This is a genomic window from Pseudomonas donghuensis (assembly GCF_000696345.2).
Taxonomy (GTDB): Bacteria; Pseudomonadota; Gammaproteobacteria; order Pseudomonadales; family Pseudomonadaceae; genus Aquipseudomonas; species Aquipseudomonas donghuensis.
The window spans coordinates 4,829,499-5,281,607 of sequence record NZ_CP071706.1 but is presented as its reverse complement, the minus strand read 5'-3'; the positions used below and the strand labels follow the sequence as shown (position 1 = coordinate 5,281,607).

414 protein-coding genes, 16 tRNA genes, 6 rRNA genes, 1 other RNA gene, 2 pseudogenes and 1 riboswitch (2 of these 440 running past the window's edge) are annotated in these 452,109 nt (G+C 61.8%); of the genes and pseudogenes, 264 read left to right on the top strand and 175 right to left on the bottom strand.

Annotated elements, in window-relative coordinates:
* From BV82_RS24585 to rpsU, 4 genes are all read right to left on the bottom strand, one after another.
* Window positions 1–1,648, bottom strand: the beginning of a protein-coding gene (locus tag BV82_RS24585; protein WP_036995048.1) for an EAL domain-containing protein. 2,096 nt of this gene lie to the left of the window's left edge; 1,648 of the gene's 3,744 nt are visible here — the first part of the coding sequence; it begins with the start codon at window positions 1,646–1,648; its stop codon lies beyond the left edge, outside the window.
* A 128-nt stretch (window positions 1,649–1,776) separates the two neighbouring features.
* Window positions 1,777–3,624 carry an RNA polymerase sigma factor RpoD gene (gene rpoD / locus BV82_RS24580; RefSeq protein WP_010221432.1) on the bottom strand — a complete coding sequence of 616 codons (1,848 nt, stop codon included), beginning with the start codon at window positions 3,622–3,624 and terminating at the stop codon, window positions 1,777–1,779.
* Between the two features lie 67 nt (window positions 3,625–3,691).
* On the bottom strand, window positions 3,692–5,662 hold the full coding sequence (gene dnaG, locus BV82_RS24575; protein ID WP_036995049.1) for a DNA primase: 1,971 nt from the start codon (window positions 5,660–5,662) through the stop codon (window positions 3,692–3,694).
* A gap of 304 nt (window positions 5,663–5,966) precedes the next feature.
* Window positions 5,967–6,182 carry a 30S ribosomal protein S21 gene (gene rpsU, locus BV82_RS24570; RefSeq protein ID WP_002551877.1) on the bottom strand — a complete coding sequence of 72 codons (216 nt, stop codon included), beginning with the start codon at window positions 6,180–6,182 and terminating at the stop codon, window positions 5,967–5,969.
* A gap of 201 nt (window positions 6,183–6,383) precedes the next feature.
* Here rpsU and tsaD point away from each other — a divergent pair, with 201 nt between their 5' ends.
* Complete coding sequence (gene tsaD / locus BV82_RS24565; RefSeq protein WP_010221434.1) at window positions 6,384–7,409, top strand: tRNA (adenosine(37)-N6)-threonylcarbamoyltransferase complex transferase subunit TsaD; 1,026 nt, start codon at window positions 6,384–6,386, stop codon at window positions 7,407–7,409.
* 26 nt (window positions 7,410–7,435) lie between these two features.
* Here tsaD and plsY read toward each other — a convergent pair whose 3' ends face one another.
* Window positions 7,436–8,005: a glycerol-3-phosphate 1-O-acyltransferase PlsY gene (plsY, locus tag BV82_RS24560; RefSeq protein ID WP_010221435.1), complete on the bottom strand. Its 570-nt coding sequence runs from the start codon at window positions 8,003–8,005 to the stop codon at window positions 7,436–7,438.
* A 74-nt stretch (window positions 8,006–8,079) separates the two neighbouring features.
* Here plsY and folB point away from each other — a divergent pair, with 74 nt between their 5' ends.
* Window positions 8,080–8,433 carry a dihydroneopterin aldolase gene (gene folB, locus BV82_RS24555; RefSeq protein WP_010221436.1) on the top strand — a complete coding sequence of 118 codons (354 nt, stop codon included), beginning with the start codon at window positions 8,080–8,082 and terminating at the stop codon, window positions 8,431–8,433.
* Window positions 8,424–8,933 carry a 2-amino-4-hydroxy-6-hydroxymethyldihydropteridine diphosphokinase gene (folK, locus tag BV82_RS24550; protein ID WP_036995050.1) on the top strand — a complete coding sequence of 170 codons (510 nt, stop codon included), beginning with the start codon at window positions 8,424–8,426 and terminating at the stop codon, window positions 8,931–8,933. Before folB ends, folK (BV82_RS24550) begins: the two co-directional genes overlap by 10 nt.
* Before the next feature lie 87 nt (window positions 8,934–9,020).
* Here folK (BV82_RS24550) and BV82_RS24545 read toward each other — a convergent pair whose 3' ends face one another.
* The 11 genes from BV82_RS24545 to BV82_RS24495 form a co-directional block, all read right to left on the bottom strand.
* The gene (locus tag BV82_RS24545; RefSeq protein WP_036995051.1) at window positions 9,021–10,250 is read right to left on the bottom strand and encodes a multifunctional CCA addition/repair protein; all 1,230 of its coding nucleotides are present in this window, start codon (window positions 10,248–10,250) and stop codon (window positions 9,021–9,023) included.
* A gap of 55 nt (window positions 10,251–10,305) precedes the next feature.
* On the bottom strand, window positions 10,306–11,868 hold the full coding sequence (locus BV82_RS24540) for a SpoVR family protein (protein ID WP_010221439.1): 1,563 nt from the start codon (window positions 11,866–11,868) through the stop codon (window positions 10,306–10,308).
* Window positions 11,865–13,136: a YeaH/YhbH family protein gene (locus BV82_RS24535; RefSeq protein ID WP_010221440.1), complete on the bottom strand. Its 1,272-nt coding sequence runs from the start codon at window positions 13,134–13,136 to the stop codon at window positions 11,865–11,867. The genes BV82_RS24540 and BV82_RS24535 overlap by 4 nt, the downstream gene beginning before the upstream one ends.
* A gap of 121 nt (window positions 13,137–13,257) precedes the next feature.
* Window positions 13,258–15,180, bottom strand: coding sequence for a PrkA family serine protein kinase (locus BV82_RS24530; protein ID WP_010221441.1), 1,923 nt, complete (start codon window positions 15,178–15,180; stop codon window positions 13,258–13,260).
* 281 nt (window positions 15,181–15,461) lie between these two features.
* On the bottom strand, window positions 15,462–15,791 hold the full coding sequence (gene glpE, locus BV82_RS24525; protein ID WP_010221442.1) for a thiosulfate sulfurtransferase GlpE: 330 nt from the start codon (window positions 15,789–15,791) through the stop codon (window positions 15,462–15,464).
* A 14-nt stretch (window positions 15,792–15,805) separates the two neighbouring features.
* Window positions 15,806–16,681 (bottom strand): symmetrical bis(5'-nucleosyl)-tetraphosphatase, encoded by an 876-nt coding sequence (locus tag BV82_RS24520; protein ID WP_036995052.1) that lies wholly within the window; start codon window positions 16,679–16,681, stop codon window positions 15,806–15,808.
* The gene (apaG, locus tag BV82_RS24515) at window positions 16,681–17,061 is read right to left on the bottom strand and encodes a Co2+/Mg2+ efflux protein ApaG (RefSeq protein WP_010221445.1); all 381 of its coding nucleotides are present in this window, start codon (window positions 17,059–17,061) and stop codon (window positions 16,681–16,683) included. Before apaG ends, BV82_RS24520 begins: the two co-directional genes overlap by 1 nt.
* Window positions 17,062–17,166: 105 nt before the next feature.
* Complete coding sequence (gene rsmA, locus BV82_RS24510; protein ID WP_036995053.1) at window positions 17,167–17,973, bottom strand: 16S rRNA (adenine(1518)-N(6)/adenine(1519)-N(6))-dimethyltransferase RsmA; 807 nt, start codon at window positions 17,971–17,973, stop codon at window positions 17,167–17,169.
* A complete protein-coding gene (pdxA, locus tag BV82_RS24505; protein ID WP_036995054.1) occupies window positions 17,970–18,959 on the bottom strand; it encodes a 4-hydroxythreonine-4-phosphate dehydrogenase PdxA in 990 nt (329 codons plus the stop codon). Before pdxA ends, rsmA begins: the two co-directional genes overlap by 4 nt.
* Window positions 18,956–20,275 (bottom strand): peptidylprolyl isomerase SurA, encoded by a 1,320-nt coding sequence (surA, locus tag BV82_RS24500; protein ID WP_010221448.1) that lies wholly within the window; start codon window positions 20,273–20,275, stop codon window positions 18,956–18,958. Before surA ends, pdxA begins: the two co-directional genes overlap by 4 nt.
* Window positions 20,256–23,072 (bottom strand): LPS-assembly protein LptD, encoded by a 2,817-nt coding sequence (locus tag BV82_RS24495; RefSeq protein ID WP_036995055.1) that lies wholly within the window; start codon window positions 23,070–23,072, stop codon window positions 20,256–20,258. Before BV82_RS24495 ends, surA begins: the two co-directional genes overlap by 20 nt.
* Before the next feature lie 130 nt (window positions 23,073–23,202).
* On the opposite strand from BV82_RS24495, the gene BV82_RS24490 reads away from it, so the two are divergent.
* From BV82_RS24490 to BV82_RS24480, 3 genes are read left to right on the top strand one after another with little or no spacing between them, the layout of a single operon-like run.
* Window positions 23,203–24,228: an aminoglycoside phosphotransferase family protein gene (locus tag BV82_RS24490; protein ID WP_036995056.1), complete on the top strand. Its 1,026-nt coding sequence runs from the start codon at window positions 23,203–23,205 to the stop codon at window positions 24,226–24,228.
* Window positions 24,225–24,896, top strand: a complete 672-nt coding sequence (gene murU, locus BV82_RS24485; protein ID WP_036995057.1) for an N-acetylmuramate alpha-1-phosphate uridylyltransferase MurU — start codon at window positions 24,225–24,227, stop codon at window positions 24,894–24,896. The genes BV82_RS24490 and murU overlap by 4 nt, the downstream gene beginning before the upstream one ends.
* A gap of 1 nt (window position 24,897) precedes the next feature.
* The gene (locus BV82_RS24480) at window positions 24,898–25,662 is read left to right on the top strand and encodes a DnaJ domain-containing protein (RefSeq protein WP_036995058.1); all 765 of its coding nucleotides are present in this window, start codon (window positions 24,898–24,900) and stop codon (window positions 25,660–25,662) included.
* Here the strand turns inward: BV82_RS24480 and BV82_RS24475 are convergent.
* Window positions 25,659–26,663, bottom strand: a complete 1,005-nt coding sequence (locus tag BV82_RS24475; protein WP_036995059.1) for an alpha/beta hydrolase family protein — start codon at window positions 26,661–26,663, stop codon at window positions 25,659–25,661. The two genes, BV82_RS24480 and BV82_RS24475, sit on opposite strands and share 4 nt — an antisense overlap.
* A gap of 94 nt (window positions 26,664–26,757) precedes the next feature.
* On the opposite strand from BV82_RS24475, the gene BV82_RS24470 reads away from it, so the two are divergent.
* The 9 genes from BV82_RS24470 to trpE all read left to right on the top strand — a co-directional run bounded on the left by BV82_RS24470 (window position 26,758) and on the right by trpE (window position 37,604).
* Window positions 26,758–29,148: a PAS domain-containing sensor histidine kinase gene (locus BV82_RS24470; RefSeq protein WP_036995060.1), complete on the top strand. Its 2,391-nt coding sequence runs from the start codon at window positions 26,758–26,760 to the stop codon at window positions 29,146–29,148.
* Window positions 29,149–29,157: 9 nt separating this feature from the next.
* Entirely contained in the window at window positions 29,158–29,787 is a 630-nt protein-coding gene (locus BV82_RS24465; protein ID WP_010221455.1) for a response regulator, read from the top strand.
* Between the two features lie 281 nt (window positions 29,788–30,068).
* Window positions 30,069–31,193 (top strand): ABC transporter ATP-binding protein, encoded by a 1,125-nt coding sequence (locus tag BV82_RS24460; RefSeq protein WP_010221456.1) that lies wholly within the window; start codon window positions 30,069–30,071, stop codon window positions 31,191–31,193.
* Between the two features lie 40 nt (window positions 31,194–31,233).
* Window positions 31,234–32,268, top strand: a complete 1,035-nt coding sequence (locus BV82_RS24455) for an ABC transporter substrate-binding protein (protein WP_036995061.1) — start codon at window positions 31,234–31,236, stop codon at window positions 32,266–32,268.
* Window positions 32,269–32,332: 64 nt separating this feature from the next.
* The gene (locus tag BV82_RS24450) at window positions 32,333–33,580 is read left to right on the top strand and encodes an ABC transporter permease (RefSeq protein ID WP_036995062.1); all 1,248 of its coding nucleotides are present in this window, start codon (window positions 32,333–32,335) and stop codon (window positions 33,578–33,580) included.
* An 11-nt stretch (window positions 33,581–33,591) separates the two neighbouring features.
* The gene (locus BV82_RS24445; RefSeq protein WP_010221459.1) at window positions 33,592–34,419 is read left to right on the top strand and encodes an ABC transporter permease; all 828 of its coding nucleotides are present in this window, start codon (window positions 33,592–33,594) and stop codon (window positions 34,417–34,419) included.
* Between the two features lie 144 nt (window positions 34,420–34,563).
* Window positions 34,564–35,238 carry a ribulose-phosphate 3-epimerase gene (gene rpe, locus BV82_RS24440; RefSeq protein WP_010221460.1) on the top strand — a complete coding sequence of 225 codons (675 nt, stop codon included), beginning with the start codon at window positions 34,564–34,566 and terminating at the stop codon, window positions 35,236–35,238.
* Window positions 35,235–36,053 carry a phosphoglycolate phosphatase gene (locus BV82_RS24435; RefSeq protein WP_010221461.1) on the top strand — a complete coding sequence of 273 codons (819 nt, stop codon included), beginning with the start codon at window positions 35,235–35,237 and terminating at the stop codon, window positions 36,051–36,053. The genes rpe and BV82_RS24435 overlap by 4 nt, the downstream gene beginning before the upstream one ends.
* Window positions 36,054–36,122: 69 nt before the next feature.
* On the top strand, window positions 36,123–37,604 hold the full coding sequence (trpE, locus tag BV82_RS24430; RefSeq protein ID WP_010221462.1) for an anthranilate synthase component I: 1,482 nt from the start codon (window positions 36,123–36,125) through the stop codon (window positions 37,602–37,604).
* A gap of 45 nt (window positions 37,605–37,649) precedes the next feature.
* Here trpE and estP read toward each other — a convergent pair whose 3' ends face one another.
* Window positions 37,650–39,572: an esterase EstP gene (gene estP / locus BV82_RS24425; protein WP_036995063.1), complete on the bottom strand. Its 1,923-nt coding sequence runs from the start codon at window positions 39,570–39,572 to the stop codon at window positions 37,650–37,652.
* Window positions 39,573–39,976: 404 nt separating this feature from the next.
* On the opposite strand from estP, the gene BV82_RS24420 reads away from it, so the two are divergent.
* The 4 genes from BV82_RS24420 to BV82_RS24405 are packed head-to-tail and all read left to right on the top strand — an operon-like array spanning window position 39,977 to window position 43,220.
* Complete coding sequence (locus BV82_RS24420; protein WP_010221464.1) at window positions 39,977–40,570, top strand: aminodeoxychorismate/anthranilate synthase component II; 594 nt, start codon at window positions 39,977–39,979, stop codon at window positions 40,568–40,570.
* Between the two features lie 9 nt (window positions 40,571–40,579).
* Entirely contained in the window at window positions 40,580–41,629 is a 1,050-nt protein-coding gene (gene trpD, locus BV82_RS24415; RefSeq protein WP_036995065.1) for an anthranilate phosphoribosyltransferase, read from the top strand.
* Complete coding sequence (gene trpC, locus BV82_RS24410) at window positions 41,626–42,462, top strand: indole-3-glycerol phosphate synthase TrpC (RefSeq protein WP_010221466.1); 837 nt, start codon at window positions 41,626–41,628, stop codon at window positions 42,460–42,462. The genes trpD and trpC overlap by 4 nt, the downstream gene beginning before the upstream one ends.
* A 53-nt stretch (window positions 42,463–42,515) precedes the next feature.
* Window positions 42,516–43,220 carry a lipoate--protein ligase family protein gene (locus BV82_RS24405; RefSeq protein ID WP_036995066.1) on the top strand — a complete coding sequence of 235 codons (705 nt, stop codon included), beginning with the start codon at window positions 42,516–42,518 and terminating at the stop codon, window positions 43,218–43,220.
* On the opposite strand, the gene crp is transcribed toward BV82_RS24405, so the two are convergent.
* Window positions 43,217–43,861, bottom strand: a complete 645-nt coding sequence (gene crp, locus BV82_RS24400) for a cAMP-activated global transcriptional regulator CRP (protein ID WP_010221468.1) — start codon at window positions 43,859–43,861, stop codon at window positions 43,217–43,219. The two genes, BV82_RS24405 and crp, sit on opposite strands and share 4 nt — an antisense overlap.
* Before the next feature lie 192 nt (window positions 43,862–44,053).
* Here crp and BV82_RS24395 point away from each other — a divergent pair, with 192 nt between their 5' ends.
* Window positions 44,054–44,476, top strand: a complete 423-nt coding sequence (locus BV82_RS24395) for an OsmC family protein (protein ID WP_036995068.1) — start codon at window positions 44,054–44,056, stop codon at window positions 44,474–44,476.
* Between the two features lie 66 nt (window positions 44,477–44,542).
* Here the strand turns inward: BV82_RS24395 and BV82_RS24390 are convergent, their stop codons facing one another.
* The 8 genes from BV82_RS24390 to hemJ all read right to left on the bottom strand — a co-directional run bounded on the left by BV82_RS24390 (window position 44,543) and on the right by hemJ (window position 49,876).
* Complete coding sequence (locus tag BV82_RS24390; protein WP_237716724.1) at window positions 44,543–44,911, bottom strand: hypothetical protein; 369 nt, start codon at window positions 44,909–44,911, stop codon at window positions 44,543–44,545.
* Between the two features lie 50 nt (window positions 44,912–44,961).
* On the bottom strand, window positions 44,962–46,002 hold the full coding sequence (locus BV82_RS24385) for a DUF2157 domain-containing protein (protein WP_036995070.1): 1,041 nt from the start codon (window positions 46,000–46,002) through the stop codon (window positions 44,962–44,964).
* A gap of 8 nt (window positions 46,003–46,010) precedes the next feature.
* Window positions 46,011–46,658 (bottom strand): 2-polyprenyl-3-methyl-6-methoxy-1,4-benzoquinone monooxygenase, encoded by a 648-nt coding sequence (gene coq7, locus BV82_RS24380; protein ID WP_010221472.1) that lies wholly within the window; start codon window positions 46,656–46,658, stop codon window positions 46,011–46,013.
* Between the two features lie 65 nt (window positions 46,659–46,723).
* Window positions 46,724–47,062: a histidine triad nucleotide-binding protein gene (locus BV82_RS24375; protein ID WP_010221473.1), complete on the bottom strand. Its 339-nt coding sequence runs from the start codon at window positions 47,060–47,062 to the stop codon at window positions 46,724–46,726.
* Between the two features lie 71 nt (window positions 47,063–47,133).
* Window positions 47,134–47,907, bottom strand: coding sequence for an SDR family NAD(P)-dependent oxidoreductase (locus tag BV82_RS24370; RefSeq protein WP_010221474.1), 774 nt, complete (start codon window positions 47,905–47,907; stop codon window positions 47,134–47,136).
* Between the two features lie 75 nt (window positions 47,908–47,982).
* Window positions 47,983–48,429, bottom strand: a complete 447-nt coding sequence (locus BV82_RS24365; RefSeq protein ID WP_010221475.1) for a DUF805 domain-containing protein — start codon at window positions 48,427–48,429, stop codon at window positions 47,983–47,985.
* Window positions 48,430–48,460: 31 nt separating this feature from the next.
* Entirely contained in the window at window positions 48,461–49,417 is a 957-nt protein-coding gene (locus BV82_RS24360) for an NAD(P)H-dependent flavin oxidoreductase (RefSeq protein WP_036995072.1), read from the bottom strand.
* Between the two features lie 33 nt (window positions 49,418–49,450).
* Window positions 49,451–49,876: a protoporphyrinogen oxidase HemJ gene (hemJ, locus tag BV82_RS24355; protein ID WP_010221477.1), complete on the bottom strand. Its 426-nt coding sequence runs from the start codon at window positions 49,874–49,876 to the stop codon at window positions 49,451–49,453.
* A gap of 142 nt (window positions 49,877–50,018) precedes the next feature.
* Between hemJ and argC the strand changes: the two genes are divergently transcribed.
* Both argC and erpA read left to right on the top strand, forming a co-directional pair.
* On the top strand, window positions 50,019–51,053 hold the full coding sequence (gene argC, locus BV82_RS24350; protein WP_010221478.1) for an N-acetyl-gamma-glutamyl-phosphate reductase: 1,035 nt from the start codon (window positions 50,019–50,021) through the stop codon (window positions 51,051–51,053).
* Window positions 51,054–51,218: 165 nt separating this feature from the next.
* Window positions 51,219–51,569, top strand: a complete 351-nt coding sequence (gene erpA, locus BV82_RS24345; RefSeq protein ID WP_010221479.1) for an iron-sulfur cluster insertion protein ErpA — start codon at window positions 51,219–51,221, stop codon at window positions 51,567–51,569.
* A gap of 57 nt (window positions 51,570–51,626) precedes the next feature.
* Here the strand turns inward: erpA and BV82_RS24340 are convergent, their stop codons facing one another.
* Both BV82_RS24340 and BV82_RS24335 read right to left on the bottom strand, forming a co-directional pair.
* Entirely contained in the window at window positions 51,627–52,718 is a 1,092-nt protein-coding gene (locus BV82_RS24340) for an anhydro-N-acetylmuramic acid kinase (RefSeq protein WP_036995073.1), read from the bottom strand.
* Between the two features lie 3 nt (window positions 52,719–52,721).
* Window positions 52,722–54,146, bottom strand: coding sequence for a peptidoglycan DD-metalloendopeptidase family protein (locus BV82_RS24335; RefSeq protein WP_010221481.1), 1,425 nt, complete (start codon window positions 54,144–54,146; stop codon window positions 52,722–52,724).
* A 210-nt stretch (window positions 54,147–54,356) separates the two neighbouring features.
* On the opposite strand from BV82_RS24335, the gene tyrS reads away from it, so the two are divergent.
* The 56 genes from tyrS to bfr all read left to right on the top strand — a co-directional run bounded on the left by tyrS (window position 54,357) and on the right by bfr (window position 97,953).
* A complete protein-coding gene (tyrS, locus tag BV82_RS24330) occupies window positions 54,357–55,556 on the top strand; it encodes a tyrosine--tRNA ligase (protein WP_010221482.1) in 1,200 nt (399 codons plus the stop codon).
* A gap of 556 nt (window positions 55,557–56,112) precedes the next feature.
* Window positions 56,113–57,649, top strand: a 16S ribosomal RNA gene (locus BV82_RS24325).
* A gap of 85 nt (window positions 57,650–57,734) precedes the next feature.
* Window positions 57,735–57,811: transfer RNA gene (locus BV82_RS24320), tRNA-Ile, on the top strand.
* A gap of 10 nt (window positions 57,812–57,821) precedes the next feature.
* A tRNA-Ala gene (locus tag BV82_RS24315) sits at window positions 57,822–57,897 on the top strand.
* A gap of 214 nt (window positions 57,898–58,111) precedes the next feature.
* Window positions 58,112–61,001: ribosomal RNA gene (locus BV82_RS24310) — 23S ribosomal RNA — on the top strand.
* Window positions 61,002–61,138: 137 nt separating this feature from the next.
* Window positions 61,139–61,254, top strand: a 5S ribosomal RNA gene (gene rrf / locus BV82_RS24305).
* Together the 16S, 23S and 5S rRNA genes with 2 tRNA genes alongside form the textbook arrangement of a ribosomal RNA operon.
* Before the next feature lie 157 nt (window positions 61,255–61,411).
* Window positions 61,412–62,371: a bifunctional biotin--[acetyl-CoA-carboxylase] ligase/biotin operon repressor BirA gene (gene birA / locus BV82_RS24300; protein WP_010220288.1), complete on the top strand. Its 960-nt coding sequence runs from the start codon at window positions 61,412–61,414 to the stop codon at window positions 62,369–62,371.
* Window positions 62,361–63,107: a pantothenate kinase gene (locus BV82_RS24295; protein ID WP_010220289.1), complete on the top strand. Its 747-nt coding sequence runs from the start codon at window positions 62,361–62,363 to the stop codon at window positions 63,105–63,107. The genes birA and BV82_RS24295 overlap by 11 nt, the downstream gene beginning before the upstream one ends.
* Before the next feature lie 7 nt (window positions 63,108–63,114).
* Entirely contained in the window at window positions 63,115–63,543 is a 429-nt protein-coding gene (locus BV82_RS24290) for a hypothetical protein (RefSeq protein ID WP_010220290.1), read from the top strand.
* 152 nt (window positions 63,544–63,695) lie between these two features.
* Window positions 63,696–63,779: transfer RNA gene (locus tag BV82_RS24285), tRNA-Tyr, on the top strand.
* Between the two features lie 24 nt (window positions 63,780–63,803).
* Window positions 63,804–63,877 (top strand) — tRNA-Gly (locus BV82_RS24280).
* 26 nt (window positions 63,878–63,903) lie between these two features.
* Window positions 63,904–63,979, top strand: a tRNA-Thr gene (locus BV82_RS24275).
* An 85-nt stretch (window positions 63,980–64,064) separates the two neighbouring features.
* On the top strand, window positions 64,065–65,258 hold the full coding sequence (gene tuf, locus BV82_RS24270; RefSeq protein ID WP_010220292.1) for an elongation factor Tu: 1,194 nt from the start codon (window positions 64,065–64,067) through the stop codon (window positions 65,256–65,258).
* A 53-nt stretch (window positions 65,259–65,311) separates the two neighbouring features.
* A tRNA-Trp gene (locus BV82_RS24265) sits at window positions 65,312–65,387 on the top strand.
* A gap of 45 nt (window positions 65,388–65,432) precedes the next feature.
* Entirely contained in the window at window positions 65,433–65,801 is a 369-nt protein-coding gene (secE, locus tag BV82_RS24260; protein WP_010220293.1) for a preprotein translocase subunit SecE, read from the top strand.
* A 9-nt stretch (window positions 65,802–65,810) separates the two neighbouring features.
* Entirely contained in the window at window positions 65,811–66,344 is a 534-nt protein-coding gene (nusG, locus tag BV82_RS24255; RefSeq protein ID WP_010220294.1) for a transcription termination/antitermination protein NusG, read from the top strand.
* 119 nt (window positions 66,345–66,463) lie between these two features.
* On the top strand, window positions 66,464–66,895 hold the full coding sequence (rplK, locus tag BV82_RS24250; protein WP_010220295.1) for a 50S ribosomal protein L11: 432 nt from the start codon (window positions 66,464–66,466) through the stop codon (window positions 66,893–66,895).
* A complete protein-coding gene (rplA, locus tag BV82_RS24245) occupies window positions 66,895–67,590 on the top strand; it encodes a 50S ribosomal protein L1 (protein ID WP_010220296.1) in 696 nt (231 codons plus the stop codon). The genes rplK and rplA overlap by 1 nt, the downstream gene beginning before the upstream one ends.
* 200 nt (window positions 67,591–67,790) lie before the next feature.
* Window positions 67,791–68,291, top strand: coding sequence for a 50S ribosomal protein L10 (rplJ, locus tag BV82_RS24240; protein WP_010220297.1), 501 nt, complete (start codon window positions 67,791–67,793; stop codon window positions 68,289–68,291).
* Between the two features lie 78 nt (window positions 68,292–68,369).
* Window positions 68,370–68,735 (top strand): 50S ribosomal protein L7/L12, encoded by a 366-nt coding sequence (gene rplL, locus BV82_RS24235; protein ID WP_007957596.1) that lies wholly within the window; start codon window positions 68,370–68,372, stop codon window positions 68,733–68,735.
* Window positions 68,736–68,954: 219 nt separating this feature from the next.
* A complete protein-coding gene (gene rpoB, locus BV82_RS24230; protein ID WP_010220300.1) occupies window positions 68,955–73,028 on the top strand; it encodes a DNA-directed RNA polymerase subunit beta in 4,074 nt (1,357 codons plus the stop codon).
* Window positions 73,029–73,092: 64 nt separating this feature from the next.
* Window positions 73,093–77,292 carry a DNA-directed RNA polymerase subunit beta' gene (gene rpoC, locus BV82_RS24225; RefSeq protein ID WP_010220301.1) on the top strand — a complete coding sequence of 1,400 codons (4,200 nt, stop codon included), beginning with the start codon at window positions 73,093–73,095 and terminating at the stop codon, window positions 77,290–77,292.
* A gap of 210 nt (window positions 77,293–77,502) precedes the next feature.
* Window positions 77,503–77,874, top strand: a complete 372-nt coding sequence (rpsL, locus tag BV82_RS24220) for a 30S ribosomal protein S12 (protein WP_003186084.1) — start codon at window positions 77,503–77,505, stop codon at window positions 77,872–77,874.
* A 120-nt stretch (window positions 77,875–77,994) separates the two neighbouring features.
* Entirely contained in the window at window positions 77,995–78,465 is a 471-nt protein-coding gene (gene rpsG, locus BV82_RS24215; protein WP_008089143.1) for a 30S ribosomal protein S7, read from the top strand.
* A gap of 30 nt (window positions 78,466–78,495) precedes the next feature.
* Window positions 78,496–80,643: an elongation factor G gene (fusA, locus tag BV82_RS24210; protein ID WP_010220302.1), complete on the top strand. Its 2,148-nt coding sequence runs from the start codon at window positions 78,496–78,498 to the stop codon at window positions 80,641–80,643.
* 30 nt (window positions 80,644–80,673) lie between these two features.
* Window positions 80,674–81,867 (top strand): elongation factor Tu, encoded by a 1,194-nt coding sequence (tuf, locus tag BV82_RS24205; RefSeq protein ID WP_010220303.1) that lies wholly within the window; start codon window positions 80,674–80,676, stop codon window positions 81,865–81,867.
* A gap of 142 nt (window positions 81,868–82,009) precedes the next feature.
* Window positions 82,010–82,321, top strand: a complete 312-nt coding sequence (rpsJ, locus tag BV82_RS24200) for a 30S ribosomal protein S10 (RefSeq protein WP_003186070.1) — start codon at window positions 82,010–82,012, stop codon at window positions 82,319–82,321.
* Between the two features lie 80 nt (window positions 82,322–82,401).
* Window positions 82,402–83,037 (top strand): 50S ribosomal protein L3, encoded by a 636-nt coding sequence (gene rplC / locus BV82_RS24195; protein ID WP_010220304.1) that lies wholly within the window; start codon window positions 82,402–82,404, stop codon window positions 83,035–83,037.
* A gap of 12 nt (window positions 83,038–83,049) precedes the next feature.
* Window positions 83,050–83,652: a 50S ribosomal protein L4 gene (gene rplD / locus BV82_RS24190; protein WP_010220305.1), complete on the top strand. Its 603-nt coding sequence runs from the start codon at window positions 83,050–83,052 to the stop codon at window positions 83,650–83,652.
* A complete protein-coding gene (gene rplW, locus BV82_RS24185; protein ID WP_010220306.1) occupies window positions 83,649–83,948 on the top strand; it encodes a 50S ribosomal protein L23 in 300 nt (99 codons plus the stop codon). Before rplD ends, rplW begins: the two co-directional genes overlap by 4 nt.
* 14 nt (window positions 83,949–83,962) lie before the next feature.
* Window positions 83,963–84,787: a 50S ribosomal protein L2 gene (gene rplB / locus BV82_RS24180; RefSeq protein WP_010220307.1), complete on the top strand. Its 825-nt coding sequence runs from the start codon at window positions 83,963–83,965 to the stop codon at window positions 84,785–84,787.
* Between the two features lie 16 nt (window positions 84,788–84,803).
* Window positions 84,804–85,079 (top strand): 30S ribosomal protein S19, encoded by a 276-nt coding sequence (gene rpsS / locus BV82_RS24175; protein WP_002555486.1) that lies wholly within the window; start codon window positions 84,804–84,806, stop codon window positions 85,077–85,079.
* Between the two features lie 11 nt (window positions 85,080–85,090).
* Window positions 85,091–85,423 carry a 50S ribosomal protein L22 gene (gene rplV / locus BV82_RS24170; RefSeq protein ID WP_003103908.1) on the top strand — a complete coding sequence of 111 codons (333 nt, stop codon included), beginning with the start codon at window positions 85,091–85,093 and terminating at the stop codon, window positions 85,421–85,423.
* 13 nt (window positions 85,424–85,436) lie between these two features.
* Window positions 85,437–86,123, top strand: a complete 687-nt coding sequence (rpsC, locus tag BV82_RS24165; protein WP_010220308.1) for a 30S ribosomal protein S3 — start codon at window positions 85,437–85,439, stop codon at window positions 86,121–86,123.
* A gap of 12 nt (window positions 86,124–86,135) precedes the next feature.
* Entirely contained in the window at window positions 86,136–86,549 is a 414-nt protein-coding gene (gene rplP / locus BV82_RS24160) for a 50S ribosomal protein L16 (RefSeq protein ID WP_003255479.1), read from the top strand.
* Window positions 86,549–86,740, top strand: a complete 192-nt coding sequence (rpmC, locus tag BV82_RS24155) for a 50S ribosomal protein L29 (protein WP_002555481.1) — start codon at window positions 86,549–86,551, stop codon at window positions 86,738–86,740. Before rplP ends, rpmC begins: the two co-directional genes overlap by 1 nt.
* A 2-nt stretch (window positions 86,741–86,742) precedes the next feature.
* Complete coding sequence (gene rpsQ / locus BV82_RS24150) at window positions 86,743–87,009, top strand: 30S ribosomal protein S17 (protein WP_008374160.1); 267 nt, start codon at window positions 86,743–86,745, stop codon at window positions 87,007–87,009.
* Between the two features lie 23 nt (window positions 87,010–87,032).
* Complete coding sequence (rplN, locus tag BV82_RS24145; RefSeq protein WP_002555479.1) at window positions 87,033–87,401, top strand: 50S ribosomal protein L14; 369 nt, start codon at window positions 87,033–87,035, stop codon at window positions 87,399–87,401.
* Between the two features lie 11 nt (window positions 87,402–87,412).
* Window positions 87,413–87,727, top strand: coding sequence for a 50S ribosomal protein L24 (gene rplX, locus BV82_RS24140; RefSeq protein ID WP_009397501.1), 315 nt, complete (start codon window positions 87,413–87,415; stop codon window positions 87,725–87,727).
* A gap of 20 nt (window positions 87,728–87,747) precedes the next feature.
* The gene (rplE, locus tag BV82_RS24135) at window positions 87,748–88,287 is read left to right on the top strand and encodes a 50S ribosomal protein L5 (protein ID WP_010220311.1); all 540 of its coding nucleotides are present in this window, start codon (window positions 87,748–87,750) and stop codon (window positions 88,285–88,287) included.
* Between the two features lie 13 nt (window positions 88,288–88,300).
* Window positions 88,301–88,606: a 30S ribosomal protein S14 gene (gene rpsN, locus BV82_RS24130; protein ID WP_010220312.1), complete on the top strand. Its 306-nt coding sequence runs from the start codon at window positions 88,301–88,303 to the stop codon at window positions 88,604–88,606.
* Window positions 88,607–88,815: 209 nt separating this feature from the next.
* Window positions 88,816–89,208: a 30S ribosomal protein S8 gene (rpsH, locus tag BV82_RS24125; RefSeq protein ID WP_010220313.1), complete on the top strand. Its 393-nt coding sequence runs from the start codon at window positions 88,816–88,818 to the stop codon at window positions 89,206–89,208.
* A 12-nt stretch (window positions 89,209–89,220) separates the two neighbouring features.
* Window positions 89,221–89,754, top strand: a complete 534-nt coding sequence (gene rplF / locus BV82_RS24120; RefSeq protein WP_010220314.1) for a 50S ribosomal protein L6 — start codon at window positions 89,221–89,223, stop codon at window positions 89,752–89,754.
* Between the two features lie 10 nt (window positions 89,755–89,764).
* The gene (gene rplR, locus BV82_RS24115; protein WP_009397496.1) at window positions 89,765–90,115 is read left to right on the top strand and encodes a 50S ribosomal protein L18; all 351 of its coding nucleotides are present in this window, start codon (window positions 89,765–89,767) and stop codon (window positions 90,113–90,115) included.
* Between the two features lie 3 nt (window positions 90,116–90,118).
* The gene (gene rpsE / locus BV82_RS24110; RefSeq protein ID WP_010220316.1) at window positions 90,119–90,619 is read left to right on the top strand and encodes a 30S ribosomal protein S5; all 501 of its coding nucleotides are present in this window, start codon (window positions 90,119–90,121) and stop codon (window positions 90,617–90,619) included.
* A gap of 2 nt (window positions 90,620–90,621) precedes the next feature.
* Window positions 90,622–90,798: a 50S ribosomal protein L30 gene (gene rpmD / locus BV82_RS24105; RefSeq protein WP_010220317.1), complete on the top strand. Its 177-nt coding sequence runs from the start codon at window positions 90,622–90,624 to the stop codon at window positions 90,796–90,798.
* Window positions 90,799–90,801: 3 nt separating this feature from the next.
* The gene (gene rplO, locus BV82_RS24100) at window positions 90,802–91,236 is read left to right on the top strand and encodes a 50S ribosomal protein L15 (protein WP_010220318.1); all 435 of its coding nucleotides are present in this window, start codon (window positions 90,802–90,804) and stop codon (window positions 91,234–91,236) included.
* A complete protein-coding gene (gene secY / locus BV82_RS24095) occupies window positions 91,237–92,568 on the top strand; it encodes a preprotein translocase subunit SecY (protein ID WP_010220319.1) in 1,332 nt (443 codons plus the stop codon).
* Between the two features lie 28 nt (window positions 92,569–92,596).
* A complete protein-coding gene (gene rpmJ / locus BV82_RS24090) occupies window positions 92,597–92,713 on the top strand; it encodes a 50S ribosomal protein L36 (RefSeq protein WP_002555468.1) in 117 nt (38 codons plus the stop codon).
* Window positions 92,714–92,844: 131 nt separating this feature from the next.
* A complete protein-coding gene (rpsM, locus tag BV82_RS24085) occupies window positions 92,845–93,201 on the top strand; it encodes a 30S ribosomal protein S13 (protein WP_010220320.1) in 357 nt (118 codons plus the stop codon).
* A 30-nt stretch (window positions 93,202–93,231) separates the two neighbouring features.
* A complete protein-coding gene (rpsK, locus tag BV82_RS24080) occupies window positions 93,232–93,621 on the top strand; it encodes a 30S ribosomal protein S11 (RefSeq protein ID WP_002555466.1) in 390 nt (129 codons plus the stop codon).
* Between the two features lie 15 nt (window positions 93,622–93,636).
* A complete protein-coding gene (gene rpsD / locus BV82_RS24075; RefSeq protein ID WP_010220321.1) occupies window positions 93,637–94,257 on the top strand; it encodes a 30S ribosomal protein S4 in 621 nt (206 codons plus the stop codon).
* Between the two features lie 22 nt (window positions 94,258–94,279).
* Entirely contained in the window at window positions 94,280–95,281 is a 1,002-nt protein-coding gene (locus BV82_RS24070; RefSeq protein ID WP_003186012.1) for a DNA-directed RNA polymerase subunit alpha, read from the top strand.
* A 43-nt stretch (window positions 95,282–95,324) separates the two neighbouring features.
* Entirely contained in the window at window positions 95,325–95,711 is a 387-nt protein-coding gene (gene rplQ / locus BV82_RS24065; protein ID WP_002555463.1) for a 50S ribosomal protein L17, read from the top strand.
* A 173-nt stretch (window positions 95,712–95,884) separates the two neighbouring features.
* Window positions 95,885–97,333, top strand: a complete 1,449-nt coding sequence (locus BV82_RS24060; protein ID WP_010220322.1) for a catalase — start codon at window positions 95,885–95,887, stop codon at window positions 97,331–97,333.
* 155 nt (window positions 97,334–97,488) lie between these two features.
* Window positions 97,489–97,953, top strand: coding sequence for a bacterioferritin (gene bfr, locus BV82_RS24055; RefSeq protein ID WP_010220323.1), 465 nt, complete (start codon window positions 97,489–97,491; stop codon window positions 97,951–97,953).
* 62 nt (window positions 97,954–98,015) lie between these two features.
* Here bfr and uvrA read toward each other — a convergent pair whose 3' ends face one another.
* Complete coding sequence (gene uvrA, locus BV82_RS24050; protein WP_010220324.1) at window positions 98,016–100,850, bottom strand: excinuclease ABC subunit UvrA; 2,835 nt, start codon at window positions 100,848–100,850, stop codon at window positions 98,016–98,018.
* A 129-nt stretch (window positions 100,851–100,979) separates the two neighbouring features.
* Between uvrA and BV82_RS24045 the strand changes: the two genes are divergently transcribed.
* The 6 genes from BV82_RS24045 (at window position 100,980) to BV82_RS24020 (ending at window position 108,981) form a co-directional block, all read left to right on the top strand.
* A complete protein-coding gene (locus tag BV82_RS24045; protein WP_010220325.1) occupies window positions 100,980–102,374 on the top strand; it encodes an MFS transporter in 1,395 nt (464 codons plus the stop codon).
* Window positions 102,375–102,383: 9 nt separating this feature from the next.
* A complete protein-coding gene (locus BV82_RS24040; RefSeq protein ID WP_010220326.1) occupies window positions 102,384–102,896 on the top strand; it encodes a single-stranded DNA-binding protein in 513 nt (170 codons plus the stop codon).
* Between the two features lie 269 nt (window positions 102,897–103,165).
* A complete protein-coding gene (locus BV82_RS24035) occupies window positions 103,166–104,956 on the top strand; it encodes a type I secretion system permease/ATPase (RefSeq protein WP_026001144.1) in 1,791 nt (596 codons plus the stop codon).
* The gene (locus BV82_RS24030) at window positions 104,937–106,250 is read left to right on the top strand and encodes an HlyD family type I secretion periplasmic adaptor subunit (RefSeq protein ID WP_036995096.1); all 1,314 of its coding nucleotides are present in this window, start codon (window positions 104,937–104,939) and stop codon (window positions 106,248–106,250) included. Before BV82_RS24035 ends, BV82_RS24030 begins: the two co-directional genes overlap by 20 nt.
* Window positions 106,247–107,641 (top strand): TolC family outer membrane protein, encoded by a 1,395-nt coding sequence (locus tag BV82_RS24025; RefSeq protein WP_249684281.1) that lies wholly within the window; start codon window positions 106,247–106,249, stop codon window positions 107,639–107,641. The genes BV82_RS24030 and BV82_RS24025 overlap by 4 nt, the downstream gene beginning before the upstream one ends.
* 623 nt (window positions 107,642–108,264) lie before the next feature.
* Window positions 108,265–108,981 carry a response regulator transcription factor gene (locus tag BV82_RS24020; protein ID WP_036995098.1) on the top strand — a complete coding sequence of 239 codons (717 nt, stop codon included), beginning with the start codon at window positions 108,265–108,267 and terminating at the stop codon, window positions 108,979–108,981.
* A gap of 162 nt (window positions 108,982–109,143) precedes the next feature.
* Here BV82_RS24020 and BV82_RS24015 read toward each other — a convergent pair whose 3' ends face one another.
* On the bottom strand, window positions 109,144–115,509 hold the full coding sequence (locus BV82_RS24015; protein ID WP_244993530.1) for a DUF5801 repeats-in-toxin domain-containing protein: 6,366 nt from the start codon (window positions 115,507–115,509) through the stop codon (window positions 109,144–109,146).
* A 357-nt stretch (window positions 115,510–115,866) separates the two neighbouring features.
* Window positions 115,867–117,243 carry an aminotransferase-like domain-containing protein gene (locus BV82_RS24010; protein WP_036997029.1) on the bottom strand — a complete coding sequence of 459 codons (1,377 nt, stop codon included), beginning with the start codon at window positions 117,241–117,243 and terminating at the stop codon, window positions 115,867–115,869.
* Between the two features lie 390 nt (window positions 117,244–117,633).
* Between BV82_RS24010 and BV82_RS24005 the strand changes: the two genes are divergently transcribed.
* From BV82_RS24005 to BV82_RS23970, 8 genes are all read left to right on the top strand, one after another.
* Window positions 117,634–118,386, top strand: a complete 753-nt coding sequence (locus tag BV82_RS24005) for an SDR family NAD(P)-dependent oxidoreductase (protein WP_010222811.1) — start codon at window positions 117,634–117,636, stop codon at window positions 118,384–118,386.
* A 164-nt stretch (window positions 118,387–118,550) separates the two neighbouring features.
* The gene (gene fdnG, locus BV82_RS24000) at window positions 118,551–121,616 is read left to right on the top strand and encodes a formate dehydrogenase-N subunit alpha (protein WP_145997614.1); all 3,066 of its coding nucleotides are present in this window, start codon (window positions 118,551–118,553) and stop codon (window positions 121,614–121,616) included.
* On the top strand, window positions 121,616–122,566 hold the full coding sequence (gene fdxH / locus BV82_RS23995; protein ID WP_036997023.1) for a formate dehydrogenase subunit beta: 951 nt from the start codon (window positions 121,616–121,618) through the stop codon (window positions 122,564–122,566). Before fdnG ends, fdxH begins: the two co-directional genes overlap by 1 nt.
* Entirely contained in the window at window positions 122,563–123,216 is a 654-nt protein-coding gene (locus tag BV82_RS23990) for a formate dehydrogenase subunit gamma (protein ID WP_010222816.1), read from the top strand. The genes fdxH and BV82_RS23990 overlap by 4 nt, the downstream gene beginning before the upstream one ends.
* 4 nt (window positions 123,217–123,220) lie before the next feature.
* The gene (gene fdhE, locus BV82_RS23985) at window positions 123,221–124,144 is read left to right on the top strand and encodes a formate dehydrogenase accessory protein FdhE (RefSeq protein WP_010222817.1); all 924 of its coding nucleotides are present in this window, start codon (window positions 123,221–123,223) and stop codon (window positions 124,142–124,144) included.
* A 159-nt stretch (window positions 124,145–124,303) separates the two neighbouring features.
* Entirely contained in the window at window positions 124,304–125,734 is a 1,431-nt protein-coding gene (selA, locus tag BV82_RS23980) for an L-seryl-tRNA(Sec) selenium transferase (RefSeq protein ID WP_010222818.1), read from the top strand.
* Window positions 125,731–127,650 carry a selenocysteine-specific translation elongation factor gene (gene selB / locus BV82_RS23975; protein ID WP_036997021.1) on the top strand — a complete coding sequence of 640 codons (1,920 nt, stop codon included), beginning with the start codon at window positions 125,731–125,733 and terminating at the stop codon, window positions 127,648–127,650. The genes selA and selB overlap by 4 nt, the downstream gene beginning before the upstream one ends.
* Before the next feature lie 9 nt (window positions 127,651–127,659).
* Window positions 127,660–127,755: transfer RNA gene (locus tag BV82_RS23970), tRNA-Sec, on the top strand.
* Window positions 127,756–127,759: 4 nt separating this feature from the next.
* Here BV82_RS23970 and BV82_RS23965 read toward each other — a convergent pair.
* Window positions 127,760–128,752: an asparaginase gene (locus BV82_RS23965; RefSeq protein ID WP_036997019.1), complete on the bottom strand. Its 993-nt coding sequence runs from the start codon at window positions 128,750–128,752 to the stop codon at window positions 127,760–127,762.
* 81 nt (window positions 128,753–128,833) lie between these two features.
* Window positions 128,834–130,276, bottom strand: coding sequence for an alanine/glycine:cation symporter family protein (locus BV82_RS23960; RefSeq protein ID WP_036997017.1), 1,443 nt, complete (start codon window positions 130,274–130,276; stop codon window positions 128,834–128,836).
* Between the two features lie 175 nt (window positions 130,277–130,451).
* Here BV82_RS23960 and BV82_RS23955 point away from each other — a divergent pair, with 175 nt between their 5' ends.
* Window positions 130,452–131,270, top strand: coding sequence for a helix-turn-helix domain-containing protein (locus BV82_RS23955; protein WP_036997016.1), 819 nt, complete (start codon window positions 130,452–130,454; stop codon window positions 131,268–131,270).
* A gap of 6 nt (window positions 131,271–131,276) precedes the next feature.
* Here the strand turns inward: BV82_RS23955 and BV82_RS23950 are convergent, their stop codons facing one another.
* From BV82_RS23950 to BV82_RS23940, 3 genes are read right to left on the bottom strand one after another with little or no spacing between them, the layout of a single operon-like run.
* Complete coding sequence (locus tag BV82_RS23950) at window positions 131,277–132,116, bottom strand: alpha/beta hydrolase (RefSeq protein ID WP_036997013.1); 840 nt, start codon at window positions 132,114–132,116, stop codon at window positions 131,277–131,279.
* 9 nt (window positions 132,117–132,125) lie between these two features.
* Entirely contained in the window at window positions 132,126–132,920 is a 795-nt protein-coding gene (locus tag BV82_RS23945) for a TSUP family transporter (RefSeq protein WP_010222825.1), read from the bottom strand.
* A 17-nt stretch (window positions 132,921–132,937) separates the two neighbouring features.
* Window positions 132,938–133,981 carry a TauD/TfdA family dioxygenase gene (locus tag BV82_RS23940; protein WP_036997012.1) on the bottom strand — a complete coding sequence of 348 codons (1,044 nt, stop codon included), beginning with the start codon at window positions 133,979–133,981 and terminating at the stop codon, window positions 132,938–132,940.
* A 295-nt stretch (window positions 133,982–134,276) separates the two neighbouring features.
* Here BV82_RS23940 and BV82_RS23935 point away from each other — a divergent pair, with 295 nt between their 5' ends.
* Both BV82_RS23935 and BV82_RS23930 read left to right on the top strand, forming a co-directional pair.
* Window positions 134,277–135,161: a sugar nucleotide-binding protein gene (locus tag BV82_RS23935; protein WP_036997010.1), complete on the top strand. Its 885-nt coding sequence runs from the start codon at window positions 134,277–134,279 to the stop codon at window positions 135,159–135,161.
* Window positions 135,154–136,083: an NAD-dependent epimerase/dehydratase family protein gene (locus BV82_RS23930; protein WP_010222828.1), complete on the top strand. Its 930-nt coding sequence runs from the start codon at window positions 135,154–135,156 to the stop codon at window positions 136,081–136,083. Before BV82_RS23935 ends, BV82_RS23930 begins: the two co-directional genes overlap by 8 nt.
* 78 nt (window positions 136,084–136,161) lie before the next feature.
* On the opposite strand, the gene BV82_RS23925 is transcribed toward BV82_RS23930, so the two are convergent.
* The 5 genes from BV82_RS23925 to BV82_RS23905 all read right to left on the bottom strand — a co-directional run bounded on the left by BV82_RS23925 (window position 136,162) and on the right by BV82_RS23905 (window position 140,089).
* The gene (locus tag BV82_RS23925; protein WP_010222829.1) at window positions 136,162–136,845 is read right to left on the bottom strand and encodes an OmpW/AlkL family protein; all 684 of its coding nucleotides are present in this window, start codon (window positions 136,843–136,845) and stop codon (window positions 136,162–136,164) included.
* Window positions 136,846–136,955: 110 nt separating this feature from the next.
* Window positions 136,956–137,471, bottom strand: a complete 516-nt coding sequence (locus BV82_RS23920; protein ID WP_036997008.1) for a DUF3299 domain-containing protein — start codon at window positions 137,469–137,471, stop codon at window positions 136,956–136,958.
* An 8-nt stretch (window positions 137,472–137,479) separates the two neighbouring features.
* Window positions 137,480–138,745 carry an ABC transporter permease gene (locus BV82_RS23915; RefSeq protein ID WP_036997007.1) on the bottom strand — a complete coding sequence of 422 codons (1,266 nt, stop codon included), beginning with the start codon at window positions 138,743–138,745 and terminating at the stop codon, window positions 137,480–137,482.
* Window positions 138,745–139,464: an ABC transporter ATP-binding protein gene (locus tag BV82_RS23910; RefSeq protein ID WP_010222832.1), complete on the bottom strand. Its 720-nt coding sequence runs from the start codon at window positions 139,462–139,464 to the stop codon at window positions 138,745–138,747. Before BV82_RS23910 ends, BV82_RS23915 begins: the two co-directional genes overlap by 1 nt.
* A gap of 46 nt (window positions 139,465–139,510) precedes the next feature.
* Window positions 139,511–140,089, bottom strand: coding sequence for a DUF2796 domain-containing protein (locus tag BV82_RS23905; RefSeq protein ID WP_036997006.1), 579 nt, complete (start codon window positions 140,087–140,089; stop codon window positions 139,511–139,513).
* A 132-nt stretch (window positions 140,090–140,221) separates the two neighbouring features.
* Between BV82_RS23905 and BV82_RS23900 the strand changes: the two genes are divergently transcribed.
* Window positions 140,222–140,566: a hypothetical protein gene (locus BV82_RS23900; protein ID WP_010222834.1), complete on the top strand. Its 345-nt coding sequence runs from the start codon at window positions 140,222–140,224 to the stop codon at window positions 140,564–140,566.
* Window positions 140,567–140,632: 66 nt separating this feature from the next.
* Here the strand turns inward: BV82_RS23900 and trxA are convergent, their stop codons facing one another.
* Genes trxA through BV82_RS23885 form a run of 3 tightly spaced genes read right to left on the bottom strand, consistent with a single transcriptional unit; the run spans window position 140,633 to window position 142,642 of the window.
* The gene (gene trxA / locus BV82_RS23895; RefSeq protein ID WP_036997004.1) at window positions 140,633–141,505 is read right to left on the bottom strand and encodes a thioredoxin; all 873 of its coding nucleotides are present in this window, start codon (window positions 141,503–141,505) and stop codon (window positions 140,633–140,635) included.
* Between the two features lie 31 nt (window positions 141,506–141,536).
* Window positions 141,537–142,196 (bottom strand): class I SAM-dependent methyltransferase, encoded by a 660-nt coding sequence (locus BV82_RS23890; RefSeq protein ID WP_036997002.1) that lies wholly within the window; start codon window positions 142,194–142,196, stop codon window positions 141,537–141,539.
* On the bottom strand, window positions 142,196–142,642 hold the full coding sequence (locus BV82_RS23885; RefSeq protein ID WP_026001297.1) for a hypothetical protein: 447 nt from the start codon (window positions 142,640–142,642) through the stop codon (window positions 142,196–142,198). The genes BV82_RS23890 and BV82_RS23885 overlap by 1 nt, the downstream gene beginning before the upstream one ends.
* A 107-nt stretch (window positions 142,643–142,749) precedes the next feature.
* Between BV82_RS23885 and nrdR the strand changes: the two genes are divergently transcribed.
* The 12 genes from nrdR (at window position 142,750) to BV82_RS23825 (ending at window position 151,439) form a co-directional block, all read left to right on the top strand.
* A complete protein-coding gene (nrdR, locus tag BV82_RS23880; RefSeq protein ID WP_010222838.1) occupies window positions 142,750–143,214 on the top strand; it encodes a transcriptional regulator NrdR in 465 nt (154 codons plus the stop codon).
* A 2-nt stretch (window positions 143,215–143,216) separates the two neighbouring features.
* Window positions 143,217–144,347, top strand: coding sequence for a bifunctional diaminohydroxyphosphoribosylaminopyrimidine deaminase/5-amino-6-(5-phosphoribosylamino)uracil reductase RibD (gene ribD / locus BV82_RS23875; protein WP_010222839.1), 1,131 nt, complete (start codon window positions 143,217–143,219; stop codon window positions 144,345–144,347).
* A 45-nt stretch (window positions 144,348–144,392) separates the two neighbouring features.
* On the top strand, window positions 144,393–145,058 hold the full coding sequence (locus tag BV82_RS23870) for a riboflavin synthase (protein WP_010222840.1): 666 nt from the start codon (window positions 144,393–144,395) through the stop codon (window positions 145,056–145,058).
* An 18-nt stretch (window positions 145,059–145,076) separates the two neighbouring features.
* Complete coding sequence (gene ribBA, locus BV82_RS23865; RefSeq protein ID WP_010222841.1) at window positions 145,077–146,171, top strand: bifunctional 3,4-dihydroxy-2-butanone-4-phosphate synthase/GTP cyclohydrolase II; 1,095 nt, start codon at window positions 145,077–145,079, stop codon at window positions 146,169–146,171.
* Window positions 146,172–146,260: 89 nt separating this feature from the next.
* Window positions 146,261–146,737, top strand: coding sequence for a 6,7-dimethyl-8-ribityllumazine synthase (gene ribH, locus BV82_RS23860; protein WP_010222842.1), 477 nt, complete (start codon window positions 146,261–146,263; stop codon window positions 146,735–146,737).
* Window positions 146,734–147,234 carry a transcription antitermination factor NusB gene (gene nusB, locus BV82_RS23855; protein WP_010222843.1) on the top strand — a complete coding sequence of 167 codons (501 nt, stop codon included), beginning with the start codon at window positions 146,734–146,736 and terminating at the stop codon, window positions 147,232–147,234. Before ribH ends, nusB begins: the two co-directional genes overlap by 4 nt.
* Before the next feature lie 18 nt (window positions 147,235–147,252).
* Complete coding sequence (thiL, locus tag BV82_RS23850) at window positions 147,253–148,218, top strand: thiamine-phosphate kinase (RefSeq protein WP_036997000.1); 966 nt, start codon at window positions 147,253–147,255, stop codon at window positions 148,216–148,218.
* A complete protein-coding gene (locus BV82_RS23845) occupies window positions 148,215–148,718 on the top strand; it encodes a phosphatidylglycerophosphatase A family protein (protein ID WP_036996998.1) in 504 nt (167 codons plus the stop codon). The genes thiL and BV82_RS23845 overlap by 4 nt, the downstream gene beginning before the upstream one ends.
* 12 nt (window positions 148,719–148,730) lie before the next feature.
* A complete protein-coding gene (locus BV82_RS23840; RefSeq protein WP_010222847.1) occupies window positions 148,731–149,483 on the top strand; it encodes a substrate-binding periplasmic protein in 753 nt (250 codons plus the stop codon).
* Window positions 149,484–149,596: 113 nt separating this feature from the next.
* Window positions 149,597–150,214, top strand: a complete 618-nt coding sequence (ribA, locus tag BV82_RS23835; RefSeq protein ID WP_010222848.1) for a GTP cyclohydrolase II — start codon at window positions 149,597–149,599, stop codon at window positions 150,212–150,214.
* Complete coding sequence (locus tag BV82_RS23830) at window positions 150,211–150,630, top strand: hypothetical protein (protein ID WP_036996997.1); 420 nt, start codon at window positions 150,211–150,213, stop codon at window positions 150,628–150,630. The genes ribA and BV82_RS23830 overlap by 4 nt, the downstream gene beginning before the upstream one ends.
* Window positions 150,630–151,439: a cobalamin-binding protein gene (locus tag BV82_RS23825; RefSeq protein WP_010222850.1), complete on the top strand. Its 810-nt coding sequence runs from the start codon at window positions 150,630–150,632 to the stop codon at window positions 151,437–151,439. Before BV82_RS23830 ends, BV82_RS23825 begins: the two co-directional genes overlap by 1 nt.
* Here the strand turns inward: BV82_RS23825 and BV82_RS23820 are convergent.
* The 4 genes from BV82_RS23820 to BV82_RS23805 form a co-directional block, all read right to left on the bottom strand.
* Window positions 151,417–153,270, bottom strand: coding sequence for a TonB-dependent receptor domain-containing protein (locus BV82_RS23820; RefSeq protein WP_036996996.1), 1,854 nt, complete (start codon window positions 153,268–153,270; stop codon window positions 151,417–151,419). The genes BV82_RS23825 and BV82_RS23820 overlap by 23 nt on opposite strands.
* A gap of 107 nt (window positions 153,271–153,377) precedes the next feature.
* Window positions 153,378–155,276 (bottom strand): 1-deoxy-D-xylulose-5-phosphate synthase, encoded by a 1,899-nt coding sequence (gene dxs, locus BV82_RS23815; RefSeq protein ID WP_036996995.1) that lies wholly within the window; start codon window positions 155,274–155,276, stop codon window positions 153,378–153,380.
* Between the two features lie 146 nt (window positions 155,277–155,422).
* Window positions 155,423–156,310 carry a (2E,6E)-farnesyl diphosphate synthase gene (ispA, locus tag BV82_RS23810; protein ID WP_036996993.1) on the bottom strand — a complete coding sequence of 296 codons (888 nt, stop codon included), beginning with the start codon at window positions 156,308–156,310 and terminating at the stop codon, window positions 155,423–155,425.
* A complete protein-coding gene (locus BV82_RS23805; protein ID WP_036996992.1) occupies window positions 156,307–156,549 on the bottom strand; it encodes an exodeoxyribonuclease VII small subunit in 243 nt (80 codons plus the stop codon). The genes ispA and BV82_RS23805 overlap by 4 nt, the downstream gene beginning before the upstream one ends.
* A gap of 243 nt (window positions 156,550–156,792) precedes the next feature.
* Here BV82_RS23805 and BV82_RS23800 point away from each other — a divergent pair, with 243 nt between their 5' ends.
* Genes BV82_RS23800 through BV82_RS23790 form a run of 3 tightly spaced genes read left to right on the top strand, consistent with a single transcriptional unit; the run spans window position 156,793 to window position 160,521 of the window.
* Complete coding sequence (locus BV82_RS23800; RefSeq protein ID WP_010222855.1) at window positions 156,793–158,196, top strand: MBOAT family O-acyltransferase; 1,404 nt, start codon at window positions 156,793–156,795, stop codon at window positions 158,194–158,196.
* Window positions 158,183–159,316: an SGNH/GDSL hydrolase family protein gene (locus BV82_RS23795; RefSeq protein WP_036996990.1), complete on the top strand. Its 1,134-nt coding sequence runs from the start codon at window positions 158,183–158,185 to the stop codon at window positions 159,314–159,316. The genes BV82_RS23800 and BV82_RS23795 overlap by 14 nt, the downstream gene beginning before the upstream one ends.
* Window positions 159,316–160,521 (top strand): SGNH/GDSL hydrolase family protein, encoded by a 1,206-nt coding sequence (locus BV82_RS23790; RefSeq protein WP_036996989.1) that lies wholly within the window; start codon window positions 159,316–159,318, stop codon window positions 160,519–160,521. The genes BV82_RS23795 and BV82_RS23790 overlap by 1 nt, the downstream gene beginning before the upstream one ends.
* 212 nt (window positions 160,522–160,733) lie before the next feature.
* On the opposite strand, the gene ribB is transcribed toward BV82_RS23790, so the two are convergent.
* The 3 genes from ribB to rtcR form a co-directional block, all read right to left on the bottom strand.
* The gene (gene ribB / locus BV82_RS23785) at window positions 160,734–161,384 is read right to left on the bottom strand and encodes a 3,4-dihydroxy-2-butanone-4-phosphate synthase (protein ID WP_026001301.1); all 651 of its coding nucleotides are present in this window, start codon (window positions 161,382–161,384) and stop codon (window positions 160,734–160,736) included.
* A 79-nt stretch (window positions 161,385–161,463) separates the two neighbouring features.
* Window positions 161,464–161,607, bottom strand: a riboswitch (FMN riboswitch).
* Between the two features lie 67 nt (window positions 161,608–161,674).
* On the bottom strand, window positions 161,675–162,763 hold the full coding sequence (locus BV82_RS23780) for an alpha/beta hydrolase (protein ID WP_010222859.1): 1,089 nt from the start codon (window positions 162,761–162,763) through the stop codon (window positions 161,675–161,677).
* Between the two features lie 70 nt (window positions 162,764–162,833).
* Window positions 162,834–164,426 (bottom strand): RNA repair transcriptional activator RtcR, encoded by a 1,593-nt coding sequence (gene rtcR, locus BV82_RS23775; protein WP_010222860.1) that lies wholly within the window; start codon window positions 164,424–164,426, stop codon window positions 162,834–162,836.
* A gap of 597 nt (window positions 164,427–165,023) precedes the next feature.
* Here rtcR and BV82_RS23770 point away from each other — a divergent pair.
* The 4 genes from BV82_RS23770 to BV82_RS26480 are packed head-to-tail and all read left to right on the top strand — an operon-like array spanning window position 165,024 to window position 169,347.
* On the top strand, window positions 165,024–166,169 hold the full coding sequence (locus BV82_RS23770; RefSeq protein WP_010222861.1) for a slipin family protein: 1,146 nt from the start codon (window positions 165,024–165,026) through the stop codon (window positions 166,167–166,169).
* A gap of 54 nt (window positions 166,170–166,223) precedes the next feature.
* Window positions 166,224–167,429: an RtcB family protein gene (locus tag BV82_RS23765; RefSeq protein ID WP_036996986.1), complete on the top strand. Its 1,206-nt coding sequence runs from the start codon at window positions 166,224–166,226 to the stop codon at window positions 167,427–167,429.
* Between the two features lie 39 nt (window positions 167,430–167,468).
* Window positions 167,469–168,266 carry a nucleotidyltransferase domain-containing protein gene (locus tag BV82_RS23760; protein WP_036996984.1) on the top strand — a complete coding sequence of 266 codons (798 nt, stop codon included), beginning with the start codon at window positions 167,469–167,471 and terminating at the stop codon, window positions 168,264–168,266.
* Window positions 168,267–168,315: 49 nt separating this feature from the next.
* Window positions 168,316–169,347: a DUF6708 domain-containing protein gene (locus BV82_RS26480; protein ID WP_010222864.1), complete on the top strand. Its 1,032-nt coding sequence runs from the start codon at window positions 168,316–168,318 to the stop codon at window positions 169,345–169,347.
* Here BV82_RS26480 and BV82_RS23750 read toward each other — a convergent pair.
* Window positions 169,319–170,224, bottom strand: a complete 906-nt coding sequence (locus BV82_RS23750) for a DMT family transporter (protein WP_036996983.1) — start codon at window positions 170,222–170,224, stop codon at window positions 169,319–169,321. The genes BV82_RS26480 and BV82_RS23750 overlap by 29 nt on opposite strands.
* A gap of 97 nt (window positions 170,225–170,321) precedes the next feature.
* Here BV82_RS23750 and BV82_RS23745 point away from each other — a divergent pair, with 97 nt between their 5' ends.
* Window positions 170,322–171,209 carry a LysR family transcriptional regulator gene (locus BV82_RS23745; protein WP_026001303.1) on the top strand — a complete coding sequence of 296 codons (888 nt, stop codon included), beginning with the start codon at window positions 170,322–170,324 and terminating at the stop codon, window positions 171,207–171,209.
* Here the strand turns inward: BV82_RS23745 and BV82_RS23740 are convergent.
* From BV82_RS23740 to BV82_RS23730, 3 genes are all read right to left on the bottom strand, one after another.
* Window positions 171,190–171,804, bottom strand: a complete 615-nt coding sequence (locus BV82_RS23740; protein ID WP_010222867.1) for a glutathione S-transferase family protein — start codon at window positions 171,802–171,804, stop codon at window positions 171,190–171,192. The genes BV82_RS23745 and BV82_RS23740 overlap by 20 nt on opposite strands.
* Window positions 171,805–171,866: 62 nt before the next feature.
* Window positions 171,867–172,298, bottom strand: a complete 432-nt coding sequence (locus BV82_RS23735) for an Lrp/AsnC family transcriptional regulator (RefSeq protein WP_010222868.1) — start codon at window positions 172,296–172,298, stop codon at window positions 171,867–171,869.
* Window positions 172,299–172,360: 62 nt separating this feature from the next.
* A complete protein-coding gene (locus tag BV82_RS23730) occupies window positions 172,361–172,990 on the bottom strand; it encodes a LysE family translocator (protein ID WP_010222869.1) in 630 nt (209 codons plus the stop codon).
* Window positions 172,991–173,213: 223 nt separating this feature from the next.
* Here BV82_RS23730 and BV82_RS23725 point away from each other — a divergent pair, with 223 nt between their 5' ends.
* Window positions 173,214–174,035 carry an NUDIX hydrolase gene (locus BV82_RS23725; protein ID WP_051636824.1) on the top strand — a complete coding sequence of 274 codons (822 nt, stop codon included), beginning with the start codon at window positions 173,214–173,216 and terminating at the stop codon, window positions 174,033–174,035.
* Between the two features lie 330 nt (window positions 174,036–174,365).
* Here the strand turns inward: BV82_RS23725 and BV82_RS23720 are convergent, their stop codons facing one another.
* From BV82_RS23720 to exaC, 9 genes are all read right to left on the bottom strand, one after another.
* On the bottom strand, window positions 174,366–175,076 hold the full coding sequence (locus BV82_RS23720) for a LexA family transcriptional regulator (RefSeq protein ID WP_036996982.1): 711 nt from the start codon (window positions 175,074–175,076) through the stop codon (window positions 174,366–174,368).
* Between the two features lie 457 nt (window positions 175,077–175,533).
* Window positions 175,534–176,061 carry an inorganic diphosphatase gene (gene ppa / locus BV82_RS23715; RefSeq protein ID WP_007933577.1) on the bottom strand — a complete coding sequence of 176 codons (528 nt, stop codon included), beginning with the start codon at window positions 176,059–176,061 and terminating at the stop codon, window positions 175,534–175,536.
* Between the two features lie 91 nt (window positions 176,062–176,152).
* On the bottom strand, window positions 176,153–176,968 hold the full coding sequence (locus tag BV82_RS23710; protein WP_010222872.1) for a M90 family metallopeptidase: 816 nt from the start codon (window positions 176,966–176,968) through the stop codon (window positions 176,153–176,155).
* A 9-nt stretch (window positions 176,969–176,977) separates the two neighbouring features.
* A complete protein-coding gene (locus BV82_RS23705) occupies window positions 176,978–177,628 on the bottom strand; it encodes a DedA family protein (RefSeq protein ID WP_010222873.1) in 651 nt (216 codons plus the stop codon).
* Window positions 177,629–177,838: 210 nt separating this feature from the next.
* The gene (locus tag BV82_RS23700; RefSeq protein WP_010222874.1) at window positions 177,839–178,297 is read right to left on the bottom strand and encodes a GNAT family N-acetyltransferase; all 459 of its coding nucleotides are present in this window, start codon (window positions 178,295–178,297) and stop codon (window positions 177,839–177,841) included.
* Window positions 178,298–178,391: 94 nt separating this feature from the next.
* Complete coding sequence (eutC, locus tag BV82_RS23695; protein WP_010222875.1) at window positions 178,392–179,216, bottom strand: ethanolamine ammonia-lyase subunit EutC; 825 nt, start codon at window positions 179,214–179,216, stop codon at window positions 178,392–178,394.
* A gap of 11 nt (window positions 179,217–179,227) precedes the next feature.
* Complete coding sequence (locus BV82_RS23690; protein WP_010222876.1) at window positions 179,228–180,622, bottom strand: ethanolamine ammonia-lyase subunit EutB; 1,395 nt, start codon at window positions 180,620–180,622, stop codon at window positions 179,228–179,230.
* 51 nt (window positions 180,623–180,673) lie between these two features.
* Window positions 180,674–182,122 (bottom strand): ethanolamine permease, encoded by a 1,449-nt coding sequence (eat, locus tag BV82_RS23685; protein WP_010222877.1) that lies wholly within the window; start codon window positions 182,120–182,122, stop codon window positions 180,674–180,676.
* Window positions 182,123–182,233: 111 nt separating this feature from the next.
* On the bottom strand, window positions 182,234–183,754 hold the full coding sequence (gene exaC, locus BV82_RS23680) for an acetaldehyde dehydrogenase ExaC (protein WP_036996981.1): 1,521 nt from the start codon (window positions 183,752–183,754) through the stop codon (window positions 182,234–182,236).
* 265 nt (window positions 183,755–184,019) lie between these two features.
* Between exaC and BV82_RS23675 the strand changes: the two genes are divergently transcribed.
* The 4 genes from BV82_RS23675 to BV82_RS23660 all read left to right on the top strand — a co-directional run bounded on the left by BV82_RS23675 (window position 184,020) and on the right by BV82_RS23660 (window position 188,316).
* Window positions 184,020–185,990 (top strand): sigma-54-dependent Fis family transcriptional regulator, encoded by a 1,971-nt coding sequence (locus tag BV82_RS23675; protein ID WP_036996980.1) that lies wholly within the window; start codon window positions 184,020–184,022, stop codon window positions 185,988–185,990.
* A 66-nt stretch (window positions 185,991–186,056) separates the two neighbouring features.
* A complete protein-coding gene (gene mpl, locus BV82_RS23670) occupies window positions 186,057–187,406 on the top strand; it encodes a UDP-N-acetylmuramate:L-alanyl-gamma-D-glutamyl-meso-diaminopimelate ligase (protein WP_010222881.1) in 1,350 nt (449 codons plus the stop codon).
* Window positions 187,403–188,032, top strand: a complete 630-nt coding sequence (gene ubiX, locus BV82_RS23665) for a flavin prenyltransferase UbiX (protein ID WP_036996979.1) — start codon at window positions 187,403–187,405, stop codon at window positions 188,030–188,032. Before mpl ends, ubiX begins: the two co-directional genes overlap by 4 nt.
* Window positions 188,029–188,316: a YceK/YidQ family lipoprotein gene (locus BV82_RS23660; protein ID WP_010222883.1), complete on the top strand. Its 288-nt coding sequence runs from the start codon at window positions 188,029–188,031 to the stop codon at window positions 188,314–188,316. Before ubiX ends, BV82_RS23660 begins: the two co-directional genes overlap by 4 nt.
* 72 nt (window positions 188,317–188,388) lie before the next feature.
* On the opposite strand, the gene BV82_RS23655 is transcribed toward BV82_RS23660, so the two are convergent.
* The 3 genes from BV82_RS23655 to BV82_RS23645 form a co-directional block, all read right to left on the bottom strand.
* Window positions 188,389–189,030 carry an oxidoreductase gene (locus BV82_RS23655; RefSeq protein WP_010222884.1) on the bottom strand — a complete coding sequence of 214 codons (642 nt, stop codon included), beginning with the start codon at window positions 189,028–189,030 and terminating at the stop codon, window positions 188,389–188,391.
* 26 nt (window positions 189,031–189,056) lie between these two features.
* Window positions 189,057–190,787: a C13 family peptidase gene (locus BV82_RS23650; RefSeq protein ID WP_036996977.1), complete on the bottom strand. Its 1,731-nt coding sequence runs from the start codon at window positions 190,785–190,787 to the stop codon at window positions 189,057–189,059.
* Between the two features lie 88 nt (window positions 190,788–190,875).
* On the bottom strand, window positions 190,876–191,331 hold the full coding sequence (locus BV82_RS23645; protein ID WP_010222886.1) for a MaoC family dehydratase: 456 nt from the start codon (window positions 191,329–191,331) through the stop codon (window positions 190,876–190,878).
* 158 nt (window positions 191,332–191,489) lie between these two features.
* On the opposite strand from BV82_RS23645, the gene BV82_RS23640 reads away from it, so the two are divergent.
* The 3 genes from BV82_RS23640 to BV82_RS23630 are packed head-to-tail and all read left to right on the top strand — an operon-like array spanning window position 191,490 to window position 193,165.
* Window positions 191,490–191,852, top strand: coding sequence for a CidA/LrgA family protein (locus tag BV82_RS23640; protein ID WP_010222887.1), 363 nt, complete (start codon window positions 191,490–191,492; stop codon window positions 191,850–191,852).
* Entirely contained in the window at window positions 191,849–192,565 is a 717-nt protein-coding gene (locus BV82_RS23635) for an LrgB family protein (RefSeq protein WP_010222888.1), read from the top strand. Before BV82_RS23640 ends, BV82_RS23635 begins: the two co-directional genes overlap by 4 nt.
* Window positions 192,566–192,574: 9 nt before the next feature.
* Complete coding sequence (locus BV82_RS23630) at window positions 192,575–193,165, top strand: LON peptidase substrate-binding domain-containing protein (protein WP_010222889.1); 591 nt, start codon at window positions 192,575–192,577, stop codon at window positions 193,163–193,165.
* A 3-nt stretch (window positions 193,166–193,168) separates the two neighbouring features.
* Here BV82_RS23630 and BV82_RS23625 read toward each other — a convergent pair whose 3' ends face one another.
* The gene (locus BV82_RS23625) at window positions 193,169–194,485 is read right to left on the bottom strand and encodes a bifunctional DedA family/phosphatase PAP2 family protein (RefSeq protein WP_010222890.1); all 1,317 of its coding nucleotides are present in this window, start codon (window positions 194,483–194,485) and stop codon (window positions 193,169–193,171) included.
* Window positions 194,486–194,489: 4 nt separating this feature from the next.
* The gene (locus BV82_RS23620; RefSeq protein ID WP_026001305.1) at window positions 194,490–195,182 is read right to left on the bottom strand and encodes a DNA-3-methyladenine glycosylase; all 693 of its coding nucleotides are present in this window, start codon (window positions 195,180–195,182) and stop codon (window positions 194,490–194,492) included.
* Window positions 195,183–195,453: 271 nt separating this feature from the next.
* Here BV82_RS23620 and BV82_RS23615 point away from each other — a divergent pair, with 271 nt between their 5' ends.
* The 13 genes from BV82_RS23615 to BV82_RS23555 all read left to right on the top strand — a co-directional run bounded on the left by BV82_RS23615 (window position 195,454) and on the right by BV82_RS23555 (window position 207,833).
* Window positions 195,454–196,725 carry a glutamate-5-semialdehyde dehydrogenase gene (locus BV82_RS23615; RefSeq protein WP_010222892.1) on the top strand — a complete coding sequence of 424 codons (1,272 nt, stop codon included), beginning with the start codon at window positions 195,454–195,456 and terminating at the stop codon, window positions 196,723–196,725.
* 31 nt (window positions 196,726–196,756) lie between these two features.
* Window positions 196,757–197,413: a nicotinate-nucleotide adenylyltransferase gene (gene nadD / locus BV82_RS23610; protein WP_026001306.1), complete on the top strand. Its 657-nt coding sequence runs from the start codon at window positions 196,757–196,759 to the stop codon at window positions 197,411–197,413.
* 45 nt (window positions 197,414–197,458) lie between these two features.
* On the top strand, window positions 197,459–197,887 hold the full coding sequence (gene rsfS, locus BV82_RS23605) for a ribosome silencing factor (RefSeq protein WP_010222894.1): 429 nt from the start codon (window positions 197,459–197,461) through the stop codon (window positions 197,885–197,887).
* A 9-nt stretch (window positions 197,888–197,896) separates the two neighbouring features.
* The gene (rlmH, locus tag BV82_RS23600; RefSeq protein WP_010222895.1) at window positions 197,897–198,364 is read left to right on the top strand and encodes a 23S rRNA (pseudouridine(1915)-N(3))-methyltransferase RlmH; all 468 of its coding nucleotides are present in this window, start codon (window positions 197,897–197,899) and stop codon (window positions 198,362–198,364) included.
* 16 nt (window positions 198,365–198,380) lie between these two features.
* A complete protein-coding gene (gene mrdA, locus BV82_RS23595) occupies window positions 198,381–200,270 on the top strand; it encodes a penicillin-binding protein 2 (RefSeq protein ID WP_036996975.1) in 1,890 nt (629 codons plus the stop codon).
* 38 nt (window positions 200,271–200,308) lie between these two features.
* Window positions 200,309–201,412: a rod shape-determining protein RodA gene (rodA, locus tag BV82_RS23590; RefSeq protein ID WP_010222897.1), complete on the top strand. Its 1,104-nt coding sequence runs from the start codon at window positions 200,309–200,311 to the stop codon at window positions 201,410–201,412.
* Between the two features lie 17 nt (window positions 201,413–201,429).
* Window positions 201,430–202,440, top strand: a complete 1,011-nt coding sequence (mltB, locus tag BV82_RS23585) for a lytic murein transglycosylase B (protein ID WP_010222898.1) — start codon at window positions 201,430–201,432, stop codon at window positions 202,438–202,440.
* Window positions 202,440–203,444 carry a septal ring lytic transglycosylase RlpA family protein gene (locus tag BV82_RS23580; RefSeq protein WP_010222899.1) on the top strand — a complete coding sequence of 335 codons (1,005 nt, stop codon included), beginning with the start codon at window positions 202,440–202,442 and terminating at the stop codon, window positions 203,442–203,444. Before mltB ends, BV82_RS23580 begins: the two co-directional genes overlap by 1 nt.
* A gap of 134 nt (window positions 203,445–203,578) precedes the next feature.
* Window positions 203,579–204,739 (top strand): D-alanyl-D-alanine carboxypeptidase family protein, encoded by a 1,161-nt coding sequence (locus BV82_RS23575; RefSeq protein WP_010222900.1) that lies wholly within the window; start codon window positions 203,579–203,581, stop codon window positions 204,737–204,739.
* A gap of 75 nt (window positions 204,740–204,814) precedes the next feature.
* The gene (locus BV82_RS23570) at window positions 204,815–205,087 is read left to right on the top strand and encodes a DUF493 domain-containing protein (protein ID WP_010222901.1); all 273 of its coding nucleotides are present in this window, start codon (window positions 204,815–204,817) and stop codon (window positions 205,085–205,087) included.
* Entirely contained in the window at window positions 205,087–205,734 is a 648-nt protein-coding gene (lipB, locus tag BV82_RS23565; RefSeq protein WP_010222902.1) for a lipoyl(octanoyl) transferase LipB, read from the top strand. Before BV82_RS23570 ends, lipB begins: the two co-directional genes overlap by 1 nt.
* 2 nt (window positions 205,735–205,736) lie before the next feature.
* Window positions 205,737–206,735, top strand: coding sequence for a lipoyl synthase (lipA, locus tag BV82_RS23560; protein ID WP_010222903.1), 999 nt, complete (start codon window positions 205,737–205,739; stop codon window positions 206,733–206,735).
* Window positions 206,736–206,873: 138 nt separating this feature from the next.
* Window positions 206,874–207,833, top strand: coding sequence for a S66 peptidase family protein (locus BV82_RS23555; RefSeq protein WP_051636823.1), 960 nt, complete (start codon window positions 206,874–206,876; stop codon window positions 207,831–207,833).
* A 38-nt stretch (window positions 207,834–207,871) separates the two neighbouring features.
* Here the strand turns inward: BV82_RS23555 and BV82_RS23550 are convergent, their stop codons facing one another.
* The 5 genes from BV82_RS23550 to leuS form a co-directional block, all read right to left on the bottom strand.
* Window positions 207,872–209,188 (bottom strand): lytic murein transglycosylase, encoded by a 1,317-nt coding sequence (locus tag BV82_RS23550; protein ID WP_010222905.1) that lies wholly within the window; start codon window positions 209,186–209,188, stop codon window positions 207,872–207,874.
* Window positions 209,189–209,249: 61 nt separating this feature from the next.
* Window positions 209,250–209,414, bottom strand: coding sequence for an alternative ribosome rescue factor ArfA (arfA, locus tag BV82_RS23545; protein ID WP_010222906.1), 165 nt, complete (start codon window positions 209,412–209,414; stop codon window positions 209,250–209,252).
* A gap of 129 nt (window positions 209,415–209,543) precedes the next feature.
* Entirely contained in the window at window positions 209,544–210,581 is a 1,038-nt protein-coding gene (holA, locus tag BV82_RS23540) for a DNA polymerase III subunit delta (RefSeq protein WP_036996974.1), read from the bottom strand.
* 36 nt (window positions 210,582–210,617) lie between these two features.
* Complete coding sequence (locus tag BV82_RS23535; RefSeq protein ID WP_010222908.1) at window positions 210,618–211,226, bottom strand: LPS-assembly lipoprotein LptE; 609 nt, start codon at window positions 211,224–211,226, stop codon at window positions 210,618–210,620.
* A 66-nt stretch (window positions 211,227–211,292) separates the two neighbouring features.
* Window positions 211,293–213,899 (bottom strand): leucine--tRNA ligase, encoded by a 2,607-nt coding sequence (gene leuS, locus BV82_RS23530; protein ID WP_010222909.1) that lies wholly within the window; start codon window positions 213,897–213,899, stop codon window positions 211,293–211,295.
* Window positions 213,900–214,139: 240 nt separating this feature from the next.
* Between leuS and BV82_RS23525 the strand changes: the two genes are divergently transcribed.
* Entirely contained in the window at window positions 214,140–214,454 is a 315-nt protein-coding gene (locus tag BV82_RS23525) for a hypothetical protein (protein ID WP_010222910.1), read from the top strand.
* Between the two features lie 124 nt (window positions 214,455–214,578).
* On the top strand, window positions 214,579–215,340 hold the full coding sequence (locus BV82_RS23520) for a YdcF family protein (RefSeq protein ID WP_010222911.1): 762 nt from the start codon (window positions 214,579–214,581) through the stop codon (window positions 215,338–215,340).
* Here BV82_RS23520 and lnt read toward each other — a convergent pair.
* From lnt to miaB, 5 genes are all read right to left on the bottom strand, one after another.
* A complete protein-coding gene (gene lnt, locus BV82_RS23515; protein WP_036996973.1) occupies window positions 215,337–216,854 on the bottom strand; it encodes an apolipoprotein N-acyltransferase in 1,518 nt (505 codons plus the stop codon). The two genes, BV82_RS23520 and lnt, sit on opposite strands and share 4 nt — an antisense overlap.
* 8 nt (window positions 216,855–216,862) lie before the next feature.
* The gene (locus BV82_RS23510; protein ID WP_010222913.1) at window positions 216,863–217,702 is read right to left on the bottom strand and encodes an HlyC/CorC family transporter; all 840 of its coding nucleotides are present in this window, start codon (window positions 217,700–217,702) and stop codon (window positions 216,863–216,865) included.
* A gap of 28 nt (window positions 217,703–217,730) precedes the next feature.
* Window positions 217,731–218,204: an rRNA maturation RNase YbeY gene (gene ybeY / locus BV82_RS23505; RefSeq protein ID WP_036996971.1), complete on the bottom strand. Its 474-nt coding sequence runs from the start codon at window positions 218,202–218,204 to the stop codon at window positions 217,731–217,733.
* Window positions 218,197–219,198 carry a PhoH family protein gene (locus tag BV82_RS23500; RefSeq protein ID WP_010222915.1) on the bottom strand — a complete coding sequence of 334 codons (1,002 nt, stop codon included), beginning with the start codon at window positions 219,196–219,198 and terminating at the stop codon, window positions 218,197–218,199. Before BV82_RS23500 ends, ybeY begins: the two co-directional genes overlap by 8 nt.
* 123 nt (window positions 219,199–219,321) lie before the next feature.
* Window positions 219,322–220,650, bottom strand: coding sequence for a tRNA (N6-isopentenyl adenosine(37)-C2)-methylthiotransferase MiaB (miaB, locus tag BV82_RS23495; protein ID WP_010222916.1), 1,329 nt, complete (start codon window positions 220,648–220,650; stop codon window positions 219,322–219,324).
* Window positions 220,651–220,780: 130 nt separating this feature from the next.
* Between miaB and BV82_RS23490 the strand changes: the two genes are divergently transcribed.
* Window positions 220,781–221,107, top strand: coding sequence for a DUF1820 family protein (locus tag BV82_RS23490; RefSeq protein WP_010222917.1), 327 nt, complete (start codon window positions 220,781–220,783; stop codon window positions 221,105–221,107).
* Between the two features lie 9 nt (window positions 221,108–221,116).
* Here BV82_RS23490 and BV82_RS23485 read toward each other — a convergent pair whose 3' ends face one another.
* The 4 genes from BV82_RS23485 to BV82_RS23470 form a co-directional block, all read right to left on the bottom strand.
* Window positions 221,117–221,665, bottom strand: a complete 549-nt coding sequence (locus tag BV82_RS23485) for a tetratricopeptide repeat protein (protein ID WP_010222918.1) — start codon at window positions 221,663–221,665, stop codon at window positions 221,117–221,119.
* Window positions 221,666–221,846: 181 nt separating this feature from the next.
* On the bottom strand, window positions 221,847–223,127 hold the full coding sequence (gene hemL, locus BV82_RS23480; protein ID WP_010222919.1) for a glutamate-1-semialdehyde 2,1-aminomutase: 1,281 nt from the start codon (window positions 223,125–223,127) through the stop codon (window positions 221,847–221,849).
* Between the two features lie 15 nt (window positions 223,128–223,142).
* Complete coding sequence (thiE, locus tag BV82_RS23475; protein ID WP_036996970.1) at window positions 223,143–223,769, bottom strand: thiamine phosphate synthase; 627 nt, start codon at window positions 223,767–223,769, stop codon at window positions 223,143–223,145.
* 21 nt (window positions 223,770–223,790) lie between these two features.
* Window positions 223,791–224,588 (bottom strand): hydroxymethylpyrimidine/phosphomethylpyrimidine kinase, encoded by a 798-nt coding sequence (locus BV82_RS23470; RefSeq protein ID WP_036996969.1) that lies wholly within the window; start codon window positions 224,586–224,588, stop codon window positions 223,791–223,793.
* Between the two features lie 263 nt (window positions 224,589–224,851).
* Here BV82_RS23470 and BV82_RS23465 point away from each other — a divergent pair, with 263 nt between their 5' ends.
* From BV82_RS23465 to BV82_RS23450, 4 genes are all read left to right on the top strand, one after another.
* Window positions 224,852–226,843: a sensor histidine kinase gene (locus BV82_RS23465; RefSeq protein ID WP_036996968.1), complete on the top strand. Its 1,992-nt coding sequence runs from the start codon at window positions 224,852–224,854 to the stop codon at window positions 226,841–226,843.
* Between the two features lie 83 nt (window positions 226,844–226,926).
* Complete coding sequence (locus BV82_RS23460; RefSeq protein WP_036996966.1) at window positions 226,927–228,579, top strand: acyl-CoA dehydrogenase family protein; 1,653 nt, start codon at window positions 226,927–226,929, stop codon at window positions 228,577–228,579.
* A gap of 32 nt (window positions 228,580–228,611) precedes the next feature.
* Window positions 228,612–230,117 carry an AMP nucleosidase gene (gene amn, locus BV82_RS23455; protein WP_374045233.1) on the top strand — a complete coding sequence of 502 codons (1,506 nt, stop codon included), beginning with the start codon at window positions 228,612–228,614 and terminating at the stop codon, window positions 230,115–230,117.
* A 69-nt stretch (window positions 230,118–230,186) separates the two neighbouring features.
* The gene (locus BV82_RS23450; protein ID WP_174242340.1) at window positions 230,187–230,753 is read left to right on the top strand and encodes a pseudouridine synthase; all 567 of its coding nucleotides are present in this window, start codon (window positions 230,187–230,189) and stop codon (window positions 230,751–230,753) included.
* On the opposite strand, the gene BV82_RS23445 is transcribed toward BV82_RS23450, so the two are convergent.
* The gene (locus BV82_RS23445) at window positions 230,750–230,953 is read right to left on the bottom strand and encodes a DUF2788 domain-containing protein (RefSeq protein WP_010222926.1); all 204 of its coding nucleotides are present in this window, start codon (window positions 230,951–230,953) and stop codon (window positions 230,750–230,752) included. The genes BV82_RS23450 and BV82_RS23445 overlap by 4 nt on opposite strands.
* Before the next feature lie 55 nt (window positions 230,954–231,008).
* Window positions 231,009–231,485: an Lrp/AsnC family transcriptional regulator gene (locus BV82_RS23440; protein ID WP_010222927.1), complete on the bottom strand. Its 477-nt coding sequence runs from the start codon at window positions 231,483–231,485 to the stop codon at window positions 231,009–231,011.
* Window positions 231,486–231,894: 409 nt separating this feature from the next.
* Between BV82_RS23440 and BV82_RS23435 the strand changes: the two genes are divergently transcribed.
* Entirely contained in the window at window positions 231,895–232,587 is a 693-nt protein-coding gene (locus tag BV82_RS23435) for a DUF6515 family protein (protein WP_036996950.1), read from the top strand.
* 121 nt (window positions 232,588–232,708) lie between these two features.
* Here BV82_RS23435 and BV82_RS23430 read toward each other — a convergent pair whose 3' ends face one another.
* Together BV82_RS23430 and BV82_RS23425 are read right to left on the bottom strand one after the other, a co-directional pair.
* Window positions 232,709–233,581, bottom strand: a complete 873-nt coding sequence (locus BV82_RS23430; protein WP_010222929.1) for a cation diffusion facilitator family transporter — start codon at window positions 233,579–233,581, stop codon at window positions 232,709–232,711.
* A gap of 25 nt (window positions 233,582–233,606) precedes the next feature.
* Complete coding sequence (locus BV82_RS23425; RefSeq protein WP_010222930.1) at window positions 233,607–234,026, bottom strand: hypothetical protein; 420 nt, start codon at window positions 234,024–234,026, stop codon at window positions 233,607–233,609.
* 118 nt (window positions 234,027–234,144) lie between these two features.
* On the opposite strand from BV82_RS23425, the gene hrpB reads away from it, so the two are divergent.
* Window positions 234,145–236,670, top strand: a complete 2,526-nt coding sequence (gene hrpB / locus BV82_RS23420) for an ATP-dependent helicase HrpB (RefSeq protein ID WP_036996948.1) — start codon at window positions 234,145–234,147, stop codon at window positions 236,668–236,670.
* Here hrpB and BV82_RS23415 read toward each other — a convergent pair whose 3' ends face one another.
* On the bottom strand, window positions 236,671–237,750 hold the full coding sequence (locus tag BV82_RS23415) for an endonuclease/exonuclease/phosphatase family protein (protein WP_036996958.1): 1,080 nt from the start codon (window positions 237,748–237,750) through the stop codon (window positions 236,671–236,673). It abuts the gene before it with no gap.
* A 62-nt stretch (window positions 237,751–237,812) separates the two neighbouring features.
* A complete protein-coding gene (locus tag BV82_RS23410) occupies window positions 237,813–238,481 on the bottom strand; it encodes a DUF7847 domain-containing protein (protein ID WP_010222933.1) in 669 nt (222 codons plus the stop codon).
* Between the two features lie 154 nt (window positions 238,482–238,635).
* On the opposite strand from BV82_RS23410, the gene BV82_RS23405 reads away from it, so the two are divergent.
* The 3 genes from BV82_RS23405 to BV82_RS23395 all read left to right on the top strand — a co-directional run bounded on the left by BV82_RS23405 (window position 238,636) and on the right by BV82_RS23395 (window position 240,584).
* Window positions 238,636–239,382, top strand: coding sequence for a DUF2076 domain-containing protein (locus BV82_RS23405; protein WP_036996946.1), 747 nt, complete (start codon window positions 238,636–238,638; stop codon window positions 239,380–239,382).
* A gap of 100 nt (window positions 239,383–239,482) precedes the next feature.
* Window positions 239,483–239,962 (top strand): LabA-like NYN domain-containing protein, encoded by a 480-nt coding sequence (locus tag BV82_RS23400; RefSeq protein WP_036996945.1) that lies wholly within the window; start codon window positions 239,483–239,485, stop codon window positions 239,960–239,962.
* 19 nt (window positions 239,963–239,981) lie between these two features.
* Window positions 239,982–240,584, top strand: a complete 603-nt coding sequence (locus BV82_RS23395; protein ID WP_036996943.1) for a 3'-5' exonuclease — start codon at window positions 239,982–239,984, stop codon at window positions 240,582–240,584.
* On the opposite strand, the gene BV82_RS23390 is transcribed toward BV82_RS23395, so the two are convergent.
* Window positions 240,581–241,039: an Lrp/AsnC family transcriptional regulator gene (locus BV82_RS23390; protein ID WP_036996942.1), complete on the bottom strand. Its 459-nt coding sequence runs from the start codon at window positions 241,037–241,039 to the stop codon at window positions 240,581–240,583. The two genes, BV82_RS23395 and BV82_RS23390, sit on opposite strands and share 4 nt — an antisense overlap.
* Before the next feature lie 153 nt (window positions 241,040–241,192).
* Between BV82_RS23390 and yedA the strand changes: the two genes are divergently transcribed.
* The 3 genes from yedA (at window position 241,193) to BV82_RS23375 (ending at window position 244,505) form a co-directional block, all read left to right on the top strand.
* Window positions 241,193–242,125 carry a drug/metabolite exporter YedA gene (gene yedA, locus BV82_RS23385; protein ID WP_010222939.1) on the top strand — a complete coding sequence of 311 codons (933 nt, stop codon included), beginning with the start codon at window positions 241,193–241,195 and terminating at the stop codon, window positions 242,123–242,125.
* On the top strand, window positions 242,122–243,099 hold the full coding sequence (locus BV82_RS23380; protein WP_036996940.1) for a hypothetical protein: 978 nt from the start codon (window positions 242,122–242,124) through the stop codon (window positions 243,097–243,099). The genes yedA and BV82_RS23380 overlap by 4 nt, the downstream gene beginning before the upstream one ends.
* 74 nt (window positions 243,100–243,173) lie before the next feature.
* Complete coding sequence (locus BV82_RS23375; RefSeq protein ID WP_036996938.1) at window positions 243,174–244,505, top strand: RNA helicase RhlE1; 1,332 nt, start codon at window positions 243,174–243,176, stop codon at window positions 244,503–244,505.
* A 91-nt stretch (window positions 244,506–244,596) separates the two neighbouring features.
* On the opposite strand, the gene BV82_RS23370 is transcribed toward BV82_RS23375, so the two are convergent.
* Together BV82_RS23370 and BV82_RS23365 are read right to left on the bottom strand one after the other, a co-directional pair.
* A complete protein-coding gene (locus tag BV82_RS23370; protein ID WP_103143308.1) occupies window positions 244,597–245,832 on the bottom strand; it encodes a TIGR03862 family flavoprotein in 1,236 nt (411 codons plus the stop codon).
* Window positions 245,833–245,981: 149 nt separating this feature from the next.
* Window positions 245,982–246,896 (bottom strand): histone deacetylase family protein, encoded by a 915-nt coding sequence (locus BV82_RS23365; RefSeq protein WP_010222943.1) that lies wholly within the window; start codon window positions 246,894–246,896, stop codon window positions 245,982–245,984.
* A gap of 130 nt (window positions 246,897–247,026) precedes the next feature.
* On the opposite strand from BV82_RS23365, the gene BV82_RS23360 reads away from it, so the two are divergent.
* The 3 genes from BV82_RS23360 (at window position 247,027) to BV82_RS23350 (ending at window position 249,133) form a co-directional block, all read left to right on the top strand.
* The gene (locus BV82_RS23360) at window positions 247,027–247,596 is read left to right on the top strand and encodes a GNAT family N-acetyltransferase (RefSeq protein ID WP_036996934.1); all 570 of its coding nucleotides are present in this window, start codon (window positions 247,027–247,029) and stop codon (window positions 247,594–247,596) included.
* Window positions 247,597–247,673: 77 nt separating this feature from the next.
* Window positions 247,674–248,543 (top strand): acyl-CoA thioesterase II, encoded by an 870-nt coding sequence (gene tesB / locus BV82_RS23355; RefSeq protein WP_010222945.1) that lies wholly within the window; start codon window positions 247,674–247,676, stop codon window positions 248,541–248,543.
* The gene (locus tag BV82_RS23350; RefSeq protein ID WP_010222946.1) at window positions 248,540–249,133 is read left to right on the top strand and encodes an HAD family hydrolase; all 594 of its coding nucleotides are present in this window, start codon (window positions 248,540–248,542) and stop codon (window positions 249,131–249,133) included. Before tesB ends, BV82_RS23350 begins: the two co-directional genes overlap by 4 nt.
* Before the next feature lie 83 nt (window positions 249,134–249,216).
* Here the strand turns inward: BV82_RS23350 and BV82_RS23345 are convergent, their stop codons facing one another.
* The 3 genes from BV82_RS23345 to BV82_RS23335 all read right to left on the bottom strand — a co-directional run bounded on the left by BV82_RS23345 (window position 249,217) and on the right by BV82_RS23335 (window position 253,244).
* A complete protein-coding gene (locus BV82_RS23345; RefSeq protein WP_081839709.1) occupies window positions 249,217–251,688 on the bottom strand; it encodes a TonB-dependent siderophore receptor in 2,472 nt (823 codons plus the stop codon).
* Window positions 251,689–251,794: 106 nt separating this feature from the next.
* Entirely contained in the window at window positions 251,795–252,742 is a 948-nt protein-coding gene (locus tag BV82_RS23340) for a FecR domain-containing protein (RefSeq protein WP_036996932.1), read from the bottom strand.
* A gap of 1 nt (window position 252,743) precedes the next feature.
* The gene (locus tag BV82_RS23335; protein ID WP_010222949.1) at window positions 252,744–253,244 is read right to left on the bottom strand and encodes a sigma-70 family RNA polymerase sigma factor; all 501 of its coding nucleotides are present in this window, start codon (window positions 253,242–253,244) and stop codon (window positions 252,744–252,746) included.
* A gap of 139 nt (window positions 253,245–253,383) precedes the next feature.
* Here BV82_RS23335 and BV82_RS23330 point away from each other — a divergent pair, with 139 nt between their 5' ends.
* On the top strand, window positions 253,384–254,394 hold the full coding sequence (locus tag BV82_RS23330) for a zinc-dependent alcohol dehydrogenase family protein (RefSeq protein WP_010222950.1): 1,011 nt from the start codon (window positions 253,384–253,386) through the stop codon (window positions 254,392–254,394).
* A gap of 9 nt (window positions 254,395–254,403) precedes the next feature.
* Here BV82_RS23330 and BV82_RS23325 read toward each other — a convergent pair whose 3' ends face one another.
* The gene (locus BV82_RS23325) at window positions 254,404–255,288 is read right to left on the bottom strand and encodes a LysR substrate-binding domain-containing protein (RefSeq protein ID WP_036996931.1); all 885 of its coding nucleotides are present in this window, start codon (window positions 255,286–255,288) and stop codon (window positions 254,404–254,406) included.
* 159 nt (window positions 255,289–255,447) lie between these two features.
* On the opposite strand from BV82_RS23325, the gene ydiJ reads away from it, so the two are divergent.
* On the top strand, window positions 255,448–258,468 hold the full coding sequence (gene ydiJ / locus BV82_RS23320) for a D-2-hydroxyglutarate dehydrogenase YdiJ (protein ID WP_036996929.1): 3,021 nt from the start codon (window positions 255,448–255,450) through the stop codon (window positions 258,466–258,468).
* Between the two features lie 7 nt (window positions 258,469–258,475).
* Here the strand turns inward: ydiJ and BV82_RS23315 are convergent, their stop codons facing one another.
* The 5 genes from BV82_RS23315 to BV82_RS23295 form a co-directional block, all read right to left on the bottom strand.
* Window positions 258,476–258,886 carry a DUF4952 domain-containing protein gene (locus BV82_RS23315; RefSeq protein ID WP_010222953.1) on the bottom strand — a complete coding sequence of 137 codons (411 nt, stop codon included), beginning with the start codon at window positions 258,884–258,886 and terminating at the stop codon, window positions 258,476–258,478.
* Window positions 258,887–258,972: 86 nt separating this feature from the next.
* Window positions 258,973–259,364: a transfer-messenger RNA gene (gene ssrA / locus BV82_RS23310) on the bottom strand.
* 89 nt (window positions 259,365–259,453) lie between these two features.
* Window positions 259,454–262,264 (bottom strand): FAD-binding and (Fe-S)-binding domain-containing protein, encoded by a 2,811-nt coding sequence (locus tag BV82_RS23305; protein ID WP_036996927.1) that lies wholly within the window; start codon window positions 262,262–262,264, stop codon window positions 259,454–259,456.
* Between the two features lie 78 nt (window positions 262,265–262,342).
* Window positions 262,343–263,488, bottom strand: coding sequence for an FMN-dependent L-lactate dehydrogenase LldD (gene lldD / locus BV82_RS23300; protein WP_010222956.1), 1,146 nt, complete (start codon window positions 263,486–263,488; stop codon window positions 262,343–262,345).
* A 68-nt stretch (window positions 263,489–263,556) separates the two neighbouring features.
* Complete coding sequence (locus tag BV82_RS23295) at window positions 263,557–265,224, bottom strand: lactate permease LctP family transporter (protein ID WP_010222957.1); 1,668 nt, start codon at window positions 265,222–265,224, stop codon at window positions 263,557–263,559.
* Window positions 265,225–265,477: 253 nt separating this feature from the next.
* Between BV82_RS23295 and BV82_RS23290 the strand changes: the two genes are divergently transcribed.
* Complete coding sequence (locus BV82_RS23290) at window positions 265,478–266,245, top strand: GntR family transcriptional regulator (RefSeq protein ID WP_036996926.1); 768 nt, start codon at window positions 265,478–265,480, stop codon at window positions 266,243–266,245.
* A gap of 68 nt (window positions 266,246–266,313) precedes the next feature.
* On the opposite strand, the gene smpB is transcribed toward BV82_RS23290, so the two are convergent.
* Complete coding sequence (smpB, locus tag BV82_RS23285) at window positions 266,314–266,796, bottom strand: SsrA-binding protein SmpB (RefSeq protein WP_010222959.1); 483 nt, start codon at window positions 266,794–266,796, stop codon at window positions 266,314–266,316.
* A gap of 161 nt (window positions 266,797–266,957) precedes the next feature.
* Between smpB and BV82_RS23280 the strand changes: the two genes are divergently transcribed.
* Together BV82_RS23280 and BV82_RS23275 are read left to right on the top strand one after the other, a co-directional pair.
* On the top strand, window positions 266,958–267,392 hold the full coding sequence (locus tag BV82_RS23280; protein ID WP_010222960.1) for a type II toxin-antitoxin system RatA family toxin: 435 nt from the start codon (window positions 266,958–266,960) through the stop codon (window positions 267,390–267,392).
* Window positions 267,385–267,702 carry an RnfH family protein gene (locus BV82_RS23275; RefSeq protein ID WP_010222961.1) on the top strand — a complete coding sequence of 106 codons (318 nt, stop codon included), beginning with the start codon at window positions 267,385–267,387 and terminating at the stop codon, window positions 267,700–267,702. The genes BV82_RS23280 and BV82_RS23275 overlap by 8 nt, the downstream gene beginning before the upstream one ends.
* 56 nt (window positions 267,703–267,758) lie before the next feature.
* Here the strand turns inward: BV82_RS23275 and BV82_RS23270 are convergent, their stop codons facing one another.
* Window positions 267,759–268,283, bottom strand: a complete 525-nt coding sequence (locus BV82_RS23270) for an outer membrane protein assembly factor BamE (RefSeq protein WP_010222962.1) — start codon at window positions 268,281–268,283, stop codon at window positions 267,759–267,761.
* A 97-nt stretch (window positions 268,284–268,380) separates the two neighbouring features.
* On the opposite strand from BV82_RS23270, the gene fur reads away from it, so the two are divergent.
* A complete protein-coding gene (gene fur, locus BV82_RS23265; protein ID WP_010222963.1) occupies window positions 268,381–268,785 on the top strand; it encodes a ferric iron uptake transcriptional regulator in 405 nt (134 codons plus the stop codon).
* Between the two features lie 90 nt (window positions 268,786–268,875).
* Here fur and recN read toward each other — a convergent pair whose 3' ends face one another.
* Window positions 268,876–270,549 carry a DNA repair protein RecN gene (gene recN, locus BV82_RS23260; RefSeq protein WP_036996925.1) on the bottom strand — a complete coding sequence of 558 codons (1,674 nt, stop codon included), beginning with the start codon at window positions 270,547–270,549 and terminating at the stop codon, window positions 268,876–268,878.
* A 231-nt stretch (window positions 270,550–270,780) separates the two neighbouring features.
* Between recN and grpE the strand changes: the two genes are divergently transcribed.
* The 8 genes from grpE to BV82_RS23220 all read left to right on the top strand — a co-directional run bounded on the left by grpE (window position 270,781) and on the right by BV82_RS23220 (window position 281,209).
* On the top strand, window positions 270,781–271,335 hold the full coding sequence (grpE, locus tag BV82_RS23255) for a nucleotide exchange factor GrpE (RefSeq protein ID WP_010222965.1): 555 nt from the start codon (window positions 270,781–270,783) through the stop codon (window positions 271,333–271,335).
* Window positions 271,336–271,436: 101 nt separating this feature from the next.
* Window positions 271,437–273,353 carry a molecular chaperone DnaK gene (gene dnaK, locus BV82_RS23250; protein WP_010222966.1) on the top strand — a complete coding sequence of 639 codons (1,917 nt, stop codon included), beginning with the start codon at window positions 271,437–271,439 and terminating at the stop codon, window positions 273,351–273,353.
* 210 nt (window positions 273,354–273,563) lie between these two features.
* Window positions 273,564–274,688: a molecular chaperone DnaJ gene (dnaJ, locus tag BV82_RS23245; protein ID WP_010222967.1), complete on the top strand. Its 1,125-nt coding sequence runs from the start codon at window positions 273,564–273,566 to the stop codon at window positions 274,686–274,688.
* A gap of 13 nt (window positions 274,689–274,701) precedes the next feature.
* Window positions 274,702–275,505 (top strand): 4-hydroxy-tetrahydrodipicolinate reductase, encoded by an 804-nt coding sequence (gene dapB, locus BV82_RS23240; RefSeq protein ID WP_010222968.1) that lies wholly within the window; start codon window positions 274,702–274,704, stop codon window positions 275,503–275,505.
* Between the two features lie 336 nt (window positions 275,506–275,841).
* Window positions 275,842–276,978 carry a glutamine-hydrolyzing carbamoyl-phosphate synthase small subunit gene (gene carA / locus BV82_RS23235; RefSeq protein ID WP_036996922.1) on the top strand — a complete coding sequence of 379 codons (1,137 nt, stop codon included), beginning with the start codon at window positions 275,842–275,844 and terminating at the stop codon, window positions 276,976–276,978.
* 106 nt (window positions 276,979–277,084) lie between these two features.
* On the top strand, window positions 277,085–280,306 hold the full coding sequence (gene carB / locus BV82_RS23230; protein WP_036996921.1) for a carbamoyl-phosphate synthase large subunit: 3,222 nt from the start codon (window positions 277,085–277,087) through the stop codon (window positions 280,304–280,306).
* Window positions 280,303–280,785: a transcription elongation factor GreA gene (gene greA, locus BV82_RS23225; protein ID WP_010222971.1), complete on the top strand. Its 483-nt coding sequence runs from the start codon at window positions 280,303–280,305 to the stop codon at window positions 280,783–280,785. The genes carB and greA overlap by 4 nt, the downstream gene beginning before the upstream one ends.
* Window positions 280,763–281,209 carry an MFS transporter gene (locus BV82_RS23220; RefSeq protein WP_174242310.1) on the top strand — a complete coding sequence of 149 codons (447 nt, stop codon included), beginning with the start codon at window positions 280,763–280,765 and terminating at the stop codon, window positions 281,207–281,209. Before greA ends, BV82_RS23220 begins: the two co-directional genes overlap by 23 nt.
* Window positions 281,210–281,221: 12 nt before the next feature.
* On the opposite strand, the gene yhbY is transcribed toward BV82_RS23220, so the two are convergent.
* Window positions 281,222–281,530 (bottom strand): ribosome assembly RNA-binding protein YhbY, encoded by a 309-nt coding sequence (gene yhbY, locus BV82_RS23215; protein WP_010222973.1) that lies wholly within the window; start codon window positions 281,528–281,530, stop codon window positions 281,222–281,224.
* Between the two features lie 100 nt (window positions 281,531–281,630).
* Between yhbY and rlmE the strand changes: the two genes are divergently transcribed.
* The 16 genes from rlmE (at window position 281,631) to BV82_RS23135 (ending at window position 297,581) form a co-directional block, all read left to right on the top strand.
* On the top strand, window positions 281,631–282,254 hold the full coding sequence (gene rlmE, locus BV82_RS23210; RefSeq protein ID WP_010222974.1) for a 23S rRNA (uridine(2552)-2'-O)-methyltransferase RlmE: 624 nt from the start codon (window positions 281,631–281,633) through the stop codon (window positions 282,252–282,254).
* 212 nt (window positions 282,255–282,466) lie between these two features.
* Window positions 282,467–284,374 carry an ATP-dependent zinc metalloprotease FtsH gene (ftsH, locus tag BV82_RS23205; protein ID WP_010222975.1) on the top strand — a complete coding sequence of 636 codons (1,908 nt, stop codon included), beginning with the start codon at window positions 282,467–282,469 and terminating at the stop codon, window positions 284,372–284,374.
* A gap of 8 nt (window positions 284,375–284,382) precedes the next feature.
* Window positions 284,383–285,234, top strand: coding sequence for a dihydropteroate synthase (folP, locus tag BV82_RS23200; RefSeq protein WP_010222976.1), 852 nt, complete (start codon window positions 284,383–284,385; stop codon window positions 285,232–285,234).
* A 16-nt stretch (window positions 285,235–285,250) separates the two neighbouring features.
* On the top strand, window positions 285,251–286,591 hold the full coding sequence (gene glmM, locus BV82_RS23195) for a phosphoglucosamine mutase (protein ID WP_010222977.1): 1,341 nt from the start codon (window positions 285,251–285,253) through the stop codon (window positions 286,589–286,591).
* 66 nt (window positions 286,592–286,657) lie between these two features.
* Complete coding sequence (gene tpiA / locus BV82_RS23190) at window positions 286,658–287,413, top strand: triose-phosphate isomerase (RefSeq protein WP_010222978.1); 756 nt, start codon at window positions 286,658–286,660, stop codon at window positions 287,411–287,413.
* A 3-nt stretch (window positions 287,414–287,416) separates the two neighbouring features.
* Window positions 287,417–287,803, top strand: coding sequence for a preprotein translocase subunit SecG (gene secG / locus BV82_RS23185; RefSeq protein WP_010222979.1), 387 nt, complete (start codon window positions 287,417–287,419; stop codon window positions 287,801–287,803).
* A 19-nt stretch (window positions 287,804–287,822) separates the two neighbouring features.
* Window positions 287,823–287,908: transfer RNA gene (locus BV82_RS23180), tRNA-Leu, on the top strand.
* Between the two features lie 97 nt (window positions 287,909–288,005).
* A tRNA-Met gene (locus BV82_RS23175) sits at window positions 288,006–288,082 on the top strand.
* A 129-nt stretch (window positions 288,083–288,211) separates the two neighbouring features.
* Complete coding sequence (rimP, locus tag BV82_RS23170) at window positions 288,212–288,670, top strand: ribosome maturation factor RimP (protein WP_010222980.1); 459 nt, start codon at window positions 288,212–288,214, stop codon at window positions 288,668–288,670.
* A gap of 59 nt (window positions 288,671–288,729) precedes the next feature.
* Entirely contained in the window at window positions 288,730–290,211 is a 1,482-nt protein-coding gene (gene nusA, locus BV82_RS23165; RefSeq protein ID WP_010222981.1) for a transcription termination factor NusA, read from the top strand.
* A gap of 27 nt (window positions 290,212–290,238) precedes the next feature.
* Window positions 290,239–292,749: a translation initiation factor IF-2 gene (gene infB, locus BV82_RS23160; RefSeq protein WP_010222982.1), complete on the top strand. Its 2,511-nt coding sequence runs from the start codon at window positions 290,239–290,241 to the stop codon at window positions 292,747–292,749.
* A 121-nt stretch (window positions 292,750–292,870) separates the two neighbouring features.
* Window positions 292,871–293,272, top strand: a complete 402-nt coding sequence (gene rbfA / locus BV82_RS23155; RefSeq protein ID WP_010222983.1) for a 30S ribosome-binding factor RbfA — start codon at window positions 292,871–292,873, stop codon at window positions 293,270–293,272.
* Between the two features lie 3 nt (window positions 293,273–293,275).
* Window positions 293,276–294,193: a tRNA pseudouridine(55) synthase TruB gene (gene truB, locus BV82_RS23150; protein WP_036996919.1), complete on the top strand. Its 918-nt coding sequence runs from the start codon at window positions 293,276–293,278 to the stop codon at window positions 294,191–294,193.
* 153 nt (window positions 294,194–294,346) lie between these two features.
* Window positions 294,347–294,616 (top strand): 30S ribosomal protein S15, encoded by a 270-nt coding sequence (gene rpsO, locus BV82_RS23145; RefSeq protein ID WP_036996916.1) that lies wholly within the window; start codon window positions 294,347–294,349, stop codon window positions 294,614–294,616.
* Between the two features lie 250 nt (window positions 294,617–294,866).
* Window positions 294,867–296,972 carry a polyribonucleotide nucleotidyltransferase gene (pnp, locus tag BV82_RS23140; protein ID WP_010222986.1) on the top strand — a complete coding sequence of 702 codons (2,106 nt, stop codon included), beginning with the start codon at window positions 294,867–294,869 and terminating at the stop codon, window positions 296,970–296,972.
* 258 nt (window positions 296,973–297,230) lie between these two features.
* Window positions 297,231–297,581 (top strand): BON domain-containing protein, encoded by a 351-nt coding sequence (locus BV82_RS23135; RefSeq protein WP_010222987.1) that lies wholly within the window; start codon window positions 297,231–297,233, stop codon window positions 297,579–297,581.
* A 145-nt stretch (window positions 297,582–297,726) separates the two neighbouring features.
* Here BV82_RS23135 and BV82_RS23130 read toward each other — a convergent pair whose 3' ends face one another.
* From BV82_RS23130 to dksA, 15 genes are all read right to left on the bottom strand, one after another.
* Window positions 297,727–300,708 (bottom strand): DUF748 domain-containing protein, encoded by a 2,982-nt coding sequence (locus BV82_RS23130; protein WP_437127810.1) that lies wholly within the window; start codon window positions 300,706–300,708, stop codon window positions 297,727–297,729.
* A 46-nt stretch (window positions 300,709–300,754) separates the two neighbouring features.
* Window positions 300,755–301,771 (bottom strand): class I SAM-dependent rRNA methyltransferase, encoded by a 1,017-nt coding sequence (locus BV82_RS23125; protein WP_010222989.1) that lies wholly within the window; start codon window positions 301,769–301,771, stop codon window positions 300,755–300,757.
* 79 nt (window positions 301,772–301,850) lie between these two features.
* Window positions 301,851–303,029: an acetyl-CoA C-acetyltransferase gene (locus tag BV82_RS23120; protein WP_010222990.1), complete on the bottom strand. Its 1,179-nt coding sequence runs from the start codon at window positions 303,027–303,029 to the stop codon at window positions 301,851–301,853.
* Window positions 303,030–303,141: 112 nt separating this feature from the next.
* Entirely contained in the window at window positions 303,142–304,011 is an 870-nt protein-coding gene (locus tag BV82_RS23115; RefSeq protein ID WP_036996915.1) for an oxygenase MpaB family protein, read from the bottom strand.
* 38 nt (window positions 304,012–304,049) lie between these two features.
* The gene (gene acs, locus BV82_RS23110) at window positions 304,050–305,984 is read right to left on the bottom strand and encodes an acetate--CoA ligase (protein WP_036996913.1); all 1,935 of its coding nucleotides are present in this window, start codon (window positions 305,982–305,984) and stop codon (window positions 304,050–304,052) included.
* A 90-nt stretch (window positions 305,985–306,074) separates the two neighbouring features.
* On the bottom strand, window positions 306,075–307,739 hold the full coding sequence (gene pgi, locus BV82_RS23105; RefSeq protein WP_010222994.1) for a glucose-6-phosphate isomerase: 1,665 nt from the start codon (window positions 307,737–307,739) through the stop codon (window positions 306,075–306,077).
* 124 nt (window positions 307,740–307,863) lie between these two features.
* Window positions 307,864–308,721: a pantoate--beta-alanine ligase gene (panC, locus tag BV82_RS23100; RefSeq protein WP_010222995.1), complete on the bottom strand. Its 858-nt coding sequence runs from the start codon at window positions 308,719–308,721 to the stop codon at window positions 307,864–307,866.
* Entirely contained in the window at window positions 308,718–309,518 is an 801-nt protein-coding gene (panB, locus tag BV82_RS23095) for a 3-methyl-2-oxobutanoate hydroxymethyltransferase (protein WP_010222996.1), read from the bottom strand. Before panB ends, panC begins: the two co-directional genes overlap by 4 nt.
* A 252-nt stretch (window positions 309,519–309,770) precedes the next feature.
* Window positions 309,771–310,247, bottom strand: coding sequence for a 2-amino-4-hydroxy-6-hydroxymethyldihydropteridine diphosphokinase (folK, locus tag BV82_RS23090; protein ID WP_010222997.1), 477 nt, complete (start codon window positions 310,245–310,247; stop codon window positions 309,771–309,773).
* Between the two features lie 3 nt (window positions 310,248–310,250).
* Window positions 310,251–311,639 carry a polynucleotide adenylyltransferase PcnB gene (locus tag BV82_RS23085; RefSeq protein WP_010222998.1) on the bottom strand — a complete coding sequence of 463 codons (1,389 nt, stop codon included), beginning with the start codon at window positions 311,637–311,639 and terminating at the stop codon, window positions 310,251–310,253.
* 708 nt (window positions 311,640–312,347) lie between these two features.
* The gene (locus tag BV82_RS23080) at window positions 312,348–313,787 is read right to left on the bottom strand and encodes a sigma-54-dependent transcriptional regulator (RefSeq protein ID WP_036996912.1); all 1,440 of its coding nucleotides are present in this window, start codon (window positions 313,785–313,787) and stop codon (window positions 312,348–312,350) included.
* 22 nt (window positions 313,788–313,809) lie between these two features.
* Window positions 313,810–316,764, bottom strand: coding sequence for a sensor histidine kinase (locus tag BV82_RS23075; RefSeq protein ID WP_010223000.1), 2,955 nt, complete (start codon window positions 316,762–316,764; stop codon window positions 313,810–313,812).
* On the bottom strand, window positions 316,748–316,924 hold the full coding sequence (locus tag BV82_RS23070; RefSeq protein WP_003250005.1) for a hypothetical protein: 177 nt from the start codon (window positions 316,922–316,924) through the stop codon (window positions 316,748–316,750). The genes BV82_RS23075 and BV82_RS23070 overlap by 17 nt, the downstream gene beginning before the upstream one ends.
* 158 nt (window positions 316,925–317,082) lie before the next feature.
* Window positions 317,083–317,970: a tRNA glutamyl-Q(34) synthetase GluQRS gene (gene gluQRS, locus BV82_RS23065; protein WP_036996911.1), complete on the bottom strand. Its 888-nt coding sequence runs from the start codon at window positions 317,968–317,970 to the stop codon at window positions 317,083–317,085.
* A gap of 66 nt (window positions 317,971–318,036) precedes the next feature.
* Window positions 318,037–318,483 carry an RNA polymerase-binding protein DksA gene (dksA, locus tag BV82_RS23060; protein ID WP_010223002.1) on the bottom strand — a complete coding sequence of 149 codons (447 nt, stop codon included), beginning with the start codon at window positions 318,481–318,483 and terminating at the stop codon, window positions 318,037–318,039.
* Window positions 318,484–318,728: 245 nt separating this feature from the next.
* Here dksA and BV82_RS23055 point away from each other — a divergent pair, with 245 nt between their 5' ends.
* Together BV82_RS23055 and sfsA are read left to right on the top strand one after the other, a co-directional pair.
* Window positions 318,729–319,901 (top strand): pyridoxal phosphate-dependent aminotransferase, encoded by a 1,173-nt coding sequence (locus BV82_RS23055; protein ID WP_010223003.1) that lies wholly within the window; start codon window positions 318,729–318,731, stop codon window positions 319,899–319,901.
* On the top strand, window positions 319,901–320,614 hold the full coding sequence (sfsA, locus tag BV82_RS23050) for a DNA/RNA nuclease SfsA (protein ID WP_010223004.1): 714 nt from the start codon (window positions 319,901–319,903) through the stop codon (window positions 320,612–320,614). The genes BV82_RS23055 and sfsA overlap by 1 nt, the downstream gene beginning before the upstream one ends.
* On the opposite strand, the gene BV82_RS23045 is transcribed toward sfsA, so the two are convergent.
* Window positions 320,604–320,921, bottom strand: coding sequence for a Rieske (2Fe-2S) protein (locus tag BV82_RS23045; RefSeq protein ID WP_036996910.1), 318 nt, complete (start codon window positions 320,919–320,921; stop codon window positions 320,604–320,606). The genes sfsA and BV82_RS23045 overlap by 11 nt on opposite strands.
* A 154-nt stretch (window positions 320,922–321,075) precedes the next feature.
* Here BV82_RS23045 and BV82_RS23040 point away from each other — a divergent pair, with 154 nt between their 5' ends.
* Genes BV82_RS23040 through BV82_RS23030 form a run of 3 tightly spaced genes read left to right on the top strand, consistent with a single transcriptional unit; the run spans window position 321,076 to window position 323,743 of the window.
* Window positions 321,076–321,942 carry a heme/hemin ABC transporter substrate-binding protein gene (locus BV82_RS23040; RefSeq protein ID WP_010223006.1) on the top strand — a complete coding sequence of 289 codons (867 nt, stop codon included), beginning with the start codon at window positions 321,076–321,078 and terminating at the stop codon, window positions 321,940–321,942.
* Between the two features lie 50 nt (window positions 321,943–321,992).
* Window positions 321,993–322,976 carry a FecCD family ABC transporter permease gene (locus BV82_RS23035; protein ID WP_162471130.1) on the top strand — a complete coding sequence of 328 codons (984 nt, stop codon included), beginning with the start codon at window positions 321,993–321,995 and terminating at the stop codon, window positions 322,974–322,976.
* On the top strand, window positions 322,976–323,743 hold the full coding sequence (locus tag BV82_RS23030; protein WP_010223008.1) for a heme ABC transporter ATP-binding protein: 768 nt from the start codon (window positions 322,976–322,978) through the stop codon (window positions 323,741–323,743). Before BV82_RS23035 ends, BV82_RS23030 begins: the two co-directional genes overlap by 1 nt.
* Window positions 323,744–323,938: 195 nt before the next feature.
* Here the strand turns inward: BV82_RS23030 and BV82_RS23025 are convergent, their stop codons facing one another.
* The 3 genes from BV82_RS23025 to BV82_RS23015 all read right to left on the bottom strand — a co-directional run bounded on the left by BV82_RS23025 (window position 323,939) and on the right by BV82_RS23015 (window position 326,402).
* Window positions 323,939–324,223 carry a TfoX/Sxy family protein gene (locus BV82_RS23025; RefSeq protein WP_010223009.1) on the bottom strand — a complete coding sequence of 95 codons (285 nt, stop codon included), beginning with the start codon at window positions 324,221–324,223 and terminating at the stop codon, window positions 323,939–323,941.
* Window positions 324,224–324,390: 167 nt separating this feature from the next.
* Window positions 324,391–324,735, bottom strand: coding sequence for a pentapeptide repeat-containing protein (locus tag BV82_RS23020; RefSeq protein ID WP_010223010.1), 345 nt, complete (start codon window positions 324,733–324,735; stop codon window positions 324,391–324,393).
* A 104-nt stretch (window positions 324,736–324,839) separates the two neighbouring features.
* Window positions 324,840–326,402, bottom strand: coding sequence for a bifunctional aminoglycoside phosphotransferase/ATP-binding protein (locus BV82_RS23015; protein ID WP_036996909.1), 1,563 nt, complete (start codon window positions 326,400–326,402; stop codon window positions 324,840–324,842).
* Window positions 326,403–326,518: 116 nt separating this feature from the next.
* Here BV82_RS23015 and mrcB point away from each other — a divergent pair, with 116 nt between their 5' ends.
* The 17 genes from mrcB (at window position 326,519) to BV82_RS22930 (ending at window position 345,752) form a co-directional block, all read left to right on the top strand.
* On the top strand, window positions 326,519–328,840 hold the full coding sequence (gene mrcB / locus BV82_RS23010; RefSeq protein WP_010223012.1) for a penicillin-binding protein 1B: 2,322 nt from the start codon (window positions 326,519–326,521) through the stop codon (window positions 328,838–328,840).
* Window positions 328,841–328,864: 24 nt separating this feature from the next.
* Entirely contained in the window at window positions 328,865–329,626 is a 762-nt protein-coding gene (locus BV82_RS23005; protein WP_036996908.1) for a tetratricopeptide repeat protein, read from the top strand.
* Window positions 329,623–329,955: a YqcC family protein gene (locus BV82_RS23000; protein WP_026001315.1), complete on the top strand. Its 333-nt coding sequence runs from the start codon at window positions 329,623–329,625 to the stop codon at window positions 329,953–329,955. The genes BV82_RS23005 and BV82_RS23000 overlap by 4 nt, the downstream gene beginning before the upstream one ends.
* Before the next feature lie 422 nt (window positions 329,956–330,377).
* Window positions 330,378–332,102, top strand: a complete 1,725-nt coding sequence (locus BV82_RS22995; RefSeq protein ID WP_010223015.1) for an acetolactate synthase 3 large subunit — start codon at window positions 330,378–330,380, stop codon at window positions 332,100–332,102.
* A gap of 2 nt (window positions 332,103–332,104) precedes the next feature.
* A complete protein-coding gene (ilvN, locus tag BV82_RS22990; protein ID WP_010223016.1) occupies window positions 332,105–332,596 on the top strand; it encodes an acetolactate synthase small subunit in 492 nt (163 codons plus the stop codon).
* A 50-nt stretch (window positions 332,597–332,646) separates the two neighbouring features.
* On the top strand, window positions 332,647–333,663 hold the full coding sequence (gene ilvC / locus BV82_RS22985; RefSeq protein ID WP_010223017.1) for a ketol-acid reductoisomerase: 1,017 nt from the start codon (window positions 332,647–332,649) through the stop codon (window positions 333,661–333,663).
* A 146-nt stretch (window positions 333,664–333,809) separates the two neighbouring features.
* Complete coding sequence (pssA, locus tag BV82_RS22980; RefSeq protein WP_010223018.1) at window positions 333,810–334,667, top strand: CDP-diacylglycerol--serine O-phosphatidyltransferase; 858 nt, start codon at window positions 333,810–333,812, stop codon at window positions 334,665–334,667.
* A 63-nt stretch (window positions 334,668–334,730) separates the two neighbouring features.
* Window positions 334,731–335,744 (top strand): protein-methionine-sulfoxide reductase catalytic subunit MsrP, encoded by a 1,014-nt coding sequence (msrP, locus tag BV82_RS22975; RefSeq protein ID WP_010223019.1) that lies wholly within the window; start codon window positions 334,731–334,733, stop codon window positions 335,742–335,744.
* On the top strand, window positions 335,744–336,364 hold the full coding sequence (msrQ, locus tag BV82_RS22970; protein WP_010223020.1) for a protein-methionine-sulfoxide reductase heme-binding subunit MsrQ: 621 nt from the start codon (window positions 335,744–335,746) through the stop codon (window positions 336,362–336,364). The genes msrP and msrQ overlap by 1 nt, the downstream gene beginning before the upstream one ends.
* Before the next feature lie 498 nt (window positions 336,365–336,862).
* Window positions 336,863–338,399 (top strand): 16S ribosomal RNA (locus tag BV82_RS22965).
* Window positions 338,400–338,484: 85 nt separating this feature from the next.
* A tRNA-Ile gene (locus tag BV82_RS22960) sits at window positions 338,485–338,561 on the top strand.
* Between the two features lie 10 nt (window positions 338,562–338,571).
* Window positions 338,572–338,647: transfer RNA gene (locus BV82_RS22955), tRNA-Ala, on the top strand.
* A gap of 214 nt (window positions 338,648–338,861) precedes the next feature.
* Window positions 338,862–341,751 (top strand): 23S ribosomal RNA (locus tag BV82_RS22950).
* 137 nt (window positions 341,752–341,888) lie between these two features.
* Window positions 341,889–342,004 (top strand): 5S ribosomal RNA (gene rrf / locus BV82_RS22945).
* Window positions 342,005–342,189: 185 nt separating this feature from the next.
* A complete protein-coding gene (locus tag BV82_RS22940; RefSeq protein WP_010220588.1) occupies window positions 342,190–342,849 on the top strand; it encodes a paraquat-inducible protein A in 660 nt (219 codons plus the stop codon).
* On the top strand, window positions 342,836–343,459 hold the full coding sequence (locus BV82_RS22935; RefSeq protein ID WP_010220589.1) for a paraquat-inducible protein A: 624 nt from the start codon (window positions 342,836–342,838) through the stop codon (window positions 343,457–343,459). Before BV82_RS22940 ends, BV82_RS22935 begins: the two co-directional genes overlap by 14 nt.
* Entirely contained in the window at window positions 343,452–345,752 is a 2,301-nt protein-coding gene (locus tag BV82_RS22930) for a PqiB family protein (protein WP_036996895.1), read from the top strand. Before BV82_RS22935 ends, BV82_RS22930 begins: the two co-directional genes overlap by 8 nt.
* Window positions 345,753–345,962: 210 nt before the next feature.
* On the opposite strand, the gene rpsT is transcribed toward BV82_RS22930, so the two are convergent.
* Window positions 345,963–346,241, bottom strand: a complete 279-nt coding sequence (gene rpsT, locus BV82_RS22925) for a 30S ribosomal protein S20 (protein ID WP_010220592.1) — start codon at window positions 346,239–346,241, stop codon at window positions 345,963–345,965.
* A 251-nt stretch (window positions 346,242–346,492) separates the two neighbouring features.
* On the opposite strand from rpsT, the gene murJ reads away from it, so the two are divergent.
* From murJ to ispH, 6 genes are all read left to right on the top strand, one after another.
* Complete coding sequence (murJ, locus tag BV82_RS22920; RefSeq protein WP_010220594.1) at window positions 346,493–348,031, top strand: murein biosynthesis integral membrane protein MurJ; 1,539 nt, start codon at window positions 346,493–346,495, stop codon at window positions 348,029–348,031.
* 118 nt (window positions 348,032–348,149) lie between these two features.
* Window positions 348,150–349,100 (top strand): bifunctional riboflavin kinase/FAD synthetase, encoded by a 951-nt coding sequence (ribF, locus tag BV82_RS22915; protein WP_036996894.1) that lies wholly within the window; start codon window positions 348,150–348,152, stop codon window positions 349,098–349,100.
* Window positions 349,097–351,928, top strand: a complete 2,832-nt coding sequence (ileS, locus tag BV82_RS22910) for an isoleucine--tRNA ligase (protein ID WP_010220596.1) — start codon at window positions 349,097–349,099, stop codon at window positions 351,926–351,928. The genes ribF and ileS overlap by 4 nt, the downstream gene beginning before the upstream one ends.
* Window positions 351,921–352,436: a signal peptidase II gene (gene lspA, locus BV82_RS22905; RefSeq protein WP_010220597.1), complete on the top strand. Its 516-nt coding sequence runs from the start codon at window positions 351,921–351,923 to the stop codon at window positions 352,434–352,436. Before ileS ends, lspA begins: the two co-directional genes overlap by 8 nt.
* Window positions 352,429–352,866, top strand: a complete 438-nt coding sequence (gene fkpB, locus BV82_RS22900; protein WP_036996893.1) for an FKBP-type peptidyl-prolyl cis-trans isomerase — start codon at window positions 352,429–352,431, stop codon at window positions 352,864–352,866. The genes lspA and fkpB overlap by 8 nt, the downstream gene beginning before the upstream one ends.
* Window positions 352,867–352,880: 14 nt before the next feature.
* Window positions 352,881–353,828, top strand: coding sequence for a 4-hydroxy-3-methylbut-2-enyl diphosphate reductase (gene ispH / locus BV82_RS22895; protein WP_010220599.1), 948 nt, complete (start codon window positions 352,881–352,883; stop codon window positions 353,826–353,828).
* On the opposite strand, the gene BV82_RS22890 is transcribed toward ispH, so the two are convergent.
* Window positions 353,817–354,293 (bottom strand): GspH/FimT family pseudopilin, encoded by a 477-nt coding sequence (locus tag BV82_RS22890; RefSeq protein ID WP_244993529.1) that lies wholly within the window; start codon window positions 354,291–354,293, stop codon window positions 353,817–353,819. The two genes, ispH and BV82_RS22890, sit on opposite strands and share 12 nt — an antisense overlap.
* Window positions 354,294–354,434: 141 nt before the next feature.
* Here BV82_RS22890 and BV82_RS22885 point away from each other — a divergent pair, with 141 nt between their 5' ends.
* From BV82_RS22885 to thiO, 5 genes are read left to right on the top strand one after another with little or no spacing between them, the layout of a single operon-like run.
* Window positions 354,435–354,638 (top strand): type IV pilus modification PilV family protein, encoded by a 204-nt coding sequence (locus BV82_RS22885; protein ID WP_036996891.1) that lies wholly within the window; start codon window positions 354,435–354,437, stop codon window positions 354,636–354,638.
* Window positions 354,635–355,294, top strand: coding sequence for a PilW family protein (locus BV82_RS22880; protein ID WP_036996890.1), 660 nt, complete (start codon window positions 354,635–354,637; stop codon window positions 355,292–355,294). Before BV82_RS22885 ends, BV82_RS22880 begins: the two co-directional genes overlap by 4 nt.
* On the top strand, window positions 355,287–355,796 hold the full coding sequence (locus BV82_RS22875) for a PilX N-terminal domain-containing pilus assembly protein (protein ID WP_010220604.1): 510 nt from the start codon (window positions 355,287–355,289) through the stop codon (window positions 355,794–355,796). The genes BV82_RS22880 and BV82_RS22875 overlap by 8 nt, the downstream gene beginning before the upstream one ends.
* 20 nt (window positions 355,797–355,816) lie before the next feature.
* The gene (locus tag BV82_RS22870; protein WP_026001166.1) at window positions 355,817–356,215 is read left to right on the top strand and encodes a type IV pilin protein; all 399 of its coding nucleotides are present in this window, start codon (window positions 355,817–355,819) and stop codon (window positions 356,213–356,215) included.
* A gap of 27 nt (window positions 356,216–356,242) precedes the next feature.
* Window positions 356,243–357,346: a glycine oxidase ThiO gene (thiO, locus tag BV82_RS22865; RefSeq protein WP_010220606.1), complete on the top strand. Its 1,104-nt coding sequence runs from the start codon at window positions 356,243–356,245 to the stop codon at window positions 357,344–357,346.
* 102 nt (window positions 357,347–357,448) lie between these two features.
* On the opposite strand, the gene BV82_RS22860 is transcribed toward thiO, so the two are convergent.
* Window positions 357,449–357,679, bottom strand: a complete 231-nt coding sequence (locus BV82_RS22860; RefSeq protein WP_010220607.1) for a PP0621 family protein — start codon at window positions 357,677–357,679, stop codon at window positions 357,449–357,451.
* A 93-nt stretch (window positions 357,680–357,772) separates the two neighbouring features.
* The gene (locus tag BV82_RS22855) at window positions 357,773–358,795 is read right to left on the bottom strand and encodes an outer membrane protein assembly factor BamD (protein WP_010220608.1); all 1,023 of its coding nucleotides are present in this window, start codon (window positions 358,793–358,795) and stop codon (window positions 357,773–357,775) included.
* Window positions 358,796–358,945: 150 nt separating this feature from the next.
* On the opposite strand from BV82_RS22855, the gene rluD reads away from it, so the two are divergent.
* The 8 genes from rluD to BV82_RS22815 all read left to right on the top strand — a co-directional run bounded on the left by rluD (window position 358,946) and on the right by BV82_RS22815 (window position 364,685).
* Window positions 358,946–359,908: a 23S rRNA pseudouridine(1911/1915/1917) synthase RluD gene (gene rluD / locus BV82_RS22850; protein ID WP_010220609.1), complete on the top strand. Its 963-nt coding sequence runs from the start codon at window positions 358,946–358,948 to the stop codon at window positions 359,906–359,908.
* A complete protein-coding gene (pgeF, locus tag BV82_RS22845; protein WP_010220610.1) occupies window positions 359,905–360,645 on the top strand; it encodes a peptidoglycan editing factor PgeF in 741 nt (246 codons plus the stop codon). Before rluD ends, pgeF begins: the two co-directional genes overlap by 4 nt.
* 124 nt (window positions 360,646–360,769) lie before the next feature.
* The gene (gene clpB / locus BV82_RS22840; RefSeq protein WP_010220611.1) at window positions 360,770–363,334 is read left to right on the top strand and encodes an ATP-dependent chaperone ClpB; all 2,565 of its coding nucleotides are present in this window, start codon (window positions 360,770–360,772) and stop codon (window positions 363,332–363,334) included.
* 303 nt (window positions 363,335–363,637) lie between these two features.
* Window positions 363,638–363,713 (top strand) — tRNA-Asn (locus tag BV82_RS22835).
* Between the two features lie 10 nt (window positions 363,714–363,723).
* Window positions 363,724–363,800: transfer RNA gene (locus BV82_RS22830), tRNA-Pro, on the top strand.
* Window positions 363,801–363,805: 5 nt separating this feature from the next.
* Window positions 363,806–363,881: transfer RNA gene (locus BV82_RS22825), tRNA-Lys, on the top strand.
* 100 nt (window positions 363,882–363,981) lie between these two features.
* Window positions 363,982–364,058 (top strand) — tRNA-Pro (locus tag BV82_RS22820).
* 96 nt (window positions 364,059–364,154) lie between these two features.
* Entirely contained in the window at window positions 364,155–364,685 is a 531-nt protein-coding gene (locus BV82_RS22815) for a dihydrofolate reductase family protein (protein WP_036996889.1), read from the top strand.
* Window positions 364,686–364,842: 157 nt separating this feature from the next.
* On the opposite strand, the gene BV82_RS22810 is transcribed toward BV82_RS22815, so the two are convergent.
* The 3 genes from BV82_RS22810 to BV82_RS22800 all read right to left on the bottom strand — a co-directional run bounded on the left by BV82_RS22810 (window position 364,843) and on the right by BV82_RS22800 (window position 367,194).
* On the bottom strand, window positions 364,843–366,138 hold the full coding sequence (locus tag BV82_RS22810; RefSeq protein WP_036996888.1) for an NAD(P)/FAD-dependent oxidoreductase: 1,296 nt from the start codon (window positions 366,136–366,138) through the stop codon (window positions 364,843–364,845).
* 84 nt (window positions 366,139–366,222) lie between these two features.
* The gene (locus BV82_RS22805; RefSeq protein WP_081492759.1) at window positions 366,223–366,396 is read right to left on the bottom strand and encodes a DUF3094 family protein; all 174 of its coding nucleotides are present in this window, start codon (window positions 366,394–366,396) and stop codon (window positions 366,223–366,225) included.
* Between the two features lie 168 nt (window positions 366,397–366,564).
* Window positions 366,565–367,194, bottom strand: a complete 630-nt coding sequence (locus tag BV82_RS22800) for a DUF1780 domain-containing protein (RefSeq protein ID WP_010220617.1) — start codon at window positions 367,192–367,194, stop codon at window positions 366,565–366,567.
* A 121-nt stretch (window positions 367,195–367,315) separates the two neighbouring features.
* Here BV82_RS22800 and BV82_RS22795 point away from each other — a divergent pair, with 121 nt between their 5' ends.
* From BV82_RS22795 to BV82_RS22785, 3 genes are read left to right on the top strand one after another with little or no spacing between them, the layout of a single operon-like run.
* Complete coding sequence (locus tag BV82_RS22795) at window positions 367,316–367,777, top strand: hypothetical protein (protein ID WP_145959289.1); 462 nt, start codon at window positions 367,316–367,318, stop codon at window positions 367,775–367,777.
* A gap of 29 nt (window positions 367,778–367,806) precedes the next feature.
* Window positions 367,807–368,832: an MFS transporter gene (locus BV82_RS22790; RefSeq protein WP_051636817.1), complete on the top strand. Its 1,026-nt coding sequence runs from the start codon at window positions 367,807–367,809 to the stop codon at window positions 368,830–368,832.
* Between the two features lie 45 nt (window positions 368,833–368,877).
* Window positions 368,878–369,567 (top strand): energy-coupling factor ABC transporter permease, encoded by a 690-nt coding sequence (locus BV82_RS22785; RefSeq protein ID WP_036996886.1) that lies wholly within the window; start codon window positions 368,878–368,880, stop codon window positions 369,565–369,567.
* A gap of 4 nt (window positions 369,568–369,571) precedes the next feature.
* Here the strand turns inward: BV82_RS22785 and yacG are convergent, their stop codons facing one another.
* From yacG to BV82_RS22765, 4 genes are read right to left on the bottom strand one after another with little or no spacing between them, the layout of a single operon-like run.
* Complete coding sequence (gene yacG / locus BV82_RS22780) at window positions 369,572–369,772, bottom strand: DNA gyrase inhibitor YacG (protein ID WP_010220621.1); 201 nt, start codon at window positions 369,770–369,772, stop codon at window positions 369,572–369,574.
* Complete coding sequence (gene coaE, locus BV82_RS22775; protein WP_010220622.1) at window positions 369,769–370,392, bottom strand: dephospho-CoA kinase; 624 nt, start codon at window positions 370,390–370,392, stop codon at window positions 369,769–369,771. The genes yacG and coaE overlap by 4 nt, the downstream gene beginning before the upstream one ends.
* Window positions 370,392–371,261 (bottom strand): prepilin peptidase, encoded by an 870-nt coding sequence (locus BV82_RS22770; protein ID WP_036996885.1) that lies wholly within the window; start codon window positions 371,259–371,261, stop codon window positions 370,392–370,394. The genes coaE and BV82_RS22770 overlap by 1 nt, the downstream gene beginning before the upstream one ends.
* Window positions 371,262–371,263: 2 nt before the next feature.
* Window positions 371,264–372,472, bottom strand: coding sequence for a type II secretion system F family protein (locus BV82_RS22765; protein ID WP_036996884.1), 1,209 nt, complete (start codon window positions 372,470–372,472; stop codon window positions 371,264–371,266).
* A 218-nt stretch (window positions 372,473–372,690) separates the two neighbouring features.
* Between BV82_RS22765 and BV82_RS22760 the strand changes: the two genes are divergently transcribed.
* The 4 genes from BV82_RS22760 (at window position 372,691) to BV82_RS22745 (ending at window position 375,069) form a co-directional block, all read left to right on the top strand.
* A complete protein-coding gene (locus BV82_RS22760; protein ID WP_036996883.1) occupies window positions 372,691–373,101 on the top strand; it encodes a pilin in 411 nt (136 codons plus the stop codon).
* A gap of 70 nt (window positions 373,102–373,171) precedes the next feature.
* Window positions 373,172–373,247 (top strand) — tRNA-Thr (locus BV82_RS22755).
* A 451-nt stretch (window positions 373,248–373,698) separates the two neighbouring features.
* Window positions 373,699–374,061 carry a hypothetical protein gene (locus BV82_RS22750; RefSeq protein ID WP_010220626.1) on the top strand — a complete coding sequence of 121 codons (363 nt, stop codon included), beginning with the start codon at window positions 373,699–373,701 and terminating at the stop codon, window positions 374,059–374,061.
* A 213-nt stretch (window positions 374,062–374,274) separates the two neighbouring features.
* The gene (locus BV82_RS22745) at window positions 374,275–375,069 is read left to right on the top strand and encodes a substrate-binding domain-containing protein (protein WP_036996882.1); all 795 of its coding nucleotides are present in this window, start codon (window positions 374,275–374,277) and stop codon (window positions 375,067–375,069) included.
* Window positions 375,070–375,356: 287 nt separating this feature from the next.
* Here the strand turns inward: BV82_RS22745 and BV82_RS22740 are convergent, their stop codons facing one another.
* The gene (locus BV82_RS22740) at window positions 375,357–376,367 is read right to left on the bottom strand and encodes an aldo/keto reductase (protein WP_036996896.1); all 1,011 of its coding nucleotides are present in this window, start codon (window positions 376,365–376,367) and stop codon (window positions 375,357–375,359) included.
* 92 nt (window positions 376,368–376,459) lie between these two features.
* On the opposite strand from BV82_RS22740, the gene BV82_RS22735 reads away from it, so the two are divergent.
* Window positions 376,460–377,359 (top strand): LysR family transcriptional regulator, encoded by a 900-nt coding sequence (locus BV82_RS22735; protein ID WP_036996881.1) that lies wholly within the window; start codon window positions 376,460–376,462, stop codon window positions 377,357–377,359.
* A 66-nt stretch (window positions 377,360–377,425) separates the two neighbouring features.
* On the opposite strand, the gene BV82_RS22730 is transcribed toward BV82_RS22735, so the two are convergent.
* On the bottom strand, window positions 377,426–378,235 hold the full coding sequence (locus tag BV82_RS22730; protein ID WP_036996880.1) for an NYN domain-containing protein: 810 nt from the start codon (window positions 378,233–378,235) through the stop codon (window positions 377,426–377,428).
* 757 nt (window positions 378,236–378,992) lie between these two features.
* Window positions 378,993–379,220: a hypothetical protein gene (locus BV82_RS22725; RefSeq protein ID WP_010220631.1), complete on the bottom strand. Its 228-nt coding sequence runs from the start codon at window positions 379,218–379,220 to the stop codon at window positions 378,993–378,995.
* A 465-nt stretch (window positions 379,221–379,685) separates the two neighbouring features.
* On the opposite strand from BV82_RS22725, the gene BV82_RS22720 reads away from it, so the two are divergent.
* Window positions 379,686–380,288: a transglycosylase SLT domain-containing protein gene (locus BV82_RS22720; protein ID WP_036996879.1), complete on the top strand. Its 603-nt coding sequence runs from the start codon at window positions 379,686–379,688 to the stop codon at window positions 380,286–380,288.
* Here the strand turns inward: BV82_RS22720 and BV82_RS22715 are convergent.
* Window positions 380,285–381,160, bottom strand: a complete 876-nt coding sequence (locus BV82_RS22715) for an EamA family transporter (RefSeq protein ID WP_036996878.1) — start codon at window positions 381,158–381,160, stop codon at window positions 380,285–380,287. The two genes, BV82_RS22720 and BV82_RS22715, sit on opposite strands and share 4 nt — an antisense overlap.
* A 95-nt stretch (window positions 381,161–381,255) precedes the next feature.
* Here BV82_RS22715 and BV82_RS22710 point away from each other — a divergent pair, with 95 nt between their 5' ends.
* A complete protein-coding gene (locus BV82_RS22710; protein WP_036996877.1) occupies window positions 381,256–382,023 on the top strand; it encodes an AraC family transcriptional regulator in 768 nt (255 codons plus the stop codon).
* Window positions 382,024–382,043: 20 nt separating this feature from the next.
* Here BV82_RS22710 and BV82_RS22705 read toward each other — a convergent pair whose 3' ends face one another.
* Both BV82_RS22705 and cra read right to left on the bottom strand, forming a co-directional pair.
* A complete protein-coding gene (locus BV82_RS22705; protein WP_036996874.1) occupies window positions 382,044–382,823 on the bottom strand; it encodes a TatD family hydrolase in 780 nt (259 codons plus the stop codon).
* A gap of 2 nt (window positions 382,824–382,825) precedes the next feature.
* A complete protein-coding gene (cra, locus tag BV82_RS22700) occupies window positions 382,826–383,821 on the bottom strand; it encodes a catabolite repressor/activator (RefSeq protein WP_036996873.1) in 996 nt (331 codons plus the stop codon).
* 1,060 nt (window positions 383,822–384,881) lie between these two features.
* Between cra and ptsP the strand changes: the two genes are divergently transcribed.
* Genes ptsP through BV82_RS22685 form a run of 3 tightly spaced genes read left to right on the top strand, consistent with a single transcriptional unit; the run spans window position 384,882 to window position 390,420 of the window.
* The gene (ptsP, locus tag BV82_RS22695; RefSeq protein WP_036996871.1) at window positions 384,882–387,740 is read left to right on the top strand and encodes a phosphoenolpyruvate--protein phosphotransferase; all 2,859 of its coding nucleotides are present in this window, start codon (window positions 384,882–384,884) and stop codon (window positions 387,738–387,740) included.
* Complete coding sequence (pfkB, locus tag BV82_RS22690; protein ID WP_036996869.1) at window positions 387,740–388,687, top strand: 1-phosphofructokinase; 948 nt, start codon at window positions 387,740–387,742, stop codon at window positions 388,685–388,687. The genes ptsP and pfkB overlap by 1 nt, the downstream gene beginning before the upstream one ends.
* Complete coding sequence (locus BV82_RS22685) at window positions 388,684–390,420, top strand: PTS fructose-like transporter subunit IIB (protein WP_036996866.1); 1,737 nt, start codon at window positions 388,684–388,686, stop codon at window positions 390,418–390,420. The genes pfkB and BV82_RS22685 overlap by 4 nt, the downstream gene beginning before the upstream one ends.
* Here the strand turns inward: BV82_RS22685 and BV82_RS22680 are convergent, their stop codons facing one another.
* Window positions 390,421–390,651 carry a DUF3820 family protein gene (locus tag BV82_RS22680; protein ID WP_010220643.1) on the bottom strand — a complete coding sequence of 77 codons (231 nt, stop codon included), beginning with the start codon at window positions 390,649–390,651 and terminating at the stop codon, window positions 390,421–390,423.
* Between the two features lie 204 nt (window positions 390,652–390,855).
* Here BV82_RS22680 and BV82_RS22675 point away from each other — a divergent pair, with 204 nt between their 5' ends.
* Window positions 390,856–391,332: a PA2169 family four-helix-bundle protein gene (locus BV82_RS22675; RefSeq protein WP_010220644.1), complete on the top strand. Its 477-nt coding sequence runs from the start codon at window positions 390,856–390,858 to the stop codon at window positions 391,330–391,332.
* On the opposite strand, the gene BV82_RS22670 is transcribed toward BV82_RS22675, so the two are convergent.
* From BV82_RS22670 to BV82_RS22660, 4 genes and pseudogenes are all read right to left on the bottom strand, one after another.
* The gene (locus BV82_RS22670; RefSeq protein WP_010220645.1) at window positions 391,329–392,822 is read right to left on the bottom strand and encodes a sensor domain-containing diguanylate cyclase; all 1,494 of its coding nucleotides are present in this window, start codon (window positions 392,820–392,822) and stop codon (window positions 391,329–391,331) included. The genes BV82_RS22675 and BV82_RS22670 overlap by 4 nt on opposite strands.
* A 235-nt stretch (window positions 392,823–393,057) precedes the next feature.
* Window positions 393,058–393,159, bottom strand: a pseudogene (locus tag BV82_RS26475) (IS110 family transposase); the annotation flags it as partial.
* A gap of 87 nt (window positions 393,160–393,246) precedes the next feature.
* Window positions 393,247–394,578 carry an OprD family porin gene (locus tag BV82_RS22665; protein ID WP_036996865.1) on the bottom strand — a complete coding sequence of 444 codons (1,332 nt, stop codon included), beginning with the start codon at window positions 394,576–394,578 and terminating at the stop codon, window positions 393,247–393,249.
* A gap of 206 nt (window positions 394,579–394,784) precedes the next feature.
* Complete coding sequence (locus BV82_RS22660) at window positions 394,785–395,000, bottom strand: hypothetical protein (protein WP_010220647.1); 216 nt, start codon at window positions 394,998–395,000, stop codon at window positions 394,785–394,787.
* A gap of 263 nt (window positions 395,001–395,263) precedes the next feature.
* On the opposite strand from BV82_RS22660, the pseudogene BV82_RS26805 reads away from it, so the two are divergent.
* Both BV82_RS26805 and BV82_RS22655 read left to right on the top strand, forming a co-directional pair.
* A pseudogene (locus BV82_RS26805) lies at window positions 395,264–395,545 on the top strand (PAS domain-containing protein); the annotation flags it as partial.
* 255 nt (window positions 395,546–395,800) lie between these two features.
* The gene (locus BV82_RS22655) at window positions 395,801–396,847 is read left to right on the top strand and encodes a methyl-accepting chemotaxis protein (RefSeq protein WP_374045287.1); all 1,047 of its coding nucleotides are present in this window, start codon (window positions 395,801–395,803) and stop codon (window positions 396,845–396,847) included.
* 6 nt (window positions 396,848–396,853) lie between these two features.
* Here the strand turns inward: BV82_RS22655 and BV82_RS22650 are convergent, their stop codons facing one another.
* From BV82_RS22650 to norR, 4 genes are all read right to left on the bottom strand, one after another.
* Window positions 396,854–397,588 carry a YkgJ family cysteine cluster protein gene (locus tag BV82_RS22650; protein WP_026001170.1) on the bottom strand — a complete coding sequence of 245 codons (735 nt, stop codon included), beginning with the start codon at window positions 397,586–397,588 and terminating at the stop codon, window positions 396,854–396,856.
* Between the two features lie 11 nt (window positions 397,589–397,599).
* Window positions 397,600–397,911, bottom strand: a complete 312-nt coding sequence (locus BV82_RS22645; protein WP_010220650.1) for a hypothetical protein — start codon at window positions 397,909–397,911, stop codon at window positions 397,600–397,602.
* An 81-nt stretch (window positions 397,912–397,992) separates the two neighbouring features.
* Complete coding sequence (locus BV82_RS22640) at window positions 397,993–398,892, bottom strand: chemotaxis protein (RefSeq protein WP_010220652.1); 900 nt, start codon at window positions 398,890–398,892, stop codon at window positions 397,993–397,995.
* Window positions 398,893–398,972: 80 nt separating this feature from the next.
* Window positions 398,973–400,526, bottom strand: a complete 1,554-nt coding sequence (norR, locus tag BV82_RS22635; RefSeq protein ID WP_010220653.1) for a nitric oxide reductase transcriptional regulator NorR — start codon at window positions 400,524–400,526, stop codon at window positions 398,973–398,975.
* 153 nt (window positions 400,527–400,679) lie between these two features.
* Here norR and hmpA point away from each other — a divergent pair, with 153 nt between their 5' ends.
* Together hmpA and BV82_RS22625 are read left to right on the top strand one after the other, a co-directional pair.
* Window positions 400,680–401,861, top strand: coding sequence for an NO-inducible flavohemoprotein (gene hmpA / locus BV82_RS22630; protein WP_036996862.1), 1,182 nt, complete (start codon window positions 400,680–400,682; stop codon window positions 401,859–401,861).
* A gap of 171 nt (window positions 401,862–402,032) precedes the next feature.
* Window positions 402,033–402,500, top strand: a complete 468-nt coding sequence (locus BV82_RS22625; protein ID WP_010220656.1) for a phosphate-starvation-inducible protein PsiE — start codon at window positions 402,033–402,035, stop codon at window positions 402,498–402,500.
* Between the two features lie 242 nt (window positions 402,501–402,742).
* Here the strand turns inward: BV82_RS22625 and BV82_RS22620 are convergent, their stop codons facing one another.
* The 4 genes from BV82_RS22620 to BV82_RS22605 form a co-directional block, all read right to left on the bottom strand.
* Complete coding sequence (locus BV82_RS22620; protein WP_036996861.1) at window positions 402,743–403,150, bottom strand: HPF/RaiA family ribosome-associated protein; 408 nt, start codon at window positions 403,148–403,150, stop codon at window positions 402,743–402,745.
* A 178-nt stretch (window positions 403,151–403,328) separates the two neighbouring features.
* Entirely contained in the window at window positions 403,329–405,668 is a 2,340-nt protein-coding gene (gene fecA, locus BV82_RS22615; RefSeq protein WP_036996859.1) for a TonB-dependent Fe(3+) dicitrate receptor FecA, read from the bottom strand.
* 91 nt (window positions 405,669–405,759) lie between these two features.
* Window positions 405,760–406,692, bottom strand: a complete 933-nt coding sequence (locus BV82_RS22610; protein ID WP_036996857.1) for a DUF4880 domain-containing protein — start codon at window positions 406,690–406,692, stop codon at window positions 405,760–405,762.
* On the bottom strand, window positions 406,689–407,183 hold the full coding sequence (locus BV82_RS22605; RefSeq protein WP_010220662.1) for a sigma-70 family RNA polymerase sigma factor: 495 nt from the start codon (window positions 407,181–407,183) through the stop codon (window positions 406,689–406,691). Before BV82_RS22605 ends, BV82_RS22610 begins: the two co-directional genes overlap by 4 nt.
* 219 nt (window positions 407,184–407,402) lie before the next feature.
* Between BV82_RS22605 and BV82_RS22600 the strand changes: the two genes are divergently transcribed.
* The 7 genes from BV82_RS22600 to BV82_RS22570 all read left to right on the top strand — a co-directional run bounded on the left by BV82_RS22600 (window position 407,403) and on the right by BV82_RS22570 (window position 415,724).
* Window positions 407,403–409,373: a ligand-gated channel protein gene (locus BV82_RS22600; RefSeq protein WP_036996856.1), complete on the top strand. Its 1,971-nt coding sequence runs from the start codon at window positions 407,403–407,405 to the stop codon at window positions 409,371–409,373.
* Between the two features lie 75 nt (window positions 409,374–409,448).
* Window positions 409,449–409,754: a DUF3649 domain-containing protein gene (locus BV82_RS22595; protein ID WP_036996854.1), complete on the top strand. Its 306-nt coding sequence runs from the start codon at window positions 409,449–409,451 to the stop codon at window positions 409,752–409,754.
* The gene (locus tag BV82_RS22590; protein WP_036996852.1) at window positions 409,751–411,334 is read left to right on the top strand and encodes a PepSY-associated TM helix domain-containing protein; all 1,584 of its coding nucleotides are present in this window, start codon (window positions 409,751–409,753) and stop codon (window positions 411,332–411,334) included. Before BV82_RS22595 ends, BV82_RS22590 begins: the two co-directional genes overlap by 4 nt.
* On the top strand, window positions 411,334–411,660 hold the full coding sequence (locus BV82_RS22585; RefSeq protein ID WP_036996851.1) for a DUF3325 domain-containing protein: 327 nt from the start codon (window positions 411,334–411,336) through the stop codon (window positions 411,658–411,660). Before BV82_RS22590 ends, BV82_RS22585 begins: the two co-directional genes overlap by 1 nt.
* A 1-nt stretch (window position 411,661) precedes the next feature.
* Window positions 411,662–412,246, top strand: a complete 585-nt coding sequence (locus BV82_RS22580) for an RNA polymerase sigma factor (protein WP_010220669.1) — start codon at window positions 411,662–411,664, stop codon at window positions 412,244–412,246.
* On the top strand, window positions 412,243–413,217 hold the full coding sequence (locus BV82_RS22575; RefSeq protein WP_036996849.1) for a FecR family protein: 975 nt from the start codon (window positions 412,243–412,245) through the stop codon (window positions 413,215–413,217). The genes BV82_RS22580 and BV82_RS22575 overlap by 4 nt, the downstream gene beginning before the upstream one ends.
* Window positions 413,218–413,321: 104 nt before the next feature.
* Window positions 413,322–415,724 (top strand): TonB-dependent siderophore receptor, encoded by a 2,403-nt coding sequence (locus tag BV82_RS22570; protein WP_036996848.1) that lies wholly within the window; start codon window positions 413,322–413,324, stop codon window positions 415,722–415,724.
* A 61-nt stretch (window positions 415,725–415,785) separates the two neighbouring features.
* Here the strand turns inward: BV82_RS22570 and BV82_RS22565 are convergent, their stop codons facing one another.
* The 3 genes from BV82_RS22565 to BV82_RS22555 form a co-directional block, all read right to left on the bottom strand.
* Window positions 415,786–416,220 (bottom strand): outer membrane protein assembly factor BamE, encoded by a 435-nt coding sequence (locus BV82_RS22565; protein ID WP_036996847.1) that lies wholly within the window; start codon window positions 416,218–416,220, stop codon window positions 415,786–415,788.
* A gap of 74 nt (window positions 416,221–416,294) precedes the next feature.
* Window positions 416,295–418,379 carry a YadA family autotransporter adhesin gene (locus tag BV82_RS22560; protein ID WP_081839708.1) on the bottom strand — a complete coding sequence of 695 codons (2,085 nt, stop codon included), beginning with the start codon at window positions 418,377–418,379 and terminating at the stop codon, window positions 416,295–416,297.
* A gap of 329 nt (window positions 418,380–418,708) precedes the next feature.
* Entirely contained in the window at window positions 418,709–419,584 is an 876-nt protein-coding gene (locus tag BV82_RS22555; RefSeq protein WP_036996845.1) for an AraC family transcriptional regulator, read from the bottom strand.
* Window positions 419,585–419,721: 137 nt separating this feature from the next.
* On the opposite strand from BV82_RS22555, the gene BV82_RS22550 reads away from it, so the two are divergent.
* Window positions 419,722–420,624 carry a DMT family transporter gene (locus BV82_RS22550; RefSeq protein ID WP_036996843.1) on the top strand — a complete coding sequence of 301 codons (903 nt, stop codon included), beginning with the start codon at window positions 419,722–419,724 and terminating at the stop codon, window positions 420,622–420,624.
* A 163-nt stretch (window positions 420,625–420,787) separates the two neighbouring features.
* Window positions 420,788–421,168, top strand: a complete 381-nt coding sequence (locus BV82_RS22545; protein ID WP_010220674.1) for a hypothetical protein — start codon at window positions 420,788–420,790, stop codon at window positions 421,166–421,168.
* Between the two features lie 13 nt (window positions 421,169–421,181).
* Here BV82_RS22545 and BV82_RS22540 read toward each other — a convergent pair whose 3' ends face one another.
* The gene (locus tag BV82_RS22540; protein ID WP_010220675.1) at window positions 421,182–422,153 is read right to left on the bottom strand and encodes a 2-hydroxyacid dehydrogenase; all 972 of its coding nucleotides are present in this window, start codon (window positions 422,151–422,153) and stop codon (window positions 421,182–421,184) included.
* A 73-nt stretch (window positions 422,154–422,226) separates the two neighbouring features.
* On the bottom strand, window positions 422,227–423,174 hold the full coding sequence (locus BV82_RS22535) for a LysR family transcriptional regulator (protein WP_010220676.1): 948 nt from the start codon (window positions 423,172–423,174) through the stop codon (window positions 422,227–422,229).
* A 186-nt stretch (window positions 423,175–423,360) separates the two neighbouring features.
* Between BV82_RS22535 and BV82_RS22530 the strand changes: the two genes are divergently transcribed.
* Genes BV82_RS22530 through BV82_RS22515 form a run of 4 tightly spaced genes read left to right on the top strand, consistent with a single transcriptional unit; the run spans window position 423,361 to window position 428,138 of the window.
* Complete coding sequence (locus BV82_RS22530; RefSeq protein ID WP_036996839.1) at window positions 423,361–424,887, top strand: efflux transporter outer membrane subunit; 1,527 nt, start codon at window positions 423,361–423,363, stop codon at window positions 424,885–424,887.
* A complete protein-coding gene (locus BV82_RS22525) occupies window positions 424,884–427,070 on the top strand; it encodes an FUSC family protein (protein ID WP_010220678.1) in 2,187 nt (728 codons plus the stop codon). Before BV82_RS22530 ends, BV82_RS22525 begins: the two co-directional genes overlap by 4 nt.
* Window positions 427,060–427,260, top strand: a complete 201-nt coding sequence (locus tag BV82_RS22520; protein ID WP_010220679.1) for a DUF1656 domain-containing protein — start codon at window positions 427,060–427,062, stop codon at window positions 427,258–427,260. The genes BV82_RS22525 and BV82_RS22520 overlap by 11 nt, the downstream gene beginning before the upstream one ends.
* Before the next feature lie 11 nt (window positions 427,261–427,271).
* Complete coding sequence (locus BV82_RS22515) at window positions 427,272–428,138, top strand: efflux RND transporter periplasmic adaptor subunit (RefSeq protein ID WP_036996838.1); 867 nt, start codon at window positions 427,272–427,274, stop codon at window positions 428,136–428,138.
* An 845-nt stretch (window positions 428,139–428,983) separates the two neighbouring features.
* Here BV82_RS22515 and BV82_RS22510 read toward each other — a convergent pair.
* Together BV82_RS22510 and BV82_RS22505 are read right to left on the bottom strand one after the other, a co-directional pair.
* The gene (locus BV82_RS22510; protein WP_010220681.1) at window positions 428,984–429,760 is read right to left on the bottom strand and encodes an enoyl-CoA hydratase; all 777 of its coding nucleotides are present in this window, start codon (window positions 429,758–429,760) and stop codon (window positions 428,984–428,986) included.
* A 27-nt stretch (window positions 429,761–429,787) separates the two neighbouring features.
* Window positions 429,788–430,240: a universal stress protein gene (locus tag BV82_RS22505; protein WP_010220682.1), complete on the bottom strand. Its 453-nt coding sequence runs from the start codon at window positions 430,238–430,240 to the stop codon at window positions 429,788–429,790.
* A 171-nt stretch (window positions 430,241–430,411) separates the two neighbouring features.
* On the opposite strand from BV82_RS22505, the gene BV82_RS22500 reads away from it, so the two are divergent.
* From BV82_RS22500 to BV82_RS22480, 5 genes are all read left to right on the top strand, one after another.
* Window positions 430,412–431,317, top strand: coding sequence for a LysR family transcriptional regulator (locus BV82_RS22500; RefSeq protein WP_010220683.1), 906 nt, complete (start codon window positions 430,412–430,414; stop codon window positions 431,315–431,317).
* A gap of 208 nt (window positions 431,318–431,525) precedes the next feature.
* Window positions 431,526–433,085: an MFS transporter gene (locus BV82_RS22495; RefSeq protein WP_010220684.1), complete on the top strand. Its 1,560-nt coding sequence runs from the start codon at window positions 431,526–431,528 to the stop codon at window positions 433,083–433,085.
* Between the two features lie 26 nt (window positions 433,086–433,111).
* Window positions 433,112–434,188, top strand: a complete 1,077-nt coding sequence (locus BV82_RS22490) for an HlyD family secretion protein (RefSeq protein ID WP_026001173.1) — start codon at window positions 433,112–433,114, stop codon at window positions 434,186–434,188.
* On the top strand, window positions 434,185–435,651 hold the full coding sequence (locus BV82_RS22485) for an efflux transporter outer membrane subunit (RefSeq protein ID WP_036996834.1): 1,467 nt from the start codon (window positions 434,185–434,187) through the stop codon (window positions 435,649–435,651). The genes BV82_RS22490 and BV82_RS22485 overlap by 4 nt, the downstream gene beginning before the upstream one ends.
* A 102-nt stretch (window positions 435,652–435,753) precedes the next feature.
* Window positions 435,754–436,548, top strand: a complete 795-nt coding sequence (locus tag BV82_RS22480; RefSeq protein WP_010220688.1) for an SDR family NAD(P)-dependent oxidoreductase — start codon at window positions 435,754–435,756, stop codon at window positions 436,546–436,548.
* A 42-nt stretch (window positions 436,549–436,590) separates the two neighbouring features.
* Here the strand turns inward: BV82_RS22480 and BV82_RS22475 are convergent, their stop codons facing one another.
* From BV82_RS22475 to BV82_RS22460, 4 genes are all read right to left on the bottom strand, one after another.
* On the bottom strand, window positions 436,591–438,282 hold the full coding sequence (locus tag BV82_RS22475; RefSeq protein ID WP_036996833.1) for an alpha-keto acid decarboxylase family protein: 1,692 nt from the start codon (window positions 438,280–438,282) through the stop codon (window positions 436,591–436,593).
* A gap of 47 nt (window positions 438,283–438,329) precedes the next feature.
* Window positions 438,330–439,643, bottom strand: coding sequence for a phenylacetate--CoA ligase PaaK (gene paaK, locus BV82_RS22470; protein WP_010220690.1), 1,314 nt, complete (start codon window positions 439,641–439,643; stop codon window positions 438,330–438,332).
* A gap of 189 nt (window positions 439,644–439,832) precedes the next feature.
* Complete coding sequence (locus BV82_RS22465) at window positions 439,833–440,975, bottom strand: acyl-CoA dehydrogenase family protein (RefSeq protein ID WP_010220691.1); 1,143 nt, start codon at window positions 440,973–440,975, stop codon at window positions 439,833–439,835.
* Window positions 440,976–441,047: 72 nt separating this feature from the next.
* A complete protein-coding gene (locus BV82_RS22460) occupies window positions 441,048–441,461 on the bottom strand; it encodes an acyl-CoA thioesterase (protein WP_010220692.1) in 414 nt (137 codons plus the stop codon).
* 496 nt (window positions 441,462–441,957) lie between these two features.
* On the opposite strand from BV82_RS22460, the gene BV82_RS22455 reads away from it, so the two are divergent.
* Window positions 441,958–442,698: an SDR family NAD(P)-dependent oxidoreductase gene (locus tag BV82_RS22455; RefSeq protein WP_010220694.1), complete on the top strand. Its 741-nt coding sequence runs from the start codon at window positions 441,958–441,960 to the stop codon at window positions 442,696–442,698.
* A gap of 41 nt (window positions 442,699–442,739) precedes the next feature.
* A complete protein-coding gene (locus tag BV82_RS22450) occupies window positions 442,740–443,654 on the top strand; it encodes an HpcH/HpaI aldolase/citrate lyase family protein (RefSeq protein WP_010220695.1) in 915 nt (304 codons plus the stop codon).
* On the opposite strand, the gene BV82_RS22445 is transcribed toward BV82_RS22450, so the two are convergent.
* The 9 genes from BV82_RS22445 to BV82_RS22405 form a co-directional block, all read right to left on the bottom strand.
* On the bottom strand, window positions 443,634–444,326 hold the full coding sequence (locus tag BV82_RS22445; protein WP_145959290.1) for a TetR/AcrR family transcriptional regulator: 693 nt from the start codon (window positions 444,324–444,326) through the stop codon (window positions 443,634–443,636). The two genes, BV82_RS22450 and BV82_RS22445, sit on opposite strands and share 21 nt — an antisense overlap.
* 297 nt (window positions 444,327–444,623) lie before the next feature.
* The gene (locus BV82_RS22440) at window positions 444,624–445,448 is read right to left on the bottom strand and encodes an SDR family oxidoreductase (protein ID WP_036996832.1); all 825 of its coding nucleotides are present in this window, start codon (window positions 445,446–445,448) and stop codon (window positions 444,624–444,626) included.
* A 33-nt stretch (window positions 445,449–445,481) separates the two neighbouring features.
* On the bottom strand, window positions 445,482–445,832 hold the full coding sequence (locus tag BV82_RS22435; protein WP_036996831.1) for a thioredoxin domain-containing protein: 351 nt from the start codon (window positions 445,830–445,832) through the stop codon (window positions 445,482–445,484).
* An 85-nt stretch (window positions 445,833–445,917) separates the two neighbouring features.
* Window positions 445,918–446,382 carry a hypothetical protein gene (locus tag BV82_RS22430; protein WP_010220699.1) on the bottom strand — a complete coding sequence of 155 codons (465 nt, stop codon included), beginning with the start codon at window positions 446,380–446,382 and terminating at the stop codon, window positions 445,918–445,920.
* A gap of 150 nt (window positions 446,383–446,532) precedes the next feature.
* Window positions 446,533–447,984, bottom strand: a complete 1,452-nt coding sequence (locus BV82_RS22425) for a mannose-1-phosphate guanylyltransferase/mannose-6-phosphate isomerase (RefSeq protein ID WP_010220700.1) — start codon at window positions 447,982–447,984, stop codon at window positions 446,533–446,535.
* 33 nt (window positions 447,985–448,017) lie between these two features.
* Window positions 448,018–448,674, bottom strand: coding sequence for an alginate O-acetyltransferase AlgF (locus BV82_RS22420; RefSeq protein WP_036996829.1), 657 nt, complete (start codon window positions 448,672–448,674; stop codon window positions 448,018–448,020).
* 13 nt (window positions 448,675–448,687) lie between these two features.
* Window positions 448,688–449,845: an alginate O-acetyltransferase gene (locus tag BV82_RS22415; RefSeq protein ID WP_036996828.1), complete on the bottom strand. Its 1,158-nt coding sequence runs from the start codon at window positions 449,843–449,845 to the stop codon at window positions 448,688–448,690.
* 11 nt (window positions 449,846–449,856) lie between these two features.
* Complete coding sequence (locus BV82_RS22410; RefSeq protein ID WP_036996827.1) at window positions 449,857–451,314, bottom strand: MBOAT family O-acyltransferase; 1,458 nt, start codon at window positions 451,312–451,314, stop codon at window positions 449,857–449,859.
* A 195-nt stretch (window positions 451,315–451,509) separates the two neighbouring features.
* Window positions 451,510–452,109: the 3' portion of a mannuronate-specific alginate lyase gene (locus BV82_RS22405; protein ID WP_010220705.1), read on the bottom strand. 522 nt of this gene lie beyond the right edge of the window; 600 of the gene's 1,122 nt are visible here — the last part of the coding sequence; its start codon lies beyond the right edge, outside the window; its stop codon occupies window positions 451,510–451,512.

Below are 452,109 nucleotides of genomic sequence, written 5' to 3'. Positions count from 1 at the left end.
TTAGCTGACTGATGTCCCTAACCGCCACGACCAGTGCCGGCGTGCTGTCGAGCTGGAAGGTTTCGGCGGAGGTCAAGCCGGTGAACACCTGGCCGTTGCTGCGCCGGAAGAGCATTTCCAGGTTGCGGATGCTGCCTGCCTGCAAGCGTTTGAGCAGGTCGGGGCCGATGCCGTCGATGCCCCAGATGTTCAGTTCGGTCGCGGTGCGGCCCAGCACCTGCGCCGGGCTCAGGCCAATCTGCTCTTCGAAGGCTTCGTTGACCTCCAGCAGGCAGCCGTCGCTCATGCGGGCGATAACCAGGATGTCCGGACATTGCTGGAACACCGAGGCGAACTTTTGTTCGGACAGGCGCAGGGCTTCTTCGGCGTTCTTGGTTTCGCTGATGTCGATCATCAACCCGCGCATCACCGGCTTGTGCCCGTGTTCGATCAGGCTGACGATATCGCGCACCCACAGGCTGCGGCCGTCGGCGCGGATCACCCGGTAGTCCAGGCTGTGATCGCGCCCGGCAGCGGTTTCGCTGTCGCAGAAGGCCTGGGCCCAAAGTGCGTCGTCAGGGTGAATGATGCTGCGCCAGAAGCCCGGACGCAGCCATTGGCTCAAGGGGTAGCCGAGCAGGCCTTCGGCGTGGGGCGAAACGTAGCTGTAGGTGAAATCGTTGGCGTCGGCTTCCCAGGCAATGGCTGACAGGCTCTCGATCAGGCCGCGGTAGTGGTACTCGCTGCTGCGCAGTTCCTGTTCCAGGGCAATGCGCCGGGAAATCTCCGAACTCAGGCGCCGGTTGACGCGGATCACGGCCGCCAGGACCGCGATCAACAGCAGCAAGGCAGGCAGGCCGTAGATCAGCAGGTCGTACCAGAGCGTGCGGTGATCGAGCACCTTGCCGACCCAGCGCTCCTGGATGTTGCTGATTTCGTTGGGGCTCATGTCGGCCATGACTTTGTCGAGGATGCTGACCAGGATTTTCTGCTCCCGCGGCACGGCCATGGCCAGCTGATAGCGGTAGGGCGTTTCGCCGCTGACGTACAGGCCTTCGAGCTTGAGCTGGCGCAGGCTCCAGATGCTCGAGGCGAGGTCGCCAACCACTGCATCCACCTCGTCGGTGGCCAGGGCCTGCAGCGCCGAGCTGACATTGGGCAGGGCTACCAGGTTGAGGTCCGGGTGATGGGTACGCAGCAGTTCATGGGGCGCGTAGTTCTCCACCACGGCGATTTTCAGGCCGTACAGGTCCTTGATGGTGCGCGGTTGCGGGCCGCCGTCATGGGCGAGGATGACGATCGGGAAATCCAGGTAGGGGCGGGTGAAGGCCAGATAGCTCTGGCGCTCCGGTGTCGACATGATGCCTGGCAACAGGTCGAGGTTGTTCTTGCGTGCCTGCTCGAGTACAGCGGTCCAACTGATCGGTTCGATCGGCTTGAACTGCACATTCAGGCGATCCTGGATCAGGGCAATGTAGTCGGCGGCCAATCCCTGGTAGCGACCATCCTGGTCCCGGTATTCGAATGGTGGCCAGGATGCATCGACGCCCAGGCGCAGCTGCGGATGCGCGCTGAGCCAGGCTTGTTCTTCGTCAGTCAGGGTCAGGGCGCCGGCCGTTGCACTCCAGACAAGCAGGAGGGCCAACAGAAGGGCCGGCATTCGGGGCATAACGGCCTCGTCACACAGGTGGATTGATTCGAGTGTAGACGGGCATTCAAGTGGCGGGGTAGTGGGCAAAGGCTTAAAAGCACCGTTCGCCGGAAAAGAAAAACCCCGGCCTGGGCCGGGGTTTGTCGTCACTCGTCGAGGAAGGAGCGCAGATGCTCGCTTCGCGTCGGGTGGCGCAGCTTGCGCAGCGCCTTGGCTTCAATTTGACGGATCCGCTCACGGGTCACATCGAACTGTTTACCGACTTCTTCGAGAGTGTGATCGGTGTTCATATCGATACCGAAACGCATGCGCAGCACCTTGGCTTCGCGTGCGGTCAGACCGGAGAGCACGTCACGGGTCGCTTCCTTGAGGCTTTCGACCGTGGCCACATCGATTGGCGACTGCATGGTGGAGTCTTCGATGAAGTCCCCCAGATGCGAATCTTCGTCGTCACCGATCGGGGTTTCCATGGAGATCGGCTCTTTGGCGATCTTCAATACCTTGCGGATCTTGTCCTCTGGCATTTCCATGCGCTCACCCAGCTCTTCCGGGGTCGGTTCGCGACCCATTTCCTGCAACATCTGCCGGGAAATACGGTTGAGCTTGTTGATCGTCTCGATCATGTGCACCGGAATACGGATGGTGCGGGCCTGGTCGGCGATCGAACGGGTGATCGCCTGGCGGATCCACCAGGTGGCATAGGTCGAGAACTTGTAACCACGACGGTATTCGAACTTGTCCACCGCCTTCATCAGGCCGATGTTGCCTTCCTGGATCAGGTCGAGGAACTGCAGACCGCGGTTGGTGTACTTCTTGGCGATCGAGATAACCAGACGCAGGTTGGCCTCGACCATTTCTTTCTTGGCACGACGAGCCTTGGCTTCACCGATCGACATGCGACGGTTGATGTCCTTGATCTCGGCGATGGTCAGGCCGGTTTCGCTTTCGAGGTCGATCAGCTTCTGCTGACAGGCCACGATGGCGTCGCTCTTCTCACCCAGGGCGGTTGCCCATTTGGTGCTGCGCTTGGCCAGGTCGCTGGCCCAGGTCTGGTCGATTTCGTTGCTCGGGAACAGGCGCAGGAAATCGGCACGTGGCATGCGCGCGTCACGGACGCACAGTTGCATGATGGCGCGCTCTTGCTGACGCAGACGGTCCAGGGCACTACGAACGCGCTCAACCAGGGCTTCGAACTGCTTGGGCACCAGCTTGATCGGCATGAACAGCTCAGCCAGATCGAGCATCGCCTTGAGGCTGTCCTTGTGGCTGCGGCCGTTCTTCTTCAGAACCTTGAGGGTGGCGTTCAGTTGATCCTGAACGGCACCGAAGCGCTGACGAGCGACTTCCGGGTCGGGACCGCTTTCGGTCTCTTCCTCTTCCTCGTCACCTTCCTTCTCTTCGTCTTCGTCGTCAGCTTCGGCCTTGGCCGGTGCTTTCGGGTCGATCGGCGGCGGTACTTCGGCCGGCGGCGCAATGCCGTCGTCCGGGTCGATGTAGCCGCTGAGAACGTCGGACAGGCGGCCACCTTCGGTGGTGACGCGATCGTACTCGGAGAGGATGTGCTCGACAGTACCCGGGAAGTGGGCGATAGCACCCATGACTTCGCGAATACCTTCTTCGATCCGCTTGGCGATTTCGATTTCGCCTTCGCGGGTCAGAAGCTCGACGGTACCCATTTCACGCATGTACATGCGCACCGGGTCAGTCGTGCGACCAATATCGGTTTCCACAGCCGCCAACGCTGCGGCGGCTTCTTCAGCTGCGGCTTCGTCGGTGTCGGCTTCGGCCAACAAAAGGGCATCCGCATCCGGAGCACTCTCGAATACGTTGATCCCCATGTCGTTGATCATGCGGATGATGTCTTCCACCTGCTCCGGATCTGAAATATCCTCTGGCAGGTGGTCGTTGACCTCCGCGTAAGTCAGGTAGCCCTGCTCACGACCGCGGGTGATCAACTCTTTGATGCGAGACTGCTGTTGCGCTTTTCCGGACATAACACCCTATCCACTGAAGGTCTTGGCGGGCAAAAAACAAGCCGAGGATTATACCCGAGCTAGGACCTCACGCGCCAGTTGAGGTCGGGGTTTGTGCGGGAACATTACGGCTTAACAGGTCACGCAGCTGATTTTTTTCCTCTGCGCTCAAGTCACTTTGACGTGCTTTCCTGAGCAGATGTTCCAGGCTGCGCTCGCGTTGGCGAGCGGACAAGCTAGTTATAGTGTCGAAAAACTGTTGTTCAAGGTTGTCGGCATCGATCAGCCATTCCTTTTCTGCCAAGGCCCTGAGCAAGCGGCCTTGTTCGGTGCCGTGCCAGCGGGCGATCAGCTGTAGTGAGCGTAGCTCAGGATTCTTTTGCAACGCCTCCAGCAGGGCCACCAGCAACTGGGCGTAGACGTGTTCCTCGGCCGCCAGCTGGCTGGCGTCCTCGACCTTTTTCGCCAGTTGCGGGTGGTGCAGGAGGGTGCGCAAGGCGCTCAAGGTCGGCGGTTCTACCGAGGTCGGCACCCGTGGCGGGGCATCCTGGCGCTGGCCGTTGCGCTCCCAGGGTTTGCCCTTCTTGTCCCAGGGCTTGCCTTCCCATTTTTTCTTGCCGCCCTTGTTCGGTGCCCACTGCTGTTGCGGTGGTGTGTACTCGGGCTGGTGAAAATCGCCGTAGTCCGGCGTGTAGTCGGGAATGGCATCGTAATCGATGCCCGGGTCATAGCTGGGCGGTGCTTCGACCGGCGCGGAGTGCGCCAGTTGTTCGACCTGCTGGTTGTCCAGCCCGGTGATTTCCTTGAGGCGATTGCGCATCAGTGCGCGCAGGTTGGCCCCGGGCACTTTTTCGATCAACGGTGCAGCGAGGGTGGCCATGTGCGCCTTGCCCTCGAGCGAGCGTGGGTCGGCTTCTTCGGTCAGTTGCTGGAAAAAGTAATCGGCCAGTGGCTGGGCATGCTGGTTGATGCGGGCGCGGAAAGCGTCAGTGCCTTCGGCGCGCACCAGAGTGTCGGGGTCTTCGCCTTCTGGCAGGAACAGAAAGCGCGCCTTGCGCCCGTCCTGCAAGCTCGGCAGTGCCGCTTCCAGTGCACGCCAGGCGGCGTTGCGGCCAGCCTGGTCGCCGTCGAAACAGAACAGCACGCTGGGCACGACGCGAAACAGGCGCTTGAGGTGCTCTTCGCTGGTGGCCGTACCCAGGGTCGCCACCGCGTTGCGCAGGCCTTGTTGCGCAAGGGCGATGACGTCCATGTAGCCTTCGACCACGATGATTTCATCGAGGTTGCGGTTGAATTTACGTGCCTCGTACAGCCCGTACAGCTCCTGGCCCTTGTGGAACACCGGGGTTTCCGGGGAGTTGAGGTACTTGGGCTTGTCGTCGCCCAGCACCCGGCCGCCGAAGGCGATGACCCGGCCACGGCTGTCGCGGATCGGAAACATCACTCGGTCGCGGAAGCGGTCGTAGCGTTTGCCGGACTCGGCGTTCTCGATCAGCAGGCCGGCGTCGATCATGGCTTTTTGTTGCAGGGTATCGCTGCTCAGGTGCTTGAACAGGTTGTCCCAGCCAGGCGGGGCGAAACCGAGGCCAAAGTCGCGGGCGATCTCGCCGGACAGGCCGCGGCCCTTGAGATAGTCGACCGCCGATTTACGCGTCGGGTGGCTGCGCAGTGCCTGGCGATAGAACTCAGCGGCCGCTTCAAGCAGCGGGTACAGCGGTGAATCGACCGGTTGCCGGGGCTTGTGGCCGCGCCCGCTGTCTTCGCGGGGCACCTCCATGCCGGCGGCCTTGGCCAGTTCCTCGACAGCCTGGGGGAAATCCAGGTTGTCGTGGTCCATGATGAAGCCAAGGGCGTTGCCTCCCGCGCCACAGCCAAAGCAGTAATAGAACTGTTTGTCGGGGCTGACGCTGAACGACGGGGTCTTTTCCTTATGGAACGGGCAGCAGGCCGTGAGGTTCTTGCCAGCTTTTTTCAGCTGCACGCGCGAACTCACCACATCGACGATGTCGGTACGGTTAAGCAGGTCGTCGATAAAACTCTGGGGAATCAGCCCGGCCATGGCACTCTCATCATCAGGCGATAAGCAAGTGTAATCGCTAATGCGGCGGGAACGGCTGCGCGTTCGAGCGATGTCGAATGGCGTAACACAAAATACGGAAAGACGTGCTCGTCTGCAGCCGGTGAGGGCTCGTCAGGAAGGACGTGCACAGCTGGCGTTGCGGCCAGTTCTGACGATTCAGGCAGGTTGTCCATGTTGCATGGCAACAGGACGCCTTGGGCCCGAAGGCCAAAGGATCAAGCAACAACTGCCGGCAGCCCGGCTTTGGGCCGGGCGAGGCAGAAGCTTGCGACGGACGTCTGTATTAGTACAGACGAACGGCGCGGCGCTGTTCGCGCTGAACTTTCTTGGCGTGACGTTTAACAGCGGCTGCTGCTTTGCGCTTACGCTCAGAAGTCGGCTTCTCGTAAAATTCGCGGCTACGAACTTCAGCCAGAACACCGGCTTTTTCGCAGGAGCGCTTGAAACGACGCAGAGCTACGTCGAAGGGTTCATTCTCTTTAACTTTGACGGCTGGCATCCAGAGCTACCTTCATTCATTACCGGGGTCAACGAACTCGTGGCAAAAATGTGCGCTGGAGAACGTCGGTTTTTAAGGGTTGCGGATGTTAACCCTTAGCCGACCGGAATGCAAAGCCTCTGATCGAAAACCGCTGGTCGGCGTCGGGAGCGGGGACTATCATGCGCGCCTTCGAATTCAGCCTCAACAAGGCACGGACCCATGCTAGTACTGGGATTGGAAACATCCTGCGACGAAACCGGCGTCGCATTATACGACAGTGAACGCGGCCTTTTGGCCGATGCATTGTTCAGTCAGATCGACCTGCACCGCGTGTATGGCGGCGTTGTGCCGGAGCTGGCCTCACGTGATCACGTCAAGCGTATGCTGCCGTTGATCCGCCAGGTGCTGGCCGAAGCCGACTGCGTCGCCACCGAGATCGACGCCATCGCCTATACCGCAGGCCCCGGCCTGGTCGGTGCTCTGCTGGTGGGCGCCTCCTGTGCCCAGGCCCTGGCGTTTGCCTGGGGTATTCCAGCGCTGGGCGTGCACCACATGGAAGGCCACCTGCTGGCGCCGATGCTCGAAGAGCAGCCGCCGGAATTCCCGTTCGTCGCTTTGCTGGTATCGGGCGGGCATACCCAGTTGGTACGGGTCGATGGTATCGGGCGCTACGAGCTGCTCGGCGAGACCCTCGATGACGCCGCTGGCGAAGCCTTCGACAAGACCGCCAAGCTGATCGGCCTGCCTTACCCGGGTGGCCCGGAGATCGCCCGGCTGGCGACCCAGGGCGTGCCCGGGCGCTTTGTCTTCCCGCGGCCGATGACCGATCGTCCGGGGCTGGACTTCAGCTTCAGCGGTTTGAAAACCTTCGCCCTCAACACCTGGCAGCAGTGCCAGAGTGCTGGAGACGACGGTGAACAAACTCGATGCGACGTATCGCTGGCCTTCCAGCAGGCGGTGGTGGAGACTTTGACCATCAAGTGCAAGCGTGCCCTCAAGCAGACCGGCCTCAAGCGCCTGGTGATCGCTGGCGGCGTCAGCGCCAACAAGGCCTTGCGCGCCTCGCTGGAGGACATGCTGGCCGGTCTCAAGGGCAATGTGTACTACGCCCGTCCGCAATTTTGCACCGACAACGGCGCCATGATTGCCTACGCCGGCTGTCAGCGTCTGGCTGCCGGCCAGCAGGAAAGCCTGGCAATCAGCGTGCAGGCGCGTTGGCCGATGGAGCAACTGGCGCCGCTGTGAAACTGAGCGTTGCTCATGCAGTGGATTCAGAAATGCCGTTCGCGTCCGGCGAAAAGGTCGCGTAGATTGCCGCGGTGACGCCAGACGATCAGCACCGTCAGCACGCTGATCGGCAGCAGCGCTTCCGGCTCGCGCCAGGCCAACAGCGGCAGGGTCAGAGGCGTTGCGACCAGTGCCGCGAGCGAGCTGGTGCGGGTCAGGTAGAAGGTCAGCAGCCAGGCGCTGATGGCCAGCAAGGCGGCTGGCGGGTAGAGCCCCAGCAGCATGCCGGCGGCGGTGGCGACACCTTTGCCGCCGCGAAAGCGAAAGTACACCGGGAACAGATGGCCAATCACCGCGCACACGCCGATCCAGGCCTGTTGCTGCAGGTCGAGGCCAGCAAGATTGGCGATCAGCACCGGCAGCAAGCCCTTGCACAGGTCGCCAAGCAGGGTCAGGACCGCCAGTTTGCGGCCGGCCAGGCGCAGCATGTTGGTTGCACCGGCATTGCCTGAACCGCTCATGCGCGGGTCCGGGCTGCCATTGAGGCGGCTGAGGACAATGGCAAAGGACAGAGAGCCGAGCAGGTAGGCGCACAGCGCCAGTAACCAAAACATGCTAACCATTCCGGGCGAGGACGCCCTGATTCTAACGGCGCAACGCGCCCTTGTCGTGCTGTGGAGAGAAGTGCTTGGACAGAGTGTTCATCGAAGGGCTGGAAGTCGATACCGTGATCGGTGCCTACGACTGGGAGCGCGGAATCCGCCAGTGCCTGCGCCTGGACCTGAGTTTTGCCTGGGACAATCGCCCGGCTGCGGCCGGTGACGACCTGACCCTGGCCCTGGACTACGCCAGTGTCTCGGCGCGCATCCAGGCGTTTGCCGAACAGTCCGAATTCCAGTTGGTGGAAACCTTCGCCGAGCGTCTGGCGGCGGTGTTGATGAGCGAATTCCAGATTCCCTGGTTGCACCTGAAGCTGACCAAGCCGGGTGCAGTACCTGCTGCCAGTGGGGTGGGTGTGGAGATCGAGCGCGGATGTCTCTGAACAGGGTTTACCTCGGGCTGGGCAGCAATATCGAGCGTGAGCGGCATTTGACCGCCGGGCTCGATGCCCTGGCCGACGTGCTGAGCGACATGCACTGTTCGGCGGTGTTCGAGAGCCAGGCCGTGGGCATCAAGAGCGGGCCGTTCTTCAACCTGGTGGTCACCGGTCTGACCACGCTGCCGCTGATGGAACTGGACCGCCGGCTCAAGTTCATCGAGGCCGACAATGGCCGCTATGCCCCTGAGCGCAAGGGCTTGCCGCTGGATATCGATGTGCTGATGTACAACGATCTGCATGGCAGTTTTGATGGCCTGGTATTGCCGCGGGCGGAGATTCTCAAGAACGCATTTGTGCTGTGGCCGCTGGCGTTGATCGCGCCTGAGCTGATGCACCCGGGCGCCGGTAAAACCATGGGGCAGCTGTGGTCCGAGGCGCAGATCAAGCAAGTGCTGGCGCCGGTGCCGTTCGACTGGCGTGGGCAACAACTAACCAGGATTTGACCCCATCGCTGGCAAGCCAGCTCCCACAAGGTCCGGTGTAGGCAGGCCCTGTGGGAGCTGGCTTGCCAGCGATGAAGGCGACACGCATTACCGCTTGGTGTCGTCCTTGTAGGCCTTCAACGCCTTCAGCCGCTCACCCTTGAGCGCTTCACCCAGTGCCTGCCCGGTCAACCCTTTCTGCACCAGCGGCTGCACCTGCACCGCCCGCGCTGCCGCTGCCGCACCGCGCAAATAGTCCGCCTGTGGGTAATCGCGCTGCTCCAGCCCTTTGCGGCCCCGGGCGTCCATCTCGCACGCGGCGATAAACTCCTCGAAGCGCTGTGGCCGTCGATACACGTCGAAGCTCTGCAGCAATTCCAGCAAGGTCGAGGCGCGTAACTCCAGTGCCCGGTGGCAGTGGGTGTGGTACTCGCCTACCAGCAACGCCAGCTCCTGGCATTCACGGGGCGCCTTGAAGCGCTGGTTCACCGCCGTGATCAACTTCAGGCCGCGCTGCTCGTGAGCGATGTGCCGTGGCCATTGCGCTTGCGGGGTAAGGCCCTTGCCCAGGTCGTGCAGCAAACAGGCCCAGCGCACGCTCAGGGGTTGTTGGTGCAGGGCGGCTTGTTCGAGTACCGAGAGAGTGTGGATGCCACTGTCGATCTCCGGATGATGGGCCTCGGGCTGCGGCACGCCGAACAGGGCATCGAGCTCCGGCATCAACTGCTTGAGGGCGCCGCAATCACGCAGAACCTGGATGAATACCTGTGGTTGATCTTCCATCAGCGCGCGGGCAATTTCCTTCCAGCTGCGTTCGGCGGTCAGCGCCTGCAGCTCGCCGGACTCGCTGAGTTCGCGCATCAGTTCGATGGTTTCCGCGGCTACGCTGAACCCCAGGCTGGCATAGCGCGCAGCAAAGCGGGCGACGCGCAGTACTCGCAGGGGATCTTCGGCGAACGCCGGTGATACGTGGCGTAAAATACGCGCTTCAAGATCTTTTTGACCATTGTACGGATCGCAGACATTGCCCTGGTCGTCTTCGGCCATGGCATTGATGGTCAGGTCGCGGCGGATCAGGTCTTCCTCAAGGGTGACCTCGGGGCTGGCATGAAAAGTGAAACCGCCGTAGCCACGCCCGCTCTTGCGCTCGGTGCGTGCCAGGGCATATTCCTCGCCACTCTTCGGGTGCAGGAACACCGGGAAATCGGCACCGACTGGCCGATAACCCAGGGCTTGCATCTGTTGCGCAGTGGCGCCAACCACCACCCAGTCGATATCACTGACCGGCCTGCCGAGCAGGCGGTCGCGTACGGCGCCGCCGACTTTGTAGATCTGCATGTAAAACCTCCGTTGATGCCACAGGATAACCTGTCTGGCAGCAACGGAGGGCGCGCTAGAGGTGTACTACAGCCAGGTCCAGGCGACCGTAGTCCGCTTCGCCGTGTTCGCCTCTGGGCGGCACGTGGTGGGTTTTCATCACCTGGTCGCCCTGCAGGGTCTCCAGGTGAATATCGAAGCCCCAGAGGCGGTGCAGGTGCTTTAAAACCTCTTCTGTGGAGTCACCCAGGGGTTTGCGGTCGTGTTGCTGGTGGCGCAGGGTCAGCGAGCGGTCGCCACGACGGTCGATGCTCCAGATCTGCACGTTGGGTTCACGGTTGCCGAGGTTGTACTGGGCGGCCAGGGTTTCGCGGATGATCCGGTAGCCACTTTCGTCGTGGATGGCCGGCACCAGCAGGTCCTCGCGCTGGTCGTCATCGAGAATGCTGAACAGTTTGAGGTCGCGGATTACCGTGGGCGACAGGTACTGGAGGATGAAGCTTTCGTCCTTGAAGCTGCTCATGGCGAACTTGATCGTCGACAGCCAGTCGCTGCCGGCGATCTCGGGGAACCAGCGGCGGTCCTCTTCAGTGGGGTGCTCGCACATGCGGCGGATGTCGCGGTACATGGCAAAGCCCAGGGTATAGGGATTGATACCGCTGTAGTAAGGGCTGTCGAAGCCGGGCTGGAACACCACGCTGGTGTGCGACTGCAGGAACTCCATCATGAAGCCTTCGGTCACCAGGCCTTCGTCGTACAGGTCGTTCATCAGGGTGTAGTGCCAGAAGGTCGCCCAGCCTTCGTTCATCACCTGGGTCTGGCGCTGCGGGTAGAAGTACTGGGCGATCTTGCGCACGATGCGCACGACTTCGCGCTGCCAGGGCTCGAGCAATGGCGCATGTTTTTCGATGAAGTAGAGGATGTTTTCCTGGGGTTCGGCTGGGAAGCGCGCGTTGTCGCGTTCACTGTTCTTGTCGGTACCCTTGGGAATCGTGCGCCACAGGTCGTTGATTTGTTTCTGCAGGTGTTCTTCGCGTTCTTTCTGCCGGCGCCGCTCCTCTTCGGCAGAAATCGGGTAGGGCCGTTTATAGCGGTCGACGCCATAGTTCATCAGGGCGTGGCAGGAGTCGAGCAGGTCTTCCACAGCATCGATGCCGTGACGCTCTTCGCACTGGGTGATGTACTGCTTGGCGAAGACCAGGTAGTCGATGATCGAACTGGCGTCGGTCCAGGTGCGGAACAGGTAGTTGCCCTTGAAGAAGCTGTTGTGCCCGTAGCAGGCGTGGGCGACCACCAGCGCCTGCATGCAGATGGTATTTTCTTCCATCAGGTAGGCGATGCAGGGGTCGGAGTTGATCACGATCTCATAGGCCAGGCCCATCTGACCGCGGCTATAGGACTTTTCAGTGCTGAGGAAGTGTTTACCGTAGGACCAGTGGTGATACCCCAGCGGCATGCCGACAGAGGCATAGGCATCCATCATCTGCTCGGCGGTGATCACCTCGATCTGGTTGGGGTAGGTATCCAGGGCATAGCGCTCGGCCAGGCGGCTGATTTCCCGGTCATAGGCCTGGATCAGTTCGAACGTCCATTCGGACCCGGTAGAAATGGGGTGGCGCTTCTGCTCTCTAGCGGTCATGTCACTAACCTGCGCTGGAAGAGTTCACGGAAGACCGGATAGATATCGCCGGCCGACACCAGCTGCTGCTGGGCGAATGTATCGACAAAGGCTTCGCCGATACGCTCATACTCGTACCACAATGCCTGATGTTCGCGAGGGGTGATTTCAACGTAAGTGTAGTACTGGACGAACGGCATGATCTGATTGGAGAGGATCTCGCGGCAAATCGGCGAGTCGTCATTCCAGTTGTCGCCGTCCGAGGCCTGGGCGGCGTAGATGTTCCATTCATTGGCCGGGTAGCGTTCGGCCATGATCTCCTGCATCAGTTTCAAGGCGCTGGATACAATGGTGCCGCCGGTTTCCCGGGAATAGAAGAACTCCTCTTCGTCCACTTCGCGGGCGCTGGTGTGGTGGCGAATGAACACCACCTCGATCTTGTCGTAATTACGCTTGAGGAACAGGTACAGGAGGATGAAGAAGCGCTTGGCGATGTCCTTGGTAGCCTGGGTCATGGAGCCGGAAACGTCCATCAGGCAGAACATCACCGCCTTGGAGCTGGGGTTGGGTTGCTTGACCAGCAGGTTGTACTTGAGGTCGAAGGTATCGAGAAACGGCACGCGGTGAATACGGGCGCTCAGACGCTCGATTTCTGCTTCTATTTCCTGAATATCGCCGAAGTTATCCGGTTCTTCTCGCTTGAGTCTCGCCAGTTCCTCTTGGGCTACGCGCAATTTCGCTCGGCTGCTGCCGGACAAGGCGATGCGCCGGGCATGGGCCGAACGCAGGGTGCGGATGATGTTGATGCGTGACGGGTTGCCTTCGTTGCTGATACCGGCGCGCACGGTCTTGAAGGTGTCGGTGCCGGTCAGGTGGCGTTTGACCAGGTTGGGCAGTTCGAGGTCCTCGAACATGAACTCGAGAAATTCTTCCTGGGTGATCTGGAAGACGAACTCGTCCATGCCTTCGCCGGAGTTACCGGCCTTGCCACGGCCGCCGCCCCCGCCGCCCCCTTGCGGACGGGCGATATGCTCGCCGGCAGTGAATTCCTTGTTACCCGGGTGCACCACCGTTTGCTTGCCGCCACGGCCATGGTGCAACACCGGCTCGTCGATGTCGCGACCGGGAATGCTGATCTGTTCGCCATGTTCCATGTCGGTAATGGAGCGGCGGCTTACGGCCTCCTCGACGGCTTTCTTGATGTGTTCACGGTACCGCCGCAAAAAGCGCTGGCGGTTGACCGTGCTCTTGTTCTTGCCGTTCAGGCGTCGGTCGATCACATAGCTCATAGGCCCCTCCGGGAGTAGGCGGTAGCTGCAAGCTTCAAGTTGGATCACCGCTGCACCTGCAAGCGCGACACGCATTTGACAGCCGTGCGCGGCTTGCAGCTGACAGCTTGCAGCTTGCCGCTTATTGCGATTTTCTGACCCGCAGGTACCATTCCGAGAGCAGCCGAACTTGCTTGTCTGTGTAGCCGCGTTCCACCATTCGGGTGACGAAGTCGTTGTGTTTTTGTTGATCCTCTTTGCTGGCCTTGGCGTTGAAGCTGATGACCGGCAGCAGGTCTTCGGTGTTGGAGAACATTTTCTTCTCGATCACCACCCGCAGCTTTTCGTAGCTTAGCCAGGTCGGGTTCTTGCCGTTGTTGTTGGCCCGGGCGCGCAGCACGAAGTTGACGATCTCGTTGCGGAAGTCCTTCGGATTGCTGATACCGGCCGGTTTCTCGATCTTCTCCAGCTCTTCGTTGAGGGCGATGCGGTTGAGGATCTCGCCGGTTTCCGGGTCGCGGTACTCCTGGTCCTGGATCCAGAAGTCGGCGTACAGCACGTAGCGGTCGAAGATGTTCTGCCCGTATTCGCTGTAGGACTCCAGGTAAGCGGTCTGGATTTCCTTGCCGATGAACTCGATGTAGCGCGGTGCCAGGTACTCCTTCAGGTAGCGCAGGTAGCGTTCGCGCACTTCGGCCGGGAATTGTTCCTGTTCGATCTGCTGTTCCAGCACATACAGCAGGTGCACCGGGTTGGCGGCGATCTCATGAGGGTCGAAGTTGAACACCTTGGAGAGGATCTTGAAGGCGAAACGGGTCGACAGGCCGTTCATGCCTTCGTCCACCCCGGCCGCGTCGCGGTACTCCTGGATCGACTTGGCCTTGGGATCGGTATCCTTGAGGTTCTCGCCGTCATACACGCGCATTTTCGAGTAGATGTTCGAGTTTTCCGGCTCTTTGAGCCGCGACAGCACGGTGAACTGGGCGAGCATCTTCAGGGTGTCAGGCGCGCAATGGGCCTTGGCCAGCGAACTGTTGAACAGCAGCTTGTCGTAGATCTTGATCTCGTCGCTGACCCGCAGGCAGTACGGCACCTTGACGATGTAGATCCGGTCGATGAAGGCCTCGTTGTTCTTGTTGTTGCGGAAGCTGTGCCATTCCGATTCGTTGGAGTGGGCCAGCAGGATCCCGGAGTAGGGGATCGCACCGAGGCCTTCGGTACTGTTGTAGTTACCTTCCTGGGTGGCCGTCAGCAATGGGTGCAGGACTTTGATCGGTGCCTTGAACATCTCGACGAATTCCATCAGGCCCTGGTTGGCCCGGCACAGCGCGCCCGAGTAGCTGTAGGCGTCGGCGTCGTTCTGTGGGTATTCCTCGAGTTTGCGGATATCGACCTTGCCCACCAGGGCGGAAATATCCTGGTTGTTCTCGTCACCCGGTTCGGTCTTGGCCACGGCGATCTGGTTGAGGATCGACGGGTAGAGTTTGACCACTTTGAACTGGCTGATGTCGCCCCCGAACTCGGCCAGTCGCTTGGTCGCCCAGGGCGACATGATGGTGTTCAGGTAGCGCCGCGGGATGCCGAAGTCTTCTTCGAGGATGGCGCCGTCTTCCGCGGCGTTGAACAGCCCCAGGGGCGACTCGAATACCGGCGAGCCCTTGATCGCATAGAAGGGCACCTTCTCCATCAGTTGTTTGAGCTTTTCGGCCAGGGACGATTTACCGCCGCCCACCGGGCCCAGCAGGTACAGGATCTGTTTCTTCTCTTCCAGGCCCTGAGCGGCGTGGCGGAAATAGGACACGATCTGGTCGATGCATTCTTCCATGCCATGGAAGTCTTCAAAGGCCGGATAGCGGCGGATCACCTTGTTGGAGAAGATGCGCGACAGCCTTGAGTTGTTCGAGGTGTCGACCAGTTCCGGTTCGCCGATAGCCATCAACAGGCGTTCGGCCGCCGAGGCATAAGCGCTGCGATCGCTTTTGCAGAGCTCAAGGTACTCTTGCAGCGAAAGTTCTTCCTGACGGGTAGACTCGAAACGTTGTTGGAAGTGGCTAAAAATACTCATGACGTCACCTCGCTCGATACGTGGAGCCGACGCCGGATCAGTCAGCTGATGCTGGCATGCAATCGGCGCTACCGATTGCTGTATACCCCCCAGAACACCTAGAACTCGCTACCGATGACCCGCACGCCGGTGTACCGGCTCTCCCCTTTTTGGATGGCCTGCGCTTAAGGATAGTTCGTAATCGGGGAGGTCAAGGGTGGTTGTACATGAAGTTCGCCATGACCGTTCGTCTGGTCAGGCGCGAGCCCGCGCAGGACGCGGGCTGCGGGAGATGAAAAAAATTATTCGGTGCTGCCCTGGGCGGTTTCTGCCGGGTAGGTGCCACGCCACAGCTCGAAGCCGCCGTCGAGGCTGTAGACGTCGGAAAAGCCCTGGCTGATCAGATACGCGGCAGCACTCTGGCTGGAGTTGCCGTGATAGCAGACCACGACGGTGGGGGCGTCGAGGTCGGCAGCGCGGATGAAATCCGCCACCGAATGGTTGTCCAGATGCCGGGCGCCAGTGATGTGGCCAGCGGCATAGGCTTGGGGGTCGCGAATATCGACCACGACCGCACCTTGCTCGCGCAGCGCCTGGGCCTGCTCGGGAGGGATGCGTTTGAATTCGCTCATGGGTACGGTTTCCTTCAGGACTGGTCGTTCATTCTAGCCGGTTGTGCAGGCGCAGGCTGCGCTCTGGGGGTACCTTCGTCGGTGCAGTCGCAACGATGCATGGCGCCGGTGTCGACATTGTACAGGGTCATGGCGCCACCCCAGACGCAGCCGGTGTCCAGGGCGACTACCCCGGGTTCCTTGCAGCGGCCTTCAAGGGCGGCCCAGTGGCCGAAAATGATCTTCACATGCCGTGAGCGACGGCCTTTGTGGGCGAACCAGGGCTTGTACCCGGGCGGGGCAGTATCGGCGCCTTCCTTGCCTTTGAGGTCGAGCTTGCCTTCGCTGGTGCAAAAGCGCATGCGGGTGAAATAGTTGGTGATCACCCGCAGGCGGGTGACGCCGCTCAGGTCCTTGCTCCACTTGTTCGGCTCGTTGCCGTACATGCCATCAAGGTAGAGCTTGAAGCGGTTGTCGTCGCGCAGCGCTTCCTCCACTTCGCCCGCCAGCTCCAGGGCTTTGCCCAGGGTCCACTGCGGGGGGATGCCCGCGTGCACCAGTACTACGCCGCGTTGCTCGTCGTAGTGCAGCAGCTTTTGCCGGCGCAGCCAGTCGAGCAGTTCAGCGGCATCCGGGGCACCGAGGATCTCGCGCAGGGTGTCGCTCTTTTTCAGGCGCTCGATGTTATGCCAGGCGGCCAGCAGGTGCAGGTCATGGTTGCCCAGCACGCACACCAGTGATTGGCGGATCGAATAAAGGAAGCGCAGGGTCTCCAGCGACTCCGGGCCGCGATTGACCAGGTCGCCGACCAGCCACAGGCGATCGACTGTCGGGTTGAAGGCGACCCGTTCGAGCAGGCATTTGAGTGGCTGCAGGCAGCCTTGCAAGTCTCCGACTGCGTACACCGCCATCAGTGCAGGGCCCCGGGAACCGCCAGACGAAAGGGGGCGATGACGGCGTCGAAGCGCTTACCGTCTTCAGCGAACATCTGGTAGCTGCCCTGCATGGTGCCGACCTTGGTGCTGATCACTGCGCCGCTGCTGTAGGTATGGCTTTGCCCGGGCTCGATCAGCGGCTGCTGGCCGATGACGCCAGCGCCCTTGACCTCCTCGACGCGGCCATCACCGTTGGTGATCAGCCAGTGGCGTGACATCAACTTGGCCGGCACGGTGCCGTTGTTCTTCACCGTGATGGTATAGGCGAAGGCGAAACGGTCGTTTTCGGGGTCGGATTGTTCTTTGAGAAAGCGGGTCACGACGCTGACGTCGATCTGGTAACGGGGATCAGACATGCAAGGGGCCTTGGCAACAGACGCGGATACGGCGATGGCGTCAGTCTAGGCTATCGGCGGGGTAGCCGGCCAGTCATGTGGGCATGACTGGCCATTGCGGCAGGATTACGCGGCGCTTTGTTGCTCGGCCAGCTTGTCGGCCAGGCGCACGAAGGCGGCCAGGTCGAGTTGCTCCGGACGCAGGCTGCCATCGACGCCGGCAGCCTCGATGGCGTCGCTGCTGAGCAGGGCCTTGAGGGTGTTGCGCAGGGTCTTGCGGCGCTGGTTGAAGGCTTCGCGCACGATGCGCTCGAGCAGGCGGTGGTCCTTGGCCGGGAACGGCAGGGTTTCGTGCGGTACCAGGCGTACGATCGCCGAGTCGACCTTGGGTGGCGGGTTGAACGCGCCCGGGCCGACATTGAACAGGTGCTCGACCCGGCAGTGGTACTGCACCATGATCGACAGGCGGCCCCAGTCACCACCGCCTGGGCCCGCGGCCAGGCGCTCGACCACTTCTTTCTGCAGCATGAAGTGCATGTCGCGGATCAGCTCGGCGTTGGCCAGCAGGTGGAAGATCAGCGGTGTCGAGATGTTGTACGGCAGGTTGCCGACCACGCGCAGGCTGTTGGGCGTCGCACCGAGGCTGGTGAAGTCGAACTTCAGCGCATCGCCCTGGTGCAGGCGGAAGTTGTCGCGGCCAGCGAACTGCTGGTTGAGAATCGGCACCAGGTCTTTGTCCAGCTCGACCACGTCCAGTTGCGCGCCGCTGGCCAGCAGGCCGGAGGTCAAGGCGCCCTGGCCCGGGCCGATTTCCAGCATGCGCTCGCCCGCCTTGGCGTGGATCGAGCGCAGGATGCGGTCGATGACGCCGGCGTCGTGCAGGAAGTTCTGGCCAAAGCGCTTACGCGCCTTGTGTTGGTATTGCTCGGTCATTTTCGGGTCTCGGCCATCTGGTAGGCGGTTTCCAGGGCGACCTGCAGGCTGCCGGTGTCGACTTTGCCGCTGCCGGCCAGGTCCAGGGCAGTGCCGTGGTCGACCGAGGTGCGGATGATCGGCAGGCCCAGGGTCACGTTGACCGCAGCGCCGAAGCCTTTGTACTTGAGTACGGGCAGGCCCTGGTCGTGGTACATCGCCAGCACTGCGTCGCAGTGCTCCAGATATTTGGGGGTAAACAGGGTGTCGGCGGGCAACGGGCCGCGAAGGTCCATGCCTTCGCTGCGCAGGCGCGCCAATGTCGGTTCGATGGTGTCTATTTCTTCGTGGCCCAGGTGGCCACCTTCGCCGGCGTGCGGGTTGAGGCCGCAGACCAGGATGCGCGGGTTGGCAATACCGAACTTGTGCTGCAGGTCGGCATGCAGGATCCGCGTGACACGCTCCAGGCGCTCGCTGGTGATGGCATCGGCAACATCGCGCAGGGGCAGGTGAGTGGTCACCAGGGCTACGCGCAGGCCGCGGGTGGCCAGCATCATCACCACTTGCGCGGTACCGGTCAGGTCGGCGAGGAATTCGGTATGGCCAGAGAAGGCGATACCGCTTTCGTTGATTACACCTTTATGCACCGGCGCGGTGATCATCCCGGCGAAATGCCCGTCCAGGCAGCCTTGCCCGGCGCGGGTCAGGGTTTGCAGCACGAACGCGGCGTTGGCCTTGTCCAGCTGGCCGGCCACCACCGGGCTCTGCAGCGGCGTATCCCAGACATACAGGCTGCCCGCCGGCGCGGGCTGGTCGGGGAGGGCCGCGAGGCTGACTGGCAGCAGGGTGACGGCCACGCCCAGCAGCGCGGCCCGCTCGGCGAGCAGGTCACGGCTGGTAATGGCAATCAGGGGGTGCGGCTGGGCTTGCGTGGCAAGCAGCAGGCACAGGTCAGGACCTATGCCGGCCGGCTCGCCGGGTGTGAGGGCGAAGCGCTGAGGTTTCACTGCGCGGCCTGATCGGCGCCAGGAAGCTTGATTTCGACGTAGGCTTCGTCACGGATCTGACGCAGCCAGGTCTGCAGCTCTTCATCGTACTTGCGGTTACGCAGTACGTTCATCGCTTGTTGCTCGCGAGCCTGTTCGGTGCTGTCGGTGGCGCGGCGGCCCAGCACTTCGAGCACGTGCCAGCCGTACTGGGTCTTGAACGGCTTGCTCACTTCGCCTTGCGGGGCGCTGGCCATGACTTCGCGGAACTCCGGCACCAGGGCGCTCGGGTCGATCCAGTTGAGGTCGCCGCCATTGAGGGCCGAGCCCGGGTCTTCGGAGAAGCTCTTCGCAAGTTCAGCGAAATCTTCGCCGTCCTTGATGCGTTCGTAGAGTTTCTCGGCCAGTTGCTGAGTGGCTGCTTCGCTACGGATTTCGCTTGGCTTGATCAGGATGTGACGGACATGCACTTCGTCGCGCATGGTGGCTCCGCCGCCGCCACGTTTCTCCTGCATCTTGATGATGATGAAGCCGGTAGGAATACGAAGCGGCTGAGTAATGTCGCCGACGTTCAGACTGCTGAGCAACTTGGCGAAGTCAGGCGGTAGCTGACCGGCTTTACGCCAGCCCATTTCGCCGCCTTCCAGGGCGTTTTCGCTGGCAGAGTTGGCAATTGCCATCTGGCCGAAGTCGGCGCCGCTCTTCAGGCGCGTGTACAGCTCGCCGGCCTTCTGGGCCGCCGCCTGGATCTGCGCCGAGTTGGCGCTTTCCGGCGTCGGGATCAGGATGTTGGCCAGTCGCCATTCTTCCGACAGTTGCATCTGGCCCTGCTCCGAGGCGAGGAAGTTCTTCACTTCCTGCTCCGAGACCTGGATGCGTTCGGCAACCCGGCGCTGCCGCACACGGCTGATGATCATCTCGCGACGAACCTGCTCGCGGGCATCTTCATACGACAGGCCGTCACGGGCCAGGGCCGCGCGAAACTGCTCCAGGTTCATGCCATTGCGCTGGGCAATGGTGCCGATGGCCTGGTTCAGCTCTTCGTCAGTGATGCGGATACCCGAGCGATCGCCGATCTGCAATTGCAGGTTTTCGACGATCAGGCGCTCGAGCACCTGCTGGTCCAGCACCCCGGCGGGCGGCACGGAGCCACCACGCTTGGCGATGGTCTGCTGGACTTCACGCACGCGGCTGTCCAGCTGGCTTTTCATCACCACGTCGTTGTCGACGATGGCCACAACGCTGTCCAGGGGTTGCACGGCGGCGTGCGCCGTGCCGGTCAGCAATACCGCGCCCAGCAACAGCGGGCGCAGACAATCAGTAAGCTTGGTCTTCACGAGTACGATAACCTTGAATGCCCTGGTCGAGGAAAGACTCGACCTTGTTGCCCACTACGCCGCCGAGGCCTTTCAGCACAATCTGCAGGAAGACGCCGTGGTCGCCTTTTTCGTTTTGCGGTGCATCCTGGCTGAACTCGTCGTAATCAACCCAGTAACGGTTGATCAGGCGCAGCTTCCAGCAGCAGTTGTCGTATTCGAAACCACCGAAGGCTTCCAGGGTGCGGTTGCGGTTGTAGTCGTGCTGCCAGCGGGCGATCGCCGTCCACTGCGGCACGATTGGCCACATGACCGAGAAGTCATGTTGCTGGATCTTGTAGTAGTCCTTGACGTAGTTCGGATCGCCTGGAGATCCATAGTCGCCGCCGCCCACGGACCATTTGCCGGTAGCGTTGTCATAGCGGACCATGTCATTGCGATAGCGATAACCAAGGTTCACAACCTTGTTCACATTATCTTCAGGCTGGTAGTGGAACATCGCACTGCCCGAACGGGTACTGCGGCTGTCCGGATCCCAGTTAAAGTCGGAGTTGAAGCGCCAATCGCGGTTGAAGCGATACTCATATTCCAGTGCATAAGGTGAGACATTTGCCTGGGCGTCGTCGCGAGTTCTCCAGTCGATACCTGGTAGTTGTACCTTGCGATCCTTAAAGTACAACGCTTGGCCGATGCTGAAGCGCTGGCGTTGGAAGCCGTTGTCTTCGATCCAACGGTTGGTTACACCCAGCGATAGTTTGTTTTCGTCGCCGATGCGGTCCGAGCCAAAAAAGCGATTGTCGCGGAAAAGCGAGGCGTAGTTGAATGTGCTCTCACTAGTATCAAAGACTGGAATATCCTTCTGGTCTTCGTAGGGCACATACAAGTAATACAGCCGTGGCTCTAATGTCTGACGGTAATTTTTACCGAACCATTGAGTTTTTCGGTCAAAATACAAGCCGCTATCGACACTGAAGGTAGGTACGTTGCGAGTGCGGGTGCCCTTGAACTCACCATCGATATACTCAGTACCGTTGCGGTTGGCATTGTCCAATCCGAAAGCAATGTCCTGCTTCCCTTTATTGTCTAGGTCCAAGTCGTAACGAGTGTAGGTGTTTTTTATGGAAGGCTTCAAGAAGCCGTAGGTCCATTCAAGCGGCAGGCTGACTTCGGGTGCTATGTTTATACGGTCGCCAGTGGAGCGTGCTAAGCCCCTAACATTATTGTCTAGCCAAGGGGATATTGCACCATTCTTGTCTACGAAGTTGCCATTGCGTAGATCTCTATCGAACCTTACAAATTCAGTATTGTAAGCGAAATCTAACCCGCCCGGATGGTATGGTAATTTCCCGTTGAAAGTAATCTGCGGCAACCGATCATAGGGAGTGATCTCAGTAATTGTTGCTAGCTTGTAGCCTTGAACATTAAGCCGAGCAGTGTAGGTATCGCCGCGATAAGTCAAGGCACCTTGCTGATTGAGAAAGTCCCTGCTTTCGACGCCAATCTGGTCCGACTCCAGATCCTGGAAGTAATACGGGTCGCTGATGTCGGTGTAATCGACTTCAGTCATCAGGCGCTCGTCGAGGCCACCCTTGTGCTGCCAGTTGACCATCCAGCGCTGATCCTTGTAGTCGGACTGCAGCTTGCGCTCATCTTCCTTGTCATTCAGGTAAGCACCACCAAACTGCCCTTCGCTGGACTTGGTCAGGTAGCGGAACTCGCCTTCCATCAACAGGCCGCGCTTGGCCATGTAGCGTGGATACAAGGTGGCGTCGTAGTTTGGCGCGAGGTTGAAGTAGTACGGCGTGACCAGCATGAAGCCGGTGTCGCTGCTGGTGCTGAACGACGGCGGCAGGAAGCCGGACTGGCGACGGTCATCGATCGGGAAGTAGATGTACGGTGTGTAGAACACCGGGACATCCTTGACCCGCAGGGTGACGTTGGTCGCAGTACCGAAACCGGTGGCCGGGTTCAGGGTGATGTTGTTGCCCTTGAGCTGCCAGGCGTTGCTGTTCGGCTCACAGGTGGTGTAGGTACCATCCTTGAGGCGAATGATGGCGTTCTCAGCACGCTTGGCGTACAGCGCGCTGCCGCGGATGCGCGATTTGTGCATCACGTATTCGGCGTTGTCGACCTTGGCTTCACCGGTGTCGAGCTGGATGTCGGCGTGATCGCCCACCACCAGCGAGCCGTTGTCGCGAATCTTCACGTTGCCGCTCAGCTCACCACGGTTCTCGGCCTGGTACAGGTTGGCCTCGTCGGCTTCGACCTGCATGCTGCCCTGGCGCATGACCACGTCACCGGCGAGGGTGGCGATCTGCTGCTCCTGCTGGTAGCGCGAGACCTTGGCTCCGATGAAGGTCGGCGACTCATCTTTTGGCGTGGTGTCGTTCATGCCCGGACGCGTCGGCTCGATGTAGGCGCCGGCGCAGTAAGGCCCGGTTTCGGCGAGCTGGGCCGGGGTGAGCTGGTCACGTGGCACCCAATCCAGGTGGCTGGCGTCGGGGCTGCGGGATTTCAGCACACGACCCTTGGCCTCGGTGACCAGAGCAGGACCTTGAGCCTGTTCCTGGGCGACCTCGCCGGAGCCGGCTGGCGTTTCACCGGACGAGCTGGCAGCGGCACCGACATGCACCGGGCGCGGCGGCAGTGCGGCGGCAGGGGTTTTGGGCTTGCAGTCCCAGCCTCCGGCAGCAGACACTTGGCAGTCGAACTGCTCTGCGGCGACCACGTATGGGGTTGCCAGAGGTTGCATCGCCAGCAAACCGCCGGTGACCAGCAACGGGAATTTTTTACGAAACGCGGGGGATTTCAATGCCATCTTATTAGTCCGGGCTTCCTGCGTGCCATCTGCCCGCGTGTGGGGCCGCACGCCTCTCGATGGTCTGAAAAAGATGCTGGATAATAAAGCATGACCCGCTTGACGGCTAGGGCCGTCGGAGACCCTTGTAATGCCCGATCACGATGTACGCTTGCAACACCTGAATGTCTGGCTCGCCGAGCAGCTGGCAAACCTGTTCCACAAACAGGGCTGGGGCACGGTTCCCGCGGGTAGCCTGACCGCTGCCAGCAGCGACGCGAGCTTTCGTCGCTACTTCCGCTGGCAAGCCGCAGGCCACAGCTTTATCGTCATGGACGCGCCACCGCCGCAGGAAAACTGCCGGCCATTCGTTGATATCGCCCACTTGCTGGCCACTGCCAGCATCAATGTTCCGGTTATTCATGCCCAGGACCTTGAGCGCGGCTTCCTGCTGCTCAGCGACCTGGGCACCCAGACCTACCTCGATGTGATCAACGCCGAGAATGCCGATGGCCTGTTCAACGGCGCCATCGACGCGCTGCTGGCCTTCCAGCAATTGCCGATGGACGCGCCGCTGCCAAGCTACGACGTGGCACTGCTGCGCCGCGAGCTTGAGCTGTTCCCCGAGTGGTACGTGGGCCGCGAACTGGGCCTGGGCTTCACCGACGCACAACTGGCGGCCTGGCAGCGCATCAGCAGCCTGCTGATCGACAGCGCGCTGGCCCAGCCAAAGGTGCTGGTGCACCGCGACTATATGCCACGCAACCTGATGAACAGCGAGCCGAACCCCGGCGTGCTGGACTTCCAGGATGCGGTGTACGGGCCGGTGACCTATGACGTTACCTGCCTGTTCAAGGACGCCTTCCTGAGCTGGCCACAAGCGCGGGTGCAGGGCTGGTTGAAGGATTACTGGCAACGTGCCCAGGCCAAGGGCATCCCGGTGCAGGCGGATTTCGAGGACTTCCACCGCGCCAGCGACCTGATGGGGGTTCAGCGTCACCTCAAGGTCATCGGTATTTTCGCCCGCATCTGCCACCGTGACGGCAAACCGCGTTACCTGACCGATGTGCCGCGTTTCTTTGCTTATATAGATGAAGTGATCGCCCGTCGTCCGGAGCTGGCCGAGCTCGATGAATTGATCGAGAGCCTGCAGGCCGCTGCCGGAGTGCGTCCATGAAGGCGATGATTCTCGCTGCGGGCAAGGGCGAGCGGATGCGCCCGCTGACCCTGCACACGCCAAAGCCGCTGGTACCGGTGGCCGGCATGCCGCTGATCGAATACCACCTGCGTGCGCTGGCGGCTGCCGGTTTCAAGGACGTGGTGATCAACCACGCCTGGCTGGGACAGCAGATCGAAGATCACCTGGGCGATGGTTCGCGCTGGGGCCTGAGCATCCGTTACTCGCCGGAAGGCGAACCGCTGGAGACCGGCGGCGGCATTTTCAAGGCCCTGCCATTGCTGGGTGATGAACCCTTTGTACTGGTCAACGGTGATATCTGGACCGACTACGACTTCAAGCTCCTGCCACAAGCGCCGAGCGGGCTGGCCCACCTGGTGCTGGTGGACAACCCCGGCCACCACGGCAAGGGCGATTTTCGTCTGCAGCATGGTCAGGTCAGTGACGGCAATGCCGATGCCGACACCCTGACCTACAGCGGTATCGCCGTGCTGGCCCCGCAACTGTTCGCCGACTGCCAGGGGGGCGGCTTCAAACTGGCGCCATTGCTGCGTCAGGCAATGGCGGTCGGGCAGGTCAGTGGTGAGCATTACAGCGGGCACTGGGTGGATGTCGGCACCCTTGAACGTCTGGCCGAAGTCGAGCGACTGCTCGCCGAGCGCCGCTGACATGTTGTGGCCGAGCACAGTGATAGGTGCCGGAGCAGGCTTTGCCATCGCCAGTATTCCCGGGGCGTTGCTGGGGGCGTTGCTGGGCCAGGCGATGGACCGCCGTTTGCAGTTACACAGTTGGGCGCATGTGCGTGAACGCCTGGGCGGGCGACCGGTGCTACGCGACGATGAAGTGCTGTTCGTCCTGCTCGGGCGCCTGGCCAAGAGTGATGGGCGGGTGGTCGACGGGCATATCCAGCAGGCGCGGGTGGAAATGCAACGCCTGGAGATGAGCGAGCCGGCCAGGCGCCGCGCCATTGCTGCGTTCAATCGCGGCAAAAGCGGCAAGGAACGCCTGGGCGTTCATCTGCGGCGCCTGAAGCAACAGCCGCATGCCGCCGAAGGCATGTTGCGCGCTTGCTGGCGCATGGTCTGGGCCGATGGCCAGGCCGGTCGGCATGAGCGTGAGTTGCTGCTGGAGTGGGGCCAGGCCCTCGGCTGGTCGTCAGCCAAGGTCAAGGCCCTGGCGCTGGAGTATGAACCGCAGAAGGCGGCAGTGGCCGATGGCACCCTGGGGTATCCGCAGGCCTTGCGTGTGCTCGGGGTCAGCGCAGACACCGAAGCCGGGCAGATCAAGCAGGCCTATCGGCGACTGCTCAGTCGCCATCACCCGGACAAACTGGTGGGCAATGGCGCCAGCCCTTCGCAGGTCCGCGAGGCCACCGAACGTACCCGCGAACTGCATCAGGCCTACGCCGTCATTCGCAAACGCCGCGGCTTTTAGTCGAGCTTTTCCGGGCTCAGCCAGCCACGGATGCGGCGGAACAGCTGTTCCTGTTCCGCCGCGCTGTTACCTGGCATGGCGGTCAGGCTGACCTGGCGGTAGTTGGCATCCTTCAAGCGTTTACTGGCTTGCAGGCGTTGCTCGGCTGCGCGCTTGGCCTGGGGCTGGGTGGCGTAGAAAAAGTCCGCGGTGGGCACTTTCAGGGTCGGCGCCAGGCTGTCCAGGCCTTGTTCGGCCTGGGTCGGCGTCTGGGCAGCGACCATCACCAGCTTTTGTACCTGCGCCGGTTGCCGCTCGCTCAGGTAGCGGGCGGCCCAGTAGGCGCCGCTGCCGTTGCCGAGCAGGACAATGCTGCGGGCATTCTGTTGTTGGGCATAGGCGACGGCAGCGTCGAGGCGGGCGAAGATACGTTCGGCATCGGCCTTGTCATCCTCAACCGGGGCTTTTGCCTGCTCGACGCTTTCGTTGTTGTCGCTTTCCGCTGCCGTGGCCTGTTCGATACTGGCGTTGGCGTTGGCTGGAGTGTCCTTGACTGGTGCGCTTTCGCCTTGCTCGGCCTTTTTGGCTGGCGCCGGTGCGACTTCGATGCGTGCTTGCGGGCTGTTGGCCAGCAGGTCCGGCTGGGCCAGGCTCAGGCTGTGCCAACCGGCATAGGGAAACTTGCGCCGCAATGGGCCGACGGTTTTCGGCCAGTCGGCATTTTCGCCGGCACCGGCAAGAATGATCAGGGCGCCTTCAGGCTCGGCGGTGTTGGCCGGTTTCCACAGGGCCAGGAAGTTGTCGCCGCCGGCCTGCAGGGTTTGCTGTTCAGCCTGAGGCACCTGGCGCTCCAGGGCCTGGGCATCTTCCAGGCTGCGTTCGGCCAGCGGTTGGCGTTCGACAGCGGCAGGTTTGCTGTCGGCAGCAGCTTCTGGCGTTTCGCCAGCTGCCGCTTGTGCGGTACAAGGTAGTATCAGTGACAGGCATAACGCCGGCAGCGTCGTGCGATAAAGTGCGAACATGGATCGATCCAGGCCAGATTAATACCGGCAGCCTAATAGTATTTACTCGGGACGGCCATGCTCGGTGGCCGTCCTACCCTTGATGAGAGTGCAGATGAAGCGTGTGCGCTGCCTGTTGCTTATCGGCTGTTTTTGCCTGCCCTTGATCGCTTGGGCGGCTTCGGCTGCCGCGCCTGCGCAAGTTGTGCTGGAGCCTGCACAGCAGCAGTGGCTCGAGCAGCATCGCAGCCTGCGGGTCGGGCTGGTGTTGCAAGCACCCTTCGCCCAGTTCGACCGGCGCCTGCAGCAGCTCTATGGGGTTAACGTCGAGCTGATGAACTGGCTCGGCCGCTCATTGGGACTAGACCTCACCTGGCGCAACTTTCCTGACCAGGCGGCACTGGAGCATGCGTTGCTGGCTGGCGAAGTCGATCTTGCCCCGGGCCTGACTCAGACCCCTGCCAGCTTGCGCCTGTGGTTGTTCAGCGACCCTTACATGCGCGTGCCGCAACTGATCGTCGGGCCGCGTACCGGCGCGGTGGCGGTTGATCTGGAGAAACTCGCCAGCACTGACCGGGTCGCCGTGCGCATGCCCAGCACCGTGGCCGATTATCTGCGTGCCACCTATAGCAATCTCAACCTGCAAGGTGTGCCTCAGGAGCGCCAGGCCTTGCAGTTGGTGCTTAGCGAACAAGCACGCTTTGCCGTGGTGGATGAGGCGCAATTGAGCCGCCTGTCGCGGGAAAGCGAGTTCAGTGAGCTGGTGGTGGTCGGTGATATCGGCTTGCCGCAGTTGTTGAGGGTTGGCTCGCGGCGGGACTGGCCCGAGCTGGCCAAAATTCTTGAGCGCGGCCTGCAGGCCATTCCAGCCAAGGACCTGGAGCAATTGCACCAACGCTGGCTGGAACCGAAGTATCCACGGCTCAGCGAATCCCCAGGCTTCTGGCAGAACCTCGGCCTGCTGCTGGCGGCGCTGCTGTTGAGTTGCGTGGCCATAGTTCTCTGGCAGCGCCGACAACTGCATCAGCTCGAACACAGCCTGCTCGCCACCCGCGACACCCTGGCCCAGCGCCAGGCCCGTGAAGAAGCCTTGCGCCTGAGCCAGTTTTCCATCGATCAGAGCACGGTGGGGATCCTCTGGGTCAACTGGGACAGCCATGTGCGTTACGCCAATCGGGCCGCCGAGAGCATGCTCGGCTACGCCTCGGGGGCTCTGATCGACCGGCCGTTGATCGATTTCGAGCCGAACCTGCACATGGACCGCTGGCTCGACCTGTGGAAACGCGCCCGGGCCAGCGATGAGGCGCCACAGCATTTTGAAACCCGGTGCCTGCGTGCCGATGGCAGCCTGTTGCCGGTGGATGTGTCGCTAAGCTTCCTGCGTTTTCGCGATGCCGAGTACCTGGTGGTGTTTCTCGCCGATGTCACCGAGCGCCGGCGTGCGTTGGCAGCCTTGCGCGAGAGCGAGGCGCGGCTCAAGGGCATCGCCGGCAACGTACCGGGGTTGGTGTTTCGCCTCGAACGCAACCCGGCTGAAGGCGAGCTGGAGTTCCCCTATATCAGTGAAGGCAGTGAAGCTCTGGTGGGCTACACGCCGGCCGCGCTCCAGCATCCGGACATGGGCCTGCGCAACCTGGTGCACCCGGATGACCGCGCCGATTATCACCGGGTCCAGGACCTGGCCCTGGCCAGCGACAGCGACTGGTCGTGGCAGGGGCGGATCCTGACCCGTCAGGGCGAACAGCGCTGGGCCGACATCAAGGCCAGTACCCGCACCCTGGCGGATGGCCGGGTGGTCTGGGACGGAGTGGTCTGGGATATCAGCCAGAGCAAGCGAGTTGAACTTGAGCTGGCGCGCTCCCAGGAGCAACTGCGCGAACTGTCGGCGCACCTGGAAAGCGTGCGAGAGGAAGAAAAGGCCCGTATTGCCCGGGAAGTGCACGACGAGTTGGGGCAGATGCTCACGGTGCTGAAGCTGGAAACCTCGATGTGTGAACTGGCCTATGCCGAACTGGATCCCGGCCTCAACGAGCGCCTGGGCAGCATGAAGCGCCTGATCGCCCAGCTGTTCCAGCTGGTGCGTGATGTGGCCACCGCCCTGCGCCCGCCGATCCTCGATGCCGGTATCGCCTCGGCCATCGAGTGGCAGGCCAGGCGTTTTGAAGCGCGTACGCAGATCCCCTGCCTGGTGCAGGTGCCGGAGAATCTGCCACCCTTGAGTGATGCCAAGGCCATTGGCCTGTTCCGCATCCTGCAGGAGGCGCTGACTAATGTCATGCGCCATGCCCAGGCGCATACTGTGCAGATCAGCCTGAGCCTCGATGGTCAGGCCCTGCAACTGACGGTGATCGACGATGGTGTGGGATTTGTCCTGGAGCAACATCGGCCTTCGTCGTTCGGCTTGGTCGGCATGCGTGAGCGGGTGCTGATGCTGGGCGGCCGCATGACCCTGGAAAGCGAACCGGGCGAGGGCACCAGCCTGAGCGTTGCCATCCCTCTGGATTAGGAGCATTGCGTGATTCGAGTACTGGTTGCCGAAGACCACACCATTGTCCGTGAAGGCATCAAGCAGTTGATTGGCCTGGCCAAGGACATGCAGGTAGCGGGGGAGGCTGGCAATGGCGAACAATTGCTGGAAACCCTGCGCCATACCGAGTGCGAAGTGGTGCTGCTGGATATTTCCATGCCCGGGGTCAACGGCCTGGAGGCGATCCCGCGGATTCGCGCCTTGAACAACCCGCCGGCGATCCTGGTGCTGTCGATGCACGACGAAGCGCAGATGGCGGCGCGGGCGCTGAAGGTCGGCGCTGCCGGCTATGCCACCAAGGACAGCGATCCGGCGCTGCTGCTGACCGCCATTCGTCGGGTGGCCGGTGGCGGGCGCTATATCGACCCGGACCTGGCCGACCGCATGGTCTTCGAGGTCGGCCTGACCGATGCCCGGCCGCTGCATTCATTGCTGTCGGAGCGGGAGTTTTCGGTGTTCGAGCGCCTGGCCCAAGGCGCCAACGTCAACGACATAGCCCAGCAACTGGCCCTGAGCAACAAGACCATCAGCACCCACAAGGCACGGCTGATGCAGAAGCTCAACGTGAACTCGCTGGCGGAATTGGTGAAGTATGCGATGGAGCACAAACTGTTGTGAGTGTTCCAGAAACGACATCGTGCTTACCTTCATCGCTGGCAAGCCAGCTCCCACAGAAAACCAACAGGCATGGCTCTTGTGGGAGCTGGCTTGCCAGCGATAGCGATGATTGTGGCGATGAAGTTTTCAGCGCTTATCCAAAAACGCCATCCTTGTAGGGCAATCCCTACCCCAAGCCTTCCAACGCGCTGATATCAATCTCTCTCCCCCCCCGATTTGCGCCGCTTGCCGCCTTCACTAGGCTTTGGATACAGCAGTCATCCAATAAAAAAGGTGCGGGTATGAGTGAGGTGAATTCGAGCGCTGCAACCGGCGAAGTGCTGGTCAGCTTCCGTGGTGTGCAGAAGAGCTACGACGGCGAATCGCTGATCGTCAAAGACCTCAACCTGGATATCCGCAAGGGTGAATTCCTCACCTTGCTCGGCCCGTCCGGTTCTGGCAAGACCACCAGCCTGATGATGCTCGCAGGGTTCGAAACGCCGACCGCAGGCGAGATCCAGCTGGCCGGCCGTTCGATCAACAACGTGCCGCCGCACAAGCGCGACATCGGCATGGTGTTCCAGAACTATGCGCTGTTCCCACACATGACCGTGGCCGAGAACCTGGCTTTTCCCTTGAGCGTGCGCAACCTGAGCAAGACCGACATCAGCGAGCGGGTCAAGCGTGTGCTCAACATGGTTCAGCTCGATACCTTCGCCCAGCGCTACCCCGGCCAGCTTTCCGGTGGCCAGCAGCAGCGGGTGGCCTTGGCCCGGGCGCTGGTGTTCGAGCCGCAGTTGGTGCTGATGGACGAACCTCTCGGTGCTCTCGACAAGCAGCTGCGCGAACACATGCAGATGGAGATCAAGCACCTGCACCAGCGCTTGGGCGTCACTGTGGTCTACGTCACCCACGACCAGGGCGAAGCACTGACCATGTCGGACCGCGTGGCGGTGTTCCACCAGGGCGAGATCCAGCAGATCGCCGACCCGCGCACCCTCTATGAAGAGCCGAAGAACACCTTCGTCGCCAACTTCATCGGTGAAAACAACCGCATCAATGGCCGCTTGCTCAGCCACGACGGCGAGCGCTGCCAGGTGCTGCTGCCACGCGGCGAGAAGGTCGAGGCGCTGGCGGTCAATGTCGGCCAGGCCGGCGAGCCAGTAACCCTGTCGATCCGCCCCGAGCGCGTGCGCCTCAATGGTCACAGCGAAAGCTGCGTCAACCGTTTCTCCGGGCGCGTAGCCGAATTCATCTACCTGGGCGACCACGTGCGGGTACGCCTGGAAGTCTGCGGCAAGGCCGATTTCTTCGTGAAGCAGCCGATTGCCGAACTCGACCCGGCCCTGGCCGTGGGCGATGTGGTACCGCTTGGCTGGCAGGTGGAGCACGCCCGCGCGCTCGATCCTTTGCTGGAAGCCAATTGAAGGTTTGCTTCACCAACCCTGTACTGTGGAGAGAATAATAATGCGCAAACACTTGAAGTTGACCGCCCTGACCCTGGGCCTGTTCGCGGCAACCCAGGCCATGGCGGCGGCCGACCTGACCGTGATTTCCTTCGGCGGCGCCAACAAGGCGGCCCAGGTCAAGGCGTTCTACGAGCCATGGGAAAAGGCGGGCAACGGCAAGATCGTCGCTGGCGAGTACAACGGTGAAATGGCCAAGGTCAAAGCCATGGTCGACACCAAGAGCGTGTCGTGGAACCTGGTTGAAGTCGAATCGCCGGAGCTTGCCCGTGGTTGCGACGAAGGCATGTTCGAGGAGCTTGATCCTGCACTGTTCGGCGACGAGTCCGACTACGTTCCCGGCGCAATTCAGCCGTGTGGCGTTGGCTTCTTCGTCTGGTCCACGGTCATGGCCTACAACGCCGACAAACTGAAGACCGCACCGACCAGTTGGGCGGATTTCTGGGACACCAAGCAGTTCCCGGGCAAGCGCGGCCTGCGCAAAGGCGCCAAATACACCCTCGAATTCGCCCTGATGGCCGACGGCGTTGCGCCCAAGGACGTTTACAAGGTGCTCGCCACCAAGGAAGGCCAGGATCGCGCCTTCAAGAAACTCGACGAACTCAAGCCCAGCATCCAGTGGTGGGAAGCCGGTGCACAGCCGCCGCAGTACCTGGCCTCGGGTGACGTGGTCATGAGCTCGGCCTACAACGGCCGCATTGCCGCCGTGCAAAAAGAGAGCAACCTGAAAGTCGTCTGGAACGGTGGTATCTACGACTTCGACGCTTGGGCCATCCCCAAAGGCGCCAAGAACGTTGAGGAGGCCAAGAAGTTCATCGCCTATTCGGTCCAGCCTGAACAGCAGAAGACCTACTCGCAGAACATCGCCTACGGCCCGGCCAACTCCAAGGCGGTCGCGCTGCTGTCCGACGAGATCAAGAAAGACATGCCGACCACCCCGGAGAACATCGCCAACCAGGTGCAGATCGACGTGGCGTTCTGGGCGGACAACAGCGAGCAGCTGGAGCAACGCTTCAACGCCTGGGCTGCCAAGTAAGGGCTGCTGATGGGGCGTCGGCTTGCCGCCGGCGCTCCTTGTTCTCAAGATTTCGGAGTTCGCTATGGCCATCGCAGTGCCCCTGAATGAAGGCGCCGGTTCCAACCTCAAGCAGCGCCTCAAGCGTGCCGAGCGGGTCAACCGCTGGAAGGCGCAAGCGCTGATCGCGCCGCTGGCGCTGTTTCTGCTGCTGGTGTTCCTCGTGCCGATTGCCGCGCTGCTGTACAAGAGCGTGGGTAACCCGGAAGTGGTGGGCGGCTTGCCGCAGACCGTAACCGCCGTGGCCGAGTGGGACGGCAAGGGCCTGCCAGGGGAGGCGGTGTACAAGGCGCTGAGCGAAGACCTTGCCCAGGCGCGCAAGAACCAGACCCTGGGCGATACCTCCAAGCGTCTGAACATGGAACTGGCCGGCTATCGCAGCCTGCTGGCCAAGACCGCCCGAGCACTGCCGTTCAAGACCGAACCGGCTTCCTATAAAGAAGCCCTGCAGGAACTGGACGAGCGCTGGGGCGATCCGGCCTACTGGCAGGCGATTCGCCGTAACACCAGTAGCGTCACGCCGTTCTACCTGTTGGCGGCTCTTGATCATCGCATCGATGATCTTGGTGAGCTGGCCAAGGCCACCCCGGACCAGGCCATCTACCTGGACATCTTCACCCGTACCCTGTGGATGGGCTTCGTCATCACCGCCATCTGCCTGGTGCTGGCCTATCCATTGGCCTACCTGCTGGCCAACCTGCCGACCCGGCAGAGCAACTTGCTGATGATCCTTGTACTGCTGCCGTTCTGGACCTCGATCCTGGTGCGGGTCGCGGCCTGGATCGTGCTGCTGCAATCGGGCGGGCTGATCAACAGTGCCCTGATGGCCATGGGCATCATCGACAAGCCGCTGGAACTGGTGTTCAACCGCACCGGGGTTTACATCTCCATGGTGCATATCCTGCTGCCGTTCATGATCCTGCCGATCTACAGCGTGATGAAAGGCATCTCGCCAACCTACATGCGCGCGGCGATTTCCCTCGGCTGTCATCCGTTCGCCAGCTTCTGGCGGGTGTACTTCCCGCAAACCTACGCCGGCGTAGGCGCAGGCTGCCTGCTGGTGTTCATCCTCGCCATCGGCTACTACATCACCCCGGCGCTGCTTGGCAGCCCCAACGATCAGATGGTCAGTTACTTTGTGGCCTTCTATACCAACACCAGCATCAACTGGGGCATGGCGACCGCGCTGGGCGGCTTGCTGTTGCTGGCCACCGTGCTGCTTTACCTGATCTATAGCTGGCTGGTCGGCGCCAGCCGCCTGCGCCTGAGCTGAGGAGCGTTGTCATGCTGAGCCCCTACATGTCGCCCGTCGAGCGGGTCTGGTTCTACAGTTTGCGCATCCTTTGCGGCCTGATCCTGTTGTTCCTGGTGTTACCGGTGCTGGTGATCATTCCGTTGTCGTTCAACTCCGGCAGCTTCCTGGTCTACCCGCTGCAGGGCTTCTCGCTGCAGTGGTACCACGACTTTTTCGCCTCGGCCGAGTGGATGCGGGCACTGAAGAACAGCATCATCGTGGCGCCAGCCGCCACGGTGCTGGCGATGGTCTTCGGTACCCTGGCTTCGATTGGCCTGACCCGCGGTGACTTCCCGGGCAAATCGCTGATCATGGCCCTGGTGATTTCGCCCATGGTGGTACCGGTGGTGATCATCGGCGTGGCCAGTTACCTGTTCTTTGCCCCACTGGGCATGGGTAACAGCTTCATTTCGTTGATCCTGGTGCATGCGGTGCTCGGTGTGCCGTTCGTCATCATTACCGTCTCGGCGACCCTACAGGGCTTCAACCACAACCTGGTGCGAGCGGCAGCCAGCCTTGGCGCCTCGCCGTTGACCACCTTCCGCCGGGTGACCTTGCCGCTGATTGCGCCGGGGGTGATTTCCGGGGCGCTGTTCGCCTTCGCTACCTCGTTCGATGAGGTGGTGGTCACCCTGTTCCTGGCCGGCCCCGAGCAGGCGACCCTGCCACGGCAGATGTTCAGCGGTATCCGCGAGAACCTCAGCCCGACCATCGCCGCAGCGGCAACCTTGCTGATTGCCTTCTCTGTGGTGCTGCTGCTGACTCTGGAGTGGCTGCGTGGGCGAAGCGAGAAGCTGCGTACCCAGCAGCCGGGTTGAGGCCTTTTCGCGGGGCAAGCCCGCTCCCACAGGAGAGCGCTTGCCCCGCGATGCGCACCCGTCGACCGCCTTGATACCGGTCAGCCCCTGAGCGTTTCCCTGAGGTACAATGCGCGCCACTGTGATTCTGCCTACAGGTGCGCCATGCAGCCCTACGCTATTGCCCCCTCGATTCTTTCTGCCGACTTCGCCCGTCTGGGCGAGGAAGTCGACAACGTCCTGGCCGCGGGTGCCGACATTGTTCACTTCGATGTGATGGACAACCACTACGTGCCCAACCTGACCATCGGCCCGATGGTCTGCACCGCCCTGCGCAAGTACGGCATCACCGCGCCGATCGACGTGCACCTGATGGTCAGTCCGGTCGACCGCATCATCGGCGACTTCATCGAAGCGGGCGCCAGCTACATTACCTTCCATCCGGAAGCCAGCCTGCACATCGATCGTTCGCTACAGTTGATTCGCGACGGCGGTTGCAAGGCCGGCCTGGTGTTCAACCCGGCGACCCCGCTCGACACCCTCAAGTACGTGATGGACAAGGTCGACATGATCCTGTTGATGAGCGTCAACCCGGGCTTCGGCGGCCAGAAGTTCATCCCCGGTACCCTCGACAAGCTGCGCGAAGCCCGCGCGCTGATCGATGCCAGCGGTCGTGACATCCGCCTGGAAATCGACGGCGGCGTGAACGTCAACAACATCCGCGAAATCGCGGCCGCTGGCGCCGATACCTTCGTCGCAGGCTCGGCGATCTTCAACACCCCGGACTACCGCGAGGTGATTGCCAAGATGCGCGCCGAACTGGCCCTGGCCCGCCCATGAGTGGCTTCGAGCAGCTGTTCCCCGGCGCCCTGCCCAAACTGGTGATGTTTGATCTGGACGGTACCCTGATCGATTCGGTACCGGACCTGGCAGCGGCGGTGGATAACATGCTGCTCGCAATGGGGCGCCAGCCCGCCGGCCTTGAGGCAGTGCGCCACTGGGTCGGCAATGGTGCGCCGGTGCTGGTGCGCCGCGCGCTGGCGGGTGGCATCGATCACGAAACGGTCGATGACGACGAAGCGCAGCAGGGCCTGGAGCTGTTCATGCAGGCCTACGCCGAAAGCCATGAGCTGACGGTGGTCTACCCCGGTGTGCGCGACACCCTCAAGTGGTTGCACAAGCAGGGTGTGGAAATGGCCCTGATCACCAACAAGCCCGAGCGCTTCGTTGCACCCTTGCTCGATCAAATGAAGATCGGCCGCTATTTCCGCTGGATCATCGGCGGCGATACCCTGCCACAGAAAAAGCCCGACCCTGCCGCGTTGCTGTTTGTCATGAAAATGGCCAGCGTTGCGCCTGAGCAGGCGTTGTTCGTCGGCGACTCACGCAGTGATGTGCTTGCGGCCAAGGCCGCCGGGGTCAAGTGCGTGGGCCTGACCTATGGCTACAACCATGGTCGGCCGATCAGCGAAGAAGCACCGTGCCTGGTCATCGACGACTTGCGCGCGCTGTTGCCTGGTTGCTTAGATCCGGCCACTGGGATAACGTTGGCGAACGTTCAATCCCCCTCAGATCGAGATTCCATCGTGGCGGTTACCGGCAAACTCTGGATGAAAGTCATCAAGGCCCTGGCCCGCTGGCGTTGGCGCGCCTGACTGCCATCTGCCGGCACATGCCGGCCTGCTTGCCTGCCTGACCCATCTGCTGCTTGCCACGAGGCTATCATGACCCGCGAAGAATTCCTGCGCCTGGCCGCTGCCGGCTACAACCGCATTCCCCTGGCCTGCGAGACCCTGGCCGACTTCGACACCCCCCTGTCGATCTACCTGAAACTGGCCGACCAAGCCAACTCTTACCTGCTCGAATCGGTGCAGGGCGGCGAGAAGTGGGGGCGGTACTCGATCATCGGCCTGCCGTGCCGCACCGTGTTGCGGGTGCACGATCACCAGGTGCGGATCACCCACGACGGTGAACTGATCGAACAGCACGAAGCAGAAGATCCGCTGGCCTTCGTCGAAGCCTTCAAGGAGCGCTACCAGGTGCCGACCATTGCTGGTCTGCCGCGTTTCAATGGTGGCCTGGTCGGTTACTTCGGCTATGACTGCGTGCGTTATGTCGAGCGGCGTCTGGGCAAGTGCCCGAACCCTGATCCGCTGGGGGTACCGGATATTCTGCTGATGGTGTCCGACGCCGTGGTGGTGTTCGACAACCTGGCCGGCAAGATGCACGCGATCGTGCTGGTCGATCCGGCCCAGGAGCAAGCCTACGAAAACGGCCTGGCCCGTCTCGAAGGCCTGCTCGCGCAACTGCGCCAGCCCATCGCCCCGCGCCGTGGCCTGGACCTGGGCGGGCCGCTGCCGGCAGAACCTGCGTTCCGCTCAAGCTTTACCCAGAGCGACTACGAGCGTGCGGTCGATACCATCAAGGAGTACATCCTCGCTGGCGACTGCATGCAGGTGGTGCCATCACAGCGCATGTCCATCGACTTCAAGGCCGCGCCGATCGACCTGTACCGGGCGCTGCGCTGCTTCAACCCGACGCCGTACATGTATTTCTTCAACTTCGGCGACTTCCATGTGGTCGGCAGCTCGCCGGAAGTGCTGGTGCGGGTCGAGGACAATCTGGTCACCGTGCGCCCGATCGCCGGGACCCGCCCACGCGGCGCCACCGAAGAGGCCGACCGCGCGCTGGAAGAAGACCTGCTGTCCGACGACAAGGAAATCGCCGAGCACCTGATGCTCATCGACCTGGGCCGCAACGATGCTGGCCGGGTGTCGGAAACCGGCTCGGTCAAAGTCACCGAGAAGATGGTGATCGAGCGCTATTCCAACGTCATGCACATCGTTTCCAACGTCACCGGTGAGCTGAAACAGGGCCTGAGCGCCATGGATGCACTGCGCGCGATCCTGCCGGCGGGCACCTTGTCCGGGGCGCCGAAGATCCGCGCCATGGAAATCATCGACGAACTGGAGCCGGTCAAGCGTGGGGTCTACGGCGGTGCGGTAGGTTACTTTGCCTGGAACGGCAACATGGATACCGCGATTGCTATCCGCACGGCGGTGATCAAGGACGGCGAACTGCATGTGCAGGCCGGTGGCGGCATCGTTGCCGACTCGGTGCCTGCGCTTGAGTGGGAAGAAACCATCAACAAGCGCCGGGCGATGTTCCGTGCGGTAGCGCTGGCCGAGCAAACGCCACGCACCTGAGCCTGACTCACGGCGCCTGCTTGCGGCAGGCGCCGTTTTCCTTCCTTAGAACTCCAGGCTCACCGCCAGGTTGAGCCCTTGCTGGGTCAGCTCGTCGCTCTTGCGCCAGTTGTAGCTGCCGCGCAGGGCCAGGCCCGGCGCCAGGGTCTGGCTCAAGCCCAGGGTTGCCCGGTTCAGGTTGCTCTGCGGGGTGTAGCCGGTCAGGGTGAAGTCGTTGCCCGGCAGGCTGTTGAGGTGAATGGTCAGGTCCTGGCGGTCGTCTTCGAACTCGTGTTCGTGAGCCACTTCGGCGAACAACAGGGTGCTTGGCCCAGCCTGGTACTTGCCCTGCAGGCCCAGGCCCAGGCGCCGCGATTCACGCTCCTGATCGTCGAAGCTCAAGGCCGTGGCGCGGGTGCCTTTCTCCGAATACCCATCGACCTTCACCCGCGCATAGTCGGCACTGACGAAAGGCGACAGGCTCCACTGGCTGCCGGGCGCCGCCAGGTCATAACCCAGTCGCGCGGCGAACGCCCACAGCTCGCCATCGGTATCACCTTTTTCGCTGCGATCATTCACCCCCAGGGCGAAGGTGCGCTTCAGGTCGCTGTAGTCCAGGTGCCCGCCGGTCAGGGCGGCGTCGGCCCACCACTGGTTCTGCTGGAACTGCACAAAGGCGGTGGCCAGGTAGCTGTCGAGCTTGTAGTCGGAGTCTTGCTCGCCGGCTTCAAGCTTCTGTTGATAAACACCGGTAGCAACGCCAACACGCCAGGCGTCATCCAGGCGATAGCTACCGCCCAGGGTCAGGTTGTAGCCATGGCCATCGGCGCTGGCCGAACTGCGCTGGCTGTCGATATCCAGGTTCTGCCCACCAGCGGCAACGATTGCCTGCCATTGACCGACCGGTTGCCAGCTGCCTTGCCACTGATTGCGCAGTTCATCCTGGTGCGCGCGCAGGCTGGCGTGAGCCATTTCCGGTAGCAGCGTCAGCTCCCAGGGCGCCGAGAGGATCGAGAAGGCGTAGTCGGCGATGAGCTCCTGCCCAGCGGTGGTGGGATGGACCGAATCGTTGAACAGCAGCTTGCTCGGATCGGGCGTGGCACTGTTGATGCCGTACGTTGCGTTCTGCACGCAGCCATTGCCGCTGAAGCAGGTACCGACCAGGTTCTGCCCGCTGGCCAGGCCGAACTGCGTCGGAGCAGCCAGGGCTTCCTGGAGCAGCAACGGCACATTGAGCGGAATGACTTGCGCGTCAATCTGGCTCAGCTGGCCGACCAGTTGCTGGTTGAAGAGGCTGCTCAGTTGCGAGGCCGGGCCTTGCATTGGCGTGCCGTTCATTGCCGGGGTCAGGCCCAGGTCGGGCAGCAACCAGACCATGATGTACTGCGCGCCGCCCTGCTGCAGAGCCTGGGCGCTGGCAGCCAGGCGATTGGCGGCGGCTGCGGCGGTTGCCGGGCTGGTGATCTGCCCCTGGAGGAAGTCGTTGCCGCCACCGGTCAGGTAATAAAGCGCGTTAGGGTCGGCGCGCAATCCGCCCGCCAGGTAGCCCGGGCGCTCACGCAGCACGGTGCCGGCACCGGGATTGCCTGGTGGAATGATCACGTCGGAAGTGCCGGTGATCGAGTCGAGAATCTGGTCGGTGCGGTAGCCGCCCACTGCCCAGTTGTTGCCGTCAGGGCGACCGAGTGCGGCATTGACCGGTGAAGTCGAAGCGCCCAGGTCGGTCGGAGCAATACCCAGCTGCGCCCCGAGCAACATGGGCGATACCGCGCCAAAGGCCTCGCCGTTGCCATAGGTCGGGCCGATACGGTTGGTAAAGCGCTGGGTAGAGCCTGGCGCACCGTTGCTGTCGGGGAATTGCCCGGCATCGGCAAGGCTGTCACCGAAGACGATCAGGGTCGAGTAGGGGGAAGGGCCGGCATAGGCACTGGAGCAGGCCAGGGCCAGCAGCGAGAATGCACAGGGCAACAGAGAACGCGCGTTCAACATCGCAAAGATCCTTTTTCGTTGTTGTTATCGGATGACGCCTTAGGACGTTAGCAAAACATTCCACGCGTCTTCCATCGCTAAAGCGTTTCGGCATGCCTCGGTCATATTGCGTGGACCGCGCCGGTAGGCTACTGTGCGGGAACGTATGAACGAGACCTACCCCGTGTTGATCGTCAGCAAACTCTTGATGCGCGTAATCAAGGCCCACGCCCGTTGGCGTTGGCGCGCCTGACTTTATCTCTTGCCGGTTAGCCGGCCCTGTACCGCTTTGCCTTTCTGAACGCTTTACCTGCTGTAGCCAGCTGTTGCTGGTGGGCACAGGCAGACTCGCACCTGTTGCCCTGCGCACAGGCACTTCGAAAGGCATGTATTCAAAGTCAGTAGATGCAAGAGGTTGAACCCAGATGTTACTGATGATCGACAACTACGACTCCTTCACCTACAACGTCGTGCAATACCTCGGCGAATTGGGTGCAGAGGTCAAGGTCATTCGCAATGACGAACTGACCATCGCCCAGATCGAAGCCCTGAACCCCGAGCGCATTGTCGTCTCCCCCGGCCCGTGCACGCCGACCGAAGCCGGTGTATCGCTGCAGGCCATCCAGCATTTTGCCGGCAAGCTGCCGATCCTCGGCGTCTGCCTGGGCCACCAGTCCATTGGCCAGGCCTTTGGCGGTGATGTGGTGCGCGCCCGCCAGGTGATGCATGGCAAGACCAGCCCGGTGTTGCACAACGACCAGGGCGTGTTCGCCGGCCTCAACAACCCGCTGACCGTGACCCGCTACCATTCGCTGGTGGTCAAGCGCGAAACCTTGCCCGAATGCCTGGAGCTGACCGCCTGGACTGCCCTTGAAGACGGCTCGGTGGACGAGATCATGGGCCTGCGCCACAAAGAGCTGAACATCGAAGGGGTGCAGTTCCACCCCGAATCGATCCTCACCGAGCAGGGCCACGAGCTGTTCGCCAACTTCCTCAAGCAGACCGGCGGCCGCCGTTAAGGATCGAACATGGATATCAAGAGCGCGCTGAGCCGCATCGTCGGTCACCTGGACCTGAGCACCGAAGAAATGCGCGACGTCATGCGCGAAATCATGACCGGCCAATGCAGCGAGGCGCAGATCGGCGCCTTCATGATGGGCATGCGCATGAAGAGCGAGAGCATCGACGAAATCGTCGGTGCCGTGTCGGTGATGCGTGAGCTGGCTGACAAGGTCGAGCTCAACACCCTCGACCAGGTGGTCGATGTGGTCGGCACCGGCGGTGATGGCGCCAACATTTTCAACGTATCCACCGCTTCGGCCTTCGTCGTCGCCGCGGCCGGCTGCACTGTGGCCAAGCACGGTAACCGTGCGGTCTCGGGCAAGAGCGGCAGCGCCGACCTGCTGGAAGCAGCCGGTATCTACCTGAACCTGACGCCGGTACAAGTGGCGCGCTGCATCGACAGCGTCGGCATCGGCTTCATGTTTGCCCAGACCCACCATAAGGCGATGAAGTTCGCCGCCGGCCCACGTCGTGACCTGGGCCTGCGTACCCTGTTCAACATGCTCGGCCCGCTTACGAATCCGGCCGGGGTCAAGCACCAGGTCGTTGGCGTATTCACCCAGGCGCTGTGCCGCCCGCTGGCTGAAGTGCTGCAACGCCTGGGCAGCAAGCATGTATTGGTGGTGCACTCGAAAGATGGCCTGGATGAATTCAGCCTGGCGGCGCCGACCTTCGTTGCCGAACTCAAGAACGACCAGATCACTGAATATTGGGTCGAACCCGAAGACCTCGGCATGAAGAGCCAGAGCCTGCACGGCCTGGCCGTGGACAGCCCGGCCCAGTCGCTGGAGCTGATCCGCGATGCCCTGGGCCGGCGCAAGACCGAGAACGGCCAGAAGGCTGCGGAAATGATCGTGCTCAATGCTGGCGCTGCGCTGTACGCGGCCGACCACGCCATGAGCCTCAAGCAGGGCGTGGAGCTTGCGCACGATGCTCTGCACACCGGCCTTGCCCGGGAAAAACTCGAAGAACTGGGCGCCTTTACCGCGGTATTCAAGCAGGAGAATGAAGGATGAGTGTGCCGACGGTTCTGGAAAAGATTCTCGCCCGTAAGGTTGAGGAAGTCGCCGAGCGCAGCGCACGGGTCAGCCTGGCGGAGCTCGAGCGTATGGCGGCAGTCGCCGATGCTCCGCGCGGCTTTGCCAAGGCCTTGATCGAGCAGGCCAGGCGCAAGCAGCCGGCAGTCATAGCCGAGATCAAGAAAGCCTCGCCAAGCAAGGGCGTGATCCGTGAAAACTTCATTCCGGCCGACATCGCCGTCAGCTACGAGAAGGGCGGGGCGACCTGCCTGTCGGTGCTGACCGATGTCGATTACTTCCAGGGCGGCGACATCTACCTGCAACAGGCGCGTGCCGCCTGCAAACTGCCGGTGATCCGCAAGGACTTCATGATCGATCCTTACCAGATCGTCGAAGCTCGGGCGCTCGGCGCCGATTGTGTACTGCTGATCGTTGCGGCGCTGGATGACGTGAAGATGGCCGAACTTGCCGCCACGGCAAAAAGCGTAGGCCTCGACGTGCTGGTTGAAGTACACGACGGCGACGAGCTGGAGCGGGCGCTGAAGACCCTCGACACACCGCTGGTCGGGGTCAACAATCGCAACCTGCATACCTTTGACGTCAGCCTGGAAACCACACTCGACCTGCTGCCGCGCATCCCCCGTGATCGCCTGGCCATCACCGAGAGCGGCATCCTCAACCGCGCCGATGTCGAGCTGATGGAAATCAACGAGGTGTATTCCTTCCTGGTCGGCGAAGCGTTCATGCGTGCCGAGCACCCGGGGCTGGAACTGCAGCGCCTGTTCTTCCCGGAGCGCGCGGTGCAGAACCCGGTGCAAGCCCTGGATTGAACCAACTCTGAAGCCGGCAATGCCGGCTTTTTTGTCTCTACAAGGTTAATGCGATGACTGATCAAGTGGTGGATGTCACTGTCGAGGCCGGGCTGCACACCGAGCAGGAGCTGCTGGCGGCTGTGTGCAAAGGCGAAAAGGATCATGGCCTGTTGTTCTGGCGTCCGACTGACCACGCCTTGGTCATGCCCCGGCGCATGAGCCGCCTGGAAGGTTTCGAGGCCGCCTGTGCCGAGCTTGCGATTGCCGGCTGGCCGGTATTGTTGCGCGAAACCGGTGGTGAGCCGGTGCCGCAGTCGCCTGCGGTGATCAACATCGCCCTGGTGTATGTGGCACCGAAAAGCGAGGGCGACCACGGGCGAATTGAAAACGCCTACGAGCGCCTGTGCCTGCCGTTGTGTGATGTGCTGCGCGAGTGGGGCGGGTTGGCGTCGGTGGGGGAAATCGAAGGGGCGTTCTGTGATGGGCGCTACAACGTCAACCTCAACGGCCGCAAGCTGGTCGGCACCGCCCAGCGCTGGCGCCAGGGCCTGGGCGGCAAGCATCCGGTGGTGCTGGTGCATGGTGCGTTGTTGCTGGATAACGAACGCGAGTCGATGGTGGCAGCGGTCAACCGCTTCAATGAATGCTGTGAGCTGGAACAGCGCTGCCTGGCCGACAGTCATATTGCCCTGCACGAAGTGGTGCCCCAGGCGCCGTTGCTCGAGCGCCTTGGCCAGGCCTATGCCGAGGTGATCAAGGGGATCGCCCGCGACTAGCGGGTACCGAAGACCACCATGGTCTTGCCTTTTACGTGCACCAGGCTGCGTTCTTCAAGGTCCTTGAGCACGCGGCCGACCATTTCTCGTGAGCAACCGACGATCCGGCCAATCTCCTGGCGGGTGATCTTGATCTGCATGCCGTCCGGGTGGGTCATGGCATCCGGCTGCTTGCACAACTCCAGCAGGCAGCGGGCAACCCGGCCAGTGACGTCGAAAAACGCCAGGTCGCCGACCTTGCGCGTCGTATTGCGCAGACGTTGTGCCATCTGGCTGCCCAGCGCGTAGAGAATCTCCGGGTCATGGCGGGCCAGCTCGCGGAATTTCTCGTAGCTGATTTCCGCAACTTCACACTCGCTTTTGGCCCGGACCCAGGCGCTGCGCCGCTGTTCCTGGCCTGCCGGTTCGAACAGCCCCAGCTCGCCGAAGAAATCACCGCTGTTGAGGTAGGCGATGATCATTTCGTGACCATCGTCATCTTCAATCAGGATGGTCACCGAACCCTTGATGATGAACGACAGGGTTTCGGCCTTGTCGCCGGCGCAGATGATGTTGCTCTTGGCCGCATAGCGGCGGCGCTGGCAATGGACCAGCAGCTTGTCGATGTTCTTGATCTTGGCTGGAAGGGCTGATGCAACCATGGCTGGATCCCGGTCAGGAGGCGACGCTTCAATTTCTTTTATAGGTTGTCTGGCGATAAGCGCCAGTGATTTGGCGTCAGCTTATCAGACACTCGCCCCTCTATCGGCAGATTTAGTCGTGCGCTTGAGCTTTTCCACCGGGCCCGCAGGGTCTAAGCTGGCAGCCTTTTTTCGAACAAGGGAGTCCAGGTAATGAAGGCGCGTATCCAGTGGGCAGGTGAAGCCATGTTTCTGGGCGAATCGGGTAGCGGCCATGTGGTCGTGATGGACGGCCCGCCCGAGGCCGGTGGTCGCAACCTGGGTGTGCGGCCCATGGAAATGCTGCTACTGGGCCTGGGTGGCTGCAGCAACTTCGATGTGGTCAGCATCCTGAAAAAATCCCGCCAGGCGGTGGAGAGCTGCGAAGCCTTCCTTGAAGCCGAGCGCGCCAGTGAAGACCCGAAGGTGTTCACCAAGATCCACCTGAACTTCGTGGTCAAGGGCCGTGGCCTGAAAGAGGCCCAGGTCAAGCGTGCGGTCGAGCTGTCGGCAGAGAAGTACTGCTCGGCTTCGATCATGCTCGGCCGGGCTGGTGTCGAGATCACCCACAGCTACGAGCTCGTCGAGCTCGGTTGATGGCCAGCCATCGCGGGGCAAGCCCGCTCCTGCGGGTTGTGGGGGCGGGCTTGACCCGCGATCAGGTTAACCGCGCAGGCGCTCCAACCCAAACAACCAGGCCAACCCTGGAACCAGCGCCACCACTAACCAATGCAGGTTAAAGCCAAGCAAGCCAAAGATTTCTGCTGTGCTCCAGGTATTGCCAAAGGCATTGGCAAACAGCAGGCATTGCAGCAAGGCCGTCAGCGCGGCGAACAGCACAAAGCCTCTACCGAGCAGTCGCCGCCTGAGGATAAAACAGCCGACCAACACGAACAGCAGTTGCCCTGGCAGTGAGAACAACAGCAGATCGACAGCACTGTTGCCATCAGGTTGGGAGATTTCTGGCAGCGTCAGGCTGAAGGGCTCCTCCCTCATGCTGGCGGTCATCAGGCACACGAACAGGTAGGCCACCAGCGCCAGACCCAGGCTTTGCAACAAGCGAACACAAAACAGCCTGAGCATCAGCGACGCAGCCCTGGCAATAGATTGAGCATACCCTCCGGCAGTTGTGCCCGTAGCCAACTGCTCAGATTCTCGCGGTGTTTCTGGTACTGCAGGCCCAGGCCAATCACGCCCAGGCCGATAAAGGTCAGCACCACCGGGAACAGCAGCGATTCGGCAAACACCTGGTAAGACAGATAGCCCAGGTACATTGCCACGCCGATGCCGCCAAAGACCATGAACAGCGGCCGGCGCAGCAGTACCGCAATGCCCATCAGGCCGAGATTGATCAGGCCGTACAGGGCTTTGTCCCATTCACTGTCGGTGTCCAGCAGCGGCAAGCCGAGCCAGAATGCCAGCAATCCGGCCAGATAACCCCAGAACGCATAGTCTTGTCGGGTGCGGCCGTCGATCACCAGGAACACCAGCAGCATCGCCAGGCCAAACCACAGCGACACCGTGCGCCGTTGAGTCCAGTCGAAGGCTTCGCCGTAGAACCATTCGCTCAAGTCCATGGACATGAACCACAAGGCCACGGCGATCGGCATGACGATGAACGGGAAAGGGATCAGCCGCAGCATCAGCAAGCCGACCAGTACTGTCGCCGCTTCCATCAGCAGCCAGCCGCCCTGCACGTAGGTGTAGTAGTGATGGTAGTTGCCCTGGGCATCGTCCAGCGGCCAGAAACCGCTGAGCCGTTCCACGGCAAACACCGCCAGCGGCACGATACTCACCGCCACCGCGGCAAGTACCCCGGCGGGGATCAGTTGGCCGCGGCGTTGCAGGAGTAAACCACCCAGGGTCAGCGCGCCGATGTACACCAGGGCAAGCAGCAGCAGGGCACTGTCACCGATGCGCATCCAGGCTTCACTGAGCAACCAGCCCATGGCGGCCATGATCAGCAGGGCGCCGAAGTAAAACGCCACATGGGCCAGCTGAAAGCTGGCCTGGGCTTGTGGCTGGCGCTTGAGAAATTCAAGCAGGGCCTGGTCCTGGCCCGGGTTCAGAACGCCGGCGCTAACTGCGCGGGCCAGGTCCTTGGCATCGAAGCGCTCTGTCATCGACTGTCCTAGATACGATAAGTGCTTTTGGTCATGACCTTGGCCATAAGGCTCATGCCGAACTTCACTGGCGCCGGGAAGCGAAAGCCGCCCGCATCCAGGGCGGACTCGGCATGTTGCTCTTCGTCGATACGCATCTGTTCAAGAATCGCACGGGACTTTTCATCTTCGGCCGGGATCTGCTCCAGGTGCTCGTCCAGGTGCTTGCACACCTGATGCTCGGTGGCGGCGACAAAGCCCAGGCTAACCTTGTCGCTGACCAGGCCGGCAAAGGCGCCAATACCGAAGGACATGCCGTAGAACAGCGGGTTGAGCACGCTGGGGTGGCTGCCAAGCTGGCGAATACGCTGCTCGCACCAGGCCAGGTGGTCGATCTCTTCTTCGGCGGCGTGCTCCATGGCCTTGCGCACCTGAGGCAACTTGGCGGTCAGGGCCTGGCCCTGATAGAGCGCCTGGGCGCAGACTTCACCGGTATGGTTGATACGCATGAGCCCGGCCACATGGCGGGTTTGCGTTTCGTCCAGGGTAACGTCCGGCTGGATGATCGCCGGTGACGGTCGGGCAGGTTGGCCGCTGAAGGGCAGCAAGGTGCGCATGGCGGTGTCGGCCTGCAGCAACAAGCGGTCGAGCGGGGAATAGTGACGTTCGGTAGCCATCGGGCACCTCCGCAAGAATGTGCCCGACAGTTTACCCCAATCGCGATGCCGGGGCTTGCCCTGGATCAGCCCGGTGGCCAGTGCATCTGACGCTGGCCAAGCACGTGCATGTGAATGTGGTAGACGGTCTGCCCACCTTGCTCATTGCAGTTCATGACCACGCGAAAGCCTTCTTCGCAGCCCAGTTCCTTGGCCAGCCGCTGAGCGGTGAAGAGGAGGTGCCCGGCCAGGCCTTTGTCTGCTTCGGTCAGGTCGTTGAGGGTGCGGATCGGTTTTTTCGGGATAACCAGAAAATGGACCGGTGCCTGCGGGGCGATATCGTGGAAGGCCAGAACCTGGTCGTCCTCGTAGATGATCCTGGCCGGGATCTCCCGGTTGATGATCTTGGTAAACAGAGTATCCACTACGGCTGCTCCATGAGAGTAATCGGACTTGAGTGTACGCAGGCCAGGCGCGTGCGCCCAGCCCTGTGCTACTAGCGGGGGCAATAGGCCTGGTTGATGGCGCCGGCCAGCTTGCGCGTTACCCAGCGCGACAACAGGCGAGGGCTGAAGGCCAGCCAGCGGTTGCGGCGGCCAGGGATGATCAGGGCGCGGTTCTTGTCCAGGGCGCGAACGGTATACAGCGCCACTTCCTCGGGGCTCAGGCTGCGCTGGCCTTTCTCCAACCGTGGGATGCGCCGCAACGGCGAGCGCACGGGACCTGGGCAGAGCACCGAAACCTTGATGCCGGTGCGCTTGAGTTCTTCACGCAGGCCTTCGGAAAAGTGCAGCACATAGGCTTTGCTCGCCGCATAGCTGCTCATCCAGGGGCCCGGGGCAAAGGCGGCGAGGGACGCAACGTTGAGGATCTGCCCGCCGCCCTGAACCGCCATGGCATTACCCAGGGCGTGGCAAAGGCGGGTCAAGGCCAGGATATTCACCTCGATCAGGTCCTGTTCATCACTCCACTCCTGGGCCAGGAAGTGGCCGTAGGAACGGATGCCGGCGCAGTTGACCAGCAGGTCGATATGCCGCTCGCTTTCTTCCAGCTCCAGCAGAAACCCCGACAGGCGCAACGGCTCGCCCAGGTCGCAGGCACGAAACAGCACTTCGACGCCAAAGCGCTGGGTCAGCTCGATGGCGATGCTTTCCAGCGGGTCACGCTGGCGGGCCACCAGGATCAGATTGCGTCCCCGACGTGCCAGCGCCTCGGCCAGTGCCAGGCCTAAGCCGCTGGAGGCACCGGTGATCATGGCGTAACGGGTCATGCAGTTCTCCAGTCGGGAAGAGTGGCCAAAGTGCGCAGTTTACAGGTAGCGGGCGTGAGGTGCTGCCGGTGTGATTCAGATACCGGGCCGGAACACGGTCAACACCACTGCGCCAACGATCACCACCAGCCACATCGAGGCCAGAATAACGACGGCCATGCTGTTGGGCGGCGGGGCAGGTCCGAAGCGATTGTTGCCTCGATTGCCAGGCATCACCAGCAGGAGCAGCAGCAGGAAATTGCCGACCCAGGGCAACAACACTGCCCAGCAGAACCAGCCACTCCAGTTCAGGTCGTGGAGGCGCTTGACGAAGAAGATCATGCTCATGATTCGAGCGATAAGGGCAGCAATCAGGAACAGTGCGGCAGCGTCTTTCCACACTGCACTGGTCACCCAACCCAGCAGCAGCGCGCAGGCTACAGTGGCCGCAATCAAACCCAGGCTCCAGGCCAGAAGGCGGAGCCGACCGATTCGGCCTTGCGGGCTCATCAGTTCGTTTGCGAAGGTGAGGGTGTTGTTCATGCGGGCTTCCTTTGCCTTGATAACGCGTGAATCAGCCCGGCCAGTGGCGGCTCAGGGCTGTGGCCGAGGCATGCGCCTGGCGGTACTCGGCATCCAGGCGGGTAATCAGTTGCTCGACCGAGCACAACTGGTCGATAGCACCGACACCTTGTCCGGCAGACCAGACGGTCTTCCAGGCCTTGGCCTCGTCGTCGATGGGTTTGAGCTTGGTTTCGGTATGGGTGCGCAGGGCGGTCATGTCGAAACCGGCGTTTTCCAGGCTCTGGCGCATAAAGCTTGCAGGTACCCCGGAAACCGCAGCGGTGTGGATGATATCGGCTGCCTTGGCTTCAAGCATCATTTCTTTGTAGGGTCCCGGCGCCAGGCTTTCATGGGTGGCGATAAAGCGCGTGCCCAGGTAAGCCAGGTCTGCCCCCAGCAACTGTGCGGCGAGCACTTCATGGCCGCGGTTGATGCAGCCAGCTAGCAACAGGGTCTTGCTGAAGAACTGACGGATTTCGGCGATCAGCGCGAACGGGCTCCAGGTCCCGGCGTGCCCGCCAGCGCCGGCGGCTACGGCAATCAAGCCATCGACGCCGGCTTCGGCGGCTTTCTCGGCATGCCGGCGCGTGGTCACGTCATGAAACACCAGGCCGCCGTAGCTCTGCACGGCATCAACTACCTCCTTGACGGCCCCCAGGCTGGTGATGACGATGGGCACCCGGTGCTTGACGCACAGCGCCAGGTCCGCCTGCAGGCGCGGGTTGCTCTGATGCACGATCAGATTGACTGCGTACGGCGCAGGCTTGTCGAGGGCCGTCAGGCCGGCTTCGATCTCCTCCAGCCAGGCCTCGAAACCGGCACTGTCGCGCTGGTTCAGCGCCGGGAAACTACCGACCACGCCGTTGGCACAACAGGCCAGCACCAGCTGCGGGTTGGAGATCAGAAACATCGGTGCCGCTACGACCGGCAGGCGCAAGCGTTGTTCGAGCAGGGCAGGCAATGACATGGCAGGTTTCCCGAGGCTGATTATGGGCTTAGGTTAGAACGGTTTGACCACCACCAGAATTACCACGGCCAGCAAGACCAGCACCGGTACTTCATTGAACCAGCGGTAGAACACGTGGCTGCGTTTGTTTTCGCCACGGGCGAAGCGTTTGAGCTGCGCGCCGCACATATGGTGGTAACCGACCAGCAACACCACCAGGGTCAGTTTGGCGTGCATCCAGCCCTGGCTGAGAAAGCCGGGCGTCAGGCTCAGCAGCCAGATGCCGAAGACCAGGCTGGCGATCATTGCCGGCAGCATGATCCCGCGGTACAGCTTGCGCTCCATGATCACGAAGCGCTCCTGGCTGGTGCTGTCCTGGCTTTGCGCGTGGTAGACGAACAAGCGCGGCAGGTAGAACAGGCCGGCGAACCAGCAGACCACGCTGACGATATGCAGCGCTTTGATCCAGAGAAAAAGCATGGGGTTGAGTTCCTTCAGGGTTCACGGTCGTCAGATAGTAGAGGCTAGGGGGCTTGCGGGCCATCGCAACAGTTGTAGGCGTGTTTCAGCGCCCCTATTATCGTGGGCTTTCCTGTTGGTTCGTTGATAAGGGGCACGCGTTATGGTCAAGGTCGGTATCGTTGGCGGCACGGGTTACACCGGGGTCGAGCTGCTGCGTCTGTTGGCACAGCATCCACAGGCCGAGGTGGCGGTGATCACTTCGCGCTCCGAGGCTGGCCTGGCGGTTGCCGATATGTATCCGAACCTGCGCGGCCACTACGATGGCCTGGCTTTCAGCGTGCCAGACGTGAAGACCCTGGCCGCCTGCGACGTGGTGTTCTTCGCCACCCCGCACGGGGTTGCCCATGCCCTGGCGGGCGAGCTGCTGGCCGCTGGCACCAAGGTCATCGACCTGTCCGCGGACTTCCGCCTGCAGGACGCCGATGAATGGGCCAAGTGGTACGGCCAACCTCACGGCGCGCCGGATCTGCTCAAGGATGCGGTGTACGGCCTGCCTGAAGTCAATCGCGAGCAGATCCGCCAGGCGCGCCTGATCGCCGTGCCGGGTTGCTATCCTACCGCCACCCAGCTGGGCTTCCTGCCGCTGCTCGAAGCTGGCATTGCCGATGCCTCGCGCCTGATTGCCGACTGCAAGTCCGGTGTCAGCGGCGCCGGTCGTGGCGCGGCGGTCGGTTCGCTGTTCTGTGAGGCGGGCGAGAGCATGAAGGCTTATGCGGTCAAGGGCCATCGTCACCTGCCGGAGATTACCCAGGGCCTGCGCCGGGCGGCTGGTACTGATGTCGGCCTGACCTTTGTGCCGCACTTGACGCCGATGATCCGCGGTATCCATTCGACCCTGTATGCCACCGTCGCCGATACCTCGGTCGATCTGCAGGCGCTGTTCGAGAAGCGCTATGCCGATGAACCGTTCGTCGACGTAATGCCGGCTGGCAGCCACCCGGAAACCCGCAGCGTGCGCGGCGCCAACGTCTGCCGGATTGCCGTGCACCGTCCGCAAGGCGGCGACCTGGTGGTGGTGCTGTCGGTGATCGACAACCTGGTCAAGGGCGCGTCGGGGCAGGCGGTACAGAACCTCAACATCCTCTTTGGCCTGGACGAACGCATGGGGCTTTCCCACGCCGGCCTGCTGCCCTAAGCCTCCAACGGCAGGTTTCAAGCTGCATGTCAGAGCCGGACGCGAGCCGCTTATCGCTTGCAGCCAGCCGCTTGCAGCTTTTGTATTGTTGACCGCTTTTCTCGGAGAAGCGGATAATGCGCGTCATCACGCATTATGGCGGCATAGCGCCGGGAGATAGTCAGCATGAGCGTCGAATCCTTCACCCCCGTGGCATTGCAGTTCACTGAGGGTGCAGCGCACAAGGTGAAGACCCTGGTCGATGAAGAAGGCAATGATCGCCTGAAGTTGCGAGTATTCGTGACCGGCGGCGGTTGCTCGGGTTTTCAGTACGGTTTCACGTTTGATGAAGACGTTGCCGAAGACGACACCATCGTCGAGCGCGAAGGCGTGGCCCTGGTCGTCGATCCAATGAGTTTCCAGTACCTGGCAGGAGCCGAGGTGGATTACCAGGAAGGCCTGGAAGGCTCGCGTTTCGTCATCAAGAACCCGAACGCCACCACGACCTGTGGTTGCGGTTCTTCGTTCTCGATCTGATTGCAAGGGCAGTACCGCAAACGCCGCGCCGATGCGCGGCGTTTTGCTATCTGCGGTTTATGCCGGGTAGATCGCGCCCAGTACTCGCAGGCCACGGGCAGCAGTGACGCTGGGGCGGTTGGCGGGGATATGCTCCAGGCAGCAGTGGGCCAGCCAGGCGAAGGCCATGGCTTCAACCCAGTCAGGGTCGATGCCGCACGCCGCAGTGCTGCTGACCCGGGCGTTGGGCAGCAGGGTTGCCAGGCGCTGCATCAGCACGCTGTTGTGCGCGCCGCCACCGCAGACCAGCACCGCCTGGGTGTCGTCCTGTGCCGCCTGCAGCGAGCTGACGATGCTGCGCGCAGTCAACTCCAGCAGGGTGGCCTGCACGTCTTCATCCCTGTAGCTCGGTTGAGACGTCAGGTGCAGTTGCAGCCAAGGCAGGTTGAACACCTCGCGACCGGTGCTTTTCGGTCCGCTGCCAGCGAAGAACGGATCGCTTAGCAGAGACGCGAGCAAACCGGGGATCACCTGGCCAGTGCCAGCCCAGGCGCCATCGGCGTCATAGCTGTGCCCCTGCTTCTGCTGGATCCAGGCATCGAGCAACACGTTACCCGGCCCGCAATCGAAGCCGCTGACGGGCTTGTCCTGTTCGATCAGGCTCAGATTGCTGAAACCGCCGACGTTGAGCACTGCCAGGCGTTGACCCTGATGGGCGAACAGCGCTTCGTGGAAGGCCGGTACCAGCGGTGCGCCCTGGCCGCCGGCGGCAACATCACGGCGGCGGAAGTCGCTGACTACGCTGATGCCGGTGAGCTCGGCCAGCAGGGCCGGGTTGCCGATCTGCACGGTGAAGCCGCGCGCCGGTTCGTGACGGATGGTCTGGCCATGGCTGCCGATGGCGCGAATGGCCTCGGGCTTGAGGTTACGGGTGGCCAGCAGGTGCTGGATGCCTTCGGCTGCGAGGCGTACCCACTGGTTCTCTGCCAGGGCCGCGCGGGCGATCTCGTCAGGCCCGCTAGCGCACAGCTCCAGCAGGTCCTGGCGCAGGCTGGCGGGCATGGGGATGTAATGAGTGGCGAGCAGCGTGAGCTGCTGCTCCTGTTCGATCAAGGCGATGTCCAGGCCATCGAGGCTGGTCCCGGACATCACACCAAGATAGAGCGGCATTGCCTAGCGCTTGCTCGAGGCGAGCAGGGTGGCCTTTTCCTGGTCCATGCGCGCTACCAGCGGCTGGCTTTGCTGCAGGAAGCGCTGGCGCTCGGCTTTGGCGATCGGGTCGGCCATTGGCAGCTTCTGCCCGAGCGGATCGACGTGCACGCCGTTGACCTGGAACTCGTAATGCAGGTGTGGGCCAGTGGACAGGCCGGTAGTGCCGATGTAGCCGATGATCTGACCTTGCTTGACGGTGCCGCCGGTCTTCACGCCCTTGGCGAAGCCCTGCATGTGCCCGTAGAGCGTCTGGTAGCGGTTGCCGTGCTGGATGATCACGGTATTGCCATAACCGCCGCGGCGGCCCGCGAGCAGGACCTTGCCATCACCGGCTGCCTTGATCGGCGTGCCGCGCGGTGCTGCATAGTCGACGCCTTTGTGGGCGCGGATCTTGTTCAGGATCGGGTGCTTGCGGCCAGCCGAGAAGCGCGAGCTGATGCGGGCGAAATCAACCGGGGTACGGATGAACGCCTTGCGCATGCTGTTACCGTCAGCGGTGTAGTAGTTGGTGTTGCCTTGCTTGTTGGTGTAGCGCACCGCGGTGAAGCTCTTGCCGCGGTTGGTAAAGCGTGCGGACAGGATATTGCCGGTGCCGACGACCTTGCCGTTCATGACCTTCTGTTCGTAGATCACGTCGAATTCGTCGCCCTGGCGGATATCCTGGGCGAAGTCGATGTCGTAGCCAAAGATACGTGCCATATCCATGGTCAGGTTGTGATTCAGGCCGGCGCGCTGGGCCGAGGCCGACAGCGAGCTCTTGATCACGCCATGAACATAGGCGGAACGCATCACCGGCTTGCTGATCTCACGGTTGAACGCGTAACCGTTTGCGCTCTTGGTCAGGCGAATGGTTTCCAGGTCGCTGAGCTTGCTGTGCAGGCTGGCCAGCTGGCCGTCCTTGTCCAGTTCGATCTGCAGCACCTGGCCATGCTTGAGTTGGCTGAACTGCTTGGCCTGCTTGTTGCTGGCCAGAACTTCATGCACGGCGGTGGCTGGCAGGCCGACCTTGGTGAACAGGGTCGACAGGGTATCGCCACGGCTCACGGTAACTTCGCGGTGGCTTGGGTCTTTGCTGGCCGGCGCGGCTTCGGCGGCGGCAGGCGCGGGCTCGGCCTTGGCGGTTTCCTCGGTTGGCGTAGCGCTGTTGTCGATCTGCGCAAACGGCGAGGGGGCGGTATCGGTGTTCTGGGTAAGTGGGGCGTCCTGTTCCTGCTTGAGTTGCTCGGCCGGGCTTTCCAGCTCCAGGTTCAGGGTAGTCTTCTTGGCTTCGACCTCGCTGGATGGAAACACCAGCAAGGCCAGGCTGAGTAAGGCGGCGATGCCGCTGGCGGCCAACAGGTGGCTCTTCGGATAAAGCGGGGGCGCTTTAGGCGGTTCGTTGGTCATAGATGAATTGACTTTGAAATAGATGAAGTGGAAAAGATGAATGACATGATGAAGATGAAATAACTGTATAAAATATAACCAAATCCCCTTCAGCGCAAGCGCGCAGACGTCATCAGTCGGCTTCGAGGTCACACTCGGGGCAAAAACTTGTATTTGATGGCTGATCTTGTATGGTTGGGTCCCTTTGAATCTGAGCCTTACGGGTCTGTTATGAAGTCGGTTGAAGAGCAGCTAGCGCTGATCAAGCGTGGAGCGGAAGAGGTACTGGTCGAGTCCGAGTTGGTCGAGAAGCTCAAGCGCGGGCAACCGCTGCGGATCAAGGCGGGATTTGACCCGACTGCGCCTGACCTGCACCTGGGGCATACCGTCCTGATCAACAAGCTGCGTCAGTTCCAGGACCTGGGCCACCAGGTGATCTTCCTGATCGGCGACTTCACCGGCATGATCGGTGATCCGAGCGGCAAGAGCGCTACCCGTCCGCCGCTGACCCGCGAGCAGGTGCTGGATAACGCCGAGACCTATAAACAGCAGGTGTTCAAGATTCTCGACCCGGCCAAGACCGAAGTCGCGTTCAACTCCACCTGGATGGACAAGCTCAGCCCGGCCGACTTCATTCGCCTGGCGTCGCAGTACACCGTGGCGCGCATGCTCGAGCGCGACGACTTCGACAAGCGCTACACCACCAACCAGCCGATCGCGATCCATGAGTTCCTCTATCCGCTGGTGCAGGGCTATGACTCGGTAGCGCTCAAGTGCGACGTCGAGCTCGGCGGTACCGACCAGAAGTTCAACCTGCTGATGGGTCGCGAGCTGCAACGCGCCTACGGCCAGGAAGCGCAGAACATCGTGACCATGCCGCTGCTCGAAGGGCTCGACGGTGTGAAGAAGATGTCCAAGTCGCTGGGCAATTATGTCGGCATCCAGGAAGCCCCTGGGGTGATGTACAGCAAGCTCGTGTCGATTCCCGACACCTTGATGTGGCGTTACTTCGAGCTGCTGAGCTTCCGCTCCATGGAAGAGATCGAGCAGTTCCGTGCCGATGTTGCCAATGGCGCGAACCCGCGTGACATCAAGATCAAGCTGGCGGAAGAGATCGTTGCACGCTTCCATGGTGAGGAGGCTGCCGCCAATGCTCACCGCGCGGCAGGTAACCGTATGAAAGAGGGCGAGTTGCCGGAGGACCTGCCTGATGTCGAGGTTGCTGCGGCTGAAGGCTTGCCGATCGCTGCTGTGTTGAACCGGGCGGGCCTGGTGAAGAACTCGGCGATGGCGCGGGACCTGCTCAATGGCGGCGCCGTGAAAGTCGACGGTGCGGTGGTTGATCGCGACTTCATGTTTGCACTTGGCGCGACCCATGTGTGCCAGGCGGGCAAGAAGGCATTTGCGCGCATTACTTTGAAGGCAGAGTAAGAGCTCCTTCTATATATAGGCAAAAGGCGTTTTGCGGTTGATTTGAGAAAGTTTGAAATCAACCCTTGACGCCCGATTTAATCTCTCTATAATTCGCCCCACTTCCGGCGCAGTCGGAACTGAAAACTCCTTGAGTTTCAAAGAGTTAGCGGTTCCAGGGTCATCCGGAAGGGCTTCGATCGAAAGATCGGCAGCGGTGAAAAAGGCGGTTGACAGCGGTTTGAAACGCTGTAGAATTCGCCTCCCGCTGACGAGAGATCGCAGCGAGTCAAGTGGTTGAAGTTGAAAGAGAAATTCTGAAAAACTTCAAAATAAACGCTTGACAGGCTCTGAGGAAAGCGTAGAATGCGCGCCTCGGTTGAGGCGAAAAGCTCTTAACCAACCGCTCTTTAACAACTGAATCAAGCAATTCGTGTGGGTGCTTGTGAGCTCAGACTGATAGTCAAAAAGATTATCAGCATCACAAGTGGCTACACGAAAAATCGAAAGATTTGAAAGTAAGTCATTTGAGATTGCTGAGCCAAGTTTAGGGTTTTCTCAAAACCCAAGCAGTATTGAACTGAAGAGTTTGATCATGGCTCAGATTGAACGCTGGCGGCAGGCCTAACACATGCAAGTCGAGCGGATGAGAAGAGCTTGCTCTTCGATTCAGCGGCGGACGGGTGAGTAATACCTAGGAATCTGCCTGGTAGTGGGGGACAACGTTTCGAAAGGAACGCTAATACCGCATACGTCCTACGGGAGAAAGCAGGGGACCTTCGGGCCTTGCGCTATCAGATGAGCCTAGGTCGGATTAGCTAGTTGGTGAGGTAATGGCTCACCAAGGCGACGATCCGTAACTGGTCTGAGAGGATGATCAGTCACACTGGAACTGAGACACGGTCCAGACTCCTACGGGAGGCAGCAGTGGGGAATATTGGACAATGGGCGAAAGCCTGATCCAGCCATGCCGCGTGTGTGAAGAAGGTCTTCGGATTGTAAAGCACTTTAAGTTGGGAGGAAGGGTACTTACCTAATACGTGAGTATTTTGACGTTACCGACAGAATAAGCACCGGCTAACTCTGTGCCAGCAGCCGCGGTAATACAGAGGGTGCAAGCGTTAATCGGAATTACTGGGCGTAAAGCGCGCGTAGGTGGTTCGTTAAGTTGGATGTGAAATCCCCGGGCTCAACCTGGGAACTGCATCCAAAACTGGCGAGCTAGAGTAGGGCAGAGGGTGGTGGAATTTCCTGTGTAGCGGTGAAATGCGTAGATATAGGAAGGAACACCAGTGGCGAAGGCGACCACCTGGGCTCATACTGACACTGAGGTGCGAAAGCGTGGGGAGCAAACAGGATTAGATACCCTGGTAGTCCACGCCGTAAACGATGTCAACTAGCCGTTGGAATCCTTGAGATTTTAGTGGCGCAGCTAACGCATTAAGTTGACCGCCTGGGGAGTACGGCCGCAAGGTTAAAACTCAAATGAATTGACGGGGGCCCGCACAAGCGGTGGAGCATGTGGTTTAATTCGAAGCAACGCGAAGAACCTTACCAGGCCTTGACATGCAGAGAACTTTCCAGAGATGGATTGGTGCCTTCGGGAACTCTGACACAGGTGCTGCATGGCTGTCGTCAGCTCGTGTCGTGAGATGTTGGGTTAAGTCCCGTAACGAGCGCAACCCTTGTCCTTAGTTACCAGCACGTTATGGTGGGCACTCTAAGGAGACTGCCGGTGACAAACCGGAGGAAGGTGGGGATGACGTCAAGTCATCATGGCCCTTACGGCCTGGGCTACACACGTGCTACAATGGTCGGTACAGAGGGTTGCCAAGCCGCGAGGTGGAGCTAATCTCACAAAACCGATCGTAGTCCGGATCGCAGTCTGCAACTCGACTGCGTGAAGTCGGAATCGCTAGTAATCGCGAATCAGAATGTCGCGGTGAATACGTTCCCGGGCCTTGTACACACCGCCCGTCACACCATGGGAGTGGGTTGCACCAGAAGTAGCTAGTCTAACCTTCGGGAGGACGGTTACCACGGTGTGATTCATGACTGGGGTGAAGTCGTAACAAGGTAGCCGTAGGGGAACCTGCGGCTGGATCACCTCCTTAATCGACAGACATCAGCTGTCTTATAAGCTCCCACACGAATTGCTTGATTCATTGAAGAAGACGATATCGGTAACAGCTCTTAACTGGGTCTGTAGCTCAGTTGGTTAGAGCGCACCCCTGATAAGGGTGAGGTCGGCAGTTCGAATCTGCCCAGACCCACCAGTTTCTTGTTGGGGCCATAGCTCAGCTGGGAGAGCGCCTGCCTTGCACGCAGGAGGTCAGCGGTTCGATCCCGCTTGGCTCCACCACCTTACGTCAAAGCTTAGAAATGAATATTCGGATCGAATATTGATTTCTGAACTTTTTCAGAATCGTTCTTTAAAAATTTGGGTATGTGATAGAAAGATAGACTGGACAGCACTTTCACTGGTGTGTGTTCAGGCTAAGGTAAAATTTGTGAGTCATTACAAATTTTCGGCGAATGTTGTCTTCACAGTATAACCAGATTGCTTGGGGTTATATGGTCAAGTGAAGAAGCGCATACGGTGGATGCCTTGGCAGTCAGAGGCGATGAAAGACGTGGTAGCCTGCGATAAGCTTCGGGGAGTCGGCAAACAGACTTTGATCCGGAGATCTCTGAATGGGGGAACCCACTCAGCATAAGCTGAGTATCTTGTACTGAATACATAGGTGCAAGAGGCGAACCAGGGGAACTGAAACATCTAAGTACCCTGAGGAAAAGAAATCAACCGAGATTCCCTTAGTAGTGGCGAGCGAACGGGGACTAGCCCTTAAGTGGCTTTGAGATTAGCGGAACGCTCTGGAAAGTGCGGCCATAGTGGGTGATAGCCCTGTACGCGAAAATCTCTTAGTCATGAAATCGAGTAGGACGGAGCACGAGAAACTTTGTCTGAATATGGGGGGACCATCCTCCAAGGCTAAATACTACTGACTGACCGATAGTGAACCAGTACCGTGAGGGAAAGGCGAAAAGAACCCCGGAGAGGGGAGTGAAATAGAACCTGAAACCGTATGCGTACAAGCAGTGGGAGCCTACTTGTTAGGTGACTGCGTACCTTTTGTATAATGGGTCAGCGACTTATATTCAGTGGCGAGCTTAACCGAATAGGGGAGGCGTAGCGAAAGCGAGTCTTAATAGGGCGTTTAGTCGCTGGGTATAGACCCGAAACCGGGCGATCTATCCATGGGCAGGTTGAAGGTTAGGTAACACTGACTGGAGGACCGAACCGACTACCGTTGAAAAGTTAGCGGATGACCTGTGGATCGGAGTGAAAGGCTAATCAAGCTCGGAGATAGCTGGTTCTCCTCGAAAGCTATTTAGGTAGCGCCTCATGTATCACTGTAGGGGGTAGAGCACTGTTTCGGCTAGGGGGTCATCCCGACTTACCAAACCGATGCAAACTCCGAATACCTACAAGTGCCGAGCATGGGAGACACACGGCGGGTGCTAACGTCCGTCGTGAAAAGGGAAACAACCCAGACCGTCAGCTAAGGTCCCAAAGTTATGGTTAAGTGGGAAACGATGTGGGAAGGCTTAGACAGCTAGGAGGTTGGCTTAGAAGCAGCCACCCTTTAAAGAAAGCGTAATAGCTCACTAGTCGAGTCGGCCTGCGCGGAAGATGTAACGGGGCTCAAACCATACACCGAAGCTACGGGTATCACTTAGGTGATGCGGTAGAGGAGCGTTCTGTAAGCCTGTGAAGGTGAGTTGAGAAGCTTGCTGGAGGTATCAGAAGTGCGAATGCTGACATGAGTAACGACAATGGGAGTGAAAAACTCCCACGCCGAAAGACCAAGGTTTCCTGCGCAACGTTAATCGACGCAGGGTTAGTCGGTCCCTAAGGCGAGGCTGAAAAGCGTAGTCGATGGAAAACAGGTTAATATTCCTGTACTTCTAGTTATTGCGATGGAGGGACGGAGAAGGCTAGGCCAGCTTGGCGTTGGTTGTCCAAGTTTAAGGTGGTAGGCTGAGATCTTAGGTAAATCCGGGATCTTAAGGCCGAGAGCTGATGACGAGTTGCCTTTAGGCGACGAAGTGGTTGATGCCATGCTTCCAAGAAAAGCTTCTAAGCTTCAGATAACTAGGAACCGTACCCCAAACCGACACAGGTGGTTGGGTAGAGAATACCAAGGCGCTTGAGAGAACTCGGGTGAAGGAACTAGGCAAAATGGCACCGTAACTTCGGGAGAAGGTGCGCCGGTGAGGGTGAAGGACTTGCTCCGTAAGCCCATGCCGGTCGAAGATACCAGGCCGCTGCGACTGTTTATTAAAAACACAGCACTCTGCAAACACGAAAGTGGACGTATAGGGTGTGACGCCTGCCCGGTGCCGGAAGGTTAATTGATGGGGTTAGCTAACGCGAAGCTCTTGATCGAAGCCCCGGTAAACGGCGGCCGTAACTATAACGGTCCTAAGGTAGCGAAATTCCTTGTCGGGTAAGTTCCGACCTGCACGAATGGCGTAACGATGGCGGCGCTGTCTCCACCCGAGACTCAGTGAAATTGAAATCGCTGTGAAGATGCAGTGTATCCGCGGCTAGACGGAAAGACCCCGTGAACCTTTACTATAGCTTTGCACTGGACTTTGAATTTGCTTGTGTAGGATAGGTGGGAGGCTTTGAAGCGTGGACGCCAGTTCGCGTGGAGCCATCCTTGAAATACCACCCTGGCAACTTTGAGGTTCTAACTCAGGTCCGTTATCCGGATCGAGGACAGTGTATGGTGGGTAGTTTGACTGGGGCGGTCTCCTCCTAAAGAGTAACGGAGGAGTACGAAGGTGCGCTCAGACCGGTCGGAAATCGGTCGTAGAGTATAAAGGCAAAAGCGCGCTTGACTGCGAGACAGACACGTCGAGCAGGTACGAAAGTAGGTCTTAGTGATCCGGTGGTTCTGTATGGAAGGGCCATCGCTCAACGGATAAAAGGTACTCCGGGGATAACAGGCTGATACCGCCCAAGAGTTCATATCGACGGCGGTGTTTGGCACCTCGATGTCGGCTCATCACATCCTGGGGCTGAAGCCGGTCCCAAGGGTATGGCTGTTCGCCATTTAAAGTGGTACGCGAGCTGGGTTTAGAACGTCGTGAGACAGTTCGGTCCCTATCTGCCGTGGACGTTTGAGATTTGAGAGGGGCTGCTCCTAGTACGAGAGGACCGGAGTGGACGAACCTCTGGTGTTCCGGTTGTCACGCCAGTGGCATTGCCGGGTAGCTATGTTCGGAAGAGATAACCGCTGAAAGCATCTAAGCGGGAAACTTGCCTCAAGATGAGATCTCACTGGAGCCTTGAGCTCCCTGAAGGGCCGTCGAAGACTACGACGTTGATAGGTTGGGTGTGTAAGCGCTGTGAGGCGTTGAGCTAACCAATACTAATTGCCCGTGAGGCTTGACCATATAACACCCAAGCAATTTGAGCGAAAGCCAGATTGCGGTGTTGTGAAGACTGCAAAGCCGAGAATTTGTAACTCACAAAACATCACATACCCGATTCGCTGGAGTGTCTTAAACAAGACCTTCTGGCAACAGAATTTCTTGACGACCATAGAGCATTGGAACCACCTGATCCCATCCCGAACTCAGCAGTGAAACGATGCATCGCCGATGGTAGTGTGGGGTTTCCCCATGTGAGAGTAGGTCATCGTCAAGATTAAATTCCGAAACCCCTATCTGCGTATGCAGGTAGGGGTTTTGTCTTTCTGACATTTTCCTCTGTGCGCTCCTACTGCCGCTCCCGCAACTCAGTTTTCTATGCAATCCCCACCTGCATGGCTATCATGCCCTCCTCATTGTGAGTCGAGATTGGCATGCTGAAGTTGTTGAAGCTCCTCAAGGATGGCCGGTTCCATTCCGGGCAAGACCTGGGCGCAGCCTTGGGCGTCAGTCGCGCCGCTGTCTGGAAGCAATTGCAGCTTCTTGAGGCTGAGTTGAACCTGCCCATTCATAAAGTCCGTGGCCGCGGCTATCAGTTGGCCACGCCGTTGTCGTTGCTGGAAGAGTCGGCAATAGCCGAGCTTTTCCAAGGCGAACAGTGGCCAGTGTTGATATTCGAATCCATCGACTCGACCAACGCCCAGGCCCTGCGCTCGATCAGCGAAGGCCAGGCTGCGCCGTTCCTGGTGCTGGCTGAGCGTCAGGCGGCCGGGCGTGGCCGGCGTGGCCGGCAGTGGGTCAGCCCATTCGCGGAAAACCTCTATTACAGCCTGGTGCTACGTATTGAAGGCGGCATGCGCCAGCTGGAAGGTTTGAGCCTTGTGGTTGGCCTGGCGGTAATGCGTACGCTGCAGGCCTTTGGTGTTGCCGGTGCGGGACTGAAATGGCCGAATGATGTTCTGGTAAACAATCAGAAAATCGCTGGCATCCTCCTGGAACTGGTCGGAGATCCCGCGGATGTCTGTCACGTAGTGCTGGGGATTGGTATCAACGTCAACATGCAGGTCAACGAGCAGATCGATCAGCTATGGACGTCTGTGCGTCGTGAGACAGGGGTGGCAGTCGATCGTAATAAACTGGTGGCTGCGCTCAGTCAGAACCTGCAGCAGGATCTGCAGCGCCATCGGCAATCCGGTTTCGCCGCGTTCCAGGCTGAATGGGAACAATCCCATCTGTGGCAGGGGGCTGCGGTGTCCTTGATTGCCGGCGTCAACCGGATTGACGGAATTGTTCTAGGCATTGACCGGCAAGGGGCGCTGCGCCTCGAGGTTGATGGTGTTGAGAAGAGCTTTAGCGGTGGTGAGCTCAGTTTGAGGTTGCGTGATGATTCTTGAGCTCGATTGTGGCAACAGCTTTATCAAGTGGCGGGTAATCCATGCTGCACAGGGTGCTGTGGTTGCCGGCGGCATAGTGGACTCCGATCAGGCCCTGGTAGCGGCTGTCATGGCGCTCCCTGAGGCGCCCAAGCGTTGCCGCCTGGTCAGTGTCAGAAGTGAAGAGGAGACCGCCGGTCTTTCGGCGCTGCTCGCTCAGCACTTTGGCCTGAATGTTGTGGTGGCGCAGCCGGCCAAAGAGGTCTGTGGTGTGCGTAATGGCTACGAAGACTACCAGCGCCTTGGTCTGGATCGCTGGCTAGCGCTTCTGGGGGGCTATCACCTAGCGGGCGGCGCTTGCCTGGTCATGGATTTTGGTACGGCGGCCAAGGCCGACTTCGTATCTGCCGACGGCGAGCATCTGGGTGGCTTCATTTGCCCGGGCATGCCGTTGATGCGCAGTCAGCTGCGTACCCACACTCGGCGCATCCGCTATGACGATGCTTCGGCTGAACGGGCATTGTCGAGCCTGGCGCCTGGGCGTTCTACTGTCGAGGCGGTGGAGCGTGGTTGCGTGCATATGCTGCAGGGCTTTGTTCGCTCGCAGCTCGAATACGCTCAGGGACTGTGGGGTGATGATTTCACTGTGCTGCTAACTGGGGGCGATGCGCTCCTGGTGCAGGAGGCCGCGCCACAGGCCCGGGTGGTGCCGGACCTGGTGTTCGTTGGTCTGGCCATGGCTTGTCCCCTGGATTGAGGTGCCTATGCGTTGGTTGTTTCTGTTGTTGGTGGTGCTCAACGTCTTTTATTACGTCTGGCACCAGCAGGAAGCGCCGTTGAAGGCCAAGGAAGTGGCTCCGTTGTCGCTCTACAAGGGAAATCAGCAGGGAATTCGCCTGCTGAGCGAGTCCACCAGTGGTAAGACCGCCCCGGAGCGCGGCCAGGAGTGTCTCTACGTGGGCGGGGTGGCAGCTCAGGAGCAGCTCAAGGCATTGCGTCAGCGTCTGTTGAGCCTGGATATTGCTGCTGTTCCGGTTACTGGTCGCCTCGGTGACAGTACGGGGTTGTGGCTGCAGGTCGCGCCCCAGAGCCAGCGTTTGCTGGACCAAGCCCTGCTCACGACTCTTTCCCATGATTTCAAAGACTTAAAACATAAAATAATGTTGTGCGAGGGTATTGCAACTGGCGAATAGCTTGATAGAATGGCGCCCGCTTCACAGGGAACACCACTCAGGTGGTAGAGCTGGAGGCGGTGTCAAAGCAGCTAAGTTTCAGATTTGATTGAAAAAATTTGAAAAAACGCTTGACACTGGATCGGCATCTACATAGAATGCCGGCCAAATCTGGAGGGATTCCCGAGCGGTCAAAGGGGACGGACTGTAAATCCGTTGCGAGAGCTTCGAAGGTTCGAATCCTTCTCCCTCCACCAGTTTTAGCGAGAGCCGCAAGCTCCGCGGGTATAGTTTAGTGGTAGAACCTCAGCCTTCCAAGCTGATGATGCGGGTTCGATTCCCGCTACCCGCTCCAGGTTTGCTGTTGTTGCACAGTGTTACGCTCTTGTAGCTCAGTTGGTAGAGCACACCCTTGGTAAGGGTGAGGTCAGCGGTTCAAATCCGCTCAAGAGCTCCATATAACAAGGCAGATATGAAAATATCTGCCTTTGTTTTAATGGTCTGTTTGATCTGCTTATTACTTCTACCGGGGGACAGTCTCGATGGCTAAGGAAAAGTTCGAACGTAACAAGCCGCACGTAAACGTTGGCACCATTGGTCACGTTGACCATGGCAAGACTACGTTGACTGCCGCGCTGACTCGCGTTTGCTCCGAAGTTTTCGGTTCGGCCAAGGTCGACTTCGACAAGATCGATAGCGCCCCGGAAGAGAAGGCTCGTGGTATTACCATTAATACCGCGCACGTTGAGTATGATTCGAACATTCGTCACTATGCTCACGTTGACTGCCCTGGTCACGCTGACTATGTGAAGAACATGATTACCGGTGCCGCCCAGATGGATGGCGCGATCCTGGTTTGCTCGGCCGCTGATGGTCCGATGCCGCAAACCCGTGAGCATATCCTGTTGTCCCGCCAGGTTGGCGTTCCCTACATCGTGGTCTTCCTGAACAAGGCTGACCTGGTAGACGATGCCGAGCTGCTGGAGCTGGTCGAGATGGAAGTTCGCGACCTGCTGAGCACCTATGACTTCCCTGGCGATGACACTCCGATCATCATTGGTTCGGCGCGTATGGCCCTGGAAGGCAAAGACGACAACGAAATGGGTACCACCGCTGTCAAAAAGCTGGTTGAGACTCTGGATAGCTACATCCCAGAGCCTGAGCGCGCTATCGACAAGCCGTTCCTGATGCCGATCGAAGACGTATTCTCGATCTCGGGTCGTGGCACCGTTGTTACCGGTCGTATCGAGCGTGGTGTTGTTAACGTTCAGGATCCGCTGGAAATCGTCGGTCTGCGTGATACTCAAACCACTACCTGTACTGGTGTTGAGATGTTCCGCAAGCTGCTCGATCAGGGTCGTGCTGGCGAGAACTGTGGCGTGCTGCTGCGTGGCACCAAGCGTGACGACGTCGAGCGTGGTCAGGTCCTGGTCAAGCCGGGTTCGGTCAAGCCGCACACCAAGTTCACTGCAGAAGTTTACGTTCTGAGCAAGGAAGAAGGCGGTCGTCACACTCCGTTCTTCAAAGGCTACCGTCCGCAGTTCTACTTCCGTACGACTGACGTTACCGGTAACTGCGAATTGCCAGAAGGCGTCGAAATGGTAATGCCGGGCGATAACGTTCAAATGACCGTTACCCTGATCAAAACCATTGCGATGGAAGATGGCCTGCGTTTCGCCATTCGTGAAGGCGGTCGTACCGTCGGCGCTGGTGTCGTAGCTAAAGTTATCGAATAAGTAGTTGATTTCTCTCGATCAGGCCGGCATAATGGTCGGCCTGATAAGCTTTTAGGTCAGTAGCTCAATTGGCAGAGCGACGGTCTCCAAAACCGTAGGTTGGGGGTTCGATTCCCTCCTGACCTGCCAGATTCACCTCGTGTGTCTGGCTTTCTTTTCACAGGATTTTCCTAGATGACTCCCAAGGCTGAAGCCCAAGACTCTCGTTTTGATCTGCTCAAGTGGCTGGCTGTTGTCGCTTTGGTAGTCGTTGGTGTTGTGGGTAATCACTATTACTCCGCCTCGCCGGTTCTGTACCGCGTACTCGCACTTCTTGTCTTTGCTGCTGTAGCTGGCTTCGTTGCCCTGCAGACCGCCAAAGGCAAGTCGTTCTTTGCGCTGGCAAAGGAAGCTCGCACCGAGATTCGTAAAGTCGTATGGCCAACCCGCCAAGAAACCACGCAGACCACACTCATCGTAGTGGCGGTTGTCCTGGTGATGGCGTTGCTGCTGTGGGGTCTCGACTCCCTGCTCGGTTGGTTGATTTCCTTGATTGTTGGCTAAGGGTGTCCCGTGGCTAAGCGTTGGTACGTTGTGCATGCTTACTCGGGTTACGAGAAGCATGTCATGCGCTCGCTGATCGAGCGCGTAAAGCTGGCTGGCATGGAAGATGGCTTCGGCGAAATTCTGGTCCCCACTGAAGAAGTGGTTGAGATGCGCAATGGCCAGAAGCGCAAAAGCGAGCGTAAGTTCTTCCCAGGTTATGTGCTGGTCCAGATGGACATGAACGAAGGGACTTGGCACTTGGTCAAGGATACCCCTCGCGTCATGGGCTTCATCGGTGGTACTGCAGACAAGCCTGCGCCAATCACCGACAAAGAAGCCGAGGCCATTCTGCGTCGCGTTGCCGATGGCAGCGACAAGCCGAAGCCGAAGACGCTGTTCGAGCCGGGCGAAGTGGTCCGCGTTATCGACGGTCCGTTTGCTGATTTCAACGGTACCGTTGAAGAAGTTAACTACGAGAAGAGCCGGATCCAAGTGGCCGTGCTTATTTTCGGTCGCTCTACCCCGGTAGAGCTCGAGTTCAGCCAGGTCGAGAAGGTCTAGCCGAACAAAGCATCCCATACCCCGCAGCCCTATGTGCTGCGGGGTTTTGTCGTCACTGGGATAAAACGCAAGTCATCCGGGGAGCCTTCTGGCGTTCGTACCCGATATTGGAGTAGCTCATGGCTAAGAAGATTCAGGCTTACATCAAGCTGCAAGTAAAGGCCGGCCAGGCCAACCCAAGCCCACCCGTTGGTCCAGCACTGGGTCAACACGGTGTGAACATCATGGAATTCTGCAAGGCCTTCAACGCCCGTACTCAGGGTCAAGAAGCCGGCCTGCCGACTCCTGTGATCATCACTGTTTACAGTGACCGCAGCTTCACCTTCGAAACCAAAAGCACCCCTGCTTCGGTTCTGCTGAAGAAAGCAGCTGGCCTGACCAGCGGTTCTGCACGTCCGAACACCGTTAAAGTCGGTACTGTGACCCGTGCTCAGCTGGAAGAGATCGCAAAAACCAAAAATGCTGATCTGACCGCTGCTGACATGGATGCGGCCGTGCGTACCATCGCCGGTTCCGCTCGCAGCATGGGCCTCAACGTGGAGGGTGTGTAATGGCTAAGCTGACCAAGCGCCAAAAAGCCATTGCTTCGAAAATCGAAGCAGGCAAAGTCTACAACTTCGAAGAAGCAGCAGTACTGCTGGCCGAACTGTCCACCGTGAAGTTCAGCGAATCCTTCGACGTTGCTGTCAACCTCGGTGTTGACCCACGTAAATCCGACCAGGTCGTTCGTAGCGCTACCGTGCTGCCACACGGCACTGGCAAGACCGTACGTGTAGCTGTCTTCACCCAGGGTCCTGCTGCTGAAGCCGCTCTGGCTGCTGGCGCTGACCGCGTTGGTATGGACGATCTGGCTGCCGAAATGAAAGGCGGCGACCTGAACTATGACGTCGTTATTGCTTCCCCGGACGCAATGCGTGTTGTAGGTCAGCTGGGTCAGGTTCTGGGTCCTCGCGGCCTGATGCCTAACCCGAAAGTCGGTACCGTAACTCCAGACGTAGCCACCGCGGTTAAGAACGCCAAGGCTGGTCAGGTTCGTTATCGCACCGACAAAAACGGCATCATCCACACCTCCGTTGGCAAAGTCGGCTTTGAAGCTGGCAAGCTGAAGGAAAACGTTGAAGCCCTGATCGCTGATCTGAAGCGTATCAAGCCAGCTTCCTCGAAAGGTATCTACGTCAAGCGCGTTACCCTGAGCACCACCATGGGCCCAGGTCTGGTCATCGACCAGAGCTCGCTGAGCGCGTAAGACAAAGCCCGGTGCGAGCGATCGCGCCAGGTTGAAAAAATTGGGGTCCCTGCCTGGCGGGGGCTATCCAAGACCGTAGGCGGCGCAAGCCTTAAACCTCAAGCCTACGCAGATGGTGCTCCCGGTTCCTTACCGAATCAGACACCAAAACGACATCCGGCTTCGGCCAGATGAAACGGTAACAAGCAGGAGTTAAACCCGTGGCAATTAAACTCGAAGACAAGAAGGCCATCGTCGCTGAAGTCAACGAGGCTGCCAAAGTCGCTCTGTCCGCTGTCGTGGCTGATGCCCGTGGTGTGACTGTAGGCGCAATGACCGGACTCCGTAAAGAGGCTCGTGAAGCTGGCGTATACGTACGTGTCGTACGTAACACCCTGCTCAAGCGCGCTGTTGCTGACACTGAATTCAGTGTCCTCAACGACGCCTTCACCGGCCCGACCCTGATCGCTTTCTCCAACGAACACCCGGGCGCTGCTGCTCGTCTGTTCAAAGAGTTCGCCAAGGGTCAGGACAAGTTCGAGATCAAGGCAGCTGCGTTTGATGGCAAGTTCCTTGCCGCTAACCAGATCGACGTGTTGGCTACCCTGCCGACCCGCGACGAGGCCATTGCGAAGCTGATGAGCGTGATCCAAGGCGCTACCAGCAAGCTGGCTCGTACCCTGGCAGCCGTTCGCGACCAGAAAGAAGCTGCTGCTGCCTAAGGCACCGCAAGCCCTTTCAAAATCATATGTTTAATTTGATGGCTGCGTAAGCTGTCACCCCAATACAGGATTCAAGTCATGTCTCTGACTAACGAACAAATCATCGAAGCAATCGGCCAGAAAACCGTTCTGGAAGTTGTTGAGCTGATCAAAGCAATGGAAGAAACCTTCGGTGTTACCGCTGCTGTTGCCGCTGCTGGCCCAGCTGCTGCCGCTGCCGTTGTTGAAGAACAAACCGAATTCAACGTTGTTCTGGTTGAAGCCGGCGAGAAGAAAGTCAACGTGATCAAGGCCGTTCGTGAACTGACCGGTCTGGGCCTGAAAGAAGCCAAAGAGAAAGTTGACGGCGCTCCTCAGGTTGTCGCTGAAGGCGTTTCGAAAGAAGCCGCTGAAGACGCCAAGAAGAAGCTGGAAGAAGCAGGCGCTAAAGTCGAACTCAAGTAATTTCGACTTTGCGACTCCAGCCCGAGCGCTAAGCAAACGGCTGATGGCTGGTGGCTCTTGCCACCGGCCTTTTTCCGTTATTGGCAGCTGACCAGGTCGGCGCCGATAACGAGCTGCAACCGCCAATGATGGTGGCGCAAACCAAGGGGTTTGCACGATTTTCTGGCTGCTCCCGTCGGGAGAAGCCAAACAAGCAGGTGACCAAGCTGGGGAACGCTGATGGCTTACTCATACACTGAGAAAAAACGTATCCGCAAGGACTTTAGCAAGTTGCCGGACGTCATGGATGTGCCTTACCTCCTGGCCATCCAGCTGGATTCGTATCGTGAATTCTTGCAAGCGGGAGCGACCAAAGATCAGTTCCGCGACGTGGGCCTGCATGCGGCCTTCAAATCGGTTTTCCCGATCATCAGCTACTCCGGCAATGCTGCCCTGGAGTACGTTGGCTATCGTCTGGGCGAACCGGCTTTTGATGTCAAAGAATGCGTACTGCGTGGCGTGACCTACGCGGTTCCGCTGCGGGTAAAAGTCCGCCTGATCATTTTCGACAAAGAATCGTCGAACAAAGCGATCAAGGACATCAAAGAGCAAGAAGTCTACATGGGTGAAATCCCCCTGATGACTGAAAACGGTACCTTCGTAATCAACGGTACCGAGCGTGTTATCGTTTCCCAGCTGCACCGTTCGCCGGGCGTGTTCTTCGATCACGACCGCGGCAAGACGCACAGCTCTGGCAAACTGCTGTACTCGGCGCGGATCATTCCTTACCGCGGCTCGTGGCTGGACTTCGAATTCGATCCGAAAGACTGTGTATTCGTCCGTATCGACCGTCGTCGCAAGCTGCCTGCATCGGTTCTGCTGCGCGCCCTGGGCTACAGCACTGAAGAAGTGCTGGACGCTTTCTACACCACCAACGTCTTCCACGTGTCGGGCGAGAAGCTCAGCCTGGAGCTGGTGCCTCAGCGCCTGCGTGGTGAAGTTGCGGTCATGGACATCCACGACGAAACCGGCAAGGTCATCGTCGAGCAAGGTCGTCGTATCACCGCTCGCCACATCAACCAGCTGGAAAAAGCTGGCGTCAAGCAGTTGGACGTGCCGCTGGAATACGTCCTGGGCCGCACTACCGCCAAGGCGATCGTGCACCCGGCTACCGGCGAGATCCTGGCTGAGTGCAACACCGAGCTGAGCACCGACGTCCTGGTGAAAATCGCCAAGGCCCAGGTTGTTCGCATCGAGACCCTGTACACCAACGACATCGACTGCGGTCCGTTCATCTCGGATACCCTGAAGATCGACTCCACCAGCAACCAATTGGAAGCGCTGGTCGAGATCTATCGCATGATGCGTCCTGGCGAGCCGCCAACCAAGGATGCCGCCGAGACCCTGTTCAACAACCTGTTCTTCAGCGCCGAGCGTTACGACCTGTCGGCCGTTGGCCGCATGAAGTTCAACCGTCGTATCGGTCGCACCGAGATCGAAGGTTCGGGCGTGCTGAGCAAGGAAGATATCGTCGAGGTCCTCAAGACCCTGGTCGACATCCGTAACGGCAAAGGCATCGTCGACGACATCGACCACCTGGGTAACCGTCGCGTCCGTTGTGTTGGCGAGATGGCCGAAAACCAGTTCCGCGTTGGCCTGGTGCGTGTAGAACGCGCGGTCAAAGAGCGTCTGTCGATGGCTGAAAGCGAAGGCCTGATGCCTCAGGACCTGATCAACGCCAAGCCGGTTGCGGCGGCGGTGAAAGAGTTCTTCGGCTCCAGCCAGCTCTCGCAGTTCATGGACCAGAACAACCCGCTGTCCGAGATCACCCACAAGCGTCGTGTCTCCGCACTCGGCCCTGGTGGTCTGACCCGTGAGCGCGCAGGCTTCGAAGTCCGTGACGTACACCCGACCCACTACGGCCGTGTGTGCCCGATCGAGACCCCTGAAGGTCCGAACATCGGTCTGATCAACTCCCTGGCTGCGTACGCTCGCACCAACCAGTACGGCTTCCTGGAAAGCCCGTACCGCGTGGTGAAAGAGGGCGTGGTTACCGACGACATCGTGTTCCTGTCGGCGATCGAAGAAGCTGATCACGTCATCGCCCAGGCTTCGGCCACGATGAACGAGAAGAAGCACCTGATCGACGAACTGGTAGCTGTTCGTCACCTGAACGAATTCACCGTCAAGGCGCCAGAAGACGTCACCCTGATGGACGTTTCGCCCAAGCAGGTAGTTTCGGTCGCAGCGTCGCTGATTCCGTTCCTCGAGCACGACGACGCCAACCGTGCGTTGATGGGTTCGAACATGCAGCGTCAGGCTGTACCAACCCTGCGTGCCGACAAGCCGCTGGTCGGTACCGGCATGGAGCGCAACGTTGCCCGTGACTCCGGCGTTTGCGTCGTAGCTCGTCGTGGTGGCGTGATCGACTCCGTCGATGCCAGCCGTATCGTGGTTCGTGTTGCCGATGACGAAGTTGAAACCGGTGAAGCCGGTGTCGACATCTACAACCTGACCAAATACACCCGTTCGAACCAGAACACCTGCATCAACCAGCGTCCGCTGGTGAACAAGGGTGACGCGGTTCAGCGTGGCGACATCATGGCCGACGGCCCGTCCACCGACATGGGTGAGCTGGCACTGGGTCAGAACATGCGCATCGCGTTCATGGCATGGAACGGCTTCAACTTCGAAGACTCCATCTGCCTGTCCGAGCGTGTGGTTCAGGAAGACCGCTTCACCACGATCCACATCCAGGAACTGACCTGTGTGGCCCGTGACACCAAGCTTGGCCCAGAGGAAATCACCGCGGATATCCCGAACGTCGGTGAAGCTGCGCTGAACAAGCTGGACGAAGCCGGTATCGTTTATGTGGGTGCTGAAGTTGGCGCCGGCGACATCCTGGTCGGCAAGGTCACGCCAAAAGGCGAAACCCAGCTGACGCCGGAAGAAAAACTGCTGCGTGCGATCTTCGGTGAGAAGGCCAGCGACGTTAAAGACACCTCCCTGCGCGTGCCTACCGGCACCAAAGGTACCGTCATCGACGTACAGGTCTTCACCCGTGATGGCGTCGAGCGCGATAGCCGTGCGCTGTCCATCGAGAAGATGCAGCTGGACGAGATCCGCAAGGACCTCAACGAAGAGTTCCGCATCGTCGAAGGCGCAACCTTCGAGCGTCTGCGTTCGGCTCTGAACGGTCAGGTTGTCGACGGTGGTGCAGGCCTGAAAAAAGGCACTGTGATCACCAACGAAGTCCTCGACGGTCTGGAGCACGGCCAGTGGTTCAAACTGCGCATGGCCGAAGACGCGCTGAACGAGCAGCTCGAGAAGGCCCAGGCCTACATCGTTGATCGTCGCCGTCTGCTGGACGACAAGTTCGAAGACAAGAAACGCAAGCTGCAGCAGGGCGATGACCTGGCACCGGGCGTACTGAAGATCGTCAAGGTCTACCTGGCAATCCGTCGTCGCATCCAGCCGGGCGACAAGATGGCCGGTCGTCACGGTAACAAAGGTGTGGTCTCGGTGATCATGCCGGTCGAAGACATGCCGCACGACGCCAACGGTACTCCGGTCGACGTGGTACTCAACCCACTGGGTGTACCATCGCGTATGAACGTTGGTCAGATCCTCGAAACCCACCTGGGCCTGGCGGCCAAGGGTCTGGGCGAGAAGATCAACCGCATGCTCGAAGAGCAGCGCAAGGTCATCGAGCTGCGCAAGTTCCTCACCGAGATCTACAACGAAATCGGTGGTCGTCAGGAGCAACTGGAGACCTTCTCCGACCAGGAAATCCTGGACCTGGCGAACAACCTCAAAGGCGGTGTGCCAATGGCCACTCCAGTCTTCGACGGTGCCAAGGAAAGCGAGATCAAGGCCATGCTGAAACTGGCAGATATGCCAGAAAGCGGTCAGATGCAGCTGTTCGACGGTCGTACTGGTAACAAGTTCGAGCGTCATGTGACCGTTGGTTACATGTACATGCTCAAGCTGAACCACTTGGTGGACGACAAGATGCACGCGCGTTCCACTGGTTCTTACAGCCTGGTTACCCAGCAGCCGCTGGGTGGTAAGGCGCAGTTCGGTGGTCAGCGTTTCGGGGAGATGGAAGTGTGGGCGCTGGAAGCATACGGCGCGGCATACACCCTGCAAGAAATGCTCACAGTGAAGTCGGACGATGTGAACGGTCGGACCAAGATGTACAAAAACATCGTGGACGGCGATCACCGTATGGAGCCGGGCATGCCCGAGTCCTTCAACGTGTTGATCAAAGAGATCCGTTCGCTCGGTATCGATATCGATCTGGAAACCGAATAACACGTGACGCGAATCGGGAGCGTGGCTGAAAAGCCCGCTCCCTGCTCCGCCAGGAGGAAAGGCCTTGAAAGACCTACTGAATTTGCTGAAAAACCAGGGTCAAGTCGAAGAGTTCGACGCCATCCGTATCGGATTGGCCTCGCCTGAGATGATCCGTTCGTGGTCGTTCGGTGAAGTTAAAAAGCCGGAAACCATCAACTACCGTACGTTCAAACCTGAGCGTGACGGCCTGTTCTGCGCCAAGATTTTTGGCCCAGTCAAGGACTACGAGTGCCTGTGCGGTAAGTACAAGCGCCTGAAACACCGCGGTGTGATCTGCGAGAAGTGCGGCGTTGAAGTCGCCCTGGCCAAGGTGCGTCGTGAGCGCATGGCGCACATCGAACTCGCTTCGCCGGTTGCCCACATCTGGTTCCTGAAGTCGCTGCCGTCCCGTATCGGCTTGCTGATGGACATGACCCTGCGTGATATCGAACGCGTTCTCTACTTCGAGAGCTATGTCGTTATCGACCCGGGCATGACCACCCTGGAAAAAGGCCAGCTGCTCAACGACGAGCAGTACTTCGAAGCGCTGGAAGAGTTCGGCGATGACTTCGACGCCCGCATGGGTGCCGAGGCTGTCCGCGAGCTGCTGCACGCTATCGACCTGGAGCACGAGATTGGTCGCCTGCGCGAAGAGATTCCGCAGACCAACTCGGAAACCAAGATCAAGAAGCTGTCCAAGCGTCTGAAACTGATGGAAGCCTTCCAGGGCTCGGGCAACCTGCCTGAGTGGATGGTCCTGACCGTTCTGCCGGTTCTGCCGCCAGACCTGCGTCCATTGGTTCCGCTGGATGGCGGTCGCTTCGCGACTTCCGACCTGAACGACCTGTATCGTCGGGTGATCAACCGTAACAACCGTCTGAAGCGCCTGCTCGACCTGTCCGCGCCGGACATCATCGTGCGCAACGAAAAGCGCATGCTGCAGGAAGCGGTCGACGCCTTGCTGGATAACGGCCGTCGCGGTCGTGCCATCACCGGTTCGAACAAGCGTCCTCTGAAATCCCTGGCCGACATGATCAAGGGTAAGCAAGGTCGTTTCCGTCAGAACTTGCTCGGTAAGCGTGTTGACTACTCCGGCCGTTCGGTAATTACCGTAGGTCCGACCCTGCGTCTGCACCAGTGCGGTCTGCCGAAGAAGATGGCTCTCGAGCTGTTCAAGCCGTTCATTTTCGGCAAGCTGGAAATGCGTGGTCTGGCGACCACCATCAAGGCCGCCAAGAAGATGGTCGAGCGCGAGCTGCCAGAGGTTTGGGACGTTCTCGCCGAAGTGATTCGCGAACACCCCGTACTGCTCAACCGTGCACCGACCCTTCACCGTCTGGGTATCCAGGCCTTTGAACCGGTACTGATCGAAGGTAAGGCTATCCAGCTGCACCCGCTGGTCTGTGCTGCGTACAACGCCGACTTCGACGGTGACCAGATGGCCGTTCACGTGCCGCTGACGCTGGAAGCCCAGCTTGAAGCACGCGCGCTGATGATGTCGACCAACAACATTCTGTCGCCAGCCAACGGTGAGCCAATCATCGTTCCGTCGCAGGACGTTGTACTGGGTCTGTACTACATGACCCGTGAAGCCATCAACGCCAAGGGCGAAGGTCGCGTATTCGCCGACCTGCAGGAAGTCGACCGCGTATTCCGCGCCGGCGAAGCTGCCCTGCACGCCAAGATCAAGGTTCGTATCAACGAAACCGTTAACGATCGTGATGGCGGCAGCGTCAAGAACACCCGTATCGTCGACACCACTGTCGGCCGTGCGCTGCTGTTCCAGGTTGTACCACCAGGTCTGTCGTACGACGTGGTCAACCAGCCAATGAAGAAAAAGGCGATCTCCAAGCTGATCAACCAGTGCTACCGCGTGGTTGGTCTGAAAGAGACCGTGATCTTCGCTGACCAGCTGATGTACACCGGTTTTGCCTACTCGACCATCTCCGGCGTTTCCATCGGTGTTAACGACTTCGTTATCCCGGATGAAAAAGCCCGCATCATCGGTACCGCTACCGACGAAGTGAAAGAGATCGAGAGCCAGTACGCCTCCGGCCTGGTAACCCAGGGCGAGAAGTACAACAAAGTCATCGACTTGTGGTCCAAGGCGAACGACGAAGTCTCCAAGGCGATGATGGCCAACCTCTCGAAAGAGAAAGTCATCGACCGCAATGGCGACGAAGTCGAGCAAGAGTCCTTCAACTCGATGTACATGATGGCTGACTCCGGTGCCCGGGGTTCGGCAGCTCAGATTCGTCAGCTGGCTGGTATGCGTGGTCTGATGGCCAAACCGGACGGCTCGATCATCGAGACGCCGATCACCGCGAACTTCCGTGAAGGTCTGAGCGTACTCCAGTACTTCATCTCGACTCACGGTGCTCGTAAGGGTCTGGCGGATACCGCGTTGAAAACCGCGAACTCCGGTTACCTGACTCGTCGTCTGGTAGACGTAGCCCAGGATCTGGTGGTTACCGAGATCGACTGCGGCACCGAGCAAGGCCTGCTGATGACGCCGCACATTGAAGGCGGCGACGTTGTAGAGCCTCTGGGTGAGCGTGTACTGGGTCGTGTTATCGCCCGTGACGTGTTCAAGCCAGGCACCGACGACGTTATCGTTCCGGCCGGTACCCTGGTCGACGAGAAGTGGGTCGAGTTCATCGAGCTGAACAGCATCGACGAAGTGATCGTGCGTTCGCCAATCAGCTGCGAAACCCGCTACGGCATCTGCGCCAAGTGCTACGGTCGCGACCTGGCTCGCGGTCACCAGGTGAACATCGGTGAAGCAGTCGGCGTTATCGCTGCCCAGTCGATCGGTGAGCCGGGTACCCAGCTGACCATGCGTACGTTCCACATCGGTGGTGCTGCAAGCCGGACCTCGGCTGCCGACAGCGTCCAGGTGAAGAACGGCGGTATGGTTCGCCTGCACAACCTGAAACAGGTTGAGCGTGCCGACGGTAACCTGGTTGCCGTATCGCGTTCCGGTGAGTTGGCGATTGCCGACGAATTCGGTCGTGAGCGTGAGCGCTACAAGCTGCCTTACGGTGCAGTGATTTCGGTGAAGGAAGGCGACAAGGTCGACGCTGGCGCAATCGTCGCCAAGTGGGACCCGCACACCCACCCGATCGTTACCGAAATGAAAGGTACCGTGACCTTCGTGGGCATGGAAGAAGGCATCACCATCAAGCGTCAGACTGACGAATTGACTGGTTTGACCAACATTGAAGTTCTGGACGTCAAAGACCGTCCGGCTGCAGGTAAGGAAATCCGTCCTGCAATCAAGATGGTCGACGCCAACGGCAAGGATCTGCTGCTGCCAGGTACCGACGTACCGGCTCAGTACTTCCTGCCGGCCAACGCCCTGGTTGGTGTGGCTGACGGTGCCCAGATCGGCGTCGGTGACGTTATCGCGCGTATCCCGCAAGAAACGTCGAAGACCCGTGACATCACCGGTGGTCTGCCACGGGTTGCCGACTTGTTCGAAGCCCGTCGTCCGAAAGAAGCCTCGATTCTGGCTGAAGTCAGCGGCACCATCGCCTTCGGTAAAGAGACCAAGGGCAAGCGCCGTCTGGTCATCACCCCGAACGACGGTAGCGATCCGTACGAAGAGCTGATTCCGAAGTGGCGTCACCTGAACGTCTTCGAAGGCGAACAAGTGAACCGCGGCGAAGTTATCTCCGACGGTCCGAGCGATCCGCACGACATCCTGCGTCTGCTGGGTGTCAGCGCGCTGGCCAAGTACATCGTCAACGAGATTCAGGACGTTTACCGTCTGCAAGGCGTTAAGATCAACGACAAGCACATCGAAACCATCCTGCGTCAGATGCTGCGCAAGGTCGAGATTGCCGAGTCGGGTGACTCCAGCTTCATCAAGGGCGACCAGATGGAGCTGACCCAGGTACTGGTAGAGAACGAGCGCCTTGGCGCGGAAGACAAGTTTGTCTCCAAGTTCACTCGCGTACTGCTGGGTATCACCAAGGCCTCGCTGTCCACCGAATCGTTCATCTCGGCGGCTTCCTTCCAGGAAACCACCCGCGTACTGACCGAAGCGGCGGTAACCGGCAAGCGCGATTACCTGCGCGGCCTGAAAGAAAACGTGGTCGTGGGTCGTCTGATCCCGGCCGGTACCGGTCTGGCCTACCACAGCGAGCGCAAGCGTCGCCGTGATGCCGACAAGCCGCTGCGCGTAAGTGCCAGTGAGGTGGAAGCCGCACTGACCGAAGCGCTGAATTCCAGCGGTAACTGAAAGTAGGATAGGGCCCCGGCAAACCTGTTTTGGCCATCGGCGACATAATTTGTTGCCGATGATCGGAAGGGGAGGGCCGGGGCCTTGTCTTGACTGGGGGCAAGATCCTCTTTAGACTCTTGTACCCCTAAATTTGGTGGGACTCCGTCCTGCCAATTTTTGCTTTTCTTGCAAGACAATAGCGTCGCAAGACAACAGTGGAGCTAGTAGATGGCAACTATCAACCAGCTGGTACGTCAGCCGCGTAAGCGTATCGTCGAGAAATCCGACGTTCCTGCGCTGCAGAACTGCCCGCAACGTCGTGGCGTGTGCACCCGTGTGTACACCACCACGCCGAAAAAACCTAACTCGGCACTGCGTAAAGTTTGCCGTGTGCGTCTGACCAACGGTTTCGAGGTTTCCTCGTACATCGGTGGTGAAGGCCACAACCTGCAAGAGCACAGCGTCGTCCTGATCCGTGGCGGCCGTGTAAAAGACTTGCCAGGTGTTCGTTACCACACCGTTCGCGGCTCCCTGGATACCTCCGGCGTCAAAGGTCGTAACCAAGGTCGTTCGAAGTACGGTACCAAGCGTCCGAAGTAATCGGCCGTTTGCAGCAGTTTGCAGTTATTCATTTTATTGAGTCGATAAGAGTAAGGTCGGGCACGCACCCTTAGGGGGCACTGTCCCGGGCTAACCTGAAGACCGTTTGAGGGCTTATCAATGCCAAGACGTCGTGTAGCAGCCAAGCGTGAGATTCTGGACGATCCAAAATACGGAAGCCAGATCCTCGCCAAGTTCATGAACCACGTGATGGAAAGCGGCAAGAAGGCCGTTGCCGAGCGTATCGTTTACGGTGCGCTGGACAAGGTCAAAGAACGCAAGAACAGCGATCCCCTGGAAATCTTCGAGAAAGCTCTCGACGCCATCGCTCCGCTGGTCGAAGTTAAGTCGCGCCGTGTTGGCGGTGCCACTTACCAGGTTCCTGTTGAAGTTCGTCCATCCCGTCGTAACGCCCTGGCAATGCGCTGGTTGGTAGACTACGCCCGCAAGCGTGGCGAGAAGTCCATGGCTCTGCGCCTGGCCGGCGAGCTGCTGGATGCTGCTGAAGGCAAAGGTGCTGCAGTCAAGAAGCGTGAAGACGTACACCGTATGGCCGAAGCCAACAAAGCGTTCTCGCACTACCGCTTCTAATTCTGGCATCACTATTTTTGCGAGGGCTCTATGGCTCGTACTACACCAATCAACCGCTACCGTAACATCGGTATTTGCGCGCACGTTGACGCGGGCAAAACTACCACTACCGAGCGGATCCTGTTCTACACAGGCCTGAGCCACAAGATGGGCGAGGTGCATGACGGCGCCGCGACCACCGACTGGATGGTGCAGGAGCAGGAGCGGGGTATTACCATTACCTCCGCTGCTGTCACCACCTTCTGGCAGGGTTCCCGTGGCCAGTACGACAACTACCGCGTAAACGTCATCGATACCCCCGGCCACGTTGACTTCACCATTGAAGTAGAACGTTCGCTGCGCGTACTCGACGGCGCGGTCGTTGTTTTCTGCGGCACCTCCGGCGTTGAGCCACAGTCCGAAACCGTATGGCGTCAAGCCAACAAGTACGGCGTTCCACGTGTTGTTTACGTGAACAAGATGGACCGTGCCGGTGCCAACTTCCTGCGCGTCGTAGGTCAGATCAAGAACCGTCTGGGTCACACCCCGGTTCCTGTTCAGCTGGCTATCGGTTCGGAAGATAACTTCCAGGGTCAGGTCGACCTGATCAAGATGAAGGCTATCTACTGGAACGAAGACGACAAAGGCACTACCTACCGTGAGGAAGAGATTCCTGCGGACATGCTCGAGCTGGCCGAAGAATGGCGCGCGAACATGGTAGAAGCTGCTGCCGAAGCCAACGAAGAGCTGATGAACAAGTACCTTGAAGAAGGTGAGCTGTCGGTCGAAGAAATCAAAGCCGGTCTGCGTGCGCGCACCCTGGCCAGCGAGATCGTTCCGGCTGTCTGCGGTTCTTCGTTCAAGAACAAGGGCGTTCCCCTGGTTCTCGACGCCGTCATCGACTTCCTGCCTGCTCCGACCGAAATCCCGGCGATCAAGGGTATCCACCCTGATCTGATCGAGAAGCCGAAAGACGAGCTGGTTGACGCCGACTACGACGAGCGTCATGCAGACGACAACGAGCCGTTCTCGGCTCTGGCGTTCAAGATTGCCACCGACCCGTTCGTGGGTACTCTGACCTTCGTCCGCGTTTACTCGGGTATGCTGCAGTCCGGCGACTCCGTGATCAACTCGGTCAAGGGCAAGAAAGAACGCGTTGGTCGTATGGTGCAGATGCACGCCAACCAGCGTGAAGAAATCAAAGAAGTACTGGCAGGCGACATCGCTGCTCTGATCGGCATGAAGGACGTCACCACTGGTGACACCCTGTGCAACGCCGACAAGCCGATCATCCTCGAGCGTATGGACTTCCCGGAGCCTGTGATTTCGGTAGCTGTTGAGCCGAAGACCAAGCAAGACCAGGAGAAGATGGGTATCGCACTGGGCAAACTGGCTCAGGAAGACCCGTCGTTCCGCGTCAAAACCGACGAAGAAACCGGCCAGACCATTATCTCCGGTATGGGTGAGCTTCACCTGGACATCCTCGTTGACCGCATGAAGCGCGAGTTCAACGTCGAAGCCAACATTGGTAAGCCACAGGTTTCGTACCGCGAGCAGATCACCAAGGACAACGTCGAGATCGAAGGTAAGTTCGTTCGTCAGTCCGGTGGTCGCGGTCAGTTCGGTCACTGCTGGATTCGCTTCTCGCAGCCATCAGTGGACGCCCAGGGCAACATCACCGAAGGCCTGGAATTCACCAACGAGGTTGTAGGTGGTGTGGTTCCTAAGGAATACATCCCGGCGATCCAGAAGGGTATCGAAGAGCAGATGAAGAACGGCATCGTTGCCGGCTATCCGCTGATCGGCCTGAAGGCAACCGTGTTTGATGGTTCCTACCACGACGTCGACTCCAACGAGATGGCGTTCAAGGTGGCGGCCTCCATGGCGACCAAGCAACTCGCAGCCAAAGGCGGCGGTAAAGTGCTTGAGCCGATCATGAAGGTAGAAGTTGTGACCCCTGAGGACTACATGGGTGACGTGATGGGTGACCTGAACCGTCGTCGTGGTCTGATCCAGGGTATGGAAGATTCGGTGTCCGGCAAGGTTGTCCGTGCTGAAGTTCCGCTCGGAGAAATGTTCGGTTATGCGACCGACGTTCGTTCCATGTCTCAGGGTCGCGCGAGCTACTCCATGGAATTCTCCAAATACGCCGAAGCTCCGTCGAATATCGTCGAAGCACTCGTTAAAAAACAAGGCTAATCCAGCCCTTTAGGCAAGAGGTTCACTGTCGTGGCTAAAGAAAAATTTGATCGTTCCCTTCCGCACGTCAACGTTGGCACCATCGGTCACGTTGACCACGGTAAAACCACTCTGACCGCAGCTCTGACTCGCGTCTGCTCCGAAGTTTTCGGTTCGGCCGTCGTCGAATTCGACAAGATCGACAGCGCTCCAGAAGAGAAAGCTCGCGGTATCACCATCAACACCGCGCACGTCGAGTACAACTCGAACATTCGTCACTACGCTCACGTTGACTGCCCAGGTCACGCTGACTACGTGAAGAACATGATCACCGGTGCTGCCCAGATGGACGGCGCGATCCTGGTTTGCTCGGCCGCCGATGGTCCGATGCCACAAACCCGTGAGCACATCCTGCTGTCCCGTCAGGTTGGCGTTCCGTACATCGTGGTCTTCCTGAACAAGGCTGACCTGGTAGACGACGCTGAGCTGCTGGAACTGGTCGAGATGGAAGTTCGCGACCTGCTGTCCACCTACGACTTCCCAGGCGACGACACTCCGATCATCATCGGTTCGGCTCGTATGGCCCTGGAAGGCAAAGACGACAACGAAATGGGCACCACCGCTGTCAAGAAGCTGGTTGAGACTCTGGACAGCTACATCCCAGAGCCTGAGCGCGCTATCGACAAGCCGTTCCTGATGCCAATCGAAGACGTATTCTCGATCTCGGGTCGTGGTACCGTTGTTACCGGTCGTATCGAGCGTGGTATCGTCCGCGTTCAAGACGCTCTGGAAATCGTTGGTCTGCGTGACACCACCACCACCACCTGCACCGGTGTTGAGATGTTCCGCAAGCTGCTGGACGAAGGTCGTGCTGGCGAGAACTGCGGCGTGCTGCTGCGCGGCACCAAGCGTGACGACGTTGAGCGTGGCCAGGTTCTGGTCAAGCCAGGTTCGGTCAAGCCGCACACCAAGTTCACCGCAGAAGTTTACGTTCTGAGCAAAGAAGAAGGCGGCCGTCACACTCCGTTCTTCAAAGGCTACCGTCCACAGTTCTACTTCCGTACTACTGACGTGACTGGTAACTGCGAGCTGCCAGAAGGCGTTGAAATGGTAATGCCAGGTGACAACATTCAAATGACTGTTACCCTGATCAAAACCATCGCGATGGAAGACGGTCTGCGTTTCGCTATCCGTGAAGGCGGTCGTACCGTCGGCGCCGGCGTCGTAGCCAAAATCATCGAGTAATCGTTGATCGCTTAAAAAGGCCCCCGCTCAGCGGGGGCTTTTTTATTGGGTTGACACTCGGTGGGGCCCTCTATAGAATCACGCCTCCTTTTAACGGGCGTAGTGCGCCCGGTGGGAATAGCAGCCTGGAGTCTGAAATCCAATGCAAAATCAGCAAATCCGTATCAGGTTGAAGGCTTTTGACCATCGCCTGATCGACCAATCCACCCAGGAAATCGTGGAAACCGCGAAACGTACTGGTGCTCAAGTGCGTGGTCCAATTCCACTGCCTACCCGTAAAGAGCGGTTCACCGTTCTGGTCTCTCCGCACGTCAACAAAGACGCGCGTGACCAGTACGAGATCCGTACTCATAAGCGCGTTCTGGACATCGTCCAGCCAACGGATAAAACCGTTGATGCTCTTATGAAGCTTGATCTTGCGGCCGGTGTGGAAGTGCAGATCAGCCTCGGCTAAGACTCGGTCTTAGTCGTGTAACGCTCTGAAATGGGCGGCCATAGCGGGTGAAAGCCCCGTACACTCATGAGGTTTACAACATGACTATTGGTGTAGTCGGTCGTAAATGCGGTATGACCCGTATTTTCACCGAAGAAGGTGTCTCCATTCCGGTCACGGTCATTGAGATCGAGCCGAATCGCGTCACCCAGTTCAAAACTGAAGAAACCGATGGCTATCGTGCAGTGCAAGTCACTGTCGGTGAGCGTCGCGCTTCGCGCGTGACTGCTGCTCAAGCAGGTCACTTCGCTAAAGCGAACGTTGCCGCGGGTCGCGGTGTCTGGGAATTCCGCCTTGAAGAAGGTGAGTTCCAGGCCGGTGATTCGATCAACGCTGAAATCTTCGCTGCAGGTCAGCTGGTAGACGTTACCGGCCAGTCCAAGGGTAAAGGCTTTGCCGGTACCATCAAGCGTTGGAATTTCCGCGGTCAAGATAACACCCACGGTAACTCCGTCTCCCACCGCGTCCCGGGCTCTATCGGCCAGTGCCAGACTCCTGGTCGTGTATTCAAGGGCAAGAAAATGTCCGGTCACATGGGCGCCGAGCGCGTGACCGTTCAGTCCCTCGAAGTAGTGCGCGTCGACGCTGAACGCAATCTGTTGCTGGTCAAGGGTGCCGTTCCAGGCGCAACTGGCAGCGATCTGGTTGTGCGTCCGGCTGCCAAGGCTCGCGGTTAAGGGGAAGCTGACATGCAACTAAATGTAAATGACGCTCAAGCGATCGAAGTTTCCGAACTGACTTTCGGCGGCGAATTCAACGAGACGCTGGTACACCAAGCAGTCGTGGCCTATATGGCCGGCGGCCGTCAAGGCACCAAGCAGCAGAAAACCCGTTCCGACGTTGCTGGTGGCGGTAAGCGCCCATGGCGTCAGAAAGGCACTGGCCGTGCTCGTGCCGGTACTATCCGTAGCCCAATCTGGCGTGGCGGTGGTACCACTTTCGCAGCTCGTCCTCAGGATCACTCGCAGAAGCTCAACAAGAAGATGTACCGCGCAGCAATGCGTTCCATCCTCGCTGAGCTGGTGCGTACCGACCGTCTGGTCGTGGTTCAGGACTTCGCTGTTGAAGCACCGAAAACCAAAGACCTGCTGAACAAGCTGAACGGCATGGGTCTGAGCGACGTACTGATCGTTTCGGACGCTGTTGATCAGAACCTGTACCTGGCTGCTCGTAACCTGCCGCACGTCGACGTACGTGACGTCCAGGGTTCCGATCCGGTCAGTCTGATCGCATACGACAAAGTGTTGATCACTGTGTCGGCCGTGAAGAAATTCGAGGAGCTGCTGGGATGAACCAGGAACGCGTATTTAAAGTCCTCCTTGGCCCGCATGTTTCCGAGAAGGCTACCGTTCTGGCTGAGAAAAAAGGCCAGTTCGTATTCAAGGTTGCTACTGACGCAACCAAGCTGGAAATCAAGAAAGCTGTCGAAGGCCTGTTCGGCGTAAAAGTCGAAAACGTGTCGACTGTAAACGTTCTGGGTAAAACCAAGCGTACCGCACGTGGTCTGGGCAAGCGCAATGACTGGAAGAAAGCGATCGTTTCGCTTCAGCCAGGCCAAGATCTCGATTTCAGCAGCAGTGCTGAGTAAGGAAGGGGTGCATCATGGCAATCGTTAAATGCAAACCGACTTCCCCTGGCCGCCGTTTCGTGGTCAAGGTGGTCAACAAGGAGCTGCATAAAGGCGCTCCTCACGCACCGCTGCTCGAGAAGAAATCGAAGTCTGGTGGTCGTAACAACAATGGCCGCATCACTACTCGTCACGTAGGTGGTGGTCATAAGCAGCATTACCGTATGGTCGATTTCCGTCGCAACGACAAAGATGGCATCGTCGCCACTGTCGAGCGTATCGAATACGATCCAAACCGTACTGCTCACATCGCACTGCTGTGCTACGCAGACGGCGAGCGCCGCTACATCATCGCCCCTAAAGGCGTTGTTGCTGGCGACCAGCTGATCGCAGGCGCTCTGGCTCCAATCAAGCCAGGCAACTCCCTGCAACTGCGCAACATCCCAGTGGGTAGCACCATTCACGGCATCGAACTGAAGCCGGGCAAAGGTGCACAGATCGCTCGTTCCGCTGGTGCTTCGGCTCAGCTGATCGCTCGCGAAGGTGTCTATGTGACCCTGCGTCTGCGCTCTGGTGAAATGCGTAAAGTCCTGGCTGAATGCCGTGCGACCCTGGGTGAAGTCTCGAACTCCGAGCACAGCCTGCGTTCGCTGGGTAAAGCTGGTGCCAAACGCTGGCGTGGCGTTCGCCCAACCGTTCGTGGTGTTGCCATGAACCCGGTTGACCACCCACATGGTGGTGGTGAAGGTCGTACCTCCGGTGGTCGTCATCCGGTATCGCCATGGGGCTTCCCGACTAAGGGCGCGAAGACTCGTGGTAATAAGCGTACCGACAACATGATCGTCCGTCGTCGCAAGTAAATAGAGGGATACGACAGTGCCACGTTCTCTGAAAAAAGGTCCTTTTATCGATCTTCACCTACTGAAGAAGATCGAAGTGGCGGCGGAAAAGAACGATCGCAAACCAGTTAAGACCTGGTCGCGCCGTTCCATGATCCTGCCACAAATGGTCGGTCTGACCATCGCGGTACACAACGGTCGCCAACACGTCCCCGTTCTCGTGAACGAAGACATGGTCGGCCATAAACTGGGCGAGTTTGCCGGTACCCGCACTTATCGTGGGCACGTGGCTGACAAGAAAGCCAAGCGTTAAGGGGTAAGGAAATGGAAGTAGCCGCTAAGTTGTCGGGCGCTCGAATCTCCGCCCAGAAAGCCCGCTTGGTCGCCGACCAGATCCGCGGGAAGAAGGTGGGCGAAGCGCTCAACCTGTTGGCTTTCAGCAGCAAGAAAGCTGCTGAAATCATGAAGAAAGTCCTCGAGTCGGCCGTAGCCAACGCCGAGCATAACGAAGGCGCAGACGTTGATGACCTGAAGGTCTCCACCGTTTTCGTCAACGAAGGGCGTTCGCTGAAGCGCATCATGCCGCGTGCCAAAGGCCGCGCTGATCGCATCGTCAAGCGGTCTTGCCATATCACTGTCAAGGTTGCGGACAAGTAACGGAGTCGATCAGATGGGTCAGAAAGTACATCCCACTGGCATTCGCCTGGGAATCGTCAAGGAGCACACCTCCGTCTGGTACGCAGACGGTCGGACTTATGCGGACTATTTGCTCGCAGATCTGAATGTGCGTGAGTACCTCCAAGACAAACTAAAAAGCGCGTCCGTTAGCCGTATCGATATCCATCGTCCGGCCCAAACTGCACGCATCACCATCCACACCGCTCGTCCAGGTATCGTTATCGGGAAGAAAGGTGAAGATGTTGAGAAACTGCGTCAGGACCTGACCAAGCAAATGGGTGTGCCTGTGCACATCAACATCGAAGAGATCCGCAAGCCGGAACTCGACGGTATGCTGGTAGCTCAGAGCGTAGCTCAGCAGCTGGAGCGTCGTGTGATGTTCCGTCGCGCCATGAAGCGCGCCGTACAGAACGCCATGCGCATTGGTGCCAAAGGCATCAAGATCCAAGTGAGCGGTCGTCTCGGCGGTGCTGAAATCGCACGTACTGAATGGTATCGCGAAGGTCGTGTGCCACTGCACACCCTGCGTGCCGATATCGACTATGCCACCTACGAAGCTCACACCACTTACGGTGTGATCGGTGTGAAGGTTTGGATTTTCAAAGGCGAAGTAATTGGTGGTCGCCAAGAAGAACTGAAACCACAAGCACCAGCGCCTCGTAAAAAAGCTGCTAAGTAAGGGGTACGCCAAATGTTGCAACCAAAGCGTACAAAATTCCGCAAGCAGATGACTGGCCACAACCGTGGTCTGGCACTGCGCGGTAGCAAAGTCAGCTTCGGCGAATTTGCTCTGAAAGCTGTTGCTCGCGGTCGTCTCACCGCCCGCCAGATTGAGTCGGCACGTCGTGCTCTGACCCGTCACGTAAAACGTGGCGGTAAAATCTGGATCCGTGTGTTCCCGGACAAGCCAATCTCCAAGAAGCCTCTCGAAGTGCGGATGGGTAAAGGTAAAGGTTCCGTGGAATACTGGGTTGCCCAGATCCAGCCAGGCAAAGTCCTGTACGAGATCGAGGGTGTTTCTGAAGAGCTGGCGCGTGAGGCTTTCGCCCTGGCGGCTGCAAAGCTGCCTCTCGCCACCTCCTTTGTTAAGCGGACGGTGATGTGATGAAAGCGAATGAACTTCGTGAAAAATCAGCACAGCAGCTGAACGAGCAACTGCTCGGCTTGCTGCGCGACCAGTTCAATCTGCGTATGCAGAAAGCAACTGGCCAGTTGGGGCAGTCGCACCTGCTCTCGCAAGTTAAGCGTGACATCGCTCGCGTGAAAACTGTGCTCAACCAGCAGGCAGGTAAGTGATCATGGCTGAAGCTGAAAAAACCGTCCGTACGCTGACTGGCCGTGTCGTCAGCGACAAGATGGACAAAACCATCACCGTACTGATCGAGCGTCGCGTAAAGCACCCGATCTACGGTAAATACGTTAAGCGTTCGACTAAGCTGCACGCGCACGACGAAACCAACCAGTGCCATATCGGCGACAAGGTCTCCATCCGCGAGACCCGTCCGCTGGCCAAGACCAAGTCCTGGGCACTGGTTGAAGTTCTCGAACGCGCTGTTGAAGTCTAAGGGCTAAGGGTCGGAGAAATTTTATGATTCAGACTCAATCCATGCTCGATGTGGCCGATAACAGCGGCGCTCGTCGCGTCATGTGCATCAAGGTTCTCGGCGGTTCGCACCGCCGTTACGCCGGCATCGGTGACATCATCAAGGTAACCGTCAAGGAAGCAATTCCTCGCGGTAAAGTGAAGAAAGGCCAAGTGATGACTGCTGTTGTAGTCCGCACTCGCCACGGTGTCCGTCGTGCTGACGGCTCCATCATCCGCTTTGATGGCAATGCTGCTGTTCTGCTGAACAACAAGCAAGAGCCGATCGGCACCCGTATCTTTGGGCCAGTGACCCGTGAACTTCGTACTGAGAAGTTCATGAAGATCGTCTCGCTCGCCCCAGAAGTGCTGTAAGGAGATCCGACATGCAAAAGATTCGTCGTGACGACGAGATCATCGTGATCGCCGGCAAAGACAAAGGTAAGCGCGGTAAGGTGCTCAAGGTTCTCGCTGACGACCGTCTGGTCGTTGGTGGGATCAACCTGGTGAAGCGTCATACCAAGCCTAACCCGATGTCGGGCGTACAGGGCGGTATCGTCGAGAAAGAAGCGCCACTGCACGCTTCCAACGTCGCCATTTTCAACGGCGAAACCAACAAGGCTGACCGCGTTGGTTTCAAAGTAGAAGACGGCAAAAAAATTCGTGTCTTCAAGTCGACCCAAAAAGCGGTTGATGCTTGAACACTGCTAGGTAGAAGACCATGGCACGACTGAAAGAGATTTACCGGAACGAGATTGCTCCCAAGCTTAAGGAAGAACTTAAGCTGGCGAACGTGATGGAAGTTCCGCGCGTTACCAAGATCACCCTGAACATGGGTCTGGGCGAAGCTGTCGGCGACAAAAAAGTCATCGAGCACGCTGTTGCTGACCTGGAGAAGATCACCGGTCAGAAAGCCGTTGTGACTTTCGCTCGGAAATCCATCGCGGGCTTCAAAGTCCGTGAGGGCTGGCCGATCGGCGTTAAAGTTACTCTGCGCCGTGATCGTATGTACGAATTCCTGGACCGCCTGCTGGCGATCTCCCTGCCTCGGGTTCGCGACTTCCGCGGCCTGAATGCCAAGTCCTTCGATGGTCGTGGTAACTACAGCATGGGCGTGAAAGAGCAGATCATCTTCCCGGAAATCGACTACGACAAGATCGATGCTCTGCGCGGTCTGGACATTACCCTGACCACCACTGCCAAGAACGATGACGAAGGCCGCGCTCTGATGCGTGCTTTCAAATTCCCGTTCCGCAACTGATTGGAGTAGGAAAATGGCCAAGAAGAGCATGAAAAACCGTGAGCTGAAGCGTCAGCTCACTGTTGCCAAGTACGCCAAGAAGCGTGCCGAGCTGAAAGCGACCATCGTTAACCTGGAAGCAACTCCAGAAGAGCGTTTTGCCGCTGTCGTAGCTCTGCAGAAGCAACCACGTGACGCCAGCGCCTCGCGCCTGCGTAACCGTTGCCGCATCACCGGTCGTCCACACGGCGTTTACCGCAAGTTCGGCCTCGGCCGTAACAAGCTGCGTGAAGCAGCAATGCGCGGTGACGTTCCAGGTCTGGTTAAAGCCAGCTGGTAAGACGTACCGGCAGCGTCCAGGTGGCGGGGGAGCAATCTTCCGACCACCGGTGACCTTGCAACGAAACAAGCCCCTTCTGGGGCTTGTTTCGTTTCTGGGAACTGTCTAGAATGACCGGCTCTCCTGAGCCCGGGTTTTTATGCCCGGCGATTTCAGGGGTCTGTAGTAGCCGAGAGGCTAATTTTTCTTGTATCAGGAGCGTCTAGCCCATGAGTATGCAGGACCCGTTAGCGGACATGCTAACTCGCATCCGTAATGCCCAGATGGCTGAAAAGTCCGTCGTAAGCATGCCTTCGTCGACTCTGAAGGTTGCGGTAGCCAAAGTTCTGAAAGATGAAGGTTACATCGCTGGCTATCAAGTCAGCAGCGAAGTAAAACCATCGCTTTCCATCGAGCTGAAATACTTCGAAGGCCGTCCGGTCATCGAGGAAGTCAAGCGCGTAAGTCGTCCAGGCCTGCGTCAGTACAAGTCCGTCGAAGAACTGCCGAAAGTACGTGGCGGTCTGGGCGTGTCTATCGTCTCCACCAACAAAGGTGTGATGACTGATCGTGCTGCGCGCGCTGCCGGTGTCGGCGGCGAAGTTCTCTGCACAGTGTTCTAAGGGGGGATAAGCATGTCTCGCGTCGCTAAGAACCCCGTTAAGCTGCCAGCCGGTGTCGAAGTCAAATTCGTCGGCCAACAGCTTTCGGTGAAGGGTGCCAAGGGCACTCTCGAACTGAACGTTCACTCGTCGGTTGAAATTGTTGAAGAAGCTGGTGAGCTGCGTTTCGCTGCTCGCAATGGCGATCAACAAACTCGCGCTATGGCCGGTACTACCCGCGCCCTGGTGAACAACATGGTCCAGGGCGTAAGCCAAGGCTTCGAGCGCAAGCTCCAGCTGGTCGGTGTTGGTTACAAAGCACAAGCCAAAGGCACCGTGCTGAACCTGGCACTCGGCTTCTCGCATCCAGTGGATTACGAACTGCCGGCCGGTATCACCGCAGAGACCCCAAGCCAGACCGATATCCTGATCAAGGGTATCGACAAGCAGCTGGTAGGTCAGGTGGCCGCTGAAATCCGCGACTTCCGTCCACCAGAGCCGTACAAAGGCAAGGGTGTGCGTTACGCGGACGAAGTCGTCCGTCGTAAAGAAGCCAAGAAGAAGTAGGGCCTAGCAAATGACCGACAAAAAAGTTACTCGACTGCGTCGCGCTCGCAAAGCACGCCTGAAAATGCACGAACTCGAAGTCGTGCGTCTCTGCGTGTTCCGCTCCTCGCAGCACATCTACGCCCAGGTCATTTCGGCCGACGGCAGCAAGGTTCTGGCCAGTGCCTCGACCTTGGACAAAGAACTGCGTGATGGTGCCACCGGCAACATCGACGCGGCCACTAAGGTTGGCAAGCTGGTAGCTGAGCGCGCGAAAGCCGCCGGTGTATCTCAAGTTGCCTTTGACCGTTCCGGCTTCAAGTACCATGGCCGCGTCAAAGCGCTGGCTGATGCTGCTCGTGAAGGCGGGCTGGAGTTCTAAGTTATGGCAAATAACGATCAAAAGCGCGACGAAGGCTACATCGAGAAGCTGGTTCAAGTTAACCGCGTTGCTAAAACCGTCAAAGGCGGCCGTATCTTCACTTTCACCGCGTTGACCGTGGTAGGTGATGGTAAAGGTCGTGTTGGCTTCGGCCGTGGCAAGTCGCGCGAAGTACCTGCTGCGATCCAGAAAGCCATGGAAGCTGCTCGTCGCAACATGATTCAGGTAGACCTGAACGGCACTACTCTGCAGTACGCCACCAAGTCCGCCCATGGCGCGTCGAAGGTGTACATGCAGCCTGCCTCGGAAGGTACCGGTATCATCGCCGGTGGCGCAATGCGTGCCGTCCTGGAAGTTGCTGGCGTTCAGAACGTCCTGGCCAAGTGCTACGGCTCGACCAACCCAGTGAACGTGGTTCATGCCACTTTCAAGGGTCTGAAAGCTATGCAATCTCCTGAGTCCATTGCTGCCAAGCGCGGCAAGAGCGTTGAGGAGATCCGCTGATCATGGCTACCGTTAAAGTAACGCTGATCAAAAGCACCGCCGGCCGTCTCCCTAACCACAAACTGTGTGTTAAGGGTCTGGGTCTGCGCCGCATCGGTCACACTGTAGAAGTCCTGGATACTCCCGAGAATCGCGGGATGATCAACAAGGCTTACTACATGCTGCGCGTCGAGGGTTAATCGATGAAACTCAATGATCTGAGTCCAGCGCCGGGTTCCCGTCGCGAGAAGCATCGTCCGGGCCGTGGTATCGGTAGCGGTTTGGGTAAGACTGGTGGCCGTGGCCACAAAGGTCAAACCTCCCGTTCCGGTGGCACCATTGCTCCAGGCTTTGAAGGCGGTCAACAGCCGCTGCACCGTCGTCTGCCGAAGTTCGGCTTCGTTTCCCTGAAAGCCATGGACCGCGCAGAAGTGCGTCTGTCCGAGCTGGCCAAAGTGGAAGGCGACGTTGTCACCGTGCAATCCCTGAAGGATGCCAACGTGATTAACCAAAACGTACAGCGTGTGAAAATCATGCTGTCCGGCGAAGTTACTCGCGCGGTCACCATCAAGGGTATCGCAGCCACCAAAGGTGCGCGTGCGGCTATCGAAGCAGCTGGCGGCAAGTTCGAGGAATAAATGGCTAAGCAAGGTGCTCTCTCTTCGCTCGGCAAAGGCGGGATGTCTGAACTCTGGGCTCGTCTGCGTTTTCTGTTCCTGGCGATCATCGTCTACCGGATAGGCGCACACATCCCAGTTCCAGGTATCAACCCGGACCGGCTGGCGGAACTGTTTCGACAGAATGAGGGGACCATTCTTAGCTTGTTCAACATGTTTTCCGGCGGCGCGCTGGAACGGATGAGCATCTTTGCACTGGGGATCATGCCGTACATTTCGGCATCGATCATCATGCAGCTGATGACCGCCGTCAGCCCGCAGCTGGAGCAGTTGAAGAAGGAAGGTGAAGCTGGCCGTCGCAAGATCAGCCAGTACACCCGCTACGGCACCGTTATCCTGGCGCTGGTCCAGGCCATTGGCATGTCCATTGGCCTGGCCGGTCAGGGCGTGGCGTTTTCTGCTGACTTTGGCTTCCATTTCGTTGCGGTGTCCACGTTCGTGGCCGGCGCGATGTTCATGATGTGGCTGGGCGAGCAGATCACCGAGCGCGGTGTAGGCAACGGTATCTCGATGTTGATTTTCGCAGGTATCGTCGCCGGTCTTCCGAGAGCAATCGGGCAGTCTTTCGAGTCTGCACGCACAGGCGATATCAACATTTTCGCCCTGGTCGCAATCGGTTTGCTGGCAGTAGCGATTATCGGTTTCGTGGTGTTCATTGAGCGTGGTCAGCGTCGTATCGCCGTTCACTACGCCAAGCGTCAGCAGGGCCGCAAGGTCTTCGCTGCGCAGACCAGCCACTTGCCGTTGAAAGTGAACATGGCGGGTGTAATCCCTGCCATTTTCGCGAGCAGCATCTTGCTGTTCCCGGCTTCGCTGGGTGCCTGGTTCGGTCAGTCCGAAGGTATGGGCTGGTTGCAGGACATCTCGCAGTCGATCGCTCCTGGTCAGCCGTTGAATATTCTGCTGTTTAGTGCAGGGATTATTTTCTTCTGCTTCTTCTATACGGCGTTGATGTTCAATCCGAAAGACGTAGCGGAAAACCTGAAGAAGTCCGGTGCCTTTATTCCGGGTATCCGTCCGGGCGAGCAGTCGGCGCGCTACATTGATGGCGTTCTGACCCGCTTGACCATGTTCGGTGCTCTTTATATGACGGCCGTGTGTCTGCTTCCCCAGTTCCTGGTGGTCGCGGCAAACGTTCCGTTCTACCTTGGCGGGACCTCGTTGCTGATTGTGGTAGTGGTTGTGATGGACTTCATGTCCCAAGTACAATCGCACCTCGTTTCGCACCAGTACGAATCCCTGATGAAGAAAGCCAACCTGAAAGGCTACGGTGGCAGCGGTCTGCTGCGCTGATTGACCCTTAAGGTTCGAGGAGTTGGTGATGAAAGTTCGTGCATCGGTGAAAAAGCTGTGCCGTAACTGCAAAATTATTCGCCGCGAAGGTGTCGTTCGAGTAATTTGCAGTGCGGAACCACGTCACAAGCAGCGCCAAGGCTGAGTGTGATCTGAGCTTCAAACCCAGCAGCTAGTGCGCTGCTGGGTTGATTATTTGTTTCTACAGCGATATTATCTCGCGCCCTATTTCTTGGCTTCCGGGGCGTAGGTAGCTGTCAATTGGAGTCCCACTGAATGGCCCGTATTGCAGGCGTCAACATTCCAGATAACAAGCACACTGTTATCTCGCTGACCTACATCTATGGTGTTGGTCGCACTACTGCACAGAAAATCTGTGCAGAGACTGGGGTCAACCCAGCCGCTAAGATCAAGGATCTGAGCGACGAGCAGGTTGAATCGCTGCGTACTGAAGTCGCGAAGTACATCACCGAAGGTGATCTGCGCCGTGACATCAACATGAAAATCAAGCGGTTGATGGACCTGGGTTGCTACCGCGGCCTGCGTCATCGTCGGGGTCTGCCAGTACGCGGTCAGCGTACCAAGACCAACGCGCGTACCCGTAAGGGCCCGCGTAAGCCGATCCGCAAGTAATCGCACCAGCGAATCGACAGGAATTTAGAAATGGCAAAACCTGCTGCTCGTCCTCGTAAAAAAGTCAAAAAGACAGTGGTTGATGGCATCGCCCACATCCATGCGTCTTTTAACAACACCATCGTGACCATCACCGATCGTCAAGGTAACGCTCTGTCTTGGGCTACCTCCGGCGGTTCGGGTTTCCGCGGTTCCCGCAAGTCCACCCCGTTCGCTGCTCAGGTAGCTGCTGAACGTGCTGGTCAAGCTGCGCTGGAATATGGTCTGAAGAACCTCGACGTCAACGTCAAGGGTCCAGGTCCAGGTCGTGAGTCCGCTGTTCGTGCTCTGAACGGCTGTGGCTATAAGATCGCCAGCATCACCGACGTGACGCCAATCCCGCATAACGGGTGCCGTCCGCCGAAGAAGCGCCGCGTGTAATCAGGAGACAGATAAATGGCACGTTACATTGGTCCAAAATGCAAACTGTCTCGTCGTGAAGGCACTGATCTGTTCCTGAAGAGCGGCGTTCGCGCTCTGGAATCGAAGTGCAACATCGAAGCAGCCCCAGGTATCCACGGTCAGCGCCGCGGTCGTCAGTCCGACTACGGCACCCAGCTGCGTGAGAAACAAAAAGTTCGTCGTATCTACGGCGTTCTCGAGCGTCAATTCAGCGGTTACTACAAGCAAGCGGCCTCCAAGAAGGGCGCTACTGGTGAGAACCTGCTGCAACTGCTCGAGTGCCGTCTGGATAACGTCGTTTATCGTATGGGCTTTGGCGCTACTCGTGCCGAATCCCGTCAGCTGGTTTCGCACAAAGCGATCAGCGTAAACGGCAAGACTGTAAACGTTCCGTCCTACCAAGTTCGTCCGGGTGACGTGGTCGCGGTTCGCGAGAAGTCGCTGAACCAGCTGCGCATTGTTCAAGCCCTTGAACTGTGCGCCCAGCGTGGCCGCGTTGAGTGGGTAGATGTGGATGCTGCTAAGAAGTCGGGCGTTTTCAAGAACGTTCCTGCTCGCAGCGACCTGTCCGCCGACATCAACGAAAGCCTGATTGTCGAGCTCTACTCCAAGTAAGGGCTAGAAAATAGGTGCATCCATGCAGATTTCGGTAAATGAGTTCCTGACGCCCCGCCACATCGATGTGCAGGTCGTCAGTCCAACCCGCGCTAAAATCACGCTCGAGCCTCTCGAGCGTGGCTTTGGCCATACCCTGGGCAACGCGCTGCGCCGCATCCTGTTGTCCTCCATGCCTGGCTGTGCAGTAGTCGAGGCCGAGATTGACGGTGTACTCCATGAGTACTCGGCAATCGAAGGTGTACAGGAAGACGTCATTGAAATCCTGTTGAACCTGAAAGGCCTGGCTATCAAACTGCACGGTCGTGACGAAGTTACGCTGACCTTGTCGAAGAAGGGTTCGGGGGTGGTTACCGCTGCCGATATTCAGCTGGATCATGATGTCGAGATCGTTAACCCCGATCACGTAATCGCTAACCTGGCGTCCAACGGCGCCTTGAACATGAAGCTCACCGTAGCTCGTGGTCGTGGTTATGAGCCGGCCGATTCGCGTCAGAGCGATGAAGACGAAAGCCGCAGCATTGGTCGCTTGCAGCTCGACTCTTCGTTCAGCCCGGTTCGCCGTATCGCCTACGTGGTGGAAAACGCCCGTGTCGAGCAGCGTACCAACCTGGACAAGCTGGTAATTGATCTGGAAACCAACGGTACCCTGGATCCTGAAGAGGCCATCCGTCGTGCTGCAACCATCCTGCAACAGCAGCTGGCTGCGTTCGTCGACCTCAAAGGTGACAGTGAACCAGTGGTAGTCGAACAGGAAGACGAGATCGATCCGATCCTGCTTCGTCCGGTTGACGATCTGGAATTGACCGTACGTTCGGCCAACTGCCTTAAGGCGGAGAACATTTACTACATCGGCGACCTGATTCAGCGTACCGAAGTAGAACTGTTGAAGACTCCGAACCTGGGCAAGAAATCCTTGACTGAAATCAAGGACGTTCTGGCCTCCCGTGGTCTGTCCCTCGGCATGCGCCTCGACAACTGGCCGCCTGCAAGTCTTAAGAAGGACGACAAGGCGACTGCCTGATCGTCGTAATCACCGAACGTAGTGTTTGGTAAGGAATGAACCCATGCGTCATCGTAAAAGTGGACGTCACCTGAGCCGTACCAGCTCTCACCGTAAGGCCATGTTCCAAAACATGGCGGTGTCGCTGTTCGAGCACGAGCTGATCAAAACTACTCTGCCAAAAGCCAAGGAACTGCGCCGCGTTGCCGAGCCGCTGATCACCCTGGCCAAGGAAGACAGCGTTGCTAACCGTCGTCTGGCTTTCGACCGTACCCGTTCGAAAGAAATCGTCGGTAAGCTGTTCAACGATCTGGGCAAGCGCTATGCCACCCGTCAGGGCGGCTACCTGCGTATCCTCAAGTGCGGCTTCCGCGCTGGCGATAACGCACCTATGGCGTACGTCGAGCTGGTTGATCGTCCTGTCGGTGGCTCGGTAGAAGCTGCTGAGTAAGGCGAACAGTCTGTAACAAGAAACCGGGCCTAGTGCCCGGTTTTTTGTGTCCATATGTATTGTAATAATCTATTGATGTGAGTCAGTTAATGAATTTGTTGCTGTCATAGTTGTGGTCAATACTCATCCCACGCCGATTAGCCGGCCGTTCAAGACCGATAGGGAGAGAGAGCATGAGCCAGAACAAAATACTGACCACCGCCAGCGGCGCGCCGGTGGCCGACAACCAGAATTCGCGTTCGGCAGGCCCGCGTGGCCCGTTGTTGCTGGACGACTTCCACCTGATCGAAAAGCTCGCGCACTTCAACCGCGAGAACATCCCTGAGCGCCGCGTACACGCCAAAGGCTCGGGTGCCTATGGCACCTTCACCGTCACCCGCGATATCACCCAGTACAGCTGCGCCAAGCTGTTCAGCAACGTTGGCAAGCAGACCGAGACCTTCTTGCGTTTCTCCACGGTCGGTGGCGAGCGTGGTTCGGCCGATACCGAGCGTGACCCACGTGGTTTCGCCCTGAAGTTCTACACCGAGGAAGGCAACTGGGACATCGTTGGCAACAACACTCCGGTGTTTTTCATCCGTGATCCGCTGAAGTTTCCCGACTTTATCCACACCCAGAAGCGCCTGCCGCAAAGCAACCTGAAGAGCGCGCAGATGATGTGGGACTTCTGGTCGCATTCGCCCGAAGCATTGCACCAGGTCACCATCCTGTTCTCCGACCGCGGGATTCCGGACGGCTACCGGCACATGCACGGTTTCGGCAGTCACACCTATAGCCTGATCAATGCCCAGGGCCAGCGTACCTGGGTCAAATGGCACTTCAAGACCAAGCAGGGCATCAAGAACCTGGCACCTGCCGAGGCCGCGCGCCTGGCCGGCACCGACCCGGACTACGCCCAGCGCGACCTGTTCGAAGCCATTGAGCGCGGCGATTTCCCGAAATGGGCCGTGTGCATCCAGGTGATGAGCGAAGAAGAAGCGGCCAGCCGCGACGAGAACCCGTTTGACGTGACCAAGACCTGGTCGCAGAAGGACTACCCGCTGATCGAGATTGGCGAGCTGGAACTCAACCGCAACCCACTGAACTACTTTGCCGAAGTCGAGCAGGCCGCGTTCGGCCCGAGCAACATGGTGCCGGGGGTTGGCCTGTCGCCAGACCGCATGCTCCAGGGGCGCGTATTCGCCTACGCAGATGCGCATCGCTACCGTGTCGGTACCAACCACCAGCAACTGCCGGTCAACGCCCCGCGCAGCCCGGTGAACAGCTACCAGCGTGATGGTTCGATGGCGTTTGGCAGCAACGGCGGTGCGGCACCGAACTACGAGCCGAACAGCTACGCCAATGCGCCGAAGCAGGCGCCTCAGTACGCTGAGCCGCCACTGGCCCTGAACGGTGTCGCCGATCGTTACGATCACCGCGAAGACACCGACTACTACAGTCACGCCGGCGCGTTGTTCCGCCTGATGAATCCCGAGCAGAAGGCCCTGCTGATCAGCAACATCGCCGGCGCCATGGCCGGGGTGTCTGAAGACGTGGTTCAGCGTCAGTTGCAACACTTCTTCAAGGCCGATCCGGCCTATGGCGAAGGGATTGCCAAGGCGTTGGGCCTGAATCTCGCCTAAGTCGAAGTGATAAGAAGAACCGCCCTCAATTGGGCGGTTTTTCAATGAATATCACTACCGTTTACCCACTTTTTTGCACTTTTATGCCCGATTCTCAGTGACCTTCCGGTCATCCTGGTTCAAACTATACCTTTCACACAGGGAGAGGCAGGGCGATGCAAGGTCACCCGGACGTAATCGATTATCTCAACACGTTGCTGACGGGCGAACTGGCGGCACGTGACCAATATTTCATCCACTCGCGGATGTACGAAGATTGGGGCCTGAGCAAGCTCTACGAGCGCATCAACCACGAAATGGAAGAAGAAGCGCAACACGCCGACGCCCTGATCCGTCGTATCCTCATGCTGGAAGGCACCCCGCGCATGCGTCCTGACGACCTGGACGTCGGCAGCACTGTGCCGGACATGATCGCCGCCGACCTGCGCCTGGAATACAAGGTGCGCGCTGCGCTGTGCAAAGGCATCGAACTGTGCGAACTGCACAAGGACTACATCAGCCGCGACATCCTGCGCGTGCAGCTGGCCGATACCGAAGAAGATCACACCTACTGGCTGGAAAAGCAGCAGGGCCTGATCAAGTCGATCGGCCTGGAAAACTACCTGCAATCGCAGATGTAATTTTCCCGAACAAAAAAAAGCCCCGCCAGTGCGGGGCTTTTTCTTTTGCTAGCGCGCCTACATCAGGCGCGGTCACGTTCCAGCAGCGGCTTGAGGTAGTAGCCGGTGTACGACTGCTTCATCTCGGCCACGTCTTCCGGCGTACCAAAGCCGATGATCTGCCCGCCCTTGGAGCCACCCTCGGGGCCAAGGTCGACGATCCAGTCGGCGGTCTTGATCACGTCCAGGTTGTGCTCGATCACCACCACAGTGTTGCCATGATCGCGCAGACGGTGCAGTACATCGAGCAACTGCTGGATGTCGGCGAAGTGCAGGCCGGTGGTCGGCTCGTCGAGGATGTACAGGGTCTTGCCGGTATCGCGCTTGGACAGCTCGCGTGACAGCTTGACCCGCTGCGCCTCGCCACCGGACAGGGTGGTCGCCGACTGCCCGAGCTTGATGTACGACAGGCCGACATCCATCAGCGTCTGCAGCTTGCGCGCCAGCGCCGGAACCGCGTCGAAGAACTCGCGCGCTTCCTCGATGGTCATTTCCAGGACCTCGTGGATGTTCTTGCCCTTGTACTTGATTTCCAGGGTTTCGCGGTTGTAGCGCTTGCTTTTGCACACATCGCAAGGCACGTAGATATCCGGCAGGAAGTGCATTTCGACCTTGATCAGGCCATCACCCTGGCACGCCTCGCAGCGCCCGCCCTTGACGTTGAACGAGAAGCGCCCCGGGCCGTAACCACGCGAGCGCGATTCCGGTACGCCTGAGAACAGTTCGCGGATCGGCGTGAACAAACCGGTGTAGGTCGCCGGGTTCGAGCGCGGGGTACGGCCGATCGGGCTCTGGTCGATGTCGACCACCTTGTCCAGGTGCTGCAGGCCGTCGCAGCTGTCGTGCGGCGCCGCTTCCAGGGTGCTGGCACCGTTGAGCGCGGTGGCGCTGAGCGGGAACAGGGTGTTATTGATCAACGTCGACTTGCCCGAACCGGACACGCCAGTCACGCAAGTCAGCAGGCCGATCGGAATTTCCAGGTCGACGTTCTGCAGGTTGTTGCCGCGCGCGCCTTTGAGCTTGAGCGAGAGCTTCTTGTTACGCGCAGTACGCTTGGCCGGTACGGCAATCTTGACCCGCCCCGACAGGTATTTGCCGGTCAGCGAATCAGGATGGGCCATCACCTCGGCGGGGGTACCTTCGGCGACGATCTGGCCGCCATGCACGCCAGCACCCGGGCCGATGTCCACCACGTAGTCGGCCAGTCGAATGGCGTCCTCGTCGTGCTCGACCACGATCACCGTGTTGCCGATGTCGCGCAGGTGATTGAGGGTGCCGAGCAGCCGGTCGTTGTCGCGCTGGTGCAGGCCGATGGATGGCTCGTCGAGGATGTACATCACCCCCACCAACCCGGCGCCGATCTGGCTGGCCAGGCGGATACGCTGGGCTTCACCGCCCGAGAGGGTGTCGGCGCTGCGGTCGAGGGTCAGGTAGTCGAGGCCGACGTTGACCAGGAACTGCAGGCGCTCGCAGATTTCCTTGAGAATCTTGTCGGCAATTTCGCCACGTCGGCCGGTCAGCTTCAGGCCGCCGAAATAGCCGCTGGCATCGCCGATCGGCAGGCAGGTGACGGCCGGCAGCGTCTTCTCGCCGACCCACACGTGCCGTGCTTCACGACGCAGGCGGGTGCCGCGGCAATCCGGGCAGGGTTGAGTGCTGAGGAACTTGGCCAGCTCCTCACGCACGGTTGCCGATTCGGTCTCGCGGTAGCGGCGCTCCAGGTTCGGTACGATGCCTTCGAACGGGTGCGAGCGCTTGACGATGTCGCCTCGGTCATTGAGGTACTTGAAGTCGACGTTCTGTTTACCGCTGCCGTGGAGGATGACCTTCTGCTGCTCCGCCGGCAGTTCGCCGAAGGGGATTTCGAGGCTGAAGTCATAATGCGCGGCCAGCGAGCCGAGCATCTGGAAGTAATAGACGTTGCGCCGGTCCCAGCCGCGAATCGCGCCTTCGGCCAGGGTCAGCTCGCCATTGACCAGGCGCTTGGTGTCAAAGAACTGCTTGACCCCCAGGCCGTCGCAGGTCGGGCAGGCACCGGCCGGGTTGTTGAAGGAGAACAGCTTGGGCTCCAGCTCGCTGATCGCATGGCCGCAGATCGGGCAGGCGAAGCGGGCGGAGAAGATCATCTCTTCGAACGGCTCGTCATCCATTGATGCGACCAAGGCAATGCCGTCGGCCAGCTTCAGCGCGGTTTCGAAGGATTCGGCCAGGCGCTGCTGCAGGTCCTCGCGAACCTTGAAACGGTCGACCACCACTTCGATGGTGTGCTTTTTCTGCTTGTCCAGCTTCGGCAGCTCATCGAGTTCGAACAGCTTGCCGTTGACCCGTGCACGGACAAAGCCCTGGGCACGCAGTTCTTCGAAGACCGCCAGGTGTTCACCCTTGCGTTCGCGAATCACCGGCGCCAGCAGCATCAGTTTGCTGCCTTCGGGTTGGGCCAGCACCAGGTCGACCATCTGGCTGACGGTCTGCGCTTCCAGCGGGATGTCGTGATCCGGGCAGCGCGGGGTGCCGACGCGGGCGTAGAGCAGGCGCAGGTAGTCGTAGATCTCGGTGATGGTGCCGACGGTCGAACGCGGGTTGTGCGAGGTCGACTTCTGCTCGATGGAAATTGCCGGTGACAACCCTTCGATGGTGTCGACATCGGGTTTTTCCATCATCGACAGGAACTGCCGGGCATAGGCCGACAGGGATTCGACGTAGCGGCGCTGGCCTTCGGCGTACAGGGTATCGAAGGCCAGGGACGACTTGCCGGAACCGGACAGGCCGGTGATGACGATCAACTTGTCCCGGGGCAGGGTCAGGTCGATGTTCTTCAGGTTGTGGGTTCGTGCCCCACGAATCAGGATCTTGTCCACTGCGGCCTCGCTCGGCGGGCATAAACGGTTGAGTATACGGCTCCATGCCATTACGCGGCAAAGCGTCGCGTATATGCCGTTAAGCGATGGGGCTGGTAGAATCGCCGCCGGTTCACACGAGGTTTATCCATGCACGATCCCCACAGCGAACGCATGAGTGGCAGCGAGACCCGCGCCGCAGGCGGCCTGGCCCTGGTGTTCGCCTTCCGTATGCTGGGCATGTTCATGGTCCTGCCAGTACTGGCGACCTATGGCATGGACCTGGCCGGGGCCACCCCGGCACTGATCGGCCTGGCTATTGGTGCCTACGGCCTGACCCAGGCTTTCCTGCAGATTCCGTTCGGGGTGATCTCCGATCGCATCGGTCGGCGCCCGGTGATCTACTTGGGCCTGGTGATCTTTGCCCTGGGCAGCGTGCTGGCAGCCCAGGCCGACTCGATCTGGGGGGTGATCGCCGGACGTATCCTGCAAGGCGCCGGGGCGATTTCTGCCGCGGTCATGGCCTTGCTCTCTGACTTGACCCGCGAACAGCACCGGACCAAGGCCATGGCCATGATTGGCATGAGCATCGGCCTGTCGTTCGCCGTGGCCATGGTCGTCGGCCCGCTGCTGACCCGCGCCTTCGGTCTGTCGGGGCTGTTCCTGGCCACTGCGGCCATGGCCCTGGTCGGTATCGGCCTGATTGCCTTCGTGGTGCCGGCGTCACACGGTGCGTTGCAGCATCGTGAGTCGGGGGTGGCCAAGCAGGCCCTGGGGCCGACCTTGCGTCACCCGGACCTGCTGCGCCTGGATGTAGGCATCTTCGTCCTGCACGCGATCCTGATGGCCAGCTTCGTCGCCTTGCCCCTGGCCTTTGTCGAACGTGGCGGGCTACCGAAGGAAGAGCACTGGTGGGTGTACCTGACCGCCTTGCTGATTTCATTCTTTGCAATGATCCCGTTCATCATCTACGGCGAAAAAAAGCGCAAGATGAAACGTGTCCTGCTGGGCGCGGTCAGTGTGTTGATGCTCACCGAGCTGTTCTTCTGGCTGTCAGCAGACAACTTGCGCGAACTGGTGATCGGCACCGTGATATTCTTTACTGCCTTCAACCTGCTGGAGGCATCCTTGCCTTCACTGGTAAGCAAGGTGTCGCCCGCCGGCGGCAAGGGGACGGCCATGGGGGTGTATTCCACCAGCCAGTTCCTTGGTGCCGCGCTGGGAGGAATTCTCGGTGGCTGGTTGTTCCAGCACGGTGGCCTGAGCACGGTGTTCCTTGGCTGCGCAGCGTTGTGTGCCCTGTGGTGGGTCGTGGCGCTGAGCATGCGTGAACCGCCGTACGTGACCAGCCTGCGCATGCCGTTATCGGCCGAGGCGGTACGGGAAGCGGGGCTGACCGAGCGGCTGATGGCCGTACCGGGTGTGACCGACGCAGTGGTGGTGGCCGATGAAGCCGCCATCTATATCAAACTTGATACACAAATTTTGGATCGCACGACCCTGGAACGCCTGGTAAACCCGGCTTCCTCCGCGTGCGAAGCCTAGGAGAACGTTATGGCCCGTGGGGTTAACAAAGTCATTCTGGTCGGTACCTGCGGCCAGGATCCCGAAGTCCGCTACCTGCCCAACGGTAACGCCGTGACCAACCTGAGCCTGGCGACCAGCGAGCAGTGGACTGACAAGCAGACCGGCCAGAAGGTCGAGCGTACCGAATGGCACCGCGTTTCGATGTTCGGCAAGGTTGCCGAGATCGCCGGTGAATACCTGCGCAAAGGCTCGCAGGTCTACATCGAGGGCAAGCTGCAGACCCGTGAGTGGGAAAAGGACGGCATCAAGCGTTACACCACCGAAATCATCGTCGACATGCAGGGCACCATGCAGCTGCTCGGCGGCCGTCCACAGAACCAGGACGGCGCCCCGCAAGGCGGCAACAACTACAACCAGGCGCCACGCCAGCAGGCTCCGCGTCCACAGCAGTCCGCGCCACAACAGCGCCCGGCACCTCAGCAGGCCGCACCGCAGCCGGCTCCGGACTTCGACAGCTTCGATGACGACATTCCGTTCTAAGTCGCGCTGGGTGACCAGAGACAATCGGTAAAATGTCTAGCCAAAGCCCCCGTTTAACGGGGGCTTTGGCGTTTTAGGGGGATAGTTTCAGTTGACCCAATTCTGCTAGCGCCATTCGGTGCTCGGCCATCAACAGCATGGCGGCCTGCTTGAAGCTTGGTTCTTCCCGTTCCAGGCGACTTGCCTGAGGCGATCTGGCCAATTGCTCAACGCAGTCGTTCGGCATGATCTAAGCTCCACAAAGGATGGCGTTTCGAGCAGGGGTTTCAATGCGAAGCACACCTGAAAACAGTCTGAAGCACGCGTTGAAAATCTGTAGAGACAGCTTTGTTTCTGTTGGCTTCTTCAGCTTTTTCATTAACGCGTTAATGCTCGTCCCTACCTTCTATATGCTTCAGGTGTATGGGCGAGTGATGTCGAGCGGAAGCCTGACGACCCTGGCAATGCTAACCCTGATCATGACCGGGCTGCTGATCACGCTTGCCTCCCTGGAATGGATCCGTTCGCGGATCATGGTTCGGGTCAGTACCCGGCTGGATGTGTTGTTGAGTCGCCAGGTCTATAAGGCCAGTTTCAAACGGGCTCTGGAAAGTGGCGGCATGGATGCCTCGGCGCAGTCGCTCAACGACTTGACGGGCTTGAGGCAGTTTCTCTCCGGTAACGGGTTGTTCGCCTTTTTCGACGCGCCCTGGCTGCCGATCTATATCGCGGTGATGTTCGCGTTTCACCCCTGGTTTGGCTGGGTAGCGACCGGCAGTGCTCTGTTGTTGTTATTGCTCGCATTTATCAATGAGAAGCTGACCGGGCCGGTACTGGCCCAGGCCAACAAGGAGCATATCGGCGCGACGCTCTACACCACGAAGAACCTGCGCAACGCCGAAGTCATCGAGTCCATGGGCATGCTTGAAACCCTGATGGATCGCTGGGGGCGCCGGCAAAGGAACGTGCTGCTGCTGCAGTCCCTGGCGAGTGATAGAGCAGCGATTGTCAGTACGATTTCCCGGTCTTTCCGGCTCCTGGTGCAATCACTGGTGCTGGGGCTGGGGGCCTACCTGGCGGTGGATCATCAGGTGGGCGCAGGCATGGTGTTTGCCGGGGCCGTACTGCTGGGGCGGGCACTGGCCCCCATCGATCTGATCATCGGTAGCTGGAAGGGCTTTATTGCCGCTCGCTCGCAGTACAGTCGTCTGAACGAGATCCTCGACAAACAACAAGCGCAAGCCGAGCGTCTGTCTTTACCTGCGCCCCAGGGGCACGTGCAGGTCGAGAATCTGATAGTCGCGGCACCTGGCTCGAAAACGCCGATCATCAAGAACATCAGCTTCAGCGTACCTGCCGGTTGCGTGGTGGGAATCATCGGTCCAAGTGCCTCGGGCAAGTCGACCCTGGCCAGAGCTCTGATGGGGGTGTGGGCGCCGCAGCATGGGGTGGTCCGGCTGGATGGCGCAGACATCAGCACCTGGGACAAGCATGAGCTTGGCCCGCATATCGGTTACTTGCCCCAGGATATTGAACTGTTCGAAGGCAGCGTTGGCGAGAACATTGCCCGTTTTGCCGAGGTCGATTCGGCGAAAGTCATTCAAGCTGCCAGGACGGCGGGCGTTCACGAGATGATTTTGCTGCTGCCCGATGGCTACGACACCATCATCGGCAGCGAGGGCGTCATGCTCTCGGGAGGGCAGCGCCAGCGCATCGGACTGGCTCGCGCCCTGTATGGCAACCCGCGACTGATTATTCTCGACGAGCCCAATTCCAACCTTGACGAAGTCGGTGATCGGGCCCTGGCCGCAGCCATCCAGCAGCTCAAGCAGACCGGCGCGACGCTGTTTGTAATTACTCACCGAACCAACATCGTCTCGCAACTTGACCGGCTCATGGTGATGAGAGCTGGGGTTATCACGCTCTATGGGCCACGCGACCATGTGCTGGCCGAACTCAATGCGCAGCAACCGCAGGTACCAAAGCACGCCATGCCAGCACCAGTAGGCGCCAGCATGGCCCCGGTCGAGACTAGCAAGGGCAATGGCAATGAACCCTACGATGCCCAGCCGTCAAATTGAAAGCTTCGCTGACCTGCCCATAGCCGATCGTAAAATCCGCCGCCTGGGCCTTGGCATTGTAGGGGTGACTTTCGGCCTGTTCGGCACCTGGGCGGCGATCGCGCCCCTCGACGGCGCTGCTTACGCGCCGGGGGTGGTCACCGTGCAGGCTTATCGCAAAACGGTCCAGCACCTTGAGGGGGGCATTGTCAAAGAGGTGCTGGCCCATGACGGTGACATCGTCCAGCGTGATGACCCGCTGATCATTCTCGATGATGCCCAGTTGCGCTTCGAGTACGAGATAGCCCGAAGCCAGCTGCTCGCGGCCAGAGCCATGGAGGCCAGGCTCATCGCCGAGCGCGACACGCTACCGGTGATCGGTTTTGGCAAGATCGCCGATCTCGCCAGCCTGCGGGGAGAGGAAGCGCGTCAGGGCGAGACTCAGGTGTTCAACGCTCGGCAGGGCTCGCGGCTGGGCCAGATAGCGGTGTTGCGCGAGCGTATTGGCCAGTTGAATCAACAGATCAAGGGACTGGAGTCGATGATCGGTGCCAAGGTTAGTCTGGAGAAATCCTACAGCAGTGAAATCAATGAATTGACCGACCTGCTGCAGCAGGGGTTCGTTGACAAACAACGTCTGCTCGAGCAGGAGCGCAAGCTGGGGATGCTCAGGTCGGAGGTGGCTGATCACCGTTCCACTATTAACAGGACGCGTCTGCAGATCAATGAAACGCAGCTGCAGATTCTGCAGGTCGACAAAGATTTCAGTGCCGACGTTGTCAAGCAGCTGGCCGAGGTCCAGACCCGGATATACGACCTGCAAGAGAAAACCTCGGCCCTGGAAGACCGGCTCAGCCATATCGTCATCCGCGCACCCGACGCGGGCATGGTGATTGGCATGACAGTGCACACCATTGGTGGTGTGGTGCGGCCGGCAACGCCGTTGCTGGACATCGTTCCATCGGTTTCCGAGCTGGTCATAGAGGCCCAGGTGGCACCGGTGGATATTGATCGCATCGCCATCGGCAAGCGTGCCGATATCCGTTTCGGTGCGTTCAAGAGTTCGACGACGCCGGTGATCGAAGGCGAGGTCAGCAGCGTATCGGCTGACCGGCTGACCAATGAAAAGACCGGGGCTGCCTATTACCTGGCGCGGGTCCGGGTAACCGAGGAGGGCGTGCGCACCCTGGGTGAGCGCAAGTTATTGCCGGGGATGCCGGCGGACGTGTTGATCATCACCGGACAACGCACGCTGTTGCAGTACTTGATGCAGCCGGCCCGCGATGTCATGTCTCAATCGATGATCGAGGAATGACCGTGGGCATGTCGTCAGTGCTTTTTGGGGGGGTGTTCATGCTTGCAGCGGGTGCCGCCCTGGGGCAAACCGCTGCACCAGCATCGACCGGGGTCAGTGCCTCTACGTTCTCTACCGACCTCATGCAGTTGTATCGCGAGGCGCGACTGGAGGACCCGCGGGTATTGGCCTCTTTTGCGCAAGCGCAGGCGGGCAAGGAACATCAACGCGAGGCCATGGGGGCGCTGTTGCCGCAATTATCGCTCAATGCCGGGTCGAACCGAATTCACCAGGAAAACGACCTGATACAGCAGAGTTACGATAGCGAAAGCTACAGCCTGGTGCTGCGTCAGTACCTCTACAACAAGGCCGCCTGGGAGAACTACCAAAAATTCAAAAGCTTGGCCAGGCAGTCCGAGTCGCAAGCACTGGATGCCCAGGCCGAGGCCACTGTGGAATTGGCGCGGCGTTACTTCACCGCGTTGGCGGCCGAGGATGAGCTGGAGTTGGTGAGGGCGGAACGTCGAACCACGCAAAAGAGTCTGGACCGAGTCAATGCGTTGTACGAAAAGCAGCTGGCGTTGGTGACGGACCAGCTCGACCTCAAGGCTCGGGTGGATTTGCTCGCGGCGCAGGAACTGGATGCCCGCAACCAGGCCAGTATCAGTCGCGAGGCACTGGCGGAGATCGTCGGCCGGCCAGTCAAGGAGAAGCTCAACCGGATACGCGATGACGCGCAGCTACGGGTTTCGGCGCAGAGTATGGAGGACTGGGTCCGCGAGGGTATAGCGCAAAACCCGACGCTCAAGGCCAGCGAGAGTGGTGTCGAAGCCGCGGGTGCCGCGTTGCGCAGTGGCAAGGGCGGGCACTATCCGACCGTGAGCCTGAACCTGAGCGCACAAGAAACCAACGAGGGCTACAACAACTCCCAGACGCCGCGTACCGACAGCTATGTTGCTGGCATCGGCGTTCAGGTGCCGCTGTACAGCGGCGGCTCGACCTCGGCGCGGGTCCGTGGGCTCTACCAGGATCAGCTGACCGCCGAGCAGGAGCTGGAAGCGATCCGGCGCCAGGTGGTCAAGGAGATCACCAGCGCTTACCTGACTGCCAATTCGAACGGCGAAAAAATCCACGCCAATCGTCTGGCCCTGGCCTCGGCAAAGCTTTCCAGGGTGGCAGCAGAGAAAGCGTTGACCTACGGGATGGTCAATGCCGTCGATGTTCTGGCCAGTGTACGCAACGAGTTCCGCGCTCGGCGTGACCTGCTCAAGACGCAGTACGAATTCCTCAGTAATGTGTTCACCCTCAATCGCTGGGCGGGAAAACCGCCAGCCGAAAGTGTCGACAGTGTCAATGGCTGGTTGAGTCCCGGCAGCCCCGCCCAGGCAACGGACGTTGAATCCGAGTATTAGCCGAAAGCATGCCTGGTCATTGAAAGCGGATGATCGCCAACCGATTGCCATGATCTACAGCCCTAGCGCCGGAAAACGTCATGTTCATCAGCGGGCAGGTCATGGCTGCGACGACTAAATTCGCGCACCTTTATCCATTCACCCCTGCGGGCTGTCAGGTCAGGTTCATGGAACTCGCAGAAACGGGAGGAGTCGAAAAATTGACGACTGCATTATTGGCGCATGTAATTACACACCATTCGTCTGTTAATTGACGATCTTGCTCGGTATCAGACTGTGCTTACAGGCCGCCTGTAGCGAGCCTAAGACCTTGATTTCCGAGGGCTAGGGCCACTCCTTGAAAGCATCGATCGGGCCCCCCGCATGAGGCTTGAGTCTGCTGCGGGTGGGTGGCGGCGCGTTGGGCTGACCTAGACTCAGTTGAGGGGCTCTAGGGAGCACAGCATCGTGCGTAAGCTATTGATAGTTATTTCTATTTGTGTTGTCTCGATGACGCTTTCCGGCTTTGGGACGCGTCCGCAACCCTTGTCGATGCCACGGCTAGACGTGGCCCCAGGGCCGTTGGCCCTGCTAGGTCAACGGGTGCAGGTCATAGATCGTTTTTCATGGGAGGCAGGAACACCATGCCTAACCACAGAAAGTCGATACGTGTGATGCTGGTCGATTGTCGTCCCCTGGTTCTCATGGGGCTTCATGACTTGATCAATGCCAGGAAGCCGCGGATGGAAGTGAGCGGCGAGGCCACCACCTATACCAATGCGCTGGATCTTGCCGATCAGTTGCATCCCAATGTCATTCTTTTCAGTTTCTTTCTGGACGTGCTGAACCCGCTGGAGGTGGTTGCGGGACTCGCTCGCAACGCTGAAATGAAAGTGCTGGTGCTCAAGGGCCTGTACGAAGCCGTCCCCGTTGTCCAGGCGATAGAGGCGGGCGCACGCGGTATCGTGCTGGCGGAAGACCCGACGGAGTCGATCATCCAGGCCATCATCAAGGTTCACCATTACAACAGTGGGCTGGACAGAGCCTGGGTCGGTGGGCTTTCCGGCTATGCCGCGACCGTGCATACACCTTTGAAATATAGCCTGGAGCGGGCGAAACAGGCGCGTCTGACGCTGCGCGAGAGGGAACTGATTCGCGCCATCGTGGGCGATCCGTCCGCCAAATACGTGAGTATTGCCGGGCGCCTGGGGATCAGTGAGCACACCGTGCACAACCACCTCAGCAACATCTATCAAAAGCTGAATCTGATCAATCGCATCGACTTGCTGATGTACGCGCTGAAGCACGGGCTCAACAACAACGAAGAACCGCCCGAATCCATCCGGGTGGAGCGGGATTGATTTTCACGTCGAAACAAGACTGCTTGAGCACGCTTTGGGTGCGCCTGGGCCATCACCGGGGCAGGGGCCCCAGGTTGAGGGTGCTGACGTTGTCGAAGTTTCAAAAAGTAATGCGAGGGGGGTTGCCACGCCACCCTCGCATCCTTTCACACGTGCGCTGCCTCAGGCGCCGCCAAACACAATGTCGCTATTGAGCAGATCTACCCCGACCAAGGTGATGGTCGTTGTCTGTCCGCCCGCCTCGGCAACCGTCACGATGCTGTCTGCACCGCTGTTGTTGATCGATTGGACAACGGCGTTCTGGTCGCCGTTGAGCACCAGCGTGTCGCGCAGGCTTAGGCTCGCATCGAAGCCGGTGACCTGGTACAGGTTCTCATCGGCGGACAAATCGATGTTGAAGGCATCCCGCTCACCGCCCGTACCCACCAACCGGTAGTCGAAGAGGACGTCGGTCGGGTCGTTGGCGAACAGGTTGGCGTCGAACGCACTGGTCGCCGTATCCCCGTCCTTGTCCGTCAGCGTCGCATTGAACGCCAGCTTGATATCGCTGGCCAGGTTCTCGCTCTGCTGAATGAACTGGATCACCGGGATCTTGATCTCGCCCCTGGCCATCGTCAGCTGCACCGCATCGATCAGCGCCGTGCTCTGCTTCTCAATGAGGAAGGATACCTGCCCGCCAGCCTCCGGCGTCAGGGTGTTGACCTCGATGAGGTTCGAGAACGTGCCATCCTCGTAGTAGATCCTGTAGTACAGGTCTTCTGTTGCCGTAGTGTATCCCCCCACGGAGTTGTCGATGAACACCTTCATGGCTGTCAGCAGGCTCTCCGGGTTGATGACGAAACTTTCATCGGCGTTGCTGATGGCCGCCAGGTTGTCTCCTTGGAAAAGGTTGTTGGCGACGCCGATGCCGGATGTGCTGACGTTCATGGACGCGGGGTCGATGTACGCGGGCAAGGGGTCGGTCTGTAGCACCGTTTCGAGGGGGTCGGGTTTCCCCAGCCCAATGCCGGTCAGGATGTCCGCCGTTGACGCAAGCGCCTTGGCGGAAAAGAACACAATCTCCTCGGAGGGCGAAGGGATAGTCAGGTCAGCCGGCTCTGGAATCAACAAGGTGCGTACGGGGTCCGGGCCGCCGGCAGCGAGCGCGCCGTCGGCACTGCTGAGCATGATCGTCGAGCCGAAGCCTTGCACCAGATCCAATGCATAGCTGCCATTGGCAAAGGCGGTCAGCGTGTAGTCGACGGTGGTGTTTGCCGTTGCTGCGTTGTTGTCGAAGTCACCGGTCAAGGTCCCGGCGAACTGGTACGCACCATTGAGGTCCGGCGAGGGCACCAGCTCGGTGAGCGTGCCGGTCCCGGTCGTGGTCGTGTTGTCGGGCCTGACGAGGGTGAACTGGCCATTGACCAACGAGATGTTCAGGCCCGTCGCCCCCAGCCCATCGGCACCGGCCGACTTGCTCCAGAAGCCATATTGCGCAAGGACGCTACCGGTCCCGATCAGGTTGCCGAATGCGAGTGCCGGGCCGTCGTCCTTGATCACCAGGTTCTGCCCGATGTTGAGGGTGGCCTGGGCGCTGTCACCGTCCTTGTCGGTCTTGGTTGCCGTCAGGGTCACCAGGTTGTCCGAGGCCAGGCTGGTCGAATCATCCGGATTGGTCGCGTCGGGATGGATCACGGCGCGGAGCTGGTCGAGGGTGACGTCACCGTTGGCGGCAACGCTGACGGTGAGCACCAGTTGATTGGTCGTGGCCGTGCGGCCTTCGACCACGCCGCCGTTGAGCGACAGGTTGACTGCCTCACCAGTGGCGGAATCGGTCAGCCCGGAGGCCCCCGCTACCACGCCCAGCGCATAGGTCAGGGTGCCAGCGCCATCGGCGCCGAACGCCGAGCTGAAGTTGGCGGCGAAGTTCTGCGTGGCGTTGGTCGCCAGCACCGTTTCGTCCACTGTCAGTGTCGGCTCCGTACCGGTGGTGTTGATGCTTGGCCCATCATCCTTGAACACCAGGTTTTGCCCGATGTTCAGAGTGGCCTGGGCGCTGTCACCGTCCCTGTCGGTTTTGGTTGCCGTCAGGGTCACCAGGTTGTCCGAGGTCAAACTGGTGGAATCATCCGGATTGGTGGTGTTGGAATGCACTACGGCGCGGAGCTGGTCGAGGGTGACGTCACCGTTGGCGGCGACGCTGACGGTGAACACCAGTTGATTGGTCGTCGCCGTGCGGCCTTCGACTACTGTGCCATTAAGCGACAGGTTGACCGCCTCACCGCTGGCGGTGTCGGTCAGTCCGGAGGCCCCGGCTACCACGCCCAGCGCATAGGTCAGCGTGCCAGCACCATCGGCGCCAAACGCCGAGGTGAAGTTGGCGGCGAAGTTCTGCGTGGCGTTGGTTGCCAGTACCGTTTCATCGACTGTCAGTATCGGCTCGGTGCCGGTGGTGTTGATGCTCGGGCCGTCATCCTTGAACACCAGGTTCTGCCCGATGTTCAGGGTCGCCTGGGCGCTGTCACCGTCCCTGTCGGTCTTGGTTGCCGTCAGGGTCACCAGGTTGTCGGAGGTCAGGCTGGTCGAATCATCCGGATTGGTGGTGTTGGGATGCACTACGGCGCGAAGCTGATCGAGGGTGACATCACCGTTGGCGGCAACGCTGACGGTGAACACCAATTGGTTGGTCGTCGCCGTGCGGCCTTCGACCACGCCGCTGTTGAGCGACAGGTTCACCGCCTCATTCGTGGCCGTGTCGGTCAGCCCGGAAGCCCCGGCCACCACGCCCAGCGCATAGGTCAGCGTACCGGCGCCATCGGCGCCAAATGCCGAGCTGAAGTTGGCGGCAAAACTCTGCGTGGCGTTGGTTGCCAGTACCGTTTCATCGACTGTCAGTATCGGCTCGGTGCCGGTGGTGTTGATGCTTGGCCCGTCATCCTTGAACACCAGGTTCTGCCCGATGTTGAGGGTGGCCTGGGCGCTGTCGCCATCCCTGTCGGTTTTGGTTGCCGTCAGGGTGACCAGGTTATCGGAGGTCAGGCTGGTGGAGTCATCCGGATTGGTGGTGTTGGTATGGACCACGGCGCGGAGCTGGTCGAGGGTGACGTCACCGTTGGCGGCAACGCTGACGGTGAACACCAGTTGATTGGTCGTGGCCGTGCGGCCCTCCACCACGCCGCCATTGAGCGACAGGTTGACCGCCTCATTAGTGGCCGTGTCGGTCAGCCCGGAGGCCCCCGCTACCACGCCCAGCGCATAGGTCAGCGTGCCGGCGCCATCGGCGCCGAACGCCGAGCTGAAGTTGGCGGCAAAACTCTGCGTGGCGTTGGTTGCCAGTACCGTTTCATCGACTGTTAGTATCGGTTCGGTGCCGGTGGTGTTGATGCTTGGCCCATCATCTTTGAACACCAGGTTTTGCCCGATGTTGAGGGTCGCTTGGGCACTGTCGCCCTCCCTGTCGGTCTTGGTTGCCGTCAGGGTGACCAGGTTGTCCGAGGTCAGGCTGGTGGAATCATCAGGATTGGTGGTGTTGGGATGCACTACGGCGCGAAGCTGATCGAGGGTGACGTCACCGTTGGCGGCGACGCTGACGGTGAACACCAGTTGATTGGTCGTGGCCGTGCGGCCCTCCACCACGCCTCCGTTGAGCGACAGGTTGACCGCCTCATTAGTGGCCGTGTCGGTCAGCCCGGAGGCCCCCGCTACCACGCCCAGCGCATAGGTCAGGGTGCCAGCGCCATCGGCGCCGAACGCCGAGCTGAAGTTGGCGGCGAAGTTCTGCGTGGCGTTGGTTGCCAGTACCGTTTCATCGACTGTTAGTATCGGCTCGGTGCCGGTGGTGTTGATACTTGGGCCGTCATCCTTGAACACCAGGTTCTGCCCGATGTTCAGGGTGGCTTGGGCACTGTCGCCGTCCCTGTCGGTCTTGGTTGCCGTCAGGGTCACCAGGTTGTCGGAGGTCAAACTGGTGGAATCATCCGGATTGGTGGTGTTGGAATGCACTACGGCGCGGAGCTGGTCGAGGGTGACGTCACCGTTGGCGGCGACGCTGACGGTGAACACCAGTTGGTTGGTCGTGGCCGTGCGGCCTTCCACCACTGTGCCATTGAGCGACAGGTTCACCGCCTCATTCGTGGCCGTGTCGGTCAGCCCGGAAGCCCCGGCTACCACGCCCAGCGCATAGGTCAGCGTGCCAGCGCCATCGGCGCCAAATGCCGAGCTGAAGTTGGCGGCGAAGTTCTGTGTGGCGTTGGTCGCCAGTACGGTTTCGTCCACCGTCAGCGTCGGCTCAGTGCCGGTGGTGCTGATACTTGGCCCATCATCCTTGAACACCAGGTTCTGCCCGATATTCAGGGTGGCCTGGACGCTGTCGCCATCCCTGTCGGTTTTGGTTGCCGTCAGGGTGACCAGGTTGTCCGAGGTCAAACTGGTGGAATCATCCGGATTGGTGGTGTCGGAATGCACTACGGCGCGAAGCTGGTCGAGGGTGACGTCACCGTTGGCGGCAACGCTGACGGTGAACACCAGTTGGTTGGTCGTGGCCGTGCGGCCTTCCACCACTGTGCCATTGAGCGACAGGTTGACCGCCTCATTAGTGGCCGTGTCGGTCAGCCCGGAGGCCCCGGCTACCACGCCCAGCGCATAGGTCAGCGTACCGGCGCCATCGGCGCCAAACGCCGAGGTGAAGTTGGCGGCAAAACTCTGCGTGGCGTTGGTCGCCAGTACGGTTTCATCGACTGTCAGTATCGGCTCTGTGCCGGTGGTGCTGATGCTCGGGCCATCGTCCTCGAAGATTATCTTCGAGCCGATTTCGGCTTTCGCAATAGAGACTTGGAGCAGCTTGAAGCCACCGATATCGAAATCGGCATGGTTAGTGCCCTTGGCGTCGATGGCCGCGCCGTTCTCGATGAGCACGCGGTTGTGGTCTGCCGTTGTGGTGTATTCAATCTTGTAGCCGGCTTTAACGCCGGTGATGGTCGCAACCCCGGAAGCAAAGCTGATGACAATGGCCGGATCATTCGCCGAGCCGTCCGAGTTTTCGATCACCAGCCCGGTGCTGATGTTGATGACGCGAACATTGCTGATTGCAACCGACGCATCACCCACATAGCCGTTGATGAAATTCGCGCCAGGTTCAGCAGCGGTGCTGAATGCGCTGATTTTTACGATAGCGCTTTTGCCGCTTTGCAACTGCACGACGTCGAACGTGGCCGACCTCGTATTGAAAACGTCGGTAAAGTCGATGTTGGCTTCAACATCTGCTTCGTTCTGATCCAGGTTGGGAATGGTCACATTCTGCCTGGCACCGGTGACGAACGAAAAGCGGATGCCTTCCTGTTCCGTAATCATCTGGTTGTTGGTGCCGAAGGTGGTCGGGCCACCCGCCTGGCTGGTATTGATTGTGTCGCCCGTCGTTATATTGGCGCCGCTTGACTGGTCGGCGGGGTTCTTGCCGGTGGCGATAATGGTCGGGTCAGTGATCCGCAAGACCCCACCGTCGTCAACCACGGTCGGGTTCGCCGTCGTGAACATCAGGAACAGGTTCTGCCCGGAAGGCGCATTGGCCAGGCTGAATACCAGGTCCTGGCTGGTGCCGATGAACACCTTGTTCAGCAGGTTGAGGGCATCGTCCGGGTTACTGGCGTCCGGATGCTTGCGTGGCTGGTATTCCACGGTCCAGATCTTGCCGCCGGTGACCGGCGATCCGCTTTCTTGAATGTAGGCCGCGAACACGATCGCGCCGGCTGGGCCCCCGGCTCGGCCCAGCAGGATGTTGTTGTTGGTATCGGTATAGAGAAGGATATCGGTGCCATTGAGGGTATCGAGTCCGCTGTCCAGGCCATTGAGCGGTGCGCCAGAGGTGCCGACGAAGCTGATATCGGTAATGCTGCCGCCGGGTGCCGCGGTGATGGTGAACGCATCACTGCCGGTGTTGCCCACCGCACCCGTATAGCCACTCAAGGCTGCACCCGCTGCGGTACCAGCCCCCAGCGCTGTCAAGCGAGTAGTGAAGGCCGAGGGTAGCGCCGTGAGCAGAATGTCATTGTCGTCAGCGTCTCCTGCAGGGCTTGCGGTGGCCGTGCTGTTCTGCAACCCGGCGGTTTCGTCCAGCGTAACGTTCACACCCGTCGCCACGATACTCAGGGCGCTGTCGGTAAACGACGTTGTCGCGACAACGTCATCACTGGTACCGAACTGACTATCGGCACCTGCAGAGGCCGCGGTGAGCAGGAACGTTGCGCCTGCCGAGTCGTCGGGGTTCACGTACCACGAGGTCGTGACGCTGCCGTTGACTTGGCCGTCGAGATCGCCGGCACCGCCGTCGGTCACATACCAAGGCTCGTGTCCCTCGCCGGTGTTGGTATCGAGTATATCGTCGGGCGTGCCCCACACGTTATCCGCGCCGGGGCCAGTGGCGTGCTCCACTTCGAGCGCCACTGTGCTGCCGGCGGCGAAGCCGCTGGCGGTGATGATGGCCGTGCTGCCGGGGGCGTAGTCTGCTTGATCAGTAGTGACGGTTGGCGTTTGGAGGGGGGGTGGATCGCTCATGAAGGTATTGCTTTGGTCTTTACTCGCGACGGCGTCCTGGTGGGGGGGGGACAGATCGGTACTGCTGTCACCGGTCAGGTCGCTCGTGGGTTTTATTATTTTTTTGCGTGTAGGCATGACTTTCTCCTGAGCAATTCCAGGCATAGGCGCCGGATCGTGGACCTACTACTGGTACATGCCGCAACTATGGATAAGCGCCGGAGCTCGCGCATCGGCCGATACTCCCAGGCGAGATGGGAGTTTCGGACTACTTGGGAGGGGTAATGAGATGACGAAGGTGTCAGGGCGTCGGAACGCAAACAAAAGCCGCAGCCAGTAACTGGCTGCGGCTTGCTTGTGGGGTTTGCCAATGTGGCATCAATAGAACAGGCGGGGCTCCGGAGACGCCAGCAAGCTGGCCAGCTTGGTCAGGGCAAAGCCCAGTTCGGCGCGGCTCGGGGCCATCAGGGCAATGCGTACTCCGCTCGTCGCGGTGGTACGCTGGGCCAGGAACTGACTGCCGCTGACTACTGTTACGCCGTGGGCCCGGGCCAGGTTGGCAAATTCGTCGCAGGTCCAGGGCTCAGGCAACTCCAGCCAGATATGGAAGCTGTTGGGCTGGCTGCGAATCCGATAACCGCCAAGAATGTCCCTGGCCATTTGCTGCCGAGCGGCGGCCTCTTGCTGTTGCACCTTGACCAGTTGTTCGCCCATGCCGCTGTTGATCAGGTTGCTGGCCAGTTGTGCCATCAGCGGCGAAGGCATCCACACGCTGCTGCGTACCATCGACGACAGGCGCGAGAGGGTTTCAGGGGGCGCATACAGGTAGCCGATGCGCAGTGCCGGCAGAATGCTTTTCGACAGGCTGGTCAGGTAGATGGAGCGCTCGGGAGCATAGGCCGAGATCGGCTTGTGCACCGGTTGGGCCTCCAGGAACCCGTAAATGTCATCGTCAATGATGAACACTTCATGTTCACGGGCAATCTGGGCAATTGCCTCGCGGCGCTGCGCTGGCATGATCGAGTTGGTCGGGTTCTGGTGGGTGGTCACGCACACCAGCAGTGCCGGACGGTGTTCGATGCAGGCGGCCCGGAAGGCTTCGGGCAGCAGGCCGAACTCGTCGATCTGCACGCCCTTGAGGCGTCGATCCAGGCTGTGGGCCAGGGAGATGATCCCGGGGTAGCAATGCGCTTCGCAGAGAATCACGTCATTGGTGTTCGACAGGCTACTGATCGCCACCAGCAAGCCATGCTGCGCGCCAGACGTGAGGATGATCTGCTGCCACCGTGCCTCTGGCAGGCTGCGTTGTACCCAGCGGGCACCGGCTTGCTTGTGCACGGTATGACCACCGTCGGTGGTGTAGTCCAGAACGCGGCTCAAATCCGCTGACTGCGCGAGTTCGGTAATCGCATCCCGTAGCCATCCGCCCGTGTCGGCGTCATTGGGCTTGATGATCGACAGGTCGATCTGGGCGCTGTCGGTGCTGGTGCCCGGCGTGGGCGAGGCCGGCCTGGCATTGGCTTGCAGGACAAATGTCCCGCGTCCGACTTCACCAATTACCAGCCCGCGCTTGGCCGCCTCGTCATAGGCGCGACCAATGGTGCCGGGGGTGACTTTCAGGGTTTCAGCCAGGTCCTTGAGTGTTGGCAGCCGATCGCCCGGGCTCAGGTGCCCGGTACTGATGTCCTGCTCCAGGGCATCGGCAATCATCAGGTAAACCGGCTGCGCATGGCCGCTGTATTGAGGAACCCACATAGGTAAAGCACCAGAATCTACATGAGCGCGCAAGCCTAGCATGAAAGCCTTGATTAAGAGTAATCGAGGGGTAATCGAGTCTTTTTGAATGCATTCAATCTGGTTTTCGTCTGCCTGCTCTCGCCTGGAAACTGTTATGAAAGCAACGGCAGTGTGAAAATTCACTGTCATGAATATCAATATAAATCAATTAGTTGGATGTTATTTTCGGCAGTATGCAAGGTCGCGGCGACAGAAATAAATTGAGTCGATTTTGTTTCTGTTATTACAATGATTGAGTCGATTCAATCGCTTCTGATGATCGATGCATTAACCGCATTGAGCTGGCAGCACACGGGATTCGTGTGAGCGAAATACCTGACCTGAACTGCTGATAAAGGGGAAAACTGCATGAAAACCGCATTTGTGACCGGCGCATCGGCCGGTTTTGGCAAAGCCATCTGTCGCCAACTGATCGCCGAAGGTTACCGGGTCATCGGCGGCGCACGCCGCATGGACAAACTCATGCAGCTGGGGCAGGAGCTTGGCGAACACTTCATCCCGCTGGCGCTGGATGTAAGCGACAAGGCATCGCTGGACAAGGCAATCGGGCAGATCAATCAAGCCTCGTTGTCTATCGATGTCCTGGTAAACAACGCCGGCCTGGCGCTGGGCATCGAGCGCGCGCAACAGTGCGACCCCCAGAACTGGGAACGGATGATCGCCACCAACATCACCGGCCTTGCCCTGATCACCCAACGCATCCTGCCGAGGATGGTCGAGGCCAATAGCGGGCTGATCATCAATATCGGCTCGATTGCCGGCACCTACCCGTATCCGGGGGGCAATGTGTATGGCGCCAGCAAGGCCTTCGTCAAACAGTTCAGCCTGAACCTGCGCGCCGACCTGGCCGGTACCCGGGTGCGGGTGAGCAATATCGAGCCGGGCCTGTGTTCAGGGACCGACTTCTCGGTGGTGCGCCTGAACGGCAACATGGAAGCGGTCGAAGCGCTGTATAAAGATGTCGAGGCCATTCGCCCCGAGGACATTGCCAATACCGTGTCCTGGATTGCCCGGCAACCCGAGCATCTGAACATCAACTCGATCGAGATCATGCCGGTGGCCCAGAGCAGCGCTGCGCTCAACGTCGTGCGCAACCTGTAGCGGGGCGAACAGGGTGATGCCGGCGGCAATGAGCCATTTTCAGCACGCTGGTCAGGAATCTTGACTACAGTATCAACTGGTGACTGCCAGTAATGTCGCCACCGTGATCGTTCAAGCGACGCCGGCAACGCACCGCGCGTCCACCACCTGATCAGGAGTGCACGATGGATCTCAACCGTCGGCAGTTCTTCAAGGTCGCAGCAGTTGGCCTTGGAGGCTCGAGCCTGGCGGCGTTGGGCATGGCCCCGACACCTGCCTTCGCCGAGCAGGTGCGCCACTTCAAGCTGGCGCACACCAAAGAAACCCGCAACACCTGCCCCTACTGCTCGGTCGGCTGCGGCCTGATCATGTACAGCCAGGGTGATGCGGCCAAGAACGTGGCGCAGAACATCATCCATATCGAAGGCGACGCCGACCATCCGGTGAACCGCGGTACGCTGTGCCCGAAAGGCGCCGGCCTGCTCGATTTTATCCACAGCCCCAGCCGTTTGCAGTACCCCCAGGTGCGCAAGGCGGGAAGCAACGAGTGGACGCGGATTTCCTGGGATGACGCGCTTGACCGTGTCGCCGACCTGATGAAAGCCGACCGTGACGCCAACTTCATCGAGAAAAATGCCCAGGGCCAGACCGTCAACCGCTGGCTGAGCGTAGGCTTCCTGGCCGCCTCGGCGTCTTCCAATGAAGCCGGCTACATGACCCACAAGGTCATTCGCAGCCTTGGCATGCTGGGGTTCGATAACCAGGCACGTGTCTGACATGGCCCGACGGTGGCAAGTCTTGCCCCGACGTACGGCCGTGGAGCCATGACCAACCACTGGACCGATATCGCCAACGCGAATCTGATCCTGGTGATGGGTGGCAACGCTGCAGAAGCCCATCCCTGTGGCTTCAAATGGGTGACCGAGGCCAAGGCCCACAACAAGGCCCGTCTGATCGTGGTCGACCCGCGTTTTACCCGAACCGCGTCGGTGGCCGACTATTACGCGCCAATCCGCACCGGCAGTGATATTGCCTTCATGGGCGGGTTGATCAATTTCCTGCTGAGCAACGACAAGATCCAGCACGAGTACGTGTGCAACTACACCGATGTGTCGTTTATCGTCAAAGCCGGTTTCAGTTTCGAAGACGGCCTGTTCAGTGGTTACGACGCGGCCAAGCGCAGTTACACCGACAAGTCCGGCTGGGGCTACGAAATCGGCGAGGACGGCTTTGCCAAGGTCGACCCGACGCTGCAGGACCCACGCTGTGTCTACCAGTTGATGAAGCAGCACTACAGCCGCTACACCCTGGAACTGGCCAGCCAGATCTGCGGTATGCCGGCCGACAGCATGCGCAAGATCTGGGAAGAGATCGCTACTTGCTCGCAACCGGGCAAGACCATGACGATTCTTTATGCCCTGGGCTGGACTCAGCATTCGATCGGCTCGCAGATCATCCGCAGTGCCGCCATGGTCCAGTTGCTACTGGGCAACGTCGGCATGCCGGGTGGCGGAGTCAACGCCTTGCGTGGGCACTCCAATATCCAGGGGCTGACAGACCTTGGGCTGTTGTCCAACCTGCTGCCCGGTTACCTGACCCTGCCCGCGGATGCGGAGCAAGACTACAACGCCTACATCGCCAAGCGTGCGCCCAAGGCACTGCGGCCGGGGCAGCTGTCCTACTGGCAGAACTATGGCAAGTTCCATGTCAGCCTGATGAAGGCCTGGTATGGCGCCAACGCCACGGTCGAGAACAACTGGGGCTATGACTACCTGCCGAAGCTGGATATCCCCGGTTACGACGTGTTGAAAATGTTCGACATGATGGCCAAGGAGCAGGTCAACGGTTACTTCTGCCAGGGCTTCAATCCGATTGCCGCCTTGCCCGACAAGAACCGTGTTACCGCCGCCCTGAGCAAGCTCAAGTGGCTGGTGGTGATGGACCCACTGGCCACCGAGACCTCGGAGTTCTGGCGCAATGCCGGGCCGTTCAACGATGTCGAAACGGCCAGTATCCAGACCGAAGTCATTCGCCTGCCCACCACCTGCTTTGCCGAGGAGGATGGCTCGCTGGTCAACAGCAGCCGCTGGTTGCAATGGCACTGGAAGGGCGCCGAAGGGCCGGGACAGGCGCGTACCGACGTGCGCATCATGAGCGAGCTGTTCCTGCGCCTGCGCGAGCGTTATCAGCGCGACGGCGGCGCTTGGGCCGAGTCGATCCTCAAGCTCAACTGGCCCTACAAGGTGCCCGAAGAACCGACGCCGGAAGAAATCGCCAAGGAGTTCAGTGGCTACGCCGTGGCCGATGTCACCGATGCCTCGGGGGCGCAGGTCAAGGCCGGGCAGCAACTGGCCGGCTTCGCCCAGCTCAAGGACGATGGCAGCACCGCCTCCGGTTGCTGGATTTTCTCTGGCAGCTGGACCGAGCAGGGTAACCAGATGGCCCGGCGCGACAACGCCGACCCGTATGGGATGAAGCAAAACCTGGGCTGGGCCTGGGCCTGGCCGATGAACCGGCGGATTCTCTACAACCGTGCCTCGGCCGACCCTCAAGGCAAGCCGTGGGCGCCGAACAAGCGCCTGGTGTGGTGGAACGGCAAGGCGTGGGGCGGCACCGACGTGCCGGACTTCAAGGTCGATGCGGCGCCGGAGTCGGGGATGAACCCGTTCATCATGAACCCTGAAGGGGTCGCGCGCTTCTTTGCCCTGGACAAGATGGCCGAAGGGCCATTCCCCGAGCATTACGAGCCGTTCGAGACGCCAATCGGGATCAACCCGTTGCACCCGAACAACAAGCAGGCGACCAGCAACCCGGCCGGGCGGGTGTTCGATTCGGTGTGGGACAGCCTGGGGCAAGCCAAGGACTTCCCTTACGCGGCCACCAGCTACCGCCTGACCGAGCACTTCCACTTCTGGACCAAGCACTGTCCGATCAACGCCGTGACCCAGCCCGAGCAGTTTGTCGAGATCGGCGAAGCCCTGGCCAAGGAGAAGGGTATCGCCGCCGGTGACCGGGTACGGGTCTCCTGCAAGCGTGGGCATATCGAGGCAGTCGCGGTGGTGACCAAGCGGATTCGTCCGCTGCAGGTCAACAACCAGACCGTGCACCAGATCGGCATTCCGTTGCACTGGGGGTTTACCGGGGTAACCCGGCACGGCTACCTGACCAACACCCTGGTGCCGTTCCTCGGTGATGGCAACACCCAGACCCCGGAATCGAAGTCGTTCCTGGTCAATGTGGAGAAAATCTGATGGCCAGCCAAGACATCATCGCCCGTTCGGCCACCACCACCGCCCCTTCGTCGATCCGTCAGCAGGAGGAAGTGGCCAAGCTGATCGACACCACCAAGTGCATCGGATGCAAAGCCTGCCAGGTGGCCTGTTCGGAATGGAACGAGCTGCGTGACGAGGTCGGTCACAACCATGGCACCTACGACAACCCACAGGACCTGAGCGCCGAGACCTGGACCCTCATGCGCTTCACCGAGCACGAGACCGACGAGGGCAACCTGGAGTGGCTGATCCGTAAGGACGGCTGCATGCACTGCGCCGAGCCTGGGTGCCTGAAGGCCTGCCCGAGCCCGGGGGCGATCATCAAGCATGCCAACGGCATCGTCGACTTCAACCAGGACCACTGCATCGGCTGCGGTTACTGCATCACCGGCTGCCCGTTCAATATCCCGCGGATCTCGCAGAAGGACCACAAGGCCTACAAGTGCACCCTGTGTTCCGACCGGGTGTCGGTGGGGCTGGAGCCGGCCTGCGTGAAAACCTGCCCGACCGGCGCCATTGTCTTTGGCAGCAAGCAGGACATGAAGGAGCATGCCGCCGAGCGCATCGTCGACCTCAAGTCGCGTGGCTTCGACAACGCTGGTTTGTATGACCCCGATGGTGTCGGCGGTACCCACGTGATGTATGTGCTGCATCACGCCGATACGCCACGCGTGTATGCCGGCCTTCCAGACCAGCCCATCATCAGCCCGCTGGTGGGTTTGTGGAAAGGCGTGACCAAGCCTCTGGCGCTGCTGGCCATGGGCGCGGCGGTGCTGGCCGGGTTCTTCCATTATGTGCGCGTCGGCCCGCAACGGGTCGAGGAAGACGAGCACCCCAGCCCGCCGGATACCAGCGTGCATGTGGTCGACCCTGCGGTGCATGTCTATGACCCGAATCGGCCAGCTGGGCAAGGGGAGGAACGACCATGAACGACAAACCGATCCAGCGCTACAACGCCAACGAGCGGACCAACCACTGGCTGGTGGCGATCCTCTTCATCATGGCCGCGTTGTCGGGGCTGGCGCTGTTTCACCCGGCGCTGTACTGGCTCAGCCATCTGTTCGGCGGCGGGCCCTGGACGCGCATATTGCATCCGTTCATGGGCGTATTGATGTTCGTGTTCTTTCTTGGCCTGGTGCTGCGTTTCTGGCGGGCGAATTACTTTATCGCCAACGATCGCCTGTGGCTCAAACGCATCGACCGGGTAATGCGCAACGAAGAGGAGGGCGTACCGCCGATCGGCAAGTATAACCCCGGGCAAAAGCTGCTGTTCTGGACCTTGCTGCTGTGCATGCTGGTGCTGTTGATCAGCGGCGTGGTGATCTGGCGCGCTTACTTCAGCAGCTACTTCGGCATCGGCTCGATTCGCCTGGCGACCTTGCTGCATGCGCTGGCGGCGTTCGTGCTGGTGCTGAGCATCATCGTCCACATTTACGCGGGCATCTGGATCAAGGGTTCGGCCAGCGCCATGTTGCATGGCGGGGTCAGCCGCGCCTGGGCGAAAAAACACCATGAGCTGTGGTATCGGGAGGTGACCGGCGATAAACAACCGGAGCCGCCGATCAACAAAAAAGGATGAGCGCTTGAGCACCCTTCTTGAACCCGGGCAGATCGAAGCGGCGGCCAGTACGCCGCCGTTTCTGCACTTGCCGCCAAACAATCTGTTCACTCTGCGCGCACAGCGGCTGGAACAACTGGCTGCGGGCAACCCGCTGGCGGACTACCTGCGGCTGCTGGCCGGCCTGTGCCAGGTGCAGCAAAGCCTGCTGGATCAACCGCCTGTCGCGGCCCCCAGTGACATTGAACGCCAGCGCTTGTGTGTGGAGCACGGTTTGCCACCGCTGGCGGCCGACAGCCTGGTGCGCGAAGGCCGTTGGCTGGCCTATCTGCAAGCGTTGTTGCAGCGCTATCCGGCTTCGCATGGCGCTGTGGCGGATGCGGTGGCAGTACTGCAGCGTGCTGCCGACGAACAGCGCAAGCTGTGGGCCATCGCCTTGCTCACAGGCCAGTACAGCCTGGTACCGGCGGCGTTGGTGCCGTTTCTCGGCGCTGCGTTGCAGGCAGCCTGGAGCCATTGGTTGCTGAGCCTGCAGGGTGTCGAGTTGAAGGCGGCGGACAGCCTGTGCCAATGCCCGGCCTGTGGTTCACCGGCGATGGCCGGGGTGATCCGCCACCGCGGCAAATACAACGGCCTGCGTTACCTGGTGTGTTCGCTGTGTGCCTGCGAATGGCATGTGGTGCGGGTCAAGTGCGTGTACTGCGAGCAGAGCAAGGACCTGAAGTATTTCAGCTTCGAGGACGACCGCCATGCCAGCGCCAAGGCACCGCTGCAGGCCGAGTGCTGTCCGGGCTGCAACGCCTACCTCAAGCACATCTACCTGGAAAACGACGCCGATGCCGAAGCGCTGTCGGCCGACCTGGCCAGCCTGGCGCTGGATATGCGCCTGGATCAGGAAGGATTTCAACGCCTGGCGCCGAACTTGTTGCTGGCGCCGGGAGGGGAGTGAGATAGGGTCTACACTGAGGTTTTGCCCATGCCACCCGAACCCTGTGGGAGCTGGCTTGCCAGCGATGCAGGCGCTGCGGTCCATCGCCAGGACGGTAGTGACGCCATCGCTGGTGAGCCAGCTCCCACTAGGTCAACGCTGAAGTTGAGAACCGTCTGAATGTCGTCCAACCTCGCCAAGCTCCCGACCCGCCTACCCTCCATCGACACCCTGTTGCGCCACCCCGCCAGCCTTGCGCTGGTCGACCGCTACGGCCGCGATGCGGTCCTGGCCAGCCTGCGCCAACTGCTCGACGACCTGCGCGACGATGTCAGGCTCGGTCAACTGGATGCCGCCGAGCTGGCCGCCCCCGTGCTGCTGGGCCGGGCTGCTGAGCGCCTTGCTGCCCAGCACCGCAGCCAGGTCCGCCGGGTGTTCAACCTCACAGGCACGGTGTTGCACACCAACCTGGGGCGGGCCTTGCTGCCCGAGGAGGCCATCGACGCCGTGCAACTGGCTGCCCGCTACCCGCTCAACCTTGAATTCGACCTGGCCAGTGGCAAGCGCGGCGACCGTGATGACCTGATCGAAGGCCTGATCCGCGAACTCACCGGTGCCGAGGCCGTCACCGTGGTCAACAACAATGCCGCTGCCGTCCTGCTGGCGCTCAACAGCCTGGGGGCGCGCAAGGAAGGGATCATCTCCCGCGGCGAACTGATCGAGATCGGCGGCGCTTTTCGTATTCCCGACATCATGGCCCGCGCCGGGGTCAAGCTGCATGAGGTGGGGACTACCAACCGCACGCACGCCCGCGATTACGAAGCGGCGATCGGCCCCCGCAGCGGCCTGTTGATGCGCGTGCACTGCAGCAATTACAGCATCCAGGGCTTCACCACCCAGGTACCGACGGCAGAACTGGCGCAGTTGGCCCATCGCCACGCTTTGCCGTTGCTGGAGGACCTGGGCAGCGGCAGTTTGCTCGACCTCACCCGCTGGGGCCTGCCGGCCGAACCCACTGTGCGCCAGGCGCTGGCCGATGGCGCCGATATCGTCACCTTCAGCGGCGACAAACTGCTGGGCGGGCCCCAGGCGGGGATCATCGTCGGGCGCAAGGACTTGATTGCGCGGATCAAGAAGAACCCGCTCAAACGCGCCTTGCGAGTCGACAAGCTGACCCTTGCGGCCCTCGAAGCTGTGCTGGGCCTGTACCGCAACCCGGACCAATTGGCCGCGCGCTTGCCGAGCCTGCGCCTGCTGACCCGGCCACAGGCCGAAATCCTCCAGCAGGCTGAATGCTTGGCGCCGGCATTGGCAAAAACGCTGGGCGAACAGTGGGCGGTCAGCGCAGAACCTGCGTTGGGCATGATCGGCAGTGGCAGCCAACCGGTGGCGCGCTTGCCGAGCGCGGCCTTGTGTGTACGCCCGCAGGTGTCCAAGCGCCTGCGTGGGCGCGCCTTGCATGGATTGGAAGCCGCGTTGCGGGCCCTGCCGCTTCCGGTGCTCGGGCGCATCGATGACGATGCCCTGTGGCTGGACCTGCGCCAACTGGATGACGAAGCCGGCTGGCTGGCGCAGTTGCCACAGTTGCAGTTGCCGCAGGTGCAGGTGTGATCGTCGGTACCGCCGGGCATATCGATCACGGCAAGACCGCCCTGCTCGAAGCCTTGACCGGCCAGGCCGGCGACCAGCGTCGGGAAGAGCGTGAGCGTGGCATGACCATCGACCTCGGTTATCGCTATGCCGCCTTGACCCCTGGCGCACCGCTAACCGGTTTCATTGACGTGCCTGGCCACGAGCGCTTTATCCACAACATGCTCGCTGGCGCCCAGGGTATCGACCTGGTGCTGCTGGTAGTGGCCGCCGATGACGGCGTGATGCCGCAGACTCGCGAGCATCTGGCGATTGTCGAACTGCTGGGCATTGCGCGTGCTCTGGTGGTGATCAGCAAGTGCGATCGGGTCGAGCCGCAGCGCGTGCAGGAGGTACAGACCCAGGTCAGCGTGTTGCTGGCCGCCGGGCCTTATGCGGGCGCGGCGCCGTTCATGGTTTCCAGCGTGACCGGCGAAGGTATCGAACCGCTGCGCCGGGCCTTGCTGGCGGCCCAGAGTGAAGTCAGCCAGCGCAGCCGCGAGGGCGGGTTTCGCCTGGCCATCGACCGCGCCTTTGCGGTGGCCGGAGCGGGCATCGTGGTCACCGGTACCGCCCTGGATGGGCGTGTGCAACTGGGCGACACCTTGCTGTTGGGCAAAGCCGGCAAGCCGGTGCGGGTGCGCGGCCTGCATGCGCAGAACCAGCCGGCCACCGAAGCTCATGCCGGGCAGCGGGTCGCCTTGAACATCAGCGCCGAGCGCCTGCAGCTTGAGCAGGTGCACCGCGGCGACTGGCTGCTCGCCGAGTGGCTGCATGCGCCGACCCAGCGCCTGGATATCGAGCTGCAGCTGCTGGCCAGCGAACTGCGCGCCTTCGAGCATTTCAGCCCGGTGCATGTGCACCTGGGCACCCAGGATGTCACGGCCCGGGTGGCCTTGTTGCAAGGCGAGCAGTTGCTGCCGGGCGCGCGCATGTTCGCTCAGTTGCTCACTAACGCGCCGCTGCAAGCGGTGCACGGTGATCGTTTGGTGCTGCGGGATCAGCGTGCGCAGCGCACCCTTGGCGGTGGTCGCGTGCTCGATCCCTTTGCGCCTGCTCGCCAGCGCCGCAGCGAGGCACGCCTGGCCCAGCTGCAGGCATTGGCGAGTGCCGACAGCCTGGAGCAGGCCTTGCCAGCGCTGCTCGCCTGTGATGATGGCGGGCTTGATCCACAGCGCCTGGAGCGTCAGTTCAACCGCCTGCGCAGCAGTTGGCAGTTGCCCGCCAATGCCCAGGTGATCGCCACCCGGCAAGGCCCGCTGCTGTTCACCCGTGAGCATTGGCAGGCGCTGCAAAACTCAGTGTTGGAGGGGCTGGCGCGCTTCCACACGCAGGAACCGGATCAGCTTGGCCCTGATCGTGACCGCTTGCGCCGCTTTGTTGCCCTGGCGCTGGAGCGTCCGGCATTCATCAGCCTGGTGGATGAGTTGCTCGCCGCCAACAGGATGAGTAGCAGCGGGCCGTGGCTGCATTTGCCGGAACATCGAATACGTCTTAGCGATGCGGATGCATTGCTGTGGAGCCAGTTGCAGCCGTTGCTGGTGGACGGCGCCTTCGATCCCCCCTGGGTACGCGACCTGGCCAAGGCGTTATCCGTCGATGAAGCCGAGGTGCGGGTGCTGCTGCGCAAGCTCGGCCGATTGGGGCAGGTGCATCAGGTGGTGCGCGATCTGTTCTATCCTGAGGCCACGATCCGGCAAATGGCGGCTATGCTCTTGCAGCTGGCCAGCGATGACCCGGTGGTGCAGGTCGCAGCGTTTCGCGATGTCTTGGGGATCGGCCGCAAACGCAGCGTGCAGATACTCGAGTACTTCGACCGCATCGGCCTGACCCGGCGTGTTGGTGATCGGCGGCAGATCCGCGCCGACAATGCCCTGGCGCAATCGCCCGGGCAGTAATCCGTACAAGGAAGGCAATCGCGCCCGGTGGCGCGGCCGGGCTTCAAACCCGGTTGGGGACGGCAGCCGTTCCCGGGCAGGTTCGACTCCCGCTGCCTTCCGCCATTTTCTACTGCGCGCGTTCGCCGCACAGGTCCAGGGCGAACCAGTGCTCCGCCGCCTGCACATCCAGCCCGGCACCGAGCAAGGCGAACATCTTGCCCAGCGCAGCTTCGCGGGTCATGCCGCCGGCACTGACCAGGCCGGTATCGCGCAAGCGGCTGCCGGCCGCATAGGTATCGAAGTGCACCGCGCCTTCCGGGCACTGGCTGATCGCTGCAATCAATACTCCAGCTTGGCGAGCGTCGTGTAACGCATCGAGCAGGTCCTGATCGTCCGACGGCCCGGTGCCGCTGCCATAGCATTCCAGCAGCAGGCCCTGGACGCCGCTGGCCAGCAGGCTGCGCAGATGACCGACCTGTAGCCCCGGGAACACCGGCAACACCATCAGGTTTACCGGTTGGCGCACCTGACGGTAGTCCAGGCAGGCCGGGATCGACTCGGCACGTTGCCCATTGCGCTCACGCGCCAGCGCGGCGAAGGCATCGAACGCTTCGCTGCGCAGCTTCGAGGTCCGCGCGCCATGCAGCAGCTGGCCGTGGAAATACAGCTGCACGCCGTCCTCGATACCGGTCGCCATCAACCGCAGGGCGCCGCAGAGGTTGTCCCAGGCATCGCTGTCGGGGGCGCCGGCCGGCAACATCGAGCCGGTCAACAGCACCGGTGCCGGCAGGCCGAGCAACAAGAACGACAGCGCCGCTGCGGTGTAGGCCAGGGTGTCGGTGCCGTGCAGCAACAGGATGCCGTCATGCCCATCGCGCTCGACCGCGTCGACAATCGCCTCACGCATCGCCAGCCAGTTGCCTTGTTGCATGTTGGCGCTGTCGATCAACGGCCGTAGTTCGCGTAGGCGCCAGTTCAGCATTGGTGCGTCGGCCAGTTGCTGCAAGTGCTCTCGCATGCGCGCGTCGAAGCCACCGGCTGGCGCCAGGCCTTGCGGGGTTTGCAGCATGCCGATGGTGCCGCCGGTGTACAGGACTAGAAGGTTCTTGACTGCACGCATGAGAAATTTCCGGGCAGGTGAGAGAAAAGCGGGGGAGGGAGAAGCCGCCCACGAACGGGGCGGCTTTTTCTGCAGTATGGATCAGCGCTGGGTCTGAGCCTGACCGACAGCCACTTCAGCCTCGGCTTCAGCAACCGGCTTGACCGGCCAGGCTTGCGGGTCCAGGTCGAGGTCGGAAAACTTCGACGCATCGAACACCGGCTGGGCGATACCGGCGCGGCGCTGTTCGTCGTAGTCGCGCATCACGCGCAGGCCGACCTTGAACAGCAGGGCCAGGGCCACCAGGTTGACGAACGCCAGGCAGGTCATGGTGATGTCGGCAAAGGCGAACACGGTCGACAGGTTTTGCACCGAGCCCCAGAGGATCAGCAGCAGTACCAGGCCGCGGTAGGCCAGCAGCACCAGGCGATTGCGGGTGAAGAACTGCAGGCTGGTTTCACCCAGGTAGTAGTTGTAGAGGATGCAGGTGAAGACGAACAACGACAGGGCCACGCTGACGAAGATCCGCCCCCAGTCACCGACCACTGCGGCCAGGGAGTTCTGGGTCAGGGCGATGCCGTCACCTTCGAAGCCTGGGGTGTAGAAGCCCGAGAGCAGGATCAGCAGCGCGGTGCAGGTGCAGATCACGAAGGTATCGAGGAACACCGAGAAGGCCTGAACTACGCCCTGGGCCGCCGGGTGGCGTACCGCCGCGACGGCGGCGACGTTGGGCGCACTGCCAAGGCCGGCTTCGTTGGCGAACACGCCACGCTTCACACCCATGACAATGGCGCTGCCGAGCAGGCCGGCAAAGGCCGGATCAAGGCCGAACGCGCTTTTGATGATGGTCTCGAGCATGGCCGGTACGTGTTCGATCTGGGTGAAGATCACGTACAGGGTGACGCCGATGTAAGCCAGGGTCTTGACCGGTACCAGCAGATCGGACACCGAGGCAATACGCTTGATGCCACCGATGAACACCAGGCCGAGCAGAGCGGCCAGGGCGATACCGGTGTACTGCGGCTCGAAGCCGAAAGCGTTCTGCAGCGAGTGGGTCACGGTGTAGGACTGCAGGCCGTTGAAGGTGAAGCCATAGGTCACCAGCAGCAGGATTGCGAACACCACCGCCATCCAGCGCAGCTTCAGGCCGTGCTGGATGTAGTAGGCCGGGCCGCCACGGTACAGGCCATCACCGTCGCTACGCTTGTAAACCTGGGCCAGGGTGCACTCGAAAAAGCTGCTGGACATGCCCACCAGTGCGGTGACCCACATCCAGAACACCGCACCCGGGCCGCCCAGGGTAACCGCAATGCCGACACCAGCGATGTTGCCGGCACCGACACGGCCTGCCAGGCTCAGCATCAGTGCCTGGAACGAGCTCAGTTGGCCTGCCTGGCCGCGAAGGGATTCCTTGAAGACGCTGAACATGTGGCCGAAATGGCGGAACTGGACGAAACGGGAGCGCAGGGTGAAATAGCTGCCGAGTCCGACGATAAGCACGATGAGGAGTTTCCCCGAGAGGAAATCGTTGAGCGCTTCGAGCATGTAATACCTCGATTCTTATTCTTCGCATGAAAGACGACAGGCCGGCGTCGATGCGCCGTATCCATGGGGGCGCATGGTTGGTCATGACAAGGTTGGTTACAATTTCGCGGGTTGCTCTCAGTTGATGCGACTTGATGCTAAACTGGCGCCTGTCGCATCACCTGGAACGGCTCACATGAGCGAATATCTCGGCACCAATCTCAAGCTTGCCTGCAGCCACTACCGCTCTATCTCGGAAGTTTGCCGGCAGCTGTCGATCAACCGCGCGCAGTTCAACAAGTACCTGAGCGGGCAGAGCCAGCCGACGGCATACAACCTCAAGCGCATCGGCGATTTTTTCGGTGTCGAGGATTACGAGCTGGGTTTGCCACCGGAACAGTTCGCCCGCCTGATCGGTGCCCGCAGCGCCATCAACCTTGTGCAAAGCCAGGATGACCCACTGGTCGATCTGCTGCGGCCGTTGCGCGAACATGCCGGCAACCTGTCGCGCTACTGCGGTTACTACTTCGAATACTCCAACTGCATGTCGGTACCGGGCTCGATCCTGCTGTCGCTGGTGCACCTGCGTGAGGAGCGCGGCAGCTTTTTGTTCGAGCGCCAGGAACGTCAGGAGCGCTCCAGCAGCACCGATGTGCAGGCCGAAGACTGGGTGCGTTGCCGCTACCTGGGTGCGGCGTTCCAGCTGCAGGACCGCCTGTTTTTGCTCGACTACGAATCGCTGACCGTCAACGAGATGAGCCAGACCATCTTGATCCCCAGCTTCAAGAGCCGCATCACCCGCCTCAACGGCCTCAAGACCGGGGTTTCCAGCGGTGACCGACGCACCCCGGCCTGCACCCGGGTGGTGTGGGAGTACCTGGGCCCCGAGATCAACCGCATCAGCGCTTACCGCCAGGTCAAGCTGTACCGCCCGGACGACCCGCGGATCGACGACGATGTACGCGAGCGCCTGAGCGCCGGGCCGATCCGCAACGGCCTGTTCGAGATCGAGTAACCGCGCTCAGCCGAGAATGAATTCCGCCACCACCTGCGCCACCTGATCGGCCACGGCCGGCTTGTCACGCAGGTGCGCGGCGATGCCGTGATCGCAGTCGGTCAGCAGCAGGCACTCAAGGTGCGGCGCCGGCACTGCGCGCAGCAGGGCCTGGGTGACTTCTTCGGGGATCGGGCTGTAACGCTGGGCGCCGGCCAGCCACAAGGTGCCGGCCGAGGTGCCTTCGCCTTGCCCGTAAGCCCTGGAGTTGAGCCCGTCGAACTCGCCGATCACCAGCAGCACCCGGCCTTGGAACTTGCGCAGGAATTCGTAGCTGTCGCAGTCGAGAAACCCGTAGGGCTGGCGGATCGCCTCGGTGAAGGCCGGGCCGAAGGGCGCCTGGTGGGCGGCATCCGGGTAAACCGCCGGGCAGATCAGCACCAGCTTGTCGATGGCCGGTGTTTGCGCGGCCAGTTTCAGCGCGATGGCGCCGCCGAGGCTGTGGCCGAGCAGAGTCTGGCAACGCTCGGCGATATGCCGGTGAAAGCGCTGCGCCTCCTCCAGGTTGGTGGTCAGCGACGGCTGTGGCGCGCCGGGCTCGGCCGCCAGGCTGTGGCCTGAGAGGTTGCCGGTCAGCGAGCCGATACCCTGCTGTTGCAAGCGATACAGCAGCGGGTTGAGGCGGGTGAAATCAGAGCGCGCGCCACCGATCACGAACAGTGGCGCGGCGCGCTCCTGATCGGGTATCAGCAGCCGCGCCTGTTGCTGGAAGCCGTCGAAGGTTTCGCTGATGAAGCGCTCGGCAGCCGGCGCGGGTTCATCGTATTGCCAGGTGGAGCGTTGCGTCGAAATCGTTTCAAGGTGCATGGACACCGCCTAGAGGAACTGATGATGCAGCCATTCGCCAAGTGGGTTGCCGGTGCTGAGCAACAGCTTGAGAGCCATGATGCAGCATACGCAGACCAGCAGCGGCTTGATCAGTTTAGGACCGAAATGCACCGCGCAGCGAGCCCCCAGTTGCGCGCCGACGAAGGCCGCGCAGGCCATCGCCAGGGCCAGGGGCCAGACGATGGCCCCGCTGAGCGAAAACACCGACAGCGCGCCGAGGTTGCAGGCGGCATTGAGCAGCTTGCTGTTGCATACCGCACGTAGCATCGGCTGGCCAAGCAGGATCACGCAGGCAACCATGAAAAACGAACCCACCCCCGGGCCGAACACCCCGTCGTAGAAGCCGATCACAGGCGCCACCGCCAGGCAGAACAGGCTGATCGAAATCCTCGCCTTGCGCTGCTGCTCGTCCGGCTTGGGGCTGAAGGCAAAGTAGGCGGCCACCAGGATCAGCAACACCGGTACGCAGGCCTGTAGGAAGCTCTTGGGCACCAGGCTGACCGACAACGCCCCCAGGGCGCCGCCGGCAAACGACATGGCGGCCATCGGCAGGCCGCGCTTCCAGTCGATCATGCCCTTGCGGGCGAAGGCAACCGTGGCCGAGACCGTGGCCGATGCGGCCTGGAACTTGTTGGTGGCGATCGCCGCCAGCGGGTCGATGCCGGCAACGAACAGCACCGGCAGGGTGATCAGGCCGCCACCGCCGGCGATGGCGTCGAAAAAGCCGGCCATCAGCGCCACCGACGCCAGGGTCAGCAACAGGGTGATATCAATTTCCATCATCTGGGTGGTTTCCTTGTTCAGCCACGCACCAGCAGCGGGTCGTCATTGAGCACTACCGGGCTCGCGAAGCGCGAGTACCCGAACAGGCGCACCAGCAGGCGCCGGTTGTCCTGGAGAATGTCGCGCCCGTGCAGGGCGCGGTTGTTGTTGACCAGCAATGCGGTGTCGGGCTGGAGCACGAACGGCAAGGGCTGGGCGTCCCTGACCAGGGCCTGGAAGGCGTCGAATGCGCGGGCGGCAGCGTCGCTGGCGTGATCGTTGAGCGAGAAACGATACGAGTTGTAGCGCAGGCTGAAACCGCCATTGGGATCGAATTGCAGCATGGTAGTGGCCTTGCCGGCATCGCCTTGGCCGGCCACGAAGCAGTCGCTGCGGGTGAAGTCGAAGGACGCCGAAGTCAGCGCCAGTGCATGCAGGCTGCCCAATTGTTCGAGGATGCCGCGCAGCGGGATGATCCGGGTCGGTTCGTTGGCCGGGTTCCAGCGGGCGGAGAGGATCAGCGCCGAGGGGGCGGGCGAGCGGCCTTCACGGGCGACAACCGAGCAGTTGTAGGGGGCTTCGGTGTGCGGCCCCAGGCGCAGTCCGGCGTGAGAGCTGAGTTCGATCCGGGTGTTGTGCTCCTCGCCGGGCCGGGGCACGCTGCCGCCACCTTTGAAGTTACCGACCAGGCGCACAATCTGGCCCTCGTTATCGATATCGAAGGCAAAAGCACGGTAGCTCGCCAGCGCCAGCAGCAACTGGTTACGCGAGGCCAGGTACAGGCAGCGTTCGCTCTGGGCCAGGGTGGCCAGTTGCGGCAGGTGTTCGGGCACAGGGTCGCTCCCCGGGCAGGTCATCTGCGAACACATCAGGGCTGACAGCTGGCCATCGGCAAAGCGTTGCAGAACAGCTTTCTGGCTGGCATCGAGGATAGGCTGCAGGCGCTGCGCCCACTGGCGGGCCTGGCTGGCGACGCCGGGTGCCTGAGGGCCGCCGAGGTCTGCGAGATACTGGCTGGCAGCAGCCAGCGTGCGGGCCTGGTCCTGATCGAATTTCAGGTACGCGACTTCCGAATCCTGCATGGGAAACATTCCTTTGTTATTGGTTTTATCTGGCAATCCGTGCCGGCCGGGTGTCAGGCTGAGCGTCTGGCCTCCGGCGAACGAATAAGCTAACTATCCTCCTGGTTAATCCATTCAGGGCAGTCAGCTAATTCCGGGCGCAGTATAGGCAGTTTCCGGATTTGTGTAAGTGCAGAATATTCTTCAGCCTTGACGCAATGCCGCGCGAGCTGCGCACCCCTGTGTTGGACTTCCCCTGCCGGAAACCGCAAAATGAAGGCTTTCTTCCAATAATCTGATCGGACCTGCTGACTCTATGCGAATGCGCCTGATGCTGTTGGGTGGTGGAAGTGCCCTCGGGCAAGCGCTGATTCGACTCGGGGCCGAGGAAGATATCGGCTTTCTGGCGCCACGCCCGCCGGACAGCGGCTGGGATCCGGCCAGCCTGACCCAGCTGCTCGACGATACCCGCCCCGATGCGCTGATCAACCTGGCCTACTATTTCGACTGGTTCCAGGCCGAAGCGGTCAGCGAGCAGCGCCTGGCCCAGCAGGAGCGCGCCGTCGAGCGCCTGTCCGAACTGTGTCAGCACCACAACATCATTCTTGTCCAGCCGTCCAGCTACCGGGTCTTCGATGGCTCGCGGGCCACCGCCTACAGCGAGAAGGACGAACCGGTGCCGTTGGGCCTGCGTGGCCAGGCCCTGTGGCGCATCGAGCAGAGCGTGCGCGCCACCTGCCCGCAACATGTGCTGTTGCGCTTTGGCTGGGTCCTTGATGAGAGCATTGATGGTGTGCTCGGGCGCTTTCTGACCCGCGCCGAGCAACCGCAGGAGTTGTTGCTGGCCGATGACCGGCGTGGCAACCCGACACCGGTGGATGACGCCGCGCGGGTCATCCTTTCAGTGCTCAAGCAGCTCGATTGCGCCGCACCTTTGTGGGGTACCTATCACTACGCCGGCAACGAGGCGACCACGCCGCTGGCGCTGGGACAGGCTATCCTCACTGAAGCTGCCCAGTTGCATAAGCTGGCGGTCCAGGCACCGACTGCGCAGGCCCACGCCGCGCGCCCGGACGCCAGTGAAGAACCGCAGCATGCCGTGCTGGCCTGCAAGAAAATTCTCCATACCTTTGGCATCAAGCCTCGCGCCTGGCGCGCCGGTTTGCCGCCCTTACTGGATCGTTTCTATCGTCATGGCTGATGCCCCTATTCTGATCACCGGCGGTGCCGGCTTCATTGGTTCCCACCTCAGCGATGCGCTGCTGGAAAAAGGCTATGCGGTGCGCATCCTCGACGACCTGTCGTCCGGCAAGCGCAGCAACCTGCAGATGGACAACCCGCGTCTGCAACTGGTCGAAGGCGATGTCGCCGATGCCGAACTGGTCAAACGCGCTGCGGCCGGTTGCCAGGCTGTCGTGCACCTGGCCGCTGTCGCCTCGGTGCAAGCCTCGGTGGATGACCCGGTGAAAACCCACCAGAGCAACTTCATCGGCACCCTCAATGTTTGCGAGGCCATGCGCCTGAACGGCATCAAGCGCGTGCTGTTTGCCTCCAGCGCCGCGGTCTACGGCAACAACGGCGAGGGTCAGTCAATCGATGAAGACACCGTCAAGGCGCCGTTGACGCCTTATGCCGTGGACAAGCTGGCCAGTGAGCAGTACCTGGACTTCTACCGTCGCCAGCATGGTCTGGAACCGGTGGTGTTCCGTTTCTTCAATATCTTCGGCCCACGCCAGGATCCGTCCTCGCCATATTCCGGGGTCATCAGCATTTTCTGCGAGCGTGCCTTGAACGGTACGCCGATAACCTTGTTTGGCGATGGCGAGCAGACCCGCGACTTTCTTTATGTCGGCGATCTGGTCTCGGTAATGGTCCAGGCACTGGAGATGGCAGCAGTCGCAGAGGGGGCGGTGAACATTGGCCTGAATCAGGCAACTTCATTGAACCAGTTGCTGGCGGCGCTGAAGTCGGTGGTCGGTGATCTGCCAGCGATCAGCTACGGGCCGGCGCGTTCGGGTGACATTCGCCATTCGCGGGCGAACAATCAGCGCTTGCTGACGCGCTTTGACGTTCCCGAGCCGACGCCATTGGTGGTCGGGCTGGCGCGTCTGCTAGGACGCTGAAAAGCATCGCGGGGCAAGCCCGCTCCTACATGTCTTTGTAGGAGCGGGCTTGCCCCGCGATGTGCGTTTAGACGACGCTTAGAACTTGTAACCCACGCCAACCATGTAGACCCATGGATCGACATCCACGTCGACCTTGGTCTTGCCGACGCCCAGGGCGCTTGGGCCGTCGATGGTGGCCTTGGTGTCGATGTCGATGTACCAGACCGCGGCGTTGATCAGGAAGTTGTCGTTGATCATGTAGTCCATGCCCAACTGACCCGCCAGGCCGACCGAATCTTTCAACTTCATGTTGCTGAAGCCTTGAGCCTTGCGGTTGCTGCTCAGGTCTTCGTCAAAGAACATGGTGTAGTTCAGACCGATACCGGCATAAGGCTGGAACTTCGACGAAGCTTCCATCGGGTAGTACTGCAGCGACAGGGTCGGTGGCAGTTGCTTGATGTCGCCCAGCTTGCCGTCCAGGCCAGCGCCCAGGCCCTTGACGCCAACGGTGTGCTGGAACGGGGTGGCGGCCAGCAGCTCGAGGCCGATATGGTCGGTCAGCATGTAGGCGAAGGCCAGGCCCAGCTGGGTGTCGCTGTCCAGGGTTGCCTTGGTGCCGGACATCTTGGTGCCGTCTAGCTTGATGTCGCCGCTGTTTTCGTTGGGAGCGGTGGTGATCGCGCCGGCACGCAGGATGAAGTCGCCAGCCTGGTGGGCGTGGGCAACAGGGGCTGCAAGCGCCAGAGCAACGAGCGAGGCGCCAAGCAAGGACTTGTTCATGGAAGCTCCCAAAGGACGTTTAGAATTTAATGAGTCCAATGGTAAGGAGCTGACGGACGGCGATTTTTGATTCAGCTCAATGAAATCGCTAAAGCCCTGCAAGCGGCCATTTATTCTAGCTCGTATGCGTAAATTTTCTCGGCTTCCATCTGATACCCGGCATCGGCCAGCTCACTGCTGGTGGCCTTGACCTGCATCTGGCCTTCGATCCAGTAAGGCTGGTAGAGGTCTTCGACCTTCACCCCGATCTCGCTGAAGATGTGAACGATCTGGTTCGATGGCGGTGGCGGCACATGGATGCAGGCGCCGTAGTAGGGCACCAGCAGGAACTCGGTGGTGCGGCCTGCCTCGCTGACTTCCAGCGGCACGATATAGCCCGGCAGTTTTACCTGTTGGCCATCCAGGGCCTTGACCACCGGGGCATTCGGTGCGGTTTGCCGCGCTGCTGGCGCCGCTTCCGCGGCCAGGGCATCGCTCAACTGCGAGAGGTCGTGCAGCGGCGCCAACTGCGGCTGGATCACCGGCGCCCCGGCCGGGATCAGTTGCTGCCATTCCAGGGTACGGGGTTCGGCCGCCCATGAAGGGGCGGCGATCAACAGCAGTGACAGCAGCAGGGCGCGGGTCATCGAAGTGCTCACAGGTGAATGGACAGGCCGTCGGCCAGTGACTGACGATAGGCGCGCCAGGCCGGCACGCTGCCCATCAGCAGGGCGGCGCCAAGAATGATGCCGAGCAGGGCCCACTCGTGGGCGCTGGGCCAGGCCAGCGGCAGCAACAGGCCGTAGTTGGCTTGCACGTAGCCCTGAGCCAGGGCGATGCCGGCGTACAGCAAGCCCAGCCCGGCGACGATACCCGCCAGCGCCAGGGCCAGCGCTTCGAGCACCAGCAGCCCGGCAATGTGCCAGGGGCGGGCGCCCACCGAGCGCAGGATGGCCATTTCCCGGCGCCGCTCATTGAGGCTGGTGAGGATCGCCGTGAGCATGCCGATCAGGCCAGTCAGCACCACAAACAGCGAGACCACGAACAGCGCCTGCTCGGCAGTCCCCATCAGGCTCCAGAGCTCTTGCAGGGCTACGCCCGGAAGGATCGCCAGCAGCGGTTCGCCGCGGTAGTCGTTGATTTCCCGTTGCAGGCTGAAGGTGGCCACCTTGTTGTTCAGGCCGAGCATGAAGGCGGTGATGGCTGCGGGCTTGAGGTCCATGTTGCGCGCCTGCTCGGCGCTGATGCGCCCAGCGCCGCGGGCCGGCATGCCGTTGTGCCAGTCGATGTGGATGGCTTCCATCCCGCCCAGGCTGATGTGCAAAGTACGGTCGACGGGAGTGCCGGTGCGTTGCAGCACGCCGACCACGGTGAAGGGTTTGTCGTCGTGCTTGACCAGGCTGATGGCCGCCACACCATGGGCCAGCACCAGCTTGTCGCCAAGTCTGTAGTGCAGGGCGTCGGCCACTTCAGCCCCCAGCACCACCTCGAACGGATCACTGGCAAAGGCTCGGCCTTCGGCCAGTTGCAGGTTCTGCTTGCGGCCGTACTGGTAGTGCTCGAAGTAGCGCGCGTCGGTCCCCATTACCCGGTAGCCGCGGTGCGAATCGCCCAGGGAGATGGGGATGGCCCACTTCACCCGTTTGTCGCTGGCGTAGTGCTCGAAGCTTTCCCAGCGGATGTTGTTGGTGGCGTTGCCGATGCGAAACACCGAGTACAGCAGCAGGTTCACCGAACCTGAACGGGCGCCGACGATCAGGTCGGTGCCGCTGATGGTGCTGGCAAAACTGGCGCGGGCTTCGGTGCGCACCCGCTCGACCGCCAGCAGCAGGCAGACTGACAGGGCGATGGCGAAGGCGGTCAAAAACGCGGTGAAGCGGCGGTTGGCCAGGCTGGCCAGGGCAAGGCGGAGCAGGTACATCAGGCCTCCAGGTCGTTGCCCGGCTGCGCCGCGCGGTTGAGTTCGGCAAGGGACAACTGACGGTCGAACAGTGGCGCCAGGCTCTGGTCGTGGCTGACGAACAGCAGGCTGGAGCCGGCCGCACGGCACTCGGCGAACAGCAGGCGGATGAAGGCTTCACGGGTGTCGGCATCGAGGGCCGACGTCGGCTCGTCAGCGATCACCAGTTCCGGCTGGCCGATCAATGCCCGGGCGGCGGCGACACGCTGCTGCTGGCCGATCGACAGGCTGTCGGCACGGCGCGCGAGCAGCGCCGGGTCCTTCAATCCCAGATGCGCGAGCAGGCTGGCGGCGGCCTGGTCGATGCTGCCGTGGCGCTCGGCGGCGCGTTGCGCGCGGCTGCGCGAGAAGCGACAGGGCAGTTCGACGTTCTCCCGTACCGAGAGGAACGGCAGCAGGTTGAACTGCTGGAAAATGTAGCCGGTGTGATCGACCCGGAAGCGGTCGCGGGCGGCCAGCTTCAATTCGCTCAAGTCCTGGCCGAGCAGGCGGATGCTGCCGCGATCGGGCTTTTGCACGCCACCGAGCAGGCCGAGCAGGGTAGTCTTGCCGCTGCCGCTGGGGCCTTTGAGAAACAGCGATTCGCCAGCGTCCAGGCGCAGGGCGGGAATATCCAGCAAGGGGGCTTGGCCCGGCCAGGCAAAGCCCAGGTCGGTCAGTTCAATCAGTGCCTGGCTCATAAATGAACGCCCGGGTTACCCCGGGCGTTTCGCTGCAAAAGGGCTATCAGAAGTTGATCGTGGCCTTGGCCGGGGTCGCTTCGACACCTTGCTGGCCGTTCGGTCCGATCAGTTGTAGCGCAATTTTCCGGGTGGCAGGGAAGGCGTTGAACAACGGGCTCAGGTCGAGGCTCTTGAGCTCGCCAGGATTGTCGCAGGCCAGCCGGTAATGGGCATGGACTTCACTGTGGTCATGGCCTTCGTGCTCGTCGCCATCGTCATCGGCTGCCGGTTTGTCGCCAAACAGCGGGCTTTCCAGCGCTTGATCACTTTCGCTGCAGTTGGCCGCCTTGGCCAGGCCGAACAGGGCCAATGGTTTTTCCAATTGTGTGCGCACACTCGCGACCTTGGCCTTGTCGGCGACGCTGGTGGCCGGGTGCTCAAAGCCCACCAGATTCATCGCCGGGCTGTCCAGCTCCAGCTCCAGGGTCTTGTCGTCCAGTACCACATTCAGGCGGGCGACGCCGTGCTCATGGGTGGCGAGGCTGCCATGGGCGTGGTCATGATCATGGTCGTGATCGTCGTGGGCATGAGCGACGGCCAGGGGCAACAAGGCAAACGGCAAGGCAAGCAACAGACGACGCATGGATGGACTCCGCGGAGGCACTGGATGGGTTTGGTAATGTTATAACAACTTGTTCGGCGCGCGCCAGTGTGCTTGGCGATGAGGCGTTGGCGTGGGAGCATGGGCCCATTGATTGCGTACAAGGACAACCCCATGCGAATTCGCGGACACATCGGCGACTGGCCGGTAGACCTGACCCTGGAGCTGGACCCGGCGGAATGGGCGCAACTGGGCGGTCAGTTGGCTGCTGTGGCGCCAGCGCCAGCGCTGGCTACCGCTCCCGTGGCAGCGGCGCGGCCGGATGATGCGCTATGGCAGGCGGCGCGCGAGGTGCTGCGCAAGGCCGGGCAGCTCAACGGGCCGGAGTTGCTTGAACATCTGGAAGGGTTGGCGGGCAATACTGCGGCGGGCAAGCGGCTGCTGGTGCGCCTGCGCCACAGTGCCGAGGTGAAGGTGGAAAGCGGGGCGGACGCGCCGGTTTATCACTGGCTGGGGTGACAAGGGTATCGCGGGGCAAGCCCGCTCCTACAAAATCAGTAGGAGCGGGCTTGCCCCGTGATCAATTCAATACAAGGCAGCAAACAACTTGCGGCGGTAGGTGCCGACCAGCGGATGGTCATTACCCAGCAGGTCGAACACCTGCAGCAAGGTCTTGTGCGGCAGCCCGCTGTCATAGCCACGGTTGCGCTTGAACAGCTTGAGCAAGCCTTCCAGCGCCGCCTCGTACTGCTGGCGCGACAACTGCTGGATGCACAACTGGTACGCGGCTTCATCATCTTCGCCATTCTGCGCCAGGCGCGCTTTCAGGTCGGCGACTTCCGGCAGGTTGGCGGCCAGGCCCAGGAAGGTCAGCTGCGCCTTGGCGCCGGCGAGGGCGGCCTTGTGCTCATCGCTCTTGACCGAGTCGAGCACGATCTGCGCCTCACCCAGCTCGCCCCGTTCAGCCAGGCAGCGGGCGTAGAGGATCAGCGCGCCGGCATTGCTGTTGTCTTCAGTGAGCAGTGCCTTGAGGGTGCTCTCGGCTTCGCTGAAGCGCCCTTCGGCAAACAGTGCCTGGGCCTGTTCCAGCGGGTCGGCGGCAGCGGGTGGCGGCAGTTTTACGTGGGGTTCGAGCAGGGCGCGAATCGCCGACTCCGGTTGGGCGCCGGCAAAGCCGTCCACCGGCTGGCCATCCTTGAACAGCACCACGGTCGGCAGGCTGCGGATACCGAAGCGGGCGACGATGTCCTGCTCGATATCGCAGTTGACCTTGGCCAGCAGCAGTTCGCCCTGGTAGCTCTCGGTGATCTGCGCCAGCAGCGGCATCAGCGCCTTGCACGGTGCGCACCACTCGGCCCAGAAGTCGACCAGCACCGGTTTGTGGAAAGAGTTCTGGAGCACCGACTGATCGAAATCGGCGGCAGTGGCGTCGAAAATGTACGGGGTAGCAGGGTTCATCGCGACTCTCGAAAATCCGTGAATGGCATCACTATAAAGGCTGGCGGCTGGCGTGGTACAGGCTGACCCGGCGGAATTCGTGGGGCTCGGCCAGGTCCGGCAGGGTCAGGGCATCGAGCACACCCAGCGACTGGTACAGCGGATGGCTGAAGTCCCGTACCCGTGAGTCGGCCACCAGGGCCTGCTGGCCACGGCTGAGGAATTCATCCAGCAGCGGCAGGTTGGCGCGGTCGTAGAGCACGTCGGCGACCAGGATCAGGTCAAAACGGTCGGCTTCCTGGAAGAAGTCGCTGGAATAGCTCAGTTCCACTTCGTTGAGCGCGGCATTGGCCCGGCAGGCCTGCAGCGCCAGTGGGTCGAGATCGCAGGCGACCACTTCACGCGCGCCGGCCTTGGCTGCGGCAATGCCGGCAATGCCGGAGCCTGCGCCAAAGTCCAGTACCCGCTTACCCTCGACCCAGTGCCGATGCTGGTCCAGATAGCGCGCCATGGCCAGGCCGCTGGCCCAGCAGAAGCTCCAGTACGGCGGCTCGTGGAGGATGCGCCGGGTTTCTTCGGCGCTGAAGGCGCGGTCCATGTTCTGGGCATCGATCAACCACAACTTGAGCGCGCACTCGGGCAGTTCACTGACCACCAGTTGCGCGTCACCCAGCAGTTCACTCAAGGCCTGTTGCAGCGGCGCCGGTGCCATCATGGCGCCTTTTCGAAGCGCAACGGGCCGGTGGCCTGGGTTTGGGCCTGGGCGATACGCAGCGGCGGCAGGTGCAGAATCAGTTGCCCGGATTTGCTCGCGCGGCCACGCAGTTCGACCCGCGCACCGGCCGGGAAGGCCTCGGGGTTGAAGCGCAGGCGAAACGGCAGGTCCAGGCCATTGCCGCTGAGCGTGCTGCTGGCCAGCAGGCCTTGCGGGCGCCCCCGTTCATCGATCACCAGCAGGGCCAGTTCGACTTCGGCGCCCACCGGAATATTGAGCAAGGTCCCGCTCAGCTCGCGCTGATAGGCCGGCAAAGGCCCGAGCTCTTTGGCCGGTTTGCTTGCTACAGGGGCTTTGGGCGCCGCTGCAGGCTGGGGTTTATCGCTGCTGCACGCGGCCAGCACGGCGGCAAAACTGAGCACGACAAGCGCTCTTAATGGCATGGGGAATTCCTTCGCGGCATATTTCCTCACTGGATGGTAACCCCTTTGGCTTGTCTTGCCAGTGGGATGCGCTACCATGGCCCTCCCTTTTTTTGTTGCCTGCCACCATGCACTGTCCCTTCTGCGGTGCCAACGACACCAAGGTCATCGACTCGCGACTGGTTGCCGAGGGCGAGCAAGTGCGCCGTCGGCGCGAATGCGTTGCCTGCGGTGAGCGCTTCACCACCTTCGAAACCGCCGAACTGGTTCTGCCCCGGCTGATCAAGCAGGACGGCAGCCGCCAGCCCTTCGACGAGGAAAAACTGCGCGCGGGTATGCAGCGCGCCCTGGAAAAACGCCCGGTCAGTGTCGAGCGCCTGGAAGCGGCGCTGGCGCATATCAAGCACAAGTTGCGGGCCACCGGCGAGCGCGAGATCAAGTCGCTGGTCGTCGGCGAACTGGTCATGGCCGAGCTGCAGAAGCTCGATGAGGTCGCCTATATCCGCTTCGCCTCCGTGTACCGGCGTTTCCAGGACCTCAACGAGTTCCGTGAAGAAATCGACCGCCTGGCCCGCGTGCCGGCTAAAGAGTGAGCATGTCCAGCGAACGCGCGGTACTTGATGCGCACTACATGGCCCGGGCCATCGAGTTGGCCCGCAAGGGCCTGTACTCCACCCACCCGAACCCGCGCGTCGGTTGTGTGATCGTCCGTGACGGCCAGGTCGTCGGCGAAGGCTGGCACGTGCGTGCCGGCGAACCCCATGCCGAAGTATACGCGTTGCGCCAGGCCGGCGAGCTGGCCCGTGGCGCTTGTGCGTACGTCACCCTTGAGCCATGCAGCCACCACGGGCGCACGCCGCCCTGTGCCGAGGCGCTGGTCAAGGCCGGCGTGGCGCGGGTGGTGGCGGCCATGCAGGATCCTAATCCGCAGGTTGCCGGCCAAGGCCTCAAGCGCCTGGCTGATGCGGGTATCGAGGTTGCCAGCGGTGTGCTCGAAGCCGAGGCCCGCACCTTGAACCCGGGCTTTCTCAAGCGCATGGAGCACGGCCTGCCGTTCGTGCGGGCCAAGCTTGCGATGAGCCTGGACGGGCGCACGGCCATGGCCAGTGGCGAGAGCCAGTGGATTACCGGCCCGGCGGCGCGCTCGGCGGTGCAGCGCTTGCGTGCGCGCTCAAGCGTGGTGCTGACCAGCGCCGAAAGCGTACTGGCCGACAACGCGCGGATGACCGTGCGCGGTGACGAGCTCGGGCTGGACCCGCAAACCACCGCGCTGGCCCTGGCCCGTGCGCCGCTACGGGTGTTGATCGACGGCCGTTTGCGTGTGCCGCTCGATGCGCCATTTTTTCAAGCCGGGCCGGCCCTGGTGGTAACCGCCGCCGAAGCCGACTCGCGTTATGCCCAGGCCGGCCATGAGCTGCTGCGCCTGCCCGGCAGTGAGGGGCGCGTCGACTTGCCGGCATTGATGCTCGAGCTGGCAGCCCGTGGGGTCAATGAAGTGCTGGTCGAGGCCGGTGCCGGCCTGGTCGGTGCCTTTGCCCGCCAAGGCCTGATCGACGAGTACCAGATTTTTGTCGCCGGGCGCATTCTCGGCTCCAGTGCCCGGCCGTTACTCGACTGGCCACTGGAAACCATGAGCCAGGCGCCCTATTTGCAGATCACCGAAATGCGCGCGGTAGGCGATGACTGGCGAGTCACGGCCGTGCCGAAGCCCGCGCCCGGCGTATAATTTGCGGCTAGCACCCCGCGCAGCCCTGTTCTCGAGGAGGACTCCATGTTCACCGGCATCATCGAATCGATTGGCAGCATCCGTTCCCTGACCCCCAAGGGTGGTGACGTGCGGGTGTATGTCGAAACCGGCAAGCTCGACCTGGGCGACGTCAAGCTGGGCGACAGCATCGCCGTCAACGGCGTGTGCCTGACCGCGGTCGAGCTGCCTGGCGATGGCTTCTGGGCCGACGTCAGCCGCGAAACCCTCGACTGCACCGCCTTCAACGAGCTCAAAAGCGGCAGCCGGGTCAACCTGGAAAAGGCCCTGACGCCGACCACCCGCCTGGGCGGTCACCTGGTCAGCGGCCATGTCGACGGCGTTGGCGAAGTGGTGTCGCGCAGCGATAACGCCCGCGCCATCCAGTTCCGCATTCGTGCCCCCAAAGAGCTGGCCAAGTACATTGCCCACAAGGGCTCGATCACCGTCGACGGTACCAGCCTGACAGTGAACGTCGTCGATGGCGCCGAGTTCGAGCTGACCATCGTCCCGCACACCCTGGCCGAAACCATCATGGCCGACTACCGTCCAGGTCGTCGGGTGAACCTTGAGGTCGACCTGCTGGCACGTTACCTGGAGCGTCTGCTGCTGGGTGACAAGGCCGCCGAGCCGAGCAAAGGCAGCGGTATCACCGAAAGTTTCCTGGCCGCCAACGGCTACCTGAAATCCTGATTTGAAAGGGGGTGCCCAGTGGCGCTCAACAGTATCGAAGAACTGGTCGAAGACATCCGCCAGGGCAAAATGGTCATCCTCATGGATGACGAAGACCGCGAGAACGAAGGCGACCTGATCATGGCCGCCGAGTGCTGCAAGGCCGAGCACATCAACTTCATGGCCAAGCACGCCCGCGGCCTGATCTGCATGCCAATGTCGCGCGAGCGCTGCGAAACGCTCAAGCTGCCGCTGATGGCGCCGCGCAATGGCTCGGGCTTCGGCACCAAGTTCACCGTGTCGATCGAGGCCGCCACCGGGGTTACCACCGGCATTTCCGCTGCCGACCGCGCACGCACCGTACAGGCGGCCGCCGCCCGTGATGCCAAGGCCGAAGACATCGTCAGCCCTGGCCACATCTTCCCGTTGATGGCCCAGCCGGGCGGTACCCTGGCCCGTGCCGGCCACACCGAAGCTGCCTGCGACCTGGCGCGCATGGCCGGTTTCGAGCCGAGCGGGGTGATCTGCGAGGTGATGAACGACGACGGCACCATGTCCCGTCGCGCCGAACTGGAAACCTTCGCCGCCGAACACAACATCAAGATCGGCACCATCGCCGACCTGATCCACTACCGGATGATCCACGAACGTACCGTTCAGCGGGTTTCCGAGCAGCCGCTGGACAGCGAACTGGGGCATTTCAACCTGGTCACCTACCGTGATTCGGTCGAGGGCGACGTGCACATGGCGCTGACCCTGGGCAACATCTGCGCCGAAGAGCCGACCCTGGTACGGGTGCACAACATGGACCCGCTGCGCGACCTGCTGATGGTCAAGCAACCGGGCCGCTGGAGCCTGCGCGCGGCCATGAGCGCCGTTGCAGACGCTGGCAGCGGTGTGGTGCTGCTGCTCGGTCACCCGCTCGATGGCGACGTGCTGCTGGCGCACATTCGTGAGAGCGCCGATGCTGCATCGCAGGCGAAAACCCCGACCACCTACAGCACCGTTGGTGCCGGTTCGCAGATCCTGCGTGACCTCGGCGTGCGCAAAATGCGCCTGATGAGTTCGCCAATGAAGTTCAATGCGATATCCGGATTCGATCTGGAAGTTGTAGAATACGTGCCCTCCGAATAAAGCAGGCGGTTTGTCGCGCTGCCATTCGTGTCCCAAACCCCCACAGGCCGCCCGTTTGCGGCCTGGCTCTTTAAGATGAGAACTCCGGAATGACCCTGAAGACCATCGAAGGTACCTTCATCGCCCCCAAAGGTCGCTATGCTTTGGTGGTTGGCCGCTTCAACAGCTTCGTCGTCGAAAGCCTGGTGAGCGGTGCCGTTGACGCCCTGGTTCGCCACGGTGTGAACGAAAGCGACATCACCATCATCCGTGCCCCGGGTGCCTTCGAAATCCCGCTGGTGGCACAGAAAGTCGCCCAGCAAAGCGAATATGCCGCGATCATCGCCCTTGGCGCAGTGATCCGTGGCGGTACCCCGCACTTTGAGTATGTCGCGGGCGAATGCACCAAGGGCCTGGCCCAGGTGTCCATGGAGTTCGGCGTGCCGGTCTCCTTCGGTGTCCTGACCGTCGACTCGATCGAACAGGCCATTGAGCGTTCCGGCACCAAGGCCGGCAACAAGGGCGCCGAAGCTGCCCTGTCCGCTCTGGAAATGGTCAGCCTGCTGGCGCAGTTGGAGGCCAAGTGATTAGCGACGAAAGCGATCGTTTCAACCCGCGCGATCCAAAACCTGCGGATGCTGGCAAGCCATCGAAAAGCGCCAAGCGTCGCGAAGCCCGTCAGCTCGCGACTCAGGCCCTGTACCAATGGCACATGGCCAAGCAGTCGCTGAACGAGATCGAAGCGCAGTTCCGGGTCGATAACGATTTCACCGATGTCGACGGCGCCTACTTCCGCGAAATCCTTCACGGGGTTCCTGCGAAAAAAGTCGAAATCGACGAAGCGCTGAAGCCGTGCCTGGACCTGGCCCTTGAAGAGCTCGATCCGGTTGAACTGGCGGTGCTGCGCCTGTCCACCTGGGAGTTCATGATGCGCGTCGATGTCCCGTACCGCGTTGTGATCAACGAAGGTGTGGAACTGGCCAAAGTGTTTGGCGCCACCGACGGCCACAAGTTCGTCAACGGTGTGCTCGACAAGCTGGCACCACGCCTGCGTGAAGCCGAAGTCAAGGCGTTCAAGCGCTGATTGCGGCGCTCTGTGCCAATGGGTGAGTTCGAGCTGATCCGTCATTACTTCGCCGCCGCGTCCTGTGCGCAAGGCGGTGAAGGCGTGGCGCTGGGCATTGGCGATGATTGCGCCTTGCTCAGCGTGCCGCCGGGCGAACAGCTGGCGATCTCCACCGACACGCTGGTGGCCGGGGTGCATTTCCCGGCTGTCTGCGACCCTTTTCTGCTCGGTCAGCGTTCGCTGGCCGTCGCGGCCAGTGACCTGGCGGCCATGGGCGCCACGCCCATCGGTTTTACCCTTGCCCTGACCCTGCCGGAGGTTCGCGCCGACTGGCTGCAAGCCTATGCCCGCGGTTTGAACCAGATGGCTGAAAACTGCCAGCTGAGCCTGATTGGCGGCGATACCACCCGTGGCCCGCTAAGCCTGACCATGACCGTGTTTGGCCGCGTGCCGGCCGGCCAAGCCTTGACCCGCAGCGGTGCGCGGGCAGGTGATCTGCTTTGCGTCGGCGGCGATCTGGGCAATGCCGCAGGCGCCTTGACGCTGGTGCTGGGTGAGCGCTTGGCCGATGCTGCCCAGGCCGAGCCCTTGCTTGGCCATTACTGGTCACCGCAACCGCAACTGGCGTTGGGCCAGGCGTTGCTCGGCAAGGCTACGGCGGCACTGGATATTTCCGACGGCCTGCTCGCCGATTGCGGGCATATCGCCAAGGCATCGCACCTGGCATTGCAGGTCGAGCTGGAGCGGCTGCCGTTGTCGGCTGCCCTGCAGGCTTTGCTCGGCCGCAAAGGCGCGCAACAGGCGGCACTGGCCGGGGGCGATGATTACGTCCTGGCCTTCACCCTGCCCGAAGCCGAACTGGCGCCCCTGCTGGCGGCCGGCTGGCCCATCCATGTGGTCGGGCGCGCCAGTGCCGGCAGCGGCGTGCGCCTGCTCGATGATTGCGGCCAAGACATCACCCCGCAGATCCGGGGCTATCAACATTTTAAGGAGACACCGTGACCGATCACCCCAAACAGGTGCCTGCGGAGTTCGTTCCGCCGTCGGTCTGGCGCAACCCCTGGCACTTCCTGGCCTTCGGCTTCGGTTCCGGGACCTTGCCCAAGGCGCCGGGAACCTGGGGCTCGCTGGTGGCTCTGCCTTTTATCCCGTTGTGGCAGATGCTGCCCGACTGGGGCTACTGGCTGATGCTCGGCCTGACCATGCTGTTCGGCGTCTGGTTGTGTGGCAAGGTCGCCGATGACCTGAAAGTGCACGACCATGAAGGGATCGTCTGGGACGAAATGGTCGGCATGTGGATTACCCTGTGGTTGGTGCCAGAAGGTTGGCTCTGGCTGCTGGCGGGTTTCTTGATGTTCCGTTTCTTCGACATCCTCAAGCCCTGGCCGATTCGCTGGGTTGACCGTCATGTCCATGGCGGGGTCGGGATCATGCTCGACGATGTGCTGGCAGGCGTATTTGCCTGGCTGGGCATGCAGGTCCTGGTATGGAGTTTCACCTGAGGGAGCGGGGCGATGACGGGATGGCGGCTGTTGCTGTTGCTGCTGGTTGTGACAGCGGGTGTGGTCAAGGCGGCAGACGCACCCTTGGCGATGCCTGGCCAGGTCCGTCTGGTCAGTGAGGAGTGGCTCGACTACACCAACGCCGATGGCAGTGGCCTGGCCTGGGACGTGCTGCGCAAGGTGTTCGAACCCGCCGGGGTCAAGGTCCGCACCCAAGGTGCGCCGTACAGCCGCGCGGTAGGCCTGGTCAAACGCGGTGAAGCGGATGCCTGGGTCGGCTCCTATCACGAAGAAAACGCCGACAACCTCTACCCGCGCTGGCATTTCGATATGGATCATATCTATGCCCTGGGCCTGGCCAGCCGTCCGGTCCCCAGCCAGCAGAACCTCGGCCAATACCGTCTGGCCTGGGTGCGCGGCTATGACTACAAGAACTACCTGCCCAATGTCGGCCATTTCCGTGAGATCCAGCGCCGGGAAGGGATCCTGCCGATGCTTGAGCATGATCGTGTCGACTTCTATATCGATGCCCTGACCGAAGTCGACAATGTACTCGGTCAGGCTGCCAAGCCTGAATTGTTCCGCCGCAGCCACCTGGCCGAGCTGCCGCTGTACCTGGCCTTTGGCCGCACCGCCGAGGGCAAGGCATTGCGTGCCTTGTTCGATCAGCGTATGGACAAACTGGTGGCCAGTGGTGAATTACGAGCGATTTTCGCGCACTGGCAACAGCCATATCCATTCGACGGGGCGGGCAAGCGCCACTAGGCGTTATCGAACTTCTCGATCTGTTTGCCCAGTAATTCAGCCTAAGCAGCCGCGCCACGCTGCTGATACAATCGGCCCACGTCAATTTTCAAGTTACTGATCAGGAGCACAACGTGCCCGTCGTTTTTGTTGCCGCTTCCAAGCTGCCTACCCCGTTTGCGACCTTCACCATGCATGGTTTTCTCGATGAAGCCACCGGCCGCGAGCACGTCGTGCTCAGCCTGGGTGATGTGGCCGACGGGCAGCCGGTGCTGGGGCGCCTGCATTCCGAATGCCTGACCGGCGATGCCTTGTTCAGCCAGCGCTGTGACTGCGGTTCGCAACTCGAGGCGGCCCTGCAGGCAATCGCCCGCGAAGGCCGCGGCGTGCTGCTGTACCTGCGCCAGGAGGGCCGTGGTATTGGCCTTCTGAACAAGATCCGCGCCTACGAGCTGCAAGATGGCGGCGCCGATACCGTCGAAGCCAACGAGCGCCTGGGCTTTGCCGCCGACCAGCGTGACTATGGCATGTGCCAGCCGATGCTCGAGCACCTGGGGGTCAAGTCGCTGCGGCTGATGACCAACAACCCGCGCAAGGTCAAGGCCCTCACCGGCATGGGTATCCCGGTTGCCGAGCGCGTGCCGCTGCACACCGGCCACAACCCGCATAACAAACACTACCTGGCGACCAAAGCCGGCAAGCTCGGCCACATGATGGGCAACGAGCACCAGGGCGAGGCCGGACGGGCGTGACCCGCGCCGAGGTGCGTCGCCGTCTGCAACTGGCCTGGTGGCAGTACCTGGCGGTGGCGCTGGCGCCATTGCTGGTGTTTGCCTGGGCCTTTGCTGACCTGCAGGCGCTGATCCCGATCCTGGCCATGCCGATGTTCATCGCCGGCGTGGCGTCGATGTTCCTCAGTCTGCCGCGCTTTGGCGCCTACAAGCATGCGCTGATTGCCACCCAGAAAAACTTGAACAGTGATGACGAGCCTGGCGCCTGGATCGAGCTGGCGCGCATCCGGCGCCTGGGCATGCTGTTCGGTTGCCTGCCGGCCTGGGTCGCCGCGCTGTCGGTGTTCGTCGGCCTTGAGGCGGTGCCACAGGTTCTCCTGGCGATCTCCAGCGTGGTCCTGCTCTATCTCTACCGTATCCCTCGCCAGCTCGGCTGATGCGCCGCTACCTGTGGCTGTTGCTGCTAGCCCTCGGCATGCCGCTGGCGGCGGCGCCGCGGGTGGTCAGCCTGGCGCCTTCGATCAGCGAAATCCTCCTCGACCTGCAGGCCGGCGATCTGCTGGTGGGCATGGCCGAGTGGAGGGAGCGTCCTGCGCAATTGAGCGATGTGCCGTTGGTTGGCCGCTACGGCCAGCTGGACATGGAGCGCCTGCTCAGCGTGCGCCCGGACCTGGTGCTGTACTGGCCGGGCAGCGTGCCGGCGGCTCAGCGTGAGCAGCTTGAACGTCTTGGTATTCCGCTCTACAGCGTCGACGTCCACGAGCTGGATGACCTGGTTTCCCAGGTCGACGAGATTGGCGTGCGGATCGGGCGCAAGGCGCAGGGCGCGCAGTTGTCCGTTGCCCTGCGCCAGCGCCTTGCCGCGCTGCGCCAGCAGTACCGTCGCGAGCGGCCACTGACGGTGTTCTATCAGGTCTGGGACAAGCCGCTGTATACCGTCGGTGGTTACCAGATCATCTCCGATGCCTTGAGCGTCTGCGGCGCGCGCAACCTGTTTGCCGATCTCACCCAGCCGGCGCCACAGGTCAACCTTGAGACCGTGCTGGCGCGTAATCCCCAGGTTATCCTCGCCGCCGATCAGCCCCAGCTCGATGCCTGGAAGGCCTGGCCGCAGGTCGCGGCAGTGCGTGACGGTCTGCTGCTGCAGGTGCCGGATAAAGGCCTGGAGCGCCCCAGCGGGCAGATGATCGAAGCGACGGCGAAGCTGTGTGCGCTGCTGCAGGCTAAAGTGCCGGTGTCCAAGTGACGCCCAGCAGCCAGGTGCGGCCCTCTTCGCGGTAGTCGCGGTAGCCTGCGCCATAGTTGTACTGCGCACGGCTGTAGGTTTTATCCAGCAGGTTATCGGCCTTGAGCTCCAGGCGGAGCTCGCGGCTGAGGCTCCAACTGCTGCGTAACCCAAGCAAACCGTAGCCAGCCAGCGTCTTGGTGTTGTCCGCGTCGGCGTAACTGCTGCTGACCGCCTGCCAGCTGGCGCCGAGCCCCAGGCGATCGAACTGGCGATCCAGGTCCAGGCTCAGGGTGCGGCGGGCGCGGCGTTCCAGGGGGTGCCCGGAATCGCGGTCACGCGGGTCGATCAGCGCCACGCCGAGGTTGCTCTGCCAGCCGAACCACTCCTGATGCAGACTGGCTTCGAAACCGTTGATGCGTGCCGAGCCCACGTTGTGCGGAATGAAGTTGGGGCCCAGGGAGATCGCATTGCGCAGGTCCGTGCGGTACAGCGAGGTCTCCAGGCGGGTGGTCTCGCTCAGTTGGCTGCGCCATTGCAACTCGTAGCTTTTCGAGCGTTCGGGCTTGAGGTCGGGGTTGCCGAAGTCCGGGTAGTAGAGGTCGTTGAACGTCGGTGCGCGCAAGCCTTCGCTGTAGGACAGCAGCAGGTCGTTTTCGGCGTTGAGCGGCAGGCCGAGGCTGGCGCTCCAGCTGTTCTGGCTACCGAACTGCTGGTTCTGGTCGCGGCGCACGCCCACTTCGCTGCTGAAGCTGTCGCCCTTGTAGCGATGTTGCACGAAAGCAGCGCGGTTCCAGCGGCTGTCTTGTTCCAGGGGCGTGCTGGCGTGCAGGCGATCCTGGTACCAATCGCCACCGAGCAGCAGGTTGTTGCGCTCGTCGAGGCTCAGGTCGTTCTGCCAGTTGACCGAGTCACGGTAGGTGTTGAACTCGCTACCGCCTGGTTGCAATGTGTCGCGCTTGGTGTCGCGGTTCTCGCTGTGGCCCAGTTCCAGGCGTGAATGCCAGATATCGCTGAGCTGAGCGTCGGCATAGGTGCCGATGCTGCTGAGGTTGAAATCGGTATAGGGCTGGCTGTGGTCGCCGAACAGGTTGTCGTATTCGCTGCGGCCGCGGCTGTCGAGCCAGTTCAGGCCCAGTTCCAGCGAGTCGCTGGCGACATGGCTGAGGTTCAGGCTCAGGCTCTTGTTGCGGTAGGCATCGTGATCGCCGTTGGCGGCGAAGGACTCGCGGGTGGCGTTGATGCCGGCGGTTTCGTCCAGGCCGGCGGCGAGGTTGAAACGGGTGCGTTCATCGCCGCCCGAGAGGCCGACGTCACGTTGCCAGGTCTTGTTGCTGCCAGCGGCCAGGTGCAAGCGGGGTTGCAGGCCGGGCTTGCTGGCGCGGCGGGTAAAGATCTGGATCACCCCGCCAATCGCATCGCTGCCGTAGATCGCCGAGCGCGAACCGCGCAACACTTCGACCCGCTCGATCTGATCGATATTGAGAAACTGCAGGCCACTGTCGCCGGACGAGATGTTGGCGATGCGCACACCATCGACCAGCACCAGGCTCTGGGCCGACTTGGTGCCGCGAATGAAAATGCCGGGCAAGCTGCCGCGCCCGCCGGTGCGCGAGACCTGAACGCCGGGTACCCGGGTCAGCAGGTCAGTGACGCTGGAAGGCTGCAGGCGATCGATGTCGTCACGGGTGAACACGGTGTTGGCGGCGCTGGTTTGGCTGCGGTCTTCGACCTGGCGGTTGGCGCTGATGAGCGTGTTGGGCAGCTTCAGGGCGCTTTCGCGGTCGATGGGCTCGGCCAGCAGGGTGGTCGGCAATAGCAGGAGTGGGGCTACCAGGCGCAGGGATTTCATGGGCAGTTCCATTGCTATCGCTGGCAAGCCAGCTCCCACAGGTTCTGCATGCGCTGTACTTGTGGGAGCTGGCTTGCCAGCGATGAGGCCGGTTAAGGCCCCGAAGATCACAGACCGAGCAGTTGCATCCGCTGGCGCACCGAAGCCTCGATCCCGGCAGCATCCAGGCCGCATTCGGCGAGCATCTGTGCAGGCTTGGCATGCTCGACATACACATCCGGCAGGCCCAGGTGCAGCATCGGCTTGAGCACGGCTTCGCGGGCGAGGAACTCGCTCACCGCAGCACCAGCGCCGCCCATGATGGCGTTCTCTTCGATGGTCACCAGCAGGTCGTGGCTGCCGGCGATTTCACGCACCAGCGCCTCATCCAGCGGTTTGACGAAACGCATGTCGACCACGGTGGCGTCGATCTGCTCGGCAACCTTCAGGGCTTCGCTCAACTGCACACCGAATACCAGCAGGGCGACCTTGCTGCCCTGGCGGCGAACGATGCCCTTGCCGATTTCCAGCGGCTCGAGGTTGTTGTCGATGGGCGCGTTCGGGCCGCTGCCGCGTGGGTAGCGCACGGCGGCCGGGCCGTTGTACAGGTGGCCGGTGCTGAGCATCTTGCGCAGCTCGTTCTCGTCGCTCGGGGTCATCACCAGCATGCCGGGGATGCAACGCAGGAACGACAGGTCGAAGCTGCCCGCATGGGTCGGACCGTCTTCGCCAACCAGGCCGGCGCGGTCGATGGCGAACAGCACGTCGAGGTTCTGTACCGCGACGTCATGGATCAACTGGTCGTAGGCACGCTGCAGGAAGGTCGAATAGATCGCCACCACCGGCTTGGCACCTTCGCACGCCATGCCCGCCGCCAGGGTTACCGCGTGCTGTTCGGCAATGGCAACGTCGAAGTAGCGATCCGGGTAGCGCTCGCTGAAGGCCACCAGGTCGGAGCCTTCCTTCATGGCCGGGGTGATGCCGACCAGGCGCTGGTCAGCCGCAGCCATGTCGCACAGCCATTGGCCGAATACCGCGGAGTACTTTGGCCCGCCGGCTTTTTTCGGCGCGGCGGCGGGTTTGTCCACAGGCTCGAGCTTGGTGATCGCGTGGTAGCCGATCGGGTCGACTTCGGCCGGGGCGAAGCCCTTGCCCTTCTTGGTCACCACGTGCAGGAACTGCGGCCCCTTGAGGTCGCGCATGTTGCGCAGGGTGGTGATCAGGGTCGGCAGGTCGTGGCCATCGATCGGGCCGATGTAGTTCCAGCCCAGCTCTTCGAACAGGGTGCCGGGTACCAGCATGCCCTTGGCGTACTCTTCGGTGCGGCGGGCGATTTCCCAGGCGCCCGGCAGGCGCGAGAGGACCTTCTTGCTGCCCTCACGCATGCTCGAGTAGGTGCGGCTGGAGAGGATCTTGGCCAGGTAGTTGGACAGGCCACCGACATTGCGCGAAATCGACATGTCGTTGTCGTTGAGGATCACCAGCATGTCGGCATCGACTTCCTGGGCGTGGTTCAACGCCTCGAAGGCCATGCCGGCGGTCAGTGCGCCGTCGCCGATCACGGCAATGGACTTGCGCGGATCGTTCTGCAGGCGTGCGGCGATGGCCATGCCCAGGGCAGCACTGATCGAGGTGCTGGAGTGACCGACACCAAAGGTGTCGTACTCGCTTTCGGCGCGGCGTGGGAAGGCGGCCAGGCCGTCCTTCTGGCGCAGGGTGTGCATGCGCTGGCGGCGACCGGTGAGGATCTTGTGCGGATAGGCCTGATGACCGACGTCCCATACCAGACGATCGTCCGGGGTATCGAAGACGTAGTGCAGGGCGATCGTCAGCTCGATGACGCCCAGGCCGGCACCGAAATGCCCGCCGGTCTGACCAACGGTATAGAGCAATTCCTGGCGCAACTCGTCGGCCAGGCTCTCCAGGTCGGCTTCAGCCAGGCGGCGCAGGCCGGCAGGCGTATCGGCACGGTCAAGCAGCGGCGTGACCGGGCGTTCGCGGGGGATCTCTTGAAACGTCGTGGGCATCAGGCGAATCGTTATAGATATGAAGTGGCGGCAGTTTACCTTATTGCGGTGTTGGCTGCCCATTGACTGGTAGAGCAGGGGCCTTTGGCCCCTATCGCCGGCAATGCCGGCTCCCACAGGGGTTTGCTCGGTGATACCAGTGCTGCTTAGTTGCGGCGCTCGACAATGTAGCGCGCCAGCTCGCGCAGCGGCTCGGCCGCCGCGTCAAACGGACGCAGGGCATGCAGGGCCTGGTCGCGCAGTTCCAGGGCGTAGGCCTTGGCCGCGTCGAGCCCGAGCAGGGCCGGGTAGGTCGGCTTGTCGCGGGCGATGTCGGCGCCCTGGCGCTTGCCCAGGGTCTGGGTGTCGCTTTCGACGTCGAGGATATCGTCCTGGACCTGGAAGGCCAGGCCGATGGCCTGTGCATAAGTTTGCAGGGCCTTGAGCTGGGTCTGGTCGGCGCGGGCACTGGCCAGGGCGCCGAGCTTGACGCTGGCCTCGATCAACGCGCCGGTCTTGTGCCGGTGCATGAACTCCAGCGCCGTCTGGTCGAGCTTGAGGCCCACCGAACCCAGGTCGATGGCCTGGCCGCCGACCATGCCGGCAGGGCCGGCCGCCAGCGCCAGGGCCTGGACCATGGCCAGGCGGATGCTGTCCTGCTGCGGGCTCAGTTGCGGGTCGAGCAGGGCGCTGAAGGCCAGGCTCTGCAGACCGTCACCGGCGAGAATCGCGCAAGCTTCGTCAAAAGCCTTGTGGGTGGTTGGCTGGCCACGGCGCAGGTCGTCGTCGTCCATGGCCGGCAAATCGTCGTGCACCAGCGAATAGGCGTGAATCAGCTCGACCGCGCAGGCCGCGCCGTTGGCCTGTTCCGGGGCGGCGCCGAGGGCTTCGCACGCGGCATAGGCGAGCAGTGGGCGAACCCGTTTGCCGCCGTTCATGACGCTGTAGCGCATGGCCTCATACAGGCGGGTGAGCTCCACCGAGGGGGCGATAAACAGTTGCTCGAGGGCGGCGTCGACCCGTGCCTGGCAGCTGGCCTGGTATGCGCCGATCATTCTGGCTGGTCCGCATCGAACGGCTCGGCGGCCAGCTCTCCGTCGCGCTCGAGCAATACCTGAACCTTCTGTTCGGCCTGGGCCAGGGCGCTCTGGCAGTCGCGGGTCAGGCTGATGCCTTGTTCAAAGGCGGTCAGCGAGTCTTCCAGCGACAGCTCGCCGTTCTCCAGGCGCTCGACCAGGGCCTGCAGGTCGGCGAGGGATTGCTCGAAATCAATGGAGGCTTTTTTTCGGGCCATGGCGGCTGTCTCGGTGGCAGTATAAACGGCGCGACACTAGCAGAGCGGGGCGGGGGGAGCAAATCGATAGGGGCGATCTTTCGTCGCATTCTGTTGCACAAAGGCCGCCGGTGAAGTCTTGATTTTTCTGCAGAGCTCGCATTGTGAGGGGTTGTGGCTCTCTGCCATAATCGCGCCCGCTTTACCCCGCGGGTTTCTCGCGGTGAAGCCTCCTATTTCTGTTGTCACGTAATGGACTACGTTGTGAGCTTCCTTTCGATCGAGTTCGGCCTCTGCTTCACACTGTTTTTCATCGTCTACTGGAGCCTGTGCTGGAGCGTTCGCCTGCAGAACGTCCTGCTGCTGGCGGCCAGTTATGGCCTGGTGGCCAGTTTCAGCTTCAACTCCTTGTATATCCTGCTTGGCTACAGTGCCCTGGTGTACCTGCTCGGCCTGGTCGGTGAGCGTTATCCCGGCCGGCGCTTCAGCTATTTGCTGGTGTTGCTGCTGGTGCTGGGTTGCTTCTACCTGTTCAAGTACCAGGAATTCTTTGTCGGCGGCGTGCAGGGCGCCCTGGCCAGTGCCGGGCTGGAGGTGTCGCTGCCGGTGCTGGAAGTGCTGGTGCCGATCGGTCTGTCGTTCTATGCCTTTCACTCGGTCAGCTACCTGGTGTCGATCAACCGCCGCGAGATGCCCTCGGCCTCAGCGTTTGACCTGGCCCTGTACCTGGCGTTCTTCCCCAGCCTGATTGCCGGCCCGGTCAATCGCGCCAGCCACATGCTGGCGCAGATTCGCTCAAGCCGCATCCGTGAAGTGCTGGAGCCGCAACGGGCGCTGGGCCTGATCGCCCTGGCGGTGGTAAAGCTGTTCTTTTGCAGTGCCTGGCTGGCCAGTGAATGGGTCGACCCGGTGTTCGAGACCCCGGGCAGCTATTCGCCCGAGCAGATCCTGCTGAGCGTGTATGGCTACAGTTTCCTGATCTATTTCAACTTCAGCGGCTACACCAACCTGGTTACCGGCATCGCCTTGCTGTTGGGCTTTCGCCTGCCTGACAACTTCAATGCCCCCTATGCCGCGCACAACCTCAAGGAGTTCTGGGGGCGCTGGCATATCAGCCTGTCGCTGTTCATTCGCGACTATGTCTACATCCCCCTGGGTGGTAACCGCCAGGGCGTGTGGCGCGGCAACCTGAACATGCTGCTGGCGATGCTGATTTCCGGCCTGTGGCACGGGGCGAGCATCAATTTCATTATCTGGGGCGCGCTGCACGGTATCGGCCTGGCGCTGTACAAGGCCTCGACCTACATCTTGCCGCAGCCGATGCGCTGGCCGGGCGCGGGGTTGGCGGCGCGCTTGCTGACCTTCCACTATGTGGCCTTCGCCTGGATCTTCTTTCGCAGCGCGAGCCTCGATGAAGCCATGGAGATGCTCGCCGGTATCGGCGGGCTGAGCCTTCAGGGGCTGTTCTCCAGCACCGGCCTGCTGTTGCTGGTGAGCGTGCTGTATGTCGCTGTCTACCCGCAGTTGCTGGCGCTGCTGCGCCAGTTTTTCGCAACCACCACGCGCTTGCCCTGGCAGCTGTATCCGATACCGCTGGGGTTGTTCATTTCCTTGGTCATTTTTGCTTCGCAATCGGGCGTGCCGGGGTTCATCTATGCAAGCTTCTAATGCCGGTCGTTTGCTGGCCGCGCAAACTGGCGCGGCCAAGGCCCTGTACGCCATTGTCATCACCACCCTGTTGCTGTTCTGGCTGAACCAGGATTCGATCAGCCTGTATTGCCAGCAGAAGTATCACCAGAGCTGCGAATTGCCGGTGCTCGGGCAGAGCCCGGCCTGGCGCCTGGGTGGCAACCTGACCCATGCCCTGGGCGATGCCCGCGACAGCTTCATCGACAGCCTGGAGAAACGTAGCGAGCCGGTGCTGGTGGCCAAGGTTGAGGCCAGCGACACCGTCGAGCTGCCCGCGCCGGTTCAGGTGGTTGCGGTGCACCTGGACAAGCCGCCGGTTGCCGTCCCCGCCCCCGTCAGCAAGCCGGCTGCGGTCAAGGTCGCGGCACCTGCTGTTGCACCTGCACCTGCACCTGCACCTGCAGCGCAGGTCGCCCAGGCGCCCTTGCAAGCGGGTACCGTGGTGTCCCTGGCGGCCGGCGATGAAGTATTCCTGGTTGGCGATTCGCTGATGCAGGGCGTTGCTCCGCACCTGGCCAACAGCCTGCGCAAGCGCTACCAGATCAAGAGCGTCAATCTCAGCCGGCAAAGCACTGGCCTGGCCTATCCTGGGTTCTTCAACTGGCCGCAGACCGTGGCCAAGACCCTGGAAAGCGAGCCGAACATTCGCCTGATGGTAATCTTCCTCGGCCCCAACGACCCCTGGGACATGCCCCAGGGCAAGGGCAAGCCGTTTTTGCGTTTCAAATCGCCGGAGTGGGAAGTCACCTACCGCCAGCGTATCGATTCGATCCTCGACCAGGCCCGCGCGCACAATGTGCAGGTGATCTGGGTCGGCCCGCCGAACATGCAAAAGCCCAAGCTGTCTACTGCCATGGCTTACCTGAGCGGGCTCTATGAGCAGCAGACTGGCCTGTATCAACAGCATTACGTCTCGGCCAACCCGGTGCTCGGTTACAACGACGACAGCTTCTCCTATACCTTGCAGAACAGCCAGGGCAAGCGGATCAAGACCCGGGTCGATGACGGCATTCATTTCACCACCACCGGACAGAAGCTGATCTCGGAACGAATTCTCTCGATGATCGCCTTTCCCGGCCTCACTGTAACGGGACACTGATGCGTCGACTGCACAACATTCTGGGGCTGGCCCTGCTGATCTGTGCGCTGCCGGGCTGTAGCCCGGTGGCGGCGGTCAATACCACGGCCAGGCCCGCCACCTCGGCGGCCAAGGCCCCGACCCACCGCGTCGATGGCAACCTGGCGGTGCTGGCGGGCAAGTTCAAGAACGCCAATCGCGCGCCAATCAATATCATCCAGTTTGGCGACTCGCACACCGCCGCAGACCTGTTCAGCGGCGAGATGCGTCGCTTGTTGCAAGCGCGTTATGGCGACGGTGGTATCGGCCTGATCGCCGCCACGCCCGTGTCGGGCACCCGCTATGAGCAGGTCATTCTGAAAACTGCCAAGCGTCAGTGGGAGCTGGTGTCGGCACGTAATCAGCAGAGTACCCAGTTCCCGCTCGGGGGGTACTTGTCGGTGCCGATGGCGGCCAACCCCAGCGTGCGTATCGAGGCTCGTGAGCCCACTGCGCAGCGCTATCGAGTCCAGGCCCTGTACCAGGCACGGGAGAGCAGCACCCTGGTGCTGCGCGACGGCCGCGGGCGCAACCAGCGCATGCTGGCGGCAACCGGCGGGCAATGGCGTTTCGGCCCGCAGGTCGGCAACCTTGGCCTGCCGCTGGACCTGACCCTCAACAGCCGGCCCGGCACGCTGCTGGGTGGCTGGTATATCCAGGGCCAGAAGAATGCCGGGGTGATCTATTCGGCGCTGGGCATCAATGGCGCGCGCCTTGAGGTGCAAGACAAGTGGCAGGCTGGCTGGCAGGACAACCTCAAGACCCTGCGCCCGGACCTGGTGATTCTTGCCTACGGCACCAACGAAGCCTTCGATGACACCCTTGACCTCGCCCTGTACCAGACGCAACTGCGCAATACCCTCAAGCGCCTGCGCCAGGACCTGCCGCGGGCAGTGGTGCTGCTGGTTGGTCCGCCGGACTCGATCAAGCAGCGCAAGGCACGCAGCTGCGCCGCGCGCCAACCGCAGCAACTGGCCCAGGTGATCCGTATCCAGCGTCAGGCGGCCAAGCAGGCCAATGCCCTGTTCTGGGACTGGCAAGCGTACATGGGAGGGCAGTGCTCAATTGCCGGCTGGCAGGCTTCGGGCCTGGCCCGGGGGGATTTGGTGCACCTGACTGCGGACGGCTACAAGAAAAGCGCTGCAGGCCTGCATGACTTTTTGCGCACGCAGCTGGGCTTGAAGTAAGGCAGAAAAAAATAGAGGCGGGGACAACCTCGGGTTGGCTTGCGGGGCCCCATGAAGTCGTCTTCCCGCCTCTTCAATAGAGGCAGATCCGGGTGCATGTCACTGCACCCGCTCAGCACGATACGGCTGCCTTGAATCAGCCGCAATTCACACCTCTGCATTCACCTTAGTAGCTGTCTGCAAGGCTGTAAATTTTCTCGAACACAAATTTTTCAGGCGCTTTCCAGTGCCGGGGTCAGCGCTGCCTGGCGGTAGCGCGCCAGCTCGTCAATGGTCAGAACCGGCAGCGAGTATTGCTTGGCGTACACCGCCACCTGCTCGCCACGGGCCATGCTGCCGTCGGGGTTCATCAGTTCACAGAGCACCGCTGCCGGGCGCAAGCCCGCCAGGCGTGCGAGGTCTACCGAGCCTTCGGTGTGGCCGCGGCGGGTGAGTACGCCGCCATCGCGCGAGCGCAGGGGGAACACATGGCCAGGGCTGACAATGCGCATGTCTGCGCTGGTCGAGTCCAGTGCGGCCTGGATGGTGGTGATGCGGTCCTGGGCCGAGACGCCGGTGGATACACCTTCAGCCGCTTCGATGGTCACGGTGAAACCGGTGCCATGGCGCGCGCGGTTGTTCGGTACCATCGGTGCCAGCGACAGCTCGTCAACGGTGGTTTCATCCAGGCACAGGCAGACGATACCGCTGCAATCGCGGATCATCATGGCCATGGTTTCCAGGCTGATGTTTTCGGCGGCGGCAATGATATCTGCCTCGTCCTCGCGGTCGTCGTCATCCAGCAACAGCACGGGTTTACCGGCCTGGTAGGCGGCGACAGCAGCAGCGACGTTAGGGAATTGCTTGCGGTGCAAAGGGGACATGAAACGCTCCTCGTAAGTGATCGATGAACGTTTCAGGGCGAACAAAATGCGTGCGCCAGGGCGCATTTTGGCCCTGACCTGACGCCTTCTTTCATCCGGACTATGACCGTCGGCTCTGGAGTCTCACCAGATCTGCTGACCCTCGGCCAAAGGCCGAGGCGCTCGCGGGCTCATCTTTCGATTTACCGCCGGTGGGGACTTGCACCCCGCCCTGAAGACCGGCCAAGCATACATCAGAGTGCCATCAGGTTTGCAAGTCCCAGCCTTACGACCTAGGTCTAATTCGGACCTCACAGGCCCAGGGCGTAATCCAGGTAGCCTGGGTAGACCTTGCGCCAGTCATCCTGGAAGGTGTGGCCTTCAGGGTGTTCATGGCTCTGCACCTTGTTGTTGCTGGCGAAGGCTTTCTCGGTGGTAGCGGTCAGTTGCAGGTTGCTTTCATGCTCCTGGGCACCGTGGACCACGACCAGGCGCTTGTCCTTGGCCTTCTGCACGGTGAACGGGATCTTGAAGCCGCCTGGCGACAACAGTACTGCGCCGCTGTAGTTCTGCGGGTACTGGGCGATCAGGTGCGCCGCGTGTTCGGCACCTTGGGAGAAGCCGATCAGGGCGACTTTCGAGCGGTCGATGCGGGTGTCTTTTTCCAGTTTCTTCAGGGCTGCGGCTACCGCCTGTTCGGTCGGCTCAACCGAATGCTGCTGCCACATGAACTGGTGAGCATCACGCTTGAGGGTGCCATTCAATGCCACCAGCACCGCCTTGTCGCCGACCAGGTCAGCACGCATGTTGGTGCCATTGACGCCTTCGGTGCCGAAGCCTGCCAGCCATACCACCACCGGCCAGCCGCCGGCCGGCGCCTTGCCTTCAGGGATGCTGAACGCAGCGAGGCCGGCGTCCTTGGCCTGGGTCGGGTAGTTTTTCTCGGCGGTCTGCAGCAGCTTCTGGTAGGCCGGGTCATTTTTCATTGGCTCCAGCTCGTCGTCTTCCTTGAGGATCACGGCTTGCCAGAAACCGCGCTCGCGGGCTTCGTCGAGGTACTGCGCGGCCAGTTCCGGGCTGTCCATGGACGACAGCGCGGCAGCGGCCTGGTAGGCGGCGAAGGCATTCTTCGGGTCCAGGCGGGCGGCAGTCAGGTAGAAGGCCAGGGCGCCGGCATAGTTGTCGTGCTCGCTCTTTTCCTTGTCGCCGGCGTCCATGAACTCGGCCGGGGTGGCGTCGTTGAGGTACAGGTTGGCCATGGCGGCCATGCCTTGCCAGCGGCCCTTGTGCAGGGCCTGGTCGGTGGCTTCGTCGGCGTAGGCGGTGGTGGCAGCGAGGCTGAGGCCGGCCAGCAGGCCGAAGGAGCAGAGGTGCAGGCGGGTAGCTGTCAGCAATGACATGGCCGAGAGTCCTTTTCCGGTAGTGCTCGGCCAGGTGCGGCCGAAGAGGGCGCGAATTCTAGCACCCTGGTCAGTCCTTGAGTTGATTCCAGTCCAGGCCAAAGCGCGCCAGGTACTTGCGCAAGCGGTCGGCATCGTTGGGTTTGTCTTTCTCCAGGCGCGACACATCGAACAGCTGGCGCCCGGCCTCGGACAGGGTGCGGGCGTTGCGGCATACATTAAGCACGGCGTGCAGTTGCAGGCGGTCGAACTGGTCCAGCGCCTTGTCGCCGAGCAATGCATCGAGCGGATTCGCTCCCTGCTCCAGGCCCCAGGCGCGTTGCAGGCGCCCGATCTCCTCCAGCACCAGCGCTTCGTCGATGCGCCCGCTGTCGGCCAGGGTCGCCATGCGCGTGATCGAGGCCGACAGCTCGCGGAAGTTGCCGGCCCAGCGGGCTTGTGGCGAGTTGGCAAAGGCCAGGTAGCGGCGCTTGGCTTCAAGGTTGAAGCGCACCTGGCGGTTCTGCTCGCGGGCATGGCGCTGCAGTTCGAAATCGATGTTTGGCTCGATGTCTTCGCGGCGCCCGGCCAGGCCCGGCAGCTCGAAGGTCCAGAGGTTGATGCGGGCGTACAGGTCTTCACGAAACAGCCCTTCGGCCACCCGGCTGCGCAGGTCGCGGTGGGTACCGGCGATCAGTTGGAAGTCGCTTTCCACTTCGCGGTCCGAACCCAGCGGGAAGAAGCGCTTTTCTTCGATGGCCTTGAGCAGCATGGCCTGCTCGTCGGCGCCCAGCTCGCCGATTTCATCGAGGAACAACATGCCGCCATCGGCGGCGCGCAGCAAACCGTCGCGGGCATTCTGGGCGCCGGTGAAGGCGCCTTTACTGTGGCCGAACAGCGCCGACATGGCGCCGTCGCCGCGCAAGGTGGCGCAGTTCACTTCAACAAAGCGGCCCTCCAGTTGGTGGCGGCCGCGCTTGAGTTCATAGATGCGCCGGGCCAGGAAGGATTTACCGGCGCCGGTAGGGCCGACCAGCAGCATCGGTGCCCGCGAGCGCAGGGCCACTCGTTCGATCTGCTCGATGGAGCGGTTGAAGGCGGCGTTGCGGGTGGCGATACCGGCCTTGAGAAAGTTCAGGCTGTCGGCCTGCTCGCGTTGGAAGCGTGAGGCGATGTGATCGTAGCGCGACAGGTCGAGGTCAATCAGCGTGCTGGTGCCGGCCGGGTCGGCGGTGTCCTCCTTGCCGCGGGCTGGCGAGGTCTGGATCAGTCGCGCCGGCAGGTAGCGTGCTTCGGTAAGCAGGAACCAGCAGATCTGCGCCACGTGGGTGCCGGTGGTGATGTGGACCAGGTAGTCCTCATGCTCGGTATCGAAAGGGTAGGCGCTGGCAAAGTCGTGCAGCGCGCTATAGACCTCCTCGAAGTCCCAGGGATTGCGCAGGACCATGGGCTGCAGGCGCACCTCGGTGTGTGGCGAGATGCTCTGGATGTCGTCACGTATGCGCTCGGCCAGGCCCAGATCGCGGGCGCTGGTGCCGTGGATCAGTTCCAGGCGATCGATAGGCGTGTGCGCTTGCTGGCACAGGCTGATGGTCGGTCGCCAGCGCTGCCAGCGCGCCGCGCCCTTGCCGTTGCGATCAAGGGTGGTGCCGAGAAAGCCGATGGCGACGCTGCGTTTGCCCATGTCTGTTTAGCTCAAAAGATAAATACGTATCTCATCATATATAAATAAATTGATTTATGTGGGGGCGGAGGAGCCTAAAATTTACGGCCTAAAAAATAAATTCCTTATAAATCAATAAGATAAAAATATTTTTGATTCTGATTTTGAAACCTGGCACGCCCCTCGCAATATCTCCCTCGACCGCATCGCCAAGCTGGCCAACGGGACGGGGTTTATGTCCCCGCCGGTGCACGAGCCCACCCCAGGTGTAGGTGTCGTGCATGCCGCCGCCGCAACGAGCAGTCGATAGCGTGGCTCCTCACGGAGACGCTGGTCTCGAGGCCTGACTCGAACCTTACATACCCTCCAAGGTATCTCGAATGTTGTACCCGCCGGTGGGGCGTAGCCAGGGAAGGCTGCAAGGTGCGCAAGGAGCGCACAACGCCCACCGCCGATTTGCCCGGCTTGCCGGCCGGGCCCGGAGCAAGGCAGTTGCCGGACCGCAGGACGCGGTCAGTGGACAGGATGTCCCGGCAACTGGCTCCTCCGGGCCACGCCCGCAACGCTCGGCTCTTTGGCAACACCGGCACCAAGGATTAATTGCACAGGATGACCAAGATGAAACTGTTGAAACGCTTTATCGTGAAAAAGAACGAACGCGGCCTGCTGTTCTGCGAAGGCGACTTTGTGTCGATTCTCGAACCTGGCGTGCACAAGCGTTTCGACCTGCACAACCGGCTGACGGTCGAGACCTTCAGCCTCAATACTTCACTGTTCGAACATCGCCTGGCCGGCTACCTGCGTCAAAGCGAGCCGGCTCTGGTCGAGCAGTATTTCGAACGCATGGACCTGGCGGAAAACGAAGCCGGCCTGCGTTTTGAAGACGGCGCCCTGGTCGAGTTGCTGGCCCCGGGCAGTCGCCAGCTGTACTGGAAAGGCCAGAGCGCGCAGACCCTGCAGCGCATCGACCTGAGCCAGACCTATCGCCTGGATACCAGCCTGGTGGCCCAGCTTAACCAGCCCAAATTGCGCGGCCGCAGCCTGGCCGGGCTGGAGGCGGTGTTGCTGTCGGCGGTGCCGGCGTTCCACGTCGGTGTGCTCAAGGTCGATGGCGTGGTGGAAGAGTTGCTGGGAGCCGGGCAGTACGGCTTCTGGCGCTTCAACCGCCAGGTCAGTGTCGAGTTGGTCGATATGCGTATCCAGGCCATGGAAATCAGCGGGCAGGAGATCCTCACCCGCGACAAGGTCAGCCTGCGCCTGAATCTTGCGGCCAACTGGCGCTACAGCGATGTGCTCGGTGCGTTCGCGCAGTTGAGCAAGCCGCTGGAGCATCTTTACCGCGAGGTGCAGTTCGGCCTGCGGGCGGCGGTGGGTACTCGTACCCTCGACGAGCTGCTGGAAAACAAGCAGTTGATCGACGATTCGGTCAGCCAGTACCTGCAGGACAAGCTCATTGGCAGCGGCATCGAAGTCAGCGGCCTGGGGGTACGCGACATCATCCTCCCGGGCGAGATGAAAACCTTGCTGGCGCAGGTGGTGGAGGCGGAGAAAGCGGCGCAAGCCAACGTCATCCGCCGCCGTGAAGAGACCTCGGCGACCCGTTCGCTGCTCAATACCGCCAAGGTCATGGAAGATAACCCGACGGCCCTGCGCCTGAAGGAGCTGGAAACCCTGGAGCGGGTGGCGGAGCGCATCGACCGGATTTCGGTGTTCGGCGGCCTGGATCAGGTGTTGAATGGACTGGTCAGCATCAAGGCCGGATGAAATTTGCCGGGCCCCAGCGGCCCGGCAGCAACAGATTAAAGTGGAAGTACGACAATGAACATTCTCGAAGTGGCCGGCGGCAAGCCGATCAAGCTCTGGACCGACGGCGTCCCGGTGGATGAGGGCGCCCGTGAGCAACTGCTGAACACCGCGAAGATGCCGTTCATCTTCAAGCACCTGGCGGTGATGCCCGATGTGCACCTGGGCAAGGGCTCGACCATCGGCAGCGTGATTCCGACCCTGGGCGCGATCATCCCGGCGGCGGTCGGCGTCGATATCGGCTGCGGCATGATCGCTGCGCGCACCTCGCTGACCGCCAGCGACCTGCCGGACAACTTGCATGGCCTGCGCACTGCAATCGAGAAAGCGGTGCCCCATGGCAAGACCTTTGGCCGTCGCGACCAGGGCGCCTGGGGCAGCGTGCCGGCGCTCGCCGACCACGCCTGGCACGACCTGGCCGCGCGCTTCAAGGCGATCACCGATAAGTACCCGAAGCTGGAGAAGACCAACAACCGCCAGCACCTGGGCACCCTCGGCGGCGGCAACCATTTCATCGAGGTCTGCCTGGATGAGGCCAACTGCGTCTGGTTGATGTTGCACAGCGGTTCGCGCGGGGTCGGCAACGCCATCGGCAACCTGTTCATCGAACTGGCCCAGGCCGACATGCGCCAACACATCGCCAACCTGCCGGACCGTAACCTGGCCTATTTCGAAGAGGGCAGCCGGCACTTTGCCGACTACGTCGAAGCGGTGGAGTGGGCCCAGGATTTCGCCCGGCAGAACCGCGCGTTGATGATGCACGCGGTGATCGCCGCCACGCGCAAGGTGATCGGCAAGCCCTTCGAGGCCAACCTCGAAGCGGTCAACTGCCACCACAACTATGTGCAGCGCGAGCGGCATTTTGGCCACGACGTGCTGATCACCCGCAAGGGTGCGGTGTCGGCGCAGAAGGGCGAGCTGGGGATCATTCCCGGGTCCATGGGGGCGAAGAGTTTCATCGTTCGCGGCCTGGGCAACGAGGAATCGTTCTGCTCCTGCAGCCACGGCGCCGGGCGGGTGATGAGCCGCACCCGGGCCAAGCAGGCGTTCACCGTCGAGGATCAGCAACGCGCCACCGCCCATGTCGAATGCCGCAAGGACAAGGACGTGATCGACGAGATCCCCATGGCCTACAAGGACATCGACGCGGTGATGCAAGCCCAGCGCGAGCTGGTGGAAGTGGTGCACACCCTGCGTCAGGTGGTGTGCGTCAAAGGTTAGAGAGGGCGCCTTGAGGCGCCCGACTGCAAGGACACGAACATGAACAAGGAAGACCGTCACCCATTGCCCGGGGCCATGCGCGAGTGGGTGCTTGACGAGTTGCGCCGGGTCGAGCGCGAGCACGACGTTACTGTGCTCTATGCCTGCGAATCCGGCAGCCGCGCCTGGGGCTTTGCCTCTACCGACAGCGACTTCGATGTGCGCTTCATCTACGTCCCGCGCCAGGACTGGTACCTGCGCGTCGACGAGCCGCGCGACGTCATCGAGCGGCCGCTGACCGACGAGCTGGACATCAGCGGTTGGGAGCTGCGCAAGACCTTGAAGCTGCTGCGCAACTCCAACCCGACCCTGCTCGAATGGCTCGGCTCGCCGCTGGTGTACCGCGCTGAACCGGGTGCAGTGGAGTCGCTCCAGGCGCTGGCACTGAATTTCTACAGTGCCCGGGCGGCGCGGCACCACTACCTGTCGATGGCGAAAAAGAACCACCGCGACTTCCTTCAGGGCGCGCAGGTGCGCTTCAAGAAGTACCTCTACGTACTGCGTTCGCTGTTGGCGGTGCGCTGGATCGACCTGGGCCTGGGCATGCCGCCGACAGCTTTTGCCGATCTGCTGGCAGGCACCCTGAGCGAGCCGCAAATGCTCGCCGAGATCGATGAGTTGTTGCGCATCAAGCGCCAGGCCGTCGAAGCCGACTATGGGCCGCGGCGGATGCTGTTGCACTCGTTTATCGACAGCGAGTTGCGGCGTGCCGAAACCTCGCCGACCTTGCCAAGGCTGCGTGGTGATACGCAACTGCTGGATGACTATTTGCGCGATACTGTGCGGCGTTATTCATAGGAAGCGCGCCTGGCGTGTCTTCCCTGTCGAAAGGACTCGGAACGTTTTCATGCCTGACAGCAAATACCAGCGTCTGCCCCATGCCGGAGACTTCGAGCAAGTCTCCGGCACTCAGATCGTCTACCTGTCGCCGAAACCCTTGCCCACCGGGGTAGAGGCCTATAGCTACCGGCATTTGCATCGTGATGCCAATGAGGTCTACCTGGACTTCGGCATTGGTCGGGGCAACTTCGAGTTCATGGCCCGCTGCGGTATTGCCGCCGTCATGGGGGTGGTGAGCTGCGTGGTGATGACGGCGTTTCTCGGAGCTTGGGTGCGGCGTAGGCTTGAGCCGTTCTGGGAGGGGGTCTACGACTTTCTCGCATCGCCGCCCATCTGGGGTTTTATCGGGCTGCTGGCGTTGATGTACGTCGTCATATTTTGCCTGGCCGTGCGCCAGCTCAGCGTCCAGCCACCGATCCGCTTCAATCGCCAGCGACGTGAAGTGGCGATGGTGCCGAAGAAGGGCGCCGCACCCCAGTATGTGCCCTGGGAAGAGGTCATCGCCTGTGTTTCGGCCGGGCAATTGGTCACCGAATACGCGGTGATGCCCGAGTTCAAACTGATGATCGGCCTGCGTGACGCCGACAACGGGAACGTCCTGTGGCTGACCGTGGCCTGTGGCAGCCTGCGCGGTGCAGTGGCCGAATGGGAGGCGATTCGCGCCTACATGGAAGAGGGCCCGGCAGCCTTGCCTGAACCGCCGCCGGAAGAATTTGAAGAGGGCACGGTGGCGTTTTTCCATATGGCCCGCATTGGCTATCGCGACAACTTTCCGTGGCTGCAGTATGTGTTTGGCTTTCTGTTCGTCCAGGCGTTCGGTGGCTGGACCTTGCCGTGCCATCTCTCCAACTGGGTCAACAATCGCCCCAGAGCAACGTTTCCCAAAGTGGTGCGGGAGTGGTCCCGGCCATTGCCGGTGGATCAGCAGGCGGTGCCCAGTGAGGCGCTGGTCAAAGAAAGTGACGAGGTGCGCAAGGCCTTTCGCCGTGGGCAAACCCTGCTGGATTACTTCAAGGTGAAATTTGCCGAGCCGGCCTAGGGCTGGACAAACCCGGCGTCAGGTTCAAGGCCAGCACGCTGCTCAATACCACCAGTGCCCCGAGGACCACCAGCAGTGAAGGTTGTTCGCCGAGCAAAACCGCGGCAATCAATAGTGCGCAGGGTGGTATCAGGTACAGCGCCATGGACGCCCGACTGACGTCCGAATGGCTCAGTACATAAGCCCAGCCGAGGTACGCCAGGGCACTGGGAAATACGCCGAGCAGCAGTACCGCCAGGTTTGCCTGGGGCGGCGCCGCAGTCACTGCAGCGCCAAGGCCTGGCAGGTACACCAGCAACAACGCCGTGCCGGCCCAGAGGGTGTAGCAGACCATGGTCAGGCCGTCGTAACGATGACCGTGAAGTTTCTGCAGGGTGAAGTAGATACTCCACGACAGCGCGGCCAACAGCACCAACAGGCCATGGGCGTCGAGCGCTCCTACTCCGTGATCATCTGCAACGACCATCGCTGCTCCGAGCATACCCAGCACCAGGCATCCCCAGTGCCAGGCGCTGACCTTCTGGCGCAGGACAAAACAGGCAATCAGCAGGCTGAACAAGGGCGTGGACTGCGCCAGCACACTGGACGCCCCGGCACTGATTCCGCGCTGGCCAAAGTTGAGCGCCACATGGTGCAAAAACACCGCGAACAGCCCAAGCAGCATTAACAGCGGCAGGTCCTTGAGCCGTGGCAGGCTGATCCCGCGCCACACTGCGACACTCGCCATGAATACCGAGGCCACGATAAACCGCGCCAGGGCCAGATGACCTGGGTCGTAACCTTGCAGGGCGATATGAATACCGGCGGGTGAGTACGCCCAGCACAACACCACGAGCAGAGTCGCCAGGACGATTTTCAGGGATTGGGTGCGTGGCATTGAAAGGCGCTCCAGAGGCAGGGAGCTTTAGTATCAAAAAGGCCTTTGCTCACCACAATCGACTTATACTGAGCTGATCGTTCACTTTGGGTGATGTATGGAGTTGATGCAGATTCGCATGTTCAAGACGGTCTACGACACCGGCAGCATCGCCCGTGCAGCCGAGGTGTTGCACTACGTACCGTCGAACATCACCGCGCGGATCAAGGCACTGGAAGAGGAGCTGGGCGTGGCGCTGTTCTTTCGACATGGGCGCGGCTTGAAGATCAGCCCGGCCGGCGAAACCTTCCTCGAATACGCCACCCAGATGCTCGCCCTGGCCGAAGCCTCTAAGGCCGCCTTGAGCCCGCAAGCCGTGCCCAGCGGACGCTTGCGCATCGGCGCCATCGAGTCCTCGGCCAGTGGCCGGCTCCCGCGCTTGCTGGCCGAATACCATGCGCGCTTCCCGCAGGTATCACTGGAGCTGAGCACGGGCACCTGGTCGCAGCTGCTCGATGACGTGCTCAACCATCGCCTCGATGGGGCAATAGTCGCGGTTGAGGTCGAGCGGCCATTGCTCAAGCGCACGCCCATGTACCAGGAAGACCTGGTGCTGATCGCCCCCGAATCCCTGGGGCCGATCCGCAGCGCCGAAGACCTGCAGGGCAAGGCCATTTTCATGTGGCCGGAAGGTTGCCCGTACCGTGCGGCGCTCGAGCACTGGCTACTTGAGCAGGGGCAAAAGCTGCCGATTGTCGGCATTGCCAGCTATGGCGCCATCGTCAGTTGCGTGAGTGCGGGCGCCGGAGTGTCGCTGGTGCCTCGGGGCATCTTCGAGCAATACCGTAAAGGTGCCGGCTGGAGCGGCCATGAGTTTGCCGAACTCAAGGCCATCAGCAACGCCTTTTACTGGCATGCCCAGGCAGGAAGGCATCCGGCAAGGGATGCCTTCGTACAGATGTTGCGCGAGGGTTTGGCGCCAGGCGCTATTCGATCGGGTACTTGAGCATTGCCGGATGCCCTTCAATCTTCTGCGCCAAGCGCTGTACATGCGGATAGTCACTGGCCGCCACCACCTCGGCGCATACGTACTGGGTGAACGACCAGGCCACTGCGGTGGTGATTTCCGCCTGGCTCAAGGGCAGGGTGGGGCACTTGGTCGGCTGTTCGGCAAGCAGCCCGTCGAGCTGCGCATACGCGGCCAGCAACTGCCCGGTCACCCGCTCCAGCCAGGGCGTATGCAGTTTCTCCTGCGGGCGCAGGTTGTGTTCGTAGTAGATCTGCACCGACTTCTCACTGGCCGCCAGCGCCAGGCCGATCACCTGCAAATCGCTGGCGCGGGCCTGAGGTTCCTGCGCCAGGAGCTTTTTCGCCGGCGAGGCCAGAGCTTCGAAGTAATCCAGAATCAGCGTCGAATCCATCAACACCGTGCCATCGTCGAGGACCAGGCTGGGCGCCTTGACCACCGGGTTGATTGCGGCGAACTCGGCGAAATTGCGGAATACCGACAACGGCTGGTGTTCGAAGCGGATGCCATACAGCTCCAGTGATACCGCAACGCGGCGGACATAGGGGGAATCGAGCATGCCGATCAGTTTCATGAGGCCTCCATTTCAGAAAATTCCAGACTGGGTAGACAGTAGCTGAGGATTGGCACTGCAACTCACGGCATCAGGTTTCGCCGCTCAATGGGTTCGGAAAGCACGATGCTGGTGCGGGTTTCCCCGTAAGGGTTGATCCTGGCGATGATGCTTTCGATATCGGCCATGGACCTTGCGTAGAGCCGGATCAGGTAGGAGTCGTTGCCGGTGACATGCAGGCATTCAACGACTTCGGGGATTTGCTCAAGCAAGGCAATCAACTTGGCCTTGGCCGGCTTGAAGGTGGTCATGCCCACCACCGCTGACACGCCATAACCGAGTTTTACCGGATCGACCTGGGCAGCGTAGCCCTTGATCACCCCGGCCTCTTCGAGCTTGCGCAGGCGCTCGGTGGTGGCGGGAATCGACAGGCCGGCATGGCCTGAGAGTTCGGTGATGGACATCCGTCCCGAGCGCTGCACCGCGGCGAGGATTTTGCTGTCGATTCGGTCCATGTCGATCTCCTCTGCAAGAACCCTGACAGTAGTGAAACTTGCAGGCTTTGAGCAATCTGAAATTAGCCGCCTCGCAGCAGCACACCGGTGATGATCTGGTAGACACCCAGCAAGGTGATGGTCGAAGCGGAAAATACGTTGATCAGCTTCAGCTTCGAGTTTGAAAGTCTCGTGGCGAACAGGGCCGAAAATCCGCTCAACCCCAGCCACCAACCGGCGGAGCCCAGGAAGATGCCTGTGACCATCAATGCAAGGGCATAACTGTTGCTTTGGCCCGCGCCGACGCCATCGCTGATTGCGGCGAATATGGCAATGAACGACAGGATGGTCATCGGGTTGGACAAGGTCAGCAGCAAGGTTGTGGAGTAAGCTCTCCACGGCTTGTAGGGTTCCCCGGATGACCTGCTCGAAGTCGCTTCCGATGTGATGATTCGATAGCCCACATACGCCAGAAAAGCACCGCCGAAAATGCACAGCCAGGGTTTCCAGCCCACTAGGGTTGTGATCAACGCGCTGATCCCCAGCGCCCCGATAAAACCATAGATAGCATCCGCCGTTGCCGCGCCCAACCCGGTGGCGAACCCGGCGCGCCAGCCCTGCGTGAGGCTGCGTTGAATGCACAGCAAGCCGATCGGGCCGACTGGCGCGGCGATGCACAGGCCGATGAGCAGGGATTTCAGGAATAGCAGCATGGTTGAATCTCCGGTGGGCGGTGACTCAAGGCTAAGGCGCGAAGTGGGCTTGGTTAATGTGGGATTGAAGGATTTTTGCGGGAGTGACGGAAGAATTTAAGGTGGTGGCGCCTGCACATGGCCTGGAGCCCCGCAATCTTCGGGGCTCGGAAATCGGCGACGGATGACGTTGCAGGCGTCATTATCATGCCTTCTTGTACCTATCTCGCATTGAGCAACGAATATGACATGGATTATCCCCCAGGCCAGCGCATACGGCGGCGTTCTATTGAACTCCGATGGACAGGTTCTCTTGCGCGAGCCGGCAAATCACCACGACGGCTATGTCTGGACATTTGCCAAGGCGCGCCCGCTCGCTGACGAGGAGCCTGAGCAAACAGCTGTCCGCGCGGTGCGTGTGGACGCGGGGCACGAAGGTAAAGTGATCGGCGTACTCCCTGGGCTCTATGAAGGCGGTACAAGCAAGAATGCTTTTTTTCTAATGATCTCGGGTTTCGCTCACGGCCCGACAGGGGGCCACACCCAAAACACGTGTTGGGCGAGTTTTGAGCACGCGCGCGAACTCATTGGCAAAACAACCAACCCCATCGGTCGCACCCGTGATCTACAGGTGCTTGAGGCTACTCAGCGGTGGTTAGCAAGCAACCGCAAGGGTGTCGTCGCTTTCGAGCAACAAGGCTCAAAAGGCTGGGCGGTCAAGGGCAATTGGCTTACTAAGGAAATGCCAGAGCAATTCGTAACCCTTTCTCTGGATTTTGTTCTCGACGCTGAAGAGGCGTGTGCCATCCGCAAGGGATTTATCCCGTCTGAGATGGAAGAAAAATGGTTCAGTTATTACGTGGACGATGTGCTTTATCAGCATCGTAGCTGGACGGGGGTTCTGGTGGACCGCATCAGGTTTGTCGACGAGGCAGACGGTATTCGGGCAATACAAGCCGATGTGAACCGAGATCAAGAGCAGTATTCGCAAATGGATGATGCGCAAGATATACGGCGCATAGAATCAATGGTTCGAAACCTGGCGAGCCGTAATCGGTTGGTGTAGCCGGCCGATTTCTGAGTACCAACATGCCAATGATGTGGATGCGCGAGCGAGTGCGCATCTGGCGGCTATCGTTGCCGGCTATTGATGGCTGGCTTTTCAACCAGGCATTAAAAAGCCGGCTTGTGGCCGGCTTCCGGGGACGGGCTTGGCTAATTTTTGGTAAGCCGCAACCGCCTTAAAATCGTTGCTCCGGCGCTGGGGCCGGGAGGTGGCGGGCAAGCGGTGGGGTGCCGCGCCAGGGCCGCGGGCGAGCTGGGCCGCCGGGCTAAATGTGCGGCGTAGCATACTGGGATTGGTTGGCGATGCCCAGCAAAAAATCACCCACAACGCTCAAGCCGGGCGGCTGTCGCGCAGGTGGCCCCACCAGAAGACCCAGCCGAGCACTTCCAAATGCTGGGTCTTGAGTTGCGCCGGGCTGTAGGTTTCAGTCGGGTATTCGTCGCTGTCCTGGCTGTGCAGGCGCAAGGCGCCGTTGGCGCGGCGGCTGAGGCTGTTGATGCGCAGGCGGCCATTGTGCAGCAGGGCGTAGATCTCGCCGTCGACCACGCGGGTGAGGCTGCGGTCGACGGCCAGGGTGGTGCCGCGCGGTAGCAGCGGGCTCATGTTGTGCCCGGGCATGCTCAGGCACAGGGCATCGCCAGGGTCGACCCCCAGGGCGTCGAGGGCGCGGATGGGCAGGCGCAGGTAGCGGTCATCAACAGCTTTTAACTGGCGGGCCTGGACGCTGTAGAACGGCAGTTGGATGTCATTGTGGTTGTGCGCCGCCAACAGGCTGGCATCGGGGCCTTCGACGCCCGGGCGGGCCGCCTGGCTGTTGAGGCGTGGCAAGGGGTTGGGGTGTTTGGGGCCTTCGCCGTTGCGCAGCCAACGGCTACGCACGCACAACAGTTCGGCGATTTCATCCAGGCGGGCCAAGGGCACGCCGCGCTTGAACCAGTTGTTGACGTGCTGTGGCGTGACCTTGCGCTGCGCGGCAAAGTCGGAGGGGGACAGGTTGCACTCGCTCAGGAGCACTTTGAGACGATCGCCAGATGTATTCATGAGGCCCGAGTTTAGTGGGCTTGCAGCGCCTGGGCTATAAACGCGAGGTTCATTTTGAAGGCGGGAAAATGGCTGGCTTACAGGCGTTTGCCTAGGCTGGCGTAAGAGGTTTCCTGGCAAAAAAATCCACTTGGAAGGTGTTCGGACCTATCCTACGCACGCTGCTGCCTTTTCACTGTTGTGATAAAGGTGCTACAGGGCTAGTTTCCTCGGGTCGCTACGTTGGCGACCGGGTGTGAGAGCTCGAGTAGATAGTAGAAGCAGCTAGTTATGGCAGCTGTGCGCGGGCAGACCTCGGTCTGGCCGGGTTTCCTATGTCTACCGGTCTCTCACCCCGCGTACGGCTGCCACCCTAATCCTGTGAGAAGGATTGAGGTGGAGGCTCCCACCTTGAATGGGGCGTTCTTGCCCTGAAACAAAAAGCCCCGCAGGTGCGGGGCTTTTTGTTGAGGGTTGCTTAGCCTTTGTAAGCTGCAACCGACTTGGTGATCGCGGCGCGAGCGGCGTCAGCGCCATCCCAGCCTTCGATCTTGACCCACTTGCCTTTCTCGAGATCTTTGTAGTTCGCGAAGAAGTGCTCAATCTGCTGGATCAGCAGGGCAGGCAGGTCGGTGTATTCTTTGACGTCGACGTACAGTTGCGACAGTTTGTCGTGCGGTACGGCGATGACTTTGGCGTCGCCGCCGCCATCGTCGGTCATGTTCAGGATGCCGACCGGACGGGCGCGGATGACCGAGCCTGGGGCAACCGGGTACGGCGTCACGACCAGCACGTCGAGGGGATCACCGTCGTCGGCCAGGGTGTTGGGGATGTAGCCGTAGTTGGCCGGGTAGAACATCGGGGTGGCCATGAAACGGTCAACGAACAGGCAGTCGCTGTCCTTGTCGATCTCGTATTTGATCGGCGCGTGGTTGGCTGGAATCTCGATGGCGACGTAGATGTCGTTCGGCAGGTCTTTGCCAGCCGGAATCTTGCTGTAGCTCATTGGGCAGTGCCCCCATGTTTGGCCAAAAATTGGCCGCGATTATAGGCACATTCCGCTGCGCTTGCCACGCCCGCCCGGATGTCCGGCTGGCTCAGTCCTGGGGCTGGCGGTAATGCGGGTGATGGTGCTGCAACTGCTGCAGGCGGGCGAGCGGGTCCTGGCGGTAAAAGCCGCGCAGTTGCTGGTACACCGCAGGGTAGGCGTCGTTGAGCAGGTCGGGGGCGCTGAAGAAGTATTCGCTGGTCACGGCAAAGAACTCCGCCGGGTTTTCCGCGGCATAGGGGTCGATGGCGGTCTCGGCGTCGGGGTTGCGGTCGAGCTGGCGGTTGAGGTCGTCAAAGGCCTCCTGCATGGCCTGGGCCCAGTCGCTGACGCGTAAATCGCTGTGCAGTGGCGGCAGGCCGTTGGCATCGCCATTGAGCATGTCGAGCTTGTGCGCCAGTTCGTGGATCACCAGGTTGTAGCCTTCCCAGCCACCGCTGGCCTGTACCCCCGGCCAGGCCAGGATCACCGGGCCCTGCTGCCAGGCTTCGCCACTGTGCTCACCGTCCCACTCGTGTTCGATACCACTGGCGTCGCGATGGCGCTGGGGGCTGAGGAAGTCGTCGGGGTAGAGGATGATCTCGTGGAAACCCTGGTACCAGTTCAGCTCGCCCAGGTGCAGCAGCGGCAGTTGCGCCTGGGCGGCGAGAAACAGCCGCTGCTCGCCGTCCAGCTCGACCCCGGGCAGGGCACTGAGGTGTTTGTCGTGCAGGAACAGTACGCAGGCTTCACGCAGCCATTGGTCTTCTTCGTCGCTGAGGCCATCGAGCATCGGCAGGCGCTCGCGCACCCGCTGCCAGCGCTGCGGGTCGAGCGGGTGTCGGGCCAGGGTGCGGCGACGGCGCCAGGCGCGGAGCGACCACATAGGCCGGGCTTAGTGAACCTTGGCTTCGTTGCGGCTCATGCGGCTGCGCACTACGCCGATGATCATCGGCACCAGCGACAGCAGGATGATGGCGACGATCATCAGCGACAGGTTCTGCTTGATGAACGGCACGTTGCCGAAGAAATAGCCGAGGGTCACCAGGCCGCCCACCCAGAGCACGGTACCGGCGACGCTGAAGCCGAGAAAACGCGGGTAGTGCATTTTCGCGATGCCGGCGACGAACGGCGCGAAGGTCCGCAGGATCGGCAGGAAGCGCGCCAGGGTCACGGTCTTGCCGCCATGGCGTTCGTAGAAGTCGTGGGTCTGCTGCAGGTAGTCGCGGCGGAAGATCTTCGAGTTGGGGTTGCGGAACAAGCGTTCGCCCGCCGTTCGGCCAATCACGTAGTTGGTGCTGTCGCCGAGGATGGCTGCGGCCATCAGCAGGCCGCCGAGCAGAACCGGGTCCATGCCGCCGCCAGCAGCGACGGCGCCGGCGATGAACAGCAGGGAATCACCCGGCAGGAACGGCATGACCACCAGACCGGTCTCGCAAAAGATCACCAGGAACAGGATCGCGTAGATCCACGGGCCGTAGTTGTTGACCAACAGGTCCAGGTAGGCGTCGAGATGCAGAATAAGGTCCAGCGGGTTGAAATCCATGTACAGCACCTGTGTTCTTGACCCGAGGGACGGGCTTGCGATGGCTGGCAGTGCGAATGCGGACGGTCGCTACCCGGGAGATGGGTAAAGTTTCACACACAATGAAGAGGCGCATTATACGGCTACGAACAGATTGTGCCTGCGCAGTTTGTAGCGGCGGATGTCGAATGGATGTGAACGGCAGGCGCGGCGCCTGCCATTGCGCCCGGATCAGTCCGAGTTGATAGGCAGGATGTAGCTCTTGAACTCGGTGTCTTCGTGAAAACCGATGGATTCGTAGGTTTTCATCGCCACTTCGTTGTTGCTGCTGGTAGACACCCGCAGGCGCACCGCGTTGGTTTCCTTGGCCAGCTTCTTGGCTGCGCGCATCAGGTGGTCGGCCACCAGCATGCGCCGGGAGTCTTCGGCGACATAGATGTCGTTGAGGATCCACACGCGCTTGAGCGACAGCGACGAAAAGCTCGGGTAGAGCTGGCAGAAGCCCATCAGTTTGCTGTCGTCATCGTCCGGCAGGGCCAGGTAGATGATCGACTCGCCACGTTCCAGGCGTTTTTCCAGGAATGAGCGCGAGGAGTCCGGGTAAGGCAGCTGGCCGTAGAACTCGCGGTACCTGACGAACAGCGGGACCAGCATGTCCAGGTGTTCCAGGGTTGCTTGGATGATTCGCATAAGCAGGCCTCAGAGTCCATGGGAGTTTACGGTGAGTCGCCGACAGCCTTGGTAGATGCTGCCTGAAAGCAATTAGAAAACGCAATCTAGGATCTCAAGGTTTACTCAGCAGGAAGTTTGCGCTTTTCGGCGCATCGCTGTCTGACTCAAGGGTTTGCACCTGGGCTTCATCCTTCAGGTTGACCCCCGACAACTGCCGCCGACAGGCTTCGCGCATCAGGTACAACAGGCGATGGGCGGCCATGCCGTAGCTCAGACCTTCCAGGCGCACGTTGGAAATGCAGTTGCGGTAGGCATCGGTGAGGCCGACCTTGGGGTTGTAGGTGAAATACAGCCCGAGGCTGTCCGGCGAGCTCAGGCCTGGGCGTTCGCCGATCAGGATCACAGTCATCTTGGCCCGGAGCAGTTCGCCCACTTCATCGGCAACCGCCACCCGGCCTTGCTCCACCAATACCACCGGTGAGGTCGACCAGCCGTCGGCGGCGCTCTGTTCTTCCAGGCGGGCGAGAAACGGCAGGGTATGGCGGTGCACGGCCAGGGCCGAGAGGCCGTCGGCGACGACGATGGCCAGGTCAACGCCGCCGGGGTTGGCCTGGGCATGCTCGCGCAGCCGTTGTGCTGAATCGTCGTGCAGCCGGCGCCCCAGATCGGGGCGTTGCAGGTAGCTGTGGCGATCGGCGGCGGCACTGTGCAGCAACAGGCTGTCACGCCCGCGTGCGCTCAATTGCTCGCGCAGGCCGGCGTGGTCGAAGGCCAGGTGCACGGCATCGCGGGCCTGGGCGTGGGCGAACTGGAAGTCGAGCTGGGCGCCAGTGGGCAGGCTGGTACCGGTGCGGCCCAGGGCAATGCGCGCCGGGGTCAGGCGGCGCAATTCCAGCCAGGGATTGCTGCTGTTGTCGTGTTGGGGAGTGTTGGCCATAGTCGACTCGCTTATCCCAGTTGCGCCAGGGCCTGGCGGAAGGCCGGTGGCAGGTTGTCACCAAAACGCACCCGGCCGTCGGCCTGGGTGAAAATGCCCATGCGCGCCAGCCAGGCCTCGAATTCCGGCGCGGGCTTGAGGCCCAGGGTCTGGCGGGCGTAGAGCGCATCGTGAAACGAGGTGGTCTGGTAGTTGAGCATGATGTCGTCGGAGCCGGGGATGCCCATGATGAAGTTGATCCCGGCGACACCCAGCAGGGTCAGGAGCATGTCCATGTCATCCTGGTCGGCTTCGGCGTGGTTGGTGTAGCAGATGTCGCAACCCATGGGCACGCCGAGCAGCTTGCCGCAGAAGTGATCCTCAAGCCCGGCGCGGATGATCTGCTTGCCGTTGTAGAGGTATTCCGGGCCGATGAAGCCGACCACGGTGTTGACCAGAAACGGCTTGAAGTGGCGGGCCACGGCATACGCGCGGGTTTCGCAGGTTTGTTGGTCGACGCCATGGTGGGCATTGGCCGACAGGGCGCTGCCCTGGCCGGTCTCGAAGTACATCAGGTTCTGCCCGAGGGTGCCGCGGTTGAGGCTGAGACCTGCGTCGTAGCCTTCCTTGAGCACATTGAGGTTGATGCCGAAACTGGCGTTGGCCGCCTCGGTGCCGGCAATTGACTGGAATACCAGGTCCAGCGGCACGCCACGGTTGATCGCCTCGATCGAGGTGGTCACGTGGGTCAGCACGCAGGCCTGGGTCGGGATGTCGTAGCGCTGGATGATGGCGTCGAGCATCTCCAGCAGCGCGCAGATCGAGGCGATGCTGTCGGTGGCCGGGTTGATGCCGATCATGGCATCGCCGTTGCCGTACAGCAGGCCGTCGAGAATGCTTGCGGCAATGCCCGCCGGCTCATCGGTGGGGTGGTTGGGCTGCAGGCGGGTCGACAGGCGCCCGCGCAGGCCCATGGTGCCGCGAAAACGGGTGACCACGCGGATCTTCTGCGCCACCAGCACCAGGTCTTGGACGCGCATGATCTTCGAGACTGCCGCGGCCATTTCCGGGGTCAGGCCCGGGGCCAATGCACGCAGGCTGTGTTCATCGGCTGCTTCGCTGAGCAGCCAGTCGCGCAGCCCGCCCACGGTCAGGTGGCTGACGGCGGCAAAGGCGCTGGCATCATGGGTGTCGATGATCAGCCGGGTGACTTCATCGTCTTCGTAAGGGATCAGCGCTTCGCTCAAGAAGTGCTTGAGCGGGATATCGGCCAGGGCCATCTGCGCCGCCACCCGTTCGCCATCGTTGCTGGCGGCGACGCCGGCGAGAAAGTCACCCGAGCGTGCCGGGCTGGCCTTGGCCATGACTTCCTTGAGGCTGTCGAAACGGTAGGTCTGGTTGCCCGCCGTGTGTACAAAACTTGCCATACAGACTCTCCAGAACGCCGCAGGGCTGGCCTGCGGCGTAGGTGGCGTTGATCAGTGCAGGGCCTCTTCGGCCTTCTGGATCGCGGCGAATTCTTCTTCCGGGGTCCCGGCAACCAGGTGGTGCCGACTGTAGAACGCAAAGTAGGCAATCAATACCGCATAAATCACTGCGGCGCCAATCACTACCCGCGGGTCGACCAGAAAGCCCGCCACCACCGCGATGCAGGCCAGCACCAGGGCCACGCCCGAGGTGAAGATGCCGCCGGGGGTGCGATACGGGCGCTCCATTTTCGGCCGGCGGATGCGCAAGGTGATGTGCGCGGCCATCATCAGTACATAAGACAGCGTAGCGCCGAACACCGCGACCAGGATCAACAGGTCGCCCTGGCCGGTCAGCGACAGGCCGAAACCGATGATCCCGGGGATCACCAAGGCCAGTACCGGGGCCTTGCTCTTGTTGGTTTCCGACAGCTTGCGTGGCAGGTAGCCGGCACGGGACAAGGCAAAGATCTGCCGCGAATAGGCGTAGATGATCGAGAAGAAGCTGGCGATCAGGCCGGCCAGGCCCACCAGGTTGACGAAACCGCCCATCCAGGTCGAGCCGCCGTAGGCTTTCGACAGCGCTTCCACCAATGGGTTACCGGAGGCTTTCAACGCTTCGGCACCGGCGCCACCAGGGCCGACCACCAGGATCAGCAGGGCGAAGGCCAGCAGCACCAGCATGGCGCCGATCAGGCCGCGGGGCAGGTCGCGCTTGGGGTTCTTGGTTTCTTCGGCGGCCAGCGGTACGCCTTCGACGGCGAGGAAGAACCAGATCGCGTAAGGGATCGCGGCCCACACCCCGACATAGCCGAACGGCAGGAAGCTGCTGGCGCCAACGGCGTCGGTCTGGGCGATATCGAACAGGTTGTTGACGTCGAAGTGCGGCACCATCGCCACCAGGAACACGCCCAGGGCAATGGCGGCCACGGCGGTGATGATGAACATCAGCTTGAGCGCTTCACCGACACCGAAGATGTGGATGCCAATAAAGATGATGTAGAACGCCAGGTAGATCATCCAGCCGCCGATGCCGAACAATGACTGGCAATAGGCGCCGATAAACACCGCAATGGCCGCCGGGGCGATGGCGTACTCGATGAGGATCGCCGTACCGGTAAGAAACCCGCCCCAGGGCCCGAATGCGCTGCGGGCAAAGCCGTAGCCGCCACCGGCGGTGGGGATCATCGACGACAGTTCCGCCAGCGAGAAGCACATGCACAGGTACATGGTCGCCATCAGCAAGGTGGCGAGGAACATGCCGCCCCAGCCACCCTGGGCGAGGCCGAAGTTCCAGCCGGCGTAGTCGCCGGAAATCACGTAGGCGACGCCCAGGCCCACCAGCAATACCCAGCCGGCGGCGCCCTTTTTCAGTTCACGTTGTTGGAAGTAGTCGGAGCCGACCTTTTCGAAGTCGACAGAAGAGCCTGCCGGCACGCTGCCGGTATGATCGCTTGGCATAGGGTTCACCTGTTCTTTTTATCAATACCGGCGGGTGCCGGTTTGTCTGGTGATGGTCTTGCAGGAAGCGAGCCAGAGCGGCCCCGGGATTGGAGCCGCCCTGTTTCTCGTTTAGAAGAAGCCCAGCGGATTGATGTCGTAGCTGACCAGCAGGTTTTTGGTCTGCTGGTAGTGATCGAGCATCATTTTGTGGGTTTCACGGCCGACGCCGGACTTCTTGTAGCCACCGAACGCGGCGTGGGCCGGGTACAGGTGGTAGCAGTTGGTCCATACGCGACCGGCCTTGATGCCGCGGCCCATGCGGTAGGCGCGGTTGATGTCACGAGTCCAGACACCGGCGCCGAGGCCGAACTCGGTGTCGTTGGCAATCGCCAGGGCTTCGGCTTCGTCCTTGAAGGTGGTGATGCTCACCACCGGGCCGAAGATTTCTTCCTGGAACACGCGCATCTTGTTGGTGCCCTTGAGCAGGGTCGGCTGGATGTAATAACCGGTCGACAGGCTGCCTTCGAGTTTTTCCACCTTGCCGCCGGTCAGCAGCTCGGCGCCTTCCTTCTCGGCGATTTCCAGGTACGAGAGGATCTTGTCGAACTGTTGCTCGGAGGCCTGGGCGCCGACCATGGTGTCGGTGTCCAGCGGGTCGCCGCGCTTGATCTGCTTGATCTTCTTCATCACCTCTTGCATGAACGCCGGGTAGATCGACTCCTGCACCAGGGCGCGGGATGGGCAGGTGCACACTTCGCCCTGGTTGAAGAACGCCAGCACCAGGCCTTCGGCGGCTTTTTCAATGAAGCTCTGCTCGGCCTGCATGATGTCTTCGAAGAAGATGTTCGGCGACTTGCCGCCCAGCTCGACGGTGGACGGGATGATGTTCTCGGCGGCGCATTTCATGATGTGCGAGCCGACCGGGGTGGAGCCGGTGAAGGCAATCTTGGCGATGCGCTTGCTGGTGGCCAGGGCTTCACCGGCCTCGCGGCCATAGCCTTGCACCACGTTGAGCACGCCTGGCGGCAGCAGGTCGCCGATCACTTCCAGCAGCACGCTGATGCCCAGCGGAGTTTGCTCGGCGGGCTTGAGTACCACGCAGTTGCCGGCGGCCAGGGCCGGGGCGAGTTTCCATGCGGCCATCAGGATCGGGAAGTTCCACGGGATGATCTGCCCGACCACGCCCAGCGGTTCATGGAGGTGGTAGGCCACGGTGTTGCCGTCGATCTCGGCGGCACTGCCTTCCTGGGCGCGCAGGCAGCCGGCGAAGTAGCGGAAATGGTCGGCCGCCAGCGGGATGTCGGCGTTGAGGGTTTCGCGGATGGCCTTACCGTTGTCCCAGGTTTCGGTGATGGCCAGCAGTTCGAGGTTCTGTTCGATACGGTCGGCGATTTTCAGCAGGATCAGCGAGCGAGCCTGCACCGAAGTGGCGCCCCAGGCATCCGCCGCGGCGTGTGCGGCGTCCAGGGCCTTTTCGATGTCTTCGGCAGTGGAACGCGGGAATTCGGCAATCAGTTGGCCGTTCACCGGCGAGGTGTTTTCGAAGTACTGGCCTTTGACGGGGGCAACGAACTCGCCACCGATGTAGTTCCCGTAACGGCTCTTGAAGGAAACCTTGGCGCCTTCGGTACCGGGATGTGCATAACGCATGATGTGTCTCCTGGCTATTGTGCTTGTTGGGAGGATGTAAAGCATAGAGCAAGGGTTGGGCCAGTGTAGGCGGCCTTAGGTAAATCAAGGGTTTGGGCGGTTTCTGCGCCGGCGGTGGCGGGGCGCTGTAGCGTGTCTGGCACAGCCAGGGTGACACTTTGTACCGTTGTTGACACAAGGCGTGACCCAGCAGTCAAGCCAGCATTGCATTGCGCCGATGGGTGGAGGATGCTGGGCCTGTCTCGTCTGCGGAGAACAATAAAAAGTGCAGAGCAATCACCTCAGCCGGCATGCCCGGCAAGTACTCACCGTGACCCAGGGCAAGGCCCTGGCACAGGGCCCTGGCAGCGATCCGTCGATCGCCCGCTCGTGGTTGCGTTGCCTTGAGGACTATCACCTGGACCCGGCCCAGAGCATGGCCCCGACCGTGCTTGAACATGGCCGCGTGCTGGAAAGCCGCGAACGCTTGCAGCAGGTGCTGCAGATCGCTGGCAACGAAATGAACAGCCTGCACCAGCAGCTTTCCGGCGCCGGCCATGCGGTACTGCTCACCGACGCCCGCGGGGTAATCCTCAATTGCGTCACCGCGCCCACCGAGCGGCGCATCTTCGAGCGTGCCGGGCTGTGGCTCGGTGCCGACTGGAGCGAAGCCCGCGAAGGCACCAACGGCATCGGCACCTGCCTGGTCGAGCGCCAGGCGGTGACCATTCATCAGGATGAGCACTTTCGTGGCCGTCACACCGGGCTGACGTGCTCGGCCAGCCCGGTGTTCGACCCGCACGGCGAACTGCTGGCAGTGCTCGATGTGTCCTCGGCGCGGGCTGAAGTTTCGCGCCAGAGCCAGTTTCACACCATGGCGCTGGTCAACCTCTCGGCGAAGATGATCGAGAGCTGCTACTTCCTGCGTTATTTCGAAAACCAGTACCTGCTGCGCTTTCACCTGCAGGCCGAGTCCGTCGGGCTGTTCAGTGAAGGGTTGCTGGCCTTTGATGGCGACGGACGGATTTGCGCGGTCAACCAGAGCGCCTTGAACCTGCTGGGCACCGTCCGTGACGGCTTGCTCGGCAAGCCTGTGGATATGTTCTTCGATTGCTCCCAGAGCGAGCTGCTCAGCCGGGCCACCGCCCAGGCCAGCACCAGCTGGCCGCTGCGCACCCGCGATGGGCGCTTGCTGTTCGCCAGTTTGCGTGGCCAGGTGCGGTCGATGCTGCCTGCGCTGGCGCCGCTTGCGACGTCAGTCAAAACCGAGAAAGCGGCGGGTATCTGCCTGGTCGATCCGGCCCTGCAGAACGATTTTCGCCGTGCGGTACGGGTGTTCGAGCGCGATGTGCCGCTGCTGCTCAACGGCGAGACCGGCTGCGGCAAGGAGGCTTTCGCCAAGGCCGTGCACTTGGCCAGCCAGCGCAGCGGCAAGGCGTTTGTCGCCCTTAACTGCGCATCGATCCCTGAGAGCCTGATCGAGAGCGAGCTGTTCGGCTATCGTGGTGGCAGTTTTACCGGGGCGCGCAAGGAAGGCATGCGCGGCAAGTTGCAGCAAGCCGATGGTGGCACGTTGTTGCTGGACGAGATCGGCGACATGCCCCTGGCCCTGCAAACCCGCTTGCTGCGTGTCCTGGAAGACCGCATGGTGGTGCCGATCGGCGGCGAGCCGCAGGCGGTCAACGTGCGCATCATCAGCGCCACCCACCGCAACCTGCTGGAGCGGGTCGAGGATGGCAGCTTTCGCGAGGACCTTTATTACCGGCTCAACGGGCTTGAGATCGAGCTGCCGGCCTTGCGCGAGCGCAGTGACAAGTCGCAACTGCTGGACTTCATCCTGGCTGAAGAGGCCGGCGAGCAATCGGTGAGCCTGGAACCTGCGGCGCGCAGGGCGTTGCTCGACTTCGCCTGGCCGGGCAACGTGCGCCAGTTGCGCAACGTCTTGCGTACCCTGGTGGCGCTGTGTGATGACGGCTGTATCCGCCAATCCGAGCTGCCAGCCACTATTGTAGGAGCGGCGCTGCGGTTACCCGACGTGCCCCGCAATAGCGGTCTGTCTGAGCCACCCCTTTGCGGTGCAAGCCCGCTCCGGCAGGGGGAAGGCGAATCTCCTTTGGAGGACGCCGAACGCAGCGCCTTGCTGGTCACGCTCGAAAAACACCGCTGGCACATGACCCATGTCGCGGCGCAGTTGGGGGTCAGCCGCAATACCTTGTATCGAAAACTTCGCAAACACGGCATCGCCCGAGACGCTTGAGCGAAACACAGGATGCGATTTGTCGCGCCCTAGGCTACCCTGCCTCGACGTTTTGCGAGGTCGATCATGCACATTCATATTCTCGGTATTTGCGGCACTTTCATGGGTTCGCTGGCCGTGCTGGCCAAGGAGCTGGGCCATCGGGTCACCGGCTCCGATGCCAACGTCTACCCACCGATGAGCACTCAGCTCCAAGCCCAGGGCATCGAACTGACCCAGGGCTATGACGCCGCCCAGCTGGACCCGGCGCCGGACCTGGTGGTGATCGGCAATGCCCTGTCGCGGGGCAACCCGGCAGTCGAATACGTACTGAACAAAGGCCTGCCCTATGTGTCGGGGCCGCAGTGGCTGGCTGACCATGTGCTGCAAGGCCGCTGGGTGCTGGCGGTTGCCGGTACCCATGGCAAGACCACCACCAGCAGCATGCTCGCCTGGGTGCTGGAGCATGCCGGCATGAGCCCGGGTTTCTTGATCGGCGGCGTGCCGCAGAACTTCTCGGTGTCGGCACGTCTGGGCGGTACGCCGTTCTTCGTGGTCGAGGCCGACGAGTACGACAGCGCCTTCTTCGACAAGCGCTCCAAGTTCGTTCATTACCGTCCGCGCACTGCAATCCTCAATAACCTTGAGTTCGATCACGCGGACATCTTCCCCGACCTGGCAGCCATCGAGCGGCAGTTCCACCATTTGGTGCGCACCATACCGAGCGAAGGCCTGGTGATTCATCCCACCACCGAGCCGGCGCTGGAGCGGGTGATCAAGATGGGCTGCTGGACCCCGGTACAAACCACCGGTGAAGGCGGGCAGTGGCAGGTCAAACTGCTCAGCGCCGATGGTTCGCGTTTCGAAGTCAGCTTCGAGGGCGAAACTCAAGGCGTGGTCGAGTGGGAGCTGACCGGTCAGCACAACGTCGCCAACGCGCTGGCCACCCTGGCCGCTGCTCGCCATGTCGGCGTGGTGCCGGCCATGGGTATTGCTGCGTTGAGTGCGTTCAAAAGCGTTAAACGCCGGATGGAAAAGGTCGCTGAAGTGCAGGGCGTGACCATCTATGACGATTTCGCCCACCACCCAACGGCTATCGCCACCACCCTCGACGGCCTGCGCAAGCGCATCGGCGATGCGCCGCTGATCGCCGTGATCGAACCGCGCTCCAACTCGATGAAGCTCGGTGCCCACCGCGATGGCTTGCCGGAAAGCGTCAACGATGCCGACCAGGTGATCTGGTATGCACCGCCGAACCTGGGGTGGGACCTGGCCGCCACCGCTGCCGAATGCAAGGTGCCGGCCGTGGTCGCCGACAGCCTTGAGGCGATCATCGAACGGGTCAAGAGCCAGGCTAAGCCCGGCACCCAGGTGGTGATCATGAGCAACGGCGGCTTTGGCGGCCTGCACGGCAAGCTGGCCGAGGCGCTGAAATGAGCGGGCCGGAACGCATCACGCTGGCCATGACCGGGGCTTCGGGGGCGCAGTATGGGCTGCGCCTGCTCGATTGCCTGGTGCGCGAAGACCGCGAGGTGCATTTTCTGATCTCCAAGGCCGCGCAACTGGTCATGGCCACCGAGACTGATGTGTTGTTGCCGGCCAAGCCGCAAACCATGCAAGCCTTCCTCACCGAGTACACCGGCGCTGCCGCCGGGCAGATCCGCGTGTATGGCAAGGAAGACTGGATGTCCCCGGTAGCCTCGGGCTCCGGCGCGCCAGCGGCGATGGTGGTGGTGCCGTGTTCTACCGGCACCCTGTCGGCGATCGCCACCGGCGCCTGCAACAACCTGATCGAGCGGGCTGCGGATGTCACCTTGAAGGAGCGTCGTCAGTTGGTCCTGGTGCCGCGCGAGGCTCCATTCTCGACCATCCACCTGGAGAACATGCTCAAGCTGTCGAACATGGGCGCAGTGATCCTGCCGGCGGCACCGGGCTTTTATCATCAGCCACAGACCATCGATGACCTGATCGACTTTGTCGTCGCACGGATCCTCAACGTGCTGAACATTCCCCAGGACATGCTGCCGCGTTGGGGTGAGCATCATTTTGGCGCGGATGAATGAAGCGTCAGCTTGGCGTGGTGCTGCTGTGCTTGATGGCTAATGGTTGCGCCAGTGTGCGTACCCTGGATGCGGCCAAGCCGGGAGCGCCGGTGGTTTATGCCGGAACGCGCCTGGACTTGTACGCCCTGAAGGGTGGCTGTTGCGCCATGGACCGCTTTGGCGCCGAAGCGCCGAAGTACCCAGGGCTGGATCTGCCGGGCAGCGCCTTGCTCGATACCTTGCTGCTGCCGCTGTCAGTGCTGACCGCGCTGGGAATTGGCTTTCAGGCGACGGGCGGGTTGTAGCCTCTGGTCTCATCGCGGGTCAAGCCCGCTCCTACAGCGATCAACTGTGTGAGCGGGCTTGCCCCGCGATTGCTACTTGCCCAACCGGCGCAATTCATCCGACTCGACAATCCGAATCCCGTCCTGCTCTTCCAGCGCCAAACGCCACAGCGCCCTGGCCAGTTGGCAGGCCTCGATGCCCCGGTACTTGCCTGGAATCAGCTTCGACAGCGGCCCGGCCAACCTTTCTGACAGGCGCGGCTCGATGCGATCACCCAGCAGCAGCGACGGTCGGGCAATGGTCAACTGCGGCCAGTCCTGCGCCTTCAATGCGGCCTCCATTTCGCCTTTGACCCGGTTGTAGAAGATCGGCGATCTGCGGTCGGCGCCCAGGGCGCTGACCACCAGCAAATGCCGCGCGCCCATCTCCCGGGCGCGTTTGCCGAAGGCGACGACCATGTCCAGGTCGACCGCACGAAAGGCCTGTTCCGATCCGGCCTGCTTGATGGTGGTACCCAGGCAGCAGAAGGCGATGTCGACGCGACCCGCCAGTTGAGGGAGGAACACCGCCGGATCACCCACCGGGTTTTCCAGGTGCGGGTGTTCGGCCAGAGGGCGACGGGTTGGGGCTAGTACGCGGCTGACGGTAGGCTCGTTGAGCAGCCGATCAAGTAAATGTTCACCGGTAAGACCGGTGGCTCCGGCAAGCAGGATGTGCTGAGGCGTCAAGTACATGATGTCTCTCCCTTGATACAGTCAGCTTAGTGGTTGCTCGCATTTTTTGCATGCTCGCCTGATATGCCCGCGTCACTTTGCAACGCCTTGCGAGCTTGCTGCTGGCGCAGTCGCTGCCAGTGTTCAAGGACTGCCTTGGGGGCCCAGATCTGCGGCTCGGAGGCATCAAAGCCTTCGATCGACTCGCGTTCCGAAACGGCGGTCCTGGCCCGGTCAAAGGCCTGCTGCAGATCATCGGTCTGATTCAGGGCCTGGGCGAACAGGGCGTCACCGAAATACGTGAAATCGGCCTCTTCCGAGCAGCCGAACGACACGCGGTCGGCGCGCGAGGCGGTCATGATCAGGGTTTTTTCGTCCTTCAGCGGGGCGATATACCCACCCGAGTAACAGGCCGAGATGACAATGACTTTGTCGCGGTCTTTCAGCGGCGCCAGGGTTGCGGCCAGGGCGTCGGCGGGCAGGTCGGCCAGTTGCAGGCGCGGCTGGTCGAGTACCAGCTCGTGTTCGTGGCTGCCGTGGCTGGTCAGGTAGATGAACACCAGGTCTTCCGGCCCGCTGCGTTCTGCCAGGGTGCGCACGGCGCGGGCGAGATTCTCGCGGGTGGCCATGGGCCGGTCAGCGAGGTGGTCGCGGTGGTTGACCAGGCTGACCTGGCCGATCGCGCCAAAGCGGCTCTTGAGCATGTTGCTGACGTAGTCGGCCTCGCGCAGGAACACGCTTTGCTTGCCATCGCCGCCGAGGGTCAGGCTGTACAGTTCGATTTCTGGGGTCGAGGCCGGTACTTTCGCCAGGGCCTGGTCGAGCAGGCTGCCCTGGTTCAGCAGCGCCAGCTCCAGTGGGTCGGGCAGCAGCTTGCCATGCTCGTCGCGCACGCGTTGGCCGTTGAGCCACAGGCCGCTTTCACTGCGCCCATCGACCAGGGTCAGGCGGCCATTGCCCTGGTAGGTATCGTTCTCGAAGCCGCCGACATACACGCTGCCGTCCGCCAGTCGCAGGCGCCCGTTACCGGAAAAGCGCCAGTCGCGAAAATTGCCCTTGTAGTGGCTGTCGTCGCTGCCGATCAGCTCGCCTTTGCCGCTGAGCGAGCCATCTTTGAACTGGCCGATCCATACGTCACCGTCGGCGTTTTCGTAGCGGCCACGGCCTTCCAGGCGATTGTCATGAAAAGCGCCGATGTACTGATCGCCGTCAGCGCTGTTGAAGGTGCCGCTGCCTTCGAGCTGGCCATTGACGAAATGGCCGCTGAACTGGTTACCGCTGGCATCGCTGCGGATGCCTTCGCCATTGGGTTTGCCGCGGGCGAACAGGCCCTGGTACTGGCTGCCGTCAGCCAGTTCGAGATGGCCGGCACCGTTGTACTGGTCGTCCTTGAACTGGCCACGGTAAAGCAGGCCGGGCTCTTTCAGCGTGCCTTCGCCGTCGCGGCGGCCGAGCTTGAAGCCGCCGGTGTAGCTGCTGCCTGGCGTCTTCAGGGTGCCCAGGCCGTGGAACAGGCCCTGCTGGAACTGGCCACGGTAAACCTCGCCATTGCTACCGTGCCATTCACCCTGGCCATGCCACTGGCCGTTGAGGAAGTTGCCTTGGTACCAGCTGCCATTGGGGTAGTCGATGCGCCCGGCGCCTTGCAGCAGACCGTCGACCACTTCGCCACGATAGCGGCCGCCATCGGGCAGGCGCGCATCAGGGGGCGACAACGGTTCGCCGTCACCGCAAGCGGCCAGTAGCAGGGTCAGGGCAAGAGGAACGAGTGGGCGCATGGCGGGGTCCGGACGAGTGAGGCCCCGAGTATGCCGCAGAATGCGGCGGGTGAAACAGTCGCGAGGACGGTTTCACCCAGTGCCAGGCTCAGACGAAGCAGAGCGACAGCGGTTCGGCAATGTAGGCGGGTTTTTCCTGGCCTTCGATTTCCAGGGTGGCGGTGACCTTGAGCAGCCATTGCCCGGGTTTTTTCTCGGTGGCGTCGGCCAGGTCGACCTTGAGCCGCACCTTGCTGTCGACCTTCACCGGCTGGATGAAGCGCACGCTGTCCAGGCCATAGTTGACGACCATCTTCAGGCCTTCAGGCAAGACCAGGATGTTCTCCATCAACTTGGGGATCAGCGACAGGGTGAGAAAGCCGTGAGCGATGGTGCTGCCAAATGGCGTTTTTGCCGCCTTGATCGGGTCGACATGGATGAACTGAAAGTCGCCGGTTGCCTCGGCGAAGAGGTTGATGCGCTGTTGATCGATGGTCAGCCATTCGGAACATCCCAGTTCCTTTCCAACGTACTGCGAAAGCTCTGCAACAGGTACATAGGGCATTGTGACTCTCCAGATTGTCTTTGGTTTTCTTATCACTTCGGCAGATTCGAAAGTCTAAGATCAGCACGCCTGCCGGGTATGGTCAAGTCGGCCAAGATCGGCTTATAGCCCGGTCGTTAGCGTGCTTATAATGGCCGCCAGGCTTCAAGGAGATGCTTATGCTGTTGCGTGGTTTGACCTGGCTGGTGTTGTTCCAGTTGCTCGGGACGGCGATCAACCACCTGTTCGTGCCGATCCTTCCGGGGCCGATCATTGGCCTGCTGTTGCTGCTGGTGTACCTGATGCTGCGAGGTGAAGTCGGTGCGCCCCTGAGCGAGGCGGCCAACAGCCTGCTGCGTTACCTGCCACTGTTGCTGGTGCCGCCGGCGGTGGGGGTGATGGTCTATGCCGCGGACATTGCTGCGGACTTCTGGGCCATCGTCGGCGCGCTGGTGCTGTCGGCGCTGCTCACCCTGGTGTTTGTCGGCGTGTTGATGCACAAGCTGATGGCCCGTCAAGACAACCAGGAGGAACAGCCATGAGCCTGGACTGGAGTGGTGCTGTCGATGCCGTGATACACCATCCGCTGTTCGGCATCGGCATTACCCTGGGTGCCTATCAACTGGTGCTGGCGGCCTACGAGAAAACCCGCTGGATCTTCCTGCAGCCGGTGCTGGTGTCGATGCTGGTGGTGATTGGCGTACTGCTCACTTGTGGCCTGACCTACAGCGAGTACCGTAAAAGCACCGAGATCATGAATATCCTCCTGGGCCCGGCGACCGTGGCGTTGGCGGTGCCGCTCTACCTTAATCTGCGGCGCATTCGCCAGCTGTTCTGGCCGACCTTTACTACGCTGGTAATCGGAGGGGTATTCGCCACGGGTGCCTGCCTGTTGCTGGGCGGGTGGTTCGGCGCCGAACACATGATCCTGATGACCATGGCGCCCAAGTCGGTGACCTCGCCAATTGCCATGCTGGTGGCTGAACAGATTGGCGGCGTGGCGGCGCTGGCGGCGGTGTTCGTGTTGATCACCGGGGTGATCGGGGCGATTTTCGGCCCCGCGCTGCTCTCGCGTTGCGGTGTTCACAGCCCGGAGGCGCGTGGCATGGCCCTGGGCGTCACCGCGCATGCGGTGGGTACCTCGGTGGCGCTGCAGGAAAGTGAAGAATGCGGGGCCTTCGCGGCCCTGGCGATGAGCCTGATGGGGGTTGCCACAGCGGTGTTCCTGCCCCTGGCGGTCAGCCTGGTTGCTTGAGGAATTGCAATGACGTTACCCCTGTTTCCGCTCAATACCGTGCTGTTTCCTGGCTGCTTTCTCGATTTGCAGATCTTCGAGGCGCGCTACCTGGACATGATCGGCCGCATCATGAAGCAGGGCGGTGGTTTTGGCGTGGTATGCCTCCTTGAAGGCGAGCAGGTCGGCGCTGCGCCAACAGGCTTCTCGCAGATTGGCTGCGAGGCACTGATTCGCGACTTTCAGCAGCAGGACAACGGCCTGCTCGGGATTCGTGTCGAGGGCACCCGGCGCTTTCGCGTCGGGCCGTTCGAGGTGCAGAAAGACCAGTTGCTGGTCGCCGATGTGTCCTGGTTGCCGGAGCTTGCCGATGAGCCGCTGGAAGATGACCATCACGACTTGCTGGCGCTGCTGCAGGCGCTGGGTGAGCACCCGATGGTCGAGGCCTTGGGCATGCCGGTAGCGGTGACCGGCCAGCAGGCGCTGGCCAATCAGTTGGCCTACTTGCTGCCTTTCGTCGAAGAAGACAAGCTCGACTTGCTGGCCCTCGACTCACCGCGCAAGCGCCTGGAGGCTATCCAGGCGCTGCTCGATCGGCTGCAGGGCGAGCTGTTTGCCTGAGTCTCAGTACTGGTAGCGCAGCAGGGCGTGAGGCAGCGAGTGCAAGGCGAAAAACGCCAGCAGGGCGACGCAGGCCGGCAGGATCAGCCACCACACCCGTAGCGGCAAGGCCGTGAGCGGCTGGCGATTCTGGGTCAGGGTCAGGCTGGTGGCGCACACGCAGCAGGCGAGCATGGCGCCGGCGAGGATGTCGGTCGGCCAGTGCGCCCCCAGGTACACCCGCGACAGCGCGATCGACAGCGCCGGGATGCAACCCAGCAGGATCCAGGTCAGGCGCATGCGCGGCGGTTGTCCGCGTCCGGCCAGTACCGCCAGCACCAGAAAGAACGCAAACGACGCCGAGCTGTGGCCGCTGGGCATGCTGTAGGTGGTCAGCGGATCGGTCAGTACTTGCGGGCGCGCCCGAGCAAACAGCCATTTGAGGCTGCCGTTGGCCAGGGCCGTGCCGATCAGGGTGCTGCCGGCGAAAATCGCCGGGCGCCACTGGCGGGCCAGCAGCAACAGGCCAGTGAGCAGGCCGCCGAGGAAGAACTGGGTACGGAAATCGCCGAGGCGGGTGATCAGCACCACCGTACCGTCGATGGCGCGACTGCGGTTTTCTTGGATCAGGGTCATCAGGCCCTGGTCGAACTGGGTCAGGTACGGCCAGCCGAAAAACAGCCCGGTCAGGGCCAGCAGGCTCATCCCGGCAATCAGCCGGGTGCCGCGGCGCATGCTGCGCAGGCTGCTGTTGATGCTCAGGCCGATCAACACTGCCAGGCCGCCGCCGACAACCCCGGCTTGCGGCCAGAACCCTTCCGGCAATGGCAGGCGCATGGCCGCGCCAGTAGCCCAGCCTGGTAGCAGGTAAGCCACTGCCCAGCCGGCACCGGCAATCAGGCTTACCGCAATAAAGCGCGGCAGCGGCATGTCGAACATGCCGGCGACCATGGGCAGCATCGGCCGCAGCGGGCCGATGAAGCGCCCCACCAGCAGGCTGGCGATGCCGTAGCGCTGGAAGTAGGTCTCGGCGCTGCCGATCCATTCCGGATGATGGCGTAGCAGGGGCAAGCGGCGGATGTTCTGGTGAAAGCGTCGGCCCAGGGTGTAGGAGATCGCATCACCCAGCAGGCCGCCGGCAAAGCCCAGCAGCAGGGTTTCGCCCAGGCTCAGGGCGCCGCTGCCGGCCAGTACGGCGACGGCGAACAGCAGGATGGTGCCGGGGACAATAATCCCGGCAATTGCCAGGCATTCCACGCAGGCCACCAGAAAAATGGCCAAACCCAGCCACTGCGGGTTGGCGCTGAGCCAGGTGGTCAGGCTGTCGAGCCATGGGCCCATCGTGTCAGTTTCCTTGTGTCAGTAAAAAGTAGTCCCGGCCTTCGACTTGGCCCCGGCGTAGCGGGTTCCGTGTGCAATGGCGGGCGAAGCTGGCATCGACGAAACGGTAGGGCAGGTGTTCATCGCGGCCGTGGGGAATTCCCAAGCGGGTGGTCTGGATAATCTGTTTCACGTTGATACCGCAGTCTTCGACAAACAGCTGTTCGGCATCGAAGCGTTTGCCGTCCCAGTGCGGCACTTTCAGGCCCAGGGCTTTGCACAGCAGGGTCTGGCCGGCGCACAAGCGTTCGGGCGGGCGCGCCTGGCCGTTGGCGTCGGGGTTGTTGCGTTGCATTTGCGCCAGGCTGTTGTCGTCCGAAAGGGCGTCGACGAAGGGGTAGGCCGACTTGATCAGCACCGCATTGCCCGGGCCGTGGGCGCTGAAGTTCAGCGAGTCGCCGCCGCGGGCGTAGTACATGTAGATGTGCCCGCCATCGAGGAACAGCGCCCGGCGCTTTTCCGTGTAGCCGAGGGAGGCGTGGCTGCCCTTGTCGGTGAGGTAGTAGGCCTCGGTCTCGATGATCCGTGCCGCCAGCCAGTACGGGCCGTGGCGATGACGGATGACCTTGCCCAGCAGGGCCTTGGCCAGTTCTTCGGCGTCGCGATCGAAGAAACTGTCGGGCAGGGCCTGGAGCGGGCAGGGGGCGGAGTCGGGCATGTTGGCGGGTTCGCGGGTGGACAGGTGGGCGATGATAGCAATTTCTGTCTTAACCAACCCTGAATGGCCGAAGTGCACTGTTGGAGCAACTGTCTGTGGGCGGCTTCAGCGCTGGCAAGCCAGCTCCCACACGTCTTGCAACAACCCTGAGAGCACCGTCAATCCTGTGGGCGCGGCACTCTTTTCGACCATCCGCCTGTCACCGCTGGGCGTGGGGCCGCACGACAGCTATAATCATCCGATTTTCCCCTTCGCCAAGACCACTGAGCCCATGACTGAGTCCGTTCTTGACTACATGACCCGCCTGGGGCGCGCTGCCCGCGCGGCTTCCCGCGTGATCGGCCGTGCCAGCACTGCGCAGAAGAACCGCGCCCTGCAAGCTGCCGCCAACGCCCTGGATGCTGCCCGCGCCGAGCTGACCGCCGCCAATGAGCTGGACCTGGCCGCTGGCCGTGCCAATGGCCTGGAACCGGCCATGCTCGAGCGTCTGGCGCTGACCCCGGCGCGCATCGACAGCATGATCGTCGGCCTGCGTCAGGTGGCCAGCCTGCCGGACCCGGTCGGTGCGATCCGCGACATGAGCTACCGGCCGTCGGGTATCCAGGTCGGCAAGATGCGTGTACCGCTGGGGGTGATCGGCATCATCTACGAGTCGCGGCCGAACGTGACCATCGACGCCGCCAGCCTGTGCCTGAAGTCGGGCAACGCCACCATCCTGCGTGGCGGCTCCGAGGCCATCCACTCCAACCGCGCCATTGCCGCCTGCATCCAGCGCGGCCTGGCCGAGGCCGGCTTGCCGGCAGCGGTGGTGCAAGTGGTGGAAACCACTGATCGCGAAGCGGTCGGCGCGCTGATCAGCATGCCGGAATTCGTTGATGTCATCGTGCCTCGTGGTGGCAAGGGTCTGATCGAGCGCATCAGCCGCGACGCACGGGTGCCGGTGATCAAGCACCTGGACGGTATCTGCCACGTTTACGTGGCCGAGCATGCCGATCTGGACAAGGCCCGGCGCATCGCCTTCAACGCCAAGACCTACCGTTACGGCATCTGCGGGGCGATGGAAACCCTGCTGGTCGATCAGTCGGTAGCTGCGGAGTTCTTGCCGGAAATGGCCCGCCAATTTCGGGAAAAAGGCGTCGAACTGCGCGGTTGCGAGCGTACCCTGAAAATCATCGAGGCGGTGCCGGCGACGGAACAGGACTGGAGCACCGAATACCTCGCGGCCATTCTGTCGATCCGTGTGGTGGACGGCCTGGACCAGGCGATTGAACACATTAACCGGTATGGCTCGCACCATACCGATTCCATCGTGACCGAACATCAGGCACAGGCTCGCCAGTTCATGGCCGAGGTCGATTCGTCCTCGGTGATGATCAATACACCGACCTGCTTTGCCGACGGTTTCGAGTATGGCCTGGGCGCGGAGATCGGGATTTCCACCGACAAGCTGCACGCCCGCGGCCCGGTCGGCCTGGAAGGCCTGACCTGTGAGAAATACGTGGTGATCGGCGACGGTCAGTTGCGCGGACAGGAGTCGCTCTGACTTGGCCGAGCGCAAGCCGCCCGCCCGCCTCATGACGATGTCGCCCGCCCGGCGCATCGGCGTGCTCGGCGGGACATTCGACCCGGTGCATATCGGTCACCTGCGCAGTGCGCTGGAGGTGGCCGAAGTGCTGGCGCTGGACGAGCTGCGGCTGATGCCCAACGCCCGCCCGCCGCACCGCGACACGCCGCAGGTGTCGGCACAGGACCGTCTGGCGATGGTCCAGTGCGCTGTTCAGGGCGTGCCAACGCTGTCGGTCGATGCCCGCGAGCTTGCCCGCGACAAGCCGTCGTACACCATTGAAACGCTGGAACTGATGCGCGCCGAAATGGCCGCCTCGGAGCAACTGTTTCTGCTGCTGGGCTGGGACGCGTTCTGCGGCCTGCCCAGTTGGCACCGTTGGGAAGAATTGCTGCAACACTGTCACATCCTGGTGCTGCAACGCCCGGATGCCGACGTCGAGCCGCCGGATGCCTTGCGCAACTTGCTGGCAGCGCGTTCGGTCAGTGATCCGCAGGCCCTGGAAGGGCCTGCCGGGAATATTGCATTCGTCTGGCAGACACCGCTTGCGGTGTCTGCCACGCAGATCCGACAGCTGCTGGCCAGCGGCAAGTCGGTGCGGTTTCTGGTGCCGGACGCAGTACTGGCCTACATCGATGCGCACAACCTTTACCGTGCGCCGAACTGAGGGTGCTGAGAAGCGCCTTACATTATTGAGTTGAATGAGTTTTATATGACCAAGCAAAAACACAACGCCGTCAGCGCCGAAGAACTGGTCGAACTGACCAAGTCCGCCCTGGAAGACGTCAAGGCCCAGGACATCCAGGTCATCGACGTGCGCGAAAAGCACAGCCTGACCGATTACATGATCATCGCCACCGGTACTTCCAACCGCCAGATCAGTGCGATGCTGGAAAAGGTTCGCGAACAGGTCAAGGCCAAGGGCGTGCAGCCTCTGGGCGAAGAAGGCAAGGGCGACAGCGACTGGGTGCTGCTCGACCTCAACGACGTCATCGTCCACATGATGACCGCCGCTGCCCGTCAGTTCTACGACCTCGAACGTCTGTGGCTGGGCGCCGAGCAGAGCCGCGCCGCCGATGGCAAGCACCACAGCCCGGAAAACACCCACGACTTTTCAGACAAGCTCAAAGACCGGGAATAAGGAACGCTCGTGCGTCTGCGTCTGATCGCGGTTGGCTCGCGCATGCCCAAGTGGGTCGAGGACGGTTGGCATGAATATGCCAAGCGCCTGCCCTCGGAGCTGTCGCTGGAGCTGGTGGAAATACCGCTCAATACCCGGGGCAAGAATGCCGACGTCGCCCGTCTGATTCGTCAGGAGGGTGAGGCCATGCTCGCCAAGGTCCAGCCAGGGGAACGGATTGTCACCCTGGAGGTCCATGGCAAGCCCTGGAGTACCGAGCAACTGGCGGTCGAGCTGGACCGCTGGCGCCTGGACTCGCGTACGGTCAACTTCATGGTTGGCGGCCCCGAAGGGCTGGCGCCGGAAGTCTGTGCGCGGGCCGAGCAGCGCTGGTCGCTGTCGCCGCTGACACTGCCCCACCCGTTGGTAAGGATACTGATCGGCGAACAGCTGTACCGCGCCTGGACCGTATTGTCCGGGCATCCCTACCATAAATAAGCCTTAAGCCCTTTCAATGTCGCAGCCGATTCGCCTCAAGGATCACGAGAAAGACGCCCGCCTGGTGCGTAGCCGCGTCGTGGTCGGTGCAGTGGCGATCGTCCTGCTGATCTGCGTGTTGATTGCCCGCCTGTATTACCTGCAGGTGATCCAGTACGACTATCACTCGACCCTGTCGGAAAACAACCGGGTGCATGTGCAGCCGATTCCGCCGACTCGCGGGCTGATTTTCGACCGTAACGGGGTGATCGTCGCCGACAACCGGCCAAGTTTCAGCCTGAGCATGACCCGCGAGCGCTCCGGCGACTGGCAGCAGGTGCTCGACGTGATCGTCGAGGTGCTGGAACTGACCCCGGATGACCGCACCCTGTTCGAAAAGCGCATGCGCCAGGGGCGTAGGCCGTTCGAGCCGGTGCCGATCCTGTTCGAGCTGACCGAGGAGCAGATCGCCCGTATCGCGGTGAACCAGTTCCGGCTGCCGGGTGTGGAAGTGGTTGCCCAGTTGGTGCGCCATTACCCGCAGGGTGCGCATTTCGCGCATTCGGTCGGCTATGTCGGGCGGATCAACGAGAAAGAGCTGAAAACCCTCGACCCGGTGAACTACAGCGGCACCCACCATATCGGCAAGACCGGCATCGAGCGCTTCTACGAGCCGGAACTGCACGGCCAGGTGGGGTACGAAGAGGTCGAGACCAACGCCCGGGGCCGCGTGTTGCGGGTGCTCAAGCGTACGGACCCGATCCCCGGCAAGGACATCGTCCTGAGCCTCGACATCAAGCTGCAAGAGGCCGCCGAGGCTGCTTTGGGCGGGCGTCGCGGCGCTATTGTCGCCCTCGATCCGAACACCGGCGAAGTGCTGGCGATGGTCAGCCAGCCGAGCTTCGACCCCAACCTGTTCGTCACCGGCATCAGCTTCAAGGCCTACGCCGAGCTGCGCGACTCGATCGACCGGCCGCTGTTCAACCGCGTGTTGCGCGGCTTGTATCCGCCAGGCTCGACGATCAAGCCGGCGGTGGCGATTGCCGGCCTGGACAGTGGCGTGGTCACCGCATCGAGTCGGGTGTTCGATCCGGGCTATTATCAACTGCCCAATTACGACCACAAGTACCGCAACTGGAACCGCAGCGGTGATGGCTGGGTGGACCTGGACACGGCGATCATGCGTTCCAACGACACCTACTTCTACGACCTGGCGCACAAGATGGGCATCGACAAACTGTCGTCCTACATGAACCGCTTCGGCATCGGCCAGAAGGTCTCGCTGGACATGTTCGAAGAGTCGCCGGGGCTGATGCCGTCGCGGGAATGGAAGCGTGCCACCCGCAAGCAGGCCTGGTTCCCGGGGGAAACCCTGATTCTCGGGATCGGCCAGGGCTACATGCAGACCACGCCGTTGCAACTGGCCCAGGCCACCGCGCTGATCGCCAGCAAGGGCAAGTGGAACCGCCCGCACCTGGCCAAGACCATCGAGGGCCTGCCGCCGGTGGACGAAAACCCCATGGACGACATCGTCCTGCGCGACAAGTCGGACTGGAACAAGGTCACCCACGGCATGGAGCAGGTGATGCACGGTGCCCGGGGTACCGCGCGCAAGGCCTCGGTCGGCGCTCAGTACCGGATTGCCGGCAAGAGTGGTACCGCTCAGGTGGTAGCGATCAAGCAGGGTGAGAAGTACGACCGCAACAAGCTGCAAGAGCGCCACCGCGACCACGCCCTGTTCGTTGGCTTCGCGCCGGCCGACAACCCGAAGATCGTGGTCTCGGTGATGGTCGAGAACGGCGAGTCCGGCTCCGGCGTCGCCGCGCCGGTGGTGCGCCAGGTGATGGACGCCTGGCTGCTTGGCCCGGACGGCCGCCTCAAGCCTGAATTCACCAACCCCACCGTTGCCCAGGAGCCTGCCCCGTGATGAGTAACTTCGATCGCATGCTCTCCAGCGAGGATGTGATGCGGCGCCGCGCCAGTTTCCTGCAGCGCATCCATATCGACGGGCCGTTGCTGATCCTGCTGCTGACCCTGGCGGCCGGCAGCCTGTTCGTCCTCTATTCGGCCAGCGGCAAAAACTGGGACCTGTTGCTCAAGCAGGCCAGCTCCTTCGGCATCGGTCTGGTGTCGATGTTCGTGATTGCCCAGCTCGAGCCACGCTTCATGGCCCGCTGGGTGCCTCTGGCCTATGTGGTCGGGGTGATCCTGCTGGTGGTGGTTGACGTCATGGGCCACAACGCCATGGGGGCCACTCGCTGGATCAACATCCCCGGGGTGATCCGCTTCCAGCCCTCGGAGTTCATGAAGATCATCATGCCGGCGACCATCGCCTGGTACCTGGCCAAGCGCTCGCTGCCGCCGCACCTCAAGCACGTGATGATCAGCCTGATCCTGATTGGCGTGCCGTTCATCCTTATCGTGCGCCAGCCGGACCTGGGCACCGCCTTGTTGATCCTGGCCTCCGGCGCCTTCGTGCTGTTCATGGGCGGCCTGCGCTGGCGTTGGATCCTCAGCGTGGTGGCGGCGGCGGTGCCGGTGGCGGTGGCCATGTGGTTCTTCGTCATGCACGACTACCAGAAGCAGCGGGTACTGACCTTCCTCGACCCGGAAAGTGACCCGCTGGGCACCGGCTGGAACATCATCCAGTCGAAAGCGGCGATCGGTTCGGGCGGCGTGTTCGGCAAGGGCTGGCTGCTGGGCACCCAGTCGCACCTGGATTTTCTCCCGGAAAGCCATACCGACTTCATCATCGCCGTGCTCGGCGAGGAGTTCGGCCTGGTCGGCATTTGCGCACTGTTGCTGATCTACCTGCTGCTGATCGGCCGCGGCCTGGTGATTACCGCCCAGGCCCAGACGCTCTACGGCAAGCTGCTGGCTGGCAGCCTGACCATGACCTTCTTTGTTTATGTGTTCGTCAATATCGGTATGGTCAGCGGCTTGTTGCCGGTAGTAGGTGTGCCGCTGCCCTTCATTAGCTATGGCGGAACTTCGTTGGTGACGCTGCTGTCAGCGTTTGGGGTTTTAATGTCGATCCATACGCATCGCAAATGGATTGCGCAGGTTTGAATAAGGTGAAGAATTACATGCAAGCAATGCGTGGCTGGGCGGCTCGCTGTGCGCCTTGGGTCGGCTTTCTGGGTTTGTTCGGCGCAGCGCAAGGCGCTTGTGCCGGCGACTACGATGGCTCGCCCCAGGTGGCCGAGTTCGTCGGCGAAATGACCCGCGACTACGGTTTTGCCGGTGAGCAGCTGATGGGGGTGTTTCGCGAGGTTCAGCGCAAGCAGTCGATCCTTGACGCGATCTCGCGCCCGGCCGAGCGGGTAAAACCCTGGAAAGACTATCGCCCGATGTTCCTCACGGACGCCCGGGTCGCCCGCGGCGTCGACTTCTGGCGCCAGCACGAGGCCACCCTGGCCCGTGCCGAGCAGGAATACGGCGTGCCAGCCCAGGTGATCGTTTCGATCATCGGCGTCGAGACCTTCTTTGGCCGCAACACCGGCAACTACCGGGTGATCGACGCGCTGTCGACCCTGGGCTTCGACTACCCGCCGCGCGCCGAGTTCTTCCGCAAGGAGCTGCGCGAGTACCTGTTGCTGGCCCGCGAAGAGCAGGTCGACCCGCTGACCCTCAAAGGTTCCTACGCCGGGGCCATGGGCCTGCCGCAGTTCATGCCGAGCAGTTTTCGCGCTTACGCCGTGGACTTTGACGGCGACGGCCACATCAATATCTGGAACAACCCGGACGATGCCATCGGCAGCGTGGCCAGCTACTTCAAGCGCCACGGCTGGGTGGCCGGCGAGCAGGTGGTCAGCCGTGCCACGGTGCGTGGCGAGCGCGTCGACGAGGGCCTGAGCCCGGGCATCGACGCGGTCAAGACGGTCGGGGAGTTGCGGGCACTGGGCTGGTCGAGTCATGATGCGCTGCGCGATGATCTGCCGGTCACCGCCTTCCGGCTCGAAGGCGACAATGGCCCGGAATACTGGCTGGGCCTGAAAAACTTCTACGCGATCACTCGCTATAACCGCAGCGTGATGTATGCCATGGCAGTGCATCAGCTCTCGGACCTGCTGGTTCAAGCACGGGGCGCCAAGTAATGCGCGTAATGTTCTCCGCTACATCGCTGAAACTGCTCGGTTGCGCGGCCCTGGGCCTGGTGCTGGTGAGCTGTTCGAGCAGCCGCCCAAGCACTTCTACCCAGGGCAATACCAATGTGGTGCGGGCCAAGCCTGGCCTGGACATCAACCGGGCCCACAAGGATGGTGCACCCTGGTGGGATGTCGACGTCTCGAAGATCCCGGACGCGACCCCGACCGTGCACACCGGTAACTACAAGGCCAACCCCTACACCGTGCTGGGCAAGACCTACTTCCCGATCCCCGACTCGCGCAACTACCGCGCCGAGGGCACGGCGTCGTGGTATGGCACCAAGTTCCATGGCCAGAACACCGCCAACGGCGAGGTCTATGACCTCTACGGCATGAGCGCGGCGCACAAGACCCTGCCGCTGCCGGCCTACGTCAAGGTCACCAACCTCGACAACCAGCGCAGCGTGATCCTGCGGGTCAACGACCGCGGGCCGTTCTATTCCGACCGTATCATCGACCTGTCGTACGCGGCGGCGAAGAAGCTCGGCTATGCCGAAACCGGTACCGCGCGGGTGCGCGTCGAGGGTATCGACCCGAAACAATGGTGGGCCCAGCGTGGCCAGCCGGCGCCGATGGTTCTCGACCAGCCGCAAGTGGCCCAGACCCAGGCCATGCCGGCCAGCACCGGCACGGTCGAACAATGGACGCCGCCACCGCAGCAGCATGCCGCCGCGGTCGTGCCGCTGCAGGTTGCCAGCAACAACAGCATGGCCGGCAATGGTCTTTACTTGCAGGTCGGCGCCTTTGCCAACCCGGACGCCGCCGAACTGCTGCGCTCCAAGCTCAGCAGCATGGTCAGCGCGCCGGTCTTCATCAGTTCGATCGTGCGTAACCAGCAGACCCTGCACCGGGTCCGCCTGGGGCCGATCAACAGCCAGGGTGAAGCCCAGCAGATGCAGGACAGCGTGCGTCTGGCCAACCTGGGGCAGCCCAAAGTCGTCACGGCAGACTGATCGGGGGGACTGATCGGTTTGTCATGCAGCCGGGCGCAGCCGCCATGTACAATGGCGGTTTTGCCCGTCAGGCCATGTGCCTGTAAACGTTTTGCCCATGAGGGCATGAGCCCATTAGCCATTTCGAGAGACGGATGAACATAACCAGCTTTGCCAAACGCCTTTGCCTGCTTGTACCGCTGATGATTGCCCCTGCCGCCTTCGCGGCAGAGCAGATGATGCCGTCGCCGCCGCAACTGGCTGCCAAGTCCTACGTGCTCATGGAAGCCTCCAGTGGCAACATCCTGGTCGAGAACAATGGTGACCAGCGTCTGCCTCCGGCGAGCCTGACCAAGCTGATGACCGCCTACATCGCGACCCTGGATATCCGTCGTGGGCAGATCGGCGAGAACGATCCGGTCACCGTCAGCGAAAACGCCTGGCGCACCGGTGGTTCGCGGATGTTCATCAAGGTCGGTACCCAGGTCAGCGTCAGCGACCTGCTGCACGGCATCATCATCCAGTCGGGTAACGACGCCAGCGTCGCCCTGGCCGAGCACATCGCCGGCAGCGAAGACGCTTTCGCCGACATGATGAACAAGACTGCCAGCGATCTTGGCATGAGCAACAGTCACTTCATGAACCCGACCGGCCTGCCGAACCCCGAGCACTACTCGTCGGCCCACGACATGGCGGTACTGGCACGCGCGATTATCCACGAAGACCCGGCTCACTATGCGATCTACTCGCAGAAGGAGTTCTTCTGGAACAACATCAAGCAGCCTAACCGCAACCTGTTGCTGTGGCGCGACAAGACTGTCGACGGCCTGAAAACCGGCCACACCGACGAAGCCGGCTACTGCATGGTGTCTTCGGCGGTCCGTGACGGCATGCGCCTGATCGCCGTGGTCTTCGGTACCAACAGCGAGCAATCGCGTGCGGCCGAAACCCAGAAGCTGCTGACCTATGGCTTCCGCTTCTTCGAAACCCAGACCTTCTACCAGAAGGGTACGGAACTGGCCCAGGCGCCGGTATGGAAGGGTGCGACCAATCAGGTCAAAGCCGGTCTTGCCCAGGACCTGAGCATGACTTTGCCTAAAGGCCAATTGAAAAAGCTGGCCGCAAGCATGACCATGAACCCGCAATTGATCGCTCCGATCAACAAAGGTGACGTGATCGGTAAAGTGGAAGTCAAACTGGATGACAAGGTTGTCCACAGTGCCGACCTGATCGCGCTGGATGGCGTTGAGGAAGGTGGTTTCTTCCGTCGTGTGTGGGATAGCATTCGGCTATTCTTCTACGGGTTGTTCAACTGATATCGTGACCTGCCACGCCCCCGCCCACTCACGCGGGGGCGTTGTTGTTGCCACGGCTACGAGGCCGTTATTGCCATGAGCGAAGACGTCAAGTCGCACAAAATCGAATTCCCCTGCGCCGATTACCCGATCAAGGTCATCGGTGACACCGTGGTCCATTTCAAGGACACGGTGATCGAGATCCTCAAGAAGTACGCCGAGGTCGATCTCAAGACCCTGGCTGAGCGTCAGAGCAAGGAAGGCAAGTACACCACGGTGCAGCTGCACATCGTGGCGACCAGTGAAGACCAACTGCACAACATCAACAGCGCCCTGCGCGCGACCGGTATCGTGAAAATGGTGCTCTGATGCCCGATTGCCTCGGCTTTCGCGACCTTGGCCTGCTGCCCTACGAGCCGGTGCTCGAGGCCATGCGCCGGTTTACCGACCAGCGCGGCCCGGGCACGGCGGATGAGGTATGGCTGGTTGAACACCCGGCGGTGTTCACCCAGGGCCAGGCCGGCAAGGCCGAGCATCTGCTGGTGCCGGGTGACATCCCGGTGGTGCAGACCGATCGCGGTGGCCAGGTGACCTATCACGGCCCGGGCCAGCTGGTGGCCTATCTGTTGCTGGATGTGCGCCGCCTTGGGTTTGGCGTGCGCGATCTGGTCAGCCGCATCGAACGCTGCCTGATCGAGTTGCTGGCCAGTTACAACGTCGAGGCGGCGGCCAAGGCCGATGCGCCGGGCGTCTATGTCGACGGGGCGAAGATCGCCTCGCTCGGCCTGCGGATTCGCAATGGCTGTTCGTTTCACGGCCTTGCTCTGAACGTGGACATGGACCTTGCGCCATTCCGCCGGATTAACCCCTGCGGGTATGCGGGGCTGGCCATGACCCAGCTGCGCGATCAGGCAGGCTCGATCGAACTCTCTGAGGTAAGGGCAAGGCTGCGCGGGCAGCTGGTCAAGCACCTCGACTATGCTGAGCAGGCGACCCTTACGGGCGGAATCTTCTGAATATGACTACTGTTGTGCAAGAACCAGTGCAAAGCGTGACGCCAGCGCCACGGCCGAAGGTCGAGGCGGGTGTCAAACTGCGTGGCGCGGAAAAAGTCGCGCGTATCCCGGTAAAGATCATCCCCACCGACGAGCTGCCAAAAAAGCCTGACTGGATTCGCGTGCGTATCCCGGTTTCGCCGGAAGTCGACCGCATCAAGCAACTGCTGCGCAAGCACAAGCTGCACAGCGTCTGTGAAGAAGCTTCCTGCCCGAACCTGGGCGAATGCTTCTCCGGCGGTACCGCCACCTTCATGATCATGGGTGACATCTGCACCCGTCGTTGCCCGTTCTGCGACGTCGGCCATGGCCGGCCAAAGCCACTGGACGTCGACGAGCCGAAGAACCTCGCCGTGGCCATCGCCGACCTGCGCCTGAAGTACGTGGTGATCACCTCGGTGGACCGCGACGACCTGCGTGACGGCGGCGCCCAGCACTTTGCCGACTGCATCCGCGAGATTCGCGCGCTGTCGCCGGGCGTCCAGCTCGAAACCCTGGTGCCGGACTACCGCGGGCGCATGGACGTCGCCCTGGCGATCACCGCCGAGACGCCACCGGATGTGTTCAACCACAACCTGGAAACCGTGCCGCGCCTGTACAAGGCGGCGCGCCCGGGTTCGGACTACCAGTGGTCGCTGACCCTGCTGCAGAAGTTCAAGGAATTGGTGCCGCACGTACCGACCAAGTCCGGCCTGATGCTGGGCCTGGGCGAAACCGACGAAGAAGTGATCGAAGTGATGCATCGCATGCGCGAGCACAACATCGACATGCTGACCCTCGGCCAGTACCTGCAGCCGTCGCGCAGCCACTTGCCGGTGCAGCGTTTCGTGCACCCGGACACCTTCGCCTGGTTCGCCGAAGAAGGCTACAAGATGGGCTTCAAGAACGTCGCCTCCGGCCCGCTGGTGCGTTCTTCGTACCATGCCGACCAGCAGGCGCACGAGGCCAAGATCAAGCTCTGATCGCCGTCGCAGTGCCTCAATGCCGATGCTCGCTACCCTGCGGCATCGGCATTTTTGTTTGCGGCAAGGCTTCCTTGCGCCGTCGAACGGATCGTTGATTTACTGTGGGCGGATCTGTCCACACAAGGAGTCGTCTGGATGAACCTTCCCTTCACGCATCAGGCCCGCGTGCTGTCCCATGCCCAGCCGTTGCCCATGGCCTTGCCCGCTGGCGGGCTGATCGCGATCATTGCCCCGGCAGGTCCCGCCCAGGTCGATACGCTCAAGGTCAACCAGTGGTTCGAGGCGCGCGGCTATCGCTGCCGGATCTACCCGGGGGTGACTGCCGCCGAGGGCTATCTGGCTGGTAGCGATGCGCAGCGCCTGCAAGACCTGCACAGCGCCTTCGCTGCCGAAGATGTCGATGCCATCATCTGCCTGCGTGGTGGCTACGGCAGCATGCGCCTGCTGGAAAACATCGATTTCGACCTGCTGCGCCGTCACCCCAAGCCTTTGGTCGGCTACAGCGACATCACCGCGCTGCACACGGCCATTGCCCGTCATGCCGGGTTCGTGTCGTTCCACGGCGCCATGCTCAAGTCGGAATTGCTGGGCAACAAGCAGGAGCCGACCCTGTCATCGCTGTTCCAGCAGCTCAGCGGCCGCCTGGGCGCCGGCGACCGCCTTGAACACCCCGATGCCTGGCCGTTGACCTCGATCCTGCCAGGCGCTGCCAGCGGGCCCTTGCAGGGCGGTAACCTGTCGATATTGTGCGCAACCCTGGGCACCCCTGCAGAAATCCACTGCGGCGGTGGCATTCTGTTTGTCGAAGACGTCAATGAGCCACTGTATCGGGTTGACCGCCTGCTGACGCAGTTGCGCCTGGCGGGCAAGCTCGAAGGGGTTCGTGGCGTGTTGGTGGGGGATTTTGCCGGAATCACGCTAGAGGCGCTGGCGCCCTTGATGCGGCAGTTCTTCGCGCCGTTGCAGGTGCCGGTGCTGGCCGGATGGCGCAGCGGTCATTGCGACCCGAACCTGACCTTGCCGCTAGGGGCCAGGGTGCACCTGGATGCCGATCGCAAGTGCTTGCGGCTGGAGCAGGACTTGTTCAGGCGCTGAATGAAAAACGCCCCTGAACAGGGGCGTTTTTGTATTGCTTAGCGTTGACGCAGGCTATCGAGCAGCTTGTGCGTCGGATAGCCGTCGGCAGGCCAGCCCAGCGCCTGCTGAGCACTGCGAATGGCCTTGCGGGTGTTGGCGCCGATAATGCCGTCGGCGGCCCCGGCGTCGTAGTTGCGGGCGCTGAGCAGGGTCTGCAATTCGACCCGCTCGCTGCGGCTCAGCGGCAGGTCATCCTTGGGCCAGGATCCGGCGATGTAACCTGAGCCATCGAACCGTTGGCCAAGCAGGCCGACGGCCATGGCGTAGGACGACGAGTTGTTGTACTTGAGGATCGCGCGGAAGTTGTCCAGCACCAGGAAGGCCGGGCCGCGGTAACCGGCCGGCAACAGCAAGGCGGCGGACAACTGCTCGCTACCGGCAGGCAAACGCACACCGGCAGGCAGTTTCAGGCCCATTTGCATCCATTCGGACACCGTCTTGCGCTGGCTGCCATCCGCCAGCCAGTAGTCGAAGCCAGGTGTCAGCTGCACCTCAAAACCCCAGGGCTCGCCGCGTTTCCAGCCGGAGCTCTGCAGGTAGTGGGCAGTGGACGCCAGGGCGTCAGCCGAGCTGTTCCAGATATCCCGGCGGCCATCGCCGTCAAAATCCACTGCGTGGGTGTTGTAGGTGGTGGGGATGAACTGGGTCTGGCCCATGGCGCCGGCCCACGAGCCTTTCATCGCATCGGGCTGGATATCGCCGTTCTGCAGGATCTGCAGGGCCGCAATCAGCTGCGCCTGGGCGAAGGCCGGGCGGCGGCCTTCATAGGCCAGGGTCGCCAGGGAGCGGATGACCGATTTGTTGCCCTGGAACTGGCCAAAGTTGCTTTCCATGCCCCAGACCGAAACCAGCACATTGCGGTCGACGCCATAGCGTTGTTCGATCTGGCTCAGCAGTTCGGCGTGTTTTTCCAGCAGACCCTTGCCATTGCGCACACGCAGCGGCGACAGCGCGCCATCGAGGTATTCCCATACCGGCCGGGTGAACTCCGGCTGGCTGCGGTCGGCCTTGATCACGTCCATGTCGGGGATGACGCCAAGGAAGGCTCGGTCAAAGGTGTTGGTATTGATACCGGCTTGCAGGGCTTGCTGACGGAACCCCGCTTGCCATTGGGCAAAGCTTTGCAGCGGCTGGATTTCGCTGCTGGTGTCGACGATGGGGTTGGGCAGTGTCACAACCGGAGCAGGCTGGGCAGGAGCCAGCGGCAGCGCATCGGCGGCGGTGGGCTTTTCCGCGCAGGCGACAAGCAGGATGAGGCTGGAGGCGGCAATCAGCTGGCGAGGTTGCCAGCGACGGGTAAGACAAAAGGGCATGCACAGGTCCAGGTATTTCAAGTCAGGTGCCGACCATACCACGCCTGCCGGATTCTTGCTTTTATGCGGCCAAAAAGTAAGAAGCCTCCCAATCTCTCGATTGGAAGGCTTCGCGGCGGTAGCTGCCTTTGCCTTTGCCGGCGCGTTCCTGGCGGCTGCGGAACAATGGCTGGGCTATGATCGATTTGGCCTTGTTGGGCCCGGGTTTTGCGGGTTTCTTGCTCATCACAGGATGTCCTGCCAGGTGGGTGTGGGCGCAATATAGGCGTTGAAGCCATCGCTGGCAAGCCAGCTCCCACAGGGACGGTCGTGGGAGCTGGCTTGCCAGCGATGGGCTGCAAAGCAGCCCCCGGCTTCACTCAGCCGGCAACGCCAGACGCTGCCCCGCCATCAGCAACGACAAGCGCGCCAGGCTGGTCCAGGCCGAGCCCTGAGCCTGGCCCTTGATTTGCGCATCGATGCGCTGGGCATCCTGCAACAACTGGCTCCAGCGCTGCGCCGAATGGCGTTGCAGAGCCTTGCTCATCAGTGGTTTGCGCTTGTCCCAGACCGGCGGCCGGGCCTGGCTGAAGGCCTTGTCCAGCGGCACGCCCTGGCTGAACTGCTGGGCCAGCCCGGCCAGCAGGCGCAGTTCCCGGGCCAGGGCCCAGAGAATCACCGGCGGTTCGACGCCTTCGCCGCGCAAACCTTCGAGCATGCGCAAGGCATGGGCGGCCTCGCCATTGAGGATGGCGTCGACCAGGCCGAAGACATCAAAGCGGGCGCTGTCGGCTACCGCTGCCTGGACGGTTTCGACAGTAATCTGATTGCCTTCGGCCAGTAGCTTGAGCTTCTCGATCTCCTGGGCTGCCGCCAAAAGGTTGCCTTCCACCCGCGCGGCAATCAGATCAACGGCGTCGCGCTGGGCGCTCAGCCCGGCCTGGGACAGACGCTGGCTGATCCATTGCGGTAGCTGGTGACTGTCCACCGGCCAGATTTGCACGAACTGGGTGTGTTGCCCTTCGATCAGCGCCTTGCCCCACTTGGTTTTCTGCGCACTGCCGTCGAGCTTGGGCAGGCTGATCAGCAGCAGGGTGTCTTCAGCGGGGTTGGAGCAGTATTCGATGAGTGCCGCGGCGCCTTTGTCGCCAGGCTTGCCGGACGGCAGGCGCAGTTCGAGCAAGCGCCGCTGGGCGAACAGCGACAGGCTGGCACCGGCCTGGAGCAGGGTGCCCCAGTCGAAGTTGGCGTCGGCGCTGAACACCTGGCGTTCGTCGAAACCTTGCTGGCGTGCCGCCGTGCGGATGGCGTCGGCAGCTTCCTGGCACAACAGCGGGTCATCGCCGCTGATCACGTAGACCGGTGCGAGGCTGCCTTGCAGGTGCTTGTTAAGTTGGGCGGGAGTGAGTTTCATGATGGCAGACGGGGCACCGAAGTGCCCCGTTCAATCTCAGTTGGCTGGCAGTTGCAGCGGCGACTGCTGAGGCGTTTCGTCCTGGGCGCGGCGGGCCGCTTCGAGGGCGTCGGCTTCGGCCTGGGCACGTTCATCAGCCTTTTGCTGCAGGCCTTCAAGCTGGCCAGGGGTCAGCAGTTGCAGGCGTACCAGCATGTTCTGCACCAGGTCGCGGCGCATTTCGTTCCGAGCTTGTGTGGCTTCCTGTTGCGAGCCGGTGATGTTGTTGCCGTCATGCACATAGATCTTGCGCACTTCGAGCTTGTCGTTGAGCAGGTTGGTGTTGTTGTGGCCTTCAATGCTGTAGCTCAGCACGGTGGTCAGCTCATACTCGGCCGAACGACCCGAACCTCCTGCATAGGTGGCTGCGCGTTGGGTTTCGGCTTCGTTGGTCAGAACCAGTTTGTAAGGCGCGCCGGCGTAGACGTTGACGCCGCTGCTCTGCAGGGCCTGGCGCAGTTGGACCACGGTATCGCCGTAGGCGTTACGTGCACTCAGGTCCAGTTCCTTGATCGCCAGTTCACTGGTTCCGGTACCGCGCAGCTGGAAACCGCAGGCGCTGAGCATCACGGCCAGGCCCATTACCAGCAGATTGCGTTTGATCATGTTGTAGCTCCCTTGTGGGCCGATTCTGTGCGCCGGCCCGCATAATTGGCGGGCCGGCGTTTCCTGTCAGTTGGCGACGATGTTGACCAGCTTGCCCGGTACCACGATGACCTTGCGGATGCTCAGGCCTTCGGTGAAGCGCAGCACGTTCTCGTTGCTGCGCGCAGCGGCTTCGACGTCCTCGCGGCTGGCTGCGGCCGGCATTTCGATCTGGCCACGCAGCTTGCCGTTGACCTGGATGACCAGGACGATGCTGTCCTGGACCAGGGCGCTTTCGTCCAGTACCGGCCAAGGCGCGTCGATAACGGCGCCCTGGTGACCCAGTTGCTGCCACAGCTCATGGCTGATGTGCGGGGTGATCGGCGCCAGCAGCAGGGTGACCGCTTCCAGGCCTTCGTGCAGCAGGGCGCGGTCCTGTTCGCTGGCTTGCGGGGCTTTTTCCAGTACGTTCATCACGGTCATCACCTGGGCGATGGCGGTGTTGAACTTGTGGTACTGGCCGACATCGGTGCTGGCCTGCTTGATGGCAGCGTGGATGGCGCGGCGGATCACTTTCTGTGCGTCATCGAGGCTGGCGACATCCAGCTTGCCCGGCAGGCCCTGGGCCACGTGGGCCTGAGCCAGGCGCCAGACGCGGCGCAGGAAGCGGTTGGCACCTTCGACACCAGAGTCGGACCATTCCAGGCTCATGTCGGGCGGCGAGGCGAACATCATGAACAGGCGGCAGGTGTCGGCGCCGTAGGCTTCGATCATTGCCTGCGGGTCGACGCCGTTGTTCTTGGACTTGGACATCTTCTCGGTGCCGCCGATCTCGACCGGCAGGCCGTCGGTCTTCAGCGTGGCGCCGATGATCTTGGCCTTGGCATCGCGCTCGATTTCGACGTCGGCCGGGTTGAACCAGTCCTTGCCGCCGTTGCTGGCAACGCGGTAGTAGGTTTCGGCGACGACCATGCCCTGGGTCAGCAGGTTCTTGAACGGCTCGTTGGAGGTGACCAGGCCTTCGTCGCGCATCAGCTTGTGGAAGAAACGCGCGTACAACAGGTGCAGGATCGCGTGTTCGATACCACCGATGTACTGATCTACCGGCAGCCAGTGGTTGGCCGCTTTCGGGTCGACCATGCCGCCTTCGTAGTTAGGCGAGGCGTAGCGGGCGAAGTACCAGGACGACTCGACGAAGGTGTCCATGGTGTCGGTTTCGCGCTTGGCCGCCGTGCCGCATTTCGGGCATTCGCATTCGTAGAACTCGGGCATGCGTGCCAGTGGCGAACCGGCGCCATCGGGTACTACGTTTTCCGGCAAGGTGACCGGCAGTTGGTCTTCCGGTACCGGCACATCGCCACAAGCTGGGCAGTGGATGATCGGGATCGGGCAACCCCAGTAGCGCTGACGGCTGATGCCCCAGTCGCGCAGGCGGAACTGGGTGCGGGACTTACCCAGCTCTTTCTTGATCAGTGCCACTTCGATGGCGTCGAAGGCACCCTGGAAGTCCAGGCCGTCGAACTCACCGGAGTTGATCAGCTGGCCGTGCTCGCCGTAGGCGGCCAGCCACTCGCTGCCGACTTCATCGCCAGCGCTGGTACGGATCACAGCCTTGACCGGCAGGTTGTACTTGTGGGCGAACTCGAAATCGCGCTCGTCGTGGGCCGGGACAGCCATGACCGCGCCGTCGCCGTAGTGCATCAGCACGTAGTTGGCGACCCACACCGGCAGTTTTTCGCCGGTCAGCGGGTGCTCGACGAACAGCGAGGTGGCCAGGCCTTTTTTCTCCTGGGTCGCGATGTCGGCTTCGGCGACGCTGCCGCTCTTGCACTCATCGATGAAGGCTTGCAGCTCGGGGTTGCCCTGGGCGGCCTGGGTGGCCAGTGGGTGCTCGGCGGCAACGGCCACGTAGGTGGCGCCCATCAGGGTGTCCGGACGGGTGGTGAAGACTTTCAGGGCCCCGGCGTGGCCGATGCTGGCCTGATCGTAGGGGAACTGCACTTCCATGCCACGGGACTTGCCGATCCAGTTGCGCTGCATGGTCTTGACCTGCTCAGGCCAGCCCGGCAGATCGTCGAGGCTTTCCAGCAGCTCGTCGGCGTAGTCGGTGATCTTGAAGTAGTACATCGGGATTTCGCGCTTCTCGATCAGCGCGCCCGAACGCCAGCCGCGACCGTCGATGACTTGCTCGTTGGCAAGGACGGTCTGGTCGGCCGGGTCCCAGTTCACGGTACCGTTTTTGCGGTAGATCACGCCTTTTTCGAACAGGCGGGTGAACAGCCACTGTTCCCAGCGGTAGTAGTCGGGCTTGCAGGTGGTGACTTCACGCGACCAATCGAACGCCAGGCCCAGGCTCTTGAGCTGGGTCTTCATGTACTCGATGTTTTCGTAGGTCCACTTGGCCGGGGCGACGTTGTTCTTCATCGCGGCGTTTTCCGCCGGCATGCCAAAGGCGTCCCAGCCCATTGGCTGCAGGACGTTCTTGCCGAGCATGCGCTGGTAACGGGCGATCACGTCACCAATGGTGTAGTTGCGCACGTGGCCCATATGTAGCTTGCCGCTTGGGTACGGGAACATCGATAGGCAGTAGTACGTGTCCTTGCCTGGCTGTTCACTGACTTCAAAAGACTTTCGCTCATCCCAGTAAGACTGGGCGGCGGCTTCGATTTCGCGGGGCTGATAGAGTTCGTGCATGGCTACTTTGCGCTGAGAAATGGGAGACCTTATCCAGGCAGCGATCAAACCGCTGCATCGGCAATCCGGTGTCAAGTATGGTGAACGCCCTAGCATACATGACCCCTGTCCACCGAGGGAAACCCTGATTGCACCGCCTGTGGCGCAGCGGGCCGTTGGTCGCGGCGTCCGGCTGCTTTTGCGAGTAACGCTAAGCTCATGTGTGGGGGGAGATATATTTATCTTCAATGAGGTGAACGGATGGGAGAGTCGCAGCAACAAGCAACGAAACCGGAGCTTTACGAACGGCTGATCGACCGTCTGGGCCTGGCCCTCGAGGTCGCTAGAACCTCCGTTCGATTACGCGATGAAGTGCCTGCTGAATTGGAGTTGCGTGGTCTGAGCCGCGCTGAATTCGAAGTGATCAAGGCCTATCTGGAATCCCTTCCGGAGGGCGGGCATGGACGCGTCGGCGCATTGCCACAACCGGAGACGCCGACTTCGGCCAGAATCGTCTGGCTCAAGGATAAGCGCTCCGCTACCACAGCAAAGTCCAGGACGCTGCAATTCAAGTAGCCGTTCGGGTTTTTCCGGCGCAAAGCGGAGTGCGCCACCGAGTCAAAAACTTCACTGATCGGCACCTGACTATTGTTGCCAGGTGCCGATCCTCTTAGGCTGCGCACCTCCAAGGAGGTGTCCCGTGCCGATTCGTTATCTCATCAAACAAATGATCATGCCGCCTGGCGTGCTGTTTCTGCTGCTGCTGGGCGCCTGGTGGCTGCGCAAATCCTGGCCGCGCTTGTCGAGGCTGTGTTTCGTCCTGGGTTTGGGCGGGTTGTGGCTGATGAGCCTGCCGGTCGTGGTGGAACAGGCTGCCCGGCAACTGGAAACCGAGCCGGCGCTGGCCACCAGCCAATGGGCAGGGCTGGCCGAGCATGCCGATGCCATTGTCATTCTTGGCGCTGGTCGCGAACGCGGTGATCCGGCCTGGGATTCGCAGGATCAACCCACGGGCGTGGCCATGGAACGCATGCGCTACGCGGCGCAGTTGGCCAAGGCTTCGGGCTTGCCGGTACTGACCAGCGGCGGCCTGCACTACGGTACGCCGCCCAGCGAAGCGCAGTTGATGGCCGATTCCCTCCAGCGTGACCTGGGCGTGAGCGTACGCTGGAAAGAGGAGCGCAGCCGCACCACGTGGGAAAACGCGCAGATGAGCGCCGAGCTGTTGCAGCCCCTGGGGATCAAGCGCGTGGTGGTGGTGACCCAGGCCTGGCACATGCAGCGCTCGCGCTGGAGCTTCGAGCAGGCGGGTTTTGACGTAGTGACGGCGCCGGTGGGCTTTCTTGGTCGTGACCATGCCCGACCATTCGGTGGCTGGCTGCCGGAGGGCAAGTCGCTGTGGCAGAGCGGCCAACTGCTCAACGAGGCAGTCGGCCTGCTCGGCTACAAAGTGTTCTACTAGACGGTCTTGGCCATCCGGCTGGCCAGCAGGGCCCAGCCCAGCAGCAGCGCGCAGAGGATCAGCAGTGGCCAGGAGCGCCATTGCAGGTACGGGGTGAGCTGCTGCATCGGCACTACCTCACCGTAGAGGATGCCGCGTTCGAACTGCGGGATCTGCGCAGTGATGCGGCCGAACGGGTCGATCAGGCCGGTGACGCCGTTGTTGGTGGCGCGGATCATCCAGCGTCCGGCTTCCAGGGCGCGCATCTGCGCCATCTGCAGGTGCTGCAGGGGGCCGATCGAGGTACCGAACCAGGTGTCGTTGCTGATGGTCAGGAGAATGTCGCTGCGCGCCGCCAGGCTCGCCGCAAATTCCGGATAGACCACTTCGTAGCAGATGTACGGCGCGATCTGATAGCCCTTGGCCTGCAACAGCGGCTGGTCGGCCGGCCCGCGGGCAAAGTCCGACATCGGCAGGTCGAAGAAGGCAATCAGGCCACGGAGCATGTCCTGCAATGGCACGTACTCGCCAAACGGCACCAGTTTCTGCTTCAGGTAAGTGCCATCACCTTCGCCGGTCACGGTGATGCCGTTGTAATAGCGGCGTTGCTGGTGCACCACTTCGCGCACCGGCACGCCGGTGATCAAGGCCGTATTACGCTCGGCGGCGAAGTTGCCCATCATGTCCAGGTAGCCCTGGGCCTGATCCTTGAGGACCGGTACCGCGGTTTCTGGCCACACCAGCAGGTCGACCGGTTTGGAGCTGAAGCTCATGTCGCGGTACAGGGCCAACTGGGCGTTGACGTGTTCCGGGTTCCATTTCAGCTCCTGCTCGACGTTGCCTTGCAGGGCGGCGACGCTCAGCGGCTTGCCGGAAGGGCTGGTCCAGGCGTGGTTCTTCAGTGCCAGGCCGATCGCCCAGGGCGCCAGCAACAGCACGACGGCCACAGCCAGGAACGACTTGCGTGCCCGCAAGCGCGGCAGGTTGCACACCAGTGCCGCGCACAGGGCCAGGCAGAACGAAATCAGCCACATGCCACCCAGCGGCGCCAGGCCCGAGAGCGGCCCGTCAAGCTGGCTGTAACCGGAGTACAGCCAGGGAAACCCGGTGAGGAACCAGCCGCGGAAGGCTTCCTGGCCGACCCACAACGCTGCGAAGCACAGGGCATCGGCCAGCGGCGCCTCGTTGCGCCGCAACCAGCGCGCCCAAAGCCAGGCGGGCAGGGCGAAGAACCAGGCAATGGCGGCAAAGAACGCCAGCAACAAGCCGGTAGCCAGCAACGGCGTGGCACCGCCATAGGTGTTGATACTGACGTAGATCCAGCTGGTGCCGGCGGCGTACAGGCCAAAGCCGAAGCACCAGCCGCGGCCCAGGGCCTGGCGTGGGCTGAGCTCGCGCAGGCCGAGGTAGAACAGGCCGGCCGCGAGCAAGGCCAGCGGCCAGATGTCGAACGGCGCCAGGGCCAGGGTGGTGATTGCACCGGCCGCCACGGCCAGCAGGTTACCGGGCCAGCCGGGGCGGGTGATCCAGCGCATGGGTGTCCTTAACGGGTGATAGGGGTTAGACGCAGCAGGTGAATCCGGCGGCTGTCGGCATTGAGGATGCGGAAACGGTACGGGCCGATCTCGGTGGTCTCGTTACGCTTGGGCAGGTGGCCGAAGGCACTCATGACCAGGCCGCCGACAGTGTCGAACTCGTCGTCGGAGAACTGGCTGTCGAAGAACTCGTTGAAGTTCTCGATCGGCGTCAGCGCCTTGATCAGGAAGTCGCCACTGGGCAGCGGCTTGATGTAGCTGTCTTCCTCGACGTCATGCTCGTCTTCGATGTCGCCGACGATCTGCTCGAGTACGTCTTCGATGGTCACCAGACCCGCCACGCCGCCGTATTCGTCAATGACGATGGCCATGTGGTTATGGTTGGCGCGAAATTCACGCAGCAGCACGTTCAGGCGCTTGGACTCGGGCACGAACGTGGCCGGGCGCAGCAGGTCCTTGATGTTGAAACTGTCGCCGTTCTCCTTGAGGATCAGCGGCAGCAGGTCCTTGGCCAGCAGCACGCCGAGCACGTCGTCGTGGCTTTCGCCAACGACCGGGTAGCGCGAGTGCGCGGCATCGATCACCGCCGGCAGGAACTCACGCGGCGACTGGGTCGCCTTGATGCTCATCATCTGCGAGCGCGGCACCATGATGTCGCGCACTTGCAGGTCGGCGACCTGGATGGCGCCCTCGACAATGGTCAGCGCCTCGCTGTCGAGCAGCTTGTTCTGATGGGCTTCGCGCAGCAGCTCAAGCAGCTCCTGACGGTTTTTCGGCTCGTGGGCAAAAGCCTGGGTCAGTTTGCCCAGCCAGGACTTTTGCCCGTTGCTCGATCGATCTTCGCTCATGGCGGTTACTCGTGATCCTTTGCAGATATCAGTGTTGAATGTCGTCGTGTTCGTCGTCGGCGTACGGGTCCGGATGACCCAGTTCGGCAAGCAACGTTCGTTCCAGTGCTTCCATTTCCTCGGCCTCATCGTCGTCGATGTGGTCGTAGCCCAGCAGGTGCAGGCAGCCGTGGATCACCAGGTGCGCCCAATGGGCCTCCAGCGCCTTGCCCTGTTCGGCGGCTTCGCGCTCGACCACGGCGATGCAGATCACCAGGTCGCCCAACAGCGGGATGTCGAGCAGTTCATCAGGCACGTCGGCCGGGAAGGACAGCACGTTGGTGGCGTAGTCTTTGCTCCGCCAGGTGCGATTCAGTTCGCGGCCTTCGGCTTCATCGACCAGGCGAATGGTCAGCTCCGAGTCGGCCGTGCGCTGGCGCAAAGCCAGCTCACACCATTGGCGGAACTGTTGCTCGGTCGGGTGTGGTGCATTACTTGCCAGTTGCAGATCGAGCTCAAGCATCGCGTTGTTTGCCTTCGGTCGGGTTCTGCTGCTGGCTGTCGAAGCGCTCGTAAGCCTCGACAATGCGCTGCACCAACGGGTGGCGGACCACGTCCTTGGGCAGGAAGTGCGTGAAGCTGATGCCCGGCACGCCCTTGAGCACCTCGATAACGTGGGCCAGGCCCGACTTGGTGCCGCGTGGCAGGTCGACCTGGGTGATGTCACCGGTGATCACGGCGGTGGAACCAAAACCGATACGGGTGAGGAACATCTTCATCTGCTCGACCGTGGTGTTCTGGCTCTCATCGAGGATGATGAAGCTGTTGTTCAGGGTGCGGCCACGCATGTAGGCCAGCGGGGCGATCTCGATCACCTGGCGCTCGATCAGCTTGGCCACGTGCTCGAAGCCGAGCATCTCGTACAGGGCGTCGTAGAGCGGGCGCAGGTACGGGTCGATCTTTTGTGCCAGGTCGCCGGGCAGGAAGCCGAGCTTTTCGCCCGCCTCGACCGCCGGACGTACCAGCAGGATGCGCCGCACCTGTTCACGCTCCAGGGCGTCAACCGCGCAGGCCACGGCCAGGTAGGTCTTGCCGGTACCGGCCGGGCCGATGCCGAAGTTGATGTCGTTGCCGAGAATTTCCTTCACATAGCGCTGCTGGTTCAGCCCGCGTGGACGAATCATGCCCTTGCGCGTGCGCAGGGAAACACTGACTTCGTTGACAGCCGGGTTTTCCAGCTCTTCGACGGCCGATTCCTGCAGGTACAGGTGGACCATTTCCGGCGACAGCTCGGTGGCCTTGGCCTCGCGATAGAGGCGGCGCAGCAGTTGTTCGGCAGAGGAGGTGTGTTTGGGTTCGCCGATCAGTTCGAACTGATTGCCGCGGTTGCGGATTTCGATGGCCAGGCGCTGTTCGATCAGGCGCAGATGCTCGTCGAACTGCCCGCACAGGTTGGCGAAGCGGTGGGCCTCGAAGGGCTCGAGGATGAAACGATGTGGTTCGATAGGTGCGTTCAAGGTCGTTTTTCAGCCGCCCAACGGCAAAGGATATGGTCTCAAGGATAACCCTAGCCGCTGCAGGGCGAAAGCGCTGAAACGATCAAGGGTCGCCGGGCCTGTAACAAGGCCCGGCAGGTCAGCTCAATGGGCCAGCGAGCCGAACAGCGAGTGCGGGCGCGCATCGTCGATATGGATGTCGACGAACTGGCCGATCAGCTTCGGATTGTCGCAGCGAAAGTTGACGATACGGTTATTCTCGGTGCGCCCCTGCAACTGGCCGGGGTCGCGGCGCGAGTAGTCGGTGACGAGAATGCGCTGAACGGTACCGACCATTTGTCGGCTGATCTCGAAGCCCTGGGTGTCGAGGCGATGTTGCAGGGCCTTGAGGCGCTCCTTTTTCAGCTCTTCCGGGGTTTCGTCCGGCAGGTCCGAGGCCGGGGTGCCCGGGCGCTGGCTGTAGACGAACGAGTAGGAGAAGTCGAAACCGACGTCGGCCACCAGCTTCATGGTTTGCTCGAAGTCTTTCTCGGTTTCGCCGGGGAAGCCGACGATGAAGTCCGAACTGATGCAGATGCCCGGCACTGCGGCCTTGAGTTTGCGCAGCTTGGACTTGTATTCGAGGATGGTGTGGTTGCGCTTCATCGCCGCCAGCACCCGGTCGGAGCCCGACTGCACCGGCAGGTGCAGGTGCTTGACCAGCTCCGGCACTTCGGCGTGGGCCTGGATCAGGCTGTCGGAAAACTCCAGCGGGTGCGAGGTGGTGTAGCGAATGCGATCGATGCCATCCACCGCCGCCACCACGCGGATCAGCTCGGCCAGGTCCGCCAGGCGCCCGTCGTGGGTCTGGCCACGGTAGCCGTTGACGTTCTGACCCAGCAGGGTGATTTCACGTACACCGTTTTCGGCCAGGTGGATGACTTCGGCCAGCACATCGTCGAACGGTCGGCTGACTTCCTCGCCACGGGTGTAGGGCACCACGCAGAAGGTGCAGTACTTGCTGCAGCCTTCCATCACCGAAACATAGGCGCTGGGGCCATCGATGCGCGGCTCGGGCAGGTGGTCGAATTTTTCGATTTCCGGGAACGACACGTCGACCTGGGGCAGGCGCGTGGTGCGCGCGGCGTCGATCATTTCCGGCAGGCGGTGCAGGGTCTGCGGGCCGAAGACCACGTCGACGTAAGGCGCGCGCTTGCGGATCGACTCGCCTTCCTGGCTGGCCACGCAGCCACCGACGGCGATCACCATGTCCGGGTTCAGGTCTTTGAGTTCACGCCAGCGGCCCAGCTGGGAATACACCCGGTCCTGGGCGCGCTCGCGGATCGAGCAGGTGTTGAGCAGGATGACGTCGGCGTCTTCGGCGCGGGCCGTGACTTCAAGGGCTTGATGTTCACCCAGCAGATCGACCATGCGCGAGCTGTCGTACTCGTTCATCTGGCAACCGTGGGTTTCGATGTAAAGCTTCTTGGCCATGGGAGATCATCTGGTAATTCGAAGAACCGCACATTATAAGGGCCCGGGGCCGTGGATCCTAGCATTGTCGGCCTGGTGCCTATGTTATAGTTTGCGACTTCTTTACCACCCGTGATTGTCCCCGCCCAAAATGACCAAACGCGAAGCTCCGATCTACAAAGTGATCTTTCTCAACCAGGGCCAGGTGTACGAGATGTATGCCAAGCAGATCTATCAAAGCGATCTGTGGGGCTTTCTTGAAGTTGAAGAGTTTGTCTTTGGCGAGCGCACCCAGGTGGTGGTCGATCCGAGCGAAGAAAAGCTCAAGGCCCAGTTCGAAGGCGTGGTGCGCAGCTTTGTGCCGATGCACTCGATCGTGCGCATCGATGAGGTCGAGCGTCTGGGCACGCCAAAGATCAGCGAGGCGCGCGGTACTGGCAATGTAATGCCGTTCCCGATGCCAATGCCGGAAAAGTAAGTACGGGTTTCAGGGCAGCGGCGAGAAGGGCGTGCGACCGTCGACGGTCTGTAGCTCCAGCAGGTATTTGCGAAAGATCTGCCCCAGCACCTGGGTCGCGATTTCCAGCTCGTCGCGCGGCATCTTGGCAGACACCTCGTCAGCCATGTCCAGTGCATCCTCGGCACCATTGACCGCTGCCATCTTCAGCAGGATGTAGGCCTGCACATTGTTGGCCGCCACACCTTCACCCTTGTAGAACATGGTGCCCAGACGGTATTGCGCCTCGGCGTGGCCTTGCAGCGAGGCTTGCTCGAAGTAGCTCAGGGCCTGGTTGAGGTCGCGTGGGGTGTTGGTGCCTTCGTAGTAGAACTCACCCAACTCGTACTGGGCTTGTGCATCCCCGGACTTGGCCGCGTCCTGGCAGGCAGCGAGCGCTTGCGGCAGGTCTTCGGGCTGGGAATCGAGGGTGCAGCGGCCCGTCGCCGGAATCAGCAACGAGTTACCGCCTGCTGTGGCCAGCAGGGGCTGAAGAAGCAACAGGCAGCCCAGGGCGAGGGCGCGGCCGGTGCGGTTCATGGGGATCGACTTACCTCTGCAAAGCTGCGGCCAAAGTGTCTGGTGGCACATTATGGGATAAGCAGCGCCTACCTTACAAAGTCTTTACTCGATTTTCTGCTTCCAAGGCACCATCGCGGGGCAAGCCCGCTCCCACAATGATCACTGTGGGAGCGGGCTTGCCCCGCGATGGCTGCAAAAATCAGAGCTTGGCGAACGCTCGCTCAGCCGCATCCAGGGTGATCTGCAGCTCGGTTTCACCGTGGGCAATCGAGGTAAAGCCCGCTTCGAAGGCGCTTGGCGCCAGGTACACGCCGCCTTCGAGCATCAGGTGGAAGAAGCGCTTGAAGCGCTCGGCATCGCTGGCCATGACGTCATCGAAGGTGACGATGTCGTCGGCACCGCTGAAGTACAGGCCAAACATGCCGCCGGCCTGGGTGGTGACGAACGGGATGCCGGCGGCATCGGCGCGCTGTTGCAGGCCATCGAGCAGGCGGCTGGTGAAGGCGCTCAGTTCGTCATGAAAGCCTGGGCGGCTGATCAGTTTGAGGGTGGTCAGGCCAGCGGCCATGGCCAGCGGGTTGCCCGACAGGGTGCCGGCCTGGTAGACCGGGCCCAGCGGCGCGATCTGTTCCATGATCTTGCGCTTGCCACCGAAGCAGCCCACCGGCATGCCGCCACCGACGATCTTGCCGAAGGTCGAGAGGTCCGGGGTCACCCCGTAATGAGCCTGGGCGCCGCCCAGGGCGACGCGGAAACCGGTCATCACTTCGTCGAAGATCAACACCACGCCATGCTTGTCGCACAACGCGCGCAGGCCTTCGAGGAAGCCTGGCGCCGGCGGCACGCAGTTCATGTTGCCGGCGACCGGCTCGACGATGATGCAGGCGACGTCCTGGCCGACGTCAGCGAGCATCTTCTCGACCGCGTCGATGTCGTTGAACGGCAGGGTCAGGGTGTGTTTGGCAAAGGCTGCCGGCACCCCGGCGGAGCTCGGTACGCCTTGCGTCAGCAGGCCGGAGCCGGCTTTGACCAGCAGGCTGTCGGAGTGGCCGTGGTAGCAGCCTTCGAATTTGATGATGCTGTCGCGGCCGGTGTAGCCACGGGCCAGGCGGATGGCGCTCATGGTCGCTTCGGTGCCGGAGCTGACCATGCGCACCATCTCCATCGACGGCACGATCGAGCAGACCAGGTCGGCCATTTCGGTTTCCATGGCGGTTGGCGCGCCATAGGACAGGCCGTGCTCCAGCTGCTTGCGCACCGACTCCAGTACATCCGGGTGGCTGTGGCCGAGGATCATCGGGCCCCAGGAACCGACGTAGTCCACGTAGCGCTTGTCGTCTTCGTCAGTGACATAGGCACCGGCGGCGTGCTTGAAGAACAGCGGCGTGCCGCCAACGCTCTTGAACGCCCGTACCGGCGAGTTGACGCCACCGGGGATGTGTTTCTGGGCGTTGGCAAACAGGGTTTCGGAACGAGACATGATGGGCTCTCTCAATCAGGCAGAAGCGAACAGGGCGTTGAAGGCGCGGGCACGGCGGGTGACTTCCTGCGTGCTGTCGGCGCCGAACAGGCCGTGAATCACCGCCAGCAGGTCGGCGCCGTGGACGACCAGCGGGGCGGCGTTGTCGAGGGTGATGCCGCCGATCGCGCAGATCGGCAGCTTGATACGGTTGCGCGCGTGTTCCAGCAGGGCGGTATCGGCGGCGGGCGCGCCTGGTTTGGTGACCGAATTGAAGAAGCGGCCGAAGGCGACGTAGCTGGCGCCTTCACGGGCGGCCTGCTCGGCCAGCTCCAGTTGGGCGTGGCACGTTGAGCCGATGATGGCGTTGCGCCCGAGCAGGGTGCGGGCCGGGGTCAACGGCCCGTCGGTCTGGCCCAGGTGGACGCCGACGCCCAGGCGTGCAGCCAGTTCGGCGTCGTCGTTGATGATCAGCTGGGTCTTGTAGCGTGCACACAGCTCGGCCAGGCTCTGGGCCTCGCGTAGGCGGCGGGACGCGTCCTGGCTCTTGTCGCGGTATTGCAGCAAGGTCACGCCGCCTTCCAGGGCCGCTTCGACATAGGGCAGAAACTTGCCGGCCAGCAACTGGCTGTCAGTGATGGCATACAGGCCGCGTAACTTCATGGTGTAGACCTCAAGCGAAGATCAGGAACAGAAATCCAGTGGCAGGCGGCGTGGCACGTACTGGCCTTTGCCCAGTTGCTCGGCATCGCGCAGGGTGCGCCAGGTGTAGTCCAGGGCTGTGCGCACGGCGCTCTGCAGTTGTTCGCCAAGGGCCAGGCGGCCGGCCAGGGCACTGGCCAGGGTGCAGCCGGAGCCGTGATAGCTGCCGGGCAGGCGCTGGCAGGTCCAGGTGTGACGCTGGCCGTCGCGGCTGTACAGGCGGTTGTGGATTTCGTGTTCGTCGCCGTGACCGCCGGTGATCAGCAGGTGTCTGACAAACGGCAGGAGCTTTTCTGCGCATTCATCGGCGCTGCCTTCGGGCAGTTCGGCCAGGATGCGTGCTTCGGGAAGGTTCGGGGTAGCGATGGTTGCCAGTGGCAACAGGCGCTCGCGCATGGCGTAGCCGACTTCATCCTTGCCCAGGCGGCCACCGCCGCCTGCGCGCAGGACCGGGTCGCAGACCAGCGGCAGATGCGGATGGGCATTGAGCAGTTCGACCACGGTGTCGACCATTTCGATTGAGCCGAGCATGCCCAGCTTGACGGCCGCTACCGTCGAATCGGCAAGCACGGCATTGGCCTGGGCCAGTACCCACTCGCGGTCGAGGACGCGGAAGTCGCTGACATTGACGGTATCCTGGACGGTCAGGGCGGTCACGGCCGGAGCGGCATGACAGCCTTGCGCGATCAGGGCTTCGATATCTGCCTGCAAGCCGGCGCCGCCACTGGGGTCGTGGCCGGAGAGACAGAGGACAACGGGGCGGGAGCTGTAGGTATTCATGGTGCGCGAGCTTATCACCAAACGCTTTTGCTGGGTCCGCCCCGGCGCTGGGGATTTTTCAACGGGCGTTTGAAAGGTCCTGCGATAATCGCTGAAAGTGCCGTTCTAGAGCCTTTGGCGTAAAGTTTTCAGTGGCATCTGGCAGGCTCGGAAAGCTATGCTAGAGTGCTCGAATAAACCGATAACGGTTACTGCCGGATCACGTCGCCTCAAACGGACAGGAGGCTACGCGACGCGACCGGGACAGACCATGCTGGGGCTGTATGCGCTATTTGCTGATTGTTGTGCTGGGCTGGCTGCCGTTGCTGGCCACGGCGGTCGATTTCGACGACTCCACCCGCAGCTTGCCGCTGGGGCAGGTGATGCAAGTGTTCGAAGACCGCGATGGCAACGCCAGCATTGCGCAGGTCAGTGCGCCGTCATTCAGCGAGCATTTTCGCCCGCACCGGGCCGAAGTCCTCAACGCCGGCTATTCCAGTTCGGTGTTCTGGCTGAAAATCCAGCTGCGCTACACCGCCTTGCCATCGGCAGCCCCCCGCGCCTGGTTGCTGGAGCTGGCCTATCCGCCACTCGATCACCTTGAACTCTACCTGCCGGACGCCAGCGGTACCTTTCGCCTGGCCCAACGCACCGGCGACGCCCTGCCTTATGCCAGTCGGCAAATCAAACAGAACAACTACCTCTTCGAACTACCCTTTGCCCCCGGCCAGACGACCACGGCCTATCTACGCTTGCACAGCCAGGGCTCAGTGCAGGCGCCGTTGACCCTGTGGTCGGCGCAGGCCTACATGGAGGCGCAACCGACCCGCCTGTATGTGCTGGGCCTGATCTACGGCGTGTTGCTGGGGATGCTGGTCTACAACCTGTTCATCTACCTCAGCGTGCGCGATACCAGTTACCTGTATTACATCCTCTATATCGCCTCGTTCGGTCTGTACCAGGTCTCGGTCAACGGCGCCGGCGTGGCCTATTTCTGGCCGGACAGCCCCTGGTGGGCCAACGCCGCCACACCGATGTTCATTGGTGCGGCGGGCCTGTTCGGTTGCCAGTTTGCCCGCAGCTTCCTGCAGGTACGCAATCACAGCCGTGCCTTCGACGCCGTGCTCAAGGTGCTGATGGGCTGTGGTGCGCTGGCGATGCTGCTGTCGCTGACCAGTAGCTACGGCGTAGCCCTGCGCCTGGCCACGGCGTTGGCGCTGCTGTTCACCGTGTGTATCTTCGCCGCCGGGATTTTCGCCTGGCACCGCGGTTTGCGCGTGGCCCGCTACTTCATCATTGCCTGGTCGGCGTTCTTGCTCGGCGGCCTGGTCAATACCCTGATGGTGCTGGGCTATTTGCCGAACGTGTTCCTGACCATGTACGCCAGCCAGATCGGTTCGGCGCTGGAGGTCGGCCTGTTGTCCCTGGCGCTGGCCGACCGCATCAACAGCATGCGTGACGAGCAGGCCCGGACGCTGCGCGAAACCGGCCGCACCCTGGAGCAGCTCAACATCCAGTTGGCCAACAGTAACCGCCTGAAAGACCAGTTCCTGGCCACCGTCACCCACGAGCTGCGCACGCCGATGAATGGCGTGATCGGTTCGCTGGAGCTGATGCAGACCATGCCGCTGGACGGCGAGCTGGCCCAGTACCAGCACACCGCCAGTTCCGCAGCCCAGGACATGATGGGCATGGTCGATGACATCCTCATCCTCACCGAGCTGCAGGCCGGCCGCCTGAGTGCTCAGAACGCCCCGTTCAGCCTGCGCTCGCTGCTGCAGGAGGTGCGCGCCGAACATGCCGCTGCTGCCATGGCCAAGGGCTTGTACCTGAGCCTGGATACCCCGGCGGAACTGCCCGATGTGCTGATCGGCGACCGGCACAAGCTGGCCATGTGCCTGGGGTACTTGATGGATAACGGCATCAAGTTCACTCACCAGGGCGGGGTCATGTTGCAGGTACGCGGTGCCCGCCTGGGCCCGGATCAACTGCGCTTGAGCATCAGTGTCAGCGACAGCGGCATCGGTTTCGATTGCCTTGATGAAGCCACGCTGTATCAGCGCTTCTTCCAGGTCGATGGCTCGATGACTCGAGCTCACGGCGGCCTGGGCATTGGCCTGGCGATTTGCCGGCAGTTGGCCGAGCTGATCGGCGCGCGCCTGCAGCACGAGTCCAATCCGGGGCTGGGCAGCCGCTTCGAGCTGAGCCTGAGCGTGCCCTTGAGCCCGCCCCAGGTGCAGTTGGGCATGGCCCGGCCAGGGCTAAATCACGGCTAGTTAGGCGTTTTTGTCACTTTGACAGGGGGGCGGGGCGTGATTCACTGAAATTTCAGATACGCCAGGATCCAGGAGGCCCCTCGATGAACCTGCACCAGTACGCTGAAACCCATGAGGTCACCAACCAGCCGCCGTCCCTGGATGGCGCCAACCTGTACCGCATCGATCTGCCGCTGCAGGAATGGTCGCGGCGCTACGGTGCAGGCTGGGCACAGGACCGCATCGACGCGTACGGCGCCCTGGCCGGCGGGCCGCTGATGGCCGCAGGCTTTCTGGCCAACCAGTACAAGCCGCAGTTCAGCAGCCATGATCGCTACGGCCATCGCATCGACCTGGTGGAGTTTCATCCGGCCTATCACGAGCTGATGCGCACGGCCGTCGAGCATGGCCTGCCCTCGTTGCCCTGGGCCAACCCGCGTGAGGGCGCCCATGTCGCCCGCGCCTCGATGACCTACCTGCACAGCCAGGCCGAAGCCGGCAGTGGCTGCCCGCTGACCATGACCTTCGCCGCCGTGCCGGCGCTCAAGCTGCAGCCGGAACTGGCCAAGTACTGGTTACCCAAGGTCCTGGCAACGGAATACGACCCGCGTAACATTGGCGATCGCCATAAGGCCGGGGTGACCCTGGGCATGGCCATGACCGAGAAGCAGGGCGGCACCGATGTGCGCGCCAATACCACACGTGCCTATCCGGTCGGTGCGCCAGGCCCGGGCCGGGCTTATGAACTGGTCGGGCACAAGTGGTTCTGCTCGGCGCCCATGTGCGATGCCTTTCTGACCCTGGCCCAGACCGACAAGGGCCTCAGCTGTTTCCTGCTGCCGCGTCACCGCCCGGATGACAGCCGCAACCAGTTCTATATCCAGCGCCTGAAGAACAAGCTCGGCAACTGCTCCAATGCTTCCAGCGAAGTCGAGTTCCGTGGCGCCCTGGCCTGGATGATCGGTGAGGAAGGCCGTGGGGTGCCGACCATCATCGAAATGGTCGCCATGACCCGCTTCGACTGCATGGTCGGCTCCAGTGCCCTGATGCGCCAGGCCCTGACCCAGGCCGCTCACCACTGCGCCCATCGCCAGGTCGGTGGGCGGCTGTTGGCCGAGCAGCCATTGATGCAGAACGTGCTGGCCGATCTGGCCCTGGAAAGCGAAGCGGCGCTGGCCTTGAGCCTGCGCATGGGCCATGCCCTCGACCAGCCGGATGATCCGCACCAGGCGCGTTTTGCCCGGCTGATCACCGCCGTGGGCAAGTACTGGATCTGCAAACGGGCACCGGCGATGATCAATGAGGCGGCCGAATGCATGGGCGGTGCCGGTTATGTCGAAGACAGCATCCTGCCGCGGCTGTACCGCGAGGCTCCGGTCAACTCGACCTGGGAAGGCTCGGGCAACGTCCAGTGCCTGGACGTATTGCGCGCCTTGTCCAAGGAGCCCGGCGTACTCGACACACTGTTTGCCGAGCTCGGTGATGGCCATGGCGATCCGCGCCTGGCTGCACATATCGGCAACCTCAAGGTGGCGTTTGCCGACACCGCTGACATCCAGTACCGCGCCCGCCAGCTCACGGAAGACATTGCCGTCGGCCTGCAGGCCAAGTTGCTGCTCGAAGCCGGTAACGCGGTGGTCAGCGATGCCTTTATCGCCAGCCGCCTGAGAGGCAGCGGCCGGGTATACGGCGTGCTGCCCCGTGGCATTGATGTCGCGGCGCTGGTGCAACGCTCGACCCCGAATTGGCCGCTCTAACGTGCGTGCCTTTGCCGACGGATGTAGGCAAGATGGGGGCATGCATGTCAGACAGGAAGTACATTGTGAGCCGTACTGATGAAGCCTTCGTTGTCGTAGAAACCGCCGAGCAGGCCGTCGACCGCCTGGCGGCCCTGCACGAACAAGCCACCGCGGCCTTGAGCCAGGCGCTCAAGCGCTACCTCAAGGACCGCACCGAGCCGGATGCCGAGGAGCGGGCACTGTTCCGCTACCCCGAACTGCGCCTGACCTACCAATACCATGGCGAAGTGCCGGCGATTACCCGCGCTTACGCCAAGGTTCAGCTACCCGGCACCTACAGCGTTACCGTGACGCAGCCGGCGGCGTTCCGTGGTTACCTGCTCGAGCAGCTCAAGCCGCTGATGCGTGACTTCACTGTCACGGTTGAAGTGGGCGTCAGCCAGCAGAACATTCCTTACCCTTATGTGGTCGAGCAGGGCGACGAGCTGGCCGGTACCGGCATCACTGCCGCGGCGCTGGCGCGGGTGTTCCCCAGCACCGACCTGTCCGCCGCCACCGACGGCATTGCCGACGGCCTGTACGACTGGGCCAACGTCGACCCACTGCCGCTGGCACTGTTCGACGCCGCGCGGGTGGACTTCTCCCTGCGCCGCCTGGTGCATTACACCGGCAGCGACTGGCGCCATGTGCAGCCGTGGATCCTGCTGACCAACTATCACCGTTATGTCGACCAGTTCATCACCCACGGTCTTGAGCAACTGCGTAATGATCCGCGCTTCGTGCGCATGGTCTTGCCGGGCAATGTGATCATCGAAAAGGCCATGGACAACGGCGAAGCCCAGGCCCTGGTCGCCGGGGTGGTCTGGCACCGTTACCAGATGCCGGCCTATCACCTGATCGCCGCCGATGGCGACGGTATCACCCTGGTCAACATCGGCGTCGGCCCGTCCAACGCCAAGAACATCACCGACCACCTGGCGGTGCTGCGCCCGCACTGCTGGCTGATGATCGGCCACTGCGGTGGCCTGCGCCAATCGCAGACCATTGGCGATTACGTGCTGGCCCACGCCTATATGCGCCGCGATGGGATTCTCGACCGGGTGGTCCCCCCGAACATTCCGATTCCGGCCCTGGCCGAAGTGCAACTGGCGTTGCAGGAGGCGGCGGCGCAGGTTACCGGCGAACGCGGCGACGAGCTGAAAAAGCGCCTGCGTACCGGCACCGTGCTGACCTACGACGACCGCAACTGGGAGCTGCGCTGGGCCCAGGAACGACCGTTGATCAACCTGTCGCGGGCAGTGGCGGTGGACATGGAAAGCGGCACCATCGCCGCCCAGGGCTATCGCTTGCGGGTCCCGTACGGCACCTTGTTGTGCGTTTCCGACAAACCGCTGCACAGCGAGATCAAACTGCCGGGGGCGGCCAACGCCTTCTACAACCGGGCGGTCAGCCAGCACTTGAACATCGGTATCGCCGCCCTCGACCTGCTGCGTACCGAGCTCAACTCGTTGCACTCGCGTAAACTGCGCAGTTTTGACGAGCCGCCGTTCCGCTGAGGCCCCATGCCGTTACCCCCACGCACCAAGCCGCGGCGTCCCGCGGCCAAGCCCGCCGGTCCGCGTCGCCTGCCCAAGGCGCCGCCGGCCGAGCCGCGGTTGATCCTGTTCAACAAGCCCTTTGACGTGCTGACCCAGTTCAGCGACGGCGAAGGGCGCGCGACCCTCAAGGACTTCATCGCCATCCCCGGCATCTACCCGGCCGGGCGCCTGGACCGTGACAGCGAGGGCCTGCTGCTGTTGACCAACGATGGCCAGTTGCAGGCGCGGATTGCCGACCCCAAGCACAAGTTGGCGAAAACCTATTGGGTACAAGTGGAGGGGGAACCGAGCGCGGAGCAGTTGCAGCGTCTGCGCGAGGGTGTCGAGCTCAACGACGGCCCGACCTTGCCGGCCCAGGCCCGCCAGCTCGACGAGCCCGACCTTTGGCCACGCAACCCGCCAGTACGCTTTCGCAAGAGCATACCGACCAGTTGGCTGGAGCTGGTGATCAAGGAAGGGCGCAACCGTCAGGTGCGGCGCATGACCGCTGCCGTCGGCTTGCCGACCCTGCGCCTGGTGCGCGTACGGATCGGCGACTGGAGCCTGGATGGCCTTGATCAAGGCCAGTGGCGGGAAGTGCCGGCCAAGCTTTAAACGCCTTCGATAAAGCCGATCACCACGCTTTTGATGATGAAGGCGAGGATGCCCAGGCCCAGCACGAAAAACAGGATGAAGGTGCCGAACTTGCCGGCTTTGGATTTTTTCGCCAGGTCCCAGACGATAAAACCCATGAAACCAATGAGGATGGTGACCAGGATGGTCATCATCCACTCTTCGAACAACGCAGGATCCATCGATACTCTCCGGCAGGTTGAGGCGCGCGATTATACGCCCCAGTTGCCAGCCTGACTAACGCAGGTGCGTGAGCGGCAGTTCGGTGCTGGCCAGTACCTGGTTGAGGACGAAGCTGGAGCGCACGCTGGTTACGCCTTCAATGCGCGTCAGGTGGCCGAGCAGCAGTTGCTGGTAATGGTCCATGTCGGGCACTACGACTTTTAGCTGGTAGTCGGCATCCATCCCGGTGACCAGGCTGCATTCGAGTACTTGCGGCAGGCTGCGGATCGCTGCCTCGAAGGTCTCGAAGCGCTCGGGGGTGTGGCGGTCCATGCCGATCAGTACGTAGGCGGTCAGGCTCAGGCCGAGCTTCTTGCGATCGAGCAGGGCGACCTGGCGGGCAATGTAGCCGTCGTCTTCCAGTTGCTTGACCCGGCGCGAGCAGGGCGAAGGCGACAGGCCGATGCGTTCGGCCAGTTCCTGGTTGGAGATACGCGCATCGCGCTGCAATTCGGCAAGAATGCTCAGGTCATAGCGGTCAAGCTTGCTCATGGGGTTGGCCTTTTCTGTTTCGATTGCGTCGAATTATCAATCTTTAGGCAAAAATTGCGCAAGTGATATTTAATTGAGCAATCTTAGCAATCCTCTGTCGCTGCCTTCGCCGTATTCTTATCACCAGAATCACTGCCCGGACATCAGTCCAGTGCGGCGGGCCTAATCAGGCCAGCCGCGGCCAGCAACCCCACCCGGTTGTGCTCGGCCCCCGGGCTACACACTGTCCACAAGACGGCGTGAGGTGAGCCGGTGTCACAAGCGCCGAGCACGGACAAAATTCTCAAAGGGAGACCCCAGGGTCTCCCTTTTTTATTGCCTGGCAAATTTCATCTGGCGGCCGATACCCCGTAGCAGACGGCCTGATAAAGTAATCCAGGCCCCTTGTTATCGGTCCGTGAGGAAAAGCATGAAGTCGCGCGTCTGGCGTATGGCGGGTGTTGGTTTGCTGTGCATGAGTGTCAATCTGCCGCTGCTTGCCGAAGGGCAGGGGGCTTCACCGTTGCAGTCGCGGCCCGATGAAGTGCGTCAGACCCAGGCGCCGCGTACCGGCTACTACCAGGACATTCCGCGACGCAACGACAACCGCTATTACCAGGCCGGTGGCGCCGGGCATCCGGATGGCCATGGCAATGGGTGGGGTCCGGGGCCGCAGTATCGCCCGGGGCAGACCATCGAGCGCTTCCCCGAGCGCTACTGGAAAGTGCCCTATCGCGGGCATGATTACTTTTATTCCGGCGGCTACTGGTATCGCCCGCAAGGCCCGCGCTATGTGGTGGTGACACCGCCGTATGGCGTGCGGGTCAACTACCTGCCCGATTACGCGCGCGAAGTGTGGGTTGGCAGTGCGTTGTTGTTCCTTGCGGCGGGTACGTATTACCAGTACCTGGAGGACAGCCGCGAATACGTGGTGGTCAATCCACCGACGGCCAGTGCGCCGCAGCAGCTTGATCGTGACCGTTATGAATGCCATCGCTGGGCGGTGCAGCAGACCGGCTTTGATCCGGCTGCGGCCAGTTATGCGCCGTCGGCGCAGGTGGCCGATAACTATCGGCGGGCGCAGGGTGCTTGTTTGAGCGGGCGGGGGTATAGCGTCAACTGAACCGGGGGCTGCTGCGCAGTCCATCGCTGGCAAGGCCAGCTCCCACAGTTTAACGGTGCATGCAGTTCCATTGTGGGGGCCGGCCTTGCCGGCGATGCAAGGCACAGCCTTGCCAATGGCCTCACATCACCGGATCCGCATGCACCAGTACTTCCGCCTTCGGATACTGGCTGTTGATCGCCGCCGCAGCCTGGTCACACAAGGCATGGGCCTGGGTCAGCGGCAGGTCCCCGGGCAACTCCAGGTGCAATTGCACAAACCAGTGGCTACCCGATACCCGCGTGCGCAAGTCATGGGCGCCACACACCCCGGGCACACTGCAGGCCAGCGCCAGCATCTGCTCGCTGATGTCACTGGGCAGTTCCTGGTCCATCAGGATCGAGCTGCTCTCGCGCCCAATCTGCAGGGCGCTCCAGAGGATGTACAGGGCGATGCCCAGGCCGAAAATCGCATCCAGCTGCGGCCAGCCGAAGCGCGCCAGCACCAGGGCTACCAGAATGCTGCCGTTGAGCAGCAGGTCTGAACGGTAATGCAGTGAGTCGGCGCGCACCGCGTTTGAGCCGGTGATGCGGATTACCTTGCCCTGCAGCATCAGCAAGGCAATGGTCAGCACCAGTGACAGCACCATCACTGCAATGCCAACGCCGGTTTCTGCCAGCGGTTGTGGATTCTGCAGCCGCTCCACCGCCTGCACGCCTATCAGCACCGCACTGACGGCAATGAACAGCGCCTGGGCCATGCCCGCCATGGCCTCGGCCTTGCCGTGGCCGTAGCGATGATCGTCATCGGCCGGGCGCAGGGCATAGTGCACCGCCAGCAAATTGAGGAAAGACGCCACGCCATCGAGGGCCGAATCGGTCAGCCCGGCCAGCAGGCTGACCGAACCGCTGAGCCACCAGGCCACCGCCTTGGTCAGGATCAGGATACTGGCCACCGCCAGCGAGGCGCGGGTGGCCAGGCGCAGCAGGCGTTGGTGTTCAGCCGAGGGAGTCATGCCGAAGGTGGCTTCCTGTCAGAGGTCAAGCCGCGGGCTTGAGGCCATACATGGCCAGTTGTTCGACGCTGCCCTTGTGCTGGATCAGGCGCGGGTCGTTGAGTGGCAGGCGCTGGCCCAGTTCGCTTTCGAGAATAGCCTGCAGCTTGCTGTTGTCGACTTTGCCGTCGGCGCTGATGGCTTCATTGAGCTTCTCGGGCGCGACCTGGGCCGTGGTGCCGCCAGGCAGGTAGATGGCGCCGGTGGCGAAGTCGATGCCAAAGGCGATCAGGCCGGGAATCACATAGAAGAGGATGCCGATAGCGTCGAGGGCGGCGACCACCGGGTCGATCTTGCCTTCGATCTGGCCGCGCCGATCGGGAAAGAACAGGGTGCCGCAGGCCGTCAGTTGGGTCAGCAGGGTGGCGACCACGACGCCGCCAATGACACGGGAGGGAATACGCATGGAAATCTCCGGAATGAAGGCCACAACGATACAGGCAAAGAGCCGGTATCTACAGCTAAGACCATGATAAGGCGGGCTCGGTTCGCCGTTATACTCGGCGGATTGTTTGAGGACCACCATGAAATCATTACCGATCGATGCCGTACTGCCGGCCTTGCGCGAGGCCTTGGGCCAGCGCCACGAAGCAGTGCTCGAAGCGCCCCCCGGCGCTGGCAAGACCACCCGTGTACCGCTGGCGCTGCTCGATGAGCCGTGGCTGGCCGGGCAGCGCATCCTCATGCTTGAACCGCGGCGCCTGGCGGCACGGGCGGCAGCCGAGCGGCTGGCCAGTGAGCTGGGCGAGCAGGTCGGGCAAACGGTCGGTTACCGCATTCGCCTGGACAGCAAGGTTGGCCCGAACACGCGGATCGAGGTGGTCACCGAAGGGATTCTCACCCGTCGCCTGCAGGCCGATCCAGCCCTGGATGGCGTGGGCCTGCTGATCTTCGATGAATTCCACGAGCGCAGCCTCGATGCCGACCTGGCCCTGGCCCTGAGCCTCAACGGTCGTGAGCTGTTGCGCGATGAGCCGCCGCTGAAAATCCTGCTGATGTCGGCGACCCTTGAGGGCGAGCGTCTGTCGAGCCTGCTCGACGACGCCCCGGTAGTCAGCAGCGAAGGGCGCATGTACCCGGTCGATGTGCGGTGGGGCCGCCCCTTCCAGCCGGGCGAGTTCATCGAGCCGCGGGTGGTCGATACGGTGCTCCAGGCCATCACTGATGAGTCGGGCAGCGTGCTGGTGTTCCTGCCGGGACAGGCGGAGATTCGCCGTGTGAATCAGGCCCTGCAGGACGCCCTCGGTGAGCGCCGTGACATCTTGCTCTGCCCACTGCACGGCGAGCTTGACCTCAATGCCCAGCGCGCTGCCATCGACACGCCACCCGCCGGCCTGCGCAAGGTGGTGCTGGCGACCAACATCGCCGAGACCAGCCTGACCATCGATGGTGTGCGGGTGGTGGTCGATGCCGGCCTTGCCCGGGTGCCGCGCTTCGACCCCGGTAGTGGCATGACCCGCCTGGACACCCAGCGTATCTCCCGCGCCAGCGCCACCCAGCGCGCCGGCCGGGCCGGACGGCTAGAGCCCGGCGTGTGCTACCGCTTGTGGTCCGAAGCCCAGCATGAGCAATTGGCGGCGTACGGCGCTGCCGAGATCCTCCAGGCCGATTTGGCCGGCCTGGCCTTGCAGTTGTCGCGCTGGGGCGTCGTCCCCGAGCAACTGCGCTGGCTCGACCAGCCGCCAGCTGCCGCCTACGGCCAGGCGCTGGATCTGTTGCAGCGCTTGGGCGCGTTCAAGGCCGACAGCCAGGACAGCCTCAGCATCCACGGCCAGGCCATGGCCGAATTGCCGGCGCATCCGCGCATCGCCCACCTGCTGCTGCGCGGCCAGGACCTGGGCCTGGCCGACATGGCTTGTGATGTCGCCGCATTGCTCGGTGAGCGCGACATCCTGCGTGGCGGCGGTGCCGACCTGCACAACCGCCTGGCCCTGCTCAGCGGCGAAACCCGCGCGGCCAAAGGCGGGCAGGGCGGTGTGCAGCGCGCCCGGCAACTGGCCCGTCAGTACCGTGGCTATTTACGTGGCAAAGCCACTTCAGCTGTAGCCGACCCTGACCATTCGCGCTGGCTGGGTGCCTTGCTGGCGCTGGCCTACCCGGACCGGGTTGCCCAACAGCGGCGTGCCGGCGGTGCTGAATATCGCCTGGCCAACGGCCGTGCCGCGCTGTTCGGCGAAGCCGATGCCTTGATGAAACATCCGTGGCTGGTGATCGCCGACCTGGGTAGCCGTCAGGGCCAGCGCGAGGAGCGCATTTATCTGGCCGCCGATTTCGACCCGGCGTTGTTCGACGGGGTCCTGGCCGAACAGGTGCGCAGCCTGGATATCCTCGACTGGGACGAACGCGAAAACGTGTTGCGTGCCGAACGTCAACGCAAGGTCGGTGAGCTGGTGCTCAGCCGAGAGCCGCTGACCGGCCTGGATGAAGACGCCCGCGCCCGCGCGCTGCTGGAACTGGTGCGGCGCAAAGGCCTGGAGCTGCTGTCGTGGACCCCCGAGCTGCGCCAGTGGCAGGCGCGCGTGGCGCTGTTGCGCCAACTCGACCTGGCAACCCAGGGTGAGAGCCAATGGCCGGACCTGAGCGATGCCGCGCTGCTGGCCAGCCTTGGCGACTGGCTGCAGCCCTACCTGGGCAAGGTCACCCGCCTGAGCCATTTCACCCAGCTCGACCTCTCGTCGATCCTGCGCAACCTGCTGCCCTGGCCGCTGCCCCAGCGCCTGGATGAATGGGCGCCGGTGCACCTGAGTGTGCCATCGGGTTCGAACATCCGCCTGGATTACAGCGAAACCCCGCCGATCCTCGCTGTGCGCCTGCAGGAGCTGTTCGGCCTGGCCGAAACCCCACGTATTGCCCAGGGACGGCAACAGGTCTTGCTGCACCTGCTGTCGCCCGCGCGGCGGCCGGTGCAGGTGACCCAGGATTTGGCCAACTTCTGGCGCAGCACCTACGCCGAGGTGAAGAAGGATCTGAAGGGGCGCTACCCCAAGCACTATTGGCCGGATGACCCTTTGGTCGCCGAGGCTACCGCGCGGGCCAAGCCACGCAAATAATTACGGTTGCGCAGGCAACAACAAGCGCGCCGTCACCGGCAGGTGATCGGAGATCTCCAGGGTGTCCTGCTGAATCACCCGTGCCTCCAAACGCTGCAGCTTCGGGCTGTGCAACAAATAATCGAGGGTGCGGTCCGGCCCCTGCAGATTAGGGTCGTTGGGGTAGTGGGTCAGCCAGGCCGCGCGGTCGGCGCCGCTGGCTTCGGCATTGCTGGGGATCATCGGGTACTTGTCCCAGAGCAGGTGCAAATCGCTGTCGGCGCTGTACTGACCGCGCAGTTCGGCCGGCAGGCGCCGGTACTGGCCGAGCGGCAGCAGGTTGAAGTCGCCGCCGATCAACCAGGGGGTGCCCTGGCTTTCGAGCTTGTCGAGCAGTCGCGTTAGCTGTTGCACCTGCTGGCGCTGGATATCGCTGCCCGCCTCGAAGGGGGCGAGGCGGGTGTTGAGGACCGCTAACGGGCCGCCGTCGCGCAGTGGCAGGTAGCTGGCAAGGATGGCTTGCTGAGGTTGCAGCAAGCGCTGCAGGGCGTTGCCGGCGGCGACCGGCAATTGCACGCGTTCGGCCTGCTTGATCGGGTAGCGGCTCAGGGTCGCCAGGCTGCGGCCGACGCTGCCGAAAATATGCCAGTCGGGGACGAAATCGGCTTTCCAGTCGTAGGCCTGCACCGCGCACGGATAGATATCCACCAGACGCTCGCGCAGCAGTGCCAGCTGGTCCTGGTAGTCGCTGGCCTTGGCGTTGTTGTCCAGCTCCTGGAGCAGGACGATGTCCGGCTGTTCGGCGCGGATCACCCGTGCCACTTCATCGAGGTTGAAGGCGAGGTCTTCGGCGGTAGGGCGGGTGTCTTCGCCACGGCCCTGGTCGTACCAGAACACGTAGCGTTTGCCGGCCAGGTACTGCACGTTCCAGGTCATCACCTTGAGCACCTGGCCCGGCACCAGCGCTGCATTGCTGGCGCGACAGCTAACCGGCAGGGTTTCGCGCGGCTCGGGTTGCCAGCTCAACTGCGTGGCCAGCAGCCACAGCAGGGCGAACAGAACAAGCAGGGTCAGCAGTGCGTTGCGCAGTAGTCGGGTCATCGGCTCGGCTTGGCTTGGCAGGTCACTGCCAAGCATACCCGAGCCGTTCGTCCGCTAACCAGTCAGGATACCGGTGGCTCTGCAATCGGTTCGCTGACCAGCATGTACAGGCGGAACATCACCACGGTGCTGAACAGCTGCAGGAAGCCGTTGGCACTGTCGAGGGCCAGTTGCGCCAGCGGCGAAGGCTCGGGCACCAGCATCATGCTCAGGCCGTCGATCAGCCACAGCGGTGCCAGCACGCCGAGGATGCAGCTGAAGATGCGCCAGAAGTTGCCGGTGGTCATCTGAAAGCTGGTACGCATGGCTTCGATCGGTGGCAGGCCACGCAGCACCAGGGCGTATTCGGCAAACACCAGGTGGATCATCACCCAGATGCCGGGAATGATGAACAGCGCGGCGCCGGCCATGATCAGCAGCGAGCTGAGCATCACCATCAGGGCGAATGACGGCCACAGGCGCAAGGCCATGGCCAGCAGGTTGCGCTTGAGCGGGGTGTAGCCGTTGCTGCGGGTGTCGAGGTAGAGGATCAGCGCGGCGCTGTACAACGGGTAGAACAGCAGGCTGACCAGCATGCCGTAGCCTGGAGAGGCATCCTCGCCCAGTTGCTGGTTCAGCAGCTGGGTGCACAGCGCTTCGAGCACCACCAGCGGCAGGCACAGCTGGGCAATGCTCAGCAGGTGGCGGCGGAAGAAATACACGGAGTCGCGCAGAACACTAAGCGGATTCATCGGTCGATATCGCATTGAAGAAAAGCAGGGCGTCACTTTAGCCCAGGCGCTGGCCAACCTGAAGAAAGTTTAATCCCGGCTTGTGTTGAATCTATCGTCCTGGCACCCCATTTTACCTGTACTCGATTTTTCCGGTTTTGCAGTGAGGTTGCCCATGAACAGTGAAGAACAAACCCTGATCGACGGCCTGTTCGGTCGACTCAAGCAAGCCGAGGACCCGGCCGTGCCACGCGATGCCCAGGCCCAGGCACGCATTGCCGAACACCTGCAGCAGCAACCGGCGGCGCCTTACTACATGGCTCAGGCGATCCTGGTGCAGGAAGCGGCGCTCAAGCGCCTGGACGAACAGAACCAGCAACTGCAGGCCGAGCTGAAGCAGGCCAAGGCCCAGGTTGCAGCCACCGCACCGAGCAGCAGTGGCGGCTTTTTGTCGAGTATCTTCGGCAGCGGCACCCGTGATCCACAGCCGCTGCAGAGCCAGGCCCCGGCCAACCCGCCAGTCAGTGGCGGCGGTTGGCGCGAACCGTCGCGCCCGTCATTCAACCCGCCAGCGCAACAGCAGGGCTTCAACGCCGCACCGGCCCAGGCTCCCGCCCGCAGTGGGGCCAGCAGCTTCCTCGGTGGCGCACTGCAAACCGCTGCCGGTGTGGCGGGCGGGGTGATGCTGGCGCAAGGCATCAGCAGCCTGTTCAACCATCACTCACAGCCTGAAGAGGTGGTCGAAGTAATCAAGGAAGAACCGGCGCCGGCCAGCGACACCAGTGGCTGGGGCAGCAATGACGAGCAGCGCCTGACCGCCGACAACGGCAGCTACGGCAATGACCAGGGCGGCTTCATGGACAGCGACTACGGCAGCGACGACGGCGGCTTCTTCGGCGGCGACGACGACAGCTTCGTCTGACCGCGCTTACCCGCATGGCCCGCAGGCTGGCATACTGGGCGCCGAAACGGCCCCGGTGTGCGGCGGCCGGCAACAGCGCTGTGCGCCATGAGGAAAAGCGGTGAAGAAGATCGCGGTATTCGCCGATGTGCAAAACCTCTACTACACCGTGCGCCAGGCCTACGGTTGCCACTTCAACTATGCGGCGCTGTGGGCCGACATCAGCCAGCACGGGCAGATCGTCGAAGCGGTGGCCTACGCGATCGACCGCGGCGACAGCAAGCAACAGCAGTTTCAGCAGATCCTGCGCAACCTCGGTTTCACGGTCAAACTCAAACCCTATATCCAGCGCAGCGACGGCTCGGCCAAGGGCGACTGGGACGTGGGCATCACCCTTGATGTGATCGACGCCGCCGCGCGGGTCGACGAGGTGGTGCTGGCCTCCGGTGATGGTGATTTCGACCTGCTGCTCGAGCGGGTCATCAGCCGTCACGGCATTCAGGCCGTCGCCTATGGCGTACCGGGGCTGACCGCCAATTCACTGATTCGCGCTGCCAGCCGTTATGTGCCCATCGAGGGCAGCCTGCTGCTCAAGCATTAAGATTTCTGAGGTTGTCGTTTTGGAACGTATCGCTGTCATCGACTTTGAAACCACCGGCATTTCACCCGGTGCCGGTTGCCGGGCCACGGAGGTGGCGGTGGTCATGCTGGAGCGCGGGCGCATCGTCGAGCGCTATCAAAGCCTGATGAATGCCGGGGTGCCGGTACCGGCGTTTGTCGCCGGCTTGACCGGCATCACCACCGCCATGCTGCGCAGTGCGCCGCCGATTGCCCGGGTGATGAACGAGGTGGCCGAGTTCGTCGGCGATACGCCGATGCTCGCCCACAACGCCTCGTTCGACCAGAAGTTCTGGGACTACGAGCTGTCGCAGATCGGCCGTAGCCGCAGCCAGCGGTTCGCCTGCTCGATGTTGCTGGCGCGACGCCTGATGCCCTCGGCGCCTAACCACAAATTGGGCACCCTGACCCGTTGGGCCGGCCTGCCTGATACCGGTACCGCGCACCGGGCCATGGCCGATGCTGAAATGGCCGCCAACCTGGCCCAGCACCTGGCCGGGCAATTGCGCCAGCAGGGCGTCAACGGTGTCTCCCACCAGTTGTTCTGCAGCCTGCAGAAAGTCCCCGCGGCGAAGATCGGCGAAGCGCTGAAAGTCTATCGCTAGGCCTTCTTGCCGTTGGGCTCCAGGTGGCCCAGCGGCAGGCGCCGCTCCACGGCGCTGGAGAGAATGATCGAGGTCTTGCTGAAGCCGAACTGGGCGATGCGGTTGATCAGTTCCTCCAGCTCCGGCATCGAGGCCACGGCCGCCTGCATGATCACGCAGGGGTCGCCGGTCACCCGGTGGCACTCGGTCAGTTGCGGGATCTGCGTGAGCTCCTCAAAGGTCTGCTGGTTGCCATGGCTGGCCAGGCGCAGCTCGATCACGCACTGGATCGGCAGGCCGATCTTCTCCAGGTCGACCTTGGCCTGATAGCCGGTAATCACCCCGCTGGCCTCAAGCTTGGCCACCCGTTCAGCCACCGCCGGGGCGGAGAGATTGACCTTGCGCGCGAGCTCGGCGAAGGAGGCGCGGCCGTTGTCCAGCAGGGCGCTGAGGAGCATGCGATCGTACTTGTCCATGGGCTTCCAGAGGGTGATTGTCGATTCAAAGGCGCAAGGCCATAAGAACCGTTTTTTCAAAAGTGTACGGTTGGTTTAAACAGGTTTTGTAACTTATGTTTAGCGTGCCGCCTTTCTAAACTAACTGCCCGACAACGATAATTCGAGCCCCCCATGCCTGCCTCCCGTCGCTTCCCGTTAGTTTTGATTGGCGCCTTTCTCGCCTTGTACCTGGTCTGGGGCTCGACCTACCTGGTGATTCGCATCGGCGTCGAGTCCTGGCCGCCGTTGCTGATGGCCGGGGTGCGATTTGTCATCGCCGGTTCCTTGCTCTATGGCTTTTTGCGCTGGCGCGGGGTGCCGGCACCGACCTGGCCGCAATGGCGGGCGGCGGGTGTCATCGGCGTCTTGCTGCTCAGTTGCGGCAACGGTGGCGTGACCCTGGCCGAACATGCGGGCGTGGCCTCTGGTGTGGCGGCACTGGCAGTGGCCACGGTGCCGCTGTTCACCTTGATGTTCGGCCTGCTCTGGGGCCATCGCAACACCCGCCTGGAATGGGCCGGGATCGTCCTCGGCCTGGTTGGCATCGCCTTGCTCAACCTGGGCTCCAACCTGCAGGCCAGTCCTGTCGGTGCCGCGCTGATCCTGTTTGCCGCCGCCTCCTGGGCCTTTGGCTCGGTATGGAGCAAAAGCCTGCCGTTGCCCCAGGGGCCGATGGCCAGTGCCGCAGAAATGCTCGTCGGCGGCGTGGTCCTGCTGCTCGGCAGCGTGTTGAGCGGCGAACGCATGACCCAGATGCCCACCGCGGCCGGTTGGGGCGCGCTGGCCTACCTGGTGTTCTTTGGCTCGATCCTGGCCTTCAGCGCCTATATGTACCTGCTCAAGCACGTGCGCCCGGCCGCTGCCACCAGCTATGCCTATGTCAACCCGGCGGTGGCGGTGTTACTGGGTATTGTTTTTGCCGGTGAACAGATCGGTTACGAGGAATGCGTGGCAATGGCGGTTATCATTGGCGCCGTGGTGTTGATCGGTGTGCCGCAGTGGCGCCGACCGGCAGTGGAAAAAGCCAAACCCGTTGGCGACATGGAAGGTGAACTCTGTAAATGAAAGGACGTTTTGCCAAGGAGGCAGTGAAGATCGTTGGCTACATGGCGCTGATAGCGGTGTGCATAGTCATGCTTCGCGACGACAGGAAGACCTTCATGACCCTGTATTTCCAGGAGTCGGTCACCCGTGAAAACAGTACTGACGAAATCGATCCGCGTTACCTGCAAGCTTTGCAACAAGCCCTGGCGGAGCTGCAGATCGATTCGCAACAGATCGAACTGGTACTCGACCCCGACAGCACGCGAGCGCTGCAGGTACGTTTTGCTGACGATGCCCTGAATGCCAGGCAGCGTCAGGATTTGCGGGCGCTTTTCGAGTCCTTCGAGCCGGCTCGAGAGACGGCCCTGCTCAGTGGCCGGCTGGTGGTCGACATGCGCCAGGCCAGGCAGTTGGGCTTGGGCGTTTATGATTTTGGTCCTGCGTCAAAAGACATCGTTGCGCAGGGTGAAGTGAGCCTGACTTTGCAGTTCAGTTTTTTGCCAGGGACCGATGTGCGTCTGCGGCGCATCGAGGGCCCGCCAGTTGATCAGCGCCTGCAGGCCGAGATGATCTGCGAAGCCAATGCCAGGCTGCTTGCGGCCTTGCCCTTTGAAGTGACCGAATTCGATGTCAGTGGCGCGGACCTGCGGGGTGAAATGAAACTGCGCACCCCCGGTGGTGAGCAGCTCCAGGCGCCTGCACAGCTGTTTCTCGATGATCGCAACCTGCTCGAACGTCTGGAAATGGGCGGTATGCGAGTGCGTATCCTGCGACCCGAGGCGGTACAGGAAAGAGCCCAGGCCGATCGCCTGGTGTTCGAGTTCGGCTCGCTCGGTACCATCAGGTATAGCCCGTATTCCTACTTCATCAGGCGCGAACCTTCGGTGTTGGATGCCTGTGGCAGTTATGCATACCAGAGTGGCAGGCCCTTCTCGTTCTTCCTTGGGGAAGGGCTTGATCGCCTGGTCAAGGTCCGCTTCGAGCAGCCGGGTTAAAGCCGACGAAGCCACGCGCCGGGCGCGAACAGGGTAAACTGCCGCCATTGCTGAATTCCCCATACGGTATTGCCATGACTTTCGCCAAACTCGGCCTGATCGAACCCTTGCTGCGCGCGCTCGAGCGCCTGAGCTACAACACCCCGACGCCGGTCCAGGCCCAGGCCATCCCTGCCGTGCTGGCCGGTCGCGACCTGATGGCCGCCGCCCAGACCGGCACTGGCAAGACCGCAGGTTTTGCCCTGCCGCTGCTGCAGCGCCTGACCCTGGAAGGGGCCAAGGTTGCCAGCAATTCGGTGCGCGCCCTGGTGCTGGTGCCGACCCGCGAGCTGGCCGAACAGGTGCACGCCAACATTCGCGAATACGCCGAGCACCTGCCGCTGAGCACCTATGCGGTGTATGGCGGCGTCAGCATCAACCCGCAGATGATGAAGCTGCGCAAGGGTATCGACTTGCTGGTGGCCACCCCGGGCCGGCTGCTCGACCTGTTTCGCCAGAACGCGGTGAAGTTCAATCAGTTGCAGGCGCTGGTGCTCGATGAAGCCGACCGCATGCTCGATCTGGGCTTTGCCGAAGAGCTGCGCGCGGTATACGCCGCCTTGCCGGCACGTCGGCAAACCCTGTTGTTCTCGGCGACGTTCTCCGATGAGATCCGCCAACTGGCCGCGCAGACCCTCAATGACCCGTTGAGCATTGAAGTCAGCCCGCGCAACGTCACCGCCAGCACCGTCAAGCAGTGGATCGTGCCAGTGGACAAGAAGCGCAAACCGGAGCTGTTCAGCCACCTGATGCGCAAGCAGCGCTGGAAGCAGGTGCTGGTGTTCGCCAAGACTCGCAATGGCGTTGATCAACTGGTCGAGCGCCTGCGTGGCCAGGGCGTCAACGCCGACGGTATTCACGGCGACAAGCCCCAGGCCACTCGCCAGCGAGCCCTGGACAGCTTCAAGGCCCGCGAGATCCAGATCCTGGTTGCCACCGACGTGGCAGCACGTGGGCTGGATATCGACGACTTGCCGCTGGTGGTCAACTTCGACCTGCCGATCGTGGCCGAGGATTACATTCACCGCATCGGTCGTACCGGGCGCAAGGGCAACAGTGGTGAGGCGATTTCGCTGGTGTGTGCCGACGAGGTTCAACTGCTGTCGGCGATTGAAACCCTGACCCGCAAGACCTTGCCGCGCCATGAAGAGCCGGATTTCATTCCGGACCACAAAGTGCCGATGACCGATGCCAATGGCCAGGTGCTGAAGAAGCCGAAAAAGCCGAAGAGGCCCAAGGAAAACAGCAGCAAACGCAGCCTCGGGCGTTGGCTGGACAGCGCAGAAGCGCCGGCAGCGGCGCCGCAGGCCAAGCCGGTGCGCAAGGTGCCGACCTTCAACACCGGGCCGCGCAAGCGCAAGCCTTGAGTACGCCATCGCGGGTCAAGCCCGCTCCTACAGAGGGCAGCGATAACCTGTGGGAGCCGGACTTGCCGGCGATGGAAGGCGAAGCCTTCCCTTAAGCCTTGAGCCAGTCCAGCAAGCCCAGCCCGGCCTTGCGCCCACTGGCAAAACAGGCCGTCAGCAGATAGCCGCCGGTCGGCGCTTCCCAGTCGAGCATCTCGCCGGCACAGAACACCCCAGGCAGTTGCTTGAGCATCAAGCGCTGATCCAGCGCTTCGAAGGTCACCCCACCGGCACTGCTGATCGCTTCATCCAGCGGGCGAGGGCGCACCAGGGTGACCGGCAAGGCCTTGATCGCCTGCGCCAGCAACGTCGGGTCGGCAAAGGTCTGTTGATCGGTCTGCTCGCGCAGCAGCGCCGCCTTGACCCCGTCCAGGCCAAGCTGACTGTGCAGATGCTTGGCCATCGAGCGGGAACCTCGCGGTTTGGCCAGGGCCTGCTGGATTTTATCCACAGGCCGGTTGGGCAGCAGGTCGATCAGCACCCTGGCGCTACCATCGCGGTTGATCGCTTCGCGGATCTGCGCCGACCAGGCATACACCAGGCTGCCTTCCAGGCCTTGGGCGGTGAGCACGCACTCACCCAGGCGCGGGGGCTGGCCATCAAGGCTCAGGGCGATGTTCTTCAGCGGCGCGCCGGCAAACTTGTCCTTGAGCACTGCGCTCCAGCCCTCGACCTCGAAGCCGCTGTTGGCCGCCTGCAAGGGCGCAATCTGCACGCCCTGCGCCTGTAGCCAGGGCAGCCAGGCGGCATCGGAACCCAGCCGCGCCCAACTGCCGCCGCCCAGCGCGAGCACGGTGGCGGCCGGCTTGAGTGCCAGTTCGCCCTGTGGATAAGCGATCCGCAAGGCGCCCTCGGTGTTCCAGCCCAACCAGCGATGGCGGGTGTGGATAACTACCCCGGCGTCACGCAGGCGCTTGAGCCAGGCGCGCAGCAACGGTGCGGCTTTCATGTCGCGGGGGAACACCCGGCCGGAACTGCCGACAAAGGTTTCGATACCCAGGTCGTGAATCCACTGGCGCAGCACATCGGCATCGAAGCCTTCGAGCAGGTGGGCGACTTCGCCGGCGCGCTCGGCATAACGGGAGATAAACGCCGGGTAAGGCTCGGAATGGGTGATGTTCATGCCACCGACCCCGGCCAGGAGGAACTTGCGGCCCACCGAGGGCATGGCGTCGTACAACTCGACGGCGACTCCGGCCTGGCTCAGCACTTCGGCGGCCATCAGCCCGGCCGGCCCGCCTCCGATAATGGCAACGTGTGGGCGGTCGGTGGCGCGGGTGTCGGTCATGGTCGGCTGCAAGCTGGGAAAAAGAGCCGGCATTCTACCTTAGCGAGGCGCCCGGAAACACTGATCAAAAAATGAACAGCAGGCTCAAGGCCAGGTGGTTAAAGGCGTTGAGGGGGTTTCCAGCAGGTTATCCACAGGCGGTTCCACAGTCATTGTGAGTAACCCAGCACGCGGCTGGCGCTGTGGTGCAGTATCCCATGACGGCGGGCGAGGGCCTCGCGGTCTTTGCTGTAACCTCCGCCAATCACCCCGACTACCGGAATGTCACGCCCCAGGCAGTGGCGCAGCACGCTTTCGTCGCGCGCCGCGACGCCTTCGTCGGTGAGTTGCAGGTAGCCGAGAGCATCATCCTTGTGCACATCGACCCCGGCGTCGTACAGCACCAGGTCCGGGCGGTATAGCGGCAGCAGGTAATTGAGCGCGTCATCGACCACCTTCAGGTAAGCCTGGTCACCCATGCCGCGGGGCAGCGGAATGTCCCAGTCGCTTTCGGCCTTGCGCGCCGGGAAGTTCTGCTCGCAATGCAGTGACACGGTAATGGCGTCCGGGGTGTTATGGAGGATGCGCGCGGTACCGTCGCCCTGGTGCACGTCGCAATCGAAGATCAGCACTTTGTGTACCCGCCCGGCTTCAAGCAGGTAATGGCTGATCACCGCCAGGTCATTGAAGATGCAGAAACCGGCCGGGTGATCGTAATGGGCGTGATGGGTACCGCCGGCCAGGTGGCAGGCGATGCCGTGCTCCAGCGCCTGCTCGGCGGCCAGCAGCGAGCCGCCCACCGCGCGCACGGTACGCCGTGCCAAGGCTTCGCTCCAGGGCAGGCCGAGGCGGCGCTGGTCTTCGCGCGACAGCTCGCCGTGCATGTAGCGCTCGATGTAGGCACGGTCATGGGCCAGGGCAAGGATGTCGTCGGGGCAGATTTCTGGGCGTAGCAACGCTGCATCCGTGGTCAGGCCGCTGGCGACCAGGTGATCGCGCAACAGGCGGAACTTGTCCATCGGAAAACGGTGTTCGGCAGGGAACGCCGGGCTGTAGTCGTCGTGGTAGATCAGCGGCAGGGGCATGGCGGGGTCTTGGTCAGAGCAAGCGTTGATCTTGCCAGCTCCTTGCCTTGTTGTGCTACCCGCACCGGGACGCCAGCAGTCAATGAACAGCCTACGCTGTAAACTGCAGGCTGTGGATAAGGAGCCGAGCATGACCCCGATATTGCAACTGGAAAGCGCACGGCTGCAATTGCGCCAATGGCAGGATGACGATCTCGCCGAATTTGCTGCCATGTGCGCCGACCCTATGGTCATGCGCTATTTTCCTGCGCCGTTGACCCGGTTGGAGAGCGCCGCGCTGATCGGCCGTATTCGTGGTCACTTCAATGAGTACGGCTATGGCCTGTGGGCCCTGGAGCGCAAGGACACTGGCGCTTTCATCGGCATGACCGGCCTGCTCAATGTGAGTTTTGATGCCGACTTCGCCCCGGCCGTGGAGATCGGTTGGCGCCTGGCCCGACGCCACTGGGGGCTGGGCTTTGCCAGCGAAGCGGCCTGGACCAGCCTGCGCTGCGCGTTCGCGCAATTGGGCCTGGAGCAGGTGGTGTCGTTCACCTCGCAAAGCAACCTGGCGTCGCAGAAAGTCATGCAGGCCATCGGCATGCAGCAGGATCTGGCCGGCAGCTTCGAGCACCCGAAACTTGAGCCAGGCCACCCCTTGCGCTCCCACGTGCTGTACCGCATCGACCGCGCCCAGTGGCAGGCCACCCTGCGCGGCTGAATTGCACAACATACAGGCCGGCAATGACAAACCCTGTATTATTTGCTGCAGTTGCGCATTGCCTTGGAGAATCTTGAATGAGCCACGTGTTGGACGATCTGGTTGACCTGTTGAGCCTGGAATCGATCGAGGAAAACCTGTTCCGCGGGCGAAGCCAGGACCTGGGTTTCCGCCAGCTGTACGGCGGCCAGGTGCTGGGCCAGTCGCTGTCGGCGGCCAGCCAGACGGTCGAGGAGGCGCGGCATGTGCATTCGTTGCACGGTTACTTCCTGCGCCCGGGCGATGCCAGCATGCCGGTGGTCTATTCGGTCGACCGTGTGCGCGATGGCGGCAGTTTCAGCACCCGGCGGGTGACCGCGATCCAGAAGGGCCAGACCATCTTCACCTGCAGCGCCTCGTTCCAGTACGACGAAGAAGGCTTCGAGCACCAGAGCCAGATGCCCAAGGTGGTCGGCCCGGAGAACCTGCCGTCGGAAGTCGAACTGGCCAAGCGCATGGCCGATCGCCTGCCTGAGGCGATCCGCGACAAGATGCTCTGCGCCAAGCCGATCGAAATGCGCCCGGTGACCGCCGAGGATCCGTTCAACCCCAAGCCGGGCGAGCCGGTGAAGTACGTCTGGTTCCGCGCCGATGGCAACCTGCCGGACGTGCCGGCGCTGCACAAGTACATGCTTGCTTACGCGTCAGATTTTGGCCTGCTGACCACCTCGCTGCTGCCCCACGGTAAATCGGTGTGGCAGAAAGACATGCAGATCGCCAGCCTCGACCACGCGCTGTGGTTCCACGGTAACCTGCGTGCCGACCAGTGGCTGCTGTATGCCATGGACAGCCCATGGGCCGGCAATGCCCGTGGTTTTGCCCGCGGCAACATCTACAACCAGGCCGGGCAACTGGTGGCGTCGTCGTGCCAGGAAGGCCTGATTCGACATCGCAAGGATTGGCAATGAGCCTGCAGCAAATTCGCCACTGGGTGTTCGACATGGACGGCACCCTGACTGTCGCCGTGCACGATTTTGCGGCGATCAAGGAGGCGCTGGAGATTCCGCAGACGCACGACATCCTTACCCACCTGGCCGCTTTGCCGGCCGCCGAGGCCGCGGCCAAGCATGCCTGGCTGCTGGAGCATGAGCGTGAGCTGGCGATCGGTTCGCGCCCGGCCACCGGCGCTGTGGAGCTGGTTCGCGATCTGGCGGCGCGCGGTTGCCAACTGGGCATTCTGACCCGTAACGCCCGTGAACTGGCGCACATCACCCTGAAAGCGATCGGCCTGGCCGACTGCTTTGCCGTCGAGCACATCGTCGGCCGTGATGAAGCCCCGCCCAAGCCGCACCCGGGTGGCTTGTTGAAGCTGGCCAAAGCCTGGGACGTGGCGCCGACCGAGATGATCATGGTCGGCGATTATCGCTTTGACCTGGATTGCGGTCGGGCGGCGGGGGCGCGGACGATTCTGGTCAACCTGCCGGACAATCCCTGGCCGCAGCTGGCCGACTGGCATGCGGCGGATTGTCGAGCGTTGCAGAGGATGCTCGACCAATAGCTGGCAAGGCCGGCTTCCACAGGTGGGCTGCACGTGGTCCTTGTGGGAGCTGGCTTGCCAGCGATGAGGCCCTCACACCTTACTCAGAACTCCCAGCGCGTCGTCAGCATCACATTGCGCGGATCACCGTAGTAGGTGGTGTCGTAGTTACCCAGCCCGGTCAGGTAGCGCTTGTCGAACACGTTGTTGGCATTGACCGTGAAGCTCAGTTGCTCGTTGTACTGGTAACGGGTCATCAGGTCGACCAGGGTGTAGCCGCCTTGCTTGATGAAGGTGTAGTCGTTCACCGAGCGATTGTAGATCTTGCCGTAGAACGCACTCTGCCAGTTGACCCCACCCCCGACGGTCACTTTGTCCAGCACCCCAGGCAGGCGATAGGTAGTGAACAGCCGCACCAGGTGCTCAGGCTTGCTGGTGCTCATCGGGAAGCCATAGATGTGTTGCTCGTCGGCATCGCGTGAGCGCGCGTAGGTGTAACCGGCCGAGAGGTTCCAGCCTTTCTGCAGTTCACCGGCAACTTCCAGTTCGATGCCTTGAGTGGTGGCGCCGCTGGTAGCCTTGTAAATGCCTTCGTTGGTCGCAGGGTTGGTGCCGATCGACTCGGCGACGTTGTCCTGCTCGATGCGAAACAGCGCCAGGCTGGCGTTGAGCTTGCCGTCGAAGTAGGCCGCCTTCAGACCGGTTTCGTAGCTGTCGCCTTCGACCGGGTCGAGGGTGGCGCCGTTGCTGTCCTTGTTGCTCTGTGGCTGATAGATCGAGGTGTAGCTGGCGTACACCGAGTAGGTGTCGTCGAGGTCGTAGACAATGCCGGCGTATGGGGTGACCACGCCGTGTTGCTTGTAGCCGGACTGGTTGTCCTGGAAGGTCGGGTTGAGGCCGTCATAGTCATATTGGTCGCTGTACTTGAAGGTACTGACCCGGGTGCCGAGGATCACCGACAGGTCGTCGCTCGGGTGCAGGCGGGTGGCGAGGTAGGCGCCGTTCTGGCTCTTGTTTTGCTCGTACTTGCCGTTTTTCGGGAACGCCGGCACCGCAATGTGACCGTCCCAGTCAAAGATGCTGCCTGGCACCATGGCAAACTCACTGGTGTCCCAGGTCGCGCCGGTCTGGTGGGAATGGTTGGTGTCCAGGCCGACGACCAGGTCATGCTGGCGACCGAACAGGGTGAACGGGCCGGAGAGGTTGAGGTCGGCGCTGTTCTGTACCCGATGACCTTCCCAACGCCCCCAGAAGAACGACATGCCATCACCATTGCGATCCGGCGCGCCACCGCTGGCCGAGGCCAGGCGAGTGTCGTGGTCGCTTTGCAACTGGTTGACCGTCAGCTTGAGCGACCAGTCATTGGCCAGCGCCTGTTCCAGCGAGGCGAAGTAGGTGCGGTTCTGGAAGTCGCGGCGGCTCCAGTCGGCGCCCGGGTTGAACGAGCGGGAGAAGTCGGTGCGGCCGCCGTCGGTGTAGTACACCGGGTTACCGGTCCATGAGCTGCCGCGCGGGGTGGTGGTCTGCTGGTCGATGCCGACGGTCAGCAGGGTGTCGGGGGTGATGTCGGCCTCGAGGATGCCGTAGTACACCTCTTTGCTTTGCTGGTAGTGGTCCTGGTAGCCCTTCTTGTCCTGTTGCGCGCTGACGAAGCGCCCACGCACGCTGGCGCTGCTGTTGATCGGGCCGGAGACATCGACTTCGCCACGGTAGTTGTCCCAGCTGCCGGCACTGCCGGTGAGCGAACTCTGGAACTGCGCGGTAGGTTTTTTGCGAATCAGGTTGACCGTGGCCGACGGGTCGCCGGAGCCGGTCATCAGACCGGTCGCGCCCTTGAGCACTTCCACTCGGTCATAGATGGCCATGTCGACATGCGCGGTGCCTTCGCCATACACGCCGTCATACACGGTGTTGACGCCGTCGTACTGGTAGTTGGTGATCACCAGGCCACGGCTGGAGAACTCGGTACGGTCGCTGTCATAGGTTTGCGCCGACACGCCGGGGGTATTGCGCAACACATCGGAAATACTCTGGGCACCCTGGTCATCCATCTGTTGGCGGGTAACCACGGTGATGGTTTGTGGCGTTTCGCGGATCGACAGCGGCAGCTTGGTCGCGGTGCGGGTTGCCGCCGTGGTGTAGGAATGGGTGCCCTCGGTGGTCTCACCCAGGCCTTGGGCATTGATGCTGGTGGCGCCCAGTTCCATTACCGCGCCACTGCTGGCCGGCACCAGCACGTAGCCGCCGTTGGATTGGCGCTGAGCCTGCAGACCGGTGCCGCTGAGCAGACGCGCCAGGCCTTCTTCCACCGAGTAGTCGCCTTGCAGGCCGGCCGACTGCTGGCCCTGGGTCTGCCGGGCATCGAACGACAGGGTGATGTTGGCGCGGGTGGCGAACAGGCTCAGGGCGGTGCCCAGCGGGCCCGGGGCGATCTGGAACTGGGTGCTGGCGCTCTGCGCCATGGCCTTGGCGGGCAGCAGCGCGAGCAACGGCAGCGGCGCCAGGGTCAGGCCGAACAGCGCCAGGTGGACAGCGCGAACCAGCGGGCGAGGGGCGCGCGGACAAGTCGGGGGCATGCAGGATTTCCTTCGATTGGCTGGGCAGAGGGGCGGTCGAAATGTGCCGCTTTACCTGCGTAGCCGAATGAGAATGAAAATCGGCAACCCTTTGTGCGAAATTTCTTCAGACAGCTTCAATGCTGACCCAGTAGCGGGTCAGGTAACGCACCCTGACCGGCAACGACACGCCGAGGTTTTCCAGGATGGTGTCGGTGTCGTCGATACGAAAGGCGCCGGACAGGCGCACGTCGGCGACGCTTTCGGCGCAGCGCAGCACGCCGGGACGGTAACGGCGCAGTTCGCTGATGAAGTCCTCCAGGCGCCATTCGATCACGGTCAGCATGCCCTGGGTCCAGGCACCCGTGCCGGGCAGGGCATTATGGGCGGCGGCAATCTGCTTGCGGTCGAAGCTGACGCTTTGCCCGGCCTCCAGGCGCAGCATCAACAGCGGCTGGTCGAGCGGACGCACTTCAACCGCATGCTCCAGCACGGTGACCCGGCTCAGGCCATTGTCGCTACGGACGTTGAAGCGCGTACCGAGGGCGCGCACCCGGCCTTCGGCCGTTTCGACAATGAACGGGCGAGCCGCGCTATCACGGGCGGTCTGCACCATGATTTCGCCGCTGTACAGGCGCAGCAGGCGTTGCTGGCCGTCGTAGCGGATATCCACCGCGCTGTCGGTATTGAGTTCGAGCTGGCTGCCATCGTCGAGGCGTACCTGGCGGCGCTGACCCTTGCCGGTGCGCAGCTCGGCCATCCAGGCCTGGCCCGGAGTACTTTCCCGTACGGCCCATCCCGTTGCACCGACGGCCATCAGCAGTGCCAGGGTCTTGAGCACGGCGCGACGCCGGGCGCGCACGCCGGCCAGGGTCGGCAGGGCGACATCGGCGGGCAGTCGCCCCAGCTGGCGCTGCAGCTTTTCTACCCGGGCCCAGGCCTGGGCATGGGCCTGGCTCTTGCCCAGCCAATCCTGCCAGGCCTGCACCTGGGCAGCGCTGGGCGGTGCGGCGTTGAGCTGCACGTACCAAGTGGCGGCAGCTTCGAGGGTGCGAGCGTCCAGCGGCTGGGCCATGTCAGTCGTCCGTCAGCAGCAGGCAGTGGGTCATGGCGCGGATCAGGTGCTTCTTCACCGTGGTCACCGACACCCCCAGGCGCTCGGCAGTGGCCACATAGCTCAGGCCTTCGAGCTGTACGGTGAGGAAGATAGTGCGCGTACGCTCGCCCAGACCATCGAGCATCTGGTCCACGGCCAGCAAGGTTTCGAGGATCAGCAAGCGGCTTTCCGGCGATTCGGCGACCCGCTCCGGGCGCAGCGCCAGTGCGTCCAGGTACGCCTGTTCAAGCGCCTTGCGGCGAAACTTGTCGATCATCAACGCATGGGCAATGGCACCCAGGTAGCTGCGCGGCTCGCGAATAGTGTCGGCATTGCGCGCGTTCAAAACCCGGATAAAGGTGTCCTGGGCAAGGTCGGCGGCATCGCTGGCATTGCCCAGGCGAGCACGCAGCCAGTTCTTCAACCAACCATTATGTTCGCTGTAGAGCGCGTGCAGGGCAGCATGATCGGGAGCGGGCATGGTGGGGCAATATCGAGTAATTGATAATTAGTCGCATTATTGTGGTTTGCTGGCGAACTATGCAAGCGCTGGTGCTTGACCTGGGGCAGGGGCAGGCAAAGACTGGTCAGCTATTTGTCTATCGACTCAGGAGGTTTCCATGACCAGCAGGGCCATTATCGTCCAGACCGGCGGTGGTTACGACAAGGTGCAGGTCGGCACCCGTGAGGCTGCGGCGCCGCAAGCCGGCGAAATCAGCGTGCGCCTGCACGCCAACTCGCTCAACTATCACGACTTCGCCGTGGTCAGTGGCATGTGGGGGCCGACTGCGCCGCGTATTCCCATGGCCGACGGCGCCGGTGTGGTGACCGCGGTGGGTGCTGGCGTGAGCGAGTTTGCCGTGGGCGATGCGGTGGTCAGCACGTTCTTCCCTGACTGGCTGGACGGCCAGCCGCTGGTCGAAGGTTTCGCCACGGTCCCGGGCGACGGCATCGATGGTTACGCCCGCGAACAGGTGACTGCCCGCGCTACCTCTTTTACCCATGCGCCCAAGGGCTACAGCCACGCCGAAGCGGCGACCCTGACCACCGCCGGCCTCACCGCCTGGCGCGCACTGATGGCCGATGACTCGCTCAAGCCAGGCGATACCGTGCTGGTGCAAGGTACCGGTGGCGTGTCGATTTTCGCTCTGCAATTCGCCAAGCTGGCCGGTGCCACGGTGATCGCCACGTCCTCCAGCGACGAGAAGCTCGAGCGCCTCAAGGCCCTCGGTGCCGACCACCTGATCAACTACCGCAGCACCCCGGCCTGGGGCGAGAAGGTGCGCCAGCTCACCGCCAACCGCGGCGTTGATCATGTGATCGAGGTGGGCGGCCCGGCGACCCTTGAGCAGTCGATGATCGCTGCGCGTATTGGCGGGCATGTGTCGCTGATCGGCATCCTCACCGGGGTGGCGGGCAACCTGCCGCTGGTCCAGGCCCTGGTGCGGCAGATTCGCCTGCAAGGTGTGCTGGTCGGCAGCCGGGCGCAGCAGCAGGCGATGGTTCGCGCCATTGATGCCAATGGCCTGCGTCCGGTGGTGGACAAGACCTTCGACCTGGAGCAGATCGTCGAGGCCTTCCGCTACCAGGAAAGCAACCAGCACTTCGGCAAGATCTGCCTGAGCATCTGAGCCTGGGCCTCAGATTTGCCCCAGCAACCAGCCGCGAAACGCCGTCAGCGACGGCAGCGACTGGTTGCGTGGCGGGTAGATCAGGTAGTAGCTGCGCTGGCTGGCAAAGGGTGCACCGACGCTGACCAGTTCACCGCTGGCCAGCTCGTCGGTCACCAGGATGCGCGGCACCAGGCCGATGCCGATGCCGGCGCGCACCGCCTGGATCAGGTGCGAAGTCAGCTCGAAGCTGGGCCCCAGGCGCATGCTGCGGTGCGCCAGGCCATGGTGGGAAAACCATTCGCCCCAGGCGTTGGGGTTGTTAGCCACGTTGAGCAGCAACTGCTCGCGCACGTGTGCCGGTGACCAGTCGGCCTGGCTGGCGGCGGTGTCCGGCGAGAGGATCACCAGTAACTCTTCGGCATGCAGGCGATGACAGACCAGCCCCGGCAGGTCGGCATTGCCGACGACGATGGCGGCGTCGATGCCGCTGGTTTCAAAATCGATGGCTTCGATGCGTGAATTGATGTGTACCAGCATGCCCGGGTGCAGCTTGTAGAACTCATGCAGGCGCGGCAGCAGCCACTTGGAGCCGAAGGTCGGCAGGGTCGCCAGGCGCAGGCTGCCTTCGCCGGACTGGTACGCCATGGCCTGCAAGGTGGCGCTGCGAATCCGCCCGAGGGCTTCGCTCATTTCCCGCTGATACAGCCTGCCGACATCGGTCAGGCGTACCTGACGGCCTTCACGGCGGAACAGGGTCAGGCCCAGTTGCTGCTCCAGCGCCTGCACCTGGCGGCTCACCGCGCTCTGGGTCAGTGACAGCTCGGTGGCGGCGCGGGTGTAGCTTTCATGCCGGGCAGCGGCTTCGAAAGCCAGCAGCAATGACATGGACGGCGTGAGGTGGCGGTAATTCATTCGTAAAAGTCATCGATAGCGGCAGAAATATCCAGTTGTCCCCAGCGGCATGCTCCGGGATCATTGGCACATCAGTGTCTTGAGGCTGACCTAATTATGCTCAGCCAGCAAGTGTTCCGATATTCCCGTGATTAGCCAAATTAAAGAGGCCATCCTTTGATGATCGCCCAACTGCCGACCAGCGCCCCTGCTGCCGACTACGCCGATTTTCTTGCCGCCCTGCGCGCCAGCGGTTTCCGTGGCCAGTTCAGCGCCGACTACGCCACCCGTACGGTGCTTGCCACCGACAACTCGATCTACCAGCGCCTGCCGCAAGCGGCGGTGTTCCCGCTGGATGCCGACGACGTCGCGCGGGTTGCCACGCTGACCGCCGAACCGCGCTTTCGCCAGGTCAAGCTCACGCCCCGTGGTGGCGGTACCGGCACCAACGGCCAGTCGCTGACCGACGGCATCGTCGTTGACCTATCGCGGCATATGAACAACATCCTCGAGATCAATGTCGAGGAGCGCTGGGTGCGGGTCCAGGCCGGGGTGGTCAAGGATCAGCTCAACGCCGCGCTCAAGCCTCACGGGCTGTTCTTCGCCCCGGAGCTGTCGACCTCCAACCGCGCCACCGTCGGCGGCATGATCAACACCGATGCCAGTGGCCAGGGCAGCTGCACCTACGGCAAGACCCGCGATCACGTGCTTGAACTGCACAGCGTGCTGCTCGGCGGCGAGCGCCTGCATACCCTGGCGATCGACGACCAGGCGCTGGAGCAGGCCTGCGCGCAGCCAGGGCGCAGCGGTGAGGTGTACCGCATGGCCCGGCAGATCCAGCAAACCCAGGGCGAGTTGATCGAGACCATCTTCCCCAAGCTCAACCGCTGCCTGACCGGTTACGACTTGGCGCACCTGCGTGACGAGCAAGGCCGCTTCAACCTCAACAGCGTACTGTGCGGCGCCGAAGGCTCGCTGGGGTATGTGGTCGAGGCCAAGCTCAACGTGCTGCCGATTCCCAAGTACGCGGTGCTGGTGAACGTGCGTTACAGCAGCTTCATGGACGCCCTGCGCGACGCCAATGCGCTGATGGCGCACAAGCCGCTGTCGATCGAAACAGTGGACTCCAAGGTACTGATGCTGGCGATGAAGGACATCGTCTGGCACAGCGTCGCCGAGTACTTCCCTGCCCAAGCTGAGCGCCCGACCCTGGGCATCAACCTGGTGGAGTTCTGCGGTGATGACCCGGCCGAAGTCAACGCGCGGGTGCAAGCCTTCGTTGCCCACCTGCAGGCCGACACCGGAGTTGAGCGCCTGGGCCACACCCTGGCCGAAGGCGCCGAAGCCGTGACCCGGGTCTACACCATGCGCAAGCGCTCGGTGGGCCTGCTCGGCAACGTCGAAGGCGAAGTGCGCCCGCAGCCGTTCGTCGAAGACACGGCAGTACCGCCTGAGCAACTGGCCGACTACATTGCCGACTTCCGTGCCTTGCTCGACAGCTACGGCCTGGCCTACGGCATGTTCGGCCATGTCGATGCCGGCGTGCTTCACGTGCGCCCGGCCCTGGACATGAAAGACCCGGCCCAGGCGGCGCTGGTCAAGCCGATTTCCGATGCCGTGGCGGCGCTGACCCATCGCTATGGCGGCCTGCTCTGGGGCGAGCACGGCAAGGGCCTGCGCTCGGAATATGTGCCGGATTTCTTCGGTGAGCTGTACCCGGCACTGCAGTCGCTCAAGGGCGCGTTCGACCCCTACAACCAGCTCAACCCCGGCAAGATCTGCACCCCGCCAGGCAGCGAGCAGGGCCTGATCAAAGTCAACGAAGCGCCGATGCGCGGCGATTTTGACCGGCAGATCGATGAGCGGGTCTGGCAAAGCTTTGGCAGCGCCGTGCACTGCAACGGCAACGGCGCCTGCTACAACTTCGACCCTAACGACGCCATGTGCCCGTCGTGGAAGGCCACCCGCGAACGCCAGCATTCGCCCAAGGGCCGTGCCTCGCTGATCCGTGAATGGTTGCGCCTGCAGGGTGCGGCCAGCATCGATGTATTGGCGGCGGCAAAGAACAAGACTTCATGGCTCAAGGAGCTGCCCAAACGCCTGCGCAACAACCAGGCACGCTCCCGTGGCGATGCGGATTTCTCCCACGAAGTCTACGAAGCCATGGCCGGCTGCCTGGCGTGCAAGTCCTGCGCGGGGCAGTGCCCGATCAAGGTCAACGTACCGGAGTTTCGTTCGCGCTTCCTGGAGCTGTACCACGGTCGCTATCAGCGCCCGCTGCGTGACTACCTGATCGGTTCGCTGGAGTTCAGCATTCCCTACTTGGCTTATGCGCCAGGCTTGTATAACGCGGTGATGGGGTCGAAATGGGTCAGCCGCCTGCTCGAACGCCATGTCGGCATGCTCGACAGCCCGCTGATCAGCCGCTACAACCTGCAGAACACCCTGACCCGCTGCAACGTGCGCGCGGCCAGCGTGCCGGCGCTGCGCGAGCTGACCCCGGCCCAGCGTGAGCGCAGCATCGTGCTGGTTCAGGACGCCTTTACCCGTTACTTCGAAACCCCTTTGCTGGCGTCGTTCATTGAGCTGGCCCACCGTCTTGGCCATAAGGTGTTCCTCGCGCCCTACAGCGCCAACGGCAAACCCTTGCATGTCCAGGGCTTCCTCGGCGCCTTCGCCAAGGCGGCGATTCGCAACGCCAACCAGCTCAAGGCCCTGGCCGATTGCGGTGTGCCGCTGGTCGGCCTCGACCCGGCCATGACCCTGGTGTACCGCCAGGAGTACCAGAAGGTCGAAGGTCTGAGCGATTGCCCGAAAGTCCTGTTGCCGCAGGAATGGTTGATCGACGTACTGCCCGAACAGGCCGCGGGCGCTAGCGAAACCTTCCGCCTGCTGGCCCACTGCACCGAGAAAACCAACGTGCCGGCCAGTACTCGTCAATGGGAACAGGTATTTGCCCGCCTGGGGCTGAAGCTGGTGACTGAAGCCACCGGCTGCTGCGGCATGTCCGGCACCTACGGCCACGAAGCGCGCAATCAGGACACCTCGCGGACCATCTTCGAGCAGTCCTGGGCCGGCAAGCTGGATAAACAGGGCGAGGCGTTGGCCACCGGCTATTCATGCCGCAGCCAGGTCAAGCGCATGGCTGACCGCCAGTTGCGCCATCCGCTGGAGGTGTTGCTGCAGTACGCCAAGGGCTGATGGCCGGTCAGGGCTCGAGGGTATCGACGCTGACGGTGATGTAGAAGAACTCGATCTGTGCCCACTGCGAGCGCTGGTTGGCCAGCGTCTCTTCGGAGGCCATGAGGACTTGGTATTTGATGCCGCTGTGTGGGTCGCGGTGGAAGTGGCGCAGCGAGTCCCACATGCAGCAGAAAAACTGCAGGCGACCCATGCCGTAGGTTCGCTGCAGGTAGGCCTCAGCCACCGCTGCTTCGCTGCCCTTGACCTTGTAGGTCGCAATCAAGGGCGCCGTTTGGGCTTCAACTTCCTGATGGCAGCCCAGATACTCGATGCCCTTGGGGTAAGCGCCAGATGCACTCAGGAAGTTCTCGCACAGAGGGGCGGCCTGTAGTGCGCTGCACAACAGCAACAGGGCCAGGGTAATCAGTGGGCGCATGGGCTTCGTCCTTGAGCAATGCTTTTGAGAGGGCAACAAAAAAGGCATCGGCGCAAGCGCCAGATGCCTTTTTCGTTTTGCGTATTTGGTGGAACCGGGGGGATTTGAACCCCCGTCCGCCAGTGATCCGCTGTCGGTCCTACATGCTTAGCCGTGTCTATTGAGTTAATCCGCAGCCGCCCGACGGGCAGGGTGCTTTGGACGAGTTGTGTAAGTTTTAGCCGCTTCGTCCACAACGTACTGCACGGCGATCCTGTTCTGTATGACAATCACTTCGGGTTTACAGGCATCCCCTAGTGATTGCTGGAGCCGAAGCTACCAGGAGAGCGGGCTCAGCTGCTTACGCAGCGAGAGCGTAACCCTCGTAGTTTTCGTCATTGGCAACTATAGAAAGTTGCAACAGTGGATTTACGAGTTCTGTTACCAACTCGGCATGCACCTAGAGTTTCACTACCGGCGTCGAATCCTAATCGGCCCCATGTGTTGCGCTCTAGCTGTAAGCGTTTTTCAACGCTCGAGGTTCAGTATACGCCATCGGTCGAGCGACGTCGACTGCTGGTCCAGGGTTCAGATCGCTCGCGCCCGGGTTACGCGGTCCACCAGATAGACAAGACCGTGATAATCGATCCCGCCATGGTTCGACAGGCCGATCTCGCAGGTGCGGCTGGTGGAGATTCCTTCACTGCAGTACTGCACCGCATCCTTGAGGCTGCGCAGCGAATGGGCATTGAGCTCCGGGGTGGTGAAGCCCTTGTCGCCGGCAAAGCCGCAGCAATGGATGCCTTCGGGAATCACCACTTGTTTGCTGCAACGCCGCGCCAGGTCGATCAGCGCCTGGCTTTCGCCCAGGTGCTGGGTGCTGCAGGTCACATGCACGGCGATCGGCTCTTCCTGGGGGGTGAACTCCAGTTTGTCGACCAGGTGGGTGCGGATGAAACGCACCGGGTCATAAAGGTCCAGGCGCGTTTCCGCCAGGTCCTGAACTAGGCGCAAGGTGCACGGGCTGGTGTCGCAGTAGATCGGATCGAGGCCGCCGCGGCTGGCGTGGAGCAGGGCGTTGATCAGCTCCTGGCGCTTGTGCTCGGCCTGCTCGGCGTAACCCTTGGAGGCAAACGGCTGGCCGCAGCAAAGGCTGTCCTGGTTGTCCGGGAACACCACTTGATAGCCGGCCTTTTCCAGCAGGGCGCGGGTCTTGTCCAGCAGCGAGGTCTGCTCGCGGTCCGTCGCCGCCGGGCCCATGACCCGCGAAACACAAGCGGCCAGGTACACCACCCGTGGCCGCGCGTCGTTGCTGGCCGGGGTCAACTGAACGGCCTTGAGCGGTTGCGGCATGGCCGGCGTCCACTGCGGCACACGGCCATGGCTGAGCGTGCTCAGGCTGGCGCTCAGGCGACTCAGGCGCGGCGCACCGAGTAATCGGCGGGCGCCATTGGCCGCCTGCAGGGTAAAGCGTGCACCGCTGAGGGCGGTGTGGAAGTTGTCGGCCAGCCAGTCGGCGGTCTTCACATGACCGGCTGCCTGGGCGCGCAGTTTTTTCACCAGTTCGCCGGTGTTGATCCCCACCGGGCAGCGCTGGGCGCACAGGCCGGTGGCGGCGCAGGTGTCGATGCCCTGGTACTGGTAGTCACGTTCCAGCTCGCGGGTGTCGCTGCCGGCACGTTTTTTCGCCTGGATATCGCGCCACATGACGATGCGCTGGCGCGGGCTCAGGGTCAGGCCTTTGGAGGGGCAAACCGGTTCGCAGAAGCCACATTCGATGCACTTGTCGACAATCTCGTCGGCCGCCGGTAGCGGCTTGAGGTTCTTCAGGTGGATTTGCGGGTCTTCGCTGAGCACCACATCCGGGTTGAGAATGCCATTGGGGTCGAGCAGGCGCTTGAGCTGCCACATCAACTGGTAGGCATCGCTGCCCCATTCCAGTTCGACGAAGGGCGCCATGTTGCGCCCGGTGCCGTGTTCGGCCTTGAGCGAGCCGCCGAATTCCACCGCCACCAGTTGCGCTACGTCGTCCATGAACGCCTGGTAACGCGCGACCTCTTCAGCGCTGTTAAAGCCCTGGGTGAAGACGAAGTGCAGGTTGCCTTCCAGGGCATGGCCGAACAGGATCGCCTCGTCATAGTGGTGCTTGTCGAACAGCGCAATCAGGCGATTGACGCCAATGGCCAGTTGTTCGACCGGGAAGGTCACGTCTTCGATGATCACCGTGGTGCCGGTCTTGCGCACGGCGCCGACGGCGGGGAAGGTGTCCTTGCGGATGGCCCAGAGCTTGGCGTTCTCTTTGGCGTCTTCGGTGAAGTCGACCTGCTTTTCCACCGGGAAGCTGGCCAGCGAGGCCATGATCTGCGCCAGTTGTTCGTGCAGCAGCGCCTGGGTTGCCGCCCGCGATTCGATCAGCAGCGCGCAGGCACCTTCGGACAGTTGCTGGACGAAGGCCGGCATCCCGGGCTTGTCCTGCACCGAGCGCAGGCTGCGCCGGTCGAGTAGCTCCACCGCCGATACCGGTTGGCTTTTGAGTACGGTGACGGCGTTGCAGCAGGTTTCCACATCCGGGAAGACGATCAGTGCCGAGGCTTTGTTCGGGTGATCGATCACCGTGTCGTAGGTCACGGCACTGATAAAGCCCAGGGTGCCTTCGGAGCCGACCAGCAAGTGGCTGAGGATATCCAGCGGCTGGTCGTAGTCGATCAGGGCATTGAGCGACAGGCCGGTGGTGTTCTTCAGGCGGTACTTGTGGCGAATCTTCGCTGCCAGTTCGCTGTTGGCGCGGGTTTCCCGAGCCAGGCGCGCGAGCTCATCGAGCAAGCCGGCGTGGCTGTGTTCGAAGGCGGCGACACTGGCCGGATCTTCGCTGTCCAGGCGCGTGCCGTCGGCCAGCACCAGGCGCATGCCGGCCAGAGTGTGATAGGTGTTCTGCGCGGTGCCGCAGCACATGCCGCTGGCATTGTTGGCGACGATGCCGCCGATCTTGCAGGCATTGATCGAGGCCGGGTCCGGGCCGATCTTGCGCCCGAACGGTGCCAGCCAGGCGTTGGCCTGGGCGCCGATCACCCCGGGTTGCAGGCGAATCTGCTGGCCCTGGTCGCGAATCTCGCGGCCGTTCCAGTTATCGCCGAGCACGATCAACAGTGAATCGCTGATGGCCTGGCCAGACAGGCTGGTGCCGGCGGCGCGGAAGGTTACCGGCACGCGCTCACGCTGGGCCAGCTTGAGCAGGGCGACCACTTCATCTTCGGATTCGACGCGCACCACCAGCTTGGGGATCAGCCGGTAGAAGCTGGCATCGGTGCCGAACGCCAGGGTCGAGAGCGGGTCGTCGAAACGTCGCTCGCCGGGTATCAGGCGGGCTACCGAATCGAGGAACGCGGCGGGCAGACTCATGCAATCTCCTCGTGGGGCCTTGGCGTCTGGTGCGCCGCGTGCCCCGGTCAATCAGGCGGTGATTCGAAGGCGCACCAATCAGGCACCCAGTTCGCGGACCAGCGAGTCGCGGGTGATTTCGCTGATCGATTTGGCACCTGTCAGCACCATGGCCACGCGCATTTCTTTTTCGAACAGGTCCAGCAGGTTTTTCACTCCAGCTTCGCCGGCGGTGGCCAGGGCATAGAGGAATGCGCGGCCGATCAGCACGGTGTCGGCGCCCAGGGCGATCATGCGCACTACATCCAGGCCGCTGCGGATGCCGGAGTCGGCGAGGATCTTCAGCTCGCCTTTGACCGCGTCGGCAATCGCCGGCAAGGCGCGGGCGCTGGACAGTACGCCGTCGAGCTGGCGGCCGCCGTGGTTGGAGACGACGATGCCGTCGGCGCCGAACTTCACGGCGTCCTTGGCATCTTGCGGGTCGAGGATGCCCTTGATCACCATCGGGCCTTCCCAGAAATCACGGATCCACTCAAGGTCTTTCCAGGAAATCGACGGGTCGAAGTTGGCACCCAGCCAGCCGATGTAGTCGGCCAGGCCCGTCGGGCTGCCGCGGTAGGCGGAGATATTACCCAGGTCATGGGGTTTGCCCAGCAGACCGACATCCATGGCCCACTGCGGATGGGTCATGGCCTGCCAGACCCGGCGCAGCGGTGCATTCGGGCCGCTCATGCCCGAGTGGGCATCACGGTAGCGAGCGCCGGGTACCGGCATGTCGACGGTGAACACCAGGGTGGTGACGCCAGCAGCCTTGGCGCGCTCCAGGGCGTTGCGCATAAAGCCGCGGTCCTTGAGCACATAGAGCTGGAACCACATGGGCCGGTCGATGGCGGGTGCCACTTCTTCGATCGGGCACACCGACACGGTCGACAGGGTGAACGGAATGCCTTTGGCCGCTGCCGCGCGGGCCGCCTGGACTTCGCCGCGGCGTGCATACATGCCGGTCAGGCCGACCGGCGCCAGGGCCACCGGCATGCTCAGGGTTTCGTTGAACAGTTGGGTCTCAAGGCTCAGCTCGGACATGTTCTTCAGCACGCGCTGACGCAGGGCGATACCGGCCAGGTCCTGAACGTTGTGGCGCAGCGTGTGCTCGGCATAAGCACCGCCGTCGGCGTAGTGGAACAAAAACGGCGGCAGCTTGCGTTGGGCAGCTGCGCGGTAATCGGTAGAGGCAGAAATGATCATGGGGTCTCGCAGCGTTGGTTAAAGGGGCGGCTGCCGGGCGCGCCACAACGCGCCCGGCCCCTGACACTTTAGTGAACCAGCATGCCAGTCAGCCAATAGGCCTGGATCAGGGTGATCAGGCCGACAATGGTGGCGAAGAACAGGCTGTGCTTGAGGGTGAAACGGAACAGGTCCGACTCTTTGCCGACCAGGCCGGTGGCGGCGCAGGCCACGGCGATCGATTGTGGCGAAATCATCTTGCCGGTCACGCCGCCGCTGGTGTTGGCCGCTACCAGCAAGGTGTCGTTGACCCCGATCTGGTGCGCAGTGGTGGCCTGTAGCGAGCTGAACAGGGCATTGGACGAGGTGTCGGAACCAGTCAGGAACACGCCCAGCCAGCCAAGGAATGGCGAGAAGAACGGGAATGCCGCACCCGTGCCGGCCAATACCAGCGCCATGGTCGACGACATGCCCGAGTAGTTGGTGACGAAGGCGAAGGCCAGGACCATGCCGATCGACAGGATCGGCCAGCGCAGTTCGAAGAAGGTCTCTTTCAAAGTGGTCAGACCAGTTTTGAAATTGATCTTCAGCACCAGCATCGAGATCAGCGCCGAGAAGAAGATCGCGGTACCGGTGGCAGAAATCGGGTCGAGCTTGAACACCGCCGGGATCGCCGTCGGGGTGGCAACGATCGGTGCGGACTTGATCACCAGTTGATCAAGGTGCGGGATGGCGAAGTTGAACACCCAGCTGTACATCGAACCGCCAGCAGCGAAGGCGGCCTTGAATGGCTTGAGGGTCCAGATGGTGACCAGCACGGTGAGGATCAGGAACGGCGACCAGGCCTTGAAGATCTCGCCGAAGCTGTACGGCGAAGGCTGGCTGCCGCCGCCCTGGACCACGGCGGCGCCAACGCTGCCGGTGGCGCTGGCGAACGAGCGCTTGGGCTGCCAGACCTTGAGGAACAGGGTCAGGGAAATCAGGCTGGCCAAGGCCGAGGTGATGTCCGGCAGTTCCGGGCCGATGAAGTTCGAGGTGAAGTACTGGGTCACGGCAAAACTCAGGCCGGCCACCAGGGCGGCAGGCCAGGTCTCTTTGACGCCGCGCAGGCCGTCCATCATGAACACCAGCCAGAACGGTACGAACAGCGACAGCAGTGGCAGCTGGCGGCCGGTCATGGCGCCGATCTTGAACGCATCGATACCGGTAACCTGGCCGGCAACGATGATCGGGATGCCCAGGGCGCCGAAGGCTACTGGTGCGGTGTTGGCGATCAGGCACAAGCCGGCCGCGTACAGCGGGTTGAAACCCAGGCCAACCAGCAGGGCGGCGGTGATCGCCACCGGTGCGCCGAAGCCTGCCGCACCTTCGAGGAAGGCACCGAAGCAGAAACCGATCAGCAGGACCTGCAGGCGCTGGTCATCGGTGATCGACAGTACCGAGCTGCGGATCACTTCGAACTGGCCGCTCTTGACCGTCAATTTGTACAGGAATACGGCGGCGACAATGATCCAGGCAATCGGCCACAGGCCATAGGCAAAGCCGTATCCGGCGGCGGCAAGCGCCATGTCGGCAGGCATCTGGAAAGCAAAGATCGCCACCAGGATCGACAGGCCCAGCGTGATGCTGCCGGCCACATGACCCTTGAGGCGGAACACCGCCAGCGCGAGGAAGAAGAACACGATCGGGATGACTGCCGCGAGCGCGGACAGGCCAAGACTACCAAGCGGACTGTAAAGCTGTTGCCAGGTTTGCATATGGGGTGGCCCCTAATTGTTGTTGGTCAGCACTGGCATTGGATAATTGGTAAGACCAATTTACAATGTCGAGGCGCTAGGTTAAAAGCCTCGCTGCGGCTGTGTCAATTTGTCCCAGGAAAACTTTCGTCGGATGCGCAATGAATCGGGCGCCTGAACGGCAGGGAAATTTGCCAACTGATGGGTGCCGGCGGGATGCGGATGCGCCAGAATAGACAGCCCCGAACGCAATCGGGATTGTGGAGAGCATGTGATGGTTTTTGATCAGGTCCGCCAACGCCGTTTGTCCGACGATATCGTCGAACGGCTGGAAGGGATGATTCTCGAAGGCACCTTGACGGCCGGTCAGCGCCTGCCTGCCGAGCGGGCGCTGGCCGAGCAGTTCGGTGTGTCACGACCGTCGTTGCGCGAAGCGATCCAGAAGCTGGTGGCCAAAGGCTTGTTGGTCAGCCGCCAGGGCGGTGGCAACTATGTGGCCGAATCGCTCGGCTCAACCTTCAGCGACCCACTGTTGCAGTTGCTTGAAAGCAACCCCGAAGCACAGCGCGACTTGCTGGAGTTCCGGCATACCCTGGAGGCATCGTGCGCCTATTATGCGGCGATCCGCGCCACTGAGCCGGATCGTCAGCGGCTCAAGGCGGCGTTCGATACCCTGCAGGACTGCTACGCCCGTGCCGATGAAGTGGACCGGGCCGAGGAGGGCGCGGCCGATGCGCGCTTTCACCTGGCGATCGCCGAGGCCAGCCATAATGCGGTGCTGCTGCACACCATTCGTGGTCTGTTCGACCTGCTTAAACGCAACGTGGTGACCAACATCGGCGGCATGTACAAACAGCGCAGCGAAACCCGCGACATGCTCATCAGCCAGCACCGCGAGCTGTACCTGGCGATTGTCGAAGGGCGTGCGGAGGATGCACGCGAAGTCTCCAGCCGGCACATCACCTATGTGCAGGAAGTGCTCGATGAAGTGCGTCAGGAAGTCCAGCGGGTGGCGCGGGCGGAGCGGCGTAGCGGGCGTTAGCGGTCACGGGGCAGCGCCGCTCCTGCAGGAGCGGGCTTACCCCGCGATAAAGGCGCTTCAGGCTGGAATCAGTCTTCCTTGCCCTTGTTGCGCACCGCGCGCTGCAATTCGCGGTCGGAATCACGCTCGCGCTGGGTGTCGCGCTTGTCGTATTCCTTCTTGCCCTTGCCCAGTGCGATTTCGCACTTGATCAAGTGCTTGCTCCAATAGATCGACAAGGCCACGCAGGTGTAGCCCTTCTGCTGGACGGCCGCATGCAGGCGCTCCAGCTCACGACGGTTGAGCAGCAGTTTGCGGGTACGTGTCGGGTCGGCGATGACGTGAGTACTGGCGGCTGTCAGTGGCGTGATATGGCTGCCCATCAGCCAGGCCTCGCCATCTTTGAGCACCACGTAACTGTCGGTCAGGTGCGCCTTGCCGGCACGCAGACTTTTTACTTCCCAACCGGACAGGACCAATCCGGCCTCGAACTTGTGTTCGATGAAGTAATCGTGACGCGCCTTTTTATTCTGCGCGATAGTCCCTGTCGGATGTTTCTTTTGGTTAGCCATAGGGGCGGCATTATAGGCAGTCGCCGCGCTGTCGGCTACGGGGTAGCAGTGCGCTTGAGCCATTGCCGTGAATCCCGGACAATGCGCGCTCTTGATGCGCTCGATGGCGCCCCTCGGCATTCTGGTTGTGTTTGCCGCCCAGCTTTGGAATTGACCCCTGGATGACTACCCATATTCAACGTTCGGCCCTGCTGCCATATCCCGCCCAGGCCCTGTACGACCTGGTCAATGATGTCGCGCGCTACCCGGAGTTCCTGCCCTGGTGTTCGTCCAGCACCGTGATGGAAGAAAGCGACACGCACATGCGCGCGCGCCTGGAAGTGGCCAAGGGGGGGATGAGCCAGCAGTTTGTAACCAGCAATGTGCTGGTGCCGGGCCAGTCCATTGAAATGAACCTTGAAGAAGGGCCTTTTACCCAGTTGCATGGTGTCTGGGTATTCAAGCCGCTGGGCGAGAAAGCCTGCAAGATCAGCCTTGACCTGTCGTTCGATTACGCCGGGCCGCTGGTGCGTGCCACTTTGGGGCCGTTGTTCAACCAGGCCGCCAACACCCTGGTCGATGCCTTCTGCCAGCGTGCCAAGCAGCTCCATGTCTGAAGCCTTGCTAGCGGTCGAAGTGGTGTATGCCCAGGCCGAGCGGCAGGTGCTGCTCACTCTTGAGGTGCCGACGGGTACGACGCTTACTGAGGCGGTAAAACTCTCGGGAATCGCCGCGCATTTTCCCGAGGCTGATATTCAAGCCTGCCCGATCGGTATCTTTGGTCGGGTGATCGCTAACCCTGAAGAGCAAAAGGTCGAGGCGGGTGATCGCATCGAGATCTACCGGCCATTGCTGGTGGATCCCAAGGAGGTGCGCAAGCAGCGCGCCGCTAAGGTCGCCAGGGTATTCAAGAAAGCCAAACGCTGAATTACAGGTAAGAAAAAGCCCGGACTGATCCGGGCTTTTTTATACGCGCTGCAGGCTTACTGCGGCGAGGTGTCCAGTGGTTCTGGCACCGGTACCGGGATCACTTCGATGGTGTCCACGTCTTTCTGGATGGTGGCTTCCAGCGAGCCTGGCTTGGCAGGTTTTTCCTGCGCTGCGGGTTCGGTGCTGCCGGTCGGGCTAACCGTGGTATCGCCGCTGCCACCGAGGATTTCCTGGTCGCGGCTGACACCCGGCATGAAGTCGCCGGACAGGCTGGCGAGCTGATCGTTCTCGTTGAAGAAGATGCTCATGCGCTCCTGTTGGCGCTCACCGCCGCCAGGCTGCAGGCTGTACAGGTAATCCCAGCGATTGGTGTGGAAGGTATCCTGGATCAGCGGATTACCCATGATAAACCTTACTTGCCGACGGGTCATTCCGGGGCGCAATTGGTCTATCATGTCTTGCGTGACGACATTGCCCTGCTGGATGTCGATTTTGTAAACCCCGGGGAACGAGCAACCGGCGAGTGCGAGCAGTCCCACGAGGGTGAGGCTGGTTAGCAAGAGCTTGGTGTTTTGCATCGGTGGGCGACTTCCACTATCTTGGCTGGACAACGTAAACCCCGATCATACCCGTATTCAGAGAAGCTGCGAAGCAGCATCGGCGAGAAAGCTGACCATGGTTGAAAATAGCGAACTGCGCAAAGCCGGTCTCAAGGTGACACTGCCTCGAGTTAAAATTCTACAGATGCTCGACTCTACCGAGCAGCGTCACATGAGTGCTGAGGATGTCTACAAGGCGCTGATGGAGGCAGGCGAGGACGTCGGTCTGGCCACGGTTTACCGTGTTCTGACCCAGTTCGAAGCCGCTGGCCTGGTCGTGCGCCATAACTTCGATGGCGGTCACGCCGTGTTCGAGCTGGCTGACGGTGGTCACCACGATCACATGGTCGTAGTCGACTCCGGTGAAGTCATCGAGTTTTTTGACGCTGAAATCGAGAAGCGCCAGAAGCAAATCGTGGAAGAGCACGGCTTCGAGCTGGTTGACCACAATCTGGTTCTGTACGTACGCAAAAAGAAGTAAGCAATTATTACATTGCTGCATAAGTACTGAAGGCGACCCTGGGGTCGCCTTCGTGCTTTCTGGTGGCTTGCTTTATATAGCTGCGCGCGCTCAGGCCTTGCTGGTAACCACCATCTTGCGTGCGTGGGCCAGGGATTCCTTGGTCAGGTCGATGCCACCGAGCATGCGTGCGACCTCTTCTACACGCTCGCGCTTGCCCAGGTTGGCCACGGCGGTATGGGTGGCATCGCTGTCACGTACTTTATGCACGAACAGGTGATGGTGGCCCTGGGCAGCGACCTGCGGCAGGTGGGTTACGGTCAGCACCTGGCCGCGCTCGCCCAGGCGGCGTAGCAATTGACCGACGATCTCTGCCGTTGGCCCGCCGATACCCACGTCGACTTCGTCGAACACCAGGGTCGGGATACGCGAGGTCTGTGCGGTGATCACCTGGATCGCCAGGCTGATCCGCGACAGCTCGCCACCGGAAGCAACCTTGGCCAGGGCCTTGAGCGGCTGCCCGGGGTTGGCGCTGACCAGCAGCTCGACCTGTTCCAGGCCCTGGGGTTGCAGTTCGTCGCTGCTGTTGGCGCGCAACTCGATGCTGAAGCGGCCACCCGGCATGCCCAGGCGCTGGATTTCCTGCTCCACCGCACTGGCCAGCTGGCTGGCGGCGTGCTGGCGCAAGGCGCTCAGTTCGCCAGCCTTGTCCTGGTAATGGCGGGCATAGGCGGCCAGTTCTTCCCCCAGGCGCTCGATCGATTCGTCGTTGGCGTTGAGGTTTTCCAGCTCTTCCATCAAGCGCTGCTGCAGGCTGGCCAGCTCGGTGGGGTGCACCCGGTGCTTGCGAGCAAGGGTATAAATAGTATCGAGGCGCTCTTCGAGCTGTTGCAGGCGCGCCGGGTCGGCATCGAAGTTGTCGAGGAAGCGGTTCAGCTCACCGACGGCTTCCTCGACCTGGATCTGTGCGCTGGCGATCATGCTGGCGGCTTCACCCAGGGCCCTGGGCGCGTTGTGCACGGCGGTCAGGCGGTTGAGGCTGGCAGTCAGGGCGTTGAGGACGTTGCCCGAATCGTTTTCGCTGCAGTGGTCGATGACCTGGCGGCAGATGCCGAACAACGCTTCGGCATTGGTCAGGTTCTTGTGTTCCTGCTCCAGCAGCTCCAGTTCGTTTTCACCCAGGCCGAGGTTGTCCAGTTCTTCGAACTGGTAGCTGAGCAACTGGTGCTGCGCGCGCTGCTCATCGCCGGAGTTGGACAGCCGTTCCAGCTCCTGGCGGGTCTGGCGCCAGCGCTGGGCCGCCAGCTGTACCTGGCGGGCCAGGTCGGTGGCGCCGGCGTATTCGTCGAGCAGGCGGCGGTGGGTGTCGGTTTTCAGCAGCGACTGGTGCTCATGCTGGCTGTGGATGTCGATAAGCAGCTCGCCCAGGGCCTTGAGGTCGCCGAGCGGGCAGGGCGTGCCGTTGATGTAGCCACGGCTGCGGCCTTCGGCGGTGATCACCCGGCGCAGGATGCACGGGCCGTCGCTGTCGAGGTCGCGCTCGGCCAGCCAGGTGCGCGCCTCGGGGATGTCTTCCAGGTCGAAGGTGGCGAGGATGTCGGCCTTGTCGGCCCCGGGGCGCACCACGCCGCTGTCGGCGCGATCGCCCAGGGTCAGGCCCAGGGCGTCGAGCATGATCGATTTGCCGGCCCCGGTTTCACCGGTGATGACGCTCATCCCGCGGGCGAGCTCGAGGTCCAGGTGTTCGACGATGGCGTAGTTGTGTACGGACAGGTGCACCAGCATTGGGGCGGCTCCCAGGCGTTAGGTCTGGTTATTTATACAGTGTTTTCAAATCCGCTGACAATGCTGATGTTTAGTTCGATTTGGTTATCAGGGCGCGGTTCTGATTGCGCTGGGTTATGAGCGAATGTGAGCAAGCTGTCTTGAAGGCCCTTGAACCTGGATTTTGCGACCCCATATAGCCGGCAGAAGCGCGAGTCATGCTCGCAGACCTTATTCGAGAGGAGAGATTTTATGGCTGACGAACAGCTGGATGAACAGAATCTGAACGCCGAAGCGACTGGCGACCAAGAGCTGAGCGCCCGCGTGCAGGTGCTCGAAGAGCAGCTGGCGGCGGCCCAGGATCAATCCCTGCGCACCGCCGCCGACCTGCAGAACGTGCGCCGCCGCGCCGAGCAGGACGTAGAAAAGGCGCACAAGTTCGCCCTGGAAAAATTCGCCGGTGACCTGCTGCCGGTCATCGACAGCCTCGAGCGCGGCCTGGAGCTGTCCAGCGCGGACGACGAGAGCATTCGCCCGATGCGTGAAGGCATCGAGCTGACCCTGAAAATGTTCCACGACACCCTCAAGCGCTACAACCTCGAGGCCATCGACCCGCACGGCGAACCGTTCAATGCCGAGCACCATCAGGCGATGGCCATGCAGGAAAGCGCCGAAGTCGAGCCCAACAGCGTGCTCAAGGTGTTCCAGAAGGGCTACCAGCTCAACGGTCGCCTGCTGCGCCCGGCCATGGTCGTGGTCAGCAAGGCCCCGGCAGCGGTTACGCCGTCGATTGACGAGCAGGCTTGAAATCGTTTCCGGCGCCCCCATCTAGGTGTCAAGCATTCAAGTATTACCGCAGTTAGCCACCACTGCTGCGGCAACCAAATTCAAGTTTCGGGAGAGTTAACATGGGTAAAATCATCGGTATCGACCTGGGGACCACCAACTCCTGCGTCTCCATTCTGGAAAACGGCAACGTCAAGGTCATCGAGAACGCCGAAGGCGCTCGTACCACGCCGTCGATCATCGCCTACGCCAACGATGGCGAAATCCTGGTTGGCCAGTCGGCCAAGCGCCAGGCGGTCACCAACCCGCACAACACCCTGTACGCGGTCAAGCGTCTGATCGGTCGTCGCTTCGAAGAAGAAGTGGTGCAGAAAGACATCCAGATGGTTCCGTACAAAATCGTCAAGGCTGACAACAGCGACGCCTGGGTTGAAGTGAACGGCCAGAAAATGGCACCGCCACAAATCTCGGCTGAAATCCTGAAAAAGATGAAGAAAACCGCCGAAGACTACCTCGGCGAGCCAGTGACCGAAGCGGTGATCACCGTTCCGGCCTACTTCAACGACAGCCAGCGTCAGGCCACCAAAGACGCCGGCCGCATCGCCGGCCTGGACGTCAAGCGGATCATCAACGAACCAACCGCGGCTGCCCTGGCCTACGGCATGGACAAGGCCAAGGGCGATCACACCGTGATCGTTTATGACCTGGGTGGCGGTACCTTCGACGTTTCGGTCATCGAAATCGCCGAAGTCGATGGCGAGCATCAGTTCGAAGTGCTGGCCACCAACGGCGACACCTTCCTCGGTGGTGAAGACTTCGACATCCGCCTGATCGACTACCTCGTCGACGAGTTCAAGAAAGAAAGCGGCATGAACCTCAAAGGTGACCCGCTGGCCATGCAGCGCCTGAAAGAAGCCGCTGAAAAGGCCAAGATCGAGCTGTCCTCGAGTCAGCAGACCGACGTCAACCTGCCGTACATCACTGCAGACGCTACCGGTCCTAAGCACCTGAACGTGAAGATCTCCCGCGCCAAGCTGGAATCGCTGGTAGAAGACCTGGTTCAGCGCACCATCGAGCCATGCCGCATCGCCATGAAAGACGCCGGTATCGACGTCAGCAAGATCGACGACGTGATCCTGGTCGGCGGTCAGACCCGTATGCCGCTGGTGCAAAAAGCTGTTACCGACTTCTTCGGTAAAGAAGCCCGTAAAGACGTCAACCCGGACGAAGCGGTTGCCATGGGTGCTGCGATCCAGGGTGCGGTACTGGCCGGTGACGTCAAAGACGTACTGCTGCTGGACGTCAGCCCGCTGACCCTGGGTATCGAAACCATGGGTGGCGTGATGACCGCGCTGATCGAGAAGAACACCACTATCCCGACCAAAAAGTCGCAAGTGTTCTCGACTGCCGATGACAACCAGGGCGCCGTGACCATTCACGTGCTGCAAGGTGAGCGCAAGCAGGCAGCACAGAACAAGTCCCTGGGTAAGTTCGACCTGGCCGACATTCCACCAGCACCACGTGGCGTGCCGCAGATCGAAGTGACCTTTGACATCGACGCCAACGGCATTCTGCACGTAGGCGCCAAGGACAAGGCTACTGGCAAGACCCAGTCGATCGTGATCAAGGCCAACTCCGGCCTGTCTGATGAAGAAATTCAACAGATGATCCGCGACGCTGAAGCGAACTCGGAAGAAGACCGCAAGTTCGAAGAGCTGGCCACTGCCCGTAACCAGGGTGATGCACTGGTTCACTCGACTCGCAAGATGGTCGCTGACGCCGGTGACAAGGTTACTGCCGACGAGAAGACTGCGATCGAAGCTGCCGTGGTTGCCCTGGAAGCCGCCATCAAGGGCGACGACAAGGCTGCCATCGACGCCAAGGTCGAAGAGCTGTCGAAGGTTTCGGCTCCGGTTGCCCAGAAGATGTACGCCGAGCAGTCGGCTGAGCAGCCTAAGGGCGGCGCTCAGCAGGCCGAGCCGGAAGCCAAGCATGACGACGTTGTCGATGCTGAGTTCGAAGAAGTCAAAGACAAGTAATTGCTACAGGTTGTCGGCCAATTGACTGTTTTTTGATGGTTGGCTGGTAGGATGTCGCCGCGCGGGGGCTTGCTCCCGCGTTGGCGTGTCTGCAATACCCGAATTTTTACAGCATCTGTCAGCCGCCCGGAGGGTGGGTGAGGCAGGTGCTGGCGGCACAGCGCGGAATGCGCAGAGGTTTGCCGAACGTCCTCAAGAGTGCAAAGACTTATGGCAAAGCGTGACTATTACGAAGTTCTGGGAGTTGAGCGCGGCTCCAGTGAAGCGGATCTGAAGAAAGCCTACCGCCGTCTGGCGATGAAGCATCACCCGGACCGTAATCCTGATGACAAAGCGTCGGAAGAGAAATTCAAGGAAGCCAACGAGGCTTACGAAGTGCTCTCCGATGCCAGCAAGCGTGCGGCCTATGACCAGTATGGTCATGCCGGCGTGGATCCGAGCATGGGTGGCGGCGGTGCCGGTTTCGGCGGCGCGAACTTCTCGGATATCTTCGGTGATGTGTTCAGCGATTTCTTCGGCGGCGGCCGTGGTGGTTCGCGTGGTGGCGCCCAGCGTGGCAGCGACTTGCGTTACACCCTGGAGCTGAACCTGGAAGAAGCCGTGCGCGGTACCACGGTCAACATCCGTGTGCCGACGCTGGTCAACTGCAAGCCGTGTGACGGTTCCGGGGCCAAGAAAGGCTCGTCGCCTTCGACCTGCCCGACCTGTGGCGGTATTGGCCAGGTGCGCATGCAGCAGGGCTTCTTCTCGGTCCAGCAGACCTGCCCGCGTTGCCACGGCCAGGGCAAGGTCATCACCGATCCGTGTGATTCGTGCCACGGCGAAGGCCGCATCGAAGAGTACAAGACGCTTTCGGTCAAAGTCCCGGCTGGCGTCGATACCGGCGACCGTATTCGTCTGTCCGGCGAAGGCGAGGCTGGTTCCCAGGGTGGCCCGACTGGCGACCTGTACGTTGTGATCAACGTGCGTGAACACTCGATTTTCCAGCGCGACGGCAAGCATCTGTACTGTGAAGTGCCGATCAGCTACACCGATGCCGCCCTGGGTGGCGAGCTGGAAGTGCCGACCCTTGATGGTCGGGTCAAGCTGAAAATCCCGGAAGGCACCCAGACCGGCAAGCAATTCCGTCTGCGTGGCAAGGGTGTGGCGCCGGTTCGCGGTGGTGGTGCCGGTGACCTGATGTGCCGGGTCGCGGTGGAAACCCCGGTCAACCTCAGCCGTCGTCAGCGCGAGCTGCTCGAAGAGCTGCGTGATTCGCTGGAAGGCGACAGTTCCCATTCGCCGAAAGCCAATGGCTGGTTCGAAGGCGTGAAGCGCTTCTTCGGCGATCTGTAAGAAGGAGTAGGGCATGCGACGTATAGCGGTAATGGGCGCGGCAGGGCGCATGGGCAAGACCCTGATCGAAGCTGTGCAGCAAGCCCCGGGTGCCGGTTTGACCGCGGCGATCGATCGCCCGGACAGCTCGCTGGTCGGCGCCGATGCTGGTGAGCTGGCGGCGCTGGGCCGGATTGGCGTGCTGCTGTCCGACGACCTGGCCAAGGTCGCCGACGAGTTCGACGTGCTGATCGACTTCACTCACCCGTCGGTGACCCTGAAGAACCTGGCGTTCTGCCGCAAGGCAGGCAAGGCGATGATCATCGGCACCACCGGTTTCTCTGCTGAAGAGAAGCAGTTGCTGGTCGAGGCGGGCAAGGACATTCCGATCGTCTTCGCCGCCAACTTCAGCGTTGGCGTCAACCTCAGCCTGAAGCTGCTGGACATGGCTGCGCGGGTGCTGGGCGATGACGTGGATATCGAGATCATCGAGGCTCACCACCGGCATAAGGTCGATGCGCCGTCGGGTACCGCGCTGCGCATGGGTGAAGTGGTTGCCAATGCGCTGGGTCGTGACCTGCGGGAAGTGGCGGTGTATGGCCGTGAAGGCCAGACCGGTGCGCGTGATCGCCAGACCATCGGCTTCGCCACCGTGCGTGCTGGCGATGTGGTCGGTGATCACACCGTGCTGTTCGCTGCTGAAGGTGAGCGCCTGGAGATCACCCACAAGGCCTCCAGCCGCATGACCTTCGCCAGGGGTGCGGTACGTGCCGCCCTGTGGCTGGACGGGCGCGAGCCTGGCCTGTACGACATGCAGGACGTGCTCGACCTGCGTTGATCGCTGTTCAGGGGCCGCTGCGCGGCCCATCGCTGGCAAGGCCAGCTCCCACGGGAATTGCGCCATGGCTGCAATTCCTGAGTCTCAGTGGCTCCTGTGGGAGCTGGCTTGCCAGCGATGCTTTTCCATTCCCGCGACGCCCTGTCGCATTCCTGCGCCTTTCAGGCACTTAAGTGGTAGACCAAAAAAGCGTTTTTCTGTAAGCTACAGCTTTAGTGTGTCCACTAAAAGCGCGCAGATAATTCGACGAAGAAAGCGGGGTGACGTGTCTATACGTCATTCCGCTTTTTTGCAACCTGCGATCGCCCCTTCAGGCTAGATTTACGGGAGGTCTTCTTGACTAAGCCAGCCATACTCGCCCTTGCTGATGGCAGCATTTTTCGCGGTGAAGCCATTGGAGCCGACGGTCAGACCGTTGGTGAGGTGGTGTTTAACACCGCAATGACCGGCTATCAGGAAATCCTGACTGACCCTTCCTATGCGCAGCAAATCGTTACCCTGACGTACCCGCACATCGGCAACACCGGCACCACGCCGGAAGACGCCGAATCCGACCGCGTCTGGTCGGCTGGTCTGGTGATTCGCGACCTGCCTCTGATCGCGAGCAACTGGCGCAACAAGCAATCCCTGCCTGATTACCTCAAGGCCAACAACGTGGTGGCGATCGCGGGTATCGATACCCGTCGTCTGACCCGCATCCTGCGTGAGAAGGGCGCGCAGAACGGCTGCATCCTGGCCGGCGACAACATCAGCGAAGAGGCGGCAATCGCCGCTGCTCGCGGTTTCCCGGGCCTGAAGGGCATGGACCTGGCAAAAGTCGTCAGCACCAAGAGCAGCTACGAATGGCGCTCCAGCGTCTGGGAGCTGAAGACCGACAGCCACGCCACCATTGAAGCCGCCGAGCTGCCGTACCACGTGGTGGCCTACGACTTCGGCGTCAAGCTGAACATCCTGCGCATGCTGGTTGCCCGCGGCTGCCGCCTGACCGTAGTGCCGGCGCAAACCCCGGCCAGTGAAGTCCTGGCGCTCAATCCTGATGGCGTGTTCCTGTCCAACGGCCCTGGCGATCCGGAGCCTTGCGACTACGCGATCCAGGCGATCAAGGACATCCTTGAAACCGAGGTCTCGGTGTTCGGCATTTGCCTGGGTCACCAGCTGCTGGCCCTGGCCTCCGGTGCCAAGACCGTGAAAATGGGTCATGGTCACCACGGCGCCAACCACCCGGTCCAGGACCTGGACACCGGTGTGGTGATGATCACCAGCCAGAACCACGGCTTTGCGGTTGACGAAGCGACCCTGCCGGGCAACGTGCGTGCCATCCACAAGTCGCTGTTCGACGGTACCCTGCAGGGTATCGAGCGTACCGACAAGAGCGCGTTCAGCTTCCAGGGCCACCCTGAAGCCAGCCCGGGCCCGACCGACGTCGCGCCACTGTTCGACCGTTTCATCGATGCCATGGCCAAGCGCCGCTGAGCATCTGGCGAGAAGGCCCTGGACCGGTGCAAGCCGCGTTCAGGTGCCGCCCCCAAGATTGTTCAATGCGGCTTGCCGACTGACCTGCGGAATTGAGTGACAACCCATGCCAAAACGTACAGACATTAAAAGCATCCTGATTCTCGGCGCTGGCCCGATCGTGATCGGCCAGGCCTGCGAATTCGACTACTCCGGCGCCCAGGCGTGCAAAGCCCTGCGCGAAGAGGGCTATCGCGTCATCCTGGTGAACTCCAACCCGGCGACCATCATGACCGACCCGGCCATGGCTGATGCGACCTACATCGAACCGATCAAGTGGCAGACCGTTGCCAAGATCATCGAAAAAGAGCGCCCTGACGCGCTGCTGCCGACCATGGGTGGCCAGACTGCCCTGAACTGCGCCCTGGACCTGGAGCGCGAAGGCATCCTGGAAAAGTTCGGCGTGGAAATGATCGGCGCCAACGCCGACACCATCGACAAGGCTGAAGACCGTTCGCGCTTCGACACCGCCATGAAGGCCATTGGCCTTGAGTGCCCGCGTTCCGGTATCGCCCACAGCATGGAAGAGGCCAACGCGGTCCTCGAGAAGCTCGGCTTCCCGTGCATCATCCGTCCGTCCTTCACCATGGGCGGCACCGGTGGCGGCATCGCCTACAACCGTGAAGAATTCGAAGAAATCTGCGCCCGTGGTCTGGACCTGTCGCCAACCAAGGAACTGCTGATCGACGAATCGCTGATCGGCTGGAAAGAGTACGAGATGGAAGTGGTCCGCGACAAAAAGGACAACTGCATCATTGTCTGCTCGATCGAAAACTTCGACCCGATGGGTGTGCACACCGGTGACTCGATCACCGTGGCGCCGGCACAGACCCTGACCGACAAGGAATACCAGATCATGCGCAACGCCTCGCTGGCGGTGCTGCGTGAAATCGGTGTCGAAACCGGCGGTTCCAACGTGCAGTTCGGTATCTGCCCGGACACCGGCCGCATGGTCGTGATCGAAATGAACCCACGGGTTTCGCGTTCCTCGGCCCTGGCGTCGAAAGCCACCGGCTTCCCGATCGCCAAGATCGCCGCCAAGCTGGCTGTCGGTTACACCCTCGACGAACTGCAGAACGACATCACCGGCGGCCGTACCCCGGCGTCCTTCGAGCCGTCGATCGACTATGTCGTCACCAAGCTGCCGCGTTTCGCCTTCGAGAAATTCCCGAAAGCCGACGCCCGCCTGACTACCCAGATGAAATCCGTGGGTGAAGTCATGGCCATCGGCCGGACCTTCCAGGAGTCGCTGCAGAAAGCCCTGCGCGGCCTTGAAGTCGGCGTGAGCGGCCTGGACCCGAAAGTCGACCTGGCCAGCCCTGACGCTGCCAGCATCCTCAAGCGCGAGCTGACCGTACCGGGCGCCGAGCGCATCTGGTACGTCGCCGACGCCATGCGTTCGGGCATGACCTGCGACGAAATCTTCGCCCTGACCGGTATCGACCACTGGTTCCTGGTGCAGATGGAAGACCTGATCAAGGACGAAGAGAAGGTCAAGACCCTGGCCCTGTCGGCGATCGACAAGGACCTGATGCTGCGCCTCAAGCGCAAGGGCTTCTCCGACCAGCGCCTGGCCAAGCTGTTGGGCATCACCGACAAGAACCTGCGTCGTCACCGTCACAAGCTGGAAGTGTTCCCGGTCTACAAGCGCGTTGACACCTGCGCGGCCGAGTTCGCCACCGATACTGCCTACCTGTACTCGACCTATGAGGAAGAGTGCGAGGCCAATCCGTCGACCCGCGACAAGATCATGATCCTGGGTGGCGGCCCTAACCGTATCGGCCAGGGCATCGAGTTCGACTACTGCTGCGTACACGCGGCACTGGCCCTGCGTGAAGACGGTTACGAGACCATCATGGTCAACTGCAATCCGGAAACCGTCTCCACCGACTACGACACCTCCGACCGCCTGTACTTCGAGCCGCTGACCCTGGAAGACGTGCTGGAAGTGGTTCGTGTCGAGAAGCCGAAAGGCGTGATCGTCCACTACGGCGGCCAGACCCCGTTGAAACTGGCTCGTGCCCTGGAAGAAGCCGGCGTGCCGATCATCGGTACCAGCCCGGACGCCATTGACCGCGCCGAAGACCGCGAGCGTTTCCAGCAGATGGTTCAGCGCCTGAATCTGCTGCAGCCACCAAACGCCACCGTGCGCAGCGAAGACGAAGCCATCCGCGCCGCCGGCATCATCGGCTACCCGCTGGTTGTGCGCCCGTCCTACGTACTGGGCGGCCGCGCCATGGAGATCGTCTACGAGCTGGACGAGCTCAAGCGTTACCTGCGTGAAGCGGTGCAAGTGTCCAACGACAGCCCGGTGCTGCTCGACCACTTCCTCAACTGCGCCATCGAGATGGACGTGGATGCGGTCTGCGACGGCACCGACGTGGTGATCGGCGCAATCATGCAGCACATCGAGCAGGCCGGTGTTCACTCCGGTGACTCGGCGTGCTCGCTGCCACCGTACTCGCTGCCGGCCCATGTTCAGGACGAAGTCCGCGAACAGGTCAAGAAAATGGCCCTGGAACTGGGCGTTGTCGGCCTGATGAACGTGCAGCTGGCCCTGCAGGGCGACAAGATCTACGTGATCGAAGTCAACCCGCGCGCCTCGCGCACCGTGCCGTTCGTCTCCAAGTGCATCGGCACTTCGTTGGCGATGATTGCCGCGCGGGTCATGGCCGGCAAGAGCCTCAAGGAAATCGGCTTCACCAAGGAAATCATTCCTAACTTCTACAGCGTCAAGGAAGCGGTGTTCCCGTTCGCCAAGTTCCCAGGTGTTGACCCGATCCTCGGCCCTGAGATGAAATCCACCGGTGAAGTCATGGGTGTCGGCGACAGCTTCGGTGAAGCGTTTGCCAAGGCCCAGATGGGCGCCAGCGAAGTGCTGCCGACTGGCGGTACCGCATTCATCAGCGTGCGTGACGACGACAAGCCACAAGTGGCTGGCGTTGCCCGCGACCTGATCGCCCTGGGCTTCGAAGTGGTCGCCACCGTCGGTACCGCCAAGGTCATTGAAGCGGCTGGCTTGAAAGTGCGTCGCGTGAACAAGGTGACCGAAGGTCGTCCGCACGTGGTCGACATGATCAAGAACGACGAAGTGTCGTTGATCATCAACACCACCGAAGGTCGCCAGTCGATTGCCGACTCCTACTCGATTCGTCGCAATGCGTTGCAGCACAAGATTTACTGCACCACCACCATTGCGGCCGGTGAAGCCATCTGCGAAGCGCTGAAGTTTGGTCCTGAAAAGACCGTTCGCCGCTTGCAGGATCTGCATGCAGGACTCAAAGCATGAGCATTACCAAATACCCGATGACCGTCCAGGGCGCTCGCGCCCTGGAGGAAGAGCACCTGTTCCTGAGCAAGACCGAGCGTCCGCGCCTGAGCCAGGCCATTGGTGAGGCTCGCGAGCTGGGCGATCTCAAGGAAAACGCCGAGTACCACGCTGCCCGCGAAGAGCAGGGGATGGTCGAGGCGCGTATTCGCGATATCGAAGGCCGTCTGCAGAACTCGGTCGTGATCGACGTCACCACCATTGCCCACACCGGCAAGGTGATCTTCGGCACCACCGTGGACCTGGAAAACACCGAGACCGGCGAGCAGGTGACTTACCAGATCGTTGGTGAGGACGAAGCCGACGTCAAGCAGGGCAAGCTCTCGGTCGGTGCTCCGATCGCCCGTGCCATCATTGGCAAGGAAGAGGGTGATGCCGTTGTGATCAAGACGCCAAGCGGTACGGTCGAGTACGAGATTGTCGAAGTCAAACACATCTGACCGTCGCCGGGGCTTTGCTGCCGCCCCGGCAATCTGGCAGCTGACCCAGGTACTCTGGGTTGGCGGCCTGTGGATGCTGCATTTCGGTCTGCTGCCGGCGTTGGGCCAGATTGGCCTGGCGCCGCTGTTGATCGAGGATATCGGTAGCCTGATGGCATCGTTGCTGGTGGCGTTTGCGGCGTTTTGCGCAGGCGTGCAGGCGCTGGTGCTGATTCAGGCGCAGGGCCTGTCCAGTCTGTGGCGGGACATGCGGGGGCAGTTGTTGTCGATGGTGATGCTGGCGTGCGTGGTGTATTTCGCGTTGCGCGTGGGCATGCCGGGGGAACTGCGCTGGCAGCTGTTCTGTTACCTGGTGCTGGGCCTGACCGGCTTGCTGCTGGTCATGCAGCCCGTGCCGGGCAGGGCGCGCAAGGCGCGCCACTGACCGGGGCGAGCATCACTTGTAACGGTGGATGTTCGACAACTGCTTGTTCGGTTGCGGATTGCGGCGATAGATCAGCGCCTTCTTGCCGATGGTCTGTACCAGTTCGGCGCGGCCGGCCTTGCACAGCGCGGCAATTGCGGCGGCACGCTCTTCGCGGTCTTCGGAGCGAATCTCGACCTTGATCAGTTCGTGATCGACCAGGGCGCGTTCGAGTTCGGCGATAACCCCTTCAGTCAGCCCATTGCCTGCCACAATCAGAACTGGTTTCAGGTCGTGGCCAATGGATTTGTACTGTTTCTTCTGCTCGTTATTGAGCGGCATAATCTGACCCTTTGTCTGATTCTGTAAAAATGGCGGCCATTTTACCCGAGGGCCCGTGGATCCGCCCAGTTAATCACGACCCTTATCATCGAGGTGCCCAATGGCGCGTTCCAAGACAAGCCTTGGCTGGCTGAAAGAACACTTCAACGATCCTTACGTTAAAAAGGCGCAAAAGGACGGTTATCGCTCGCGTGCGAGCTACAAATTGCTGGAAATCCAGGAAAAGTACCGGATTATCCGCCCTGGTATGAGCGTCGTCGACCTGGGTGCGGCCCCGGGTGGCTGGTCGCAGGTGACCAGTCGTCTGATTGGTGGTCAGGGGCGTTTGATCGCTTCCGACATCCTGGAAATGGACAGCATTCCTGACGTTACCTTCATCCAGGGGGACTTTACCCAGGACGAAGTGCTGGCGCAGATCCTCGAGGCGGTGGGTAATTCGCACGTAGACCTTGTGATTTCCGATATGGCCCCCAATATGAGTGGTACGCCTGCCGTGGATATTCCCAAGGCCATGTTTCTCTGTGAGCTGGCCCTTGATCTGGCGACCCGGGTGCTCAAGCCGGGTGGTGATTTCCTGATCAAGATTTTCCAGGGCGAAGGGTTTGACGTATACCTCAAGGACGCTCGTCAGAAATTCGACAAGGTCCAGATGCTCAAGCCTGATTCTTCGCGGGACCGCTCCCGCGAACAGTACTTGCTGGCGAGGGGTTACCGCGGCGAGTAGGGCGTCAGGCCGGCGGCTTTCAGGGTATCCGATAGTTTTTTCCAATCGGCTCTCCTGCCTGACCTGGATGAACATCGTGTAGTCTAGGTTTCACAAAGGGTTACAGACGGCGCCTGCAGATGTGTAGGTTATGTAGTAAGTTAAGCCGGTGAATATCATGCGAGGCACGGCTGCGCCGTCAGCCGGCTTCAGAGGGTAGCTAATTGAACGATATGGCAAAGAACTTGATCCTGTGGTTGATCATCGCGGCTGTCCTGGTGACAGTGATGAACAACTTCTCCAGCCCGAATGAGCCGCAGACCCTCAACTATTCCGACTTCATTCAGCAGGTCAAGGATGGCAAGGTCGAGCGCGTTGCGGTCGACGGCTACGTCATTACCGGTAAACGTACCGATGGCGACAGCTTCAAGACCATCCGTCCGGCCATTCAGGACAACGGCCTGATCGGTGACCTGGTCGACAACCACGTCGTGGTCGAAGGCAAACAGCCAGAGCAGCAGAGCATCTGGACCCAACTGCTGGTCGCCAGCTTCCCGATCCTGGTCATCATTGCCGTATTCATGTTCTTCATGCGCCAGATGCAAGGCGGTGCCGGTGGCAAGGGCGGGCCGATGAGCTTCGGCAAGAGCAAGGCGCGCCTGCTGTCCGAAGATCAGGTGAAAACCACCCTGGCCGACGTTGCCGGCTGCGACGAAGCCAAGGAAGAAGTCGGCGAGCTGGTCGAATTCCTGCGCGATCCGGGCAAGTTCCAGCGCCTGGGCGGTCGTATTCCTCGCGGTGTGCTCATGGTTGGCCCGCCAGGTACCGGTAAGACCCTGATAGCCAAGGCTATTGCCGGCGAAGCCAAGGTGCCGTTCTTCACCATCTCCGGTTCCGACTTCGTCGAGATGTTCGTCGGTGTCGGTGCCAGCCGTGTTCGCGACATGTTCGAGCAGGCCAAGAAACACGCACCGTGCATCATCTTCATCGACGAGATCGACGCCGTCGGTCGCCATCGTGGCGCCGGCATGGGTGGCGGTCACGACGAGCGCGAGCAGACCCTCAACCAGTTGCTGGTTGAGATGGACGGCTTCGAAATGAACGACGGTATCATCGTCATCGCCGCGACCAACCGTCCGGACGTCCTCGACCCGGCGCTGCTGCGTCCAGGCCGCTTTGACCGTCAGGTCGTCGTTGGCTTGCCGGATATCCGCGGTCGTGAGCAGATCCTCAAGGTACACATGCGCAAGGTGCCGATTGGCGAGAACGTCAATCCAGCCGTGATTGCCCGTGGTACTCCAGGCTTCTCCGGTGCCGACCTCGCCAACCTGGTCAACGAAGCGTCGCTGTTCGCTGCCCGTGGTGGCAAGCGCGTCGTCGAGATGAAAGAGTTCGAACTGGCCAAAGACAAGATCATGATGGGCGCCGAGCGCAAGACCATGGTCATGTCCGAGAAAGAGAAGCGCAATACCGCCTTCCACGAAGCCGGCCATGCCATTGTTGGCCGTGTGGTGCCCGAGCATGACCCGGTGTACAAGGTCTCGATCATTCCGCGTGGCCGGGCACTGGGTGTCACCATGTTCCTGCCGGAGGAAGACCGTTACAGCCTGTCCAAGCGCGCACTGATCAGCCAGATCTGCTCGCTGTACGGTGGCCGTATCGCCGAAGAGATGACCCTGGGCTTCGATGGCGTCACCACCGGTGCCTCCAACGACATCATGCGTGCCAGTCAGATCGCCCGCAACATGGTCACCAAGTGGGGCCTGTCGGAAAAACTCGGTCCGCTGATGTATGCCGAAGAAGAGGGTGAGGTGTTCCTGGGCCGCAGTGCCGGTTCCCAGCACGCCAGTGTCTCCGGTGAGACCGCCAAGCTGATCGACTCGGAAGTACGCAGCATCATTGACCAGTGCTACGCCACGGCCAAGCAGATCCTCACCGAAAACCGCGACAAGCTCGACGCCATGGCCGATGCGCTGATGAAGTACGAGACCATCGATGCCGATCAGATCGACGACATCATGGCTGGTCGCGAGCCACGCGAGCCGCGTGACTGGGAAGGTGGATCGGGCACTCCAGGCGCCTCTGCTCCGCAGAGCGATCGCCCTGAGTCGCCGATCGGCGGTCCAGCGGCGCAAGTCTAAGGGCACATATGACTTCACAGCAGTACCCGACCCGGTTGCCTTGCGGCAACCGGGTTCTTGATTTGTCCCGTACCCATGTCATGGGTATCCTCAATATCACCCCCGATTCCTTCTCCGATGGCGGCCGCTTCACCCAGCGTGACGCAGCCTTGCGCCACGCCGAAGCGATGGTGGCTGCCGGTGCGACCCTGGTCGATGTCGGTGGCGAGTCCACTCGCCCCGGCGCACGTGCGGTGTCGGCGCTTGAAGAGCTGGAGCGCGTCGCGCCGATCGTCGAAGCGATCAATCGCGAGCTGGATGTGATCATCTCGGTCGATACCTCGACGCCAGCGGTTATCCGCGAATCGGCCAGGCTCGGTGCCGGGCTGATCAACGATGTGCGCTCGCTCAGCCGTGATGGTGCCCTGGATGCCGCAGCAGCCACCGGCTTGCCGGTGTGCCTGATGCATATGCGTGGCGAGCCGGGCGACATGCAGGACAATCCGCATTACGAGGATGTCACCGCCGAGGTGGCGAACTACCTTGAAGAGCGTATGGCTGCGTGTGCGGCAGTCGGCATCGAAGCCGGGCGGATCATCCTCGATCCAGGCTTCGGCTTCGCCAAGACCCTGGCGCACAACCTCAGCCTGTTCAAGCACATGGAAGCACTTTACCGGTTGGGGCGTCCCTTGCTGGTAGGTGTTTCGCGCAAGAGCATGATCGGCCTGGCCCTGGGCCGTCCGGTCGGAGAACGGCTCTATGGCAGCCTTGCCCTGGCTGCGCTGGCGATGACCAAGGGCGCGAGCATATTGCGCGTTCACGATGTCGCCGAAACCGCCGATGTAGTGCGGATGATTGCTGCGGTGCAAGCCGCCGAATAAGAGTGATGGAGCATCTATGAGCAGAAAATATTTTGGTACCGACGGTATTCGTGGCCGTGTCGGCGAATACCCCATCACCCCTGACTTCATGCTCAAGCTTGGCTGGGCGGCGGGCATGGCCTTTCGCAGGCAGGGTGCCTGCCGGGTACTGGTCGGCAAAGACACGCGAATTTCCGGTTACATGTTTGAATCGGCGCTTGAAGCCGGGCTGTCAGCGGCGGGCGCCGATGTGATGTTGCTCGGGCCGATGCCGACCCCGGCCATCGCCTACCTGACCCGTACCTTCCATGCCGAAGCGGGCATCGTTATCAGTGCTTCGCACAATCCCCATGACGACAACGGCATCAAGTTCTTCTCCGGGCAGGGTACCAAGCTGCCGGACGAAGTCGAGCTGATGATCGAGGAACTGCTCGACCAGCCGATGACCGTGGTCGAATCGAGCAAGCTGGGCAAGGTCTCGCGCATCAACGATGCGGCTGGGCGTTACATCGAATTCTGCAAGAGCAGCGTGCCGAGCAGCACTGATTTTGCCGGCCTCAAGCTGGTGGTCGACTGCGCCCACGGCGCTACCTACAAGGTCGCGCCGAGCGTGTTCCGCGAATTGGGTGCTGATGTCACCGTGCTCTCAGCGCAGCCTGATGGCCTGAACATCAACGAGAACTGCGGTTCGACCCACATCGAGTCGCTGCAGGCGGCGGTGCTGGTGGGCCATGCCGACCTCGGCATCGCCTTCGACGGCGACGGTGACCGGGTGCTGATGGTCGATCACACCGGCGCCATCGTCGATGGCGACGAGCTGCTGTTCATCATCGCCCGTGACCTGCATGAGCGCGGCAAGCTGCAGGGCGGGGTGGTGGGCACCCTGATGAGCAACCTGGGGCTGGAGCTGGCCCTGAAGGATCTCGACATCCCGTTCGTGCGCGCCAAGGTCGGTGACCGCTACGTGATGGCCGAGCTGCTGGAGCGCGACTGGGTCATCGGTGGCGAGAACTCCGGGCACGTGGTGTGCTGCAACCACACCACCACCGGTGATGCGATCATCGCCGCGCTGCAGGTGCTGATGGCCCTCAAGCGCCGCGAAGAAACCCTGGCCCAGGCCCGTCAGGCCCTGCGCAAGTGCCCGCAGGTGCTGATCAACGTGCGCTTTGGTGCGAGCAAGGTCGACCCGCTGGAGCATCCAGCGGTCAAGGACGCCAGTGCCAAGGTTACCGAGGCACTGGCCGGTCGTGGCCGTGTGCTGCTGCGCAAGTCCGGGACAGAGCCTCTGGTGCGGGTAATGGTCGAAGGCGAGGATGAAAATCAGGTTCGCGGCCACGCCGAAGCCCTGGCAAAACTGGTAAGTGAAGTTTGCGTTTGAATTACGCTTGCCAGAGGTGATCGGGTTGGGTAACATCTGCGCCCTCTTTGACCGACGAGGTACAGCATGCGTCGCCCTATGGTAGCTGGTAACTGGAAGATGCACGGTACCCGCGCCAGCGTCGCTGAGCTGATCAAGGGCTTGAGTAATCTCGCCCTGCCGAGCGGTGTCGAGGTCGCGGTGTTTCCCCCCGCCCTGTACATCAATCAGGTAATTGATGGCGTACAAGGCAAGGCGATCGCCGTCGGCGCTCAGAATTCTGCGGTACAGCCTGAGCAAGGCGCACTGACCGGTGAAATTGCACCGAGTCAACTGGCCGAGGCAGGTTGCGAGCTGGTACTGATTGGGCACTCCGAGCGCCGCCAGATCATTGGCGAGAACGACGAAGTCCTCAATCGCAAGTTCGCTGCGGCACAGGCTTGTGGTTTGAAGCCGGTGCTCTGTGTAGGGGAAACCCTCGAAGAGCGCGAAGCGGGTAAAACGCTTGAGATTGTCGGGCGTCAGCTGGACAGCGTCATCGAAGCGTTCGGTGTCGAAGTCTTCGCCAGTGCGGTGATTGCCTATGAGCCTGTATGGGCCATCGGCACAGGGCTGACGGCCTCGCCACAGCAGGCTCAGGATGTGCATAAGGCCATTCGCGAGCAGCTGGCGGCAAAGAACCCGGAAGTCGCAGCGAGTGTGCGGCTTCTATACGGCGGCAGCGTGAAGGCGGCCAATGCGGCTGAACTGTTCGGCATGCCGGATATCGATGGGGGCCTGATTGGTGGGGCTTCCCTGAACGCAGACGAATTCGGTGCAATTTGTCGCGCCGCAGGAAACTGAAAAATGCTGGAAACAGTGATCGTTGTTTTGCATCTGTTGGGCGCGCTGGGTTTGGTAGTGCTGGTGTTGCTGCAACAGGGTAAAGGTGCGGAAGCGGGTGCATCTTTCGGCGCAGGTGCTTCAAATACTGTGTTCGGAAGCCAAGGTTCTGCTACCTTTCTGAGTAAGTTTACTGCTATACTAGCTGCCTCTTTCTTCTTAACTGCTCTTGGGTTAGGATACTTTGCTAAGGAGAAAGCTCAAGAGCTGACTCAAGTAGGGTTGCCAGATCCAGCGGTCTTGGAAGTGAAGCAGCAAAAGCCGGCAACAGATGATGTACCGGTGCTCCAGGAGCAGAAGAGCGAAGCCACTAAGACTGGCGATGTTCCTCCCGCTCAAGAGCAGAAGTAACGGGTTTCAAAGTAGTATTGCCGAGGTGGTGGAATTGGTAGACACGCAACCTTGAGGTGGTTGTGCCCATAGGGTGTAGGGGTTCGAGTCCCCTTCTCGGTACCAATTGAAACAAGACAGCCCGCTACAGCGGGCTTTCTTGTAGGTGGAGGTTAGATTGACCCTGTCGGGGTTCGGTCGTATACTTTCGCCCCAGCTTTGTCGCGGGGTGGAGCAGTCTGGTAGCTCGTCGGGCTCATAACCCGAAGGTCGTTGGTTCAAATCCAGCCCCCGCAACCAGTTTCAGCGGAGCCCCTTTTGCAGGGGCTTTTTCTTGGCTGAACAGTCATAACGCCGGTATTCAACGGCGTATCAGGGATGGGCGCTTTGCCCATTTTTTATTTGCATAGCATGCACGAGGGGGTTCAGGTGTCGAGCAAGCTAGAACAGTTGCAGGCCTTGTTGGCCCCGGTGGTCGAGGCTCTTGGCTATCAATGCTGGGGGATCGAATTCATCTCTCAAGGCAAACATTCGGTCCTGCGGATTTACATCGATAAAGAAGATGGCGTGCTGGTTGATGACTGCGCAAAAGTCAGTCACCAGGCCAGTGCGATCCTCGATGTCGAAGACCCGATTACGTCCGAATATACCCTTGAAGTGTCCTCTCCTGGCATGGATCGCCCGCTGTTCACCTTGGAACAGTTTGCTTCGCATGCCGGCGAACAAGTGAAGATCAAGCTGCGTACGCCCTTTGAAGGTCGTCGTAACTTTCAGGGCCTTCTCCGTGGCGTGGAGGATCAGGATGTTGTGGTCCAGGTAGACAACAACGAATTCCTGTTGCCGATCGATTCGATCGACAAGGCCAACATTATTCCCAGTTTTGACTGAGACGTGCCGGATCCCGCGGACCGCGCGGATCCAATGGCTTGCGAAAGGCGAGGCGTACGATGAGCAAAGAAGTACTGCTGGTTGTTGAGTCGGTATCCAACGAAAAGGGCGTACCGGCCGGCGTGATTTTTGAAGCGCTGGAAGTGGCTCTGGCCACTGCAACCAAAAAACGTTTTGACGACGAAGTCGACCTGCGTGTGGAAATCAACCGCCACACCGGTAGCTACGAAACCTTCCGTCGCTGGACTGTCGTCGAAGAAAAGGATCTGGACGATCCGGCGATCGAAGTGTGGCCAGCGAAGATTCAGGACACCCATCCTGAAGCTAAAGTCGGTGACGTGATCGAAGAAAAGATCGAGTCGATCGAGTTCGGCCGCATTGCCGCCCAGACCGCCAAGCAAGTCATCGTCCAGAAGGTCCGTGAAGCCGAGCGCGCTCAGGTGGTAGATGCCTACCGCGAGCGTCTGGGCGAGATCATCTCCGGTACCGTCAAGAAGGTCACCCGTGACAATGTCATCGTTGACCTGGGCAACAACGCCGAAGCGTTGCTGGCCCGTGAAGACATCATCTCCCGCGAGACTTTCCGTGTGGGTGTGCGCCTGCGTGCACTGCTCAAGGAAATCCGCACCGAGAACCGCGGCCCGCAGTTGATCCTGTCGCGTACCGCGCCACAGATGCTGATCGAACTGTTCCGCATCGAAGTGCCGGAAATCGCCGAGGGCCTGATCGAAGTCATGGCCGCGTCCCGTGATCCGGGTTCGCGCGCCAAGATCGCCGTGCGCTCCAAGGACAAACGCATCGATCCGCAAGGTGCCTGTATCGGCATGCGCGGTTCGCGTGTCCAGGCCGTGTCCGGCGAACTGGGTGGTGAGCGTGTGGATATCGTCCTCTGGGACGACAACCCTGCACAATTCGTCATCAACGCCATGTCGCCGGCTGAAGTCGCGGCGATCATCGTCGATGAAGATGCCCACGCCATGGACATCGCGGTGGGTGCCGACAACCTGGCCCAGGCGATTGGCCGTGGTGGCCAGAACGTGCGCCTGGCCAGTCAGTTGACCGGCTGGACCCTGAACGTGATGACCGAATCGGACATCCAGGCCAAGCAGCAAGCTGAAACCGGTGACATCCTGCGCAACTTCATCGACGAGCTGGAAGTCGACGAAGAGCTGGCACAGGTGCTGGTCGATGAAGGCTTCACCAGCCTGGAAGAGATTGCCTACGTACCGCTGGAAGAAATGCTCAACATCGACGGCTTTGACGAAGACATCGTCAACGAGCTTCGTGCTCGCGCCAAGGATCGCCTGTTGACCAAAGCCATCGCTACTGAGGAAAAGCTGGCAGACGCCCATCCGGCCGAAGACCTGCTCTCGCTTGAGGGTATGGACAAGGATTTGGCGATGGAACTGGCGGTGCGCGGCGTAGTTACCCGCGAAGACCTGGCCGAGCAGTCGATTGATGACCTGCTCGACATCGACGGCATCGACCAAGAGCGTGCCGGCAAGTTGATCATGGCCGCCCGAGCCCACTGGTTCGAGTAATTAGGCGCGGCCTGAGGAGAGAAGTGCATGACGCAAGTCACGGTGAAAGAATTGGCCCAAGAGGTCGCTGCACCGGTAGAGCGCCTGCTGCAGCAGATGCGTGAGGCAGGTCTGCCGCACACCGACGCCGGTCAGGTAGTGACCGACAATGAGAAGCAGGCATTGCTGGCTCATTTGAAGAGCAGCCACAAGGCAAAAGTGGAAGAGCCGCGCAAGATCACCTTGCAGCGCAAAACCACCAGCACCCTGCGTGTCGCCGGTAGCAAGAGCATCAGCGTAGAAGTACGCAAGAAGAAAGTATTCGTTCAGCGCAGCCCGGAAGAAATCCAGGCCGAGCAGAAGCGCGAGCTGGAAGAGCGCCGTGCAGCCGAAAACGCTGCCCGTGAAAAAGCCGATGCCGAAGCACGTCAGCGTGCCGAGGAAGAAGCCCGTCGTCAGCCAGCCGCTGCGAACGCCGCACCGGCTGCTGCCGCGCCGGCTCCGGCTCCGGCTGCCGCGCCAGTGATCGACGCCGCCGATGCCGCACCGGCACCGGTTGCCGAGCGCAAGAAAGACGACGTCCGTCGCAGCGACAAGTCGCGTGACGACGAGCGTCGTGGCGGCGAGCGCCGTAACGAAGCGCCGCGCGTTTCGGTCAAGGTCAAGGAAAAGGAAAAGGCGCCAACCCCGCGTGCCGCTCCGCGTACCACCGACGAAGAAAGCGATGGCTTCCGTCGTGGTGGCCGTGGCAAGGGCAAGCCGAAGAAGCGCAACGCCCATGGCTTCCAGAACCCGACCGGTCCGGTTATCCGCGACGTCCAGATCGGCGAGACCATTACCGTCTCCGACCTGGCCCAGCAGATGTCGGTCAAGGCCGCTGAAGTCGTCAAGTTCATGTTCAAGCTGGGCACTCCGGTGACCATCAACCAGGTGCTCGACCAGGAGACCGCTCAACTGGTCGCCGAAGAGCTGGGCCACAAGGTCACCCTGGTCAGCGATACCGCCCTGGAAGATTCCCTGGCCGAATCGCTGAAGTTCGAAGGTGAAGCCTTCGCCCGTGCGCCGGTCGTGACCGTAATGGGCCACGTTGACCACGGTAAGACTTCGCTGCTCGACTACATCCGTCGTGCCAAGGTTGCCGCTGGCGAAGCCGGTGGTATTACCCAGCACATCGGTGCCTACCACGTGGAAACCGACCGCGGCATGGTCACCTTCCTCGACACCCCTGGTCACGCCGCGTTTACCGCCATGCGTGCCCGTGGTGCCAAGGCGACCGACATCGTGATCCTGGTGGTCGCGGCGGACGACGGCGTGATGCCGCAAACCCGCGAAGCGGTCCAGCACGCCAAGGCTGCCGGTGTTCCGCTGGTCGTTGCGGTGAACAAGATCGACAAGCCGGGTGCCGACCTCGATCGCATCCGTAACGAACTGGCCGTCGAAGGCGTCACTTCCGAGGACTGGGGTGGAGACACGCCGTTCGTCAAGGTGTCGGCGAAGATGGGTACCGGTGTCGACGAACTGCTCGAAGCCGTCCTGCTGCAAGCCGAGATCCTCGAGCTCAAGGCCACTCCATCGGCCCCGGGTCGTGGTGTGGTGGTCGAGTCGCGTCTGGACAAGGGCCGCGGCCCGGTGGCTACCGTGCTGGTTCAGGACGGTACCCTGCGTCAGGGCGACATGGTCCTGTGCGGTTCGAACTACGGCCGTGTACGGGCCATGCTCGACGAAAACGGCAAGACTGTTAAAGAAGCCGGCCCGTCGATCCCGGTCGAGATCCTCGGCCTGGATGGCACCCCGGACGCCGGTGACGAGCTGTCGGTAGTGGCTGACGAGAAGAAAGCCCGTGAAGTTGCCCTGTTCCGTCAAGGCAAGTTCCGCGAGGTCAAACTGGCTCGCGCTCACGCTGGCAAACTCGAGAACATCTTCGAGAACATGGGCCAGGAAGAGAAGAAGACCCTCAACATCGTGCTCAAGTCCGATGTTCGTGGTTCTCTCGAGGCCCTGCAGGGCTCCCTGAGTGGCCTGGGCAACGACGAAGTACAGGTTCGCGTGATCGGTGGCGGTGTCGGTGGTATCACCGAGAGCGACGCCAACCTGGCCCTGGCTTCCAATGCAGTACTGTTCGGCTTCAACGTGCGTGCCGATGCCGGCGCGCGCAAGATCGTCGAGCAGGAAGGTCTGGATATGCGTTACTACAACGTGATCTACGACATCATTGAAGACGTCAAGAAAGCCCTGACCGGTATGCTCGGCAGCGATGTTCGCGAGAACATCCTGGGTATCGCCGAAGTGCGTGACGTGTTCCGTTCGCCGAAGTTCGGCGCCATCGCCGGCTGTATGGTCGTCGAGGGTGTGGTCTACCGCAACCGTCCGATCCGCGTACTGCGCGAGGACGTGGTGATCTTCGAAGGCGAGCTGGAATCGCTGCGTCGCTTCAAGGACGATGCGTCCGAAGTACGTGCCGGCATGGAATGCGGTATCGGCGTCAAGAGCTACAACGACGTCAAGGTCGGCGACAAGATCGAAGTCTTCGAGAAAGTCCAAGTGGCTCGTACGCTCTAAGCCGCGAGCATGGGAACCGCCAATCGCCCGCCCCAGGGCGCCGCTTGGCGGCTCTGAACGCAACGCCCGGTCCGGCTCTAGCCTGGCCGGGCGTTTGCCGCTTTAGTTACAGGTAGCAAAAATGGCAAAAGAATATAGCCGTACCCAACGCATCGGCGATCAGATCCAGCGTGAGCTGGCCCAGTTGATCCGTCGTGAAGTCAAAGACCCGCGCGTCGGCGTGGTCACCATTACCGCTGTGGATGTCAGCCGCGATGTCGGCCATGCCAAGGTGTTCATCACCTCCATGGGCCAGGAAGGCGCGGAAGACATCAAGCAGACCCTCAAAGTGCTCAACGGCGCGGCCAGTTTCCTGCGTGTGCACCTGGGCAAGGAAATGCAACTGCGCAGCGTGCCGCAACTGCATTTCCACTATGACGAAAGCATCAGTCGCGGTGCCCACCTGTCGGCACTGATCGAGCGCGCCGTCGCCGAAGACAAGCTGCACCAGGCTTCCGACACGCCCCTGGACACCAAGGAGTAAGCGGTGGCTCAGGTCAAGCGTATCCGTCGTAACGTCAGCGGCATCATCCTGCTCGACAAGCCGTTGGGGTTCACCTCCAACGCCGCCCTGCAGAAGGTCCGCTGGCTACTCAACGCCGAAAAGGCCGGGCACACCGGTAGCCTCGATCCACTGGCCAGCGGCGTGCTGCCGCTGTGCTTTGGTGAGGCGACCAAGTTCTCGCAGTACCTGCTCGATTCCGACAAGGGCTACGAGACGGTCATGCAACTGGGTCAGACCACCACCACGGGCGATGCCGAAGGTGAAGTGCTGAAAACCCGTGACGTGACCGTTGGTCGCGCCGATATCGAAGCGGTTTTGCCACAATTTCGTGGTCAAATCAGTCAGATACCGCCGATGTACTCGGCCCTCAAGCGCGACGGTCAGCCACTGTACAAGCTCGCCCGTGCAGGTGAAGTAGTGGAGCGCGAGGCGCGTTCTGTTACTATTAACCGCTTGGAATTGCTCCAGTGCGAAGGCACCCGTGTTCGGCTGTCAGTCGGCTGCAGCAAAGGCACCTACATCCGCACTCTGGTCGAGGATATCGGCGAGGTGCTCGGTTGCGGAGCCTATGTCGCTGAACTGCGCCGTACGCACGCGGGTCCTTTCGAGCTGGCCCAGACCGTGACCCTCGAAGAACTCGAAGCGGTCCACGCCGAAGGTGGCAACGAAGCAGTCGATCGCTTCCTGATGCCATCGGACAGCGGTCTGCTGGACTGGCCACTGTTGCAGTTCTCCGAGCACAGTGCGTTCTACTGGCTCAATGGTCAGCCGGTCAGAGCCCCCGACGCGCCGAAGTTCGGCATGGTCCGGGTACAGGATCACAACGGTCGCTTCATCGGTATCGGTGAAGTGAGCGAAGACGGGCGCATCGCGCCTCGTCGCTTGATTCGGTCAGAATGATCGAAACCTTCAGCGTCAGGTTCAGGCCCGGCACTGGTGGTAAAGAGGATGGCTGTTAATAGGCACGGTCACGCCTCACTTTATGAATACAGGGAGCAGTCCCTGGCCTATTGGAAACCGTTTGTTCGGTTTCCCTTGATTTGGAGAAGCCAGATGGCACTCAGCGTTGAAGAAAAAGCAAAGATCGTTGCCGAATACCAGCAAGCCGCCGGTGACACCGGTAGCCCGGAAGTACAGGTTGCTCTGCTGACCGCCAACATCAACAAGCTGCAAGGCCACTTCAAGGCCAACGGCAAAGACCACCACTCCCGTCGTGGTCTGATCCGCATGGTTAACCAGCGTCGCAAGCTGCTGGACTACCTGAAAGGCAAGGACACCACTCGTTACAGCGCCCTGATCGGTCGTCTGGGTCTGCGTCGCTAATAGCGGCCTGGCCAGTGGTGTGCACGGCGTGCTGCAGTCACCAGGCGGAGCCTTTGGCCCCCGTGCTGGTGAGCACGCCTTGTGTATCTATGAGGTTGGCTGTCTGTCTCGCCTGAGCGGTTTACCGCGAGGGCAGGGCAGGCTCCCAACCTCTAGTTTTATCTGGACTGCCAACAGGGCCGATTCCCTGTGCTGCCCAAGAATTCGCAAGAACCAGTTCCCCCAGAGCCACTGAAAAAGGTAGGAAACCGTGAACCCGGTAATCAAGAAATTCCAGTTCGGTCAATCGACCGTTACCCTCGAGACGGGCCGTATTGCTCGTCAAGCGTCCGGCGCCGTATTGGTCACCGTCGACAACGATGTCACCGTACTGGTGACCGTGGTCGGTGCCAAACAGGCCGATCCAGGCAAAGGCTTCTTCCCCCTGTCCGTTCACTATCAGGAAAAGACCTACGCCGCCGGCAAGATCCCTGGTGGTTTCTTCAAGCGTGAAGGCCGTCCTTCCGAGAAAGAAACCCTGACCTCGCGTCTGATCGACCGTCCGATCCGTCCGCTGTTCCCAGAAGGCTTCATGAACGAAGTGCAGGTTGTCTGCACCGTCGTTTCCACCAGCAAGAAGACCGATCCGGACATCGCTGCGATGATCGGTACCTCGGCTGCCCTGGCCATCTCCGGCATTCCGTTCGAAGGCCCGATCGGCGCTGCTCGTGTTGCTTTCCACGAAAGCACCGGCTACCTGCTGAACCCGACCTACGAGCAACTGGCTGCCTCGAGCCTGGACATGGTCGTTGCCGGTACCTCCGACGCCGTGCTGATGGTTGAATCGGAAGCCAAAGAGCTGACCGAAGACCAGATGCTGGGCGCCGTACTGTTTGCCCACGATGAATTCCAGGCTGTGATCCAGGCTGTCAAAGAGCTGGCCGCCGAAGCTGCCAAGCCGACCTGGGACTGGAAGCCAGCCGCTGCCAACACCGAACTGCTGAACGCCATCCGTGGTGAATTCGGTGCTGCGGTTTCCGACGCCTACACCATCACCGTCAAGGCTGACCGTTACGCTCGCCTGGGCGAACTGCGCGAGCAAGTGATCGCCAAGTTCTCCGGTGAAGAAGGTCAACCTTCGGCTTCCGAAGTCAAAGAGATCTTCGGCGAAATCGAATACCGCACCGTTCGCGAAAACATCGTTAACGGCAAGCCACGTATCGATGGCCGTGACACCAAGACCGTACGTCCGCTGAACATCGAAGTCGGTGTACTGCCAAAGACCCACGGTTCGGCGCTGTTCACCCGCGGCGAAACCCAGGCCCTGGTCGTTGCGACCCTGGGTACTGCCCGTGACGCGCAACTGCTGGACACCCTCGAAGGCGAGAAGAAAGACCCCTTCATGCTGCACTACAACTTCCCGCCGTTCTCGGTGGGCGAGTGTGGTCGCATGGGCGGTGCTGGCCGTCGCGAAATCGGTCACGGCCGTCTGGCCCGTCGTTCGGTCCAGGCCATGCTGCCTGCCGCCGACGTGTTCCCGTACACCATTCGCGTCGTATCGGAAATCACCGAATCCAACGGTTCGAGCTCCATGGCTTCGGTCTGTGGTGCTTCCCTGGCCCTGATGGACGCTGGTGTACCGATGAAGGCACCGGTTGCCGGTATCGCCATGGGTCTGGTTAAAGAAGGCGAGAAATTCGCCGTCCTGACCGACATCCTCGGTGACGAAGACCACCTGGGCGACATGGACTTCAAGGTAGCCGGTACCGCCAAAGGTGTTACCGCGCTGCAGATGGACATCAAGATCAACGGCATCACCGAAGAGATCATGGAAATCGCCCTGGGCCAGGCCCTGGAAGCGCGCCTGAACATCCTCGGCCAGATGAACCAGATCATTGGTCAGTCCCGTAGCGAACTGTCGGAAAACGCTCCGACCATGATCGCCATGAAGATCGACACCGACAAGATCCGTGACGTCATCGGTAAAGGCGGCGCGACCATCCGTGCCATCTGCGAAGAAACCAAGGCTTCGATCGATATCGAAGACGACGGCTCGATCAAGATCTTCGGCGAGACCAAAGACGCTGCTGAAGCTGCTCGTCAGCGTGTTCTGAGCATCACTGCCGAGGCCGAGATCGGCAAGATCTACGTCGGTAAGGTCGAGCGCATCGTTGACTTCGGTGCCTTCGTCAACATCCTGCCTGGCAAGGACGGTCTGGTTCACATCTCCATGCTGAGCGATGCTCGTGTTGAGAAAGTGACCGACATCCTCAAAGAAGGTCAGGAAGTTGAAGTACTGGTACTGGACGTGGACAACCGCGGCCGTATCAAGCTGTCGATCAAGGACGTTGCCGCTGCCAAGGCATCCGGCGTCTAAGAACGTAGCGTAAGAAAAAGGACCCCTCGGGGTCCTTTTTTTATGCCTGTAGGCATTGTCTTGCGGACTTGCATCTTGCATGCAGGATTTTGCCACTGCGTGCAAATTGCACGATTCGGGATTTCAGCTTTATATATAACTAGCTGATTTATAAGTAAAAAAGTCAATAGCAGCAGCTGGCACAAGCCCTGCAATAGTTCTCATACCCTGCTGCCAGGACTGATGGCGCAGACTTTTCGAAAAACAGGAGTGTCTCGTATGAAGAAGTTCGCTATTGCTGCCGCTACTGCCACCGCCCTGACCCTGACCCTGGCTAATGCGGCGTTTGCCCAACAGCCTTCCCAGGCTCCGCTGACTGTTGCTGCCGGTGAAGTCACCAAAGTCAAAGAAGCGACCTCTGACACCTGGATCACCACCAAGGTCAAAGCTGACCTGGTAACCGAGAAAGGCATCCCGGGCACCGACATCAAGGTCGAAACCAACAAAGGCGTGGTCTCCCTGTCTTCCGATGTGACCTTGACCGATTCGCAGAAAGAGATGGCGGTCGCCATTGCCAAGAAGATCAAAGGCGTTCAAGCCGTCTCGGCTGATGGCCTGAAAACCAACTGAGTAGTTGCTCCCGACTCGCTGACCCTTGCAGGTTCATGCGAAAGACCAAAAGGACTTGGTCACTCAAAGCCCCGGCACTGGTTGCCGGGGCTTCTTTTTTGGGGGGGATTTGTAGGAGCGGGCTTGCCCCGCGATCGGGGTTACTTCACTCCGCGTCCAGGTGCAGCGGCGAAATCACCCGGCCATCCGTTTCGGCCTGGCCCAGGCTGGCGTCTACGAAGTACACCCGGTCATCCGCCAGTTGGCCCTTGTCCACCAGGTAGTCCTTGATGCTGCTGGCCCGGGCCTGCCCCAGCTGGCGCAGTAGCAGTGGGCTTTCGCCCCACGACTTGAGCACCGCGTCACGCAACTGGGTAGTGCGCTGCTCGCGGTCCAGCTGTTCCCATTCGGCCGGTGGCTGCTGTTTCATGCGGGCGCGGTAGATGCCTTCGAGCATCGCCGGTTTGTCGCCATCCGGCACCTTCAGGTCGGAAGCCTGGGCTGGCACCTTGTCACCGCGACGCTGGAGGATCTTGTAGTAGGTACTCTGATACTCACGCTCCAGTCGCTGCTGGGCAATCAGCGGGCCGTCGCTGCTCTGGGCGCTGGTGCCTTCGATTTCCAGGCGCAGGGCAGGGCGTTCCTTGAGTGCGGTCGCCAGCTTGTCCAGGGCGCTTTGCGCATCCGGGCTCAGGTCACTGGAGCCGGCGGCAAAGGCCACGCTCCCCAGGTCCTGGGAATCACCGCCGCTGACCAGCCCACCAATGAACTTGAAGGGCGCCTGGGCCGCACGCAGCACCAGGTTGCGCAGGGTCTGCCAGACAATCGGCATGACGCTGAACTGCGGGTCGTTGAGGTCGCCGCTCACCGGCAGCTCGATGGAGATCTTGCCGTCGGTGTCCTTGAGCAGGGCCACCGCCAGACGAATCGGCAAATCGACCGCGTCCGGGCTGTCGACCTTCTCACCCAGTTGCAGCTGCTCAACCACCACCTTGTTCTCGGCCTGGAGCTTGCCCTGGGTGATCACGTAATGCAGGTCGATGTTCAGCCGCCCTTTGCGGATACGGAACCCGGCGAACTTGCCCGAGTACGGCGTCAACGTGGTCAGCTCAACGCGTTTGAAGCTGGTGGCGATGTCCAGGGCGGCCATCGGGTCGAAGGGGTTCAGTGAACCTTTGATGGTCACTGGCGCATAGCGATCGACCTTGCCCTTGATATCGACTTTGGCAGGCTTTGGCTGACGGTTGTCGATGGTGCCGATCTGGCCATTGAGCTGCTGGATGGCCGTGGCAAAGTTGGGCGTCAGGCTGAAGTCGGCGAAGTTGGCCGAGCCGTCGTTGATGTCGATTTCACCGATGCGGATACCCAGTGGCTTCTCGGCCGGGGCCTTGGCTTTGCTTGGCGCTTTGGATTGCGCGGTGGCCGGCTGCGGGATCAGCAGGTCATCGACGTTGGTGGTGCGGTCCTCGTTGATCATGAAGCGCGCGTAAGGCTGTTTCAGGGTCACCTTGCCAATGGTCAGGGCATCACCGTGGCGGTACGACACAGCGTCGAGGTTCAGTTGCTGCCATTTGACGAAGTCGCGGTCCTTGATGGTGTCCAGCGTATGCAACTGGTTGACCTGGGCCTTGCCGTCGATGCTGAAGGCCAGCGGTGCGGTGCTCTTGAGGTCGACATTGAGGTCGCTGCCGAGCATGCCGCTGCGCAGTTCGAGGCGGATGTAGGGGCTGATGTAAGCCTGGGCGACGCGCAGGTCGATGTCCTGGGTGTTGACCTTGAGCTTGGCGGTGACGGGCGCCAGGTTCACCTCACCGGCAGCCTGCAGCTTGCCTTGTTTACCGACGCCGGTATCGAGCTTGAGGGTAAAGGGCGACTGATTGAGACTGTCGAAATTCTGCAGGTCAAGGTTCAGCGGGCCAACGTCCAGAGCCACTGGCTCTTTCTGCGAGCGGTCGGCCAGGTGTACCTGGTAATTGCGCAGTTGCACGTCCTTGAGCAGTACCTGCCATGGCTTGCTCGGCGCTTCAGCTGCGGCTTTGTCCTTGGCATCCGGCTCGGCGGTAGCGGGTTCGGCTTGCTCTTTTGGCGTGGCTTTGGCCGGCTGGCTGGCGAACAGTTTTTGCCAGTCGAGCTGGCCGTCGGACTCCAGCGCCGCCCAGGTTTCGAGCTTGTCGCTGCGGATCTTGCCGACGGTGACCAGTTGCTTGGCCAGGTCGATCGAGGTTTCGCTGACATCCAGACGCGCCAGGCGCGCCAGCGGACGGCCATCCGGGGCCTTGATGGCAAAGGGCGCGATGCTCACCGAGGCGTTGTCCAGCAGCAGCTCGGTTTCCTTGGACAGATTCAGCTTGTAGTGGGTATCGAGGCTGACCACGCCTTCTTCCAGCACCAGCGGCACGGCATCTCGGACATAGGGCCAGAAGGCTTTCATCTTGCCGTCGGTGACCTTCAGGGTACCTTCGGAGGCGATCGGTACCAGGCTGAAATTGCCGGACCAGTCGATGCGCCCGCCTGCCGGGCCATTGGCGACCAGGGTCATCTCGGTACTGTCGTCAGGCAGGGTGCTGAGGTTCTTCAGCTCCAGGTTCATCGAGTCGTAGAGGAACTCGATCGGCTCGCTCGGGCGCAGGTCCTGGAAGTGCAGGTAGCCTTCGCTGAGCTTGATGCTGCCGATACGCAGCGGGAATGGATCGCTGGCCGGCTCTTCAGGCTTGGGCTCGCTCGGTGGCAGCTTGAACAACTGAGTGAGGTTGAGGCTGCCGTCCTTGGCGAACAGCAGCTCGGTACGTGCCTTGTCCAGTTCGACCCCGTCCAGGTGCAGGGCGCCGCTCCACAGGCTGTCGAGCTGCAGGTTGGCGTACAGGCGTTCAAAACCGACCTGCTCCTTGCCCGGCTCGCCGATCTGCAGGCCCCAGAGGGTCAGTTCGAGGCTGAACGGGTTGAGCTCGATCCGCTGCAGGTGCGCAGGTACTGTGGCGTAATTGGCCAGTTGCTGGTTGACGATACGCAGGGCAACCCCTGGGAGAATCAGAAAGCCTAGCAGGCTGTACAAGGCCACTGCGGCCAGCATGGCGCCGAGGGCGCGTTTCAATCCTTTGGGCATGTGTGGCGTCGTCTGTCTCGAGCGGGAGTGGTTGGAGTATGGCACGTAAAATCGGTTCCGAAGATACCCCGAAAATTAACGATTTTTTGTTTCAGAGCTGAAGAATCAAGGTCTTCAATGGGGGCTGACCGTCCTGCGACGGAAAGTCGCCGGCGGGCTTGAGCACCTGCCAGTCGCGTACCGGCCGCCCGGCCTTGTCGGCGCAGCGCAGCACTTGCTCGCGCCAGTCGTCGACATTGACCTTGGCCAGGTTGTTACAGCAGATCAGTACGCCGTCCTCGGCGGTGCTCAACAGTGCCGGCTTGAGCAGGCTCTGGTAATCGCGCAGCAGGTCGACGGTGCCGAAGGCGCTCTTGGCCCAGGCCGGCGGGTCGAGAAACACCAGATCGAACTGGCGTTGTTGCAGGCGTGGGTACGACGGCAGCGTGTGGCCGCGGCGCTGGCTGACCGGCAGGCCGGCGAACTGGCGGATTGCCGGGAAGTAATCGGACTGGATGAAACTCATCGGCAGCAGTTGCGGGTTGAGTGCGCCGTTTTCCTTGCCGACGGCCAGGTTGCCTTCGGCAAAGTCCAGGTTGCACACCTCGCGGGCGCCGCCCGCCGCCGCGCTGAGGCCGACACCGCAGGTATAGGCGAACAGGTTCAGCACGCTTTTGCCGGCACTGTGCTGCTTGACCCAGCCACGGGCATTGCGCAGGTCAAGAAACAGCAGTGGGTCCTGCCCGGCATGGCGACCACGCACCCGGTAGTTCAGGCCCCATTCGTGGCCGACGTGATCGGCCAGCGCGGCCTCGCTGGCCTGGTACACCGGGTCGCGGCGGTCGATGCGGCTGTTGCCCTGGGAGCGGTCGTTGTAGACCAGCAGCAGCTCAAGGCCCAGGTGCGCTTCGACAGCGGCGTGCAGCTCCAGCAAGGCGCTGGTTTCGAGGCTGTGGTGGAAGCTCTGCACCAGCAACTGCGGGCCGTAGCGGTCGATGGTCAGGCCGCTGGCGCCTTCCTGGCTGCCATGGAACAGGCGATAGCAGTCGGTGCCCTGGGCATGCAGTTCGGCGAGAAGGCCCAGGCGGGCGTCGAGGGCGGCGCGCAGCGCCTGATTCAAGAGGGACATGCACGTGGCCTTGGTTTGCGGACGTGCAGTTTACCAGTTCAAGCCAGGGGAGGGGCCGTTGCGGCCCCTCCCGCGCTGATCAGCGTTCGATTGCCAGGGCCACGCCCTGACCACCGCCGATGCACAGGGTGGCCAGGCCCTTGCTGACATCACGCTTGATCATTTCGTGCAGCAGGGTTACCAGCACCCGGCAACCCGAGGCGCCGATCGGATGGCCCAGGGCAATGGCGCCGCCATTGACGTTGACCTTGCTGGCGTCCCAGCCCAGCTCCTTGCCCACCGACAGGGCCTGGGCGGCAAAGGCTTCGTTGGCTTCGATCAGGTCCAGGTCCGCCAGGTCCCAGCCGGCCTTTGCCAGGCAGCGGCGGGTGGCGCTGACCGGGCCGATGCCCATGATCGCCGGATCGACCCCGGCATTGGCATAGGCCTTGATGCGCGCCAGGATCGGCAGGCCCAGTTGCTGCGCCTTGGCGGCGCTCATCAGCAGCACCGCGGCTGCGCCGTCATTGAGCGACGAGGCATTACCGGCGGTTACCGTGCCGTCTTTCTTGAATGCCGGCTTGAGCTTGCCCAGCGATTCGGCGGTGGTGCCGGCACGCGGTTGCTCGTCGGTGGCAAACGCAAGCGGATCCCCTTTGCGCTGCGGGATCAGGATCGGGGTGATCTCATCGACGAAGCGCCGGGCTTCGATGGCTGCGGTTGCCTTTTGCTGCGAAGCGGCAGCGAAGGCGTCCTGCTCCTCACGGCTGATGCCGTACTTTTCCACCAGGTTCTCGGCAGTGATGCCCATGTGGTAGTCGTTGAACGCATCCCACAGGCCATCGCTGATCATGCTGTCGATCAGGCTGCTGTGGCCCATGCGCAGGCCGGTACGGGCCCCGGGCATGACGTAGTTGGCCAGGCTCATGTTCTCCTGGCCGCCGGCGATGATCACTTCGGCATCGCCGCAGCGGATCGCCTGGGCTGCCAGGTGCAGGGCCTTGAGGCCCGAGCCGCAGACCTTGTTCAGGGTCATGGCTGGCACCGCGTGAGGCAGGCCGGCCTTGATCGCGGCCTGGCGCGCCGGGTTCTGCCCGGCACCGGCGGTCAGTACCTGGCCGAGGATCACTTCATCGACCAGTTCGCCATCGATGCCGGTCTGGGTCAGCAACTGGCGAATCACCGCAGCGCCCAGGTCGACGGCGGGAATGTTGGCCAGCGCCCCCTGGTAGCTACCGACAGCGGTACGGGTGGCGGCAACGATAACGACATCTTGCATGGCGCAGGTCCTCACTCTTATTGGATTTGGCGTCAGAACGGTTCAGGCCCCAGGGCCTGGCTAGACCTGCATGGTGGCATAGATGGCCGGGCGAGGGCTATTGGCGCACCGTTCAGGCGATACCCATGCGCCGCCGGGCACGGTGGGCGGAACCATCGCGCATGGCCCAGCGCAGGACCGGTGCGGTGCTGTTGATGCCCAGGCGGATCAGCCGGCGTTGCAGCGGGTTCTGGCTCAGCTCGAGCATTGCGCTGGCCCAGTCGGGCAGCAGGTCGATCCCGGCACGCAGCATCAGGGCGCCCACCGGTTGGGCCAGGCGGCTAGGCGCCGGTGCGTCGAGCAGTACCTGCACCACTTCCTGGCTGCGGGCGTCGCAGATCAGTTGTGGGCGCATGGCCTGCAGGTAGTCGGCAATCTGCTGGCGCGAGCGCGGCACGTTACGGGCGCCCAGGCGTTCGGCGATCAGGGCGATCTCGGCATAGTAGGCATCCTGTTCGGCGATCGGCATGTGCGGGTTGCGATAGCGCCTATGGGCAGCCAGGAAGCTGCTGACCTCGGCTACATGCACCCAGGTCAGCAGGTCTGGATCGCTGGCCGCGTACGGCCGGCCGTCGGCGGCGCTACCGACTACCTGCAAGTGAATGGTGCGCACTTTTTCGATCAGCCAGTTGGCATCTTGAGTCGAGCCGAAGGTGGTGCCGGAGATGAACTGGCTGGTGCGACGCAGGCGGCCAAGCAGGTCCTGGCGAAAGTTGGAGTGATCCCACACGCCGGCCAGCGCCAGCGGGTGCAGCAGTTGCAGGAGCAGGGCACTGATGCCGCCGATCAACATGCTTGGGAAGTCGCCATGCACGCGCCAGCTGAGGCTGCCCGGGCCGAACAGCCCGGGGTCACCCTTGGGGTTTTCCAGGTCAAGTTGCCCCAGGGACAAACCGGTCAGGCTCATCACCTGGGTTTCGATACGGCGGCGAATCGCTTCCATGGCTACCTTGTCTGCAAGGCAGCCAAACAGGCTGCCGCTTAAATGTTCAGGCGTTTGTCAATCAGGCCTTGGACCACGCTGGGGTCGGCCAGGGTCGACGTGTCGCCGAGGTTGTCGAGCTCGTTGCAGGCGATCTTGCGCAGGATGCGCCGCATGATCTTGCCTGAGCGGGTCTTGGGCAGTGCCGGCGCCCACTGGATCAGCTCGGGTTTGGCGAAGCTGCCGATCTCTTTGCTGACCAGGGCCAGCAGCTCCTGCTTGAGGCTGTCGTCCGGGGTTACGCCATTCATGGGCGTGACAAAGGCATAGATGCCTTGCCCCTTGAGATCGTGAGGGTACCCGACAACGGCGGCTTCGGCGATGCTGTCGTGCAGCACCAGGGCGCTTTCGACCTCCGCGGTGCCGATGCGGTGTCCGGAGACGTTGATCACATCATCGATGCGCCCGGTGATCCACAGGTCGCCGTCCTCGTCGCGGCGCGCGCCGTCACCGGTGAAGTAGTAACCCGGCAGCGGCTTGAAGTAAGTGTCGATCATTCGCTGCGGGTCGCCGTACACGCTGCGGATCTGCCCGGGCCAGCTGGCCTTGATTGCCAGCATGCCGCTGCCGGGGCCTTCGATCAGCGTGCCCTTGTCGTCCAGTAACACCGGCTGCACGCCGAACATCGGTTGGGTGGCGCAGCCGGGCTTGACCCGCCGGGTGCCCACCAGCGGGCTGATCATGATGCCGCCGGTTTCGGTCTGCCACCAGGTGTCGACGATGGGGCAGCGTTTTTCGCCGACGGCCTCGAAGTACCATTCCCAGGCTTCCGGGTTGATCGGCTCACCCACGCTGCCGAGCACGCGCAGGCTCTTGCGCGAGGTGCTCGCCAGCGGGCCCTGGCCTTCGCGCATCAGTGCGCGAAGGGCGGTGGGGGCGGTGTAGAAGATGTTCACCTGGTGCTTGTCGACCACCTGCCAGAAGCGCGAGGCATCGGGGTAATTGGGCACGCCTTCGAACATCAGGGTGATCGCGCCGTTGGCCAGGGGGCCGTAAACGATATAGCTGTGGCCCGTCACCCAGCCGACGTCGGCGGTGCACCAGAACACCTCGCCATCGCGGTAATCGAACACGCTCCTGAAGGTCAGCGCCGCCTGCAGCAGGTAACCTGCGGTGGTGTGCAGCACGCCCTTGGGTTTGCCGGTACTGCCGGAGGTGTAGAGGATGAACAGCGGGTCTTCGGCGTCCATTGGCTCGGGTGGGCAATCATCACTGACCTGCTTGATTGCGTCGTGGTACCAGAGATCGCGTCCTTCACTCCAGTCGATCTCGCCGCCGGTACGTTTGATCACCACCACCGTACTGACGTCCGGGCAACTGAGCAGGGCCTTGTCGACGTTGTTCTTCAGCGGCACGCTCTTGCCGCCACGAATGCCTTCATCGGCGGTGATCAGCGTACGGCAATCGGCGTCGAGAATACGGTCGCGCAGGGCATCCGGCGAGAAACCACCGAACACCACCGAGTGAATGGCGCCGATGCGGCTGCAGGCGAGCATGGCATAGGCCGCCTGCGGAACCATGGGCATGTAGATGCACACCCGGTCGCCCTTTTTCACCCCGCGTTGCTTGAGCACGTTGGCCAGGCGGCAGACCTGCTGGTGCAGTTCGCGGTAGGTGATGACGCTGGAGTCGGTGGGGTTGTCGCCCTCACGAATGATCGCCGGCTGATCGCCCCGGGTGGCCAGGTGGCGGTCGATGCAGTTGTAGCTGACGTTCAGTTGCGCGCCCTTGAACCAGGCAGCCCGGCCGGTATTCATGTCGCTCTGCTGGATTTGGCTCCAGGGCTTGATCCAGTCCAGGGCCTTGGCCTGTTCGCTCCAGAAGGCATCGGGGTCGTCGATGGACTGGCGGTACAGGCGCTGGTAATCGGCCTGGCTCAGTTGCGCCGCTTTGCTGACCGCATCGGCTTGGGGAAAGTCGCTGATATCGAACATGGCGGGTCCTGTTCTGACGGATTGTTTTTGTCAGGACAGTGTAGCCGCTGCCCCTGGCCGTGTTCGTTCGGCCAGGGGCAGCGCGGGTGATCAACCGCGGTGACGGCTGCGGAAGAAGTTGATCAGGCCCTGGGTCGAAGCGTCTTCGGCAGGCTCTTCGATACCGCCGGTCAGGCGTTGGTAAACGCCCTTGCCCAGCTCCTTGCCCAGCTCCACGCCCCACTGGTCGAAGGCATTGATGCCCCAGATGACGCTCTGCACGAACACCTTGTGTTCGTACATCGCCACCAGCGCGCCAAGACGACGCGGGCTGATGCGCTCGACCACCAGGGTATTGCTCGGGCGGTTGCCCGGGATCACCTTGTGTGGCGCCAGCTTCTGGACTTCAGCTTCGGCCATGCCTTTGTCGCGCAGCTCGGCTTCGGCTTCGCTGCGGGTCTTACCCAGCATCAGTGCCTGGCTCTGCGACAGGCAGTTGGCGTACAGCCACTGATGATGGTCGGCGACCGGGTTGAAGCTGACCACCGGGACGATGAAGTCGGCCGGAATCAGCTGGGTGCCCTGGTGCAGCAACTGGTGGTAGGCGTGCTGACCGTTACAACCCACGCCACCCCAGATGACCGGGCCGGTGTCGTGGTTGACCGGCGTGCCGTCCTGGCGAACGCTTTTGCCGTTGGATTCCATGTCCAGCTGTTGCAGGTGCTTGGTGATGTTGCGCAGGTAGTGGTCATACGGCAGGATCGCATGGCTCTGCGCGCCCCAGAAGTTGCCGTACCATACGCCGAGCAAGGCCAGCAGCACCGGCATGTTCTGTTCGAACGGCGCGTTCTGGAAGTGCTGGTCCATGGTGTAGGCACCGGACAGCAGTTCCTTGAAGTTGGCCGTGCCAATGGCCAGGGCAATCGGCAGGCCGATGGCCGACCACAGCGAGTAACGCCCGCCTACCCAGTCCCACATCGGGAAGATGTTCTCTTCGCGAATGCCGAAGGCCACGGCGGCGGCCTTGTTGCTGGATACGGCGATGAAGTGCTTGTACAGCTCGGCTTCCGAGCCACCCTGGGCCAGGTACCAGGCGCGTGCGGCCTGGGCGTTCTTCAGGGTTTCCAGGGTGTTGAACGACTTGGACGAAACAATGAACAGCGTGGTTTCGGCGCGCAGCTTGGCCGACAGCTCATGGAACTCGCTGCCGTCGATGTTTGCCAGGTAATGGCAGCGCACGCCACGCTGGGCGTAAGGCAGCAGGGCTTCGGAGACCAGCTCCGGGCCGAGGAACGAGCCGCCGATGCCGATGTTGACCACGTCGGTGATCGGCTTTTCGCTGTAGCCGCGCCACAGGCCATCATGGATGCGGCCAACCAGTTCGGTGACCTGGTTGAGGACCTTGTGCACCTCAGGCATCACGTTGACGCCGTTGACGCTCAACTTGTCGCCCACCGGGCGGCGCAGGGCGGTATGCAGGGCCGGACGGCCTTCGGAGGCGTTGAGGATCTCGCCTGCGAACAATGCCTTGATTGCCTCTTGCAGGCCTACTTCGTTGGCCAGCTTGACCAGCAGGTCGCGGCTCTGGCCGTTGATCAGGTTTTTCGAATAATCGAGGAACAGCCCGCAGGTGCTCAGGGAAAACTGCTCGAAGCGTTTGGGCTCGGCATTGAATGCGTCGCGCATGCTGAAGGCCTGCATGGCTTCGCGGTGCTGCTGGAGCGCCTGCCAGGCGGGCAGGGCAGTAACATCATGGGGGGTGCGGTAATACGCCATCGCTGCAGGTTTCCTTATTGCGTGGACTGCCTTGGACACTGGAACCAGCGCCTTGTTTGCAGGCTGATGCCAATTATAGGCATGCAACCTGCGTTACAGGGAGAGGCTCCAGCGGGCGACCTGTTTACTTGTCGTCGAGAGTCAGGTGCAGGTTGTCGATCAGGCGGGTGTTACCCAGGACGGCTGCTACCAGGATTACCAGGTCACGGTCTTCCGGTGCTGCCGGGCGCAGGCTCAGGGCCTGGCGAATTTCCAGGTAGTCCGGGCGAAAGCCTGCCGCGGTCAGTTGCTGCTGACCGTTGGCGATCAGCGCCGGATAGTCGCGTTCGCCCTGTTCGATAGCCGCGGCCATCTGGCTCAGTACCCGATACAGCACAGGCGCCGTGGCGCGCTGTTCGTCGCTCAGGTAACCGTTGCGCGAAGACAGCGCCAGGCCGTCTTCGGCGCGCACGGTTGGCTCGCCGATGATCTGGATCGGCATGTTCAGGTCGCGCACCAGCGCACGGATCACCGCCAGTTGCTGGAAGTCTTTCTGGCCAAACACCGCCAGGTCCGGCTGGACCATGTTGAACAGCTTGCTGACCACCGTCGCCACGCCTTCGAAATGGCCTGGACGGCTGGCACCGCACAGCCCGTCGGACAGTTGCGGGACGCTGACGCGGGTCTGCCCGGCCATGCCGTCGGGGTACATCTCTTCGACGGTCGGGGCGAACAGCAGATGGCAGCCGGCCTGGAGCAGTTTTTCCTGGTCAGCGGCGAGGGTCCGCGGGTACTTGTCGAGGTCCTCGCTGGGGCCGAACTGCAGGGGGTTGACGAAGATGCTGGCGACGACGAAATCGACCCGTTGTGCGGCCTTGGTCACCAGTGCGGCATGGCCGCTGTGCAGGTTGCCCATGGTCGGCACGAAACCGATGCGTTTGCCTTCGCTGCGCGCGCGCGCCACGGCGGCACGCAGTTCGCGGACGGTCTTGACTGTATTCATGCACTGAACCCGTGTTCGCTGCCGGGGAAGCTGACATCCTTGACGGCGGTTACGTAAGCCTTGAGCGCGCCTTGAATATCGCTCTGGCCGGCCATGAAGTTCTTCACGAACTTCGGTACCCGGCCAGTCAGCGACAGACCGAGCATGTCATGCAATACCAGCACCTGGCCGTCGGTGGCGCTGCCGGCACCGATGCCGATGACCGGGATGCTCACCGCCTGGGTGATTTCCGCAGCCAGCTCGGTGGGTACGCATTCGAGCAGCAGCATGGCTGCGCCCGCCTGCTCCAGGGCGATGGCGTCGGCGCGCATTTGCCGTGCCTGGTTTTCCTGGCGGCCCTGAACCTTGTAGCCACCGAGGATGTTCACCGTCTGCGGGGTCAGGCCCATATGGGCGCACACCGGTACGCCACGCTCGGCCAGCAGGCGGATGGTTTCCGCCAGCCAGGCGGCGCCTTCGACCTTGACCATGTGCGCGCCGGCCTGCATCAGCGCGCCGCTGTTGGCGAACGCCTGCTCGGTGGTGGCGCAGGCCATGAACGGCAGGTCGGCAAGAATCAACGCACCTTCGTTGCCGCGTTTGACGCAGGCGGTGTGGTAGGCCATCTCGGCATTGGTTACCGGCAAGGTGCTGTCATGGCCCTGCAGGACCATGCCCAGGGAGTCACCCACCAGCAATACTTCCACGCCGGCACGGCTGGCGGCCTGGGCGAAGGTCGCGTCGTAGCAGGTCAGCATGGTTATTTTCTCACCCTTGGCCTTGAGGCTCTGCAGGGTGGTCAGGGTTACTTCTGGCATGAAAAGGAATCCTCGTTCAGGCGCTGTGAAAAACGACTGCGTACAACGCGTGTATTCATCTTCTGGAACAGCACATCATCGATCGTGGTGTTTGAATTACGACCTGTTCCAGGCCTATATACGCCTTTTTGCGGCGCTCGGGGCGCCACGGGACGCCTATAGTCGTGAGCGAGGGGGCTGAAGTCAATTACCCTGTTACCGCATTGTTACTAATGCGCTGTTACGGGCGTTACCGGCTGGGGGAACGCCCGGCTACAGGCGTTCCAGACCGACGAACGGGCAATCTGCCAGTAATTGGGACAGGGGCCGTTGATCGGCCAGGCAGAAGTCTTCAGGGACCAGTTCGGCCAGGGGGTAGAGGACGAACGGTCGTGCCTGCATGTGGTAATGCGGCACTTTCAGGCGCGGCACATCGATGACCTGGTCGCCGTACAACAGAATGTCCAGGTCGAGGGTGCGCGGGCCCCAGCGTTCCTTGCGTTCGCGGCCCTGATCGGCCTCGATGGCTTGCAGCGCATCGAGCAGGTCCAGCGGCGCAACGGCGGTATCCAGCGCCGCCACGGCGTTGGTGTAGCGCGGCTGGCCCGGTGACAGCGAGTCGCTGCTGTAGAAGGCCGAAACCGCGGCCAGGGCGCTGTCACGCAACTGCCCCAGCGCCTCGACGGCGCTGCGCAGTTGCTGTTCGGGATCGGCCAGGTTGCTGCCCAGGCCAATAAAGGCGCGGATCATCTGTTACTCGCCTGCAGCGCTGTCGGCGCGCTTGCGCTTGCTCGGGCTGCGCTTGCGTTTGCGCGGGCCGGCACCGGCACCTTCATCACGGCTGCCCAGCTCGCGGATCATGTCGCGGCGCTCGCTGTCGTTGCAGTCCTGATAGTCGGTCCACCATTGGCCCAGGCCGTCGGTTTCTTCACCCGCACTTTCACGCAGCAACAGGAAGTCGTAACCGGCGCGAAAGCGCGGGTTGTCGAGCAACAGGTCGGCACGTTTGCCACTGCGCCGCGGCAGGCGTTCCTGCATGTCCCAGATTTCGCGGATCGGCATGGTGAAACGCTTGGGGATTGCGATGCGCTGGCACTGTTCGGCAATCAGTTCGTGGGCCGCTTCGTTCATGGCCGGAATCGGTGGCATGCCACGGCTCTGCAGGCGCAGGGCGCGACCGGGCAGTGCTGGCCAGAGCATGGCGGCGAACAGGAAAGCCGGGGTTACCGGCTTGCCTTGCTTGACGCGCAGGTCAGTGTTGATCAACGCCTGGCTGATCAGGGTGTGGGTGTAGGTCGGGTGCTCTTCCAGCGCCTCGGCACTGGCCGGGAACAGCGGGTCGAACAGCTCCAGGTCAACGAGCATTTCGAAGGTGTCGGCCGCCTGCCCGGAAAGGAACAGCTTGAGCGACTCTTCGAACAGGCGAGCCGCCGGAATCTCGCGCAGCATTGGCGCCAGCTGGCGAATCGGCTGCACGGTGTGTTTTTCGATGCCGAAGTTGAGCTTGGCGGCGAAGCGCACGGCTCGCAGCATGCGTACCGGGTCTTCCTGGTAGCGCTGGGTCGGGTCGCCGATCAGGCGGATCAGGCGGTTGCGAATATCGTGCACGCCGTTGGCGTAATCAAGAATGCGCTCGCTGACCGGGTCGTAATACAGGGCGTTGATGGTGAAGTCGCGGCGTTGCGCGTCTTCTTCCAGGGTGCCGTAGACGTTGTCGCGCAGAATCCGCCCACTCTCGTTACGCGACGAGGTGTGGCTGTTCTCTTCTTCGCTTTCCGGGTGGTTGGCGCGGAAGGTGGCGACTTCGATGATTTCACGCCCGAAATGGATGTGAACCAGTTTGAAACGGCGACCGATGATGCGGGCGTTGCGAAATTCGGCGCGGACCTGTTCAGGGGTGGCGCTGGTGGCAACGTCGAAATCCTTGGGGGTGATGCCCAGGAGTTGGTCCCGCACGCAGCCACCGACCAGATAGGCCTGGTAGCCAGCATTTTGCAGGCGCTCGACGATACTCACCGCATGACGACTGAACTGGCCACGTTGCAGCGAATGTTGACCGCTATTGATCACTTCAGGCGTGGTGCGCTTGTGGTGCGTGCCACGTACGGGAGGACGGAACGACTGGAACAGCTTCTTCAGCATGGGATGCACTGTTTGAAGGAATGTTCGGCCAAAAACGAAGAATGGCCGCATGATGGGCGGGGATTCTAGCATTTACTCGGAGGATGGTGTAGGCGGTCGCGTCGGACGACGCACAGGCGGGCTGGGGCGGGCAGAAACTACAAGGGGAGCCGAAGCTCCCCAAGAAGTAGTTGCGTGCTCTTATTGTTTTTTTGCCGGGCTTTTTGTTTTTGTTGAGTGCCCTGCCCACAAAAAAAGCTTGTGGGCGGTCTCCCTAATCGGGATCAAGAGCAAACGGATTGCTTTGGTCGCTGAGGTTGCAATGATCATGCGATCCAACCAGTTCAGGCCCTGCTTGAGTGCAGTTTTTATTGTTCTCTGCCTGGTTGTGGGGCAAGCCCCAAATACAACTCCTCTCCAAAAGAATCAGTTAGCTGCGCCTCCGCCGTCTTGTTCTTATTGTGCGTGAGCCGATTCGTCTTATTTTTATTGTCTTTTGCAGTGCTTGTTATTGTTCTTGTACCAAACATATAGCAGGTGCCGTGCCAACTTTTTCAAAACCCAGTAAAACAAGGGGTTGTAGCGGTTTTGAGCGGTTCGCAAGGCGAAAAAAAACCGCGGCTTCGTTACCGTAAGCCCCGGTTTTTGTTACGACTTTGTGGTGCGGTAACAGTTTGTCGCAAGGTAGCGGTGTTACCTGTGCCCACCCGCGCAAAGCGCTGAAACGGCTCAGCCCTCGCTGGTGGCACCGCTCTTGCGCCGCGGGATGCCCAGGCGCTGGCGCCGCTCCCACAGGCACTTGCGGCTGACCCCAAGCTTGCGCGCAAGCTCGGTCTCGGTCATGTGATCCTGATGCTCAAGGACGAAATGCTGGAAGTAGTCTTCCAGCGACAGGTCTTCTGTCGGCTCGTGGCTGGTGTTGTTGGCACTGCTGCTGGCGCCCGACAGGCCGGCGAACGGCTCGTCGTCTTCGAGATCGCTGAGCTCGATGTCGATACCCAGCAGGTCGGCGGAAATCTCCGGGCTCTCGCACAGGATCACTGCGCGCTCCACGGCGTTTTCCAGCTCGCGCACGTTACCTGGCCAAGAGTAATGCCGAATCGCCTGTTCAGCGTCGTGGCCGAATCGCAGGTCGTTACGTCCGACCCGCGCACTTTGGCGGGCGAGGAAGGCGTTGGCGATTTCGTTGACGTCGGTGCCGCGCTCGCGCAGGGCCGGCAGTTTGAGAGCGATGACGTGCAGGCGGTAATAAAGGTCTTCACGGAACTGGCCGACCTTGGCCAGGTTCTTCAGGTCGCGGTGGGTGGCGGCGATCAGGCGCACATCGACTTTTTGCGATTGCACCGAGCCGACCCGACGAATTTCACCTTCCTGCAGGACGCGCAACAGGCGTGCCTGGGCTTCGAGTGGCAGTTCGCCGATCTCGTCGAGAAACAGCGTGCCACCATCGGCGGCTTCGACCAGGCCGGCACGCCCGGCGCTGGCGCCGGTAAAGGCGCCTTTCTCATGGCCGAACAGTTCCGATTCGATCAGGGTCTCTGGAATCGCCGCGCAGTTCACCGAGATCATCGGTGCCTTGGCACGACGCGACAGGTTGTGCAGCGCGCGGGCCACCAGCTCTTTACCGGTACCCGACTCGCCCTGGATCAGTACATTGGAGTCTGTTGGCGCGACCTTGCGTATCTTGCCGTACAGGTCCTGCATCGGCGGGCACGAACCGATGATGCCGATCTCGCCATTGGCCGCAGTACTGGTCGCCGCCTTGTCGCCAGGCGCGGCCTTGCCGTTGCCACGTTCAGTCGCAACGGCCGGCGCGTTCTGCCGGTCACGCAGGATGCGCGCAACGGCCTGGAGCATTTCGTCGTGATCGAATGGCTTGGCGATGTAGTCCACCGCACCCATTTTCATCGAGTCGACAGCAGAACGCAGGCTCGCGTAGCTGGTCATGATCAGTACCGGGGTGCCCTGGCCGAGCTTGATCAGTTCGGTGCCGGGCGCGCCTGGCAGGCGCAGGTCGCTGACAATCAGGTCGAAGGTCGCAATGCTGAAGCGTTCCTGGGCCTCTTGCACCGAGCCGGCCTCGCTGACCTGGTACTGGTTACGCTCAAGCAATCGGCGTAGCGCCGAGCGGATGATGGTTTCGTCTTCGACGATCAGAATATGCGGCATTGATTCAATTCTCTCGACGGTCTCAGTTCACAGCGGACGTCGCTACGACATGGCGCGGCAGGGTCACTCGGATCCGGGTGCCGCGTTGGCTCTGGCTATCGGCCGGGCTGTCGATGGTGATTTGTCCATAATGCTCTTCCACGATGGAATAGACCAGAGCAAGCCCCAGTCCGGTGCCTTCGCCCGGGTCCTTGGTGGTGAAGAAGGGTTCGAACAGACGATCCATGATGTTTTTCGGGATACCGCTGCCTTCGTCCTCGACGATCAGGTCGACGGTATGCTCGCTGGCTTCGCTCTTGACCCGCACCGCGCTGCCGGGCGGGGAGGCGTCGCGGGCGTTGGACAGCAGGTTGATCAGCACCTGGGCCAGGCGTTGCGGGTCGCCCTCGACCCAGTGATCGGGGTCGCACAGGTTGAAGAACTGTACTTCGAAATTGCGCCGGTTCAAGGCCAGCAGACCGATGGCATCCTGGGCCACTTCGGCCAGGCACACCGGCTCGTCGCTGTGCTGGTGGCTGCCGGCATGGGCGAAACTCATCAGCGACTGGACGATGCGCGAGATGCGCTTGGTCTGCTCCAGGATCTGGCTGCTCAACTCGGTGATCTCGCCGTCCTCTTCGCGCTCTTCGCGCAGGTTCTGTGCCAGGCAAGCGATGCCAGTGACCGGGTTGCCGATCTCATGGGCAACCCCGGCGGCCAGGCGGCCGATGCTGGCTAGGCGCTCGGAGTGCACCAGCTTGTCTTCCAGGGCCTGGGTCTCGGTGAGGTCCTCGACCAACAACACCAGGCCGCTGTTGCCCGGTGCCAGCGGCTCGTCGATGGCCGCCTTGTGCAGGTTCAGCCAGCGGGTCTGACCGTCCAGGCCCAGGCGCTGTTTGTGCAGGTGTTCGTCGGGCACGTTGATGAAGCCCAGCAGCAGGCCGCGCCAAGGCTCGGCAATGGTCGCCAGGCGCGAGCCGACCACGCGCTTGGCGGGGATACCGGTAAGCTCTTCCATGGCCTTGTTCCACATCAGGATTTCCTGGTCCTTGGCCAGCGAACAGACGCCCATTGGCAGTTCCTGCAGGGTCTGGCGGTGGTAGCGGCGCAGGGCGTCGAGCTCGGCGGCAAGGCCGGTCAGGCGCGAGTGGTAGTCTTCCAGGCGGCTCTCGATGAAGTGGATGTCTTCGGTAACGTAATTTTCGTTACCAGACTTGTAGGGCAGGAAGGTCTCGACCATGTCCTGGGCCACGCTTGGGCCCATCAGGCCCGACAGGTTGGCTTCGATGCGGTCGCGCAGGCGGCGCAGGGCATACGGGCGGCGCTCGTCGAACGGCAGGTAGAGATCGCGCAGGGCCTGCTCGACTTCCTTCTGCGCAGCCTTGGCGCCCAGGGGCTTGGCCAGCTGGGTGGCGAACTCCTGCGGCGAAGCGGCGTGCAGCTCACGGCGCTGCGGGCGACGGACGTTATCCACCGCACAGGCCTCGGCGGCACTGACTTCTTCGCTGCTGGCGTTGGTGAACAGCGAGATCAGGGTGAACAGCAGCACGTTGGCCGCCAGCGAGGCGATCGCGGCCATGTGCCAACTGGTGTCGTCGAGCACATAGATCATGTTCAGCAGCGGGATGTAGAAGCCCTGCAGGTTGCCCACCAGCGGCAACAGCATGGTCACCATCCACACCAGGATGCCGGCCAGCAAGCCGGCGATGAAGCCGCGGCGGTTGGCGGTGGGCCAGTACAGTACCGAGAGTACGCCCGGCAGGAACTGCAAGGTGGCGACAAAGGCGACGATACCGAGATTGGCCAGGTCCTGCTGGCTGCCCAGGGTCAGGTAGAAGCCAAAACCGGCGGCGATGATGGCGACGATCAGCGCCCGTCGGGTCCACTTCAGCCAACGGTAGATGTTGCCCTCGGCCGGCGGCTGGTACAGCGGCAGCACCAGGTGGTTGAGGGCCATGCCCGAGAGTGCCAGGGTGGTGACGATGATCAGCCCGCTGGAGGCCGATAGCCCGCCGATGTACGCCAGCAACGCCAGCGCCTGGTTGTTGGCGGCGATGCCCAGGCCCAGGGTGAAGTACTCCGGGCTGGTGCTGGCGCCCATCTTCAGGCCGGCCCAGAGAATCAGCGGTACCGCCAGGCTCATCAGCAGCAGGAACAGCGGCAGGCCCCAGCTGGCACTGACCAGTGAGCGCGGGTTGAGGTTCTCGGTAAAGGCCATGTGGTACATGTGCGGCATCACGATCGCCGAGGCGAAGAACACCAGCAACAGGGTACGCCAGGGGCCTTCCTGCAACGGTGTGTGCAGCGCGGCGAGGGCAGTCTGGTTCTGCAGCAGCCAGACTTCCAGTTGATGCGGTCCGCCAAACACACCGTACAGCGCATAGAGGCCGATGCCGCCCAGGGCCAGTAGCTTGATCACCGACTCGAAGGCAATGGCAAACACCAGGCCTTCGTGTTTCTCCCGCGTGGCGATGTGCCTGGAGCCGAAGAAGATGGTGAACAGGGTGATCAGGGCACAAAAGGCAAAGGCCACCCGCGCCTTGACGGGCTCGCCCGTGAGGATACTGATCGAGTCGGCTACCGCCTGGATTTGCAGCGCCAGCAACGGCAGCACGCCGATCAGCATGAATACGGTGGTCAGCGCCCCGGCCCAGGTGCTGCGAAAGCGAAAGGCGATCAGGTCGGCCAGCGATGACAGCTGGTAGGTGCGGGTAATCTTCAGGATCGGATAGAGCAGTACCGGCGCCAGCAAGAAAGCGCCGGACACCCCCAGGTAACAGGCGAGAAAGCCGTAACCATACTGGTAGGCCAGGCCCACCGAGCCATAGAAGGCCCAGGCGCTGGCATAGACGCCCAGCGACAGGGTGTAGGTCAGCGGGTGGCGGATGATCGAGCGCGGGATCATTCCGCGTTCGCTGACCCAGGCCACGCCGAACAGCACCAGCAGGTAGGCGGCGCTGATCAGGATCATCTGGGTCAGGCTAAAGCTCATCGGCATCACGTTGGCTCTGCAGGATAAAGGTCACGACGATCAGGATCAGCCAGAGCAGGTAAGGGCGATACCAGGCACCGGTTGGCTCGATCCACCAGTCCATGATGGCCGGGGAGAACAGGTAGATCCCCACGACCAGAAGCAGGACCAAACGATAGATATACATGCTGGCCTCAAAGGTAAGGACGCTGCGGCTTGGACTTATTATTGGCGCAAATGGCTGCGGCGATGGTAACGGGCTTGTGCGTTTTTGCCAAAGAATTGAATTTACTAGGCTTTCTGCGTCGGGGTAACTGTCTGTGGTGGGGGCGGATCAGAAGGGAATCAGCGCAGGTCGGCCTCGGGCACGCTCAAGCGCCGGGGCAGGATGTCGGGGTTCCAGTGCAGTGCGGCATGGGCCAGTACTTCGGCCGGAGTGCCTTGCTCCATGCCCGCTTCGGTCGTCTGGCCCAGCGCGCGCAGGGCCCGCAGCAGCAGCGCAGTGGCCTGGTCGGCGGCCAGGGGCGGCGAGCGGTAGGACTTGCCCAGTTTGTGCCCGTCCGGCTGTACGATCAGCGGCACATGCAGGTAGCGCGGTTGCGCCAGCCCCAGCAGTTCCTGCAGATACAGCTGGCGCGGGGTGTTGTCGAGCAGATCGGCGCCGCGGACGATATCGGTCACCCCCTGCCAGGCGTCATCCAGCACCACGGCCAGTTGATAGGCGTACAGGCCATCACGGCGGCGAATGACGAAATCACCGACTTCGCGCCCCAGGTGCTGCTGGAAATGGCCCTGTACCCTGTCATCGAAATGGTAGACAAGCTCCGGCACCCGCAGGCGGATGGCAGCATTCTCGCGGCTATGCCCGGCGTTGCGGCACAGGCCTGGGTAAACACCGTTGTAACCTTCGAGCTGCTTGCGCGAACAGGTGCAGGCGTAGGCCAGGCCCTGACGGAACAGGCGCTCGAGCACTTCGGCATAGGCCTCGTGACGCAGGCTTTGGTACACCACCTCGCCGTCCCATTCCAGGCCGTAGCTTTCAAGGGTGTTGAGGATCGCTGCCTGGGCACCGGGGGCTTCGCGGGGCGGGTCGATGTCTTCCATGCGCACCAGCCAGGTGCCGCCGACCGCACGGGCGTCCAGCCACGAGGCCAGGGCCGCGACCAGCGAGCCGAAGTGCAGGTAACCACTGGGGGTAGGGGCGAAGCGCCCAATATAGCTGGAGTCGTTCATGGGGTGTGGAGCCTGTAAATCAAACGGGGCGCTTTGAGCGCCCCGTTGCGTTGCAAGTTGCTGGCATCACGCCTTGCCGACTTGCTTTTCCTTTTTCTCGGCCAACTCTTTGCAGTCAAAACACAGGTCGGCGGTCGGGCGGGCTTCCAGTCGGCGAAGGCCGATTTCAACGCCGCAGGCTTCGCACCAGCCGTACTCTTCGTCCTGGATCTTCTGCAGGGTCTTGTCGATTTTCTTGATCAGCTTGCGCTCGCGATCACGGTTGCGCAGTTCCAGGGCAAACTCTTCTTCCTGGCTGGCGCGATCGGCGGGGTCCGGGAAGTTGGCTGCCTCGTCTTTCATGTGGTCCACAGTCCGGTCCACACTGGTCATCAGCTCCTGCTTCCACGCACCGAGAAGCATGGTGAAGTGCTTGCGCATGGGGTCGCCCATGTACTCTTCACCCTTGGTTTCCTTATAGGGTTCGACACCGTACATGGTCTGACTGGCTTTTTGCTTTTCTAGGGTGGACATGAATAGACCGCCTCTCACTTTTCTAATCCATTGCGCAGGCTGCTCCATCTCCGGCGCCCGCCGGCCCTGCGACTGCGAGCCGCCGAACTTACCAGATCGAACCGGGGTGCGCTACTCCCGGTTGTCAAGGCCGGGGCAATGGCACCAAGCCTTGAAGATCTTTGCAGTGGACCGCAGCTTTTGCCACACGTTCGACCCGGCGCATGGGTAGAATCATTATTCTAGACCCTTTTGAGAGAAGGCTAATGGCCCAGCCCTACAGTGCGCGCAGCCGCGCCATCGAACCTTTCCACGTGATGGCCCTGCTGGCCCGCGCCAACGAGCTGCAGGCGAGCGGTTGCGACGTGATCCACCTGGAAATCGGCGAACCGGACTTCACTACCGCGGCGCCTATCATCGAGGCCGGCCAGGCCGCGCTGGCCCAGGGGCATACCCGTTATACCGCCGCCCGCGGGCTGCCGGCGCTGCGTGAGGCCATTGCCACCTTCTACCAGCAGCGTTACGGGCTGAGCATCGACCCGCAACGCATCCTCATTACCCCGGGCGGCTCCGGCGCCTTGCTGCTGGCTGCCAGCCTGCTGGTCGATCCGGGCAAGCACTGGCTCCTCGCCGACCCGGGCTACCCGTGCAACCGGCACTTCCTGCGCCTGGTCGAAGGTGCTGCGCAACTGGTGCCGGTGGGGCCAGAGGTGAATTATCAATTGACCGCCGATCTGGTCGAGCGCTACTGGGACCAGGACACCGTCGGCGCCCTGGTGGCGTCGCCGGCCAACCCGACCGGCACGGTGCTTGATCGCGACGAACTGGCCGGCCTGTCGGCCGCTACCCGTGCGCGCAAGGGTCACCTGGTGGTGGATGAGATCTACCACGGCCTGACCTACGGCATGGATGCACCGAGTGTGCTGGAAGTCGACGACGAAGCCTTCGTCCTTAATAGTTTTTCCAAGTATTTCGGCATGACCGGCTGGCGCCTGGGTTGGCTGGTTGCGCCACCGGCGGCAGTGGCTGACCTGGAGAAACTGGCGCAGAACCTCTACATCAGTGCACCGAGCATGGCCCAGCATGCGGCATTGGCATGTTTCCAGCCCGGGACCCTGGCCATCCTCGAAGAACGGCGAGCGGAATTTGCCCGCCGTCGCGACTTTCTCTTGCCGGCCTTGCGTGAACTGGGCTTCAGGATTGCCGTCGAGCCTCAGGGCGCGTTCTACCTGTACGCCGACATCAGCGCCTTTGGCGGTGATGCCTTTGCCTTCTGCCAGCACTTCCTTGAAACCGAGCATGTGGCCTTCACCCCGGGCCTGGACTTCGGCCGCCACCAGGCCGGGCACCATGTACGCTTTGCCTACACCCAGAGCTTGCCGCGCTTGCAGCAAGCGGTTGAGCGAATTGCCCGCGGACTGCGGAGCTGGCAAGGCTGATGCGTTTTTCACCCACACTCGAAACCGCACGTTTGCTGCGCCGCTACAAGCGCTTCCTGGCCGATATCGAACTGGCCAACGGCGAGCAGATGACCATCCATTGCCCCAACACCGGCTCGATGTTCAATTGCATGGTCGAGGGCGGCCAGGTCTGGTTCAGTCGTTCCAACGACCCCAAGCGCAAGCTGCCCGGCACCTGGGAAATCAGTGAAACCCCGCAGGGGCGCCTGGCCTGTGTGAACACCGGGCGGGCCAACACCCTGGTTGAAGAAGCCTTGCGCGCCGGGATCATCAGTGAACTGGCAGGCTTTACCGGGCTCAAGCGCGAGGTGGCCTATGGCGAGGAGAACAGCCGGGTGGACTTTCGCCTGGAGTTCGCCGAGGGGCCGGCCTACGTCGAGGTCAAGAGCGTGACCCTGGGCTTCGATGATTGCAGCGTGGCCGCCTTCCCCGATGCGGTGACCCAGCGCGGCGCCAAGCACCTGCGTGAACTGGCAGCCTTGGCTCGCCAGGGGGTGCGTGCGGTGCAGCTGTATTGCGTGAACCTGAGCGGTGTCGAAGCCGTACGCCCGGCCGACGAGATCGACAGGGCCTATGCCGATGCGCTACGCGCTGCGGTGGCCGACGGCGTCGAGGTGCTTGCCTATGGCACGCGGATCGATGGCGAGCAGGTCTATATCGATCGGCCGTTGCCGGTATTGCTCAGTCGATAAGCCAGATGCCCTGGCTGTCTTCGCGGCAGCCCAGGGCCGTCAGTTGCTCGCCCTCGCAGGGACCCGCCACGCATTCGCCGGATTCGATCAGAAACAGCGCGCCATGGCGCCCGCAGGCAATCAGGCTGGCGCTGCTGTCGAGAAAGGCGTCAGGCTCCCAGTTCAGGGGGATACCGCGATGGGGGCAGTAGTTGCGGTACAGGTAGACAGTGCCCGCACGTCGAACCGCGAAAATCCCGAGGTCATCGACACTGAAGCCGCGGCTCTGGCCTTCGCTCAGTTGTTCGGGACGACAAAGAAAATGCATGGTGAGGGGTTACCTGTAGTCACAGTGACGGCTTGACGTGCAAATGCAAATAATTATCAAATTGCCTGCATCAGCCGTATCGGACGCTTTATACCGTGCGTCCCCGGCATTATCCACCCGGATTGCCGCTCCTCCTCATTCAAGGAAGCCTGTTATGCGCCCAAGTGCCCGCCTGATCGCCCTGTGTGCCGGTCTTGTGTTCAACACCCTGGCCCAGGCTGAAGCCTTGCCGCAGCGCTGGGTCAGCGCCGGTGGGGCTTTGAGTGAGTGGGTTGCAGCGCTGGGAGGGGAGCAGAAACTGGTGGGGGTCGATACCACCAGCCAGCATCCTGAGTCGCTCAAGGCCTTGCCGAGCATCGGCTACCAGCGCCAGTTGTCTGCCGAAGGTGTGCTGAGCCTGCGCCCGGATGTGCTGGTGGGGACCGAGGAAATGGGGCCGCCGCCAGTGCTGGCGCAAATCCGTGGCGCCGGGGTCAAGGTCGAACTGCTTTCCAGCAAGGCTGATCTGGCGGCAGTCGAAACCAACCTGCAGCAACTGGGGCGCTTGCTCGGCAACGAGAACCAGGCCCGGCAGTTGTTTGCCGACTACCGCCAGCAACTGGCTGCCTTGCAGGGCAAGATCAAACAACTGCAAACCCGTCAGGCTGCCCCTGGGGTGATCCTGCTGGTCGGTCATGCCGGCGCCAAACCCATGATCGCCGGCAAGGGTACCGCCGGTGATTGGCTGCTCAAACAGGCAGGTGCGCGCAACCTGGCCGATAACGAAGGCTACAAGAACTTCTCGGTTGAAGCACTGGCGGCGCTCGATCCCGATGTACTGGTGTTTGCCGACCGTAGCCTCAGCGGCGAGCAGGCCTTGCAGGCATTGCTCAAGGAAAATCCGGCCCTGAGCGCCTCGCGCGCCGCACGCAGCAATCGCCTGATCGAGTTGGACCCGACCCTGCTGGTCGGCGGGCTCGGTCCGCGTCTGCCGACTACCTTGCAGAACCTGTCCACAGCCTTCTATCCGACAGCCCGATGAACCGGCTGATCAAACCGCGCACGCTGTTCGTCACCCTGGCACTGTTGTGCCTGCTGGCGATCTGGTTGTCGCTGGCGCTGGGGCCGGTCAGCCTGCCACTGCTCGATACCCTGCGGGCCGGGGCGCGGCTGGTCGGGTTGCCGGTGGCCGGAGAAGGGCTGGAGCAGGCCGAGCTGATCCTTGGCCAGATTCGCCTGCCACGAACCCTGCTGGGGGTGGCTGTGGGCGCGGTGCTGGCGCTGACCGGGGTGGCGATGCAGGGGCTGTTTCGCAATCCGCTGGCCGACCCCGGCCTGGTCGGTGTCTCCGCTGGCGCCGCGCTTGGTGCGGCGGTGGCGATTGTCGGCGGCGCGTGGGTCGGTGGCATTCCTGAGGTGTTCGGCCCCTACCTGTTATCGCTGTGCGCCTTTCTTGGCGGCTTGGCGGTGACCGCGCTGGTGTATCGCCTCGGCCGGCGCGATGGCCAGACCAATGTCGCCACCATGTTGCTGGCGGGCATCGCCTTGACCGCCTTGGCCGGTGCGGCGGTCGGGCTGTTCACTTATCTGGCCGATGACGCCACCTTGCGTACCTTGACGTTCTGGAACCTGGGCAGCCTCAACGGCGCGAGCTATCAGCGCCTGTGGCCGCTGGTGCTGGTCGCCATCGTCGTTTCGCTGTGGCTGCCGCGGCGGGCCCAGGCCTTGAATGCCCTGTTGCTGGGCGAGTCCGAGGCCCGGCACCTGGGCATCGAGGTCGAGAAACTCAAGCGCGAACTGGTGTTCTGCACCGCTTTGGGGGTGGGCGCGGCGGTGGCGGCGGCGGGGCTGGTCGGCTTTATTGGCCTGGTGGTGCCGCATCTGGTACGTCTACTGGCGGGGCCTGATCACCGCGTGCTGCTACCGGCATCGCTGTTGGCTGGCGCTTCACTATTGTTGTTCGCCGACCTGGTCGCCCGCTTGGCGCTGGCGCCTGCTGAACTGCCCATCGGTATTGTCACCGCGTTTATCGGCGCACCGTTCTTCCTCTACTTGCTGCTGCGAGGGCGTGCCTGATGTTGCGAGTCGAGAATCTGTCGCTGCGCCGGGGCTCAAACCAGGTGCTGAGCGATATCAGCCTGGTGCTGGAAGCCGGCCAGGTGCTAGGTGTGTTGGGCCCTAACGGCGCGGGTAAAAGCAGCCTGCTGGGGGTGATGTGTGGTGAGCTCAGTGCCAGCGAAGGGCGAGTGACCCTGGATGAGCGAGGTCTATGTGACTGGCCCGGTCAGCAGCGCGCCCAGCGTTTGGCAGTATTGCCGCAGGTGTCCAGCCTGGGTTTTGCCTTCAAGGTCGAAGAGGTGGTGGGTATGGGGCGCTTGCCGCACAACAGCGGCCTTGAACGCGACCAGCAGATCATCGACCTGGCCTTGCAGGCCGCCGATGCCAGCCATCTGATCGGGCGCAGTTACCTGGCGCTCTCCGGGGGCGAACGTCAACGCGTGCACCTGGCCCGGGTGCTGGCGCAGCTGTGGCCAGGGGAGGAGGGCAGAATCCTGTTGCTCGACGAGCCGACTTCGATGCTCGATCCGTTGCACCAGCACACCACCTTGCAAGCGGTGCGCGAGTTCGCCGACCGCGGTGCTGCAGTGCTGGTCATCCTGCATGACCTGAACCTTGCCGCGCGCTACTGTGACCGCATCCTGCTGCTCGAGCAGGGCCGCGCCCACGCCCTGGATACCCCGCAGCAGGTATTGCGCCCGGATTCACTCAAGGCTGTGTTCGGCATCGACGTATTGGTACAACCCCACCCTGAGCGTGGGCACCCGCTGATCATCGCCCGCTAGGGCGCCCCGGAGGTCAACGCGAGGAAAAATACCAGGCAAAAAAAGACCCGGCAAAGTGCCGGGTCAATAACCGTGATTAGCCTGATGAGGAGATAATCTGAGAGTCCGAACCAGGGGCTTTCAGGTTACCCAACCAGTCTCGCGACCAGTTGTGATAATCATAACGATTCTCATTATCGAGTCAAGCGCCGTGGCTTAATATTCTCGATTATTTTTCTGTACACCCGCTTTACCGTCCAGTTGCTGGTTCAAGGCTTCCTTGCGTTCGGCCGGAATGTCATTCCAGTGCACATCGAGCAAGGCGCCTTCGATTGCATAGAGCAGCACCTTCGAAGCCCGGAAGCCTCGGGTGCGCACGGCCTTGTAGGCATTGACCGCACCCAGCCGGCGTAGGTCCGAAGCGCTGTGGATGCCGACCGCATGCAGCCACTGCGCAGAAGTCTTGCCAAGGTTTTTCAGATGCTGGAGTTCATCGTTCATCAAGCCTCCTTGCGACGGCTGAACGGGTCTTGATTGAGGAATCGCGGCAGGTCAATGAGGAGTGTAGCGGCACTTGGGAAATACGCGGCGTTTTGCCATCCGCGTGCCGACGGGTAGCCGAAAACCGCCCGCAAGGCCGCAGCCCGCGGGCGTTTCGCTCGTTGGTATCAGCGTGTACGGTAGCGCAAGCGGGTGCCGAAATTGACCGACATGAGGATCTCGTCGGCGCTCAGTTCGCTGGGAAAGTAGGTGCCGGAAATCTGCGCATGGGCAAGGCTGGCGCCTTCCAGGCTGTTGTGCCGCAAGTCCAGGCCGCGCAGGTCGGAGGCACGGAAGTAGGCATCGGTGAAGTCGATGCCGGTGGTGTCCAGGTCGCGCAGGTCGAGCCCACGGAAATCACCGCCGCGAAAGTCGACGGTGCCGTCCCTGGGCTTCTCGCGGTTGAAGCTGGTGATCTGTTCGTCATGCACCAATGCATACAGCGCGCTGTCCAGTTGCCGTGGCTGACTCATGAGACACCTCCTTGTTTGAGCTTATGGTGACACTATAGTGCCACCATTGCGGAGGTGCTCGGAATCAGGCGTGAAGTGTCGACTGCTTCACGTCTCGGGGTGCATTACAGCCCTGGCAGGCGCTGGCGGATCTGTTTGACCAGCAGGTCGAGGCTGCCGCTTTCGTTGGTTTCCACCCGCTTGCTCTGCAGCAGCTCTTCGGCGCTGAGCGGGTCACGGCTGGCCTGCTGAGCCTTGACCACTTCGAGGGTGGCGTCCGACGGATCGTTCTGATCGGCCTGACGCTGGGCCAGCCAACTGGCAATCACCGCATCCGGTGCATTGCAGTCGAGGATCAGGAACGGCACACCGGTTTCGCTGGCAACGCCGGCTGCGGCCTGACGCTGGTCGTGCTTGAGGTAAGTGGCGTCGATGACCACCGGGAAGCCGGCACGCAGGATGGTTTCGGCCAGTTGATGCAGGCGCTGGTAGGTGGCCTGGCTGGCGTCTGCACTATAAATGCCGGCTTGCAACTGGCCGGCATTGGCGCTGGCTTGTTCACCGAACAGGCGCTTGCGCTCGACGTCCGAACGCAGGCGGATGGCGCCCAGGGCATCGACCAGGCGCATGGCCACGTGGCTCTTGCCGACGGCGGAAACACCGTGGGTGATGGCCAAAAAGCGCGACGGAATGGCGCTGTAGCTTTCCGCCAGGTTGGCGTAGTTGCGGTAGGTGCGCAGGGTGGTGGCGCGCTGCACGGCATCGGCGTTGGCCGGCATGCTGAACAGGGCGACCTTGGCCCGCACCAGTGCGCGGTAGGCCTTGTAGAAGTTCAGCAACTCCAGGCCGGCATAATCGCCGGTCAGCTCCAGGTACTGACTGATGAAGCGCCGCGACAGCGATTTCAGGCCGCGGTCTTCAAGGTCCATGGCCAGGAACGCGGCGTCGGCGTAGACGTCGGTCAAGCGGAACGGCTCGTTGAACTCGATGCAGTCGAAAATCACCACCTTGCCGTCGATCAGGGTGGCGTTGCCCAGGTGGATGTCACCGTGGCATTCGCGAATGAAACCTTCTGCCTTACGCTGCTCAAGCAGGCCGTGCAGGCGCTTGAAGCTGTCCTGGGCCCAGGCCTGCAAGGCATCCAGTTGTTGCAGGTCGGCCTTGTCGGACAGGAACGGGCGAATCTGTTCGAAGTTCTGCTCGACCGGGGCCATGACGCTGTCCGGGGTGCCCAGCGGATGCTCCACGGCCACCTTCGGCGCCGCCAGGTGGAAGCGGGCGATCTGTTCGGCCATCTGGTCGATGTGCGCGGCGGTCAGTTCGCTATTGGCCTGCAGGGTGCTGAGCATCTGGCTCTGAGGGAACTGGCGCATTTTCAGCGCGTATTCGATCGGCTCGCCTTCGCCGCCCAGTTGCGGTGCTTCGGCGCTGCCGGTGATCGGCAGCACTTCCAGGTACAGGCCTTCGGTCAGGCGCTGGTTCAGGCGCAGCTCTTCGGCGCAGAAGTGCGCGCGCTGGGACAACTGGGTGAAGTCGAGGAAACCGAAGTTCATCGGCTTCTTGATCTTGTAGGCATAGTCACCGGTGAGCAGCACCCAGGAGATATGCGTCTCGATGACCTGAAATGCCTTCACCGGGTGAGGGAACAGGGCGGGATTCTGCAGTGCTGTGATCAAGGCTTGGCTCACGGGCGATCCTTCTGGGTCAGGAGATTCGAATCGGCCATTATGGCCGCAAGCGGGGCTGGTGCAAACCGCCGGAGGGCGCCTGTCGATGATTGATAAAGTGCGTATAATCCGCCGCCATGACTCGATCCCGATCCCCCCGTACCGCTAAAAAACGCCCGTCTGGCCGCTCGCGTGCCTGGCTGGGCTGGGCCCTGAAGCTCAGCCTGGTCGGCCTTGTGCTGGTGGCGGGCTATGCCATTTACCTCGACGCCGTGGTCCAGGAGAAGTTCTCCGGCAAGCGCTGGACGATTCCGGCCAAGGTTTACGCCCGGCCGCTGGAGCTGTTCGTCGGCCAGAAGCTGAGCAAGGCTGATTTCCTTATCGAGCTCGATGCCCTCGGCTATCGCCGCGAAAGCGTCGCCAATGGCCCGGGTGCGGCGGCGGTCAACGGTAATACCGTCGATCTGAATACCCGTGGCTTCCAGTTCTATGAAGGCATGGAGCCGGCGCAAGGCGTGCGCGTGCGTTTTTCCGGCGACTACGTTGCCAGCCTGAGTGGCGCCAACGGCTCGAAGCTCGACGTGGTGCGTCTGGAGCCGCTGCTGATCGGCGGCCTGTACCCGAAAAACCTCGAAGACCGCATCCTGATCAAGATCGACCAGGTGCCGCCTTACTTGCTGGAAACCCTGGTGGCGGTGGAAGACCGCGACTTCTATCACCACTTCGGCGTATCGCCCAAGTCGATTGCCCGGGCGGTGTGGGTCAACACGTCATCCGGCGCCATGCGCCAGGGCGGCAGTACCCTGACCCAGCAGTTGGTGAAGAACTTCTACCTGACCAACGAACGCAGCCTCAGCCGCAAGCTCAATGAAGCAATGATGGCGTTGTTGCTCGAACTGCATTACGACAAGCGGGAAATCCTTGAGGCCTACCTCAACGAGGTGTTTGTCGGCCAGGACGGCCAGCGCGCCGTGCACGGCTTTGGCCTGGCCAGTCAGTTCTTCTTCAGCCAGCCGCTGTCGGAACTCAAGCTGCATCAGGTCGCCTTGCTGGTCGGTATGGTCAAGGGGCCTTCCTATTACAACCCGCGGCGTTACCCGGAACGGGCGACGGTACGGCGTAACCTGGTGCTCGACCTGCTGGCTGAGCAGGGCGTGGCGACCCCGGAAGCGGTGGAAGCGGCCAAGAAGATGCCATTGGGCGTGACCAAGCGCGGCAGCCTGGCCGACAGCTCGTACCCGGGCTTCCTCGACCTGGTCAAACGCCAGCTGCGCCAGGACTATCGCGACGAGGACTTGACCGAAGAAGGCCTGCGCATCTTCACCAGTTTCGACCCGATCCTGCAGATGAAGTCCGAAGCGGCCATGGGCGAGACCTTCAAGCGCCTGGCCGGGCGCAAGGGCGCGGATGAAGTCGAAGCGGCAATGGTGGTGACCAACCCGGAAACCGGTGAAGTCCAGGCCCTGATCGGTAGCCGCCAGGCTGGATTTGCCGGCTTCAACCGCGCCATCGACGCGGTGCGGCCAATCGGCTCGCTGGTCAAGCCAGCGGTGTACCTGACCGCCCTGGAAAAACCGAGCAAATACACCCTGACCAGTTGGCTGCAGGACGAGCCGTTTTCGGTCAAAGGCGCCGATGGCCAGGTGTGGAAACCGCAGAACTACGATCGGCGTTCCCACGGCACCATCTATCTGTATCAGGGCCTGGCCAACTCCTACAACCTGTCGACGGCCAAGCTTGGCCTGGAGTTGGGGGTGCCGAACGTGCTCAACACCATCGGCCGGCTGGGCGTGAACGTTGACTGGCCAGCCTTCCCGTCGATGCTGCTGGGCGCCGGCGGGATGTCGCCGATGCAGGTTGCGACCATGTACCAGACCCTGGCCAATGGCGGTTTCAATACGCCGATGCGCGGCATTCGCAGCGTGCTCACCGCCGAAGGCGAGCCGCTCAAGCGTTATCCGTTCCAGATCCAGCAAACCTTCGACCCGGGCGCCATTTATCTGGTGCAGAACGCTATGCAGCGGGTGATGCGCGAAGGTACCGGGCGTTCGGTCTACAGTGTGCTGCCAGGCTCGTTGAACCTGGCGGGCAAGACCGGTACCAGTAACGACTCCCGTGACAGCTGGTTCGCAGGCTTCAGCCAGGACCTGCTGGCGGTGGTGTGGCTGGGCCGTGACGACAACGGTAAAACACCGTTCACCGGCGCCACGGGTGCCTTGCAGGTCTGGACCAGCTTCATGCGCAAGGCCGACCCGCTGCCGCTGGACATGCCGCAGCCCGACAACGTGGTTCAGGCCTGGGTCGATCCGCACAGTGGCCAGGGCTCGGACGCCAGTTGCCCGGGCGCCGTGCAGATGCCGTATATTCGTGGGAGTGAACCGCCGGCCGGAGCTGCCTGTGGCGGTGAGCCGGACCCTGCCGAGTCCGTCATGGACTGGGTCAAGGGTTGGATGAATTAAGCACTAGCCTAAAGAGGGTGTGAAGTGAACAAGTGGTGGTTTCCAGCCTTGACGGCGCTGGCTTTGCTCAATGGCTGCGCCAGCAATCCGCGCGGCTCCATTCCCGTGGTCGATTCCAGTACCCGGGTGTCCAACAGTGAGCGGGTCACGGCCAACCGTGGCGCGCCTGCGCAGATCTACAGCGGTACGCGCCAGGCGCAAGCCGTGCCGCAGGACTCCGGGGTGATGGTCATGGTCCCGCAAGGTGCCGGCGCTGCACCGATCCAGACGTTCCCGGCATCCACCGGCGCCGCACCGATCAGCACCGGACCGATTACCCCGGGGCCGAGCAGCTCGGCGCCATTCGACAGCAGCTCGACCAACGCCGGCAGCTACACCATGCCGAGCAGCAGCGCCCCGAGCGCGCCGAGCGGGATTCCGCGCGCCAGTGCTGCCAGCGGCGGCCTGTCGGCTGACGAACAGCTCGACGGCCCGGTGCTGGCGCTGTTGACCACCGCCCAGCAGCAACAGAGCGGCGGCGACTACAACGGCGCTTCGTCGAGCCTGGAGCGTGCCCAGCGCATTGCTCCGCGTGAGCCGCAGGTGCTCTACCGTCTGGCCCAGGTGCGCCTGGCCCAGGGCGATGCCGCGCAGTCCGAGCAACTGGCGCGCCGTGCACTGACCTACGCCAACGGCCGCCCCGACCTGCAGGCCGGGTTGTGGAACATCATTGCCCAGGCACGCGAGAAACAGGGTGATTCAGCTGGCGCAGCGTTGGCGCGGCAGAAAGCCCAGGTCAACCTGTGATGGATCCGCGCATTCTCGATATCGCCGATCACCTGTTGTTGATCGAGCATGAGCTGCGCCTCCAGGGCTGGTGGAGCGATGAGCCGCCCAGCGCCCAGGCGTTGGCCAGCACCGTGCCCTTCGCCGTCGACAGCATGAACTTCGATCAGTGGCTGCAGTGGATTTTCCTGCCGAAGATGAAAGTGATTCTCGAGAAAGGGCTGCCGTTGCCAAATGCCTCCGGCATCCTGGTCATGGCTGAAACGGTATACGTCGACCGCCCGGAGCAAAGCCGCGAGCTACGCAGGCTGCTAGCAGAGTTTGACCAATTGATCAGTCCTTCTGCCTGAATTTCCCTCTTTTCACCCTTGGAGCCACAGATTGTGGCTCTTTTTATTTGTATTGTTTATTTTTCTGCTGCTGTCTTTGGTATTAGTGGTGGCTGTGGATCGTCCTTGCGCGAAATTGGCAATAATTTTTCTTGACTTGCGCGCGCCGAAAAAGAAGAATCCAGATTCCGCTGTAGAGGGACTGCCAGAAGCAGACCCGCTAAGCAGATCATGAGGCGCACACCCGCGCCGACCTGTAACACCCCGCAACGCGTTACCTCGCGCTGGGTGGGAAAACCCCGCAACACTTTGGGGCGCTCCCAATACTTGCTCAGTCAGTGCTGACGTAGTCGGCGATTCCGTCGCTCATGCTCTGCTTGGCAGTAAACCTATTAAGACCCGTCCAGCGTGGACGGTATTCTGGCGTTTTAGAGGTGAACAACGTGGAGCTTTTATCTGGCGCTGAGATGGTCGTCCGCTTTTTGCGTGACGAAGGCGTTAAGCACATCTACGGGTACCCTGGTGGTGCTCTCCTTCATGTTTACGATGCCCTGTTCAAAGAACCGGAAGTAAGCCACATCCTGGTTCGTCACGAGCAGGCAGCGACCCATATGGCGGACGGTTACGCCCGTGCCACCGGCAAGGCCGGCGTGGTACTGGTGACCTCTGGTCCAGGCGCGACCAATGCCATCACCGGTATTGCCACCGCGTACATGGACTCCATTCCGATGGTCATCCTCTCCGGTCAGGTGCCCAGCACCATGGTCGGTACCGATGCCTTCCAGGAAACCGACATGATCGGTATTTCCCGGCCGATCGTGAAGCACAGCTTCATGATCAAACATGCCTCGGAAATCCCTGAAGTCCTGAAAAAAGCCTTCTATCTGGCGCAGTCCGGTCGCCCGGGCCCGGTCGTGGTCGATATCCCCAAAGACATGACCAACCCGGCGGAAAAGTTCGAATACGTCTACCCCAAAAAGGTCAAGATGCGTTCCTACAGCCCGGCTGTTCGTGGTCACTCGGGGCAGATCCGCAAGGCTGCCGAGATGCTCCTGGCCGCCAAGCGCCCAGTGGTCTATGCCGGTGGCGGCGTGATCCTCGGCGGCGGCTCTGCCGCGCTGACCGAAGTTGCGCAGATGCTCAACCTGCCGGTCACCAACACCTTGATGGGCCTGGGTGGCTATCCGGGTACCGACCGCCAGTTCCTCGGCATGCTCGGCATGCACGGCAGCTACACCGCCAACCTGGCCATGCACCACGCTGACGTGATCTTCGCCGTCGGTGCGCGTTTCGACGACCGCGTGGTCAACGGCCCGGCCAAGTTCTGCCCGAACGCCAAGGTTATCCACATCGACATCGACCCGGCGTCGATCTCCAAGACCATCAAGGCCGACGTGCCGATTGTGGGTCCGGTCGAGAGCGTACTGACCGAAATGGTCGCGACCTTACGCGAAATCGGCGAGCAGCCGGACAAGGCGGCCATGGACGCCTGGTGGAAGCAGATCGAAGAATGGCGTGGCGGTCGCGACATGTTCCCTTACGACAAGGGCGACGGCAGCGTGATCAAGCCGCAGACCGTGATCGAGACCCTCTGCGAAGTGACCAAGGGCGATGCCTTTGTTACCTCCGACGTTGGTCAGCACCAGATGTTCGCGGCGCAGTATTACCGCTTTAACAAACCCAACCGCTGGATCAACTCCGGTGGCCTGGGCACCATGGGCTTCGGCTTCCCGGCGGCCATGGGCGTCAAGCTGAACTTCCCGGACCAGGACGTTGCCTGCGTGACCGGCGAGGGCAGTATCCAGATGAACATCCAGGAGCTGTCGACCTGCCTGCAGTACGACCTGCCGGTGAAGATCGTCAACCTGAACAACGGCGTATTGGGCATGGTTCGCCAATGGCAGGACATGGCCTACAACAGCCGTCACTCGCACTCCTACATGGAATCGCTGCCTGACTTCGTCAAGCTGGCCGAAGCCTATGGTCACGTGGGTATCCGCATCACCAGCCTGAAAGACCTCAAGCCCAAGCTCGAGGAGGCGTTCGCCATGAAGGATCGCCTGGTGTTCATCGATATCCAGGTCGACAACAGCGAGCACGTCTACCCGATGCAGATCAAAGACGGCTCGATGCGCGATATGTGGCTGAGCAAGACGGAGCGTACCTAATCATGCGGCACATTATTTCCCTGCTGTTGGAAAACGAACCCGGTGCCTTGTCCCGCGTGGTCGGTCTGTTCTCGCAGCGTAACTACAACATCGAAAGCCTGACGGTGGCGCCAACCGAAGACCCGACCCTGTCGCGTCTGACGTTGACCACGGTCGGTCATGATGAGGTGATCGAGCAGATCACCAAAAACCTGAACAAGCTGGTTGAAGTCGTCAAGCTGGTCGACCTCTCGGAAAGCGCGCACATCGAACGTGAACTGATGCTGGTCAAGATCAAGGCCACGGGCGCCCAGCGTGCCGAGATCAAGCGCACCACCGATATCTATCGTGGGCAGATCGTCGATGTCAGCAGCAGCGTCTATACCGTTCAGCTTACTGGCGCCAGCGACAAGCTTGACAGCTTCATTCAGGCCATCGGTACCGCGTCCATTCTCGAAACAGTGCGCAGCGGCGTTACCGGCATTGCCCGTGGCGACAAAGTGCTCAGCATCTAACTCAAAAAATTAGCGATGGCCTTACGGGCCGAGATAACAGGGGTATTTTCATGAAAGTTTATTACGACAAAGACTGTGACCTTTCCATCATCCAGGGCAAGAAAGTTGCCATCATCGGTTACGGCTCCCAGGGCCACGCTCAGGCGTGCAACCTGAAAGACTCCGGTGTGGACGTCACTGTCGGTCTGCGTAAAGGTTCGGCCACCGTTGCCAAAGCTGAAGCTCACGGCCTGAAAGTTGCCGATGTAGCGACCGCTGTTGCCGCTGCCGACCTGGTCATGATCCTGACCCCGGACGAGTTCCAGTCCCAGCTGTACAAGAACGAAGTCGAGCCGAACATCAAGAAGGGCGCCACCCTGGCCTTCTCCCACGGTTTCGCCATCCACTACAACCAGGTCGTTCCACGCGCCGACCTGGACGTGATCATGATCGCGCCAAAAGCGCCAGGTCACACTGTACGTTCCGAGTTCGTCAAAGGCGGCGGCATCCCTGACCTGATCGCGGTCTACCAGGACGCTTCCGGCAATGCCAAGAACGTTGCCCTGTCCTACGCTGCTGGCGTTGGTGGCGGCCGTACCGGCATCATCGAAACCACCTTCAAGGACGAGACCGAAACCGACCTGTTCGGCGAGCAGGCTGTTCTGTGTGGCGGTACCGTCGAGCTGGTCAAAGCCGGTTTCGAAACCCTGGTTGAAGCTGGCTACGCGCCAGAAATGGCCTACTTCGAGTGCCTGCACGAACTGAAGCTGATCGTTGACCTCATGTACGAAGGCGGTATCGCCAACATGAACTACTCGATCTCCAACAACGCCGAATACGGCGAGTACGTGACCGGCCCAGAAGTCATCAACGCCGAATCCCGCCAGGCCATGCGCAACGCTCTGAAGCGCATCCAGGACGGCGAATACGCCAAGATGTTCATCAGCGAAGGCGCCACTGGCTACCCTTCGATGACCGCCAAGCGTCGTAACAACGCTGCCCACGGCATCGAAGTCATCGGCGAGCAACTGCGCTCGATGATGCCTTGGATCGCGGCGAACAAAATCGTCGACAAGGCCAAGAACTGATCTTGTCCTGATGCGATGAAAACGCGGCTTCGGCCGCGTTTTTTCGTTTAGGCGGTCAGCTTCTGGTATAAAGCTTCATCGTTTGTCGGCGAACCCTCGTCGCAGACGTCTGTCGAAACTTTCCACACCGTTGCAAGGTAATGTCCATGAGCGAACGTCCCGAAGAGCCGAACAAGGCCTCTGACGCCGAAAGCCTGCTACCGATCGATGAGCATGTTGAAGAAGGGCATGACGCCGAAGGACGCAAGGTTCGGCATCGCGGCATCTATCTGCTGCCCAACCTGTTCACCACTGCGAACCTGTTCGCCGGTTTCTATTCGATCATCAACTCCATGAGCGCCCAGGCGGCCCTCAGTGCGGGTGATCCGCGCGAAGCGAGCAAGTATTTCGCCTTCGCCGCCATCGCCATTTTCGTCGCCATGGTCCTCGATGGCCTGGACGGCCGCGTGGCACGCATGACCAATACCCAGAGCGCCTTCGGTGCCGAGTACGACTCGCTGTCGGACATGGTCGCCTTCGGTGTTGCCCCGGCATTGCTCGCGTTCGGCTGGGCCCTGGGTGACATGGGTAAAGTCGGCTGGATGGTTGCCTTCATCTATGTCGCCGGTGCCGCGCTGCGTCTGGCGCGCTTCAACACCCAGGTCGGCAAGGCCGACAAGCGTTACTTCATCGGCCTCGCCAGCCCGGCTGCGGCCGGTGTGGTGGCCGGTACCGTCTGGGCCTTCAGCGACTATGGCATCCAGGGTTCGAAGCTGTCGTTCCTGGTGGCGCTGCTGGTGGCTGCGGCCGGCATGCTGATGGTCAGCAACATCAAGTACAACAGCTTCAAGGAGCTGGACCTCAAGGGGCGCGTGCCGTTCGTAGCGATCCTCGCCGTGGTGCTGGTGTTCGCGGTAGTCTTCAGTGACCCACCGCGCATCCTGCTGCTGGTGTTCCTCGGCTATGCGGCCTCCGGCCCTGTGCAATACCTGTTGCGCATGCGTCGGCGGAAAAACATCGAGTGATGTAATTTCGCTAGGGCTCCGTAGTCTACTGGTGCATCAGTCCTCCAGTTCTACGGAGCCATCATGCTCATCAAGCTGTCCAAAGCCTCCGATTGCAAAGAGTCGGAAATCACCCCCGAATCCCTTTATGTCTCGCGCCGCGCCATTCTCGGCGGGTCGCTGGCTGCCCTGGCCGCTACTGCGCTGCCGCGGTGGGCCGGTGCTGCCGACGCGTCGCGCTATGCCGATGTCGAGGCGGGCAGGGCGCCAGGCTGGTTCAGCGACAAGCTCGCCGCTACCAAGTGGCAAGCCGTGACGGCGCCGGGCGAAGCCATCACGCCGTTCAAGGATGCCACCCACTACAACAACTTCTACGAGTTCGGCGCCGACAAGGGCGATCCGGCAGCCAATGCCGGCAGCCTGAAAACCGAGCCATGGACAGTGGTGGTGGATGGTGAAGTCGGCAAGCCCGGGCGCTATGCCCTGGAAGACTTCATGAAACCCTACCAACTGGAAGAGCGTATCTACCGGCTGCGCTGCGTGGAGGCCTGGTCGATGGTCATACCCTGGCTGGGCTTTCCGTTGTCGGCGCTGCTCAAGCAGGTCGAGCCAACGTCCAAGGCACGCTTCATTCGCTTCGAAACCCTGCAAGACCCGAAGAGCATGCCTGGCCAGCGCTCAAGCTTTGCCCTGATCGACTGGCCTTATATAGAAGGCTTGCGCCTGGATGAGGCAATGAACCCGCTGGCGATCCTCGCTGTCGGCATGTACGGGCGCGAGTTGCCCAACCAGAACGGTGCACCGTTGCGTTTGGTGGTGCCGTGGAAGTACGGCTTCAAGAGCATCAAGTCGATCGTGCGCATCAGCCTGGTTGAAGCGCAGCCGCGCACCACCTGGCAGGCGATTGCCCCGGAAGAGTATGGCTTCTACGCCAACGTAAACCCCGAGGTCGATCACCCGCGCTGGACCCAGGCGCGTGAGCGGCGCCTGCCCAGCGGCCTGTTCAGCCCCAACGTGCGGCCAACGCAGATGTTCAATGGCTATGCCGAAGAAGTGGCAGGGCTGTACAGCGGCCTCGACCTGCGGAAGAACTACTGATGCGTTATCCACTGTTTCGACTCGGTATCTTCATCCTGGCCAGTATCTGGCCGCTGTGGTGGTTATATGAAGCGGCCATGCAAGCCCTTGGGCCGGATCCGGGCAAGATCCTGGTTGATCGCCTGGGCCTGGGCGCGTTGACCTTCTTGCTGATCACCTTGAGCATGACCCCCTTGCAGCGCCTTACCGGTTGGGCGGGCTGGATCGTCTCGCGGCGCCAGCTGGGCTTGTGGTGCTTTGCCTATATAGTGCTGCACCTGAGTGCCTACATGTTCTTCGTGCTTGGCCTGGATTGGGGGCAATTGGGTATCGAGCTGAGCAAGCGGCCTTACATCATCGTCGGTATGCTGGGCTTTGTGGGCTTGCTGGCACTCGCGGTGACCTCCAATCGGTATAGTCAGCGCCGCCTGGGCGCGCGTTGGAAGAAGTTGCACAAACTGGTCTACGCGATCCTGGGCCTGGGCCTTTTGCACTTTCTCTGGGTAGTGCGCGCCGACCTCAAGGAATGGTCGGTCTACGCTGCTATTGGCGTGTTCCTGCTGGCCTTGCGTATTCCCGCATTGGAGCGGCGAATCCCGCGGCTGGTAACGCGTAAAGCAGCTCCTGCAACAAAAGCTTAAATAAGTCCTTGACGCGCCATTTAATCTCTCTATAATTCGCCCCACTTCCGGCGCAGTCTGAACTGAAAACTCCTTGAGTTTCAACGAGTTAGCAGTTTCAGGGCATTCCGGAGGGGCTTCGATCGAAAGATCGGCAGCGGTGAAAAAGGCAGTTGACAGCGGTTTGAAACGCTGTAGAATTCGCCTCCCGCTGACGAGAGATCGCAGCGAGTCAAGTGGTTGAAGTTGAAAGAGAAATTCTGAAAAACTTCAAAATAAACGCTTGACAGACTCTGAGGAAGGCGTAGAATGCGCGCCTCGGTTGAGACGAAAAGCTCTTAACCAACCGCTCTTTAACAACTGAATCAAGCAATTCGTGTGGGTGCTTGTGAGCTCAGACTGATAGTCAAAAAGATTATCAGCATCACAAGTGGCTACACGAAAATCGAAAGATTTGAAAGTAAGTCATTTGAGATTGCTGAGCCAAGTTTAGGGTTTTCTCAAAACCCAAGCAGTATTGAACTGAAGAGTTTGATCATGGCTCAGATTGAACGCTGGCGGCAGGCCTAACACATGCAAGTCGAGCGGATGAGAAGAGCTTGCTCTTCGATTCAGCGGCGGACGGGTGAGTAATACCTAGGAATCTGCCTGGTAGTGGGGGACAACGTTTCGAAAGGAACGCTAATACCGCATACGTCCTACGGGAGAAAGCAGGGGACCTTCGGGCCTTGCGCTATCAGATGAGCCTAGGTCGGATTAGCTAGTTGGTGAGGTAATGGCTCACCAAGGCGACGATCCGTAACTGGTCTGAGAGGATGATCAGTCACACTGGAACTGAGACACGGTCCAGACTCCTACGGGAGGCAGCAGTGGGGAATATTGGACAATGGGCGAAAGCCTGATCCAGCCATGCCGCGTGTGTGAAGAAGGTCTTCGGATTGTAAAGCACTTTAAGTTGGGAGGAAGGGTACTTACCTAATACGTGAGTATTTTGACGTTACCGACAGAATAAGCACCGGCTAACTCTGTGCCAGCAGCCGCGGTAATACAGAGGGTGCAAGCGTTAATCGGAATTACTGGGCGTAAAGCGCGCGTAGGTGGTTCGTTAAGTTGGATGTGAAATCCCCGGGCTCAACCTGGGAACTGCATCCAAAACTGGCGAGCTAGAGTAGGGCAGAGGGTGGTGGAATTTCCTGTGTAGCGGTGAAATGCGTAGATATAGGAAGGAACACCAGTGGCGAAGGCGACCACCTGGGCTCATACTGACACTGAGGTGCGAAAGCGTGGGGAGCAAACAGGATTAGATACCCTGGTAGTCCACGCCGTAAACGATGTCAACTAGCCGTTGGAATCCTTGAGATTTTAGTGGCGCAGCTAACGCATTAAGTTGACCGCCTGGGGAGTACGGCCGCAAGGTTAAAACTCAAATGAATTGACGGGGGCCCGCACAAGCGGTGGAGCATGTGGTTTAATTCGAAGCAACGCGAAGAACCTTACCAGGCCTTGACATGCAGAGAACTTTCCAGAGATGGATTGGTGCCTTCGGGAACTCTGACACAGGTGCTGCATGGCTGTCGTCAGCTCGTGTCGTGAGATGTTGGGTTAAGTCCCGTAACGAGCGCAACCCTTGTCCTTAGTTACCAGCACGTTATGGTGGGCACTCTAAGGAGACTGCCGGTGACAAACCGGAGGAAGGTGGGGATGACGTCAAGTCATCATGGCCCTTACGGCCTGGGCTACACACGTGCTACAATGGTCGGTACAGAGGGTTGCCAAGCCGCGAGGTGGAGCTAATCTCACAAAACCGATCGTAGTCCGGATCGCAGTCTGCAACTCGACTGCGTGAAGTCGGAATCGCTAGTAATCGCGAATCAGAATGTCGCGGTGAATACGTTCCCGGGCCTTGTACACACCGCCCGTCACACCATGGGAGTGGGTTGCACCAGAAGTAGCTAGTCTAACCTTCGGGAGGACGGTTACCACGGTGTGATTCATGACTGGGGTGAAGTCGTAACAAGGTAGCCGTAGGGGAACCTGCGGCTGGATCACCTCCTTAATCGACAGACATCAGCTGTCTTATAAGCTCCCACACGAATTGCTTGATTCATTGAAGAAGACGATATCGGTAACAGCTCTTAACTGGGTCTGTAGCTCAGTTGGTTAGAGCGCACCCCTGATAAGGGTGAGGTCGGCAGTTCGAATCTGCCCAGACCCACCAGTTTCTTGTTGGGGCCATAGCTCAGCTGGGAGAGCGCCTGCCTTGCACGCAGGAGGTCAGCGGTTCGATCCCGCTTGGCTCCACCACCTTACGTCAAAGCTTAGAAATGAATATTCGGATCGAATATTGATTTCTGAACTTTTTCAGAATCGTTCTTTAAAAATTTGGGTATGTGATAGAAAGATAGACTGGACAGCACTTTCACTGGTGTGTGTTCAGGCTAAGGTAAAATTTGTGAGTCATTACAAATTTTCGGCGAATGTTGTCTTCACAGTATAACCAGATTGCTTGGGGTTATATGGTCAAGTGAAGAAGCGCATACGGTGGATGCCTTGGCAGTCAGAGGCGATGAAAGACGTGGTAGCCTGCGATAAGCTTCGGGGAGTCGGCAAACAGACTTTGATCCGGAGATCTCTGAATGGGGGAACCCACTCAGCATAAGCTGAGTATCTTGTACTGAATACATAGGTGCAAGAGGCGAACCAGGGGAACTGAAACATCTAAGTACCCTGAGGAAAAGAAATCAACCGAGATTCCCTTAGTAGTGGCGAGCGAACGGGGACTAGCCCTTAAGTGGCTTTGAGATTAGCGGAACGCTCTGGAAAGTGCGGCCATAGTGGGTGATAGCCCTGTACGCGAAAATCTCTTAGTCATGAAATCGAGTAGGACGGAGCACGAGAAACTTTGTCTGAATATGGGGGGACCATCCTCCAAGGCTAAATACTACTGACTGACCGATAGTGAACCAGTACCGTGAGGGAAAGGCGAAAAGAACCCCGGAGAGGGGAGTGAAATAGAACCTGAAACCGTATGCGTACAAGCAGTGGGAGCCTACTTGTTAGGTGACTGCGTACCTTTTGTATAATGGGTCAGCGACTTATATTCAGTGGCGAGCTTAACCGAATAGGGGAGGCGTAGCGAAAGCGAGTCTTAATAGGGCGTTTAGTCGCTGGGTATAGACCCGAAACCGGGCGATCTATCCATGGGCAGGTTGAAGGTTAGGTAACACTGACTGGAGGACCGAACCGACTACCGTTGAAAAGTTAGCGGATGACCTGTGGATCGGAGTGAAAGGCTAATCAAGCTCGGAGATAGCTGGTTCTCCTCGAAAGCTATTTAGGTAGCGCCTCATGTATCACTGTAGGGGGTAGAGCACTGTTTCGGCTAGGGGGTCATCCCGACTTACCAAACCGATGCAAACTCCGAATACCTACAAGTGCCGAGCATGGGAGACACACGGCGGGTGCTAACGTCCGTCGTGAAAAGGGAAACAACCCAGACCGTCAGCTAAGGTCCCAAAGTTATGGTTAAGTGGGAAACGATGTGGGAAGGCTTAGACAGCTAGGAGGTTGGCTTAGAAGCAGCCACCCTTTAAAGAAAGCGTAATAGCTCACTAGTCGAGTCGGCCTGCGCGGAAGATGTAACGGGGCTCAAACCATACACCGAAGCTACGGGTATCACTTAGGTGATGCGGTAGAGGAGCGTTCTGTAAGCCTGTGAAGGTGAGTTGAGAAGCTTGCTGGAGGTATCAGAAGTGCGAATGCTGACATGAGTAACGACAATGGGAGTGAAAAACTCCCACGCCGAAAGACCAAGGTTTCCTGCGCAACGTTAATCGACGCAGGGTTAGTCGGTCCCTAAGGCGAGGCTGAAAAGCGTAGTCGATGGAAAACAGGTTAATATTCCTGTACTTCTAGTTATTGCGATGGAGGGACGGAGAAGGCTAGGCCAGCTTGGCGTTGGTTGTCCAAGTTTAAGGTGGTAGGCTGAGATCTTAGGTAAATCCGGGATCTTAAGGCCGAGAGCTGATGACGAGTTGCCTTTAGGCGACGAAGTGGTTGATGCCATGCTTCCAAGAAAAGCTTCTAAGCTTCAGATAACTAGGAACCGTACCCCAAACCGACACAGGTGGTTGGGTAGAGAATACCAAGGCGCTTGAGAGAACTCGGGTGAAGGAACTAGGCAAAATGGCACCGTAACTTCGGGAGAAGGTGCGCCGGTGAGGGTGAAGGACTTGCTCCGTAAGCCCATGCCGGTCGAAGATACCAGGCCGCTGCGACTGTTTATTAAAAACACAGCACTCTGCAAACACGAAAGTGGACGTATAGGGTGTGACGCCTGCCCGGTGCCGGAAGGTTAATTGATGGGGTTAGCTAACGCGAAGCTCTTGATCGAAGCCCCGGTAAACGGCGGCCGTAACTATAACGGTCCTAAGGTAGCGAAATTCCTTGTCGGGTAAGTTCCGACCTGCACGAATGGCGTAACGATGGCGGCGCTGTCTCCACCCGAGACTCAGTGAAATTGAAATCGCTGTGAAGATGCAGTGTATCCGCGGCTAGACGGAAAGACCCCGTGAACCTTTACTATAGCTTTGCACTGGACTTTGAATTTGCTTGTGTAGGATAGGTGGGAGGCTTTGAAGCGTGGACGCCAGTTCGCGTGGAGCCATCCTTGAAATACCACCCTGGCAACTTTGAGGTTCTAACTCAGGTCCGTTATCCGGATCGAGGACAGTGTATGGTGGGTAGTTTGACTGGGGCGGTCTCCTCCTAAAGAGTAACGGAGGAGTACGAAGGTGCGCTCAGACCGGTCGGAAATCGGTCGTAGAGTATAAAGGCAAAAGCGCGCTTGACTGCGAGACAGACACGTCGAGCAGGTACGAAAGTAGGTCTTAGTGATCCGGTGGTTCTGTATGGAAGGGCCATCGCTCAACGGATAAAAGGTACTCCGGGGATAACAGGCTGATACCGCCCAAGAGTTCATATCGACGGCGGTGTTTGGCACCTCGATGTCGGCTCATCACATCCTGGGGCTGAAGCCGGTCCCAAGGGTATGGCTGTTCGCCATTTAAAGTGGTACGCGAGCTGGGTTTAGAACGTCGTGAGACAGTTCGGTCCCTATCTGCCGTGGACGTTTGAGATTTGAGAGGGGCTGCTCCTAGTACGAGAGGACCGGAGTGGACGAACCTCTGGTGTTCCGGTTGTCACGCCAGTGGCATTGCCGGGTAGCTATGTTCGGAAGAGATAACCGCTGAAAGCATCTAAGCGGGAAACTTGCCTCAAGATGAGATCTCACTGGAGCCTTGAGCTCCCTGAAGGGCCGTCGAAGACTACGACGTTGATAGGTTGGGTGTGTAAGCGCTGTGAGGCGTTGAGCTAACCAATACTAATTGCCCGTGAGGCTTGACCATATAACACCCAAGCAATTTGAGCGAAAGCCAGATTGCGGTGTTGTGAAGACTGCAAAGCCGAGAATTTGTAACTCACAAAACATCACATACCCGATTCGCTGGAGTGTCTTAAACAAGACCTTCTGGCAACAGAATTTCTTGACGACCATAGAGCATTGGAACCACCTGATCCCATCCCGAACTCAGCAGTGAAACGATGCATCGCCGATGGTAGTGTGGGGTTTCCCCATGTGAGAGTAGGTCATCGTCAAGATTAAATTCCGAAACCCCTATCTGCGTACGCAGGTAGGGGTTTTGTCTTTATGGCGTCTGTGGGAGCGGCGGTGCGACGCCTCGACTTGCCCCGCGATGCGATGTGGCTGACAGAAGGGTATCGCGGGGCAAGCCCGCTCCTACATCGGTTAGAATAGCGCCCTCGCGTTGACTCAGAAGTTCACTATGTCAGAATCTGCCGACCCCCATCAGCTCGCCGACCTGCCCCTGGAAAACCTGGTGGCTTGTCACGAATGCGACCTGCTGATGCGTAAGCCTGTGCTCAAACAGGACGAAAAGGCCCACTGCCCGCGCTGTGGCTACGAGCTCTACGCCCATCGACACAATGTGGTCCCGCGCAGCCTGGCCCTGGTGCTGGCGGCCTTGCTGCTCTACGTACCTGCCAACTTCCTGCCGATCATGCAATTGCACCTGCTCGGCCAAAGCTCCAACGATACCGTCTGGAGCGGCGTGGTCGGGCTGTACAACACCGGCATGCGCGGCGTGGCGGTGGTGGTATTCCTGTGCAGCATGGCCATTCCCTTGCTCAAGCTGTTATGCCAGTTGGTAGTGCTGTTGAGCATTCGCCTGAACATTGGCCGCAGTTACGGCTTGCTGCTCTATCGCATTTATCACCATCTACGCGATTGGGGCATGCTCGAGGTGTATTTCATGGGCGTGCTGGTGGCGATGGTCAAGCTGGTCGATCTCGCGGAGCTGAGCCTCGGCCTGGGTCTGGCCTGCTTTATCAGTTTGTTGTTGGTGCAGGTGTGGCTGGAGGTGGTGATGTCGCCCCACCAGATATGGAGTGCTTTATCGGGGGAAGACCTGCATGCGTGCGATTGATGCTGGCATTCTGGTTTGTGGTGAATGCCACGAGCTGAATCGCCAGGAGCCAGACAGTGACGCACAAACCTGCACCCGCTGTGGTGCAGTGGTGCATGCGCGGCGGCCGAACAGCCTGGTGCGAACCTGGGCGTTGCTGATCACCTCGGCAATTTTGTACATCCCGGCCAATGTGCTGCCGATCATGACCGTCAGCGCGCTGGGCCAGGGCAGCCCGGACACCATCATGTCCGGCGTTATTACCTTGATGAAGCACGGCATGCTGCCGATCGCTGCGGTGGTGTTCATCGCCAGTATCCTGGTGCCGACCTTCAAGCTGGTGGGTATTGCCCTGTTGCTTTATTCGGTGCAGCGCCACCAACCGTTGTCGGCGCGGCAACGAATCCTGATGTACCGCTTCATCGAATTCATCGGACGCTGGTCGATGCTGGATATTTTCGTGATCGCCATTTTGGTGGCGGTGGTGAATTTCGGCAGGATCGCCAGTGTCGAAGCCAATCTGGGCGCCGTCGCCTTCGCCAGTGTGGTGATTCTGACGATGCTCGCTGCAGTAACCTTCGATCCCCGACTGATTTGGGATAACACGGAGTCGGATGACGACCATGAGTGATTTGCCTACGGCTAAAACCCGCCCAGCTTCGAACTGGTCGGCCATATGGATATTGCCTCTGATCGCTCTGGTGATCGGTGGCTGGCTTGGCTGGCAGGCCTATCGCGAGTCAGGGGTGAACATCCAGGTCCGCTTTGAAAGCGGTGAGGGTATCGTCGCCAACAAGACCGAAGTGGTCTTCAAGGGCATGTCGGTCGGTAAGGTGAAAGAGCTGGTACTGGATGCCAAGGGCAACAATACCGGGGTCATCGCCACCATCGAGATGAACAAGGAAGCCGAGCCGCACCTGAATACCGGCACCCGCTTCTGGCTGGTCAAGCCGAGTGTCAGCCTGGCCGGGATCACCGGCCTGGAGACCCTGGTTTCGGGTAACTACATTGCCGTGAGCCCTGGGCAAGGCGAGCCGACCAAGCGCTTCAAGGCGCTGGATGAGGCGCCGCCGCTGTCTGACAGCGAGCCAGGCCTGCACCTGACCCTCAAGGCTGACCGCCTGGGCTCGCTCAATCGCGACAGTCCGGTGTTCTACAAGCAGATCCAGGTTGGCCGGGTAAAGAGCTATCGTCTGGCCGAAGACCAGGGCACGGTCGAGGTCAAGGTGTACATCGAGCCGGCTTACGCCGCCCTTGTGCGCAAACATACGCGCTTCTGGAACGCCAGCGGCATCAGCATCGATGCCGACCTTTCCGGGGTGAAGGTCCGTAGTGAATCGCTGGCCAGTATTGTCGCCGGCGGTATCGCCTTCGCCACGCCCGAGCACCGCAAGGACAGCCCGCCAACTGATCCGAGCTTACCGTTCCGTCTGTACGAAGACTTCGATGCGGCCCAGGCCGGGATTCGCGTCAAGGTCAAGCTGAGCGACTTCGAGGGCCTGCAGGCCGGGCGTACCCCGGTGATGTACAAAGGTATCCAGGTTGGTTCGTTGAAGACCCTCAAGGTCGATGCCGACCTGGCCAGTGCCATGGCCGATCTGACCCTCGATCCGCTGGCCGAAGATTACCTGGTCGACGGCACCCAGTTCTGGGTGGTCAAACCGTCGATCTCCCTCGCCGGTATCACCGGCCTGGAAGCGCTGGTCAAAGGTAACTACATTGCCATTCGCCCGGGCGACAAGGGCGCGTCCCCGCAGCGTGAGTTCGAGGCGCGGGCCAAGGCGCCGCCACTGGACCTTAAGGCGCCCGGGCTGCACCTGGTGCTGTACAGCGACAACCTCGGTTCGCTGGAAGTCGGCAGCCCGATCCTCTACCGTCAGGTCAAGGTCGGTACGGTGCAGAGCTACCAGTTCTCCAAAAAGAGCAAGCGCCTGCTGATCGGCGTGCATATCGAGAAAGAGTACGCCGGCCTGGTCAACGGTTCGACGCGCTTCTGGAATGCCAGCGGCATTACCCTGAGCGGTGGCCTGTCGGGCATTCAGATCAAGAGTGAATCGCTACAGAGCCTGATGGCCGGCGGTATTGCCTTCGACACGCCAATCCCGAATGTGGCGCTCAAACGCCGTATTCCGTTCTTCCTCCTGCATGAAAACCAGGAAGCAGCCAACCGCAGCGGAACCACGGTGACCATCCGTGTCGATCGCGCAGACGGCCTCAAGGTTGGCACGCCGGTTCGCTTCAAGGGCCTGGATGTCGGCAAGGTCGAGCAGGTCGACCTGACCAAGGATCTGCAGGCGGTGCTGCTCAAGGCGCGGATCACCGAGGTGCCGGAGCGCATTGCCCGCGAAGGTACGCAGTTCTGGGTGGTCAAGCCGGCCCTGGGTATCGTCAAGACCGCCAACCTGGAAACCCTGGTCACCGGCCAGTACCTGGAAGTGCAGCCGGCAGTCAGGAGCGCAGGGCCGCAGCTCAACTTCAATGCGTTGCCACAGGCGCCGGACTTCTCCGAGCGCGAAGCCGGGTTGGCGCTGGTGCTCAGCGCCCCGCGGCGGGGTTCGATCAAGCCGGGCGTGCCAGTGACCTACCGCGAGATTCCAGTGGGCAAGGTCACCGGTTTCGAGTTGGGGCAGACGGCCGACCGGGTGCTGATCCATATCCTGATCGAGCCCAGGTACGCAGCGCTGGTACGCGGTGGTAGCCGTTTCTGGAACAGCAGCGGATTTGGCTTCGACATCGGCCTGTTCAAGGGCGCAACGGTGCGTACCGAGTCGCTGGAGACCCTGATCGAGGGCGGGATTGCCTTTGCAACGCCGGGCGGCGAGAAGATGGGTAACCCGGCTCGTCCACAGCAGACCTTCGCCCTGTTCGACAAGGCCGAGGATGAATGGCTGCAGTGGGCGCCGAAGATTCAGATTGGTAAGTAACAAACACCCTGGGCTGCATTGCAGCCCATTGCTGGAGCTGGCTTGCCAGCGATGAGGCCGGTCCAGGCTACCCATCTGGTGTTGCCTGGGTTGCGACCGCTTTGCGGTCGATCGCTGGCAAGCCAGCTCCCACAGGGTTAAAGGTCAATCTCAGGAATCACAGGCAATAAAAAACCGACCCTAGGGTCGGTTTTTCAACAAGCGTGTCGCTTAGGCAGCTGCAGCTTCTTTCAGCGCCTTGATGTGGCCATTCAGACGGCCTTTATGGCGAGCAGCCTTGTTCTTGTGGATGATGCCTTTATCGGCCATACGGTCGATAACTGGAACAGCCAGAGTGTAAGCAGCTTGCGCTTTTTCGGCGTCTTTTGCGTCGATGGCTTTAACTACATTCTTGATGTAGGTACGAACCATGGAACGCAGGCTGGCGTTGTGGCTGCGACGCTTCTCAGCCTGTTTTGCACGTTTTTTGGCGGAAGGTGAGTTGGCCACCGTCGAGCTCCTCGAAAGACTTGGTAAATAGCAAACAAAATAGGCCGCGAATCATGCCGATGAGTTGATCGGTTGTCAAGGGCACTTGCATGGTTCCGCTGAGTGGTCGTTCTGTACAAGGGAGTGATTCCCTTCTGCGGTACGACCTGTAAACTCGGGAGCTTTTGCTCTGCTTGCGTTGCGGCGCGGAGTATCGCACAACTGGGCGCGTTGCGGCACAGCCCTTTATCCTCAGGCGTGAAAAACTTTCGATGAATCTTCTCAAATCCCTGGCCGCGGTCAGCTCCATCACCATGATCTCGCGGGTGCTGGGCTTTGTCCGTGACACCATCCTGGCACGGGTGTTCGGCGCAGGCGTGGCCACCGACGCCTTCTTCATTGCCTTCAAATTGCCCAACCTGCTGCGGCGCATCTTCGCCGAGGGCGCGTTTTCCCAGGCGTTCGTGCCAATTTTGGCTGAATACAAGACCCAGCAAGGCGAGGAGGCGACCCGTACCTTCATCGCCTACGTCAGCGGCCTGCTGACCCTGGTGCTGGCCCTGGTGACTGCCCTGGGGATCCTTGCCGCACCCTGGGTGGTGTGGGTAACGGCGCCGGGCTTTGTCGACAGCACCGAGAAGTACCAGCTGACCACCGACCTGTTGCGGGTGACCTTTCCTTATATATTGCTGATCTCGCTGTCGTCGCTGGCCGGGGCCATCCTCAATACCTGGAACCGCTTTTCGGTGCCGGCCTTCGTGCCGACCCTGCTCAACGTGGCGATGATCGGCTTTACCCTGTTCCTCACGCCGTACTTCGACCCGCCGATCATGGCCCTGGCCTGGGGCGTGCTGGCCGGTGGCCTGGCGCAGCTGTTGTATCAGCTGCCACACCTGAAGAAGATCGGCATGCTCGTGCTGCCGCGCCTGAACCTGCGCGATAGTGGCGTGTGGCGGGTGCTCAAACAGATGCTGCCGGCGATCCTCGGGGTGTCGGTGAGCCAGATCTCGCTGATCATCAACACCATCTTCGCCTCGTTCCTGGTGGCCGGCTCAGTGTCGTGGATGTACTACGCCGACCGCTTGATGGAGCTGCCCTCCGGCGTGCTCGGGGTGGCCCTGGGCACCATCCTGCTGCCAACCCTGGCCAAGACCTACGCCAACCGCGACCGCCACGAGTACTCGCGGATCCTCGACTGGGGCCTGCGCCTGTGCTTTTTGCTGGTGCTGCCATGCACCCTGGCCATGGCGATTCTTGCCGAGCCGCTGACCGTGGCGCTGTTCCAGTACGGTAAATTCAGCGCTTTCGACGCGGCCATGACCCAGCGTGCGCTGATCGCCTATTCGGTGGGCTTGCTGGCGATCATTCTGGTCAAAGTGCTGGCCCCAGGCTTCTATGCCCAGCAAAACATCCGGACGCCCGTGAAGATCGCCATCTTCACCCTGGTCTGCACCCAGCTGTTCAACCTGGCATTTATTACCCACCTGGCGCACGCTGGCCTGGCCCTGGCCATCAGCCTGGGTGCCTGCCTGAATGCCGGCTTGCTGTACTGGAAGCTGCGCCAGCAGCAGTTGTTCCAGCCACAACCGGGCTGGGCCAGGTTCCTCGCCAAGCTGGTGGTGGCGGTACTGCTGATGTCGGCGGTATTGCTGGTAGGCATGCATTACATGCCGGCCTGGGCCGAAGGGCAGATGCTCGAGCGCTTCCTGCGCCTGGGTGCGCTGATCCTGGCCGGGGTCGTGACCTATTTCGGCTGTCTGTTGCTGTTTGGTTTTCGCCCGCGTGACTTCGCCCGCAAGGCGTTGCATTAAGGCGTAACGGCGGTCAGACGTCGGTTTTACACATTCCACGCCACGGGGTGACGCTGCTGCCTGTCGTCAGCGCCCGGGTGTGGTTATAATCGACCACTTTATGAGCAAGAAGCGCGTTATGCAGCTGGTTCGAGGCCTCCACAACCTGCGCCCCCAGCACCGGGGCTGTGTCGCCACTATTGGCAACTTCGACGGTGTTCACCGCGGCCACCAGGCAATCCTGGCGCGCCTGCGTGAGCGAGCGGACGAGTTGGGCGTGCCCAGCTGCGTGGTGATTTTCGAGCCACAGCCGCGTGAGTATTTCGCCCCCGACACCGCGCCCGCGCGCCTGGCCCGGCTGCGCGACAAGGTCGCCCTGCTGGCCGCCGCCGGCGTCGACCGGGTACTGTGCCTGGCGTTCAACCAGCGTTTGAGCAAGCTCAGCGCCGCCGAGTTCGTCGACACCATCCTGGTCGATGGCCTGGGGGTGAAACACCTGGAAGTGGGCGACGACTTCCGCTTCGGCTGCGACCGTGTTGGCGACTTCGACTTCCTCGAACAGGCCGGTATCCTCCAGGGCTTTACCGTGGAAGCGGCGCAAACCGTCGAGCTCGACGGCCTGCGGGTCAGCAGCACGCAAGTGCGCGATGCGCTGGCCAGCGCCGATTTCGAGCTGGCCGAGCGTCTGCTGGGGCGGCCGTTCCGCATCCGCGGGCGGGTGTTGCATGGGCAGAAGCTGGCACGCCAGTTGGGAACGCCGACGGCCAACATCCAGCTCAAGCGCCATCGCGTACCGCTCAGCGGGGTCTACCTGGTCAGCGTCGAACTCGACGGCAAGCACTGGCCGGGTGTCGCCAACATCGGCGTACGGCCTACTGTTTCAGGTGATGGCAAAGCCCACCTGGAAGTACATCTTCTGGATTTTGCCGGCGATCTTTATGGCCGGCGTCTGACGGTGGAATTCCACCACAAGCTGCGTGAAGAGCAGCGTTTCGCCTCCCTGGAGGCGCTGAAGTCGGCGATCGATGCGGATATCGCCGCCGCACGTGCCCATTGGCACGGTCAACCGCTAACGAAGAGCCTGAAATGACCGACTATAAAGCCACGCTAAACCTTCCGGACACCGCCTTCCCGATGAAGGCCGGCCTGCCACAGCGCGAACCGCAGATCCTGCAGCGTTGGGACAGCATTGGCCTGTACCAGAAGCTGCGCGAAATTGGCAAGGATCGTCCGAAGTTCGTGCTGCACGACGGCCCGCCCTACGCCAACGGCAAGATCCACATCGGTCATGCGCTGAACAAGATTCTCAAGGACATGATTGTCCGCTCCAAGACCTTGTCCGGTTTCGACGCCCCGTACGTCCCGGGTTGGGACTGCCACGGCCTGCCGATCGAGCACAAGGTCGAAGTGACCCACGGCAAGCACCTGAGCGCCGATCAGACCCGCGAACTGTGCCGCGCCTACGCCGCCGAGCAGATCGAAGGGCAGAAGACCGAGTTCATCCGCCTGGGTGTGCTGGGCGACTGGGACAACCCGTACAAGACCATGAACTTCTCCAACGAAGCCGGTGAAATCCGCGCGCTGGCAGAAATGGTCAAGCACGGCTTCGTGTTCAAGGGCCTCAAGCCGGTCAACTGGTGTTTCGATTGCGGTTCGGCCCTGGCCGAAGCCGAGGTCGAGTACGCCGACAAAAAATCGCAGACCATCGACGTTGCCTTCCCGGTAGTCGATGACGCCAAGCTGGCCGCCGCCTTCGGCCTGGCCTCGCTGGCCAAGCCTGCCTCGATCGTGATCTGGACCACCACCCCGTGGACCATCCCGGCCAACCAGGCGCTGAACGTCCACCCGGAGTTCAAGTACGCCCTGGTCGATACCGGCGACAAGCTGCTGGTGCTGGCCGAAGAGCTGGTCGAATCGTGCCTGAAGCGTTATGCGCTGGAAGGTTCGGTGATCGCTACTGCGCCAGGTTCGGCGCTGGAACTGATCAACTTCCGTCACCCGTTCTACGATCGCCTGTCGCCGGTGTACCTGGCCGACTACGTCGAGCTGGGCGCCGGTACCGGTGTGGTTCACTCCTCGCCAGCCTACGGTGAAGACGACTTCGTCACCTGCAAGCGCTACGGCATGGTCAACGACGACATCCTCACCCCGGTGCAGAGCAACGGTGTGTACGTGCAGTCGCTGGAGTTCTTTGGCGGCCAGTTCATCTGGAAGGCCAACCCGGCCATCGTCGACAAACTCTCGGAAGTCGGTGCGCTGATGCACACCGAAACCATCAGCCACAGCTACATGCACTGCTGGCGCCACAAGACCCCGCTGATCTATCGCGCCACCGCGCAATGGTTCGTCGGCATGGACAAGCAGCCCGACAACGGCGAGACCCTGCGCAAGCGCGCGGTCAAGGCCATCGAAGAAACCAAGTTCGTCCCGGCCTGGGGCCAGGCGCGCCTGCACTCGATGATCGCCAACCGCCCGGACTGGTGCATCTCGCGTCAGCGTAACTGGGGCGTACCGATCCCGTTCTTCCTCGACAAGCAAACCGGCGAGCTGCACCCGCGCACCGTCGAGCTGATGGAAGAAGTGGCCAAGCGCGTCGAAAAAGAAGGTATCGAGGCCTGGTTCAAGCTCGACGCCGCCGAGCTGCTCGGTGACGAGGCCGGCCAGTACGACAAGATCGCCGACACCCTCGACGTCTGGTTCGACTCCGGCACCACCCACTGGCACGTGCTGCGTGGCTCGCACAACATCGGCCACGAAACCGGCCCGCGCGCCGACCTGTACCTGGAAGGTTCCGACCAGCACCGCGGCTGGTTCCATTCCTCGCTGCTGACCGGTTGCGCCATCGACAACCATGCGCCGTACCGCGAACTGCTGACGCACGGTTTCACCGTCGACGAGAACGGCCGCAAGATGTCCAAGTCGCTGGGTAACACCATCGAGCCGCAGAAGGTCAACGACACCCTGGGTGCCGACATCCTGCGCCTGTGGGTTTCGGCCACCGACTACTCCGGCGAAATGGCGGTTTCCGAGCAGATCCTGCAGCGCAGCGCCGACGCCTACCGGCGTATCCGCAACACCGCGCGCTTCCTGCTCTCCAACCTGTCCGGCTTCGACCCGGCCCGCGACCTGCTGCCGGCCGAAGACATGCTGGCGCTGGACCGCTGGGCCGTCGACCGTACCCTGCTGCTGCAGCGCGAGCTGGAAGAGCACTACGGCGAGTACCGCTTCTGGAACGTCTACTCGAAGATCCACAACTTCTGCGTGCAGGAGCTGGGTGGCTTCTACCTGGACATCATCAAGGACCGTCAGTACACCACTGGCGCCAACAGTGTTGCCCGTCGTTCCTGCCAGACCGCGCTGTACCACATCAGCGAGGCGCTGGTGCGCTGGATCGCGCCGATCCTGGCGTTCACCGCCGACGAGCTGTGGCAGTACCTGCCGGGCGAGCGCAACGAATCGGTCATGCTCAACACCTGGTATGAAGGCCTGAGCGAGCTGCCGGAAGGCTTCGAGCTGGGTCGCGCCTACTGGGACCGCGTGATGGCAGCCAAGACAGCCGTCAACAAGGAGCTGGAAAACCAGCGTGCGGCCAAGGCCATCGGTGGCAACCTGCAAGCCGAAGTCACCCTGTTCGCCGACGACGCCCTGAGCGCCGACCTGAACAAGCTGGGCGACGAGCTGCGCTTCGTGCTGATCACCTCGGCAGCCAGCGTTGCGCCGTTCGCCCAGGCTCCAGCCGATGCGGTCGAGACCGAAGTGCCTGGCCTCAAGCTGAAAGTGGTCAAGTCCGGCCACGCCAAGTGCGGCCGTTGCTGGCACTTCCGCGCAGACGTCGGCTCGAACCCCGAGCATCCGGAAATCTGCGCCCGTTGCGCCGACAACATCAGCGGCAATGGCGAGGTGCGCCACTATGCCTAACCCTGGTGTGGGGCGCTTCGGGCGCCTCAGCTGGCTATGGCTGAGCGTGCTGGTCCTGGTCCTCGACCAGGCCAGCAAGTTCTACTTCGAGGGCGCGCTGAGCCTGTATCAGCAGATCGTGGTCATCCCTGACTACTTCAGCTGGACCCTGGCCTACAACACCGGTGCCGCTTTCAGCTTCCTGGCTGACAGCTCCGGCTGGCAGCGCTGGCTGTTCGCCCTGATCGCCGTGGTGGTCAGCGCCGTGCTGGTGATCTGGCTCAAGCGCCTGGGGCGCAACGAGACCTGGCTGGCAGTCGCGCTGGCATTGGTGCTCGGCGGCGCGCTGGGCAACCTGTACGACCGTATCGTGCTTGGCCACGTGGTCGACTTTATCCTCGTGCACTGGCAGAACCGCTGGTACTTCCCGGCCTTCAACCTGGCCGACAGCGCCATTACCGTGGGTGCGGTAATGCTGGCGCTGGACATGTTCAAGAGCAAAAAGTCCGGAGAGCCCGTCCATGACTGAGACCCGTATCGGCCAGAACACCGAAGTGACCCTGCACTTCGCGCTGCACCTGGAAAACGGCGACACCGTCGATAGCACCTTTGAAAAGGCGCCGGCGGTGTTCAAGGTCGGCGACGGCAACCTGCTGCCAGGCTTCGAAGCGGCGCTGTTTGGCTTCAAGGCCGGTGACAAGCGTACCGTGACCGTGGTCCCGGAAAACGCCTTTGGCCAGCCGAACCCGCAGAACGTGCAGGTCATGCCGCGCTCGCAGTTCCAGGACATGGAGTTGTCCGAAGGCCTGCTGGTGATTTTCAACGATGCCGCCAACGCCGAATTGCCGGGTGTGGTGAAAGCGTTCGATGAAGCCCAGGTGACCATCGACTTCAACCATCCACTGGCCGGCAAGACCCTGAACTTCGAGGTGGAAATCCTCGCGGTCAAGGCCCTGTGAGCCTGGAGTCCGCCATGCAAATCAAACTCGCCAACCCCCGTGGCTTCTGTGCCGGCGTGGACCGGGCGATCGAGATCGTCAATCGTGCCCTCGAAGTGTTTGGCCCGCCGATCTATGTGCGCCATGAAGTGGTGCACAACAAGTTCGTGGTCGAGGACCTGCGCGCGCGCGGGGCGATTTTCGTCGAAGAGCTGGACCAGGTGCCGGACGACGTCATCGTCATCTTCAGCGCCCATGGCGTTTCCCAGGCCGTGCGCCAGGAAGCCGCCGGGCGCGGCCTGAAGGTGTTCGACGCGACCTGCCCGCTGGTGACCAAGGTGCATATCGAGGTGGCGCGCTACAGCCGCGACGGCCGCGAGTGCATCCTGATCGGCCACGAAGGCCACCCGGAAGTCGAAGGCACCATGGGTCAGTACGACACCAGCAATGGTGGCGCCATCTACCTGGTCGAAGACGAGGACGATGTTGCCAGCCTGCAGGTCAACGACCCGGATAAGCTGGCCTTCGTCACCCAGACCACTTTGTCGATGGACGACACCAGCCGGGTGATCGATGCCCTGCGTGCGCGCTTCCCGAATATTGGCGGGCCGCGCAAGGACGACATCTGCTACGCCACCCAGAACCGTCAGGACGCGGTCAAGCAATTGGCCGACGAATGCGACGTGGTATTGGTGGTCGGCAGCCCGAACAGCTCCAACTCCAACCGCCTGCGTGAGCTGGCCGAGCGCATGTCGACCCCGGCCTACCTGATCGACGGCGCCGAAGACCTGCAAAAAAGCTGGTTCGATGGCGTCGAGCGCATTGGTATCACCGCCGGTGCTTCGGCACCCGAGGTGCTGGTGCGTGGGGTGATCGAGCAACTGCGGGCCTGGGGTGCCACCGGCGCCGAAGAGCTCGATGGCCGCGAGGAGAACATTACCTTCTCGATGCCCAAAGAGCTGCGTGTGCGTTCATTGATCTGACCCGGCAGCCGCGCACAGCGGCTGTTCGCCGGGCTCCTCGCGCAGGCTGACCCGGCCTGTGTGCGCCAGTACCACCCGGTACTGGCTGTAAGGATCGGGGCGCTGGCAAATAAACAGCGTCCCGGCCTGAAACGCTCCCCCCGCGTGCAAGGGCACCCCCAGCCCACTGAAGCGTATCTGCCGGGCTACCGGTTGATTGCCGACGATACTCACCCGCTCAAGCCGCTGTTCGTACAGCAACTGTGGGCCATCCTGCTCCACGACCATGCGCCAGCCATTACTCCAGTTATCGTCGAACGCCTGCAGGCGAACCACCTGGTTGCGCAGCAAGGCCTCGCTGCGTGCAGTGCGCAAGGCCTGGGCCAGGTCCTTGGCGGCAGCTTGCTGTTGTAGGCCGCTGTTCATGGTGCTGTAGGTCGGCAGGCTGATCTGCGTCAGCATCCCCACCAGCGCTAGCGCGAACATCATTTGTATCAGTGTTACCCCCTGTTGCTTCACCGTGCATTCCTCCCTGGAAGTGCTTCTATAGAGTCAGGCCGGCGGACAGCAGCGTCCAGTCGGCCAGGTTGGCAAAGGGCTGTGGAAAAGTCGCAGGAGGAAGGCGCCATGGATGGCGGACGGCAACAAGGAATGAGCTTGCTCGAGGTGCTGCTGGCCATGCTGGTGCTGGGGGTGGGTGTTTTTGCTGCAGCGGCTGCGCAAGTGCGGGCGTTGCAGGCCACCGACAGTGCCTTGCAGAGTACCCAGGCTGCGTATCTGCAGCATGGCGAGCTCGAAGAAGCACGCATCAACGCAGGGCCAGGCCGATGAAACGGCAAGCCGGTGTCGGCCTGGTCGAAGTGTTGCTGGCCCTCAGCCTCGGCTTGGTGCTGCTGCTCGGTGCCAGCCGCCTGTTTTTGGCGGCCACTTCGAACTGGCAGGCTCAGGGCATTGCCGCGCAACTGCAGGAAGACGCGCGCCTGGCGTTGCAGCGTATGGCCCAGGATATTCGCATGAGCGGCATGTTCGGCTGCTTGCGTGAGGATGCAATCAGCCATGTGAACCCGTCCTCGGCACAGGCGTTTGCCCAGCCGCTGGCGGTAGTCCGCGCAGCGGACGGCCAATTGCAGCAATTGAGCCTGATCACTGCTGAAGTGGCTGGCGCCGGTGGGCGGCCGAACTGGACGTTGGTGACCGATTGCATTCGCGAAGCGCGGGTCTATCCCGATGTCCAGGCCGCGCCGGCCGGGCACTACGCGATACCGATACGGCGCCAGACCTACCGCGTTGAGGGCACCAGCCTGATGTTCGGCAGCGGTGCCAGCTATGCGCCGCTGATCGACAACCTGGGCGAGCTGCGCGTCGACATCATCAGCCGGAGTGCCACCCGCATCGCCGGGCTGCGTCTGAGCCTGACCTTGCTTGACCCGCTGGCGCGGGTAAGGCCGCAGCAGTATCAACTGACGGTGGCCCTGCGCAATGGCTAGGCCCGGCAGCCAGCGCGGGGTGATCCTGCTGGTCAGCCTGGTGTTGCTGGGACTGTTGGCTTTGCTCGGCGTCTCGGCGATGGTCAGCGCCACCCTGCAGGCGCGTATGGCGGGCAACCTGCAGGCAGCCTTGCACGGCTTCGAGCAGGCGGAGCAGGCCTTGCTGGTTGGAGAGTCGAGCGTGTCGGGCGTGTTGCCGTGCAGTTACTGTTTACCGCCGCCGGAAGCTGCACGGGTGCGGGCGGCTGGCGTCTACCGCGGCGAAGGGCCGACCTCCGGCCTGAGCTGGCAAGGCGGCGCCAGCGGCTTCTACCTCGTACAAAACCTTGGCCAGAGTACCCACGCCGCGCACTGGCCCGCCAACCTCTGCGCCACCTTGTACCGGATCACCGCCGTCAGCCACGCCGGGGCAGGGCGCAGCGTGCTCGAAAGCATTTATGCACAGGCTGTAGAAGAGGGCGCTCAGCCACCCAGGCGCATTCTCTGGCGCCAGCTTCACTAGGAGTTTGACTTATGTCCACCCTGCAGAAAGGTTTGAGCCTGATTGAACTGTTGCTTGTCGTCGCCGTGGTCGGCATTCTTGCGGGCATTGCCTATCCCAGCTACAGCGAACAGGTCCGCAAGGCCGCACGCACGGAAATCGCCGGGTTGCTGTTCGAAAGCGCGCAGTTGCTGGAGCGTCACTATTCACGCACCGGCCAGTACGCCGACAGCGAGGCCCTGGTCACCCCATTGGCGTCCGGGACCGAGCACTACCGGCTGCAAGCCGTTCGTCATTCGACGTCATTCACCCTGACCGCCCGGCGCATACCGGGTGGTTTGATGACCGGTGACCGCTGCGCTGATTTCGTACTCGACCAGGCCGGTGTGCGCCGCAATCCCGGCGCCGTTGATGCTGGCCATGGCTGTTGGGGTGGTTGAGGTTTACTTCAGACGTTGGATCAATACATGACCAAGCAAGTAGTGATTGTCGGTGGTGGGGTGATCGGCCTGCTGACAGCGTTCAACCTGGCGGCCGACGTCGATCAGGTGGTGCTGTGTGACCGTGGCGCGCTCGGCCAGGAGTCTTCCTGGGCCGGTGGCGGCATTGTCTCGCCGCTGTATCCGTGGCGCTATAGCGCAGCGGTAACGGCCCTGGCGCACTGGTCGCAGGATTTTTATCCACAGCTGGGCGAGCGCCTGTTCGCCAGCACCGGGGTCGACCCGCAAGTGCACACCACCGGCCTGTACTGGCTGGACCTGGACGACGAAGCCCAAGCGCTGGCCTGGGCCGAGCGCGAAGGGCGGCCGTTGACGGCTGTGGATATCTCGGCGGCCTATGACGCGGTGCCGGTGCTTGGCGGCGGTTTCCGGCGCGCCATCTACATGGCCGGGGTTGCCAACGTGCGTAACCCGCGCCTGGTCAAATCCCTCAAGGCCGCCTTGCTGGCGCTGCCGAACGTGAGCATTCGCGAGCACTGCGAAATCACCGGCTTCAGCCGTGAGGGCGAGCGCATTAGCGGGGTGGAGACCGCGACCGGGCCGATCCAGGCCGATCACGTCGTGCTGACGGCTGGCGCCTGGAGCGGCGACTTGCTGCGGCCGCTGGGCCTGGAGCTGCCGGTGGAGCCGGTGAAAGGGCAGATGATCCTGTACAAGTGCGCCGAAGACTTTTTACCGAGCATGGTGCTGGCCAAGGGGCGCTATGCGATCCCGCGGCGTGACGGGCATATTCTGGTGGGCAGTACCCTGGAGCATGCCGGTTACGACAAGACCCCGACCGAGGAGGCGCTGGAAAGCCTCAAGGCTTCGGCGGTGGAATTGCTGCCGGCGCTGGCCGATGCCACCCCGGTGGCCCATTGGGCAGGGCTGCGGCCGGGGTCGCCTGAGGGCATTCCGTATATCGGTGAGGTGCCGGGGTATGCCGGGCTGTGGCTGAACTGCGGGCACTACCGCAACGGCCTGGTGCTGGCGCCGGCGTCCTGCCAGTTGTTTGCGGATTTGTTGCTGGGGCGTGAGCCGATGATCGACCCGGCGCCGTATGCACCGGCTGGGCGGGTGGCTGCTCTCTAGGGCCTCATCGCTGGCAAGCCAGCTCCCACAGGAAAGCAGATATCTTCAGATCCCTGCCGTACCTGTGGGAGCTGGCTTGCCAGCGATGGCCGCGCCGCACAATCAGCGCTGCGCCCCAGGCCCCTGCTCCAGGTGCGCCTGGCTGCAATACCACTGCGCCCCGCGATGCAATGCCCGGTCACTGGGCAAATGCACGCCGCAATGGGCGCAGCGGACCATCTTCAGCGGGTCTTCGAGGCTGTTGTTCTGCGTAGCAGCATTGCTGGCCTTGAACTTGCGCCACAGCCAGAAGGCGGCGGCAATCAGGGCAATCCAGAATAGTAGGCGAACCATGGTGTCCAGCTTTGTCAGTGAAGAGCCTTCAGTCTAGGGCTCAGGCATGAAAAAAGGGAGGCCTTGGCCTCCCTTTATCTTTTACACGATGGCTCAGTCGAACACACCGAAGGTCATGTAGCTGAACCAGGAGCGGTCTTCGTTGTTACCTTCCGCTTCGTGGTTCTCTTCTTCGATGACGTCACCGTTGGCATCTTTAGGCAGCAGCTCTTGCGGGATCGCGTCCTTGGCGTCCTGATACTGCTTGATCACGTCCTGGTTGGCGCGGGTCTCGCCCGGCGGCAGCGGCGGGGCGGTATTGATCAGGCCCAGGGTGGCCTTGGACAGCCACGAGCGGTTGTCGGCCTCGTTCTGTTGCGGCACGAACTGGCCATCGACCAGGCTCGGGTGATCCGGGTAGTTGAGCTTGAGGGTTTCCAGGCTGGTGGCGGCCAGTTCGTCCAGGTGCAGGCGCATGTAGGCTTCGGTCATCACCGCCAGGCCGTCGCCGACCGATGGGGTTTCCTGGAAGTTCTCGACCACGTAGCGGCCACGGTTGGCGGCAGCGACATAGGCCTGACGGGTCAGGTAGTAGTCGGCCACGTGGATTTCGTAGGAGGCCAGCAGGTTGCGCAGGTAGATCATGCGCTGCTTGGCGTCTGGCGAGTAGCGGCTGTTAGGGAAGCGGCTGGTCAGCTGGGCGAACTCGTTGTACGAGTCGCGGGCAGCACCCGGGTCACGCTTGGTCATGTCCAGCGGCAGGAAGCGCGCCAGCAGGCCGCGGTCCTGGTCGAAAGAAGTCAGACCCTTGAGGTAGTAGGCGTAGTCGACGTTCGGATGCTGCGGATGCAAGCGAATGAAACGCTCGGCGGCAGACTTGGCAGCCTCCGGTTCGGCGTTCTTATAGTTCGCGTAGATCAGCTCGAGCTGGGCCTGGTCGGCGTAGCGGCCGAACGGATAGCGCGATTCCAGAGCCTTGAGCTTGCTCGTGGCACTGGTATAGCTGTGGTTGTCCAGGTCGGCCTGCGCCTGCTGGTACAGCTCGGCTTCGCTCAGGTTTTCGTCGACGACTTCCTTCGAAGAACAAGCAGCGGTCAGTCCGAGGATGGCGATCAGCAGCAGGTGTTTCACTTGCATGGCGGCTTGCGTCCCTATGACGGCCGCTGTCTTGGGCGTGGCCGTCCTGTTATGATGAGCACCCCGATGCAACCCTCGGGGCAAAAGACGTCGTATTTAACCACAAGCGTGCAGTCGAAACCAAAGGCTGTGCCGCCCGCTGATTCGAGCATGTCCGAGATCATTCAACTTCGCGCAGAGGTGCCGTCCGAATTGGGCGGGCAACGCCTCGACCAAGTCGCCGCCCAATTGTTCGCTGAGCACTCGCGCTCGCGCCTGTCCACCTGGATCAAGGAGGGGCGCCTGACGGTCGATGGCGCTGTCCTGCGTCCGCGCGATATCGTCCACGGCGGTGCGCTGCTGGCGCTCGACGCCGAGCAGGAAGCCCAGGGCGAGTGGGTGGCCCAGGACATCGAGCTGGATATCGTCTACGAAGACGACCACATCCTGGTGATCAACAAGCCTGCCGGGCTTGTGGTCCACCCGGCTGCGGGCCACGCTGATGGCACCCTGCTCAATGCCCTGCTGCACCATGTGCCGGACATCATCAATGTGCCGCGCGCCGGTATCGTCCACCGCCTGGACAAGGACACCACCGGTCTGATGGTGGTGGCCAAGACCATCCAGGCGCAGACCCAGCTGGTCGCCCAGTTGCAGAGCCGCAGCGTCAGCCGCATCTATGAATGCATCGTGATCGGCGTGGTAACGGCCGGCGGCAAGATCAACGCGCCGATCGGCCGTCACGGCGGGCAGCGCCAGCGCATGGCGGTCACCGAGGGCGGCAAGCCGGCGGTCAGCCACTACCGTGTACTGGAGCGCTTCCGCTCGCACACGCATGTGCGGGTCAAGCTCGAAACCGGGCGTACCCACCAGATTCGCGTGCACATGGCTCACGTCAACTTCCCGTTGGTCGGCGATCCGGTCTACGGCGGGCGTTTCCGTATTCCGCCAGCGGCCAGCCTGACCATGGTCGACGCGCTCAAGACCTTCCCGCGCCAGGCCCTGCATGCGCGCTTCCTGGAGCTCGATCACCCGGTGACCGGCGAGCGCATGGGCTGGGAATCACCGCTGCCGGATGACTTCGTCTGGCTGCTGTCGCTGCTCAAGCAAGACCGTGAGGCGTTCATCGGATGAGCGAGTTGACGCAAGCGCTGCTGTTTCCCGACTGGCCTGCGCCAGCCGGGGTGCGCGCCTGCGTCACCACGCGCAGCGGCGGGGTCAGCCTGCCGCCTTATGAAAGCTTCAACCTCGGCGACCATGTTGGCGATGCGCCGGCAGCGGTGGCCGAGAATCGCCGGCGACTGACCGTCGAGTTCGGCATTCAGCCGGCCTGGCTCAAGCAGGTGCATGGCGTGGTGGTGGCCGATGCCGACCCCAGTGTTATCGCCGAAGCCGATGCCAGCTACAGCGCGACCCCGGGCATTGCCTGCACGGTGATGACCGCCGACTGTTTACCGGTGCTGTTCTGCGACCGCGCCGGCACCCGGGTAGCCGCCGCCCACGCCGGCTGGCGCGGGCTGGCCAACGGTGTGCTCGAAGCCACTCTGGACCGCCTGGCGCTGCCGCCCGACGAGGTGCTGGTGTGGCTCGGCCCGGCCATTGGTCCGCAAGCCTTCGAAGTTGGCCTGGAAGTACGCGACGCGTTCACGACCGTTCATCCGGAAACTGCCCGGGCCTTCGTGCCCGGTGCCCAGCCCGGCAAGCTGATGGCCGATATCTACCAGCTGGCCCGCCTGCGCCTGGCAGCACGCGGCGTCAATGCCGTCTATGGTGGTGGCTTGTGCACCGTCAGCGACCCGCGCTTCTATTCTTATCGGCGTACCCCGCAGGGTGGCCGCTTCGCTTCCCTGGTCTGGCTGGCACCGCGCTGACCTGGATCAAGCCCGGCTAGCTTGAATCTTCCAGAATCACCCTTATCTACAGTGGTATCTCTGGCAGGTTTTTCTTCATCAGGTGTGTCCATCGCTCCGACCTGCCCATAAAGGAAGGTAACCCATGCGAATAGACCGTTTGACCAGCAAGCTGCAATTAGCATTATCCGACTCCCAATCCCTGGCCGTGGGCATGGACCATCCGGCCATCGAGCCTGCGCACCTGGTGCAGGCCCTGATCGATCAGCAGGGCGGTTCGATCAAGCCGCTGCTGATGCAGGTCGGCTTTGACGTCAACAGCCTGCGCAAGGCGTTGAGCAAAGAGCTCGACCAACTGCCGAAAATCCAGAACCCCACGGGCGATGTGAACATGTCCCAGGACCTGGCGCGCCTGCTCAACCAGGCCGACCGCCTGGCCCAGCAAAAGGGCGACCAGTTCATCTCCAGCGAGCTGGTGCTGCTGGCGGCCATGGACGAGAACAGCAAGCTCGGCAAGCTGCTGCTCAGCCAGGGCGTTAGCAAAAAGGCCCTGGAAAACGCCATCAGCAACCTGCGTGGCGGCGAGGCGGTCAATGACCCCAACGCCGAAGAGTCGCGCCAGGCCCTGGACAAATACACCATCGACCTGACCAAGCGCGCCGAAGACGGCAAGCTTGACCCGGTGATCGGCCGTGACGATGAAATTCGCCGCACCATCCAGGTGCTGCAGCGCCGGACCAAGAACAACCCGGTGCTGATCGGTGAGCCTGGCGTCGGTAAGACCGCCATCGCCGAAGGCCTGGCCCAGCGCATCATCAATGGCGAAGTGCCGGACGGCCTTAAAGGCAAGCGCCTGCTGTCGCTGGACATGGGCGCGCTGATTGCCGGTGCCAAGTTCCGCGGCGAGTTCGAGGAACGCCTCAAAGCCCTGCTCAACGAGCTGTCCAAGCAGGAAGGGCAGATCATCCTGTTCATCGATGAGTTGCACACCATGGTCGGCGCCGGTAAAGGCGAAGGCTCGATGGATGCCGGCAACATGCTCAAGCCGGCCCTGGCCCGTGGCGAGCTGCACTGCGTCGGCGCCACCACGCTTAACGAATACCGCCAGTACATTGAAAAAGACGCCGCGCTGGAGCGGCGTTTCCAGAAGGTACTGGTTGAAGAACCGAGCGAAGAGGACACCATCGCCATCCTGCGTGGCCTCAAGGAGCGTTACGAGGTGCACCACAAGGTGGCGATCACCGACGGCGCGATCATCGCCGCGGCCAAGCTCAGCCATCGCTACATCACTGACCGTCAGTTGCCGGACAAGGCCATCGACCTGATCGACGAAGCGGCCAGCCGCATCCGCATGGAGATCGACTCCAAGCCGGAAGTGCTCGACCGCCTGGAGCGCCGCCTGATTCAACTGAAGGTCGAGTCCCAGGCACTGAAGAAAGAAGACGACGAAGCCGCGATCAAGCGCCTGGAGAAGCTCACCGAAGAGATCGCCCGGCTGGAGCGCGAGTACGCCGACCTGGAAGAGGTCTGGACGTCGGAAAAAGCCGAAGTGCAGGGCTCGGCGCAGATCCAGCAGAAAATCGAGCAATCGCGTCAGGAGCTTGAAGCGGCCCGCCGCAAGGGCGACCTCAGCCGCATGGCCGAGCTGCAGTACGGGGTGATCCCGGACCTGGAGCGCAGCCTGCAGATGGTCGACCAGCACGGCAAGGCGGAAAACCAGCTGCTGCGTAACAAGGTCACTGAAGAAGAGATTGCCGAGGTCGTGTCCAAGTGGACCGGCATCCCGGTGTCGAAGATGCTCGAAGGCGAGCGGGAAAAACTGCTGAAAATGGAAAGCCTGCTGCACGAGCGGGTGATCGGCCAGGAAGAAGCAGTGGTGGCAGTCTCCAACGCCGTGCGCCGTTCGCGTGCCGGCCTGTCGGACCCGAACCGCCCGAGCGGCTCGTTCCTGTTCCTCGGCCCGACCGGTGTCGGTAAAACCGAGTTGTGCAAGGCGCTGGCCGAGTTTCTCTTCGACACTGAAGAGGCCATGGTGCGTATCGACATGTCCGAGTTCATGGAGAAACACTCCGTGGCTCGCCTGATCGGTGCCCCACCAGGCTACGTAGGTTATGAAGAGGGCGGCTACCTGACCGAAGCGGTGCGGCGCAAACCTTATTCGGTGGTGCTGCTCGACGAGGTCGAGAAGGCCCACCCGGATGTCTTCAACGTGTTGCTGCAGGTGCTTGAAGACGGCCGCCTGACCGACAGCCACGGGCGGACGGTGGATTTCCGTAATACAGTGATCGTCATGACCTCCAACCTGGGCTCCTCGCAGATCCAGGAACTGGTGGGCGATCGTGAAGCGCAGCGTGCGGCGGTGATGGATGCCGTGGGTTCGCACTTCCGGCCGGAGTTCATCAACCGTATCGACGAAGTGGTGGTGTTCGAACCGCTGGGCCGCGAGCAGATCGCCGGTATCACCCAGATCCAGCTCGGCCGCCTGCGCAGCCGCCTGACTGAACGTGAGCTGAGCCTGGAGCTGAGCCCTGAGGCACTGGATAAACTGATCGCCGTCGGTTACGACCCGGTCTATGGCGCCCGGCCGCTGAAACGGGCGATCCAGCGCTGGATCGAGAACCCGTTGGCGCAGTTGATCCTGTCGGGCAAGTTCCTGCCAGGCAGCGCCATCACGGCGAAAGTGGAGGGCGAAGAGATCGTCTTTGCCTGAGTTTTCGGTGGGTTACGCTAAGGCCTCGATTTTCGAGGCCTTTTTTCTTTGCATTTTTTCTCGAGTGCTTGTAAAGTGCGCCCCGCTGTATGTCGCCCCGCAGCTTCCCGGCAAAATTGGGAATCTGAAAAAAAGTTGCAAATCAGTAAGTTGAATGCAAATTAGGGGTTGACAAGGGTTTTGAAGGTTGTAGAATAGCGCGCCTCAGAGACATGAACGCAGCGATGCACAAGGTCGAAGAGTTCGAAGCGGTAGTGATACAGCACTCGAAATTGCAGCACTGTTGTAATTGAAATTAATAGTTCCGCGATAGCTCAGTCGGTAGAGCAAATGACTGTTAATCATTGGGTCCCAGGTTCGAGTCCTGGTCGCGGAGCCAAATTTCAAGCCGGGGTATAGCGCAGTCCGGTAGCGCGCCTGCTTTGGGAGCAGGATGTCAGGAGTTCGAATCCCCTTACCCCGACCATTTTTGGGTCGTTAGCTCAGTTGGTAGAGCAGTTGGCTTTTAACCAATTGGTCGTAGGTTCGAATCCTACACGACCCACCATTTTTGAAGCCGGTACGCTGGGTTCAAATCTTAAAAGGTTGGTTTGCCATTAGCAGCCAGCCATAAAAAAAGGCGCCTTTATTGGAGCCTTTTTTTTTACCGGGGTATAGCGCAGTCCGGTAGCGCGCCTGCTTTGGGAGCAGGATGTCAGGAGTTCGAATCCCCTTACCCCGACCATCTTTAGAAAGAAGGGCACCTTGCAAAAGGTGCCCTTTTTTCGTTTCTACAGCCTGCCTGATACTATCCGGCTATTTCCTGCAAGGGAGCTGCCCCATGACCCTGAAAACCTCCGTCTATATCGCCACCAGCCTCGATGGCTACATCGCCCGTGAAAGCGGTGAGCTGGACTGGCTGATGGTCGCCACCAGTTCCAGTGACGACCACGGTTACGCCGCGTACATGGCCACTGTCGACACCCTGGTCATGGGCCGCAACACCTTTGAGAAGGTCCTGACCTTTGGCGAGTGGCCGTATCCGCACAAGCGTGTGGTGGTGCTGAGCAGCACCTTGCAGCAGGCCGATATGCAGCATGGCATCGAAGTGCACCCGGGGCCGGTCGCCGACCTGGTCGAGCACCTGAATGAAACAGGCGCCAAGGGGCTGTACCTCGATGGCGGGCAGGTGATTCAGAGCTTCTTGCGCGAAGGCCGGCTGGATGAACTGACCATCACCCGCATACCGGTGTTGCTGGGCAGCGGCATACCGCTGTTCGGGGCCTTGGCGAAGGATGTGGTGCTGCAGCATATGCGCAGCACCACCTTTGAGAGCGGGTTTGTGCAGAGTACCTACCGGGTCCTCAAGTAAAACCTACACCACGGACTTGTGGGAACTGGCTTGCCAGCAGCACATTTACATCGACTGTACCGACGCCATCGCGGGTCAAGCCCGCTCCTACAGAAACACCGCCATACCTGTGGGAGCGGGCTTGCCCCGCGATGAGGCCCTCAAAGCCAATCCAACGTCAGTGCAACTTCAACCGCGGCTCAGTCCCACGCCCGATCCGGCTACCCAGCATCAGCATCAGCGTACGGAATGTCCCGTACAGCGCCATCTGGTGCATGCGGTACAGCGACACATAGAACATCCGCGCCAACCAGCCTTCGAGCATCACGCTGCCGGTCAGGTTGCCCATCAGGTTACCCACCGCCGAGAAGCGCGACAGCGACACCAGCGAGCCATAATCCCGGTACGCATACGTCGGCAACGGCTTGCCTTCCAGGCGCGCCTTCAAGCCCTTGGCCAGCAACGACGCCTGCTGGTGCGCAGCCTGCGCCCGTGGTGGCACGTTGCGGTCGCTACCCGGTTGCGGGCAGGCGGCGCAGTCGCCGAAGGCGAAGATGTTGTCGTCCAGGGTGGTTTGCAGGGTAGGGCGCACCACCAGCTGGTTGATCCGGTTGGTTTCCAGGCCGTCGATGTCCTTGAGGAAACCCGGCGCACGAATACCCGCCGCCCAGACCTTGAGGCTGGCCTGAATCACGTCACCATTGCTGGTGCGCAGCTCATCGGCGGTCACTTCACTGACCGCCGCGTTGGTCATCACCGTCACCCCGAGTTTCTCCAGGGTCTTGTGCACGGGCACGCTGATGCGCTCCGGCAGCGCTGGCAGTACCCGCGGGCCAGCCTCGATCAGGGTGATGTGCATGTCTTTGGGCTGGATACGATCCAGGCCGTAAGCCGCCAGCTCATGGGCCGCGTGGTGCAGCTCGGCGGCCAGTTCCACACCGGTGGCACCGGCGCCGACGATGGCCACGCTGATTTGCTCATTGGCCTGATCGCCGGCGTGGGCGCGCAGGTAATGATTGAGCAGTTGCTGGTGGAAACGCTCGGCCTGCTTGCAGGTATCGAGGAACAGGCAATGCTGCGCCGCGCCCAAGGTGCCGAAGTCGTTGGTGTTACTGCCCACTGCGATCACCAGGGTGTCATAGCCCAGGGTGCGCGCAGGCAGCAATTCGCGACCGTCTTCATCGAGGGTGGCAGCCAGCTGGATCTGCTTGGTTTCGCGGTCCAGGCCGCTCATGCGCCCGAGTTGGAACTGGAAGTGATTCCACTTGGCCTGGGCCACGTAGTTCAGTTCGTCTTCGGAAGAGTTGAGCGAGCCCGCCGCCACTTCGTGCAGCAGCGGCTTCCAGATGTGCGTCAGGTTGGCGTCGACCAGGGTGATGCTGGCGCTACCTTTTTTGCCCAGGGTCTTACCCAGGCGGGTCGCCAGTTCCAGGCCGCCGGCGCCGCCGCCGACAATCACAATACGGTGAGTCATGGAGATATCTCATAAGGTTTACGGAATTCGGGTCTTGAGTGGCAGGCCGCACGGGGCGGGCGTTGTGGGCGAGCGCAAGGCAGCTCATAGCACCAGATGACTCAAGAGGCGGCTCAACAAGCCGAGTGCAACGGTCACGACCACCACCAGCAGAAGGAGCAGCCAGGGCCGGAATGGCTTGCGCTCGACTTGGTGCTGGGGGGCTCGCAGGTATTCATCGACACGACGCTGGTCTTCGGGATTCAGTCGGCTGGTCATGAGGGCCTCGTCAGATAGACGCTTGTGACTGTGGGAACGCTACAGTGTTCACTCTAGTCGCTCGAAGGTTGCCCAGCGTTCAGTCACTTGGCTGTCTTTATAACGAATGATTGCGCTTTGTATCACCGGCACAGAATTTATGCCATCGGGCTTTGGCAGGGGGCCAGCTCAGAGGCTTATTCCTACATCGAAAACGATGCTGCGCCCCAAATTGCCGCGCAAGAAGTCCGGCGCATCGGGGTGGGCAAACAGCACCCGGGCGAAGGTCGGGCCCACCAGCGACAACGAGCGCCAGCCCTGGCGCAGGTATTCGGTGGGCGGCGGGAAGTGGCTGTTGAGGTCGAGCACTTCGCGCTTGAGGCTGGCAAAGGCAATGATGTCCAGCTCGCTCAGGTCCAGGCCGCGCTCCTGGTAGTTGTGCGATTTTTTACGCAGGGTCGGCGCCAGGCGCTGCAGCAGTTCCTGGGCGCTGATCCGCCGGGGCCGGGCTTCGCGGCGTACCAGTTGGCTCAACGAGAAGGCACTGCGCCGACGCTGCAGCTCTTCGCGCCATTCGTCGTTCAGGCGCCGGCCTTCATCGAGGACAAAAAACACCTCGAAGGCGGCATCGCGAAACAGCACATCAGGCGGTTCTTGCCCGGCGGCGGCAAAGTCTTCGCTGCGGTAGGGAATGTTCAAGCCTTGCAGCAGGCGCTGGCAGACCCAACGCTCACGTTCCCATTTACGGGCATTGGATAGAAACGCATTGGCTTGTTCGGCCTGAATGGTGAGCAGGCGCAAATAGTCTGAGTCGTCCATGGGCACAAGCTTAGCGTTCAATTGAGCTTTGCAGGAAATGTCTGCAAGCCATTGCTGCGCATGTAAACCAGCGCCTAGACTGCGCACCCGTTGTGGGCTCAGTGAATATCAGGGAAGAAGCATGAGCGTAGTGAAGATGGGCGGCATATTCGGTTCCGGCACGGTGGTCTGTGCCCTGGTGGTGTACGGCGTGGGCTTTTTGTTCTGGACGCCCACCGTGCCTTACGACACTGCAGATGGCCGCTATGTGGTGCTCAAGGAGGGCGACTCACCGCCCTACAGCGTCAAACTCATCGACCATCGCGGCGCAGAAGATGAAATCGTCCGCAGCTATGCCGAGTTCAACCCCAAGGTGCTCAGCGTCATGCCCGGCGACTACCGCTTGCGCCTGACCCTGAACGAGTTCGGCTGCTACGGCGCCTGGGCCGATGTGCAGGTATCGGCGACCACCATCAGCGTCATCGAGCAGCAGCGCAACCCCAGTTGCCAGCCGCCGGACTGGCTGGTTGAAGGCGCTGTGTTCCGCCTGTTCGAGGCACCGAAAGCGCCCGCCGAGGCTGACCAAGCCAACCCCGAGGTGTAGAGCCACTCATGACAGGGACGGAGGTGCGCATGGCCTTATCAACCTGGCGGGTATGGAGCGCGGTGACGGTGCTGTGCATCGCTTCCTTCGCGATGGTGACCTCCGAGTTCGCCCCTATCGGTTTGTTGTCACAGATTTCCGCCGATTTGGCGCAGGAGCCGGCCAGGGTCGGGCTCAGCGTGACCTTGTATGCCTGGATTGGCGCTGTCAGTGGCTTGCTTGCCAACAGCCTGAGCCGCTGGATCGCCCGCAAGCCGCTGATGATTGCCCTGATGTTGATGCTGGCAGCATCGCTGGTCAACCTGGTGGGCCAGTACGACGGCTGGCGAACCGCTTTTGCTTGCCTGGCGTTGCTCTGTGTCGCCAGTGCCGGGGCAATCGCCTTGGTAGTCCCTGGCCTGGGCCTGGTCGCCGCAGCACCCGGCACCGGGTATGTGGCGGTGCTGCGGCGCCGGGATCTGCTGATCACCTTCGTCATCACCGGGCTGACGGCGGCCGCACATTTTGCCGCCTACACCTTTGTCGAGCCCTTTATCAGTCAGGTGCCAGATGTGACCCCGTGGATGGTCGCGGCACTGCTTTTTGCATTCGGCGCTGCGGGCTTTTTGGGCAACCTGCTGAGCGCGATCTTCATCGACCGCCACCTCAAACCCTTCATCCTCCTGGCCCTGATCGCCATGGCAGGGGCGCTGCTGACCCTGGGCCTGCTTGGGCCCGAGTTGAACCTGCTGGCCGTGGCGGCCTTGCTGATGGTCTGGGGCGTTGCCATCTCGGCGCTGTTTACCGGTCTGCAGACCTGGGTGTTGAGCATCGCCGGCGCCCATACCGTTCCGGCCACGGCCCTGCATACGGCAGTGCTCAATGGCGCGATCGGCCTGGGGGTGATCATCGGCGGTGGAGCGCTTGAGAGTATTGGCCTGCGGGGCGCCATGCTGGGCGCCAGCATGGTGATACTCCCGGCCATAGTGCTGCTGCTCGCTTCAGGTACGTTGCGCCGCACAACGCCGGTATTTTCCGCAGCCACTGAGGCTGATCAAGCCAGCCCCGAGGTGTAGACTGCCCCCACGCCTATTGCCTCACTCGAACAAGGGTTATTTGCCGTGATCAGTGCCGCCGTACTTTCCAGCCAGACCCTGACCATCGCCTGGGTCGCCTATGTGCCCGTGCTGATCTGGGCGGTGGCGCGTACCCGCTGGCTCGAACTGTTCGCCGACAGCCGTCGCCAGCACTTGCTGTTCGGCACGGTGTTCGCCTTGTTTGCCCTGTGGCTGGTGCGGCGCGACTTCGACACCGGGGTGTCTTATCACTTCATCGGCATGACCGCCGTGACCCTGCTGCTGGACTGGCCGCTGGCGATTGTCGGTGGCTTGCTGGCGCAGCTCGGCCTGCTGGCGCTGGGGCGCCAGGACCTGGCGGCGATGGGGGTCAATGGCCTGTTGCTGATCGGCCTGCCGGTGCTGGTCACCGAAGTGTGCGCGATCCTGGTGGAGCGGGCACAGCCGCGCAACCTGTTCGTCTATATCTTCTGTTCGGGCTTTTTTGCCGCGGCGCTGTCGGCACTCTTGTGCCTGCTCGGTGGGCTGGGGTTGCTGTGGATGGACGGGCGCTTCGTCATGCCGGAGTGGATCGAGGACTTTATCGGCTACCTGTGGCTGATCATCTTCCCCGAAGCCTTTATCAACGGCATGGTGGTCAGCGCCCTGGTGGTGTTCTGCCCGGAGTGGCTGGAGACCTTCAACCGGACCCGCTACCTGCAGGCCCCGTGGAAGGACGACGACCCCGGGCGCTGACGGCTCAGTGGCGCGGGTCGAGCTCGCCGGAGAACAGCTCGTCTTCGGCATCCGGGGCGACCGGAATCTTGTGCTCTTCAGCGGCCCAGGCACCCAGGTCGATCAGCTTGCAGCGGTCGGAACAGAACGGCCGGAACGGGCTGGTCGCGTTCCATTCCACAGGGGCGCCACAGGTCGGGCAATCTACGGTCATCGGTTGGCTCATGCTTGGCCTCCTCGCAAAGTCAGGTAAAAGTGGTGCAGGCGGTCGACCTCCGAATGCAGCCAGCCCAGGTCGCGGTCATTGACCAGCACATCGTGGGCGTGGCGCAGGCGCTCTTCGCGGCTGGCCTGGGCCTTGAGGATGGCCTGCACCTGTTCGGCGCTGGTCTGGTCGCGCAGCAGGGTGCGCTGCACTTGCAGCGCCTGCGGCGCATCGATCACCAGCAGGCGGTTGGTGCGCTTGTACTGGCCGGACTCCACCATCAACGGCGAGACGAACACCGCATAGGGCGACTCGGCCTTGGCCAGGTAGCTGAAGATCTCCTGGCCGATCAACGGATGCAGCAGGGCTTCGAGCCACAGGCGCTGCTGCGGGTCGGCAAAGATCAGCTCGCGCAGGGCGGCGCGGTTGAGCTGGCCGTCCTCGAGCAGCACACCCGGGCCGAAACGCTCGACGATACGGGCCAGCGCCGGGCGGCCCGGCTCGACCACCCAGCGCGCGGCCTGGTCGGCGTCGACCAGGTGCACACCCAGCTCGACAAAGCGCTGCGCAGCGGCGCTCTTGCCACTGCCGATGCCGCCGGTAAGGCCGAGAATCCAGGGAGTGAATGCAGCGGTGGTCATCAGAATCCGGAATATTTCAGATAGGAAGTGGTTATTTGACCACCCCAGAGCAGCGCGATCCAGCCCGCGATGGCCAGATAGGGACCAAAGGGGATCGGCGTGCTGGCCTGCTTGCGCTGCAGGCGCAGCATAATCAGCCCGATCACCGCCCCCAACAAGGACGACAGCAGCAACGTCAGTGGCAGGATCTGCCAGCCGCCCCAGGCACCCAGCATTGCCAGCAACTTGAAGTCGCCATAGCCCATGCCTTCCTTGCCGGTAAGCATCTTGAACAACCAGAACACCGACCACAGGCTCAGGTAACCGGCCACCGTGCCCCACAGGGCATCTTCCAGCGGCACGAACATTTCGAAGGCATTGACGATCAACCCCAGCCACAACAGCGGCAATACCAGGGCATCGGGCAGCAGATGGTGCTCGATGTCGATCATGCTCATGGCCAGCAGGCCCCAGCTCAGCAGCAGCAGGGCCAGGGCGGTGCCGGTGACGCCGAAGCGCCAGGCGACAAACAGGGTCAGCCCCCCGCAGGCGAGTTCCACCAGCGGGTAGCGCGGGCTGATGCGCGCCTGGCAACTGGAACAGCGCCCGCGCAAGGCCAGGTAACTAATGACCGGTATGTTTTCCCAGGGGCGAATACGGTGGGCGCAATGCGGGCACTGCGACGGCGGCAACAACAGGTCGAAGCGCGGCGCTTGTGCCTCGCTAGGCAACTCCAGCACCTCGCGCGCCTCGGCCTGCCATTGGCGTTCGAGCATGATCGGCAGGCGATGCACCAGCACATTGAGAAAGCTGCCGATGATCAGCCCGAGCAACAGGGCGATGCTCAGGTACATCAGTGGCTGGCTGGCCAGGGAGTTCAACAGGTTCATGGTCAGATCACATTGCCCAGCTGGAAGATTGGCAGGTACATGGCGATCACCAGGCTGCCCACCAGCAACCCCAGGATCAGCACGATCAACGGCTCAATCAGGGCCGTGAGGGTGTCGAGCAGGTGGTCGATGGCCTGTTCATAGTGGCTGGCGATCCTGGCGAGCATATCGTCCAGTGTCCCGGCTGTCTCGCCAATGGCGCACATCTGCACCACCAGCGCCGGGAACAAGCCGCTGGCGCGCAATGCCACGTTCAAGGCTAGACCACTGGCCAGGTCCTCGCGCACCTTGTGCAGCGCCTGCTCATACAACGGATTGCCACACGCCCCGGCAACCGGCCCCAGCGCCTCGACCAACGGCACCCCGGCGGCAAACGAAGTCGACAAGGTGCGGGCAAAGCGGGCGAGGGCGGTATGCCGGAGCAGGCTGCCAAGCACCGGCAAACGCAGGGCCAGGCGCACCAGCCACAAACGCAACGCAGGCTTGTGTCGATAACCCCAAACCAGCGCGCCAACAACGCTGCACGACGTTATCAACAGCAGCCAGAAATGCGCCCCCAGCCACTGCGACAAGCCGATCACCTGTTGGGTAAAGGCCGGCAGCTCGGCACCAAAGCCGCCGAACAGCGACTGAAAACGCGGCACCACCTCCAGCAGCAACAGCGCCGACACCCCAAAGCCCACCAGCAGCACCAGCAGTGGATAGGTCATGGCTTTTTTCAGCCGTGCGCGCAGGGCCTGGCGTTGCTCCTGCAGCGCCGCCACCTGGGCCAGCACGACCTCCAGGCTGCCGGACTGCTCACCGGCGTCCACCAGGTTGCAGTACAGCCGATCGAAATAGTGCGGGTGCCGGCGCAGCGCAGTGGCCAGGCTGCTGCCAGCAGCGATATCGGCCTTGATCGCCCCCAGCAGGCGGGCCATCGCCGGGTTGGCGCTGCTTTGGGCGACCACATCCAGCGCTTGCAGCAGCGCCACCCCCGCCTTGACCAGGGTGGCCAGCTGGCGGCTGAACTGGCTCAGCGCCTTGCCATCCAGTGGCCGGCGCCATTGCCACAGCGGCGGGCGCACACTGGCGATACGCCCCGGGCGAATCCCGCGCTGGCGCAATTGCGCCCTGATCAACGCCGGGCTGCGTGCGGCGCTCTGGCCGCTGATCAAGGCGCCCTGGGCGTTGGTGCCTTGCCAGTTGTACATCTGGTTGCTGTCGGTCATCGCCACATCCTTGCTGCGCGGCCTTGCACAAGCCTGGTAACAGCTCCAGGCCCCAAGCGGCGAGCAGTGATGCCCGCCGCCCACTAGAGTAGTCGAGCCAGGATGACCGAATGACCGTCACGGGGTGACAAAAGGTGTCTGTTCGGGCCTACTGGCGCGCCTGCTGGCGCCGCACCACTGCGGCCCGGCATGAACTGATTTTGTGAGGGAGAGTGTCCATGAAAGGGCAACGCGGTATTACCTTGATCGAACTGATGATCGTGGTGGCGATCATCGGCCTTCTGGCGACCATCGCCTTACCGATTTACACCAACAGCCAGGTACGCACCAAAGCCACGGCGGGCCTGGTAGAAATTTCTGCCCTGAAGACCGCCTTCGACCTGCGCCTGAACGAAGGCAAAGACATCGCCAATGTCGCCGCCCTGGGCGGCCAGGAGCGCACCGCCCACTGCGCCATTGTCGCCAGCGGCACCGCGGCCACGGGCGTGGGCAGCATCGTCTGCACCCTGATCGACGCCCCGGCCATCGCCACCGACAAAACCATCACCCTGACCCGCTCCGCGACCGGTTGGGCCTGCACCAGCACCCTCAGCGAAGACCTCGCCCCGGCAGGCTGCAAAGCCCTCTGAAACCGGCGCAATTGCTGTTAATAAACAGTGATTTGCGAAAGCGACCCGGCAGTGGTAGCGTTATCGCCACGCCGGTGTAGCTCAGTCGGTAGAGCAGCGCACTCGTAACGCGAAGGTCGCAGGTTCGATTCCTGTCTCCGGCACCATCCAGCTGTTCCGATACGTCTCCTCATGTATACGGAAGCCCATGAAAAGCCCGCCAAGTGCGGGCTTTCTTGTTTCTGCCTGTCTCGTTCTGTCTCTAGGCATATACCAGTTTTAGGTATGCGTGAGGGTATACGCCGGTTCGACGATAAAACGTGTATCTATGACACGCACCGTTACCCCCTGTCCGCCCCCAAATGCGAGGCTGGCAAGGCACGGGACAAGGACCCCACCCTGTTCGATGGCCACCCACTGGTTCGCACTCCAGGTTCGCAACCCCCTATGCGCGAACCTGGGCGGCCTATTTGTTGAGTAATGTTGAGGTAGTCAGACGGTGGTTTCCACTGAGGATTCCACGGTTTTAGCCTTGAGCCAGAAGGCATCGAGTACTATTCACTTCCGCAATTACTGTCGACATTCGGCAGTCTCTTCAAATCAGCCAGCGAGGATAGGATGAGTACTCAGGAATGTGCGTTGATTCACTTAACGCTCTTCAAACACAGCGCGAAATCATTTTTGGCCGCATTGGATGAGGCGGGTATTCCTCATGGCCCCGTGCATATGTTTTCAAGTGCTCCTCAAAATTCGGGGCTTGTCGAAGCTATTGCGGCTTTGTCTGACGCGATGCCTTGGAATGCAATCGCGAAGATTGTGGTTGCGTGGATTGAGGCAAGAAAAAGCCGAGAAGTAATCATTTATACAGAGGCGGGTGAGTCGTTCCACGCTAAAGGCTACTCGGCGTCGGAGGTTCAAAAGCTACTCCGGATATCTACAAACGTTACCGTCATCGATACCAAGCCTGTTGATGAGCAATGATGGCTGCCCTGCCTGTAGCTTTACCAGACCTATACGGAATATGAGACAGACATGAGACGGAATCCGCGGAGCTGCCGATCACCAGAGGCAGCCATCCACAACCCATAGCTGCTATTGGCGGATAAAAATGTGAAACTTTCTTAATAACTGATTAACCATAAGCGTGCTCCTCGCCCGGTAAAGTTTCGCGCTTTTACTGTGGAGAAAGTTCCCATGCTTCGAATGCTGTCCTTTGCTGCCCTCTTGACCACTTCATTCGTCTGCTTGGCTGCTGACGTTGTGCAAGGTGGTACGCAAACGCTGACCGTTTTGAGTTCCGGCGGCATCATGGGCGCTATCCGGGAAGTGGCGCCAGCTTATGAGAAGAAATTTGGCGTGAAGCTGGAAGTTCTCGCCGCTCCTTCGATGGGGGAGACCCCGCAGGCCGTCCCGAACAGGCTCGCCCGCGGCGAGCAGGCGGATGTTGTCCTGATGGTGGGTTCGGCGCTCGACAACCTGGTGGCCGGCGGTCAAGCCGATAAAACCAGCCGAGTAGATCTCGGAAAATCGTTCATTGCCATGGCCGTACGCAAAGGCGAACCGAAGCCGGATATAGGCACCATGCAGGGCTTGCGCACAGTGCTGCAGAACAGCAGCTCTGTCGCCTACTCCGACAGCGCAAGTGGCGTATATCTCTCCAAGACCCTGTTCCCTCGCATGCAGCTCGGTGACCAGTTCACGGCCAAGGCTCACATGATACCTGCCGAGCCCGTCGGCGCAGTGATCGCTCGCGGCCAAGCGCAGATCGGCTTCCAACAGCTAAGTGAGCTCAAGCCAGTAAAGGGCATCGACATCGTTGGTCTGATCCCGGCTGAAGCGCAGAAAATGACCATGTATTCGGGCGCTGTCGTCAGCAAGAGCCAGCACCATGCCGCAGCCCAGGCGCTCCTCGACTACCTGGCATCACCAGAAGCTGACGCAGCGATTAAGGACAGTGGGCTGATGCCACTGGACCATACAGAGCGCTGACTGCAAGTACCGGCACCGATACCAGGGATGTGGCAAGAAAGGCATGCATGTTCCACCCTCGTTGACAGCTACCTGCCAACCGTTACCAGTATTGTTGAAGGGGGAACGGGCTATCTATAATGGGTCGCAAGCAGTCCGGCGCGAACGGCTGCTATCGACCCGACCCGAAGCGGACGGTCGATGTTGGCCCCTGTTTTGTCGGCCGCGATCCCTATCGCTCACTGGCATCCGCACGGCCCGCAATAGAAGCTATGTCATCAACGTATCAACTGGTGGGTATCAGATGCTCAGGACACACTGCTGGGTACATTTGTACCCATACCTTCAGGTAAATAGGGGCGTATTTCTTCTATTTCAGCGTGGCTAAGACGAATTCTCGTGGCGTCGATCAATCCATTCACCTGGTCGGGCCTGCGTGCGCCTACGATAGCGCCGGAGACTGCCCGATTACGTAGTACCCAAGCAATGGCTACGGCCGCCGCTTTGACCCCATGCCTGGCACCGATATTTGCCATGACTTCTACCAAAGCGAGGTTCTTGCTGAGGCGAGGTTCCTGGAAGTCGGCGCTCCGCGATTTTCGCCAATCATCGTCGGACAGCTGTGCAATCCGCTCGCGGGTCATGCTTCCCGTCAGTAAACCAGATTGTAACGTCGAGTAGGCAATCACGCCGACCTGCGCTGTTGCACAATAAGGCAGGATCTGTTCCTCGATATCACGCATCAAAGCTGAATACGGCGGTTGAAGGGAGGCGATATCGGTTACGGAGCGGGCTCGCTCAAGCTGAGAAACATCGAAGTTTGACACGCCAATCGCCCTTATCTTGCCCTGAGCCTTGGCTTGGGCCAAGGTCGCCAAAGCCTCCTCGATGCCTTCGCTGTTTCCATCGGCCGGGAACGCTGGCCAGTGAATCTGATAGAGATCGATGACATTCACCTGCAAGCGACGCAGGCTATCCTCGATTTCTTTCATCAATGACTGGGGGGCGAGCGAATGAGAGATCTCACGGGTTTCGGGATCCCACACCAGGCTACCTTTGGTGAATACCAGCGGGCGACGCGAAGCCGGCACCTGACGCAGCAATTGCCCAGTCAATATCTCGGCATGGCCGAGTCCATATACGGCTGCTGTGTCGATCCAGTTCACGCCGCGTTCTACCGCGTACTCCAATGCTGCCAGGCTATCGCCATCATCTTGCGCCCCCCAGCTGAACTCCCACCCTTGCCCGGCAATGGCCCAAGTGCCCATTCCAATTGGCGAAATCAACAACTCGGATGTACCTAGCCGATTCTTTTGCATGCAAACCTCTCGTCGATTGAGGCGCAGAGTATTCATTGAGAGGTTACCGACGATAAGATAGCTAATCGTGTTTGAACTGCTGAGCTGCATTCATGAAATCCCCTTGCGACCTTTCCGAACTCGACGCCTTCGCCGCAGTGGCTCGCCATCACAGCTTTCGTAAAGCCGCCGACGAGCGAGGGGTATCTGCGTCAGCCCTCAGCCACGCCATGCGTGCCTTGGAAGGCAAGCTGGGGGTCAGACTCCTCAATCGCACCACTCGCAGCGTCACGCCTACCGAAGCAGGTAATCAACTTCTGGCCACGTTGGTTCCGGCGTTGGCACAGGTCGCCAAAGCGCTGCATGAACTGACCTTCAAACAGGAAATTCCCACCGGCACGCTGCGATTGAACGTATCGCGGCCCGCTGCCCGTCTCGTCGTTGCGCCACTGCTGGCGCCATTCACAGCAGCCTACCCACGTATCAACGTGGAGCTGGTGGCCGATGATGGGTTGAGCGACATCGTCGAAAAAGGGTTCGATGCCGGAGTGCGCTTCGGCGAGAGCCTGGCTGGTGACATGATCGCCGTCCCGGTGGGCCCACCCCAGGGATTTGTCACCGTTGCTGCCCCCAGTTACCTCAGCAGACACGGGACACCGGACACACCGCAAAGGCTACTTGAGCACGCCTGCATTGGCCGACGCTTTCCCAGCGGCAAACTGTACAAGTGGGAATATCTTGCTGAGGGGCAGCCCATGCGCCTGGCCGTGGCAGGGCCGTTGATACTGGAAGATGACACCATGATGATTCAAGCGGCAAAGGACGGCGCCGGGATCGCGTACGTGTATGAGGAGATGGCAAGGGAATACATGGCTCGGGGGCAACTGGAGGAAGTTCTCGAAGACTGGAAAGCCTTGCCAAGCAGGTTTTTCATCTATTACTCCAGCCGGCGTCACGTACCGCCAGCGCTAAAGGCGCTGATCGAGTTTGTGCGTGAAACGCAGCATCGTTGAACAAATTGATGGCAGTACATGTGTTCGCCGCCTAAATGGGTGTCCGGAATCATTAGACCACCACAGCTACGTGTTCGGCTGTCGGTGCCGGGCATAGAGTATCGAACCACCCACGCCCGACGTGCCTCTGGTTTGCAGTTCAAACGTATCCGGATACCCCTTGATCAACTCACTGAGCTTTTTATAACCATGGGTGCGAGGGTCGAATTCAGGTTTCAATTTGCTGATGTTGGTGCCCAGCGCTCCCAAGTGAGCCCAGCCATCCTCGTCGGCAATGTCATCCAAGATCTTTGCAATGAAACTTACGGGTGCCTTGGGTAGCTTTTTTACCTTGGGCATGCTGGCGACTTTGACGGCCTCGATTGCGGCGGGTGGCTCAGGTTCGGGGCGATCATGCCCATTGCTCGCCGCAACAAGCACTTCACTACGCAGCAATTCGGTATAGATGAACTTGTCGCAGGCCGACACGAACGGCCTGGGGGTTTTTTCTTCACCAAACCCATAGACGGTCAAACCTTCTTCTCGTAGCCGAGAAGCGAGACGGGTGAAGTCACTGTCGCTCGAAACCAGGCAGAAACCGTCGAAGCGTCGGGTGTACAGCAGGTCCATTGCGTCGATGATCAAGGTGCTGTCTGTTGCGTTCTTACCTTTGGTGTACGCGAACTGTTGGATAGGTTGAATCGAATGGTCGAGTAGCACCTTTTTCCATCCACCCAACTGCGGGCCAGTCCAATCGCCATAAATCCGCTTGACGTTGGCGACGCCGTACTTGGCGATTTCTTCGAATAAACCTTCGACAATTGCCGCAGGGGCATTGTCAGCGTCGATTAACACTGCCAAGTGTTTTTGCTTGGGAGGGGAGGTATGGATGGTCATGGGACGTCCTTGAGGTGAAGACTTCAACATGCCGTTAAATTATGGATGAACAAAGGGACCACTGCTTGGCACTAGAGAGCGTGTTGTGCCAACGGGTTTGCGGTGATGTGCACATCGCAGCCGGTTAGCCAATGACTTTCAATCGACTGCTTTCGGCCCCAAGCGGCCCGTGGACAGCTAATGGTCATCTGGCGCTTGATTTTAACGAGTCGTCAGCCGCTTGTTGGCTATTGATTGCTGAAGAGTTGATCAAACGCCGAGGATTCAAACGGATGGGGTCACCCGTCATAGGCGTGAGTGAACAAATTCACCCAAGCTTCCAGTATGCTGAGTTCAACCTTGCGGCTGCAGGGATAATTGGTCTGGACATTACTTGCTTTCTGACTCTGTGGCAGGCGATGTATTTCTGCAACAGTTATTCGACCAGGTCCGCGCATGACGGGCGGCAGTCATCCGTTTTGCGGATTGGGAGTGCGTGCAGAGCATTTGCGAATGGCTGCAATGGGTTGAATCCACAGTCGAAAGCAGCCGTAAGAAATCAGTGGCTTTCGACCAAAAATTGAGCTTCCTTTAAGCTTGGCATTTCTTAGGGCAATCCAGCTGTGCCACGCTCAGTGTTAAATCCAACCATCCCCTGCACCAGATCCTCCACCAACACCTATCGTTTTCAGCACTGAAGCACGATCTTCGCTCATCCATACCTCCCAAAGCAGGCAGCCAGCCTTGCCTAAGCAACGCTGGCGCTCGCCTGAAAAACTCAGTGCTTCAACTGAACCTTGCTCAAAGCCACTTCAACCAAGCTTCGGGCGTGTTCAATTTCATGCATGGTCGCCAAGGTCAGTACTTGCTCAGGCGGCATGGGATGCAGTAGCACCGTCTGCTGGGCAATGGTCAGCGCGCAGACCAAGTATTCGGAAGTCTGGACGAGAAGGTCTTCAAGGGATTGGTTGGGATGATGCGGTGGATCTGGGACGATTTTTAACATGGTGTCTCCCCGGTGAATGGAGCCGCCACGAATCTGCTGTCAAACAAATGGGTGGCAACTGTACGCGGGTTGACAGACCGAACACCGGAGAACTCGGCGCACACGAAGGTGCCCCACGTACAATCGCCATAAAGGCTTGCACATGTCCACGGTGTAGTCGGCCTGTCAAAACCGGTCGTTGAATTGCCAACGACCGGCCGAGACTAGAGCCCCACCGGGACCACTGCAATGCTTTGAAAGCGGCAAAAGTATGATTGGGAAATGGACTACATGGAATCAGGAAATTCTGAAGATTTCCGCCGCTAAAGTACCGTTCTCGCGACTATTCGTTACAAATCCACAACACCATACTGGTGACCCTGCCATCACCCACGCCATCATAGGAGGTCACCGCAACCTGGCCCGGCCAGGCGCTGCGTTATATACGAAGGGCAACTAAAGCCCTCTTTTTTGCTGGGGCGATGGATGAAACAAGGGCGAGGGTGGGCGCTGGTGCTTTCGGTTGTGGTCTTGGCGGGCTGCGCCACGGCGCCGCCGAGGGATCAGAACAATCTGTGCAATATCTACCGCGAGTACCCGGACTGGTACGAAGATTCGCTGAAGATGCAGCAGCAGTTCGGCACGCCGCAACATGTGGCGATGGCGATCATGAAGCAGGAAAGCAGTTTCGTCTCCGATGCGCTGCCGCCCCGCGATTACTTGTTGTGGGTCATCCCGTGGGGGCGGGTGAGTTCGGCCTATGGTTATGCACAGGCCCAGGACCCGGTCTGGGGTGAGTACAAATCCGGTACCGGCAATGGCGGCTCGCGGGATAACTTCGATGACGCGGTCATGTTCATTGGCTGGTACACCGCCGGCACCCAGCGCCAGTTGGGAATTTCCAAGTGGGATACCTACAACCAGTACCTGGCCTATCACGAAGGGCGCGGCGGTTTTAGTCGTGGGACGTATCGCAGCAAGCCGTGGCTGATGCAGGTGGCGCGCAAGGTGGAGGCGCAGTCGCGGCTCTACGGTGCCCAGCTCAAGGCCTGTCGCCAGGAGCTGGAAGATGATCGCGGTTGGTTCTAGACCGTTCGGCGCAACAGCGGGCGGGTCTTGACCAGCCCCGCTGCAAGGGCCGCCAGAATGAGGGCAATGGCGATGCCTTCGTTGCGGTTGATGTGGTAGCCGAGCATGACGATGGAGCCGGCGATGCCGAATATCGGGATCAGCAACGACAGTGGCGCAACGGTTGAAACCGGGTACTCGCGCAGCAACAGGTTCCAGCCCCAGTAACAGAAGTGCGTCGCCGCGTAGACCTGGAACAACAGCGATAACAGCGCCACGCCTTCAACGTGGCTGGCCAGGGCGGTGAACGGTGCGCTGCCATGGCTGAGCCAGGTGAGCAGCAGCAAGGGGATCGGCGGGAACAGGCTGGCCCACACCACAAAGGCAAACATCTCACGCACTTTCGAGCGTTTGATGATGACGTTGCCAACGCTCCAGCTGAAGGCACTGACGAGCAATACGCTGTAGCCCGCGGTCGTCGCCTGGCCGGGGCTGCTGGCGATAATGCAGATCAAACCCAGGGCCGCGAGTACCACGCCAACGCACTGGCCAAGGCTGATGCCTTCGCGAAACAGCAGCACGCCCCATCCCAAGGTGAAGAAGGCACTGAACTGGATCAGCAGGGCAGCGGTGCCGGGTGGCACGCCCAGGCTGATGCCTAAGTTGATCAGCGCCCACATCGCCACGCCGAAGATCAAGCCGTAGGCGACCAGCCAGCCCAGGGCCACGGGCGGGCGTTTGATGAAGAACACCCAGGGCAGGGCGGCGAGGCTAAAGCGCAGGGCGGTGAGCAACAGCGGGTCGATCTCGGCCAGGGCCAGTTTGCTGATGGGGAAGTTCAGGCCCCAGACGGCTGTCACCAACACGGCGAGCAGCAGGTGTTTTCGTTGCATGGTGTTGTTATCCACAGGCGGGCAGGGCACAACTATGCGCAATGCAGGTGCTGGCCCGCTTGCGCTATTGGGTCGTAGGTCGTTAGATTCGGGCCATGATTGAAATTGACCCGTCTGAACACATTCCCCGCGACGCGGTGGTGACCGCCGTTGACTATGCCGATGGTCATCACTTCGCCCTGCACACCCATCAGCGCGGGCAGTTCGCCTATGCGGCCTGTGGGGTGATCACCGTGTTCACCCGCCAGGGCAACTGGGTGGTGCCGCCGCAACGGGCCATCTGGGTGCCGGCGCAGGTGCCCCATGAGATGGTCATGAGCGGGCCGGTGACCATGCTCAACACCTACATCAGCAACGCGGCGACGGCACGTTTGGGGCTGCCGGAGTTGTGTCAGGTATTCGATGTTTCGGCATTTTTGCGTCAGTTGATGATCCAGGCGGCGCAGGTGCCGGCGCTGTATGCGCAAGAACAGCGCGACGGTCATTTGATGGCGTTGCTGCTGCACGAAATCGCCAGCATGGCGCCGTTGTCGCTGAATGCGCCGCTGCCGGATGATCCGCGCCTGGCCCAGGCGTGCCAGCGGCTGTTGCAACAACCGTCGCTTGAAGTGAGCATCGATGACATGGCCCGGCAGGTGGGCAGGAGCCGGCGCACGTTCACTAGGCTGTTTCGCCAGCAGACCGGTATCAGCTTTGTCGAATGGCGCCAGCAGGCGTGCCTGTTGGCGGCGGTGGTGCGCCTGGGCAATGGCGAGTCGGTTACCCGGGTGGCGATGGACCTGGGCTATAGCAGCCCGAGTGCGTTCACCAGTGTTTTTCGCAAAGCCTTGGGGGCGGCGCCGAGTCGGTATTTCAGCAAGTAAGGGTGAGGCGTGCGGCAGAGTTATTCCCAGCCAAACAACTCACAAGCATTGCCCGTACTCGCCTCAGCCAACCGCTCAACCTCGATCCCCATGATCGCGGCCAGCGCCTGGGCAATCTGCGGCAGATGCTCCGGGCTGTTGCGCACGCCCGGGAACATCACCGGCGCCATGTCTGGCGCGTCGGTCTCCAGCACCACGCTGTCCAGCGGCAGCTGCGGCAGCACCTTGTGCAAGCGCAGCGCCTGCGGCCAGGTCGCGGCGCCACCGAGGCCGAGCTTGAAGCCGAGCTTGTGATACTCGCGCGCCTCTTCAACGCTGCCGGCAAAGGCATGGATGATGCCGCCGCGCTTGAGCTTGTAGCGCTTGAGCGTGGCGATCACCACGGCATGGCTGCGGCGCACGTGCAGCAGGGCGGGCAGGTTGTAGTCGACGGCCAGTTGCAGCTGGGCTTCGAACAGCGCCTGTTGGCGCTCGCGGTCGAGTTCGGGCAGGTAGTAATCCAGGCCGAATTCGCCGACGGCGCACAGCTGGCGCTCACCCTGCAGGCGGGTCAGCCAGTCGCCCAGTGCGGTCAGGTGTTCGGGGCGGTGCTGGTCGAGGTAGACCGGGTGCAGGCCGAACGCCGCGTACAGCTGCGGGTCGCTGCGCACCAGGTCCCAGACCCGCTGCCAGTTGCTTTGATACACCCCCAGCACCACCATGCGCTCGACCCCGCCGGCCCGGGCATTGGCCAGCAGGGCCGGGCGGTCGGGGTCGAAATCTGGAAAGTCCAGATGGGTGTGGGTGTCGATCAGGCGCATGTTCAGGCCGTGAAGATTCGCTGTTTGAAGGTTCGACCGATGGCGTGCACGCCGGGTTCGTACTGTTTTTGTTCAACAGCGGCGAGGGCCAGCTTGAGCGCGGTTTCGGCGATCAGGCCGTGTTGCTGGGCCATGGCGTTGACCGGCAGCGGCAAGAAGTCCAGCAACTGGTTGTCGCCGAAGGTGCCCAACTGCAGGCTGCGCGAGTCGGCCGGGCGTGCTTGCAGTACATCGAACACGCCTTGCAGCAGCACGTAGGAGGTGGTCACCAGGGCGTCGGGCAGGCGGCCGAGTTCTTCGATCAGTTGGTTCATCAGGCGCTGGCCGCACTCGCGGCTGAAGGCTTCGCCTTGCAGGCGGCTGATCTTGCCGCTGAAGCCTTCCAGGGCCTGGTCGAAGCCGCCGGCGCGGGCCTGGCTGACGCTGAGCTCCGGGCGGGCACCGATCAGGGCGATGTGCGCGGGCTGGGTGGCGAGCAGGCTGCGGGTCAGTTGCTGGCTGGCGTTGCGGTCGTCGCTGACGATCGAGCAGAAGTGCGCCGGGTCCAGGCTGCGGTCGATGGCGATGATCGGCAGGCCCTTGGCTTGCAGTTCGCGGTAGCTGTCGTCTTCCGGCGGCAGGCAGCTGGCGACGAACAGGGCGTCGCAACGGCGGGCGCGGAACAGTTGCTGGAGCTGGCGCTCGCTCTCGGGCTGGTCGTCGCTGCTGGCGATCAGCAGTTGGTAGCCCTGGGCCCGGGCGCGTTGTTCCAGTTGCTTGGCGATGCGCGCGTAGCTGGGGTTTTCCAGGTCGGGGAGGATGAACCCCAGGGTGCGCGTGTGCCGGCTGCGCAAACCTGCGGCCTGGGGGTTGGGGGTGAAGCCATGGGCTTCGACCACCGCCCGCACCCGCTCGACAGTGCTGTTGCTGATGCGTTGCTGTTCGGCCTTGCCATTGATGACGTAACTGGCGGTGGTCACGGACACACCGGCCAGACGCGCGATATCGCTGAGTTTCACCGCATTTTCCTTGTTATTACCGAGACTGGCTGCAGAGCCTGACCGGGTATTGTCGCCGATCCTACGCGGGTGGCGCAGACGACCATTGTCGCAATTGTCCGACAATATGGGCAATGTTGTTCACATCGGTGTGAGCAACTGTCATTGGCAGGTAGCCAGCATATCAGGCGGTGCCTGGGTTGCGACCGCTTCGCGCTCGATCGCCGGCAAGGCCAGCTCCCACAGAGTTAGCGCAGTACCTGTGGGAGCTGGCTTGCCAGCGATGAGGCCAGTGCAGCCAACAAAGTAGGTGGCGCTTGGGTTACGACCGCTTCGCGCTCGATCGCCGGCAAGGCCAGCTCCCACAGAGTTGGCGCAGTACCTGTGGGAGCTGGCTTGCCAGCGATGAGGCCAGTGCAGCCAACAAAGTAGGTGGTGCCTGGGTTGCGACCGCTTCGCGCTCGATCGCTGGCAAGGCCAGCTCCCACAGCGTTGGCGCAGTACCTGTGGGAGCTGGCTTGCCAGCGATGAGGCCAGTGCAGCCAACAACGTAGGTGGCGCTTGGGTTGCGACCGCTTCGCGCTCGATCGCCGGCAAGGCCAGCTCCCACAGCGTTGGCGCAGTACCTGTGGGAGCTGGCCTGCCAGCGATGAGGCCAGTGCAACCAACAAAGTAGGCGGTGCTTGGGTTACGACCGCTTCGCGCTCGATCACCGGCAAGGCCAGCTCCCACAGCGTTGGCGCAGTGCCTGTGGGAGCTGGCTTGCCAGCGATGAGGCCAGTGCAGCCAACAAAGTAGGCGGTGCCTGGGTTGCGACCGCTTCGCGCTCGATCGCCGGCAAGGCCAGCTCCCACAGAGTTGGCGCAGTACCTGTGGGAGCGGTGCAGCTCCAGCAATACGACAAGCAGGGCTTCATTGATCGCACATTATCGAGTAACGTGCTCGTAAATTTAGATTAAACGTTTCAGCAGGCGATTTTCTGCCGATCCAAGCGCCTGGACGGGGTCATTGCAACTGGCCCTCAGCTGAACAATTCACAACAATACCTCAGCACCCACCTGGTGCTGCAAAGGAGAAGGTCATGCTCGAGCTCACCGTGGAGCAGATATCCATGGGCCAGTCGGCTGTGGATAAGTCGGCGGCACTGCACCTGTTGGCCGAGCGCCTGGTCAGTGATGGCCTGGTCGCCGACGGCTATCTGGCCGGGCTGCAGGCCCGTGAAGCGCAAGGCTCGACCTTCCTCGGCCAAGGTATTGCCATCCCCCATGGCACCCCCGAAACCCGCGAGCTGGTGCATGCCACCGGCGTGCGCCTGCTGCAGTTCCCCGAAGGGGTGGACTGGGGCGATGGCCAGATCGTCTACCTGGCCATCGGCATCGCCGCGCGCTCCGATGAACACCTGCGCCTGCTGCAACTGCTGACCCGCGCCCTGGGCGAGACCGACCTTGCCGAAGCCCTGCGCCGCGCCAGCTCCGCCGAAGCCTTGCTCAAGTTGCTGCAAGGCGCGCCGCAAGAGCTGGCCCTGGATGCGCAGATGATCGGCCTGGGCGTGCCCGCCGAAGATTTTGATGAGCTGGTGTGGCGCGCCGCGCGCTTGCTGACCCGCGCAGAATGTGTCGGCTCAGGCTTTGCCGGGGTGTTGCAGCAGGTCGATCCGCTGCCGCTGGGCGAGGGCTTGTGGTGGCTGCACAGCGAGCAGGCGGTGCGCCAGCCGGGCCTGGCTTTCGTTACCCCGCAACAAGCGCTGCGCCACAACGGCCAACCGGTGCATGGCCTGTTCTGCCTGGCCAGCCTCGGTGCTGCGCATCAGGCCTTGCTTGAGCGCCTGTGTACGCTGTTGATCGAAGGCCGCGGCCAGGAGCTGTGCCGCGCCACCAACAGCCGCACGGTGCTCGAAGTGCTGGGCGGCGAGTTGCCCGCCGACTGGCCGAGCGCGCGTATCGGCCTGGCCAACGCCCACGGCCTGCATGCGCGCCCGGCCAAGGAACTGGCGCAACTGGCGAAACACTTTGACGGCGAAATTCGCCTGCGCCTGATCGACAGCGGCCAGCCGGCGGTGTCGGCCAAGAGCCTGAGCAAGCTGCTCAGCCTCGGCGCACGGCGTGGGCAGATTCTGGAAATCATCGCTGAACCAGCCATTGCCAACGATGCCTTGCCTGCGCTGCTGGCCGCGATTGAAGCGGGCCTGGGCGAAGAGGTCGAGGCGCTGGCGCCGGTCGTCGAGGCGGTCATCGACGTGATGGCTGAGCCTGAACTTGTCGCGCCCGCAGCGGGCGCGCTGATCCAGGGCGTTGCTGCGGCACCGGGCATTGCCTGCGGCCCGGCGCATATCCAGGTGCAGCGTGAGTTCGACTACCCGTTGCGCGGTGAGTCGCTGCCGATTGAACGGCAACGCCTGCAACACGCACTGGCCAATGTTAACCACGAAATCGAAGCGCTGACCCAGCGCAGCCCGGCCAAGGCCATCCGCGAGATTTTCATCACCCATCAGGAGATGCTCGCCGACCCGGACCTCACTGACGAAGTCGACCAGCGCCTGCGCCAGGGCGAAAGCGCGGCGGCGGCGTGGATGGCGGTGATCGATGCCGCCGCGCGCCAACAGGAAGCCTTGCATGATGCGCTGCTCGCCGAGCGCGCCGCCGACCTGCGCGATATCGGTCGGCGGGTATTGGCCCAGCTGTGTGGCGAAGCCGACGTGCCGGCGCCGGAGCAGCCTTATGTGCTGGTGATGGAGGAGGTCGGCCCGTCGGATGTGGCGCGACTCGACCCGCAACGGGTGGCAGGGATTCTTACCGCCCGTGGCGGCGCCACCGCCCACAGCGCGATCGTCGCCCGCGCCCTGGGTATCCCTGCCGTCGTTGGCGCTGGCGATGCCGTGCTGCTGATTGCCCCGGGCACACCGCTGCTGCTCGATGGCCAACGCGGCCGCCTGGCGGTGGCACCCGCGGCTGAAGAGCTCGAACGTGCCCTGGCCGAACGCGACCGCCGCGAGCAACGCCTGCACGCAGCCAAGGCCCGGCGTCTGGAGCCGGCGATCACCCGCGACGGCCATGCCATTGAGGTGTTCGCCAATATCGGTGAAAGCGCCGGGATCGAAGCGGTGGTTGATCAAGGCGCCGAAGGCGTCGGCCTGCTGCGCACCGAACTGATTTTCATGGCCCACCAGCAAGCCCCCGACGAAGCCGTGCAAGAGGCCGAGTACCGCCGCGTGCTCGATGGCCTCGACGGTCGGCCGCTGGTGGTGCGCACCCTCGATGTCGGTGGCGACAAGCCGTTGCCCTACTGGCCGATCGCCAAGGAAGAAAACCCTTTCCTCGGCGTGCGCGGCATTCGCCTGACCCTGCAACGCCCGCACGTGATGGAAAGCCAGCTGCGCGCCTTGCTGCGCGCCGCCGGCGACCGGCCGCTGCGGATCATGTTCCCGATGGTCGGCCAGCTCGAAGAGTGGCGCCAGGCCCGGGCCATGGTCGAGCGCCTGCGCGAGGAAATCGCTGTCAGCGACCTGCAACTGGGGATCATGATCGAGGTGCCGTCGGCCGCCTTGCTGGCGCCGGTACTGGCCCAGGAAGTGGACTTCTTCAGCATCGGCACCAACGACCTGACCCAGTACACCCTGGCCATCGACCGCGGCCACCCGAGCCTCTCGGCGCAAGCGGACGGCCTGCACCCGGCGGTGCTGCAACTGATCGACATCACCGTGCGCGCCGCCCATGCCCATGGCAAGTGGGTCGGGGTGTGCGGCGAGCTGGCCGCCGACCCGCAGGCGGTGGCGCTGTTGCTCGGCCTTGGCGTCGATGAGCTGAGCGTTGCGGCGCGCAGCATTGCCGAGGTCAAAGCCGAAGTACGTGAACTGAATTTTGAACATGCCCAGCAGCTCGCGCGCCAAGCGTTGCTGCAGGGCAGTGCCGGCGCAGTGCGGGCACTGGTGGAGACCCGTTGATGGCCAAGATACTGACCCTGACCCTGAACCCGGCGCTGGACCTTACCGTCAGCCTCGACAGCCTGCATGCAGGTCAGGTCAACCGCAGCCAGGCGCAGCACAGCCACGCCGCTGGCAAGGGCCTGAACGTCGCCCAGGTGCTGGCCGACCTCGGCCATAGCGTGACCGTGGGCGGCTTTCTCGGCCGCGACAACCTGGCGCCGTTCGAGGCGCTGATCGCCCGCCGTGGCTTTGCCGATTGCTTCGTGCGGGTGGCAGGCGAGACCCGTTGCAACATCAAACTGGTCGAAGCCAGCGGCCAGGTCACCGATATCAACGGCCCCGGCCCGCAGGTCGATGAGCAAGCGCGCCTGGAACTGCTGACCCGCCTTGAGCAGATCGCCCCCGGCCACGCTGCGGTGGTGGTCGCCGGCAGCCTGCCGCGTGGCATCAGCCCGCAGTGGCTGCAGATGCTTCTGGCCCGGCTCAAGGCCATGGGCCTGAAAGTGGCCCTGGACAGCAGCGGCGAAGCCTTGCGTGCCGGGCTTGCCTGCGCACCGTGGCTGGTCAAGCCGAACACCGACGAGCTGGGCGAAGTGCTCGGCAGTGCTGTGCATGACTTTGCCCAGCAGCAACAAGCGGCGACCCGCCTGATCGGCCAGGGCGTCGAGCATGTGGTGGTGTCCCAGGGCGAGCAGGGGGTCAACTGGTTCCGCCAGGGCAGTGCCCTCGGCGCCGTGCCGCCCAAGGTCACGGTGGCCAGCACCGTCGGTGCCGGTGACTCGCTGCTGGCGGGCATGGTCCATGGCCTGCTGAGCGCCGATAGCCCTGCGCAAACCCTGCGCCGGGCTACGGCGATTGCCGCCCAGGCGGTGACCCAGATCGGCTTCGGTATTAACGACCGGGCACAACTGGCGCAGCTGGAAAGCCAGGTGCAGCTGACAGAACAACAAGAGGGTTGCAGATGAACATTGCCATCGTCACCGCCTGCCCCAATGGCCAGGTCTCCAGTGTGCTCAGTGCGCGCCTGCTGGAAGCGGCAGCGCTGCGCCAGGGCTGGAGCACCAGCGTCGAAGTGCACGACCCGCAGCAAGCCGAGCGCCAGCTGTCTGACGCCGCGATTGCCGCCGCCGACTGGGTGCTGGTGATCAACACCGGCCCACTGGACCTTCGCCGTTTTGCCGGCAAGCGGCTGTACCAGAGCACCCCGGCGCAAGCGCTGGCGGATGTGGAAAACTTTTTGCGTGAAGCGGCCGACAAGGCTGTGGTCTATCAGCCCGAAGCCGAGCAGGTGGCAGCCCCTGTCGAGCGCAGCGCCAAAGTCGTCGCGGTCACCGCGTGCCCGACTGGCGTCGCCCATACCTTCATGGCCGCCGAAGCGTTGCAGCAGGCGGCGCAGCAGCTGGGCTACCAGCTCAGCGTCGAAACCCAGGGTTCGGTGGGGGCGCGCAATCCGTTGTCGGCAACGGCCATTGCCGAAGCCGATGTGGTGCTGCTGGCTGCCGACATCGAGGTGCCCACCGCGCGCTTTGCCGGCAAGCGCATTTATCGCTGCGGCACCGGCGTGGCTCTCAAGCAGGCCCAGGCCACGCTGAAAAAAGCCCTCGCTGAAGGCCGGGAAGAATCTGCCGCGCAAGGTGCCAGCGCCGCCCCGGCCCGCAGCGAGAAAACCGGGGTGTACAAGCACTTGCTCACCGGTGTGTCGTTCATGCTGCCGATGGTGGTGGCCGGTGGCTTGCTGATCGCGCTGTCGTTCGTCTTCGGTATCGAGGCCTACAAGGAGCCCGGCACCTTGCCGGCCGCATTGATGCAGATCGGCGGCGAGGCGGCCTTCAAACTGATGGTGCCGTTGCTGGCCGGTTATATTGCCTATTCGATTGCCGACCGTCCGGGGCTGGCGCCGGGGATGATTGGCGGCCTGTTGGCCAGCACCCTGGGGGCGGGTTTTATCGGCGGTATCGTCGCCGGATTCTTGGCCGGTTACAGCGCCAAGGCCATCAGCCGCTGGGCACGCTTGCCCAGCAGCCTTGAAGCACTCAAGCCGATCCTGATCATCCCGCTGCTGGCCAGCCTGTTCACTGGCCTGGTGATGATTTACGTGGTCGGCAAACCAGTGGCTGGCATGCTCGAAGGCCTGACCCATTTTCTCGACAGCATGGGCACCACCAACGCGATTCTGCTCGGGGTGTTGCTCGGCGGGATGATGTGCGTCGATTTGGGCGGGCCGATCAACAAGGCGGCCTATGCGTTTTCTGTCGGCCTGCTGGCCTCGCAGAGTTACGCGCCGATGGCCGCGACCATGGCCGCCGGTATGGTGCCGCCGATTGGGCTGGGCATCGCCAGCTTCATTGCCCGGCGCAAGTTCGCCCAGAGCGAGCGCGAAGCCGGCAAGGCGGCGCTGGTGCTGGGCTTGTGCTTTATCTCCGAGGGGGCGATTCCATTTGCCGCCAAGGACCCGCTGCGGGTGATCCCCGCCAGTGTCGTCGGCGGCGCGCTGACCGGCGCCTTGTCGATGTATTTCGGCTGCAAGCTGATGGCGCCCCATGGCGGCCTGTTCGTCATGCTGATCCCCAATGCGATCAACCATGCCTTGCTGTATGTGCTGGCGATCGTCGCCGGTAGCCTGCTGACGGCGCTGGTGTATGCAGTGCTCAAGCGCGGCGAAGGGGTGGAGCTGGCGGTGCAGCCGGCCAAGGCCTGATCAGTTGCGCGGGCGCGGGTGCTTCTTGCGCAGGGGCACCAGCAGGTCGCTCAGGCCGTTATGATCGACCTCATGCATCAGGGCCAGCAGGCCGCCCAGCTCGCCCTTGGGAAAGCCCTGGCGGGCGAACCAGTTGAGGTAGTGTCCCGGCAGGTCGGCAATCAGCCGGCCCTGGTATTTGCCGTAGGGCATTTCACGGGTGACCAGCAGGACGAGGGCTTCCGGGTTCATGGCAAGGGTATTCTTGGGATGGATGGGCGCCAACATACATGCAATCTGCATGAAGGCCAAAGGACAGTTCATGCAGAACGCGTGAAAGTCATAAGTTCATTTAATTTCAAGCTATTGAAAATTAAAGATATTTTCTAAGCTCTCAGGCTGGCACGAACCCTGCTCCGATCTATTGCATCTTCCCTCATGCAAAGGAGCAATGTCATGACTACTCCCAACAAAGAAGTCGTCTCGGTTCTCAACGAACTGATCGAATTCAGCAAGGATGGCGAAAAGGGTTTCAAAACCTCTGCCGAGGATGTGAAGAATCCGGAGCTGAAAAGCTATTTCATCCAGCGTTCTGGTGAGTGCGGTAGCGCCGCTGTGGAACTGCAGCAGCAAGTGCGTATCCTCGGTGGCGATCCGGAAACCTCGACCAGCGTCAGCGGTGACCTGCACCGTGGCTGGGTCAACCTGAAGTCGATGCTCACCGGCAAGGATGAAGAAGCGGTGCTCAACGAAGTCGAGCGCGGCGAGGACCATGCTCTCAAAGCCTACAAGGACGCCCTGGAAACACTGGCCCGCCTCAACACCCTGCCAAGCAGCGAGGTCTATGCCCTGGTTGAACGTCAGTACCATGGCGTGCAGCGCAACCATGACCAGGTCAAGGCCCTGCGCAACCAGGCGCGCGCCAAGTCTTAAGCGGCTACTTCGACCCGGTTGCGACCGTTGCCCTTGGCACGGTAAAGCGCCTCATCGGCATCGCCCAGCAAGGTCGCAAGCTCTTGCTGGGCGCCTGGCGTGTGGCAACCGATGCCAATGCTGACGGTGACCGGTGCGGTGTCATCGGCAAATGGCGGCAGCGCCTCGACAGCGGCACGAATGCGCTCAGCTAGGAGCCGGGCACCGGGCAGTTCGGTCTCCGGCAACACCACCAGAAACTCCTCCCCACCGTAGCGTGCGGCCAGGTCGGCCGGGCGGCGGATGCTGCTGGCGATGGCGCTGGCCACCTGGCGCAAGGCGGCATCCCCACCCGGGTGCCCGTGGCGCTCGTTGAAGGCCTTGAAGTGATCGACGTCGATCATCAACACCGCCAGCGGCCGGGCATTGCGCAGGCTGCGCGCCCATTCCTGGCGCAGCACCTGGTCCAGGCGCCGGCGGTTGGCCAGGCCCGTCAGGCTGTCGGTGGCGGCGAGGGCGGCCAGGCCTTGTTCGGCGCTGTGCCGGCGACGCAGTTCGCGGCCCAGCAGCAAGGTCAGCCAGAGAATACCGATGCACAGCACGCCGGTGGCCACGCTGACCAGCACCGCTGTGCGCCGCCACGACTGGAACACCTCGTCGGCGGAGTGCGCAACGATAACGATCAGCGGCAGGTCGCCGACCCGGGCGAAGGTGAACAGGCGTTGTTTGCCGGTGCGCGTGGAGACCCCGGCAAAGGTGCCGCTGACATCCGCGCGCATGCGCTGAAAGTTCGGCCGGTCGCTGTAGTTCTGGCCGATGCGCGGCTCGTCGGGCGTAGCCGGGTGACGCACCAACAGCACGCCGTCGGTGTTCATCAGGTTGATACTGCTGTCGCTGCCGATGTCCAGGCGCTGGAACAGCGTGCTGAAGTACGACAGGCGCAAGGCCCCGGCAGCGACCCCGAGAAATTCCCCGTGGGGCCCGGAGATACGCCGGCTGAAGCTGATGCACCAGTCCAGGTCGCCCAGCCGCGCTTTGAACGGCTGGCCAATCAGCAACCCCAGGTTGGGGTTGTCGCGGTGTTGCTGGAAGTCCTTGCTGTTGGCGAAATTGGCCTGGCGCGGGATGGCGCTGGTGGAGTCGGCGACCACATCACCCTTGGCGTCGAGCCAGAGGATATCGCCGCGCACCGGTGCGGTAACGGCTTGGTTGAACAGAATCTGTTGGCGCAGCTCGGTGGGCACCGCGAGCAGTTCCGGGCGCTGTATGGCCCAGATCAGGCTTTGCAGGGAGAGGTCATAGAGTTCGACATTGCGCACGATGTCGCTTTCGATCAGTTGCACGATATTGCTGGCCGAGCGCGCGGCGGCCTGTTCGGCGCTGCTGCGTTCGCGCATCAACAGGAAGGTGACGATGGCGACGATGGCGAGCACTGCAAGGCAACTGCCCAGATTGAGGATCAGCTCCGGATGAGACTTGTACAGGGCGGATCGCTGGGATCGGGTGGGCAACGTCATGGTCACTAATGCCGAAGACCGTCTAGAAAGTGCGGTGTTACTGCGCGGCGGCCGTATTCTAGGGGGGCAGGGATTGTCGGACAAGGATTTAATCGTGTCTTCTGACGAGTAGATGCAACTGTTTGCGGTGGGAGCAACTGTCGGTCATCTGGTTAACTGTGGGAGCCGGTCTTGCCGGCTATGCCGGGCATCGCCAGCAAGGCTGGCTCCCACAGGGACTCAACCGCCTTCAAGCCGGCTGTTCTCGCCAGGGTGTTCCGCTTTTGAGCATGGCATTCAATCGCACGATCAATACCCGCATGCACGCAACCACCGCCACTTTCGCGCACTCGTAGCCGCCCGTGGCTTCAAGCAAAACCTCTAGGCACCTCGGATTAGCAACTTGTCATTCACCGCTCCCACTACCGGGTTGGGGCGATCAGAAAATGTTCAGCGGGTAGTCAACGATCACCCGGTACTCGTCGACATCGCTGTCGATATGCGAGTAGCCCTGGGTGCCACGGTGCGAGGCCCAGCGCAGCAGCACCGAGAGATCCTTGAGCTGGCCTTCCTGGAACACGTACTGCAGGTCGACGTCACGTTCCCAGTGCTGGGCGTTCTCGCCATCGGCGTTGTACCAGTGGCCGTAGCCGACGCTGTTGGGGTCGACCTTGCTCATGTCCAGCTCACCGCGCGAGTAGGACACAATCGAGGTCAGCCCCGGGATGCCGGCCCCGGCGAAGTCATAGGCGTACTTGAGCTTCCACGAACGCTCGTTGGGGCCGTTGAAGTCCGAGTAGATCTGCGAGTTGTCCAGGAAGATGCTGTCACCCTGGTTGATGTAGTCGAACGGGGTGTTGCCGTTGACCCGCTGGTACACCGCGGTAAGGCTGTTGTAGCCGACGTTGACGGTGAAGTGCAGGCTGTAGGTGTTGTTGTCGATGTGCCCGAGCAGCGCCTGGCCGGTATCCTGGGTGTGATAGAAGTGCAGGCCCGGGTTGAGGCTGACCAGCTCGTTGAGCTGCCAGGTGTAGTCGACATCGAAGTAGTACTGGTTCCAGATGTCCTTGAGCTCGGCGGCATACAGGCTCGAGGTCAGGTTCGGCACGCCGCTCCAGGCCACGCCGGCCCAGTTCAGGTGACGGCTGTCGCGCTCGTCCTGCAGCTTGCCGTAGAAGGTGTCGATACGCCGGTGGCCGCTCTGGTTGTAGGGCTTGGTGAAACTGGCTTGACCGGCTTCGAGCATCACCCCGTCAAAGCTGTTGTTGGTGATGCTGACGCCGCGGAAGGTCTGCGGCAGCATGCGCGACTCGCCACCGGCGATCACGGGGTTGGTGAGGAACAGGTCGCCGGCCTTGAGCACGGTGTCAAACGCCTTGAGCTTGAGCGCAGCACCGGCGGTGGAGAACGAATCATGGGCCTTGCCCGGTTCGCCATCACCCTTGGTGTTGATCGGCAGGATGCTGGAACCGGAGGTGCCGCCTCCGCCGTCGAGTTTCAGCCCGAGCATGGCGTGGGCATCGAGGCCGAAACCGACCGTGCCCGGGGTGTAGCCCGATTCGAACTTGCCGAGAAAACCCTGACCCCATTCGCGGTTGTCACGCACACCCGGCAGCAGCTGGTTGCGGTTCAGGTAGTAGTTGCGTGCGTGCACGTTGAGACTCGACCCTTCAATAAAACCTTCGGCCTTTTCCTCGTCGGCCTGGGCAGTGAAGGGCATCGTTGCAGCCAATGCAACGAACAGCGGGGTGAAGCGTAAAGCAGTGTTCACCGGTGTGGACTCCTTGGGGTGAATGTACGGCAGTTTTTATTGTACGAAAGACGTTCTTGTCATGAACAAACGAGCCAGCGCGCTGGCACTTTTCGACACACGAAAAAAAAGCCGCTGATCGGCAGCGGCTTTGAAAGACAACCGCACAGGCATTCAAGTCACCTGTGCAGCCATCGAGGGAGTCGAAGGGGTGAAACGGGGCCCGATCAGCTCTCGGACGCGTCATCCGCATCAGCCTTTGCAGCGGTCTGTTCCAGGCCCTGGGCCTGCTCGGACTGGTGCTTGGCGATGACCTCCTGAAGAACCGTGGCACGCTCGGCGTTACGGGCAACAAAAGCCTGGGATTCTTCAGCCATGGCCAGTGGCGACAGCAACAGGGAGGACAGGACGAATACGCTGGCAACACCCATACTGTTGGACATTTGCAACAACCTTCTTGCTTGGCAAGTGTGAAGTAGGTCTGAGTAAATTAGTCGGAAATGGCTGAAAGAAACAGTTACTTTTGGGATAAGCACTGTTGCGTCAAAGGTAATAGTCATTGAATTTGCGTTGGCTTCAATCGCGGGCTACCCCGCGACCGGTAGTGGCCAAGTGCCAATATCCTGCGCTGGATCAAGGTTGGGCAAAAAATTGCCACTAAAGTCGTACGCCCTGCCGATTCTCCCGACAATAACGAGTGCCTCCGATGAAGAGCAATTTGCCTGTGACCGGTCGCAATGTGGATTATCCCGGTGACGCCAATATCCTTTCCACCACTGACCTGACCAGCCAGATCACTTACGCCAATGACGACTTCATCAAGGTCAGTGGTTTTACCCGCGAAGAGCTGATAGGCAGCGCCCACCATATCGTCCGCCACCCGGACATGCCGCCCCAGGCCTTCGCACAAATGTGGCAGACACTGAAAAGTGGCCAGTCGTGGATGGGGCTGGTGAAGAACCGTTGCAAGAACGGTGATCACTATTGGGTCAGCGCGTTCGTCACGCCCATCTCCAGCAATGGCCAGGCCGTGGAGTATCAGTCGGTGCGGACCAAGCCCAGTGCCGAGCAGGTCGAGGCCGCCGAGCGCTGCTACGCGAGGATGTGCAGCGGTCCGCTGCGCTGGTGGCAGCGTTTGCCGGTGGTTGGTTTGGCCTGGCAACTGTGGGGCGGGGTGACCCTGGCGCTGGCGGCGGTGTTCGCTTTCAGCCGGCTGCTGTTGCCGGCCCTGCCATGGCAAGGTGTGCTGGAGCTGATCCTGGCCAGTGGCCTGGCGGCCTTGATGATCTTCATCGCCTTGCGCCCGCTCGAGCGCTTGCGCGTCCAGGCCCAGGCCATCGCCGACAACCCCTTGAGCCAGCAGCTGTACACCGGTCGACGCGACGGCATTGGCCAGATCGACTTTGCTCTGCGCATGCTCAAGGGCCAGTTGGGCGCGGTGGTCGGCCGTATCGGCGACACCTCGCGGCGCCTGGCCGGGCATACCGGTAGCCTGGCTCAATCGCTGCAAAGCAGTCACAGCAACAGCCTGGAACAACAGAGCGAAGCCGATCAGGTGGCCACTGCGATCAACCAGATGGCCGCCAGCGTCGCCCAGGTCGCCAGCAGTGCCCAGCAAGCCTCCCAGGCCGCCGACCAGGCCGAGGGCGAAACCCAGGCCGGGCATCAACTGGTCGACCTCAACCGCAGCGCCATCCAGAACCTGGCCAATTCGCTGAGCTCGGCCACTGAAGTTATCCACAATCTGGAAAGCCACAGCAGCGAGATCACCGGGGTGCTGGAGGTGATTCGCGGCATCGCCGAGCAGACCAACCTGTTGGCCCTCAATGCCGCCATCGAAGCGGCCCGGGCCGGTGATCAGGGCCGCGGTTTTGCCGTGGTCGCCGACGAGGTACGCGGCCTGGCCCAGCGCACCGCGCAGTCGACCCACGAAATCCAGCGGATGATCAGCGCCTTGCAAAATGGCGCGCGTGAAGCGGTGCAGGTCATGCAGCAGAGCAGCGAACATGCCGGGCACAGTGTCGAGCAGGCCCAGCGCGCCGCCAGTGCCCTGGACGGCATCAGCCTGCGGGTCAACCAGATCAGCGAAATGAGCCTGCAGATCGCCGCGGCGGTAGAGCAGCAGAGCCAGGTCAGCGAGAACATCAACCGCAACATCATCAGCATCCGCCAGGCCAGTGAAGCCACGGTGCAGGTCGGCCAGCAGAGCCACCTGAGCGCCACCGACGTGGCCGGGCTGGCGCAGGACCTGCGCCGGCTGGCGGATGAATTCTGGCGGCGTTGTCAGTAGGGCGGTTCAGAACCCGATGAAGCTGTAGTAGGTGCCGGGTTCGCTGCGAGTCTTCGCACCGCACGCCTCAAGCTCGGCACTCAAGGCCGGATCGATCACATGCAGCGTCCATGCTGCCACGGGCTGATCGAGCGGCGGTTGCTCAAGGGCCTGGGCCAGCGCCGCGGTGTCGGGCAGGTAAGCGGTAAAACCATTGCCCTTGAGCGCGCTGACATCAATGCCCAGCGCCTGGCAGATGGCGAGCTTGGCGCGGATATCGTCGCGATCGGCCTGGCGCGAACGCTCGATCAGTTCAGCCAGGCGCTTATCCACCAACTGATTGCCGTGAATCAGCGCCGGGCCGCTTTGCCAGGCTTCGCTCGGGCAGTCCTTGGCCTCGGGGCGCAGCGGGATGTGCGGATTGATTTCCATCGGGTAGATACGGCACACCAGCGGGCGGATCTCGTAGATGCCGCAGCGGTTGTCGTCGTCGAGGTTGCGGCAGCGGCCGGGGTTGAAGGCGGCAAAGGTGATGGTGACCCAGGCCTCGCTGCTGCCGCAGGGCACCGGCCAGGAGCGGCGCGTGGCGTGCTCGCGCTGTTCTGCCGGCAGGCCCAGGCCATTGGCCAGGAAGGCTTCGGCCAGGACGATGACCTGGCCGCCGGTACCCGCCCACTGTCGGGCCTCGCTCAGGGTCAGGGGGACATGATGGCCGGTGCAGCACTTGCCACAGCCGGTGCAGTCGAAACGGATATCGGTAATGGGCGCGCTGTTCACGGTTGGCCAGGCGTCCATTCGGTGACGAAGGCAGCCTTGCGCTTTTTATCGAACAGGCACAGTTCGGTGCCCTTGCGGTTGTTCATGTGCTTTTGCGGGTAGCGGCCTTCGAGCAGCAGGGCGCTGTAGCCCACACGGTCGTCGAACTCGGCGGCCTTGCCCAGGGCCTTGACCTGTTTGAGCTGGCTGGCGCCGATGCAGCTTTTCAGCACCTGCTGTTGATGATCGCTCCAGGCCTGGCTGCTGGATGCCTGGGCGCCAGCGCTGAACACAGCGCAGCCGAGCAGGGTGAAGAGGAGGGCTTTCATCGGCGGGATACTCGCAAAAACGTGCGCACAATTGTGCCTGAGCCTCAGGCACATTCAAGCGCAACGCTTCGCGGCTATGTATCAGCGTTCTTCGAAGGCCACGGTGCGGGCGGCGACGATCAGGCAGTCGGTCAGGTCTGGCGAGGAGAACTTGGTCAGTACCGCGTTGGCCCCGGCATCCTTGGCTTTATCGCTGTTCATGGCGCTGTCCAGCGAGGTGTGCAACAGCACGTAGAGGTGCTGGAAATCCGGGGTTTCGCGCAGGGTGCGGGTGAAGGCGTAGCCGTCCATCTCCGACATCTCGATGTCCGACACCACCACGTTGATCTCGCGCTCGGTGCCTTGCAGTTCGAGCAAGGTGTTGATCGCGTCCTTGGCGCTGCGCGCGGTGTGGCATTCGATACCGAGGTTGCGCAGGGTATGCACCGACTGCTGCAGGGCCACCTGGCTGTCATCGACCACCAGGATATTGGTGGCGGCCAGCACTGCGGCGTCTTCAGCGCTGAGCTCGGAGGTCACCACCTCGTGCGTCGGCGGGGCGATGCCGTGGATGACCTTCTCGATATCCAGCACTTGCACCAGGGTGTTGTCGACCCGGGTCACGCCGGTGATGAACGACTTGCTCCCCGACCCATAGGGTGGCGGCTTGATGTCGGTGCTCAGGCAATGGACGATCTTGCTCACCGCCTGCACATGCAACCCCTGCTTGGAGCGGCTGATGTCGGTGACGATCAGGCAGCCGCCGTCCGGGTCTTCCAGCGGCCGTTCGCCGATGGCCCGGGACAGGTCGATGACCGACAGCGAGTTGCCCCGCAAGGTGGCCACGCCTTTGACGTGGGGGTGCGACTCCGGCAGCTTGGTCAGCGGCGGGCAGGGGATGATTTCACTGACCTTGAGCAGGTTGATCGCCATCAGCTTGCCGCTGCGCAGGGTAAACAGCAGCAGCGACAGCGAATCCGCGCGGGCATTTTGCGACGCCATAGGCACCTTCAGGGCAGAGTAATAGGGGGAGATGCCAGGTTATCGACCCGGCGGCCCGTGGCTTTAATCACTCGGTGAAATCAGCGTAGACCCAAGCGCCGTGCCAGGCGACTGAGATTGGCCCGATCCAGGCCAAGTTCGCGGGCAGTGCTGGCCCAGTTGTGCTGGTGGCGCTCCAGGCACGCCTGGATCAGCTGGCGCTGGTAGTCATCCAGGGCCTGGCGCAGATCGCCGCCGGGCAGCGGTGCCTCGGCCAATGCAGTGGTGTCGATGGGGGCAGGGGCCGACTCAACCGGGCGCAGGTCCAGGTCGGCGGCATCCAGGGTGAGGATTTTCGGTCGCAGGCCATGCTGCCCCAGGGCCTTGAGCGCCGAACGGCCGATCAGGTGTTCCAGCTCGCGCACGTTGCCCGGCCAGTTGTAGGCAATCAGCGCGGCTTGGGCTTCGGGGCTCAGGCGCAGGCTGCCCAGGCCCATGCGCGAGCGGTTCTGCTCGAGAAAATAGCCACTGAGCAGCAGCACATCGCGCCCGCGTTCGCGCAGCGGTGGCACCAGCAGCGGGTATACGCTCAGGCGGTGGTAAAAGTCGGCGCGGTAGCGTCCGGCGCGCACTTCTTCGGCCAGGTCGCGGTTGCTGGCGGCGATCAGGCGCACATCGACGCGGTGCTCCTGGTCCGAGCCCAGGCGCTGTAGCTGGCCGCTCTGCAGCACGCGCAAGAGCTTGGCCTGCACGCTCAGCGACAATTCGCCGACTTCATCGAGAAACAACGTGCCGCCATTGGCCAGTTCAAACTTGCCGCGCCGCTCGCCCACCGCGCCGGTAAAGGCGCCACGGACATGGCCGAACAGCTCGCTCTCGACCAGGGTGTCGGGCAGCGCCGCGCAGTTGAGGCTGATCATCGGCTGCTGGGCGCGGCTTGAGGCTTGATGGATAGCCTGGGCCACCAACTCTTTGCCCACACCGGTTTCGCCGGTGATCAACACCGTCAGGTCGCTACTGCCGACCAGGCGGATTTCTTCCAGCAGGCGTTTGAGCGCCTTGCTCTGGCCGATCAGTTCCTTGTGCTGCTGGCCGCTGGCCTGGCGGTAAACCTCGGCGCGCTGGTGTTCGTCTTCGGCGCGCAGGGCCAGGTGTTCGATGCGTTCGGCGACATTGACCGTGGCCGCCGCCAGGCTGGCAAAGGCCTGCAGGGCATCGAGTTCGACCTGCTGGAACTGTTCCGGGTTCAGCGCATCGAGGGTGATCAGGCCCCAGGGCCGTTCATCGACAAACAGCGGGCAGCCCATGCAGTCGTGCACCTCCAGGTGCTGATGCAGGCCCTCGACCAAGCCGTCGTAGGGGTCGGGCAGTTTGCTGTCGCTGGCAAAGCGGGTCGGCTCGCTGTGGCTGAGGATGGCCGCAAAGCGCGGATGCTCATCGACCTTGAAGCGCCGCCCGAGGGTATCGGTGCTCAAGCCGTCCACGGCCAGTGGTACCAGCCATTCGCCGTCCAGGCGCAACAGCGCGGCAGCGTCGCAGGGCAGCAGGCTGCGCATGGCTTCGAGCAGGCGCCGGTAGCGTTCGCGCTCGGGCAGTTCGCGGGACAGGTCGCTGACCAGCGGCAGCAAGGCGGTGAGCAGGGATTTTGCGGTCATAAAGACTCCTGTGGGTCAATATGACTATATCGCAGTCGTTGTCTTTATGACTCTTTATTTTGTAAGTTGTTGATTTATATAGATTTAATAGTTGGCACGAAAGCTGTAATAACCAAGGCATTCATCAAGAAGCCACAGGCTCAGGAGTCATCCATGCTTAATGCCCAGGATCGTGCAATCGTCAAAGCCACCGTACCCCTGCTGGAAAGCGGCGGAGAAGCGCTGACCACCCATTTCTACAAGCTGATGCTCAGCGAGTACCCCGAGGTGCGTCCGCTGTTCAACCAGGCGCACCAGGCCAGCGGCGACCAGCCCCGGGCCCTGGCCAACGGCGTGCTGATGTACGCACGGCACATCGACCAGCTCGAACAACTGGGCGGCCTGGTCGGCCAGATCATCAACAAGCATGTGGCCTTGCAGATTCTTCCGGAACATTACCCGATCGTCGGTAGCTGCCTGCTGCGCGCCATCGAAGAAGTGCTCGGCAAGGAGATTGCCACCCCCGAAGTGATCGCAGCCTGGGGCGCGGCCTATCAGCAACTGGCCGATATCCTCATCGGCGCTGAAGGCGATATCTATGCGCAAAAAGCCGCGGCCCCGGGTGGCTGGCGTGGTGCGCGCGAGTTCAAGCTGGTCGAGCGGGTCGAGGAGAGCAGCGAGATCGTCTCCTTCTATTTCGCCCCGGTCGATGGCGGTGCGATTTTGCAGGCTGAGCCTGGCCAGTACATCGGCCTGCAACTGTTCATCGACGGCCAGGAGCAGCGCCGCAACTACTCGCTGTCGGCCCTGAGCACTGCCGGCCAGTACCGCATCAGTGTCAAGCGCGAAGCCGGCGGCAAGGTCTCCAACTACCTGCACGAGCAGTTGGCCGTGGGCGCCACCATCAACCTGTTCCCGCCATCGGGCGAGTTCACTTTGAGCGCCAGTGAAAAACCGCTGGTGCTGATCAGTGGCGGCGTCGGCATCACCCCGACCTTGCCGATGCTCGAGGCGGCGCTGGACAGCGGGCGCCTGGTGCACTTCATTCACTGCGCGCGCAACGGCGCGGTGCACGCTTTCCGCGGCTGGGTCGATGAACTGGCGGCGCGCCACCCGCAGGTCAAGCGCTTCTACTGCTATGCCGAAGACGATGGCGTCAGCCAGCCGGCGGACGCCGTGGGCCTGCTCAGCGCCGATCAACTGGGCGCATGGTTGCCGCAAGAGCGTGATGTGGACGCCTACTTCCTTGGCCCGAAAGCCTTCATGGCTACCATCAAGCGCCACCTCAAGGGCCTGGGGGTGCCGGAGCAGCAGAGCCGCTACGAATTCTTCGGCCCGGCGTCGGCGCTGGAGTAAACACGATTCGGTAACCGCGAACTGCAAGGATAAGGGCACAGCCAGCGATGGCTGTGCCTTGCGGCAATCGGTCGCCTTCTCAAGCAGGGGGCTTGGCCTTTTTACTGCATGCAGACCAAGCGTCATGCGCCTGGCGCATCATCCTTCCAGCCGTATCAAGGAAACCGTATCGTGAGCATCAATTGGGCTGACAAACTGCGCAAGCGCCTGCATGGCTCGGCCGACTCGCTGGGCAACCTGTGCGTCGAGGCGTTCCACTACCTGGCCCTGTTCGGCATCGGTGGCATCACCGCCTACGCGGCCGTGGCCACCTTCATCGAGATGCTCGGCAAGGGCGTCAGCGTCGACGACATCCTGCTGCTGTTCATCTACCTCGAGCTCGGCGCCATGGTGGGGATCTACTTCAAGACCAACCACATGCCGATCCGCTTCCTGCTGTATGTGGCGATCACTGCGCTGACCCGCCTGCTGATTGGCGACGTGTCGCACCACAAAGCGCCGGACGCCGGCCTGCTGTACGTGTGCGGCGGCATCCTGCTGCTGGCGTTCTCGATCCTGGTGGTGCGCTACGCCTCGTACCGCTATCCATCGACCAAGGCTATCGATGCCAGTGGCAAGGAGATCGAGGAAGCGAAGTAGCAGGGCACTGGCCCCTGAAGGAGCAACGGTCTGTGGGAGCGGCGGTGCGACGACTCGACTTGACCCGCGATGAGGCCAGTACAACCAGCACATCAGGCGGTGTCTGGATTACGACCGCTTCGCGCTCGATCGCAGGCAAGCCAGCTCCCACAGGGATCTAGGTGGGAGCGCGTAGCGCTCGCAATCCAGGCAAAAAAAAAGCGAGCCCCGTGGGCTCGCCTTTTTACCGTCTGCGTTGCTGATTATCCGTTGCTGCGAGCTTGCTCGTTCTCCAGAAACTCTTCCTGCAACAGCCCGTCATTCTGGGCACCGCTGTCGCTTTGCTGGGTGACCGCGCGTTTGCTGCGCAGCTTGCCGTAGAAGTGCTCCAGGGCGTGGTTGAGCTTGATCGCGGCTCCGTCGACAGCCTGGTCGAGGGATGCGGCTTTGTGGCTTACGGAAATCGGTTGATGGCCTTTTGGGCGTGCCTCCATCTGGCAGCGTTTGTCATGCGGACCTGGCTTGTCGCCATTCTCGTCGCGCAGGTGGACCTCAACGCGGGTGAGGTCTTCGTCAAATCGTTCGAGCGTGCTTTCTACCGTGCTGCGGACCCACTCTTCCAGCCGGATGTTGCCTTGAATATGGTTGTCGCTATTGACTTGGATTTGCATAGTTCAATCCCTTATTCAGCTAGCTCGCAAGAGAATCGATGGGGCCTTTGCGGCCTGTGAGAACCATCGCCTCTTGACTACAAGGTCAGGCACTTGGCCGAACAATTCAAGCCCTTTTGAAATAAAAATATCTTGTAGCAAAAAGCCCGGCGGCGGCCGGGCTTTTGCATGCGCTGGATCAGAATGCGACGGAGGTCTGCAGGTATATCGTACGAGGTTCACCCACGTACTTGCCCTTGTTGTTGTCGTCGAACGAGCGGGTGTAGTACTGGTGATTGAAGATGTTCTTCACCCCCACGGCGACGTTGAGGTTCGCCAGTTGCGGGCCGAAGTCATAGGCTGCGCGGCTGCTGAACAGCATGTAGCCGGGGATACGCCCGGTGCTGCCGTCGGCGCTTTCGGCCGCGGTGTTGGCGTTGTCGGCAAACTGGTCGCTCTGGTAGGTGTTGTCGAGGTTGAGCGTCCACTGGCCCTCGCTGTAGCCGATGCCCAGGGTGCCTTTGTGGCGGGATGAGAAGGGCACACGATTGCCCTTGTTCGGCCCGTCTTCACGGATTTTCGCGTCGACAAAGGCATAGGTTGCGTACACGTCGAAACCCGCCAGTGCCGGGTTCAGGCCTTCGAGGGCGTACTTGACGCTGGTCTCGATGCCCTGGTGGCGGGTTTCGCCGCGGGCGATCACCGAATCGTTGGTCTGGTTGCTTTCGTACTGGTTGTCGAAATTGATCAGGAATGCGCCGATTTCAGCCTGCAGGTTGCCGTTGTCGTAGCGGGTACCCAGTTCCCAGGTGCGGGCTTTTTCCGGTTTGACTTCGCCACTGCTGACCCGGTTGGGCATCTGGCTGTACTGCACGCTGCCGAACGAGCCTTCGGTGTTGGCGTACAGGTTCCAGCTGTCCGTCAGGTGGTACATGACGTTGAGCGCCGGCAGGGCGGTGTTGTAGTCGCCCTGGTAGCGCTGGCCGTTGAGCTTGTTGGACTGCTCGGAGTCGATCATTTCGTAGCGGATGCCCGGGGTGATGGTCCACTGGCCGATGTCGATGCGGTCGTCGAGGAAAATCGCGTGGGCTTCGGTGCTGCCACGGGTGTCGCGGTCGTTGCGGCTGGCGGTGGTCGGCAGTTGGTTGGCGGCGATCGGTTCGCGGTAGCGCAGTTCATGGCCGGCTTCGTTGATGTAGCGGTAGCCAACGCCGACTTCGTGCCAGCTCTCGCCGAGGGCAAAGCCCTGGGAGAAGCGCGTTTCGATGCCGCGTACCCAGTACTCGCGCGGCGACAGCGAGACGAAGCTGCCCTGGTCCAGGTAACCGCTGCGCAAGGTCTTGGTGAAGAAGCTGTTGACGCTGAACTGACGGGCGTCTTCCTTGTAGCCGTAGCCGAAGTTGAACATTGTCCGGCGGCCCCAGAACTTGTCCTTCAGGCGGGTCGACTGGTACGGGTCGGCATCGTAGTCGGCAGCGCTCAGGCCGCCGGGCATCTGCGCTTCGCCTTCGTAGTACTGGGCCATGGCGTGCAGGCTGTTGGCCTCATCGAGCTGGTATTTGCCCTTGAGGATCAGGTCGTCGATCTGTGTGTCGCTGTGCTCGCGCCAGTCGCCGCCGCGGCTGCCGGAGTAGAGCAGGGCGCCGCCCAGGCCGTTGGCGTTGGTGCCGCCAGCGAGCAGGTTGGCGCTGGTCTTGAAACCGTCATGGCTGGAGGACGGGCTGGTCTGGGTCTGGAAGCCGGCTTTCACCGTCGGCTCGTCGGGGATCGCCCGGGTCACGAAGTTGACGATGCCGCCGACGTTCTGCGGGCCATAGCGTACCGCGCCGCCGCCGCGCACCACGTCCACCGCGTCCATGTTGCCCATGCTGATCGGGGCGAACGACAGCTGTGGCTGGCCGTAGGGGGCGAAAGGCACCGGGATGCCGTCCATCAGCACCGTCGAGCGCGAGGCCAGGCGTGGGTTGAGCCCGCGAATGCCGAAGTTCAGCGCCATGTCGTGGCTGCCGGTGCCGTTGTTTTCCGGGGCGTTGACGCCGGGGATACGGTTGAGCACTTCGCGCGCGGTGGTGGCGCCGCTGCGTTCGAAGTCCTCGCGGCGGATCACGTCGCGGGCGCCGGCATGTTCGAAGACGTTGTCCTGCTGCGCCGCGCCCAGCCAGTCGCCGACTACGGTGGAGGCGCCGAGCTCGACCGGCGCATGGGTTGCCGCGAGCGGTTGCAGGCTGAAGGCGTTGTCACCCTCGGCACGCGCTTGCAGGCCGCTGCCTTGCAGCAGCGCATCGAGGCCTTGCTGCGGGCTGTACTGGCCCTGCAGGCCGGGGCTCTGCACGCCGCTGGTAAGGTGCGAGCCGAACGAGATCAGTACACCGCTTTCGCGGCCAAACTGGTTCAGGGCGTTTTCCAGGCTGGTGGGGGCGATCTGGTAGGTGCGCGCCGGGGCCTCTGCTGCCTGGGCGGCAACGGCGGTGAAACTCAGGCTGGCACCCAGCAGCAGGGTGCGCAGGGCCTGGGCAAGTGGGCTCGGTCGAAGAGGCATGCAGGAGGTCCTTGAGAAGGTCGAAGCAAAGGGGTCTGCCTTCTCTGTCACGCGAGAATTGAAAACGGCTCAGGTCCGTTGAAAAAATGTTTCAGGCCCGCGCTTCGACCGTCACCCAGTAGCGGGTAAAGCGTCTGACGCGCACCGGTAATGCCACTTCCAGCATGTCGAGAATGCGTTCGCTGTCGGCCAGTGGATAACTGCCGGAGATCAGCAGGTTGGCGACCTCTGGCGCGCAATTGAGCTGACCGCGCCGGTAGCGGCCCAGCTCGTCGAGAAACGCCCCCAGGGGCATGTGCGCAGCCACCAGCATACCGTCGACCCAGGCCCCGGCATTGTTGTCCAGCGCCTGAGTGGCCTGCCATTGCGGGCCGTTGAAGCGCGCTTGCTGGCCGCCGGGCAATACCTGCCCGGCCAGGCTGGCGCTGCCTGCAAACACCGCCAGCTGGCTGTACCCGGCAAACTGTCGCAGGTTGTAGCGGCCGCTGCTCAGGTGCAGCAGGCCGTGCGCGCTGAGCAGTTGCAACGGTCGGCTGTCGCCGGCCACCGTCAGTTGCAGCTCACCGTCCAACAGGCGTACCAGGCGCTGGCTGGCGTCGAAACGCACATCGGCGGCGCTGCGGGTGTTGAGCTGCAGCAGGCTGCCGTCGTCCAGGGCCAGGCGCCGGCGTTCGCCGACCGGGCTGCGGTAATCGGCCAGCAGTGTCGGCAGCGGGTTGTGCGAGTGCAAGGCCAGGCCACTGGCGCTGCCGACACCGAGGATCAGCAGGGTTTTCAGCGCCCGTCGGCGGCTGGCCGAACGTGGCGCCTGCAAGGCGGCGTGGGCCAGGGGCGAGGACAGGCCGCGCAAGCGCTGGTTGACCCGCTGGATGTGCTCCCAGGCGCGCTGGTGGTTGTCGTCGGCCTGCAACCATTGCTGCAGGGCCTGTTGCTGACGTGCATCGAGGGCACCGCCCTGCAGCTCGATCAGCCAGTGCACGGCCTGTTCGGCCACCTGCGGGGAAAACGCCTGATGGCCGTTCACAGGGCGAAGTAACAGCGCATGGCCGCCTTGCTCAGGTAGCGCTTGACCGTGGCTAGGGAGATGCCCAGTTGCGCAGCGATCTCGCTGTAGCCCAAGCCATCGACCTGGGCCATCAGGAAGGCGCGCTTGACCGCCAATGGCAGGCCGTCGAGCAGGCGGTCGAGCTCCAGCAGGGTCTCGAAAATGATTGCCCGGTGTTCTTCCGACGGCGCCAGTGCTTCGGGCAACTGCGCCAGCGCCTGGAGGTAGGCGCGCTCCAGGTCCTGACGGCGGTAGTGATTGCACAGCACGCGCTTGGCCACGGTGGTGAGGAACGCCCGCGGCTCGTTGAGCAGTGGCGTTTCGCGGGCCTGGAGCAGGCGCATGAAGGTGTCCTGGGCCAGGTCCGCAGCGCTGTCGGGGCAGCCCAGACGCCGGCGCAACCAGCCGGTCAGCCAGTTGTGATGGTCGAGGTAGAGGCCTTCGAGCGAGGAAGAGGGAGCGCTGGGCACCGTGAACACTCCGGCGCCGGGATGCGCAACAGAATAAGAATTGTTCGCATTGTAGTAAAGAGTGCCACTACTCGGCAATCGGCGCCTGACTGACGGGCGTAGCAGAGGATCGGGAAAATGTAAAAAACGTAAATACGCTTTACTCTCATTTGAGAATAACTAGCATTCGCTCCCTTGGTGAATTTACGCAACCTTTACATTTCTCAGGGAGAGGTCCTCGTGTCCCCGACTTTCAGCAAATCCTGCCTCGCGCTTACCCTCTGCTCGCTGTACAGCGCCCACGCCAGCGCCCAGCAGACCCAGCCACTGGAGCTGGACAACATGGTGGTGACCGCGTCGGGTTTCTCTCAGCAGATCAAGGATGCGCCGGCATCGATTTCGGTGATTACCCGCGAGCAGATCGAGAACAAGTCCTACCGTGACGTCACCGATGCCCTGCGCGATGTGCCGGGCGTGGTGGTCACCGGTGGCGCCAGCTCCAGCGACATCAGCATTCGCGGCATGGCCTCCAAGTACACCCTGATGCTGGTCGACGGCAAACGCCAGGACTCGCGCGCGACCCGCCCGAACAGCGATGGCGCCGGTATCGAGCAGGGCTGGATGCCGCCGCTGGAAGCCATCGAGCGTATCGAAGTGGTGCGCGGGCCGATGTCGTCGCTGTACGGCTCCGATGCCATGGGTGGGGTGATCAACATCATCACCCGCAAGGCCACCCCGCAGTGGTATGGCGGCATCCGCACTGAAGCGACCTTCCAGGACCGCTCCGACTCGGGCAACTACAACAGCACCAACGCCTTTATCTCCGGGCCGCTGGTCGACAACCTGGTCGGCCTGCAGCTGTACGGCCAGCGTTCGCGCCGCGACGAAGACCATATCGTCAACGGCTTCAACGAGCAGAGCACCGACAGTGCCACGGCCAAGCTCTCGTTCACCCCGGATGAACACAACGACATCACCCTGGAAGCGGGCAAGTCCGAGCAAGAGCGCAACGCGCACAAAGGCCGTTCGGCGAGCCGATCCGCCAGCCGCAACGACTACGACCGCACCAACTTCTCCATCACCCACTCCGGGCGCTGGGACAGCCTCACCAGCGAAAGCTACCTGCAGCGCGAGAAAATCGAGAACCCCGGCCGGCGCATGGAACTGGAAAACACCGTGCTCAATTCGCAGGTGTCCTTCTTCAGCGATTCGCACATCACCACCCTAGGCGGCCAGTACAAGTACGAAGACCTCAGCGACGAGGGCAACCAACTGGCCTCGGCGGCCAGCGTCAACCAACTGACCCGCTGGTCGTGGGCACTGTTTGCCGAAGACGAATGGCGCCTGACCGAAGCCTTCGCCCTGACCGGCGGCCTGCGCATGGACCGCGATGAAAACTACGGCACCCACTGGTCGCCACGCCTGTACGGGGTCTATCACCCGACCGAGCAATGGACCATCAAGGGTGGCGTATCCAGCGGTTATCGCTCGCCGGACATCCGCGCCGCCGTGGATGACTGGGGCCAGATCACCGGTGGCGGTGGCGATCCGGCAATCATCGTCGGCAACTCCAGCCTCAAGCCGGAAAAGAGCCTGAGCCAGGAAATCGGCTTTATCTGGGACAACCTTGAAGGTTTCTCCACCGGCCTGACCCTGTTCAACACCGACTTCAAGGACAAGATCACCGAGACCCGCCGCTGCACCGACAGCACCGGCAATGCCTCGGGCCAGTGCCAGATCGGCGGCACCTCGTACAAGTTCATCAGTGACCGGGTCAACGTCGATGAAGCGCAGATGCGCGGTATTGAAGCGACCCTGGACTGGGACATCACCCAGAGTGTGTCGCTGGCCACCAACTACACCTTCACCGCGTCCGAGCAGAAGAGCGGCCCGCAGAAGGGCAAGGCCTTGAACCAGATGCCACGGCACATGTTCAACGCCACCCTCGACTGGCAGGCTACAGACCAGCTGGGGACCTGGGCACGCCTGAACTATCGCGGCAAAACCTCGGATTACCTGGGCCGTACCACCATGTCCGACGGCACGCCGTCGTACACCTTCGTCGACCTCGGCGGCACCTATCGGGTGACCAAGAACGTCAAGCTGCTGGCCGGTGTGTACAACGTCTTCAACAAGGAAGTGGATTACGAAAACTACCAGACCGTACTGGATGGCCGCCGTTACACCGTGGGCGTCGATCTGTCGTTCTGATCCGTCTGGCCGGCGGCTTTGATTATGAGAATATAAATCATTATTATTGTGCGCTTCTCGTAATGGACGGATGCCATGAAAAGCAAAGCCGCCGGGCTGCCCCTCAGTTACCGCCTGGCCGTGACCTCCCGCAGCCTGGCTGCCGTGTTCGGTGGCTATCTGCTGGCGGCCATGGCCAGCATCTGCATCACCCTGTTGCTGCCGGTGCCGCGTGCCGAGGCGGTGATCAGCGGCATGATGCTGTCCTTCCTGTTCTACCTGGTGGCCTTCCTCTGGTGCTTCGCCTGTCGTAGCGCCTGGCAGGCCTGGCTGGGTGTCCTGGTGCCAAGCCTGGTGCTGGCAATGATCAGCGGCCTGGCCTATTGGATGAAAAGCGCATGAAAGAGGGCTTTCGCCAGGCCATGGCCTGGCTGCACACCTGGACCGGGCTGATCTTCGGCTGGTTGCTGTTTGCGATTTTCCTGACCGGGACAATGTCCTATTTCAAGGAAGAGATCAGTCACTGGACGCAGCCGGAAGTGCCCAGCCGAGCGCTGGACCCGGCGGCGAGCCTGGACCTGGCCCAGCGCTACCTGCAGGAGCATGCGCCGACGGCCGGCAGCTGGTTCATCCAGTTGCCCAACGCCCGCGAACCGGCATTGAGCGTGGGCTGGCCCAAGCCTGGAGGCGGGCGCCGCGATTTCACCTCGAAAACCCTCGACCCTGCCACCGGCAGCGAACTGCAGGCGCGCGAGACCCGTGGCGGCGAGTTCTTCTATCGCTTCCACTTCCAGCTGCAGATGCCTCACCCCTGGGGCCGCTGGCTGTCGACCTTTGCCGCGTTCATCATGCTTCTGGGCCTGGTGACCGGAATCATTACCCACAAGAAGATCTTCAAGGAGTTCTTCACCTTCCGTCCGGGCAAGGGCCAGCGTTCCTGGCTCGACGGGCATAATGCCATTGGCGTGCTGGTGCTGCCGTTTCACCTGATGATCAGCTACAGCAGCCTGGTGATCTTCATGGCTATGGTCATGCCGGCCAGCATCATTGCCAGCTATGGCGACAATACCCGTGGCTTTTTCAGTGACCTGTTCGGTGCGCCCGACGAGGTCAAAGTGGCGGGTACACCGGCGCCGCTGCTGCCGTTGCCGCAGTTGTACGCCAAGGTTCAGGCGCAAGCGCCGGGGGCCAACCTGTCGTGGGTCGAGGTGCAGAACCCCGGTGACCAGAACGCCCGGGTACGCTTCGTGCGCCATGCCGGCGACCGCATCGCTCACCAGCGTGGCGGTGGCTGGCTGTTCGATGGGGTCAACGGCACCCTGCAGGGCGGCAGCCAGATCGATGCCACGCCGATGCTGATTTCCGGCGGCATGTACGGGTTGCACATGGGGGTTTTCGCCGGCCCATGGTTACGCTGGTTGTACTTCTTCTTCGGCCTGGCCGGCACGGCGGTGATCGGCACCGGCCTGGTGATGTGGCTGGGCAAGCGCCAGCTCAAGCATGCCAAGAGCGGCACCCAGCCGTTCGAGTTGCGCCTGGTCGAGGTGCTGAACATCGCCAGCATGAGCGGCCTGCTGATCGGCGTGGCGGCGTTCTTCTGGGCCAACCGCCTGTTGCCGATTGGCCTGGAGGGCCGTGCCGACTGGGAGATCAACTGTTTCTTCCTGCTCTGGGCGCTGTCGTTGCTGCACGCCATGCTGCGCCCGGGGCGCCGTGCCTGGGCCGAGCAACTGGGCCTGGGGGCCTTGCTGTGGGCGGCTTTGCCGCTGCTCAACGGCCTGACCACGGGGCAGGGCTTGAACCATTCGATCGCCGTCGGCGATTGGGCCATGGCCGGTTTCGACCTGAGCGCATTGGCCAGCGGGCTGTTCCTGGCCTGGGCCGCCGCCAAAATGTGGCGGGCGCCGGTAGTGGCGGCCAAGCGTGCGCCGCGTGAGGCCAAGAGCGCACCCGGCACGTTGATCGAAAGCGAGGTGAACTGATGCTGGCCATTGCCCTGTTTGGTTTTGCCGGCTTTGCCGCCCTGTGCCTGGCCATGGAAAAGCACTACAAGGACCTGCTCGGGCACAAGCCCGCTCATGCGCGGCTCATGGCCCTGCGCATCGCCGGCTGGGTACTGCTGGCTCTGGCGCTGCTACTGGCCGTGCGCCACAGCGGCTGGGCCATGGGCCTGGTCGAGCTGTTCGCGGTGCTGATGGCCGGGGTCACCCTCTGGGTGTTCCTCTTGCCTTACCAGCCGCGCCTGTTGCTGAGCCTGGCAACGGCCAGCGTGGTGCTGGCGCCGTTGACTGCGATGGCATCACTGTAAAGTGGTGAACGAGCCGCTCGATCTGCCCGCCGACGGTGCATGTGACGCCGACGGGGCGAGCGGTCGCGCGCGCTTTGTGCAGGTGTTCCTTGCCCAGCGGGCGCAGATGGAAGCCCTGGTCAGCCGCCGTATCGGTTGCCGGGCCACGGCTTCGGACCTGATCCAGGAGTTGTTTTTGCGCTTCTGGCGGCGCCCGCAGGTCAAGGTCGAGGCACTCGATACCTATCTGCTGCGCTGTGCCGGCAACATCGCCATTGATCACCTGCGCAGCGAAGGCGCGCGAGAGCGGGTCACCGACAGCCTGCAGCTGGAAGTCGCCGACGATCATGTCAGTGAACCGCAAGCGGCCCTGGAGGCAAACAGCGACTTGCAGCGCATTGAAGCGGCGCTGCGGGAGCTGCCCGAGCGTACCCGGCAGATCTTTCTGCTCAACCGCATCCACGGGTGCAAGTACGCCGAGATCGCCAAGGCCATGGGCCTGTCCCAGAGCGCCGTGGAAAAACACATGATGCGCGCTCTGGAGGCGTGCAAGGCAAGTGTTGCGCTGCCGTCAGCCAGCCCGCGCAAGCCAGGGAAAGCACCATGACCGAGATCACCGCCGAGCACGAACAGGCCGCACTGGGCTGGCTGAGCCGGATCAACGAACAGCCGCAACTGGCCGAGCGTGCCGAGTTCAAGCGCTGGCTGCTGGCCAACCCGGCGCATGCCCGGGCCTATGCCCAGGCCCAGGCGTTGTGGCGCCTGAGCGAAGCACCGGCCAGCCTGCTGGCCGCCGAAGAGGACCAGGCCCTGCAAGGTTACCTGCGCGCCATGCAGCAACCGGCGCCGGGGCGCACCTGGCGCCGTGTTGCCACCTGCGCTGCAGCCGCCTGCCTGGTGCTGGCGCTGGGAACGGCGGCAGGCTGGCATCCGGGGTACTGGCTGGACGACCTGCAGGCGGATTACGTTACAACCGCGGGGCAGGTTGAGGAGGTGGTGCTGGCCGACAATTCGCACATGACCCTGGATGCCGGCAGTGCGGTATCGGTGGATTTCACGCACGGGGTGCGACAGGTGACGATCCGCCGGGGCGCGGCGTTCTTTCATGTCACGCATACCGGTGAGCCGTTCGTGGTCGACGCGGCAAACGGCCAGACCCAGGTGCTCGGTACCCGGTTCGAGGTCCGCAAGCACAGCGGCGGGGCCCGGGTCACCGTGCTCGATGGCCGGGTCGCGGTGACGGCGGCCCCCGGGCGTTTGCAGCAACAGCTGAGCGGCGGCCAGCAGGTCGCCTATCGCGACGGCACCGCCAGCGCCGTCGAAGCGGTGGACAGCGAATCACGCCTGGCCTGGCGCCAGGGCTGGCTCAATTACTACCAGGTGCCGCTGAGCACGGTGATCGACGACTTGGCCCGCTACTACCCGGGGCGCATCATCCTGCTCGACAGCGAGCTGGGCAAACGCAAGGTCAGCGCCAGCTTCCCGGCCAGCCAGCCACTGGCGGCGCTGGATTCGCTCGGTGCGGTGCTCGGCTTCAAGCGCAATACCCTGCTGGAGCGGGTCACGCTGATCCGCTGAAAAATATTTTTAGAAAGTGCTGAGGTAACCTCGTGCGACAACCGTGTAGTGAGTGAAAGTGCGATTCATTCGCATAAACATCACTCCTTCACAGGTCATCGGTCATGAAGTTCACACCCTCGCCAGCGCGTCGCTTTTCACGTTGGCTCAGTGTCGCGGCGCTGGCTGCGGGTAGCGCATTGCCCTTGGGTGTCGCCGCCGCGCAGCAGGTCTACAGCTTTTCCCAAGCGAGCAAGCCGCTGGTGCAGGCGCTCAATGACTTCAGCCGGCTGACCGGGCAAAGTGTGATCTACACCGCCGACCTGCCATCGATCAATGCTCCGGCCCTCAACGCCAGCCTCAGCGCCGAGCAGGCTTTGCAGCAACTGCTGGGCAATTCCGGCTTCGCCGTTCGCCGCGTCGATGTCCGCACCCTGACCCTCGAACCGCTCGATGCCGGCACTGCGCTCAAGCTCGAGGCGACCACGGTGAACTCGCAGGCCGATGCCGACTACAGCTATCAGCCGCCGCAAAGCAGCTCGGTGATGCGCAGCCAGGCATCGATCATGCAGACGCCCCAGGCCATTAACGTGGTACCGGCCCAGGTGCTCAAGGACCAGGCCCCGCGCAACCTCGACGATGCCCTGGCCAATGTCAGCGGCGTGACCCAGGGCAACAACTTCGGCGGCACCCAGGACACGGTGATGAAGCGCGGCTTTGGCGACAACCGCGACGGCTCGATCATGCGCGATGGCATGCCCATCGTGCAGGGCCGCAGCCTCAATGCCACCACTGAGCGGGTCGAAGTGCTCAAGGGCCCGGCCTCATTGTTGTACGGTATCCAGGACCCGGGCGGGGTGATCAACGTGGTCAGCAAGCGGCCGCAACTGCAACGCTACAACGCCCTGAACCTGCGCGGCTCTACTTATGGCAGCGGCAAGAACGGCAGCGGCGGCGGCCTGGACAGCACCGGCGCGCTGGGCGAGAGCAACTTCGCCTACCGCCTGGTGCTCGACCATGAAGATGAAGACTACTGGCGCAACTTCGGCACCCACCGCGAATCGCTGGTGGCGCCATCGCTGGCCTGGTACGGCGAAGACACCCAGGTGCTGCTGGCCTACGAGCACCGCGAGTTTCTCTATCCGTTCGACCGTGGCACCGCCATCGACCCGCGCACCAACCACCCGCTGGATATCCCCAGCACCCGGCGCCTGGACGAGCCGTTCAATGATATGCAAGGGCGCTCGGACCTCTATCGGCTGGAGGTCGATCATCAGCTTGCGGATGACTGGAAAGCCCACTTGGGCTTCAGTTACAACCGTGAAACCTACGACGCCAGCCAGGTGCGGGTGACCGGCGTCAACGCCGCGCGCGGCACCCTGACCCGCAGCATGGACGGCACCCACGGCGCACTCAGCAGCGACCGTTTCGCCACCTTGAGCCTTGAGGGCACGGTGCAACTGGCGGGGATGCAGCACGACCTGCTGTTCGGCCTGGATAACGAATACCGCAAGGTCTACCGCGCCGACCTGATCCGCCAGAGCAGCCTGAGCACCTTCAGTTACCTGAACCCGGTGTATGGCCGCGAAGTCGAAGGCACCAGCGTGCGTGACAGCGACAGCGCGCAGACCGACAAGCTGCGCAGCGACTCGCTGTTCTTCCAGGATTCGATCCACCTCGATGAGCACTGGATCCTGGTCGCCGGCGCGCGCTACCAGATGTACGACCAGCTCGCCGGGCGCGGGCGGCCGTTCAAGGCCAACACCAACGGCAATGGCCAGGCCTGGGTGCCGCGGCTGGGCCTGGTGTACAAGGTCGACGAGCAGCTGTCGTTCTATGGCAGCTACACCGAATCGTTCAAGCCCAATTCCAGCATCGCCCCACTGAGCGGCGGCCTGGTGCTGGACTCGGGCGTGGAACCTGAACAGGGCAAATCCTGGGAACTGGGTGCCAAGCTCGACGTGCCGGGGGCGTTGACCGGCACCCTGGCGCTGTTCGACATCCGCAAGCGCAACGTGCTGGTGGCCAACTTCGACTCGGCAACCGGCGACACCCTCTACAGCAATGCGGGCGAGGTGCGCTCACGGGGCGTCGAGCTGGACCTGAGCGGGCAGTTGAGCGAGCGCTGGAGCCTGATCGGCAACTATGCCTTCACCGATGCCGACGTCACCCAGGACCCCACGCTCGAAGGCAATCGCCTGCAGAACGTAGCGCGTCACAGCGGCTCGCTGTCGGCGGTGTATGACGCGGGCAGCCTGTTCGGCGGCGATCGCCTGCGCCTGGGCGCCGGTGCGCGCTATGTCGGTGAGCGGGCGGGCAACGCCGAGAATGATTTCGAGCTGCCGGGCTACACCGTCGCCGATGCCTTCGCCAGCTACGAAACCCGCCTGGACGAGCACAAGGTGCGCTTGCAGTTGAACGTCAAGAACCTGTTCGACCGCACCTATTACAGCTCGGCGGTGAACCGTTACTTTGTCTCGGTGGGCGATGCGCGCCAGGTCAGCCTGTCCAGCACCCTGGAGTTCTAGCCGCTGCGCCACACCTCGAACTTCGTTCACGGCTGTGGCGCTGGCCAGGGGGGTAACCCGGTTACCCGTGCTTGAGTTGCTCGGCGCATTGCGCGGGCAGCCAGAAAACATCCTGAGTCTTCATGTTCCGGTCGAACAGGATCTTGTATTGGCAGGTTCTATATTCAGTGCCGTTACCGCTAGGCAGCTTGAGGACATAGTCCCATTCGCGTACGGCCACTTGCCCCTCGGCGAAATGCGGGCGCCCCAACAGCTCGTAGACCTGAGGCTTGCTCAGTCCCGGCATCATGCGGCCAAGGTTATCAAGGTCAGGGAGGCTGCCTTCCGGCTGCCAGTGGTTGTCCTCGACGGAGGGCCAGACCGGCTCGGTATGGGCTTGCAGATGCCCGTCCTCGGTAATCTGGCTTAGTCGGGATGTACCGCAAGCCGCCAGCACGGCGCCGATTGCTAGTAAGGCAGCCCAGCGGGCAGCAGGCAAAATCGAACGTTTGTTCATGTCGAAATCCGTTGGAATCAGAGTGATTGATTGACCCGTGGCAGTTGCCCTGTAGCGGGCAACTGCCTTGCCGTTTACCAGTGGAAGCCCGCACCGACGCCAACGCCCATCTGCCCGCGGGTGTCGGCCGAACCATTGGCCTTGAACACCCACTTGCCGTTGTCGGACAGCGTCGACAGGCCCACGGCCATCGAGGCCTCGCCACCGGTCGTGGCCATGCCGCTAGCCAGCATGCTTCGGCCGGGCAGATAGGCCTGGGGCATGCTGGCCATGGCCATGGCACCGGCGGCCGCGCCCATCGCATCCTTACGCAGGTTGTTGACGTCCGAACGGATCTGGTCGAACTGGCCTTGGGTGCCGCCCCTGATTGCCGAGTGCAGTTGATTCACGTTGACCGCATCGGTGCCCTGGATGCCTGGCGCGACGTTGTGCACAGCGACAGGGCCACTGTTTCTGCCGGACAAGGTGACGTCATTGGAGGGCACATCAGGTGTCGCTACGCCGTGCGCATCCGAGTACTGAACCGGCGCGCCGGTCTGCAGCTTGTCGATAGCTTCGCCTACATTGCTGGTGTTGTTGCCATACACGGTGTAGGTCGGGTTGCTGACCTTGCCGGTGTTTGCGTCATAGCGCGAGCCTGCACCCAGGGTGTTGGTGACGCTATTGCCCTGATTGTGGAGGTGCTGTCGGGTCTGCTGCAGTTGGCCGCCATTGACCGCGTCCTTGCTGTTGCGCGCCACCACGCCATCCTGCACGTTGTGCAGGCTCACGGGTTGGCCCGGGGCGTTGCCGACCAGGGTGACGTCCTGAGTGGGGGTAATGCCGTTGACCGAACCGGCGCTTGAGCTTCCACCCGCGCCTCCCGAGCCGGGCGCATAGGGGTTTGCCTGGGTAGGCGTTTGCGGGTTGCTGTACTGCACGGGGCTCTTATCGCGCAGATCGGTGATCCGGGTGTCCAGGCTGGTCAGTGTGGTGTTCACTGCCTTGAACGCGTCGCCGACATTGTTGTAGTTGGAGCCCTGGATGAGGTAGCTCGGTGCAGACATGTTGCCGGTGAACGGGTTGTACACGGCACCGGCGCCGAAGTAATTGGCGATGTCACCGCCGAGACTGTTCAAGCGGCTGCCCACCAGGTTGACCGCCCGATGGGTAGCGAACAGCTGACTGCCGTTAATCGCATCGGTGCTGGTGCCGGTGACGCGTCCGGCCGCGACGTTGCTGATTTGGCGTTCGGCATCTTGGGCGCCGACACTGACCACGCTGGCAGGCTTGCTGCCTGCATAGATGTAGGCGTTACCGTCGATCACCGCGCCGGCTGTCGGCTGTGCGGCGGCGGTCTGGCTGCCGGCACCCAGTGCCACGTCATTGTGATTGATCGCGCTTGCGCGGTTACCCAGGGCAACAGCGTCGGAGGCCGTGGCGCTCGCGTCGGTGCCGATGGCCACCGTGTCGTTGGCGCTGATCTTCGAGCCTGAGGTTCTGCCGATGGCAATGTTGTTGTCGCCACTTACGTTGTTGCCGGCGGAGAAACCTGCGGCGAAGTTGGAGCTGCCGTTAACCTGTTTTCCGGCGTGTGCGCCTGTCGCGGTATTGGTGTCGCCGGTCACATTCCAGCCGGAAAATGCCCCGTTGGCGCTGTTGAAGCTGCCGTTGACCCGATTGCTTGCGTTGTTGCCGGCGCCGGAGTTGAAGTTGCCGGTAATGTTCTGCCCGGCGTTTGCACCTAAACCGCTGTTGCCCATTCCGTTGACGGTGCGACCGGCATTGATGCCGAATCCGGTGTTGCCCCGACCCTTGACGCCATTACCGGAATCGTTACCGGCGTAGGTGTTGTTGTCACCAACCACGTTACTGCCCGCGTTGCGCCCGACAGCGCTGTTGAATGAGCCTTCGACATTGACCCCGGCGTTCGATCCGACAGTCGTGTTGTGCTTGCCCGTAACCTTGGCACCGGCATTGAAACCGTAGGCCGAGTTTCCCGAGTTGCTGGTGATTTCGGGGTCTACGGCGCCGGCGCCGTAGGTGTTGTCGGTGCCAAACCCTGAGACTGAGTCCGCTTGAGCCAGTGGCGAAAGCACTGCCAGCAATGAAAGATAAAGGCTCGATCGCTGCAGGGAGTGCCGCTGTCGCAAGTGGCTGGGAGTCTGTACGTCGCTCATGGTGCTGTCCTGGTTTTAGGGGCCGCGTAAGCAGGCCGCTGGAATTGTCCTGATGAATAAATGGTTTTTGTTAGGCACGAATTTCTCTGAATTCTTGTTAATTCCCCAATAACCAAACAGCGAAGCTCCGCTGTTATTTCACCCCGTTCAGCGCACGTTTTCGGCTTAGGAAGATGAAGGAGGCGAAGCTTAAGGTGCGCAGACGTATTCACTAATTCGATTGTTTTGATCGAGATTATGAATAAATTCAATGAGCAGACGGCGGCCCGGCGTGCCGGGGCAGCGCCAGGGAGCGGGCGTCCTGGTGAGGGCTTGTGAGGCGGGGGGTATCAGCTTTTGAGCGCGGTTCGGTAGGCACCGGGCGTCGCCCCCAGGGCCTGGCGGAAGCGGTTGCTGAAATGGCTGGCGCTGGCAAAGCCGCACAGCAGGGCCACTTCGCCCAGCGGCAGTTGGCCATGGCGCAGCAGTTGTCGCGCCTTGGCCAGGCGCCGGGCCAGCAGGTACTGGTGCGGCGGCAGGCCGAAGCTTTCGCGAAACATCCGCGCGAAGTGGTACTCGGAGAGGTTGCACAGCGCCGCCAGCTCGCCAAGGCTCAGGGGTTGATCGAGGTGGCCTTCGACATACTCGCGCAGTTGCCGGCGCTGGTGCGCGGCCAGCCCGCCTTTAAGACGCAGGCCCTGGCGCAGGCCAACCTGGCTGAGCAGGGCATGGTCGAGAATCTCGTGGGCCAGGCTGCTGGTCAGCAGGCGCTCGCCCGGTTCGTCCCAGTCCAGGGCGATCAGCTGGCGAAAGCGCCGGGCCTGCTCGGGGTCGTCGAGAAAGGTCGCCTCCTGCAGTTGCAGTTCACGGGGTTCGCGGTCCAGCAGGCTGACGCAACCGAGGGCGAATTGCTCCTGGCTGATGTACAGGTGTGCCAGGCGGATCGAGCCGTTGACCACCCAATGCGAGGCCGATCCTGCCGGCATGATGCACAGCTTGTCGGGTGCGCCGGTGTGGCCGGGGCGGTCACGGCGAAAGGTGCCGGTGCCGTCGGCGATGTAACACGACAGGGTGTGATGGCTGGGAGCCTCGTAGTCGCGGGCGTCGTGACGGTTGTTCCACAGGGCTGCTGCCAGGCCGTCCCCCAGGTGCGCGCTGTGTTCCAGGCGGGCATGGGGTGAGTCGTGCATGGCTTTGAAGACTTGCAGCTGGTCCAACGGCGTCATGGTCCTTACCTCTGTGGGCCATCGTACTCCGCCAGGCCGGGGCTGACAGCTGTTGCCTGTGCAAAAGCGCAAGAATGTGCAAGTGCCGGCTGGGGTTGCAGTTGCACACTGGTGGCCTGGAATCGAGGAGTGCCGCCATGAACCTGTCGTTATACCTGCTCACTGTGCTGATCTGGGGCACCACCTGGATTGCCCTGAAGCTGCAATTGGGGGAGGTCGCCATTGCGGTGTCGATCGTCTACCGCTTTGCCCTGGCGGCGCTGGTGCTGTTTGTCATCCTGCTGCTCAGCCGCCGCCTGCAACCGATGAATCGCCGCGGCCACCTGATCTGCCTGGCCCAGGGCCTGTGCCTGTTCTGCGTCAACTTCATGTGCTTTCTGACCGCCAGCCAGTGGATTCCCAGTGGCCTGATCGCCGTGGTGTTCTCCACCGCCACCTTGTGGAACGCGCTGAATGCGCGGGTATTCTTTGGCCAGAAGGTTGCCGCCAATGTGCTTGCCGGTGGCGCCCTCGGCCTGGCCGGGCTGGGCCTGCTGTTCTGGCCGGAGCTGTCCGGGCATGCCGCCAGCCGCGAAACCATTATCGGCCTGGGCCTGGCGCTGCTGGGCACCCTGTGTTTTTCGGCCGGCAACATGCTCTCCAGCCTGCAACAAAAGGCCGGCCTGCGGCCGCTGACCACCAATGCCTGGGGCATGCTTTATGGCGCGAGCATGCTCGGGCTGTACTGCCTGGTCAGCGGCATTGCGTTTGCCATGGAATGGAACACGCGCTACATCGGCTCGCTGTTGTACCTGGTGATCCCGGGCTCGGTGATCGGTTTTACCGCCTACCTGACCCTGGTCGGACGCATGGGGCCGGAGCGGGCCGCTTACTGCACGGTGTTGTTCCCGCTGGTGGCGCTGAACGTCTCGGCGTTCTACGAGGGGTATCAATGGACGGCGCCGGCGTTGGCAGGCCTGGTGCTGGTGATGCTGGGCAACGTGCTGGTGTTTCGCAAGCCCCGGCCCAAGGTGGTCGAGCCGGTCGTGGCCTTGAGGTAGCAATCGCGGGTCAAGCCCGCTCCCACAAGTTGGGATTAATCTGTGGGAGCGGGCTTGACCCGCGATGAGGCCGACGCAGTACCTGATAAAAATGCCAGGTTTCAGGGACGTTCCAAGGGCGTAACTTGCGCTCAACACATCCGCAGCGTTCGAGGCAACGGTCATGGAAGTGATGATGGGCAAGTCCGATAAACCGGTGGTCGCGCCGCCCACTCTCAAAGATGCGGCCTGGACTGTCAGCCTTTCCCAGGTGGGCGAGGAGGGGCTGACGCTCAGTGGTTATTCCTTGCCAGGCTTGCAGGGCTCTCAAGGAGCAACCTTGCTCCTAGGCTGGATTGGTTTTCCACCGGGAGGGGATCCGGAAACCTACTCGGACTCGCATGCAATCGAGCGTTGGGAAGACTATCGCGGGCACGAGTTCGTGCTGCCCAGGCGCTATTTGCAAAGCGCACTGGGCGGCACTGGTGTGCTGTTTTTCGATCTCTCGGTGCTCAGCCTGCCGTCGCAGATTTCACCACTGATAACGGTAAGGGTGGTTGATTAGGTACTCGTACCGCCTACTTCCACACCTGCGGATTGACCAGATCCCGCGGCCGTTCACCCAGCAACGCGCTGCGCAGGTTATCAATCGCGCGATTGGCCATGGCCTCGCGGGTTTCAGCGGTAGCCGAACCTACATGCGGCAAGGTCAGGGCGTTTTTCAGCTGGAACAACGGCGAGGCTGCCAGTGGTTCCTTCTCGTACACATCCAGCCCGGCGCCGCGAAGGGTGCCGGCCTGCAGGGCCTCGATCAGCGCCGCCTCATCCACCACCGGCCCACGGGACACGTTGATCAGGAAGGCACTGGGCTTCATCAGCTGCAGTTCACGGGTGCTGATCAGGTGCTTGGTCTGCGCCCCCAGTGGTACCACCAGGCAGACGAAGTCAGCTTCAGCCAGCAGCTCATCGAGGCTGCGGTATTGCGCGCCCAGTTCCTGTTCCAGGGCCGGCTTGCGGCTGTTGCCGCTGTAGAGGATCGGCATGTTGAAACCGAAGCGCCCACGCCGGGCAATGGCCGCGCCGATATTGCCGAGGCCGACGATACCCAGGGTCTTGCCATGCACGTCGCTGCCAAACTGCGCCGGGCCCACGGTGGCCTGCCATTGCCCGGCCTTGGTCCAGGCATCCAGCTCGGCCACCCGCCGCGCCGCGCCGATCAGCAGGGCAAAGCCGAGGTCGGCGGTGCTCTCGGTGAGCACGTCAGGGGTGTTGGTCAGGGCGATGCCGCGCTGGTTGAAGTAGGCCAGGTCATAGTTGTCGTAGCCCACCGAGACGCTGGCGACCACTTCCAGCTTGCTGGCGTTTGCCAGTTGCGCCTGGCCGAGCTTGCGGCCGACGCCGATCAGGCCATGCGCCTCGGGCAAGGCGTCGTTGAACTGGGCACTGATGTCGCCGAGCTTGGGGTTGGGCACGATTACGTTGAAGTCTTGCTGCAGGCGTTCGACCATCGCCGGGGTGATGCGGCTGAAGGCAAGGACGGTCTTTTTCATCGGCGAAATCTCTGCGGGCGGTGGAGAATGGGTAGCACGCTATCATTCTCCACCACCCCTGTGCAGCAAGATTTCAGGTGGCGATGCGCAGTTCGTGGGTTTTCAGGTCCGCTTCGTGGGCGGCGAGAATTTCCGGCAGAGAATTGCGCAGGTACTCGACCCAGGTCTTGATCTTGGCATCCAGGTACTGGCGCGACGGGTAGATCGCGTACAGGTTGAGCTCCTGCAGGCGGTACTCGGGCATCACCCGCACCAGTGAGCCATCACGCAGGCCCTCGATCGCCGAATAGATCGGCAGCACACCAACGCCCATGCCACTGCGGATCGCGGTTTTCATCGCGTCGGCGGAGTTCACCTGGAACGGCGCCTGGGTGATGTTGACCACTTCCTGGCCTTCGGGGCCGTCGAACAGCCATTTCTCCAGCGGGATCACCGGGCTGACCATGCGCAGGCAGGCGTGGTTGAGCAGGTCGCTGGGCTTGTGGGCGATGCCGTGGCGTTTCACGTAGTCGGGCGAGGCGCAGACGATGCTGTAGGTGATGCCCAGGCGCTGGGAGACAAAGCCCGAGTCCGGCAGCTCGCTGGCCAGCACGATGGACACGTCGTAGCCTTCGTCGAGCAGGTCCGGCACGCGGTTGGCCATGGTCAGGTCGAAGGTCACGTCCGGGTGGGTTTCGCGGTAGCGGGCGATGGCATCGATGACGAAGTGCTGGCCGACCCCGGTCATCGAATGCACCTTCAGTTGCCCTGCCGGGCGCGCATGGGCGTCGCTGGCCTCGGCTTCGGCTTCTTCGACGTAGGTGAGGATCTGTTCGCAGCGCATCAGGTAACGCTTGCCGGCTTCGGTCAGGGCGATGCGCCGGGTGGTGCGGTTGAGCAGGCGGGTTTGCAGATGGGCTTCAAGATTGGAGACCGCCCGCGACACGTTGGCGGTGGTCGTATCCAGTTGCACGGCCGCGGCAGTGAAGCTGCCGACTTGCGCGACGCAACTAAAAGCACGCATGTTTTGCAGGGTGTCCATGGGTCGCTCTCAAAGTAGACGACAAATTGTGACATGAAGTAACCGAGGCGGTCTTCAGACTAAAGCCGGATTATCACTGTTTTCGTAACAAAGATTCGCAGTAATGCACGCTTATCGCCAGTGCGGCGGCCCCCTAGAATTGCGTCTCCAAGCGTCATCCACCTTCTATGTCGGGAATTCGCAGCTGTGCCGCGTCGCATCATCAGAGCGCTCAATGCGCTCAGTGCCTGTGCCTTTAGCTTGACCTTGAGCGGCTGTATCGGAACCTGGGGCATTGCCCCGCAAAGCAAGACGCTGCAAGCCAATACCCTGACCACCGACGCGGCGATCCGTGAAGCCGCCCTCGACGCCCATTGGCCCGACCAGCAATGGTGGCGGGCCTACGGCGACCCGCAACTCGATCGCTGGATCGCCCTGGCCGTGCAAGACAGCCCGACCCTGGCCATGGCCGTCGCCCGTGTGCGTGAAGCCAAGGCCATGGCCGGGGTGGTCGAGTCGGCAGAAAAACTGCAGGTCAACGGCCAGTCGACGCTCAAGCGCCACAACTGGCCGCAAGACCAGTTCTATGGCCCCGGCGCGTTGTCCGGGGCCAACACCTGGGACAACAATGCATCGCTTGTCTTGAGCTACGCCCTGGACCTCTGGGGCCGGGAGCGCAATGCCAGCGAGCAGGCCGTGGACATGGCCCACATGAGCGTGGCCCAGGCGCGTCAGGCCCAGCTCGAGCTGCAGAACAACATCGTCAAGGCCTACATCCAGCTGTCGCTGCACTTTGCCCAGCGCGATATCGTCAAGGCCGAGCTTGAGCAGCAGGAGCAGATCCTGGCCCTGGCCGAACGGCGTCTGGCCGGTGGCATCGGCACGCACTTTGAAGTCAGCCAGGCGCAGACGCCACTGCCGGAAACCCACCGCCAGCTCGATGCCCTCAATGAGGAAATCGCCCTGGCCCGTAACCAGCTGGCAGCCTTGGCCGGTAAAGGTCCAGGCGAGGGCGCGCAACTGCAGCGTCCACGACTGGCGCTGGGCACTGCGCTGAAATTGCCCTCGGCCTTGCCCGCCGAACTGGTCGGCCAGCGCCCGGACGTGGTCGCCAGCCGCTGGCAGGTCGCAGCCCAGGCCCGTGGTATCGATGTCGCCCATGCCGGCTTCTTCCCCAACGTCGACCTGGTTGCTGGCCTCGGTTTCATGGCCACCGGCGGCGGGCCGCTGGAGTTTCTGACCGGGCGCAAGTTCAACTACAACGTCGGCCCGGCGATCAGCCTGCCGGTGTTCGACGGCGGTCGCTTGCGCTCGCAACTGGGGGGTGCCGCGGCTGGTTATGACATCGCCGTGGCGCGCTACAACCAGACCGTGGTCGAGGCGCTCAAGGGTGTTTCCGATCAGTTGATCCGTCGTGAGTCGATGAACGAGCAGCAACACTTTGCCGCCGAATCGGTGGCCTCGGCGCAAAAGACCTACGACATCGCCATGATCGCCTTCCAGCGCGGCCTGACCGATTACCTCAATGTGCTCAACGCGCAGACGATGCTGTTCCGCCAGCAGCAGATCCAGCAGCAGGTCCAGGCCGCACGCCTGAGTGCCCACGCCGAACTGGTCACGGCCCTGGGAGGCGGACTGGGCGCGGGCCATGATGTGCCGGAAGCAGATCGGCAACAGGCGCCGAAAACCCCGGCGACCCTGGCGATTTTCGACAAGCCGGGCCATGCCGAATGAGCGTACTGACCCTGCCGTTTCGCTGGCTGGCCACCCTGGAGTGGCGTCGCGGGTTCTTTGAGTGGGTGCGCACCGACGGGGTCACCTGGGTGTACATCTTCAAGGTCCTCAGCGCCGCCTTCCTGACCCTGTGGCTGGCCATGCGCCTGGAACTGCCGCAGCCGCGCACGGCGATGATCACTGTGTTCATCGTCATGCAGCCGCAGAGCGGCCATGTGTTCGCCAAGAGCTTCTACCGGCTGCTGGGCACCCTGGCCGGCTCGTCGATGATGGTCGCGCTGATCGCCTTGTTCCCGCAGAACACCGAGCTGTTCCTGCCGAGCCTGGCGATCTGGGTCGGCCTGTGTTCGGCCGGCGCCATGCGCTACCGTACCTTTCGCGCCTATGGTTTCGTGCTCGCCGGTTACACCGCGGCGATGGTCGGCCTGCCGGCCTTGCAGCACCCTGACGGCGCGTTCATGGCTGCGGTGTGGCGGGTGCTGGAAATCTCCCTGGGGATCCTTGTCTCGACCCTGGTCAGCGCCGCGATTCTGCCGCAGTCGGCCAGTGCCTCGATGCGCAACGCCCTGTACCAGCGCTTTGGCGTGTTCGCCGGCTTCGTTGCCGAGGGCCTGCGCGGCGACAGCCAGCGCGACCGCTTTGAAAGCAGCAACGTGCGCTTTATCGCCGAGGCCGTAGGTCTGGAAAGCCTGCGCAGCGTCACCGCCTTCGAAGACCCGCACATGCGCCGGCGCAATGGGCGCCTGGGGCGGATGAACAGCGAATTCATGGCCATCACCACGCGCTTCAACGCCTTGCACCAGTTGCTGGAGCGCTTGCGTTTGCGTGGGCCGCTGCAGATCGTCACCGCCATCGAGCCGGGGCTCACCGCCCTGGCCGAGCTGCTCGACGCCTATGCCGGTCGCGGTCTCACCGAGGGTGATGCGGCGCGCCTGGCCGAACAACTGGCGGCCTACAAGGAAGGCTTGCCGGAGCGCGTGCGCACCCTGCGTGCAGCGTATGTCGAGAGCGGCCCGAGCGATGCCGACCTGCTGGACTTCCACACTGCCTACGAACTGCTGTACCGCTTCGTCGACGACATGCACAGCTACGCCCAGACCCACGCTTCGCTGACCGAGCACAACCATGCCCGCGAGCAGTGGGATGAGCCCTATGTGGCGCAGACCAACTGGATGGCCTCGCTGGCCGCCGGTGTGCGCGCCGCGTTCATCCTGCTGGTGCTGGGCAGCTTCTGGATACTCACCGCCTGGCCGAGCGGGGCGATGATGACGCTGATCGCCGCGGCCACCGTCGGCCTCTCGGCGGCCACGCCAAACCCCAAGCGCATGTCGTTCCAGATGGCCTGCGGGACCTTGTTCGGCGCCTTTGTCGGCTTCTTCGAAACCTTCTTCGTGTTCCCCTGGATCGACGGTTTCCCGCTGTTATGCCTGGTGCTGGCGCCGGTGTTCGTGTTCGGCGCGTTCCTCGCCTCGCGACCGGCCTATGCCGGTTACGGGCTGGGCCTGCTGATCTTTTTTGCCACCGGTTCCGTGCCGGACAACCTGACCATCTACAACCCTTACAACTTCATCAACGACTACATCGCCATGGTCATCGGCATGCTGGTCTGCGCTGCTGCCGGGGCAATCATCCTGCCGCCCAACAGCCGCTGGTTGTGGAGCCGCCTGGAGCAGGATTTGCGTGCCCAGGTGCTGTATGCGATCACCGGGCGCCTGCGCGGCTTGGGTTCGAGCTTCGAAAGCCGCACCCGCGACCTGCTGCACCAGGCCTATGGCCTGGCGGTCGGCCAGCCGCGGGTGCAGAGCAAGTTGCTGCGCTGGATGTTCGTGGTGCTTGAGGTCGGTCATGCGATCATCGAACTGCGCAAGGAGCAGGCGATTTTGCCGGTGCACCCGTGCTACGCCGAATCGCAGCCCTGGCGCCAGGCCATCCGGGTCATGGGCCGCGCCCTGGCGCGCCTGTTCATGCAGCCGAGCGCGAGCAACCACGAGCGTGCGCTGGTGGCGGTGGACCATGCCATCAGCCGGGTGCAGGCCACCGACGAGCCGTTCGCCCGCCACTTCGACACCTCGGCCCTGCGCCGGGTGCAGAGCTACCTGCATTTCATCCGTACTTCACTGCTCGACCCTCAGTCGCCGCTGGCCGAACTGGCCCCGGCCAAAGGACTGCCCCATGCCTCGTGAAATCGCCTTCCATGGCGTCTACATGCCGACCATGACCCTGATGTTCCTGTTCGCCGCTGGGCTTGCCTGGGGTTTGGACCGGTTTATCGCCAGTCATGACGGCTACCGCTTCTTCTGGCACCCGGCGTTGCTGCGCCTGTGCCTGTTTATCTGCCTGTTCGGATCCATCGCCCTGACTCTCTACCGTTGAGACCCCTGTTGATGAAAAAGTTTTTCAGCCTGATCGCCACCTTGCTCGTGCTGGCCGCTGCCGTGGTGATCGGTCGCCAGCTCTGGGTGCATTACATGAACACGCCCTGGACCCGCGACGGGCGCGTGCGTGCCGACATCATCAACGTCGCTGCCGACGTGCCGGGCTACGTGGTCGATGTGCCGGTGCGCGACAACCAGTTGGTGAAGAAGGGCGATGTGCTGCTGCAGATCGACCCCGAGCACTACGAAGTGGCGGTCCGCCAGGCCCAGGCGCTGGTCGCTTCGCGCAAGGCCACCTGGGAAATGCGCAAGGTCAACGCCCATCGCCGCGCCGACATGGACAACCTGGTGATCTCGCGGGAGAACCGTGACGATGCCAGCAACATCGCCAACTCGGCGCTGGCCGATTACCAGCAGGCCCAGGCGCAATTGGCGGCGGCCGAGCTGGACCTCAAGCGGACCAAGATCCTCGCCACGGTCGATGGCTATGTCACCAACCTCAACGTCCATCGCGGTGACTACGCGCGCACCGGCGAGCCGAAGATGGCGGTGGTCGACAAGGATTCGTTCTGGGTTTATGGCTTCTTCGAAGAGACCAAGCTGCCGCACGTGCGGGTGGGCGACCAGGCCGAGTTGCAGATGATGAGCGGCGAGCGGCTCAAAGGGCATGTAGAGAGTATCTCGCGCGGTATCTATGACCGCGACAACCCGGAAAGCCGCGAGCTGATCGCTGACGTCAATCCGACCTTCAACTGGGTGCGCCTGGCCCAGCGGGTGCCGGTGCGGATTCATATCGATGAAGTGCCCGAGGGCTTTTTGCTGGCGGCGGGTACCACCTGTACGGTGGTGGTCAAGCCCGGCAAGGCGCAGGGTTGAGTTGATCGCGGGGCAAGCCCGCTCCTACAGGATCTAGGGGTGGGCCAATTTTTTGGTTCTTTGTGACATTTCGGGGACTATGAGCCTTGGGGTGGGGGGGCGAGCTTATCCAATCGTTGTGGCGCTGCGGCTGGCCCCTTCCGCCTTTACGGCGTCCTACTTTTCTCTTGGGAAAAGTAGGCAAAACCGCTCGCTCCCGCATACGGCCCTACGCTGCGCTTCGGGTTCCTTCGCTTCGGTGCCTTCCAGGGGCATTGCGGCCTACGACTTGCTACGCCAAGTCTACGTCTCGCGACTTCGGCTTGGGCCGAAGGGTGCTACGCACCAGCCCCCTCCAGACACCTACGCTCAGCCTCCTGAAGTCGCGAAGTTACGGGCAGCGCCTGCACGGGCGTATCTGCGAAAGCAGATTATGGCGTAGCCAAACTGATCCCGAAGCGAGGACCGACCTGCTTCATCTTGATGCTGATCTTGATCTTGATCTTGATCTTGATCTTCATGCACGTAATTCCAGGCGCCGCCAAAAGCGACTTCAGGAGGCTGAGCGAAGGTGCCTGTAGGGGCAGTGCGCAGCACCTTCGGCGTTAGCCGAAGACGCGAGACGTAGACTTGGCGTAGCAAGTCGTAGGCCGCGATGCCCCGGAGGGCGCCGTAGCGAAGGGACCCGAAGCGCAGCGTAGGGCCGTATGCAGTAGCAAGCGGTTTTGCCTACTTTTCCCAAGAGAAAAGTAGGCCGCCGTAAGGGCGGAAGGGGCCGGCCGCGGCGCCACAGCGAATGGATAAGCTCGCAGCCAGAACAACCCAAGGATCCCTAGCCCTCCAGGATTCCGCGAAGAACCAATTTCTTAGCGATGCATGAACTGCGGCGCGCGTTTCTCGGCAAACGCCGCCATGCCTTCCTTCTGGTCCTCGATGGCGAAGGTGGAGTGGAACAAACGCCGCTCCTGGCGCACGCCTTCGCTCAGGGTGGTCTCAAAGGCGCGGTTGACCGCTTCCTTGGCCATCATGCTGACCGGGCCAGAGTAGCTGGCAATCCGCGCCGCAGCCTGCAGGGCTTCGTCGAGCAGGGCCTGATCGCTGACCCGGCGGCTGACCAGCCCGCAGCGCTCGGCTTCTTCAGCATCCATGGTGCGGCCGGTGAGGACCATGTCCATGGTCTTGGCCTTGCCGATCGAGCGGGCCAGGCGCTGGCTGCCACCGGCGCCGGGGATGGTGCCGATCTTGATTTCCGGCTGGCCGAAGCGGGCGCTGTCGGCAGCGATGATCATGTCGCACATCAGCGCCAGTTCGCAGCCACCACCCAGTGCGTAACCGGCCACTGCGGCGATGCTGGGCTTGCGAAAGCTCGCCAGGCGCTCCCAGTCCACGGTCACGAAATCGCTGGTGTAGACATCCATGTAGCTGCGATCACGCATCGCCTTGATGTCAGCGCCGGCGGCAAACACGGTGTCGCCACCGGTCAGTACCAGGGCGCGGACGCTACGGTCCTGCTCAAGGTGGTCAAGCACACCGGCCAGCTCCGCGGCCAGTTCGCAGCACAACGAGTTGAGCACCTCGGGACGGTTGAGGCGGATCAGGGCAACAGCGCCGATCTGTTCCAGTTGCAGGTAGTCGAGTTTCATCCGTGCGATCTCGGTAAAGGGGAAGGGTCAGACGTGGCGGGCATCGACCAGCACCGGGCAGCCGGCCTTGTCGATGACCTTGCTGCTGATCGAAGGGTCGAGCATGCGGTCCAGGCGCGACAGGTGGCGATGGCCCATGACGATCAGGTCGCTTTCCAGGCGCTTGGCCTCGGCGACGATGGTCGATACCGGGTCACCGTTGACCAGGTTGCCTTCGGTCTGGAAGCCGCGGGTGCGCAGGTAGTCCACGGCTTGCTGCATGGTCATGTCGGCCATTTGCTGTTCATGGCTGGCGGCCGGGTATTCACTTTGGTCGAAGGCGCTGATGCGTCTGTTCTCCTCGGCCAGGGCGTAGGCCACGTCGACCGCCAGCAGCACATGCAACTGATGGCGCGCGGGTTCGCAGAAGCGGCTGACGGTTTCGAGGATGCCGCGACTGCGCGCAGAGCCATCAATGGCGATCAGTACCGAGCTGTACATGGTGACGGGACCCATTCTGAATACAAAGAGCAGGCATTCTTGAAAAAGCGTGCGGCCGGGTAAATGGTGCGCGGTGCAATGACTAGTTGCGCAGAATGCAAGGGCTGGAAAACCTGCAGAAACTGGTAAGATTGCAGCGGATTCACTGAAATACATGAATGGATGCTTACCATGCACTTTCCGGATATGAACTTGCTGGTTGCGCTGGATGCGCTGCTCGATGAAGGCAGTGTGGTCGGTGCGGCTCGTCGCATGAACCTCAGCCCGGCGGCCATGAGCCGCACCCTGACGCGAATTCGCCATGCCGTCGGCGACCCGATTCTGGTCCGCGCCGGCCGCGGCCTGGTACCGACCCCCAAGGCCATGGCCCTGCGCACCCAGGTGCGCAGCGTGGTCGAACAGGCCGGGCAGGTGTTCAGCTCCAGTGACGAGGTTGACCTGCTGACCCTGGAGCGCTCGTTCAACCTGCGCGCCAACGATGTGTTTATCGCGCCGTTCGCGGCCCCCTTGCTGGAAACCATGCGCCAGCAGGCGCCGCGTACCGTGCTGCGTTTTGTCCCGGAAGGCGAGGGCGGTGACGAGGACGACAGCCTGCGCGATGGGCGCCTGGACCTGTACATCAGCGCCACGCGCAACCTCGGCCCGGAAATCAAGGTGCAAAGCCTGTTTGCCACCACCTTCGTGGGCCTGGCGCGGGTCGATCACCCGATCTTCAACGATGAGATCACCCCGGAGCGCTTCGCCGCCTTCGAACAGATCAGCGTCTCACGCCGCGGTCGCGCCACCGGGCCAATCGACTCAGCGCTGGCGGGGATGGGCCTGAGCCGGCGGGTGGCGTTGATTACCCCGAGTTTTCACTCGGCGATGTTCTCCCTGCCCGAGTCCGACCTGCTGCTGCCCCTGCCCCAACACGTGCTGCTCAGTGTTGCCCGTCTGGGCCTGCCGCTACGTTCGTTCCGCATCCCCATGGCGCTGGAATCGGTGACCATCATGCAGGCCTGGCACCCGCGCTATGACAACGATCCTGCCCATCGCTGGCTGCGCCAGACGCTCAAGGAGTGTTGCAGTAAAGCCTGAGTGTTAACGTCAAGATTGATGCTTTTGAGCGCTTATATATACCTGATCGTATAGTTGCGTCTCATGCAGCATAAAGCTGCGAATATGTCAGTTTTCGTCAGTAATCGGCCTCCATAGACTTGCCGGGTACCTCAATTACCCGGAGTTCTGAAGCCATGCGCCTGTACCTGTTTTACCGTGCCCCTGCGCCCGTTCCCGGGGGCAGGCCATGAGTTCGCTGGAGGCCCTGGCCACCCCGGGTGCGGCCGTCGTCGCCGCACCGGCACCTGCCCCGGCCAAGCCTGCGGCACCGGCGGCATTCGGCCCGCGCATCGTCATCGGCCTGCTCGGTGTGCTGCTGGCGGTACTCTGCGCCGGCCTCAACGAGATGGTCACGAAAATGGCCCTGGCCGATATTCGTGGTGGCATGCACATCGGGTCTGACGAAGGTTCATGGCTGGTCGCCTTGTACTCGGCGACCTCGGTCTCGGCCATGGCTTTCGCGCCCTGGTGCTCGGTGACCTTCTCCCTGCGGCGTTTCACCCTCTGCGCGATTGGCGCCTTCGCCCTGCTCGGTTTGCTCTGCCCGTTCGCGCCCAACCAGGAAACCCTGATGCTGCTGCGCACCCTGCAGGGCTTTGCAGGTGGGGCCTTGCCGCCGATGCTGATGAGCGTGGCGCTGCGTTTCCTGCCCCCTGGCATCAAACTCTATGGCCTGGCCGGCTACGCCTTGACGGCCACCTTCGGGCCGAGCCTGGGGCTGCCGCTGGCGGGCTTGTGGACCGAGTACGTCGGTTGGCAGTGGGCGTTCTGGCAGATCATCCTGCCGTCGTTGCTGGCCATGGCTTGCGTGGCCTGGGGGTTGCCGCAAGACCCGCTGCGCCTGGAGCGCTTCAAGCAGTTTGACTGGCGCGGTTTACTGCTGGGCCTGCCGGCCATTTGCTCGATTGTCATCGGCCTGAGCCAGGGCGATCGCATGGGCTGGTTCAACTCGCCGTTGATCTGCTGGTTGCTGGGCGGCGGCCTGGCACTGCTGGTGCTGTTCATGATCAACGAATGGTCGCACCCGCTGCCGTTCTTCAAATTGCAGATGCTCAGCAACCGCAACCTCACCCATGCCCTGGTCACCCTCGGCGGGGTGCTGGTAGTGCTTTCGGCGGTGATCATCATTCCGTCCAGCTTCCTCGCCCAGATCCAGGGCTACCGGCCGGTGCAGACGGGCCCGGTGATGTTGCTGGTGGCGTTGCCGCAGTTGCTGGCCCTGCCGCTGACCGCAGCGCTGTGCAACATCCGCGCGGTGGACTGCCGCTGGGTTCTGGCCATTGGCCTGGGCATGCTGGCGGTGTCGTGCTTTGGCGGCACGATGATTACCTCGCAGTGGATTCGCGACAACTTCTACGTGCTGCAACTGTTCCAGATCTTCGGTCAGCCGATGGCGGTGATCCCGCTGCTGATGCTCGCCACTGGCGGCATGACCCCGCAAGACGGCCCGTTCGCTTCGGCCTGGTTCAACACCGTCAAGGGCCTGGCCTCGGTGGTCGCCGCCGGGGTGCTGGAGGCGCTGACCACGGTACGCCGGCATTTTCACTCGAACATGCTGGTGGACAACCTGGGCAATTCACCCCTGGCCGATGCCAGTGCACCGGGCCTGGCCAAGCGTATCCATGAACAGGCCGTGGTGCTGACCTCGGCCGACCTCTACCTGTGCATGGCGCTGCTGGCGCTGGCGTTGATCCTGCTGATTCCTTTTGTGCCCACCCGGATCTATCCACCCCGTGCGGTGGCATAGCGTTCCTGCTGAGAGAGATAGTCGTAATGACCCTAAGTAAAAACCATAAATTGGCCTTGATTGCAGCGGCGGTGCTCATCGTCGGCGGCATAGCCTTTACTGCCTTGCCCTCGATCTTCGGTTCGGGCGGCGTGCAATCGACCAACGATGCCTATGTCTCGGCCGACTACACCGTGGTCGCGCCGAAAGTCTCGGGTTTTATCACCCGGGTGCTGGTCGAGGATAACCAGCGGGTCAAGGCCGGGCAGACCCTGGCACTGATCGATGACCGCGATTTTCAGGCGGCCCTGGCGGCGGCCGAAGCGCAGTTGCTGATGTCCAAGGCCCAGGCGCAGAACGCCAGGGCGACCCTGGAACGTCAGGCATCGCTGATTTCCCAGGCGCAGGCAACGGTGGCAGCCGACGAAGCGGAACTTGCCTTCGCCAACCATGAACTGACCCGCCACAGCCGCCTGGCCGAGCAGGGCGCGGGCACCGTGCAGAACGCCCAGCAGGCGCGCAGCCGGGTCGACCAGGCGCGCGCGCGCCTGGCCAACTCCAGCGCGGCGCTGGCGGCGGCGCGCAAGCAGATCGATATCCTCACCGCCCAGGTCGATGCTGCCCAGGGTGGCCTCAAGCATGCCGAGGCGGCGCTGGAGCGCGCCCGCCTGGACCTGTCCTACACCACGATCGTCGCGCCCATCGACGGCATGGTCGGCGAGCGTGCGGTGCGCGTGGGGGCTTACGTCAACCCGGGGGCGCGGATGCTCTCGGTGGTGCCGCTGGAGCGTGCCTATGTGATCGGCAACTTCCAGGAAACCCAATTGACCCACGTGCTGCCTGGGCAAATCGTCGAGGTGAGCGTTGATACCTTTGCCGGTGAACGCCTGCGCGGTCGCGTGCAAAGTGTCGCCCCGGCCACCGGCCTGACCTTCGCGGCGGTCAAGCCGGACAACGCCACCGGTAACTTCACCAAGGTGGTGCAGCGTATTCCGGTGAAGATCGTCTTCGATGCCGACCAGCCGTTGCTGGAGCGTTTGCGGGTCGGCATGTCGGTCGTGGCCAGGATCGACACCCAGAGCAAGGCCAAGGCCGAGGCGGGTAACGAGGTCAGTGTTCGATGAGACTTGCATACACGGCTTCGCCCCTCGTGCTTGGCGCTACGCTGACCTTGAGCGCCTGCACCGTCGGCCCGGACTTCGAGGCGCCGAAAAGCACCGCGCCCTCGGCATGGCCTGCGCTGCAGGAAAAACCGGCCCCCAGCCAGCCGCAGAGCGCGCCCCTGGAGGCGCGCTGGTGGGAAACCTTCGACGACCGCCAGCTGTCGGCGTTGATCCAGCGCGCGGTGGAGCGCAACCTCGATCTGCAGATTGCCACCTCGCGGCTGATGCAAAGCCGTGCGGTGCGCATGAGCATCGCGTCCGACAAGTACCCGGCGGTGGACCTCGATGGCGGCTACAGCCGCACTCGCAACAGTGCCGAAGGCCTCGCTGACCCGTCCGGCAAGGGCGGCAAGTCAGCCTTCAACCTCTGGCAGGGGGATTTCACCGCGTCCTGGGAACTGGACCTGTGGGGCCGCGTGCGCCGTGAGGTGGAGGCCGCGGACGCCAGCGTCGAAGTGGCCGAAAACGATCGCCAGGGTGTGCTCTTGTCGTTGCTGGCCGAAACCGCCCGTGACTACATCCAGTTGCGCGCAGTGCAGAACACCCTGGCGGTGGTACGCGAGAACCTGGATGTCTCCCGGCATAGCCTGCGCCTGTCGCAGATGCGTTTGAACGATGGCGTGGCGACCAACCTCGATGTCGCCCAGGCCGCCGCCCAGGTGGCCTCGATCGAGGCGCGGCTACCGACTCTGGAAGAGCGTCAGGCGCAACTGATCAACGCCCTGAGCCTGCTGGTTGCCGAGCCGCCGCGCAGCCTGCAGAACGAACTGCTCACGCCGGTCGAGTTACCGCGCACGGTACAACGCTTTGCCATGGGCGTGCCGTCTGAACTGGCCGAGCGCCGCCCGGACATCCGTCAGGCCCAGGCGCAGTTGCACGCCGCCACGGCCAGCATCGGCGTGGCCAAGGCCAACTTCTACCCGAGCATTCGCTTGTCCGGCAGCGCCGGCTTTCAGTCGCTGCAGCTCTCGGACTTCGGTAACTGGAGTTCCCGCCGCTTTGCGATCGGCCCGCAATTGAGCTTGCCGATTTTTGAAGGCGGGCGCCTCAAGGGCGTGCTCAAGCTGCGCGAGGCGCAACAGCAGGAAGCGGCGTTGCAGTACCAGCAGGTGGTGTTGCGTGCCTGGCACGAGATCGATGATGTGCTTCGCTTGTACAACGCCAGTCAATTGCGTCGCGACTTGCTCGATGAAGCGGTGCGCCAGAGCCGGGTGGCCCTGGAAACCGCGCAGCGCCAGTACGTGGAGGGCGCGGTGGACTTTCTCAACGTCTTGACCGTGCAGGGCACGCTGCTGGCCAACCAGGAGCAGTGGGTAGAAAGCAGTGCCGCGACCTCGCTGGCGATGGTCGGGTTGTACAAATCCCTGGGCGGTGGCTGGCAATCTTTTGCGCCTTCGCTCCAGGCCGCTGCCGAACTCGACTGATGGCAGCGGTCAAACAGCCATGAAGCCGTGGCCAACAGCCTTCAACGCTGTTGGCGGCGTGCTGTTTGTGGGCTCTCATTTCATCCATATAAGGACGCAGGTATGAATATTTCCTTGCACGGCAAACGTGCGATCGTCAGCGGCTCCACGGCCGGTATCGGCTTTGCCATTGCCTTCGGGCTGGCAGAGGCAGGCGCTGAAGTAGTGATCAACGGGCGCAGCAAGGCACGGGTGACCCGCGCCATCGAACAGATCCAGCGCAAGCTGCCGGGCGCGCGGGTAACCGGCGTGACGGCTGACCTGGGGACTGCCGAAGGGGCCGAGACGTTGTTTGCCAAAGTACCGGATACCGACATTCTGGTGAACAACCTGGGGATCTTCGAACCCAAGGGCTTCTTTGACATCACTGACGACGACTGGCGGCGCTTCTTTGAAGTCAACGTGATGAGCGCAGTGCGCCTGTCGCGTCACTACGCCCCGGCCATGGCCGAGCGTGAGTGGGGGCGGGTGTTGTTCCTGTCGAGCGAATCGGCGTTGCAGATCCCGACCGAGATGGTTCACTACGGCACCACCAAGACGGCCTTGCTGGCGATATCCCGCGGCCTGGCGGAAACCCTGGCCGGGACCGGCGTAACCGTCAACGCGGTACTGCCGGGGCCGACTCGCTCCGAAGGCGTCGGTGGTTTCTTCAGCCAGATGGCCGAAGAGCAGGGTGTGCCCGCCGAGGAGCTGGAAGCCAGCTTCATCGCCGAGCATCGTTCCAGTTCGATCATCAAACGCTTGGCGACGGTCGAGGAGGTTGCCAGCCTGGTGGTCTACCTGGCGTCGCGTCAGGCCAGCGCCACGACGGGTGCGGCAATGCGTGTGGATGGCGGGGTGGTACGCTCGATTGCCTGATCACCTGCGGCCTGGGCGACGGTGGTCGCCCAGGCCCGGGTTTCAGCTGGCGATTGCTGGCTGGCTGAGCGGTTGCAGGCCGTAGTCGAACTCGGCAAACAGACGGGCAAAGCGCTTGAGCGACTCCGGTGCGTCCATGCGTTCCATCACCACTTCAATGAACACCAGGGTGTCAGCGCCTTCGGCCTCGACCAGCGCGGCCTCCAGCTGGTCTTCGGTGTGCACGGTGAAATGCCGTGAGCGATCGCGGGTATCGAGCACCTGCGGCAGTTGCGCATAGCGCCACGGGTTGATGTCGTTGTAGCTGGAATTCTCGCCGAGGATCAGCCGCTCGATGGTGTAGCCATCGTTGTTGATCAGGAAGATCACCGGCTTGAGTTGGTGGGCGAGGATGGTCGACAGCTCCTGCACGGTCATCTGCAACGAACCGTCGCCAATGAACAGCATTTGCCGCCGCTCGGGCTGTGCCAGCAGGCTGCCGAGCAGGGCCGGCAGGGTGTAGCCGATCGAGCCCCAGATCGGCTGGGTGATGTAGGTCACGCCGCTGGGCATGCGCAGGCCATTGAGCCCCGCCGATGACGTGCCGCTTTCGGCAATGATCAGTTCGTCACCCTTGATCAGGTGGGCCATGCGCTGCCAGAAGCGCAACTGGCTGAGCGGTTGCTCGGGCAAGGCGTGCACCGCTGGCGGGGCGCTGAACGGTGGAATCTGCCGCGGCGTGGCCCGTAGCGTTGGTGGTTGCTGAACGAGCTTTTCCAGCACCTGGCGCATGCTTACCGCGTTGTAGTGCACTTTGCCCAGCGAGGCGGCGTAAGGCTGCAACTGGATCAGGGCGCCATCCTTGAACTTCTGCGAGAACAACGCGGTGCTGGTGTCGGTGAAGCGGGCGCCGATACTGATCACGCAGTCCGCCTGCTCGATGGCTTCACGCACGCTTGGCGCCGAGCCCGCACCGGCATAGGTACCGAGAAACAGCGGGTGCGATTCCGGCAGCATGGCCTTGGCTGGCGGCAGGTTGGCAAAGGGCAGCTCAAGGCGCTCGATCAGATCGAGTACCTGCGCGGTCAGACCAAAACGTTCGACGTCGATGTCCACCAGCAACACCGGGTTGCTGGCACTGGCCAGACGCTGGTGCAGTTGCGTGACCACGTTGAGCAACTGGCCCGGCTCGCTGCGGGTTTCGCTCAACTGCAGCGGCGTTTGGGGCACTTCGATGTGCAGGCAGGCCAGATCCGACGGCAGTTGCAGGTAGACCGGCCGGCGCTCGCGGAAACAGGTCTGCAGCACCCGGTCGATTTCCTGGGCGGCGTTTTCCACGGTGATGCGTGCCTGGGCCACGGTGAACTGGCGCAGGGTGACCATGATGTTGTCGTAGTTGCCGTCGCACAGGGTGTGGTGCATCAGGGCGCGGTCGATAATCGCGTGCAAGGGCGGCATGCCGGAAATCATGATGACCGGGACCCGCTCGGCATAGGCGCCGGCAATGCCGTTGAGGGCGCTCAGGTCGCCCACCCCGTAGGTCGTCAGTACCGCGCCAAAGCCCTGGGTGCGGGCGTAGCCGTCGGCGGCATAGGCAGCGTTGAGTTCGTTGCAGTTACCGATGAAGCGCAGTTGCGGCAGGGCTTCGACCTGTTCGAGCAGGGTCAGGTTGTAGTCGCCGGGCACGCCGAACAGATGGCGGATGCCGAATTCCTGCAGGCGACGCAGGAGAAAATCGCCAATGGTCATATCCATGATGGGGTCAACCTCGTGAGTCCTTTGAGGGGGCGGGCAGCAGGCTTTTAGCGTTTGCCGCGCAGATCGATGACTTTTCCGGCCTTGCCTTCAGAGCGCTTGAGGGTGTTGCACGGCTGCAGGACGATGCGCGTGCTGATGCCCACATGCACCTTGATCTGGTGGCTGAGGTGCTGGCAGGCGGCAAGCTGTTCCTCGGTGCTCAGGCGGCTGTGCTCAGGGCGCATTTCGACCTGGACGGTCAGCGAGTCGAGGTTGCCCTCGCGGCTGACGTGCAGCTCATGCACGGGGCTGAAGATGAACAGGTTCAGCAGCTGTTCCTCGATCTGGCTGGGGAACACGTTGACCCCGCGAATGATCAGCATGTCGTCGCTGCGGCCGGTGATCTTGTCCAGGCGGCGCATGGCCCGGCCATTCCCTGGCAGCAGGCGGGTGAGGTCACGGGTGCGGTAGCGCACCATCGGCAGCGCTTCCTTGCTCAGGGTGGTCAGTACCAGCTCGCCGAACTGGCCGTCGGGCAGCACTTCGCCGGTTTGCGGGTCGATGATTTCCGGGTAGAAATGGTCTTCCCAGAGGGTCGGCCCATCCTTGGTGTCCAGGTGTTCCATGGCCACGCCCGGGCCCATGACTTCCGACAGGCCATAGATGTCCAGGGCCTGGATTCCCAGGCGTTGCTCCAGCTCGGTGCGCATTTGCTGGCCCCAGGGCTCGGCACCGAAGATCCCGACCCGCAGCGACAGCTCATGAGGGTTGATGCCCTGGCGCTCGATTTCCTCGGCGATGTTGAGCATGTAGGAGGGGGTGACCATGATGATGTCTGGCTGGAAGTCCTTGAGCAGTTGCACCTGGCGTGCGGTCTGGCCGCCTGACATCGGGATCACCGTGCAGCCGAGTTTCTCGGCGCCGTAGTGGGCCCCCAGGCCCCCGGTAAACAGGCCGTAGCCATAGGCGATGTGGATTCGGTCGCCGCGCTTGCCGCCAGCGGCACGGATCGAACGGGCCACCAACGAGGACCAGACGTCGATGTCGTTGCGGGTGTAGCCGACCACGGTCGGTTTGCCGGTGGTGCCGCTGGAGGCATGCAGGCGTGACACCTGGTCCATGGGCACGGCGAACAGGCCGAAGGGGTAATGCTCGCGCAGTTCGGCCTTGCTGGTCAGCGGGAAGCGGGACAGGTCTTCCAGGCTCTCCAGGTCATAGGGGTGCACGTCCCGGGCATGGAACTGCTCGCGGTACCAGGGCACGTTGTTGTAAGCGTGCGCCAGGCTCTGACGCAGGCGCAGCAACTGATGCGCGCGCAGTTCATCGAGGCTGGCATGTTCGAAGCGGTCGTCGACGGGCTGGGCAAAGGCAGCAGGCATCTGGGCGACGGGGGTTCTGTGCAGGGGTATCGATTTGGTTGGCATCCGATCTGCTCTCTTCATGGATGGACGGAATAAAAGGCAGGCAGAATCCCGCCGCCGTGCCACGCCTGGCAGGACCGTACGGGCCTGGCCGGCGTGGTGGCAGGGGTTGCGAAAAAAGGCTTGCGGGCTGCTGGCTCGACCGCTTCAGGCGGCCTGTGTCAGGCGTAGCAGCTGGTTGAAGATGTTTTTCTGGTGCATTTCTTCGGTGCCGCCGACGCTGGCGAACCCCAACGCATCCTTGACCAGGTTGGCGATGTCGCCTTCGTGGTAACCCAGGCTGCCATACAGCTTGAGCAGGCTGATGGCGCTGTTGATGAAGTCCTGGGCCGCGCCGAGCTTGGCGATCGAGCAGCTCATCAACGCCTGTGGATGGTCGTTGAGCAGCTGATCCAGCGCGGCATAAACCATCCAGCGGTTGCGCTCCATGCCCATGGCCAGGTCCACCAGGCGCTTCTGCACATACTGGTGGTTGTCGATAGCGCTGTTGAAGCTTTCGCGCTGCGCCGCGTACTGCATGGCCTCGGTCAGGAACGGAGTCGGCAGGTTGGCGGCCACCAGGCCGTAGTACAGGCGCCCCAGGGAAATGATCTTGATCAGCTGCTGCAGCCCGCGACCAGGCTGACCGAGCACCTGGGACGCCGGGATGGCCAGGTTGTCGAAATACAGCGGGCCGGTGGGCAGGTGCTTGTTGCCCAGCTTGTCGTCAGGCTCGCCGCGGGTCAGGCCCGGGGTGTCCTTGTCGATCATGACCAGGGCAATGTTGGCTTTGGCGTCAGTGTCCAGCTTGGTCACGATCAGCATGAAATCGGCCACTGGTGCGTGGGCGATATTGAACTTGCTGCCGTTCAGGCGATATCCGTCGGCGACCGGCGTCAGCAGACTGTGGATGCTGCGCACATCGGTACCGGTACCGGGTTCGGCAATGCCGGTGGCACTCAGTGCACCGTTGAGGATCGCGGTCAGGTAGCGGTCTTTCTGCTCGTCGCTGCCGTACAGCATCAGCGCGCGAACCATGCCGGCCTGAGCGATCACCGAGAGCAACAGCTCCGGCGTGCGGATCGAAGAGGCCAGGCCTTCGAGGGCGGCGGTAAAGCCCCACCAGTCCTCGCCCAGGCCGCCATGGCTGGCCGGAATCACCAATTGCCACAGGCCGGCGTCGCACAGGCGTTGCCAACCGTAATGATCGAAACCGGGCGCTGCGGTTTTGCGGGCGGTGGCCAGCTCGGCACCGATTTCCCGATATTTCACCAGCAACTCATGTTGCTGCGGAGTCCAGGAGAGTTTCATTGCTAGGTTACCTTTGCAGTCTGTTCGCCGGCCGCAAGGCGCCCGGCGAAACCGTCATCCTTGAGCAGCTGCTCAGCCTTCCTGGAACGCCAGGACCTGATCCTTGAATGCTTGCGGTACAGGGATGGTGGACTGTTTGTCGTAGTCGAACATGACGTGGTAGGACTTGGCCTTGGCGACCACTTCCTTGCTGTCGTCCTGACGGCGCATGGTGTGCTCGATTTCAAAGCTCTTGGTGCCGAACTTCACGACTTCGCTGGTGACCACCAGGGTTTCGCCATACATGGCTTGCTTGATGTAGTCGCACTCACTGCGAACCATGATGTGCGGCAGCTTTTCGCTCTTTGGCAGTTTCAGCAGATCGTGCATGTAGCAGAGGTAGGCGTGCTGCATGTAGTCATAATAAATCGGGCTGCTGACATGACCCATCGAGTCGGTGTCGCGGTATTTGATTTCAATGACGGTGTCAAAACCCTTGTTGCTCATCGTGAACGTCCTTTTATTGATTTGTGGGGCTGAAGATTGCAAGAAAGTTGAAACATCGTTGAGCGGGTAGTTGTCACTTTTAACAACGTTTCAATTTGTTTCTTATCCTAGGCAAGTTGCCGTGCTATGGCTACTCGCATTCAAATAACCGAGTGCGGCGCTGCGTGATTGCTCAGGTTGAGCTCAGGAAATACGCGGGCTTGCTGGGTTTTAAATGGACGTTATGGTTCGTTATGAGACGCTGCGTCGATTTGTCGCGATGAAAATAAAATGGATTTGCAAGTTGCTCGCATTTCGTCGGCGATAACGAGTCTGGGTATCGGATATTTAACAATTTTGTTAAATGCGAGTTAAACCTGGCAGCGGCTCGGCTTTGCCCCGTTATTATCGGGGGCCGGTAAGCGAGTAGTTGTTGTCTCAACATTCTTTTAGCATGTCGGACAGGCGTGGACTGGTAATGAAAGGTTCACGGTTTGCCTCAAGGAGTGCAGTTGATATGTTGGAACAAACCAAGGTTGCCGTGGTGACCGGCGCGGCCAGCGGGATCGGCGCGGCAACTGCCCGGCAACTGGCTGACGAGGGCTATCGGGTCGCGTGTCTGGACCTCGATGAGCGCGGGTTGGCGGCGACGTTGGCGGCGCTTGGCCCGCAGCATCGCAGCTTCACCCTGGACTTGTGTGACGAGCAGGCAGTGGCGGCAACGTTTACCGAGATTGAACACTGGCAGGGGCGGGTGGACGTACTGGCCACCTGCGCCGGTGTCGTTGATACCGCGCCTTTCGAGCAGTTGAGCGTTGCGCGCTTGCGTCAGTTGCTGGATATCAACCTGATCGCGACCTTCAGTGTGGTGCAGCAGTCGGTTCGCCTCATGGCGCGTGGCGGACGCATTTGCACGGTGGCCAGTGTCGCCGGCATTCGCGGTGGCGGGTTGGCCGGCACACTGGGGTATGCCACCAGCAAGGGCGCGGTCATCACCCTCAGCAAAGGCCTGGCGCGTGAGCTCGGGCCGCGCGGCATCAACGTCAACTGCGTCGCCCCGGCAGTGATCCGCACGCCGATGCTCGACGACACCACCCGTGATGCCGGCAAGCTTGAACAACTGCATGGCATGACGGCCCTGCGCCGCGAAGGCAGCGCCGAGGAAGCGGCCGAAGTGATCTGCTGGTTGCTGTCGGGCAAGGCTTCTTTCGTCAGTGGCACCACCATCGCCGTCGATGGCGGCCTGGCGATGCTCTAGTTGTTTAGTTGTTTTCCATTCTCTTAGTACAGGACGTCATCATGGCTGTTTCCAAGGATAATCCGCTGGCGCTTTGCCGCACCTTCTTCTTCATCCCGGGGGCCGATCAAGCGGCACTGCTCGATGCGCTCAATGGCGGCGGCGATGTGCTGGTCCAGGAGCTGGAGGATTTCACCCCGCCATCCCGCCGCGCCGAAGCGCGGGCCTTGTCGGTGAGCATCATGCAGCACTGGCGCGAATGCGGGCGGATCAGCTCGGTGCGCATCAACCCGTTCGAAACCTGTGGCTACGAAGACCTTGAAGCGGTCATGGCCGCGCGTCCGCAAGTGGTCATGATGTCCAAGGTCGAGGCCTGCGAGCAGATGATCGAGCTGGACAAGCAGATCACTCGCCTGGAAGCGCAGTATGCGATCGAAGCCGGATCGACCTTGATCGTGCCGAATATCGAAACTGCCCTGGGCGTGGTCCGGGCCATCGAGATCGCCCACTCCAGCCCGCGGATCAAGGCAATGCTGGTCGCCACCGAAGACATGGTTGCCGACCTGGGGGCCGGGCGCAGTCGTGCCGGTACCGAACTCTACTATCCGCGTTCGCGGTTTTTGCTCGAATGTGCGGCCGCAGGGGTGCTGGCCATCGACTCGCCTTACACCTTTGCCGATGACGCCGGTGCCGAGGCAGACATGCAATTTGCCCGATCAATCGGGTACCAGGCCAAAGGCGTGGTCAATCCGGCCCATGTGGCCGTTGCCAACCGCTACCTGACGCCGACGGCGGCAGAGGCCGACCTGGCACGGCGGCAGATCGAGGCGTTCGAACAAGCGGCCAGTACCGGCAGTGTGCGCGCCGAAGTCGATGGCCTGGTGGTGGAAGTGCCTAGTTACCTGCAATCACGGCGTTTGCTGGAACGCTACCAGCAATTGCAGCGGGTACAGGCTTCACGCGGCGGGAATGCGTGAATGGGCCAGGGCACTGTTGCTGCTGTCGAGCAGGTACGGGCGCCGGGTGAAGGCCGGGTTGGGGCTTGAGCACAGCAGCCCGGTCACCGAGCAACTGATGGCCTGCTCGATTTCCACCTGGCTGATCTGTGGCGCATCAAGGATGTAGGCCTTGACCATCGAGGTGATCATCTGCGCCGTCAGCCAGGCGGCCGACTGCAGGTTGGAGTGGGCCAACTGGTGGCTCCAGCGTTGCAGCAGGCACTCGATCGACTGGGAGATGCGCGCTTTGTACTGATGCTCGCTGGATTCGTTGCTGAGGAAGGCGAAATCCTTGTCGAGCAGACGATGCAGCTCCGGTTCCTGCAGGTGCAACTGCAGCAGGGCGCGCACCAGCAGCTTGATGTGCGCCTGCAGGTCGGCCACTTCGTACTGGCCGGCGACATCGAGGATTACCCGGTTCACCGACTGCGCGTGGCGTTCGTAGAGGGCGGCAATCAGCGCGTCCTTGTTCGGGAAGTACTGGTACACCGAGCCGACACTAACCCCGGCGCGCTGCGCCACCAGGTTGGTGTTGGTACCGGCGTAACCGTGCTTGACCACGACGGTGGCGGTAGTCTTGAGGATGGTCTCGACCATCATCCTCGAGCGGGCTTGTGTGGGTATCTTGCGCGGAAGTTGAGCTTGTTTCACGAATGACTCCAGAATTTACCTGATCGCATTTGTGAGAAAGACTGCCAGCCAGACCACGGGGCTCCGATCCTGGAGGTTTTTCCCTGAATGTCTTTGAACCGGCAGTGTTCTCTGCCCGCAAATGGGGCATGCAGGCCCTAACTCAAGGGCGTGCAAGGACACAGAGGGCTGGCCAGCCGTTCAAATACGGTAGGGATTCTTCGCCTTGGCGAGACTTTGGAAAATGCTCTAGCGTGCAATTTATAGTTAGCGATAGGGTCAGCTATCGCAGGCGTTCACCCCCGAAAACCGGGAAGATCACAGCATCCGGTTCAGACCGAAACGTTTTTTCAGGACCTTTTGCAGCATACCGTTGGGCAGCCAGCTGGCCAGTAACGGCAATGCCCGGCTGCCATTGCCCAGGCGCACCAGCGTCGGCGTCGGGCTTTTCTGCACGGCATCGAGCACGCCTTTGGCGAATTTGGCGGCCGGTGTCGGGTTGTCCTGGGAGGCCCGGGCGCGGGCGCGGATGCCTTCGCGCAGCGGCCACCAGGGCGAGGTTTCGTCGAGTAATTGCTCGGCCTCGCGCCCGGCGTTACTGGCGAACTGCGAGGCAATTGCGCCTGGCTGCACTTCCATGACCCGTACAGCAAACGGTGCCAGCTCCAGGCGCAGGGTTTCGCTCAGCGCGTGGACTGCGGCCTTGGAAGCGCAATAGGCGCCGGCGAACGGGGTCACCAGAACCCCGGAGACGCTGCCAATGTTCACCACCAGGCCCCGATTGCGTCGCAGTAAGGCAAACAGTGCAGCGGTGACGCCCACCGGGGCGAAGACGTTGGTCTCAAATTGCCGGCGCATCGCCTCGACGCCGCCGTCGAGCAGTGGGCCCATGGCACCGTAGCCGGCGTTGTTGATCAGCACATCGAGGCCATTGCCGCGTTGCTCAAGCTCGTTTGCCAGTTGGCTCAATGCCGCTGGATCATTGACGTCCAGCTGGCGGGCGGTGAAACCCGAGGCTGCCAGGCGCTGAACATCTTCAGCCTTGCGCGCGGTGGCCCAGACGTCGAAGCCCGCGTTGTTGAAAGCTTCGGCCAGGGCCAGGCCGATACCGCTGGAGCAACCGGTGATCAAGACGCTTGGCATAAGTTGCTGTCCTTGAGCAGTGGGGGTACTGGATCATACTTCAGCGATCAATGTTTTCAGCGCATTTTCCAACTGTTCGGTGCAGATGCCGGTCCACAGCTGGCGCTGGCTTGCAGTGTCATACAGCAGTTGAGTGGGCACATGGGTAACCTGCAGGTCGCAGGACAAGGCCTGAAAGGCGGCGAAGGTCAGTTGATAGAACTGAACGCGGTCCCGATAGCCGTTGTTGGCCAGGGTAGTCACATTGCGTTTGGCGTCGGCGCACGCCGGACAGGTGTCCGAGTACACCAGGATCACCACCGGCTTGGCCAGGGTCCGATGGTTATTGATACGTTCGAAGAGCAGCTTGAATTCGTCCTGAACCGCTGGCGATGTATCGACCATGACCTTACTCCGCTAGGCAGTGAAGTCTGCAGCGATATTCAACAGGGTTTTGCCGCTGGGGTAACCTGGCAAAAATACCAGGTGCTCAGTCGGCGAAGCTGCCTTGCAGGTGCTCGGCGCGGTAGTCGACGCTCTGTGGCCGGTAGCCGGAGCGCAGCGGTGGCAACGGCAGGCACTCTTGCCAGCTGGCGCCAGGTTGCAGCTCGCCCGGGCCGCGGTAGCGCGGCGCGGCATAGGTGTTTTCGGCAAGGTTGACGGTATCGCCCGGGGCATAGGCGGCGACCCGCCAGCGCAGTTCCAGCAAAGGCACCGAGTTGCCGTTGTTGATGTGCACTTGCAGCGGGCGATCGGCCGGGCATTGCTCGGGGGCGTAGGTCAGGCGCAGTTCCAGGCGGGCCAACTGGTTGGCTTCGCGGTTGTCCAGCCACACCACCCACAACGCCACCAGCCCCAGGCCGAGCAATGCTGCCAGGGAAATCGGCAGGGCCTTGGCCGGGTAGCGCAGCAGCAGGACCAGCCAGGTGAGGATCAGCAGGGCACCGATGAACATGGAATGAACCTTGTGTGCGGGGTGCTTTCATCCTAACCGTAAATCGGGTGGGCCTCAAAAAGCTTCGCCGGCAAGGCCGGCTCCCACAGGGATTGTGAATACAGATCCAGTGTGGGAGCCGGCCTTGCCGGCGATGGGCAGGCTACGGGGTTACTGCGCGATGGTCTTGATCGAGATCCCGCGCTCGATCGGCGTCGAGCGCCCGTAGACATCTTCAAAGCGCTCGATATCGTCCTCGCCCAGGTAACTGCCGGACTGCACTTCGATGATCTCCAACGGGATCTTGCCCGGGTTGCGCAGGCGGTGCACCGAAGCGATCGGGATGTAGGTGGACTGGTTCTCGGTGAGCAGGAACACGTTCTCGTCGCAGGTCACCTCGGCGGTGCCGGACACCACGATCCAGTGCTCGGCACGGTGGTGGTGCATTTGCAGCGACAGGCTGGCGCCGGGCTTGACGGTGATGTGCTTGACCTGGAAGCGCCCGCCCATGTCCACCGAGTCGTACGAGCCCCACGGCCGGAACACCTCGCAGTGGTTCTGGGTTTCACTGCGGCCCTGTTCGTTGAGGGTGTTGACCAGTTGCTTGACGCCCTGAACCTTGTCCTTGTGGGCAATCATCATGGCGTCCTTGGTCTCGACCACGACGATGTTCTCAAGGCCGATCACCGACACCAGCTTGCCGTTGCCGTGGATCATGCAGTTACGGCTGTCCTGGACCACCACGTCGCCCTTGGTGACGTTGCCGTTGTGGTCTTTTTCGTGCACATCCCACAGCGACGACCAGCAGCCGACATCGCTCCAGCCGGCCGACAGCGGCACCACGCAGGCACGCCGGGTCTTCTCCATCACTGCGTAGTCGATGGAGTTGTCCGGGCAGCAGGCGAAGGTGGCTTCGTCGATGTTCAGGTTGTCGCCGTCTTGCGTGCTGCGCTCCAGGGTCAGCAGGCAGGTGTCGTAGATGTCGGCATCGTGCTTTTTCAGCTCTTCGAGGAAGCGGCTGGCGCGGAACAGGAACATGCCGCTGTTCCAGAAGTAACCGCCGGCGCGGACGAATTCGGCTGCGCGCTTTTCGTCCGGCTTCTCGACGAACTGCGCCACCCGGCTGACGCCTTCGGGCAGCAGCGCATCCTGGCTCGACTTGATGTAGCCGTAGCCGGTTTCCGGTTTGCTCGCCGGGACTCCGAACAGCACCATCTCGCCGCGCTCGGCGGCCACGGTGGCCAGGGCCAAGGCGCGTTGCAGGGCTTTCTGGTCATCGATCACATGGTCGGCCGGAAGCACCAGCATCAGCTCGTCACGGCCTTCGTTGACCAGCTTCATCGCGGTCAGGGCTACCGCTGGCGCGGTGTTGCGGCCGAAGGGCTCCATGAGGATGCCCTGGGTTTCGAGTTTCAGGTTGTGCAGTTGCTCGCTGACGATGAACTTGTGGTCCTTGTTGCAGACCACGATGGGCGCGTCCATGCCGTCGAACACCAGGCGCTCGATCGTCTGCTGGAACAAGGTGTGTTCACCGGTCAGGGCCAGGAACTGCTTGGGGAATTGCTTGCGCGACAGGGGCCACAGACGCGAGCCGCTACCACCGGACAGAATGACTGGAATCATGAGTGTTCTCCAAAAATTGAAATAGGCAGGTGGTTAACGGGTGGATACCGGGCGCTTGACCCAGACCGGCGACAGGTTGCTGCCGGAGCCGGTGACATACAGCACCGCCGCTTCGCCGCGCTCCAGAGCCACAGGCTTCAGGTCGCTGACTTTCTTGTCGCCTTCATACAGCGCCAGGCTGACCTTGACCGGATTGATCTCGCGCTCGCCACGGGCTTTGGCGGCGACCGGCTTGACCACCTCGGTCTTGCCGTCGGCGGTCTTCAGGGTCAGGGCCTGGTCACTGAGGTTCTGTACCCGAACCAGGGATTTCTGCTTGTTCCTGAATGGTGGCTCCTCGACCAGTTGCGGCTGGCCCGAAGCGTTGTTGACCAGGGTGTAGTAGTGATCAGCGGCGAGCTTGACCGGCAGGCTCTGACTGCCGACCTTGGCGCTGTAATCACCCTGGGGCATGAAGCTGAAATCACTGCTGCCCTGGGCGGCCACCGCGTTGATCTGGGTATTGCCGACGCTGGCGCTCACTGGCTGGGCGCTGGCGTTGTAGATGCGCACGAAGGTCGAGCCTTTCGGTGCGGTTGGGCCATACAGTGCGGCATCGGCGCCGGCGAAGGCTTGCAGCGACAGCAGGCTGAGCCCTGCGGCCAGGGCGCAGGCTTTGGCGATGCGGTGCTTTGGGGTATGCAAGGTCATGTGCGTTTCCTCTTCAGTTTTCCGTCCGATGGGACGACAGGGCCAGGTCTTGATTGGCATTGCGGGTTTTTTTCAGCTGCGCGATCCACTGCGGATCGAATGCGCTGAGGTCGTTTTTCATTGGCAGATAACGTTCCGGGAACTCCCAGATCAGCACTTGCGGCGCGCTGTTCTTGAAGGCGTCGGTTTGCAGGTACTTGAGCATCGGCAGCAGTGGGCCATGGCCGTCTTCGGCGTAATTGACCACGTCGCTGCGCAGCGCCTGTTGCAGGGCACCGAGGAAGTTCCAGTTGGGGTTGGCGCTGTAGCTGGTGCCGATCAGCGCCACCGGGATTTCGTTGTCGGCGAACAGTGCGTCGCCGTTTTCACCTTCAGCCTGGGCTGGGCGGGTGCTGCGTTTTTGCAGGGTGTCCGGCGGCGGCAGCAGGTTGCTGAACAGTGGGTCGAGCGGCAGGAAGTTGGTCAGGTCGCCTTTGTACGGCGCGCTCTGGCGCTGTTCGGTGACAAACTGCTGCGGCTCGCCGTTGAGCAGGGTCTGGCGCGCGACGGCGGCAGCCAGGTGCTGGGCGACCACTTCGGCGCCCAGCGGCGTCCAGTGGGTGTCGGTGCGCAGGAACACCTGGCCACGAGCCTTGGCCTCCTGCAGCGGCGCCAGCAGGTCGGGGGCGAACACACCGGCCTGGCGGGCCTGGGCGTGGAACTCGTTGTACAGGTCAGTGTGCAGGCTGGCCGGGGTCTGCTCGCCGAGGTACTCCGGATACAGCCGCGCCTTGGCCGGCACGATCGCCAGCACCAACTGCACGCCGCGTTGTTGCAGGGTGTCGCGTACACCGCGAATCAGCGCGAGGTTTTCCTGTTCGAACTGGTCGCTATTGGCCACCGGCTTGAACTCCTCGTCACTGAACAGCCAGTGCTCGCGGCCCAGCACCACGCCCGGGCGGCCTTCGTTGAACAGTTTGAAATCCAGCGCCGCCCACAGGTTGGTGCCGATGCGCTTGAGCGGGAACTGCTCGTCGTAGTGGGTCTCGGCGGCCTTGGCCAGCTTGCCGTCGAGGGCAGTCATTTGCGCGCTGCGCTGGAAGCTGCCAAGGCCGCCCAGCGACCACAGGCCCAGGCCCAGCAACAGGGCGAGGAACAGCAGGGCGTAGAGTTTGCGTAATGATCGGGTCATGGTCGGCTCGCTCAGAACTGGAAGTAGAGGAACGGCGAGTAGCTTTGCGCCGAGAGCTTGAGAATCGAGGCAACGAACAGCAGCAGCACCAGCGCACGGGTGGCGTACAGGCCCCAGTCCAAGCCCAGGCTGCCGTCGGCGTGGACCGCCACGGGGCTGGCCTTGGCTTCGGGCTTGGCGTTGCGGTAGAAGTCGCGCAGGCCGAAGTACGCCAGGGTCGCGTAGGCCAGCACCAGGGTCGCCACTTGCAGGCCGGTGAGGCTGGCGCGGTTGAGCTCCGACAGTTGCCAGTCAGCGAAGCTGAACATGGCGCCGTACATGCGTGCGGCGACGTGCAGGTTTTCGGCGCGGAAGATCACCCAGCCCATCACCACCAGCAGGAAGGTGAAGGCCCAGCGCACCAGGTTGAAGCGCTGCGGCGCGGCGTTGATGCCCAGGGCCCGCTCGATCGCCAGCCACATGCCGTGCCAGGCACCCCAGACGATGTAGGTGAAGTTGGCACCGTGCCACAGCCCGCCCAGGAGCATGGTCAGGAACAGGTTGCGGTAGGTGGCGAAGGTGCCGCCGCGGTTGCCGCCCAGGGTGATGTACAGGTAGTCGCGCAGCCAGGTCGACAGGCTGATGTGCCAGCGCCGCCAGAACTCGGTGATCGACTGGCTGATGTACGGCTGCTTGAAGTTCTCCATGAAGCGAAAGCCCATCATCAGGCCCAGGCCGATGGCCATGTCGCTGTAGCCGGAGAAGTCGAAGTACAGCTGCGCGGTGTAGGCCAGGGCGCCGAGCCAGGCGTCGCCGGTGGTCGGGTTCTGCAGGGCGAAGCAATGGTCGGCGACCACCGCCAGGGTGTCGGCGATGAACACCTTCTTGATGAAGCCCTGCATGAAGCGTGTGCAACCCTCGGAGAACTTGTCCAGGGTGTGGGTGCGGTGGTTGAACTGATCGGCCAGGTCCTTGAAGCGCAGCACGGGGCCGGCGATCAGGTGCGGGAAGATTGCCACGAAGGCGGCGAAATCGATCAGGTTGCGGGTCGCCGGGGTGTCGCCGCGGTACACGTCGATGATGTAGCTGATCGACTCGAAGATGTAGAACGAGATACCGATCGGCAGCAGCACGTGGGTGAGGATGAACGGCTCAAGCCCGAACGAGGTCATGATCGCGTTAAGGCTGTCGACGCCGAAGTTGGCGTACTTGAAGTAGCCGAGGATGCCCAGGTCGACCGCCACGCCCAGCAGCAGCCAGCGCTGTGCCGGCTTGCTGCGCACGCCGGCGGCGCCGACTTTCAGGCCGATCCAGTAGTTCCACAGGGTGACCCCGGCGAACAGCGCCAGGAAGTCCACCCGCCACCAGGCATAGAACACGTAGCTGGCCAGCAGCAACAGGGCGTTGCGATAGCGTTGCCCGCTCAAGTAGTACAAGCCGAGAAAGATCGGCAGGAACAGGAACAGGAACACGTTGGATGAAAACACCATCCCGATCTCTCCTTGTCGTTATCAGTCGGGGCAGCAGCCCCCCAAACCCCCCGTGAAACCTCCCGGGAGAAACCAGATCAAATCTTTGCCTTGCACCAACCCTGTAGGAGCTGGCTGCCAGCGAGGCGTCGTATCTGACACATCGCGGTGTTCCGATCGCTGGCAAGCCAGCTCCCACAGGGACAATGCAGATCCTTACTTTTTCTGTTCGGCCTGCGGGTCATAGACCCGGGTCAGGTCGCCGCCCAGGCGGAAGCTCTTGAACGGCTGCATGTCGTGCTTGCGCCCGAGCACATCGCTGTTGCAGCGGTAGAGGCTGCACCAGGGTTCGAGCCAGGCGTACTTGCTGTCGATCTTCAGGTCATCCATGTCCTGCTTTTCACCATTCTTGGCCTTGAACGGGCTCGGGTCTTTCGCCCCCGCCAGCACCCGTTCACCCAGGCGCTTGAGCGCGCCGTTGTTTTCCGGGCGCACATCGACACCGTTGGCCTGGGCGAAGCTGGCGATCATCGCCAGCGGCGGCAGGGCATAGTTGTGGTAGGCCAGGGCACGTTGCTTGCGCTTGAGCTCGTTGGGCAAAAAGCCCTGGGCGTCGACCTGGTTGGCGGCCACCCGGTATTCCTTCAACGACCAGTCGAACAGGTCGCGGCGGTCAGTGGCCACGGCGGTCGCCATCACCGACCAGGCCGCCCAGTAGGAGTGGTTGTTGATCTTCTCCAGCGGCAGGTCGCTCCAGTCCTTGACCACCTGGTCGGCCAGGCGCCCGAACCATTTCTCGATCAGCTCGGCCTGTTG

Excerpts from the sequence above, each read along its gene's own strand:
- rpoD (WP_010221432.1), bottom strand. The coding sequence starts at position 3,624 with ATGTCCGGAAAAGCGCAACAGCAGTCTCGCATCAAAGAGTTGATCACC.
- dnaG (WP_036995049.1), bottom strand. The coding sequence starts at position 5,662 with ATGGCCGGGCTGATTCCCCAGAGTTTTATCGACGACCTGCTTAACCGT.
- rpsU (WP_002551877.1), bottom strand. The coding sequence starts at position 6,182 with ATGCCAGCCGTCAAAGTTAAAGAGAATGAACCCTTCGACGTAGCTCTG.
- tsaD (WP_010221434.1), top strand. The coding sequence starts at position 6,384 with ATGCTAGTACTGGGATTGGAAACATCCTGCGACGAAACCGGCGTCGCA.
- plsY (WP_010221435.1), bottom strand. The coding sequence starts at position 8,005 with ATGTTTTGGTTACTGGCGCTGTGCGCCTACCTGCTCGGCTCTCTGTCC.
- folK (WP_036995050.1), top strand. The coding sequence starts at position 8,424 with ATGTCTCTGAACAGGGTTTACCTCGGGCTGGGCAGCAATATCGAGCGT.
- BV82_RS24545 (WP_036995051.1), bottom strand. The coding sequence starts at position 10,250 with ATGCAGATCTACAAAGTCGGCGGCGCCGTACGCGACCGCCTGCTCGGC.
- BV82_RS24540 (WP_010221439.1), bottom strand. The coding sequence starts at position 11,868 with ATGACCGCTAGAGAGCAGAAGCGCCACCCCATTTCTACCGGGTCCGAA.
- BV82_RS24535 (WP_010221440.1), bottom strand. The coding sequence starts at position 13,136 with ATGAGCTATGTGATCGACCGACGCCTGAACGGCAAGAACAAGAGCACG.
- BV82_RS24530 (WP_010221441.1), bottom strand. The coding sequence starts at position 15,180 with ATGAGTATTTTTAGCCACTTCCAACAACGTTTCGAGTCTACCCGTCAG.
- glpE (WP_010221442.1), bottom strand. The coding sequence starts at position 15,791 with ATGAGCGAATTCAAACGCATCCCTCCCGAGCAGGCCCAGGCGCTGCGC.
- BV82_RS24520 (WP_036995052.1), bottom strand. The coding sequence starts at position 16,681 with ATGGCGGTGTACGCAGTCGGAGACTTGCAAGGCTGCCTGCAGCCACTC.
- apaG (WP_010221445.1), bottom strand. The coding sequence starts at position 17,061 with ATGTCTGATCCCCGTTACCAGATCGACGTCAGCGTCGTGACCCGCTTT.
- rsmA (WP_036995053.1), bottom strand. The coding sequence starts at position 17,973 with ATGACCGAGCAATACCAACACAAGGCGCGTAAGCGCTTTGGCCAGAAC.
- BV82_RS24495 (WP_036995055.1), bottom strand. The coding sequence starts at position 23,072 with ATGGCATTGAAATCCCCCGCGTTTCGTAAAAAATTCCCGTTGCTGGTC.
- BV82_RS24490 (WP_036995056.1), top strand. The coding sequence starts at position 23,203 with ATGCCCGATCACGATGTACGCTTGCAACACCTGAATGTCTGGCTCGCC.
- murU (WP_036995057.1), top strand. The coding sequence starts at position 24,225 with ATGAAGGCGATGATTCTCGCTGCGGGCAAGGGCGAGCGGATGCGCCCG.
- BV82_RS24480 (WP_036995058.1), top strand. The coding sequence starts at position 24,898 with ATGTTGTGGCCGAGCACAGTGATAGGTGCCGGAGCAGGCTTTGCCATC.
- BV82_RS24475 (WP_036995059.1), bottom strand. The coding sequence starts at position 26,663 with ATGTTCGCACTTTATCGCACGACGCTGCCGGCGTTATGCCTGTCACTG.
- BV82_RS24470 (WP_036995060.1), top strand. The coding sequence starts at position 26,758 with ATGAAGCGTGTGCGCTGCCTGTTGCTTATCGGCTGTTTTTGCCTGCCC.
- BV82_RS24460 (WP_010221456.1), top strand. The coding sequence starts at position 30,069 with ATGAGTGAGGTGAATTCGAGCGCTGCAACCGGCGAAGTGCTGGTCAGC.
- BV82_RS24455 (WP_036995061.1), top strand. The coding sequence starts at position 31,234 with ATGCGCAAACACTTGAAGTTGACCGCCCTGACCCTGGGCCTGTTCGCG.
- BV82_RS24450 (WP_036995062.1), top strand. The coding sequence starts at position 32,333 with ATGGCCATCGCAGTGCCCCTGAATGAAGGCGCCGGTTCCAACCTCAAG.
- BV82_RS24445 (WP_010221459.1), top strand. The coding sequence starts at position 33,592 with ATGCTGAGCCCCTACATGTCGCCCGTCGAGCGGGTCTGGTTCTACAGT.
- rpe (WP_010221460.1), top strand. The coding sequence starts at position 34,564 with ATGCAGCCCTACGCTATTGCCCCCTCGATTCTTTCTGCCGACTTCGCC.
- BV82_RS24435 (WP_010221461.1), top strand. The coding sequence starts at position 35,235 with ATGAGTGGCTTCGAGCAGCTGTTCCCCGGCGCCCTGCCCAAACTGGTG.
- trpE (WP_010221462.1), top strand. The coding sequence starts at position 36,123 with ATGACCCGCGAAGAATTCCTGCGCCTGGCCGCTGCCGGCTACAACCGC.
- estP (WP_036995063.1), bottom strand. The coding sequence starts at position 39,572 with ATGTTGAACGCGCGTTCTCTGTTGCCCTGTGCATTCTCGCTGCTGGCC.
- BV82_RS24420 (WP_010221464.1), top strand. The coding sequence starts at position 39,977 with ATGTTACTGATGATCGACAACTACGACTCCTTCACCTACAACGTCGTG.
- trpD (WP_036995065.1), top strand. The coding sequence starts at position 40,580 with ATGGATATCAAGAGCGCGCTGAGCCGCATCGTCGGTCACCTGGACCTG.
- trpC (WP_010221466.1), top strand. The coding sequence starts at position 41,626 with ATGAGTGTGCCGACGGTTCTGGAAAAGATTCTCGCCCGTAAGGTTGAG.
- BV82_RS24405 (WP_036995066.1), top strand. The coding sequence starts at position 42,516 with ATGACTGATCAAGTGGTGGATGTCACTGTCGAGGCCGGGCTGCACACC.
- crp (WP_010221468.1), bottom strand. The coding sequence starts at position 43,861 with ATGGTTGCATCAGCCCTTCCAGCCAAGATCAAGAACATCGACAAGCTG.
- BV82_RS24395 (WP_036995068.1), top strand. The coding sequence starts at position 44,054 with ATGAAGGCGCGTATCCAGTGGGCAGGTGAAGCCATGTTTCTGGGCGAA.
- BV82_RS24385 (WP_036995070.1), bottom strand. The coding sequence starts at position 46,002 with ATGACAGAGCGCTTCGATGCCAAGGACCTGGCCCGCGCAGTTAGCGCC.
- coq7 (WP_010221472.1), bottom strand. The coding sequence starts at position 46,658 with ATGGCTACCGAACGTCACTATTCCCCGCTCGACCGCTTGTTGCTGCAG.
- BV82_RS24370 (WP_010221474.1), bottom strand. The coding sequence starts at position 47,907 with ATGACCCGTTACGCCATGATCACCGGTGCCTCCAGCGGCTTAGGCCTG.
- BV82_RS24365 (WP_010221475.1), bottom strand. The coding sequence starts at position 48,429 with ATGAACAACACCCTCACCTTCGCAAACGAACTGATGAGCCCGCAAGGC.
- BV82_RS24360 (WP_036995072.1), bottom strand. The coding sequence starts at position 49,417 with ATGTCATTGCCTGCCCTGCTCGAACAACGCTTGCGCCTGCCGGTCGTA.
- hemJ (WP_010221477.1), bottom strand. The coding sequence starts at position 49,876 with ATGCTTTTTCTCTGGATCAAAGCGCTGCATATCGTCAGCGTGGTCTGC.
- argC (WP_010221478.1), top strand. The coding sequence starts at position 50,019 with ATGGTCAAGGTCGGTATCGTTGGCGGCACGGGTTACACCGGGGTCGAG.
- erpA (WP_010221479.1), top strand. The coding sequence starts at position 51,219 with ATGAGCGTCGAATCCTTCACCCCCGTGGCATTGCAGTTCACTGAGGGT.
- BV82_RS24340 (WP_036995073.1), bottom strand. The coding sequence starts at position 52,718 with ATGCCGCTCTATCTTGGTGTGATGTCCGGGACCAGCCTCGATGGCCTG.
- BV82_RS24335 (WP_010221481.1), bottom strand. The coding sequence starts at position 54,146 with ATGACCAACGAACCGCCTAAAGCGCCCCCGCTTTATCCGAAGAGCCAC.
- tyrS (WP_010221482.1), top strand. The coding sequence starts at position 54,357 with ATGAAGTCGGTTGAAGAGCAGCTAGCGCTGATCAAGCGTGGAGCGGAA.
- birA (WP_010220288.1), top strand. The coding sequence starts at position 61,412 with ATGCTGAAGTTGTTGAAGCTCCTCAAGGATGGCCGGTTCCATTCCGGG.
- BV82_RS24295 (WP_010220289.1), top strand. The coding sequence starts at position 62,361 with ATGATTCTTGAGCTCGATTGTGGCAACAGCTTTATCAAGTGGCGGGTA.
- BV82_RS24290 (WP_010220290.1), top strand. The coding sequence starts at position 63,115 with ATGCGTTGGTTGTTTCTGTTGTTGGTGGTGCTCAACGTCTTTTATTAC.
- tuf (WP_010220292.1), top strand. The coding sequence starts at position 64,065 with ATGGCTAAGGAAAAGTTCGAACGTAACAAGCCGCACGTAAACGTTGGC.
- secE (WP_010220293.1), top strand. The coding sequence starts at position 65,433 with ATGACTCCCAAGGCTGAAGCCCAAGACTCTCGTTTTGATCTGCTCAAG.
- rplK (WP_010220295.1), top strand. The coding sequence starts at position 66,464 with ATGGCTAAGAAGATTCAGGCTTACATCAAGCTGCAAGTAAAGGCCGGC.
- rplA (WP_010220296.1), top strand. The coding sequence starts at position 66,895 with ATGGCTAAGCTGACCAAGCGCCAAAAAGCCATTGCTTCGAAAATCGAA.
- rplL (WP_007957596.1), top strand. The coding sequence starts at position 68,370 with ATGTCTCTGACTAACGAACAAATCATCGAAGCAATCGGCCAGAAAACC.
- rpoB (WP_010220300.1), top strand. The coding sequence starts at position 68,955 with ATGGCTTACTCATACACTGAGAAAAAACGTATCCGCAAGGACTTTAGC.
- rpsL (WP_003186084.1), top strand. The coding sequence starts at position 77,503 with ATGGCAACTATCAACCAGCTGGTACGTCAGCCGCGTAAGCGTATCGTC.
- rpsG (WP_008089143.1), top strand. The coding sequence starts at position 77,995 with ATGCCAAGACGTCGTGTAGCAGCCAAGCGTGAGATTCTGGACGATCCA.
- fusA (WP_010220302.1), top strand. The coding sequence starts at position 78,496 with ATGGCTCGTACTACACCAATCAACCGCTACCGTAACATCGGTATTTGC.
- rpsJ (WP_003186070.1), top strand. The coding sequence starts at position 82,010 with ATGCAAAATCAGCAAATCCGTATCAGGTTGAAGGCTTTTGACCATCGC.
- rplC (WP_010220304.1), top strand. The coding sequence starts at position 82,402 with ATGACTATTGGTGTAGTCGGTCGTAAATGCGGTATGACCCGTATTTTC.
- rplD (WP_010220305.1), top strand. The coding sequence starts at position 83,050 with ATGCAACTAAATGTAAATGACGCTCAAGCGATCGAAGTTTCCGAACTG.
- rplW (WP_010220306.1), top strand. The coding sequence starts at position 83,649 with ATGAACCAGGAACGCGTATTTAAAGTCCTCCTTGGCCCGCATGTTTCC.
- rplB (WP_010220307.1), top strand. The coding sequence starts at position 83,963 with ATGGCAATCGTTAAATGCAAACCGACTTCCCCTGGCCGCCGTTTCGTG.
- rplV (WP_003103908.1), top strand. The coding sequence starts at position 85,091 with ATGGAAGTAGCCGCTAAGTTGTCGGGCGCTCGAATCTCCGCCCAGAAA.
- rpsC (WP_010220308.1), top strand. The coding sequence starts at position 85,437 with ATGGGTCAGAAAGTACATCCCACTGGCATTCGCCTGGGAATCGTCAAG.
- rplP (WP_003255479.1), top strand. The coding sequence starts at position 86,136 with ATGTTGCAACCAAAGCGTACAAAATTCCGCAAGCAGATGACTGGCCAC.
- rpmC (WP_002555481.1), top strand. The coding sequence starts at position 86,549 with ATGAAAGCGAATGAACTTCGTGAAAAATCAGCACAGCAGCTGAACGAG.
- rpsQ (WP_008374160.1), top strand. The coding sequence starts at position 86,743 with ATGGCTGAAGCTGAAAAAACCGTCCGTACGCTGACTGGCCGTGTCGTC.
- rplN (WP_002555479.1), top strand. The coding sequence starts at position 87,033 with ATGATTCAGACTCAATCCATGCTCGATGTGGCCGATAACAGCGGCGCT.
- rplX (WP_009397501.1), top strand. The coding sequence starts at position 87,413 with ATGCAAAAGATTCGTCGTGACGACGAGATCATCGTGATCGCCGGCAAA.
- rplE (WP_010220311.1), top strand. The coding sequence starts at position 87,748 with ATGGCACGACTGAAAGAGATTTACCGGAACGAGATTGCTCCCAAGCTT.
- rpsN (WP_010220312.1), top strand. The coding sequence starts at position 88,301 with ATGGCCAAGAAGAGCATGAAAAACCGTGAGCTGAAGCGTCAGCTCACT.
- rpsH (WP_010220313.1), top strand. The coding sequence starts at position 88,816 with ATGAGTATGCAGGACCCGTTAGCGGACATGCTAACTCGCATCCGTAAT.
- rplF (WP_010220314.1), top strand. The coding sequence starts at position 89,221 with ATGTCTCGCGTCGCTAAGAACCCCGTTAAGCTGCCAGCCGGTGTCGAA.
- rplR (WP_009397496.1), top strand. The coding sequence starts at position 89,765 with ATGACCGACAAAAAAGTTACTCGACTGCGTCGCGCTCGCAAAGCACGC.
- rpsE (WP_010220316.1), top strand. The coding sequence starts at position 90,119 with ATGGCAAATAACGATCAAAAGCGCGACGAAGGCTACATCGAGAAGCTG.
- rpmD (WP_010220317.1), top strand. The coding sequence starts at position 90,622 with ATGGCTACCGTTAAAGTAACGCTGATCAAAAGCACCGCCGGCCGTCTC.
- rplO (WP_010220318.1), top strand. The coding sequence starts at position 90,802 with ATGAAACTCAATGATCTGAGTCCAGCGCCGGGTTCCCGTCGCGAGAAG.
- secY (WP_010220319.1), top strand. The coding sequence starts at position 91,237 with ATGGCTAAGCAAGGTGCTCTCTCTTCGCTCGGCAAAGGCGGGATGTCT.
- rpmJ (WP_002555468.1), top strand. The coding sequence starts at position 92,597 with ATGAAAGTTCGTGCATCGGTGAAAAAGCTGTGCCGTAACTGCAAAATT.
- rpsM (WP_010220320.1), top strand. The coding sequence starts at position 92,845 with ATGGCCCGTATTGCAGGCGTCAACATTCCAGATAACAAGCACACTGTT.
- rpsK (WP_002555466.1), top strand. The coding sequence starts at position 93,232 with ATGGCAAAACCTGCTGCTCGTCCTCGTAAAAAAGTCAAAAAGACAGTG.
- rpsD (WP_010220321.1), top strand. The coding sequence starts at position 93,637 with ATGGCACGTTACATTGGTCCAAAATGCAAACTGTCTCGTCGTGAAGGC.
- BV82_RS24070 (WP_003186012.1), top strand. The coding sequence starts at position 94,280 with ATGCAGATTTCGGTAAATGAGTTCCTGACGCCCCGCCACATCGATGTG.
- rplQ (WP_002555463.1), top strand. The coding sequence starts at position 95,325 with ATGCGTCATCGTAAAAGTGGACGTCACCTGAGCCGTACCAGCTCTCAC.
- BV82_RS24060 (WP_010220322.1), top strand. The coding sequence starts at position 95,885 with ATGAGCCAGAACAAAATACTGACCACCGCCAGCGGCGCGCCGGTGGCC.
- bfr (WP_010220323.1), top strand. The coding sequence starts at position 97,489 with ATGCAAGGTCACCCGGACGTAATCGATTATCTCAACACGTTGCTGACG.
- BV82_RS24045 (WP_010220325.1), top strand. The coding sequence starts at position 100,980 with ATGCACGATCCCCACAGCGAACGCATGAGTGGCAGCGAGACCCGCGCC.
- BV82_RS24040 (WP_010220326.1), top strand. The coding sequence starts at position 102,384 with ATGGCCCGTGGGGTTAACAAAGTCATTCTGGTCGGTACCTGCGGCCAG.
- BV82_RS24035 (WP_026001144.1), top strand. The coding sequence starts at position 103,166 with ATGCGAAGCACACCTGAAAACAGTCTGAAGCACGCGTTGAAAATCTGT.
- BV82_RS24030 (WP_036995096.1), top strand. The coding sequence starts at position 104,937 with ATGCCCAGCCGTCAAATTGAAAGCTTCGCTGACCTGCCCATAGCCGAT.
- BV82_RS24025 (WP_249684281.1), top strand. The coding sequence starts at position 106,247 with ATGACCGTGGGCATGTCGTCAGTGCTTTTTGGGGGGGTGTTCATGCTT.
- BV82_RS24020 (WP_036995098.1), top strand. The coding sequence starts at position 108,265 with ATGCCTAACCACAGAAAGTCGATACGTGTGATGCTGGTCGATTGTCGT.
- BV82_RS24015 (WP_244993530.1), bottom strand. The coding sequence starts at position 115,509 with ATGAGCGATCCACCCCCCCTCCAAACGCCAACCGTCACTACTGATCAA.
- BV82_RS24010 (WP_036997029.1), bottom strand. The coding sequence starts at position 117,243 with ATGTGGGTTCCTCAATACAGCGGCCATGCGCAGCCGGTTTACCTGATG.
- BV82_RS24005 (WP_010222811.1), top strand. The coding sequence starts at position 117,634 with ATGAAAACCGCATTTGTGACCGGCGCATCGGCCGGTTTTGGCAAAGCC.
- fdxH (WP_036997023.1), top strand. The coding sequence starts at position 121,616 with ATGGCCAGCCAAGACATCATCGCCCGTTCGGCCACCACCACCGCCCCT.
- BV82_RS23990 (WP_010222816.1), top strand. The coding sequence starts at position 122,563 with ATGAACGACAAACCGATCCAGCGCTACAACGCCAACGAGCGGACCAAC.
- selA (WP_010222818.1), top strand. The coding sequence starts at position 124,304 with ATGTCGTCCAACCTCGCCAAGCTCCCGACCCGCCTACCCTCCATCGAC.
- BV82_RS23965 (WP_036997019.1), bottom strand. The coding sequence starts at position 128,752 with ATGCGTGCAGTCAAGAACCTTCTAGTCCTGTACACCGGCGGCACCATC.
- BV82_RS23960 (WP_036997017.1), bottom strand. The coding sequence starts at position 130,276 with ATGCTCGAAGCGCTCAACGATTTCCTCTCGGGGAAACTCCTCATCGTG.
- BV82_RS23955 (WP_036997016.1), top strand. The coding sequence starts at position 130,452 with ATGAGCGAATATCTCGGCACCAATCTCAAGCTTGCCTGCAGCCACTAC.
- BV82_RS23950 (WP_036997013.1), bottom strand. The coding sequence starts at position 132,116 with ATGCACCTTGAAACGATTTCGACGCAACGCTCCACCTGGCAATACGAT.
- BV82_RS23945 (WP_010222825.1), bottom strand. The coding sequence starts at position 132,920 with ATGATGGAAATTGATATCACCCTGTTGCTGACCCTGGCGTCGGTGGCG.
- BV82_RS23940 (WP_036997012.1), bottom strand. The coding sequence starts at position 133,981 with ATGCAGGATTCGGAAGTCGCGTACCTGAAATTCGATCAGGACCAGGCC.
- BV82_RS23935 (WP_036997010.1), top strand. The coding sequence starts at position 134,277 with ATGCGAATGCGCCTGATGCTGTTGGGTGGTGGAAGTGCCCTCGGGCAA.
- BV82_RS23930 (WP_010222828.1), top strand. The coding sequence starts at position 135,154 with ATGGCTGATGCCCCTATTCTGATCACCGGCGGTGCCGGCTTCATTGGT.
- BV82_RS23925 (WP_010222829.1), bottom strand. The coding sequence starts at position 136,845 with ATGAACAAGTCCTTGCTTGGCGCCTCGCTCGTTGCTCTGGCGCTTGCA.
- BV82_RS23920 (WP_036997008.1), bottom strand. The coding sequence starts at position 137,471 with ATGACCCGCGCCCTGCTGCTGTCACTGCTGTTGATCGCCGCCCCTTCA.
- BV82_RS23915 (WP_036997007.1), bottom strand. The coding sequence starts at position 138,745 with ATGTACCTGCTCCGCCTTGCCCTGGCCAGCCTGGCCAACCGCCGCTTC.
- BV82_RS23910 (WP_010222832.1), bottom strand. The coding sequence starts at position 139,464 with ATGAGCCAGGCACTGATTGAACTGACCGACCTGGGCTTTGCCTGGCCG.
- BV82_RS23905 (WP_036997006.1), bottom strand. The coding sequence starts at position 140,089 with ATGCGTCGTCTGTTGCTTGCCTTGCCGTTTGCCTTGTTGCCCCTGGCC.
- BV82_RS23900 (WP_010222834.1), top strand. The coding sequence starts at position 140,222 with ATGCGAATTCGCGGACACATCGGCGACTGGCCGGTAGACCTGACCCTG.
- trxA (WP_036997004.1), bottom strand. The coding sequence starts at position 141,505 with ATGAACCCTGCTACCCCGTACATTTTCGACGCCACTGCCGCCGATTTC.
- BV82_RS23890 (WP_036997002.1), bottom strand. The coding sequence starts at position 142,196 with ATGGCACCGGCGCCGCTGCAACAGGCCTTGAGTGAACTGCTGGGTGAC.
- BV82_RS23885 (WP_026001297.1), bottom strand. The coding sequence starts at position 142,642 with ATGCCATTAAGAGCGCTTGTCGTGCTCAGTTTTGCCGCCGTGCTGGCC.
- nrdR (WP_010222838.1), top strand. The coding sequence starts at position 142,750 with ATGCACTGTCCCTTCTGCGGTGCCAACGACACCAAGGTCATCGACTCG.
- ribD (WP_010222839.1), top strand. The coding sequence starts at position 143,217 with ATGTCCAGCGAACGCGCGGTACTTGATGCGCACTACATGGCCCGGGCC.
- BV82_RS23870 (WP_010222840.1), top strand. The coding sequence starts at position 144,393 with ATGTTCACCGGCATCATCGAATCGATTGGCAGCATCCGTTCCCTGACC.
- ribH (WP_010222842.1), top strand. The coding sequence starts at position 146,261 with ATGACCCTGAAGACCATCGAAGGTACCTTCATCGCCCCCAAAGGTCGC.
- thiL (WP_036997000.1), top strand. The coding sequence starts at position 147,253 with ATGGGTGAGTTCGAGCTGATCCGTCATTACTTCGCCGCCGCGTCCTGT.
- BV82_RS23840 (WP_010222847.1), top strand. The coding sequence starts at position 148,731 with ATGACGGGATGGCGGCTGTTGCTGTTGCTGCTGGTTGTGACAGCGGGT.
- BV82_RS23825 (WP_010222850.1), top strand. The coding sequence starts at position 150,630 with ATGCGCCGCTACCTGTGGCTGTTGCTGCTAGCCCTCGGCATGCCGCTG.
- BV82_RS23820 (WP_036996996.1), bottom strand. The coding sequence starts at position 153,270 with ATGAAATCCCTGCGCCTGGTAGCCCCACTCCTGCTATTGCCGACCACC.
- dxs (WP_036996995.1), bottom strand. The coding sequence starts at position 155,276 with ATGCCCACGACGTTTCAAGAGATCCCCCGCGAACGCCCGGTCACGCCG.
- ispA (WP_036996993.1), bottom strand. The coding sequence starts at position 156,310 with ATGATCGGCGCATACCAGGCCAGCTGCCAGGCACGGGTCGACGCCGCC.
- BV82_RS23805 (WP_036996992.1), bottom strand. The coding sequence starts at position 156,549 with ATGGCCCGAAAAAAAGCCTCCATTGATTTCGAGCAATCCCTCGCCGAC.
- BV82_RS23795 (WP_036996990.1), top strand. The coding sequence starts at position 158,183 with ATGCAAGCTTCTAATGCCGGTCGTTTGCTGGCCGCGCAAACTGGCGCG.
- BV82_RS23790 (WP_036996989.1), top strand. The coding sequence starts at position 159,316 with ATGCGTCGACTGCACAACATTCTGGGGCTGGCCCTGCTGATCTGTGCG.
- ribB (WP_026001301.1), bottom strand. The coding sequence starts at position 161,384 with ATGTCCCCTTTGCACCGCAAGCAATTCCCTAACGTCGCTGCTGCTGTC.
- BV82_RS23780 (WP_010222859.1), bottom strand. The coding sequence starts at position 162,763 with ATGTCATTGCTGACAGCTACCCGCCTGCACCTCTGCTCCTTCGGCCTG.
- rtcR (WP_010222860.1), bottom strand. The coding sequence starts at position 164,426 with ATGGGCAAACGCAGCGTCGCCATCGGCTTTCTCGGCACCACCCTTGAT.
- BV82_RS23770 (WP_010222861.1), top strand. The coding sequence starts at position 165,024 with ATGAAACTGTTGAAACGCTTTATCGTGAAAAAGAACGAACGCGGCCTG.
- BV82_RS23765 (WP_036996986.1), top strand. The coding sequence starts at position 166,224 with ATGAACATTCTCGAAGTGGCCGGCGGCAAGCCGATCAAGCTCTGGACC.
- BV82_RS23760 (WP_036996984.1), top strand. The coding sequence starts at position 167,469 with ATGAACAAGGAAGACCGTCACCCATTGCCCGGGGCCATGCGCGAGTGG.
- BV82_RS26480 (WP_010222864.1), top strand. The coding sequence starts at position 168,316 with ATGCCTGACAGCAAATACCAGCGTCTGCCCCATGCCGGAGACTTCGAG.
- BV82_RS23750 (WP_036996983.1), bottom strand. The coding sequence starts at position 170,224 with ATGCCACGCACCCAATCCCTGAAAATCGTCCTGGCGACTCTGCTCGTG.
- BV82_RS23745 (WP_026001303.1), top strand. The coding sequence starts at position 170,322 with ATGGAGTTGATGCAGATTCGCATGTTCAAGACGGTCTACGACACCGGC.
- BV82_RS23740 (WP_010222867.1), bottom strand. The coding sequence starts at position 171,804 with ATGAAACTGATCGGCATGCTCGATTCCCCCTATGTCCGCCGCGTTGCG.
- BV82_RS23735 (WP_010222868.1), bottom strand. The coding sequence starts at position 172,298 with ATGGACCGAATCGACAGCAAAATCCTCGCCGCGGTGCAGCGCTCGGGA.
- BV82_RS23730 (WP_010222869.1), bottom strand. The coding sequence starts at position 172,990 with ATGCTGCTATTCCTGAAATCCCTGCTCATCGGCCTGTGCATCGCCGCG.
- BV82_RS23725 (WP_051636824.1), top strand. The coding sequence starts at position 173,214 with ATGACATGGATTATCCCCCAGGCCAGCGCATACGGCGGCGTTCTATTG.
- BV82_RS23720 (WP_036996982.1), bottom strand. The coding sequence starts at position 175,076 with ATGAATACATCTGGCGATCGTCTCAAAGTGCTCCTGAGCGAGTGCAAC.
- ppa (WP_007933577.1), bottom strand. The coding sequence starts at position 176,061 with ATGAGCTACAGCAAGATTCCGGCTGGCAAAGACCTGCCGAACGACATC.
- BV82_RS23710 (WP_010222872.1), bottom strand. The coding sequence starts at position 176,968 with ATGTGGTCGCTCCGCGCCTGGCGCCGTCGCCGCACCCTGGCCCGACAC.
- BV82_RS23705 (WP_010222873.1), bottom strand. The coding sequence starts at position 177,628 with ATGGATTTCAACCCGCTGGACCTTATTCTGCATCTCGACGCCTACCTG.
- BV82_RS23700 (WP_010222874.1), bottom strand. The coding sequence starts at position 178,297 with ATGCGAATCATCCAAGCAACCCTGGAACACCTGGACATGCTGGTCCCG.
- eutC (WP_010222875.1), bottom strand. The coding sequence starts at position 179,216 with ATGGCCAACACTCCCCAACACGACAACAGCAGCAATCCCTGGCTGGAA.
- BV82_RS23690 (WP_010222876.1), bottom strand. The coding sequence starts at position 180,622 with ATGGCAAGTTTTGTACACACGGCGGGCAACCAGACCTACCGTTTCGAC.
- eat (WP_010222877.1), bottom strand. The coding sequence starts at position 182,122 with ATGCCAAGCGATCATACCGGCAGCGTGCCGGCAGGCTCTTCTGTCGAC.
- exaC (WP_036996981.1), bottom strand. The coding sequence starts at position 183,754 with ATGCGTTATGCACATCCCGGTACCGAAGGCGCCAAGGTTTCCTTCAAG.
- mpl (WP_010222881.1), top strand. The coding sequence starts at position 186,057 with ATGCACATTCATATTCTCGGTATTTGCGGCACTTTCATGGGTTCGCTG.
- ubiX (WP_036996979.1), top strand. The coding sequence starts at position 187,403 with ATGAGCGGGCCGGAACGCATCACGCTGGCCATGACCGGGGCTTCGGGG.
- BV82_RS23660 (WP_010222883.1), top strand. The coding sequence starts at position 188,029 with ATGAAGCGTCAGCTTGGCGTGGTGCTGCTGTGCTTGATGGCTAATGGT.
- BV82_RS23655 (WP_010222884.1), bottom strand. The coding sequence starts at position 189,030 with ATGTACTTGACGCCTCAGCACATCCTGCTTGCCGGAGCCACCGGTCTT.
- BV82_RS23650 (WP_036996977.1), bottom strand. The coding sequence starts at position 190,787 with ATGCGCCCACTCGTTCCTCTTGCCCTGACCCTGCTACTGGCCGCTTGC.
- BV82_RS23645 (WP_010222886.1), bottom strand. The coding sequence starts at position 191,331 with ATGCCCTATGTACCTGTTGCAGAGCTTTCGCAGTACGTTGGAAAGGAA.
- BV82_RS23640 (WP_010222887.1), top strand. The coding sequence starts at position 191,490 with ATGCTGTTGCGTGGTTTGACCTGGCTGGTGTTGTTCCAGTTGCTCGGG.
- BV82_RS23635 (WP_010222888.1), top strand. The coding sequence starts at position 191,849 with ATGAGCCTGGACTGGAGTGGTGCTGTCGATGCCGTGATACACCATCCG.
- BV82_RS23630 (WP_010222889.1), top strand. The coding sequence starts at position 192,575 with ATGACGTTACCCCTGTTTCCGCTCAATACCGTGCTGTTTCCTGGCTGC.
- BV82_RS23625 (WP_010222890.1), bottom strand. The coding sequence starts at position 194,485 with ATGGGCCCATGGCTCGACAGCCTGACCACCTGGCTCAGCGCCAACCCG.
- BV82_RS23620 (WP_026001305.1), bottom strand. The coding sequence starts at position 195,182 with ATGCCCGACTCCGCCCCCTGCCCGCTCCAGGCCCTGCCCGACAGTTTC.
- BV82_RS23615 (WP_010222892.1), top strand. The coding sequence starts at position 195,454 with ATGACTGAGTCCGTTCTTGACTACATGACCCGCCTGGGGCGCGCTGCC.
- nadD (WP_026001306.1), top strand. The coding sequence starts at position 196,757 with ATGACGATGTCGCCCGCCCGGCGCATCGGCGTGCTCGGCGGGACATTC.
- rsfS (WP_010222894.1), top strand. The coding sequence starts at position 197,459 with ATGACCAAGCAAAAACACAACGCCGTCAGCGCCGAAGAACTGGTCGAA.
- mrdA (WP_036996975.1), top strand. The coding sequence starts at position 198,381 with ATGTCGCAGCCGATTCGCCTCAAGGATCACGAGAAAGACGCCCGCCTG.
- rodA (WP_010222897.1), top strand. The coding sequence starts at position 200,309 with ATGCGGCGCCGCGCCAGTTTCCTGCAGCGCATCCATATCGACGGGCCG.
- mltB (WP_010222898.1), top strand. The coding sequence starts at position 201,430 with ATGCAAGCAATGCGTGGCTGGGCGGCTCGCTGTGCGCCTTGGGTCGGC.
- BV82_RS23580 (WP_010222899.1), top strand. The coding sequence starts at position 202,440 with ATGCGCGTAATGTTCTCCGCTACATCGCTGAAACTGCTCGGTTGCGCG.
- BV82_RS23575 (WP_010222900.1), top strand. The coding sequence starts at position 203,579 with ATGAACATAACCAGCTTTGCCAAACGCCTTTGCCTGCTTGTACCGCTG.
- BV82_RS23570 (WP_010222901.1), top strand. The coding sequence starts at position 204,815 with ATGAGCGAAGACGTCAAGTCGCACAAAATCGAATTCCCCTGCGCCGAT.
- lipB (WP_010222902.1), top strand. The coding sequence starts at position 205,087 with ATGCCCGATTGCCTCGGCTTTCGCGACCTTGGCCTGCTGCCCTACGAG.
- lipA (WP_010222903.1), top strand. The coding sequence starts at position 205,737 with ATGACTACTGTTGTGCAAGAACCAGTGCAAAGCGTGACGCCAGCGCCA.
- BV82_RS23555 (WP_051636823.1), top strand. The coding sequence starts at position 206,874 with ATGAACCTTCCCTTCACGCATCAGGCCCGCGTGCTGTCCCATGCCCAG.
- BV82_RS23550 (WP_010222905.1), bottom strand. The coding sequence starts at position 209,188 with ATGCCCTTTTGTCTTACCCGTCGCTGGCAACCTCGCCAGCTGATTGCC.
- arfA (WP_010222906.1), bottom strand. The coding sequence starts at position 209,414 with ATGAGCAAGAAACCCGCAAAACCCGGGCCCAACAAGGCCAAATCGATC.
- holA (WP_036996974.1), bottom strand. The coding sequence starts at position 210,581 with ATGAAACTCACTCCCGCCCAACTTAACAAGCACCTGCAAGGCAGCCTC.
- BV82_RS23535 (WP_010222908.1), bottom strand. The coding sequence starts at position 211,226 with ATGATCAAACGCAATCTGCTGGTAATGGGCCTGGCCGTGATGCTCAGC.
- leuS (WP_010222909.1), bottom strand. The coding sequence starts at position 213,899 with ATGCACGAACTCTATCAGCCCCGCGAAATCGAAGCCGCCGCCCAGTCT.
- BV82_RS23525 (WP_010222910.1), top strand. The coding sequence starts at position 214,140 with ATGGGAGAGTCGCAGCAACAAGCAACGAAACCGGAGCTTTACGAACGG.
- lnt (WP_036996973.1), bottom strand. The coding sequence starts at position 216,854 with ATGCGCTGGATCACCCGCCCCGGCTGGCCCGGTAACCTGCTGGCCGTG.
- BV82_RS23510 (WP_010222913.1), bottom strand. The coding sequence starts at position 217,702 with ATGAGCGAAGATCGATCGAGCAACGGGCAAAAGTCCTGGCTGGGCAAA.
- ybeY (WP_036996971.1), bottom strand. The coding sequence starts at position 218,204 with ATGCTTGAGCTCGATCTGCAACTGGCAAGTAATGCACCACACCCGACC.
- miaB (WP_010222916.1), bottom strand. The coding sequence starts at position 220,650 with ATGGCCAAGAAGCTTTACATCGAAACCCACGGTTGCCAGATGAACGAG.
- BV82_RS23490 (WP_010222917.1), top strand. The coding sequence starts at position 220,781 with ATGACCAAACGCGAAGCTCCGATCTACAAAGTGATCTTTCTCAACCAG.
- BV82_RS23485 (WP_010222918.1), bottom strand. The coding sequence starts at position 221,665 with ATGAACCGCACCGGCCGCGCCCTCGCCCTGGGCTGCCTGTTGCTTCTT.
- hemL (WP_010222919.1), bottom strand. The coding sequence starts at position 223,127 with ATGTCTCGTTCCGAAACCCTGTTTGCCAACGCCCAGAAACACATCCCC.
- thiE (WP_036996970.1), bottom strand. The coding sequence starts at position 223,769 with ATGAAGTTACGCGGCCTGTATGCCATCACTGACAGCCAGTTGCTGGCC.
- BV82_RS23470 (WP_036996969.1), bottom strand. The coding sequence starts at position 224,588 with ATGAATACCTACAGCTCCCGCCCCGTTGTCCTCTGTCTCTCCGGCCAC.
- BV82_RS23465 (WP_036996968.1), top strand. The coding sequence starts at position 224,852 with ATGCGCTATTTGCTGATTGTTGTGCTGGGCTGGCTGCCGTTGCTGGCC.
- BV82_RS23460 (WP_036996966.1), top strand. The coding sequence starts at position 226,927 with ATGAACCTGCACCAGTACGCTGAAACCCATGAGGTCACCAACCAGCCG.
- amn (WP_374045233.1), top strand. The coding sequence starts at position 228,612 with ATGGGGGCATGCATGTCAGACAGGAAGTACATTGTGAGCCGTACTGAT.
- BV82_RS23445 (WP_010222926.1), bottom strand. The coding sequence starts at position 230,953 with ATGGATCCTGCGTTGTTCGAAGAGTGGATGATGACCATCCTGGTCACC.
- BV82_RS23440 (WP_010222927.1), bottom strand. The coding sequence starts at position 231,485 with ATGAGCAAGCTTGACCGCTATGACCTGAGCATTCTTGCCGAATTGCAG.
- BV82_RS23435 (WP_036996950.1), top strand. The coding sequence starts at position 231,895 with ATGAAGTCGCGCGTCTGGCGTATGGCGGGTGTTGGTTTGCTGTGCATG.
- BV82_RS23430 (WP_010222929.1), bottom strand. The coding sequence starts at position 233,581 with ATGACTCCCTCGGCTGAACACCAACGCCTGCTGCGCCTGGCCACCCGC.
- BV82_RS23425 (WP_010222930.1), bottom strand. The coding sequence starts at position 234,026 with ATGCGTATTCCCTCCCGTGTCATTGGCGGCGTCGTGGTCGCCACCCTG.
- hrpB (WP_036996948.1), top strand. The coding sequence starts at position 234,145 with ATGAAATCATTACCGATCGATGCCGTACTGCCGGCCTTGCGCGAGGCC.
- BV82_RS23415 (WP_036996958.1), bottom strand. The coding sequence starts at position 237,750 with ATGACCCGACTACTGCGCAACGCACTGCTGACCCTGCTTGTTCTGTTC.
- BV82_RS23410 (WP_010222933.1), bottom strand. The coding sequence starts at position 238,481 with ATGAATCCGCTTAGTGTTCTGCGCGACTCCGTGTATTTCTTCCGCCGC.
- BV82_RS23405 (WP_036996946.1), top strand. The coding sequence starts at position 238,636 with ATGAACAGTGAAGAACAAACCCTGATCGACGGCCTGTTCGGTCGACTC.
- BV82_RS23390 (WP_036996942.1), bottom strand. The coding sequence starts at position 241,039 with ATGGACAAGTACGATCGCATGCTCCTCAGCGCCCTGCTGGACAACGGC.
- yedA (WP_010222939.1), top strand. The coding sequence starts at position 241,193 with ATGCCTGCCTCCCGTCGCTTCCCGTTAGTTTTGATTGGCGCCTTTCTC.
- BV82_RS23380 (WP_036996940.1), top strand. The coding sequence starts at position 242,122 with ATGAAAGGACGTTTTGCCAAGGAGGCAGTGAAGATCGTTGGCTACATG.
- BV82_RS23375 (WP_036996938.1), top strand. The coding sequence starts at position 243,174 with ATGACTTTCGCCAAACTCGGCCTGATCGAACCCTTGCTGCGCGCGCTC.
- BV82_RS23370 (WP_103143308.1), bottom strand. The coding sequence starts at position 245,832 with ATGACCGACACCCGCGCCACCGACCGCCCACACGTTGCCATTATCGGA.
- BV82_RS23365 (WP_010222943.1), bottom strand. The coding sequence starts at position 246,896 with ATGCCCCTGCCGCTGATCTACCACGACGACTACAGCCCGGCGTTCCCT.
- BV82_RS23360 (WP_036996934.1), top strand. The coding sequence starts at position 247,027 with ATGACCCCGATATTGCAACTGGAAAGCGCACGGCTGCAATTGCGCCAA.
- tesB (WP_010222945.1), top strand. The coding sequence starts at position 247,674 with ATGAGCCACGTGTTGGACGATCTGGTTGACCTGTTGAGCCTGGAATCG.
- BV82_RS23350 (WP_010222946.1), top strand. The coding sequence starts at position 248,540 with ATGAGCCTGCAGCAAATTCGCCACTGGGTGTTCGACATGGACGGCACC.
- BV82_RS23345 (WP_081839709.1), bottom strand. The coding sequence starts at position 251,688 with ATGCCCCCGACTTGTCCGCGCGCCCCTCGCCCGCTGGTTCGCGCTGTC.
- BV82_RS23340 (WP_036996932.1), bottom strand. The coding sequence starts at position 252,742 with ATGGCCCAGCCGCTGGACGCTCGCACCCTCGAAGCTGCCGCCACTTGG.
- BV82_RS23335 (WP_010222949.1), bottom strand. The coding sequence starts at position 253,244 with ATGCCCGCTCCCGATCATGCTGCCCTGCACGCGCTCTACAGCGAACAT.
- BV82_RS23330 (WP_010222950.1), top strand. The coding sequence starts at position 253,384 with ATGACCAGCAGGGCCATTATCGTCCAGACCGGCGGTGGTTACGACAAG.
- BV82_RS23325 (WP_036996931.1), bottom strand. The coding sequence starts at position 255,288 with ATGAATTACCGCCACCTCACGCCGTCCATGTCATTGCTGCTGGCTTTC.
- ydiJ (WP_036996929.1), top strand. The coding sequence starts at position 255,448 with ATGATCGCCCAACTGCCGACCAGCGCCCCTGCTGCCGACTACGCCGAT.
- BV82_RS23315 (WP_010222953.1), bottom strand. The coding sequence starts at position 258,886 with ATGCGCCCACTGATTACCCTGGCCCTGTTGCTGTTGTGCAGCGCACTA.
- BV82_RS23305 (WP_036996927.1), bottom strand. The coding sequence starts at position 262,264 with ATGAGTCTGCCCGCCGCGTTCCTCGATTCGGTAGCCCGCCTGATACCC.
- lldD (WP_010222956.1), bottom strand. The coding sequence starts at position 263,488 with ATGATCATTTCTGCCTCTACCGATTACCGCGCAGCTGCCCAACGCAAG.
- BV82_RS23295 (WP_010222957.1), bottom strand. The coding sequence starts at position 265,224 with ATGCAAACCTGGCAACAGCTTTACAGTCCGCTTGGTAGTCTTGGCCTG.
- BV82_RS23290 (WP_036996926.1), top strand. The coding sequence starts at position 265,478 with ATGGTTTTTGATCAGGTCCGCCAACGCCGTTTGTCCGACGATATCGTC.
- smpB (WP_010222959.1), bottom strand. The coding sequence starts at position 266,796 with ATGGCTAACCAAAAGAAACATCCGACAGGGACTATCGCGCAGAATAAA.
- BV82_RS23280 (WP_010222960.1), top strand. The coding sequence starts at position 266,958 with ATGACTACCCATATTCAACGTTCGGCCCTGCTGCCATATCCCGCCCAG.
- BV82_RS23275 (WP_010222961.1), top strand. The coding sequence starts at position 267,385 with ATGTCTGAAGCCTTGCTAGCGGTCGAAGTGGTGTATGCCCAGGCCGAG.
- BV82_RS23270 (WP_010222962.1), bottom strand. The coding sequence starts at position 268,283 with ATGCAAAACACCAAGCTCTTGCTAACCAGCCTCACCCTCGTGGGACTG.
- fur (WP_010222963.1), top strand. The coding sequence starts at position 268,381 with ATGGTTGAAAATAGCGAACTGCGCAAAGCCGGTCTCAAGGTGACACTG.
- recN (WP_036996925.1), bottom strand. The coding sequence starts at position 270,549 with ATGCTGGTGCACCTGTCCGTACACAACTACGCCATCGTCGAACACCTG.
- grpE (WP_010222965.1), top strand. The coding sequence starts at position 270,781 with ATGGCTGACGAACAGCTGGATGAACAGAATCTGAACGCCGAAGCGACT.
- dnaK (WP_010222966.1), top strand. The coding sequence starts at position 271,437 with ATGGGTAAAATCATCGGTATCGACCTGGGGACCACCAACTCCTGCGTC.
- dnaJ (WP_010222967.1), top strand. The coding sequence starts at position 273,564 with ATGGCAAAGCGTGACTATTACGAAGTTCTGGGAGTTGAGCGCGGCTCC.
- dapB (WP_010222968.1), top strand. The coding sequence starts at position 274,702 with ATGCGACGTATAGCGGTAATGGGCGCGGCAGGGCGCATGGGCAAGACC.
- carB (WP_036996921.1), top strand. The coding sequence starts at position 277,085 with ATGCCAAAACGTACAGACATTAAAAGCATCCTGATTCTCGGCGCTGGC.
- greA (WP_010222971.1), top strand. The coding sequence starts at position 280,303 with ATGAGCATTACCAAATACCCGATGACCGTCCAGGGCGCTCGCGCCCTG.
- yhbY (WP_010222973.1), bottom strand. The coding sequence starts at position 281,530 with ATGCCGCTCAATAACGAGCAGAAGAAACAGTACAAATCCATTGGCCAC.
- rlmE (WP_010222974.1), top strand. The coding sequence starts at position 281,631 with ATGGCGCGTTCCAAGACAAGCCTTGGCTGGCTGAAAGAACACTTCAAC.
- ftsH (WP_010222975.1), top strand. The coding sequence starts at position 282,467 with ATGGCAAAGAACTTGATCCTGTGGTTGATCATCGCGGCTGTCCTGGTG.
- folP (WP_010222976.1), top strand. The coding sequence starts at position 284,383 with ATGACTTCACAGCAGTACCCGACCCGGTTGCCTTGCGGCAACCGGGTT.
- glmM (WP_010222977.1), top strand. The coding sequence starts at position 285,251 with ATGAGCAGAAAATATTTTGGTACCGACGGTATTCGTGGCCGTGTCGGC.
- tpiA (WP_010222978.1), top strand. The coding sequence starts at position 286,658 with ATGCGTCGCCCTATGGTAGCTGGTAACTGGAAGATGCACGGTACCCGC.
- secG (WP_010222979.1), top strand. The coding sequence starts at position 287,417 with ATGCTGGAAACAGTGATCGTTGTTTTGCATCTGTTGGGCGCGCTGGGT.
- nusA (WP_010222981.1), top strand. The coding sequence starts at position 288,730 with ATGAGCAAAGAAGTACTGCTGGTTGTTGAGTCGGTATCCAACGAAAAG.
- infB (WP_010222982.1), top strand. The coding sequence starts at position 290,239 with ATGACGCAAGTCACGGTGAAAGAATTGGCCCAAGAGGTCGCTGCACCG.
- rbfA (WP_010222983.1), top strand. The coding sequence starts at position 292,871 with ATGGCAAAAGAATATAGCCGTACCCAACGCATCGGCGATCAGATCCAG.
- rpsO (WP_036996916.1), top strand. The coding sequence starts at position 294,347 with ATGGCACTCAGCGTTGAAGAAAAAGCAAAGATCGTTGCCGAATACCAG.
- BV82_RS23135 (WP_010222987.1), top strand. The coding sequence starts at position 297,231 with ATGAAGAAGTTCGCTATTGCTGCCGCTACTGCCACCGCCCTGACCCTG.
- BV82_RS23125 (WP_010222989.1), bottom strand. The coding sequence starts at position 301,771 with ATGTCCCTCTTGAATCAGGCGCTGCGCGCCGCCCTCGACGCCCGCCTG.
- BV82_RS23120 (WP_010222990.1), bottom strand. The coding sequence starts at position 303,029 with ATGCAAGATGTCGTTATCGTTGCCGCCACCCGTACCGCTGTCGGTAGC.
- BV82_RS23115 (WP_036996915.1), bottom strand. The coding sequence starts at position 304,011 with ATGGAAGCGATTCGCCGCCGTATCGAAACCCAGGTGATGAGCCTGACC.
- acs (WP_036996913.1), bottom strand. The coding sequence starts at position 305,984 with ATGTTCGATATCAGCGACTTTCCCCAAGCCGATGCGGTCAGCAAAGCG.
- pgi (WP_010222994.1), bottom strand. The coding sequence starts at position 307,739 with ATGGCGTATTACCGCACCCCCCATGATGTTACTGCCCTGCCCGCCTGG.
- panC (WP_010222995.1), bottom strand. The coding sequence starts at position 308,721 with ATGAATACAGTCAAGACCGTCCGCGAACTGCGTGCCGCCGTGGCGCGC.
- panB (WP_010222996.1), bottom strand. The coding sequence starts at position 309,518 with ATGCCAGAAGTAACCCTGACCACCCTGCAGAGCCTCAAGGCCAAGGGT.
- folK (WP_010222997.1), bottom strand. The coding sequence starts at position 310,247 with ATGATCCGCGCCTTTATTGGCCTGGGCAGCAACCTGGCCGATCCCGAA.
- BV82_RS23085 (WP_010222998.1), bottom strand. The coding sequence starts at position 311,639 with ATGCTGAAGAAGCTGTTCCAGTCGTTCCGTCCTCCCGTACGTGGCACG.
- BV82_RS23080 (WP_036996912.1), bottom strand. The coding sequence starts at position 313,787 with ATGCCGCATATTCTGATCGTCGAAGACGAAACCATCATCCGCTCGGCG.
- BV82_RS23075 (WP_010223000.1), bottom strand. The coding sequence starts at position 316,764 with ATGCCGATGAGCTTTAGCCTGACCCAGATGATCCTGATCAGCGCCGCC.
- BV82_RS23070 (WP_003250005.1), bottom strand. The coding sequence starts at position 316,924 with ATGTATATCTATCGTTTGGTCCTGCTTCTGGTCGTGGGGATCTACCTG.
- gluQRS (WP_036996911.1), bottom strand. The coding sequence starts at position 317,970 with ATGAACGACTCCAGCTATATTGGGCGCTTCGCCCCTACCCCCAGTGGT.
- dksA (WP_010223002.1), bottom strand. The coding sequence starts at position 318,483 with ATGTCCACCCTAGAAAAGCAAAAAGCCAGTCAGACCATGTACGGTGTC.
- BV82_RS23055 (WP_010223003.1), top strand. The coding sequence starts at position 318,729 with ATGGCCCAGCCCTACAGTGCGCGCAGCCGCGCCATCGAACCTTTCCAC.
- sfsA (WP_010223004.1), top strand. The coding sequence starts at position 319,901 with ATGCGTTTTTCACCCACACTCGAAACCGCACGTTTGCTGCGCCGCTAC.
- BV82_RS23045 (WP_036996910.1), bottom strand. The coding sequence starts at position 320,921 with ATGCATTTTCTTTGTCGTCCCGAACAACTGAGCGAAGGCCAGAGCCGC.
- BV82_RS23040 (WP_010223006.1), top strand. The coding sequence starts at position 321,076 with ATGCGCCCAAGTGCCCGCCTGATCGCCCTGTGTGCCGGTCTTGTGTTC.
- BV82_RS23030 (WP_010223008.1), top strand. The coding sequence starts at position 322,976 with ATGTTGCGAGTCGAGAATCTGTCGCTGCGCCGGGGCTCAAACCAGGTG.
- BV82_RS23025 (WP_010223009.1), bottom strand. The coding sequence starts at position 324,223 with ATGAACGATGAACTCCAGCATCTGAAAAACCTTGGCAAGACTTCTGCG.
- BV82_RS23020 (WP_010223010.1), bottom strand. The coding sequence starts at position 324,735 with ATGAGTCAGCCACGGCAACTGGACAGCGCGCTGTATGCATTGGTGCAT.
- mrcB (WP_010223012.1), top strand. The coding sequence starts at position 326,519 with ATGACTCGATCCCGATCCCCCCGTACCGCTAAAAAACGCCCGTCTGGC.
- ilvN (WP_010223016.1), top strand. The coding sequence starts at position 332,105 with ATGCGGCACATTATTTCCCTGCTGTTGGAAAACGAACCCGGTGCCTTG.
- ilvC (WP_010223017.1), top strand. The coding sequence starts at position 332,647 with ATGAAAGTTTATTACGACAAAGACTGTGACCTTTCCATCATCCAGGGC.
- pssA (WP_010223018.1), top strand. The coding sequence starts at position 333,810 with ATGAGCGAACGTCCCGAAGAGCCGAACAAGGCCTCTGACGCCGAAAGC.
- msrP (WP_010223019.1), top strand. The coding sequence starts at position 334,731 with ATGCTCATCAAGCTGTCCAAAGCCTCCGATTGCAAAGAGTCGGAAATC.
- msrQ (WP_010223020.1), top strand. The coding sequence starts at position 335,744 with ATGCGTTATCCACTGTTTCGACTCGGTATCTTCATCCTGGCCAGTATC.
- BV82_RS22940 (WP_010220588.1), top strand. The coding sequence starts at position 342,190 with ATGTCAGAATCTGCCGACCCCCATCAGCTCGCCGACCTGCCCCTGGAA.
- BV82_RS22935 (WP_010220589.1), top strand. The coding sequence starts at position 342,836 with ATGCGTGCGATTGATGCTGGCATTCTGGTTTGTGGTGAATGCCACGAG.
- BV82_RS22930 (WP_036996895.1), top strand. The coding sequence starts at position 343,452 with ATGAGTGATTTGCCTACGGCTAAAACCCGCCCAGCTTCGAACTGGTCG.
- murJ (WP_010220594.1), top strand. The coding sequence starts at position 346,493 with ATGAATCTTCTCAAATCCCTGGCCGCGGTCAGCTCCATCACCATGATC.
- ribF (WP_036996894.1), top strand. The coding sequence starts at position 348,150 with ATGCAGCTGGTTCGAGGCCTCCACAACCTGCGCCCCCAGCACCGGGGC.
- ileS (WP_010220596.1), top strand. The coding sequence starts at position 349,097 with ATGACCGACTATAAAGCCACGCTAAACCTTCCGGACACCGCCTTCCCG.
- lspA (WP_010220597.1), top strand. The coding sequence starts at position 351,921 with ATGCCTAACCCTGGTGTGGGGCGCTTCGGGCGCCTCAGCTGGCTATGG.
- fkpB (WP_036996893.1), top strand. The coding sequence starts at position 352,429 with ATGACTGAGACCCGTATCGGCCAGAACACCGAAGTGACCCTGCACTTC.
- ispH (WP_010220599.1), top strand. The coding sequence starts at position 352,881 with ATGCAAATCAAACTCGCCAACCCCCGTGGCTTCTGTGCCGGCGTGGAC.
- BV82_RS22890 (WP_244993529.1), bottom strand. The coding sequence starts at position 354,293 with ATGTTCGCGCTAGCGCTGGTGGGGATGCTGACGCAGATCAGCCTGCCG.
- BV82_RS22885 (WP_036996891.1), top strand. The coding sequence starts at position 354,435 with ATGGATGGCGGACGGCAACAAGGAATGAGCTTGCTCGAGGTGCTGCTG.
- BV82_RS22880 (WP_036996890.1), top strand. The coding sequence starts at position 354,635 with ATGAAACGGCAAGCCGGTGTCGGCCTGGTCGAAGTGTTGCTGGCCCTC.
- BV82_RS22875 (WP_010220604.1), top strand. The coding sequence starts at position 355,287 with ATGGCTAGGCCCGGCAGCCAGCGCGGGGTGATCCTGCTGGTCAGCCTG.
- thiO (WP_010220606.1), top strand. The coding sequence starts at position 356,243 with ATGACCAAGCAAGTAGTGATTGTCGGTGGTGGGGTGATCGGCCTGCTG.
- BV82_RS22860 (WP_010220607.1), bottom strand. The coding sequence starts at position 357,679 with ATGGTTCGCCTACTATTCTGGATTGCCCTGATTGCCGCCGCCTTCTGG.
- BV82_RS22855 (WP_010220608.1), bottom strand. The coding sequence starts at position 358,795 with ATGCAAGTGAAACACCTGCTGCTGATCGCCATCCTCGGACTGACCGCT.
- rluD (WP_010220609.1), top strand. The coding sequence starts at position 358,946 with ATGTCCGAGATCATTCAACTTCGCGCAGAGGTGCCGTCCGAATTGGGC.
- pgeF (WP_010220610.1), top strand. The coding sequence starts at position 359,905 with ATGAGCGAGTTGACGCAAGCGCTGCTGTTTCCCGACTGGCCTGCGCCA.
- clpB (WP_010220611.1), top strand. The coding sequence starts at position 360,770 with ATGCGAATAGACCGTTTGACCAGCAAGCTGCAATTAGCATTATCCGAC.
- BV82_RS22815 (WP_036996889.1), top strand. The coding sequence starts at position 364,155 with ATGACCCTGAAAACCTCCGTCTATATCGCCACCAGCCTCGATGGCTAC.
- BV82_RS22810 (WP_036996888.1), bottom strand. The coding sequence starts at position 366,138 with ATGACTCACCGTATTGTGATTGTCGGCGGCGGCGCCGGCGGCCTGGAA.
- BV82_RS22805 (WP_081492759.1), bottom strand. The coding sequence starts at position 366,396 with ATGACCAGCCGACTGAATCCCGAAGACCAGCGTCGTGTCGATGAATAC.
- BV82_RS22800 (WP_010220617.1), bottom strand. The coding sequence starts at position 367,194 with ATGGACGACTCAGACTATTTGCGCCTGCTCACCATTCAGGCCGAACAA.
- BV82_RS22795 (WP_145959289.1), top strand. The coding sequence starts at position 367,316 with ATGAGCGTAGTGAAGATGGGCGGCATATTCGGTTCCGGCACGGTGGTC.
- BV82_RS22790 (WP_051636817.1), top strand. The coding sequence starts at position 367,807 with ATGGCCTTATCAACCTGGCGGGTATGGAGCGCGGTGACGGTGCTGTGC.
- yacG (WP_010220621.1), bottom strand. The coding sequence starts at position 369,772 with ATGAGCCAACCGATGACCGTAGATTGCCCGACCTGTGGCGCCCCTGTG.
- coaE (WP_010220622.1), bottom strand. The coding sequence starts at position 370,392 with ATGACCACCGCTGCATTCACTCCCTGGATTCTCGGCCTTACCGGCGGC.
- BV82_RS22770 (WP_036996885.1), bottom strand. The coding sequence starts at position 371,261 with ATGAACCTGTTGAACTCCCTGGCCAGCCAGCCACTGATGTACCTGAGC.
- BV82_RS22765 (WP_036996884.1), bottom strand. The coding sequence starts at position 372,472 with ATGACCGACAGCAACCAGATGTACAACTGGCAAGGCACCAACGCCCAG.
- BV82_RS22760 (WP_036996883.1), top strand. The coding sequence starts at position 372,691 with ATGAAAGGGCAACGCGGTATTACCTTGATCGAACTGATGATCGTGGTG.
- BV82_RS22750 (WP_010220626.1), top strand. The coding sequence starts at position 373,699 with ATGAGTACTCAGGAATGTGCGTTGATTCACTTAACGCTCTTCAAACAC.
- BV82_RS22745 (WP_036996882.1), top strand. The coding sequence starts at position 374,275 with ATGCTTCGAATGCTGTCCTTTGCTGCCCTCTTGACCACTTCATTCGTC.
- BV82_RS22740 (WP_036996896.1), bottom strand. The coding sequence starts at position 376,367 with ATGCAAAAGAATCGGCTAGGTACATCCGAGTTGTTGATTTCGCCAATT.
- BV82_RS22735 (WP_036996881.1), top strand. The coding sequence starts at position 376,460 with ATGAAATCCCCTTGCGACCTTTCCGAACTCGACGCCTTCGCCGCAGTG.
- BV82_RS22730 (WP_036996880.1), bottom strand. The coding sequence starts at position 378,235 with ATGACCATCCATACCTCCCCTCCCAAGCAAAAACACTTGGCAGTGTTA.
- BV82_RS22725 (WP_010220631.1), bottom strand. The coding sequence starts at position 379,220 with ATGTTAAAAATCGTCCCAGATCCACCGCATCATCCCAACCAATCCCTT.
- BV82_RS22720 (WP_036996879.1), top strand. The coding sequence starts at position 379,686 with ATGAAACAAGGGCGAGGGTGGGCGCTGGTGCTTTCGGTTGTGGTCTTG.
- BV82_RS22715 (WP_036996878.1), bottom strand. The coding sequence starts at position 381,160 with ATGCAACGAAAACACCTGCTGCTCGCCGTGTTGGTGACAGCCGTCTGG.
- BV82_RS22710 (WP_036996877.1), top strand. The coding sequence starts at position 381,256 with ATGATTGAAATTGACCCGTCTGAACACATTCCCCGCGACGCGGTGGTG.
- BV82_RS22705 (WP_036996874.1), bottom strand. The coding sequence starts at position 382,823 with ATGCGCCTGATCGACACCCACACCCATCTGGACTTTCCAGATTTCGAC.
- ptsP (WP_036996871.1), top strand. The coding sequence starts at position 384,882 with ATGCTCGAGCTCACCGTGGAGCAGATATCCATGGGCCAGTCGGCTGTG.
- pfkB (WP_036996869.1), top strand. The coding sequence starts at position 387,740 with ATGGCCAAGATACTGACCCTGACCCTGAACCCGGCGCTGGACCTTACC.
- BV82_RS22685 (WP_036996866.1), top strand. The coding sequence starts at position 388,684 with ATGAACATTGCCATCGTCACCGCCTGCCCCAATGGCCAGGTCTCCAGT.
- BV82_RS22680 (WP_010220643.1), bottom strand. The coding sequence starts at position 390,651 with ATGAACCCGGAAGCCCTCGTCCTGCTGGTCACCCGTGAAATGCCCTAC.
- BV82_RS22675 (WP_010220644.1), top strand. The coding sequence starts at position 390,856 with ATGACTACTCCCAACAAAGAAGTCGTCTCGGTTCTCAACGAACTGATC.
- BV82_RS22660 (WP_010220647.1), bottom strand. The coding sequence starts at position 395,000 with ATGTCCAACAGTATGGGTGTTGCCAGCGTATTCGTCCTGTCCTCCCTG.
- BV82_RS22645 (WP_010220650.1), bottom strand. The coding sequence starts at position 397,911 with ATGAAAGCCCTCCTCTTCACCCTGCTCGGCTGCGCTGTGTTCAGCGCT.
- BV82_RS22640 (WP_010220652.1), bottom strand. The coding sequence starts at position 398,892 with ATGGCGTCGCAAAATGCCCGCGCGGATTCGCTGTCGCTGCTGCTGTTT.
- norR (WP_010220653.1), bottom strand. The coding sequence starts at position 400,526 with ATGACCGCAAAATCCCTGCTCACCGCCTTGCTGCCGCTGGTCAGCGAC.
- hmpA (WP_036996862.1), top strand. The coding sequence starts at position 400,680 with ATGCTTAATGCCCAGGATCGTGCAATCGTCAAAGCCACCGTACCCCTG.
- BV82_RS22620 (WP_036996861.1), bottom strand. The coding sequence starts at position 403,150 with ATGCAAATCCAAGTCAATAGCGACAACCATATTCAAGGCAACATCCGG.
- fecA (WP_036996859.1), bottom strand. The coding sequence starts at position 405,668 with ATGCCTCTTCGACCGAGCCCACTTGCCCAGGCCCTGCGCACCCTGCTG.
- BV82_RS22595 (WP_036996854.1), top strand. The coding sequence starts at position 409,449 with ATGAAAAGCAAAGCCGCCGGGCTGCCCCTCAGTTACCGCCTGGCCGTG.
- BV82_RS22590 (WP_036996852.1), top strand. The coding sequence starts at position 409,751 with ATGAAAGAGGGCTTTCGCCAGGCCATGGCCTGGCTGCACACCTGGACC.
- BV82_RS22585 (WP_036996851.1), top strand. The coding sequence starts at position 411,334 with ATGCTGGCCATTGCCCTGTTTGGTTTTGCCGGCTTTGCCGCCCTGTGC.
- BV82_RS22575 (WP_036996849.1), top strand. The coding sequence starts at position 412,243 with ATGACCGAGATCACCGCCGAGCACGAACAGGCCGCACTGGGCTGGCTG.
- BV82_RS22570 (WP_036996848.1), top strand. The coding sequence starts at position 413,322 with ATGAAGTTCACACCCTCGCCAGCGCGTCGCTTTTCACGTTGGCTCAGT.
- BV82_RS22565 (WP_036996847.1), bottom strand. The coding sequence starts at position 416,220 with ATGAACAAACGTTCGATTTTGCCTGCTGCCCGCTGGGCTGCCTTACTA.
- BV82_RS22560 (WP_081839708.1), bottom strand. The coding sequence starts at position 418,379 with ATGAGCGACGTACAGACTCCCAGCCACTTGCGACAGCGGCACTCCCTG.
- BV82_RS22555 (WP_036996845.1), bottom strand. The coding sequence starts at position 419,584 with ATGACGCCGTTGGACCAGCTGCAAGTCTTCAAAGCCATGCACGACTCA.
- BV82_RS22550 (WP_036996843.1), top strand. The coding sequence starts at position 419,722 with ATGAACCTGTCGTTATACCTGCTCACTGTGCTGATCTGGGGCACCACC.
- BV82_RS22545 (WP_010220674.1), top strand. The coding sequence starts at position 420,788 with ATGGAAGTGATGATGGGCAAGTCCGATAAACCGGTGGTCGCGCCGCCC.
- BV82_RS22540 (WP_010220675.1), bottom strand. The coding sequence starts at position 422,153 with ATGAAAAAGACCGTCCTTGCCTTCAGCCGCATCACCCCGGCGATGGTC.
- BV82_RS22535 (WP_010220676.1), bottom strand. The coding sequence starts at position 423,174 with ATGGACACCCTGCAAAACATGCGTGCTTTTAGTTGCGTCGCGCAAGTC.
- BV82_RS22525 (WP_010220678.1), top strand. The coding sequence starts at position 424,884 with ATGAGCGTACTGACCCTGCCGTTTCGCTGGCTGGCCACCCTGGAGTGG.
- BV82_RS22520 (WP_010220679.1), top strand. The coding sequence starts at position 427,060 with ATGCCTCGTGAAATCGCCTTCCATGGCGTCTACATGCCGACCATGACC.
- BV82_RS22515 (WP_036996838.1), top strand. The coding sequence starts at position 427,272 with ATGAAAAAGTTTTTCAGCCTGATCGCCACCTTGCTCGTGCTGGCCGCT.
- BV82_RS22510 (WP_010220681.1), bottom strand. The coding sequence starts at position 429,760 with ATGAAACTCGACTACCTGCAACTGGAACAGATCGGCGCTGTTGCCCTG.
- BV82_RS22505 (WP_010220682.1), bottom strand. The coding sequence starts at position 430,240 with ATGTACAGCTCGGTACTGATCGCCATTGATGGCTCTGCGCGCAGTCGC.
- BV82_RS22500 (WP_010220683.1), top strand. The coding sequence starts at position 430,412 with ATGCACTTTCCGGATATGAACTTGCTGGTTGCGCTGGATGCGCTGCTC.
- BV82_RS22495 (WP_010220684.1), top strand. The coding sequence starts at position 431,526 with ATGAGTTCGCTGGAGGCCCTGGCCACCCCGGGTGCGGCCGTCGTCGCC.
- BV82_RS22490 (WP_026001173.1), top strand. The coding sequence starts at position 433,112 with ATGACCCTAAGTAAAAACCATAAATTGGCCTTGATTGCAGCGGCGGTG.
- BV82_RS22485 (WP_036996834.1), top strand. The coding sequence starts at position 434,185 with ATGAGACTTGCATACACGGCTTCGCCCCTCGTGCTTGGCGCTACGCTG.
- BV82_RS22480 (WP_010220688.1), top strand. The coding sequence starts at position 435,754 with ATGAATATTTCCTTGCACGGCAAACGTGCGATCGTCAGCGGCTCCACG.
- BV82_RS22475 (WP_036996833.1), bottom strand. The coding sequence starts at position 438,282 with ATGGATATGACCATTGGCGATTTTCTCCTGCGTCGCCTGCAGGAATTC.
- paaK (WP_010220690.1), bottom strand. The coding sequence starts at position 439,643 with ATGCCTGCTGCCTTTGCCCAGCCCGTCGACGACCGCTTCGAACATGCC.
- BV82_RS22465 (WP_010220691.1), bottom strand. The coding sequence starts at position 440,975 with ATGAAACTCTCCTGGACTCCGCAGCAACATGAGTTGCTGGTGAAATAT.
- BV82_RS22460 (WP_010220692.1), bottom strand. The coding sequence starts at position 441,461 with ATGAGCAACAAGGGTTTTGACACCGTCATTGAAATCAAATACCGCGAC.
- BV82_RS22455 (WP_010220694.1), top strand. The coding sequence starts at position 441,958 with ATGTTGGAACAAACCAAGGTTGCCGTGGTGACCGGCGCGGCCAGCGGG.
- BV82_RS22450 (WP_010220695.1), top strand. The coding sequence starts at position 442,740 with ATGGCTGTTTCCAAGGATAATCCGCTGGCGCTTTGCCGCACCTTCTTC.
- BV82_RS22440 (WP_036996832.1), bottom strand. The coding sequence starts at position 445,448 with ATGCCAAGCGTCTTGATCACCGGTTGCTCCAGCGGTATCGGCCTGGCC.
- BV82_RS22435 (WP_036996831.1), bottom strand. The coding sequence starts at position 445,832 with ATGGTCGATACATCGCCAGCGGTTCAGGACGAATTCAAGCTGCTCTTC.
- BV82_RS22430 (WP_010220699.1), bottom strand. The coding sequence starts at position 446,382 with ATGTTCATCGGTGCCCTGCTGATCCTCACCTGGCTGGTCCTGCTGCTG.
- BV82_RS22425 (WP_010220700.1), bottom strand. The coding sequence starts at position 447,984 with ATGATTCCAGTCATTCTGTCCGGTGGTAGCGGCTCGCGTCTGTGGCCC.
- BV82_RS22420 (WP_036996829.1), bottom strand. The coding sequence starts at position 448,674 with ATGACCTTGCATACCCCAAAGCACCGCATCGCCAAAGCCTGCGCCCTG.
- BV82_RS22415 (WP_036996828.1), bottom strand. The coding sequence starts at position 449,845 with ATGACCCGATCATTACGCAAACTCTACGCCCTGCTGTTCCTCGCCCTG.
- BV82_RS22410 (WP_036996827.1), bottom strand. The coding sequence starts at position 451,314 with ATGGTGTTTTCATCCAACGTGTTCCTGTTCCTGTTCCTGCCGATCTTT.